This window comes from Vibrio sp. SCP2 (assembly GCF_059295395.1).
In genome coordinates, this window is record NZ_JCAFVV010000003.1 from 1 (window position 1) to 461,373 (window position 461,373).

The 461,373-nt window shown below is 44.6% G+C and carries 426 protein-coding genes, 5 tRNA genes, 3 pseudogenes, 3 riboswitches and 1 other annotated feature (1 of these 438 only partly in view); of the genes and pseudogenes, 191 read left to right on the plus strand and 243 right to left on the minus strand.

Annotated features, from left to right (window positions below; translation table 11 throughout):
* A partial coding sequence (locus tag AC5O63_RS11075; RefSeq protein WP_494505015.1) for a cadherin-like domain-containing protein occupies window positions 1–1,185 on the minus strand: 1,185 nt, incomplete at its 3' end.
* A 419-nt stretch (window positions 1,186–1,604) separates the two neighbouring features.
* Between AC5O63_RS11075 and AC5O63_RS11080 the strand changes: the two genes are divergently transcribed.
* From AC5O63_RS11080 to AC5O63_RS11095, 4 genes are all read left to right on the plus strand, one after another.
* A complete protein-coding gene (locus AC5O63_RS11080) occupies window positions 1,605–2,912 on the plus strand; it encodes a TolC family outer membrane protein (RefSeq protein WP_004743850.1) in 1,308 nt (435 codons plus the stop codon).
* 1 nt (window position 2,913) lies between these two features.
* Window positions 2,914–3,525, plus strand: coding sequence for an OmpA family protein (locus AC5O63_RS11085; RefSeq protein WP_494505016.1), 612 nt, complete (start codon window positions 2,914–2,916; stop codon window positions 3,523–3,525).
* Between the two features lie 100 nt (window positions 3,526–3,625).
* Window positions 3,626–3,979, plus strand: coding sequence for a DUF2750 domain-containing protein (locus tag AC5O63_RS11090; protein WP_004743853.1), 354 nt, complete (start codon window positions 3,626–3,628; stop codon window positions 3,977–3,979).
* Window positions 3,980–4,128: 149 nt separating this feature from the next.
* Entirely contained in the window at window positions 4,129–6,102 is a 1,974-nt protein-coding gene (locus AC5O63_RS11095) for a diguanylate cyclase (RefSeq protein ID WP_494505017.1), read from the plus strand.
* Here AC5O63_RS11095 and queC read toward each other — a convergent pair.
* Entirely contained in the window at window positions 6,059–6,757 is a 699-nt protein-coding gene (queC, locus tag AC5O63_RS11100) for a 7-cyano-7-deazaguanine synthase QueC (RefSeq protein ID WP_239854346.1), read from the minus strand. The genes AC5O63_RS11095 and queC overlap by 44 nt on opposite strands.
* Before the next feature lie 11 nt (window positions 6,758–6,768).
* The gene (queE, locus tag AC5O63_RS11105) at window positions 6,769–7,437 is read right to left on the minus strand and encodes a 7-carboxy-7-deazaguanine synthase QueE (protein ID WP_494505018.1); all 669 of its coding nucleotides are present in this window, start codon (window positions 7,435–7,437) and stop codon (window positions 6,769–6,771) included.
* A 156-nt stretch (window positions 7,438–7,593) separates the two neighbouring features.
* Here queE and AC5O63_RS11110 point away from each other — a divergent pair, with 156 nt between their 5' ends.
* A complete protein-coding gene (locus tag AC5O63_RS11110) occupies window positions 7,594–8,403 on the plus strand; it encodes a Cof-type HAD-IIB family hydrolase (protein WP_494505019.1) in 810 nt (269 codons plus the stop codon).
* Window positions 8,404–8,422: 19 nt separating this feature from the next.
* On the opposite strand, the gene AC5O63_RS11115 is transcribed toward AC5O63_RS11110, so the two are convergent.
* From AC5O63_RS11115 to AC5O63_RS11150, 8 genes are all read right to left on the minus strand, one after another.
* Window positions 8,423–9,844 carry a bifunctional NUDIX hydrolase/phosphatase PAP2 family protein gene (locus tag AC5O63_RS11115; RefSeq protein WP_494505020.1) on the minus strand — a complete coding sequence of 474 codons (1,422 nt, stop codon included), beginning with the start codon at window positions 9,842–9,844 and terminating at the stop codon, window positions 8,423–8,425.
* Between the two features lie 12 nt (window positions 9,845–9,856).
* The gene (locus tag AC5O63_RS11120) at window positions 9,857–10,336 is read right to left on the minus strand and encodes a GNAT family N-acetyltransferase (protein WP_494505316.1); all 480 of its coding nucleotides are present in this window, start codon (window positions 10,334–10,336) and stop codon (window positions 9,857–9,859) included.
* A 119-nt stretch (window positions 10,337–10,455) separates the two neighbouring features.
* Window positions 10,456–12,333: a propionyl-CoA synthetase gene (locus tag AC5O63_RS11125; protein WP_494505021.1), complete on the minus strand. Its 1,878-nt coding sequence runs from the start codon at window positions 12,331–12,333 to the stop codon at window positions 10,456–10,458.
* Between the two features lie 55 nt (window positions 12,334–12,388).
* Entirely contained in the window at window positions 12,389–13,570 is a 1,182-nt protein-coding gene (prpF, locus tag AC5O63_RS11130) for a 2-methylaconitate cis-trans isomerase PrpF (protein WP_494505022.1), read from the minus strand.
* Between the two features lie 9 nt (window positions 13,571–13,579).
* Window positions 13,580–16,171, minus strand: a complete 2,592-nt coding sequence (acnD, locus tag AC5O63_RS11135; RefSeq protein WP_494505023.1) for a Fe/S-dependent 2-methylisocitrate dehydratase AcnD — start codon at window positions 16,169–16,171, stop codon at window positions 13,580–13,582.
* Window positions 16,172–16,231: 60 nt separating this feature from the next.
* Complete coding sequence (gene prpC / locus AC5O63_RS11140; RefSeq protein ID WP_272787013.1) at window positions 16,232–17,374, minus strand: bifunctional 2-methylcitrate synthase/citrate synthase; 1,143 nt, start codon at window positions 17,372–17,374, stop codon at window positions 16,232–16,234.
* A gap of 111 nt (window positions 17,375–17,485) precedes the next feature.
* Window positions 17,486–18,382: a methylisocitrate lyase gene (gene prpB, locus AC5O63_RS11145; RefSeq protein ID WP_004742860.1), complete on the minus strand. Its 897-nt coding sequence runs from the start codon at window positions 18,380–18,382 to the stop codon at window positions 17,486–17,488.
* A 29-nt stretch (window positions 18,383–18,411) separates the two neighbouring features.
* Window positions 18,412–19,107 carry a GntR family transcriptional regulator gene (locus tag AC5O63_RS11150; protein ID WP_494505024.1) on the minus strand — a complete coding sequence of 232 codons (696 nt, stop codon included), beginning with the start codon at window positions 19,105–19,107 and terminating at the stop codon, window positions 18,412–18,414.
* Window positions 19,108–19,376: 269 nt separating this feature from the next.
* Between AC5O63_RS11150 and AC5O63_RS11155 the strand changes: the two genes are divergently transcribed.
* The 23 genes from AC5O63_RS11155 (at window position 19,377) to AC5O63_RS11265 (ending at window position 49,140) form a co-directional block, all read left to right on the plus strand.
* Window positions 19,377–20,174 carry a hypothetical protein gene (locus AC5O63_RS11155; RefSeq protein ID WP_494505025.1) on the plus strand — a complete coding sequence of 266 codons (798 nt, stop codon included), beginning with the start codon at window positions 19,377–19,379 and terminating at the stop codon, window positions 20,172–20,174.
* A gap of 265 nt (window positions 20,175–20,439) precedes the next feature.
* Complete coding sequence (locus AC5O63_RS11160) at window positions 20,440–22,227, plus strand: M28 family metallopeptidase (RefSeq protein WP_494505026.1); 1,788 nt, start codon at window positions 20,440–20,442, stop codon at window positions 22,225–22,227.
* A gap of 262 nt (window positions 22,228–22,489) precedes the next feature.
* Window positions 22,490–24,472, plus strand: coding sequence for a type VI secretion system Vgr family protein (locus AC5O63_RS11165; protein WP_494505027.1), 1,983 nt, complete (start codon window positions 22,490–22,492; stop codon window positions 24,470–24,472).
* Entirely contained in the window at window positions 24,472–25,044 is a 573-nt protein-coding gene (locus AC5O63_RS11170; protein WP_494505028.1) for a DUF6931 family protein, read from the plus strand. Before AC5O63_RS11165 ends, AC5O63_RS11170 begins: the two co-directional genes overlap by 1 nt.
* The gene (locus AC5O63_RS11175) at window positions 25,041–25,340 is read left to right on the plus strand and encodes a PAAR domain-containing protein (RefSeq protein ID WP_494505029.1); all 300 of its coding nucleotides are present in this window, start codon (window positions 25,041–25,043) and stop codon (window positions 25,338–25,340) included. The genes AC5O63_RS11170 and AC5O63_RS11175 overlap by 4 nt, the downstream gene beginning before the upstream one ends.
* A gap of 212 nt (window positions 25,341–25,552) precedes the next feature.
* A complete protein-coding gene (locus AC5O63_RS11180) occupies window positions 25,553–26,959 on the plus strand; it encodes a type VI secretion system protein TssA (RefSeq protein WP_494505030.1) in 1,407 nt (468 codons plus the stop codon).
* 29 nt (window positions 26,960–26,988) lie between these two features.
* Window positions 26,989–27,510 (plus strand): Hcp family type VI secretion system effector, encoded by a 522-nt coding sequence (locus AC5O63_RS11185; RefSeq protein ID WP_004749480.1) that lies wholly within the window; start codon window positions 26,989–26,991, stop codon window positions 27,508–27,510.
* A gap of 19 nt (window positions 27,511–27,529) precedes the next feature.
* The gene (tssB, locus tag AC5O63_RS11190) at window positions 27,530–28,033 is read left to right on the plus strand and encodes a type VI secretion system contractile sheath small subunit (protein WP_004748702.1); all 504 of its coding nucleotides are present in this window, start codon (window positions 27,530–27,532) and stop codon (window positions 28,031–28,033) included.
* Window positions 28,033–29,511 (plus strand): type VI secretion system contractile sheath large subunit, encoded by a 1,479-nt coding sequence (tssC, locus tag AC5O63_RS11195; protein WP_494505031.1) that lies wholly within the window; start codon window positions 28,033–28,035, stop codon window positions 29,509–29,511. The genes tssB and tssC overlap by 1 nt, the downstream gene beginning before the upstream one ends.
* Window positions 29,512–29,566: 55 nt before the next feature.
* The gene (locus tag AC5O63_RS11200; protein WP_494505032.1) at window positions 29,567–30,964 is read left to right on the plus strand and encodes a type VI secretion system contractile sheath domain-containing protein; all 1,398 of its coding nucleotides are present in this window, start codon (window positions 29,567–29,569) and stop codon (window positions 30,962–30,964) included.
* Window positions 30,964–31,389, plus strand: a complete 426-nt coding sequence (gene tssE / locus AC5O63_RS11205; protein WP_494505033.1) for a type VI secretion system baseplate subunit TssE — start codon at window positions 30,964–30,966, stop codon at window positions 31,387–31,389. The genes AC5O63_RS11200 and tssE overlap by 1 nt, the downstream gene beginning before the upstream one ends.
* A complete protein-coding gene (tssF, locus tag AC5O63_RS11210) occupies window positions 31,382–33,133 on the plus strand; it encodes a type VI secretion system baseplate subunit TssF (RefSeq protein ID WP_494505034.1) in 1,752 nt (583 codons plus the stop codon). Before tssE ends, tssF (AC5O63_RS11210) begins: the two co-directional genes overlap by 8 nt.
* A 15-nt stretch (window positions 33,134–33,148) precedes the next feature.
* Window positions 33,149–34,078, plus strand: a complete 930-nt coding sequence (locus AC5O63_RS11215) for a type VI secretion system baseplate subunit TssG (protein WP_494505035.1) — start codon at window positions 33,149–33,151, stop codon at window positions 34,076–34,078.
* 57 nt (window positions 34,079–34,135) lie between these two features.
* The gene (tssH, locus tag AC5O63_RS11220) at window positions 34,136–36,748 is read left to right on the plus strand and encodes a type VI secretion system ATPase TssH (RefSeq protein WP_494505036.1); all 2,613 of its coding nucleotides are present in this window, start codon (window positions 34,136–34,138) and stop codon (window positions 36,746–36,748) included.
* Window positions 36,749–36,773: 25 nt separating this feature from the next.
* Window positions 36,774–39,317 (plus strand): MFS transporter, encoded by a 2,544-nt coding sequence (locus tag AC5O63_RS11225; protein WP_494505037.1) that lies wholly within the window; start codon window positions 36,774–36,776, stop codon window positions 39,315–39,317.
* Entirely contained in the window at window positions 39,314–40,321 is a 1,008-nt protein-coding gene (locus AC5O63_RS11230; RefSeq protein WP_494505038.1) for an ABC transporter substrate binding protein, read from the plus strand. The genes AC5O63_RS11225 and AC5O63_RS11230 overlap by 4 nt, the downstream gene beginning before the upstream one ends.
* Window positions 40,309–41,031: a type 2 periplasmic-binding domain-containing protein gene (locus tag AC5O63_RS11235; RefSeq protein ID WP_004749482.1), complete on the plus strand. Its 723-nt coding sequence runs from the start codon at window positions 40,309–40,311 to the stop codon at window positions 41,029–41,031. The genes AC5O63_RS11230 and AC5O63_RS11235 overlap by 13 nt, the downstream gene beginning before the upstream one ends.
* Window positions 41,032–41,034: 3 nt before the next feature.
* A complete protein-coding gene (locus AC5O63_RS11240) occupies window positions 41,035–41,979 on the plus strand; it encodes a type VI secretion system-associated FHA domain protein (protein WP_494505039.1) in 945 nt (314 codons plus the stop codon).
* The gene (gene tssJ / locus AC5O63_RS11245) at window positions 41,979–42,461 is read left to right on the plus strand and encodes a type VI secretion system lipoprotein TssJ (RefSeq protein ID WP_004748690.1); all 483 of its coding nucleotides are present in this window, start codon (window positions 41,979–41,981) and stop codon (window positions 42,459–42,461) included. Before AC5O63_RS11240 ends, tssJ (AC5O63_RS11245) begins: the two co-directional genes overlap by 1 nt.
* 20 nt (window positions 42,462–42,481) lie before the next feature.
* A complete protein-coding gene (tssK, locus tag AC5O63_RS11250) occupies window positions 42,482–43,813 on the plus strand; it encodes a type VI secretion system baseplate subunit TssK (RefSeq protein ID WP_494505040.1) in 1,332 nt (443 codons plus the stop codon).
* A gap of 4 nt (window positions 43,814–43,817) precedes the next feature.
* A complete protein-coding gene (gene icmH, locus AC5O63_RS11255) occupies window positions 43,818–45,017 on the plus strand; it encodes a type IVB secretion system protein IcmH/DotU (RefSeq protein ID WP_004748688.1) in 1,200 nt (399 codons plus the stop codon).
* Between the two features lie 2 nt (window positions 45,018–45,019).
* Entirely contained in the window at window positions 45,020–48,394 is a 3,375-nt protein-coding gene (gene tssM / locus AC5O63_RS11260; protein ID WP_494505041.1) for a type VI secretion system membrane subunit TssM, read from the plus strand.
* A 2-nt stretch (window positions 48,395–48,396) separates the two neighbouring features.
* The gene (locus AC5O63_RS11265; protein WP_494505042.1) at window positions 48,397–49,140 is read left to right on the plus strand and encodes a protein kinase domain-containing protein; all 744 of its coding nucleotides are present in this window, start codon (window positions 48,397–48,399) and stop codon (window positions 49,138–49,140) included.
* Here AC5O63_RS11265 and AC5O63_RS11270 read toward each other — a convergent pair.
* A complete protein-coding gene (locus AC5O63_RS11270) occupies window positions 49,106–52,252 on the minus strand; it encodes an HD domain-containing phosphohydrolase (protein WP_494505043.1) in 3,147 nt (1,048 codons plus the stop codon). The genes AC5O63_RS11265 and AC5O63_RS11270 overlap by 35 nt on opposite strands.
* A 383-nt stretch (window positions 52,253–52,635) precedes the next feature.
* Between AC5O63_RS11270 and AC5O63_RS11275 the strand changes: the two genes are divergently transcribed.
* The 12 genes from AC5O63_RS11275 to AC5O63_RS11330 all read left to right on the plus strand — a co-directional run bounded on the left by AC5O63_RS11275 (window position 52,636) and on the right by AC5O63_RS11330 (window position 65,970).
* Window positions 52,636–53,607 (plus strand): tripartite tricarboxylate transporter substrate binding protein, encoded by a 972-nt coding sequence (locus AC5O63_RS11275; RefSeq protein ID WP_367938894.1) that lies wholly within the window; start codon window positions 52,636–52,638, stop codon window positions 53,605–53,607.
* 210 nt (window positions 53,608–53,817) lie between these two features.
* Window positions 53,818–54,336, plus strand: a complete 519-nt coding sequence (locus tag AC5O63_RS11280; protein WP_004748388.1) for a tripartite tricarboxylate transporter TctB family protein — start codon at window positions 53,818–53,820, stop codon at window positions 54,334–54,336.
* 17 nt (window positions 54,337–54,353) lie between these two features.
* Window positions 54,354–55,880 (plus strand): tripartite tricarboxylate transporter permease, encoded by a 1,527-nt coding sequence (locus AC5O63_RS11285; RefSeq protein ID WP_004748386.1) that lies wholly within the window; start codon window positions 54,354–54,356, stop codon window positions 55,878–55,880.
* A 154-nt stretch (window positions 55,881–56,034) separates the two neighbouring features.
* Window positions 56,035–57,435 carry a TolC family protein gene (locus AC5O63_RS11290; RefSeq protein WP_494505044.1) on the plus strand — a complete coding sequence of 467 codons (1,401 nt, stop codon included), beginning with the start codon at window positions 56,035–56,037 and terminating at the stop codon, window positions 57,433–57,435.
* A 9-nt stretch (window positions 57,436–57,444) separates the two neighbouring features.
* Entirely contained in the window at window positions 57,445–58,425 is a 981-nt protein-coding gene (locus AC5O63_RS11295; protein WP_494505045.1) for an HlyD family secretion protein, read from the plus strand.
* Window positions 58,426–58,437: 12 nt separating this feature from the next.
* Complete coding sequence (locus AC5O63_RS11300) at window positions 58,438–59,601, plus strand: ABC transporter permease (protein ID WP_494505046.1); 1,164 nt, start codon at window positions 58,438–58,440, stop codon at window positions 59,599–59,601.
* Window positions 59,598–60,734, plus strand: coding sequence for an ABC transporter permease (locus AC5O63_RS11305; protein WP_494505047.1), 1,137 nt, complete (start codon window positions 59,598–59,600; stop codon window positions 60,732–60,734). Before AC5O63_RS11300 ends, AC5O63_RS11305 begins: the two co-directional genes overlap by 4 nt.
* An 87-nt stretch (window positions 60,735–60,821) precedes the next feature.
* On the plus strand, window positions 60,822–61,451 hold the full coding sequence (locus AC5O63_RS11310) for a MarC family protein (RefSeq protein ID WP_004748373.1): 630 nt from the start codon (window positions 60,822–60,824) through the stop codon (window positions 61,449–61,451).
* A 151-nt stretch (window positions 61,452–61,602) separates the two neighbouring features.
* Window positions 61,603–62,112: a MerR family transcriptional regulator gene (locus AC5O63_RS11315; protein WP_494505048.1), complete on the plus strand. Its 510-nt coding sequence runs from the start codon at window positions 61,603–61,605 to the stop codon at window positions 62,110–62,112.
* Window positions 62,113–62,263: 151 nt separating this feature from the next.
* Window positions 62,264–64,036, plus strand: coding sequence for a DUF1800 domain-containing protein (locus tag AC5O63_RS11320; protein ID WP_494505049.1), 1,773 nt, complete (start codon window positions 62,264–62,266; stop codon window positions 64,034–64,036).
* A gap of 3 nt (window positions 64,037–64,039) precedes the next feature.
* Entirely contained in the window at window positions 64,040–65,431 is a 1,392-nt protein-coding gene (locus AC5O63_RS11325; RefSeq protein WP_494505050.1) for a DUF1501 domain-containing protein, read from the plus strand.
* A gap of 155 nt (window positions 65,432–65,586) precedes the next feature.
* Complete coding sequence (locus AC5O63_RS11330; RefSeq protein WP_272786987.1) at window positions 65,587–65,970, plus strand: hypothetical protein; 384 nt, start codon at window positions 65,587–65,589, stop codon at window positions 65,968–65,970.
* A gap of 25 nt (window positions 65,971–65,995) precedes the next feature.
* Here AC5O63_RS11330 and AC5O63_RS11335 read toward each other — a convergent pair whose 3' ends face one another.
* The 3 genes from AC5O63_RS11335 to AC5O63_RS11345 form a co-directional block, all read right to left on the minus strand.
* Complete coding sequence (locus tag AC5O63_RS11335) at window positions 65,996–67,291, minus strand: methyl-accepting chemotaxis protein (RefSeq protein WP_494505051.1); 1,296 nt, start codon at window positions 67,289–67,291, stop codon at window positions 65,996–65,998.
* Window positions 67,292–67,406: 115 nt separating this feature from the next.
* Window positions 67,407–67,844 (minus strand): DUF3859 domain-containing protein, encoded by a 438-nt coding sequence (locus AC5O63_RS11340; RefSeq protein WP_494505052.1) that lies wholly within the window; start codon window positions 67,842–67,844, stop codon window positions 67,407–67,409.
* Complete coding sequence (locus tag AC5O63_RS11345; protein ID WP_494505053.1) at window positions 67,820–68,215, minus strand: ATP-binding protein; 396 nt, start codon at window positions 68,213–68,215, stop codon at window positions 67,820–67,822. Before AC5O63_RS11345 ends, AC5O63_RS11340 begins: the two co-directional genes overlap by 25 nt.
* Window positions 68,216–68,345: 130 nt before the next feature.
* Here AC5O63_RS11345 and metA point away from each other — a divergent pair, with 130 nt between their 5' ends.
* Complete coding sequence (gene metA / locus AC5O63_RS11350) at window positions 68,346–69,287, plus strand: homoserine O-acetyltransferase MetA (protein ID WP_004748359.1); 942 nt, start codon at window positions 68,346–68,348, stop codon at window positions 69,285–69,287.
* Here the strand turns inward: metA and AC5O63_RS11355 are convergent.
* Complete coding sequence (locus tag AC5O63_RS11355) at window positions 69,284–70,102, minus strand: alpha/beta fold hydrolase (RefSeq protein ID WP_494505054.1); 819 nt, start codon at window positions 70,100–70,102, stop codon at window positions 69,284–69,286. The genes metA and AC5O63_RS11355 overlap by 4 nt on opposite strands.
* 122 nt (window positions 70,103–70,224) lie before the next feature.
* On the opposite strand from AC5O63_RS11355, the gene pilW reads away from it, so the two are divergent.
* Window positions 70,225–70,923: a type IV pilus biogenesis/stability protein PilW gene (gene pilW, locus AC5O63_RS11360; protein ID WP_494505055.1), complete on the plus strand. Its 699-nt coding sequence runs from the start codon at window positions 70,225–70,227 to the stop codon at window positions 70,921–70,923.
* On the opposite strand, the gene AC5O63_RS11365 is transcribed toward pilW, so the two are convergent.
* The 3 genes from AC5O63_RS11365 to AC5O63_RS11375 are packed head-to-tail and all read right to left on the minus strand — an operon-like array spanning window position 70,920 to window position 72,686.
* A complete protein-coding gene (locus AC5O63_RS11365; protein ID WP_494505056.1) occupies window positions 70,920–71,105 on the minus strand; it encodes a hypothetical protein in 186 nt (61 codons plus the stop codon). The two genes, pilW and AC5O63_RS11365, sit on opposite strands and share 4 nt — an antisense overlap.
* Window positions 71,106–71,125: 20 nt before the next feature.
* Window positions 71,126–72,178: a 23S rRNA (adenine(1618)-N(6))-methyltransferase RlmF gene (rlmF, locus tag AC5O63_RS11370; protein WP_494505057.1), complete on the minus strand. Its 1,053-nt coding sequence runs from the start codon at window positions 72,176–72,178 to the stop codon at window positions 71,126–71,128.
* 4 nt (window positions 72,179–72,182) lie between these two features.
* Window positions 72,183–72,686, minus strand: coding sequence for a M48 metallopeptidase family protein (locus AC5O63_RS11375; RefSeq protein ID WP_171324051.1), 504 nt, complete (start codon window positions 72,684–72,686; stop codon window positions 72,183–72,185).
* Between the two features lie 115 nt (window positions 72,687–72,801).
* Between AC5O63_RS11375 and AC5O63_RS11380 the strand changes: the two genes are divergently transcribed.
* Window positions 72,802–73,035: a glutaredoxin family protein gene (locus tag AC5O63_RS11380; protein ID WP_004748350.1), complete on the plus strand. Its 234-nt coding sequence runs from the start codon at window positions 72,802–72,804 to the stop codon at window positions 73,033–73,035.
* On the opposite strand, the gene AC5O63_RS11385 is transcribed toward AC5O63_RS11380, so the two are convergent.
* From AC5O63_RS11385 to AC5O63_RS11400, 4 genes are all read right to left on the minus strand, one after another.
* On the minus strand, window positions 73,032–73,277 hold the full coding sequence (locus tag AC5O63_RS11385) for a Rho-binding antiterminator (RefSeq protein ID WP_171324053.1): 246 nt from the start codon (window positions 73,275–73,277) through the stop codon (window positions 73,032–73,034). The two genes, AC5O63_RS11380 and AC5O63_RS11385, sit on opposite strands and share 4 nt — an antisense overlap.
* Before the next feature lie 44 nt (window positions 73,278–73,321).
* Window positions 73,322–73,690 carry a VOC family protein gene (locus tag AC5O63_RS11390; protein ID WP_494505058.1) on the minus strand — a complete coding sequence of 123 codons (369 nt, stop codon included), beginning with the start codon at window positions 73,688–73,690 and terminating at the stop codon, window positions 73,322–73,324.
* 31 nt (window positions 73,691–73,721) lie between these two features.
* Entirely contained in the window at window positions 73,722–75,179 is a 1,458-nt protein-coding gene (gene modF, locus AC5O63_RS11395; protein ID WP_494505059.1) for a molybdate ABC transporter ATP-binding protein ModF, read from the minus strand.
* A 117-nt stretch (window positions 75,180–75,296) separates the two neighbouring features.
* Window positions 75,297–76,166: a LysR family transcriptional regulator gene (locus AC5O63_RS11400; RefSeq protein ID WP_494505060.1), complete on the minus strand. Its 870-nt coding sequence runs from the start codon at window positions 76,164–76,166 to the stop codon at window positions 75,297–75,299.
* A 111-nt stretch (window positions 76,167–76,277) separates the two neighbouring features.
* Between AC5O63_RS11400 and AC5O63_RS11405 the strand changes: the two genes are divergently transcribed.
* The gene (locus AC5O63_RS11405) at window positions 76,278–77,513 is read left to right on the plus strand and encodes an MFS transporter (protein ID WP_494505061.1); all 1,236 of its coding nucleotides are present in this window, start codon (window positions 76,278–76,280) and stop codon (window positions 77,511–77,513) included.
* Window positions 77,510–78,082: a DUF1415 domain-containing protein gene (locus AC5O63_RS11410; RefSeq protein ID WP_494505062.1), complete on the plus strand. Its 573-nt coding sequence runs from the start codon at window positions 77,510–77,512 to the stop codon at window positions 78,080–78,082. Before AC5O63_RS11405 ends, AC5O63_RS11410 begins: the two co-directional genes overlap by 4 nt.
* Window positions 78,083–78,131: 49 nt before the next feature.
* On the opposite strand, the gene AC5O63_RS11415 is transcribed toward AC5O63_RS11410, so the two are convergent.
* Complete coding sequence (locus AC5O63_RS11415) at window positions 78,132–79,217, minus strand: sensor domain-containing diguanylate cyclase (protein WP_494505063.1); 1,086 nt, start codon at window positions 79,215–79,217, stop codon at window positions 78,132–78,134.
* 184 nt (window positions 79,218–79,401) lie between these two features.
* On the opposite strand from AC5O63_RS11415, the gene AC5O63_RS11420 reads away from it, so the two are divergent.
* Complete coding sequence (locus AC5O63_RS11420) at window positions 79,402–79,977, plus strand: nucleoside triphosphate pyrophosphohydrolase family protein (RefSeq protein WP_486794128.1); 576 nt, start codon at window positions 79,402–79,404, stop codon at window positions 79,975–79,977.
* 314 nt (window positions 79,978–80,291) lie between these two features.
* On the opposite strand, the gene btuD is transcribed toward AC5O63_RS11420, so the two are convergent.
* The 9 genes from btuD to AC5O63_RS11465 form a co-directional block, all read right to left on the minus strand.
* Window positions 80,292–81,047 carry a vitamin B12 ABC transporter ATP-binding protein BtuD gene (gene btuD, locus AC5O63_RS11425; RefSeq protein ID WP_494505064.1) on the minus strand — a complete coding sequence of 252 codons (756 nt, stop codon included), beginning with the start codon at window positions 81,045–81,047 and terminating at the stop codon, window positions 80,292–80,294.
* Complete coding sequence (btuC, locus tag AC5O63_RS11430) at window positions 81,034–82,029, minus strand: vitamin B12 ABC transporter permease BtuC (protein WP_171324069.1); 996 nt, start codon at window positions 82,027–82,029, stop codon at window positions 81,034–81,036. The genes btuD and btuC overlap by 14 nt, the downstream gene beginning before the upstream one ends.
* An 86-nt stretch (window positions 82,030–82,115) precedes the next feature.
* The gene (locus AC5O63_RS11435; protein ID WP_494505065.1) at window positions 82,116–83,144 is read right to left on the minus strand and encodes a succinylglutamate desuccinylase; all 1,029 of its coding nucleotides are present in this window, start codon (window positions 83,142–83,144) and stop codon (window positions 82,116–82,118) included.
* A 203-nt stretch (window positions 83,145–83,347) separates the two neighbouring features.
* A complete protein-coding gene (locus AC5O63_RS11440) occupies window positions 83,348–85,138 on the minus strand; it encodes a M3 family oligoendopeptidase (protein WP_494505066.1) in 1,791 nt (596 codons plus the stop codon).
* 13 nt (window positions 85,139–85,151) lie between these two features.
* Window positions 85,152–85,781, minus strand: a complete 630-nt coding sequence (locus AC5O63_RS11445; protein WP_494505067.1) for a histidine phosphatase family protein — start codon at window positions 85,779–85,781, stop codon at window positions 85,152–85,154.
* On the minus strand, window positions 85,781–86,332 hold the full coding sequence (gene cobU, locus AC5O63_RS11450; protein WP_494505068.1) for a bifunctional adenosylcobinamide kinase/adenosylcobinamide-phosphate guanylyltransferase: 552 nt from the start codon (window positions 86,330–86,332) through the stop codon (window positions 85,781–85,783). The genes AC5O63_RS11445 and cobU overlap by 1 nt, the downstream gene beginning before the upstream one ends.
* Window positions 86,332–87,105, minus strand: a complete 774-nt coding sequence (locus tag AC5O63_RS11455) for an adenosylcobinamide-GDP ribazoletransferase (RefSeq protein ID WP_494505069.1) — start codon at window positions 87,103–87,105, stop codon at window positions 86,332–86,334. Before AC5O63_RS11455 ends, cobU begins: the two co-directional genes overlap by 1 nt.
* Entirely contained in the window at window positions 87,105–88,136 is a 1,032-nt protein-coding gene (gene cobT, locus AC5O63_RS11460; protein WP_494505070.1) for a nicotinate-nucleotide--dimethylbenzimidazole phosphoribosyltransferase, read from the minus strand. The genes AC5O63_RS11455 and cobT overlap by 1 nt, the downstream gene beginning before the upstream one ends.
* 9 nt (window positions 88,137–88,145) lie before the next feature.
* Complete coding sequence (locus AC5O63_RS11465; RefSeq protein WP_367938555.1) at window positions 88,146–88,757, minus strand: flavin reductase family protein; 612 nt, start codon at window positions 88,755–88,757, stop codon at window positions 88,146–88,148.
* Between the two features lie 468 nt (window positions 88,758–89,225).
* Between AC5O63_RS11465 and AC5O63_RS11470 the strand changes: the two genes are divergently transcribed.
* Both AC5O63_RS11470 and AC5O63_RS11475 read left to right on the plus strand, forming a co-directional pair.
* Complete coding sequence (locus tag AC5O63_RS11470; RefSeq protein ID WP_494505071.1) at window positions 89,226–89,960, plus strand: Rossmann-fold NAD(P)-binding domain-containing protein; 735 nt, start codon at window positions 89,226–89,228, stop codon at window positions 89,958–89,960.
* Window positions 89,961–90,137: 177 nt separating this feature from the next.
* Window positions 90,138–91,511 (plus strand): L-cystine transporter, encoded by a 1,374-nt coding sequence (locus AC5O63_RS11475; RefSeq protein WP_494505072.1) that lies wholly within the window; start codon window positions 90,138–90,140, stop codon window positions 91,509–91,511.
* Between the two features lie 70 nt (window positions 91,512–91,581).
* Here AC5O63_RS11475 and AC5O63_RS11480 read toward each other — a convergent pair whose 3' ends face one another.
* The 3 genes from AC5O63_RS11480 to AC5O63_RS11490 all read right to left on the minus strand — a co-directional run bounded on the left by AC5O63_RS11480 (window position 91,582) and on the right by AC5O63_RS11490 (window position 93,097).
* Entirely contained in the window at window positions 91,582–91,950 is a 369-nt protein-coding gene (locus tag AC5O63_RS11480) for a hypothetical protein (RefSeq protein WP_494505073.1), read from the minus strand.
* Window positions 91,951–92,071: 121 nt separating this feature from the next.
* Window positions 92,072–92,623 carry a VRR-NUC domain-containing protein gene (locus AC5O63_RS11485; protein ID WP_494505074.1) on the minus strand — a complete coding sequence of 184 codons (552 nt, stop codon included), beginning with the start codon at window positions 92,621–92,623 and terminating at the stop codon, window positions 92,072–92,074.
* On the minus strand, window positions 92,624–93,097 hold the full coding sequence (locus AC5O63_RS11490) for a GIY-YIG nuclease family protein (protein ID WP_494505075.1): 474 nt from the start codon (window positions 93,095–93,097) through the stop codon (window positions 92,624–92,626).
* Window positions 93,098–93,388: 291 nt separating this feature from the next.
* Here AC5O63_RS11490 and sbcB point away from each other — a divergent pair, with 291 nt between their 5' ends.
* From sbcB to cdd, 4 genes are all read left to right on the plus strand, one after another.
* A complete protein-coding gene (sbcB, locus tag AC5O63_RS11495) occupies window positions 93,389–94,813 on the plus strand; it encodes an exodeoxyribonuclease I (RefSeq protein ID WP_494505076.1) in 1,425 nt (474 codons plus the stop codon).
* 145 nt (window positions 94,814–94,958) lie between these two features.
* Window positions 94,959–95,324: a CidA/LrgA family protein gene (locus AC5O63_RS11500; RefSeq protein WP_069666187.1), complete on the plus strand. Its 366-nt coding sequence runs from the start codon at window positions 94,959–94,961 to the stop codon at window positions 95,322–95,324.
* Window positions 95,324–96,001, plus strand: a complete 678-nt coding sequence (locus tag AC5O63_RS11505) for a CidB/LrgB family autolysis modulator (protein ID WP_239855689.1) — start codon at window positions 95,324–95,326, stop codon at window positions 95,999–96,001. Before AC5O63_RS11500 ends, AC5O63_RS11505 begins: the two co-directional genes overlap by 1 nt.
* Window positions 96,002–96,244: 243 nt before the next feature.
* The gene (gene cdd / locus AC5O63_RS11510; protein WP_494505077.1) at window positions 96,245–97,132 is read left to right on the plus strand and encodes a cytidine deaminase; all 888 of its coding nucleotides are present in this window, start codon (window positions 96,245–96,247) and stop codon (window positions 97,130–97,132) included.
* A 47-nt stretch (window positions 97,133–97,179) separates the two neighbouring features.
* Here the strand turns inward: cdd and AC5O63_RS11515 are convergent, their stop codons facing one another.
* Window positions 97,180–98,385 carry a cyclic di-GMP phosphodiesterase gene (locus AC5O63_RS11515; protein WP_494505078.1) on the minus strand — a complete coding sequence of 402 codons (1,206 nt, stop codon included), beginning with the start codon at window positions 98,383–98,385 and terminating at the stop codon, window positions 97,180–97,182.
* A 279-nt stretch (window positions 98,386–98,664) separates the two neighbouring features.
* Between AC5O63_RS11515 and purT the strand changes: the two genes are divergently transcribed.
* A complete protein-coding gene (purT, locus tag AC5O63_RS11520) occupies window positions 98,665–99,840 on the plus strand; it encodes a formate-dependent phosphoribosylglycinamide formyltransferase (protein ID WP_494505079.1) in 1,176 nt (391 codons plus the stop codon).
* 64 nt (window positions 99,841–99,904) lie between these two features.
* Here purT and AC5O63_RS11525 read toward each other — a convergent pair whose 3' ends face one another.
* Entirely contained in the window at window positions 99,905–100,555 is a 651-nt protein-coding gene (locus AC5O63_RS11525; RefSeq protein WP_494505080.1) for a thiopurine S-methyltransferase, read from the minus strand.
* 338 nt (window positions 100,556–100,893) lie between these two features.
* Here AC5O63_RS11525 and AC5O63_RS11530 point away from each other — a divergent pair, with 338 nt between their 5' ends.
* Both AC5O63_RS11530 and AC5O63_RS11535 read left to right on the plus strand, forming a co-directional pair.
* The gene (locus tag AC5O63_RS11530) at window positions 100,894–101,667 is read left to right on the plus strand and encodes a nucleotidyltransferase family protein (protein ID WP_494505081.1); all 774 of its coding nucleotides are present in this window, start codon (window positions 100,894–100,896) and stop codon (window positions 101,665–101,667) included.
* Window positions 101,668–101,773: 106 nt separating this feature from the next.
* Window positions 101,774–102,748 carry a DUF3187 family protein gene (locus AC5O63_RS11535; protein WP_494505082.1) on the plus strand — a complete coding sequence of 325 codons (975 nt, stop codon included), beginning with the start codon at window positions 101,774–101,776 and terminating at the stop codon, window positions 102,746–102,748.
* On the opposite strand, the gene AC5O63_RS11540 is transcribed toward AC5O63_RS11535, so the two are convergent.
* The gene (locus AC5O63_RS11540; protein ID WP_494505083.1) at window positions 102,745–103,488 is read right to left on the minus strand and encodes a sporulation protein; all 744 of its coding nucleotides are present in this window, start codon (window positions 103,486–103,488) and stop codon (window positions 102,745–102,747) included. The two genes, AC5O63_RS11535 and AC5O63_RS11540, sit on opposite strands and share 4 nt — an antisense overlap.
* 190 nt (window positions 103,489–103,678) lie before the next feature.
* On the opposite strand from AC5O63_RS11540, the gene hutC reads away from it, so the two are divergent.
* The 5 genes from hutC (at window position 103,679) to hutU (ending at window position 110,333) form a co-directional block, all read left to right on the plus strand.
* Window positions 103,679–104,389: a histidine utilization transcriptional repressor HutC gene (gene hutC / locus AC5O63_RS11545; RefSeq protein WP_004742804.1), complete on the plus strand. Its 711-nt coding sequence runs from the start codon at window positions 103,679–103,681 to the stop codon at window positions 104,387–104,389.
* Between the two features lie 155 nt (window positions 104,390–104,544).
* Window positions 104,545–105,723 (plus strand): imidazolonepropionase, encoded by a 1,179-nt coding sequence (gene hutI, locus AC5O63_RS11550; RefSeq protein WP_494505084.1) that lies wholly within the window; start codon window positions 104,545–104,547, stop codon window positions 105,721–105,723.
* Complete coding sequence (hutG, locus tag AC5O63_RS11555) at window positions 105,716–106,714, plus strand: formimidoylglutamase (protein WP_425666747.1); 999 nt, start codon at window positions 105,716–105,718, stop codon at window positions 106,712–106,714. Before hutI ends, hutG begins: the two co-directional genes overlap by 8 nt.
* Before the next feature lie 89 nt (window positions 106,715–106,803).
* Window positions 106,804–108,306, plus strand: a complete 1,503-nt coding sequence (hutH, locus tag AC5O63_RS11560; protein ID WP_272786952.1) for a histidine ammonia-lyase — start codon at window positions 106,804–106,806, stop codon at window positions 108,304–108,306.
* A 14-nt stretch (window positions 108,307–108,320) separates the two neighbouring features.
* Complete coding sequence (gene hutU, locus AC5O63_RS11565) at window positions 108,321–110,333, plus strand: urocanate hydratase (RefSeq protein ID WP_494505085.1); 2,013 nt, start codon at window positions 108,321–108,323, stop codon at window positions 110,331–110,333.
* Window positions 110,334–110,605: 272 nt separating this feature from the next.
* Here the strand turns inward: hutU and AC5O63_RS11570 are convergent, their stop codons facing one another.
* The 3 genes from AC5O63_RS11570 to ydiJ form a co-directional block, all read right to left on the minus strand.
* Window positions 110,606–112,234 (minus strand): S1 family peptidase, encoded by a 1,629-nt coding sequence (locus AC5O63_RS11570; RefSeq protein WP_494505086.1) that lies wholly within the window; start codon window positions 112,232–112,234, stop codon window positions 110,606–110,608.
* Between the two features lie 149 nt (window positions 112,235–112,383).
* Window positions 112,384–112,845: a methyltransferase family protein gene (locus AC5O63_RS11575; RefSeq protein WP_494505087.1), complete on the minus strand. Its 462-nt coding sequence runs from the start codon at window positions 112,843–112,845 to the stop codon at window positions 112,384–112,386.
* Between the two features lie 71 nt (window positions 112,846–112,916).
* Window positions 112,917–115,949: a D-2-hydroxyglutarate dehydrogenase YdiJ gene (ydiJ, locus tag AC5O63_RS11580; protein WP_494505088.1), complete on the minus strand. Its 3,033-nt coding sequence runs from the start codon at window positions 115,947–115,949 to the stop codon at window positions 112,917–112,919.
* A 204-nt stretch (window positions 115,950–116,153) separates the two neighbouring features.
* Here ydiJ and AC5O63_RS11585 point away from each other — a divergent pair, with 204 nt between their 5' ends.
* The 6 genes from AC5O63_RS11585 (at window position 116,154) to AC5O63_RS11610 (ending at window position 121,380) form a co-directional block, all read left to right on the plus strand.
* Window positions 116,154–116,837 carry a DUF3334 family protein gene (locus tag AC5O63_RS11585; protein ID WP_069667243.1) on the plus strand — a complete coding sequence of 228 codons (684 nt, stop codon included), beginning with the start codon at window positions 116,154–116,156 and terminating at the stop codon, window positions 116,835–116,837.
* A gap of 167 nt (window positions 116,838–117,004) precedes the next feature.
* Window positions 117,005–117,688, plus strand: coding sequence for a DUF2786 domain-containing protein (locus AC5O63_RS11590; RefSeq protein ID WP_272786947.1), 684 nt, complete (start codon window positions 117,005–117,007; stop codon window positions 117,686–117,688).
* 144 nt (window positions 117,689–117,832) lie between these two features.
* A complete protein-coding gene (locus AC5O63_RS11595) occupies window positions 117,833–118,501 on the plus strand; it encodes a YiaD family glycine zipper/OmpA-like lipoprotein (RefSeq protein WP_494505089.1) in 669 nt (222 codons plus the stop codon).
* A 146-nt stretch (window positions 118,502–118,647) separates the two neighbouring features.
* A complete protein-coding gene (locus AC5O63_RS11600; RefSeq protein WP_494505090.1) occupies window positions 118,648–119,679 on the plus strand; it encodes a hypothetical protein in 1,032 nt (343 codons plus the stop codon).
* Between the two features lie 169 nt (window positions 119,680–119,848).
* Window positions 119,849–120,034, plus strand: coding sequence for a hypothetical protein (locus AC5O63_RS11605; RefSeq protein WP_004742868.1), 186 nt, complete (start codon window positions 119,849–119,851; stop codon window positions 120,032–120,034).
* Window positions 120,035–120,186: 152 nt separating this feature from the next.
* Window positions 120,187–121,380, plus strand: coding sequence for a GGDEF domain-containing protein (locus tag AC5O63_RS11610; protein WP_494505091.1), 1,194 nt, complete (start codon window positions 120,187–120,189; stop codon window positions 121,378–121,380).
* Here AC5O63_RS11610 and maiA read toward each other — a convergent pair.
* Genes maiA through hppD form a run of 4 tightly spaced genes read right to left on the minus strand, consistent with a single transcriptional unit; the run spans window position 121,334 to window position 125,203 of the window.
* Window positions 121,334–121,987 carry a maleylacetoacetate isomerase gene (maiA, locus tag AC5O63_RS11615; RefSeq protein ID WP_494505092.1) on the minus strand — a complete coding sequence of 218 codons (654 nt, stop codon included), beginning with the start codon at window positions 121,985–121,987 and terminating at the stop codon, window positions 121,334–121,336. The two genes, AC5O63_RS11610 and maiA, sit on opposite strands and share 47 nt — an antisense overlap.
* Entirely contained in the window at window positions 121,980–122,993 is a 1,014-nt protein-coding gene (locus AC5O63_RS11620; protein WP_494505093.1) for a fumarylacetoacetate hydrolase family protein, read from the minus strand. The genes maiA and AC5O63_RS11620 overlap by 8 nt, the downstream gene beginning before the upstream one ends.
* A gap of 13 nt (window positions 122,994–123,006) precedes the next feature.
* A complete protein-coding gene (locus AC5O63_RS11625) occupies window positions 123,007–124,137 on the minus strand; it encodes a homogentisate 1,2-dioxygenase (RefSeq protein WP_494505094.1) in 1,131 nt (376 codons plus the stop codon).
* Complete coding sequence (hppD, locus tag AC5O63_RS11630) at window positions 124,130–125,203, minus strand: 4-hydroxyphenylpyruvate dioxygenase (RefSeq protein ID WP_494505095.1); 1,074 nt, start codon at window positions 125,201–125,203, stop codon at window positions 124,130–124,132. Before hppD ends, AC5O63_RS11625 begins: the two co-directional genes overlap by 8 nt.
* Window positions 125,204–125,652: 449 nt before the next feature.
* On the opposite strand from hppD, the gene AC5O63_RS11635 reads away from it, so the two are divergent.
* Window positions 125,653–126,759 carry a M20/M25/M40 family metallo-hydrolase gene (locus AC5O63_RS11635; RefSeq protein WP_004749168.1) on the plus strand — a complete coding sequence of 369 codons (1,107 nt, stop codon included), beginning with the start codon at window positions 125,653–125,655 and terminating at the stop codon, window positions 126,757–126,759.
* Between the two features lie 60 nt (window positions 126,760–126,819).
* On the opposite strand, the gene AC5O63_RS11640 is transcribed toward AC5O63_RS11635, so the two are convergent.
* From AC5O63_RS11640 to AC5O63_RS11650, 3 genes are all read right to left on the minus strand, one after another.
* Window positions 126,820–128,613, minus strand: coding sequence for a putative bifunctional diguanylate cyclase/phosphodiesterase (locus AC5O63_RS11640; RefSeq protein ID WP_494505096.1), 1,794 nt, complete (start codon window positions 128,611–128,613; stop codon window positions 126,820–126,822).
* 141 nt (window positions 128,614–128,754) lie between these two features.
* Window positions 128,755–129,489, minus strand: coding sequence for a chromosome partitioning protein ParA (locus AC5O63_RS11645; RefSeq protein WP_494505097.1), 735 nt, complete (start codon window positions 129,487–129,489; stop codon window positions 128,755–128,757).
* A gap of 17 nt (window positions 129,490–129,506) precedes the next feature.
* Complete coding sequence (locus tag AC5O63_RS11650; protein ID WP_004743471.1) at window positions 129,507–129,665, minus strand: hypothetical protein; 159 nt, start codon at window positions 129,663–129,665, stop codon at window positions 129,507–129,509.
* A 241-nt stretch (window positions 129,666–129,906) separates the two neighbouring features.
* Between AC5O63_RS11650 and AC5O63_RS11655 the strand changes: the two genes are divergently transcribed.
* Window positions 129,907–130,245, plus strand: a complete 339-nt coding sequence (locus AC5O63_RS11655) for a 50S ribosome-binding protein YggL (protein WP_171324153.1) — start codon at window positions 129,907–129,909, stop codon at window positions 130,243–130,245.
* 55 nt (window positions 130,246–130,300) lie between these two features.
* Here the strand turns inward: AC5O63_RS11655 and AC5O63_RS11660 are convergent, their stop codons facing one another.
* A complete protein-coding gene (locus AC5O63_RS11660; protein ID WP_494505098.1) occupies window positions 130,301–130,543 on the minus strand; it encodes a hypothetical protein in 243 nt (80 codons plus the stop codon).
* A gap of 421 nt (window positions 130,544–130,964) precedes the next feature.
* Window positions 130,965–131,059, plus strand: a riboswitch (glycine riboswitch).
* Between the two features lie 106 nt (window positions 131,060–131,165).
* Between AC5O63_RS11660 and AC5O63_RS11665 the strand changes: the two genes are divergently transcribed.
* From AC5O63_RS11665 to AC5O63_RS11675, 3 genes are all read left to right on the plus strand, one after another.
* A complete protein-coding gene (locus AC5O63_RS11665; protein WP_494505099.1) occupies window positions 131,166–132,536 on the plus strand; it encodes an alanine/glycine:cation symporter family protein in 1,371 nt (456 codons plus the stop codon).
* Window positions 132,537–132,676: 140 nt separating this feature from the next.
* Window positions 132,677–133,690: a DUF2817 domain-containing protein gene (locus tag AC5O63_RS11670; RefSeq protein WP_494505100.1), complete on the plus strand. Its 1,014-nt coding sequence runs from the start codon at window positions 132,677–132,679 to the stop codon at window positions 133,688–133,690.
* Window positions 133,678–134,439 (plus strand): alpha/beta fold hydrolase, encoded by a 762-nt coding sequence (locus tag AC5O63_RS11675; RefSeq protein ID WP_494505101.1) that lies wholly within the window; start codon window positions 133,678–133,680, stop codon window positions 134,437–134,439. Before AC5O63_RS11670 ends, AC5O63_RS11675 begins: the two co-directional genes overlap by 13 nt.
* Here AC5O63_RS11675 and AC5O63_RS11680 read toward each other — a convergent pair.
* Window positions 134,430–135,071, minus strand: coding sequence for a LysE family translocator (locus AC5O63_RS11680; RefSeq protein ID WP_494505102.1), 642 nt, complete (start codon window positions 135,069–135,071; stop codon window positions 134,430–134,432). The genes AC5O63_RS11675 and AC5O63_RS11680 overlap by 10 nt on opposite strands.
* 154 nt (window positions 135,072–135,225) lie before the next feature.
* Between AC5O63_RS11680 and AC5O63_RS11685 the strand changes: the two genes are divergently transcribed.
* A complete protein-coding gene (locus AC5O63_RS11685) occupies window positions 135,226–136,707 on the plus strand; it encodes a carboxypeptidase M32 (RefSeq protein WP_494505103.1) in 1,482 nt (493 codons plus the stop codon).
* 63 nt (window positions 136,708–136,770) lie between these two features.
* Here the strand turns inward: AC5O63_RS11685 and AC5O63_RS11690 are convergent, their stop codons facing one another.
* Both AC5O63_RS11690 and AC5O63_RS11695 read right to left on the minus strand, forming a co-directional pair.
* Window positions 136,771–137,046 carry a hypothetical protein gene (locus AC5O63_RS11690; RefSeq protein WP_494505104.1) on the minus strand — a complete coding sequence of 92 codons (276 nt, stop codon included), beginning with the start codon at window positions 137,044–137,046 and terminating at the stop codon, window positions 136,771–136,773.
* Window positions 137,047–137,402: 356 nt separating this feature from the next.
* The gene (locus AC5O63_RS11695; protein ID WP_494505105.1) at window positions 137,403–138,200 is read right to left on the minus strand and encodes a DUF3800 domain-containing protein; all 798 of its coding nucleotides are present in this window, start codon (window positions 138,198–138,200) and stop codon (window positions 137,403–137,405) included.
* Between the two features lie 95 nt (window positions 138,201–138,295).
* Here AC5O63_RS11695 and AC5O63_RS11700 point away from each other — a divergent pair.
* Window positions 138,296–138,505: pseudogene (locus tag AC5O63_RS11700) on the plus strand (carboxypeptidase M32); the annotation flags it as partial.
* A 141-nt stretch (window positions 138,506–138,646) separates the two neighbouring features.
* Here the strand turns inward: AC5O63_RS11700 and AC5O63_RS11705 are convergent.
* The 22 genes and pseudogenes from AC5O63_RS11705 to AC5O63_RS11810 form a co-directional block, all read right to left on the minus strand.
* On the minus strand, window positions 138,647–139,153 hold the full coding sequence (locus tag AC5O63_RS11705) for a DUF3087 domain-containing protein (protein ID WP_494505106.1): 507 nt from the start codon (window positions 139,151–139,153) through the stop codon (window positions 138,647–138,649).
* A 154-nt stretch (window positions 139,154–139,307) separates the two neighbouring features.
* A complete protein-coding gene (locus AC5O63_RS11710; protein WP_494505107.1) occupies window positions 139,308–139,676 on the minus strand; it encodes an MmcQ/YjbR family DNA-binding protein in 369 nt (122 codons plus the stop codon).
* A gap of 60 nt (window positions 139,677–139,736) precedes the next feature.
* A pseudogene (locus AC5O63_RS11715) lies at window positions 139,737–140,162 on the minus strand (GNAT family N-acetyltransferase).
* A gap of 32 nt (window positions 140,163–140,194) precedes the next feature.
* On the minus strand, window positions 140,195–140,491 hold the full coding sequence (locus AC5O63_RS11720) for a Dabb family protein (RefSeq protein ID WP_004743454.1): 297 nt from the start codon (window positions 140,489–140,491) through the stop codon (window positions 140,195–140,197).
* 91 nt (window positions 140,492–140,582) lie between these two features.
* Window positions 140,583–141,035: a GyrI-like domain-containing protein gene (locus tag AC5O63_RS11725; protein ID WP_494505108.1), complete on the minus strand. Its 453-nt coding sequence runs from the start codon at window positions 141,033–141,035 to the stop codon at window positions 140,583–140,585.
* 134 nt (window positions 141,036–141,169) lie between these two features.
* A complete protein-coding gene (locus AC5O63_RS11730; protein WP_494505109.1) occupies window positions 141,170–141,649 on the minus strand; it encodes an ASCH domain-containing protein in 480 nt (159 codons plus the stop codon).
* An 84-nt stretch (window positions 141,650–141,733) separates the two neighbouring features.
* The gene (locus AC5O63_RS11735) at window positions 141,734–142,108 is read right to left on the minus strand and encodes a carboxymuconolactone decarboxylase family protein (RefSeq protein WP_494505110.1); all 375 of its coding nucleotides are present in this window, start codon (window positions 142,106–142,108) and stop codon (window positions 141,734–141,736) included.
* Between the two features lie 58 nt (window positions 142,109–142,166).
* Complete coding sequence (locus AC5O63_RS11740) at window positions 142,167–142,523, minus strand: MerR family transcriptional regulator (RefSeq protein WP_494505111.1); 357 nt, start codon at window positions 142,521–142,523, stop codon at window positions 142,167–142,169.
* 26 nt (window positions 142,524–142,549) lie between these two features.
* Window positions 142,550–142,882: a zinc ribbon domain-containing protein YjdM gene (locus tag AC5O63_RS11745; protein WP_486786252.1), complete on the minus strand. Its 333-nt coding sequence runs from the start codon at window positions 142,880–142,882 to the stop codon at window positions 142,550–142,552.
* A 97-nt stretch (window positions 142,883–142,979) separates the two neighbouring features.
* Complete coding sequence (locus AC5O63_RS11750; protein ID WP_494505112.1) at window positions 142,980–143,513, minus strand: P-loop NTPase family protein; 534 nt, start codon at window positions 143,511–143,513, stop codon at window positions 142,980–142,982.
* 218 nt (window positions 143,514–143,731) lie between these two features.
* Entirely contained in the window at window positions 143,732–144,208 is a 477-nt protein-coding gene (locus AC5O63_RS11755) for a GNAT family N-acetyltransferase (protein WP_494505113.1), read from the minus strand.
* An 89-nt stretch (window positions 144,209–144,297) separates the two neighbouring features.
* Entirely contained in the window at window positions 144,298–144,747 is a 450-nt protein-coding gene (locus AC5O63_RS11760; protein ID WP_494505114.1) for a GNAT family N-acetyltransferase, read from the minus strand.
* Window positions 144,748–144,786: 39 nt separating this feature from the next.
* Window positions 144,787–145,383, minus strand: coding sequence for a class I SAM-dependent methyltransferase (locus AC5O63_RS11765; protein ID WP_494505115.1), 597 nt, complete (start codon window positions 145,381–145,383; stop codon window positions 144,787–144,789).
* Between the two features lie 29 nt (window positions 145,384–145,412).
* Window positions 145,413–146,234 carry a hypothetical protein gene (locus AC5O63_RS11770; RefSeq protein WP_486794180.1) on the minus strand — a complete coding sequence of 274 codons (822 nt, stop codon included), beginning with the start codon at window positions 146,232–146,234 and terminating at the stop codon, window positions 145,413–145,415.
* Between the two features lie 38 nt (window positions 146,235–146,272).
* Window positions 146,273–146,674, minus strand: a complete 402-nt coding sequence (locus tag AC5O63_RS11775) for a hypothetical protein (RefSeq protein ID WP_494505116.1) — start codon at window positions 146,672–146,674, stop codon at window positions 146,273–146,275.
* Window position 146,675: 1 nt separating this feature from the next.
* The gene (locus AC5O63_RS11780; RefSeq protein WP_494505117.1) at window positions 146,676–147,431 is read right to left on the minus strand and encodes a hypothetical protein; all 756 of its coding nucleotides are present in this window, start codon (window positions 147,429–147,431) and stop codon (window positions 146,676–146,678) included.
* A gap of 276 nt (window positions 147,432–147,707) precedes the next feature.
* Window positions 147,708–148,061 carry a tRNA-binding protein gene (locus AC5O63_RS11785; RefSeq protein ID WP_494505118.1) on the minus strand — a complete coding sequence of 118 codons (354 nt, stop codon included), beginning with the start codon at window positions 148,059–148,061 and terminating at the stop codon, window positions 147,708–147,710.
* A 45-nt stretch (window positions 148,062–148,106) separates the two neighbouring features.
* Window positions 148,107–148,523 (minus strand): VOC family protein, encoded by a 417-nt coding sequence (locus AC5O63_RS11790; protein WP_494505119.1) that lies wholly within the window; start codon window positions 148,521–148,523, stop codon window positions 148,107–148,109.
* Window positions 148,524–148,556: 33 nt separating this feature from the next.
* Window positions 148,557–149,243 carry a DUF4336 domain-containing protein gene (locus AC5O63_RS11795; protein ID WP_494505120.1) on the minus strand — a complete coding sequence of 229 codons (687 nt, stop codon included), beginning with the start codon at window positions 149,241–149,243 and terminating at the stop codon, window positions 148,557–148,559.
* A gap of 23 nt (window positions 149,244–149,266) precedes the next feature.
* A complete protein-coding gene (locus AC5O63_RS11800) occupies window positions 149,267–149,884 on the minus strand; it encodes an HAD family hydrolase (protein ID WP_494505121.1) in 618 nt (205 codons plus the stop codon).
* A 167-nt stretch (window positions 149,885–150,051) separates the two neighbouring features.
* A complete protein-coding gene (locus tag AC5O63_RS11805) occupies window positions 150,052–150,699 on the minus strand; it encodes an isochorismatase family protein (RefSeq protein ID WP_494505122.1) in 648 nt (215 codons plus the stop codon).
* A gap of 18 nt (window positions 150,700–150,717) precedes the next feature.
* Complete coding sequence (locus AC5O63_RS11810; protein ID WP_494505123.1) at window positions 150,718–151,431, minus strand: NUDIX hydrolase; 714 nt, start codon at window positions 151,429–151,431, stop codon at window positions 150,718–150,720.
* A 258-nt stretch (window positions 151,432–151,689) separates the two neighbouring features.
* On the opposite strand from AC5O63_RS11810, the gene pncB reads away from it, so the two are divergent.
* Window positions 151,690–152,931, plus strand: coding sequence for a nicotinate phosphoribosyltransferase (gene pncB, locus AC5O63_RS11815; protein WP_494505124.1), 1,242 nt, complete (start codon window positions 151,690–151,692; stop codon window positions 152,929–152,931).
* A 55-nt stretch (window positions 152,932–152,986) separates the two neighbouring features.
* Here the strand turns inward: pncB and AC5O63_RS11820 are convergent, their stop codons facing one another.
* Both AC5O63_RS11820 and AC5O63_RS11825 read right to left on the minus strand, forming a co-directional pair.
* Complete coding sequence (locus tag AC5O63_RS11820; protein ID WP_004743431.1) at window positions 152,987–154,459, minus strand: C69 family dipeptidase; 1,473 nt, start codon at window positions 154,457–154,459, stop codon at window positions 152,987–152,989.
* A gap of 210 nt (window positions 154,460–154,669) precedes the next feature.
* Window positions 154,670–155,623, minus strand: a complete 954-nt coding sequence (locus tag AC5O63_RS11825; protein WP_425666708.1) for a LysR family transcriptional regulator — start codon at window positions 155,621–155,623, stop codon at window positions 154,670–154,672.
* A gap of 104 nt (window positions 155,624–155,727) precedes the next feature.
* On the opposite strand from AC5O63_RS11825, the gene AC5O63_RS11830 reads away from it, so the two are divergent.
* Together AC5O63_RS11830 and AC5O63_RS11835 are read left to right on the plus strand one after the other, a co-directional pair.
* Window positions 155,728–157,068: an MATE family efflux transporter gene (locus AC5O63_RS11830; protein WP_171324212.1), complete on the plus strand. Its 1,341-nt coding sequence runs from the start codon at window positions 155,728–155,730 to the stop codon at window positions 157,066–157,068.
* Between the two features lie 48 nt (window positions 157,069–157,116).
* Window positions 157,117–157,572 (plus strand): hypothetical protein, encoded by a 456-nt coding sequence (locus AC5O63_RS11835; protein ID WP_494505125.1) that lies wholly within the window; start codon window positions 157,117–157,119, stop codon window positions 157,570–157,572.
* Here AC5O63_RS11835 and AC5O63_RS11840 read toward each other — a convergent pair.
* Window positions 157,569–158,567: a substrate-binding domain-containing protein gene (locus AC5O63_RS11840; RefSeq protein ID WP_494505126.1), complete on the minus strand. Its 999-nt coding sequence runs from the start codon at window positions 158,565–158,567 to the stop codon at window positions 157,569–157,571. The two genes, AC5O63_RS11835 and AC5O63_RS11840, sit on opposite strands and share 4 nt — an antisense overlap.
* Before the next feature lie 241 nt (window positions 158,568–158,808).
* Here AC5O63_RS11840 and cscK point away from each other — a divergent pair, with 241 nt between their 5' ends.
* Entirely contained in the window at window positions 158,809–159,732 is a 924-nt protein-coding gene (cscK, locus tag AC5O63_RS11845) for a fructokinase (protein WP_494505127.1), read from the plus strand.
* A 236-nt stretch (window positions 159,733–159,968) separates the two neighbouring features.
* On the opposite strand, the gene AC5O63_RS11850 is transcribed toward cscK, so the two are convergent.
* Window positions 159,969–161,600, minus strand: coding sequence for a glycoside hydrolase family 32 protein (locus tag AC5O63_RS11850; RefSeq protein ID WP_494505128.1), 1,632 nt, complete (start codon window positions 161,598–161,600; stop codon window positions 159,969–159,971).
* 154 nt (window positions 161,601–161,754) lie between these two features.
* Window positions 161,755–162,741: a LacI family DNA-binding transcriptional regulator gene (locus tag AC5O63_RS11855; RefSeq protein WP_494505129.1), complete on the minus strand. Its 987-nt coding sequence runs from the start codon at window positions 162,739–162,741 to the stop codon at window positions 161,755–161,757.
* 244 nt (window positions 162,742–162,985) lie between these two features.
* On the opposite strand from AC5O63_RS11855, the gene AC5O63_RS11860 reads away from it, so the two are divergent.
* Window positions 162,986–164,425 carry a sucrose-specific PTS transporter subunit IIBC gene (locus AC5O63_RS11860; protein WP_171382010.1) on the plus strand — a complete coding sequence of 480 codons (1,440 nt, stop codon included), beginning with the start codon at window positions 162,986–162,988 and terminating at the stop codon, window positions 164,423–164,425.
* A 334-nt stretch (window positions 164,426–164,759) separates the two neighbouring features.
* On the opposite strand, the gene AC5O63_RS11865 is transcribed toward AC5O63_RS11860, so the two are convergent.
* Together AC5O63_RS11865 and AC5O63_RS11870 are read right to left on the minus strand one after the other, a co-directional pair.
* Window positions 164,760–165,380, minus strand: coding sequence for an isochorismatase family protein (locus tag AC5O63_RS11865; RefSeq protein WP_486794197.1), 621 nt, complete (start codon window positions 165,378–165,380; stop codon window positions 164,760–164,762).
* A gap of 27 nt (window positions 165,381–165,407) precedes the next feature.
* Window positions 165,408–166,088 carry a pirin family protein gene (locus tag AC5O63_RS11870; RefSeq protein WP_494505130.1) on the minus strand — a complete coding sequence of 227 codons (681 nt, stop codon included), beginning with the start codon at window positions 166,086–166,088 and terminating at the stop codon, window positions 165,408–165,410.
* Window positions 166,089–166,203: 115 nt separating this feature from the next.
* Between AC5O63_RS11870 and AC5O63_RS11875 the strand changes: the two genes are divergently transcribed.
* From AC5O63_RS11875 to AC5O63_RS11890, 4 genes are all read left to right on the plus strand, one after another.
* On the plus strand, window positions 166,204–167,085 hold the full coding sequence (locus AC5O63_RS11875) for a LysR family transcriptional regulator (RefSeq protein WP_494505131.1): 882 nt from the start codon (window positions 166,204–166,206) through the stop codon (window positions 167,083–167,085).
* A gap of 19 nt (window positions 167,086–167,104) precedes the next feature.
* Complete coding sequence (locus AC5O63_RS11880; RefSeq protein WP_494505132.1) at window positions 167,105–167,833, plus strand: metallophosphoesterase family protein; 729 nt, start codon at window positions 167,105–167,107, stop codon at window positions 167,831–167,833.
* 173 nt (window positions 167,834–168,006) lie between these two features.
* A complete protein-coding gene (locus AC5O63_RS11885) occupies window positions 168,007–168,933 on the plus strand; it encodes an SMP-30/gluconolactonase/LRE family protein (protein ID WP_494505133.1) in 927 nt (308 codons plus the stop codon).
* Window positions 168,934–169,027: 94 nt separating this feature from the next.
* A complete protein-coding gene (locus tag AC5O63_RS11890; protein ID WP_239826029.1) occupies window positions 169,028–169,807 on the plus strand; it encodes an IclR family transcriptional regulator in 780 nt (259 codons plus the stop codon).
* On the opposite strand, the gene AC5O63_RS11895 is transcribed toward AC5O63_RS11890, so the two are convergent.
* Window positions 169,804–170,583 (minus strand): IclR family transcriptional regulator, encoded by a 780-nt coding sequence (locus AC5O63_RS11895; RefSeq protein ID WP_486794203.1) that lies wholly within the window; start codon window positions 170,581–170,583, stop codon window positions 169,804–169,806. The two genes, AC5O63_RS11890 and AC5O63_RS11895, sit on opposite strands and share 4 nt — an antisense overlap.
* A 409-nt stretch (window positions 170,584–170,992) precedes the next feature.
* On the opposite strand from AC5O63_RS11895, the gene AC5O63_RS11900 reads away from it, so the two are divergent.
* Window positions 170,993–171,802, plus strand: a complete 810-nt coding sequence (locus tag AC5O63_RS11900) for a hypothetical protein (RefSeq protein ID WP_494505134.1) — start codon at window positions 170,993–170,995, stop codon at window positions 171,800–171,802.
* Window positions 171,803–171,879: 77 nt separating this feature from the next.
* Here AC5O63_RS11900 and AC5O63_RS11905 read toward each other — a convergent pair whose 3' ends face one another.
* The 8 genes from AC5O63_RS11905 to AC5O63_RS11940 all read right to left on the minus strand — a co-directional run bounded on the left by AC5O63_RS11905 (window position 171,880) and on the right by AC5O63_RS11940 (window position 186,051).
* Window positions 171,880–176,889, minus strand: coding sequence for an NPCBM/NEW2 domain-containing protein (locus AC5O63_RS11905; RefSeq protein WP_494505135.1), 5,010 nt, complete (start codon window positions 176,887–176,889; stop codon window positions 171,880–171,882).
* A 143-nt stretch (window positions 176,890–177,032) separates the two neighbouring features.
* On the minus strand, window positions 177,033–178,556 hold the full coding sequence (locus tag AC5O63_RS11910) for a CoA-acylating methylmalonate-semialdehyde dehydrogenase (RefSeq protein ID WP_494505136.1): 1,524 nt from the start codon (window positions 178,554–178,556) through the stop codon (window positions 177,033–177,035).
* A gap of 63 nt (window positions 178,557–178,619) precedes the next feature.
* Entirely contained in the window at window positions 178,620–179,777 is a 1,158-nt protein-coding gene (locus tag AC5O63_RS11915; protein ID WP_494505137.1) for an iron-containing alcohol dehydrogenase, read from the minus strand.
* 173 nt (window positions 179,778–179,950) lie between these two features.
* The gene (locus AC5O63_RS11920; protein WP_494505138.1) at window positions 179,951–181,438 is read right to left on the minus strand and encodes an FGGY-family carbohydrate kinase; all 1,488 of its coding nucleotides are present in this window, start codon (window positions 181,436–181,438) and stop codon (window positions 179,951–179,953) included.
* Between the two features lie 12 nt (window positions 181,439–181,450).
* Window positions 181,451–182,296, minus strand: coding sequence for a class I fructose-bisphosphate aldolase (locus AC5O63_RS11925; RefSeq protein WP_004743412.1), 846 nt, complete (start codon window positions 182,294–182,296; stop codon window positions 181,451–181,453).
* Entirely contained in the window at window positions 182,280–184,052 is a 1,773-nt protein-coding gene (locus AC5O63_RS11930; RefSeq protein WP_494505139.1) for a glycerol-3-phosphate dehydrogenase/oxidase, read from the minus strand. Before AC5O63_RS11930 ends, AC5O63_RS11925 begins: the two co-directional genes overlap by 17 nt.
* A gap of 43 nt (window positions 184,053–184,095) precedes the next feature.
* Window positions 184,096–185,082 (minus strand): aldo/keto reductase, encoded by a 987-nt coding sequence (locus AC5O63_RS11935; protein WP_494505140.1) that lies wholly within the window; start codon window positions 185,080–185,082, stop codon window positions 184,096–184,098.
* 9 nt (window positions 185,083–185,091) lie between these two features.
* Entirely contained in the window at window positions 185,092–186,051 is a 960-nt protein-coding gene (locus AC5O63_RS11940; protein ID WP_494505141.1) for a sugar-binding transcriptional regulator, read from the minus strand.
* A 414-nt stretch (window positions 186,052–186,465) separates the two neighbouring features.
* Here AC5O63_RS11940 and AC5O63_RS11945 point away from each other — a divergent pair, with 414 nt between their 5' ends.
* The 4 genes from AC5O63_RS11945 (at window position 186,466) to AC5O63_RS11960 (ending at window position 191,216) form a co-directional block, all read left to right on the plus strand.
* The gene (locus AC5O63_RS11945; RefSeq protein WP_494505142.1) at window positions 186,466–187,491 is read left to right on the plus strand and encodes a substrate-binding domain-containing protein; all 1,026 of its coding nucleotides are present in this window, start codon (window positions 186,466–186,468) and stop codon (window positions 187,489–187,491) included.
* Between the two features lie 139 nt (window positions 187,492–187,630).
* Window positions 187,631–189,139, plus strand: a complete 1,509-nt coding sequence (locus AC5O63_RS11950; RefSeq protein ID WP_494505143.1) for a sugar ABC transporter ATP-binding protein — start codon at window positions 187,631–187,633, stop codon at window positions 189,137–189,139.
* A complete protein-coding gene (locus tag AC5O63_RS11955; protein WP_494505144.1) occupies window positions 189,136–190,167 on the plus strand; it encodes an ABC transporter permease in 1,032 nt (343 codons plus the stop codon). The genes AC5O63_RS11950 and AC5O63_RS11955 overlap by 4 nt, the downstream gene beginning before the upstream one ends.
* Window positions 190,168–190,181: 14 nt before the next feature.
* Window positions 190,182–191,216 (plus strand): ABC transporter permease, encoded by a 1,035-nt coding sequence (locus tag AC5O63_RS11960; protein WP_004743404.1) that lies wholly within the window; start codon window positions 190,182–190,184, stop codon window positions 191,214–191,216.
* A gap of 78 nt (window positions 191,217–191,294) precedes the next feature.
* Here the strand turns inward: AC5O63_RS11960 and AC5O63_RS11965 are convergent.
* Window positions 191,295–191,429, minus strand: a pseudogene (locus AC5O63_RS11965) (phenylalanine--tRNA ligase subunit beta-related protein); the annotation flags it as partial.
* Window positions 191,430–191,804: 375 nt separating this feature from the next.
* Here AC5O63_RS11965 and AC5O63_RS11970 point away from each other — a divergent pair.
* Window positions 191,805–193,313, plus strand: coding sequence for a DUF3360 domain-containing protein (locus tag AC5O63_RS11970; RefSeq protein WP_494505145.1), 1,509 nt, complete (start codon window positions 191,805–191,807; stop codon window positions 193,311–193,313).
* A gap of 288 nt (window positions 193,314–193,601) precedes the next feature.
* Here the strand turns inward: AC5O63_RS11970 and AC5O63_RS11975 are convergent, their stop codons facing one another.
* The 4 genes from AC5O63_RS11975 to pheS all read right to left on the minus strand — a co-directional run bounded on the left by AC5O63_RS11975 (window position 193,602) and on the right by pheS (window position 199,659).
* Window positions 193,602–194,030, minus strand: a complete 429-nt coding sequence (locus AC5O63_RS11975) for a GNAT family N-acetyltransferase (RefSeq protein WP_494505146.1) — start codon at window positions 194,028–194,030, stop codon at window positions 193,602–193,604.
* 15 nt (window positions 194,031–194,045) lie between these two features.
* Window positions 194,046–195,788, minus strand: a complete 1,743-nt coding sequence (locus AC5O63_RS11980) for an ABC-F family ATP-binding cassette domain-containing protein (RefSeq protein ID WP_494505147.1) — start codon at window positions 195,786–195,788, stop codon at window positions 194,046–194,048.
* A gap of 463 nt (window positions 195,789–196,251) precedes the next feature.
* The gene (pheT, locus tag AC5O63_RS11985) at window positions 196,252–198,657 is read right to left on the minus strand and encodes a phenylalanine--tRNA ligase subunit beta (protein WP_494505148.1); all 2,406 of its coding nucleotides are present in this window, start codon (window positions 198,655–198,657) and stop codon (window positions 196,252–196,254) included.
* An 18-nt stretch (window positions 198,658–198,675) separates the two neighbouring features.
* Entirely contained in the window at window positions 198,676–199,659 is a 984-nt protein-coding gene (gene pheS / locus AC5O63_RS11990; protein ID WP_004413586.1) for a phenylalanine--tRNA ligase subunit alpha, read from the minus strand.
* A gap of 289 nt (window positions 199,660–199,948) precedes the next feature.
* Between pheS and AC5O63_RS11995 the strand changes: the two genes are divergently transcribed.
* Both AC5O63_RS11995 and AC5O63_RS12000 read left to right on the plus strand, forming a co-directional pair.
* On the plus strand, window positions 199,949–200,431 hold the full coding sequence (locus tag AC5O63_RS11995; protein WP_171324275.1) for a GNAT family N-acetyltransferase: 483 nt from the start codon (window positions 199,949–199,951) through the stop codon (window positions 200,429–200,431).
* Between the two features lie 3 nt (window positions 200,432–200,434).
* Entirely contained in the window at window positions 200,435–201,331 is an 897-nt protein-coding gene (locus AC5O63_RS12000) for a LysR family transcriptional regulator (RefSeq protein WP_494505149.1), read from the plus strand.
* Here AC5O63_RS12000 and AC5O63_RS12005 read toward each other — a convergent pair.
* The 5 genes from AC5O63_RS12005 to AC5O63_RS12025 all read right to left on the minus strand — a co-directional run bounded on the left by AC5O63_RS12005 (window position 201,309) and on the right by AC5O63_RS12025 (window position 207,989).
* On the minus strand, window positions 201,309–202,451 hold the full coding sequence (locus AC5O63_RS12005) for a GGDEF domain-containing protein (RefSeq protein WP_494505150.1): 1,143 nt from the start codon (window positions 202,449–202,451) through the stop codon (window positions 201,309–201,311). The genes AC5O63_RS12000 and AC5O63_RS12005 overlap by 23 nt on opposite strands.
* 187 nt (window positions 202,452–202,638) lie before the next feature.
* The gene (locus AC5O63_RS12010) at window positions 202,639–203,820 is read right to left on the minus strand and encodes a hypothetical protein (protein WP_494505151.1); all 1,182 of its coding nucleotides are present in this window, start codon (window positions 203,818–203,820) and stop codon (window positions 202,639–202,641) included.
* An 8-nt stretch (window positions 203,821–203,828) separates the two neighbouring features.
* Window positions 203,829–204,623: an outer membrane lipoprotein-sorting protein gene (locus AC5O63_RS12015; protein WP_494505152.1), complete on the minus strand. Its 795-nt coding sequence runs from the start codon at window positions 204,621–204,623 to the stop codon at window positions 203,829–203,831.
* Window positions 204,624–204,635: 12 nt separating this feature from the next.
* Complete coding sequence (locus AC5O63_RS12020; protein ID WP_494505153.1) at window positions 204,636–207,017, minus strand: efflux RND transporter permease subunit; 2,382 nt, start codon at window positions 207,015–207,017, stop codon at window positions 204,636–204,638.
* Window positions 207,018–207,200: 183 nt separating this feature from the next.
* Window positions 207,201–207,989 carry a TetR/AcrR family transcriptional regulator gene (locus tag AC5O63_RS12025; protein ID WP_171326017.1) on the minus strand — a complete coding sequence of 263 codons (789 nt, stop codon included), beginning with the start codon at window positions 207,987–207,989 and terminating at the stop codon, window positions 207,201–207,203.
* Between the two features lie 226 nt (window positions 207,990–208,215).
* On the opposite strand from AC5O63_RS12025, the gene AC5O63_RS12030 reads away from it, so the two are divergent.
* The gene (locus AC5O63_RS12030) at window positions 208,216–209,295 is read left to right on the plus strand and encodes a PQQ-dependent sugar dehydrogenase (protein ID WP_494505154.1); all 1,080 of its coding nucleotides are present in this window, start codon (window positions 208,216–208,218) and stop codon (window positions 209,293–209,295) included.
* Window positions 209,296–209,323: 28 nt separating this feature from the next.
* Here the strand turns inward: AC5O63_RS12030 and AC5O63_RS12035 are convergent, their stop codons facing one another.
* From AC5O63_RS12035 to uvrY, 8 genes are all read right to left on the minus strand, one after another.
* The gene (locus tag AC5O63_RS12035) at window positions 209,324–210,796 is read right to left on the minus strand and encodes a diguanylate cyclase domain-containing protein (RefSeq protein ID WP_494505317.1); all 1,473 of its coding nucleotides are present in this window, start codon (window positions 210,794–210,796) and stop codon (window positions 209,324–209,326) included.
* Window positions 210,797–211,144: 348 nt separating this feature from the next.
* Window positions 211,145–211,220, minus strand: a tRNA-Gly gene (locus tag AC5O63_RS12040).
* Window positions 211,221–211,238: 18 nt separating this feature from the next.
* Window positions 211,239–211,325 (minus strand) — tRNA-Leu (locus tag AC5O63_RS12045).
* A 72-nt stretch (window positions 211,326–211,397) separates the two neighbouring features.
* A tRNA-Gly gene (locus AC5O63_RS12050) sits at window positions 211,398–211,473 on the minus strand.
* Between the two features lie 3 nt (window positions 211,474–211,476).
* A tRNA-Cys gene (locus tag AC5O63_RS12055) sits at window positions 211,477–211,550 on the minus strand.
* Window positions 211,551–211,788: 238 nt separating this feature from the next.
* Window positions 211,789–212,346, minus strand: a complete 558-nt coding sequence (pgsA, locus tag AC5O63_RS12060) for a CDP-diacylglycerol--glycerol-3-phosphate 3-phosphatidyltransferase (RefSeq protein WP_004746679.1) — start codon at window positions 212,344–212,346, stop codon at window positions 211,789–211,791.
* A 77-nt stretch (window positions 212,347–212,423) separates the two neighbouring features.
* On the minus strand, window positions 212,424–214,253 hold the full coding sequence (gene uvrC / locus AC5O63_RS12065; RefSeq protein ID WP_239854398.1) for an excinuclease ABC subunit UvrC: 1,830 nt from the start codon (window positions 214,251–214,253) through the stop codon (window positions 212,424–212,426).
* A gap of 47 nt (window positions 214,254–214,300) precedes the next feature.
* Window positions 214,301–214,945, minus strand: coding sequence for a UvrY/SirA/GacA family response regulator transcription factor (gene uvrY / locus AC5O63_RS12070; protein ID WP_004746682.1), 645 nt, complete (start codon window positions 214,943–214,945; stop codon window positions 214,301–214,303).
* A 325-nt stretch (window positions 214,946–215,270) separates the two neighbouring features.
* Here uvrY and AC5O63_RS12075 point away from each other — a divergent pair, with 325 nt between their 5' ends.
* Window positions 215,271–217,628, plus strand: a complete 2,358-nt coding sequence (locus AC5O63_RS12075; RefSeq protein WP_494505155.1) for a DNA polymerase II — start codon at window positions 215,271–215,273, stop codon at window positions 217,626–217,628.
* Here AC5O63_RS12075 and AC5O63_RS12080 read toward each other — a convergent pair.
* Complete coding sequence (locus tag AC5O63_RS12080) at window positions 217,625–219,703, minus strand: PTS sugar transporter subunit IIC/EAL domain-containing protein (RefSeq protein WP_494505156.1); 2,079 nt, start codon at window positions 219,701–219,703, stop codon at window positions 217,625–217,627. The genes AC5O63_RS12075 and AC5O63_RS12080 overlap by 4 nt on opposite strands.
* 70 nt (window positions 219,704–219,773) lie before the next feature.
* On the minus strand, window positions 219,774–220,541 hold the full coding sequence (locus AC5O63_RS12085) for a nucleotidyltransferase domain-containing protein (protein ID WP_494505157.1): 768 nt from the start codon (window positions 220,539–220,541) through the stop codon (window positions 219,774–219,776).
* 134 nt (window positions 220,542–220,675) lie between these two features.
* On the opposite strand from AC5O63_RS12085, the gene yeiP reads away from it, so the two are divergent.
* Entirely contained in the window at window positions 220,676–221,242 is a 567-nt protein-coding gene (gene yeiP / locus AC5O63_RS12090) for an elongation factor P-like protein YeiP (RefSeq protein WP_272786867.1), read from the plus strand.
* Between the two features lie 2 nt (window positions 221,243–221,244).
* Window positions 221,245–221,565 carry an HI1450 family dsDNA-mimic protein gene (locus AC5O63_RS12095; protein WP_004746687.1) on the plus strand — a complete coding sequence of 107 codons (321 nt, stop codon included), beginning with the start codon at window positions 221,245–221,247 and terminating at the stop codon, window positions 221,563–221,565.
* A gap of 119 nt (window positions 221,566–221,684) precedes the next feature.
* Here AC5O63_RS12095 and ihfA read toward each other — a convergent pair whose 3' ends face one another.
* Entirely contained in the window at window positions 221,685–221,978 is a 294-nt protein-coding gene (ihfA, locus tag AC5O63_RS12100; protein WP_004746689.1) for an integration host factor subunit alpha, read from the minus strand.
* 551 nt (window positions 221,979–222,529) lie between these two features.
* Here ihfA and AC5O63_RS12105 point away from each other — a divergent pair.
* The 8 genes from AC5O63_RS12105 to AC5O63_RS12140 all read left to right on the plus strand — a co-directional run bounded on the left by AC5O63_RS12105 (window position 222,530) and on the right by AC5O63_RS12140 (window position 231,146).
* On the plus strand, window positions 222,530–223,732 hold the full coding sequence (locus AC5O63_RS12105; protein WP_494505158.1) for an acyl-homoserine-lactone synthase: 1,203 nt from the start codon (window positions 222,530–222,532) through the stop codon (window positions 223,730–223,732).
* Complete coding sequence (locus tag AC5O63_RS12110; RefSeq protein ID WP_494505159.1) at window positions 223,725–226,232, plus strand: hybrid sensor histidine kinase/response regulator; 2,508 nt, start codon at window positions 223,725–223,727, stop codon at window positions 226,230–226,232. The genes AC5O63_RS12105 and AC5O63_RS12110 overlap by 8 nt, the downstream gene beginning before the upstream one ends.
* A 378-nt stretch (window positions 226,233–226,610) precedes the next feature.
* Entirely contained in the window at window positions 226,611–228,728 is a 2,118-nt protein-coding gene (locus tag AC5O63_RS12115) for a sensor histidine kinase (RefSeq protein ID WP_494505160.1), read from the plus strand.
* A gap of 256 nt (window positions 228,729–228,984) precedes the next feature.
* Entirely contained in the window at window positions 228,985–229,212 is a 228-nt protein-coding gene (locus AC5O63_RS12120) for a hypothetical protein (protein ID WP_004746695.1), read from the plus strand.
* A 105-nt stretch (window positions 229,213–229,317) separates the two neighbouring features.
* Window positions 229,318–229,869 (plus strand): septation protein A, encoded by a 552-nt coding sequence (locus tag AC5O63_RS12125; RefSeq protein ID WP_004746698.1) that lies wholly within the window; start codon window positions 229,318–229,320, stop codon window positions 229,867–229,869.
* A 74-nt stretch (window positions 229,870–229,943) separates the two neighbouring features.
* Window positions 229,944–230,342 (plus strand): acyl-CoA thioester hydrolase YciA, encoded by a 399-nt coding sequence (yciA, locus tag AC5O63_RS12130; protein ID WP_004746700.1) that lies wholly within the window; start codon window positions 229,944–229,946, stop codon window positions 230,340–230,342.
* Between the two features lie 97 nt (window positions 230,343–230,439).
* On the plus strand, window positions 230,440–230,736 hold the full coding sequence (locus AC5O63_RS12135; RefSeq protein WP_494505161.1) for a YciI family protein: 297 nt from the start codon (window positions 230,440–230,442) through the stop codon (window positions 230,734–230,736).
* A gap of 2 nt (window positions 230,737–230,738) precedes the next feature.
* Entirely contained in the window at window positions 230,739–231,146 is a 408-nt protein-coding gene (locus tag AC5O63_RS12140) for a GspS/AspS pilotin family protein (RefSeq protein WP_494505162.1), read from the plus strand.
* 28 nt (window positions 231,147–231,174) lie between these two features.
* On the opposite strand, the gene AC5O63_RS12145 is transcribed toward AC5O63_RS12140, so the two are convergent.
* Window positions 231,175–232,368 carry an EAL domain-containing response regulator gene (locus AC5O63_RS12145; protein WP_494505163.1) on the minus strand — a complete coding sequence of 398 codons (1,194 nt, stop codon included), beginning with the start codon at window positions 232,366–232,368 and terminating at the stop codon, window positions 231,175–231,177.
* 238 nt (window positions 232,369–232,606) lie between these two features.
* On the opposite strand from AC5O63_RS12145, the gene AC5O63_RS12150 reads away from it, so the two are divergent.
* Together AC5O63_RS12150 and AC5O63_RS12155 are read left to right on the plus strand one after the other, a co-directional pair.
* Window positions 232,607–233,167, plus strand: a complete 561-nt coding sequence (locus tag AC5O63_RS12150) for a VC2662 family protein (RefSeq protein ID WP_494505164.1) — start codon at window positions 232,607–232,609, stop codon at window positions 233,165–233,167.
* A gap of 269 nt (window positions 233,168–233,436) precedes the next feature.
* On the plus strand, window positions 233,437–233,658 hold the full coding sequence (locus AC5O63_RS12155; protein ID WP_004746711.1) for a hypothetical protein: 222 nt from the start codon (window positions 233,437–233,439) through the stop codon (window positions 233,656–233,658).
* A 1-nt stretch (window position 233,659) separates the two neighbouring features.
* Here AC5O63_RS12155 and AC5O63_RS12160 read toward each other — a convergent pair whose 3' ends face one another.
* Both AC5O63_RS12160 and AC5O63_RS12165 read right to left on the minus strand, forming a co-directional pair.
* Entirely contained in the window at window positions 233,660–233,851 is a 192-nt protein-coding gene (locus tag AC5O63_RS12160) for a DUF1289 domain-containing protein (RefSeq protein ID WP_494505165.1), read from the minus strand.
* Between the two features lie 71 nt (window positions 233,852–233,922).
* Complete coding sequence (locus tag AC5O63_RS12165) at window positions 233,923–234,171, minus strand: DUF1289 domain-containing protein (RefSeq protein WP_494505166.1); 249 nt, start codon at window positions 234,169–234,171, stop codon at window positions 233,923–233,925.
* Window positions 234,172–234,368: 197 nt separating this feature from the next.
* Here AC5O63_RS12165 and AC5O63_RS12170 point away from each other — a divergent pair, with 197 nt between their 5' ends.
* The 5 genes from AC5O63_RS12170 (at window position 234,369) to AC5O63_RS12190 (ending at window position 239,113) form a co-directional block, all read left to right on the plus strand.
* Window positions 234,369–234,815 (plus strand): META domain-containing protein, encoded by a 447-nt coding sequence (locus AC5O63_RS12170; protein WP_494505167.1) that lies wholly within the window; start codon window positions 234,369–234,371, stop codon window positions 234,813–234,815.
* 201 nt (window positions 234,816–235,016) lie between these two features.
* Window positions 235,017–236,159, plus strand: a complete 1,143-nt coding sequence (locus AC5O63_RS12175; protein ID WP_494505168.1) for an ABC transporter substrate-binding protein — start codon at window positions 235,017–235,019, stop codon at window positions 236,157–236,159.
* Between the two features lie 24 nt (window positions 236,160–236,183).
* A complete protein-coding gene (locus AC5O63_RS12180; RefSeq protein WP_494505169.1) occupies window positions 236,184–237,893 on the plus strand; it encodes an ABC transporter permease in 1,710 nt (569 codons plus the stop codon).
* A complete protein-coding gene (locus tag AC5O63_RS12185; RefSeq protein ID WP_494505170.1) occupies window positions 237,859–238,506 on the plus strand; it encodes an ATP-binding cassette domain-containing protein in 648 nt (215 codons plus the stop codon). The genes AC5O63_RS12180 and AC5O63_RS12185 overlap by 35 nt, the downstream gene beginning before the upstream one ends.
* Window positions 238,499–239,113 (plus strand): CDP-alcohol phosphatidyltransferase family protein, encoded by a 615-nt coding sequence (locus tag AC5O63_RS12190; protein WP_494505171.1) that lies wholly within the window; start codon window positions 238,499–238,501, stop codon window positions 239,111–239,113. The genes AC5O63_RS12185 and AC5O63_RS12190 overlap by 8 nt, the downstream gene beginning before the upstream one ends.
* 15 nt (window positions 239,114–239,128) lie before the next feature.
* Here AC5O63_RS12190 and AC5O63_RS12195 read toward each other — a convergent pair whose 3' ends face one another.
* From AC5O63_RS12195 to AC5O63_RS12280, 18 genes are all read right to left on the minus strand, one after another.
* Window positions 239,129–239,758, minus strand: a complete 630-nt coding sequence (locus AC5O63_RS12195; RefSeq protein ID WP_494505172.1) for an OmpA family protein — start codon at window positions 239,756–239,758, stop codon at window positions 239,129–239,131.
* On the minus strand, window positions 239,755–241,038 hold the full coding sequence (locus AC5O63_RS12200) for a TadE/TadG family type IV pilus assembly protein (protein WP_494505173.1): 1,284 nt from the start codon (window positions 241,036–241,038) through the stop codon (window positions 239,755–239,757). Before AC5O63_RS12200 ends, AC5O63_RS12195 begins: the two co-directional genes overlap by 4 nt.
* A gap of 2 nt (window positions 241,039–241,040) precedes the next feature.
* Window positions 241,041–241,580 carry a tight adherence pilus pseudopilin TadF gene (gene tadF / locus AC5O63_RS12205; RefSeq protein WP_494505174.1) on the minus strand — a complete coding sequence of 180 codons (540 nt, stop codon included), beginning with the start codon at window positions 241,578–241,580 and terminating at the stop codon, window positions 241,041–241,043.
* Window positions 241,561–242,091, minus strand: coding sequence for a TadE/TadG family type IV pilus assembly protein (locus AC5O63_RS12210; protein WP_494505175.1), 531 nt, complete (start codon window positions 242,089–242,091; stop codon window positions 241,561–241,563). The genes tadF and AC5O63_RS12210 overlap by 20 nt, the downstream gene beginning before the upstream one ends.
* Window positions 242,092–242,094: 3 nt before the next feature.
* Window positions 242,095–242,829: a tetratricopeptide repeat protein gene (locus tag AC5O63_RS12215; protein ID WP_494505176.1), complete on the minus strand. Its 735-nt coding sequence runs from the start codon at window positions 242,827–242,829 to the stop codon at window positions 242,095–242,097.
* The gene (locus AC5O63_RS12220; RefSeq protein WP_494505177.1) at window positions 242,822–243,715 is read right to left on the minus strand and encodes a type II secretion system F family protein; all 894 of its coding nucleotides are present in this window, start codon (window positions 243,713–243,715) and stop codon (window positions 242,822–242,824) included. The genes AC5O63_RS12215 and AC5O63_RS12220 overlap by 8 nt, the downstream gene beginning before the upstream one ends.
* On the minus strand, window positions 243,715–244,641 hold the full coding sequence (locus AC5O63_RS12225) for a type II secretion system F family protein (protein WP_494505178.1): 927 nt from the start codon (window positions 244,639–244,641) through the stop codon (window positions 243,715–243,717). Before AC5O63_RS12225 ends, AC5O63_RS12220 begins: the two co-directional genes overlap by 1 nt.
* On the minus strand, window positions 244,638–245,921 hold the full coding sequence (locus AC5O63_RS12230) for a TadA family conjugal transfer-associated ATPase (protein WP_425666663.1): 1,284 nt from the start codon (window positions 245,919–245,921) through the stop codon (window positions 244,638–244,640). Before AC5O63_RS12230 ends, AC5O63_RS12225 begins: the two co-directional genes overlap by 4 nt.
* A complete protein-coding gene (locus AC5O63_RS12235) occupies window positions 245,921–247,156 on the minus strand; it encodes a CpaE/TadZ family protein (RefSeq protein WP_494505179.1) in 1,236 nt (411 codons plus the stop codon). Before AC5O63_RS12235 ends, AC5O63_RS12230 begins: the two co-directional genes overlap by 1 nt.
* A gap of 11 nt (window positions 247,157–247,167) precedes the next feature.
* On the minus strand, window positions 247,168–247,689 hold the full coding sequence (locus AC5O63_RS12240) for a hypothetical protein (RefSeq protein ID WP_494505180.1): 522 nt from the start codon (window positions 247,687–247,689) through the stop codon (window positions 247,168–247,170).
* Entirely contained in the window at window positions 247,686–249,011 is a 1,326-nt protein-coding gene (locus AC5O63_RS12245; protein WP_494505181.1) for a type II and III secretion system protein family protein, read from the minus strand. The genes AC5O63_RS12240 and AC5O63_RS12245 overlap by 4 nt, the downstream gene beginning before the upstream one ends.
* A gap of 7 nt (window positions 249,012–249,018) precedes the next feature.
* Window positions 249,019–249,819 (minus strand): Flp pilus assembly protein CpaB, encoded by an 801-nt coding sequence (gene cpaB / locus AC5O63_RS12250; protein WP_494505182.1) that lies wholly within the window; start codon window positions 249,817–249,819, stop codon window positions 249,019–249,021.
* Between the two features lie 9 nt (window positions 249,820–249,828).
* A complete protein-coding gene (locus tag AC5O63_RS12255; RefSeq protein WP_494505183.1) occupies window positions 249,829–250,230 on the minus strand; it encodes an A24 family peptidase in 402 nt (133 codons plus the stop codon).
* Between the two features lie 32 nt (window positions 250,231–250,262).
* Complete coding sequence (locus AC5O63_RS12260) at window positions 250,263–250,466, minus strand: Flp family type IVb pilin (protein ID WP_494505184.1); 204 nt, start codon at window positions 250,464–250,466, stop codon at window positions 250,263–250,265.
* Between the two features lie 506 nt (window positions 250,467–250,972).
* Window positions 250,973–251,905 carry a class I SAM-dependent methyltransferase gene (locus AC5O63_RS12265; RefSeq protein ID WP_494505318.1) on the minus strand — a complete coding sequence of 311 codons (933 nt, stop codon included), beginning with the start codon at window positions 251,903–251,905 and terminating at the stop codon, window positions 250,973–250,975.
* Between the two features lie 11 nt (window positions 251,906–251,916).
* Window positions 251,917–252,612, minus strand: a complete 696-nt coding sequence (locus tag AC5O63_RS12270; RefSeq protein ID WP_494505185.1) for a TIGR01621 family pseudouridine synthase — start codon at window positions 252,610–252,612, stop codon at window positions 251,917–251,919.
* 66 nt (window positions 252,613–252,678) lie between these two features.
* The gene (locus AC5O63_RS12275; protein WP_494505186.1) at window positions 252,679–254,295 is read right to left on the minus strand and encodes a methyl-accepting chemotaxis protein; all 1,617 of its coding nucleotides are present in this window, start codon (window positions 254,293–254,295) and stop codon (window positions 252,679–252,681) included.
* Window positions 254,296–254,446: 151 nt separating this feature from the next.
* Window positions 254,447–255,877, minus strand: a complete 1,431-nt coding sequence (locus tag AC5O63_RS12280) for a sodium-dependent transporter (protein ID WP_494505187.1) — start codon at window positions 255,875–255,877, stop codon at window positions 254,447–254,449.
* 365 nt (window positions 255,878–256,242) lie between these two features.
* Here AC5O63_RS12280 and cls point away from each other — a divergent pair, with 365 nt between their 5' ends.
* The 4 genes from cls to AC5O63_RS12300 all read left to right on the plus strand — a co-directional run bounded on the left by cls (window position 256,243) and on the right by AC5O63_RS12300 (window position 260,995).
* A complete protein-coding gene (cls, locus tag AC5O63_RS12285; RefSeq protein WP_494505188.1) occupies window positions 256,243–257,697 on the plus strand; it encodes a cardiolipin synthase in 1,455 nt (484 codons plus the stop codon).
* A gap of 62 nt (window positions 257,698–257,759) precedes the next feature.
* The gene (locus AC5O63_RS12290; protein ID WP_494505189.1) at window positions 257,760–258,965 is read left to right on the plus strand and encodes a cystathionine beta-lyase; all 1,206 of its coding nucleotides are present in this window, start codon (window positions 257,760–257,762) and stop codon (window positions 258,963–258,965) included.
* A 229-nt stretch (window positions 258,966–259,194) separates the two neighbouring features.
* Window positions 259,195–260,130, plus strand: a complete 936-nt coding sequence (locus tag AC5O63_RS12295) for an esterase/lipase family protein (protein ID WP_494505190.1) — start codon at window positions 259,195–259,197, stop codon at window positions 260,128–260,130.
* Between the two features lie 10 nt (window positions 260,131–260,140).
* Window positions 260,141–260,995: a lipase secretion chaperone gene (locus tag AC5O63_RS12300; RefSeq protein WP_494505191.1), complete on the plus strand. Its 855-nt coding sequence runs from the start codon at window positions 260,141–260,143 to the stop codon at window positions 260,993–260,995.
* Window positions 260,996–261,117: 122 nt separating this feature from the next.
* Here the strand turns inward: AC5O63_RS12300 and AC5O63_RS12305 are convergent, their stop codons facing one another.
* The 8 genes from AC5O63_RS12305 to pspA all read right to left on the minus strand — a co-directional run bounded on the left by AC5O63_RS12305 (window position 261,118) and on the right by pspA (window position 269,040).
* Entirely contained in the window at window positions 261,118–261,576 is a 459-nt protein-coding gene (locus AC5O63_RS12305; RefSeq protein WP_494505192.1) for a globin family protein, read from the minus strand.
* A gap of 77 nt (window positions 261,577–261,653) precedes the next feature.
* Window positions 261,654–262,217, minus strand: coding sequence for a DNA-3-methyladenine glycosylase I (locus AC5O63_RS12310; RefSeq protein ID WP_494505193.1), 564 nt, complete (start codon window positions 262,215–262,217; stop codon window positions 261,654–261,656).
* Window positions 262,218–262,278: 61 nt separating this feature from the next.
* On the minus strand, window positions 262,279–265,380 hold the full coding sequence (locus AC5O63_RS12315; protein ID WP_494505194.1) for an efflux RND transporter permease subunit: 3,102 nt from the start codon (window positions 265,378–265,380) through the stop codon (window positions 262,279–262,281).
* A complete protein-coding gene (locus tag AC5O63_RS12320; RefSeq protein WP_494505195.1) occupies window positions 265,373–266,461 on the minus strand; it encodes an efflux RND transporter periplasmic adaptor subunit in 1,089 nt (362 codons plus the stop codon). Before AC5O63_RS12320 ends, AC5O63_RS12315 begins: the two co-directional genes overlap by 8 nt.
* A 1-nt stretch (window position 266,462) precedes the next feature.
* Window positions 266,463–267,494, minus strand: coding sequence for an efflux RND transporter periplasmic adaptor subunit (locus AC5O63_RS12325; protein ID WP_494505196.1), 1,032 nt, complete (start codon window positions 267,492–267,494; stop codon window positions 266,463–266,465).
* 187 nt (window positions 267,495–267,681) lie between these two features.
* Window positions 267,682–268,071: an envelope stress response membrane protein PspC gene (gene pspC / locus AC5O63_RS12330; RefSeq protein WP_069666029.1), complete on the minus strand. Its 390-nt coding sequence runs from the start codon at window positions 268,069–268,071 to the stop codon at window positions 267,682–267,684.
* Window positions 268,064–268,297, minus strand: coding sequence for an envelope stress response membrane protein PspB (gene pspB / locus AC5O63_RS12335; RefSeq protein ID WP_004748042.1), 234 nt, complete (start codon window positions 268,295–268,297; stop codon window positions 268,064–268,066). Before pspB ends, pspC begins: the two co-directional genes overlap by 8 nt.
* Window positions 268,298–268,371: 74 nt before the next feature.
* Window positions 268,372–269,040, minus strand: coding sequence for a phage shock protein PspA (gene pspA / locus AC5O63_RS12340; protein ID WP_494505197.1), 669 nt, complete (start codon window positions 269,038–269,040; stop codon window positions 268,372–268,374).
* Window positions 269,041–269,254: 214 nt separating this feature from the next.
* On the opposite strand from pspA, the gene pspF reads away from it, so the two are divergent.
* The 7 genes from pspF to AC5O63_RS12375 all read left to right on the plus strand — a co-directional run bounded on the left by pspF (window position 269,255) and on the right by AC5O63_RS12375 (window position 276,390).
* Entirely contained in the window at window positions 269,255–270,247 is a 993-nt protein-coding gene (gene pspF, locus AC5O63_RS12345) for a phage shock protein operon transcriptional activator (RefSeq protein WP_494505198.1), read from the plus strand.
* Window positions 270,248–270,363: 116 nt separating this feature from the next.
* A complete protein-coding gene (sapA, locus tag AC5O63_RS12350; protein WP_171322829.1) occupies window positions 270,364–271,983 on the plus strand; it encodes an ABC transporter substrate-binding protein SapA in 1,620 nt (539 codons plus the stop codon).
* A complete protein-coding gene (locus AC5O63_RS12355; RefSeq protein WP_494505199.1) occupies window positions 271,983–272,945 on the plus strand; it encodes an ABC transporter permease in 963 nt (320 codons plus the stop codon). Before sapA ends, AC5O63_RS12355 begins: the two co-directional genes overlap by 1 nt.
* Window positions 272,932–273,819, plus strand: coding sequence for a putrescine export ABC transporter permease SapC (gene sapC / locus AC5O63_RS12360; RefSeq protein WP_494505200.1), 888 nt, complete (start codon window positions 272,932–272,934; stop codon window positions 273,817–273,819). Before AC5O63_RS12355 ends, sapC begins: the two co-directional genes overlap by 14 nt.
* A complete protein-coding gene (locus AC5O63_RS12365) occupies window positions 273,819–274,817 on the plus strand; it encodes a peptide ABC transporter ATP-binding protein (protein ID WP_494505201.1) in 999 nt (332 codons plus the stop codon). Before sapC ends, AC5O63_RS12365 begins: the two co-directional genes overlap by 1 nt.
* Window positions 274,814–275,599: a peptide ABC transporter ATP-binding protein gene (locus tag AC5O63_RS12370; protein ID WP_004748056.1), complete on the plus strand. Its 786-nt coding sequence runs from the start codon at window positions 274,814–274,816 to the stop codon at window positions 275,597–275,599. Before AC5O63_RS12365 ends, AC5O63_RS12370 begins: the two co-directional genes overlap by 4 nt.
* An 8-nt stretch (window positions 275,600–275,607) precedes the next feature.
* A complete protein-coding gene (locus AC5O63_RS12375) occupies window positions 275,608–276,390 on the plus strand; it encodes a DUF2927 domain-containing protein (RefSeq protein WP_494505202.1) in 783 nt (260 codons plus the stop codon).
* Between the two features lie 8 nt (window positions 276,391–276,398).
* On the opposite strand, the gene AC5O63_RS12380 is transcribed toward AC5O63_RS12375, so the two are convergent.
* A complete protein-coding gene (locus AC5O63_RS12380; RefSeq protein ID WP_004748058.1) occupies window positions 276,399–276,773 on the minus strand; it encodes a DUF2750 domain-containing protein in 375 nt (124 codons plus the stop codon).
* 71 nt (window positions 276,774–276,844) lie between these two features.
* On the minus strand, window positions 276,845–277,750 hold the full coding sequence (locus AC5O63_RS12385; RefSeq protein WP_004749839.1) for a manganese-dependent inorganic pyrophosphatase: 906 nt from the start codon (window positions 277,748–277,750) through the stop codon (window positions 276,845–276,847).
* Window positions 277,751–278,053: 303 nt separating this feature from the next.
* Here AC5O63_RS12385 and AC5O63_RS12390 point away from each other — a divergent pair, with 303 nt between their 5' ends.
* Window positions 278,054–279,259 (plus strand): putative manganese transporter, encoded by a 1,206-nt coding sequence (locus tag AC5O63_RS12390; protein WP_494505203.1) that lies wholly within the window; start codon window positions 278,054–278,056, stop codon window positions 279,257–279,259.
* A 65-nt stretch (window positions 279,260–279,324) separates the two neighbouring features.
* Here the strand turns inward: AC5O63_RS12390 and hisIE are convergent, their stop codons facing one another.
* The 9 genes from hisIE to tet(35) all read right to left on the minus strand — a co-directional run bounded on the left by hisIE (window position 279,325) and on the right by tet(35) (window position 288,447).
* On the minus strand, window positions 279,325–279,960 hold the full coding sequence (gene hisIE, locus AC5O63_RS12395) for a bifunctional phosphoribosyl-AMP cyclohydrolase/phosphoribosyl-ATP diphosphatase HisIE (RefSeq protein ID WP_494505204.1): 636 nt from the start codon (window positions 279,958–279,960) through the stop codon (window positions 279,325–279,327).
* Window positions 279,957–280,730, minus strand: a complete 774-nt coding sequence (gene hisF, locus AC5O63_RS12400; protein WP_004749837.1) for an imidazole glycerol phosphate synthase subunit HisF — start codon at window positions 280,728–280,730, stop codon at window positions 279,957–279,959. Before hisF ends, hisIE begins: the two co-directional genes overlap by 4 nt.
* Window positions 280,712–281,449, minus strand: coding sequence for a 1-(5-phosphoribosyl)-5-[(5-phosphoribosylamino)methylideneamino]imidazole-4-carboxamide isomerase (hisA, locus tag AC5O63_RS12405; RefSeq protein WP_494505205.1), 738 nt, complete (start codon window positions 281,447–281,449; stop codon window positions 280,712–280,714). Before hisA ends, hisF begins: the two co-directional genes overlap by 19 nt.
* Before the next feature lie 12 nt (window positions 281,450–281,461).
* Window positions 281,462–282,076, minus strand: coding sequence for an imidazole glycerol phosphate synthase subunit HisH (gene hisH, locus AC5O63_RS12410; protein ID WP_494505206.1), 615 nt, complete (start codon window positions 282,074–282,076; stop codon window positions 281,462–281,464).
* 25 nt (window positions 282,077–282,101) lie between these two features.
* Window positions 282,102–283,175 carry a bifunctional histidinol-phosphatase/imidazoleglycerol-phosphate dehydratase HisB gene (gene hisB, locus AC5O63_RS12415; protein ID WP_171322819.1) on the minus strand — a complete coding sequence of 358 codons (1,074 nt, stop codon included), beginning with the start codon at window positions 283,173–283,175 and terminating at the stop codon, window positions 282,102–282,104.
* Window positions 283,176–283,231: 56 nt separating this feature from the next.
* Window positions 283,232–284,272 (minus strand): histidinol-phosphate transaminase, encoded by a 1,041-nt coding sequence (gene hisC, locus AC5O63_RS12420; protein WP_494505207.1) that lies wholly within the window; start codon window positions 284,270–284,272, stop codon window positions 283,232–283,234.
* 12 nt (window positions 284,273–284,284) lie between these two features.
* A complete protein-coding gene (gene hisD, locus AC5O63_RS12425; RefSeq protein WP_494505208.1) occupies window positions 284,285–285,577 on the minus strand; it encodes a histidinol dehydrogenase in 1,293 nt (430 codons plus the stop codon).
* Between the two features lie 5 nt (window positions 285,578–285,582).
* Window positions 285,583–286,479, minus strand: coding sequence for an ATP phosphoribosyltransferase (gene hisG / locus AC5O63_RS12430; protein WP_494505209.1), 897 nt, complete (start codon window positions 286,477–286,479; stop codon window positions 285,583–285,585).
* A 54-nt stretch (window positions 286,480–286,533) separates the two neighbouring features.
* Window positions 286,534–286,670: a sequence feature (His leader region), on the minus strand.
* Window positions 286,671–286,845: 175 nt separating this feature from the next.
* Window positions 286,846–288,447 carry a tetracycline efflux Na+/H+ antiporter family transporter Tet(35) gene (gene tet(35) / locus AC5O63_RS12435; RefSeq protein WP_171322812.1) on the minus strand — a complete coding sequence of 534 codons (1,602 nt, stop codon included), beginning with the start codon at window positions 288,445–288,447 and terminating at the stop codon, window positions 286,846–286,848.
* Between the two features lie 114 nt (window positions 288,448–288,561).
* Window positions 288,562–288,743, minus strand: a riboswitch (Lysine riboswitch).
* Between the two features lie 593 nt (window positions 288,744–289,336).
* On the opposite strand from tet(35), the gene AC5O63_RS12440 reads away from it, so the two are divergent.
* The gene (locus AC5O63_RS12440; RefSeq protein ID WP_004746864.1) at window positions 289,337–289,747 is read left to right on the plus strand and encodes an H-NS family histone-like protein; all 411 of its coding nucleotides are present in this window, start codon (window positions 289,337–289,339) and stop codon (window positions 289,745–289,747) included.
* 104 nt (window positions 289,748–289,851) lie between these two features.
* On the opposite strand, the gene AC5O63_RS12445 is transcribed toward AC5O63_RS12440, so the two are convergent.
* Both AC5O63_RS12445 and AC5O63_RS12450 read right to left on the minus strand, forming a co-directional pair.
* Window positions 289,852–291,156: an inosine/guanosine kinase gene (locus AC5O63_RS12445; RefSeq protein WP_171322807.1), complete on the minus strand. Its 1,305-nt coding sequence runs from the start codon at window positions 291,154–291,156 to the stop codon at window positions 289,852–289,854.
* A 233-nt stretch (window positions 291,157–291,389) separates the two neighbouring features.
* Window positions 291,390–291,659 (minus strand): hypothetical protein, encoded by a 270-nt coding sequence (locus AC5O63_RS12450; RefSeq protein ID WP_004746866.1) that lies wholly within the window; start codon window positions 291,657–291,659, stop codon window positions 291,390–291,392.
* 195 nt (window positions 291,660–291,854) lie between these two features.
* On the opposite strand from AC5O63_RS12450, the gene mnmA reads away from it, so the two are divergent.
* The 3 genes from mnmA (at window position 291,855) to purB (ending at window position 295,151) form a co-directional block, all read left to right on the plus strand.
* Window positions 291,855–292,979 (plus strand): tRNA 2-thiouridine(34) synthase MnmA, encoded by a 1,125-nt coding sequence (gene mnmA / locus AC5O63_RS12455; RefSeq protein WP_494505210.1) that lies wholly within the window; start codon window positions 291,855–291,857, stop codon window positions 292,977–292,979.
* A gap of 18 nt (window positions 292,980–292,997) precedes the next feature.
* Window positions 292,998–293,615 carry a high frequency lysogenization protein HflD gene (hflD, locus tag AC5O63_RS12460; protein WP_069666006.1) on the plus strand — a complete coding sequence of 206 codons (618 nt, stop codon included), beginning with the start codon at window positions 292,998–293,000 and terminating at the stop codon, window positions 293,613–293,615.
* 165 nt (window positions 293,616–293,780) lie between these two features.
* Window positions 293,781–295,151: an adenylosuccinate lyase gene (purB, locus tag AC5O63_RS12465; protein ID WP_494505211.1), complete on the plus strand. Its 1,371-nt coding sequence runs from the start codon at window positions 293,781–293,783 to the stop codon at window positions 295,149–295,151.
* 302 nt (window positions 295,152–295,453) lie between these two features.
* On the opposite strand, the gene AC5O63_RS12470 is transcribed toward purB, so the two are convergent.
* From AC5O63_RS12470 to htpX, 9 genes are all read right to left on the minus strand, one after another.
* Window positions 295,454–295,987: a DUF3833 domain-containing protein gene (locus AC5O63_RS12470; protein WP_494505212.1), complete on the minus strand. Its 534-nt coding sequence runs from the start codon at window positions 295,985–295,987 to the stop codon at window positions 295,454–295,456.
* Window positions 295,987–296,532, minus strand: a complete 546-nt coding sequence (locus AC5O63_RS12475; protein WP_494505213.1) for a chalcone isomerase family protein — start codon at window positions 296,530–296,532, stop codon at window positions 295,987–295,989. The genes AC5O63_RS12470 and AC5O63_RS12475 overlap by 1 nt, the downstream gene beginning before the upstream one ends.
* Window positions 296,486–297,007 (minus strand): DUF2878 domain-containing protein, encoded by a 522-nt coding sequence (locus AC5O63_RS12480; protein WP_494505214.1) that lies wholly within the window; start codon window positions 297,005–297,007, stop codon window positions 296,486–296,488. Before AC5O63_RS12480 ends, AC5O63_RS12475 begins: the two co-directional genes overlap by 47 nt.
* A gap of 23 nt (window positions 297,008–297,030) precedes the next feature.
* Window positions 297,031–298,278 (minus strand): class I SAM-dependent methyltransferase, encoded by a 1,248-nt coding sequence (locus AC5O63_RS12485; protein ID WP_494505215.1) that lies wholly within the window; start codon window positions 298,276–298,278, stop codon window positions 297,031–297,033.
* A gap of 15 nt (window positions 298,279–298,293) precedes the next feature.
* Entirely contained in the window at window positions 298,294–299,073 is a 780-nt protein-coding gene (locus AC5O63_RS12490) for a DUF1365 domain-containing protein (RefSeq protein ID WP_494505216.1), read from the minus strand.
* Window position 299,074: 1 nt separating this feature from the next.
* A complete protein-coding gene (locus AC5O63_RS12495) occupies window positions 299,075–300,355 on the minus strand; it encodes an NAD(P)/FAD-dependent oxidoreductase (RefSeq protein ID WP_494505217.1) in 1,281 nt (426 codons plus the stop codon).
* Between the two features lie 10 nt (window positions 300,356–300,365).
* Window positions 300,366–301,094, minus strand: coding sequence for an SDR family NAD(P)-dependent oxidoreductase (locus tag AC5O63_RS12500; RefSeq protein WP_494505218.1), 729 nt, complete (start codon window positions 301,092–301,094; stop codon window positions 300,366–300,368).
* Entirely contained in the window at window positions 301,091–301,510 is a 420-nt protein-coding gene (locus AC5O63_RS12505) for a nuclear transport factor 2 family protein (protein WP_171322769.1), read from the minus strand. Before AC5O63_RS12505 ends, AC5O63_RS12500 begins: the two co-directional genes overlap by 4 nt.
* A 190-nt stretch (window positions 301,511–301,700) precedes the next feature.
* On the minus strand, window positions 301,701–302,564 hold the full coding sequence (htpX, locus tag AC5O63_RS12510) for a protease HtpX (RefSeq protein ID WP_004746881.1): 864 nt from the start codon (window positions 302,562–302,564) through the stop codon (window positions 301,701–301,703).
* Window positions 302,565–302,867: 303 nt separating this feature from the next.
* On the opposite strand from htpX, the gene AC5O63_RS12515 reads away from it, so the two are divergent.
* A complete protein-coding gene (locus AC5O63_RS12515) occupies window positions 302,868–303,035 on the plus strand; it encodes a hypothetical protein (protein WP_004746882.1) in 168 nt (55 codons plus the stop codon).
* A gap of 52 nt (window positions 303,036–303,087) precedes the next feature.
* Here AC5O63_RS12515 and bioD read toward each other — a convergent pair whose 3' ends face one another.
* The 4 genes from bioD to bioB are packed head-to-tail and all read right to left on the minus strand — an operon-like array spanning window position 303,088 to window position 306,757.
* Window positions 303,088–303,771, minus strand: a complete 684-nt coding sequence (gene bioD, locus AC5O63_RS12520; protein WP_004746885.1) for a dethiobiotin synthase — start codon at window positions 303,769–303,771, stop codon at window positions 303,088–303,090.
* Window positions 303,768–304,571 carry a malonyl-ACP O-methyltransferase BioC gene (gene bioC, locus AC5O63_RS12525; RefSeq protein WP_494505219.1) on the minus strand — a complete coding sequence of 268 codons (804 nt, stop codon included), beginning with the start codon at window positions 304,569–304,571 and terminating at the stop codon, window positions 303,768–303,770. Before bioC ends, bioD begins: the two co-directional genes overlap by 4 nt.
* 4 nt (window positions 304,572–304,575) lie before the next feature.
* Complete coding sequence (gene bioF / locus AC5O63_RS12530; protein WP_494505220.1) at window positions 304,576–305,718, minus strand: 8-amino-7-oxononanoate synthase; 1,143 nt, start codon at window positions 305,716–305,718, stop codon at window positions 304,576–304,578.
* A complete protein-coding gene (gene bioB / locus AC5O63_RS12535) occupies window positions 305,705–306,757 on the minus strand; it encodes a biotin synthase BioB (RefSeq protein ID WP_494505221.1) in 1,053 nt (350 codons plus the stop codon). The genes bioF and bioB overlap by 14 nt, the downstream gene beginning before the upstream one ends.
* A gap of 132 nt (window positions 306,758–306,889) precedes the next feature.
* Here bioB and bioA point away from each other — a divergent pair, with 132 nt between their 5' ends.
* The gene (bioA, locus tag AC5O63_RS12540; protein WP_494505222.1) at window positions 306,890–308,167 is read left to right on the plus strand and encodes an adenosylmethionine--8-amino-7-oxononanoate transaminase; all 1,278 of its coding nucleotides are present in this window, start codon (window positions 306,890–306,892) and stop codon (window positions 308,165–308,167) included.
* 75 nt (window positions 308,168–308,242) lie between these two features.
* Here the strand turns inward: bioA and AC5O63_RS12545 are convergent, their stop codons facing one another.
* Window positions 308,243–308,920, minus strand: a complete 678-nt coding sequence (locus tag AC5O63_RS12545) for a DUF2057 family protein (RefSeq protein WP_494505223.1) — start codon at window positions 308,918–308,920, stop codon at window positions 308,243–308,245.
* A gap of 138 nt (window positions 308,921–309,058) precedes the next feature.
* On the minus strand, window positions 309,059–310,075 hold the full coding sequence (locus AC5O63_RS12550; protein WP_494505224.1) for a porin: 1,017 nt from the start codon (window positions 310,073–310,075) through the stop codon (window positions 309,059–309,061).
* A gap of 516 nt (window positions 310,076–310,591) precedes the next feature.
* Between AC5O63_RS12550 and dinG the strand changes: the two genes are divergently transcribed.
* Genes dinG through AC5O63_RS12575 form a run of 5 tightly spaced genes read left to right on the plus strand, consistent with a single transcriptional unit; the run spans window position 310,592 to window position 315,348 of the window.
* Window positions 310,592–312,664 carry an ATP-dependent DNA helicase DinG gene (gene dinG, locus AC5O63_RS12555; RefSeq protein ID WP_494505225.1) on the plus strand — a complete coding sequence of 691 codons (2,073 nt, stop codon included), beginning with the start codon at window positions 310,592–310,594 and terminating at the stop codon, window positions 312,662–312,664.
* A 56-nt stretch (window positions 312,665–312,720) separates the two neighbouring features.
* Entirely contained in the window at window positions 312,721–313,500 is a 780-nt protein-coding gene (locus AC5O63_RS12560; RefSeq protein WP_239826114.1) for a sulfite exporter TauE/SafE family protein, read from the plus strand.
* A gap of 8 nt (window positions 313,501–313,508) precedes the next feature.
* Complete coding sequence (locus tag AC5O63_RS12565; protein ID WP_494505226.1) at window positions 313,509–314,057, plus strand: primosomal replication protein; 549 nt, start codon at window positions 313,509–313,511, stop codon at window positions 314,055–314,057.
* Window positions 314,057–314,227 carry a pleiotropic regulatory protein RsmS gene (rsmS, locus tag AC5O63_RS12570; protein ID WP_004746908.1) on the plus strand — a complete coding sequence of 57 codons (171 nt, stop codon included), beginning with the start codon at window positions 314,057–314,059 and terminating at the stop codon, window positions 314,225–314,227. The genes AC5O63_RS12565 and rsmS overlap by 1 nt, the downstream gene beginning before the upstream one ends.
* Window positions 314,215–315,348: a ribosomal protein uL16 3-hydroxylase gene (locus AC5O63_RS12575; protein ID WP_494505227.1), complete on the plus strand. Its 1,134-nt coding sequence runs from the start codon at window positions 314,215–314,217 to the stop codon at window positions 315,346–315,348. The genes rsmS and AC5O63_RS12575 overlap by 13 nt, the downstream gene beginning before the upstream one ends.
* Window positions 315,349–315,421: 73 nt before the next feature.
* On the opposite strand, the gene AC5O63_RS12580 is transcribed toward AC5O63_RS12575, so the two are convergent.
* Entirely contained in the window at window positions 315,422–317,539 is a 2,118-nt protein-coding gene (locus tag AC5O63_RS12580; RefSeq protein ID WP_494505228.1) for a methyl-accepting chemotaxis protein, read from the minus strand.
* 209 nt (window positions 317,540–317,748) lie between these two features.
* On the opposite strand from AC5O63_RS12580, the gene xthA reads away from it, so the two are divergent.
* Entirely contained in the window at window positions 317,749–318,555 is an 807-nt protein-coding gene (xthA, locus tag AC5O63_RS12585) for an exodeoxyribonuclease III (RefSeq protein ID WP_494505229.1), read from the plus strand.
* A 236-nt stretch (window positions 318,556–318,791) separates the two neighbouring features.
* On the opposite strand, the gene fabV is transcribed toward xthA, so the two are convergent.
* From fabV to AC5O63_RS12615, 6 genes are all read right to left on the minus strand, one after another.
* Window positions 318,792–319,994 carry an enoyl-ACP reductase FabV gene (fabV, locus tag AC5O63_RS12590; RefSeq protein WP_239855430.1) on the minus strand — a complete coding sequence of 401 codons (1,203 nt, stop codon included), beginning with the start codon at window positions 319,992–319,994 and terminating at the stop codon, window positions 318,792–318,794.
* Window positions 319,995–320,171: 177 nt separating this feature from the next.
* Window positions 320,172–322,463 carry an acyl-CoA dehydrogenase gene (locus AC5O63_RS12595; RefSeq protein WP_494505230.1) on the minus strand — a complete coding sequence of 764 codons (2,292 nt, stop codon included), beginning with the start codon at window positions 322,461–322,463 and terminating at the stop codon, window positions 320,172–320,174.
* A gap of 60 nt (window positions 322,464–322,523) precedes the next feature.
* Window positions 322,524–323,159 carry a TetR family transcriptional repressor PsrA gene (gene psrA / locus AC5O63_RS12600; RefSeq protein ID WP_239826121.1) on the minus strand — a complete coding sequence of 212 codons (636 nt, stop codon included), beginning with the start codon at window positions 323,157–323,159 and terminating at the stop codon, window positions 322,524–322,526.
* A 349-nt stretch (window positions 323,160–323,508) separates the two neighbouring features.
* Complete coding sequence (locus tag AC5O63_RS12605) at window positions 323,509–323,913, minus strand: GtrA family protein (RefSeq protein WP_494505231.1); 405 nt, start codon at window positions 323,911–323,913, stop codon at window positions 323,509–323,511.
* Window positions 323,910–325,331: an ArnT family glycosyltransferase gene (locus AC5O63_RS12610; RefSeq protein WP_494505232.1), complete on the minus strand. Its 1,422-nt coding sequence runs from the start codon at window positions 325,329–325,331 to the stop codon at window positions 323,910–323,912. Before AC5O63_RS12610 ends, AC5O63_RS12605 begins: the two co-directional genes overlap by 4 nt.
* A complete protein-coding gene (locus AC5O63_RS12615) occupies window positions 325,328–326,332 on the minus strand; it encodes a glycosyltransferase family 2 protein (RefSeq protein WP_494505233.1) in 1,005 nt (334 codons plus the stop codon). Before AC5O63_RS12615 ends, AC5O63_RS12610 begins: the two co-directional genes overlap by 4 nt.
* A 153-nt stretch (window positions 326,333–326,485) precedes the next feature.
* Here AC5O63_RS12615 and AC5O63_RS12620 point away from each other — a divergent pair, with 153 nt between their 5' ends.
* From AC5O63_RS12620 to AC5O63_RS12640, 5 genes are all read left to right on the plus strand, one after another.
* On the plus strand, window positions 326,486–327,160 hold the full coding sequence (locus AC5O63_RS12620; RefSeq protein WP_239826125.1) for a response regulator transcription factor: 675 nt from the start codon (window positions 326,486–326,488) through the stop codon (window positions 327,158–327,160).
* Window positions 327,160–328,422 carry a sensor histidine kinase gene (locus AC5O63_RS12625; protein WP_494505234.1) on the plus strand — a complete coding sequence of 421 codons (1,263 nt, stop codon included), beginning with the start codon at window positions 327,160–327,162 and terminating at the stop codon, window positions 328,420–328,422. Before AC5O63_RS12620 ends, AC5O63_RS12625 begins: the two co-directional genes overlap by 1 nt.
* Window positions 328,423–328,488: 66 nt before the next feature.
* The gene (locus AC5O63_RS12630) at window positions 328,489–329,400 is read left to right on the plus strand and encodes a 1-aminocyclopropane-1-carboxylate deaminase/D-cysteine desulfhydrase (RefSeq protein WP_494505235.1); all 912 of its coding nucleotides are present in this window, start codon (window positions 328,489–328,491) and stop codon (window positions 329,398–329,400) included.
* Window positions 329,397–329,711 carry a DUF1496 domain-containing protein gene (locus AC5O63_RS12635; RefSeq protein WP_004745816.1) on the plus strand — a complete coding sequence of 105 codons (315 nt, stop codon included), beginning with the start codon at window positions 329,397–329,399 and terminating at the stop codon, window positions 329,709–329,711. Before AC5O63_RS12630 ends, AC5O63_RS12635 begins: the two co-directional genes overlap by 4 nt.
* Before the next feature lie 32 nt (window positions 329,712–329,743).
* Window positions 329,744–330,151, plus strand: coding sequence for a PPC domain-containing DNA-binding protein (locus tag AC5O63_RS12640; RefSeq protein ID WP_494505236.1), 408 nt, complete (start codon window positions 329,744–329,746; stop codon window positions 330,149–330,151).
* A 51-nt stretch (window positions 330,152–330,202) separates the two neighbouring features.
* Here the strand turns inward: AC5O63_RS12640 and AC5O63_RS12645 are convergent, their stop codons facing one another.
* Window positions 330,203–332,083 (minus strand): fructose-specific PTS transporter subunit EIIC, encoded by a 1,881-nt coding sequence (locus tag AC5O63_RS12645; RefSeq protein ID WP_494505237.1) that lies wholly within the window; start codon window positions 332,081–332,083, stop codon window positions 330,203–330,205.
* A 202-nt stretch (window positions 332,084–332,285) separates the two neighbouring features.
* On the opposite strand from AC5O63_RS12645, the gene AC5O63_RS12650 reads away from it, so the two are divergent.
* Both AC5O63_RS12650 and AC5O63_RS12655 read left to right on the plus strand, forming a co-directional pair.
* A complete protein-coding gene (locus AC5O63_RS12650) occupies window positions 332,286–332,588 on the plus strand; it encodes a PTS fructose transporter subunit IIB (protein ID WP_171382138.1) in 303 nt (100 codons plus the stop codon).
* A gap of 8 nt (window positions 332,589–332,596) precedes the next feature.
* Window positions 332,597–333,373 (plus strand): PTS sugar transporter subunit IIA, encoded by a 777-nt coding sequence (locus AC5O63_RS12655; RefSeq protein WP_494505238.1) that lies wholly within the window; start codon window positions 332,597–332,599, stop codon window positions 333,371–333,373.
* A 3-nt stretch (window positions 333,374–333,376) separates the two neighbouring features.
* Here AC5O63_RS12655 and AC5O63_RS12660 read toward each other — a convergent pair whose 3' ends face one another.
* The gene (locus AC5O63_RS12660) at window positions 333,377–334,216 is read right to left on the minus strand and encodes a helix-turn-helix domain-containing protein (RefSeq protein ID WP_004745822.1); all 840 of its coding nucleotides are present in this window, start codon (window positions 334,214–334,216) and stop codon (window positions 333,377–333,379) included.
* A gap of 367 nt (window positions 334,217–334,583) precedes the next feature.
* Between AC5O63_RS12660 and AC5O63_RS12665 the strand changes: the two genes are divergently transcribed.
* The 4 genes from AC5O63_RS12665 (at window position 334,584) to AC5O63_RS12680 (ending at window position 339,883) form a co-directional block, all read left to right on the plus strand.
* Window positions 334,584–336,485, plus strand: coding sequence for a PTS fructose transporter subunit IIABC (locus AC5O63_RS12665; protein ID WP_494505239.1), 1,902 nt, complete (start codon window positions 334,584–334,586; stop codon window positions 336,483–336,485).
* Window positions 336,486–336,664: 179 nt separating this feature from the next.
* A complete protein-coding gene (manA, locus tag AC5O63_RS12670) occupies window positions 336,665–337,828 on the plus strand; it encodes a mannose-6-phosphate isomerase, class I (protein ID WP_494505319.1) in 1,164 nt (387 codons plus the stop codon).
* Window positions 337,829–338,032: 204 nt separating this feature from the next.
* Entirely contained in the window at window positions 338,033–338,473 is a 441-nt protein-coding gene (locus AC5O63_RS12675; RefSeq protein ID WP_494505240.1) for a PTS sugar transporter subunit IIA, read from the plus strand.
* 12 nt (window positions 338,474–338,485) lie between these two features.
* Window positions 338,486–339,883 (plus strand): PTS fructose transporter subunit IIBC, encoded by a 1,398-nt coding sequence (locus tag AC5O63_RS12680; protein ID WP_494505241.1) that lies wholly within the window; start codon window positions 338,486–338,488, stop codon window positions 339,881–339,883.
* A gap of 59 nt (window positions 339,884–339,942) precedes the next feature.
* Here AC5O63_RS12680 and AC5O63_RS12685 read toward each other — a convergent pair.
* From AC5O63_RS12685 to AC5O63_RS12695, 3 genes are all read right to left on the minus strand, one after another.
* Window positions 339,943–340,030 (minus strand) — tRNA-Ser (locus tag AC5O63_RS12685).
* A 145-nt stretch (window positions 340,031–340,175) separates the two neighbouring features.
* Window positions 340,176–340,625, minus strand: a complete 450-nt coding sequence (locus AC5O63_RS12690; RefSeq protein ID WP_069665959.1) for an L-alanine exporter AlaE — start codon at window positions 340,623–340,625, stop codon at window positions 340,176–340,178.
* A gap of 223 nt (window positions 340,626–340,848) precedes the next feature.
* Window positions 340,849–343,287, minus strand: a complete 2,439-nt coding sequence (locus AC5O63_RS12695) for an ATP-binding protein (RefSeq protein ID WP_494505242.1) — start codon at window positions 343,285–343,287, stop codon at window positions 340,849–340,851.
* 127 nt (window positions 343,288–343,414) lie between these two features.
* Here AC5O63_RS12695 and AC5O63_RS12700 point away from each other — a divergent pair, with 127 nt between their 5' ends.
* On the plus strand, window positions 343,415–343,987 hold the full coding sequence (locus AC5O63_RS12700) for a UPF0149 family protein (protein WP_494505243.1): 573 nt from the start codon (window positions 343,415–343,417) through the stop codon (window positions 343,985–343,987).
* Window positions 343,988–344,048: 61 nt separating this feature from the next.
* Here the strand turns inward: AC5O63_RS12700 and AC5O63_RS12705 are convergent, their stop codons facing one another.
* The 19 genes from AC5O63_RS12705 to AC5O63_RS12795 all read right to left on the minus strand — a co-directional run bounded on the left by AC5O63_RS12705 (window position 344,049) and on the right by AC5O63_RS12795 (window position 362,350).
* On the minus strand, window positions 344,049–345,083 hold the full coding sequence (locus AC5O63_RS12705) for a potassium channel family protein (protein WP_494505244.1): 1,035 nt from the start codon (window positions 345,081–345,083) through the stop codon (window positions 344,049–344,051).
* A gap of 101 nt (window positions 345,084–345,184) precedes the next feature.
* Window positions 345,185–346,246, minus strand: a complete 1,062-nt coding sequence (gene nadA, locus AC5O63_RS12710) for a quinolinate synthase NadA (protein ID WP_004749750.1) — start codon at window positions 346,244–346,246, stop codon at window positions 345,185–345,187.
* Window positions 346,247–346,377: 131 nt separating this feature from the next.
* Window positions 346,378–347,148 (minus strand): tol-pal system protein YbgF, encoded by a 771-nt coding sequence (gene ybgF, locus AC5O63_RS12715; protein WP_004743340.1) that lies wholly within the window; start codon window positions 347,146–347,148, stop codon window positions 346,378–346,380.
* Window positions 347,149–347,163: 15 nt separating this feature from the next.
* Complete coding sequence (gene pal, locus AC5O63_RS12720) at window positions 347,164–347,691, minus strand: peptidoglycan-associated lipoprotein Pal (protein ID WP_004743339.1); 528 nt, start codon at window positions 347,689–347,691, stop codon at window positions 347,164–347,166.
* A 34-nt stretch (window positions 347,692–347,725) separates the two neighbouring features.
* Window positions 347,726–349,042 (minus strand): Tol-Pal system beta propeller repeat protein TolB, encoded by a 1,317-nt coding sequence (gene tolB / locus AC5O63_RS12725; RefSeq protein WP_486795669.1) that lies wholly within the window; start codon window positions 349,040–349,042, stop codon window positions 347,726–347,728.
* A gap of 49 nt (window positions 349,043–349,091) precedes the next feature.
* A complete protein-coding gene (gene tolA / locus AC5O63_RS12730; protein WP_494505245.1) occupies window positions 349,092–350,162 on the minus strand; it encodes a cell envelope integrity protein TolA in 1,071 nt (356 codons plus the stop codon).
* Between the two features lie 11 nt (window positions 350,163–350,173).
* The gene (gene tolR / locus AC5O63_RS12735; RefSeq protein ID WP_004743336.1) at window positions 350,174–350,617 is read right to left on the minus strand and encodes a protein TolR; all 444 of its coding nucleotides are present in this window, start codon (window positions 350,615–350,617) and stop codon (window positions 350,174–350,176) included.
* Between the two features lie 5 nt (window positions 350,618–350,622).
* Window positions 350,623–351,321 (minus strand): protein TolQ, encoded by a 699-nt coding sequence (gene tolQ, locus AC5O63_RS12740; RefSeq protein ID WP_004743335.1) that lies wholly within the window; start codon window positions 351,319–351,321, stop codon window positions 350,623–350,625.
* On the minus strand, window positions 351,311–351,730 hold the full coding sequence (gene ybgC, locus AC5O63_RS12745) for a tol-pal system-associated acyl-CoA thioesterase (RefSeq protein ID WP_038197846.1): 420 nt from the start codon (window positions 351,728–351,730) through the stop codon (window positions 351,311–351,313). Before ybgC ends, tolQ begins: the two co-directional genes overlap by 11 nt.
* A gap of 159 nt (window positions 351,731–351,889) precedes the next feature.
* Window positions 351,890–352,192: a cyd operon protein YbgE gene (ybgE, locus tag AC5O63_RS12750; protein ID WP_004743333.1), complete on the minus strand. Its 303-nt coding sequence runs from the start codon at window positions 352,190–352,192 to the stop codon at window positions 351,890–351,892.
* Entirely contained in the window at window positions 352,185–352,292 is a 108-nt protein-coding gene (cydX, locus tag AC5O63_RS12755; protein WP_000270284.1) for a cytochrome bd-I oxidase subunit CydX, read from the minus strand. The genes ybgE and cydX overlap by 8 nt, the downstream gene beginning before the upstream one ends.
* Before the next feature lie 12 nt (window positions 352,293–352,304).
* Window positions 352,305–353,441, minus strand: a complete 1,137-nt coding sequence (cydB, locus tag AC5O63_RS12760) for a cytochrome d ubiquinol oxidase subunit II (protein WP_494505246.1) — start codon at window positions 353,439–353,441, stop codon at window positions 352,305–352,307.
* A 13-nt stretch (window positions 353,442–353,454) separates the two neighbouring features.
* On the minus strand, window positions 353,455–355,041 hold the full coding sequence (cydA, locus tag AC5O63_RS12765) for a cytochrome ubiquinol oxidase subunit I (protein ID WP_272786757.1): 1,587 nt from the start codon (window positions 355,039–355,041) through the stop codon (window positions 353,455–353,457).
* A 458-nt stretch (window positions 355,042–355,499) separates the two neighbouring features.
* Complete coding sequence (gene ruvB / locus AC5O63_RS12770) at window positions 355,500–356,504, minus strand: Holliday junction branch migration DNA helicase RuvB (RefSeq protein WP_171322695.1); 1,005 nt, start codon at window positions 356,502–356,504, stop codon at window positions 355,500–355,502.
* Window positions 356,505–356,518: 14 nt separating this feature from the next.
* On the minus strand, window positions 356,519–357,136 hold the full coding sequence (ruvA, locus tag AC5O63_RS12775; protein WP_004744293.1) for a Holliday junction branch migration protein RuvA: 618 nt from the start codon (window positions 357,134–357,136) through the stop codon (window positions 356,519–356,521).
* A 78-nt stretch (window positions 357,137–357,214) separates the two neighbouring features.
* On the minus strand, window positions 357,215–358,666 hold the full coding sequence (locus tag AC5O63_RS12780) for a methyl-accepting chemotaxis protein (protein ID WP_494505247.1): 1,452 nt from the start codon (window positions 358,664–358,666) through the stop codon (window positions 357,215–357,217).
* A gap of 138 nt (window positions 358,667–358,804) precedes the next feature.
* Window positions 358,805–359,326, minus strand: coding sequence for a crossover junction endodeoxyribonuclease RuvC (gene ruvC / locus AC5O63_RS12785; RefSeq protein ID WP_004744295.1), 522 nt, complete (start codon window positions 359,324–359,326; stop codon window positions 358,805–358,807).
* A gap of 54 nt (window positions 359,327–359,380) precedes the next feature.
* On the minus strand, window positions 359,381–361,120 hold the full coding sequence (locus tag AC5O63_RS12790) for a glycoside hydrolase family 36 protein (protein WP_494505248.1): 1,740 nt from the start codon (window positions 361,118–361,120) through the stop codon (window positions 359,381–359,383).
* Between the two features lie 258 nt (window positions 361,121–361,378).
* Window positions 361,379–362,350 (minus strand): porin, encoded by a 972-nt coding sequence (locus AC5O63_RS12795; RefSeq protein ID WP_494505249.1) that lies wholly within the window; start codon window positions 362,348–362,350, stop codon window positions 361,379–361,381.
* Between the two features lie 358 nt (window positions 362,351–362,708).
* Here AC5O63_RS12795 and AC5O63_RS12800 point away from each other — a divergent pair, with 358 nt between their 5' ends.
* The 3 genes from AC5O63_RS12800 to AC5O63_RS12810 all read left to right on the plus strand — a co-directional run bounded on the left by AC5O63_RS12800 (window position 362,709) and on the right by AC5O63_RS12810 (window position 365,767).
* On the plus strand, window positions 362,709–363,452 hold the full coding sequence (locus AC5O63_RS12800; RefSeq protein ID WP_494505250.1) for a transporter substrate-binding domain-containing protein: 744 nt from the start codon (window positions 362,709–362,711) through the stop codon (window positions 363,450–363,452).
* A gap of 163 nt (window positions 363,453–363,615) precedes the next feature.
* Entirely contained in the window at window positions 363,616–364,728 is a 1,113-nt protein-coding gene (locus AC5O63_RS12805) for a linear amide C-N hydrolase (RefSeq protein ID WP_494505251.1), read from the plus strand.
* Between the two features lie 157 nt (window positions 364,729–364,885).
* The gene (locus tag AC5O63_RS12810) at window positions 364,886–365,767 is read left to right on the plus strand and encodes a LysR family transcriptional regulator (RefSeq protein WP_494505252.1); all 882 of its coding nucleotides are present in this window, start codon (window positions 364,886–364,888) and stop codon (window positions 365,765–365,767) included.
* A gap of 84 nt (window positions 365,768–365,851) precedes the next feature.
* On the opposite strand, the gene torA is transcribed toward AC5O63_RS12810, so the two are convergent.
* From torA to torE, 3 genes are read right to left on the minus strand one after another with little or no spacing between them, the layout of a single operon-like run.
* The gene (gene torA / locus AC5O63_RS12815; protein WP_239855276.1) at window positions 365,852–368,314 is read right to left on the minus strand and encodes a trimethylamine-N-oxide reductase TorA; all 2,463 of its coding nucleotides are present in this window, start codon (window positions 368,312–368,314) and stop codon (window positions 365,852–365,854) included.
* Between the two features lie 24 nt (window positions 368,315–368,338).
* Complete coding sequence (gene torC, locus AC5O63_RS12820) at window positions 368,339–369,523, minus strand: pentaheme c-type cytochrome TorC (RefSeq protein ID WP_171322676.1); 1,185 nt, start codon at window positions 369,521–369,523, stop codon at window positions 368,339–368,341.
* A gap of 50 nt (window positions 369,524–369,573) precedes the next feature.
* A complete protein-coding gene (gene torE, locus AC5O63_RS12825) occupies window positions 369,574–369,753 on the minus strand; it encodes a trimethylamine N-oxide reductase system protein TorE (RefSeq protein WP_171322674.1) in 180 nt (59 codons plus the stop codon).
* A gap of 440 nt (window positions 369,754–370,193) precedes the next feature.
* On the opposite strand from torE, the gene AC5O63_RS12830 reads away from it, so the two are divergent.
* The gene (locus tag AC5O63_RS12830) at window positions 370,194–370,988 is read left to right on the plus strand and encodes an ABC transporter permease (RefSeq protein WP_494505253.1); all 795 of its coding nucleotides are present in this window, start codon (window positions 370,194–370,196) and stop codon (window positions 370,986–370,988) included.
* A gap of 216 nt (window positions 370,989–371,204) precedes the next feature.
* Window positions 371,205–371,345, plus strand: a complete 141-nt coding sequence (locus tag AC5O63_RS12835; RefSeq protein ID WP_494505254.1) for a hypothetical protein — start codon at window positions 371,205–371,207, stop codon at window positions 371,343–371,345.
* Between the two features lie 43 nt (window positions 371,346–371,388).
* Here AC5O63_RS12835 and focA read toward each other — a convergent pair whose 3' ends face one another.
* Window positions 371,389–372,234: a formate transporter FocA gene (focA, locus tag AC5O63_RS12840; RefSeq protein ID WP_494505320.1), complete on the minus strand. Its 846-nt coding sequence runs from the start codon at window positions 372,232–372,234 to the stop codon at window positions 371,389–371,391.
* A 501-nt stretch (window positions 372,235–372,735) separates the two neighbouring features.
* On the opposite strand from focA, the gene AC5O63_RS12845 reads away from it, so the two are divergent.
* Window positions 372,736–372,969 (plus strand): TIGR02647 family protein, encoded by a 234-nt coding sequence (locus AC5O63_RS12845; protein ID WP_004744307.1) that lies wholly within the window; start codon window positions 372,736–372,738, stop codon window positions 372,967–372,969.
* On the opposite strand, the gene AC5O63_RS12850 is transcribed toward AC5O63_RS12845, so the two are convergent.
* Together AC5O63_RS12850 and AC5O63_RS12855 are read right to left on the minus strand one after the other, a co-directional pair.
* Window positions 372,962–373,741, minus strand: coding sequence for a substrate-binding periplasmic protein (locus AC5O63_RS12850; protein WP_171322668.1), 780 nt, complete (start codon window positions 373,739–373,741; stop codon window positions 372,962–372,964). The two genes, AC5O63_RS12845 and AC5O63_RS12850, sit on opposite strands and share 8 nt — an antisense overlap.
* Window positions 373,742–373,807: 66 nt before the next feature.
* Window positions 373,808–374,227, minus strand: coding sequence for a PACE efflux transporter (locus tag AC5O63_RS12855; protein ID WP_494505255.1), 420 nt, complete (start codon window positions 374,225–374,227; stop codon window positions 373,808–373,810).
* 89 nt (window positions 374,228–374,316) lie between these two features.
* Between AC5O63_RS12855 and AC5O63_RS12860 the strand changes: the two genes are divergently transcribed.
* The 3 genes from AC5O63_RS12860 to AC5O63_RS12870 are packed head-to-tail and all read left to right on the plus strand — an operon-like array spanning window position 374,317 to window position 376,678.
* Entirely contained in the window at window positions 374,317–375,207 is an 891-nt protein-coding gene (locus AC5O63_RS12860) for a LysR family transcriptional regulator (protein ID WP_494505256.1), read from the plus strand.
* Window positions 375,204–376,046, plus strand: a complete 843-nt coding sequence (locus AC5O63_RS12865; RefSeq protein WP_494505257.1) for an NAD(P)H-binding protein — start codon at window positions 375,204–375,206, stop codon at window positions 376,044–376,046. Before AC5O63_RS12860 ends, AC5O63_RS12865 begins: the two co-directional genes overlap by 4 nt.
* Entirely contained in the window at window positions 376,043–376,678 is a 636-nt protein-coding gene (locus AC5O63_RS12870) for a YdcF family protein (protein WP_494505258.1), read from the plus strand. Before AC5O63_RS12865 ends, AC5O63_RS12870 begins: the two co-directional genes overlap by 4 nt.
* Window positions 376,679–376,716: 38 nt before the next feature.
* Here the strand turns inward: AC5O63_RS12870 and AC5O63_RS12875 are convergent, their stop codons facing one another.
* The 3 genes from AC5O63_RS12875 to clpS form a co-directional block, all read right to left on the minus strand.
* The gene (locus AC5O63_RS12875) at window positions 376,717–377,535 is read right to left on the minus strand and encodes a hypothetical protein (protein ID WP_494505259.1); all 819 of its coding nucleotides are present in this window, start codon (window positions 377,533–377,535) and stop codon (window positions 376,717–376,719) included.
* A gap of 422 nt (window positions 377,536–377,957) precedes the next feature.
* A complete protein-coding gene (gene clpA / locus AC5O63_RS12880) occupies window positions 377,958–380,228 on the minus strand; it encodes an ATP-dependent Clp protease ATP-binding subunit ClpA (protein ID WP_494505260.1) in 2,271 nt (756 codons plus the stop codon).
* A gap of 42 nt (window positions 380,229–380,270) precedes the next feature.
* Window positions 380,271–380,591 (minus strand): ATP-dependent Clp protease adapter ClpS, encoded by a 321-nt coding sequence (gene clpS / locus AC5O63_RS12885; protein WP_004744315.1) that lies wholly within the window; start codon window positions 380,589–380,591, stop codon window positions 380,271–380,273.
* 464 nt (window positions 380,592–381,055) lie between these two features.
* On the opposite strand from clpS, the gene cspD reads away from it, so the two are divergent.
* Entirely contained in the window at window positions 381,056–381,277 is a 222-nt protein-coding gene (gene cspD, locus AC5O63_RS12890) for a cold shock domain-containing protein CspD (RefSeq protein ID WP_004744316.1), read from the plus strand.
* Window positions 381,278–381,362: 85 nt separating this feature from the next.
* Here cspD and AC5O63_RS12895 read toward each other — a convergent pair whose 3' ends face one another.
* The gene (locus tag AC5O63_RS12895; RefSeq protein WP_494505261.1) at window positions 381,363–383,588 is read right to left on the minus strand and encodes an NADP-dependent isocitrate dehydrogenase; all 2,226 of its coding nucleotides are present in this window, start codon (window positions 383,586–383,588) and stop codon (window positions 381,363–381,365) included.
* Window positions 383,589–383,879: 291 nt separating this feature from the next.
* Here AC5O63_RS12895 and AC5O63_RS12900 point away from each other — a divergent pair, with 291 nt between their 5' ends.
* Window positions 383,880–384,578, plus strand: coding sequence for a pseudouridine synthase (locus AC5O63_RS12900; RefSeq protein ID WP_494505262.1), 699 nt, complete (start codon window positions 383,880–383,882; stop codon window positions 384,576–384,578).
* Window positions 384,579–384,839: 261 nt separating this feature from the next.
* Here AC5O63_RS12900 and aspS read toward each other — a convergent pair whose 3' ends face one another.
* On the minus strand, window positions 384,840–386,615 hold the full coding sequence (gene aspS, locus AC5O63_RS12905; protein ID WP_004744319.1) for an aspartate--tRNA ligase: 1,776 nt from the start codon (window positions 386,613–386,615) through the stop codon (window positions 384,840–384,842).
* Between the two features lie 275 nt (window positions 386,616–386,890).
* Between aspS and AC5O63_RS12910 the strand changes: the two genes are divergently transcribed.
* From AC5O63_RS12910 to AC5O63_RS12935, 6 genes are all read left to right on the plus strand, one after another.
* On the plus strand, window positions 386,891–387,757 hold the full coding sequence (locus tag AC5O63_RS12910) for a DUF72 domain-containing protein (RefSeq protein WP_494505263.1): 867 nt from the start codon (window positions 386,891–386,893) through the stop codon (window positions 387,755–387,757).
* Between the two features lie 109 nt (window positions 387,758–387,866).
* Window positions 387,867–388,604: a carboxy-S-adenosyl-L-methionine synthase CmoA gene (gene cmoA / locus AC5O63_RS12915; protein WP_004744321.1), complete on the plus strand. Its 738-nt coding sequence runs from the start codon at window positions 387,867–387,869 to the stop codon at window positions 388,602–388,604.
* A 155-nt stretch (window positions 388,605–388,759) separates the two neighbouring features.
* Window positions 388,760–389,731, plus strand: a complete 972-nt coding sequence (cmoB, locus tag AC5O63_RS12920; protein WP_494505264.1) for a tRNA 5-methoxyuridine(34)/uridine 5-oxyacetic acid(34) synthase CmoB — start codon at window positions 388,760–388,762, stop codon at window positions 389,729–389,731.
* A gap of 229 nt (window positions 389,732–389,960) precedes the next feature.
* Complete coding sequence (locus tag AC5O63_RS12925) at window positions 389,961–390,707, plus strand: ATP-dependent zinc protease family protein (protein ID WP_494505265.1); 747 nt, start codon at window positions 389,961–389,963, stop codon at window positions 390,705–390,707.
* A gap of 14 nt (window positions 390,708–390,721) precedes the next feature.
* Window positions 390,722–392,227, plus strand: a complete 1,506-nt coding sequence (locus tag AC5O63_RS12930; RefSeq protein ID WP_494505266.1) for an inactive transglutaminase family protein — start codon at window positions 390,722–390,724, stop codon at window positions 392,225–392,227.
* Window positions 392,228–392,229: 2 nt separating this feature from the next.
* Window positions 392,230–393,219 carry an alpha-L-glutamate ligase-like protein gene (locus tag AC5O63_RS12935; protein WP_004744325.1) on the plus strand — a complete coding sequence of 330 codons (990 nt, stop codon included), beginning with the start codon at window positions 392,230–392,232 and terminating at the stop codon, window positions 393,217–393,219.
* 57 nt (window positions 393,220–393,276) lie between these two features.
* On the opposite strand, the gene AC5O63_RS12940 is transcribed toward AC5O63_RS12935, so the two are convergent.
* Genes AC5O63_RS12940 through AC5O63_RS12950 form a run of 3 tightly spaced genes read right to left on the minus strand, consistent with a single transcriptional unit; the run spans window position 393,277 to window position 397,981 of the window.
* On the minus strand, window positions 393,277–394,911 hold the full coding sequence (locus AC5O63_RS12940; protein ID WP_494505267.1) for a GMC family oxidoreductase: 1,635 nt from the start codon (window positions 394,909–394,911) through the stop codon (window positions 393,277–393,279).
* Window positions 394,898–396,463, minus strand: a complete 1,566-nt coding sequence (locus AC5O63_RS12945) for a long-chain-fatty-acid--CoA ligase (protein ID WP_494505268.1) — start codon at window positions 396,461–396,463, stop codon at window positions 394,898–394,900. Before AC5O63_RS12945 ends, AC5O63_RS12940 begins: the two co-directional genes overlap by 14 nt.
* 39 nt (window positions 396,464–396,502) lie before the next feature.
* Window positions 396,503–397,981, minus strand: coding sequence for a coniferyl aldehyde dehydrogenase (locus AC5O63_RS12950; RefSeq protein ID WP_494505269.1), 1,479 nt, complete (start codon window positions 397,979–397,981; stop codon window positions 396,503–396,505).
* A 165-nt stretch (window positions 397,982–398,146) separates the two neighbouring features.
* Here AC5O63_RS12950 and AC5O63_RS12955 point away from each other — a divergent pair, with 165 nt between their 5' ends.
* Complete coding sequence (locus tag AC5O63_RS12955) at window positions 398,147–399,181, plus strand: AraC family transcriptional regulator (protein ID WP_494505270.1); 1,035 nt, start codon at window positions 398,147–398,149, stop codon at window positions 399,179–399,181.
* Between the two features lie 43 nt (window positions 399,182–399,224).
* Here AC5O63_RS12955 and mukB read toward each other — a convergent pair whose 3' ends face one another.
* The 4 genes from mukB to cmoM are packed head-to-tail and all read right to left on the minus strand — an operon-like array spanning window position 399,225 to window position 406,513.
* A complete protein-coding gene (gene mukB / locus AC5O63_RS12960) occupies window positions 399,225–403,682 on the minus strand; it encodes a chromosome partition protein MukB (protein WP_494505271.1) in 4,458 nt (1,485 codons plus the stop codon).
* On the minus strand, window positions 403,679–404,404 hold the full coding sequence (gene mukE, locus AC5O63_RS12965) for a chromosome partition protein MukE (protein ID WP_272786732.1): 726 nt from the start codon (window positions 404,402–404,404) through the stop codon (window positions 403,679–403,681). Before mukE ends, mukB begins: the two co-directional genes overlap by 4 nt.
* Entirely contained in the window at window positions 404,385–405,719 is a 1,335-nt protein-coding gene (gene mukF / locus AC5O63_RS12970) for a chromosome partition protein MukF (protein WP_004744331.1), read from the minus strand. Before mukF ends, mukE begins: the two co-directional genes overlap by 20 nt.
* Window positions 405,720–405,721: 2 nt before the next feature.
* Window positions 405,722–406,513, minus strand: coding sequence for a tRNA uridine 5-oxyacetic acid(34) methyltransferase CmoM (gene cmoM / locus AC5O63_RS12975; RefSeq protein WP_069665913.1), 792 nt, complete (start codon window positions 406,511–406,513; stop codon window positions 405,722–405,724).
* 113 nt (window positions 406,514–406,626) lie between these two features.
* Here cmoM and elyC point away from each other — a divergent pair, with 113 nt between their 5' ends.
* Complete coding sequence (gene elyC, locus AC5O63_RS12980) at window positions 406,627–407,430, plus strand: envelope biogenesis factor ElyC (RefSeq protein ID WP_494505272.1); 804 nt, start codon at window positions 406,627–406,629, stop codon at window positions 407,428–407,430.
* Window positions 407,431–407,529: 99 nt separating this feature from the next.
* Here the strand turns inward: elyC and torR are convergent, their stop codons facing one another.
* On the minus strand, window positions 407,530–408,243 hold the full coding sequence (gene torR, locus AC5O63_RS12985) for a two-component system response regulator TorR (RefSeq protein WP_494505273.1): 714 nt from the start codon (window positions 408,241–408,243) through the stop codon (window positions 407,530–407,532).
* A 237-nt stretch (window positions 408,244–408,480) separates the two neighbouring features.
* On the opposite strand from torR, the gene torD reads away from it, so the two are divergent.
* The 5 genes from torD (at window position 408,481) to AC5O63_RS13010 (ending at window position 412,450) form a co-directional block, all read left to right on the plus strand.
* The gene (torD, locus tag AC5O63_RS12990) at window positions 408,481–409,128 is read left to right on the plus strand and encodes a molecular chaperone TorD (protein ID WP_494505274.1); all 648 of its coding nucleotides are present in this window, start codon (window positions 408,481–408,483) and stop codon (window positions 409,126–409,128) included.
* Between the two features lie 211 nt (window positions 409,129–409,339).
* Window positions 409,340–410,347, plus strand: coding sequence for an HTH-type transcriptional repressor PurR (gene purR / locus AC5O63_RS12995; RefSeq protein ID WP_004744336.1), 1,008 nt, complete (start codon window positions 409,340–409,342; stop codon window positions 410,345–410,347).
* A gap of 144 nt (window positions 410,348–410,491) precedes the next feature.
* A riboswitch (cyclic di-GMP riboswitch) is annotated at window positions 410,492–410,578 on the plus strand.
* Window positions 410,579–410,711: 133 nt separating this feature from the next.
* Entirely contained in the window at window positions 410,712–411,302 is a 591-nt protein-coding gene (locus AC5O63_RS13000) for a TfoX/Sxy family DNA transformation protein (protein WP_494505275.1), read from the plus strand.
* A 150-nt stretch (window positions 411,303–411,452) separates the two neighbouring features.
* On the plus strand, window positions 411,453–412,145 hold the full coding sequence (locus AC5O63_RS13005; protein ID WP_171322628.1) for a TVP38/TMEM64 family protein: 693 nt from the start codon (window positions 411,453–411,455) through the stop codon (window positions 412,143–412,145).
* On the plus strand, window positions 412,145–412,450 hold the full coding sequence (locus AC5O63_RS13010; protein WP_494505276.1) for a putative signal transducing protein: 306 nt from the start codon (window positions 412,145–412,147) through the stop codon (window positions 412,448–412,450). Before AC5O63_RS13005 ends, AC5O63_RS13010 begins: the two co-directional genes overlap by 1 nt.
* Here the strand turns inward: AC5O63_RS13010 and AC5O63_RS13015 are convergent.
* From AC5O63_RS13015 to topA, 5 genes are all read right to left on the minus strand, one after another.
* Entirely contained in the window at window positions 412,447–413,259 is an 813-nt protein-coding gene (locus tag AC5O63_RS13015) for an alpha/beta fold hydrolase (RefSeq protein ID WP_004744340.1), read from the minus strand. The two genes, AC5O63_RS13010 and AC5O63_RS13015, sit on opposite strands and share 4 nt — an antisense overlap.
* Window positions 413,260–413,412: 153 nt before the next feature.
* Window positions 413,413–414,876 carry a glycogen synthase GlgA gene (glgA, locus tag AC5O63_RS13020; RefSeq protein WP_494505277.1) on the minus strand — a complete coding sequence of 488 codons (1,464 nt, stop codon included), beginning with the start codon at window positions 414,874–414,876 and terminating at the stop codon, window positions 413,413–413,415.
* Complete coding sequence (gene glgC / locus AC5O63_RS13025; RefSeq protein ID WP_494505278.1) at window positions 414,866–416,083, minus strand: glucose-1-phosphate adenylyltransferase; 1,218 nt, start codon at window positions 416,081–416,083, stop codon at window positions 414,866–414,868. Before glgC ends, glgA begins: the two co-directional genes overlap by 11 nt.
* A 385-nt stretch (window positions 416,084–416,468) precedes the next feature.
* The gene (locus AC5O63_RS13030) at window positions 416,469–418,139 is read right to left on the minus strand and encodes a GGDEF domain-containing protein (RefSeq protein WP_494505279.1); all 1,671 of its coding nucleotides are present in this window, start codon (window positions 418,137–418,139) and stop codon (window positions 416,469–416,471) included.
* A 195-nt stretch (window positions 418,140–418,334) separates the two neighbouring features.
* Complete coding sequence (topA, locus tag AC5O63_RS13035) at window positions 418,335–420,968, minus strand: type I DNA topoisomerase (protein ID WP_171322620.1); 2,634 nt, start codon at window positions 420,966–420,968, stop codon at window positions 418,335–418,337.
* A gap of 410 nt (window positions 420,969–421,378) precedes the next feature.
* Between topA and AC5O63_RS13040 the strand changes: the two genes are divergently transcribed.
* Window positions 421,379–421,627, plus strand: a complete 249-nt coding sequence (locus tag AC5O63_RS13040; RefSeq protein ID WP_494505280.1) for a YciN family protein — start codon at window positions 421,379–421,381, stop codon at window positions 421,625–421,627.
* Window positions 421,628–421,900: 273 nt separating this feature from the next.
* Here AC5O63_RS13040 and aroA read toward each other — a convergent pair whose 3' ends face one another.
* Together aroA and AC5O63_RS13050 are read right to left on the minus strand one after the other, a co-directional pair.
* The gene (gene aroA / locus AC5O63_RS13045; RefSeq protein ID WP_494505281.1) at window positions 421,901–423,181 is read right to left on the minus strand and encodes a 3-phosphoshikimate 1-carboxyvinyltransferase; all 1,281 of its coding nucleotides are present in this window, start codon (window positions 423,179–423,181) and stop codon (window positions 421,901–421,903) included.
* A gap of 155 nt (window positions 423,182–423,336) precedes the next feature.
* Window positions 423,337–423,792 (minus strand): outer membrane lipoprotein, encoded by a 456-nt coding sequence (locus AC5O63_RS13050; protein ID WP_494505282.1) that lies wholly within the window; start codon window positions 423,790–423,792, stop codon window positions 423,337–423,339.
* Window positions 423,793–423,812: 20 nt separating this feature from the next.
* Between AC5O63_RS13050 and aat the strand changes: the two genes are divergently transcribed.
* The 3 genes from aat to infA all read left to right on the plus strand — a co-directional run bounded on the left by aat (window position 423,813) and on the right by infA (window position 425,529).
* Window positions 423,813–424,532, plus strand: a complete 720-nt coding sequence (gene aat, locus AC5O63_RS13055) for a leucyl/phenylalanyl-tRNA--protein transferase (protein WP_171322616.1) — start codon at window positions 423,813–423,815, stop codon at window positions 424,530–424,532.
* Window positions 424,532–425,230 (plus strand): arginyltransferase, encoded by a 699-nt coding sequence (locus AC5O63_RS13060; protein WP_494505283.1) that lies wholly within the window; start codon window positions 424,532–424,534, stop codon window positions 425,228–425,230. Before aat ends, AC5O63_RS13060 begins: the two co-directional genes overlap by 1 nt.
* Window positions 425,231–425,310: 80 nt before the next feature.
* A complete protein-coding gene (gene infA / locus AC5O63_RS13065; RefSeq protein WP_001040192.1) occupies window positions 425,311–425,529 on the plus strand; it encodes a translation initiation factor IF-1 in 219 nt (72 codons plus the stop codon).
* A gap of 91 nt (window positions 425,530–425,620) precedes the next feature.
* Here infA and AC5O63_RS13070 read toward each other — a convergent pair whose 3' ends face one another.
* Window positions 425,621–426,199: a thymidine kinase gene (locus tag AC5O63_RS13070; RefSeq protein ID WP_494505284.1), complete on the minus strand. Its 579-nt coding sequence runs from the start codon at window positions 426,197–426,199 to the stop codon at window positions 425,621–425,623.
* 81 nt (window positions 426,200–426,280) lie between these two features.
* Window positions 426,281–427,663: a cysteine--tRNA ligase gene (gene cysS, locus AC5O63_RS13075; RefSeq protein ID WP_494505285.1), complete on the minus strand. Its 1,383-nt coding sequence runs from the start codon at window positions 427,661–427,663 to the stop codon at window positions 426,281–426,283.
* A gap of 203 nt (window positions 427,664–427,866) precedes the next feature.
* On the opposite strand from cysS, the gene AC5O63_RS13080 reads away from it, so the two are divergent.
* The 4 genes from AC5O63_RS13080 (at window position 427,867) to AC5O63_RS13095 (ending at window position 430,954) form a co-directional block, all read left to right on the plus strand.
* Entirely contained in the window at window positions 427,867–428,361 is a 495-nt protein-coding gene (locus AC5O63_RS13080; RefSeq protein ID WP_004743696.1) for a peptidylprolyl isomerase, read from the plus strand.
* 43 nt (window positions 428,362–428,404) lie between these two features.
* On the plus strand, window positions 428,405–429,133 hold the full coding sequence (gene lpxH / locus AC5O63_RS13085; protein ID WP_494505286.1) for a UDP-2,3-diacylglucosamine diphosphatase: 729 nt from the start codon (window positions 428,405–428,407) through the stop codon (window positions 429,131–429,133).
* A gap of 82 nt (window positions 429,134–429,215) precedes the next feature.
* Complete coding sequence (locus AC5O63_RS13090; RefSeq protein WP_494505287.1) at window positions 429,216–430,433, plus strand: EAL and HDOD domain-containing protein; 1,218 nt, start codon at window positions 429,216–429,218, stop codon at window positions 430,431–430,433.
* Window positions 430,434–430,444: 11 nt separating this feature from the next.
* Complete coding sequence (locus AC5O63_RS13095; RefSeq protein WP_494505288.1) at window positions 430,445–430,954, plus strand: YchJ family protein; 510 nt, start codon at window positions 430,445–430,447, stop codon at window positions 430,952–430,954.
* Between the two features lie 45 nt (window positions 430,955–430,999).
* Here AC5O63_RS13095 and AC5O63_RS13100 read toward each other — a convergent pair whose 3' ends face one another.
* Window positions 431,000–431,281: a YeaC family protein gene (locus AC5O63_RS13100; RefSeq protein ID WP_004749720.1), complete on the minus strand. Its 282-nt coding sequence runs from the start codon at window positions 431,279–431,281 to the stop codon at window positions 431,000–431,002.
* Between the two features lie 105 nt (window positions 431,282–431,386).
* On the opposite strand from AC5O63_RS13100, the gene AC5O63_RS13105 reads away from it, so the two are divergent.
* On the plus strand, window positions 431,387–432,211 hold the full coding sequence (locus tag AC5O63_RS13105; protein WP_494505289.1) for a DUF2989 domain-containing protein: 825 nt from the start codon (window positions 431,387–431,389) through the stop codon (window positions 432,209–432,211).
* A 47-nt stretch (window positions 432,212–432,258) separates the two neighbouring features.
* Here the strand turns inward: AC5O63_RS13105 and msrB are convergent, their stop codons facing one another.
* Window positions 432,259–432,687, minus strand: coding sequence for a peptide-methionine (R)-S-oxide reductase MsrB (gene msrB, locus AC5O63_RS13110; protein WP_494505290.1), 429 nt, complete (start codon window positions 432,685–432,687; stop codon window positions 432,259–432,261).
* Between the two features lie 311 nt (window positions 432,688–432,998).
* Here msrB and gap point away from each other — a divergent pair, with 311 nt between their 5' ends.
* From gap to AC5O63_RS13160, 10 genes are all read left to right on the plus strand, one after another.
* A complete protein-coding gene (gene gap / locus AC5O63_RS13115) occupies window positions 432,999–433,994 on the plus strand; it encodes a type I glyceraldehyde-3-phosphate dehydrogenase (protein WP_004748683.1) in 996 nt (331 codons plus the stop codon).
* 108 nt (window positions 433,995–434,102) lie between these two features.
* Window positions 434,103–434,987 carry a D-hexose-6-phosphate mutarotase gene (locus tag AC5O63_RS13120; protein ID WP_494505291.1) on the plus strand — a complete coding sequence of 295 codons (885 nt, stop codon included), beginning with the start codon at window positions 434,103–434,105 and terminating at the stop codon, window positions 434,985–434,987.
* 243 nt (window positions 434,988–435,230) lie between these two features.
* The gene (locus AC5O63_RS13125; protein WP_494505292.1) at window positions 435,231–437,267 is read left to right on the plus strand and encodes a methyl-accepting chemotaxis protein; all 2,037 of its coding nucleotides are present in this window, start codon (window positions 435,231–435,233) and stop codon (window positions 437,265–437,267) included.
* A gap of 128 nt (window positions 437,268–437,395) precedes the next feature.
* The gene (rlmA, locus tag AC5O63_RS13130; RefSeq protein WP_494505293.1) at window positions 437,396–438,223 is read left to right on the plus strand and encodes a 23S rRNA (guanine(745)-N(1))-methyltransferase; all 828 of its coding nucleotides are present in this window, start codon (window positions 437,396–437,398) and stop codon (window positions 438,221–438,223) included.
* 75 nt (window positions 438,224–438,298) lie between these two features.
* Window positions 438,299–439,240, plus strand: a complete 942-nt coding sequence (locus tag AC5O63_RS13135; RefSeq protein WP_494505294.1) for a ChaN family lipoprotein — start codon at window positions 438,299–438,301, stop codon at window positions 439,238–439,240.
* Window positions 439,241–439,416: 176 nt separating this feature from the next.
* Window positions 439,417–439,773, plus strand: coding sequence for a hypothetical protein (locus tag AC5O63_RS13140; RefSeq protein WP_004748677.1), 357 nt, complete (start codon window positions 439,417–439,419; stop codon window positions 439,771–439,773).
* Window positions 439,774–439,890: 117 nt separating this feature from the next.
* Entirely contained in the window at window positions 439,891–441,783 is a 1,893-nt protein-coding gene (locus tag AC5O63_RS13145) for a BCCT family transporter (RefSeq protein ID WP_494505295.1), read from the plus strand.
* 147 nt (window positions 441,784–441,930) lie between these two features.
* Window positions 441,931–442,233, plus strand: a complete 303-nt coding sequence (locus AC5O63_RS13150) for a ribbon-helix-helix domain-containing protein (RefSeq protein ID WP_038197836.1) — start codon at window positions 441,931–441,933, stop codon at window positions 442,231–442,233.
* 84 nt (window positions 442,234–442,317) lie between these two features.
* Window positions 442,318–442,713, plus strand: coding sequence for a VOC family protein (locus AC5O63_RS13155; protein WP_494505296.1), 396 nt, complete (start codon window positions 442,318–442,320; stop codon window positions 442,711–442,713).
* A gap of 24 nt (window positions 442,714–442,737) precedes the next feature.
* Window positions 442,738–443,031, plus strand: a complete 294-nt coding sequence (locus AC5O63_RS13160; protein ID WP_004748673.1) for a putative quinol monooxygenase — start codon at window positions 442,738–442,740, stop codon at window positions 443,029–443,031.
* Window positions 443,032–443,071: 40 nt separating this feature from the next.
* Here AC5O63_RS13160 and AC5O63_RS13165 read toward each other — a convergent pair whose 3' ends face one another.
* From AC5O63_RS13165 to AC5O63_RS13215, 11 genes are all read right to left on the minus strand, one after another.
* Window positions 443,072–444,712, minus strand: a complete 1,641-nt coding sequence (locus AC5O63_RS13165; RefSeq protein WP_494505321.1) for a mechanosensitive ion channel family protein — start codon at window positions 444,710–444,712, stop codon at window positions 443,072–443,074.
* A 171-nt stretch (window positions 444,713–444,883) separates the two neighbouring features.
* A complete protein-coding gene (locus tag AC5O63_RS13170; RefSeq protein WP_004748671.1) occupies window positions 444,884–445,321 on the minus strand; it encodes a YcgN family cysteine cluster protein in 438 nt (145 codons plus the stop codon).
* A 284-nt stretch (window positions 445,322–445,605) separates the two neighbouring features.
* Complete coding sequence (locus AC5O63_RS13175; protein ID WP_494505297.1) at window positions 445,606–446,097, minus strand: hypothetical protein; 492 nt, start codon at window positions 446,095–446,097, stop codon at window positions 445,606–445,608.
* 2 nt (window positions 446,098–446,099) lie between these two features.
* On the minus strand, window positions 446,100–446,705 hold the full coding sequence (locus AC5O63_RS13180) for an imm11 family protein (RefSeq protein ID WP_494505322.1): 606 nt from the start codon (window positions 446,703–446,705) through the stop codon (window positions 446,100–446,102).
* Window positions 446,705–447,592, minus strand: coding sequence for an AHH domain-containing protein (locus tag AC5O63_RS13185; protein WP_494505298.1), 888 nt, complete (start codon window positions 447,590–447,592; stop codon window positions 446,705–446,707). The genes AC5O63_RS13180 and AC5O63_RS13185 overlap by 1 nt, the downstream gene beginning before the upstream one ends.
* Window positions 447,589–449,121, minus strand: coding sequence for a PAAR-like domain-containing protein (locus AC5O63_RS13190; protein ID WP_494505299.1), 1,533 nt, complete (start codon window positions 449,119–449,121; stop codon window positions 447,589–447,591). The genes AC5O63_RS13185 and AC5O63_RS13190 overlap by 4 nt, the downstream gene beginning before the upstream one ends.
* Before the next feature lie 141 nt (window positions 449,122–449,262).
* Window positions 449,263–450,063, minus strand: coding sequence for a type IVB secretion system protein IcmH/DotU (gene icmH, locus AC5O63_RS13195; protein WP_494505300.1), 801 nt, complete (start codon window positions 450,061–450,063; stop codon window positions 449,263–449,265).
* On the minus strand, window positions 450,060–451,385 hold the full coding sequence (tssK, locus tag AC5O63_RS13200) for a type VI secretion system baseplate subunit TssK (RefSeq protein ID WP_494505301.1): 1,326 nt from the start codon (window positions 451,383–451,385) through the stop codon (window positions 450,060–450,062). The genes icmH (AC5O63_RS13195) and tssK (AC5O63_RS13200) overlap by 4 nt, the downstream gene beginning before the upstream one ends.
* Before the next feature lie 11 nt (window positions 451,386–451,396).
* A complete protein-coding gene (tssJ, locus tag AC5O63_RS13205; protein ID WP_071881245.1) occupies window positions 451,397–451,900 on the minus strand; it encodes a type VI secretion system lipoprotein TssJ in 504 nt (167 codons plus the stop codon).
* The gene (locus tag AC5O63_RS13210; RefSeq protein WP_494505302.1) at window positions 451,893–453,374 is read right to left on the minus strand and encodes a type VI secretion system-associated FHA domain protein; all 1,482 of its coding nucleotides are present in this window, start codon (window positions 453,372–453,374) and stop codon (window positions 451,893–451,895) included. The genes tssJ (AC5O63_RS13205) and AC5O63_RS13210 overlap by 8 nt, the downstream gene beginning before the upstream one ends.
* 9 nt (window positions 453,375–453,383) lie before the next feature.
* Window positions 453,384–453,986 (minus strand): putative outer membrane beta-barrel protein, encoded by a 603-nt coding sequence (locus AC5O63_RS13215; protein WP_494505303.1) that lies wholly within the window; start codon window positions 453,984–453,986, stop codon window positions 453,384–453,386.
* A 639-nt stretch (window positions 453,987–454,625) separates the two neighbouring features.
* Here AC5O63_RS13215 and AC5O63_RS13220 point away from each other — a divergent pair.
* The 3 genes from AC5O63_RS13220 to AC5O63_RS13230 are packed head-to-tail and all read left to right on the plus strand — an operon-like array spanning window position 454,626 to window position 459,827.
* Window positions 454,626–455,933: a type VI secretion system ImpA family N-terminal domain-containing protein gene (locus tag AC5O63_RS13220; protein WP_494505304.1), complete on the plus strand. Its 1,308-nt coding sequence runs from the start codon at window positions 454,626–454,628 to the stop codon at window positions 455,931–455,933.
* Between the two features lie 23 nt (window positions 455,934–455,956).
* Window positions 455,957–459,343 (plus strand): type VI secretion system membrane subunit TssM, encoded by a 3,387-nt coding sequence (tssM, locus tag AC5O63_RS13225; protein ID WP_494505305.1) that lies wholly within the window; start codon window positions 455,957–455,959, stop codon window positions 459,341–459,343.
* Between the two features lie 31 nt (window positions 459,344–459,374).
* On the plus strand, window positions 459,375–459,827 hold the full coding sequence (locus AC5O63_RS13230; protein WP_004743867.1) for an Lrp/AsnC family transcriptional regulator: 453 nt from the start codon (window positions 459,375–459,377) through the stop codon (window positions 459,825–459,827).
* Between the two features lie 44 nt (window positions 459,828–459,871).
* On the opposite strand, the gene tssG is transcribed toward AC5O63_RS13230, so the two are convergent.
* The gene (tssG, locus tag AC5O63_RS13235) at window positions 459,872–460,870 is read right to left on the minus strand and encodes a type VI secretion system baseplate subunit TssG (RefSeq protein WP_494505306.1); all 999 of its coding nucleotides are present in this window, start codon (window positions 460,868–460,870) and stop codon (window positions 459,872–459,874) included.
* Window positions 460,867–461,373, minus strand: partial view of a type VI secretion system baseplate subunit TssF gene (gene tssF / locus AC5O63_RS13240; RefSeq protein ID WP_239855341.1) — the 3' end only. 1,242 nt of this gene lie beyond the right edge of the window; the window shows 507 of its 1,749 coding nt (coding positions 1,243–1,749); the start codon falls outside the window, past its right edge; the stop codon is at window positions 460,867–460,869. Before tssF (AC5O63_RS13240) ends, tssG begins: the two co-directional genes overlap by 4 nt.

Below are 461,373 nucleotides of genomic sequence, written 5' to 3' on the forward strand. Positions count from 1 at the left end.
GGACGTGCCATTTAAGATCCCCGTGACTTTCAGGGCATCACCATCCACATCGCTGTCATTCGACAACACACCGTTGTCTTTATTCACGGTGAGTGTGGCGTCTTCTTTTACTTCACCCACATCAGCCGTTAGTTTCGGTGCATCATTAGTGCCGGTGATGGTAATTTTTAGAGTCGTAGTATCAGTAGCACCTAAGTCATCCGTTACAGTAACTGGCACTTCAATAACAAGTTCTTCACCTTCACCCAGACTGTCATAAGACGATGCGTCAAATGTGTAGCTACCATCTGGATTTAAAGTCAGACCTTCTACTTCTGAAGTAGTGGTAAATACCAACGACTCACCTTCTGGGAGATCAACATCCGTTGCAGTCAGGCTGCCAGTAATCACCTGGTCTTCTAACAGACTGCGCTCTTCAGGTTCGGCGACCGGAGCATCATTCACAGGCGTTACTGTCACATTGACAACCAACGTATCCGTACCACCATTACCATCATCAACGATTACGGTAAAGCTGTCTGGGCCGTTGTAGTTTTCATTTGGTGTGTACGTCCAGGTGCCGTCTGGATTAACAACAGCAGTACCGTTCGTAGGCGTTGAAGTCTGTGAAAAAGTCAGCGTATCGGTTGGGTTTTGGTCTGTGGCCGTAAGAGTGCCGCTGATCGCGGTATCTTCATCTGTCGTTACGGCAAGACTTTCACCAAGCGGATCGTTGTTTAAGTCAACGAAAATAGGCTCAAACAGTTGGAATTGGTCTAATAGAGTTAGGCTTTGGGTTTGGGATAAGCCTAGTGATTGGAAGCCTTCCGTTGTGAACTCGGTGCTGGCAATAGTTTCGGTACCATCACGAGAAACAGAGCCACTTGAAGTCAAGCTCGACCCTGTTTGCCCACCAGCGGCCGTTGCGAAATCTTCACCAAGCTGGGTTGGGTCTTGCCCTTCTTCTAAGGCCGCAAAAATATCGTCAATTTCAGCGGTAATATCTTGAGGCTGACCACCTTGATCAACTAGCTCAACCTGTAACTGCTGATCGCCGCCGTTTGTATCGGTGTCTGCCTGAACGATAACCTCACCAGGCTTGGGCAGTTCGCCGTCGATTAGAACACGTACATTACCGTTTACGTCGATGACGATAATTTGGTTGGCTGCAAGATTACCCATTGCTACGTAAGTACCAAAACCCATATTTTAAGTCCTTAATCCTTGACTGCTTTCTTTTGTTATGTTGCCTGTGACAAATATTTGGCAAAATATAAATTCATATTCTTTATAAATTACCATTTTTCATATCTGCGCTAAACCTGTTTTTTGGACAAAAACCGCAACAAACACGACACAAGTTGCATTTCTCAACATTGAGAAGCGGAACTAAGATCTCGATTTTAGCTGCTTTTATAGAGTATGGCGTTCATATAAACACTCTTTGAGACATAAAATCGACCACGGCCCAAATTAACATAATTACAACAACTTATTTGTTAAATAGATTAGTTTTCTCTGCTTAAGGGTGTTATTTTATTGGCGCTATTAATGGGTATATCTCAGTATTGAGACAAAAAAATTGAGTAATATCCTCACCTACGAGCACTTCGAGGAGAGTCAGAGTGAATTGGAATAAGTTGAAAGTACTAAGTTGCGCGGTCGCACTTAGCTTTCCAGCACACAGTCAAACATTAGAGCAAGCCGTCGCATTTACGATTACGACCAACCCAGAAATCAAAGCCTCTTACAACGAATTTAAAAGCAAGTTTTATGATGCAGAAGCTTCTGGTGGCGCCTATATGCCAAAGCTCGACTTGGATGCCGGAATTGGTTTCGAAGCTGTTGATCCAGCCACGACAGCTCCAAAAACTGAGTTAACCCGTAAAGAAGCAACACTAACGCTTACACAGCTTTTGTGGGATGGCTCGGCGACACTCAACGATATGGATCGTACCGCAGCAGATGCGGAATCTGTTCGCTTCCAACTAATGTCAGACGCTCAAGACATTGCTCTTCAGGTGACTAAAATCTATTTAGACGCTACAAAAGCTTACGAAGTGTTGGCACTATCGGAAAGTAACCTTGCTGTGCATAAAGAAATTTACTCAGACATCAAAAAGCGCGTTGATTCCGGTATTGGCTCAACAGCAGACTTATCGCAAGTTGAAGCACGTTTAGCAAAGGCGCATGGTAACTTGCTCGCCGCACAGAACAATCTGTTTGATGTCCACACTCAGTTCAAACGCATTGTTGGTCAATCCCCACAAGGGCTTACCTTCCCTCGCGCAGATCAAACCGCCATTCCTTTTACTGTCGACGAAGCATTGGATACCGCGTTTAACGCTCACCCAGTGATTAAAGTAGCGCAAGCAGATGTCGATTCTGCTCGATTCCAATACGATCAAACTAAAGGCGTGAATTACCCGACCTTATCTATTGAAGCGAACCAGACCTGGCGTGATGACGCAGGTGGTATCAGAGGTAGTAGTGACGAGTTCTCGGCAATGCTCCGCATGCGTTACAACTTATACAACGGCGGTTCAGACTCTGACCGAACCGAAAGTGCCGCATATCAGCTTAACAAAGCAAAAGATTTTCGTGACCGCACCTACCGTAGTGTAGAGGAAGGCTTACGTCTCTCTTGGAGTGCGCTTGATCTAACGGTACAACAGAAAGACTTTCTTGCAGACCACGTAGACTCGGCATCAGATACCGTTATCGCGTATGAAAAGCAGTACAAGCTTGGAAAGCGTACCCTACTTGATCTATTGAACACCGAAAACGAGTTGTTTGAAGCACGTAAAGGGTATTTAGATGCTAAATATGATGAGCAATATGCTAAGTATCGTGTAATGAACGCGACAGGTAACTTGTTAGCAGCACTTCGTGTCGATACACCTCAAGAGTGGAATGAAAAGGTAGAATACTGATATGAATAAATCACTTGTAACTATGATTATCGCGGCTACCGTATTCACTGCACCGCTCAAAGCAGAAGACGCATACGAATACATTGATACTCCCACGCCAAATCAAGTGGACGACTTACTTGACGATGATAAAGATGGTGTTATTAATGCTCGTGATCTGTGTCCTCAAACACCACGCAAAGCAGATATCGATAACGATGGCTGTGGCACCTACGTAAAGACTGAAGAAGAGATGAGCTTACATATCTTGTTTGCAAACGACTCTGATGAAATTCAACCCGCATTTCTCGCCCAGATCCGCGAAATGGCCGAATTCCTTGAAAGTTACCCTTCGACGTCAATTGAACTTCAAGGCTTTGCAAGTAAAGTTGGTCAGCACGAATACAACATGGCTCTATCTAAACGTCGTGCGACATCAGTAGAAGATGCGCTTCTTGCGAACGGTGTTGAGTCTAATCGAGTTCGTATCGTCGGTTTTGGAGATACCAACCTAAGTGAATCGGGCACAGATGAAATCAGTCACGCCAAGAACCGAAAAGTTGTCGCGACAGTTATTGGCCACAAAGGCAACGTAAAAGAAGAATGGTCTATTTTCACTAAAATTAAAAAATAGCCGCTTTTCTTAGATTAAGGGAGCTTTGGCTCCCTTTTTTATTTTGCTTTGCCCTATTGAGTGTTACCCTAGCAGCGAATCCACGTATGAGATAATACCAATGAGCAAATTAACTGCTGATATTCAAGCAAACCTTGAGTTATTCGTTGCTGAAACGAAGCAATCTAAACTAGTTTGGGGAATGCGTAACGAAGAAGGCTGGCTGTCTTGCGATTCTACAGAATTTGAAAACAGTGAAGTAATGCCTTTCTGGTCTTCTAAACAAGATGCAGAAACTCACAATGTTGAAGAGTGGGCAGATTTCGAAGTGCTTGAGATTCCGCTAGACATCTTTGTTGAAGATTGGCTACTCACCTTGGCAGAAGATGGTGTTCTAGTTGGAACTAACTGGAATGACCAACTGGAAGGTAAAGAGATGGAACCATCTGACCTAGCTAAATTGTACTTAGACTAAGTAGATTTGAAAAATGCGCCTCGAAGGCGCATTTTTTATAGAAATCAAAGCTATCTAAGTCGCATTTATTCAATTCACATTTAGCAACACATTGTACCCTATTAGTAAGTTACTCTACTATGTAACAAACAAAACTAATACTAAATACAATGAAACGTCTAATCGCTTGGTATATCGCTTTTGCTGCGCTTGCGCCTACATCGGCACTGGCCATCAATACAAATCATCTAGAGAAGTGGGAGATCGCTTACAGCGAAGCTCTTAAGGTCAGCGAGAACAAAGCACTATCGATGCTGCAGGATCGTTACAACTCGCTACCTCCAAATATCGAAAAGCTCTACATTAGCTCCAAACTACACAGTTTCATGACGCAGCGAGGACAGCCATATTATGGCAATGAGCTCGTCTTCAATCCGGAGTATTCCAAGTTAGAACAAACATTTATTGAAGCTCTCAATAAGGAGCTCAATCTCGACTTTTCAACCGCACGGTCAACCTACCTCGACTTACTTAAACACTTTAGTACGAGCAATGATCTTCAAGGCAAGATTCTGTTTGAGTACCACCTATGTCGTGCGATGAACATGCAAGGTCAATATTACAGTGCGCAGCTGTATTGCAACGCACTTGAAACACACATAAAAGATACCGACCAATCGATTCTTCCCAAACATCTAGCTCTTCGCGTGATAGCGAACAACCAAGAGTTCACCGGAGATTATAAGAGTTCACTTGAAACCTACCAAAGCTACCTTGCGGTTATTCCAAGTTACGTTGACCCTTCAGGGGTATACAATGATGCTGGCCTTTTGCTTAAAACACTCGGCCAGTTTGATTTGGCTAAAGAGTACCTAACGATTTCTCTCCGGTTAAGAACGGCGGCTAAATCTCCTCTTAAAATGGCACAATCTCACCATAGCATGGGCGATATATTGTTAGCATCGCAGGATTATCATGGCGCCGTCGAACATTTCAAACGCTCAAAACTTCTGCTAGATAGATTCAATCATGCCTATGGATTAACCTATGTAAAACTCGGCCTAGGTAAGGCTTACGCGGCATTAAAACAATTTGATCTTGCAGAGCAATTCTTATTAGATTCGCTCAACTCCGCTGAGACTCAAAATAATGAGCAGATTCAAGGTGAGATCTATCTTGCACTCTCCCGACTAGACAGTGCAAAAGGTGGCTACAACTCGGCACTGTATTTCGCTCAACGAGCAAATGATTTGGCCACGAAAATTGGTAGTGAAGGATTACAAGCAAGAGCGCTTAGAACAATGGCACAGCTTGAGGAAGCTAATGGCAATTACGCCGTCGCCCTAAAACATTACCAACACTATTTTGATTCAGAGTTATCTAAAAGAACTAAGAGCAGCCGCTCAGCTTTTTTGGCGTTAGAACTCGCGCAAAAAGAGTTTAATCAGAAAGTGAAAGATAACAAGAGTGTTGAAATCATTGAGTCTCTTGAGCGAGAAGTGGCTAAGTTACTCACTCAAAGGCAGATGTTCTTACTGCTTATCGTCCTGTTACTCGCAACCATCATCGGACAGTTTTTCTTTACCAGAACGAAAAGTAGAAAAGCAGAAATGGATCAGCTTACAGGGGCGCTTAACCGAGCCGCGGCCATCAAACGAATTAGAGCGATTGATAGAACCTCAGCCCAAATTCGCAAACACGTACTCATCTTACTTGATCTAGATGACTTTAAGCATATCAATGACAGCTATGGCCACCCTACCGGTGATCGCGCTCTCGCTACCATAGCAAAAGGAATCAATGAAGTTATCAATGAAGAGGATGTATTTGGTCGACTTGGAGGGGAAGAGTTTGTCATCGTGTTGAGAAATGTCGATGAGCTTGATGTTAGAGATAGAGTAGAAAATCTCCACCAGACCATCGCGAGAAGCACCTTTGAAGCGGAAAATAGAGAAAAGCTCAACGTTACCGCGAGCTTTTCTTATCTTGCTACATCTAAACCACTACATGACTTTGATGAACTCTATTCAATTTTGGATCAGGCGCTTTATCAAGTGAAACAAAACGGTAAGAACCAGATTATTGATGCCTACAATGAGCCTATTTATCTGCCGAGTTCTGCTTACGTACCAGTTCAGCCATAATAGCCTTGCGATCAGAAAGGTAGTCGCTTAAACCTACCTTTCTCAGCTCGCAAGATGGGCAATCGCCACACCCATCACCGATGACACCATTGTAACAAGTAAGCGTTTTTTCTCTTACCAGTTGAAGAGCATCGTATTGATCCGCTAATGCCCAAGTTTCTGCTTTGTTTAACCACATCAGTGGCGTAGAAATTTCTAGCTGGCGATCCATACCCTGGACAAGCGCATTATTCATCGCTTTTACAAAATCATTACGGCAATCCGGATAACCCGAGAAGTCTGTTTCACACACACCGGTAATTACAGTTTGTGCGCCAATTTGATAAGCGTAAATACCTGCAAGGGTCAGAAATAGAATATTACGTCCTGGTACGAATGAGTTAGGTAAACCGTTTTCTTGTAACTCATGAGAAACCGGAATATCGTCGCGCGTCAAAGAGCTAATGGCAAGCTCGTTCAGCAAGCCGACATCCATTACTTTATGCGCTTTTACGCCCAGATCTTTCGCTAAGCTTTGCGCAACTTCGATTTCAAGTTTATGACGCTGACCGTAGTCAAATGTGATGGCATGAACTTCATCAAAATCTTTGATTGCTTGTACTAGGCAAGTCGTTGAGTCTTGTCCGCCACTAAATACGACAACTGCTTTTTTCATTTTGAATTCCTTTACGCAATACTTAGATATTTGTGTGTTTGAATCGATAAGCGCCAGTTTCTCGCAACACATACATCAATACAGAGCTGGGTCGCACGAGGCTTTTGACTAATTGGTTGAAGTGCAATCGTTGTCACTTCAGGCACGTTGGCTCTTTCCAACAGTTCATCTAGGTGGTCGATATCTTTTTGCGTCGCCACCGGATGTTTGATCTCATTCGCTCGAACCAGTGCAGAATCAAGAACGGGGAGCTTACCTTTCATCGCGACTTTAGGTGACACCGTCACCCATGTATTGTCTGTCGCTTTGACCTCAGATGTGCCACTGGTTTCGATCTGACATCGACAACCATGCGCTTCAAATGCTTGAGTCAAAGGAACCAGATCATAGATACAAGGTTCTCCGCCAGTAATCACAACATGCTTAGCTGTGTAACCTTGCTTTATGTACTCATTAACAATGTCCATCGCCGATACAGAGCACCAAGTTGGAGAGTCCTCTTTCTTAGCTAAGATCTCATCTAGAGGTCTTTCGTCTTGAGGAGTTGCATCCCAAGTTTGCTTGGTATCGCACCACGCACAACCTACAGGGCACTCTTGCAAGCGAACAAATACAGAAGGAACACCGGTGAAGACCCCTTCCCCTTGGATGGTTTCGAACATTTCGTTAATTTTATACAACTTAATCTCAGCCTAATTTATCTTCAAAATTCTGCAGGAACGTGACCTTAAAGGAGACGCCGTGGAAGGTCAACTAAATCATAAATAGATCAATCTTTTCACAGCGATTATTCTGCTTCTTTTTTGTTAATTTTGTAGTTAGATTTTAGGTAAGTTATGTATAAGCTAATAGCACTCGATTTAGATGGTACGTTGCTAACGAGTGACAAAACGATCTCCCAAAGAACAAAGCATACGATCGCTGAAGCGCGTAAACGAGGTGTAAAAGTCGTACTCGCATCTGGTCGTCCATTAGATGGAATGCAAAGTAAGCTAGACGAACTTGAGATTGAGGGTGATAACGAGTTTGTCGTTTTCTTCAATGGCTCAATGGTGAAGGAAATTGGCACAAATAGAGTGATCCACTCGGCAATTATTGACGGAAAGCGAGCAAAGCAAGTCGCGGAACTGGCTAACAAACTGAATTTAGATTGCCATGCGTTCAGTAACGAGTTTGGATTAATAACGCCAAAATTCAACGAGTTCACCGACGTTGAAGCAACCATAAATCAAATACCAGTCATCGAGAAGAACTTTGATGAGTTAAACGATGACCATCCGATCATTAAAGCGATGATTGTCGGTGCTCCTGACAAACTCACCGCCGCAATCGAAAATATTCCAACTTGGTATCAAGATGAATTCACAATCGTCCAAAGCGCCCCTATTTTCTTGGAGTTTTTAAACCTTGAAAGTAACAAAGGGGTTGGTATTAAGGCAATTGCTGAACATTTAGGCATTTCATCTAGCGAAGTGATCTGTATGGGCGACGCTGAAAATGACCATCATATGATCGAATACGCTGGGTTAGGCGTAGCGATGCAGAACGCAATGGAGCAAACCAAAGCAATCGCCAATCATATTACATTGAGTAACGATGAGGATGGCGTGGCTGTTGTCATTGAAGAGTTCGTTTTAAACAACTAAAACTCTGGGCTAAAGCTGACTATTCAGCTTTAGCTACTTTACGTACTGAGACGGCAAACATAAGGATCAATACTGGATACCTCAACGCTTCAACGCTCAGTGAGGCAATACTGCTTGAGGATACATGCTCAGCGATAACGCCAATCATTCCATTTGCTAAAACAAGCATCACGGTAATCATCAGCAAAGCCTTTCCGGATGCGATATTTGCATCTCGTTCAAAGGTTATCACTAGCCCTAACACAGTTAGAATTATCGTCAACCAATAAGTAAAAATCGGTGTCGGCCAAAACAAGGTCATTACTGCACAAGCGATAAGCAAAATTACCCAAACCATTTTTGAAGTCATCAGTGCTTTCGCATCCACCTCTGGCTTAGATTCGAGTCGAATCAAATGCCAAGAACAAAGTATGCCTAAAAGAGCGCCACTTATACTGTCAGTCAAAAACGCTGAACCGCTATAAAACTTAGCGGCTGTTAGCCATAGTAGTGCGAAAAACAGTGATAACGACCAACGATTAATCGAGAGTTTCTCTGTTCCATTCAAGACAAGAACACCCACACATGACCATACTGCAATAGGCAAACTCGGAAGGCTAAAGCCATAGCTCTTGGCTAGATCTAATGCTGGCAGATAAACATGTGGTCTAGGGAAGGCAAAACCTTGCTGTGCAACCAAACTAAGCAGTGACGTCATAGTGACGGCAAAAAAGACCTTATAGCTAAACTCTTTACCAAACCGCCAGTACAAAAGCGGAAATAGAAACAAAATCAGAGAAGGCTCTGCAAGCCAGTTTCCGGCCAGCAGTAAAGGTTCGACAGTGTTTGCGATACCATTGGGTAGCTTGAGAAAGAAGTGCTGAATCTGAGTCATCCAACTCAATTCAACTTGATGGAATGCTGGCGCCGCTTCAGTAAGATTGCCAACAAAAACGACTTTTTGATCGGTCGCCTGAGGCAAAACCGTCCCTAGCCACTCAAGTTGGTCAGGAAAGCGATACGCCTGTTTTGGGACAACAGTAGGATCGATTAGCATTGCGGAAGAGACTTCAATCCCATAGTGAGGTGCAAACCAGATAGGCAGCTCGTAGCCGTCTAATCGATTGTTGAACTGGAATGAGACGATATCAGAGTCAGAAACGCAATCGTAGAATACCGTTTTTTCACTGCGCCCAAGCTCACCTTTAATCGAAACCACTAGCCCTGTTTCTTCCCACGTTTCTCGTTGTGCAGCGATTTTAGGAGACTCTCCCTTGACCACGCCACCAGCAGGAATAGATAGCTTGTTGGTGAGAATTTCTTTGACTAATACAATCTTTTCACCAGATCGAATAACACACGCAGCCCCAGTGATGGACGAGTCATTGGCAATAGTGAGTGTAGAGACAAATAGAGAGATAAACCCGAATACGAGCGATAATGTTTTAGTGTTGAGCTTCATTCTAAATTCTTGTTAATTAGTCACTGACTTCCGTAACCAATGGATATGATGTTCAAAGCCGAAATCTTGGTAAAACTCAATTGCAGACTGGTTAAATTCCCACACTTCAACAAAGATTTCTTTTACGCCATATTCCACAAACCGTGTCTCGATATGCTGACACAGCCCTACTGCATGCCCTTTACCACGGTAGTCCTTAACGATATACAGTTCATCGATGCTACCCATCTGAACTGGCTTACTTACTGTGGAAATGAGCTCGCAAAAATGACCACTAATAAATCCTATGATTTGTTCGCCTTCACACGCGACGAAGACAAGACACTCAGGATCATCTAAATATCGAGCAATACTCTTTTCCTGTTCGATGTCTTCAGCCGTTTTAAAATATTGCGGACACTGAAGATGATGCTCATCATGCAAATAAAACATCAGATCATTTAACTGCTCTAAGTCTTTGTCATGCGCACTACGAATGGTCACATTGTGCATAAATATTTTTGCGTTACGAATAAAGTAACAGTTTGGCGTTTTCACAGAAATTTTTCAATAAAAAAGCCCCTTTAGCTAGGGGCTGGATTTTATAATCAGAAAAAACTGTTACTTTTCATTTACGAATGCAGTGCTTTTTCAATCTCTTCTAGACTCGCAGGATCATCGATCGTCGAAGGCACGGTATATTGCTCGCCATCAGCTATCTGGCGGATTGTACGGCGCAAAATCTTACCAGAACGTGTTTTTGGCAAACGTTCTACGACGAGCGCATGTTTAAAGCAGGCTACTGCGCCAATTTCATCACGAACCTTACCCACCAGCTCACCTTCAAGCTGGACGTCATCGACCTTTACACCATCTTTAAGTACAACCAGGCCTAATGGCAATTGACCTTTCAAATCGTCATGAACACCAACAACCGCACATTCCGCAATAGCCGGGTGGCCGCCAACGATCTCTTCCATCTCACCAGTTGATAGACGGTGGCCCGCAACGTTAATCACATCATCGATACGGCCCATAATGAACAGGTAGCCCTCTTCATCGAGATAACCTCCATCACCCGATACGTAATAACCCGGGAACTGACTCAGATATCCAGACTCGAAGCGGTCGTGGTTACGCCATACCGTAGGCAGACAGCTTGGTGGCAGTGGACGTTTCAAAGCGACAAAGCCCTGCTTATTCGGTGCGACGGGCTCACCAAGTTCATCAAGAATTTCCACTTGATAACCGGGAATCGGTTTAGTCGCGGAACCGGCTTTTACTGGCATCAATTCAATTCCAGTAGGATTACCGGCAATCGCCCAACCTGTTTCCGTTTGCCACCAGTGATCAACCACTGGTTTGTCGGTTTTGCTTTCTACCCACTCTAATGTCGGAGGGTCTAAACGTTCACCCGCCATAAAGATGATTTTAAGGTTTGATAAATCGTATTGCTTGAGGCACTCACCTTCTGGGTCTTCTTTCTTGATCGCTCGGAAAGCGGTTGGGGCTGAGAACAGTACTTCAACTTTGTACTCTTCACACACTCGCCAGAATGCGCCCGGATCCGGAGTCCGTACTGGCTTGCCTTCAAATAGTACTGTTGTACAGCCATGAATCAGCGGCGCATAGACGATGTAAGAGTGGCCTACGACCCAGCCCACATCAGAAGCTGCCCAGTAAACACTATCTTGGGGAATGTTATAAATCGCACTCATTGAGTACTTCATCGCCACAGCATGCCCACCATTATCGCGTACTACACCTTTAGGCTTACCAGTCGTCCCTGAAGTATAAAGAATATACAGCGGGTCAGTCGCCAATACTGGCACACATGCGTGAGGTAGAGAGCTTTCAAGTGCTGTCGCCCAATCCACATCTCGCTTAGGCTGCAGCTCAGCTTCACACTGAGCTCTTTGTAGAACCACCACTGTTTCAGGCTTCCACCGGCTATCCATAATCGCTTTATCGACCAATGGCTTGTACGGAATAACTTTATTGACTTCGATACCACAAGAAGCAGTCATCACCAATTTGGGCTCCGCATCTTCAAGTCGAACCGCTAGCTCGTTAGCTGCAAACCCGCCAAACACAACGGAATGAATCGCACCCAGTCGCGCGCAGGCAAGCATTGCCATTGCTGCCTCGGGGATCATGGGCATATAGATAACGACGCGGTCACCCTTTTCAACGCCTTGTTCTGCGAGCATACCCGCAGTTTTTGCGACCTGGTCCCGAAGCTCGGTATAGGTATATTTTTGCTTATTCCCGGTCACTGGTGAATCGTAGATCAATGCGGTGTTATCGCCACGTCCTTGTTCGCAGTGATAATCAAGCGCTAACCAAGAGGTATTAAGCATTCCATCGGGGAACCAGCGCTCTATACCATTTTCATCCTTGGCTAGAATCGTTTGTGGCTGTTTAAACCAATCAATATTTTTCGCTTGTTCCGCCCAAAACGACTCAGGTTCTGACAGCGCCCATTGATACTCTTTTTGATATGCAGACATAGTGCTTCCTCCAGTATGTCCTGACATTGCTTTTCTGGTAATTAACCGGCGCTAATTACGCAAAGATATCGGAGGGTACGCGCACAAATCCCTCCATGATGATTCGAGCACTGCGGCTCATTACAGCTTTTTCAACGACCCAGCCTTGTTCATCTAGCGTGGCGGCCGCTCCTACTTTCAGCGTTCCCGACGGGTGACCGAAAGTGACTGACTTCATTTCTCCACCACCAGCAGCACGGTTAACTACGGTGCCAGGTACACAGGAAGCCGATGCAATCGCTACTGCTGCGGTTCCCATCATAGCGTGGTGTAATTTACCCATCGACAAAGCGCGAACTAGTACGTCCACCTCGTTCGCTTCAACAGGCTTACCACTAGAAGAAAGATAACTTTTCGGGCTCGCAACTATGGCGATTTTTGGCGTGTGCTGACGAGCTTCAGCCTCTTGTAAATAATCAATCAAACCCATCTTCAACGCACCATAAGCTCTAATTGTTTCAAAGCGTTGTAATGCGGCTTCATCGTTATTGATATCATCTTGAAGTTCCGTCCCCTGATATCTGAGAGCTTCAGCGTCAAGGAAAATCGTCGGGATACCCGCATTGATCATGGTTACTTCAAACGTGCCAACATCAGGAACCTCTAGCTCATCGGTCACATTCCCAGTTGGAAACATGCTGCCTTCGCCGTCTGCGGGGTGCATGAAGTCGACTTGAATTTCAGCAGCTGGAAACGTCACACCATCTAGTTCAAAGTCGCCCGTTTCTTGAACTTGCCCTTCGACTATTGGCACATGAACTACGATGGTTTTGCTGATATTCGCCTGCCACACTTTGACGGCGACCGTACCATTGGTTGGGATGCGAGCTTCATCAACCAATCCAGCATGAATGGCAAAGGGGCCAACAGCGGCAGATAGATTGCCACAGTTCCCACTCCAATCGACAAAAGGTTTATCAATTGATACTTGGCCGAATAGATAATCAACATCGTGATCTGGCTTATCACTTTTCGATACAATCACGGTTTTGCTCGTACTCGACGTGGCACCGCCCATACCATCGATTTGCTTAGCATAAGGATCGGGACTGCCAATCACTCTTAGCAGCAACTTGTCTCTCGCCTCTCCGGGAGTTTGAGCTTGTTTTGGCAAATCTTCTAGACTGAAGAATACCCCTTTACTCGTCCCACCACGCATATAGGTGGCTGATACTTTCATTTGGCTAGATACTGTCATAGCGGCCACCTATTGGGATAAAAAGTCTTGGGCAAAGCGTTGCAAAACACCGCCAGCGTTATAAACACTAACCTCATCGGCGGTGTCCAAACGACAAGTCACAGGAACATCGAACTTTTCGCCATTAGCACGAGTGACGACAAGCGCTAGATCTGCGCCAGGCTTGATATCACCGATGACGTCATAAAGCTCACTACCATCCAGTTCTAGCGTTTTACGATTTGTGCCAGATTTAAATTGAAGTGGCAAAACGCCCATTCCGACTAGGTTGGTTCGGTGAATGCGTTCAAATCCTTCGGCGACAATCGCTTCAACCCCAGCTAATCGAACCCCTTTCGCTGCCCAATCTCGAGAGGATCCTTGACCATAATCAGCCCCAGCAACAATGATCAACGGCTGCTTGCGATTCATGTAGGTTTCAATTGCTTCCCACATTCGAGTGACTTTACCCTCTGGCTCAACCCTTGCGAGTGAGCCTTGTATCACCTCACCGTTCTCTTTAACCATTTCATTGAACAGCTTAGGGTTAGCAAATGTCGCTCTCTGTGCGGTCAGGTGATCGCCACGGTGAGTAGCGTATGAGTTAAAGTCTTCTTCAGGTACATCCATAGAAGCGAGATACTCACCCGCAGCACTGCTCGCCAGTATCGCGTTGGAGGGAGACAAGTGATCAGTGGTGATGTTATCGCCTAGTACGGCTAAAGGTCTCATCGCAGATAGCGTTCTTTTACCTGCTAGCGCCCCTTCCCAGTATGGTGGACGGCGAATGTAGGTACTTTTTGGTCGCCAGTCATAAAGAGGGTTGCTATTACGCTCACCTTCATCGAGTTTAAACATCTGAATGTAGACCTGATTAAACTGCTCGGGCTTAACATGCTTGCCGACGACCGCATCGATCTCTTCATCACTCGGCCACAAATCATTGAGATAAATAGGATTGCCCTGTTTATCTTTACCCAACGAATCGCGTTCAATATCAAAACGCATGGTTCCAGCTAGGGCATAAGCAACCACCAGCGCCGGCGATGCCAAGAATGCTTGCTTAGCATAAGGGTGAATTCGACCATCAAAGTTTCGGTTACCTGATAGCACTGCCGTTGTATAAACGTCGCGGTCGATGATTTCCTGCTGAATCTCTGGATCAAGCGCGCCACTCATACCATTACAGGTGGTACAGGCATAAGCGACAATTCCAAAGCCTAGCTTTTCTAGTTCTGGTAAAAGACCTGCGTCTTCGAGGTATAGCTTGGCAACCTTTGATCCTGGGGCAAAAGAAGATTTCACCCAAGGTTTACGTACGAGTCCAAGCTCATTGGCCTTCTTGGCAACAAGGCCAGCCGCGACCACATTGCGCGGGTTACTTGTATTGGTACATGAAGTAATCGCCGCGATAATGACTGCCCCATCGGGTAATTGCCCCTCACTAGTCTCAGCCTCACTCTCTTTTGCAATACCGCGCTGCGCAAGCTCTGAGGTTGGCAAACGTCTATGTGGGTTTGATGGCCCAGCCATGTTGCGACAAACCTTGGACAAATCGAACTCTAATACTCGCTCGTACTCAGCGGTTTCAAGATCATCAGCCCACAGACCCGTTTGTTTGGCATAGTTTTCAACAAGCTCGACTTGCTGCTCATCTCGACCCGTCAGTTTTAGATAGTTAATGGTCTGCTCATCAATGTAGAACATCCCAGCCGTAGCGCCGTACTCTGGCGTCATGTTAGAGATGGTTGCGCGATCGCCAATGGTTAAGTCTTTTGCTCCTTCCCCAAAGAATTCAAGATAGGATGAAACCACTCTTTCGTTACGCAAAAATTCAGTAATCGCCAAGACAATATCTGTTGCTGTAATCCCAGGTTGGCGCTTGCCGGTAAGCTTGACACCGACGATGTCAGGTAGTCTCATCATTGAAGGACGGCCAAGCATGACAGTCTCTGCCTCGAGTCCGCCAACACCAATCGCAATCACCCCTAGAGCATCGACATGCGGCGTGTGACTATCCGTACCGACACAAGTGTCTGGGTATGCGATACCTTGCTTAGCCTGAACAACTGGAGACATTTTCTCCAAGTTGATTTGGTGCATGATGCCATTACCAGCAGGAATAACGCTGACATTCTCAAACGCGGTCTTACACCACTCGATAAAATGAAAACGGTCTTCATTTCTGCGCTCTTCAATCGCCCTATTTTTATCGAAAGCGTCTGGGTCAAAACCTGCGTGTTCAACAGCAAGAGAATGGTCAACAATCAGCTGGGTTTCTACCACAGGGTTGACTTTGGCAGGATCGCCACCTTGTTGGGCAATCGCATCTCTAAGGCCTGCAAGATCAACCAACGCTGTCTGACCTAGAATGTCATGACACACAACTCGAGCAGGATACCAAGGAAAATCTAAGTCGCGCTTTCGCTCGATGATTTGCTCTAGACTTTGAGTCAGAGTGTTAGGGTCACAACGCCGTACTAACTGCTCAGCCAGCACTCTTGAGGTATAAGGGAGTTTTTCGTAGGCACCTGGGGATAGTGTATTTACGGCTTCTCGGGCATCAAAATAATCAAGATGGCTTCCCGGAAGCGATTTTCTGTATAGGGTATTCATGCTCATATCTGCTTCCATTCAGGTAGATGTTTGCTCCCTTAATCAAAGGGAGCAAAGTCGACAATGCTATCGTTTTTCGATTGGAACCCAATCTTGATGATCAGGGCCTGTGTAATCTGCACTTGGTCGAATAATTCGGTTATTAGCGCGTTGCTCGTAAACGTGCGCAGCCCAACCTGTTAGGCGACTCATAACAAAGATCGGCGTAAATAACTTGGTGGGAATATCCATAAAGTGATAGGCCGAGGCATGGAAAAAGTCCGCGTTACAGAACAGGCCTTTCTCTCGCTTCATTACTGCTTCAACGCGTTCAGAAACCGCGTACAAATGAGTGTCTCCCACTGCGTCTGAAAGCTCTTTTGACCAACGCTTAATCAACGCATTACGAGGGTCACTCTCACGATAGATAGCATGACCAAAGCCCATAATTTTGTCTTTGTTGGCTAGCATCTGCATGATGTTTGCTTCCGCTTCATCTGGTGTTTGCCAGTCTTGAATCATCTCCATCGCGGCTTCGTTTGCACCACCATGTAAAGGACCACGAAGCGTACCGATCGCTGCAGTAATACAAGAATGAAGATCGGAAAGCGTCGAAGCACATACGCGTGCTGCAAAGGTAGACGCATTGAACTCGTGCTCTGCGTATAGAATGAGCGAACAGTGCATGACCTGCTTGTGAATCTCAGTTGGCGCTTTGTCGGTCAGCATTTTTAGAAAGTAGCCACCAATACAGGTTTCGGATTGATCGTCTGTATCAATGCGCACACCATCATGGCTAAAGCGGTACCAATAACAAATGATGGCAGGAAATAGAGCGAGCATTCTTTCTGTCGCGTCTAACTGCTCTTCAAAGCTCATCTCTTGCTCTAGATTACCCAATACCGAGCAACCCGTTCGCATCACATCCATTGGGTGCGCCGAGGCAGGAACAAGCTCTAACGCTTGCTTAAGCTCACTCGGTAGACCTCGCAAACTAATCAGACGCGTCTTATATTCATCTAACTCTTTTTGATTGGGTAAGTGACCACGTAACAGCAAGTGGGCAACTTCTTCAAATTGAGCATTATTCGCCAAGTCAGTAATATCGTAACCACGATATGTTAGACCTGTCCCCGTTTTACCGACAGTACACAAAGCTGTGCTACCAGCGCTTTGGCCGCGTAGACCTGCGCCACCTAACTCTTCATTCTTTTTCGATGATAGAGGCATTTTGAACTCCTTTTCTGTTTGATATTGCTCTCTAAGTGGAGCGTTATTTACCAAACAATTTCACGTTATTGGATTGATTCCGAATCGGTTTCGTTGGGCTTCCGTTTGATCCTATTTTCCTTCTGAAAACAGCTGATCAAGCTTGTCTTCATAATCATGATATTTGAGGTGCGCATAGAGCTCTTTACGAGTTTGCATCGATTCTGTCAGCGCTTCTTGGTTACCCACTTCTAACAGGTGCTTGTAGACCATCTCTGCTGCTTTGTTCATTGCACGGAACGCGCTGAGTGGGTACAGCACCATGTCAACTTTGGACTTAGCAAGCTCTTCACAGCCGTACAGCGGCGTCTGACCAAACTCAGTAATATTCGCCAGTATCGGCACATGTTTCCCGGTTGCACTCTCTAGCGCTTCAGAGAACTGAACATACTGCTCTAGCTTGTTCATCGCTTCTGGGAAAATCATGTCAGCGCCCGCTTCAACGCAAGCAATCGCACGTTCAATAGCACTATCGATCCCTTCAACCGCCAGAGCATCCGTACGAGCCATCACCACAAAACTGTCATCGTTACGCGCATCCACTGCGGCCTTAACGCGATCGACCATCTCTTGTTGGCTAACAATGGCTTTATTTGGGCGATGACCACAACGTTTCTGCGCTACCTGATCTTCCATGTGTACCGCGCCCGCACCCGCTTTCTCCATTGCCTTGATGGTTCGCGCGATATTAAATGCACCACCAAAACCAGTATCGATATCAACTAGCAGAGGTAAATCACACGCATTGGTGATTCGCTCAACATCGACTAAAACGTCATTAAGTGTGGTAATGCCCAAATCGGGTAAGCCATAAGAGGCATTAGCGATACCACCACCTGATAAGTAAATAGCTTGGTGCCCCAGATTTTTTGCCATCATGGCGCAGTATGGATTAATGGTCCCTACAATTTGCAGTGGATCGTTTTGCTCAACGGCAAGTCTAAATTTAGCTCCTTGAGATAAACTCATTGCTCTTTCCTCTAGTCCGTTTTTGGGCTTTAGTCCCTAAGGATTTGTTGTTCGATTAATGTTCGGCTACCCGAGATATGGCGTCTCATCAGCATCTCAGCTAACTCTTCGTCTCTATTCTTGATAGCTTGTAAGATATATTTATGCTCATCGAGCGCTTCAACGGGTCTCGACTGAGCTCTAGGCGATTGATATCGATACATTCTCAACAAGTGATAAAGCTCATCACACAGCAATGAAATAAGCTTACTGTTGCGGCTGGCGAGAATAATGCGATAGTGAAAGTCGAAGTCACCGTGCTGATGGAAATACGAAGCACCCTCGACTTCATCAATATGATTTGAATGTGTCGACAATACAGCTTCTAATCCTACAATCTCTTCTGCAGTGATATGCCTAGCTGCAAGTCGAGCAGCCATACCTTCTAGCGCCTCTCTAACTGCGTATAGCTCTATTAGCTTTTCAGGTGAGAAAGTAATCACTCTGGCACCGACGTGAGGGATACGCTCGATTAGGCCTAATCCTTCAACTCGCATTATCGCTTCACGCAGAGGCCCCCTACTTACCTGATACTTCTTAGCTAACTCTGGCTCAGATATCTTGCTGCCTGGGGCAATTTCTCCACTAACAATAGCCTCTACCAATGATTCGGTTAAGCTCTCTGATTTAGTGTTTTCTTTTTCAGAAACGCCTTCTTTAAGTCGAGTTTTAAGTTCAATATTCATCTTTAATACACTCGCTGCCTGACAGCAAACTGTCTACAATTTCATCTTCTAAGATTAAAATAGACCATAACATTGTCGACAATCAAGCAAATTGTCGACAATTTAGACCAAGGTAGTAGTCCAGATTAGTAAAAAAAAGATGTAACATTGGTTGAGTCACAGTTGCTATGTGATGCAGAGCAAGATTATTGCAATCTCGACAATGACTTAGTTGCTGTATGAGATTAGTATCTTAGATACAGAAAGGAATCTTGTTAATTAAGAGGCTTATGCACTCTCCAACTACTAAATCGATTCTGGCAGGATTGATTGCAGCCAATATTTCTGGGTGCTCACTGTTCTTTGCGGATGAGCGAGAACCTTACTATCCGTTGCTGAGAGACAGTACTTACTCAGATGAAGAGCTTGCGGTGATTGAAACCGATAATGTTCTAAAATCAGCGGTTAGACACAACGACTTTGTGCTTGTTGAAGATGAAACTCGTGTCAACCAATCTGTCGACAAAGTTTTTGCCGAAGCGATAAACAACCATGCTGTTTCTGTGGAAGACCTAAAGGGTTCACAATTCCATAAAGGGTTAGAACAAATTATTAAACAGTTCACTTGCGAACTGTACGCCAGTCAGCAACCTCAAGACTCGGTTCAACTATGCCCACAATCGAATCAGATTGTCGACAATGGATTAGACTACCTGCCTTTTGAGCAAGGTTTACGTACAGCTCAACGTCTAAGTACGACCGAACAAAATGAAAGTGATACGTTGCAGCTCGAACTGTTTCTTAAAAGCACCCATGAACGTCCGTTAGAATCCCTATGGGGCGCAGTGCATGAACTCGGTCACTTTAAGGGCAGTCAGTTGCCACCTGAAAGCTTAGTGCTAACCGTTAATTTAAAAGCGTATAAAAAAGACAACAAAGCACACACTTGGAGATATATGCATCCTGAGCCGCTTATCTTCTTCGTTGTTCTTCCTTCTGTTGATCACCTCGTCAGTCGCCCTAACGAAATCGAAAGTATGGATTTCGCCTACCGGAGTGCCAAGCTACTGGTTGTAGATAGCAGGTAAAATCCAATCTCTCACTTTGCGACAAACATCGGCTAGTAACTATTCTGGCCGGTTCCCTGTGTGTACAAAATCGCCCCTCAAACACTAAGTTATTGTTTATGTTGAATATGTGATTGTATATCGATTACATATGTAACTGACAATTTTAATAAATGAAACTAATTTGATATACGTTCATATTTTATAAACCCATTTGAATTTAACATTTTTTTAACCTTGCATTTCAGCAACTATGGCTTCGCTTATTTAATACAAGGAGTCACAAATGCAAGTAAGCGTCACAACAACAAAAACTATGCTCGCTACCATTATTAGCTCAACGCTACTATCTGGGTGTTACTGGGATGATCCAGAAAAGGCAGCGAAGTACGTCAGTAGTAAAATTGATCGCGAAGAGGTCGTGGAACACTTAGAAGAGCTTGAAGCTCGGGCATCGAAAACAACTGATGGAGCGTCCGTTACTCGAGCGGCTGGTACGGAAGGCTATGCACAGTCTCTCAACTATATTGTTGATACCATGCGCGCCCATAACTACGATGTGGCAATACAAGAGTTTGATTTTCGTGCATGGGAAGAGCTTTCGGGTACAACCCTAAATGTAAATGGAACCGAGCTAGTCGGTGTGCGCAATGCCAGTGAAGGCGTAGAGCCGGACTTTGCCGCCATGTCCTACTCTGGTAACTCAAACGGTTTACTTTCCGCAGATGCCGTTTTCATTACTCCTGATTTTAGATTCGATGCGCCTGATTATGACAGTACAGACGGCTGTGAGTCTTCCGACTTCGCTGGCAAAAATGTGACGGACAAAGTAGCTGTCATCCAACGCGGCGGATGTAGTTTCAATACCAAAGTCGTCAACGCTCAAAACGCTGGAGCTAAAGGTGTTATTGTATTCAACCAAGGTAACGCTGAAGGCCGTACAGCGGTCGTAAATGGTACATTAGGTAGCGACAGTACTGCCACTATTCCGGCTCTCGGTGCTCGTTACTCTCTTGGTAAGCAATGGTATGAGCAGAGCCAAACCTCTGCAGTGCCTATCGCGTTGAATATTAACGTCCAAGATGAAAAGGTACTCACCCAAAACATCATTGCTGAAACCAAAGGCGGTAATGCTAATGAGGTTGTCATGCTTGGCGCACACTTGGACTCTGTTCCAGAAGGTCCTGGAATCAATGACAACGGTTCAGGTACGGCAGGTCTACTCGAATATGCGGTAACCCTTGCGAATTTGAAAGCACCTGTTAAGAACAAGGTACGTTTTGCTTGGTGGGCAGCTGAAGAAGCAGGTCTAGTCGGCTCTGAGTACTACACCAACGAGCTCTTCGCGCCACTGCGTAATCAAGCGCAGCAGGAAATCCTAAAAGAACTCGGCTTGGATGACCCTAGCCAGCTGACGCCTGAACAGATAGATCTCGTCGATGCTCGATACTATGAGTTAAACAAGGTTAAGCTCTACCTAAACTTCGATATGATTGGCTCACCTAACTACATCTTTGGCGTTATGGATGGAGACTTATCAGATACGAAAGACAGCCCAGATAACGCTTACACAGGTGATTTCCAGCCGCCATATGGCACATCACATATCGAGTCTGTGTTTAACAAGTTCTTTACTGAAAAATCAGAGTCTACCGTTCCACAAGCTTTATCTAAACGCTCGGATTACGCTGGTTTTGCTGATTGGGGCATCGCTTTTGGCGGCTTGTTCACTGGTGCAGAGAAAGTGAAGTCCGCGCAGGAAGTCGAAAAGTTTGGTGGCGAAATTGATGTCGCTTATGACAAATGCTACCACCAAGCCTGTGATGACCTAAACAACGTTAGCCAAGAAGCACTATACGTCAACACTCAATCACTTGCCTACGTCACGACTTTCTATGCCTTCAGTGAGCCTGTCTTCCCAGAGCAACAACCGCAAGCACAACAAGTGCTTCGCACTTTAAGCAGCGAATCTGCTCCAACTAGCAAGCTTCGTGTAGGCCAGAAGCTTAAGGCTGCTGATAGTGTTTCTGATCATGATCACTTCCATGGTGACTTCGACCAAGACCGCGAGTAGCTGTTCTTATTGTCCATAAAACCAAAGCCGCGCGTGTACAATGCGCGGCTTTTTATACGACTTTCACCCATTTCAACGGCAAACGCTCAAAAAACACTCAAACCACCTCTTACCACTCTAATCTGGATTATAAATCTCAGTTAATTTGATTTATTTACTTATGAATACCTGCTACTTTTTAATGAATTATTAACAGACATCACAACCCATTGTTTCGAATAGATTTAGTCGAAACATGATCGTCAGTTTTAAAGGAAGTGTTATGGCTGAAAAATATTCGGCGTCGGCGAGCCCTATTTCTGCGAAGGATTACAAAGGGCAAGAACACAAGGTCAGTCAGTTTTCTGTGGCTCAAACTCTCTCTGAGTCTTTCGAGGTTTCCGCAACCCTTGTCTCTAGTAACTTCGACGTCCAAAGCCAATTAGGGCAACTTCTCACGATTAACCGATATTCAAACATTGCAGGTAGCGCGACTCTAACCCGTTCTTTCAATGGTATTATCACGCGTATTGAAAGCTTAGGGATGGACAGCAACCTACAATACGTTTTGTACCAAGTTACTTTAAAGCCTTGGTTAGAGCTTCTCAAACATACTCACGCTTTTCGGGTTTACCAGAACCAATCAACCAAGGACATTGTTAGCGATATTTTCGATAATGCGGGTTTCAAGGGCTGCTACAAAATAGCCAAAATGCCTACGACCAAGCGCGAGTACTGTCTGCAATACAACGAGTCCGATTTTGACTTTGTCACACGTTTACTTGCGGAAGAAGGGGTTCATTACTATTTCACCCATTCTGATAAAGAGCACACACTTGTACTGCAAGATGCGCAATCGCCTTTCGATAAAGCTGACAATGCAAAATTTGATATGGTGGAAACACCGACAGGATCTTTACCTTTATTAGAGTCTTGGTCACCAGCCGTCGCATTTCACGGCGCAAGTGTAGAGCTCACCGCTTACGACTACAGCCAAACAAAATTGGTAACGAGCAAGGCGCAAAAGAGCAGCAACACCATCGCAAACAATACCAAACTGACTAATGTCCACTACCCACCTTTGGGCGTTGCGGGAGATAAAACCGATCTGGCCAGTAATCTAGCCAAGCGCCGTGCTGAGCATCTAGCACAGGATTACCAAACCATTGTCGCAACTGCTAAACATGACTTATTTGATATCGCGACATGGTTCTCCCTCTCTAGCCATCTAGACAAGTCGCAGCTATCCGATTATTCGATTATTTCGATCAAGACGCACTACTCTGAAGATGTGGTGTGTGACACCGAAATAAAAGCAGTACCTAAAACAACCTCTTACTATCCAAATCCGGTCGCCAAACAAAGAGTTCACGGACTACAAAGTGCCACTGTGGCAGGCTCAACGGCAGGTGAAATCAATCAAGATGACCAAGGGCGAGTTAGGATCCAGTTCCACTGGGACACAGAGGCGAGTGGTGACAAAACCAGTTGCTATGTGCGCGTGGCTCAAATGATGGCAGGAAGCGGCTATGGTGCCCAGTTCATTCCTCGTGTAGGTCAAGAAGTTCTGGTGGCGTTCATCGATGGTGATCCTGACCAACCTATCATTACTGGCAGTGTCTACAACAGTAAAAATGCACCACCGTACAAGGAAGCTAATTCAACTAAGAGTGGTATAAAGACCAAGCTTACCGGGCAATCCAATGAACTCTATTTTGATGATAAAAAAGATAATGAGTTGATTTACCTACACGCAGCGAAGGATATCACGCAAGAAGTAGAGAACAACCATATGGAAACGGTTAAAGGTGAATTGACGCAAAAAGTGACCAAGCAAATGGCTATCTCTACAGAAGATAATTACAGCCTGACAGTCACTAAAGCGATGTCTGAAAAAGCGAAATCCATCACTATCGAGGCTGACGATAGCATCGACATCAAAGTGGGTTCGAGCAAAATTTCGATTTCATCTTCTTCGATATCTATTGAAGCAACCAATATTGATATAAAAGCCAGCAGCGGCTTGAACCTACAAGGCACCAATGTGACCAGTAAAGCAACTTCTGCGAACAAAGTGTCTGGTACAACGACGGCTTTAGAAGCGACCAGTTCAAATTCAATCAAAGGCTTGAGCGTAGCGATAAAAGCGGACACAACGCTTTCAGCAGAAGGATCATTAAGTGCAGAGTTTAAATCCGGACTTAAAGCAACATTTAATGGTGGTGTGATGGGTGAAGTGAAAGGCGCTATCGTTAAGGTAAACTAATGAGTTATAAAAAAATCCCTTACCAGACTTGCGGGCAAATCCTGCCTCGATTTACGGCTTCAGACGAAGCGAAAGAGTTACTTGACGAAGAGTTGTCCGTAGAACAAACGATTCAGTTACTTCAAGAGAACCAACTCAATAATGACCTTGTGCAGTTTCTCGCTCACGCTTTGCCCGTTCGCGAGGCCATTTGGTGGGCAAGCCTCTGTATACAGCTACGTAATGACGTTTGGAGCTCTACTCAAACACAATGTATTCAAACCGCTCAGCAATGGGTGCAAGCTCCGGCGGAAGATCTCAGACGCAAAGCAGAGCTCCTGTCTAATCGACTCGAATTAAACTGTGGGCCTTCATGGTTAGCGCAAGCGATATTTTGGAATGGCTCCGGCAGTATAGTGGCACCGGATCTGCCTGCAGTACTCCCAGACCCGTTTCTTTACGCCAAGGCTGTTGCAGGCTCAATTAATCATGCTGCTGCCCTGCCTAACTGGCAAGATTCTGAAAAGTACTATACTCAATCCGTGAGTTATGCGCTTGATATCGCTAACGGCGGCAATGGAGGTAAAGGATGACCTTAGCAGCCCGCTTAACAGACATGCATGTATGTCCGATGCAAACTCCTGCCGTACCGCCAATTCCGCACGTTGGTGGTCCTATTTCTGGCCCTGGTGTGCCCACTGTACTCATCGGAAGTATGCCAGCAGCCACACTCGGCGACATGTGTGTCTGTGTTGGCCCACCCGATTCCATCATTAAAGGTAGCGCAACCGTACTAATAATGAACAAACCCGCCGCTCGAATGGGTGATACCACTGCACATGGTGGCACTATCGTATTAGGTATGCCCACAGTAATGATAGGTGGTTAAAAAACCACCTTGCGAACAAGGGTTTAATAAAAAATAAGCGTGCTCCGTCCAATTTTCTAGATGTATGTCACTTTTTTACGTAAATAATAAATTTGGGCGAGCCTTTTTCAAAAATAAGCCTAGACTATCAATTGTAAGCAATAGCTAATAAATTACTATTCTAACAATTGCTTACGTTAACCAAATTACAATAATTACGTAACGGAATTTGCATGGTAGATATTGCACAATTGTTGGCACCCATTTCAGAAGACTCCCCGACTGGTAACTACCTTAAGCTTGATCGCTCGATCTATCGCGCGTTACGTAATAACTATAATGCTGCGCAATCTTCATTCCGTCAGCTTATTGAAACACCTGATGCTTCTAGCGATGAGGCTTTGTTAGAAGCCAATGAGTCCAACTGGAGTCAACTGCGTAACAGCACATTAGAAGCACTCACCCAATCAACCAAAGATTTAGAGTTGCTTGGTTGGTACATCTCAAGCCAACTATTCACTGCGCAGCCATATCAAAACCTCGCTGATTCAACGAAAGTACTAAAAGAGTTCATCGAGAAGTTTTGGAGCAATCTACACCCTACTCTGCCTGACAACAAAATTAAGAACGACGATGAACAAGGTAAGCTAAGAGAGATCGCCGATTTCCGTATCAAGCCATTGTTACAACTAGTGGGTGAAAGCAACGACTCAACAGCCCTGTTCATGCCTCTACAGCTTATCGGTCTGATTGATGACATTACTTTTGGTGATTATTTAAGAGCAGAACGCTCTGGTGAGCTTGAAGAGCTCAAGAAAAAAGCCCAACAGCTGCACAATAGTGACGTTGAGCAGACGGTGCTTTTGCTCTCTGAGGCTTATCAGAACTTTACTGAAGCGGAAATCGCCATTGCCAAAGAATGCCAACAAGTTGGAGTGACCCCTATTAGCTTCCGTTTTGCGAAAGCCAATATTGCCGATTCGATTAACGCCATCCGTTTTCTAAACGAAGACAAGTTCGCTTTCTGGCCATTAGGTGATGACTACCTACCTCGTCAAGAACAAGTCGTAGAACCAGAACAAGAACAAAGTCCGCTTCAAACTACTGCTGCTTCTACAGACAGTGTACCGCCGGCAGCAGTTGAAGCGACTAGCAGTCCTATTCAGGCTGTTGCCACAGTGCAAACTGTCGCAACGGTTAATCAGATTCAAGTGAGTGCGGACCAGATCGCTAGCCGAGATCAAGCTTTTCAAGAGCTGAGAAAGATCTCTGAGTTTTTCAAACAAACTGAGCCACATAGCCCAATTTCGTTCTTGCTAGAAAGAGCAATACGCTGGGGTTACATGAGCCTGCCTGAACTCATGCAAGAGATGACAGGCGGCAATAGCGGCGTAATGCAACAAATTAATCAATTAACGGGGATGGATAACTTAAATCAGCTTGATCTGAGTGATAAAACGTTATCAACCTCTTCTAACGTTATTCCAACCGCAGCTGCTTCAAATGGGGCAGCTGCACCTACTAATCAGACTTCTCCTGTAGAAATACCAACTCAGGAAAAGACCGATACTAATCAATCATCACAAACTGAAGCAAGCTCCACCGAATCATCAGGTAATCTGAATGACTTCGAGTGGTAACCAAATGCTGATCAGCAAAGGAGAATAAAATGGCTTCTATTTTCATGAGAATCGACGGTACAAAACCTAAAGGCGCTGCAACAGTAGAAAAGATTGGTGGTAAAGATGGCTTCTTCGCTATCGACACTATCACTTGGAATGCTGTACGCGGTGTTGGCATTGATGTCGGTAACGCTAACAACGCAGACCAAGGTATGGTTGCGCTAGGTGAAGTAAACGTGACACGTGGATGTGACGGTGCAACTCCTCACCTAACAACATTCCTATACGCACCAGGTGGTGAAGGTAAAACTGTTGAGATCGTAATGACTAAGCCTAACCGTGAAGGTTCTGGTGCTGATCCATACCTAATCCTAACACTTAAAGCTGCTCGTATGTCTAGCTACAACATGGCTGCATCAGACGGCACACTACCAAACGAATCATTCAGCCTGACGTACACTGAAATTTCTAAAGCGTACTACATCGAAGGCGAAGGCGGTAAGATCGAGAAAGGCCCTGAAGTTGGCTTCGATGCAACTGCAGCTAAAGTGACTTCGACTGCAGCGTAATTGAATAAGGAGATCCATTGTGGCACTTAATTCCCAACACAAACGCGTAAGTAAGAACCGCGTAAGTATTACTTACGATGTGGAAACTAATGGCGCTGTAGAAACCAAAGAACTCCCATTTGTTGTTGGAGTAATTGGTGACTACTCGGGTCATAAGCAAGATAAAGAAGATGTTGAAGAGCGCACGTTTTACAACGTCGACAAAGACAACTTCGATAATGTCATGAAGCGCGTCGGCCCAGAATTGAGCCTAAAAGTTGACAACGTACTGGCTGACGATGATAGCCAGTTTGAAGCCAACCTACAGTTTAACTCAATGAAAGACTTCGAACCGGAAGCGATTGTTGAGCAAGTAGAACCACTGAAAAAACTAGTAGAGACACGTAACCAGCTTAAGGTTCTGCTTTCAAAAGCTGATCGCTCTCGTGACCTAGAAAAGCTACTTAAAGAAGTTCTTCAAAGCGCTGACACAATCAACGCACTTTCTGAAGAATTAGGTATCAATAAAGAAGGAGCTGAATAATGAGCACAGAAGCTGAAAATCAAGCCCAACCGGAAGCTGCAGAAGGTGCTCTTAGTTTTCTAGACAGAGCGATTGAAGCGACGACTCAGACTCCGGCTGATACTACAAAAGAACTTTTCTCTGTTCTTGCTGAGCAAGCGCTATCTGGTACGGTTACTTGGGACAAGAACCTGACTAAGACCATTGAAAACGCAATTTCTGAGATCGACAAGAAGCTTTCACAGCAGCTATCTCAGGTCATGCAGCAGAATGATTTCCAAAAGCTTGAGGGCTCTTGGCGTGGTCTGCAAAAGCTTGTCAAAGAGAGTGAGCTTGGCCGTGATCTTAAGATCAAGATGGTCGACTTCAGTCAAGAAGAGCTACTAGAGCAATTCGAAGATGCTCCTGCGATTGATCGTAGCCCACTGTTTAACGCCGTTTATCAAGGTGAATTTGGTACGGCTGGTGGTGAACCATACGGCACCTTTATCGGCGACTATGAGTTCAGCGCTAAAGACGAAGATGTTGCCTTACTTCGCTATATGGGTGAAGTTGCAGCTGCATGTCACGCACCATTTGTCGCGGCTGCAAATGCACAAATGTTTGAATTCAATGACTTCACAACATTTGACGAAGGTAAGCCTGTAGCGGCAGGTTTCGACTCTCCAGCTTATGCGGCTTGGAATTCGTTCCGTGAAAGCGATGATGCTCGCTACGTAACACTAACGCTTCCTCGCACTATGGCTCGCTTGCCATACGGTGCTAAAGGTCTAAGCACTAACTTATTCGAATACGAAGAGTTAGGTACGGATATGGACGGCAATCCAAATCCAGCAAGCAACGATGAGCTAGTTTGGTCAAACGCTGCTTACGATCTAGGCCTCAAGATGACTCAAGCTTACACCGCGTCAGGCTGGTGTACTGCGATTCGTGGTCTAGATAATGGTGGTAAAGTAGAAAACCTACCTAACCTGACCTACAAAACGGAAGCTGGTGATTTAGTACAACAGTGCCCTACTGAGGTTAACTTGACCGATGAACGTGAAAAAGAGCTTAGCGATCTAGGCTTCTTACCACTGGTTCATTACAAGAACTCAAATTACGGTGTGTTTATTGGTGGTCAAACGACTCAAAAACCAAAAACTTTCACTGATCCAGATGCAACAGCAAACGCTGCAATCTCTGCTCGTCTGCCTTACATCATGGCAAGTGGCCGTATCGCTCACTACTTGAAGGTAATGGGCCGTGACAAACTAGGCTCAAACCTAGAGGCTCCAGACATCCAACGTGAACTTCAACTTTGGATCGACCAATACACCAACGCTGGTGCAATTGGCAATGAGCAACGTGCGAAAACACCACTAGCTGAATCACGTATTGAGGTTGTAGAACAACCAGGCCGCCCAGGTTCTTACTCTGCGGTAGCGCATCTACGCCCATGGCTACAACTTGAAGAACTGACAACCTCGGTTCGAATGGTAGCTAAGATTCCAGGCTAAACCAGAAATCAGGCCGGACTTGTCCGGCCTATTCTTTCTCTATTCTCAGGACATGATGAATTTGAACATCGATTCAGAATGGCAACGGAATTTTGCCGGATTAGACACCACAGACAACGACTTTTTGAAAGAGTCGCTATCTCTGCTGTCTGAGATTGCTCCGGAAGCACTCACCAGTAAAGGTCGTTTAACTGTGTATCTCGCTCAGTTGATCACCGAGCTAGACAACGGTATTTCAAAACAGCTTGATGAGATACTGCACCACAAAGACTTTGAGACCCTTCACGGCAGTTGGCTCGGACTGGGAGGCTTAGCCAAGCTGCCCGTCAACAAGCAACGTACAAAACTCAAACTGCTTGATATGGATTGGTCCGAGATTTCAAACGACGTCAACCAAGCCTATACCATCAAAGGGTCTGAACTTTACAACAAAATTGGCAACAAAGAACTCAACACTCTAGGTGGTCACCCATTTGGTAGCATTGTTTTTACTCACAAAATCTCACTTGATATGGATTTTGATGCGGACTATGACGACTTATTCACCTTGGAGCTATTAGGTAAACTAGGTGAAGTTACCTTATGCCCTATGCTGTTTTCTCCCGATGAACAATTCTTTGTACAGCCAACTGCAGACTGGTTATCCGATACTAACCGGATTGAAAAAATCCTTGCAGGTAGCGACTACAAACCTTGGCAAGAACTACGACAAAAAGCTTCATCAAAGTTTGTTGGACTGGTCATGCCATCCATACGTATGCGTAACAGTTATAAGAATGCCAAAGTTGGATTTATCTACAACGAGGCAGGCCAAGGTCTGTGGGGTAATGCTGCATTCGCTTTCGCTGCAACCATCATGAGAGAACATCATCGAGTAAATTGGTTTGGTTTTTTGAAATCTCGCTGGAACGATAAAGCTCAGGGTGCACTGGTTAACTTAGAGCATCACGACTGCCAGTTTTTATCTCGTCCTGAAACGGATGTCGTTTTGTTTGGTCAAATTTCGACCTTCTATGCGCAAAATGGATTTATTCCGTTGACGAAGAGTGCCTTGAGCGAAAAGTTTTACTTCAATGGCAACAATTCGATTTGGCAAAGTAGCTCTCAAACCGATAACGAAAAAGTGCTCACACAAATTCAAACCAGCCTGATGTCTTGTCGTATCGCTCATTACTTAAAAGTACAAGTGAGAGAAATGATAGGTAGCTTCAATACCGCATCAGAGTGTGAGCTTTTCTTAACGCATTGGATTGAAAAATTCTCAAGCAACGTCTCATTTGCCAACGAAGAAACATTGTCCAAATACCCGCTAAGCTTCGCCAAGATAAGCGTTACAGAATCTCCGCACCACAAAGGAAGCTTTTCTTGTACTTTACGTATTGTTCCCCAATACCAGTATGATCATTTCACTGGCGAAGTCGTCCTGACAACTGAACTGGATGAGGTGGCGTAATGAGTTTCTGGAAAACCTTTGTTCAGCCACACGAAAACTCTGGTCCGAATGACGACATTGAGGACATCAAGTATAACCTAACGAAACTTCTTGAATCGGAAGCATCTCTACTCGAGATAGATGATCGCTTTGTTGAACTGCAGCGTTCTAATTTTCGTTTTGGTATTGAGGACGTGCAGTTACTTAGCGCTAGTCTAGACCAAGCTCAACTCGCGCTTCGTTTAGAAAGCTACATCAAACACTTCGAGCCAAGATTAACCAACGTCATGGTTGAACTTGGTGAACGCAAAGAAAATGAAAACGCCATCGCGTTTAACATCGTTGCAAAGGCCAAAACCACTCAAGGAGAAACCGAGTTGGTATTTGACTCAAAAATTTCGCTGAATGATTTAAGAACATTAATGACGGAGGACAGTTATGAGTGATCCGTTATTAAGATATTTCGAACAGGAGCTGACTCTTGTTCGACGCGCTTTAGGACAATTTGGACACCAGCATCCTAGTCATGCTGAACGTTTAAACATACATCAAGGCCAAATCGAGGATCCAAGCCTTGCTCGGCTGCTTGATGGCGTGGCTTTACTCAATGCCACAGTCGAAAAAAAACTATCAGACCAATTGCCAGAAGTGGTTGAAGGTTTGCTTGGTGTTTTGTACCCAAGCTACATACAAACCGTTCCGAGCATTGCTTATCTCCAACTCGATGAAGAGGCAGATCTGGCCGAGTCAGTAATACTGCCTAAAGGTTCTCAGTTCTCAGCCGTAGCGCAAGGTCAAAGCTGCACCTTTACTACTATCGATGAACTAAAAACCACCTCATTTAAGTTGATGGATACCACTGCCTCTAGTGCCCCTTTCAAGTTCAATCGTCCAGTTGGTACAGAGCAAACAACGGCAGTAATACAGCTCAGCTTTTCGACGGGTGATCCAGATGTATTTTTCTCGTCATTGGATTGTGAAGACCTAGACATTTTTGTTCAAGGCTTTGAAAACAATGCGGATTCACTGGTCGAGCTGTTGCTTGCTGAGACCCAAGCTATCTCTATCTCTGATGCAGACTGCGAAAAACATGCGGTACTAGAACCCGAGCGTTTAAAAAGTAGAATCAGCGACACGAACTTCCAGTTTTTGCCCCAAAAAGGCAATCAGTTTGCAGGTTATCAACTGATCAGTGAGTTCTTTTTCTTTAAAGAGAAACGTCAGTTCTTCCGTCTTAAAGAGTTCGGTCAAGCAATCAAGCAATTTGATACATCAGATATTGTTCTGAACCTGTTTATGCATAGCTTACCGACTGAGTTTATGCGCTTATTCGATAACCAAGTATTTAAGCTAAATATTGTACCTGCGATTAACTTGTTCGAACAAACCGGTGAGCCTACAACCTATGATCAGCGTAGTTTAAGTATTCCAGTCAATGCTGACGCACACAGCGATGGTGATATTGAGATCGTTGAAGTCACCGAGGTGTATGAAATCACCTCGATGGGAGAGAAAACGCTCACACCTCTGTTTAAAGACAGCTATCGCTCGGATCCAAAAGCTGATCATTGGCAATGCACTCGCGGTAGCGACAATGAATTCAGACTCGCAATCAGCCTAAATAATCAACAAGACCTGGAGTTCAATAAACTGTACGGTACTCGGCTTCTTTGTACTAACGGGAAACGAGCTTGTGCTGTTCAAGGGGATTTCGAGTGTCTAGAGAGCATCGATTTGCCGGGTGAGTTTAGCCCTATTTATCCACCCTCAGCGCCTATTTCACGAGAGCAAGACCCACATTTGCACTGGCAGTTTATCGCCCTGCTGAATGCTAACTTTGTCTCCCTGCTTCATGCAGAACATCCTGAAGAAGCGTTAAAGAGAATGCTGCGTTTATGTAGTCGCAGTCAAATTTCTGCAGACGAAATCCAGACGATTCGTAACGTCAATATCCGTTCACAAGTGTCTGCACTAAGAATTCTTGGCAAAAACGTTTTCTCACCAGGAACAGAAATAGAGATTACATTGGATACTACCAGTGGTTTTCTAGTTTTCAGCGACGTTCTAAATCGCTTTTTCCAGCAGTTTTGTAGTTTTGATCGTTACATCCAACTGTCGATAAAGGTTTATGGCCGCGATGGTTACGTTAAACGCTACCCAAAGATTCACGGTAGCCAGAGCGCTTTATAGAGTTGGGTGGAAATCATGAAAGTAGTCAATGACCTAACCAATAACACTGAAAAATACGATTTCGCTCAAGCGATGCGTTTACTGTCGCACTTTATCTCTGAATCAGATCAGCGGATTCGCTTGGTACTAAAAGCCGAAGCAATGCCAACCGGTGATGCAAGTGAAATCCAGTATTTTTCTTTAAAGAACAATAACGCTAAGCTGAGACTTGCTAAGCAAGCGTTATCGGGCGTTAAAGGTGTAATCCCTTACTACATTTATGAAGAACTTTTGGCAGCTCTGCATGACGACGACCATGCTTTAAAAGACTTTCTCGATGTATTCAATCAGAGGTATTTTGAACTTGTCGCTCAGCTGGAGACCTCTCCTTGGTTAGTGGTTCAAAATGAGCTGCATCCTGAAAAGTCGCGTCTACTTAACCACATAGCTGCACTTAACGACGAGCACGGTAACTTTTTCCAATACTCATTCTTACTGGGACAAAATAGCCGTAACTTAAGCAGCTTGGAACAAATGCTGAATGATTATTTCCCGTATGAGGTTGAAGTCTCAGCGAAGCACCAAGAGCGCCGTCAACTTCCATTAGACTCACTCACCAAACTCGGCGTTAATCGCAATTACAACAGCCGTGTTGGACAAGGGTTTCTAATCGGAAAAACCTGTTTGACTCATTTTAATCATTTGGTTGTATCGATAAAACCAGCCAATGAACAAGACCTTTTAGATATTCAAAATGATCGAATGCTTGCAAGTAGTATGCGTGAACTCATTCAGCATTACCTTCGCGATAATACTCCAGTTTCGATTTATCTTAAGGTTAAACGCGAATACCTTTCGCGACCTACACTTTCCAGCAACATCAACCGTGCAGCAAAACTGGGAGAGGTTGATTGCCTCGCTCCAGAAAGAAAGCCGCACAAAATGATAAGTATCTTGCTCAAATAATGGAAAAACACTCCGTAGCTTCGTTGTTTTGATGCTTCGAAATACAAGGACAACCGTATGACACAAGTAACACTAACAAATTTAGTCGCCAAGCTTTCACCTGAGCTGAAACAGGCTCTTGAAGTCTCTGCTGGCGCAGCCATGAACCAAGGCGTTCCTTCCATCGAGATTGAGCATTGGTTACTGCAATTAATTTCTCAGCAAGATGCTAACTTGAGTAACTTGATGCAATCTCAGAAATTGTCTCAAGACGCAATTGTTAATGAACTTTCGACCAAGATCGCTCGACTTCCAAAAGGAAGTGAAGGGCAACCTACTCTAAGTCATGGCTTAACCGAACTTATTAAAGACGCATGGATGATCGCGTCAGTAAACTTCGGCCACGGCGAAGTGATCAGCTTGCATTTGATACAGGCGTTGCTGCAACAAAACGTATTGGGAGTAAACACGCTTCAACTAGAAAGTTTGCAATCAGTATCACTCGAGTCATTACAAGGGTTGATTAACAAAACCGCTGTTGCTCGTAGCAAAACTTCGGCAGCCGAAGGTGGTGCACCAGCAGGCCAACCGTCAGCAAACGATGCCCTAAGTAAGTATACGATTAACCTAACTCAGCAAGCGATTGACGGTAATATTGACCCAATATCGGGCCGAAACGCCGAAGTTCGCAAGGCCATCGATATTCTTTGTAGAAAGCGTCAAAACAACCCGATCATGGTCGGTGAACCGGGCGTAGGTAAGACAGCCGTTGTCGAAGGGCTAGCACTTCGAATTGCAGCGGATGAAGTCCCAGGTGCACTTCAGGGTGTGCAAATCCATTCTCTGGATTTGGGATTACTTCAAGCCGGAGCAAGCGTTAAAGGTGAGTTTGAAAACCGACTTAAAGACGTCATCAACGAAGTGAAAAACAGTGAAGTACCCATCATCGTATTCATTGATGAGGCTCATACTCTCATCGGTGCTGGCGGTGCTGCTGGTCAGAATGACGCGGCAAACTTACTTAAACCAGCTTTAGCGCGCGGCGAGTTCAAAACAATCGCTGCAACGACATGGGCTGAGTACAAGAAGTACTTTGAAAAAGACCCTGCCCTTACTCGTCGTTTCCAAGTGGTTTCTATCGAAGAGCCTAATGCAGAAGATGCAAAGCAGATGCTGCGCGGCGTAGCAGCTTCACTACAAAAACACCACGGTGCTTTCATCGCTGAAACCGCCATTGATGCAGCAGTCAACCTGTCTATTCGTTACCTGCCTAGTCGTCAGTTACCAGACAAAGCGATCAGCCTGCTCGATACGGCCAGTGCACGTATTGCCCTGACTCAAGGCGCTAAACCTGAAGTTATTGAATCTTTAGAGCAAACGATTCGTTATCAAAAGAACGAAAAAGCGGCTCTGGAAAAAGAGAATGCGCTTTTCGGTATTGCTGAAGATGAGATTAAAGAGATAACAGGCGAAATTGAAACCAATGAATCAAAACTTGAAGCCCTGAACATTCGTTGGAAACAAGAAGTTGAATTGGTTGATCAAATCAAGGCTTTGCAAGATGAGATTAGCAACGCAGAAGGTGAAGAGAAAGGCGATCTTACCAAGCAGACGGCTCTCAATGACACGCTAGACAAACTTCACGAATTACAAGGTGAATTGCCTCTCGTAAATGCAATGGTCGATGACAATACGATTGCCCAAATCATTGCTAACTGGACAGGTATTCCAGTAGGCAACATGATGAGTGATGAGATTGCTCGATTGCTTTCGCTTGAGGAAGAGCTAGATAAGCGTGTTATCGGCCAAAATGTGGCAAAACAAGAGCTTGCTAAGGCTATTCGTATCTCTCGTGCAGGGCTCACAGACAGTCGCAAACCAATTGGCGTATTCCTCATGTGTGGTCCAAGTGGCGTTGGTAAGACAGAAACAGCCATGGCACTTGCGGAGCAACTGTACGGAGGAAGCAATGACCTAACCGTGATCAACATGACCGAATTTAAAGAAGAACATAAGATCTCTATGCTTTTGGGGTCTCCTGCTGGTTATGTTGGTTTTGGTGAAGGTGGCGTGTTGACTGAAGCAATTCGACGCAACCCTTATTCTGTTCTTCTCCTTGATGAAATGGAAAAAGCACACCCAGGTGTTCACGATTTGTTCTATCAAATCTTTGATAAAGGCCATATCAAAGACAGTGAAGGACGCACGGTCGATTTCAAAAACACCATTATCATTATGACTTCCAACGCAGCAGACCAAGCGATATGTGATGCGTGTGAAGATCGTGAAGAACGTATGACCAATGAAGAGCTTCTAGAAAGCATTCGCCCTGACTTACAACATTACTTTAAGCCAGCATTCTTGGGCCGTACCACGATCGTGCCTTATTACCCACTTAACGATGAAGAGCTATCGAAGATTACCGAAATTTCTCTTAATCGAATTAAGAAAAAATTGGCTGAACAGTATCAAGCGAGCTTCACTTGGGATAAGGGCTTTGTCGACTTTGTTGTTAACAAAAATACGGACCCAACAACAGGTGGTCGCGCCGTTGAACAGATCATCAACCGTTCTCTGATGCCAAAGTTGGCGGAAGAATGTATCAGCCGCCTGAGCCAACAACAGCCTATTTCTCAAGTTTCGGTTGTTGCAGCATCAAACCCAGCGGGTTTTGAGCTAACCATTAAGTAACAAGTAGCCAAGGAAAGCAGTAAGTATGAGCAGTAACCATGTCACTTCACGTCGTACGTTTTTCTCGTTAAGAGTCAAACTCGTGTTAGCGATTTTCGCAGTCTTACTGTTTTCCAATGGCTTAAACAGCACATTAAACTATCTAAATTTTGAGAAACGACTAACCCAAACCAGTGATTCGACTTATCAAGTCGTCTTAAACGAAACCGATCACGATATTAAGCAGGCTATAAGTTTAGGCCTGCCACTTTCTTCTATTTCAAACATCCAATCTCTTTTAGAGAGACGCCTATCGCTTGTTGACGGAATTAGCCGAATGCAAGTCGTCAACAATAAAGGGGATGTCCTCTACTCTGCTGGTGAAGCCACTGAGAACGAACGACTTATCGCGTCTGACATCACCAATACTTTTGATGTTAAAGAAGGTGCTCTTCAGCTTTACTACTCCAGCGGCTATTTAGACAGCATTAAGCAGACGCTTCTTATGCAACAACTGTTTGACACCTTAATGTGGGTGTTAATTGCATGTTTTATTGGCTACTTTGCCTTATACACTGGCTTAGACTTTTTGTTAAAGAAGCTGAAAGGTATTTCTGAAACCCTTGAACAGCCGGGGCTTACGGATAAAGAACTTATTGAAAATGCCAATCAACGCTTTTTTGCTAAAAAGGGAAAAAATGGTTGGCAACGCGTTCGAGATAAATATTTCCCACTACTCATTATTGCATTGGCTATCGTTCTGACTATTGCTTCAAATGTGGGGAGTTCTTATCAGGCACTCGATAAGTTTTCGACTACTTACGAAACACAGTTAGAACAAAAATCCATCGTCATTGGTGACACACTCAGCAGTATGATCCAAAGGTTGCTCAAACAAGGTGTGCCCCTAGATAGACTCTACGGCCTCGAAGACGAGTTTTCTGAGTATCTTAATCAGCATAAAGAACTGCTCTCTATTGAGCTTCAACAGGCTGAAACGTCTTTGTATCAATACCCGAATAACTTTACGGGTAACGACCATTCATCTTCAGTAAATCTGGAAATCGACCCAGATTCACAAACATCGATCAAGATGACCACCGACATGAACATTATCCCTCAGTTAATCGAAGATAGCTTAATGGATATGTTAACGGTGCTTATCGCTTCAGCCCTAGTGGTTATCGAAATTATACTTTTTGTCTGTAATTTCATGATCATAAAACCTTGGCACCAGATCAAACAATTACTAACAGACTCAAAAATTGGCGCATCATTGTGGCTCGCGCGAATTTCTGCCAAAGATGAGCTTGGGCGTGTGACTCATAGCATCAACTCGATTATCCAAAGACAACATTCAAACAAAGAGCTTAAGGTTAAAAATCTTCAAGACTATCGCTTTATTCGACTGCCATTGTTTATGTTGGTTTTTGCAGAGGCGGCCTCATTGGCATTTTTCCCAAACTTTGTAGCCAGCTTATCTCGCTCGCAAGATTGGATACCTGAAAGCTTAGTCACCAGCTTACCTATCTCTCTGTTTATGTTCTGTTGGGCAATTTCCCTACCCTTCGCTGGCTATTGGTCAGATAAAGTAGGTCGCCGAAAATCGTTAATTGTCGGCGGTTTAATCACGAGTACTGGCCTAGCTCTTACCGCTGTCTGTCAAACACTTGAACTTCTACTTATTGCGAGAGCCTATACGGCAGTGGGTTATGGGATCGTCTTCATTTCTGCCCAAGGGTATATCACTGATACTACGACGACAAAAAACCGAACTAAAGGTATGTCTACCTTCTTATCGTCGTTTTTCTCTGGTTCTCTGTGTGGCGCGGCAATCGGTGGTATCTTAGCGGACAAGCTTGGCTATAGCGTTACCTTTATGCTCGCATCTGTCTTAGCCTTGGTTAGCGTTTTATTTGTTATGAGCTTTTTCAGCCGCGGCAGCTCAAACGCTCAAAGTAAGCCAGTTCGGCTCAATGACTTTAAAGTCTTACTCAGCAACAAATACTTCTCACTGATCACTTTTTTCAGTGCGATACCGGCCAAGGTCGTTCTCACAGGCTTCCTTTATTACATCTGCCCAGTTTATTTGCAGTATTTAGGAGAAAGCAGCGCAGTATCGGGTCGTGTCATGATGAGTTACGGCATCGCGATTATTGTCATTTCACCATTGAGTGCTTTCCTCGTAGATCGTTGGGATAACAAGATTAAGTTCATCGTATTTGGTGGACTACTCTCAGCATTAGCCTTAGTCAACATCGTCTTCCTGCCAGGTACGATGGGGTTATTAATGATCGTTATTCTAATTGGTATTGCACACGGCATCAGTGTCTCACCACAAATTCCGTTGGTCATGGACTTACTCGCCAACGAGGGGATCGATAAAGGAAAAACAATCGGTATTTTCCGATTAACCGAGCGTATCGGAAATATTGCAGGACCAATGCTAGCGGGCTTATGCCTCAGCCTATTTGGTTTCCAAGACACCATCATACTGTTTGGCATCACGCTGTTTATCAGCTCGACGGTGTTGGTGGGTTTCTACGCATTCTTCACTAAAAAAGATAGACAACTAGAGGTAGCAAAATGAGAGTTTTAATCTTAGTTTTGATCACCTTGGTCACGCAGTTCTCAGTACCAACGTTGGCATTCGCAGCAGAGAAAAAGCATGTTGTCATGATCTTATGGCGAGGTGTTACCGATGCTGAAAAAGGCTTTATGGAATATCTCTCTAGTAAAATGCCCATCAGCTACACCTTACTTGATGCCAAAAGAGACAGGGAAACGTTATCTAATTATATTAATAACATAGACTCATACGATGCAGACCTTGTGTACACGTTTGGTACCACAACGACGCTCTCACTCTTAGGCACCGAAGACAAACCAACGTCATTTAGACAACACAGCAACACCCCTGTGGTCTTTAGTATCGTGACAGATCCCGTTGGCTCAAAGATCATCTCTGACGACGGCTCCATGCATCGTAACTTTACTGGTGTGAGCCATATTGTGCCCCATCAGGTTCAGTTTAATGCGATTCAAAAGTTACCCAATATTTCGACAATGGGCATCGTATTCAACCCGTTAGAAAACAACGCAGTGATAACCGCACGCAAGATACAAATGCTATCTGCGAAGTTCGGTATGGACGTCTACTTGTATCCTCTTCGAACTAAAGATGGTAAACCAGACCTAAGCTCACTCTCGAAAGTGATCGAAACCATGCTTGAAGATAGGGTCCAGCTTGCTTATTTACCACCCGATTCCTACATCATCAGCCAAGGGAAAGGCATCGTAGATAGCCTTCACGCCCAGGGAATAGCTACTTTTTCAGCAACTGAATCCCCTATTCGCAATCATAACGCGCTATTTGGTATAGTTAGCCGTTATTATAACGTTGGTGAATTTGCTGGACACAAAGCAGAGCAAATATTGAGCAACAAACGTAAAGCCCAAGATTTGCCTATTGAGCCACTTAGCCAGTATTCATACATTGTCAATGTGGGTGCCGCACGCACTTTGGATTATTATCCCCCTGTTTCAATTTTAAAAATTTCCGAGTTAATTGGAGGAAATGAATGGTCAGAATGATGCCATGTTTTGCTTTCTGCCTAATGATTATGATGGGACTGCTTAGCAGCACCCATGCTTTCGCACAAACTAGCATTGGACCTGCTCGATTACTGTTAACCACTCAAGAGTGGGCGCCTTACCAAGAGTACAAGCACGGACAAATGCAAGGTTTAGCACTAGATAAAGTAAAATGCATCCTTGGAAAAATGGGCCAACCATACCAACTCACAATGACCAGTTGGTCTGATGCGCAACTACGCGTACACAGTGGCGCGCAACACGGTTTCTTTGTTGCTACCCAAACTGATGAGCGAGATGAATACGCCACACTTTCGGCACCTATCGCAGAACAAAAACTTATGTGGTATTTCGGCCCCGGTGTCGAGCCTAAAATAGATGAGTTGTCAAAGCTTAACCTTAAATTCTCGGCTAAATTTGGGTCGAATAAGTGGTTTTGGCTAAAACGTAACGGCTATAACGTAGTCAAACAGCCTAGAGATGCTAAAGTATTACTAAAGCTTTTAAAACAAAGGGAAATTGACATTGCTTTAGAAGATGATTTGGTCTTCAAAAGCGAACTAGATGAAGCAGGTTTACCGAGCGATTTTTTCCAGTATCAAGTTCTCGAAACTAAACCGATGGGCGTCTATTTTTCAAACCGTTTCCTAACTAAGTATTCTGGTTTCTTGTCTGCATTCAATGCAGCCGTATCTAAGTGTGAGAGGTAACTAGTGGCCGTCAGTATCCATTTGATTTCTGTACCCACTGAAGAGGTTGTAGCCTCAAGAGTTGTGTATCTTCCAGAATCAGGAGGCACTCTTGGTCGTGCCCCTGCGTGTGATATCTGTTTACCCGACCAAAGCAAACGTATTTCCCGTACTCATGGCGAAGTCCGCCTAACCGACCGAGGCTATGTATTGATTAGTCGTGGTCAAAATTGCGCTTCATTAAACGACAAAGTCATGGTGAGAGATAAAGAATACCCACTCAATGACGGAGACATCATAAAAGTAGAAAACTACACCATGCTTGTTTCTACTCTTGTTTCATCAAGTGCTGAGCCACCTCAACAAGACGATGACGACTTTCTCTCTCATCCATTTGAGTTAAACCTTAACGATGACGATACTGAGTTCTTAGAACAAACAGAAGCACCAAAGCAAAAACAAAGCGGCGCTTCATTTTCGCATAAAAATGTTCTAAGCGATGATCCTTTTGCCTCAGACCCGTTTGAAGATCTAGATAGCGACGAAATCGCTGCTCATGTCGAAGTGGACGAAGTGGCACAAACAAAGACGTTCGAACAGGCCACCGATCTAGAGTATCTGCCTATCGATACACCAAGCAACAATACTCAGTTGGAAGCGTCTATTGAGAAGCTACTTACGCTATCTGAGAAAAACCAACAATATTTGCAAAACCCAATGCTTCACCATGATGCCTTGTTTGATGCATTAGAAAAAACCGTTGATCAGTTTCTCAATGAGTTCGCTCCTAAAGAACTTGAAAATCAGTTTAGCGAGTACCTGTCTGGTGGACTGTTCAGCAACAAAGAGAAAAAGTATTGGAAGATCTATCGTAAGCACTTCCAGCACAGACAACAAAATGGAGACTTTCGTCGCCAGTTCAAAGCTTTGTTTTTGGAAAATATGCAGAAACAGCGAGAGGAAGGTTGATGAGGAAGTGGTATTTAGCGGCAGTGCTGTTGTTAGCTGGATGTTCTTCTGATCCAGTTCCTGTCGTTTCTCAATACAACTTAACAATAAAGTCAGATGCAGCAATGAATCCGTCTGATTCAAACACAGCAAACCCTGTCGTCGTTAGATTGTATCAATTAACCGACGTACAGATGTTCAAACAAGTACCGTTTATCGATCTGTATTCAAATGATGTTCAGCTGTTAAGCGCGAACCTAGTGTCAAAACAAGTGTTGCCAGTAATACTTCCAGACACAAGCACAGAGCAAGTATTAGATATTAACAAAACGACCCAGTACGTTGCCGTACTTGTTGAGTTTGTTGATTACCAGAATAGTGAAACCAAGGCATTTTCCACTTTGCCAGTACAAGCAGATCAATATCTGCAGCTCAACATACAAGGGGCAAAAGCCTCGTTAGAAATAGTCACACCTGAATCCAGCTGGTGGCAAGTATTTTAGTCAGTATATAGGGAATTAACGTGGACGCGTTTAAAAAAGTAGTTTGGCAAGAAGGCATGTTTATTGCCCCACAACATTTTCAGCAACAGGATCGCTACGTACAGAACTATGTTCGTCAGAACGTTGAGACTCTTGCTGGATTTGCTCCCTTTTATGGTGTGACAGAACTCACCATCAATCACGAATTATTAAAAATTGGTAAGCTTTCTATCGCCAGTAGCGCAGGTGTGTTTCCTGACGGAACTCAGTTTGAAATGAAGCATGAGGTTGCCCGAGATGTTGTCCAAGGCAGCATTGAAACTGTGGTCTACTTAGCACTACCTATCTCTTTGCAAGGCAACAACGACTACGGGCAAGAGCAATCGGATCAAGGCCGTTACCTATCTCGCTCTATCAACGTATTTGACACATCAACATCAGAAAATGCGAGCGTTGAGATCGATGTTGCTCATCTGAATATTTCTATTAAGTTGGAAGGTGAAGATACCTCTGGCTTTACGCTTATACCTGTCGCCAAGATTTTAGAATGCACAGAAGCGGGTGAAGTGATTCTTGATCGCGCATTTATTCCAGCATGTCTACATTACGGTGCCTCTCAACTGCTACTTGAGCGTTTAAAAGAAATACATGCCCTGACTGCCAATCGCGCAACTACCCTATTGCAGAGAATTCAAGCTGGCCAAGGGCAAAAAAGCCCGCAATCAATGATGCAAGATTATTTGTGGTTACAAACATTGAACAGTTGGCTCCCGTGGTTTGATCTCTCTATTAGCAATCCAAAGCTACAAACGCACCAAGTCTACGGCGAGTTGCGTAAGTTTGAAGCGCAAATCATGGCATTAACCCCAGCGATTCCGGAGCCATGTTTGCCATTGCAGTACCACAAGCTTTACGAGAGCTTTAATCCTTTATTCGCCTCTCTGCGTAACATGCTCACGCTGGTTCAACAAGACTCTGTACTTGAGTTTGCTTGGGATAGCTCTTTGTTCGAACGTCGTCGATTGCTTAGAACCTTAATCAAAGACACCGCAAGCGTGTCGAATCGTCGATTTGTTCTCTCTGTTAAATCGACAATTAGCAGTGCTGAGCTCAATGAGCTGTTCCCTATCGCTGCCAAGTTAAGTAACAACGCGCGCATTGTTGAGATCGTACGAAACGGCCTATCGGGTATTGCGCTGTCACCGTTACCAGTTGCACCAAGTGAACTTAAACCGATGCAAGGGGTGTCTTACTTTGAAGTCGACACTGCCGATCGTATGTGGTTAGAAATGCTCGAAAACCGCGATGCGATTGCTCTCCATGTCGATACTCGAATCGCAGACCTCGAAGTTATGCTATATGCCCTGAGATAATGCTATGGACTATTTGGATGAAGAAACCCTAGTCTGGGATGCAAAAGAGTCCGAGTTTGTCGCTAAAGAAGACGATGTCAGCGACAGTTCATGGATCTCTGTTGATGCGAGCCGAGGTCGCAGTGAATTTCTGCACTATTTCGATAAAGCAGAAAACCAGCTACTCAACATAAGCAGTGAGCTATTAGCGATAACATTAAAAGTCTCTACGCTTCCCGAGCCAGAAGACGTCACAACTTTACGTCATCAGCTAGTTGACGGGATTAATGACATCAAAACAAAAGGCGCTGAGCTTTCCTACCCTGTCGCAGTCATTGATAAACTCTGCTTCCTCTACGCGGTCGTCTTAGACGAACTGATTATTTACAGTGAATGGGGTGAGTCACGCGGCTGGGAAAACAAAACCCTGCTGAGCGAACTTTTCGGTATGCGAAATGGTGGTGAGCTGTTCTTTACTGTCGCTGATAAAGCACTCAGACAGCCGCACAAGATGATTGACCTACTTGAGATCATCTACATTTTCCTAAACATTGGATTTAAAGGTCAGTACCGAGAGACAGGAAATGACCAACTTAAATCCTTCATACATCAGTTAGAGCAGTTAATTAGCCAGTATCGACAAACGAGCGCGATCCATTGCCGTACTCGAATTAAACTGCCTAAAGTTCGTAAGCCGACTCGTCGTAAACGCTACTTTATCACTACAGTTTTCTTCTTATGCCTGATCTTTACCAGCATTGCCCTGACCTATTTTTGGTACAACAAAACGCATTCGCAACGAGCTCGCGACTTTAACAACTTACCGGACTTCAGCGCTCGCTATGTAATGTCAGGCCAAGTGAATGATATTGTCTTTATCAGTGATGACGCTGACTTGGAAACCATGCCCCAACGAGCCAGTAAAGTTGAGCTAGTGGATGCTCCGCCACCGCCTAATTTAGGTACCAGCCATTCCTCTTGGTTGGTTCAATTAGCAACGTTCTCTTCGCAGAAAAATGCTGAAAACTTTGTTTCTACGCTCGCGCCATCAAAGTATGAGGCGGTTGTTGACGAGTTTGATTCCTACTTCCGCGTCATTGTACGAAGTGAGTCCTCTGAACAAGCAAGAGAAATTAAGAGTTGGTATATAGAAAAAGATCAGCTCACACCCATCATCGTGAGAAACACGCAAAACGACAATAAAAACGATAAAGAGGCACAATAACGATGAGTGACGCTAAACCCACACAGAATTCAACAAAGCGTAGCCTTGTCTGGTCTATACTGCTTGCTTTGCTTGTCATGCTGATAGGTGGTGCCTTAACCTGGTGGCTCTATCCAGAGAAACTTATTATCGGTGGTATCGTATCATTCATCACAGGTCTCGTTATCGGTTTACTCACTTACTGGTTGATGCGACGTAAAGGCGGAGCAAGTAAAACACCCGATCAACAAAGATTGCTGATCCAGAAACGAAGTAAGCTTTTGGCTTTGCACTTTAAACGCATGATTGGTGTACAAAAGCGCAAGAAAAGGCTTAACAGTCGTTATGACCAACCTATCTACCTATTGTTGAGTGACGACCCATGTAAAGATAAGAGCATCATTACACAAATGGGATACGAGGCGTACAAGGTTGATGATTTCGGTAATGACATCGAATTTCCGATTCTATTCTGGCTAAGCGAACACTCTATTCTTATCTCTATTAGCATGGGTGAAGATCAGCAACCTCAATATCTGAAAACCCTCTCGGATAGCCTCAATAAATGGCGTCCACGTCAGGCTATAAACGGGTTATTGTTGACGACCGAAATCGCTACACTACTCGGCAACCAAGAGAAACTTACTCAACGAGCTGATGACGTTAAATCGACTATTAAAACGTTCAATGACACATTCGGACTGAATCTGCCCGTATATAACCTGATCACCAACATGGGTCAGGTGAACGATTTCTGTCAGTTCTTTTCTGCATTTGATGAAGCCAAGCGCAACGATGTATTTGGCGCAACGTCTCCGGTTCTTAAAAATGGGGGGATCGACGCAGATTGGTATCACGAAGAGTATGACCATTTAATCAGCCAGTTAATTGCTAACACTAGCAGCGCGCTTTCCTCACAGCTCAATCAAGAATATCGTAACTCTATCTGTGCAGCGCCTTACCAGTTTGGTTTGCTAAAACAAAGTCTGTGGCATTTCTTACAAAGGCTATATCGAGGTGATCAACTAAGTAATGGTCTCAACTTCCGTGGATTTTATTTCACTCATAGCGGCTCAAGTGAAAAGCAATATGATCTGCTGGCCAATGTCGTCAATGAATCTCTAGGCAACGAGAAGTTCCAGCAGCACCAGCAAATTCCAGTCACCCAGACCCTGTTTGCTCAGCACATCATGAACCACGTGGTCTTGAACGAAAATGAGCTTGTCGGCGTCAACCGCCGCAAAGAGAATATGCTGATATTCTGGCAAGGTGCTTACACTGTATTTTGTGCCGTGCTTCTAATTGCTATTTTAGCGATCATTAAGTTAGATTTTGATTACCAAAACGCGCGTGAAACACGTGCCGATAACATGTTAGAGCGCTACAAAGAGGCGATCGCTGCGTCACCTTACGATATTGAGAATATGGCGGACAATATTCCGAACTTATACTCTCTCAATCGTATCTACGCGCTCTACCTTCAGCCCGATCCTTGGTATACCCTGCCCTTCATGCCTAGTTCAAGCATTAAGACGGAAGTGGAAGCCGCTTATTTCGATGAGCTAGCCCGTGTTCTTATTCCTTCAATGGAAAACACCTTAGAAAAAGATCTGTTTGTCTACGTAAACCTTGAAGATCAAGCTAAGACCTTATCTTTATTGAACAATTATCGCTTACTGTTCGACCCTAAGCGTACCAACATTGAAGAGCTAAAGAGCTACTTTATGTCATCATTGACTGACCAAGGCGAAGCAGACAGCGTAAACCTTGCTCAGCTTAAGATTTTGCTTGATGACGTCTTCGCTCAAGATTTGGTTCCCACTAAAGCCAATTTTGACCTTGAGAAGCTAGCCAAGAAAGTCATCAACCAAACTGGAGTTGAGACTCTGTTGTACGAGCATATCTTAAACTCGCCAACCTACTCTAAGCGTGTCGATGTGCGTCAAGAGTTAGGATCAAACTTCTCTCAACTGCTCAGTTTCTCGCCGAACTATGTTGGTTACTTAGTACCCTACTTGTATACGCCATCAGGCTTTAATGAGCTTGATCTTTCTGTCGGCTCACCTGTTCTGACTGAAGCATTGCAAGCATATGAAGGGGTAGCTGGTAGCTCGCCAAGTGCGCTAGAGCTCTACCGTATTAGTCGCGATCTTAAGCAGATGTATCAAAACGACTACATCAATTACTGGCGAGATTTTACCGCTCATATTCAAGCGAATAACGTTGATAGTGCTGATTCACTAAAGGCAACACTGTCTGTGCTTACGACGGCATCAAACAACCCATTGGCTCAGCTGTATGGCACGATCAGCAAATACACGTCAGTCGAAATTGAGGTGCCAAAAGCCAAAGAAGGTGAAGCACAACCACCAGCTCAAGATGCCGATAAGAAAGAGTCTGCTCGCCAGATTTACATTGCCTTTATGCCTTACCACCAACAAGTGGAAGCTAATGATCAAGGAACAAAAGCAATAGATACACTTCTTAGCCAATTTACAGAAATGGAAACGTATCTAGAGAAGTTTTACTCTTCAGACAAACCTCAAGAGCTTGCTTTCTCTACCCTGACCGCAGAGCTAAAGGTGAGTAACCCAGTTTCCTCTGTCGCAAAACAAACTGAGAAACAGCCGCAACTATCACTCGACATCATTAATGGCGTGACTACGCAAGCAAATGAAATGGTGATGTTACTGGCACATGGTTATCTCAACACGGCTTGGCAAAGCGAGGTATTCCAAACCTATCAGGATACGATTGCAGCGTACTATCCATTTAATAAAACCGCTTCAGTGGATGCAACAACGAGCGATGTCGCCTCTTTCTTTAAGAGTAATGGTGTATTGGATAAGTTCTACCAGAGCAAACTAAAAGGTTTCTCTACAGATGAACGCTCGCCTTTCTTACCGGGGTTACTACCGAACTCAGGATTGGCACTTGACCCTAACGTTTGGCAGATGATTAGCAAAGCGACGGACATTCGCAATGCGCTGTTCTTGCAAGATCCGCAAAACCTAACGCTTCAGTTCCAACTAAAAGCGATGGAGATGAGCTCGAACCTCACTCAGTTCTCTATCATTGCTGAGAAGTCTCTGTTTAGCTATCAACACGGCCCAAGGCTATGGAGCAAGCAGACGTGGTCAGCAAAAGACGTGGACAAAGACTCGATAGGATTCAAACTACAAGCGCAAGAAACGCAGGTAGCCGATGAGAAGTTCACTGGAAGCTGGGCTTGGTTCAAGTTGATTGAACCAAGAGTAGTATCGACAACATCTCAAGATACCACCGTGAAGTTTGTTTATGACGATAGTCAGGTTGAATTAAGCATTAAGACGCAAGGGCAAAATAACCCATTTGTTCCGAACTTCTTTTCTGCTTTCTCACTTCCTGCCAGCATTTAAAAATGAAGGATGCTAGCTCTGCGCTCCACCCTAGCATCCGAAGCACTATGCGAGCTTTAGGGGTTTCCTATTGCTCGCATAGTGGTCATCAAGTGTATCTCGTCGACAGCGCCTCACATGGAAAGGTTGCCCTCAAATTTGCCCTTTCCACACTTGCTAAGTCTCAACTTAACAACGAAGCTAGTTTTCTCGCGAACTATACCTCTAGCTATTGGCCCAGCTTTATCGATGCCGATAGCCATCATCAAGCCAGTTGGCTGATGTACGCATTTGTAGAAGGTCAATCTCTGGCTGGCTGCACAGCTCAACCCAATAACGCGTTGATATCGAAACTCGAAACTGGGCTTAAAACGATTCATGAGACAGGTTTTATCCATGGTGACATCAAGCCTGCAAACATCTTAACTAGCCCAAAAGGTGATCCTGTCTTTGTAGATCTTGGCAGCGTACTTCCAATCGGACAACCTTATTCAGAACAACCGCACTCTTCTGTTTCACCCAGCTTTGCAAGTGTGAACGCGCTAAAGCGTCATGGTCTTATTGGCATCCAAGATGACTATGCGTCCTTAGCGGTGACACTTCAGACTATCGCTGAAAAACACCCTTACCAAGGGCAATCCATTACCGAGTATGTCGCAACAAAAAAGCTCCCTGAATTGGGATCTCTTCCTGCTAGATATCAAATCCTCTTCAACCAACAGCTCAGAATGGCTAAGCGACTCGCTGCTTCGAAAAATACTGGTTGATATCCACATTGTCTATTTGGCTTTGTGGTAAAAATGCTTGGGCGTAATCCATATAAACGCCACTCTCAAGAAAGAGTAGGAACAGATCCATGTCCACGTGTTCGTCGAGCGCCATTTTGTACAGAATATCAATCGCCACACTAACAGGTTTGGCTTTCTTATAAGGTCTATCTGCTGCAGTCAGAGCCTCAAAGATATCAGCTATGACCAGCACTCTCTCTGGAATTGAAAGATCTTGCGCTGACAGCCTGCGCGGATAACCTGTCCCCTTAAGGGTTTCATGGTGCGTAGAAGCGTAGCGAGGGACTCGACTCAGCTCTTTTGGAAATGGCAGAGCTTCAAGCATTTTGATTCCGCTGATCATATGCTCATTTATCTTGAAACGGTCTTCTGCAGTCAAAGTGCCACGCGAAATAGATAAGTTGTAGACCTCACCCAAGTTATACTGATGCTCTGGCACATCCATTTTTATACCAAACTTCTCATCAAACTCGACTGGTCTAATCCGTTTTTGTATATGTTCCGGTTTGTCAGAAAGTAACGGTTCGGTGGTCGGAAGCACAACGTCCGATTGAGGTTTATTCAAGTCTTCGAATGGGGAAAGCCCTAAGCGATCATCAAAGTTTCTTTGCCAAGTTCTACCAGCAATTTGCTTGATTCTTTCAACTTCTTCTTGACCCATAAACTCACCACCAACATTTGATTTGGCGATAAACTCAAACTCTTCCTGCAGGGTTTGCTTATACAGTTTAAGCTCCGCTAGAGCCGCGCTCTTATCTTTAGTTGCAGCGAGTTGCGAATTCAAATACTCAATTTCGGCATCACGCCAAAGCACTTCAAAACGCATACGAATTTCGTGGATACGATTATAGTTCGCTTCGAGTTTAGTGCCTTTATCAACGATATGCTCTGGAGTCGTAATCTTTCCACAATCATGCAGCCAAGCCGCGATTCTAAATTCCCGCCTTTCATCATCATTCTCGAATTTAAACTGTTTGAATTTACCTTGTTGGCACTCTTCTACTGCCTTGGCTAACATCATGCCAAGTTCAGGAACCCGATTACAATGCCCTGCGGTGTACGGGGATTTATCATCAATCGCTTGAGCAATCAGTTTTATGAACGACTCAACAAAATCTTCTTGTTGTTTCTCGTGTTGTTTGAGTGCCGCCCCCATAGAGGCAATGGACTCAGAGAGTTCAGACACTTCTTTGATGCGTGTATTCACCAGAGATACTGCGTCATAATCTCTTGCTTTTATCTTCTTAGTTTCTACACGTAGGGCTTTAATTGGAATAACAATGGGGGCGCTAAACTTCCAAGCTAAAGGAAGCAAGATCATCATTATCAGAACAGTAAGCGCGATGGATGTTATCAGCTTAGGCCAAACTTGCTCAAAGACCACATTCTCAGGTAACACGACAGCAAAGAACTCGTTGTGGTTTTGTTCAGATAACAGCGGAGTAACGTAGACAAAGTAGTGTTGCCCTTGAATATCGACTTTCACCATCGAGTTATGCAGGCTGGGATTACGTGACAATGAGAACAGCTCCGGATAAGGTACAAACGTTCCCCGCCATTGGTTGGTGTCCAACCACTTCTTCTTCAAAGCGGTTCGTTGTTGTGGGGTAATCGCTAGCAAGGCTCTATTTAAGACGTCGACTACCGAGCTATGTTCTTTTTTCATATAAAAGTGAAAAGGTAGCAACTCAGTGTCTGTCAGTTTTGACACCTTAGCTTGATCAGTATTCGATAGTTCGTTCAGTTCAGATAATGTATGAAAGGTATCAATAATGTAGTCATAGCTCTGAGTCGCAAGTCCTTGCTTAGCTTCATCTAAACTTGCTACTTCAGTGATGTTCAGAGTGGGCACTCGTTCTAGCAACCATGATTTCATCCCATAACCACCGACGACAGCGATCGACTCTTGAGAGAAGTCTGCCAGTGCCGAATAAACCGGTTTATTTGTATTTGACGCTACCGCTAACTGGCCACTAAACAGAGTGGCGCTTCTAGCTCCCTCCACCGCCTTAGACTCTGGTACAGAGTGAAGTAAATCGATGTCACCTTGGCGATACATCTGTGACAGCGTCACCGAGTCAAAGCCGTTTACAAACTCTAACTCTATCCCTGTCATCTGCGAAAGTAAGTTGAGAAGATCTATCGCATACCCTTTTGGCTCTCCTGACTGAGCATAATCGTAAGGTCCCCAATCATTTTGATTTGAGACCATAAGTGAACCTACAGCTGCTATTTCAGCCTTCTCGCTATCACTAAGAGCAAGGGGCTTTGGGCTCGGAATACGCACTTCATGATACAACTCAACATTAGAAGCAATGACCTCGCCTTTGTCATTAAAAACAAAAGACTCTGTTCCACTATCAGGTGAAAGCCCGAGCTGTGTTGGCATCATCTTCTCTTTCATTGCTGAGTGAACAATGTCTACCCCAATCACGCGCGATTGAGTGCGAATAGAGTATGTCTGACCGGTAATCTTTAGATGCTGAAATAGATAAGGCTCCGTCTTAAAAATCTTTGTTTCCTTACTGCCTAAATACCAAGGTCTTTGAGTGGGGAAATAGTTACTGTCTTGTGCGACACTTTTGGTCAGTTCAAAACCTTCTGTAAAATAGCTCGTCGTGCGAATACGGCTCTCTTCGGGCCCTGATATTTTAATGATCACCCAGCGATCATTAATGCCAGCATCAATCTTTTGCCGCACGATAGGCGACGACTCCAAGTTGATTATTTGATAAAAGTCATCATCATCTCGCCCAATATACAGGCTATAAAAAAGAGGATTGTCTTCGAGAATTAAGGTGAAGGTTTTGCGAATTTCAGCCTCAATAAAGGTGTGGTTAGTTGATTCGGCGACACTTTTTAGTATCTGCACACTGTTGGTCGCGTTTTTATCGACCAGTTCGAGATAAGAACCAATATCTGAGGAAGCGGAACTAAGCTTAGCCAGAACATTTTCTTCCGACATCTGTTTACTGAAATAGTACTGTAGCCCGATGGCAACAGATGCGGTCAACAGCGTAGCACACAGAAACATGGTCCCGACTGTGAACTGTATTGAGAATTTCTTAGCCTGACGTGTGTGATCTTTCATTCTTTAACGCCCTCCGTTGGCATTGACTGAACGATTCGATTTACCGTAAGTAGTTTGTTTTTCAGTTTTTATTGTTATGTATAGATTATTAGAATATTTCCTCTACTAATCCAAATCTCATTCCATAAAAATATGAGACATCTTGCATTATAATTACACATTTTTTCATAGGTGCACAGACTCATAACTTGAGTGCGTGAACTTTATGAACAAAACCCCCACAATGACCAATATTCTTTTTATCAACGTATTGGAGACATAGATTTAACAGACCATTAACCTTAAACGCATCTAGCAACAAGTTTCCTCCTTGCTACTAGAGAATTGATAACGATAAGCATGTTCTCAAAGAAGAATATGCCCATACATAAGGAACGTGAATCATGTTTAAGGTACTAAAACCAACCCTAGCCGCTTCTATCATCGCTGCGTCTTTTTCTTTTAACGCTTTTGCAGCTGATGTAGAGAAAATCCACTTCTTAATCCCTGGTGGTGCAGGTGGTGGCTGGGACATGACAGCTCGTGGCACAGGTGATGTGTTAGTTAAATCTGATATCGTCGATAACGTCTCTTTCCAGAACCTGTCTGGTGGCGGCGGCGGTAAAGCAATTGCCCACCTAATCGAAACGGCAGAGCGTCAAGAAGATACGCTTATGGTGAACTCAACACCAATCGTAGTACGCTCACTAACGGGCATTTTCCCACAATCTTTCCGTGACCTGACACCTGTTGCAGCGACTATCGCTGACTACGGTGCGATCGTGACTTCCGTTGACTCTAAATACAATACATGGGAAGACGTTGTTAAAGAATTTGAATCGAACCCACGTAAAGTAAAAATAGCTGGTGGCTCAGCACGAGGTAGTATGGATCACCTTGTTGTTGCGGCTGCATTCAAAGGCGAAGGCTTCGATGCTAAGAAAGTACGTTACATCGCTTATGATGCAGGCGGTAAAGCAATGGCAGCCCTTCTATCAGGTGAAACGCAACTGCTTTCCACAGGCCTAGGTGAAGTTCTAGAAATGTCTAAATCTGGACAAGTTAAGATTCTAGCAGTAACGGCACCAAAACGTCTTGAAGCAGCACCAGACATCCCAACGCTAACGGAATACGGTAACGAAACTGTGTTTGCTAACTGGCGTGGATTCTTTGCAGCACCTGGCGCTAGCCAAGAGAAGATTAACGAGTGGAACGCAGCTCTGACTAAGATGTACAACACAGACGAGTGGCAAGTAGTTCGAGACCGTAACGGTTGGATTGATAACTACAAAGCAGACAAAGAGTTCTACGCATTCCTAGAAGATCAAGAGAAGCAAATGGGCGACCTAATGCGCGAACTTGGTTTCCTAAAATAATCGTTAAATCGATTGTATGAGGGTGACTTGCACCACCCTCATCCCTTTTCGCCGTACATGGGCTAACTACACACAATCTCCTCTGTTTATTTATAAACAGTTAAGCCTCTTTGACTAGCAGCAAATGGCTTATTCGTTGGTGAAACATGCTCATTAACTCTCGTGTACGGCTTTTGTCTTTCCTTACCTGTAACGCAAATGGAGTTGGATATGTCGGACTTGCCAACGAACTCATTCACTAAAGGTAATTTTTTCTCAAAAGAAAACCTACTCTGTCGCGACCGTGTTGGCGCGATGATATTTTTGCTTGTGTGCCTTTGTTATGGCTACCAGACAACCCAAATCCCTTTATTTCCTGGCGATGAATACGAACCCTTCACGGCTCGCACTCTACCAACACTTTTAACATTCGCAGGTATCGGCCTCTCACTACTCTTATTAGTAACGGGGCAACCTGATGTAAAAAGCGGTGCCGTGGTCGATTTCAACTGGAAACTGCTTATCGGCTTTCTCGTTCTGATGGCGCTTTATGGTGTTGGACTCACCTATGTCGGCTTCGTCATTGCAACGGGATTCTTTTTGCTTGCAGGTTTCTATCTGTTGGGAGAACGACGTAAGAAAGTGCTTTTTGGTGCATCCTTCCCGTTTGTCATCGCTTTCTACCTGCTACTCACCCAAGGCCTAGATATCTACTTAGAGCCAGGTGTTATTTTCACCATGTGGTCGTAATTTAAGGAAATAACATTATGTTAGATGGAATTTTACAAGGTCTCTCGACCGCAGTGATGCCAATGAACATCATGATGGTGATTGTTGGTTGTTTTGTCGGTACCTTTATTGGCATGTTGCCGGGCCTTGGCCCAATTTCGGCTATCGCCCTGATGATCCCTATTACCTATGGTTTGGAGCCATCTTCAGGTCTTATCTTGATGGCTGGGGTATACTACGGCGCGGTATTTGGCGGTTCAACATCATCAATCCTAATCAACGCTCCGGGTTGTTCATCAACCGTTGTTACCGCCTTTGACGGCTACCCTATGGCGCAAAAAGGTCAGGCAGGTAAAGCCCTTGCACTTGCGGCTTACTCATCATTTACCGGTGGCACGCTATCCGCGATCATGCTGTTAGTTGCCGCTCCAGCACTGGCTAACGTCTCGCTAAGCTTCCAATCTTCAGACTACTTTGCCTTGATGCTACTCGGCCTTTCTGCGGTTGCTGGCTTTGCCGGTAAAGGGCAAGTGCTCAAAGCATGGATGATGACGATTCTAGGCTTGATGCTATCAACGGTTGGTATCGACAAAGGGGTTGGTGTTGAACGCTTTACCTTTGGCCTAACAGACCTAATGGATGGCTTTAGCTTCCTACTGTTGGCAATGGCTACCTTCGCACTAGGCGAAACCTTGATGGGGATCTTAAAGCCTGAGCAAGACACCCGCTCAGACGAACAAGATAAAATGAGCAATATCGGCAGCATGAAAGTCACTAAAGAAGAAGTGAAAGAAGTTGCGCCAGTTTCGATTCGTTCATCTATTCTTGGCTTCTTTACTGGTGTACTTCCAGGTGCAGGTGCCACCATCGCAGCTTTCCTTAGCTACGGTATGGAACGTAATCTTGCGCCAAAAGAGAAGAAAGAAGAGTTTGGTAAAGGCAGTATCCGTGGCCTAGTCGCTCCTGAATCGGCTAATAATGCGGCATCAAGTGGTTCATTTGTTCCACTTCTAACACTGGGTATTCCAGGGTCAGGGACAACCGCCATCATGCTCGGTGCTTTGATTGCTTACGGTATTCAGCCAGGGCCACGTCTATTTGTTGAGCATCCTGATGTATTCTGGTCAGTTATCATCTCTATGTACTTTGGTAACATCGTACTGGTGATCTTGAACTTACCGCTGATTCCGTACATCTCCAAGCTACTTGCAGTTCCGAGAACGGTTCTACTCCCTATGATTTTGTTCTTCTCAATCACAGGTGTATACCTTGTCTCGTTCAACACAATGGATGTCTTCATCATGCTGTTGATCGCAATGGGAGCAATCGCACTCAGGTTGGCCAACTTCCCACTCGCTCCGTTGCTACTGGGGTTCATTCTCGGTGGCTTGATGGAAGAGAACTTACGTCGAGCATTAATGATCAGCGACGGTGAACTGAGCTTCCTATGGGAACGCCCAATTACTATGACATTCTCAATCTTAGCGGTGCTTGTTTTGTTCAGCCCACTGTTTGTCAAACTGTTCCAAAAGTTAAAGCCAACACCACAAAAAGTAGAGCAGTAACTATCACTCCTGTGTAATTTGGTTTGATTTGACCGAAGCCAGTCGCAACCCGACTGGCTTTTTTTGTTAGACATAATACTTTTTACAATTTAGTGATTGCCCGCACAGAAACTAGAGTATAAACTCTATTTTTTAACAAATAGAGTACATCACTATGTCGTTGCGTCCCATAGCGCTGTTGATCGGTTTTCTTGGCGTCTACTCTCCCCTTTCTAACGCCGCTGCGATCAGCTTCGATCAAGCTTGGCAAGTCTTGCAACAAGAAAACAACTCGTTGGCTGCGCAACGCTCGAATGTCGAGCGCTATGAACATCTTAAAAACGCAACGGATAACCTCAACTTACCTTCAGTCACTGTTGGCGCTAACTACACGCGATTAGATACTGATGTAAAGGTTTCTGGTAACCAGCTTTTTGAAAGTACCGGTCAACACCTTCCAAACCTTGGGCCTGTATTTAACCAACTGCTTGCTGGGCTGGGTGGTGTCACTTCTACCATTACTGAAAGAGATATTTTCAGTTCTTCAATCCGAGCCGTTTGGCCGATCTTTACTGGCGGGCGTATCAACGCGGCCCAATCCGCAGCCGAAGGTCGTAAAGAACAAGCGCAAAGTGAGTTGGCTATGGAAACCCAAGCTCGTTTTGAAGATCTCAGCAAATACTACTTTTCGGTTCTGCTGGCTCAAGAGGTGGTGGAAACTCGCCGACTCGTCGAGCAAGGTTTAACTAAGCATAGAGACAACGCTCTGAAATTAGAGCAACAAGGGCAGATCGCCCGCGTCGAGCGCTTGCAAGCAGAGTCCGCTTTAGATAAAGCGGTCATTGAACGTAAGAAAGCAGAGAAGAGTTTAGAGATCGCTCAATCTGCGCTCACCCAGATCCTAAACCAAACAACCAACGTTGAGCCTGCCGACAGCCTATTTATCAACCAAAATTTACCAGAGCAGAGTTTGTTCGTAGAACGTACTCTTAATACCTACCCAGGCTTAGCGCTACTGGAAGCAAAAGAGAAGCAAGCCGATAGCTTAATCAAAGCAGAAAAAGGTAAATACTACCCTGAAGTGTATCTGTATGGGGATTACAGCCTCCATGAAGACGACTCACTCGCGAGCCAAATGAAACCCGATTGGTTGGTCGGTGTAGGTGTGAATATTCCTTTGATCGAGAGTTCTGGTCGTAGCGATCAGGTTAAAGCTGCGCACAGCGCAGTTTCGCAAGTCCGCTACCTAAAAGCGCAAGCAAAACAAGATCTTTCCGTACTGGTTCAGAAAACATACCTTGAAGCGCAACAAGCTCAAGAGGAAGTTCTTGGGCTGGAATCAAGCATTGAGTTAGCGAGCGAAAATCTCAATCTACGTCAAAAGGCCTTTTCTCAAGGACTATCCACCTCCACCGATGTGGTAGACGCGCAGCTTTACGTCGCTAGCGTTCAAACTCAGAAAGCAGCAGCAAGTTTTAACTATTTGATCTCACTCTCCAAGTTACTTGCACTATCGAGTGAGATGGATGCATTTAGCCAATACCAACACAACGCTATCAATATTTCGAGCAAATAAGGATCTAAGATGAAAAATGCAAAACCACTTCTACTTACGGCTGTCGCATTGAGCGTTGCATCTTGGGTTGGCTATAGCTTTTACCAAGCCTATCAACCAAAACCGGTTCGCTTGCAAGGTCAGATTGAATCCCAGCAATACAGTATCTCATCCAAAGTACCGGGAAGAATTGATCAGGTAATGGTGCGCAAAGGCGATCATGTCGAAAAAGGCGAGCTCATCTTTACGCTCCACAGCCCAGAAATTGAAGCAAAGCTAGAACAGGCAAAAGCAGGTGAAAAAGCGGCGGGTGCCCTTGCAATGGAAGCGGAAAAAGGCGCACGCGCTCAGCAAATCCAAGCGGCGAAAGACCAGTGGCAAAAAGCGAAAGCGGCATCAGCTCTGATGGAAAAAACCTTTCTTCGCGTCAACAACCTCTATAAAGAAGGGGTAGTCGCCGAACAAAAACGTGACGAAGCGAAAACCCAATGGGATGCCGCTAAGTACACTGAAAGTGCAGCTTTCCAAATGTACCAAATGGCGCAAGAAGGTGCGCGTAGTGAGACCAAGCTGGCCGCCGCAGAAAAAGCACGAATGGCAGCGGGTGCAGTTGCAGAAGTTGAAGCCTATGCCGAAGACACAACTATCGAAAGCTGGTTCGACGGTGAAGTGTCCCAAGTACTGCTTCAAAGTGGTGAACTTGCTCCTCAGGGCTTTCCTGTTGTGACTGTGATTGATACCGATGATTCTTGGGCAGTCTTGAACGTACGTGAAGATCTGCTCAGTCACTTTGAAAAAGGTCAGACTTTCTCCGCTTTCGTTCCAGCGCTTAACAAACAAATTGAGTTTAAAGTGTCTCACATTGCCGTTATGGGCGATTTTGCAACCTGGCGTTCAACCGATGCAGCTCAGGGCTTTGACCTAAGAACATTTGAGGTAGAAGCAAGGCCAACTCAACCTGTACAGAATCTGCGTATGGGCATGAGCCTAGTTGTTGAACTAAAGGGATAATTAGGTCGCGATATGGTTGATCATAGCGTTTCCCAGTTTTCAATTATCCGACGCGACAAATGGCTATTGTCTAGTTTGACATGGCTACCTGTTATGCTGGCCGTGATGATTTGGGCAATTTTCTCGCAAGGTATCGCGAGAGATTTGCCCATCGGTGTCGTAAATCTAGACTCTGGCAAAATGTCTCAGCAGCTGATTCGGTACTATGACGCAACATCGGCAATGAAGGTCGATAGGCAGTTCACGAGCGCGCTAGAAGCCAAACAAGCCTTAGTTGAAGGTGAAATATACGCTTATGCCGTTATCCCACCTAACTTTGAACAAGATACGTATAAACAGTTAGCGCCTCAGGTGAGTGTTTTTTACAACAGCCAAATGATCTTAGTGGGTAAGTTGATCAACTCTGCCTTTCTTCAAGCTCAAGGAACGTTTAATGCGCAAGTCAGTGCTGTCGGCAATTTGAGTCAAGGTAATGCGACTTTAAGCTCTGCGCTCGGAAAAGCGGTACCGATTCGTACGCAAATCACTCCCCTATTCAATAAGAACTCCAATTACGCGCAGTTCTTAGTTTCAGCGGTGGTCCCCGCGCTTTGGCAGATTGTTGTGGTTGTGACCACCATTCTCGTCTTATCGGCGAATTTACGCGACAGAGGGCTCAATCACTGGCTTGGCAATAACCCTGCTCGAGCAATCTTTCAAACGCTTGCCCCCTACTCTTGGGTGTTCGCTATACAAGGTTTCGCTTTCTTGTGTTGGTTTTACTTAGGGTTTAAGTGGCCGATGAATGGTAGCTTTTTGGTTTTGATCGTCGCGCAATGGATAACCATCATTGCCTGTATGATCATGGGCAGCCTGTTTTTCTTTTTGACTCTCGACGCCGCACGAGCGATGAGTTTCGCTGGCGCATATACCGCTCCAAGCTTTGCTTTTATGGGGATTACCTTCCCTGTTACCGATATGAATAGCCTTGCCCAGGCGTGGCGTAGTTTGTTACCTATCAGCCACTACATAGAAGTACAGGTCAGCCAAGTCAGTTACGGTCAAGCATGGATAGAGTCTTTACACCATCTACTGCCTATGCTTGGTTACCTAGTCCCCGCTTTGTTGGTCATTGGGCTGGCAAAAAAGCACTTAAACAATCAAGAGTCCAAGGTCGTAAGTGAGGCAACACTATGAGTTTCTTTGAATTGGTCAAATCGGAACTTAAAGCACTACTGACCAATCCAGTGGTGGTTCTTACCGTATTTGGCGGCGTGGTGTTTTATTCATTCCTCTATCCTTTACCCTATAGCCACCAAACCCCGCAAGAACAGAAGATCAGTGTGGTTAACTTAGACAGAAGCCAAACAAGCTACCAATTGGAACGTATGGTTGATGCAACGCCACAAGTCAACGTTGTTCAGCGAGATTACACATTGGAAGACGCACACCAAGCTTTTCTCAATGGTGACGTGAGCGGAATACTCGTCATTCCAGAGCACTTTTATAAAGACTTAATGCTAGGGAAAAGCCCGACACTCTCATACGCTGGAGATGCGTCTTACTTTTTAGTGTATGGCACTATAGTGGAAGGTCTTGCACAAGCAGGCGGAACCTTAGCAGCGCAAACTAAAGTGGCTAAACTACTCATTGACGGTCAACCACTATCAAAAGCAGCCGATCAATATGCCGCAACTAAGCTGAATCTAAAACCAACATTTAACCCGCGTATGGGCTATGTGGATTACGTCGTGCCTGCGGTGTTTGTGCTCATTTTGCAACAAACTCTAGCAATGGCAGCAGGGTTAATGGTAGGGACGCAAAAACACGGAACGGGTTACTGGAGCCATACCTCTCCACTAAAACTCATCTCAGTTCGTATGCTGGTTTTAATCGCGGTTTATTACTTATTAAGCATGTACTACTTTGGCGCCAGTTTTTCTATGCATGGCGTTAACCAACTGGCACACGCAACAGAGCTTTTAACCCTGCTACTTCCTTTTTTGATAGCATCATGTGCGCTAGGTATTTGGTTAGGAGCCATCACGCCAAGACGCGAATTAGTGACGTTAGTCGTGTTGGTCAGCTCAATGCCACTAGTCTTTAGCGCGGGCTTTATATGGCCAATTGAAGCGATTCCTGCCCCAATGGTTTGGTTGTCTGAACTCTTTCCAAGCACACCTGCCATTCAAGGGTTCTTGACCTTGAATCAAATGGGCGGCATATGGCAGAACATTTCAGATAACTATACTCAACTTTGGTTGCAAAGTTTGGTTTGGTTCTCTATTGCTCTGTGGAGTTTAAAAAACAGCTTAAAATCAGATAGCTAGATGCCATTTATTTTCAGCTATAGATAGCTCCATTTTTATAAATTGTGCTAATGTGATTACTAAACTGACTAAATAAGTGATTGACTGATGCACGATTTAACCACGACTGCTGTCACCGTATTTATGGGTTTCTTCGCAATGATGAACCCAATCGCTAACACGGCTGTCTTTGTCGGAATGACTGGGCAACAAACCGCAGAGCAACGCAAACAAACGGCGTTCAAAGCTCTGGCAACAGCATTTGCCATTGTTGCTGCGTTTAGTTTTCTTGGTAAAGGGATCTTTGAGGTATTTGGCATAACCCTACCTGCTCTTCGCTTGGCAGGTGGTATTCTCGTCTTTCTTGTCGGCTATCATATGCTGCAAGGCAACTCATCCAAGATGCACAGTCATGACAGCGAAGAGGCGGCTCAAGACGGTGATATTGCCATCTCCCCCCTTGCCCTGCCTATCTTAGCGGGCCCAGGCACCATAGCAACGGCAATGAACTACTCTGCCTCAGGCGATATCTTCAGCATTGTGGTGACAATCGCGGCATTTGCCTTGCTTTGTCTCATCACCTTTGTCTGCTTTTTGTTTGGCCCAAAACTGGTCGATAAACTTGGTGAGAGCGGGATCAATATCGTCACGCGATTAATGGGGCTGATTCTAACGGTAATAGGGATGCAGATGCTGATTCAAGGTGTGCATGACGCTTATATTCTGTTCCAAAAGTAGCCCCTCTTTCTCATGATACGCAAGGTACAGATTGATACCTTGCGTTATCACTCCTGTGACATCACTTTTCCTCCCGTCGTTCCTGCTAAACTTGACCCGTCTATTGGTATAGGGTTTAACTTTAGTGAATCAATCAAGGCTTGGAGTTTCTATGCTTACTGTCACTCAACTTGCTAAACAATTCGGTATTTCACGCACCACTATTTTGTATTACGAGCGAGAAAACCTACTACTGCCATCTCATCGTTCCGATAACGGTTATCGCTGGTATGGTGAAAAACAAGTTGAAAGGCTCGAAGCTATCACTTCTTATCGCTCATATGGTCTTTCAATTGCGAGCATCAAGTCTCTGCTAGATAAGCAAGGGCAATCTCAAACTCAACTGTTAAAAGATCATTTCAGTGACTTGGAGCGAGAAATTCAAGCACTACGCAACCAACAAAAAGCGATTGTCGTATTACTCCAAGAGCCTGAACTACTAAACGAAAACATGGTAGATAAACAACGTTGGGTAGAAATCATGTCCGCGGCTGGGTTCAATGAAGATGACATGCTGAAGTGGCATCAAAAGTTTGAAGAGATGGAGCCGCAAGAGCACCAAAAATTCCTTGAATCTTTAGGCATTAAGCCAGATGAAATCGCCAAGATTCGTGGGTTGTAGTCAATGGCCTATACTTGGTACTACCAATGAACTTCCCCTTTCATTTCACATTAATCTGAACCAATTACTGACGATAACGAAACGTTAACCTCTTGCACGCTAACATTCCGATTCTACTAACATTAAGTTGTCAGCCACAGAAGAAAGAATCATGAACAATAGCAAGCAGCAAGTCAGTCGATTTCTAATGCAAGCAACGCTTGGCGCGGATCAAGCGCTCATTGATCTAGTCTCTAAAATCGGCATAGAGAAATGGCTTCAACGCCAACTGAATACAGAGCTTTCTCGCGATGATACATTTCAAAATGCCACACAAAGCATTTGGCGTGATTTCAGGGCCAAGTTACTCAACACATACGGTCAAAGTGCGATAGACGGCGATGGCAATAACCCTGCACTGCCATACAAATGGTACTTTCGTATGGCGTGGTGGCAGAATGCACTCTCTACTGATTCCCACCTACTTCGTCAGAGAGTTGCCCATGCGCTAAGTGAAATTTTGGTCATATCCGACAACTCCGCTTTAGAACTCGATGCTGTCGGTATGGCAAGCTACTACGACTTACTCTACAAGCATGCGTTTGGTAGTTACGCTGATTTACTCTATGACGTCTCGATGCACCCTTGCATGGGGGTTTATCTCAGTCACATGAACAACCAGAAAGAAGACCCAGAACGAGACATTCACCCTGATGAAAACTACGCTCGCGAGATCATGCAGTTGTTTTCTATCGGCTTGTATCAACTCAATATGGATGGCTCTCACAAAAAAGATGACAAAGGCCAATCTATCCCGACTTACGATAATCGTGACATTAAACAGATGGCGCGCATTTTCACCGGTATCAAAGCAAGCAGCTACCAATTTGAATGGAACAATAGTTTCTGGCAGAACGATTTTAACGGCTATCCAATCAGCTTTGACGACGGCATAGAGAACAACTTTAAGTCGATACCATTTGTAAACATGACTCAACCAATGACCATCGATGAAGCTTTTCACGACAGAGGGAGCAAAGAGCTACTTAACGGGTTTATTCGCCTTAAAGGCCAAACCTCTGGCGAATCCGAGATTCGAACGGTCACAGAAAGACTGACAGCCCACCCAAGTACCGCGCCTTTTATAGCAACCAAGCTGATCAATCAACTCGTTACTTCAAACCCAAGTGCAGAGTATATTGAAGCGGTCGCCAAGGCCTTTGGACCACAAGGCAACCTTAAACAGGCGGTAGAAACGACACTGAGTTTTCCACTCAATCACCCGATTGGCAAAACACGCTTTGTATCGGCGAAAAAGCAAAATGGCAAACTAGTACAGTCGCAAAAGCTTAAATCTCCGGTATTGCGTGTGACTCAATTACTGCGCGCTTTCAATGCCAGCAACCAATCCGGTAAACACTGGTTGATCGGGGATGACATTATCGATCAGCTAGAACAACACCCACTTTCGTCGCCAACGGTGTTTAACTTTTATAAGTCCGACTTTGTGCCACATGGTCCTATTGAAGCTGCCAGACTGGTAGCCCCTGAGTTTGAACTGCACAACACCGCGACTTCGCTGGCTTACGTCAACTATATGTATTACTGGTTGTTTGGTGGATACCTACCCGCCGTCAGCACTGAAATCAGCACTCAACCGGGCATTAATAATATCCCTGAGCTTGATGTCGATGTCCTACAAACCAAAGTCCGTGACAAGCTGACCTTAGGCTTAGCGACATACGTAGAGAAAGCGGAAAACATCAGCAATCATTCAGCTCTCATTGACGAGTTGAGCCTACTGCTTACTGGCAAAGAAAATCTACCTAATAAGCCTCAAATTCTTTCTGCCTTTGCGGCATATAACAACAACCCAGAATGGGTTGTGCAAACCATTATCTTTTTTATCGCTATTTCACCAGAATTCACCGTACAGGAGGCGTAGTCAATGGGTATTTCACGTAGAAACTTTATCAAGTCATCGGCAACGGCGACTGGTCTAATGCTAGCGGGACAAGCACCTGTTTACGCTGCACCGAAAAGTACTAAAGCCATAGAGGGAAACATTAAGCCGAGCAAAAAATCTTTGGTTTTTATCATGCTTGATGGTGGCAATGATTCTTTTAACATGTTGGTTCCCACCTCAGCCCCACATTATCGAGAATACAAGAAAACACGCAGTAATCTGGCCTTAGATAAGTCAAACCTCTTATCGTTAAGCAACTTCAAAACGCCTGATGGAAAACAGTTTGGTATTCATGAAAGCATGGATGAAGTGCAGCAGCTATTTGAGGAAAAGCGCCTTGCGTTTGTCGCCAATACTGCGCCTATGATAGAGCCCGTCACAAAACAGAAGTTTTACAGTAATCAACTCAAGCTGCCACTTGGGCTGATGTCTCACTCAGACCAATTTAAGCACTGGCAAACGGGCAGACCCGGTGAACGTATTAATCGCGGCTGGTTTGGCTACTTTGCAGATTCTATACAGAAGAACAAGACTATTGATGAGATCCCGATGAACATCTCATTGGCAGGCAACAACATAATGCAAAATGGTCATCTTGCCGCTCCTTATTCAATTACTAAATCAGGCAGCGTTGGTTTATACATCAATGAAGAATCGACACCGTTAAATGAACAGTTGGTAGAGCATTTTGTTAAAAGCTTAAATGCTAACTACCCAGGAGATCCTTTCAAAGACAGCTATCTAGCTATTACTCGCGAGTCACAAGCCCAGCATGAGGTGTTTCGTGACGCGGTACAGAACATAAAGATCAACACGCGCTTTTCGGACAGCGACTTATCCCAGCAGCTACGTAAAGTGGCTCAATCAATCAAAGCGGCAGATAAACTGCATCACAAACAGCAGACATTCTTTTTACGCTATATTGGCTGGGATCACCACGATGAGCTACTCGATAACCATGCTCGAATGTTAAAAGTGCTCAGCCAAGCACTCGGTGAATTTCAGCAAAGCTTAGACGAGTTGGGCGTAGCAGATCAGGTTGTCACATTTACCGGATCTGACTTTGGTCGAACCTTAACCTCAAATGGCAACGGTACCGATCATGGCTGGGGCGGAAACACTATTGTTATGGGCAATAGCGTCAATGGCGGTAAAGTCTTTGGTGATTATCCTGCTCTCTCGCTAGGCGATGAAAACCCATTGGATATTGGCGATGGTGTTTTGATACCCACGACGGCAATTGATGAGCTCTATGCAGAATTAGCCGTGTGGTTTGGCGCGACGCGCTCTCAAACTCACGATCTATTTCCAAATCTGAGCAACTTTTCGCCTATAGGTAGCCAACCAAGACTAGCCGGATTGATGAGTAACTAGTCCAAGGTGTACTGGGCGAATTGCAATACATGAATTACTAGCAAGAAACTAAGGGCGTATTTACTTTAAAACACAGTCAATTAGATTGTTCACTTTATCGCTTTGATAATTTAGACTGCTTTGAGATATTGATACATTTAACCCAAGGATTGAACATGAGCTCAAATAATATTCTAAGCCCGACGCTCATTGAGAGTGGCCGTGACATACCATTAAAAGAGCTACTGTTTGCCAAGCGAGTGCTGGACAATTATCTTGCTGTGGCACAGGAAACAAGCCCAATAGAACTGCTAGATGAAATGCGTGACGCAGCCAAAGGTGTCGAGTATTTCAAGACGGATAGTAACCCGTGTGAAGCACGTAACGTGATTAGCGAAATGTTTGCGGCCATAGATGCCAGTAACTCTTTTGACGATTACAAAGTGCTGGCAGGCAAACCACGTCAAGCGCTCAATGAATTGATTGAAGATCGAGCTCAACTGATTAAACATGAGCGCGGCCTTCTACTTGCTGCTGGTTACGATTTCTCTCGCATCTGATAATCGCCTAGCCAATCCTATCGACTTAGGATTGGCTTTCTGAAAGACTCATAACGGTATTCGAGACATTTTCCGCCCCTTTATGGATCTCATCCATAACGGTCGACACTTCAGTAATTTTCGCATTACCTTGCTCCGATATTGAGGATACCTCACTCATCATATCGGTCACTTCGTTAATCAGTCCTTGATTTTCCTCCACCACTTTTACGATCTCATCGGTTGACTCTGAAGTCCGTGAAGCAAGTTGGCGTACCTCGTCAGCAACGACGGCAAAACCACGTCCGTGCTCCCCTGCCCGCGCCGCTTCTATCGCTGCATTGAGTGCTAACAAATTAGTTTGATCAGCAATACCTTGAATCGTAGAAACAATGTTTTGGATGTTTTGCGAACTGGCATTTAGCTGTTGGACTTTTTGCACCGTTTCTTCGGCTTTATGGGAGATGTTTAGAGAGACCTCTACAGAGTCGGCGAGTAACTGCGACCCTTGTTGTGCGATTTGCGCCGTCTCAACAGAAGTTGAGTAAGCCACTTCAGAAGCTTCAGCGATAGCTTGGTTTCGCTCAATACGAGTGGTGATATCACTGGCAAACTTAACTACCTTTACCACTTTTCCTGTTTCGTCTCTGATCGGATTATAAGATGCTTCGATCCAGATACTTGCACCATTAGCGCTTCTACGCTGAAACAAACCAGACTTTATCTGACCATCTTCAAGCTCGCGCCAAAAGTGAGGATTGTCATGGTAGAACTCATCAAAGCAGAACATGCGATGATGTTGTCCCTGAACTTGAGATAGGCTATATCCAAGAGTATTGAGAAAGTTTGGATTCGCAAAAAGAACAGTCCCTTTAGGATCAAATTCAATAATCGCTTGAGACTTGTCTAACGCAGAGAAAAGTGCATCATTCTTCTGGTTTACATAAAACATATCGGTTATGTCAGAAGCAATTTTCGCCACACTCGACACCTTTCCGTCTGAGCCATAAATTGGAAAGTAAGTCGCTTCTAGAATAATAGTTTCACCAAGTTTGTTTTTTCGTTCAAACGTACCTTCCTTGGTCGACCCATTAGCAAGATCTCGCCAAAAACTCTGATAAGCAGCAGAACTTATATAATCATCTGTACAAAAAATCCGATGATGTTTGCCTTTTACTTCCTTTAGAGAATAACCAACCACACTAAGAAACAACGCACTAGCATCTTGGATAGTGCCATCGGGACTAAACTCGATCCACGCCACATGTTTTTTTATCGCAGCGTAAACATGATCCGAATGGTTTGATGTTTTTTCTGGCTGTTTGTTCTTAAAAAACAACATAGATTGACCCTTATCTCAAGAAGCGTAGGTTAACAATCTAATAAGTATAGTCTGCGGAAAACAACTCCTTACTAATACTATGGTTTAATCCATAAATATGCGGCTCTAATTGAAATTAAAAACCTCGCTTTTTCCAAAACTCACCTTCATCTCGCGCATACACGTCAAACATTTTTTCAGCAATCACCTTATCATTCAACGTGATAGTCATGCGCCATTTGCCAATGTTTGATTCAAACCCGTCAACTGGATCAAGTAACTGAATAGTGTCACCTAGATAAAAATCCCAGTCATTACTTCCGACATGCAAGTCGCCACAAAATGGTTCTAAAGTTTGTCCTTTTTTGCCTTTCACTCCTGGGTGGGCAATACAAAACTCTATCACTTCACCCTTGGCTTTCTTGATGTTGACGATGAAACCAAATTCTATTTCTTCATCGGCGGGGACTTTGGTCGTGAACTCTTGAATCTTAGGCAAGTGCTTAGATTTGGAATCCCACTCTTTGTAAATCCCGTAAGAAGTCATCTCTACAACTGGGGAACGCTTTGCCATTCTTGCCACCGTTTTTTCATAGATTTTATCGTTTTCGGCGCTACGCCATGAATATTGCCATAATTGTTATGACATTCGATCACCTCAAACTTAGCTTTAACGCGCTTAGCCAACTTCAGGTAAGGAGCTATTTCCCAGCGTTGAACAAATGTGTTTGAAACAACGACACTATCGCCGTTGAGCAAGGCTTGCTCAGTCATCTGCTGACACCACTGATGAGCCATTACGATTTGCTCCGGCTGATAGACATATTCGCCACAGTCATTGATAAAATACATATCAGCTTCATAGTGTTTGGCATCGATTGTCTTTGCCAATGTGCTTTTACCTGATCCGGGCAACCCTCGAATCAAGGTGAGTTTTAAGGTCATAGTGAATTTAACTAGTGAGTTCGCGCACGAATATTAATATAAATTGGACCAAATTGGCTATCGACATCTCATTCTGATTGGGTTAAGTTTAGAAGTATAGACGTCCATAAATACGCTTAGGGAGTAAGCTGTGCCAATTAAGATCCCCGATCAATTACCCGCATCTGACGTATTACGTACCGAGAATATCTTCATCATGCCTGAGTCTCGTGCGTCAACACAGGAAATTCGTCCGCTTAAGGTGCTGATCCTCAATCTTATGCCTAAGAAAATTGAGACGGAAACCCAGTTCCTTCGTTTGCTATCAAACAGTCCGCTACAGGTAGATATTGAGCTGCTACGCATCGATGATAGACCAAGCAAAAACACGCCTACAGAACACTTAGATAACTTCTATCGCCAGTTTGAAATGGTCAAAGGACGTAACTTTGATGGACTCATCATTACTGGTGCGCCATTAGGCTTAGTCCAATTTGAAGATGTGATCTACTGGGAACACTTGCAAACTATCATGAGTTGGGCAAAGGAACATGTCACTTCAACACTCTATGTTTGTTGGGCAGCCCAAGCAGGCTTGAAGTTACTCTACGATCTGCCTAAACGTACTCGTAAAGATAAGCTGTCTGGGGTATATCACCATAAGATCCACCAGCCTTATCACCCTGTGTTGCGTGGTTTTGATGACACCTTCTTAGCGCCACACTCCCGCTACGCTGATTTCTCTCCAGAGTTCCTTGCCGAACATACTGACTTAGATATTCTTGCAACATCAGACGTCGCAGGTGTGTATCTGGCAGCCACCAAGGATAAGCGAAACGTATTTGTCACCGGTCACCCTGAGTACGATTCTCATACCTTACACAATGAATACATTCGAGACTTAGGTGAAGGCATGGAGCCTGTTATTCCAGTCAATTACTACCCGAATAACAACCCCGATAATAAGCCAACCGCAAGCTGGCGTAGCCACGGGCACTTGCTGTTTTCCAACTGGCTAAATTACTGCGTTTACCAACAAACGCCATACGACTTGGATCACTTCAGCGAAGCCAATTTTACTAAAGACGATTAGTACTTGCTCATTTGCTGAGTTTCAGACAACAGATCTTGGATCTGCTCAGAGATTAGAGGGACATTTTGCCAAAGAATAAAATGGCCCTCTTTTTCTACCTCAATCAACTGCTTTGATGTGCCGGTTAGTTTTTGAATAGCAAATACCGAGTTGTCAGGATCTGCGATGGTATCCTCTTTGCCATGAATGATCGTTACCGGAAGCGTATCCAGTACCCGCCAATCTTTATCACTCAATTCACTTAACTCTTCAGCCAATGGCATCATCTCCCCATTCGACGTCTGCCAATCATTCGGCAAAACCCAATTGATAAGCCACGTATCAGCAATTATGTTGTACCACTTTGGTTCTTCGAGCTTAGGGTCAAAAGCGGGCGCGACCAAAACCATCCCATCAACCCTATCCGGCTGCTGAAGTGCAAGTGCTAAAGCGATAGGCGCTCCGAGCGAATGTCCAACCAATATATTGGATTTATCACTGGCTAGCAGTTCACCAATGGCTTGCGCCTGTTTATCAAGGCTAGAGACCAAATCCGATGTTGATGCGCCATAACCTAAGCGATCAACAGAGATCAGCTCTGCTTGCTCCTGCAGTGATTCGTTGGCGAGGTAATCTGCATACGCGGTATGGCTACCTGGAGAGCCATGAATAAACACCACCCTATGACTCGCAGTAGGGTTTGCTATTCTGACAAAAGCAAGGCCATCTTTTGTTTGCCCTACCTCTGCATTTAACTCTGTTGCAGACGAAGGTTTGACTGCTAAGCCAATGAAAAAACTTATAATAGTTGTTAGAACTGCCGCTTTGTTTCTCACTCTTCACCTCAGTTGATTACACGGTTATCTGCAAAACATGTCGCATACTTTCCTCGTCTCGCTAATCAGACCGGATTAGTTGAGATATACATTCAATCTCATCTTAGAACTTATGTATTCCTATGAGATTAATCATTCTAGTTTCACCCCTAATGTTAACTGGCTGTATGACCTCTACCCAGATTCAAAATTCTGATGCCCAGCAACGTTCAGAAGCCCGCATTGAACTCGGTATCGGGTACATGCAAAAAGGAGACATGCGCAAAGCACGAGAAAACCTAGAACAAGCGCTGAAGCACTCACCTAACTATTATCGAGCACAGCTCTCTATCGCTCACTATTACGAGCAAGTAGGAGAAACACAATCCGCCGAGTCCTTCTACAAACAAGCCTTAAAGCGTCACCCAAGCAACGGAGATGTACTTAACAACTATGGTACATTTTTATGTAAACAAGGCGAGTTCGCTCTTGCGGACAATTACTTTAATCAAGCGATCCAGCAACAGAACTACTATCTAACCTCAACCAGTTACGAAAACGCAGCCCTATGCGCAATGAAAGCACAGCAAACCGATCAAGCTATCAGTTACTTCAAGCGCGCCTTAGACTTTGAACCCGACAGAGTTCGCTCCGCTCTAACACTGGCTGAATTGGAAATTAGAGTAGGTTCATTGGAGAAAGCAAGGTTGAGATTGGTTCGATTCCACCATAAGTTTGGGCTACGTAAACCGTCGCTAAAATTGTTGATCCAACTAGAGCAGAAAGCGGGTAACCCAAATGTGGCAGAGGAGTATAAGCGTCAACTAGACAGCCTCAGCTAACGCTTTGAGTGGTGTTTCTTGCGACGCGCCTTCACCCGTGATGCTCGTTGAATCTTAAGATATTCTTTATAGAGAATGTAAATAAAAGCAGCGATTCCCAACAAGGACAAAAGCGCAAACAGGATTAGAAAACTTTCACAGATCCAAATCGGTTCACAGGGCATATAAATTTCAAACTCCATATGCCCTCCGTTAAATAAGGTTAACTCTTAAGTTTCAGCCACTTTTGGCGTTCAACTTCCGTTTTGAATGTCCAAGCGATAAAACGGCTCACTTTTTGCCCTTGGCTCATTTCAACCACTTTCACCTCTTTAGCACCCGCTTTTTCGAGGTTTTTTCGCATCCATCGCACATTCTCTTTTTTGGAGATAAGCGTAGAGAACCACAGTACCTGCTGCGCAAAGTCACGGCTTTCAAATGCCATGTTTTTTACAAATGCCGCCTCACCACCTGGGCACCAGAGTTCTGCTTTTTGACCACCAAAGTTAAGTATAGGTGACGACTTAGCTTTCATTTGCTCACTAAGCTGACCACGCTTACTTTTACTGGCCGATAAGTTTTTGATCTTTCTCTCTGTTCCCTGCTGCGCTTCTTCAAGCGACTTATGAAAAGGCGGATTACAGGTGGTTACATCATAAAACTCGTTTGGTTTGATGATGTCTTTGAAGAAATGACGGCTATCTTTTTGCAATCGAGCTTCAACGCGCCCACTCAGTACCTTATTCGACTGGGCAATGTGATTAGAATTATCAACTGAAACAGAGTCAACATCTGAACCTACATAATGCCAGCCATATTGGGTCGCACCAACGATAGGGTAAATGCAGTTGGCTCCAAGCCCGATGTCTAATGCACGGACTTGGTTATGTTTCAGGCTTTTGCTTTCTTTGGTTAATATCTCAGCGAGACGATGAATGTAGTCTGCGCGCCCAGGAATAGGTGGGCACAAATAACCTTGTGGAATGTCCCACTCGGTGACTCCGTAGTGGTGAGCAAGTAATGCTTTGTTGAGTAGCTTAACCGCCAAAGGATCGGAAAAGTTAATGCTCGGCTCCCCTTTAGGATTCTTCACTACGTGCTTTTTCAGCTCTGGTAGAGCCGCTGTCAGCTTTGCGAAATCATATCGCCCTTGGTGCAAATTGCGCTTATGCAGACCTTTCTGCCCTTTGATCGTGACGACTTTCATCTCGCTGGTATTTGGCGTGTCTTTTTTATCGGCTTTCTTAGATTGAAATTGTTTATTTGGGCGCGTCATAGTTCTATTTTTGTTTGGCAGTTTCTAGATAGATCATAAACAAGCGAGCATCTAACTCAAGTTGATGATAGTCAGGCTCCATATGGCAGCAGAGCTGATAGAAGGCTTTGTTGTGCTCTTTCTCTTTTAAGTGGGCAAGTTCGTGAACCACTAGCATGCGAAGCAATGGCTCGGGTGCATTCTTAAACACACTGGCAATACGAATCTCATTCTTTGATTTAATTTTGCCGCCATGAACCTTAGCCACATAGGTATGTAGCCCGAGAGCATTGTTGATAAGGTGAATTTTGTTGTCGTAGATGACTTTGCTCAAAGGCGCCGTCTTCTTCATGTAGCGGTTCTTCAGCGCCATTGTATATTCAAACAGCGCTTTCTCACTCTTTATGGTGTGGTTGTCTGGATAACGTTTTTCAAACCACGCCGCCAAGCGCCCCGAATCAACCATTTGAGTAACGGGAGTAACGATATGTTCTGGGTATCCTTGAATATAACGAAGTGCAGGATTCATAGTGACTGTCATGGCGTTGAGCATAAATAAAGGGGCACAAGTCTACTCTATTCGTACTTGCCATTCACGACCTTTTCATTAAACTCTGCGCTTAATAAACGAGTAGGAACGAACCATGAAACGACTTGTACTGTATGTAAAAGACAAATGCCCACACTGCAAAGATGCACAGCGCTACCTTGATTCAAAGGGCTATCAGTACCGATTAACCAACGCCAAGATGCAGCGTGGCCGTAAAGAGTTAGACGCAATTGGTGCTCGTTCGCTACCCGTACTTAAGATTGGCGATCGCTATATGATTGGCTGGAACGCAAGTAACTTTGAGAAAATGTACAAGTCAAAGGGTTAGTAAAACAGCTTACTAACGAAGTGCGGATTATCGGTGAGCACTTCTAACTCGGATAGATCATCGAGCACAACTAGGTGCTCGATTCCACTCATGCACACCTTGATACACTCTTGCTTCTCTTCATTGCGAGCCGTATCTAATGCTTCACCTTCAACGTAAACACCAGATTTGAGATGCAGCCTTACCGGATAACGGTACATGCACACAATTTCGATATAATCGTAGTCGTTACAGCTAATCATAATCTCCCTCAAATCCTTGTTCTAACGCTATACATGCTCTCACGCTATGAATGCACGGCCTCTATCTTGTTGCCATCAAGATCACGTACAAACGCTGCGTAGTAGCTCTCACCATACTCAGGCCTTAACCCCGGCTGTCCTTCACAGCGAGCGCCTTGTGCCAGAGCCACACGATAAAACTCGTCAACAGACGTTTGGTCAGGCGCATTAAAAGCGATATGCGTTCCGTTACCCGCATTCGCTCTGTTTTCACTGGGCAATCCAACCCAAAACTCGAAATTGTCGCCATATGCGGCAGCAACGTCTTCGATATAATGCGCCCTTTTTATACCCAATGTGGCGAACACCTTGTCATAAAATTCTACGGCTAACTTAACATTAGACGTGCCAACAGAAACATGGTTCAACAGCATTTAGACTTCCTTATATAACAGTCAGTTAAAGTTAAAGATTGGAGCGAACATGAGGCTTATAGCAGCCCGCCTCCTGATCATAAACAAACTCAACTTCATTCCTAATGCTCTCAAGCTTATCTTTATGATAATGCGACACATAGAGCAGTTGGCTAAGGTTTTCTTGCGCTATCAGTTCTAAGGTGTTTTTAACTAACCTTCTGCCCAGATAATCTAGCCCTTGATATGGCTCATCCAAAATGAGCAAAGCAGGTTGTTTCACAATCGCTCTGGCAATCAAAAGCAGTCTCTGTTGACCGTATTCCAGTTGTCTAAACGAGGTGTTGGCATACTCACTCATGTGAAGTATCTCCAACCATTCTCGCGCCACTTGAATCTCTTTTTTACTTGGCTGTTGATATAGACCGATCGAATCGTAAAAACCTGACAAAATAACTTCAATAGCTTTGCAACTCACTCGATATTGAAGATGCAGCGCCGAAGAAACCATACCGATGTTCTTTTTAATTTCCCAAATCGACTCACCTGATCCTCGCTGATTACCGAAGATTTGAATATCGTTGGAATAACATTGCGGATGGTCGCCGAATATTAGACCTAACAGAGTACTTTTTCCGCACCCGTTCGGGCCTTTGATTTGCCAATGTTGGCCGTTATCGATTCGCCAGTTTAAGTCGGTAAAGATGGTCTTCTCGGTATAAGCGACCTTCCCATTACGTATCTCGAATACTGGGTTGTCAAAGTGGTGCTCGTGTTGATACCTATGAATCAAATCCAGCATCTGCTCACTTTGTTGTTGGGATTGAGCTTTAATCTGGCTAATAACCGGGTGAGCTTCCCATTCACTTCTACCCATAACACTTTCGAGCTTACCGTGGTTAAACAGTGCGATTTGTTCAATCCAGTCAGGTATATCTTCCTCGCGATTGAAGGTCACTACCATCTGCGTTGATTTGGCGAGTTGGGTTAAATAATTGGCCAGCGAAGCGCGATGAGCGATATCTAGCCCAGTGAAAGGGTTATCAAGAACAATCAGTTCCGGCTCAGTGGCGAGTGCTCGGGCGAGCATGACGCGACGAGTTTCCCCCGTGGAAAGAACTCGAAACCCACTCTGCGCAAGGTGTGACAGATCCAAATCGACAATCAGTTGCTCAGTAAGTGAATCAGATTGGCATTGCTCAAAAATCAGTGAATATACGCTTGTGCCTTTATCGACTTTGTCTAGAAAATCGGTGTCATCTTTGGCAATTTCTTCTTCAAGCAGTCTCTGCTGCTCAACTAAAGAGACTTGAGCAATCTTGCCAAAGCCCATTTCCAACGACTCTGAAGAGACTTCATATTCTCCACAGAATAAGCACCCTAACGCCGAACCAATATCCCCTTCGGTACTAAATACCCCCCAAGATTGCCCTTCAGCAATTTTCCATTGAGCAATTGCCAATTGGTTCGTGCCAGATTCAATATCGAGGTTGTTGATGCTTATTTGCATAGAATGGTTTCCCTACCCTTCAGTCTAAGTTTATTGAGTAGATCCAAACTACTCCAACTCATGCCCTAGCGCGATAGAGAAACAATAAAATGTGATATTTGCAGAGACTTAGTCACGCTAGGCGTATTGCTTCACAAACTCGATGAAGGTTTTATCGGCTATTGATAGGTATCCATCTTTTCGCCACGCTAACGCCAAATCAAGCCGAACCCTGTCATGAAAAGGGACAGCGATGACATCTTTCTCATGTTGCGTCACTAGTTCCAGTAATGCAGTGATGGCAAACTCATGTTTGACGATACTCAGAATCATAGGCAACAAGTTAGTTTCAAACGAAAACTTCATCTCTTTACAGCATTGGGTCGCTTGGTTTTCAATAAAGTCTCGATGGAAGTAACCAGGCTTGAACATCACCAATTCATGGTCAAAAAACTCTTCAAAGCTGATTGATTCCCGCTTAGCAAACTCATGCTCTTTAGACACCACCGCCACCATTTCTGACTGGAGTAGATGGTCAGTTTCCAGATCATCAGGTACATTTTCATCGTTGATGACACCAATATCCAGTTCACCATCGAGCAGCATCTGTCGAATTGAACGTGTACCAGCATCAACAAGAGTGAGCTTGAGATTTGGATAACGGCTCTTAAACGCCATCAAGACTTCCGGGAAGAAGTACGAGCCCATCATGCTAGGAGCACCGAGCCTAACTTCTCCTTTCTCAAGGCCCTTTAACTCATTAATGGCTAACTGCGCATCATCGAGCTGCTGAAGAACCCGCTTTGCATGGTCGTACAAAACAGCGCCTTCATCCGTCAATGAGACTTTTCTATCTTCTCGTCGAAACAGCTCTACGCCCAAGCTCTGTTCTAGCTTCTTAATTGAAATACTCAGTGCTGGTTGAGCGATGTGTAGTGCTTTTGCTGCATGAGTAAAATTTTCGTGGTCGGCAACGGCTACAAAATGTTTGAGATGTTTCGAGTCCAATCAAATCACCATATAAAAAATATATCAGGCTAATATTTTTAATATATTTTATATATCACCAACGGACTGATATTTTGCTCACATAACTAGGGTCTGTTGATAAAACCACCTATGATTGAACTAAAAACCAAACAATATCGGCAAGTTACCTTTAGCCTCGCTTTAGGCTCTTTTCTCGTTTTCTGCAATCTTTACTTGTTTCAACCCATGCTGCCCTACATGGCTCAGCACTTTGAAGTGACAGAAACACAAGTTAACTGGGTGTTCGCAGCAAGTACGCTTGCGCTATCTGTCTCTTTAGTTCCTTGGGCGGTAGCTTCTGAATCCATTGGACGTCGAAACGTAATGCTGCTTGGCCTGATCGCTATGCCCTTTATTGGTTTAGCAATGCTCATCAGCGAGTCGATTGTGATGCTTGTTTTACTTCGAGCTTTGATGGGCATTGCACTGGCTGCTTTTGCTTCTGTTGCGGTGGCCTACATGGTGGAAGAGTTGTCAGTCAAAGCGTTTAGCCAAGCCATCGGCGGCTATATTGCGGCTAACTCTTTAGGTGGCATCACGGGTCGTATTGTCGGTGGTACCCTAACCGATGCATTCGGTTGGCAACAGGCGGTCATCAGCATGGCAGCATTCACCCTAGTTGGCGGGCTTGTGGTCGCATTTAGCTTGCCTAAGCAAAACAATTTCACTCCACAGCGGGGTATGCTTCGCTATCACAATCGAGCTGTGGTTAAGCATCTGCAGAACAAAACAATTTGGATTGCGATGTTGATTGGCGGGGTAAACTTCGCACTGTTTGTTAACCTATATTCCGTGATGGGATTCCGTCTCGTCGCAGCGCCACATAACTTACCGATCGGTTTGGCATCACTGATCTTCCTTTGTTATCTTTCTGGAACCTTAAGTTCTAAACTGACTTCCGTGTGGAGCAAACGACACCAGAGCGTCTCTGGCATGGTAACAGGAACCGTCATCAGTCTATTAGGTATGCTTGTCGCCTATGTGGATTCCTTAGCCTTTATGATGATTGGATTGCTGCTTATTAGCTTCGGCGCTTTTTTTACCCATACCTTGGCGTACGCGTGGGTCAGCCAAAAAGCTACACACGCAAAAGCTACTGCAACCGCACTGTATCTTGTTCATTACTATGTTGGTGGCAGTATTGGCGGTTTCTTCTTGATCTATTGTTGGCAACACGGTGGGTGGAGTTATGTTATCGCAGGGGGTTCAATGCTCTACGCGACTATTTTTGCTCTATGCCGCAAGCTATCAAAATGGGAAGAGCACAAGCCACAACTTGAAGATTCTGCTATTCTTGCGCCAAATTCAAAATTGGAAGCAAAATGACCACCAATAGCTCAACCCAAACCGGTGTCGAAGAAGTAAAAGGCGCCGTTAATCAATGGCTCGATGATGTCGTAATTGGTCTTAACCTATGCCCTTTTGCCGCAAAGCCACAGCGTAATAAGCAGATCAAAATCTTTGTTAGCGAAGCGACCAAAGAAGAAGCGTTACTTGAAGATATCCTAGCCCAACTGATGGAGCTAGAGGCAACCGAGCCTGAAGAACTAGAAACAACGCTCGTTGCCGTTCCTAATATGTTGAGCGACTTTTACGACTACAACTTGTTTATTGATTGGATTGAAGCACTCATCCGACAGCAAGACTGGGAAGGTATTTTTCAACTGGCGACCTTCCACCCTGATTACTGCTTTGGCGGCGCAGAACCAGAAGATGATGAAAACCTCACCAATCGCTCACCGTACCCGGTGTTTCACCTTATACGTGAAGAGAGTATGGAAAAAGTCCTCAAGCACTACCCTAATCCTGAGGCGATACCGGATACCAACATTGCGCGAGTGGAGTCACTTACTAACGATGAGCGTAGAAAGCTGTTCCCCTATTTGTTTCGTTAAACAACCTCAGACAAAAAAGCGCCACTTGGCGCTTTTTGCGTTTATCGCTCTATTTGAGCACCTCGCTGTGACGAGCATTCACGTCAAACCAACAAGAATGAACAGTGTTATTGCGACCGGATTCTTTTGCGGCATATAGGTTATCGTCTGCGACGTGAATGATTTCATCTAAAGTTGCTTTGTCCGATTGCTCACCTCTCAAGTTGGCAAAGTCAAACTCGCACGAACCTATCGATACAGTAAGAGGTTTATCATCCACTTCGATGCTGTTGACACAGGTTCGCATCTTCTCAACCAACTCACGCCTAACTTCAACTTCTCGTTCTGGAAGCCAAACAACAAACTCTTCGCCACCAAAGCGCGCAATGAAATCACTTTCTACTAACTGGGCTTTAATTGCGGTCGCCACTTTTTTCAAAACATTATCGCCAACTTGATGCCCGTGGGTATCGTTAACACGCTTAAAGTGGTCGATATCGATTACCGCTAGTGTTCCCTTGCCACCCGCACGTTTCATTCGTTCGATGTCTAGGTGGACGGTTTTGAACATACTACGACGATTGGCAACCCCCGTTAGGGCATCGTGATAGGCTTGATACTCTAGGCGCGCATTAAGCTGCTGCAATCGCTCTTCCTGTTTCCTGCGGATCAGTTCTACTTCGATCCATGACGCCATCAGCTTAAGTGCGTCTACATCAATATCTTTAAATTTACGCGGATATGGAATTGCGGAGGAGAAGTTGAGCGTGCCAAAAATCTCGTCATCAATGAAAATCGGAACGCCAATATAAGACTCTAAACCAAACGCTTGATAAGCAGGGTGCGTCGCATACTTATCGTTTTCGCCCATATTTTCAATCATGACGGGGCCGTATGAACTGCAGGTAATTTGACAATAGGTATGGTCGTATTCAAAAGTGTCACCCACCGCTAGCTCTACGCCTTCGGGAGTTACACAGTGAAGCACGGTATATTTGTTGCCTTCGATGTGAGACAAAATACCGATATCAAGGTCGAAGCGCTCTAACCCCATCATAATCAGTTGGCTGACCTGAATATCAAACCCTTTCTGATAGTCATTAGTGATTTGATACAAACTGCGTATCACTTTCTCACTTTCACTCTCTGCGACCATAACTTTCCACCAATTAAGAATCTTATTATTTAAGATAGAGTTAGCTAAATCTTCAATGCAACTGTTTTCTCATTTTGCCGCCTAAATATTTGCCGTTCAGCCCATTAATTTCTATCGCTACATGGCGAGACCTAAACGGCTTTGGTAGTATTGCTCAATCTTACAGACATCCGGATTAATGGATATGCACCTTTCAAAACTGACCAACGATATTTTTGATCACCTTTACCGCGACATTTCTGAGTTTCGTAGTACTTTCGATTTACCTGTAGCTTCTCCTGAAAGTTTAGACGATAAAGCAGACACGCTGCACACTTCTCTAGCTATCGAAGAGCTAACAGAACTTGCAGAAGCGGATAATAAGACAGAACAAGCGGACGCGATTATCGACAGCGTTTACGTTTTGATGGGACGTTTGGTGCACCTAGGCCACGATAAGATTGAAGATAACCTCGCGATCAATTACCTCATCGACTTACTGCTTAATGTTGCTGTAAACCGAGGAATTGAGTTTTTACCATGTTGGGATGAAGTGCATTCAAGCAATATGAGTAAAGTATGCCGCAACGAAAAAGAATACGCGGAAACCGAAGCGCATTATGCAGAGCAAGGCATCAAGCTGATGGCGGTACAAAAAGGTGATTATATCATCGCAAAATGTGCTGAAGACTTTGTTTCAGAAGGCAAGACAATTCGCCAAGGCAAAGTGCTGAAATCTGTTTACTACCGCCCTGCGGATTTAGCACCACTGACCAAATAGATAAAAAGACGCCACCTTTGGGTAACCCCTTAGGTGGCGTAAGCTGCCATAGTCAAAACATGGCTTCATCAAACTTCAGATAAGTTCCCACCTACAGTCACTTACTTCCGCTTGAATCCGCCTAACAAGAACGAGAATGTATCGTTCTTAGTGTTGCCAATAGTGTGCCAATTTTTGAAAAAACTTAACCCACTGATTTAAAACACAATCTTAAATCAGCCACTACAAAGTTCGATTAGACACGATCGATTTAAGTGCAAGGCGCACCAAAGATAACCCTTTAGTGGTAGCTAAAATCTGTTAACCCTAAGGGCTTAATCAAACAAAAGGACGGGAGAACCTTCGACAACGACACGTTTGACCTGAGTTCTAAATACGCGCGATAGCTCGGTGACAGATAATACTTCGTCTACCGCGCCAACATTTTGCAGCACCCCTTTCTCTAGCAACAGTGCTTTATCCGCATACTTAAGTGTACGATTGAGATCGTGATTAGACATAAGCACAGTAATGCCCATTTCTGCGACACGCTGTATCAGTTTATACAGAAGCGTTTCTTGACCAATATCGAGGGGGGCTGCGGGCTCGTCGAGAATCAGTAATTTTGCGTGGGGGTTTAATGTTGGCCAGATCTGCAAACAGATCGCACACAGCCTGACTCTTTGCCATTCACCACCCGACAAATGATGTATCGATCTATTTAACTTGTCATCAATCTCTAATAAGGTCGCCAGCTCTTCTATAACCTCTGTTAGTTGAGGAGAATCAGACGATACTAGCGTTGGTAACGATAAAGATAGGTAATGCACCACATCAAGATTAAATGCAGGTCGGTCACTTTGCGCCAAAAATGCCCGAGTGCTTGATAAGGCTTCAATAGAGGCGCCTTTCACCTTTTGGTCGAAGATCTTCGCCTCGCCTTCAAAATCCAATAACCCGGCGACGGCAGAAAGCAAAGTGCTTTTACCACTACCGTTGGGGCCAATCACATGTAGGATCTCTCCCGGCATCACCTCAAAGGACAGTGGTAGCAGTCGCGAACCAACAGAAAGGCTATTAACGTGAATCATGATTACTCACCAGCATCCAAATAAAGATAGGGGCGCCTATTGACGTTGTCACAACCCCTAATGGTAACTCGGCAGAGTTGAGCGCCGTTCGGGCAATAAGGTCGGCAAACACCACTAAGGTTGCCCCTGCTAGGGCAGAAATTGGCAATAGATAACGGTTTTCGCTGCCAAATGCGAGCCTAAGTAGGTGAGGAACAACCAGACCAACAAAGCCGATGACTCCGCCCAGTGCTACCGCGCCGCCGACTAAGATAGATACAGCAAAAATCAGCTTCCAACGCGCTTCATCGACATCAATACCAAGTTGCTTAGCATGTTGTTCTCCCATCATTAGTTTATCTAACAGTGTGCCTTTGCAACACAACCAGATAAGTACTGGGATCAAAATCAGCGTTAGCACGTGGTGATACCAACTCGCAGCGCCGATACTGCCCATTAGCCAATACATGAGCTGGCGTAGACTGAGATCATCACTGAAGTAAAATGCCCATGTGACCACTGCGCCAGAAAGTATGCCTAAAGCTACGCCAACCAGAAGAAGTCGTGTTGTGGTTAAACGCATGCTCTTAGCTACAAAGACTAAAAGCAGGGTAAACGCTAACGCCCCCACAACGGCAGCGAGCATAAAGCCAACTGGAGTTGCTAAGGCGGGGATAAAGAACAGCACCAACACCATAAGCACACTGGCGCCACCGGAGATACCTAACACGCCTGGTTCGGCTAGCACGTTGCCCAACAAGACTTGAAGTACCGCCCCAGAAACGGCCAAAGCCGCACCAACAGCGATCGCGGCAAATAATCTTGGTAGACGAAGCTGAAGAATCAATTGCTCCTGAAGAGAAGAGAGCTCTTGAAAGGGAGAAATGAACACCTCGCCAACAACCAAATACAAGCTGCTGATGAGTAATAAAGAAACGATAAACAGTAGGCCAAAGCGCATCCACCTTTGACGCCTACGATCCAAGAGCTGAGTAAATTCCATGTTGTTGCTAAATAGCCGGGTAAACCCTAAAAAATAATGGCTTAACGATACCGTTAAGCCATTAAAATAGAAAGCCTCTATTGATTTTAATCGTAGACTATCTGCCCTTCTTCATAGCGAGTTTTCACTGGACAGACCATCAATGCGGCACGTTGACCAATTGCAACATGCCGGTTTGGAAAGACAATCGCCTCACCTTCATTTTTCGCCATTAATGGTTTATCTCCATCATGACCAAACACTTCGCCATGCTTAAATGCGGTAAAGTTTTCGACGTTATCGTCAAAGAGGAAATCAAAATCATCATGAATTCGCACGATAGTGCGGCTGACACGATACATGATCGGTTTACGTGGTAAATGCTCCGATTCGCTGCTTGAGACAAGATCGCGCAACGCTAAGTCAAACGCGACGAGTTTATCTAACTCATTTTCGCCAATTTTAGCCACTCGACCTAGTTCCACCGTCAGAGCTTGAGCACCAAAGTTCTCAGCACTAAACCAACTAAAGGTACTTGAAGGCGCGTTAGAGAACATCACTGCTTCTAAATGCGCGCTAGAGACAAACTCCATCAAGGCTTCGCTACGAACTGGGTGGCGAACTTTAGGACTAACGACAAATGAGTAATGCTTCGATAAGCGAATTGCACAATGCAAGTCCAAATGCCAACGTTTATCTTGCGGCGTATCTTGATAAAACTCTGTGACGACTCGCTTAAGATCCTTCGCGATCTCAAGCTCTTTTGATGGTTCATACTCTTTATCATCAAACAGACGATTTAGATTCATTTCGATAAATCGTGTATGAGCATTAGTCGCTTCTGGGTGAGCGTTGATAAACAGCAACCGTTCAGTAACAGGCTGAAAACCAGTTTGAATGTCTGTAATGATTTTATCGACAATTTCCATCGGTGCGGTTTCATCGCCATGAACACCACACGAAATAATGATGTGCTTACTCTCTTCAGAAAGATTCGCTGGAATCACCTCCAGCACACCACGTTGATGTAATTTAAAGACAACTCCACCAGCAACTGTCATCTCACTTGCTGGCATCTCTTGTTCTAAGTCTAAGCTGTCAAAAAGAAAAGATTGGCGAAAGAGGGTTTTCGTCATGCGCTACTCCTTTATTGCACAGCGGGTATGTTAATGAATTGTTCAGACAAATTATGTAGGAGCGATCCCACTTATTGACACAAATCCTGTGCCTCATCGTAATTTATCAAATTCCTCACTAAGGGGAGGAAAAGAAGGCTCTCGCTGTACAAATTAGCCGAGCTTCCGCCCAGCTAATTGATATTATCATGATTTTAAGCTGTTTATTTTTGATCTAGCAACAATTCAAACTCATCAATCTTCGCTTTTACTCGATCGATGCTCTGTTGCCAGAAATCCGCTTGCGATAAATCCATGCCAAGATGTTTATCTACTACCTCTTCAGCCATCATAGAACCTGTGTCGCGCAGCAGGTTAACGTAGTCACTGTAGAAGCGCTCACCTTTGCTTTCACGCTTGGCGTAAACACCGATACTAAATAGGTAGCCAAACAAATATGGGTAGTTGTAGAAGCTCACCTCAGAGATAGAAAAATGCAGCTTGCTTGCCCAGAAGTATGGATCTGGCTCTGACATGGAGTCGCCATACCATTCGCTCCACGTGTCGCTCATCAGTTCACACAACTGCGGTGCGGTCAGTTCACCTTCACTGCGCTGCTCATAGAAGCGTTTTTCAAACTCGAAGCGAACTGGAATATTCACCATTAGTGCATAGCAACTTGAAAGCTCTTCCCACAGCATTTCTAACTTTTCTTCGCGGTTTGCCACTTGTTCTAACAAGTAATCGCGAACAACGTTCTCAGCAAAAATAGACGCCGTCTCTGCTAACGTCATTGGGTAGCGAGTCTGGCAAAGAGGCATATCGCGCATAACCCAGTTGTGGAATGCATGGCCGAGTTCATGTGCAAGTGTAAGAAGATCTGAGCGACTGCCACCCCAAGTCATAAACACCAGAGGTGTGCGTGTCGCAGCGAATTTGGTGCAGTAAGCGCCTAAACGTCGGTTCTCTGTTGGCTCAGCATCAATCCAACCGTTTTCAATCATTAAATCGACGAATTCTGCCATCTCGGCATCCACTTGTGCAAAGGCAGCACGAATGATCTCAATCGCTTGGTCAAAACTGTAAACCGTTGGTTCTGCCTCAGTTAAGCTCGGCATTCCAGCAAGATGGTTCCAAGGACGCATCTGTTGTAGCCCGTGAACTCGCGCCATCAACTGCCCTGCTTTTTGTCCAATACCGCGATTGTCTTTTGCAGTCGACATCATAGCGTCCAGCGTCGCCGCTTGAATTCGGCTACCATGCAAACTTGGATCTAAGAAATGGACATCTTGCTTCGTCGAACGTTTTTGGTATTCAGTGAGTCGCCAACCTGCCAACGCATTTAAAATGGCCGCGAATGACTCCTGGTTATCTTTCATCGCAGATTGGATACCACGCCAAGCTGGCTCTTGCTGTTCAAAGTCAGTTCCGTACAAGATACTAGCGGCTTGTGAGAAACCAACTTTGCTTTCTTGCCCATCAGCGAGCGTGACTTGCAACGACCCGGTAATGTTGTCGTACAGTCTGCCCCACGCATCACGTCCATCGACTTCCATGGCAGTAAGCAATTGCTCTTCAGCCACACTAAGCTTGGTAGCCGCGAGCTTACGAGTACAATCAATCTGAAATGCCTGACCAGCAACATCTGGGCTTTCATGACTTAGAACATCATCAATGAAGTTATCTGGAGCGTTGGTCAGCGTATCTTCGTAAGGGGCAAATGCTTGAGATAGCTCAGAGCTTAGTTTTGCTACTCTCCCCACTAGCCCTTTTGCCAGAGCGTCAGTCGCATCAATCGAGGCATGACACTGAGCAAAAGTATTGATTGTCGACAGTAGCTTGCCTGCCGCTTCACTGGTTTGAATGGCATTTTGTGTCACAGATACCGATTCACGATTGTCTACGTGCGCGCCAAGAGCTTGAATACACTGTTTGATCAATTCGATATCTTGTTCAATTTTTGGGTCATTAAGGTTTTGATAAGCGATGGATAAATTCCAGCTAGGTGAGGTCATGTTATTTCCTTAGCTATCCGATTAACGGTTTCCCTATCATGCAGACGCGAAAGTAGTCTTGGTCTGCTTTGGTAATTTGTATGTGAGTTAAAGATTGATGAGCAATGTTTAACGTCGAGTAGAGAGCGGCATTGCTCCAATCTAACTGGAGTATCTTTGCAAGAATCATTCTAATCGTACCGCCGTGACAGACGATTAGTGTGTCTTTATCGACAGTTTTGGAAAATGCATCCCAAGCCACTGAAACTCTTAGATAAAAATCGCCAAGCGGTTCAGCCTTTGGTAAGGGGTTTTGTTTTGGGGCTTGCCAAAATGCATCCAATAAGTCCCATGACGACTTCGCCTGTTCAAAAGGAACACCATCCAGCTCGCCAAAGTAGGTCTCTTTCCAGTCAGATTTAATAGCAAGCTCCAATTCAGGCTTTTTAGCATGGATAAGCTTTGCTAGGTCACTGCAACGTTTGAGTGGAGAAGTTTGCACAGCCGAAAAGTCGAGCTTTTCTTCGAGTAAACGGCTGCAAATTTCTGCTTGTCTCTCAGGTGCAACCTCAATATCAGTATGGCCATAAAGAGCGGGCTCACCGACTGTTTTTCCATGACGAAGAAGATAGATATTGATCGTTTTAGTCACGTAGGCACTCATTAGCTTTTATCAAAGTCATTGGTCTCTTTCAACGTCATCGGTAAACCTGCGGCAACAAATGTCACCTTATCTGCAATCTTGGCAATCGCTTGGTTCATCCAACCTGCATGATCGACAAATAAACGCGAGATTTCTCCCAGAGGAATCACCCCTAGCCCAACTTCATTCGAGACGAGCAGTATATCTGCTTTCGACTGTTGAAGAGCGAGAACCAGCGCCTCTACCCGCTGCTTAATCTCAATTTCAGTAAGTGTTTCACCCTCGTTGTAGATGATGTTATTAAGCCATAAGGTCAGACAATCTATCAGTATCACATCTGAAGATTTAAACTGCGGGATGAGCTTAACTAAATCAACGGAACACTCATGCTCGACCCAACTTTCACCGCGAGAAGCTTGATGATGTGCAATGCGATTTTTCATCTCTTCATCAAATGCAATCGCAGTCGCCACATAGTGTTTCGTTTTATGCGCGCTCATCATATCAGTCTGAGCTTCCGCAAAACTCGATTTCCCCGAACGAGCACCACCTAATACCAAATGAATCGTCATTAGCTGTTTACCTGTATCGCAATCAAGGTGAGATAAATAAGCAACTCGGTAATTTGCTGAGCCGCACCTAAGCAATCGCCAGTAAACCCGCCTATGCGAGCCGTTAACCAACGCTTAAACAGCATCCTGAATGTTAGTACCACAGCCACCAGCCATACTGTTGTGCTTAAACCAAGCATCAAACATGGCAGTAGGCCGGTCGTCAGTAGCACCCATAACTCTACTCGTGACTGCTTTTGCGCCAAAGGTTTACTCTTACTGGTGTCTGTGTCACTCACATAGGGCATATCGTAGATAAGCGACGCAGCGACGGCTCGGCTTAACGTATAGGCAACCACCACAAACAATAAGATCGACTCAAACTGGATCAGCTCAGACAATAAAACAAACTTACCAAGCAGTACCATGACCAAGGCGCTAGCTCCATAGGTGCCGATACGACTATCTTTCATAATGGTAAGACGGCGCTCAATCGTCATGCCTCCACCGATGCCGTCTGCCATATCGGTTAATCCATCTTCATGGAAAGCCCCTGTTAGCAATAGGCTAAACACCATCATTATGAAGATAGAGACGCTCGCCGGGAAAAGCAGTTGAGCACTCCACAGCACCGCAGCGCAAAAGCTGCCCAAGAGTAAACCGACCAAAGCGAAGTATCGCCCTGCTTGGTTCATTCGCTCTTCGCTGTAGGGGATATTTTTCGGCATTGGGATTCGAGAAAAGAACCCCAATGCAAGCATGAATAACTGATATTGATTCTTGAGTGAAGGCATCAGTCGACCACGACTCCTGCTTCTTCAAAGCTTGCCATATGGTTATAAAACTCAGCCGCAGCATAAACTAACGGCATCGCGAGCACTGCCCCTGTTCCTTCACCTAATCGAAGCGAAAGATCCAATAAAGGTTTAGCGTCTAGTTCAGCCAATAAGTGTTGATGCCCCGCTTCATGCGATTGATGAGCGAAAATCATGAAATCGCGGCAGTTTGGATTGATCAGTGACGCAGCATAAGCGGCGGCTGAAACAATAAAACCATCAACAATGACTGGTATTTGGCGTTCTGCTGCGGCTAAGAAACCGCCAACCATATGAACAATTTCAAAACCACCGACTTCAGCCAGCACTTCGATAACGCCCAATCCTTTACAGCGCGAAACACCTTTTTCAACCAACTCGATTTTCTTCGCTAGCTGTTCGTCAGTAATGCCAGTTCCACGACCGACGCACTCCTCGGCATTTTTACCACTCAGAGCACTTAGAAGGGCGGCGGCACTGCTGGTATTGCCAATTCCCATTTCACCAAACATCACCAAGTTTGAGCCAGAATCGACGATGTTGGTTATTAACTGTTTACCCAAATCAATGCCATGCTGCGCCGTTTCGAGGCTCATCGCTGCTTCACGAGAAAAGTTGTTGGTACGCTCACCGAGTCGCTGAACAATAAACGCACTGGATTCATGCTCCACCGGTAACAGGATTCCAGTATCCACCACTGTCAGCTCGACTTGGTTGGTTCGGCAGAAACAGTTAATTGCTGCGCCACCAGCTAGAAAGTTAAGTACCATCTGTTGGGTAACTGCACTCGGTGCAATACTGACGCCTTCGTCGGCAATGCCATGATCTCCGGCAAAAACAATCGCGGTCGGCTTAGTCACTTCAATAGCGGTGACGACGTCACTTCTAGCCTGACTCTGAATCAATGCGATTTGATGGGCAAGGTCTTCTAATTGACCCAATGCACCAAGTGGTTTGGTTTTTTGGTTAATACGATGCCAGATAGCATCTGAATGAATTTGGTCTAGCATGATTTTAATCTATTTAGGTCGAGCAACAGAGAAAACGTTATTAAGCGTGGCATATTGGCTACCACCTAAACGCGAGAGAGGGTTCACTTTAAGTGCATCAACCACTAAGCGATCGCTACGCTCGCCGATAACCTCAGGCGCAATATATACTTTTTCAATTTCAGCAAAGATAAGGCTTTGTGGTGTTTCACCAATCTCTTTCACTTCATACAGTTTGCACGCAAAAGCAATAGGACAGTCTTTAACCCTTGGTAAATCAAAGCCATCAAAATCCGTCAGTTCAATCCCGGTTGCTTCAATTTCAGACTCACCATGTTCAAGTGTTGCAGCAGTTTGAGTCACATCATGAGCAGAATCATGATGAGCGATATGAATAACCATTTTTCCGGTTTCCAACACATTACGCGTTGTGTCTTTCACCTCTCCTGAAGGCTTTTTACCCACAGAAAACATCAACAAAGGCGGGTTACTTGAAACGGCCGTAAAGTAAGAAAATGGCGCAAGGTTATAGTTGTCTTGTTCTGAATCGGTCAATACCCAAGCGATAGGTCTTGGAATGACGGTTTGTGTCATCAAATGATAAATTTGGGTGGGGGCCAGCGTGCTGAGCTCGATGTTCATCCCTTTTCCTTTCTGAGCGGTTCCTATTGGCTTGAGTGTAACTTGAAATCAAACAGTTAACACGCTTTATCCATAGTTCATTGACCTCGCCAATTTGCAAAACGATTCCTAATTTGACCACTAAACTGAAATTTTTCGCCAAATACACCTATCTTTTAGGTAGGGAGAGCGTTTATAACGGCACAAACTGTGCATTAAATTTCGTCGTGACATTGTTTTCTCCCGATTGATAGTGCAAGGAGGTTTTATGATTGCCAATCAACATTCGAAAAGACAAAAACAGAACAAACCACGGCAACGCAACCAAAAGAAAGTCCCTCTATCATTAACATAAACCCTAGAACAGACCTCGCCCAGTGCGAGGTCTAATTGTTCCGATTACTCTTCTCACTCAAAACTGCGGTACAAGTTTCTTTCTTGGTGCATCAACCTTGTCGCAGATCACAGACTTTCCTGCTTGATTATAAGATGCTCAATCATTCGTCAAAATGTACTTTGAAGAAAGGCTTGTTCATCTTGGATAACTCAAACAACATCACTGTAATCACAGCAGGCAGTACCGGTCTGATCGGCAACGAGCTGATTAAGCAGATGTTGGAACGCGAACCAATTGAACATATCTACGCCCTGACTCGTCGTAAACTTCCCTTTTTTCACTCCAAACTTGAAGAGATTCAGCATCCAGAACTACGCCTTCAAGAGTGGGATGAAGACAAACCACGACCGGAGTTCGGTTTTATCTGCCTAGGTACAACACTTAAACAAGCAGGCTCCAAACAAGCATTAGAAAGCGTAGATTACCAACTGGTGTGCGATGTTGCTCAAGAAATGAAGCTACTCGGTGTAAAGCAGTTGGCCGTCGTCTCAAGTTACGGGGCATCTGCCCGTTCATTTTCCCACTACCTACGATGCAAAGGACGCATGGAGCTAACCATTGAACGAATGGGTTTTGATCGTGTCCTCTTCGTTCGCCCAGGTCCTTTAAAAGGGTTACGAGAACAACCACGTAAAGACGAAGTCGTCACCCAAACCATGCTGAAGATTTGTCAGCCACTGATGATTGGTCCGCTTGCCAAGCTCATTCCGATTGAAGCCTCTGACGTAGCATTGGCGATGCAGTATCTGCTTTTTTCCCACTCCAATAAAAAACGAGAAACGGCCGATAGCGTTGCGATGCGAAAAGTGCTTAAAAAGTATCAATAAACCGCTCAATTTCACCGTTATGTGTACATCTTCCGCACTTAATAACCGTTAGCTATATTTAATGCCCTTTTGTAACTTCAATTGGGTATTTCAAATCATTACCCTTCATACCGAATTAAATTCCATAAGATATTAACTCTATCAATATCATCATTAAAAACTAAAGGATATGTAAATATGTCAGTAGTGGTTATCGCTTCGCTAGCGGTATTTGTTGGCATTCTCTTTTTCCTCTATGGACAGCAGAAAAAAGAGAACACTTTATCGCGTCTCGTCTTACTTGGTCTCGTCTTTGGTAGTGCTTTCGGTTTAGCGTTACAGCTCATCTTCGGCGAAGGCAATCCCGTAATCACTCAAACGCTAGAATGGGTAAATGTGGTCGGTCGTGGCTATGTTGGTCTGTTGAAAATGATCATCATGCCATTAGTACTAGTATCAATGATCGCCGCGGTTGTTAAGCTAGAAAAAGGTGGCGCGCTGGGTAAGATCTCGGGCTTAACTATTTCGGTATTACTGGCAACGACGGCAATATCCGCTTTGATCGGTATCGTTGTCACTCAAGCATTTGGTCTAAGTGCTGAAGGTTTAACGGAAGGTGCCCGCGAAACAGCGCGTATCGCAGCCCTAGAAACACGTGCCGATCGTGTGAGTGACCTCACCATCCCACAAATGCTGGTTAGCTTTATTCCAACCAACCCGTTTGCCGACCTGACAGGTGCCCGTTCTACTTCGATCATCGCAGTGGTTATTTTTGGCGTACTCACCGGTATTGCTGCACGTAAAGTAATGGCTGAGAAGCAAGAGCTGGAATCACCAATTCGCACGTTTGTCGAAGCGGCTCAATCTATTGTTATGCGCTTAGTTAAGATGATCATGGCACTTACGCCTTATGGTATCGCTGCACTAATGGCAAAAGTGGTTGCGACCTCAAGTGCCTCCGATATTCTTAACCTGTTAGGCTTTATTGTCGCTTCTTATGTTGCGATTGCGCTGATGTTCGTTGTTCACGGTGTGTTAGTCTCTTTTGTCGGCGTGAGCCCTAAAGAATACTTCCAGAAGATTTGGCCAGTACTGACTTTCGCCTTTACTTCACGCAGCTCAGCGGCAACGATCCCTTTAAACGTTGAAGCGCAAATCAACAAGCTACGCGTTCCACCAGCAATTGCTAACCTATCTGCTTCGTTTGGTGCCACTATCGGCCAGAATGGTTGTGCAGGTATCTACCCTGCGATGTTAGCAGTCATGGTCGCGCCAAGTGTTGGCATCGACCCAATGGACATCAACTTCATTCTTTCTTTGATTGCCATTATTGTGATTAGCTCATTTGGTATCGCAGGTGTAGGTGGCGGCGCAACGTTCGCAGCTCTTATCGTGCTTCCTGCAATGGGCTTACCTGTTACGATTGCTGCGCTATTAATCTCTATCGAACCACTTATCGATATGGCACGTACCGCACTAAACGTTTCAGGCGCAATGACTGCTGGCACCATTACCAGCCGCTTAATGAAGCAAACCGTAAAAGATGAAGAGCTAGAAACCCAACAAGCGTAACGCTCTACTCTTATTAAAACGAAAAATGGTCGACAACAGTCGGCCATTTTTTTGCGTAAACTAAAGGGATTTACCATCCCGATTTCAAGTAAACACCGACTTCCCTCAACTGAGCCCTAAGGTCGAGCAACTGAACGTAAGTCACTATTATTTGAAACAAAGCGCCTATACCTGCCGCAAACATTATTCCAATCGAATACCCTGACCACCAAGCGTTATCTGAATGGTTTGTCATGCTAAAAAATGTCAAAGCAAACCAAACAAAGCTAGTGGTATAAAGCACAAATTCATTGCAGTTGACGCGATAGGTATTCGTCGCAACGTCATACTTAATTTTCACTTTAGAGGTAACCGTACCCAACTTGATATATATCGTATTACCGCCGCTTTCATATTCAATGCTATTAACATCTAGCACTCGCTCTATCCGCTCAAGCATGTTCAACCGCCTCATGTAACTAATCTTAGTCACGCAAGGTTAATAGCAAACAAATGTCATATCTTTCGGTAGGCAAGCTTTCACGACTCACTTCACGCAATCTAGTGTCGATCGACAGACTCTATTGTCGCTCAAACCACGACGAAGGAACCTCTCCTGTGTTGAGCTGGTAAGTTTTTGGCTTATAGATTTGTTTTTCTTCCGCTAAGTAAACGACAGCGACATCACAATTCAAAATTGTCTTGATTTGAGCCAAACATTCTAGCTGTGACTTAGAGATACGATCAGATTCCTTTTTTACTTCGACAAACAATACTGAGCCGTCGTCTTTGTAGAGCATCAAGTCTGGCTCCCCCGACGTTAAACCTTTTCTGAGAGCTTTAAACATTGCTAATCGAATTGGATCAATGTATTCAGCGACAATCGCACGCCCCTCATCATACTTAGTATTGTCCGGCTCCCAATCGCCAAGCGCATAATACGCCGTCCCTCGCCAACCTGATTCCAAGAACTGTTTGAGTGTGTAGTACTCACCAAAGTGATAGCGCGATTGGTTATACACTTCTTGAGGTACGAACAGCGACTCGGGAATCCAGTCTTTAACACCACTTTTCCAATCATCAAGAAGTGATTGCGGGTATGAGAAAATGGTTTCTGTTATCTCAAATGTCATTTAATTTTCCAATGTAACTGCTTCATAGCTGGATTTCCCAACAGTATTGTCCGGTAAGTGATCTTTTAAGTTAAAGATAAGGTACTCTTCCAAGGCAGTTGCTTCGAAGAAGAACTCTCTAGGTACTGCCCAAGTCACTACACTGGTAGGCTGCTTACTCCATGTATGACCTTTCTTAGGGACCGCTGATTGCCTATCGCCACTATATACAAAATAGCTACTTAACCGATAACCAAGCTCTTGCAACGACGCTTTGCCAATGTATAACAGCGTATCACCTGCAAAGATTGCATATACTCCTCTTTCATTGGAATTGGGCCAGGTTTCAGGCCAAAACATGCTCGCTGAAGAAACTATACTCTTATCAGTAAATAAACTATATATACCACTGCTAACTATCGGTGGGAGCGTAGGTTTTCGATAGTCCGATTGAAACTGAGATACAATGGTCTCGACATCCTTTAGCGTAGCCATTTTCATTTTCCTCTTAACAATTTATTCGATACAGAACTAAAATACGTTTTGAATAAGCTAATTCGAATTTTACCGCTATCTTAGCTGCAAACCCTTCAATAAATAATACCACGTCAAACCTAATTCTAAACTTTAATTGATGCTGTAAACCAGGCGCCGTGGATACAATACCTGCAACACAACCGCCCAAAAAATCACCTCTTATCGCCTTATTTCTCTCTCACAATTGCGCTTGGTGGCTGCCAATGGTCTAATACCGAGGTAGATTTCAAACCCTTGGTAATAAAGACAATGCAGCAAGAGCATCAGCCTACGTTTTTCTTTTTTGATTACGAGACGTGGGGAACTAGCCCAGCGAAAGATCGACCGTGTCAGTTTGCGGGTGTTCGTACCGATATGGACTTCAATATTATTGGTGAACCTCTTGTTATTTATTGTCAGCCACCTGCGGATTATCTTCCGGCACCGGAAGCCGCGTTGATTACAGGTATTACTCCGCAAACTGCGGAAAGCCAAGGCCTTTCAGAGCCTGAGTTTATCGCTAAGATCCACGAACAACTGGCAACACCAAACACCATTAGTTTAGGCTACAACAGTATCCGATTCGATGATGAGGTAACGCGCTATACCTGTTACCGAAACTTTATCGATCCTTATGCGTGGAGTTGGCAAAACGGTAACTCTCGCTGGGATTTGCTTGATGTTATGCGTGCTTGCTACGCGCTTCGTCCAGAAGGGGTAAACTGGCCTGAAAACGATGAAGGTTTTATCAGCTTTAAGCTAGAGCATTTATCTGTTGCCAATGGCATTGAACATGAGAACGCGCATGACGCCATGGCGGATGTTATCGCGACGATTGAAATGGCCAAAAAGGTGAAAGCAGCTCAACCAAAGTTGTTTGATTACTTCCTAAGCATGCGTCACAAGCGCAAGTTGAATGAGCTGATCGACATCGTGAACATGACACCCTTGATGCATGTTTCAGGAATGTTGGGCAAAGAGTGTAACTACACTAGCTGGGTTGTTCCTGTTGCTTGGCACCCGACGAATCAAAACGCAATTATTTGTGTTGATTTGGCGAAAGACCCGCAAGCCCTATTGGATTTGGATACCGAGCAGCTTAATGAGCGACTGTATACTAAGCGTTCTGACCTTGCGCCTGACGAGCTTCCAGTCCCTGTTAAGCTTATCCATCTTAATAAGTGCCCTATTCTTGCTCCAGCGAAAACACTCACTGCTGAAAACGCAGAGAAAATTGGCATTGACCGAGAGAAATGTTTAGAGAATCTCGCTCTACTCCGAAAGCACCCTGAGGTTCGTGAAAAGCTGATTGGTGTTTATGGCATAGAGCGGGAATATGAAAAGAGCAAAGACGTCGATAGCATGCTCTACGATGGGTTCTTCTCTCCAGCAGATAAAGCGGCGATGAACATCATTCGTGAAACTGACCCTAACAACCTATCCGCGCTTGATATTTCATTTAGTGATAACCGTATTGCACCACTGCTATTCCGTTACCGCGCGCGAAACTTCCCATGGACGCTCGATGAGTCAGAACAACAGCGATGGGCAATGCACTGTCGCGACTACTTCGAAAGTCGTATTGAAGACTACATGCTAAATTTGGAAAACTTAGTTCACGAACATGAAAGTGACGAAAAGAAAATCGCTATTTTAAAATCTATCTACCAATACGTACAAAAGCGAGTATCCTAATAGTCAAAATTAAAAATAGTAACCAAGTCCTGCACCCTACAACCTGGCCTAACTCTCTAAATACTAATCAAAACTCTAAGTTAGGCATTTGAATAATTCGAGCCTTCAGCACTCTGGAGGTTCTGCAGTTGGACGACTCTACACTATGGCGAAAACTTTGCTTCAATACGTCGTATCTATGGGGCTGATATTTTTGTGCCTTGTCGCGGGCATTAATATTCAACACTTATTAGGTATCTCTATTCCTGGCAGCATCATCGGTATGCTGATTTTGTTTGGTTTGCTTGCGAGCGGACTTGTGCCTTCAGACTGGGTTAAACCCGGTGCCTCTCTCTTTATTCGTTACATGGTGCTGCTATTCGTTCCTATCAGTGTTGGCTTGATGGAGCATTTCGATATGTTAATCGCTAACGCCTTACCGATTTTAGCAAGTGCTGTAGGTGGTACTCTCATCGTACTGGTCGTTTTGGGTTTAATGCTCGATCGCATGCTTAAAGGAGGACAAAAATAATGTGGTTACTTGTCACTATTGTTGTTTTCTTTGCCGCACGTTGGCTATGCCAAAAAGTAAAAAGCCCTTTTATGAACCCTTTATTGGTGAGCCTAGCCGTTCTCATTCCACTGCTGACTTACCTAAAAGTGCCATTTGAAACTTACTATGCCGACAATCAGTGGATTAATTATCTACTGCAACCGGCAGTAGTCGCGCTGGCCTATCCTCTATATGAGCAATTACCACAGATCCGAGCCAATTGGCGTATCATCATGCTAGCGTGTGGTGTGGGCAGTATCATGTCGATGTTTACCGCTAGTATGATTGCCGTTTACTTAAAGGCAGATATTTCTCTAATCGCAAGCTTGTTGGGTAAATCAGTAACCACACCGATTGCGATGGAGGTTTCTAGTCACCTTGGTGGTGAGCCCGCCATCGCCGCGATATTAGTTTTAATTGTTGGCCTGTTCGGTGCGATTATGGCTTATCCGATTTATAACTTACTGAACATCACTCACCCTATTGCCAAAGGGCTCACGATGGGGACGGTTTCCCACGCGCTGGGGACAGCGACCTGCGCTGAGAAAGATGGTCAAGATGCGGCCTTTAGCTCTCTAGCACTTGTGGTGTGCGGTGTTATCACCTCAATCCTAGCACCTTCTTTCTTTACCTTGGCAGTCTGGTTGTCAGCGTAAGTAATTGATGTCGAGCTGCAACTAGCGGCTCGACGCACATCACTAATTTCTCGTCTGTAATCGTTATCATGTGTGACATCACTCAAATAATGCAACAGGCAATATCGTTACAATATATTTTGTGATCATGATCGCCGAATAATTCTCATCTTTACATAAAATGTAATACCAATATCGGAGTTTACACACCAGTATCTGGCTCTAAACTCAAAGATATCAACGATGTTTATTAAAGGACTCACTATGAGAAGCCGCATTGAACAGGCGCTATCTGAAGTGCCACAAAACGTAGCAGATTTCTTATCTCCTATTCTTCTTGCTGACGATTTTGACGCGACGATTTCTTCAGAGCAATTTGAGCAACTCCTCGCTATTTCAGGTCTTGATGACGCAGAACTACGAGTATTGCTACTTCCATTTGCAGCCGCTTATTCCTATGCTCCGCTTTCTAAGTTTTATGTGGGTGCAATTGTTCGCGGCCTATCTGGCAAACTCTACTTCGGCGCGAATGTCGAGTTTGACGGCGTTCAACTAGGGCAAACCGTTCACGCAGAGCAATCAGCCATCAGCCATGCGTGGATGAAGGGTGAACAAGGCGTTGCTGACATCACGATCAACTACAGCCCTTGTGGTCACTGTCGTCAGTTTATGAATGAGCTTTCAACCGCTAACGAGCTAAAGATCCAACTGCCGAAACGTGAAGGTCAGCCACTTCATTACTACTTACCAGAATCGTTTGGCCCTTCAGATCTTGGCATCGAATCAGCATTGATGACCTCTGTTGACCATGGAAAACAGACACAAGAGCAAGATGAGCTACTACAACTGGCTGTCGCTGCCTTAAATCGTAGCCATGCCCCTTACACACATAACTTAAGTGGTGTCGCGATTAAGACCAAAGATGGCAAAGTATATCAAGGCGCATATGCAGAAAACGCTGCATTTAACCCAAGCCTACCGCCACTTCAGGTTGCGTTGATCCAGTTACTGTTAGACCGTAAGGAGCTCGAAAGTATTGATTCTGCGGCCTTGGTAGAAGTAGAAGACGGTACTATCAGCCATCTAGCAAACACACAAGCAACGCTAGAAGCACTAAACCCTGATATTCCAATCACTTACTTGGAACTTTAAACTGAGAAAGGCGCTAAATTAGCGCCTTTTTTTGTATCAATTCGGGATTAAACATCGAAAAACGGTTTGGGGTCGACTTCTAACTGACTAGGGGCTATCGCCTTTTTAATCGTTAGTTTGGTTGTTTTCATATCGACAAAACTTACATCGACAAAACGGTGATACTTACGCGAATAGAAACATTTGATTTCTGGCTTTAGCGGCTCGTGGGAATTCGAAGTCCAAACAATACCTACACGTCCGTCACTCAACTCGACCAAAGCCCCAACAGGGAAAACGCCAATACAGTTGATGAATTTGTACACCAACTCTTTGTCTAAATGATTCGGTGTTAAGCTCAAGAGTATTTTAAACGCTTCTGCTGGGCTCATGCCTTGCTTGTAACAGCGATCGGCAGTCAACGCGTCATAGATATCAACGATGCAGCTCATACGACCGTGTAAAGGGATTTCATCACCTTTAAGCCCCGCTGGATAGCCGTTCCCATCGAGTTTTTCATGATGCATCAAACAAACGTCGCGGCTAACATCACTCAAACCTGTAACCGTAGTGATGATCTCTTTCGCGTAAACCTGATGAAGCTTCATATGCTCGAACTCTTCGGGTGTTAACCGAGCAGGTTTGTGCAGAACTTTATCATCAACCTTAATTTTGCCAACATCGTGAATAATGCCACCAATCGCCATTTGTTTTAGCGTCTCTTTCGGCAGGCCAAGATGTTTACCAAATGTCACGAGCAGAGTCGCAACGTTGACAGAGTGTTCAAGTAAGTATTCATCTTTATTACGCAGCGCAGACACACAATGCAATGCATCTGAGTCAAGCAACACGGACTCGATCATGTCGTCTGCGAGATCATCCAATTCAGAGACATGAATTGGCTTACCTTCAAAAGTTTGCGTCAGAATCCTGTTAGCCAGCCCTTTCGCTTCTTTGATGATTTTCTGCGCTTTCTTCTGCTGTGAAAATCGGCTCACCTTTTTCCGCTTCACTGGCGTTGAAGCTTCTTGTGGCGATTCAGTTTCTTCCACAACCTTAACGGGTTTAAAAACACTCCCTTTTACTGACAACTCCTTGTCTACCCAAGCAAATTTAACTCCATTTTTAACAAGCTGTTTGACTGCTTGCTCAGACGGTACACGCCCCGCATTGGCAAGATTGACGCGTTTACTGTCTTCAATTGCAGTCACAAACATACCAACGGTCAACGTACCGATTGGTATTTTTATGGATTTTTCTGGGTCGAACTGCATTAAGTTAGTAGCCGTATTCTTATTAGAGTTGATTATTGTTAGTGATTATAACTCTAAAGCTGAGTATTTACGTAATAAGTGATTGCAATTGCTCAATAAACACCCAAAAACCGGTAATAAAGTTGAGAATTATCGAAATCGTAATTTTCATCGCTCTTGTCTCGCAGTACTCCACCACTAAAATTCACCAAACACCACAAAGCAAACGTTTGCTTTTCTTTTTCCAATGAGTATCATGCTCGCAAAACCTTCTATTCCTCTTACATTTTAGGGTTAATTATGTTCGGTACTGCAACAGCAAATCATGCAACTCGCGTTCTGCTTCTTGGCTCAGGTGAACTCGGTAAAGAAGTCGCCATCGAATGCCAACGCCTTGGTCTTGAAGTGATCGCATGCGATCGTTACGAAAATGCACCAGCGATGCAGGTTGCTCATCGCAGCTATACATTAGATATGCTTGATGGAGACGCGCTACAGGCTATCATCGAAAAAGAACAGCCCGATTATGTCGTCCCTGAAATTGAAGCCATCGCAACCGATACGTTGGTAGAATTAGAAGCCCAAGGCTTAAACGTGGTGCCGACAGCGAAAGCAACAAAGCTAACAATGAACCGCGAAGGGATCCGTCGCCTAGCGGCAGAAGAGCTAAGCTTAACCACTTCACCTTATCGCTTTGCAGACAGCTATGAAGAGTTTGTTGCCGCAGTAGAAGCAGTTGGTGTGCCGTGTGTATGTAAACCGGTCATGAGTTCTTCAGGTAAAGGCCAAAGTGTGCTTAAGAGCGCTGAAGATATTGATAAAGCTTGGAACTATGCACAAGAAGGCGGACGTACTGGAGCTGGTCGCGTTATTGTAGAAGGGTTTATTGACTTCGATTACGAGATCACCTTGCTCACTGTTCGCGCTGTTGATGGCGTTCATTTTTGCGCACCAATTGGCCACCGTCAGGAAGATGGAGACTACCGTGAGTCTTGGCAACCACAAATCATGACAGACAACGCGCTAGCCGCTGCCCAAGACGCTGCGGGTAAAGTGGTGAATGCACTTGGTGGTTACGGCATCTTTGGTGTTGAGCTGTTTGTCAAAGGCGACACGGTTATCTTTAACGAAGTCTCACCTCGCCCACACGATACTGGCCTCGTCACTCTAATGTCACAAGACAGTTCTGAGTTCGCTCTACATGTTCGTGCATTTACAGGTATGCCAATCGCTGGAATTACTCAGTACGGCCCAGCAGCCTCGGCTGTTATCTTAGGGCAAGGAACATCAAATGATGTTCGCTTCGAAGGCCTAGGGGATGCGTTGACTGCGCCACAAACTCAGCTTCGACTATTTGGCAAACCAGATATTAATGGACGCCGCCGTTTAGGAGTCGCTATTACTCGTCGTGAATCCATCGAACAAGCAATTAAAGATGCTATACAAAGCGCAGATAAAGTAAAAATCATTTACTAGGGTGTTTTATCGAAACTAAAAGGCTTGGTCATTTGAAATGACCAAGCCTTTATTTATCTTAGATTTAAACCGTTTCAATCAAGTAAACTTCTTCAACGAATCGAGCAGACTCATGCTTCGCAATCTTTGGATGCTTTTCAGCGTCTTCATTGCTCTCTAGCTTAGTGATCTTGTAACCCTCATACAGCGCTCTCACCTCAGATTCAGGGACAGCAAATGGAGGCCCTGGCATCAGATCTTGATCATAATCGAGAGTAACCAGCAAAATACGCCCACCGGGTTTAAGCAGAGACTTTATCTTTTCGACGTATTGCACTCGCATTTCTTTTGGCAAAGCAATGAGAGAAGCGCGATCATAAACGATATCAACCGGCTTGATTGGCGCAGTAAAGTAGTCGCCGACATAGATAGATAGCTCATCGAATTGAAACAGTTCATGCTGACCATTAATCGGCATCACCATTGGCGTATAGAAATGTTCTGCAAAGAAAGCACGCACGGCAATATTACTTAACTCTACCCCCTGCACATCTGAGTGTTTCGTTGCCAGCCATACCAAGTCTTCTGACTTGCCACACAAAGGGACAAATACGTTGTCTTCTTGGCTTGGGTTCGTTTCCTGCCAATATTTAATCAGTAGCGGATTGACGTCCTCTAGGTGAAAACCGATCTGGTTTGCCGCCCATTTACCGTGCCAAAATTCTGGGTCTTTCATTTTCTTTCTCTGTGACTGACTTGTGACGCATAGCCTATCGGAAAGTGAAGCTAAGTGGTATCCCTTCACCAATCCGAATCTGAAAACTTCATTCAGATTAGGTTCATTTTCATCAGATATACTTAGTTACACATTGAAGATGAACCTTTGAAAAGGGTTGCACTCTAATTAAACGCAAAGGAAATGCGAGACTGTTCAAAGTTTTATCAACAGTCGACGGGAAAGCGATTGGAATCGCACAAAGTGCCCCCATTAACTATGTAGAGATGAGTAGCGCTAGTGATTGAAACTTTTTTCGACACCTTTTTAGCTAAGCCCTACACATCTAAGGAGAGTGAATGAGCCTATTTTTGCGAACTACGGCCCTGATGCTTCTAATGCTCAGCCGTGCCCCTGCATTTGCTGCTATTCCAACCGCGCCGGGTAACGAGGAAAACCGTTCTACTAACCAGAACGAAGTGTGTTCCAAAGCATTCAAACATAACCTAAGCGGCCTTTACGGCATTAAGTCAATGTCGACCACTCCACTTCAGCCATACACTGATTTCGACGTTCTTTATAGCAAAGCCCATCAAGCTCAAGCAGAGCTAGAGACCATCTGTAAGAGTACTGCGCTACTGACTTCAACAGAATCTTACTTCGCTGGTGTTAAATCGTCTGACCGTGCTAAAGAAAAGATTGCTTATGAACTTGATGGTCAAACAGAGCGTATTACCGACCTAGCCCGTGCAACTATTGTCGCTGACGACATTGAAAGCCTGATGTCTGCCTATGAAGTACTTAACCGCGAGACAACCATTGTTAAAGTCAAAAACCGCTTTAAGAAACCAGCGGAATCTGGATACCGCGACTTAAACGTTCTCGTTCAGCTGCCAAAAACAAATTTAGTCGCTGAAGTACAGCTTCACCTTAAAGCGATTGCAGACGTGAAAAGTGGTCCAGAGCATGACATCTACGAGCGTATTCAGAAAATCGAACGCGCCGCTGCGATTGAAGGTCGTGACTACAGCGAGTTTGAAACCGCACAGATTCGCAATATGCGTAGTGAGTCTAAAGAGCTGTACCAAAATGCTTGGCAGCCATACATCACCACTCACCTTAGCGCCGCTTAACCTTACTGGGCTTACCTGTAAACTCAGGTAAGCCTTTCGATTTAGCAAAGCTTCGCCTCTTAAACTATATTTCTATCAAATAGATAAAAATAAGTTGGAGGCAACAATGGGAGGGAAGCTCTGGCTCTTGATCAGCATGATCGTTTTGCTAACGATAAATCTTGCCTCAGCCGACGACGGATACGGCCCTCTTCAAAGCTACACTCAATCGCCTCTCCATACTAATATCCACTCCCCTCAATTGCGCTCTGGCTTTTCCTTAGATAAGGATGAATATGAAGTTTATGGCGCTGGTACCATTTCTAGCATTTGGGCAGTGACTGCGACTTATGAACTCGATTATTACCAAAACCAGATTGCTATTGGTAGCAAATGGCAACTCGACACAAATTGGCAAATCGACCTCCAATATCGCTGGAACTTTGCTGCCAACAACCATCTAGATAAACCAACCATCGCCTTTCATGATTTTGTCGGTATTGATCAAAATGGACGTGAAGACGTAGAGCGGAACCGATTTGTTATTGATATGCCAGAGTATGGCGTACAAGAGGAAGGGTTTCGAAGCAAAACCTTGAGCAGCGCTGTGACAGGATATGTACAGTATCAAGCGTTTGCGAATGACCATCATGGTGTATCCGTAGGTTTATCACTCTACTACAACGACACCGACAATGGCCTCTTCAGCGCTTCAGATTTTGAGCAAAGCGTGCAGGTAAATTATGGCTATGTAAGAGAAAAACATGCGCTTGATGCTACCGCAGCCTTAACATTTAGAGATACTCCTACAGACTTTACTCAAATGCCCTATCGCGACTCTACTTGGACAATTGGCATCAGCTATCGCTATGAGTGGTTTGAAAACCATACTTTTATTGGTCAGCTAGCTTCGCATCAAGGCCTATTGGATGATGGCGGAGAATTTTCAAAACCCTCCACCGAGTTTACCTATGGCTACCGCTACACTCTCAAAAATGCAGCGGTTGAAATCACCTTGGTGGAGAACATGTTCCACGCGGATAACAGTACCGACATCGCTGTTGGTGTTGCGTTCCGCTATCGCTTTGGCGCAGCCGCTTAAACCGAAAGAATGCGGTTGACCGCTGCAGCGATCTCAGAATCAGAGGCATTTTGACTCAACGAAAACGAGATGTACTGGTCACCACGCATACTTAGCGAGCGATCAACCTCTGCTAAACAGTGCACAACCCCACCGTCGAGAATAAACGAAAGTTCGATCTCCTTTTTGTTGATGAAACCATTATTGCGAAACTCAATTTCCTGATAGCAACCTGATTTCGAAGAGAAGTTACCACCGCGCAGGAAACCTTTTTCAACATCCGCTTTAACCATACTAAATCCTGCTTGCTCGATAGCGGATAGTATCTTGGCAACTACAGGCAATGGTTTAACTTCAACAAAGTCACGATCTTTAGGATCAATCGCAAAGTCGATGTCTAACGTTGTTTCTAACCAAACATGACATTGATTCTTCAGAGCGTTCAATGCTGTGATTGGAGTCTCGTCGTCCAAGCGCAACTCAAAAGGAACCTGTTTAGTCTCATTGGGTTGGATAACAAATGGTTGGACAGCTTGAAGCTTAGCTAAGATGAAATCTTGGTAGCTGGTGCTTTCGTCGCTCTCTACTTTCATCTCGGTACACAGCTTTAGATTGATCGCGTCGATCTGCTGTTCCACATCACCACCTTGAATATGTACGGTTCCCCTCAGAGTCTCCCCCTGAAAGACAGACATACTTTCTAGCACTGTGTCTACTTTTGCCGCGCCAATTCCTAATGAAGCTTTTAACTTTCCAAACATATTTTATCCTTATGATTCTGTTGCACATATGATTTTGCTTGTTGCACTCTATTTAGCAAGCCATTTGTAGCTAAGTCTGATTAAAAACGTGCGAACCTCGCCAAATTAGGGTTACATACTGCCTAGAACCTTGCATTTACCCACTAAATGTATAACCTTTTGTATAGTCAAATAAGAAGTTAGAACAAATATGAGCAATTCGCCTCTTTACTTACAAATCAAAACTTACATTACGGAACAAATCGAACAAGGTTTTTGGCCTGTCGGTCATCGAATTACCACTGAACTTGAACTGACCAAGCAGTTTAACGTGAGTAGGATGACGGTAAACAAAGCGATTCGAGATTTGGTTTCTGAAGGTAGGTTAGTGAGGCGACCGCGCTTAGGCACCTTTGTTTGCGCACCTGACGATAAAGCAGAATCCCCTCTTCTTGATATTAGAAACATTGCTAAAGAAGTAGAACAGCGGGGGAAATCCTACAGCAGTAAGGTTATCAAACAAATCGCCCTTTCTGCTGATGACAATGTCGCGATGAAGCTAGGCGTCATGTTGGGAAGTTCGGTTTTCTACAGTGAAATCATTCACTTTGAAGATAAATCTCCTATCCAGCTTGAGATTCGCTGGGTGAATGCAAGCTACGCTCCCAACTACCTGCAGCAGGACTTTTCACAAATCACGCCCAACCAATATCTATCTGAAAACTGCCCGTTAAGTGCGATAGAGCATACCGTCGAAGCCATTGTCGCTGATGAATCAGTACGCTCTGCACTTCGCCTTGGAGTCAATGAACCGTGTCTGCTGCTTAATCGACGTACATGGAGTGACGATAAGCTTGTTAGTACCGCATTACTCTACCATCCTGGGGCTAGATACAAATTAAGCTCTAAAGTTCTTCTTTGATAGAGCATTTCATACTTTTTACCGATCACATTTTCGCAACATGAGGCTTGATCAAAATCTATACTTGAAACTATATTTGTATATACATTTAAATCCGAGTATAGATTATGAGCCTTACAAGCGACTTGATATTAGTAAATGCAAAGATAGTCACAATGACCGAGGGGAGCGACGGTTACTCAGTGTCACCGCTTTGCAATATCTATATCAAAGACGGACGCATTCAGTCGATTACGCAAGAATCGTTAAGCAGTGAGCTAAGCACTTCTATTAACTGCTATGACTGTAAAGGTAAGCTTGTCACTCCGGGCTTTATTGATTGCCATACCCATCTCATTTTCGCAGGCAGTCGCGCCAACGAATTCGAAATGCGCCTCCAAGGTGTGCCGTATCAAGAAATCGCAAAACAAGGCGGGGGCATTCTCTCTACAGTGCGTGCGACTCGTGAAGCAAGTGAACAACAACTCACGGAATTGGCATTACCGCGTTTGGACGGCCTAATTCAATCAGGTGTCACTTCAGTGGAAGTGAAATCTGGTTATGGATTGACCCTTAATGACGAACTAAAAATGCTTCGCGCAGCGAAGGCGTTGGAAGCACACAGAAAGATCCGCGTTTCTACAACGTTACTCGCGGCACATGCTCTTCCTCCCGAGTATTCAGGTCGCGCTGACGACTACATTGAACTGGTCTGCCAAGAAATAATCCCCGCTGCCGCGCAAGAGAATCTCGCGACGAGTGTCGATGTTTTCTGTGAGTCCATCGGTTTCAATTTGGCTCAAACTGAAAAAGTCTATCGAGCTGCGATTGATAATGGACTTGCGATTAAAGGACACACCGAACAACTGTCTAATTTAGGTGGCACGGCGTTGACTGCAAAATACGATGGTTTATCCGCTGATCACATAGAGTTTTTAGATGAAAATGGCGTTATTGCATTGGCTCAGTCGAATACCGTAGCCACGCTGCTTCCTGGTGCATTCTACTTTCTAAGAGAGACACAGTTACCACCCATCGAGTTACTGCGTCAGCACAAAATACCAATGGCAATTGCTACTGATTTGAACCCTGGCACATCACCATTTGCAGACTTGACTATGATGATGAATATGGGTTGCACGTTATTTGGATTAACACCAGAGGAAACCTTACGTGGCGTAACCAATCATGCAGCTCAAGCCATCGGTTTTGGTGAGAGCAGAGGTCAGATAAAACAAGGGTTTGATGCTGATCTCGCAATCTGGGATGTGACTCACCCTGCCGAGTTTAGCTATTTCCAAGGTGCGCCTAGATTATCGGCTCGCCTTGTTGCTGGAGAGCTCGATCATGTCTAATCAATTAACCACCAACCAAGAATTTCATTGGCAAGGTCGTCACGATGCAGAAGATGGAGCGTTAGGAAAGCGTGTCCATCATGTCATCAAACAGATTCAAGTCGATGAGCTTCAGCCCTATAGAAATGCCGTTAGCTTGCTTGGTTTCTGCAGTGATGCGGGGGTTGCTCGCAACAAGGGGCGCATCGGTGCGAAAAGAGCGCCAGATTTGATTCGCCGCGCACTGGCAAACATGGCTTGGCATAGAGAAAGCGCATTAATTGATCTGGGCAACGTTGTCTGCGATGACGACCAACTAGAACAAAGCCAATCTCACTGTGCCAACGTGATTGCCACAGCGCTCAAATCCACACCGGTTATCACCTTAGGTGGAGGTCATGAAGTTGCATGGGCATCATTTCAGGGCTTGGCGCAATATTTTGAGTATCTCAATCCCGCAAAGCCACCAAAGATAGGTATCATTAACTTTGACGCTCATTTCGACTTGAGAGCATTTGAATGTGATCAGACGGAAATTAAACCCAGCTCAGGCACACCTTTTAACCAAATTCAGCACTATTGTGCCAAAAAAGAGTGGCCATTCCATTACGCCTGCCTAGGTGTCAGCCGAGCAAGCAATACAGAGGCTCTGTTCCAACGCGCCGACGAACTTGGCGTTTGGTATATCGAAGACAAAGACCTCGCACACTTAAATCATATTTATCACCTTACTCAGTTGCAGCACTTTATCGACAACTGTGACTACATCTACCTCACCATTGATTTAGATGTTTTCCCTGCAGCTACTGCGCCGGGGGTGAGCGCGCCAGCCGCCAGAGGAGTCAGCATTGATATGCTCGCTCCATTCATCGACAGAATCTTACATTACAAGCAAAAACTGGTGATCGCAGATATCGCAGAGTACAACCCGACCTATGACGTAGACAGCCAAACCGCTCGGTTAGCCGCACGTCTTTGTTGGGATATTGCGAACGCTTTCTCCGAAAAATAACTACCCAGAACTCAGTGGCAATGATAGGCGCGAGATGGCGCCCTAGCCCTTTGTTTGTCTGGATAACGTGAACCACAAGGAGCCTTACCATGACGTTTAGATACGGTGTTGATCGTTTAGATCTTGATACTGTAAACGGCATCGCGAATGGACACATCAAAGCAAAACTGTGCCCTGAAGCCTTAACAAAAATTAATGTCAGCCGTGCCAATGTAGATAAGATGGCCAACTCTGATAAAGCAATTTATGGCATTAACACCGGTTTTGGGCCGCTGTGCGATACGCAGATATCACCACAAGAAACGCATTTACTACAAAAAAATCTGCTTATCACCCATGCGGTTGGTGTCGGCGAACCGATCGAAAAAGCAATTTCTAAGTTAATGCTAATCACCAAAGTTCATGCCCTTAGCCAAGGTTTCTCTGGTATACGCTTGGAAGTGGTAGAGCGTATGCTTACTTTCCTCGAATTGGACCTCATTCCGGTTGTCCCTGAACAGGGCTCTGTGGGTGCATCTGGCGATTTAGCGCCTCTATCACACCTCTTTTTACCACTGATAGGCGAAGGTGAATTCTGGCAGGATGATCAGATAAAGTCTGCCAAGGCTGTACTTGAGGCCAATGGGTTAGAACCATTGGAGTTGCATGCAAAAGAAGGTTTGGCCTTAATTAATGGTACTCAATTTATTCTTTCCCATGCCATTACTGCATTAACAAAAATGCGTTACCTGTTAGATCTTGCAGACGTCGCTGGCGCTATGAGTATTGAAGGAATGCAAGGTAGTGAATCACCGTTCAGAGACGAACTACACCAAACGCGAGCTTTTGTTGGCAACTTAGAAGTCGCAGCGCGTATGAGAAGACTGCTTAAAGACTCTCAAAACATGGCCTCTCATGGTAACTGTGGTCGCGTGCAAGACCCTTATTCGCTGCGTTGTATTCCGCAAGTTCACGGCGCTTCTCGTAATGCCTACTATCACTTAGAAGAACTTGTTGAAATCGAGATGAACTCAGTGACCGACAATCCGATCGTCATCAGTAGCGAAGAAGCTATTTCTGGTGGCAGCTTCCATGGACAGCCATTAGCTATGGTTCTCGATTATGCGGCGATTGCGGCTGCAGAACTTGGCAATATTGCTGATCGTCGTTGTTATCTTTTATTAGAAGGGCTTCATGGTTTACCGCGTCTATTGACTGTAGCAGGTGGTCTCAATTCAGGCATGATGATCCCTCAGTATGCGACAGCAGCACTAGTAACAGAAAATAAATCACTCTGTTTCCCTCCATCGGCTGATAGCGTACCTACCTCAATGGGCCAAGAAGACCATGTCTCGATGGGCAGTATTTCAGGTAGAAAACTCAATCAAATCTTAGGCAACTTGGATAAGATTCTTGCCATTGAGCTCATGTATGCCGCTCAAGCACTGGAATTCAGAAGACCTAATCGTTGCTCTGATCTTATTGAGAAAAACTTCGAATTGATCCGCACTAAAGTCGCTAAGCTCGAAGAAGATAGGCTATTGAAACCTGATATTGACGCGATGGTAGAGTTAGTGAAATCCCAAGCTTTCACTGTGAGTTTTGACGCTTAATTTTGGAGTAAATGATGACTTTTGAACTTAGCTTTCAAGAACAAATTAAACAGGGGATCCCTGAGCAGCTGCCACCGGCAAAACCTTATCCGGTGAATGTTAACCGTGCGCCCAAGCGTAAAGATATTCTCAGCACAGAAGAGAAACAACTCGCCATTCGCAATGCCCTTAGATACTTTCCCAAGGCATGGCATCAAGAGCTTGCGCATGAGTTTGCGCAAGAGTTAAATGCCTTTGGCCGAATCTATATGTATCGCTTTAAGCCGACTTACTTAATGAAAGCGCGAGCAATAAGCGACTATCCAGCAAAATGCCAGCAAGCTGCCGCCATTATGTTGATGATCGATAACAACCTTGATCCAGCAGTAGCCCAACACCCGGAAGAGCTTATCACTTATGGTGGCAATGGGGCGGTTTTTCAAAACTGGGCGCAATACCTGTTAGCAATGAAATACCTCAGTGAGATGGAGAACGATCAAACCTTGCACCTGTACTCAGGCCATCCGATGGGGTTATTCCCTTCTTCACCAGAAGCCCCTCGTGTTGTTGTCACCAATGGTATGATGATCCCGAACTATTCTAAGCCGGACGATTGGGAAAAATTCAATGCGTTGGGCGTGACTCAATATGGTCAAATGACAGCTGGTTCATTTATGTATATTGGCCCTCAAGGGATTGTTCATGGCACAACGATTACCGTTATGAACGCTTTCCGCAAGGTGTTAAAAGCAGGTGAACAAGCTAAGGGCAAAATATTCCTTACCGCTGGTTTAGGTGGCATGAGTGGAGCACAACCCAAAGCAGGTAACATTGCTAAGTGTATTACTGTTTGTGCCGAAATTAACCCTAATGCCGCGACTAAGCGTCATCAACAAGGCTGGGTTGATGAACTCATCGATAATATGCCTGAGCTGATTAAGCGCGTCAGAGTAGCTCAAGCCAACGAAGAGGTCGTCTCTATTGCCTATATCGGTAATGTGGTTGAGGTTTGGGAATCGTTCCTAGAAGAAGAGATCTTTGTTCACTTAGGCTCAGACCAAACGTCACTGCATAACCCTTGGTCTGGCGGCTACTATCCAGTTGATATTAGCTACGAAGAGTCTAATCGTTTGATTAGAGAAGAACCGGACGTATTCAAAGAAAAAGTACAAGCGACATTAAGACGCCATGGTGCCGCCATCAACAAGCATACTGAGAAAGGAACTTACTTCTTTGACTATGGTAATGCCTTCTTGTTAGAAGCCTCGCGTGCAGGCGCTGATGTTATGGCAGCAAATGGTATTGATTTTAAGTACCCTTCTTACGTGCAGGATATTTTGGGGCCAATGTGCTTTGACTATGGCTTTGGTCCATTCCGTTGGGTTTGTACTTCAGGTAAACCGGAAGATCTCGACAAAACAGATGAAATCGCAGCACAAGTTTTAAGTAATATTATGCAAAGCTCTCCTGCTGAGATCCAACAACAGATGCAGGACAATATTACTTGGATCAATGACGCTAAAGCCAATAAGTTAGTCGTAGGCTCACAAGCAAGGATTCTGTATGCCGATGCTCAAGGTAGAATGGAAATTGCGAAAGCCTTTAATGATGCTATTAATCGAGGCGAAATTGGCCCTGTAGTCCTAGGACGAGATCATCATGATGTCAGTGGTACAGACTCTCCATTTAGAGAGACGTCAAATATCTATGACGGTAGTCGCTTTACTGCTGACATGGCCATTCACAATGTGATTGGCGATAGCTTCCGTGGTGCCACTTGGGTTTCAATCCATAACGGTGGTGGCGTAGGTTGGGGTGAAGTTATCAATGGTGGCTTTGGTATGCTGCTTGATGGCAGCAGTGACGCGGAGCGCAAGCTTCAATCCATGCTTCTATTTGATGTGAACAACGGCATCGCTAGACGTAGCTGGGCTCGCAATGAAGAGGCCAACTTTGCCATTAAGCGCGAAATGGATAGAACACCTAAGCTAAAAGTAACCCTCGCTAATTTAGTTGACGATCAAATTATTGATGACTTAGCTATCTAACCTTAAAAATCACATGCTACGTCCAAACTAAGGGCGTAGTATGTTTGTCTAGATAAGAATACCAAACACTAAAAAGGCATGGTCCCCCCTTGTTATTGCAACGACAGAGGAATAAGTCGTTCCATAGCGACCATTTCGAGATCATATTGTTGAGGGGAAGGCTCTTGCATTAGGATATCCGAATTTCAATAGCCATAATAGATCAAAGGTCCAACCTTATAGTTAGACCTTTGTCAGCAGACTTAACCCTGCTCATTGGGTAGCGCTGTCAATTACTTTCTCCGACGTCCGACTAAAGCGAGTAAACCGATGCTTAACCAGCCAAGGCTACCGCCGCCGCCTCCGCCACTAGCTGAATTGGCGACTGGGGTTGGTGTCGGTGTTGGGGTTGGGGTTGGAGTTCCAGACCGAAAATTTGATAGAAAAACTACATCTTCGCCCCCATCTGTGGATGAATCCTTCACGTATTCAAGTTTTAGACGGTTGGATACTTTATTCAATGTAACTGTATGAGTAAATGATCTCACACCGCTCACACCGCCATTTGGTTCTCCATTAACATATAAAAATAGCTGATCACTCGCTTCAGTTGACAATCGTACATCAAATGAATAAGTACCTGCAGCGATCCCATCCAGTATTAGCGTGGATTTTTCTGAATGAGTAATCGGGGCTGAACGTAACATATTCCCAGAGTAGACTTGCCATGGGTGGTTGTTACTGTACGCACTGACCGAAGGTATTGAAAGTGCTTGCGTTAAAGAACCATCGGTAGATTGCGCACCTTGAACAGTAACTTTAGCATCAACAGAGTACTCAGTGCCATTCAATTTATAGTAGAACTTAAAAGAACGACTGTATTCGATATAGTCAGAAACAGTTAAACTAATCGTAATTCCACAACTTTCACCAGTAGCGAGAGTACTTTTAGTATAGCAAGTATTGTTATAATAAGAAGCAGAGCCACCACCTAATATTAATGCCGAATATGTCATAGGGCTTGGCGAATAATTGGTGAAGCGAAAAGTATGGGTAAAATTTTGTCCGACAGGAGTATAACCAGCAAACAAATCAGCGTCGTAACTAATTCCAGATGTGTGTTGAGAAATAAATCCAGTATATTCACTTAAGTTGGTATAAACTCCGTACGTGTTCTGCTGACCACATCTCTGCTTACCAAAACTTACAATCCCTAGTTGCGTACCAGAGGATTTAACGATAATTGGACCACCACTATCTCCTCGGCAAGAATCATACCCCTCATCAACAGTACCTGCGCAAAAATTGGCTGAATCGGGATTCGAACTGACAGATGCAAACGTGTTACTACAGGTGGTCTGATTAACTAAAGGCACATCGAGCTGCTGTAGCTGAGCTGGTGTTGTATGATTGCCATACTCAGGTGTTGTTGACCCCCAGCCTGCCACAGTCAATATAGTGCTGTCACTAGTATTGTTTCGCGTCGTTGAAGTCGCTAGGGTAACAGGTGTAGCCTCGTTACTTGTCACTACCCGAGATAGCTCTAGCACTGCTATATCATTCGACAAACTTGACGCATTGAATTGAGGGTGAATGTAAACCTTATTCACACTAATCCGAGCTCCTTGGGAGGACTCACTATTAAGGTTATTAATTCCGACAATGACATCAAAATCATCAGGTGCGAAGTCCTCTACACAGTGCGCAGCCGTCAAAATGTAGCGCTGTCCGATAAAACTACCACCACAAAACTGACCATCGTAAGCATTCTGATTTTTCTTCACCAAAGCTGTGATATACGGCCAATCGGACTGGTTTGCATTGGTGCCGTTGATGATGTAAGGGGTGATTTCTGTTGCTAAAGCGGAAGCCGTTATTAAGCCAGAACAGCTTAGTGCCAACGGAATAGACCAACGTGACATATTAAATACATTCCTAATAGTTATTTTTAATCAAATAGGAATATACACAAAATAAATATATCACTACACAAATAACAAATAGTTTTATAAAGCAGATCACTTTTCCTGAGCTTTTGCTCAATTTCGAGACAGCGAAATCGATAAAAATTCTAAATCCAGCGCCTAACTCGCTGTTTGTAGTCTAAATATTCTGCGCCAAACAGAGACTCTAAAGCGCGTTCTTCGGGCAGAATTTGAAAGCGGTTCATATACCAGACAAAGCCAAAGCTAAACACAATCGCGAGTAGGTTTTGTTGCCAATAAGCGAAGCCAAATAGCAACAGAAATAAGCCAAGATACATTGGGTTGCGGCTGTAACCGAAGATTCCTGAATCGACCACTGACGAAGCGTTTTCAACTTTGATTGGGTTAACCGTCGTTTTAGCGCGCTTGAACTCATACACCCCACCTAAGCCCGCAATACCTGCTGCTAAAAAGCACACGCCAAATATGATTGAGTTGAGAGGCAAGCCGATTTTAAAAGTGAGGAATTCATGACTAATATGATTAATCACCACAAAGAACAGCACAAATAGAGCGACGGGCGGGATCTTCTTTTCAAGCTTATCCATTGATCTTCCTTTAAAAATGGGGTTTTACTATATACAAAATAGCTCAGCCGAGTGGGCTGAGCTATTTAATTTTAGATAATCTGCAATAGCGCTTGCAGTGGATGCTGAACCTTTACATCTTCGAAACGCTTGACTTGGCTTCGGCAAGAGTAGCCGGTAATCAAGCAGCGCTCCTTAGGTAAGTCTTGCAGTCGAGGTTTCCAACTCAATCCGTAAATATCTTTCGACATTTGCAGCTTATCGACTTCGTGACCAAAGGTCCCCGCCATGCCACAACAGCCTACAGGAACCGTATCAAGCCGAGCACCAAAATGAGCGAATATTGCCCCCCACTCCTTTTCAGCATTTGGCATCTTGGTTTTTTCGGTACAGTGAGCAAAAAGATACCAAGGCTCTTGACCATTTGATGGCTGCTTATCCATCTCGCTCAACTTAGGCTCAAGCCATTCATGAACAGTAAGGACTTGGAAATCGCCGCGCTTATCACCCAACACCTCTTGGTATTCATCGCGATAGCAGAGCACTAATGCAGGATCCACGCCGACTAGTGGGATACCGATATCAGCTACCTGCTGCAAAAAGGCAGCGGTACTTTTCGCATTTGCGGCGAATTGTTTCAAGAAGCCTTTCACGTGCTGCGCTTTACCATTGGGTTTAAATGGTAGCAATACCGGGGTCTTGCCCAACTTAGTCACCAAAGAAGCAAAATCTTCGACAACTTGTGCATCGTAGTAGCTAGTAAATGGGTCTTGAACGATGACAACATGATTCGCTTTGTCATCTTTCGATAGCGCCGCGAGATCTTGTAGATCAAATGACTTAAGCGACGTTAGTCTCTTGGTTAAAGTCGGCACTGAGAGTAAAGGTGAGTCAACATAACCTACTGATTTAGCGGTTAAGTCTTGCACCCACTTTTGCTTTAACGCACCGTTAACCAGTTTCGGCGCTTTCGCCAATACAGGAAGCATAGACTCAATGTTCGCAACCAAATAATCCTTAGCAGGACGCTGATAACGAGAGTAATAGATATTAAGGAATCGAGAACGGAAGCTTGGAACATCCACTTTAATTGGACATTGGCTCGCACACGCTTTACACGCTAGACAGCCGTTCATTGCCTCATAAACTTCATGAGAAAAGTCATACTCATGTCGCTTATTGAGGTTATTTCGCACGCGATCAATCATGGTTTTGATTGATGAACTTTCTTCCAGTGCCTGCTTCTCAAGATCAAGGATATCAATTCCTTGCTCAGTTAATTGACGAAGCCACTCTCGAACTAGACCTGCTCGCCCTTTTGGCGAATGTCGTCGGTCGGCAGTCACCTTCATTGAAGGACACATTGGAGAGGAAGTGTCGTAGTTGAAGCACAAGCCATTACCATTACATTCCATGGCTTGTTTAAAACTATCGCGAACTTGAACGTCGATCTGACGATCGTAATATCCGCGCTTAGTATCGGTTACTTTTACCAGCTCTTCTGTACTTTCAAGCGGTGTACAGATCTTACCCGGATTCATCTTATTGTGAGGGTCGAAAGCCGCTTTTACTCTGCGTAACTCTGTAAATAGCTCTTCGCCGAAAAACTCTGGCCCATACTCTGAGCGATAACCCTTACCGTGCTCTCCCCACATTAAGCCACCATATTTCGCCACCAGCTTAACCACTTCGTCGGAAATTTCATGCATCAAGCTTTCTTGTTTCGGATCGCATAGATCAAGCGCTGGGCGAACGTGGAGAACACCTGCATCAACATGGCCAAACATGCCGTAGTTCAACGATTTCGCATCGAGCAGTTCACGGAACTCCGCGATAAAGTCGGCAAGGTTTTCTGGTGGAACACAGGTGTCTTCCGCAAAGGCGACGGGTTTCGCTCGTCCTTTTGCTGCACCTAGCAGGCCAACGGCCTTTTTACGCATATTGTAAATACGACCGATACTCGCAACATCGCTACAGACTTGATAACCGATGATGCCGGCTTCATTGTTCTCTAGCATGCTTTCTAGTCGCGCGGTTAACGCTTTTACCTGCTGCTCGACTTCCTGTACATCTTGACCAGCAAATTCGACCATATTGATCCCTTGCATATCTTTGCCGGGAACGTCGGTTAAAAGGTCACTCACTGTGTGCCAAACAATATCTTGCTTGGCTAAGTTCAGGACCCGAGAGTCGACGGTTTCTACTGAGAGCGCATTCGCTTCAACCATAAAGGGGGCGTTGCGCAGTGCAGAGTCAAAACTGTTGTACTTAACATTAACTAGAGTTCGAGCATTAGGGATTGGGGTGAGGTTCAGTTTTGCTTCAGTGATAAACGCGAGTGAACCTTCAGCGCCACACAGCACGCGGGTTAAATCAAACTTGTCTGCATCGGTATCGAGCGCGTTTTTAAGATCGTAACCCGTTAGAAATCGGTTGAGCGGAGGAAACTTCTCTTCAATTTGAGAGCGTTTCTCGCGACATACATTTTCGGTAACGCGAAATGCTTCAAATGCATACTCGCCTTCTTGCGGCATACCTTTTGATAAATCTGACTCTAAGCATGAACCATCAGCAAATACGGCCTGCAACGACAGAACATGATCCGATGTTTTACCGTACTTAAGTGAACCCTGACCGGAAGCATCGGTATTGATCATCCCACCCAGAGTAGCGCGGTTACTGGTCGATAAATCTGGAGAGAAGAAGTAGCCAAACGGTCTTATTGCGTCATTAAGTTGATCCTTAACAATACCCGTTTGTACGCGAACCCAACCTTCTTTCTCATTGATCTCCAAAACCTTATTCATATGACGAGACAGGTCAACTACGACGCCTTTTGTCAGCGACTGTCCGTTGGTACCTGTACCGCCTCCACGAGGAGAAAATTTGATTCGTTCGTACTGCGATTGAGTACTAAGCTTACCTATAAGTGACACATCTTCGGTAGTTTTAGGATGCACAACCGCTTGAGGTAATTGTTGGTAAACGCTGTTATCAGTCGCAACAGCTAAGCGACTAGAAAATTGGCTTTCGATATCGCCGCTGAACCCAGCGGTTTTAAGTTCTTCGAGAAAGGTGAGTACGATCGGATCAACATCCGATTGTGAATGTAATCTTGGTAACATTTGCTTCCTGCCCCCTACTACGCTGATCCAATCAGCAGTGGGTTCACTTCAGTTTAAAAACTATTATTTGAATCAGGTCACTTTACAACATTTAAAAGGGTGATCAAAACAGAAATGCAGTGTCAGAATGGAACTTATCGCATTTTTTTCCCACACTTAGAATTATTGGACAAACTTTAAGTGTCTCTTATGAGCGAGTCATCAATGAAAAAAAATAAAGTCATCACAACAGAAGATATTCTTTTGAAATTGTGCCAGTCCGTTTCTGGCGTTTTAACCTCTGCGACAAGCTCGCAAATATCCTATTCAGCGATGGTACAGAAGATTACGAAAACAAGCCTTAAGCCTGATTTCGGCTGCTTTGTACTGTTCGATGGTGGATTTTCAGGTCTAGTCGTTATCAACTTTACTTCTAAAGCTGCGCTTGAAGTGTACACAAACTACATGCGCAACATGGGCATGCCTGAAGAGGAGCTTGCGGTTCTACATACTTCGGATGAAGTGGCGGATGTGTTGGGTGAGCTAATGAACCAATTGGTTGGTCACTTTACCAACCAGGTTCGCAAGGACCTTCAAACACACATTACGCAAAACCAACCAAAAATGCTTTCTTTGAATAAGCAGGTAAACCTTTCAGTCGATACCAATCTCGACCGTCCTCAAGCACGTCGTGTGACCTTCTCTACCGAACAAGGCAACATTTTCTACCTAGAGCTAGCAATGGACAAAACGGAGTTCATTCAGCTAGAAGAGTTTGAAGCGACGGAAGATGAGTGCCCAGATGATATCTTGGAGCAAACTCAACAAAAGATGAAAGCGAAAAACGACAAAAAGGAAGAGAAGCAAGACAGTAACGCGAATGACCTACTGGACGAACTAGGTATCTAACGCAACCTCACCCCGATCATACCAATACAATGCCATCGACAGTTCGATGGCATTCTCTATTCTCATTATCCTGACTGATCACCTTATAACGACAACTCATTTCCGTTTTTTGCTAGAAAGCGGTAAAATGTCCGACTTTGCTAAATTAGTGAGATTTGAAGCGGTCGATGGATAAACAAAAAGCCCTTAAGAAAATTGCGAAATGTTTAGAACTTGGTAACTCTGCTAACGTTAACGAAGCGGCGAATGCAATCAAGATGGCTCATCGCTTGATGCTTAAGTATGGCCTCGATAAGGACGATATTGAGTTTATCAAGATGGGCAAAACCCAATCGACCCACCTTCTGCCAGCCAACGTTGGTTCAAATCTGCTTAGAATTATTCGCGGTATTAATACTAAATTTGGCGTCGAAGCCGTATTGCTCAATCACAAAGGTTTAAAACGTGTAGAGTTCATTGGTGAAGCTGACCGCGCTATCTTCGCTGCCTTCGCGTTTGATATCGTCTATCGTGAAATGAATGAGCAAACTGGCCGTTTCCGCAATGGTTTTGCCGGTTCAGGCACGCCGACAACTGAAGTGACCCGACGAGTCAACTCTTTCCTTTCCGGCTGGGTTGAAGGGGCTTTAGAAAAGCTACCGATCATCAGTCCTGATGAAGATTCAGCGAAAAAGATCGACGACTACATCGATAAAGAGTTTAAAAACATCGACCGCGAAACATTCAAGCAGCAGCTTAGAGAAGCGATGAAGAACTTGACCGAAGATTATGAAGTCGGTTTAAAGAAAGGTCGTACCGTCTCAGTTAACCGCCCTATCGACGGAGCACAAGCACCAAAAATGCTCAGATAGAGCAAGCTTTGTTCACCCACCGTTAATATTCAGTAAATTAATCTTTTCAGCGTTGACATAACGAATGCCATCGGTTTAATTCATGGCATTCGAGACCCAGACTGACCTTGTCTGGCAATAATAATGATACACGGAGATGTTATCGTGAAGAAGATTACGGCTGCTTTAGCCATCGCAATAGCCCTTTCTGGCTGCCAAGCAACACAGCGCCAAAACGCAACCACTGGCGAAACCGAAACCAACTCAGCAACCCAAGGTGCACTTATCGGCGCCATCGCAGGTGCTGCTGTTGGCTTAGCAACCGGTGATGACGCAACAGAGCGTCGACAGCACGCGCTGATCGGTGCTGCGGGTGGTGCCGCTGTCGGTGGCGGTATCGGTTACTACTTTGACCAACAAGAAGCCGCGCTTCGCAAAGAACTTATGAACTCTGGTGTGCAAGTAGAACGCGTTGGAGAAAATCAGTTACTGCTTCGTCTAGAAAACGGCATTGGCTTCCAGACAAGCTCTTATCAACTTGATTCTAGTATTCATAAAACCTTGCGTGGCGTAGCAAGAATCTTGGTTGAGTACCCAGATACTAGCCTTGTTATTGACGGCCATACTGACAGTACAGGCAGCGATACAACCAACCAAATCTTATCAGAGCGTCGCGCTGAATCAGTACGTTCTTATTTAGTTTCACAGGGTGTTGCAGCAGGTCGAGCCGTTGCTCGCGGCAATGGTGAACGATACCCGCTTTGTACTAACAGTACTTCGGAAGGTCGTGCTTGCAATCGACGAGTAGAAATTCAGATCTTACCGCTAAAATAGTACGACTAGATCGGTGCAAAAATGGCTTCTAAGGAAGCCATTTTTAATTCCTAATAGCGATTCGAAACAATAATTGTCTATTTTTTCTGTTCAATTGATATACTTAGCAAATACAACCACTTTTATCCTAGTGACTAGAGGCTGATTTGCGAATCCTATCCCTTCTACTACTTGTTTACTCTTCAGTGAGTTTTGCTCAAACAGTAGAAGAACTTACCCAAAGCGCACAAAATAACAATGTCCATGCTCAGTTAAAGCTCGCTGACAGATACTCGCAAGGGCAAGGTGTTCAACAGTCTAGCTCCGAAGCTTTCTATTGGTACCAACAAGCAGCAAACAATGGGAGTGATTCCGCCGCAGCAAATCTAGGACGAGCGTACTATAAAGGCCTTGGTACAAAAGTAGATATTGAGAATGCGATTTTTTGGCTAAGCAAAGCCGCCCTATCTGGTGACAAGCAAGCCCCATTGCTACTTGGCCAATTGTACGAACAAGCTAAAGAACAACCAAACAACCTTGATCTAGCCGAACTTTGGTATGAACAAGCGGCTAAAGAAAACCCAGATGCTGAGAAAGATTATGCTCGGGTACTTGAGCAGCAATTTAACAACCGTAGAGCTAAGCAAGTTGCCGCTATCGATCAGTTAGAAGTGGCTTTTGACCACCAAGATATAGAGCTAAGTCCGAAAGCCAAATCCGTAGCCCATCAAGGTCAAGCACAGAGCACAACTATCTATGCATTGATTGGATTACTCGCGTTGAGTATTGCGGTCATTATGTGGCTTTTACGCACAAACCGCTCACTTCGAGCGCTTACCGTCAACTCCGATTCAGATGCTCAAAGACAGCAGGTCAAGCTCGACAGGGAAATAAGACGTAAAGATGAGACGTTAAAGCAGCAAAAACGTCAGATGGAGGCGATGTATCGCCATATTAAAAAACTTCAAGCTCAGCCTAAGCCGACAGCGAAACCTCAATCAGCCGCACAAGATAAACCTATCGCGCTCGCTTGCGCACTTTTTGGCTTTAATCCAGCCAAGATCCCAGATGAAAAACAGATCAAACTTCGCTACAAGCAATTGTCTAAAGTTTACCATCCAGATTTAAAAGGCAGCGAAGAAGAGATGAAGCGTCTAAATCAAGCACTTAAAGTTATACTCAAACACGTTAACAAATAGTTACAAAACCCAAGTAATTAGATTTCCAATTTTAGACAAGGCTTAAATTACAAGGCGACGCAATCGATCCCCCTCCCATTCCACGTAACAAATAGTTAACCATATACCGTTATTCATGTCATAATCCGCCCCGAAAATAACACCTAGTAAATAGGGTGGGGAGAAATCTATGTTTACGATCGAAGGTGTATGCGATTGGTGCAAAAAACCAAGCATGCTAACCAAACATGAATACGTTGACGGTAAAAGCAATCATTCATGTAAAGAGTGCAATGACTTAGCGACATTGGATGTACGTCAGTTCAACATTGCAGAATTACAACAGCGTGAGCGTCAAATTAGCTCGCTACGTTAATTCGTACTCTTTCTCCAAGGACGACACTGAGGCCACCTTTATAGGTGGCTTTTTGCTTTATTGGCATAAGCATCAGTTTTATTAACACTTCGTTTACAACCATCATTGATTAAGGTAGGTTCAAATTAAGGATTAAGAATTGTGGCCGCTTAATGAACCCTAACATCGCAATAGAAATAGAGCGTAGAAAGCATCTAGAAATGATGGATGCCTTCCCTATGATCGCAATTCTACAAGGGGCTTTAGCTGCATTGGTTTTATGTGTCACCGTACTAAATTACGGGCTATCAAATCAAACTGTTATCTGGGCAGGCTTATTTGTATGCGTCATTAGCGCGCGCTATATCGTTGATCGTTCTTTAAGACCTCGTATCGACAGTCACAGCATGCACAAGACGCACTGGCTTACTCTACTGACCACTCGTTCTTTAATCGGTTTCGTTTGGTCATTAGGGTCTATTTGGTACATTCAACTTGCTCCAGAACATAACTTACTTTCTACCACGATCTGGTGTACTGCCCTCGCCTTCGCTGGCACGATCTTTCACATCAATTCGATTTCAGCGCTGCAAATATACTTTTGGTCACTGATCCTGCCTCTTGTTGTTTACTTTTCAATTGGCTTAGAGCGCCTGTTTGAAGCGTTTATCTTAGTGTTATGTGGCGTCATTTACGTCAGCTTGTATACCCGTATCTTGCACAATAAGGCGATAAAGAGAATTGCCGAAGAGATAGAGAAAGAACAACTAATCCGACAGCTTTCTGAAGCAAACCACTCTATTAAAGCACTCGCTGAACAGGATGCGTTGACTGAGCTAAAAAACCGCACCTACTTCAATCAAAAGATAGAAACCGTCTGGCAACGTAGCAAAGAGAAGCACCAAGATCTGTGTGTCATCTTATTTGATATTGACCACTTCAAACCTTTCAACGATAACTATGGCCACGTTTCTGGAGATAAAGCCTTACGCAAAGTCGCTAAACGACTTAAGACAATCGATTTAGAAGCGGAATACAGTTTCTTTGCCAGAGTCGGCGGTGAAGAGTTCGTAGCGGTATTACCCAATACGAGGCTAGATAAAGCGAAATCCATTGCAGAGCTGATTCGGTTCGATATTGAAAATGCGGCGATTGCTCACCAATACTCCTCCTGTGCAGATGTCATCACTATCAGTGCTGGAGTTGCTATGAACACTTCAGAACAAGTCTCTTCGATTATTGAAATGATGGAGCAGGCAGATAAGGCCCTCTATCTCGCGAAAGAGGGCGGCAGGAATCGAGTAGCTATATCTGTAGAGCCTAAAGAACAACCGCATCTGGTTGAGCTTCAGGTGCAGCCCTCTTAAACGCTTCCAACTCATTTAGTGACGTTGTCACTCTGACAATATTTGTATAGGGCGTTAAATCAACATCGAAACGCTTGGCGTTGTATACCTGCGGGACAAGGCAAGCATCAACTAAAGTCACTTCATCGCCCACGCTATATTTTCCGCTACACAATTTCAGTCGTTTTTCCAGCGCGGAAAAGCCCTGCTCTATCCAATGCCGATACCAGCGAGTTTTGGATTCCTCTTCAACAGACAACTCACCTGACAAATATTGCAGCACTCTCAGATTATTGAGAGGGTGAATATCGACGGCGATATCCTGCGCTAGAGACTTCACGATGTAGCGGCGCTCATTATCTAGCGGGGTAAGCGCAACCTCTGGGTAAGTTTCATCAAGATAGTCGATGATCGCTAACGATTGATTAAGAGTGACGTCACCATCGACTAATACTGGCACTAACTGATTCGGGTTGAGTTTTTGATAATCGGCGGAGTGTTGTTCTCCGCCGTTTTTTACCAAATGAATAGAGCGCTGCTGATAACTTAACTGTTTCAGATTAAGCGCGATTCTCACACGGTATGCCGCTGAAGAACGCCAATAACCATAGAGAATGCGATCATTCATATTTCACCACTTGCTGGTCAATCGCGCCAAAGATCGAGTGACCATCCGCGTCTTTCATTTCCATCTTGATCCGGTCACCAAACTTCATAAAACTCGTTGATGGTGAGCCATCACGAATCGTTTCTATCATTCGTACTTCAGCAATGCAGGAGTACCCGACCCCACCTTCAGCAATCGCGGTGCCAAAGTCCGTACCTTGTTTGTTTGACACTGTGCCCGAACCGATGATCGCTCCCGCTGATAGAGGGCGGCTTTTGGCTGCATGTGCAATCAGCTCGGGAAACTCGAACGTCATATCGACACCGGCATTTGGACACCCAAAGGGTTCATTGTTGTAAAAGCTTAGAAGTGGCAGATTCACTTTACCCCCATCCCAGTCATTCCCTAGTTCATCTGGTGTTACCGCTACTGGAGAGAAGACGGAAGATGGTTTGGATTGAAAGAAGCCAAACCCTTTCGCGAGTTCGTTAGGGATTAATCCGCGCAGTGAAACGTCATTGACCAACATAATCAGCCTGATAGATTTCGCAGCTTCTTCTGCCGTGACTCCCATTGCAACATCGCCTGTTACGACAGCGACTTCACCTTCAAAATCGATCCCCCACTCTTCACTCACGACTGGGATATCATCACAAGGTCCGATAAATGCGTCAGAGCCACCCTGATACATCAAGGGATCGGTCCAAAAACTTGGCGGCATTTCCGCACCACGCGCTTTGCGTACCAGTTCGACATGGTTGACATACGCTGAGCCATCCGCCCATTGATAAGCACGCGGCAAAGGAGATTCACTCAAAGCAGGCTCAAATGGCATTTCGCTGGTTAGCTCACCATTATTCAGCGCGACATAGACCTCATTCAGCTGAGGTTCAACATGATTCCAATTGTCTAACGCTTCTTGCATCGTTTGCGCAACTTCAGGCACTGCGACACATTTTGTCAGTGCTTTGTTTACCACAACCAATAAGCCATCTCGACTATCATTCTTTAGGGTTGCTAACTTCATATTCAGTCCCTTTCTATTTTTCTTTCCAACTGTAGACGTACTCTTTGTTTTCCACCTGTTCGGCTTCGTTACTGAAGTTCAGTGCGTGTCTGGTATCAATCATAACCGCAACTTCATCAGTAAACTTCTTCTTGTACTCTTGACCCGCTTTAAAGGCTTTCGGGTGAGGCCCGTGAGTAAAGCCTGCAGGATGGAAGGTCACCATTCCCGCTTCAATATTGTCGCGACTAAAGAAATCTCCGGCGTGGTAAAACAGCACTTCGTCATAATCATCATTGTTGTGATAAAACGGCACTTTCAGTGCACCAGGGTCACTTTCAATAGGTCTTGGTACAAAGGTACATATCACGAACCCTTGACCAACAAAGGTGGTATGCGCCGACGGTGGTAAGTGGTAACGGTGTGACATTAATGGTCGGATATCACGCCAGTTCACTCGCACAACTGACAAATCGCCATGCCAACCGATCGCATCAAGTGGATTGAACGGATACGTTACGACACTAACTTGATCGTGACGCTTGATGTGAACCTGCGTAGCATCCTCGGAATACTGGGCTTTAAACTGGTCATCAATTTTTGGTACATCCAACACCGCTGGGTCAAACACAGCGTGATTTCCTACCATACCTTTCTCAGGTAGCGTGTAAGCCGCATCCGTGTTTTCAATCATCAAGACAAACATGGGTTCACGAGGCTCTAATCGCCAACTTGTCGAACGCGGAATCATCACATAATCGCCTTCAACCACTTCTAAGTGTCCGTAGTCACAGTAAAGATCTGCTGTACCTTGATGAATGAACAACAGCTCATCTCCATCAGCATTTCTAACTAGGTGCTTCATGGCACTCTCTAACTTCCATACGCGCACTTTACAGTTGGCGTTATGAAGAAGATGCGGCACAGACCAAGGCGAAAGCTGGTGCGATTCCTCTACGTGATTGAAGTTAAACGCACGTGGTTTTAAATCGCCCTCCCACTCACTCCAACCGGTAGGAGCATGTTGATGGTGAAAGTGGGCAGCAGGCCCAAAGAACCCACTACGGCCTGCTTCACGTTCGTAAATTGCCTCTTCGGGAAAATCAGCGTGCGCCTGCTTGGAGCACACTCCCTCCCGATGAGGGAATGTTATCCATTTATGCATCGTCTAGTACCCCACGACGGATTTGGTCTTCTTCAATCGACTCAAATAGTGCTTTAAAGTTACCCTCGCCGAACCCTTCATTGCCTTTACGTTGAATGATTTCGAAGAACACGGGACCAATTACTGTTTGGGTAAAGATCTGCAGTAGGATGCCATCTTTCATTGGTGCGCCATCGATCAAGATACGTAAATCGCGTAACTTCGATACATCTTCTTTGTGCCCATCCACGCGGCTATCGACTTTTTCGTAGTAAGTATCAGGGGTTGGCATAAAGTCCATACCACGATCACGCAGAGTTTGGACTGTCTGGTAAATATCATCTGTGGTTAAGGCAATATGCTGAATACCTTCGCCGTTGTACTCACGAATAAACTCTTCAATTTGCGACTTGTCATCAGAGGATTCGTTGATAGGAATTCGGATCTTGCCACAAGGCGCAGTCATCGCTCGGCTCACCAAGCCCGTCAATTTACCTTCAATGTCAAAGTAGCGAATCTCACGGAAATTACCAATACGCTCATAGAAGCCCGACCATACGTCCATATTACCTTGCTTAACATTATGCGTTAGGTGGTCTATCTCGTAGAGGCCGACATCCATTTTAGCAAGACGCTCCTTCGCGTCTTCATAAAAGCGGAAGTCTACTTCATAAATACTGCCATCTTGGTAACGATCAACGAAATACAGCAAGCTCTCACCAATACCGTATATCGCAGGGATGCTAAGCTCCATTGGGCCAATTTCAGTAATGTATTCTTTACCACCATTGTCTAGCGCCTGCTTCATTGCAACCGCTGAATCTTTCACGCGAAATGCCATGCCACACACAGAAGGGCCATGAATTTCAGCAAAAGCATGGGCCTGACTATGGGGCTGAGCATTAACGATAAAGTTCACGTCACCTTGTCGATACAGCCACGCTTCCTTTGAACGGTGTTTAGCCACTTCTGCAAACCCAAGCGAATTAAACAGGTCTTTAAGCGCTTGAATACCTTTCGCGTCTGCCGCTGTGTATTCAACAAACTCAAATCCATCTGTACCTAGTGGGTTGTACGCTTCGTTCATTTCTATATCCCTCGTTATTGATCTAACTACCGTGTAACTATCAATAACTTGGCTCAGCTAAGCGCAAATTTGAACCTTACACGCCCAATCAGAAGTTAACGAAATGTAATTGCAAACTGTAAACACGTTTAATTGAGACAACATTAACTCATTTAAATCAATGCGTTAACCCCAAAACCAAAGTAACAATTAGTTTACATTCCACCCATAATCATAACTTCCTGCTTATTAATAATTATAGTTCAGTCTTGAATTTGACTCTGAAGAACAAACAGGTCTAGCTGCCTCGTTACATTGAGCAAATCAATCCAATCACTCACATAAAATTACCGAGCAAATCGTTAACCATAAATTGACATTAGGAGTTGCTGATAGATTGATATAGCGCAGACAAATCTCCCCTTCGAGCCGTTATGGTTACTTCCTCTGTTCCTTAACGAGGTATAACAATGACTCAAATTAACCGTGAACGTCTGGTAGAACACTTTATCCAGCTAGTGAAAATTGACAGCGAATCTCGCAATGAAATACAAATTGCGCAGGCGCTAGCAGAACAGTTAGGCGAGCTAGGCTTTACTGTCCATAAACTGCCAGTGCCTGAAGAGGTTTCAAATGGCTTTAACGTCTATGCTCGACTAGAAGGTACGATTGACGATAGCGTTGTGCTTAGCTGCCATATGGATACCGTGACTCCAGGCATTGGTATTGAGCCAGTGATTGAAGACGGCATCATTCGTTCGAAAGGCAACACTATTTTAGGTGGTGATGACAAATCGGGTATTGCCGCGATTATGGAAGCAGTTCGCAGCATTAAAGCGCAAAACCTAGCGCACAAGACCATTGAACTTGCCTTCACGGTGCATGAGGAAGGCGGCCTATTCGGTTCTGAAAACTTCGACATGTCTTACATTCAAGCCGACAAAGCAATCGTATTAGATACCGGTGGTCCTATTGGTACTATCGTCAATGCCGCACCGGGCCAGCAAAAGATCGTTGCTAACTTTATTGGTCGCCCTGCCCATGCAGGCTTAGCACCGGAAGAAGGTATCAGCGCGATTCAAGTCGCCTCTGAAGCCATCACCAACATGAAGTTACTGCGTATTGATGAAGAGACAACGGCTAACATCGGTATTGTTCAAGGTGGTAACGCAACCAACATCGTTATGCCTGAGCTAAAAGTGGTTGCAGAAGCGCGCTCACTAAACGATGAAAAACTGACAGCACAAGTTGCTCATATGGTTGAAACCTTCCAAGCGGCAGCAGATAAGCATGGCGCACAAGTTGAGATTGAATCGACCCGTGCATACAACGCGTTTGTAATTGCAAATGATCATCCACATATTGAGTCGGTAAAAGCCTCTTTCGAAGCCATTGGTGCAAACCCTTACACTAAAGGGACCGGTGGTGGTAGTGATGCCAACAACTTTAATGCCAAAGGGTTAACCACGGTTAATATCTCTACTGGTATGGCAAAAGTTCATACTACAGAAGAGTTCATTGCTATTGATGATATGGTGAAAGTGACGGAGTTTGTTGAGCACTATCTAACACACTAAGTAACGTTGAAAACCACAAAAGCCGCAAATTGCGGCTTTTGTTTTATTGATTGTCACGCGCTACTCTTTGGTCAATTTCACCACCCTTTCCTCGCGCATTTCCTGAGTCATCATTGAGGCAAACTCATCATGGTTAAGGGGTTGTGAAAACAGATAGCCCTGATACTGATCGCAGCCTTCTTGCACAAGAACATCCAACTGCTCCTGAAATTCGACCCCTTCCGCAACAAGTTTGATCCCTAAACTGTGCCCCATTTGAATGATGGTACGGACAAGTACCCGATCAGAGTGATTGATAGCACACTCATCAATAAAACACTTATCAATCTTGATAATATCAATAGGCAGTTGTTTTAAATATTTGAGGCTTGAGTACTCAACACCAAAGTCATCTATCGCGATAGAGACACCAATCGCTCTTAGCTGACGGCATATATCGGTAATGTTCTCCGGATCGCTCATCAAGGTAGATTCCGTAATTTCTAGCTGTAATAGATGCGAAGGAAGTTGTGTCTCTTTGAGCGCCTTACACACCACTTCAAATAGGTCTGCATGCGCAAACTGCACGGTTGAAACATTGACCGCAATACAAACCGGTAGGTGCTGATCATAATACTGTTTCGCTTGGCGACACGCTTCATGGATGATCCAGTGACCTATAGGCACAATCTGGGTCGTCTTTTCAGCAATTGGAATAAACTCCGCCGGAGATATTGGCCCGAGTTGCGGGTGGTTCCAGCGCAGCAAGGCTTCCGCACCGACTATCTTAACTGATTCAACGTCTACCTTAGGTTGAAACATAAGAATAAACTGGTGGCTAGATAAGGCAGAACGTATCTCTGTTTCGATTTGATGCTGCCTTATGGTTTCCCCAAGCAACTCATCATCAAACCAACACACTGCCCCACCACCGACCGAGCGAGCTTTATATAGAGCGAAGTCAGCGTTTTTCTCCCACACTTCTGGGCTACCTACCGCATCTGCTGCATAGGCAACTCCAATACAATAGGAGAGTCGATGAGACGTATTATCTACATCAAACATCGCTCTTTGATGGCGATTTAACTCATCGACCAACTGCTCAAGTTTAGGTTGAAGATCCTTATTCTCGACAACAACAATAAATTCATCTCCGCCAAATCGATATACTTTGCCTACATCTCCCACAATACCGGTAATGTGCTTAGAGAACGCGATGAGTAACTCATCACCATAGCGATAACCTAAGCGGTCGTTAACATTTTTAAACCCTTCAAGACCAATGTGCACCATCCCAAAATGTTTCGCATTATGCTCAGTTATCTTATCGATATCCTCTTTATAGGCATTGGCATTGGGCAGTTTCGTCAAGTAGTCGGTCTGACTTTCTGTTTTAAAAGTCGCCGCTTGTTGTTGCGTTTTTACAAACAAGTAAGTCATTAATGTGGCAAACACAGTGACTGCGGTCATCTCAATTGAGGTATCAATAAACGTATGAAAATCTGAAATGGTTAACTGGTATAAGTAGCCATTAATCAGTGCAGCACATACCGCAATTGACCACAATGTTCCCGGAAACAGCACTATATAGCAAAGCGGTAAGAAGAATAGACACGCTTTAACAAGATCTAGAGGGAAAGGTTGAATCAATCCTCCAATCAAGAACAAACTAGTGGCTGAAAAAGCAAATACGTGTTTGAGAGATCGGTTGGTACAATACAATGCTAACAATAACAAAACGGGGAATAGGTAGAATGCATATTCCCAAGGGTGCGGTTGCAGCAAAAATGAGTGGGACATAACCCCTACTGCAACGATGTAGGCGATATAAGCGATAACTTGTACGGCTTCGTTTACCTTAAATAGCTGCTGCATTTGATGCCTTGCTTACTTGTTTCTTCTAATAAACAGTAGCGCATATTTGGCATCTTCGGCGGACTCAAATAGATTTACAATTGCGAAAATAGCAAAAACGCCTCAAAAATGAGGCGTTGTTTCATTCAAACAGAACGGGTTCTACAGGCCGAGCTCGTCAGATAGGGCTTTCATCTGCTTTAGATCCATTTGATGAACCCTAATCATCTGTTCTACTTGGCTCAAGCGAGATTGAGCCTCATCTTGTTTATCACACGAATCTGATTTAGCGTCCCAAGACGTCCCTTCTAAATAGATATCACATGCTTTCTTAAGCTCTGAGATCTTAGGTTGGAGTTCTTCCCTCTCTTTCTCTAGGGACTCTAGCTCCATTTTTACTCTTAGCTCTTGTTGAAACAATTCACGAGAACGCTCAAACATAGTCGCCTGCATGTCAGCTTGCCGATTAAGCTTGTTGTTTTGTGAGTTCGCAGTCTGCAGCTGATCTTTTTGCGTAGCGATCTGCTCCTCAAGCGACAGGTTAACTTTTTCCAGCTCGTTGACTTGCTGTTCTAGTTTACCGATCGCTTCTTGGTGCTCAGCTTGTTGTTCCTCTATCGCTTTTTGTAGCTTGAGTTCCACTTCATCGTCGACCTTAGCCACTTTCTCTTCAACCTGAACGACCATTTTCTGCTTATCTTCGGCCAAGGTTTGGTATTGCTGCTCCAAAGTCTGATAAGTCGATTCCCACTTTTTTGCAGTCAGTGATGAGCCAACCAAGCCCCCTAACGCCAAACCTAAAACACCCGCGATGATAATGTAGAGATGCGTTCGCTTGTCTCGTTCTTCAATAACGACGACGTCTTCGTTCTCTTGGTTATCAGTATGTTCGTTCACTTATATGCTCCTGAGGGTTAACGCATCAGCTCTGTAATCATGAGTGTAGTTGTATAAAGTAAAAAGCCAGAAACCAAAGTAACAACCACGTATTTCTGTAGCTTTTCGCTTGTCCGATAACGAATCAAAACAAACGCTAAAGCCACTAAAAATGCAATTGCAAGTAACCTTGTCATAACCTCTCCTTAGGCAGACTTTCTATTCATTACTTTATACCATTTTTACGCTCAAATAGTCAGAAACGCGTAATTTTACTGGCTAAGAATTTAAATTTAATTGATTCAAATGGTTACTTTGTTATCAAAGTGCAAATCTAAGAGTAAATTACGAGCATTTTAGCGCCGTACACAGCATTTTGTTTGGTGCTCTGGTCGAACTAAGGTATAAAGAGCTAACGAAAAATAGTGAGAAAAAACGATGAAACCATACAAGTTGGACAACAAAAAACGCCGCATCCAAAAGAAACTATTCTTGGGTGAATTTGCAATGCTTGGATTCGAACTAAGCTGCGAAACCACAATCACCGATTTCGATAAGTATGATGTGTTTGTCGATGAGTTCATCGATTACATTGATGGCTTAGGCCTTTGCTTTGGTGGCGGCGGCCTAGAGCTGTTTGAAGGCTTCTTATGCTGCAATGCTCGCTATGCCGATGTGACTGAAGAACAAAAAGCACAGGTTGTTGCATGGCTAGAAGCTCGTGAAGAGGTTAAATCAGTACAAACTAGCGAATTGGTAGACGCAAACTACTTCTAATTTCCGCCCCCTGTCTATGCAAAATTGCGCCATTTACGGCGCTATTTTTGTATCTCTATCTCACTTCCATCCCAAGATTATATTGAGCCAAACAGCGCGTTACATAACTTACTTTTAACAAAGCAGCAATGACAATCGTGCTTATATGTGCAGCAATCTGTTCACCTAAGGTAAATTTATCAGCGTATGGATAGGAGATAAGTACACTGACAACTAACGCGATAAAGGTTAATAGCAGTGCAACATTCGAAAAGTTCAAAAGTTTATTAAAAGTAGTATTGGTTGGTTGAGCAAACATATCGACCTCACTTTGATCATTTTATTGTTTTATGCCCTCTACATTGCACATACCTTGCCAAAAATTAATATTATTTAAAATCTTACACTTACAAAAACAATCAAACACCACAAGAGTCATTTTGACTTAATTAAAATCGTGTCTTAATGACACCATCAATACCATTAAACATCAACAAATCATCACTATAAAAACCTTTCATTTGATGTAAATCAGCTATTGAAATACAAAAAAATAATGATAGAGTTCACACATCGATAGCAACCAGTGCTATCGACTAGCAATTACTCGATAAGTCGAGCAATTGTTCCGATGAAGACTGCAGGAGAGTGGTTATTTACCAAATATTAACATTTGGCAAGAATAACCTACCGAAGAAGTAAATCTTTCAGGTGCCACTTAGGTGGCGGGGACTGTAGTTGGAGGAGCCTCTGGAGAGAACCGTTAAATCGGTCGCCGAAGGAGCAAGCCTATTCGTAGGTGAAACTCTCAGGCACAAAGGACAGAGGAGTGGAAAGAACAATTCAGCTATGTCGTTTTTCTGCCTGTAGCTAATCGGGATCAATGATCTCTGCACTTTCACTCTTCTCCTTAAATAAGCATTATCACTTAAGGGGAAATCATGGATAACCTTCAATCTTTACTTAAAACAATCGACAGCTTTGTCTGGGGTCCACCACTATTGATCTTATTGGTTGGTACCGGTGTCTACTTTACTTTTCGTTTGGGCTTACTACAGTTTCGACACCTGCCGACAGCGCTAAAAATGGTCTTCAGTAAAGATGATTCTAAAAAACAAGGCGACGTCTCTAGTTTCGCTGCGTTGTGTACTGCCCTATCAGCAACAATCGGTACAGGTAACATCGTAGGTGTCGCGACAGCAATCAAACTTGGTGGACCAGGTGCTCTATTCTGGATGTGGCTTGCAGCCCTATTCGGTATGGCGACCAAATACGCAGAGTGTTTGCTTGCTGTAAAATACCGCAAAGTCGACGACAAAGGCCAGATGATCGGTGGCCCTATGTACTACCTGCAATATGGGGTAGGTTCTAAAGCTTTAGCTGTGATGTTCGCTGTATTTGCATTGGGCGTAGCCTGCTTCGGCATCGGTACCTTCCCGCAGGTCAACGCGATCTTAGACGCTAGCGAGATCTCGTTTGGTGTTTCTCGCGAAATCTCTGCCAGTGTACTGACACTGCTTGTTGCTTTTGTAACACTGGGCGGTATTAAATCTATCGCGAAGGTCGCCGGTAAAGTCGTACCGACCATGGCACTGTTCTACGTATTAGCCTGTTTAAGCGTTATTATTATGAATGCAGACAAGCTACTAGATGCGGTAGAGCTTGTACTGGTTTCTGCCTTCACGTCCACAGCAGCTACTGGCGGATTCTTAGGCGCGAGCATCATGCTAGCCATCCAGTCAGGTATTGCTCGCGGCGTATTTTCTAACGAATCTGGCCTAGGTAGTGCGCCAATGGCGGCAGCGGCAGCAAAAACCGATTCATGTGTAAAACAGGGCCTGATCTCAATGACAGGCACCTTCTTCGACACCATCATTATTTGTACTATGACGGGTCTTGCGCTGATTCTTACTGGTGCTTGGCAAAGTGACTTTGCAGGTGCAGCCATGACCACTCATGCCTTTGCGGTTGGCCTTAATGCCGACACATTTGGACCAATGCTTGTCTCAATTGGTTTGATCTTCTTTGCCTTCACCACCATTTTAGGTTGGAACTACTATGGTGAACGCTGCGTGGTTTACCTATTTGGCACCAAAGCGGTGTGGCCATACAAACTTGTGTTCGTTTGCTTAGTTGCTTCTGGCGCCTTCTTACACCTAGATATGATCTGGATTATTGCCGATATCGTGAACGGTCTAATGGCAATTCCAAACCTAATTGGTCTTATTGCTTTACGCCATGTTGTGGTTGAGGAAACAAAGCTTTACTTTGCGCAAGTTTCAGCAGTTCGAAATAATCGAGTGACGGTTTAGACTCATTAGACTCTGATTAAGCCCAACCAATGCGAAGCCGTAACGCTTCGCATTTTTGTTTTATCTAACTGAAACAAATACTTCACCCAATCGACCTCCTACAGTTCTAAACTTGTCTCAAACCCTGTTAGAGCTTCAAAATGATTGGACATATCCCCCGCGACATTCAACACATTGAACAACTTTCGGAGCAGTATCCTAAGCACGTACGTTTAAACCTCCTTGATAAGATCCCGCATCAAGGGAAGTCTCTGCCATTATACGCTTTGGAAATAGGAGCAAACATTCAACAATCTCCCTGCCTTTTCTTTATTGGCGCAATTCATGGTGTCGAGCGGATTGGTAGCCAGATCATTCTGGCGTTTGTAAAGAGCTTACTACGCAGACTAGAGTGGGACAGGCAGTTAAAAGAGACGTTGGAACGAGTTCGAATCGTCGCGATTCCAGTCGTTAATCCGTGGGGCGTCGCTCTTAAAAAGCGAGCCAACCATAATGGTGTCGATTTGATGAGAAACGCGCCAATCAAAAGCTCAAATCCTATTCATCAACTCTATGCTGGGCAAGATTTTAGTTCTGCACTGCCATGGTATCGTGGTAACCCGGATCAAATGGAGCGGGAGCTACAAGCCTTGTCACAGTACATTCTCAGCTGTACCAAGGATTCTAGATCAACGATTCTACTCGACCTTCATAGTGGCTTTGGCGCACGTGATAGACTTTGGTTTCCGTATGCCCACAGTAAACAACCACCAAGTAATTTGTCCCAATACTACTTGCTGTATAGGCAGTTTCGCAAAAGCTACCCTCACTATGAGCTTTACCAGTTTGAACCGCAATGGCACCAGTACACAACTCATGGCGACTTTTGGGATTGGATGCTTATGCAACACCAAACGAAATCAGAGCACGACTTTTTACCGCTCACTCTTGAACTTGGTTCATGGCTATGGGTGAAAAAGAACCCAATACAGATGCTGCGATTTAGCCAAATGTTTCACCCAACTAAACCCCATAGGATCAAACGGGTACAACGGCGACACAGTACTCTGCTAAGCTATTTAATTCAGGTGCTCGACAACAATTTACTCGCCGAGATGTCGATAAGCGATGAAGAAAAGTATAGGGAAAAGGCCAACAATTTATGGTACCGATAGTCTTAGTTAGAGGATTATTAAGAGAAAGTGGTCATTGGCAGGATACGGTCAATGCCTTTCAACAAGCCTCTCCCGAGCTCACGGTCATCACACCCAATGTGCCCGGTAACGGTGAGCTTTACTACCAGACCAGCCCAAGCAGTATCAAGAAAATGCTTACTCCCGTGATTGCACAACTCCCTAAGGACTGCGAACGCTATCACTTAGTTGCGATTTCAATGGGTTCCATGCTCGCCAGTCATTGGGCACATACACTACCGGGTCAGGTAGCAAGCTTAACCCTGATTAATCCGAGTTTTTCTCGCTACAGTCCTTTTTGGCAACGAATAAATCTTCAGGCACTACTCATTATTGGCGCATCAAGTTTAAAAGGAAGTGATGCATTCCAACAGTCCATCATCGAATGGACGAGCCCAATCAGCCTGCATCGCCCCGAAGTGATCGAACATCACCTTAATCTTGCACGAAATCACCCTGTCACGGCACGCAATGCGATTCGCCAATTGTATGCTGCGGCAAGATTTAAAGGGCAAAGTACTCCACCAGCAATTCCAACACAAATCATTGTCAGTGAGCGAGACAAACTAGTAGATAGTCGATGTGGAGAAGCTATCGCGAAGGGTTGGAAGGTAGAATTAAAACGCTTTGATTGTGATGCGCACGACTTGCCGTTAGCCAAACCGCACGCACTTTGTGATCATCTTTTACACTGGTTTGCCAATATCGAGCTAAGCACAGACTATACCTGAGGCTTTTCAACCAAAAGCTTGATGCCAAGAAAGACTAAAACAGCCCCTGTCGAACCTTCCATCCAGCGGGTAAATCGCGGACTTTGAAGCAAGTTTTTCGCTTTCGTAAGCACACCAGCTAAACCACACTGCCAAACCATAGCAATAACAAAATGGATCGCAGCCATTAAGCAAGATTGTAAGAATGCTGAACCTTCAGGGTTGATGAACTGAGGCAAAAACGCGAGGTAGAAAACCGCTGTTTTAGGGTTTAGCACGTTAGAGAGAAAGCCTTCACGTAATGATCGCTTAGCATCAAGAGGCGTTGAGCCCACCACGGCGTTTGTATTTAAACCTGAACTCGTTCCATTTAAGAGACCTTTCAAGGTCATCACACCTAGCCATATTAAGTAGGCTGCACCAACCATCTTCACTGCGTTAAACAGTTCGGCAGATTGCGCCAAAATCGCAGAAATACCCACGGCTGAAAAGGTGGCGTGGACGAACAGACCAAGACATATCCCTAAGCTTGTTAAAAAGCCATCACTAAAACCACCGCGCGAGGAGTTACGAATTACCAAGGCAGTGTCTAACCCCGGAGTCAGGGTAAGAATAGTAATTGCGATTAAAAAGGCTTCGAAATTCATAATCATGGGTCGTCCTGACTGATTAGGGTCTGTTTACAATTTCACCCATGGTATAGGAAGGTATAACCGAGGTTCAACTCTTGATTAAATTCACTTGGTCTCATAATCATTGATTGATAAGCTTTCGCCTTTACAAATCAATAGTCACGGAAGGCGATCCATGAGCGCATTCGAAAAACTCAAACAACATTCTAAGAAGATTTCTCACTTCAATCACCTTGCTGCTATTTGTGGTTGGGACCAAGCAGCGGTTATGCCATCAGGCGGAAATCAAGCTCGCTCGGAAGCAATGGCAGAACTGTCGGTGCACATTCACGGCTTACATACTCAGCCACAACTAGAAGACTGGTTTGCCGAAGCCGAATCTGAACAGCTAAACACTCAAGATAAAGCCACATTGCGCGAGTTAAAGCGTCAATGGCAACAGGCGAACGTGTTACCAGAGTCATTAGTGCAGGCCAAATCTTTAGCGGGTTCTAAATGTGAGCACGCATGGCGTACCCAACGCGGAGACAATGACTGGCAGGGTTTTGAAAAAAACTGGGCAGAGGTGGTAAAGGTCTCACAAGAAGAAGCGCAAATTCGCGCTGAAGTAAATGGTCTTTCTCCTTACGATGCCATGCTCGATATCTATGAACCGGGAACTAATTCCGAATCTCTTGACCGTCTGTTTAGCGACGTAAAAACTTGGTTACCTGAACTGATCAACCAAGTGATCGATAAGCAAGCCGCTGAACATTTCGTACAAGCAGAAGGCACTTTCGATACCAGTAAACAGAAAGCGCTTGGCCTCGAAGTAATGAAGCTACTTCAATTTGACTTCAATCACGGACGCTTAGATGAAAGTGTTCACCCATTTTGTGGCGGCGTACCAACGGACGTTCGTATTACCACTCGTTACGATGAAAGCGAGTTTGTTCAGTCCTTAATGGGCATTGTTCACGAAACTGGGCATGCTCGCTATGAGCAAGGACTGCCAAAAGCACTGTCTGGCTTAGCATCTGGTGAAGCGCGTTCAATGGGAATCCACGAATCTCAGTCTCTATTCTTTGAAATGCAAGTAGGCCGAAGTGACGCATTTATCGAACACCTTGCTCGTCTAGCTGGCCAGCATTTTGATGGTCACAGCGCAGAGCTATTCTCGCAATCAAACTTCCAAAAACTCTACACACGAGTTAAGAAAGACTTTATCCGCGTCGATGCTGACGAGCTCACCTACCCTGCTCACGTCATTTTGCGCTATGAAATCGAGCGTGACCTGATCAATGGCAAGATCAAACACACTGATGTTCCAGAGTTGTGGAATCAAAAAATGCAACAGTACTTAGGGCTTTCAACTGAAGGCAATTATAAGAATGGTTGTATGCAAGACATCCACTGGACAGACGGTGCATTTGGTTACTTCCCGTCATACACATTAGGTGCCATGTATGCGGCTCAGTTTATGGCTGCAATGAAACAAACGGTTGATGTGGATGGCGCAATTCGAAGCGGCGACCTATCACCTATTTTCATTTGGCTAGAAGATAAGATCTGGAGTAAAGGGAGCTTGTTAACCACGGATGAACTTGTGCAGCATGCGACTGGTGAAACACTCAATGCCAAGTTCTTCCAAGAGCATTTGAAGAGCCGCTATTTATAAGCTTAATGCGGGAACAGTCACTCAGGCTGTTCCCGCACTAGTTCAATTGAATAACTACAAGAGTCAAACTCTTGAGGCACGAACACGTTCTAGTAGTTCTTTTCTAGTGTGAACTCGACCAGCCGCAACATCATCTTTAGCCATCAGAGCCAACTTTAACAGCGCATTTGCCTGTCGTTCAGCATGAATAGCTCGTTCTTCTTGTTCCCTTTCTTCCGCAGTTTGAATATAAAGCTCAGCCGTACCATCTTTAGTTACGACACAGCCGCCTTTGAAGGCGTCAGGATTACTAAGTTTATCAATTGCAACGCGTTGTGACATCGTATGAGTCTTATTCATAGTGACCTCGCTAAAAGTTAAGCAACAATTTTGTGCCAACATTATCTTGAGGTCAAATATGGGCTCAATTTGACTCAACAACTATGAGTATCTCTACTGATCGGAAAGGTGTTTGACGTTGACTACGTAAGCCGAAATGGTGACCTATCACCTATCTTCACTTGGCTAGAAGATAAAATCTGGAGTAATGGAAGCTTGTTAACCACGGATGAATTGGTGAAACACTATACCCTACATATTTTCAAAATCATTTAGTAAGTCGTTAACCGAATCGATGAGCCAAAACTAACAAAAATACTCGCGTATTGCTTTACTTAGTGAAACGTAGTCAGCGGCAACCTGTAGCAAGCTATTTGTCACTTACCATATTTTTTCGACCAATGCTCAAACTGCTCTCTAGTAACCGTTGATACATCTAGGTTTGTTTTCACATCTTTGGTGGCTGGTATAGATCTGTATTCTTGTGGAAAATGCCAAATGTTAAAAACATCATTGGGCATCGTGTCATAAATTAACTTATCCCAACCCAATGTCATTGCAATACGTTTGCAAGCGATTTTCTTAGCAAGGTCTATTTGTGCATTTTCATCTAGATATAGCCAATGACCTGTATTAACTGCACCAGTCAATATATCGACAGCCTGTAACGCCAAGTGATTTTTTGAGTCTTCCATGCTCAGCTCTTCAATCACCTTTCGACCCGACTTGTTTTGAAGCATATTGTTACTGATAATCTTAACTACTTCATCCTGCTTTTTATAGGATGTACTTTTTTGATCCATTCTAACTGTTGTTTTGTTTCGTTTATTCTTTAGTGTGTTCGCAAGTAAAAAGTCATAGGTGGTAAAAAATGCTTCTTCCTCATCTCGGTGCCATTTCCTATAAACGTCTTTGCGGACGACAATACTATGAAACGAGCATGGACTTTTGTGTATAAACTTCACTAGTTCAATACAGAGGTTTAGTTTACCTGCACTATTTCTAATCTTCTGCCATTTTAACTCGCCTCGCACGCCACTTCTTGAAATCAGCTGATCAACGACACGCTCTAGCTCGGGTAAGTAGCTCTTAGGTACAACTAATATTCCTATTGTGTAGCAAGGGCAACCCGCGGTATTGCCGCTTTCATCTGAAAAGGCTATTAACTCTTCCACCCAATCAACTCCGACTATCACCAGAACCATTCATACTCTACACAATACTATAAATCAGAATGCATACAAAGACGCGATGAAATTTTAAGTACGAGACAGACGGCGCATTTGGTTACTTCCCGTCATACACATTAGGTGCCATGTACGCGGCTCAGTTTATGTCGGCCATGAAACAAACAGTTGATGTAGACGGCGCAATTCGAAGCGGCGACCTATCACCTATTTTCGCTTGGCTAGAAGATAAGATCTGGAGTAAAGGAAGCTTGTTAACCACGGATGAACTGGTGAAGCAAGCGACTGGTTAAACACTCAATGCCAAGTTCTTCCAAGAGCATTTAAAAACACGTTACTTGGGCTAATTTGTAAAAACTAAGACAACGGTTTGACTGCCTGACTGACGCACTCTTTCAGGCAATCAACCCGTTCTAGATTTACCCATTCATTTTTCAGAACGACTTCAAAAGCCCTGAATGATAATCTGAGATGTCCAAGGTAACACCATACTCTTGAACCCATTGGTCGAGTTTCGCTTGAGCGGCATTTAAACTGTTCATGGTGATGGTGTTGTCATCGAGTTGCCAAAGCTGACGAGATCCGTCGTAGCTAAATTGAAGTGCCAGCATCGCATCAACATTTCCATCTTGTGCCGCTGTTTGTAGTGCTCGATTCTTACGGTGAATCAGGTTTAATGCCTGTTTAAGATCCCAAACATACGCAACTTCACGCATTTTAGGATGCGTTTTTAGCTTTATCAACGTCACCACCACCCCAATTGCACTAACGATGACACCAAGTAGATTCCAGTGAAAATGAGAACCTTGTTCTGCTGGGAATAGGTAAATCAGCGTTTGAGAAATGGCCAAACTAAATACAGACAAAGCCGCAATACAGGCGACAATAACGATATTTAAACGTGAACGGTATAACTGCTTGTCGATTTTTTGTAACTGCATCAATAATCCATTTTTAGCGCCGACCAAAGCCATATCAATGGCCTTAAAAGAATGAGTGATTATACACATCACGCTCGATGATTAGTAAGGACACTCGCAGATTATTGGCAGAAACCCCTTCTGCCTAAATTGAGTCTTCAATTTACAGAGATCTCTAGAGCTCAATTGATATCCCTAACTCTTTCCGTTTTCGCTTACTTAACCCCAAGGCCACCAAGCGATATGACTCAGACAAGTAGTATTTCAAGTCTTCATCTAACTCGCCTGATGTTTGGGTTTGTTGAATCCATTTCATGCCACGCGAAGCAAAATAAGGCGCGGGTTTATACCCTTCACAATCACTCAGAAACTGGAAGTTCAAATCCGATGTTTTAAAAGTGAATGCGGCTTCTCCACCGTCGCTCCAGCCGCCGATGGCAAAGACTTTTCCACCAACTTTCCATACGTGAGAGTTACCCCATTGAATAACGTGGCTTGTCGCAGCGAACTCTCCACAGAACTGATTAAACTCTTCGTAAGTCATAGTATTCTCCAATTCCTTAAGTATACGGATAACGCGAAAAGAACTAGGCTAATGACAACACTATAACCTACATACCATTTCCATCAGTCCATTGTTTTCAGAAGACTTGGAAAAGCCATGAGCTTGGTAGAGTTGTACTGCAGGGTTTTCAATAAACACCCTCAAGATGATAATTGAACTGGCTCGCTCCCTTGCATGCTGTTTTATCAAGCTTATAGATTTAGAGCCATAGCCTCTGCCTTGAAACTGAGGCTCTAATTGGAAATCTCATAGATACGTTGTTTCACCTTGGTCATAACTAAAGCGAACTAAACCAACTCGCTCTTCATCCACACAGATTTCAAAGTTATCTAGCTCTTCCCAGCTTTCGAGAAAGCGTTGATGATCCCACTCTATTCCTCTACTTTGATAATACGCCGACATATTTTCAAGAGTCAGAGACTCAGCGTATCGAGCGTCCGAAGCCGGATTGAATACTAACTGCATCCAAGAAAACTCCTCTGAACAATCACTACACTCTACACTTGATAGTCGAATACGATGATGTCATCCAACAGAGGGCGAAACACGTCTTTCAGCGCATCATGTTCTGGATGTGGTAAATAGTTTTGTCGCCCAGCCTCATCTACAAACGTCATCAAGACTGAATGCGTGAATCCTTGGTTTTTGTCTTCTGGACTATCGTTCAGCCCCCACTCAACCTCTGCCACACCTTCCACTTTGCTAGGCATTTGCTCAAAAAGGGCTCTCAGTTTTGCAATCTCTGATAACTGAGCGTCTTGTTTAAACTTAATCAGTAGTATGTGCCGAATCATGCTCTTCTCTACTTTTGTCTTTAGTAACGATAACTTAACATCGTTTGACTAGCTTCGACCAGTAGAAAGCGTACGAAGAGAGGATCTAAGTCTATGACTCGACGGCGATGTAAATCTCTACCTCTTGAGCACCTTTGTAAAACTCAAAGTCAGTCGTATAAGCACGCTTGTATGGACAGTTCTCAGCTGCGAAATAGTGCCATACTTCCTGCCATAAACTAATCACCACATCAGGAAACTCCCCTTGGGCGGAAAACACAAGGTATTGACCAGTTTCTATATGAGCTTGAACAAGATCTTGTCGGGCTTCACCACTTAAAGAGTCGGAACAGGCAATCACATCATACTTGCCGTTGTAATCTGACTCATAGTTGGTGTACACACCATATATCCGACTTTCTGAGCTTAGCGTCGGGAAAACTTCTTTGTAAAAGAGCTCCCATAACTGACCAATCTTAGCAGTTTCAGGTCGGCACTCGTCTGCATTCGTCGTTGTTACTGAAAGACCTGTTAACTTAATTTCCTCGAAAGTCTGTAGTTCCATTTGCCATCTCATTGTTAGCTAAAGTGTTCTAAAACATGTTGTTTGGTCATTGTAGTCGCCCCTACTGACAGCTTTTGTCAGTAGGGTGGCAGAGAACAAATTGGAGGAGAATTTGCTCAGAGGCAAGATAAGGATTAAAGAGTAAGCGGTTCGCGATAGACCACTTTAAAACGCTCAAGAACCAATAGCATCTCTTCACTCGGTGCTATGTTTAACTGTTCGCACTCTAAAGAGAAGAACTTCCAATGAGCCTCACGCCACCAGCGGAGTGATTTATCACCTTCCCCTTCAGATGCAGCAAACTCAGCCGTCACTTGATTGTATGGGCAGGTCGAAACAGAAGTGATTTCAATAATGCAGACGGGCTCACCCTGCCAATTGGTCACCACTTGTAGGTGACCAACTTGTGGCATTAGCTCATCTTCATGACGGTACCAATACTCCATGCTACACGAAGCGGTTTTCTCGCCACGCAAGATCAAATCCGCACATAGGTTGGCATTGTGTTCATCAGCGCAGAAATAATCAGCGCTAAATGAAGTGTATTGCTTGGCGACGCTAGGGGATAACGTCGCAAGAAATTGATCGAGATACTCTTGGCTTGTTGAGTCCATGCTTGTCTAAGATCCTTAAAAATACTCGCTTAGAGAAGAGAGCCTTTTCAAACATTAAGGTGCCATAGGTATTTATTCAAGGTTTTATACCTTTTCGGCCAGAACCTCTTTAAAAGCGAACATACCATTTAACGCCGCGGGAAAGCCTGCGTACACAGACATTTGTAGTATCACCTCTTTGATTTCTTCTTCACTACAACCGACGTTTAAGGCGGCATGTAAATGAACCTTTAGTTGAGGTGCACAATTCCCGAGCGCAGTGAGCGCCGCGACTGTAGCAATCTCTCTGGATTTAATATCAAGCCCCTCGCGGGTGTATATATCACCGAATGGATATTCAATAATGAATTTAGCTAAATCTGGGCAGACATCCTCAAGGCTTTCAATAACGTTTCTTCCTGCCTTACCGTCTATTTTGTCTAACTGTTCTAAACCTAGTTCGAATCGATTAAGCTTCATAAGTGTGTTTCCTGTATTGAAGTGAGGAAACACCTTACAAGTTAGAGTTAACTCTAAGTCAAGCTACTTTTCCTGATTGATAACGTTCGATCTTTTCATCCAGAGCCACCAGATGCTGATTAAGCTGTTGAATGTGGGAAAGCAAAATTTCTCGATGTTGTTCAAGTAGTTGCTGGCGTTCTGATAATGTGCCTGAACCGAGTTCTCTTAGCTTTGCGTAATCCAAGATTTCTTCCAGGGGCATTCCTGTTTCTTTCAAACGTATTACAAAACTTATCCACTCAATGTCGCGTGACGTGTAAGCTCTATGGCCACTTGGACTGCGCTGGACATTTCTTAGTAACCCAATTTTCTCGTAATATCGGAGTGTATGCGCCGAAAGGCCGACTAACTGCGAAAATTCCTTAATGTTCATACACTCCCTCTGATTTATCAGTGACTTTATGCTTTCTTAACAAACTTGGCCGTAACCATCATTTCTCCCGCACCATCAACTTTACAATCAAGTTCATGGTCTTTGCCTTCAACGATTCGTCTAATCACGGCTTTTGTACCGATTTTAAGCACCAAAGAGCTGCCTTTGACTTTTAGATCTTTCGCTAAAGTCACTTTATCACCCTCTTCAAGGGCAGTGCCGTTGGCATCTTTCGCGGTAAACACAGTTTCATCAGGCTCATTTGGGTTCCACTCATGAGCACACTCTGGGCATACTAGGTTGATTTGATCTTGGTAAACATACTCAGATTGGCAGTTCGGGCAAGGAGGAAAAGACATAGTCATTGTTCTTAGTTATTGAAATTAGAACATATGATAGTGTCTCTCCCTCTCTGTTGCGAGTGATACGGCGAACTTTAGTGATACAATCACTTACCTAACTCGCCTCTATAGGCTCCGATTTAAGTTGAGAAATGAAAGCGTTCAACTCTGACAAAGAACGAATGATGCGCACTGACTTATTCTCTTCAAAACCCTTTAAGTGCTGTTCAAAGTCCGAATTCCAAAACTTGGGGCTTAGCCGTAAGAATTTATAGCTCTGCATGCTGCCCTTAACGATGGAGCTCCCTTCGGGCCAACCTTCTGGTTTTACCGCTAGCCCCTTAAGCATACGTTTAGTCACCAGCCAGTAACTTACGTAATAAGGCAAGTCGATATAGATTAACGTATCGGCAGACTCAAGACGTTGGCTAAAAGAATCCAAAGGGCCCAAGCCGTCAATGATCCAGCTGTCTGCATTGAGAATATCTCGATGCTTTTTATCAAACACTTCCCTTGTCTCGGCCGTTCCATCTTTTCTGAAGGCAATAGAGTCGAGTTGGTGCAATGGTAAGTTTTTAATCAGAGCTAGTTGCTTACTCAATGATGACTTACCACTTCCTGGCTTTCCAAAAACAGCGATTTTCTTCATATTTCCTCCGTCGACCAAATTGGTAAAATCCCAGAGGCAGAAAAACAAAACCCACCTCTTTCGGGTGGGTTAAACGAAAATAAACACGCAAAAACTCCACCATTCCTAAGGAATGATGATAATTCGAGAATCTTGGCGCGTTAGAGTCATTTTCATATCAATATATTTGTATATAAATCATTCAGTGTCAATGGCAATAAATTTCAGGTCTATAGGTTTTATTCACTATTTTCTTTAGCGTACGTCATCAAGTACTGCTTTTCAGAAAAGCCATAGCTGCGATAGAAACCCAGCGCGCTGTCATTATTCGACCAAACATGCAAATCGACCGAAGACGCACTATGAGATTGTGCCCAATGAATAAAGCTATCGACCAACTCCCTCGCAATGCCCTTTCCTCTTGAGGCAGGGCACACTATTAACTCTTCTAGATAAGCATATAGTCTAGCCTGACTCCAACGACGCTCCGGAGTTTTATTGATAGAACCTAACAGCGCGCCAACTGCAACACCATCAATCTCTTTTACAACAAGATATTGATTGTTGTCTGCAAGTATCTGCTTAAGCTCCTCAAGCGTTAACACATCTTTAGTCTCTCGCACAATATCAGGCGCTAACTGTGCATTGTGCTGGTTTTCGAGAATAAACAACCTAACCAAGTTTGAATGGTCAGATACTACCGCTTTACGAATCATAGTTTTCTCTTACATTATTGACTTTGTAAACTCTCTGGTCTGGTGAGCATTACCTGCGTTGCTTGCCCCCCAATAATCTCTAAGTTGATTTACTTGGAGAGAGGTTTACTTAAGCAGATTGATCTTGAGACGCCAATATACTTTCCGTAGGGGGCGCATTCTTTATAACCGTTTCGCTGATAAAACCGAACAGCTTTCAAGTTGACTCGACGAGTCGATAATTTCGCTTCTTGGTAACCTAAAGTAGCGGCATACTCTTCCAATTGATTGAGAATAAAAGCGCCAGCTTTAGGCTGCTTAGAATACATCCGCTTTAGTTCACATACGCCGTCGCTAAAGTACCTAAATACACCGCAAGCAACTGGCTGATTATCTAAACAAACCACCATGCATCCATCCAACTGAGAATTGAATTCATCAGGTGAAAAAGAACTTTCTCCTGAATCATCCGTGATTTGGCGCAATGATGAGTTCAGCTCCAGTACCAAAGAGGCGAAATCTTTATCGCTTGTGGTCACTTTCTTGTGAGTAAAATTCATCCCTCAATCCTCGAATATTTTATCAACTAGGTTACACTTTTATGAGTGCTTCACCGCCACGACGGAAAACGTATGCCAATGTTTTTGTCTTCCCAGTGCTGTTTCAGCTTTTTCATCGCGTTCAACAAATCGGATAATTTCAAAATTTGTAAACAGGGCTTTAACTTCTGACTCTGTGAGAGAGGTCGTCGGGCTACGGTAGTTATTTGCCCAAGAGTCTTTTGTCCCCATAAAGTCACCAGCAAACACGCCACCTTCCACTAGCGAAGACTCAATCTTTTCCCACGTAGCTGAGAAGCAACTTGGATCAGCGAAGAATAAACTATTGTTGGCAATCACAAGACCACATTGAGGGTAATCATAATCTTCAAATGAAGACTGCGAGATATCAACCAGAGCACTTTGTCCAAACCTATCTCGACAAATGGCTATCGCATCGGGGTTAACATCAAAGCCATGCACTCGGTAGCCCTGCCCGAGTAAATAATCAATATCGCTCCCTGTACCACATCCGCAATCAATCGCTACTTTAGTAGACGACTTGTTGATCTTAACAACAAACTCCGTTCGCTTAAGATGAGGTTTAGCTAATGCTTTTTGGTAGTATTGACGCCAAATATCGCTGTTTTCATCCATATGTTTTATTCCTTGTTGAACCAGTCAACTTAGGTCTTTTCTCCATTCTCTATGGCTTGACGCAAAGAGGCAATAAATTCACGAACCCTCCGGTTGTTGTCGGCATGAAATTCATTACCGCAAGACTCATCGCGATAAGAGATTGCCGGATCTGAATAGATGGGTAAGAGTAACTTTTCGTAACTCATGATTGTTCCAGCATTTGCACACTTATAAGCCCTTGCATAAGGTTTGGCGAGGTGTTTATTTGCTGGCTTGAGGCTACGTTCAAGTTGTCCTTGTAACAATGAAAAGAACAGGGTTTCACTATGATTTGCGTGCATCAAATGCCCGAACTCATGCTCAAGGACATAAGGAGGCGCATCATCCGCTAACAAGATGAAACCACGGTTAAACTCCCAGTGCGTCATGCCATTGATGTCTTCTTCAAATATTGGGTGACGGTAATCAAGAACAAAAACGAAGTAGTTTAGCGGATCATTTTCAATTGAATCTAACCGCTCTTTGCCAATCGCATTGCGACCTTGCAAATAGACTTCTTCTAAATACTCCGTATCTGAAAAACCAAAATCGACATATTGGTATGACGCCAATTGACGCTCAAGTGGCAAACAAGAGTTCTCTAGTGTTTGGTTGGCAAACTCTATCTGCTTAACGGCGTTACGCTTTCCGAAAAACTCTTTTAGTGAACTATCAACAAAATAGTGCACTTTGGTCGATAAAACCGTCTCGTCATGACTACAGGTTACTAATTCCAAATTATCCAAGTCGAGGGGGGTTTGATCGGGCCTATTTAGATAGAAAAGTACCGCAGTGACAATAAGAGATGAGATAACTAAGGCTTTTTTCATAGATCTACTTTAAATCCATAAAACTCTTGTTCATTGCTTTATCCGATAACCTTCTTAAGACATTCAACTTGTTTCTCTAATAATTGACCGTCGCCTGAAGAATAAGATTTAGCCACATTGATCCATTGGGTACCCGTCTCGTCGATATGCTTAAATTCCACTTGCAGTGCATAACGCGAACAGCGGCTTAGGGAAAATAGAAAACCAACAACACTCAAACTCACTGCGATACCAATTAACCATGAAGGAGCAGGACTGAACTGATTGACTACTAGCCAAGCTGATCCTGAAAATAACGCAAGCCAAAAGATCATTTGACCTAAATTATCCAATAACGACATGCGCTTAAATTTAGCATTGGTAATCTTTGCAAGTGGGTAGCTATCTTTTTTGAAATGAAAATTATTGGTATCAATTTTGAAATCAGATTCTTTAAGCATTTTAGATCTTGTCCTTATTATTGTTCTTCGACTTATGTAAGTACTTCTTTGCGAATTCTCTTAGTACCTTCGCGTTATTCTTTAGATCTTCGGAGCCACACGTTTCGTCATTGAAAGTAGTGTCAGGGTTAGAATAAACAGGGATGATATCTCGCTCATACGACATGATTGTGCCGCGTCCAGAGCAAACAGCTCCAAATGCAAACTTTTCACTTTTGGGATACGAACTGATTAGGTACTCGTTAATATCAAAGTTAACCATCTGTTCTTTTAGCGTTTTTATATCGTGTGAAGCGCCGCTCAGATGACCAATTTCATGCTCCATAACATGATCATGACAATTCAACGCTATATTAAAAAACAGCGAAGAGCTCGATGAATAGCCACACCATTTGGATTGGTAGCTGTCATTAAAGTTGGCAAACACAATACCTTTAAAAATAGGAACGCCGTCATTATTGTGCTCTGGAAAGTTACGTTCTAAAGATAATTTTAGAAACCGCTCAGACACATCAACGTCCTTAAACCAACTACTATCAATCGCTGGGACATACTCAATATGAGTCACTTTACGAGATATTGGTATACACGAATTCGATAGGGTCATATTAGCGAAAGCCATCCAAGCATTAATTTTGGCTTGCACAAACTCTTTAGAATATTCAGCTAGCACATCATCATTAATGTACAAATGCACTTCAGTTTCTAGCTGAGCACTGTGAGCACACTGCGGAAGTTGCAGCTTGCTATCAGCCATTGCACTCCCACACACGAAAGCGGAAGCTAACAATAAGGTTGGTATTTTCATTTCATTGAACCACAGCTATTGGCGGCCTTTTAACCCCAATAGCATCAAGAGACATAGCGAATGTTCGCCTTAACCATATGAAACAAAATACATTATCAAAATTTATAAAACAAGGACAACCAATCACCTTGGATTGGCAATTCATAGATGGGCAACTTGCGTAGGGTAAGTCAAATGGAGTGAAGAGGCAGCCGCACTACCTCTTAGTTGAGAATGTTATGCCGATTACCCGGCTCTTGCTCCGTTTGGCATCGGGGTTTCAGGGCAAGCCAAACATGGTTGAAGCTTATCTTCATAGCCAATATCAAACAGCATACCTTGGGAGACTTCACCCGCCATTTTTCTCTCTGGTAAGTTGACCACAAACAAAGCCTGCTTCCCTTCAATTTCTTTAGGGTTTTCACGTTCTTGCTTAATGCCAGCCAGAATAGATCTTGTATGATCACCAAAATCGACGGTGAGTTTCATCAGTTTGTCAGACTTTGCAACTTCACCGACTTCAACAATCGTCCCTACTCGGATATCAACTTTAGCAAAGTCTTCGAATGCGATAGTTTCTTTAATAGGTGCATGATTCATAAACGTTTCCTTAGACTACTTATCAACGCGTTAACACTAATTACTTTATCTATTTGCCATAGGGTGGTCTGGACTCAATTGCAGCAAATCCCAAAGATTGCCGTACAAATCTTCAAACACCGCAACGGTGCCATAGTCTTGCTCCTTGGGTTCTCGAACAAAGTGAATTCCAATCGATTTCATTCGCTCATAATCACGCCAGAAGTCATCGGTACTTAAAAACAGGAACACGCGCCCACCAGATTGATTACCAATAAAATCATGCTGCTCAGGTTTCGATGCTTTGGCGAGCAGTATGGTCGCACCGTGTGAATTCGGTGGAGCGACAACAACCCAACGTTTGTCTTGTTCTGGCTGGTAGGTGTCTTCAATCAGTTCAAACTGCAGTTTGTTAACATAGAAGTCTATGGCCTCGTCGTAGTCTTTGACGACTAAGGCGATGTGAACAATGTTTTGCTTCATTTTCAACCTAATGAATTGTCTTATTCTGGGTCGTTATATTAACCATTTAAATGATTTAGTTAAGAATTCTCGTGCATTTTCTCTGACTATTTCGCCGTGAGACATCACGAGAACACTTGGATTCCACCTCAACAAGCATTCAAGGTGTTTACGAGCTTCTGCTTTACCAAACATAAAGCTGAGTCGCCAATCGGCTGGCATTTTTCCATTGGGAGCCAGTATACCTACTCGCTTCGCGACCACTCTTTGCCAATAGTTAAACTCTCGACCGGAAAAGTTCTCGACCAAATCTGTAACGATCAATGTGTGTGATTGTTTATGAAAGAAAACACATTCTTCCATCAACGGAGAGCCAGTGAAAAGTACCTGTTCGATATCTGATTGCCACTCCCAAATACAACCACCGTTTAACGAGGCGTTAAAGTGAATATCTCGCCGTTTTTTAATTACTTCATCGGTACCAAATACCTGAGATTCAGGAAACGCACTAATCCAATCAGGGAGAAAAAGATGATGCAGATGATTTGGGGCGATTAGAAATTTTACCGAGCCTAAACTCTCTAATTGGCTCTGGACTTGCTCGGTCAGCTCGATAGGACTGTGAACCCAAAGCTCGTCACCAGCGAGCTTAACGACCGTCATTCTAGTTGAGAAAGGCAGTCCGAAGAACGAAACCGTACTGCCATCAAAAATCCATATGTCGTTAGCTAGCTTTTCCATGCCTCGCCCCTCTTACTTATCTATCAGAGCCTTAAACCTAGTGCTTTCAATTCGCCTTCGGCCTGCTCAGCCGACAAGAACTGAATCGCGTGCATACCAACGCTTTTAGCACCTTCGACGTTATGCGGCATATCGTCTAGAAAAACACATTGCTCGGCGATGAGCTGATTGCTATTGAGCAAAGAGTGGTAGATCTCAGGTTGGGGTTTTAGCAAACCTAAGTCAGCGGATACGGTTGCAGCATCAAATAGCGGCCAAAAGTCGTATTCTGCTTTTAGAAAGTCGACAATTTCAACGACGTTGTCCGTCAAGGCATAGACACCATAGCCAGCGGCTTTAACCTTCTTTAGTAAATCGACAGATCCGTAAAGCTCAATTAAGGATTGCTTAACGTAATAGAACAAGCGATCACAATCTTGCGGTGTAAAATCTAACTCAAGCTGGTATCGATGTTTGGCTTCAATTTCGGTGAGAAAACCTCGATTGAGATCAAGCCAAATGTCACTCATAAAGACTTTCTTGGCCAGCGCTTCAGGTTGTTCTACATTGCCAAATGTCAGCCTCACAATCTCCAGTGGCGCCCAGCGTACAATCACATTACCGACATCGAAAACAACATTCTTAATTACTGTGTTCTGCATAAGCCCAACCGACCTTTATGTTTATAGTGAAGTAAATTTCATGATTGAGGTTAACTCAGTTTTTCTGGTAACAAATGGCGAAAACTCACAAAACCTGCCATACAAATACTCAGTTGATACTCATCGCATGTTTGCGATCAAAAACGGAGCGATAATCGCTCCGTTGTTTATTCCAATCCTTTAGCGTCTTCTATTAAGATTACGCCTTTCTGAGCCAACTCATTGGCAACATTGTCCGCATTGTCGGGAAACACGGCTCTGGTTGAGGCAAGATTGAGTATTACCTTAAAACCCGCCTCTACAAGCTGTTCAACCGACTTTTTCACACAAAAATCCAAAGCGAGTCCGCCAACAATAACGGTTTCGATCTGCTTAGCACGTAAAAATTCGATCCCACCTGTAGAACGGGTATCAGCCTGATCGTGATAAAACGCCCCATACGGGTGGGCGTCTGGGTCAATACCTTTGTTGATTTGGAAATCATAGTCACGAATTTCAGGTAAACCAGGCAACAGTTCCACACCAGACGTCCCCACTACGCAGTGTGGATTCCACTTAATATCCACCTCCGGAAGGCCAACGGGCTCAAGCATGTTTTCTGGCGTTTCGGCCTCCCACGCAGCACCGGGTGGATGCATGTCGCGAGAAACCAAACGCACTGAAGCTTTACTGTGATTGCGCTTGAGTTCCTCAACGATCTCTAAAGCACCCTGTACAGGCAGCTCTTTAGGGCATAACTCGCTAAAGCCTTTCTGCGGATCAACATCAATCGAGGCCGTTGTGGTTTTATCAATCTTAATCGTCTGAAATTGCATTACTCTCTCCTTGCGTCATCATCGCAGGCAGGATTGGAAATAGGTTACACACTTTTCACCAAGACTATACACTTGGGCTGGCTTACCACCTTTACCACGGTTTGTTGAAGCCATTTTATTCGCACTGATAATGACTCCGGTATCAATCAGACGGCGTTTAACCGTCATGCGATTCACCTCTACACCAAATTTTGCGTATGCGGCAATGATGTCTGAAACAAGAAACTCTCGGTCTAAAGCAAACAGCGCGACTGAGGTGTACTCAACCGCCGCTCGCAGCTTTTTCCACGCGAGCTTAATCAAATCGGCATGGTCAAAAGCCAATTCAATATCATCGTCCAGAACACTATTCAGTGGAAACCATCTCAGTTGCTCTTGGCACAAGCCACAGTTTTCGATTTGCTCTACATTCGCTTGGTTGAGCAACGCATAATGAGCAATGGTGACACTCCAACCTTCTGGGTCACGCTTAGGATTCCCGTCAACCATCGGTTGACTGATGTAATTCGGGTAAGTATGTATTTTTTGGCGACAAATACGCTTACGAGCAGCATCAAAATCTTGGTCTGCTTGCTGCCCTCCCTGATTAGATAAATCCTGCTCAAAGACAAATCCACCAGGTATTGACCATAAGCCATGTTCAGGTCTGTCTGGGTTGTTTCTTTTGATCAGTAAGGTCTCTAACCCTTCATCACCTAACCTAAGGCATATCATGTCAATGGTGACAATCATCGTACGACCCCTAGCTCCTTAATTGTTAGATACATTACCACCACAACGTATAATATCAACAGGAAAGTAACAATACGTGACTTACCTTACCATACTCACTTCACCCCTTACTTCTATAAGCATATATCTATTCAACAAAAGTAGAATAGACAAATTCCAATCAAACCAACTATAGTTAATAACATAATTTGACAAACCCTAAGTGCTTATTTAAAGTTCAGTACAACAATAAAGCCCTAAGAAACATAGGATGGCTGAATGACCGCCAAGCTTTTTAACGACAACATCATCCAAAGCGCACTTGATCTCGATGTCTATAAGATCAACATGATGCATGCGGCGCGAAAGTTTTATCCAGATACCCAGGTTCGCTATGAACTTATTGTTCGCTCAAACGAAGATTTATCTGGTTTAAAAGACGACGTTAATAACGAGATTGGCAAACTCGCACAAGTTACATTCAGCCAAGAAGAAATCGCTTACCTTGAGGCGAAAGCCCCTTACCTTGATCCAGACTTTCTCGGTTACTTGAGTGAGTTCGAGTTCAGACCTCTGCAACAAGTCAGCGTAACCACACTTGATGGTCAACTTCGTGTTTCGATTTCAGGGCTTTGGCATGAAACCATTCTCTACGAAACACTCGTTATGAGTATTATCTCTGAAGTGCGTAATAGAACTCGATGGAATGCCATTCCTTATTCGCAGTTTGCCAGTGTGCTGGAAGAAAAAATCACTTATCTCAAGTCTGAATTAAAACGCAGAAATATTACTCATTTCCAGTTCTCGGAGATGGGAAGCCGACGCCGTTTTAGCGCCCAAGTGCAGCGTGACTTAGTCAGCCACCTTCACCAGCATGCACCTGAACTGATGAGCGGTACAAGTAACTACCACTTAGCCAAACAATTTGATTTAACGCCAATCGGAACGGTGGCACACGAATGGTTTATGGCTCACCAGCAACTGGTGGAGCCAGCTCAGTCGCAAAAGGTCGCCTTAGACAAGTGGCATCAAGCATTTAATGGCAAACTCGGCATTGCACTAACAGACACCATAGGTATTGATGCGTTTTTGCAAGACTTCACTTATGAACGTGCAAGTGTCTATGCTGGCGTACGACACGACTCTGGAAGCCCATTTGACTGGGGTGACAAAATGATTGCTCATTACAAGTCACTGGGTATCGATCCAAAGTCAAAAGTGCTGATCTTTACCGACGGGCTGAACTTTGAACGCGCACTGGAAATTAGCGAGTACTTTGCAGATCGCGCTAATATCAGTTTCGGTATTGGTACATTTCTGGCGAATGACATGGGCGATTGGTCGGATGAAAACAGCCGTTACCAACCGCTGTCGATGGTCGTTAAAATGACAGAGTGCAATGGCGCCGCCGTCGCGAAAATCAGCGATGAGCCGGAAAAAGCCATGTGTGAAGACCCGATCTTCCTTGCCGATTTAAGACAAAGCTTTGGCCTTGAGTCCAAGTACGATAAAGCAAGCTAAAAGCCCAGCATAAGAAAACGGAGCATTGCGCTCCGTTTTTTTGCTTTATAAGAGCTTAAAGGCTCATGATTTTCTTAAACTCTTCTTCGGAGTACTTCTTCTCTGTGCTCTTAGTTAAGTCTGTCATCATCTTATATCTAAGCTCAGTTGCCATACTTAACGTGCGTTTAAGCTGTCCATAAGAGTAATCTGCGGCCATATTTAAGGCTGCCTGTTTGTCGGCTTTATACATGCCCGTCAGCGTTTTATCTAAATGCTTCACTTGCTTGTAGAGTTGGGTTTCTTCTTCATCCCAAGTCGCTTTTAAGATCGGCAAATATTTATCTGGATTAGCAGAAGCCAATGCCGTTAAGCTGCGGAACTGCCAATAAGCAGAATCATCACTATAGGTGTCATCACCAACTTGGAAAGCCTTAGGGTATTGTTGCAATGTGGAGTACAGAGGCACTAACACTGACTCTGGCAACACGCCAAAGCTTTGCCAAATCACGCCTTGAAGTTCATCTGGCATGTTAGGACGTAATTGAATAACGTGCGACTCTAGCTGACGCTCTACACGAATTGGTCGCTTCGCTTTGCCTTCTAGAGCCGTTCCGTCATAAGTTGCACTCAAGACTTCCGCGACATCTTTCACCGATATTTTCTCGTCAGGCTTCATAAACAGCGGATACTGTGCAAGTCGACTTTGTTGGTACTTAGATGGAGTCAGCATTTTCTGCCCCAACCATTCGCGGTCAATATTGTACTCATCCCCTATTACTCCGAAGGCCTTAGCAAAGTTGAACGATTTTTTGTCTGCTTTGTCGAGAAGCTTATGTTGCTCCACGAACTCAAACATGCCTTTCGAATGCAGAACATCTTTGCTCGCGAGATTCACGCCATGTACGCGCAAACCATTGGCAATCATCGCATAGCTGTCATCCGGCACTTTTACCGCTATCCAATGGTGACCAGAACCAATTTCAAATAACCAAGCTTCGTTGATGTCTGCAATGTAGAGGCTATTGCCCTCTCCTGCACCATAGGTTTCGATGTATTGACCTAGAAGCTCTACGGCTTGTTTGGCGTTTTCAGCCTGAGGAAGAATTAAGGTAGGAATAATCGCTTCGATCACACCATTGTCGACCAGAGGATCAACCTTAGCGACTTTGTCGTTGATTTCTGCACTGGTTGTCGCAGAGATGGCGACGTTATGCTCATTGATGCCGCGCTCTTCATAGAACTTGCCATCACTGTCGACGGTTTTTGCATCCCAGTCTGGTATTGCTGAGTAGGCATAAAAGTGCTTCGGCATAGGAACAACCAAACCATTGCCAAGTGTCCAGTCACCTTCTGGGTTGTCTTGTGCTGGTCGATACTCTAGGTATTTGTTCCAGTTATTGATACCAAAGTCTTCGTTGCGCGCAATCATTATACTGCCATCGCTAGACGCTCCTTTGCCGACGATAAGACCAGTACAAGCTATCGCATTACCACTTAACGCGACAGCTACAGCAGTTGCTAAAAAGGATACAGACCATGTTTTCATCTTAATTCTCCGCATATGAAACGAGATAGAACCTAAGTTCACGTCAGTTGTATTTGCAGGGTTTTTATTGTCATTCAATGAGAATGTTTTCGACTGAGTGTACTGACCATTCGATGAGAATATTCTTCTTCTCGTCACATTAATGACAATTTTAATTAAGAATAATTATTTGAAAAATATGCAGTTTTTGCATAATTTCATTTAGAATTACTAGAGGTCGACTTTGACAGTACTCCAACTGAACTTTGTGCATAATTGTTTAAGTTCAGCGACTTCAGATTCAGTTTGCGACACCAACCAATCCAAAATCTCATTGGCAATAGGAGTATGGTTTTTCTGATAGCAATAGTATTGCCAATCACTATGCTGCAAAGCAATGGCTTCAGGACATTTGAGGAACTTTCGTTTGAGCTCAGGTAATACCAATAGCAAATCGGTTACGGTGACACCCTGCCCAGACAGACAAGCACTCAATGCCAAATCTAAACTAAAGAATACCGTGTCACGACCGAGCTTTTTCCCTTTAAGATCCGCGTTAGCAATCCATAGTTTCCAGTCCTGATGATCTAGCGTGGCATGCAAATGAGGAAGCTTGAGCACATCTTCAATCTGAATACTCTTATCTGACAGCAGTTCGGCATAAACTGGCGCCATGTACTCGGCACGCAAAAAAGTCACACCCTGTTTACCCAGATATCTCTCTTTTTGCCGAGTGTTGATGATTAAGAGATCGCAATCTTCTGATTCGAGTACGGGATCTTCTTCGATTGACGGGATGATCACTATCTCATGCTCAGGGTATCTCTCATTGAGCATAGCGACATTGGGCATCAAAACGCGCGTGGCATAACTCAATGCACTTTTGATCACGATGCGCTTTTTAGCCGGAGCCTTCCATTGAGCGATTAATGACTCCAGGTTATGGAAATTTTGCCTCAATACTTCATACAAGTCTTTCCCTTGAGCGGTCAATTCGATACTGCGATGTTTGCGATTTAACAGCGACGCATTCAACTCGTCTTCAAGTTGTTTGATCTGCCTACTGACAGCACTTTGCGTAACATTTAGCTCATCCGCAGCCTTGGTAAAACTCATCAGGCGCGCCACTGCCTCAAATACTTTTAATCCATTGTGCGAATAAGGAAGACTGGAATAAGGGCTCATATAACTCTCGCATGATCTGGACTCATGTCAGAGTGGCATAAATGTCATTTGAACGCCAGTCTGATAACCCTTACCTTTATGTGATAATGATCACGAGGCTCCCAATGAAAAAAATTCTCTCTCTCGCTATACCACTTATTATCTCGCAAATGATCTCTATGGCATTAGTGCTTACTGATGTTTGGATGATGTCGCGATTAAGTGTATCTGCTATTGCAGCGGGAGGTTTAGGCGCTTCAATCTACTCATTCGTATTTATCGTCGCGAGCAGTACAGTGGGCTGCGTCGCGAACTTAATTGCCATTGCCTACGGCCAGAGAATTGCTCGTCCAGAGTTTGGCAACCAACAGATTCGACTAGCCGTTAAAGGGGCGGTCTTGCTGTCGGTGATTCTAAGCCTAGTGCTTAGCATCAGCTTCATGTTTGTTCCTCAGTTACTTGCGATCGCGAATCAGCCGAGTGAACTCGCTGCACCTGCAATGCAATATGTCGATACATTGAAATGGGCAATGCTGCCTTCTTTGCTCCTTCTCGTACTACGAGGGCTAACCAGTGCTTTTGGCAATGTGCGTTCGATTATGGTGATGTCATTACTGACCGTCGCGTTAAACGTTCCAATCAGCTACGTACTTGCATTCACTATGGACTTAGGTCTCGCTGGCTTAGGCGCAGGCACAGCACTTGCTGCATTTATTGTCATGATTGGCTACGCCGCATGGGTATTTAAACGCCCAGAGTATGCCTCTTTTGCTCCTTGGCTTAACAAAGATGAGTACTCCCTATCTTTGCTGACTCCGTTACTGGCAATGGGATTACCGATCGCTTTAGCTGCATTACTAGAACACGGCCTGATTTACGGCGGCACTCTCATGGCTGGCACCATCAGTATCGCAGCCTTAGCCTTACATCAGATCCTTCTGCAATGTTTGAGCTTTACATGGAACATTAACTTTGGTTTCTCTCAGGCTGCCGCCATTCTTGTTGGACAAGACTTCGGCGCAGAAAACTACGATGGCATTAAGCGCACCGCCCTTCGTAGCTTTGGTATTACAACAGTGCTCAGTATCATTCTCGCGGGGGGCTTTATGCTTTGGCCAGAGCTTATCGCAGGTATGTTTAACCTTGATGGTGAACTCACGCACTTGCTAGCGATGGTACTTTGGGTTGTTGCGTTGTCATTCATCGTTGACGCATGGCAGCTGTTGGCTATCAACCTACTACGCGGAATGAAGATTGTTATGGGCCCAACCATCATGACGGCAATTGGCTACTGGGTGTTTGGTCTGCCAGCAGCATGGCTGTTAATGCCGCACTTCGAACTAGCGGGCATCTGGGGTGGTATTGGGATAGGTTTAGGAGTTACCGGTGTATTGCTATTGGTCCAACTGCTCATGGCAATCAAGAAGCAGCGCGATACAGATTCTCTTGCTGTAGCAATGGGCTAAGCGTAGACTCTAGCTACCATCACGCACTGTTAGGCGATACATCAAGTCATGACCGATCTGGACATCGAATTTGAACACATCTATTTGGAAGTGAAAGCGGAACGTTGGCCGCAATTAGAGCGCTTTCTGTTTAGCTATTACTGTTATCGAGAAGGCTTCGTCACGAGCAAAAACAAGCCCGATTGGAAAACCGCTCGTGCGAAGGCTCCGCGATCAAATAATGTTCAAGATATTCGAGACTCAGCACTAGAGCCAGTTGTCCCACTTGCGGTGGTCATTGGCGAAATCAAGCGTTACTGGCGAGATGGAGAGCTCACACCAAACTCCCTAAGGCGTATTCTTGATAGCTTACTTCACCATGCGACTATCTCGAAACAAGAACTCACACAACTACAAAAAGCTGGCCTGCAAAACGCAATGCCAGCTTGTTGGTATCAGAGTGACGAAAGAGAAACCTTAGCTCGTTTTGGCAAGGTAAAGATCTGCATAGAAGACCTTACTTAGCGTCGATAATGGATCTTAGCCGGAAACACTAACTGTTCGGGTTGTCGATTGGGCTCATTTAACAGAGCCTTTCCTGATTCAAATAAAGCTTGTGCAATCAAGTCACAATCTTGTTCTACTGAATCTATTTTAATTGGCAGGCAATCTAAAATATCGTAGTTATCAAAGGTTGCGATACGAACATCAGACATCAGTAAATTCTTTTCAGTCAAATAACGTAGTACGCCCTCAAGCAACGAATATGAGGCGGTAAATACAGCTTTTGGTACTCGGCCATTTTGCTCGACCACTTTGGCCATCATCTCGTAACCAGAGCTAGGCTGATAATCTTGTTGAAAAACAAACTCTTCTCGAAATTTGATTCCGGCCTGCTGCAATCCCGCTTGGTAACCAGAAAAGCGCTCCCTACTCGGTGATAGATCCAGTTGCCCACCGATATAAAAACACTCATCAAGACCTTTCACTAAGTTCGCAACGACCTCTTGAGTCGCGCTAGCAGCATCCGTTTTAATATTGGTAAAGACGCTGTCTTCAAATACTCGGTCAAAAAGAATAACAGGCGTCGTCTGTTTCAGTGGCTGTAAGTCGTTCTCACTAGTTTGAGACGTCGCAATCAATAACACATCGACCTGCCTGCCCACCAAGCTTTGAATCGCCTGCTTTTCCATTTCTGGATCATCGTCTGATGATGCGATTAACAGTTGGTAACCTTCACTACGACAAAGCACTTCCAGTCGTTTTGCGATGGTAGCAAAACCCATGTTGGCCAGATCAGGAATGACAAGCCCTGCAGTATAGGTCTGCTTAGACTTCAACGCCCGCGCATAAATGCTTGGCGAATAGTTGTTTGCCACAGCGATAGCTTCTACTTTCTTTACTGTTTCTTCGTTTATCCGGTGTTTTTTAGCATGACCATTGAGCACAAAACTTACGGTCGATTTTGAAACACCTGCCAGTTCAGCAATATCTGCTAGCTTAAGCTTTTTCGTTGTCATTCTTTTCCTGTTAATGCTTATCGTCTAAGAGTGGCGAGCCCTGCCTTATTCTACTGGCATCAAGCAATATAGCTAACTGTTTGCACGTCTTATCGCTTTGTCGATCTTATGGGCATCTAAAAGATCGGATTGGATCACAATTCACTCTCTTAGCATTCATTATAACTCGATTTAGCTATTAGCTAAACCGTTTTAGCTCTATAATTGGAGCATCGTTATTGAGAGATTAGAGGTGACAACTATGAACAGAGTTTGGGTGACAGGCGACGCCGTCGTTGACCTAATTCCGGATACCGAATCAACCTACTTAAAATGTCCAGGTGGCGCGCCAGCCAACGTAGCGGTAGCGATCGCTAGGCTCGGTGGAAAAAGCGCATTCTTTGGTCGTGTTGGTCAAGATCCCCTTGGCAGGTTTATGAAGAACACACTCGCTGATGAACAAGTAGATATTGAGTTTATGCTGCTTGATGACGCACATCGCACTTCGACAGTGATCGTCGACCTAGATGACAGCGGCGAGCGCAGCTTTACCTTTATGGTTAAACCCAGTGCCGATCAGTTTTTAGCTGAAAGTGACATTCCTCAGTTTAAGGCAGGCGAATGGCTACACGTGTGCTCGATTGCATTGGCTAACGAACCGAGCCGTAGCAGCACTCTTAAAGCGATGCGCCAAATCAAAGCCGTTGGTGGATTTGTCAGCTTTGACCCAAACTTACGTGAAGAAGTATGGACACAGCCAGACGAACTCAAACCCGTGGTCAAACAAGCGATTGCGCTCGCTGACTTAGTAAAGTTTTCAGATGATGAGCTGATGTTTCTGACTGACACCACTTCACTTGAAGATGGATTAAAAGCTATTGAAAGCGATAGCAACTCATTGGTTCTTGTCACTCAAGGTGCAAAAGGTGCGCTTGTCGTCTTCGAAGGTGAGCAACGTTTGCTCTCAGGTCAAACCGTTAAGCCAGTCGACACGACTGGTGCGGGCGATGCGTTCGTAGGTGGTTTGTTAGCCAAACTGTCGCAACACAGTGACTGGGCGAACAGTTCAAATATCGAGGCTGCAGTTCAATGGGCGAACGGTTGTGGTGCTTTAGCTACGACTCAAAAGGGTGCAATGACCGCATTACCAACTCAACAAGCATTGTTAGAGTATATCAAGATGTAATACCAACCAGAATAAATTCCTGGTCATTTTTGCTGGTTAAAATCGCTGATAGCAGCGTTATAGCTTTTGTAGGTGGGTCAACTAGCTAGCTGCAATCTATGCCTTGCTCTAAGCGATTTTCCTGCGCAATTATCTGATCAGCTATTTATCCCGATTGGTATAATATGAGAACGAGCAGATAAACGAAGGCCCCGAGAACTGTACTCGGGGCCTTTTTTTGTCAGAGACCAGCAATTTTAGTTTGAACTGAAAGGCGCATTGCTCGCATTTAAACGTCTGTATCTTGCATCAAGTGACGTGCCTTTAATTGATATCCCAGTTGCGTTTTCCGCTGTAAACACTCGTGATGTCATCACCGCTTGCCCACCGTTAACAAACACTTCAATTGAAGAGTTGTCAGCCAAAATACGTAGATCAATTCTGTCCGATATCAGTGGCAGTTCACGAATCGTATCCGGTGCTCGGTTAAGTGTTTTCGAGCGGTCCATGACTAAACGTTGATTATCTGAATCAGCTTTAAGTACCAGAGCTTGATCATCATTTTCAAATAGACGCAACTCACTCCCCCACTCTAGAGAAACACTTAAATCAAATGACTTCGTTTCTAAATCATAGCGCTCTGCGGTAAGTTCAATAGACTGCTCAGCTTGCGTGAGCTGCTCTATCTCTTTGATTGGCCACTGATTCAGTTTCCCATCTTTTACTGTCAATTCACGCATCGCGGTTAGTTGGTGTACCCAACCATTATCTGAAGAAGGCTGATCAACTTCATCGGGTAGTCCCATCCAACCACACATAACCCGCCTGCCATCGGCAGTTAACAAGGTTTGAGGGGCGTAAAAATCAAAGCCGTAGTCAAGATGTGTAAAGTCAGATAACTCGATACCGTTTTCGTGACTCAATTTCGCACGCGCAATGCCGTTGTGATGTGGGATGGTATTATGCTTAGAAAACGATTCAATGCCCTGAGGCCCAATCACGGCATAGGTATGCTCTGCAATCGTAAATAGATCTGGACACTCCCACATATAGCCAAAGTCACCCAACTCTTCTCCATACAGCCCTTTGAACTGCCATTCTTTTAGGTTATCTGAAGTGTAAATCGCTAAACGCCCCTGCAGATCGGTGGTTTGTGCTCCAAGTAACATCACCCACTCTTCACCGTAACGCACAATTTTAGGATCTCTAATATGCGGGGTAACACCTTCAGGAAGGCAATCGATCACTGGACCATGCTTGATAAAGTGATAACCGTCATCCGATATCGCTAAACACTGGGTTGTATGACGATCGCGTTGCTCACCAATTCGAGTATTACCCGTATAGAACAGCATCAATTGGTTGTCATGGCTAAGTGCATGACCAGAGAACACTCCATGAGAGTCAAACCAATCTGAAGGCGTCAACGAAGCAGATTGCCACTGCCAGTTGACCAAATCAGCGCTTGAGAGATGCGCCCAGTGCTTGTCTTTATGCACGCAAGCGTGCGGATACCATTGGTAAAAAAGGTGATACTCGCCATTGTGGAAGACAAAACCATTTGGGTCGTTAAGCAGACCTTGAGGCGGAGAGATATGCCAATTCGGTCGATGCGGGCATAGAGTCGGTGCTAACCTTGGTGCGAGTGCTGTACGTTGGTTTTCTGCGATGTATCGACCTATTTTCAGCAAGGCTTCACTATCAAATGACTGAGTACGTTTAAACACCACCTGAGACTCGCCCAGTATGTCCCTAACATCTACGATAAGATGGCTTTCGGCCACTAAAGAAACATCAGCAACCGCTAAAATCAGCTCATCATTATGAACTAAAACCCGAGTAACATTGTTTTTGCCACCACAAAGGGTGAGGTAGTGTTCAACAGACATCAAAACTTACCTAAAAATTGGGAACGTTTGCAAAACTACATTATCAGATTAGAAAGTACAAGAGATGTCGTGCTGTTTGGTCGTGATTGTCGTGATTAAGATCACAAAAAAAGCCTGATAGTTCAGGCTTCTTCTTAAAGTGAATCAGTTCTGGCTAGCAGGTTTCTCGGTCAATATTTTGGAACGTTAACACCAGTTTACTCATCACTTGAGGCTTTCCTTCGATTAGCTCTAGCAACATTTTTGCACCATTTTCCCCCGCTTTATCAAAAGCATAGTTAAAGGTAGATAAGCTTGGTGAGTTAATGTACCCCAGCTCGTCATTACCGACCCCAAGGACTTTGATTTGTTTACCTACTTCAATTCCCGCCTCTTGGAGCGCTTTTATTGCTCCAACAGCAATACGGTCAGTAGCACAAAACACGCCATCCACGCTTGGGTAACTGGCAACAATTTGCTTCATGTTCGCGTAGCCTGATTCAATGCTAAACTCTCCGTGGCAATGGAAGAGCAATTGTTGGTCATTCATCGCTAACGCTTGCGTTAAGCCATCTGAGCGTAGTTTGTCGACAGCTACATCAGAATCAGGAACACCAACAAAACCAATTTGCTTGCAACCCGCTGCGAGCAGTCGATTCCCGGCTTCAAAACCAACTCGGAGATCGTCATGGACAACGCTCGGGATATTAAACAATGAACCATCTTGTCCAACGAGCACAACGGGCGCTTTAGACTGACTTATTGCTTTAACTAATTCGTTGTCGATATGCGTAGCATAAAGCACAATCCCTTCGACACGTTTCTGGTTAAACAACTGAATATATTCAATTTCTTTTTCACCAGACAATTGAGCACTCGCCAATAGGACATGTTTACCTGCTTGTTCAAACACTCGGCTTAAACCGTCAATCCCTTGCGCAGTCGCATGTGAAGAAACACGAGGTACAATCACACCAACTAAGTTGGTTTTCTGTGATTTCAGATCTTTTGCCACCTGATTGACCACATAGCCAACCTCTTCTACCGCTTTCATTACTTTAACCTTAGTGGCCTCTTTTACGCCGTATTCGTTGTTGATCACTCGGGATACGGTCGATTTAGAGACTCCAGCCAGTTCTGCGACGTCATGTAAGCTTGCCATTGAGGGCTCTCATAATAAGTTATTGGGATTGTTTGCAAAAAGTACCAGATTTCAAGGCAATTTCCACCTTGCCCAATCGGTTTAGCAAAATATTTTAGCAGATCTATCTCACATAAAACCCCAATATGTTTTGACTCATTTCCATTGATCGCAAAGAATCGATTTTGCAAACGTTCCCAAAAAGTATTCAACACCTTTTTGAACTATTAACTAGATAAGTAGAAGATAACAACCGGGGTTTGGAATGAACTATCCAATTATTGCAAAAGAGCTGCTGGAGCTTCTTGGAGGCAAAGATAACCTTCAAGCGCTCGCCCACTGTGCAACACGCCTACGTTTAGCGTTAAAAGATGACTCAATCATTGATGAAGAGGCTATCGCTAACCTTGACGGGGTAAAAGGCCAATTTAAAGTTGCTGGTCAATATCAGATCATTTTTGGTTCTGGAATTGTTAACCAAGTCCATGCAGAAATGGCAAAACTTACTGGTATGAGTGAGATGTCAACCAATGACGTCGCAAGCGCTGGAGCAGAAAAACAAAACATTGTGCAACGCGCGGTAAAAGGCTTGTCTGATATCTTCGTTCCTATCATTCCAGCCATTGTTGCGGGTGGTCTGTTGATGGGTATCTTTAACTTGCTCACAGCGAAAGGACTGTTTATCGACGGACAATCCTTGATTGATGCAAATCCTGGACTCGCTGATCTTGCAAGTATGATTAACACCTTTGCTAACGCGCCTTTTGTCTACTTGCCAGTACTTCTTGCTTTCTCTGCCAGCAAAAAATTCGGTGGCAACCCATTCTTGGGAGCTGCGTTAGGTATGTTGATGGTTCACCCAGATCTGCTTAACGGCTGGGGATTCGGTGGAGCCAGCGTTGCGGGGACTATCCCGACTTGGAACATCTTCGGTTTTGAAATCCAAAAAGTGGGTTACCAAGGTTCAGTTCTTCCCGTTCTTGTCTCTGCATACATTCTAGCCAAAGTAGAAAACGGCCTGCGTAAAGTTATCCCTTCAGTATTGGATAACCTGCTGACTCCTATGCTCGCCATTTTCATTACCGGTTTCTTAACGTTTACCCTTGTTGGTCCTATCACTCGTGACATCGGTTTCCTACTTGGTGACGGCCTAAACTGGTTATACGATTCTGCAGGCTTCATCGGTGGCGCGCTATTCGGCTTCATTTACGCACCATTTGTGATTACCGGCATGCACCACAGCTTTATTGCCATTGAAACACAGTTACTCGCTGACATCGCAGTGACCGGCGGTACGTTTATTTTCCCAATTGCCGCTATGTCAAACATCGCACAAGGGGCTTCTGCGCTTGCGGTTGGTTTTACAACTAAAGATACCAAACTAAAAGGAATCGCTATGCCCTCTGGTGTAACGGCCTTACTTGGTATTACTGAACCAGCAATGTTTGGGGTAAATCTTAAGCTTCGTTACCCATTCATCGCAGCCGTTATCGGTGCGGCCGCATCAAGTGCCTTTATCACTCTATTCAATGTTAAAGCACAAGCTCTAGGAGCAGCTGGACTACCAGGTGTTATTTCGATTGTGCCAGATAAGCTAGGTTACTACGTGGCGGGTATGGCTATTTCATTCGCTGTTGCATTTGGCCTAACCTTGGTACTCGGCGCACGCGAGCGCATTAAAAACGCAAACGCTGCCACAGCTTAAAATCGGTTCTTAATGGACTAGCCCCCCCGTAGTCAAAACACGTTTTGACTCCTGCCCCACTTTCGAGTGGGGCTTTTCTGTTTGGCGTTTTTAAATCAGGTGTCTTTCTAGGATCTAACGGCGGAGTGTATCTTTATTGCCAAAGGCAAAAACAAATAGGAAACCAAAGGGACAATAATGGCGACTGAGACAAAGGTCACCACTTCCTTATTGTCTGAAACGTTTTCCACCACAAACGGTGGTATGGCGTAAACGAGCGGCAATAAAATGATAAAGGTATACAACGCCACCCAATGCCGCGAGGGTGGCGCTGAATTTTCAGCGCCTTTCATTACTATCCTCGTGCAAAGTAGCTATTCATTACATATCCATACTTAGTCGTATGCTCTGCCAATACCTGACCCAGAGCTTCACCATGTTCACTTCTCCAGTCGTTCATTAGCTCTGCCAAGACCGATGCCCAAGTAGTCACTTTGACCCCCGCTTGAGTTAGCCGTTGCACTGTCACCTCTTGCACTGTTTTATTCCACGTCCCCGACGCATCAATAACAGCGTATACGTCGTAACCTTCCTCTACCGCCGATAAAGCAGGAAACAACAAGCAAACATCGGTGACTATTCCTGCCATAATGATTTTCTTACGCCCAGTTTTTTCTATCGCTTGCTTAAATGCCAAACTATCCCACGCATTAATCTGGCCTTCACGTTCAATGACATTCTCACCCAAAATGTTGGTAATCTCAGGCATGACTGGCCCATTAGGGCCTTCCGGTAAGCTTGCTGTCACGACACTTGGTAACCCGATCGCTTGCGCGGTTCTGGTTAAACCAACAATGTTGTTCTTTAGCACGGTAGGATGTTCATCCCCTAGCCCTACCATCAAACCTGTCTGGTGATCGATCATTGCTAGTACTGCATTTTCTGCCGTTAGAAACTCTGAATATTTTGTTTTCATTGTGTATCCTTTACTCATTGCTTGTGGTTAAAACTGTTCTGTAAAAATAAGGATCAATTGACTCTCTTCTCGTGCAGTAAAAGTCAGTTCCTTGGCGCGAACTAGCGTCCCTGCTTCGACTTCAACCCCATTTATCTCTGCGTGGCCTGTGCTCAAATAAGCCAAAACCTCTCCATGATGCTGTGTTTGATAACCTTCATCAGCTTGTACCATTTCGATAATGGTGTTGCTGTCAAACGTCTCCGACTGTGTGTTACGACCGCCATATATTCTTGTTCGTTGATTCGCTTTTGGGGTATAGGATTTGTAACCTGCTGGTTCTCCTGCTACCTCAGGTAAGACCCAAAGTTGGATAAGCTGGTTTGGGACACCATCTGGATTAGCTTCATTGTGTGCAAAACCTTCCCCACCAGCACGCTGCACCTGAGCCTCGCCAGCGACAAGGCCTTTGCCATGCTCAAGTGAGCCTTTATGGCTAACACGCCCTTTCGCCATAACGCTTATCACATCAATTTCTCGATGTGGGTGCATACCTGTTTCGCCATACGGGACGAAGTTGGCATCTGCTAGGTAAACAAAATTGCCAATGCCGTTAGACGTTTTAGGGTGCTTGCGAGCGCCAAATACTCGGTAATCTGTGACTACCTGCTTTTCTTTCAGTCCAGCAAAGCCACCTTGAGGAAGTTGGTCAAGAGTTAGAATTTCCATCGCTTAATCCTTAATATTTTCTAAGTGATGGAAGTAGAATAGTTTGGTATGAGATATTGATATATAAGCGCCCTGATACAATACTGTTCAATATTTGATAACAATAGACCAGAAAATGCTGAATTGTGATTTAAATGACTTGATGGTTTTTGCCACGGTCGTGGAAAGAGGTAGCTTTACAGCGGCCGCTGAAGCCTACAATACGCCCAAATCGAACATTAGTCGTAAGATTACTCGGCTTGAAAAGCATCTAGGAGTCAGGCTACTAGAGCGTTCAACTCGTTCTCTTAACATGACTGAAGTGGGCCAACGCTACTATGAATACTGCCGGAGAATTAAAGAGGAGCTTGATGCCGCAGATAGCGCCGTTGAGTCGATGTTGCAAAGGCCTCAAGGACGATTGCGAATTTGTACATCCTTAGGGGTGGGTCAATCGCTACTCTCCGAACACTTGGCTGCCTTTTGCATGCAAAACCCAGATGTGGAGTTGGATCTAACACTAACAAACCGCCGCGTGGATCTGATTGAAGAAGGATTTGATCTCGCTTTTCGAGTCGGTGAGTTGGCCGATTCCACACTCGTTGCAAAGCGTCTTTGCTCCATTGAGTTAAGGCTTTATGCCGCCCCCAATCTTGAGTTCGAAAATCTATCTCATCCTGATGAACTCACTGCACAACCATTGATGTTGATGAGCGCTAAAGAACGAAGTGCTGATTGGCATCTTATTTCTAGTGATGCAGAACATCATTTGTCATTTAAGCCGAGTGTTCGTTGTGATGATTTCTCGATGTTGAAACGTATGGCGGTTCAAGGACTCGGTATCACAGAACTGCCCGATTATATGGCTAAAGAGTTTGAAGAAAATGGTAAGCTAATTAACGTCTTACCCGATTGGAAGTTCAAGCCTGTGACCCTTTATGCGCTATACCCTAGTCACCGAGGCGCAACACCTAAAGTTCGGGCATTACTCGATTATTTAAACAACGTATTACAATAAATTGGCTAGTTAAAAAATAATGAAAACCGTCTATCAAATTAGTGATTGTCATCTGGGCGATGAATCAAGCTATGAGAACCTAAAACTAGCTCTGATTCATGCAGAACAAGATACCGACTGTGACACACTACTTCTCACCGGCGATATTTGCTGTAACCCAAAACCTGGTGACTACGCTAAGCTCGTCGCCTTTGTTACTCAGCATGTCACCAATAAAACGATTTTTGCCATCGCAGGGAATCATGATGACTCCCACCTGATGAGGGAAGAACTTAAAGGCTCAGTCATTCAAGTTGTCGATAGAGCTAAGATTCATGGTCGAGATGTGTTGTTCCTCGACTCAAGCTATAAGCCGATAGATGCTCAACATCCGCTTGGTTCGGGCCGGATAGATAACCGCGGTCTGGCTAAGCTTAGAAAGCAAATTCGAAAGACAAGCAACCCAATAGTGGTTATCCACCACCCAGTGATCCCAGTTGGTGCGAGTTGGATGCAAGCAATCCGCTTAGAAAATGACACGCAACTCATGGCACTTTTACGCAAGCATCAGGTAAAAGACGTTGTTTGTGGTCATGGCCATGATGGCATTACTAAGACAAGGCAAGGTGTAACCCAGTATATGGCGCCTGCCACGGCGTATGGATTCGATCACTCTATTAATGAATACAATCGCAGTGAGAAAATCGGGCTTAGTCGAATCACATTAAGTTTAGAAACCATCGACTATCAAGCCATTTATCTTGGCTAATTCTGAGCTTTGCTTACTAGGCGCATCGGAACAAATAAATGCTCCGATAATTGTCCTGATTGGCATTAAGTGAGGCATGATTTTTGGTCCATCTCACATTCTGAAGCATTAAACCTACATCATCAAAAATAGATCCTATATTGATACAATAAGTATCAATATAGGATCTATAAATGTATACCGTTGAAGAAGTAAAAACCGTGATTGGCGAGTCTCCAATCTGGAACTCAAATACACAATCCTTGGTCTGGGTAGAAGCTGCAGGCAAAGAATTATTTGAATACTGCACCAAGACGAAAAAGATTCACCACTATCACCTCCCCTTCGAGGTGACCGCCGTTGTACCGTGCGACAACAACCATTGGATATTTGCCAGTAAGCAGGGCCTGTTTTATAGCACTCCGCGCTTTGATCACTTTACGCCAATTGGGGATCCTTGTGCCAACGGCGCTCATCTCCACTTAAATGATGCTGTTGCTGCTCCAAACGGAGAGTTATGGTTTGGTTCAATGAACTGTCAGCAGTTAGAGTCTGCTGACGGCAAGTTGTTTAAACTCAGCGAGCAGCAAATTACTGCGCTCGACGACGGTTTTAGCGTCGCGAACGGCATCGCCTTTAACACCGAACTCAAGCGAGCTTACTGCTCAAATATGTTCCAGAGAAAAGTCTATGAATATCAACTCGATGAAAGCATGACGCGAATCTTGGACAAACGCGTATTTGTCGAGTTTAGCGACAAGCAAGGATTCCCTGATGGTCTGAGTGTTGACCAAGCAGGCAACCTCTATGTTTGTCATTGGGATAATGGTGGTATCTCCTATTATCGCCCATCTCGCTTTGAAATAGGCAAAGGCGAGAAATTAGGGCAAATTAGCTTACCCGTAAAACACGCGACGCGCTGCACTTTCGGTGGAGATGATTACGCGACCTTGTTCGTTACCACAGCGAGCTATGAATTAACGACTTATGAGCAACAGCTTTACCCACTCTCAGGGCAATTATTTATCCTCGAATCTCCGACTAAAGGCACACCAGAACACAAGGTCAAGGCTGAGTCTTTGATCCCAGCCGTAAAGGAGAGAACAGAGTTAACCAGTTGAAACTAGTTGAAGAGTTTGGGATTATAAAAGCTGTTTCCACCCATTTCGTGGTCAATTGGCTAAATTTAGGGTGAGCTTTTAAAAGGAATCAAAGGTGTCGGATAAAACTAACTCAGTTGATCGATTGATCAGCATTATTGAAAAAATTGGCGAAGCGAAGAGCCCTCTTCCTGCGTCCGATATTATCTTTGACACCGGAATTCCAAAGCCTACCTGCCACCGTCTGCTACAGCAGTTGGAAGAAGCCAAATACATTCAACCCGACGAACGTGGTCACTTTTATCCCGGTTCGCAAATGCTTTCCATTGCACTTGATGTAAAGTGGACCAATCAACATAAGCTGCAAAGACAAGCGATTCTTCATGGCTTAGCAAATAAGCTCGAGGAAACCTGTGGTTTAGCGTTAGCCAATGATGATCCAGCGCCTCATATGGTGTATTACGATCGCATTCAAACTAACTGGCCACTGCAAATTGTTATTCCTGTCGGCTTCCCTACTCCACTATGGGCGTCAGCAAGTGGCAAACTCTATTTAAGCACACTAACACCGCCTCAATTACGCCGTGTTCTTAGTAAAATAGAGCTTACTCAATGTGCTAAAAATACCATTACTGACAAGCAGTCATTAAAAAAAGAGCTCTCGCAGATCCAGCGCAGAGGCTATAGCGTCGATAATGAAGAATTTATTGACGGAATGGTTGCGATTTCACTACCGCTCTACGATCACGATGGAAACTTTATGGCTGCACTTTTCTGTCACTGTCCAAAAAGTCGTAAGGATGTTGCCGATCTAGAGAGCTTTTTACCAATTCTACGTTCAGCGCAGCGCAGCTTGGAAACCGTCTATCAAGATATGAAACAGCAGTTTGGCTAAGCGAGCTCTGACAAAGTAAATTCGTGAATCTCTTTCGCCGCTGCCTGCATTTCTGGCAAGTAGGTTTTCAGCACTTCTATAGGAGTACGAAAACTTGGCGCATGGCAAAACAGATAACCAAAAATAAAATCATCACTACCGATTGGAACGGACACAGCAACCATACCATCAACAAACTCTTCGTTGTCTTCACCGAACCCTTGTTCACGTATCCGTTTCAACTCTTCAAGAAACAAACCTTCGTGAGTAATGGTTTTAGGGGTGTACTCACTCAACCCCATATTCTGCACTACGTTTTCAAGAATCGATTGTTCTAAGCTCGCAAGGTATAGTTTGCCTGACGCTGAGGCTGCAATAGGAACCGGACTTCCTTCGGCTAAGTTAATTTGCAGCGGCCAATTACAATTAACACGTTCAAAATAGGTCATCTCAATCCCGTTGGGGACAGAAATACCACACGTCTCGCCTATCTTGTCCGCTAGACGCTGCAAAACTTCACCGCGCTGCTGCGAAAAACGTTGGCTTTTTAGAATATCGTGCGAAAGAGATTGAAGTGAAGGACCTGCAATCAGTCGACCGACAATGTTTTCCTGCAGGTGACCTAAAGAAACTAACTGATTGATAAGCTTGTTTGCGGAAGCAATCGGCATTGATAGCTGCTCTGCGACAGCCTCTCTATCTAACTGACCACGACTACGAGCAACAACCGCGATGACTTGTAATACGCGATCAAGCGTCGAACCTTTTGTTGAACTGGCCGAATGAGATGCTGACATAAGCGATTGTTCTTCCTTGAGATAAGCCGTTAACTACCTAATAGCCTATTGCTTTTGGCTTTAGAGCGCAATATACGAAACGGTTTGACGATACAAAAAACAAACACCATTCAAAATACAAGGCTCCACATCAAACTACCTTCACTAAAACAATAACTAATAAGCATTGCACGCTACCTGACTCCCTCACTAGAGACTAGCTTGATTAAAAAAGTATTGAAATTGATCTGATTAATGGTTAAAGTCCTCCCCAAGAAAAATGGTTTGACATAATATTATTATGAGAAGCCTGCAGAGACAAGGCTTGAAAATTCATTTTACATATTGTTTGATATCATACCTTGCAAAATTAACACAGATAACCAAGGACGGTTTTTTCATTACTAACTTATTTACTAGGAGACATAACATGAAAAAACTGGTAACTACTTCAGCAGTACTTGTCGCGCTAACATCAGCATCGACAATGGCATTCGAACTCGATGTTAACCACGACACGAACACTCAAGAAAGTGAAATTAAACTCCACAGCGATCTCTTTGCTGGCATTGGGGGTGGAATTGAGTTTGTTGGCTCTGACAATTTACAACATTACAAAGAGACCACTTTCTCTTTAGACTATAAAATCGATGCGGGTAACTTCTATGTAACGCCCTCATTTGACCTAACTGTACCAAGTGGTGACTCTAGCAATTACAAATGGCAGCCAGACGCTATGCCTGGTGGCAAAGATCAGATGAGTTATAAGTTTGGTAGCGTTGCCAAGTTTGGACTAAAAGTAGGTACATCTTTTGACAACGGAATTTATACCTCGGCTCGTTACCGCTATGAAATTCAAGACGGCAAGGGTGACTTCGGTATTGGTAACCCTATTCTTGGTGCACGTCACCTAAATGGTGAAGGCAGCCATAAAACTAAGACTCACCGAGTAGACCTAACTGTGGGTTACAACGTCGCTGAAGTCGTTGACCTCTCTGCTAACTACGTTGTTAAGCGCGGTACCACAAAGGCAAAAGTTAACGTTGCTGAAGGTGATAATGCAGCTAAATTCACAGGAACATCTCACGATATTGAACTAAAAGCTGTGGTAACAACATTCGGGGACCTTAAACCGTATGTCCAGTACAGCTATAAAGGTGACACTAAATACACAGGCTCACGCACTTTTGAAGGTGCTACCGACAACGAGTTCAAGCTTGGCGTAAACTACACTTTCTAGAATCTTTGTTTGAATTGAGTGGGGGATCGCTCCCTGTTCCCCCACTTTTTATTTGAATTTATCCTTTATTCAGACAATTACTGATGCAATTGCGCGTTCCCCCAGCTCGCATGATCATATCCGTTGCCATCGCCACCATCGTTTACCTTTAGGGTAATAGATGTTTTGTCACTCGGAATGTCTATGGAGACCAGCTCAGCACCATCCGAACCAGTTAATGTCGCGCTTTGGAAGTAAAGAACATCATCAAGCTCAACCTGAAATACGACCGAACCCGAATTTCCTACTTCATCATCAACACCAACGCTCGCGGTAAAACGACTGTATTGCCCCGCTGTGAATGAATAGGTAATGGTAGAGTTTGCGTGTACACCTAGCCCTTTAGCAAAGGCTTGACCACCGATAGAAATAGCCGTGCCATCTTGGGCATTACGCTCACCATTACTCATGTTCTTCTCTATTGGACCCCAGCCATTGGTTGAAGCATCTTCTTGGATATCACTAAGGTACACAGTATCTGGAACATTGGGTGCACTGCCGGGGTTTTCTGTCATAAACAGATTGCCGGTTCCATTGTCTGAAGGATGTATCCAATTAGTGCCACCTTCCGGGTCAAAGGCGAACGCAAATCCAGTATGTGGACCACTTCCACCACTGCCATTGCTTAGTCTCAACTCAAACAGATGCCAGCCTGGGGACAGATTTAAGTTAGCGGTAGAAACCCTATCACTCCATAAATCACTGCTTAAAACCAATTGACCATCAATCCACAATCGGGTCTTATCATCATTGTTTTCGCTAAATGAGATTTGACCGTCAGCATCATAGATATAACCCGTGTACACCTCCGTCGTGTTGCCAGCAATAGCATCTTCTGTCTCACTCAGACTGGTAGTGATCGATGTTTTGGGATTATCGTCAGTTTCATTGATGTTACCCGACAAAGTGCCATAAAACAGACCGGGAACGGCGCTGCTGCCCCCTTCGCTAGGTATACGCAACTTGGCATCACCCCATGAGCCATGATCATTACCAACGCCGTCACCAGCATCAGAGACAATCAACTTCAACTCTTGAGCGCCATTACCTATATTGACGACAACATATTCAGCCACATCACTTCCACGTAAAATGCTACTTTGGTAAGCCATCACGCCATCGAGCCACACTTCGAATACAACCGAACCTGAGCTGCCGGTTTCATCATCGACCCCAATGAAAGCCGTAAATTGGTCGTAATTCGCGTCGGTCAAACTGTATATGACTTCAGAGTAAGCATGAACACCAAGTCCTTTGGTAAACTCGCTGCCGCCAATTGAGATGGTTTGCCCATCGCCTGCGGAGTTCTCACCAACACTGGTGTCTTTTTCGATTGGACCCCACCCATTTGATGAAGAGGTTTCCGTCAAGTCGCTGAGGTAGACATAGGTGGTTGCCTGCGGTGGCTCTGGGACAACAATCGGTGGACCTTCATACTCTAGTTGCTTGAGATAGGCGACCAATGCAGCACGTTCTGAGTTATCTGAAACCGTATGTTGCGTGCCAATCAGCAAGGCGTCGTCTAACGTTGCCGCTTGACCGTTATGGAAGTATGGTGCACTCCCCCAAACCCCAATTAAGCTAGGCGTGTCAAACCCAACACCTGCTAGTGGCGCGTTAATACCTTGCCCAGAAGAAGCCTGAATAGTTCCGACATCATGTTTTTGCATATCGGTATAATAGACACCAGAGTGACAAGTGTTACAGCCTTTAGACTCGAACAGAGCTTGACCCGTTTGAGCCTCACTGGTTAAAGACCCGTTAGCATTGCGGTGAGGGCTACGAGGAAACTGATTCAAGCTACTGACGTAAAAAGCGAGGTTATCCAAATCTTCACTTTTGCCTGATTTTGATGCTCCTAATGGATTTTCAGTCAGCGCAAATAGCGCATCTATCATGAAGCCTCGACCACCGAAGCCATAACGGATGTCGTTCTCAAAGTCTTGGATTTCATCAAAGTTCGCCGTCCAATGGACACGCCCATTCCCTGTTCCGGTTTTTCCTAGCAACGAAATGGTATTACGAAGCCCTTCACCGCGATCTGTGAAGTCCCATACTCTATGGTCACTATCACCATCCGCGTGACAACTCGCACAAGAAATGTAGCCATCCTGCGTCATACGGGCATCTGCAGCGTTGTAGAAGATCTGCTTCCCTTTTAACACTCTAGGGTGAAGTGACTCACTAGCAACAACAGAAACTTGGGCAAGATCGCTAATCGTTCCGCGACTAGTTAAGAAACTACTTACATCATGAACCGAGACGGTTCTCGACATAAAGTTATGAACAAATAGCTTTGTTCCAGACAAGACCAAACCTCGTGGTGCCAAGCCTGTGTCAAAGATTTCTCCTGCTCGATTGAGATTATAAGCGCTGCGAATTTCGATGCTGTTTTGACCTTCAATAGCAATAAAAACTAAGTCACCAATGTCACTGAAAATCGCAGATTTAGGTTGCGCACGATCGTCAATATCGAGCGCGTTAGGCATAACACTACGCGCATTGAGGTCGAGTCGATTGACTACCGCGCGAACCGTAGTTTCAAAAGTCAGCTTCTTAGTCTCATCGCCTTCTAGATAAGGTCCACGATCCACATTGGCCTTATTAGATGGTAACCATGCCGTATAACCATCCGGAGAGATAGTGACTGAGCCAAGGTAGTTAGCCACGCCTCGGCTTCGGTCTGGACCATCTATGGTCGCCGTATCTTTGGCAATCTGGTAGCTCTGATCTATGGTCATACTGCCAACATCTACCGCGACAACCTCCGCATATGCCTGTGGTGAAATAAAGCGAGTCACCAACACCTGTGACGACGCACTGTCAATCGCTATACCTCGTGCGCTGTGTCCAACATCAACCGTCCCAAGAACAGACTTACTCACCGGGTCGATCTTTATTAACTGCCCACTCGCTTGAAGGGATGCAAAAACACTGCTGCCATCGGGAGTAAACGCAATACCGTAGGGCTGACTACCTCGTGGCAGCGGTACTGTCTCTTGTAACTGACCTTGTGCATTTAAAACCGAGATACTGGCGTCTGCCTGATTTACAACCCACAAATGACCATTGGGGGCTTTCGCTAACGTGCGAGGCTGATCGCCGACGGAAGATTCCCACTGCTTAGCGAACGGAGCGACGTTACTAATCGCGCTGACTGTGTCATTGTCTTCATTAACTACAATGATTTGACCATTTGCCTCAATGATGGTTGATGAAGCCGTTGGGGCAATGGAAGTTGGTTGGCGATAAACTGTCACAGGTACCGATTTACTACTTTCAAACACACCGTCAGAGGTGGTTTCGCGTACCGTTACCACCGCTGACCAATGGTTTGGGTTACCATACACATGACTCGCACTACCGCTGCTCGAAAACGGTGTAGGGTTGCTTCCATCACCAAAACTCCACGAGTATTCGATACTGCCACCTAACAAAGGTGAAGCCGTCGCGCTGACATTAGTGCCACTTCCTAGCGTGATTTTGTCATTGGCCGAGACGGAAATATCGTGACCCACTTGTGACCCTGTCGCAAAACGATACTCCGTTCTCCCCATGACGTTCCCAGCAAAGTCCGTGATACCATCAAGGACCACTTGGTAAATACTGTCTGCATCAAGTGACTGTGTTGGAGTGAAGTGAATAAAGCCTAAATTGGTACTGTATTCACCTTGGATTGGAGTCGCACTGCCCAGTTTAGTCACAGTAAACGTATTGCTGTTGACTGAGTCCATAAGGATGCTGTCAGACAACGCTAGCCCAACTCGTGTGGTCAAAGGTTGAAGCGTTGAGTCTATCGCTGGGTTTGCTGCCGAAATATACGGTGGCACAACGTCAGGCGAACTCTGATGAGCAATTAAACCGCTCCCTGAACCATGATCGTTGCCTACCCAGACAAGGTTACCAAAGGGAAACACTTGCCCATGATCGGTGTTGCTACTGGTCGCATTGAGCGAGCTTCGCCCTAATTCCCGAATGTTATTGATGTCACTAACATCAAGCACCGCTATATCATCTTGGTTACCAAGGAAAAGCTTGTTGTCTTGAACGTTACAGTAGAGGTTTTCAAACCCAGTCAGTGTTTCATTGACCAGTTGCATTGGGTTAGTGGTCGTATCATAAACACGTAGTGAGTCACTGGTACTTCTCGCCCCAAAATAGGCGTACTTACCATCCCAACACGAGGCGTAATACTTCTCTGGTAGACGATTAACTGTTTTCACCAAACTTGGGTTCACTGGGTCATCAATATTAAGGATCGAGAAACCTGCCGTTCCTTCCATACTGGAGATAAACATACGGTTGCCAAGGGCAAAAATGGGCCCGACATTAAAACCGCCTAGCTCCGAGTTAGGCACGGTTTTGACCAAGGTCGGATTACTCATATCGCTGGTGTTGACAATGCTTATCCCGGCATTGCCGCGTGCGACGTAAAGATAGGGTGCCTGCCAGAAAAGTTGCCAAGAAACGTTGTTATAGTCACCGTAATTTACGCCTGAAATAGCGAGTTTTGATAATCGAATAGGATTGTTTACATCAGACCAATCCCATATTTCTATCCCCTTACCTGTCTGGGTGGCAATGGTGTTGTTTTCACCAAGACCAAATGAATGTGGCTCTCGGAACTCCGCGGTGCGAAGCCCATCTCCTGTGCGATTGAGGTTAGCCAGATCTGGCTCATAGACAGTTTTGACCAGCTGCATGGCTTTTGGATTGGATACATCTAAAGCAATCCAACCACCCGGGCCACCACCACTATCGGGGGCAAACACACCTACCATATAGCCATTCAGCATGGTCATGACGTTTACACCATAATGCTTCCTGCCCGGGTAGTCCGGTGGTAAAAAGTTAGTTGAGTCATCCACCAGCGGACTGGAGACATGAGTGAATGCTTCCGAAGAGCTATAAGTCAGGTTTCCCAGACCCGGCCCTTGGGTAGCATTCGCTGAATATGTAAGCGAGGTAGATACCAACCCCGCTAATACACTGCTTACAACAGGGCGACGCCAAGTCTTAACAGACTTCATGAAGCTTGTGGCTTTCATCGCCTTCTCCTTGTTTTTATGGTCATTAAACAAAGCTCACTTTTTAAGAAAGTGAGCACCTAAAAACATGAAGAGGACAGATCGACTTACCCTACTACATCAACTTGACGCGAACCGACTACGCACCTCCCCACGTAACTGGATCATTTCATCGTCGGCATAACAAACTCTGCTTGCGCGTAAGAAGTCGGTGTCGCATTCGATTTAACACTGGAAGTCGGCCAACGAGTGGTGATTGCCTTCATTCGGGTAAAGAAACGGACTCCATCTGGGCCATGCATATGCAGTGGGCCAAATAGCGAGCGTTTCCAACCACCGAAACTATGGAACGCCATTGGTACTGGGATAGGCACATTGACGCCAACCATGCCCACTTGAACATTTGCAGTAAAGTCTCTTGCGGTGTCACCGTCTGCGGTAAATATCGCAGTGCCATTACCATATTCGTGGTCATTAATTAATTTCAGTGCTTGCTCGTAGCTATCAACTCGCAACACGCAAAGCACAGGACCAAAAATCTCTTCTTTATAAATGGTCATCTCTGGCGACACATGGTCAAACAGAGAACCGCCGACAAAGAAGCCTTCGCTGGTTTTCGCCAGTTCATGCTCACGACCATCAACAACCAAAGTAGCGCCTTCACTTACCCCTTGTTCTATATAACCGCAGACCTTCTGTTTATGTTCGTTGGTGATCAGTGGCCCCATGTCATTTTCAATCGTCTGCCCATACCCAGCGCCAACTTTTAACGTCGCAAGTTTGTCCTGCAAGCGTCCGACCAATGCATCACCCACTTGATCACCGACGGCAACCGCAACTGAAATTGCCATACAACGCTCACCCGCAGCACCGTATGCGGCACCCATCAGTGCATTCACCGCTCCATCGACATCTGCATCAGGCATGACAACCATATGGTTTTTGGCACCACCCAGAGCCTGAACTCGTTTACCGTATTTTGCGCCTTCCGAATAGATATACTCAGCAATCGGAGTTGAACCAACAAAGCTGACCGCTTGTATTCTTTCATCTTGAAGCAGCGTATCCACCGCCTCTTTATCACCTTGGATCACATTGAATACACCATCAGGCAATCCTGCTTGTTTAAGAAGCTCAGCGACAAACAGCGGCGCTGATGGGTTTTTCTCTGAAGGTTTCAAGATGAATGTGTTACCTGTTGCAAGCGCGATTGGGAACATCCACATAGGCACCATCACCGGAAAGTTGAACGGTGAGATCCCGGCTACCACGCCTAGTGGCATCATTTGCGAATGAGAATCTACGCCAGTGCCCACATTTAAGCTGTGCTCACCTTTTTGCAAATGAGGAATGCCACAAGCAAACTCGACGACTTCTAAACCACGAGTGATTTCCCCTAGGGCATCACTGAACACCTTGCCATGTTCACGACTAATAATTTCTGCCAGCTCATTGCGATTCTCTTCAAGCAAGGCTTTAAACTTAAACAAAACTCGCGCTCGGTTAAGCGGCGTTGTAGCCGACCAACCAGAGAAAGCCTCTTGAGCGACACCTATCGCGTCCTCGACTTCACTACGACTAGAAAGCAGCACTTGATTGTTCGCTTTACCGGTTGCTGGGTCAAAAACTGGCTGACTTCTTTCTGACTGGCTTCTAACATATTGATTGTTGATAAAATTGCTGATCATTTTTTCTTCCTTGTTTGAATCTGTTGGGCTAAATCCGTTGGTTATAAACTGGGGTCTATCTGATCACCATGCCGCTTTGTACAAGGCAATCATGGCGGTTTTGTCTGGCACTCTTGGGTTGTTATTCGGGGAGCCGGATGCCAATGCTTGTTCCGCCATCGTCTCAAGGCAGTTCAAATACGATTGGTGGTCAATACCAAACTCCGCCATTGATGGGACACCTAGATCAACATTGAGCTGTTTAAGCTCGTTGAGCAGACGTTTAACCGCTTGGTCATCACTGATTGAAGCATCAGCTAACTCCATCGCTCTTGCACACTCGGCATAACGCGCTTTTGCTGCTGGTATGGAGTATTCCGTTACGGTTGGTAGCAACATAGCGTTACTCATCCCATGTGGGACGTGAAAATGCGCACCAATAGGTCGACTCATCCCATGCACGAGTGCGACCGAAGCATTTGAAAATGCGATACCGGCGAGCGTCGCTCCAAGCATCATTTGCTCTTTGGCTTGTTGGTTAGCCGGATTGTTTACCGCCTCGCGTAGATTTGGCGCGATCAGTTTCATTGCGTTGAGCGCCTGTTGATCAGTAAACAACCCCGCTTTACCACTCACATAGGCTTCTATGGCATGAGTCAAAGCATCGATTCCGGTATCGGCTGTGATTCGCGCAGGGGCAGTCATGGTAAGTTCAAAATCAATCACAGCAGCAGCAGGAATTAATCCTGGCCCCATACACAGCAGTTTTTCATCATTCGACTCATCGGTAATGATGGTGACTTTGGTCACTTCTGAGCCTGTTCCCGCAGTTGTAGGGATCGCGATCAATGGCATGATCGGCATGGTGACTACATTAGGTACGCTGTAGTCACGGATACGTCCCTGTGACTTAGCAAGCAATGCAATTGCCTTAGCACTGTCGATAACACTGCCGCCACCAAGTGCCACTACCCCATCGTAATGTCCGTCAATGGCTTGAGTTACTGCCGGGAGAATCGAAGCCTCAGTTGGCTCAGGAATGGTGTCGGTGAATGTTTCCGTTTCTACACCTGCGTCATGGATAATTTGCTGTAAGCGCTCTACTTGCCCTAACGATTGCATAACAGGGTCAGACACTATCATCACTCGTCGACAACCTAACTGAATCGCTACCTCACCAACCGTGTTGAGCGCCCCTTGACCAATTTGCAAAAGCTTTGGTAAAACAATTGCTTGACTCATATTTCACCTCAATATCAATACCGATACATTTAGTATCATTATTTAAAATTATTTATTTTGGGCGAGTTAAGCCCTCCACATGACACGCTATGTGTTCGTTCGTGGTTAATTACTCTCAGATTAGGCGCTGCTAACTAGAACCCTTTATTAGCTAGAAAACCATTAACGACCTACTAAGCCGCACCAATCGCGCCTTTTAATAACTTGTATTTTTCAAAACGCGCGGCAAAAAAGTCCACTCGGTCTGGCTTTGGAGCAAAATGACGACTTGCAAGTGATTCACTAACAGTATTACTTAGCCTTACGTCACCGCACACACTGTTTAGAGCCATCATAGCGACACCTCTAGCGCCGACTTCATCAGATGTGCTGGCATCAACTTCAACATTAAGTACATCAGCAAAAAGCTGGCACCAATAGTCACTTCTCGATGCCCCGCCGCTAATAGCAATAGAATCTATTGGGTAACCGGCTTGGCGCAAACGAGAGATATGTTCAAGATGAGCAAACACGATTCCCTCGTAAAAGGCGTAAACAACATGAATATCCTGATGCCAACCTTTCAACCCCAACAGGCTAGCCATCGGCGGCTGTTTATCTGTTGTGCCATAAAGATAAGGCAAAAACATGGGGTACTCAGCGTTGATTTCTAACAGGTTAAGCTGCTGATTAAACGATTCAAAGATCGAACCACCTGCGTGTTGTAATTGTTGCTGTTTCTCTGTGAAAAACCGTTGCACGAGCCACTCAAGGTTAGACGCAGAACAGGTACTCGATTCAATCGCAAGGTATTGTCGCTCATTCATCTTACAGGCCATAAAAACCTCTTGTGGCGGAAGAGAATCCGTTACCACCTGATTGATGTTCCACGTTCCTGCGACAACTGAAGTACTTCCGGTACTGTCCGCTTCAGAGCCATAAGCACAAGCCACCACATCAAACATACCTGCAATCACTGGTGTGCCGATCGCTAATCCGGTTACCTCAGCCGCTTGAGCCGTTACTGCGCCAATCACATCTTGGCTGTTATAGATAGGCGGTAACTTAGTTCTGATGTCCGTTATGCCATAAAATGCAAGTAACTCTTCGCTAACCGTATCACTTTCAAAATCAAACAAACCCGAAGCGGTCAGATCTCCCCATTCGGTAGCGCATTCTCCAGTGAATTGAAAGTTAAGATAATCTTTACAAAACAGCACCTGACCAATGTTCTGATAGATGTCAGCTTGGTGATGTTTAAGCCAATGAAGCAGAACAGCAGTCTGGGAAGACCAAACACCTTGCCTGTTTCTTCTCACTAACGCCTGATAATCTGCCGACGCTTGTAATTGGCTCACCTCACGCTCTGCGCGATTATCCAGTGACTTGATTGCCAACATAGGTTGACGTTGTTCATCAAGCAAATAAACCCCGTTGCCATGCCCACTGCAACCTAAAGCGGCAATTTGAGTAGCCTCTATACCCGCAGCAGCAATGACCCGACGTATTGCATCGGCGCACCGTTGCCAGCACTCAGCTAAATCCGCTTCGGTGTGATCGGGATGGGGAATATGAGTGAGATAATTGTTTGCTACTGCGGCTACCTCTGTGCCATTTTGATCAAAAAGCGCAGCTTTTACCGCCGTATTTCCACAATCGATTCCTAGCGCGTATAAACTCATATTCCCTCCTAGTTACTTATCGCCAACGTAGATATTCATCGCCTGCTCAGTAGAGGCATCGTTGTGAATCATCGCCATCAACGCATCTACCACTCGGCTTGGGTTCGGATGCTGATAGATATTGCGGCCATACACCATCCCCAAGGCTCCTTGATCGAGTAGTGCTCTCGCTTTCGCAAACACCGATTCAATATCTTCTCTGCCGCCACCGCGTACAAGTACTGGACAACGCGCCGCTTCAACAACTTTATGGAAGTCATCAGCATGTGTGGTGGGGTCAGCTTTGATAATATCCGCGCCAAGCTCACGGGCCATACGCACTAGCGTGACAATTTTTTCGCAGTCGCCATCAACCATGTAAGCTTGACCGTGTGTATTGGGCTGCATCACCAAAGGCTCTATCATCAATGGCATGCCATACTTTTCACACTCTGCTTTTACTTTGCTGATATTGTCTACACATTGCTTAAACAGCTCAGGTTCGTCGGGCAGCATAAACAAGTTAACCACCACACACGCCGCGTCCATTTGCAAAGCTTGAATCAAGGGCTGCTCAGCATTTTGTAGCAAAGCCCACATATGACGATGACGCTCAGCGTTATAAGGGTTACCCAAATCAATACGCATAACCAATGCAGGTTTGTCTTTACCATCGACGGTTTGCAGTAAGTCGGCTTGCCCTGCGTTCATCTGAATTGCATCTGGCTTCGCTTTAACGAGCTGACCGACCACTGAAGACATATCTTCTAATCCGTCAAGAAACGATGGCTCATTGCACACGCCATGATCTATCGCTACATCGAGACATCGTCCATTGCTGAATAAGCGATTCATCCTCACTTTATTGGTTAAATACATACTCTTCTCCATTTACGAGTTGTTCATTTTCAATAATCTTTGTTCGCGTAACCGCTTCACTGTGGCTTAGAGGTTGATCCAGCACGACTCCGTGTAGATTAAACAGAACCTCTTGGGCGTTTTCACGATCGGCGACTTTTTCTGTCTCACTCCAATTGAAATGAGTTGCCACTAGTTCTGAAAGCTCATCAAATACTTGGCTATCTAGCTTGCCCTCAATCGCAATCGAGGTGCGACGTAAGATGACATCTAAGGTGGTGGCGACAAATTCGGTTTGTAGGATGTAATTGATTTCGCCTACGGTGTAGTCTGGCAATGAGCGCAAGGGCTGATCACAATGACTGTCCAAACGACGTAATAGCGCTTCACACTTTGTGCCATAACGCTTCAACCAGACGTTAAGTTGATGCATTGAGCGGTATGGGTAGCTTTCTCTTAGTCGGTACAGGTAGAGCTCTTGTTCGCTTTCGTTGGCCGGATAATTAGCGCCACCACCAATCGCTTTTTGCTTGGTACTACATCTTCTTTCTATTTTGAGCGATGCCAATAGCTCATCGGCCACCTCTTCACCAAAGGCTCTAAAGGTTGTCCATTTGCCTCCGATCAACGAGTACACTTTTGTCTTACCAATGCTGTCTCGTTTTATTGAATGGCTTCTAGGAATTTGCCCTGTCGTCGAGGTATTGACCGACGGCAGAGGACGCACACCACAAAACTGATAAACGATTTGTGAACGACTAATTTCTAGCTCAGGCAAGACCCCTTTAAGAGAGAGTAGAATGTAGTCAATCTCTTCCTCGGTGCACTTTACAGACTCGGGGTCACTGACGGGAATGTCCGTTGAACCGATGAGCACCTTGCCAAAATAAGGGAATAAAATGCACACTCGCCCTTCGCTGTTCTCATAAAACAGCATGTTGCCATCTAGCTGGTCGACGAGCTGCTGGTTGTCGACAATGATGTGTGATCCCTTAGTACCTTGCATATATTGGCTAGGTGCTTGTAGCAAACCATTGGTGAAATCCACCCAAGCACCGGTCGCATTGACAATATGCTGAGTGCGAACATTGACCGACTTACCTGACTGTCTCTGGGTAAGACGTAATTCGCCATCGTTAAATTGGGTCACTTTGCTATAGTTGAGCGCGATTCCGCCCGCTTCAATGCCTTCTTGAATAAGCTCAATCGCCAAACGTTCTGGAGAGCTAATCCAAGCATCGAAATAGGTCGCACTACTGCGTACTTGATTACCCATTAACGGCCAACGCTGACGCGTTGACTTGGCGGAGTGCATTTTATGAGCAGGCATAAGTTGATCGCGCTTGGTAAACCAATCATAAAGCGTCAAGCCAAGCTTAATCACCACAGAGCCCCGCTGTGAAGGTCGATCTTTCAAACCTAAGAACTTTAACAATCCATCGAACATTCCTGACCAAGTGGAGTAAATTGGTATCGTTGTTTCCAGCGGAGCAACCAAATGTGGAGCGTTATCCAAAAGGCGATTGCGCTCAAACAGCGCTTCTTTCACTAAATCAAACTCGCCATTTTCGAGATAACGTAAACCCCCATGGATCATTCTCGACGGTGCAGCGCTGGCTTTGGAGCAAAAGTCATCTTTCTCAACCATCAAGACTTTCACACCTTGCAATGCCAATTCCCTAAACACGCTAATCCCATTGATGCCGCCACCAATCACGACGGCATCAAACTCATTCGTCGTTTCTAAACTGTCAAATCCGGTCTTATTATTTTTCATTGCGTTCCCTGCCAACTATCTGGGTGATACCGAACGAGCCGTACTACGCCAGTTCAAGCTCACCAAAGAACTCATGCGATTTAGCATCTATAAATTTGACTTCTTCATGAGTCAGTATCACTTGTCCTGCTGCCGCGTTCTCTATCGCCTGCGCAGCATTTCGAGCACCACATAGTGCATAAGTGATCCCTGGCTGTTGCAATGTCGCCGCAATCACTAACTGAGCCACAGAGATATTCTTCTGACGCGCAATGGGTTCAATTGATTGGCAGAACTGCTGTACCCATCGACGGTTTTCGACAGTAAACATAGGGTCTGTGATACGTTGGTCATCTCCGGTAAATGTGCGCTCTGGAGAGATTTTTCCGCTTAATAGCCCCATCGCCAAAGAAGAATAGCTAAGGCAAGACACTTGAGTTGCGATCGTTTTCGGCAGTAGGTTCTCCTCAAGCTGTCGTTCAATCAGATTGTATTTCTCTTGTACCGCATCCACGACGCCGCATTGCTGATACGCCGCCAATTCCGCTTGATTGGCGTTGCTGATCCCTATAGCTCGGATCTTGCCGGCTTTTTTTAACGCAAGTAATGCGTCCATCGTTTCTTCAACTGGGGTCGTTGGGTCTTGCCAGTGAGTGATATAAAGGTCTAGGTAGTCTGTCTGCAAACGTTTTAAACTTTGCTCAACTTCATAGTGGATAGCATCTGCGCCTAAGTAACGATGGACAGGTTTGCCATTCTCATCGAAGAAATGATTACCTTTATCTGTGTGCCAAACCAAACCGCATTTCGTCGCCAGTACAACTTGATCGCGCTTACCCTTGATAGCTTTGCCTACCAACTGTTCGGAAACACCTAAGCCATACGCAGGAGCAGTATCAATCAGCGAAACACCACAATCCAATGACGCGTGAATGGCTTCAATTGCCGCTTTTTCGTCAGTGCCACCCCACATCCAGCCGCCCATTGCCCAAGTGCCTAAGCCGATCACTGATGCATGAATACCTGATTGTCCAATCTCTCTTGTTTGCATAACTTTCCCCTATTTTGCTTGTTCTAAAACACTGGCTATTGTGTCTTCGTCCGAAACTAATCCGTTAATTAACCCACCTCTCAGTGCGGCAAGCATTGCTGACACCTTCGACTGAGTTGCCGCAACACCGAAGCTGTGCTCGATATTGCCAAGTTCTGTTAAATTCAAACCCACTAACTTGCTATTGATCTGCTCTGCGCATTCAGCGCCGAGTTCGTCATATAAATGCGCGAGTACCTCGCCCTGACACTGGTGGCTGATTTGAGACTCAAATTGCTGGCCACTTAATGATCGCAAGTCGTAGTAACTATCTGTTTCACTGGCGACTGAACCAATCCCGACTAAGGCAATATCTGCATTGCGCGCTATTTCGAGCACTTCTCTGACGCTACGCATCTCCATTAACATTTCGCGTTGCTCATCAGTATCAACAAACAGCGGGGCGTGGAGCTGAGTACTACTGCCGCCCAGTTTTTCTGCTAGGCGAGAAGCAAGATAATTCACATCCGTAAAGTGATGTCCTTGTACACCGCCTGTTGCAGGAACCACCTTTACATTAGGGAAGTTCATCGGTTTTATCTGCTCAACAATCATCGACATAGTTTTACCACCGCTTATGCAAATAACGCTGTTTGGCTTAACCGTCTCTATCAGTAGCTCACCTGCAGATTGAGCGACCTGTTGGGTAACTACCGCTTCATCTTGGCTAAGGCTCGGCTGAATAACCGCAGTTTTCAGTGAGAACATATCAAGTAGACGTTGTTCTAATGTGTAGGTGCGTTCTTGCGGAAGGTTCAAAGTGATTTCAACTAAACCATCATCATGAGCTTGCTTAATGACACGGTTGACCTTAGCTGTCGATAAACCAAGTTGCTTAGCAATATCTGACTGACTGCAGTTCTCCATATAACGTAGTGTGAGGATTTTTGCCGTCTGCCTTAATATGTCGTCTCGCTCACTCATCGCCATATACGCTCTCCTACTTACCTTTCATCGCTTGTTGGACGCTCTTCTTTATTACTCATTTACCCGCCCAACAAAATGTAAACAAATCGTGAAATTTATTTCACTTGAGTAAAAAGTAATCACAAAAAGCACACCTTGCAAGTTAAAATGATACCATTCGTATCGTTATGACCATTTAAGTGCGACAGATCACAATAACAGCCAAAACTGATACGTATTGTATCGTTATGCTATTGACCGGTTACATTTTGTTCACTAACTTTTAACACGTGAAATATATTTCACCTGTCTGAAAGATAATTCACATCATTGAGAACAACGGGTTGTACTGCTTAAGACGAGAATGAGATGGATGTAAGTCAAATTGCAGTTGTTGCTCCGAAGACGAGTGAATACCACATATAAATGGAGAAAATTATGAAGTCAGCGACTTTAAACAAGATGCTTAAAAAAGGACTTATTGCTACGAGTATTCTCGTTGCGTCTAGTTTCTCAGCAACAACACTAGCCAATGAACGTATTGCATTTTTCGTTTCCGACCTTTCCAACGTGTTCCACCAGTCACAAGCGACAGAGGCGAAACGTTATGCGAAAGAGAAGTACGGCGCAGAAGTGGTTATTTTTGATGGCAAAGCAGACTCTGCGGTGATGACGCAAAATGTTGACCAAGTGGCTGCGGGTGCATTTGACGGTGCTTCACTGCATATTTGGGATGGCGAGGCTGCCACCCCTGGTGTAGAAGAAGCGCTAGATGAAAAGATCGCAATGACCTCTTTCTTTAGCCCAATTACCGATACTGGTATCCCAACGGCGCGAAGCGATGAGGCAACCGTCTCTTTTGAAATGGGCGCTCAAATGGCGAAAGCATGGAAAGAAGCTAACCCTGATAAACCTATTGTGATGGTTCAGTTGGGCTGGCCTAACCATACAGAAGTAAGCTCTGGTCGCACAAACCCGTTTGCTGAGGGAGTGCTTTCAGTTGACCCAAGCGCGAAGAACCTTGGTGCACTTGATGCAAGTGGCGGTCAAGAAGCAGCCAAACAGATCATTGTCGACCTGCTCACTCAGCAGCCTGAAGTTAACCTTATCTACTCTGAAGCCTCTAACCTGACGGTCGGCACGATGGCAGGTCTTTCTCAACTAGGACGCGGCAAGTTTAAAGATGGCAAACCTGTCACAGAGATTGTCGCGAGTGTGGACTTCGACTCAGTCGAATTCGAGCAGATTTATGATCCAAATTCTAGCTTGAAGGTATCGATGGGCTTACCGCCAATTGAAACAGCTCGCGGACGCATCGACTTAGTCATGGACGTTATCAATAACAAAGTGGCTTCAAGTAACGACACCGCACAAGAGTTCTTCTACAAAGCTTACACCATCTCTTACTGGACAATGCCTCAGCCGGATGCAGAGAAGTGGCTAGAAGCACAGTTTGGCAACTAACCATTATAACTGGGCGGTCTAACTAACCGCCCAGTTGTTCAATATTCAATGAATCAAAACAAGGAAAGAGCGGCTTCATCTGTACCGTCGGCAGTGACTGAACAGCTTTGAAGATCCACCATATTAAGGAGAGATCATCTTGAATACTCACAATTCAACTTCTGTTCTCTCAATTGAAGGACTCGTTAAAGACTACCCTGGCGTCAGAGCAGTCAACAACGTCAGCTTTTCAATTGAACGCAGCACAGTCCATTGCTTAATCGGCGAAAATGGCGCGGGAAAATCCACCTTGGTAAAAATGATCACAGGTGCGATTCAACCAACCCAAGGCACAATGAAGGTCAACGGTAATTCATACACGCCAAACGGTACACAGAGTGCCCGTGAAGCTGGCATAGCGACTCTGTTTCAAGAGCTACACGTTGTTGACGAACTAAGCGTGCTGGAAAACTTAACTCTGGGTATGGAGCAAAGCCGCTTTGGATTTCTGATTAAATCTGATTTAGAGCAGCGCGTTATTGATACGTTGGCGACTATTGAGCCATCAATCGATCCTTATGCGCGTGTTTCTACCTTAGGGGTCGCGCAAAAACAGATCATCGAAATTGCTCGCGCGGCCTCATCGGGCGCCAATGTCATTATTATGGACGAACCCACAGCAGCGTTATCAGAGCGAGAAGTTGAGCGTCTATTTACCGTTATTCGCCGATTGCAAGAACAGCAGGTTACGGTGATCTACATCTCCCATAAGTTGGATGAGATTTTATCACTGGGAGATAGAGTCACTGTGATGCGCGATGGGCAACATATCGCTACCAAGCCTATGGCAGAGGTAAACGGACGCGAAGAGCTGATCGACATGATGATTGGACGAAGTATCCTTCATGACTACACACCACGCGACACCATCAGCGACGAAGTGTTTTTATCCGCTGAGAGACTGAACAATCATAGGCTGAAAAACGTTTCATTTACGATTAACAAAGGTGAGATTGTCGGGTTTTATGGTCTGGTTGGTGCGGGTAAAACTGAAATAGCCCGCGCTATTTTTGGCGCAGACAAGGTCTCTGGCTCGATCAAGCTTAATGGTCAAGAAGTGGGGAAATCTCCTAGAGAGGCGATCGCGGCAGGTATTGCTCTCGTCCCTGAAGAACGCCGCACACAAGGGCTGTTTACCAACTTAACCATTCGCGAAAACATCCCTGTCATGAACTTACCTAGAATGTCAGATTTCGGCGTATTTAGACAACGCGATGAACTCAATGCCGCGCTCGACTATGTCGATAAACTGTCCATCGCCACCAGTTCAATAGAAAAACACACGGAAAAACTCTCTGGTGGGAACCAACAAAAAGTGGTCATTGCCAAATGTCTTTTCTCGCAGGCCAAACTACTACTGCTCGATGAGCCTACTCGCGGTGTCGACGTCGGTGCAAAGAAAGAGATCTACGACTTAGTAAAAGAACTCGCGAACCAAGGCAACTCTGTTGCTGTCTTTTCTACCGAACTTGAAGAGATTCTCGGCGTATGCGACCGCATCTTCCTTCTTTATGACGGCTCTTTGGTTTCAGAAATCACTAACGGCTCTGACGTTGACACCAATTTCATTTTGAACGCCGCGACAGGTGGCCTGCAGGAGGCAGTATGATTAACACTACACTGGGTGCTGAGACCTCTCCGCAGCATCTTAAGAATCGAGTCAGCGACCAAATGTACATTACAATGCTGGTTGCCGGCGTCGCTATCGGGCTATTTTTAGTCGCTTCGGTATTTGTACCGAACTTTTTCCAAGTGCAGAATATGCTGAACTTGGTAACCAATAACTGGTCGGTGATTGCACTGGGCGTCGGAGTTTCATTCTTACTTATCTCGGGCAATTTCGACCTTTCCGTCGGCGGGATCGTCGCTTTATCAGGCGTCTTATCTGTTTGGTTCGCCCAAGCTGCGACAGGTGGTTCAGCGCTTTCAACCGGATTAGGCTTACCGTACTGGCTAGCCATTATTGGTGCCCTAGCTGGAGCCTTAGCCATAGGGGGTTTAAACGCACTGTTCGTGGTTAAGTTTAAAATCCCATCGATCATCGTTACCTTAGGTACCATGATGGTCGCAAGGGGCATTGCCCAAGTGATCACTGAAGGCTCACAAAGAAATACCAATCTACCCGCTGAATTTGGCTATCTGGGAAACCTAAAGGTGTTTGGCACCTCGATGCAATTCCCAGTGCTGTTTATGCTGCTTTTGTTAGCTGCGGCGATCTTTATTGAACGCAAAACCGTGTTCGGTCGCATTACCTATTGGATTGGTGCGAACCCAGAAGCGGCCAAGCTTTCCGGTATTAACAACGCTAAGCATATTACCTATCTCTACCTATTTAGCGCACTAGTTGCAGGAGTTGTCGGCATTTTGCTTTCCTCTGAGTTTAAGTCTGGTTTCTCTAACCGTGGTTTGCTGATGGAGTTTGATGCTTTGGTCATTGCCCTACTTGGCGGCATTGCCATTGCCGGAGGCTTCGGCTCAGTTATTGGTATGTTCTTCGGCGCGATCATTCTCGCAGTGGTCACCTCCGCGGCTACCGGCCTTACTCTGTCACCTGACTGGCAGTTTATCTTGAAAGCCGTCGCGGTCTTTTTAGCAATAACGGCTCAAACCTGGGCTCTATCCCTTAGAAACAAATAGTGATGGTGAATGCAATGTCTGAATCAACAAAAGTATTAAGCACTCCACCAGCCTTAGGTGGTCAGGTCGCTGAATTTATTAGAAATTACTATATCTATTTTGTGTTAGCCGCCATTGTGGTCTTCCTTAGTAGCGTTAACCTCGATCAGTACGCGCTGTTTGAACGCGGCAATTTCTTGTACAAGAAGAACGTGATTAACATCCTGCGAGTTTCCGCACCAATACTGGTTCTGGCCGGCGCCTTTACCTTGCTCATGGTCTCTGGCTACATAGATTTGTCGGTTGGCAGCACAATGGGCTTAACCGCAGTGATCTACGCGATGCTCGCGATTAATGGTGTCCCCTTCATCGCTGCCTTTTCTATCACCGTTATGTGCGGTGTGCTGCTTGGTGCTTTTAATGGACTGTTGGTGGTCAAATTTAACATTACCCCCGTCATCGCCACTCTCATTACATTGAGCCTATATAAGGGGATTGCTCTGCTATTGGTGGAAGATGGTGTCTCTGCCATCAAATCGATGGGCGATATGAAGATGCCAAGTTGGTTTAACGACTATGCCCGTGATGCCGTCTTACTCGGCTTACCAATGGCATTTTGGGTTGCCGTTGGCGTAACTGCTCTGCTGATTATTCTGCAAAACCGTTCGCTACTTGGTAAGTATGCCGCGGCAACAGGAGGTAACCCGACTGCAGCTAAACTATCTGGTATTAAAACTGGACTGGTTGTGTTTGCTCTCTATGCCATTGTTGGCGCTACTGCCTCATTAGCCGGTATTGCTCGCGCAAGCTTTATGTCTTTAGGTGACCCTTTATCAGGTGATGGTATGGAGCTAACTGCAATTTTGGTTGTACTGATTGGCGGCACTGCATTTAGCGGCGGTGAAGGAAAAGTGCTGCGCTCGTTTATTGGTGCGTTGATCATCATGACTTTGACCGTCGGTATGCTCACGCTCGTTCCGGCTTACTATCAAACTTTAGTAATAGGTGGCGCACTACTCGCCGCTGCGGCCTCCAACCATTTGGTTAGCCGCAAGCAACATCAGAGTTAAGCGCTGTTTACAAAACATAAAAAAGCCTGCCAATTTCGCGTAGAAATTGGCAGGCTTTTACTATCTGGTCAGAAGTGATTAGTCGCGTGGCGACGCACCAAACTTCTCAGATACGTCAGCAAGGATAGCGTCAACCGCGCCAGCGATGTCTGCATCTTCAAGCGTGCGCTCTACGGATTGTAGTGTTAGTGCGATTGCTAGGCTCTTCTTACCTTATTATCTAACCTCTTGATACTTTCAGACTAACTCTACGACTAATGTCTAACTCACTGAGACTATTTGTTTTTTTGAGATTGGTTTAAGGTACTAACAACTTAAATGATTACGTTTATTTATAGGGTAACTTGTTCTTTATCTTTAACAGTGAACCTCAAGCTTTTTACACCAATACCAACGATATTCTTGCTTGTTTCCGACCCTATTCTTAGTCAGTCATCTTCACTTTTTAATAATAACCCAAGTTACACCTAATAGAGATTTGTCGCATGCTTTGTAGCAAACACTAACTACTCCGCTACCTCTTAATACCGGCAGTAAGTTACGTTTGTTGGAACAACACACCTCAGAGTGTGAATGAAAGGAATCAAAATGAGCAGTACTTTAGAGTCCGTACATATAAGAACAGATAAGCCTCAACCCAATGAGGATCAACTCACTTATGAACAACAACACAAACCAAGCTCTGAATTTGAGTCCCGAGAGCAGTATCTAGAGCACGAATTGCAAATCATGTCGCCTAAACGCTGGCGTCCAAACTTGCCGTTTAAAGATTATCGATTTGAGGTTGAAGACACCATCCCAGCAATGGCGGCGACCATTGGTAAAGTGGTAATGGTGGGCGCTATTGCAGCAACCTTTGCCGGAGCTCTAGGGCTAAACGAAGGGTTTATTCTAGAAAATGTTCGTTATGAATTACTTATCGCTTCAGTGTTCATTATTCTTTTCTCTGGTTTTTTATTGCCAACCGCTAACCTCGCAGGTACACACGGCCCACTTATCCCTTTGATTCCGATTGTTGTTGCCGCTGGTGGACACCCGATGGCCTTTGGTTTGCTGATTGGCGCGTTCGGCTTATTGCTGGCCATCAGTAAAGGTGGCAGCATGTTGGCAAATCTCACCAGTAAAGGCGTGTGTGGCGGCTTATTGCTCTACCTAGGCTTTGTTGGGACCGTTTCTCAAGTCAAAAAGCTATTCGCTTGGGCTGAAGGAATTGGTATGAGTCACATTGCTTTCGTCGTGATCTTTTGTACCATTATTTTGTACGCGCTATTGGAACATTTCCGTAAGCGTTGGCTAGCAGTACCTCTTAGTTGCTTGTTGGGTGGCACGTTAGCTTTTGCAATGGGCGCACCGTTTTCTTTCCAAACCGAGCCTGGTTTGCCTCATATGAACCCTATGTATTGGTGGGGGGAAGAGACAGGTTGGATGCTAGGTCTACCGACAATTGAACATTTCATGGTGGTATTGCCGTTTGCTATTTTAGCCGTAGCGATGTGGTCACCAGACTTCTTAGGGCATCAAGTATTCCAAAAAATCAGCTATCCGGAACGTACCGAAAAAGTACACATGAACATTGACGACACCATGACCACGGCTTCTATTCGTCAGACGTTTGGTTCTCTTCTTGGTGGTACTAACTTTACCTCTTCATGGGGGACTTATATCGTACCAGCCGCAATTGCTAAACGCCCTATTCCTGCGGGTGCTTTGCTGACGGCTCTGTTTTGCATCATCGCCGCAATTTGGGGTTACCCGATGGATTTAGCTATCTGGCAACCGGTACTTTGTGTTGCACTAATCGTTGGTGTATTTGTGCCATTGCTAGAAGCTGGCATGGAAATGACGCGCGAAGGGAAAACCACTCAATCGGCCGCAATCGTTGTATTTTCATCAGCGCTAGTAAACCCTGCATTTGGTTGGTCTCTAACCATGCTGTTAGACAACTTAGGTTTAGTCGGTTGTAAAGAACGTAGCGGTGAACTGAGTAAAATGAGCCGTTGGGTGTTGCCGGGCATCATGTTTGTTGTACTAACCAGTGTGATGGCGTTGGTTGGACTTCTTCCTGGCATTCCTGCGATTATTCCAAGCTTTCGCTAACCGTTAGATAGGGGTTGAAGCCAATGGGTATTTAACCCTGCAACTCTCTTCACAAAATCAATAAGGCCTCGCAACTGCGAGGCCTTTGGTTTTCTGAGGTGATGAACAGCCAACTCATTTTTGCCCCAAAACTTGTTAGAGTTAATGCTCTTCACTTTTACCAAACGCTAGTTTTGGATTAGCTATACTTATACCAAAACGGAATCTAAGTCACATTTCCATGGGAACGAAAAGAATAAAGGCTTGAAGACAATGACCTTCAAGCCTTTGGCAACTACATCATTTATCTCACAGCTTCATGTGCAAAATAGGGAATGGTTTTCCCGAGTCATCCAACGGTGAGCGCGATATTACTTTAAATCCGTAGTGCTCATAAAAACCCACAGCTTGCGGGTTTTGCTCATTAACATCCACCTTATGACAATCTAGTTCGTTAACAGCGTAATCGAGCAATGCTCTACCTATACCCTTGCCTCTAGCAGAGTCACGTAGAAATAGCATTTCTACTTTTGAATCACTGACACCGATAAAGCCAAGGATTGTGCCACTTTCCTTCACACACCTTAACTCTACCGCTGGAAACGCGTGTTCCATAATCATGGGTTTAAATGATTCGATATCTTCTTCAGTTAGAAAGTTGTGTGTCGCACGTACAGAGTCTTCCCATATCACTAGCAATTCAGCGTAGTTGTCGGATGTGACATTTTCAATTTTCATTATGTTACCTATAAATTAGTTAATCTTTAGTTGTTGATTTAAAGCATCAATTTCTTGTTGCCATGCTTGTTGCAACTTTGGTTTTTGATACTTTTTCTTTCTTTTTAAATCTGCTTCCAACTTCGTTTCAAGTTCAAGGAGCCGCTCCAATAGCTTTTCTTCATCAGACAATACAGGCGTATCACTATTGTCTAGCCACGGCATTGCAGTTGGGGGAGCTGGTTTCTTTTTCGCTGGCATCTCGGTATCAAAGACAGCGCAGAGCTGTTCCGAGTCGTAGTACTCTTTTAGCTCACCATTATTGATTAGCCAGAAGCGATTACAGCTTTTCTCCATAAGTTCTCGGTCGTGGGTTACTAAGATAAAAGCACCGACAAACTGAGTTAGCGAGTCGATAAGTTCTTCCTTGCCTTCTAAGTCAAGGTGGTTAGTGGGCTCATCTAAAAATAGCAGATGAAATTTTGCCAATGAGAGCGCAATAAACAAAAGTCTTGCTGTCTCACCACCACTTAAACTGCTTACCAACTGGCTATGCCGATGGTAGGCAAACCCAGCGCTGATTAGCGCCATTTTCTTCTCCTCTTCTGGTAATGGAGAGAATTCTTGCAACGCATCAATCAAGGACTTGTTTGCATCAAGCTGCTCTTGGTTCTGATCGTAATAGCCAATACGACATTGTGGGTGAATAGCGAGCGAGTCCGTTTGGGTATCTGCTAGCCATGCTTGCCATAAATGGCGCATCAGTGATGATTTACCACACCCGTTCCTACCGATAAGAGCAATACGATCTCCGCTTTTTAACTGCTTGTTCATTACCTGAAAAAGTGATGGTGAACTCTCACTCGCTTTTACTGTAACATCCGATAGCTCTAATAGGCGGTTAGCCCTCATAGCCAAACCATGTAACTGAAGCGTCCATGGCGAACCGTCTGTTAATTCGGTTTGTGAGTCTTTCAGCTTAGCAACACGTTTTTCCATACTTTGGGCTTTACGCGAAAAACTCGCGTTATTGTAGACATGCCCCCAAATAGATAGGCGTTTAGCACTATGCTCAATTCGGTCTATCTCTTTTTGCTGGTGCTGATTACGATGAAAATCAGCTTCGTCTTGTTGAGACAATGCCTCACGAGCTTCTGAGCAAGGCAAAGCAAAGAAAGAAAGTGAGCGGTCTCGCAGGATTATTGTGCTGTTGGTAACGCTGTCCAGTAACCTTTTATCATGAGAAACCAATACGAATGTACCTCTCCATTGTGACAGAAAGTTCTCCAACCACAGTAAAGTAGGTAGATCTAAGTGGTTACTTGGCTCATCCAACAACAGCAAATCAGGTTCAGTAATTAAAGCACGAGCCATCAGCAAGCGAGTATGTTGCCCCCCGCTTAATGAACCAGCAACAAGACTCCAATCTGTATCAGAAAAACCCATTTCAGAAAGCAGAGCCTCAGCTCTCCATGATTCTGATAAGTGCATTTCTCTCGGCAGAATATCTAGTACAGATGCTAGTAGGGTTTGTCGTAGTAAATGAGTTGGTAGATATTGCTCGATACGAGATATCAAACACTGATTTGAACGTGAAATAGTTCCACTTTTAGGAGATATTTCGCCAAACATCAGACGAATAAGGGTACTTTTTCCACAGCCATTGTGCCCGATAAGGCCAATTCGATCACCTTTGTTAATGGTGAACGAAACTCTGTCCAGTAAAGAACATGAAGGTAAGTCGTACGATAATGATTGTACGGATAGTAATGTACTCATAGCATTCTCAAGATTTTCAGAGCGTTAGATGTAACAACTCCTCACCAATATTACTGGCGATAATCTTTGAAGCCTGAGTGAAGGGCTTTTAGTTGGTTTCTTCGCTCAAGCCGAGATTATCGCAGTGCGATTTCGGAAAAACTTGAGCGAGTTTGAATACCAAAGAAGTGTGCGAAAATTAATCTACACATATTTGGGGTCTCCTCTATTTTAGTTGGTTTATGGGTGGGCGAATTTTAGCCACTGGTGATGATAGTGTCAATGTGTCACATTTTATCAGAATCCATGAAGCAGTTATTGATTAGTTATAGTTATAGTTATAGTTATCGGAAAGGTATTCGCTAAGATGAAAGCTCTAGCTCACTTCTGTCCAATTGCGACTTAACACCCTACTCCTTAATCACCCAAAACAAAAAGGCCTCGCGATTGCGAGGCCTTTAGTTTTCTATTTAATTAGAAGTGATTAATCACGCAGTGAAGCACCGAACTTCTCAGATACGTGAGCAACGATAGCGTCAACCGCGCCAGCGATGTCTGCATCTTCAAGCGTACGCTCAACTGACTGTAGTGTCAGTGCGATAGCTAGGCTCTTCTTACCTTCTTCAACGCCTTTACCAACGTAAACGTCGAATAGTTTAGCGTCTTTTAGGAACTCACCACCTTGTTCTAGACATGCTGCAACGATGTCGCCAGAAGCGACTGATTCGTCAACAACTACTGCGATGTCACGACGGTTTGATGGGAACTTAGAAAGCTGAACTGCTTCAGGGATCACTTTAGTGCTGATTGCAGACCATTCCACTTCGAATACGATAGTACGGCCGTTTAGACCAAACTTACGCTCTAGCTCTGGGTGAACTGTACCAATCACACCAACTTGCTTGCCATCAACGATGATAGCTGCAGATTGGCCTGGGTGAAGCGCTGGGTTCGCTGCTTTGTCTTCAGCAGAAAGCGCTGCGAAAGAGTATGCTGCTTCGTTAGCTGTTAGCTCAAGAACCGCTTCTAGGTCACCTTTAAGGTCAAAGAAATCAACTGTGTTGGTTTCGATGTCCCAGTGCTCTTCGCTGCGAGTACCTGCGATAACACCTGCAAGCATAGGCTCTTGGCGCATACCGTTTTCAGCAGACTCACATGGGATGAAACGTAGGCCGTATTCGAATAGACGAACACGTGGTTGTTGACGTTTCTGGTTGTGAACCACAGTGTTTAGTAGACCTTGGATTAGGCCTAGGCGCATTGCTGACATATCCGCAGAGATTGGGAATGGCAAAATTAGCGGCTCAACACCTGGAACAACAAGCTTTTGCTGCTCTGGCTCAACGAAGCTGTAAGTAATTGCTTCTTGGTAGCCACGGTCTACAAGTAGGTTACGAACGCGTTTTAGCGGAATGTTCGCTTCAACGTGGTCGTGCATCTTAAGTGCTGCCGCTGGGTTTTGGTTAGGAATGTTATCGTAGCCGTAGATACGACCTACTTCTTCAATTAGGTCTTGCTCGATTGCGATATCAAAACGCCATGTCGGTGCAGTTGCAGTCCAACCTGCGTCTGTAGTCTCTACAGTTAGGCCAAGACGCTCTAGGATCTCAACAACATCGCTATCAGCAATGTGGTGACCTAGTAGGCTGTCTAGCTTAGTGCGACGTAGTGATACTGTGTTTGCTTTTGGTAGGTCAGCTTCTGACTCTACTGCAACAACAGGTGCTACTTCACCGCCACAGATCTCAACTAGAAGTTCTGTTGCACGCTCCATTGCGCTGGTTTGTAGTGCGAAATCGACACCACGCTCAAAGCGCATTGAAGAATCAGTGTGTAGACCGTAGCTACGTGCGCGGCCACGGATGTGGTCTGGTGCGAAGAATGCACACTCAAGTAGCACGTCTTTAGTCTCAGTGGTTACACCAGACTCTTCACCACCAAAGATACCTGCGATAGCAAGTGCTTTGTTGTGGTCAGCGACAACTAGAGTATCAGCGTTTAGCTCAGCTTCATTGCCGTCTAGAAGAGTTAGCTTCTCGCCCTGCTCTGCCATACGTACTACGATACCACCTTCAATCTTAGCAAGATCAAATGCGTGCATTGGCTGGCCTTGCTCTAGAAGAACAAAGTTAGTGATGTCTACAACTGGGTCGATAGAGCGAATACCACAGCGGCGCAGTTTCTCTTGCATCCATAGTGGTGTTTCAGCTTGAACGTTTACGTTCTTAACCACACGGCCAAGGTAACGTGGACATGCTGCTGTCGCTTTCACTTCGATAGAAACTGTGTCATCAATCGCTGGAGCAACAGGGTTAACTGCAGGCTCAGTCACGTCAGCACGGTTTAGTACGCCAACTTCACGTGCCATACCACGGATGCTGAAACAGTCCGCGCGGTTAGCCGTTAGGTCTACGTCTACTGTTACGTCGTCAAGACCTAGGAATTCGCGGAAATCAGTACCGATTGCTGCGTCTTCTGCTAGTTCCATGATGCCATCAGATTCAACGTCGATACCTAGTTCAGAGAATGAACACAGCATGCCGTGTGATGGTTGACCACGTAGTTTTGCTTTTTTGATTTTGAAATCGCCTGGTAGAACAGCACCAACAGTCGCTACAGCAACTTTGATACCTAGGCGACAGTTAGATGCGCCACAAACGATGTCTAGAAGTTCTTCAGCGCCAACATCTACTTTAGTTACACGTAGTTTGTCAGCGTCTGGGTGTTGACCACACTCAACCACTTTACCTACTTTAACGCCAGTGAAAGAACCAGCAACAGGTAGTACGTCGTCTACTTCTAGACCCGCCATTGTGATTTGGTGTGTAAGTTCGTCAGTCGATACCGCAGGGTTTACCCACTCACGAAGCCAAGATTCGCTAAATTTCATAGTGATGTATCCCCTGGATTACTTGAACTGTTTTAGGAAACGAAGGTCGTTCTCGAAGAACGCACGAAGATCGTTTACGCCGTAACGAAGCATAGTCAGACGCTCAACGCCCATACCAAATGCGAAGCCAGAGTATTTCTCAGGGTCGATGCCAACGCTGCGAAGTACGTTCGGGTGAACCATGCCACAACCTAGAACTTCAAGCCATTTGCCGTTCTTACCTTTCACGTCTACTTCTGCTGAAGGCTCAGTGAATGGGAAGTAAGAAGGACGGAAACGAACTTCAACTTCTTCTTCAAAGAAGTTACATAGGAAGTCGTGCAGAATGCCTTTAAGCTGCGCGAAGTTTACGTTCTCGTCTACTAGCATGCCTTCCACTTGGTGGAACATTGGCGTGTGCGTTTGGTCGTAGTCGTTACGGTAAACACGGCCCGGTGCGATGAAACGGAATGGTGGTTTACCATTTTCCATCGTACGGATCTGAACGCCAGAAGTGTGAGTACGTAGCATTAGATCTGGGTTAAAGAAGAACGTGTCGTGGTCAGTACGCGCTGGGTGATCTTCTGCGATGTTTAGTGCATCAAAGTTGTGGAATGCATCTTCAATCTCAGGACCAGACTCAGTGTTAAAGCCTAGCTCACCAAAGAACTGTTCAATACGCTCAACAGTACGAGTAACTGGGTGTAGACCGCCGTTCTCGATACGACGACCCGGTAGAGTCACGTCGATTGTTTCTGCTGCAAGCTTCGCTTCTAGCTCTGCACGTTGTAGTGCATCTTTACGAGCTGCAATCGCTTGTTGAACAACGCCTTTCGCTTTGTTGATCTCTTGACCAGCTTCACGGCGCTCTTCTGGTGGTAGTTTACCTAGGCTTTGAAGTTGAGCCGTTAGCTCACCTTTTTTGCCTAGATACTGAACACGCACTTCATCAAGTGCGACTAACGAATCTGCAGCTTCAATTGCTGCATTCGCGTTAGCAATGATCTCTTCTAGATGTTGCATCGTTTCCTCATCTACCTTTTGGTAGTTTCCATAAGGTTTCCCGGAAGGGAATTTCGGTATTTTCAAGTAGCTGTACATAGTAACGAAAGCAACGTTCAAAGCCAAACTGAAATATCCTTAGAATCGCCTGTTGGACACTTATCAAGCATCTAAATTGGCTAACCACTTTGATACTTGCCGCAAAGACATCACTTTTTGTTATTCTTAACATAATCTAAAATAATTATTACTTATTCATCAATCGCGATAGATTGGCTTTCAACAGAGTTAAGAAAGCATTGAGGTAAACATGAATCTAACAATCACACCTGTCCTTCCTGAGCACGACCAAGCAATATGCGAGATTATTCAGAAGGTTGGCGCAGAATTTGGCGCTGTTGGTGAGGGTTATGGCCCTTCAGATGCAGAAGTGAGCAACATGAGCCAGCACTATACCCTTGAGAACAAGTCACTCTATCTTGTCGCTAAACTAGACGGAAAAATCGTCGGCGGATGCGGGCTCGCACCATTTTCAAGTAGTGACAAAGTGTGCGAACTAAAAAAGCTGTTCCTTCTGCCAGATAGCAGAGGGCTCGGATTAGGAAGAAAACTGGTTTCGGCCTGTCTCGATTTCGCTCGTGAACAAGGGTTCGAATCTTGCTATCTCGACACCTTATCCAATATGAATGCTGCGGTTCGAATGTATGAAACGTTTGGGTTTGAGCACTTATCCCAACCACTGGAAGGCACCGAGCACAACAGTTGCGATGTCTGGATGCTAAAAGAGCTGTAATTGATGAATAACTACAAACTCCTGCCCGCTTTAAATGCACTACTTCAAACGCAGAGCCTTACTGAAGCAGCTAAAAAGCTGAATGTGACTCAACCGGCAATGAGTCGAACACTGGGTCAGATTCGAGATGCTTTTGGCGATCCCATTCTCGTTCGTGACGGAAAGGAGTTTGTGCTAACCAATAGAGCGCAAGAGCTAAAACAGACCTTGCCTAGCCTACTGAAACAGATGGACGCGCTTTATCAACATTCTGATTTTAAGCTCGAAGATATTGAACGGCGCTTTCACATTGGGTTTGACTCGTTTGTCTCAGGCGCTGCGCTCCCTGAGATCGCAAAGCTTGTCGCGACAGATTGTCCGAACGCTTCTATTCTAGGTTCGATAATAGATAACGGACAGCTAGAGGCGCTTGCCACTAGCTCTCTTGATGTCGTTGCCACAATGGCGGTTGATGTTCCCAATCATATTCATGGCAAACGTATCACCAGTGACCATTATGTTGTAATCGGGTCAAAGCAGAGCTTGGGACGAAACAAAACTCTATCTTTAAATGAGTATTTTGCAGCGAAACATATTCAAGTAAGTGGATTGGTTGACAAGACCCGCGAGGTGGATGGCGTGTTTAAAAAACGCGAACATCAAAGAGTTATCTCTGCGGTAATGCCTGATTTACAGAGTGCTGCTCAGCTATTGGAGGTTAGTAGCAATATTATGACTGTCCCGAGCCATATTGCAGCAGCGTTGTGCCAACAGTATGGGTTGCAAACAGTAGCGCTGCCTTTTCAACTTCCAGAGCATCATTATTATTTGCTGTGGCACGAGAAACATCATAATGACCTCGCGCACAGGTGGTTTCGACAACAGTGCTTTCGCTTAATTAAAATGCACTTTGATAGTTAGGCTGTAAAAGCTCTGAATGGGCGGCGTTAACTTTATTCCGACCTTCAGATTTAGATTGGTATACCGCTTCATCTGCTGCTTTGATCAAATCGTTGTAGTCTGTCATCGCATCTGTGCGCTGAGCTACCCCGACGCTAATGCTGCCTCGCCATACGCTCTCTCCCACGGGGACAAGCATTTGATTAACCTTATGACGAGTCAGCTCTGCAATATGAACTCCGCCTTGTGTGTCGGTGTTCGGGCATATAACAAAAAACTCATCGCCCCCTAGTCGGCAAACTAGGTCATCACTTCTGAAAGAATCTGCAAGCGTCTGAGAAAGCTCTGTTAAGAGCCTGTCTCCCGCATCATGGCCGGCACTATCGTTAACTTGCTTAAAGTAATCGACATCAATCATGATACAAACGAGCGGTTCGTTATTATGGGTCGACTCTTGCCAATACGCTTTAAGTTTGCGAATTGCACAACGTCTGTTGGGTAGCTTAGTCAATGAATCGGTTAGAGACAGCTCTTCTAATTGTTTATTCGCTTTAGAGAGCTGCTTGGTTCTTTCTTCAACTTTATCTTCAAGATGTTGGTTAAGTTCTAAAAGCTCTTTATTCCTTTCAGACACTTGTTCAAATAAGCCATTGAGAGCTTTAAGTAAGGGTTCAGTGGAGCTGTCTTGCTGCTTCTCTTCGTTTTCCCATGCCACTTTAGGGTCAATACCTGACTCGATTTGTTTGACCTGACGTGACATGTTCTGGTCGATACCCAAAATATGGTAGGCCAGCCAGTGGATAAGAAAGTTGAGCAGATGTTCCGACGTTTTCTTATTGTCTTCACTGATAAAGGATTGCATGCTGATGATGTCAGCCATAAACGCTCGATGCACTTTAATGTGCTCTTCGATATGTTTATCGTAAACACCAACGCTTCGCATTAGATTTTCTTCTTCTTTGAAATGAAACTCAGCGTATCGAGAAAGCTCAAACAGGGCCATTCTAATATCTTGAAGGGAAATGCTATTTTGCGCGATTAAATCACCATAGCGATTAATCACCTCAACGAGGTATTGATGCTGCTCATCGACTTCATCAAGACCTGTTTCGTAGCATTTATCCCACTCGAATGACTTCATTTGTCTCTTTCCTTAGCCCAATACACTGCTCTATCACAGTGAGAGAAACATTTATAATATCCATATTAAAAATGAGTCTACACGGATTTATTTGCACGATAAGGAGAAAAAACGCAAAAAGGGAGCTAGATCAGCTCCCTTATTATTGGAATCGAGATCACTATTAAAAACAGTGAATCTGATCACTTTAAAAATAGTACTCCAGCGATAGCTCGATAAAGTCATCTTTACGCGCAAAATAGAGCAAGTCGCTTGGTGTTTCGTTTTCAAACAGCCAAGCATCAAGAGTCCAAGATAAGTGATTGGTGAGTCGACTTGAAGCTTCCAACTTCGCGCTGTAGACATCACTGTTATCGAGATCCTGGGTGACGCCCAAAAGAATCTCAGTGCTGTCTTCGTCGTTGAGTGCCAAACGCGTTCCTGCAAAGATGTCGTTTTGTCCGATGGTTTGAGCATTATTACCGCGGCTATCGTAAAGATACTCGGCAATCAAACCTAGATCCCAAACCGTATCAAACACGCCAACAATCGTGTATTCAAAGCCAGACACGAGCCCCGTATGGTGATCGAAACTGTCTCGGTAGATAGTTTCAAGTTTCCACAGCCAATCGCCCACAATGCCTTGTACATCGAGACCAACCTGTTTCGCCTGCGCATAGTATGGCTTCACTTCACCACCAGCCAAACGAAAGTAGGGATCACGATTAGTACCTTGGAAATAGCTCAATCCGACATCCCAATCACCGTACATCTGCGAATATCTCAGCGCAAAATCGACATGCTTTTCTTCCCGCGAAGATTCATAGATGGCGTCTTTAGATACTGGCAATGTAGGACGTAATCGACCATCCTTGCCCGAAAACGTACGCTCTCTAAAGTAAGGCAACACCATGGCATCTATGGTTCCCCACTCTTTGATCGAGGTAAAATGAACCATAGGTTGGCCGAGCTTATCTTCGCCATCAACCGCTTCAATAGCGTCAGTTTGATTAACAACATCGACTAAATGGGCAGATTCAGTCACTCCCCAAAATACCTTGCCAATTCCTACTCTGATTTCATAGTCATCCCAATAGTTTAGATAGAGCGCTTCACGGATATCGCCATGGGTTCTTTCATCATCTAAGCTGTCAAAACGGTAAAAAGGCGTAAAGGTAAAATCTGCGCTCTCTCCCAACTGCCAGTAAAACTCAGGCTGTAGAACCAAAGAACTCTGACCTTTTCCCTGCCCCTGCTCTCCGTCTGAGAAAAACTGCCTATGCTCTACATTAGCTTGTCCTGCGAACTCAAAAGCGTGACATTGTAACGCAACCAAGGTCAATATGGCGTTGGCAGAAAGTCTGCCAGCTGTACTTAATAGATCCTTCATATCGCCTCTTACTTCATACGCTTAAGAACATTCTTTTCAAAATCCTTTTCTCTCAATCCAGTTTGAAAATCGAGAGCGCTCGTGGTCAGCGTAGTGCTTTTACCTGTTTGGTGATTCACCATTGCCATAGAATGTGCGCGCCAGTACTGACTGAGGTACTGTTTGTATTGGTCAAACTGCAAGGTTTTTAGCAGCGCGCCTTTGCGATCATAGAACTCAACCTTCAGCGGGCGATAATGCTCCTTATCCAACCAAACAAGTTGCTTGGTATAACCAGAGTTCTTGTCGGTTGGGATCTGTTCAAGCAGGTAAGTTGGTGTGCCATTAACCTCTTTATCGCCTAAATAGTTGAAGGTGTACTTCTCCAGTTCAAAAGAGCTTAAATCCTCATAGGCAAACTCGCTGCCCATAAAAGGCCCGGACTTATTACGTGAAGAGATACGTTTAACACGCTTCAACGCAGGTAAATACAGCCATTGATCATCGGCCTCAATACTATGTGAATGGTTAAGAAAAGCAGTCCCCTTAACATCTCGCGGCTGATCGAAGATGGTAAGACCTTTATCGCCATCACCGTCGATTTCGAACGACTTTAAGCGCATTTCACGCGTACTGCTTTCACCCTGGGCGTTCTTTAGAATCATCTTCATTGTCGCAACCGAATCACCCCAACCTTCATCACGAGCTTTACGCTCAGTAGCAATTTCTAACCCTCGCTCTGGTGAAGCCACGACTTGGCTAGAAAACACAACCATGGCTGAAAGGGCAACTGCCTTGATCATTGATTTTGTTTGAGTATTCATAATGAAATCCTTTTAGCTTTGGGTTTGTGTAATTGGGGTTGAACGAGTTTGTTGTGGCTTAATTTCTTCTTCTTCAACGTAGCTAGCGGTATCAAAACGCATCAGCACCGCAGGTAAGAAGATAAAGTCGACCACAAGGGCAATAAAGATCACCATGGCGCTGAGCTGGCCCATATCGGCGTTAAGTCTAAAGCTCGACATAGCCAAAACTGAGAAACCCGCGACTAACACAACAGTAGTGATCCATAATGCGCGCCCGACAGTGTGGAAGGCATAGCGCACCGCTTGTTCAGCAGATTGCCCTTGTTTACGTGCACGTTGATATTTAGATAAGAAGTGAACCGAATCATCGACAACGATGCCTAGAGTCAGAGTCACGACAACCGATAATCCCAGGTTAATTTCACCTGATAGAAGCGCCCATAAGCCAAATCCGATAATGGCTGGCGCCATGTTTGGCACGATACTGATCAACCCCAAGCGAGTTGAACGTAGCGCAAACACCATCAACGCAGAAATCAAGATTAAAGTGATAGGTAGTGTCGACAACATACTCGCCATATTCGTTTCACCGATATGGGCAAACATCAGTGACGGACTAGACGCGACAACCTGATACTGAGAAGCGTAAGTGGCAAACCAGTTGTAGATACGTTCTTCCAGTTCCACAAGCTCTACGCTGCCTAAGTTATCAACCGTCACAACCAGCTTGATAGACGACTTGTCGACGTTGATCTGGTTGTTAAGATCTAAGCCGTAAGGCAATGACATCTCATAAAGTAGCAAATACTGAGCGGCTAACTCTCTATCCAGTGGCAACTTATAGTAGCTGTCGTCATCTGCATGCATGTTCTTATTAAGGCGCTTATAAACGTCTGACAAGGTCGCGACATGGTCAGTCTCTGGTTGCAAGCGCAGCCAATTGGTAAAGTCTCCCATTGTTTTTAGGAATGTAGGATCGGCAATACCTTGCGATTCGCCAGTTTTGACCGCAATACTGATGTTTGTCATTCCACTGATGCGCTGTTCCATAAAGTCAGCCGCTTGGCGGAAATCACTACGCGAGTCGAAGTACTTAACGGACTCATCATTCACTTTATTCAGCGGTAGTAAACTTGCAGAAACGGCGATGACTAACGCAGAAATCGGTAATAGCGCCTTACGATAACGAACCACTTTGTCACCAAGCATGTCCATGAAGTCTTGCGATGCGGCTGTTTTCTCATCGACAGCTTTCACCTTGATAGGCAGCAATTTCAACATGGCTGGCAGCATAGTTACCGATAAGAAACAGGCAATCATCACTCCAAGTGCGGCCAAGTTACCGAAATCGCGCAATACTGGTGAGTCAGACATGTTCATCATCAAGAAACCAATAGCCGTCGTGACGGAGGTAATCACGATTGGCATAAAGTTGATAGCAACGCTTTGGTCTATCGCATAAGACTTGCTGTAACCTTTCTTAAGGTTTTGCCTCATGGTCGCGATAACATGCACGCAGTCAGCAACTGCAAGCGTCATTACTAAGGTGGGTATATTCACGGTTGCGGTACTTAAGAACATTCCGGCCCAGCCAGAGAGCCCCATAGTCGCAGCAACAGAACCTATGATAATGACTAGTGTCGCCACCACACTTAAGAACGAGCGTAGCATCAAGGTTAGGAATACAAGAATGACCAGTAGCATAGTAGGCACTAGCGTTGAACTGTCTTCTTGGGCAGAGGTCATAAACGCGTGGTTCATAGCTATGATACCGGCTTTATGGAACTCTACTTGCGGATATTGAGATTGATATTTGGCGAGCAACTGATCGATGTGAGTCACGATTTCAATCACTTCCGCCGTTTCGTCAATTTCAGGCATTTGGACAGTAACGTTAACCACTGTGACATCGCCTTTTTGCGAAATCAGAGAGTCTTTGATAACCGGCTCTGACAGTGCAATACGCTTGACCTTTTCAATCCGCTCTGGCGTTAAAGGGTAATCTTCCAGCAGCAAATCTTCGACGATCAGATCATCTTCGTAAGCTTCGGTGTGCTGATAGTTTGCGATAGAGTCGACACGGCTAGAATAAGGGACTTGCCATGCATCTTGAGTAAGCTGTTGAACCAAGGTCAGAATGTCAGGTTCAAACACATTGCCGCCAGCAGGTGCAATTACGATGGCAAGATTATCTGACTTTGCAAATGTCGTTTGAATCTCATCAAACGCTCTTAATTGAGCGTTTTGCCCATCGAAGAAGATATTGTAATCACCTCTAAAATAGAGATTTTTTCCTCCAATTGTTGATACAGTGACTATCGCCAGCGTTATAAGTAACACCCACCAGCTAAAGCGAGTCGGCATGGTCAGCCAAGTAGAAGGCTGTTTTGAATTATTTAGTTGAGCAGTCATCACACTCTCCATTTGTGACGTTTCGTCAAAAGCGGTTAATTAAAAACCAGCAAATGCTGGTACTTAAGTAACAACCCCTGAACCTGTTAATTAGATTCTGAGTATTAGTGCTTTATGTGACGATTCGTCAAAAATGGTGATTTTAAAAGCCCTTACGGGCTTTGATGACGGAATACTTTTAGCCTATCGACCTACAGACTCTAGATAATCTATCTCTTGGGCGAACAACTCTTGCTCTACTCTGCGCCAAGTTTTTCGATAATCCCACTCTGTCGATAGAGGCTTCCAAGCCAAGCCATCCAATAACATGTTGGCGTTATTGAGTACGGTATATGGATCTTGCAAACGATTGATACAATGGCTATTTGAAGCATTCTGTGTCAATGCATTTGAACCAAAAGCAATTGACCAGTTGGCAAATACGATAGCATCAGAGCCAATACCATGAGAGAACTTCAAGTCTCCCTGCTCTACTCCATTAAGTACAAGTTGATCAGCATGTTCAATCACTTGTTCTTCGAGAGTATTTAGCTCTTTTACCCTTTCTGGGGAGGCTTTCTCAAGGACCCAAGGGCTCTTTGCCATAATCGCACACGTTGACAGTACTGGCTCCATACGAGCGTAAATACGATAACCAACGTGGAGCGCAATCACCTTTTCACGGGTGTTGCCTTCAAATTCACCAGCGCGCGCAAACAAAACAGCCTCACTTTTCAGTGAATGTATGCACAGCGCCATAATCACGTCTTCTTTACTGCAAAAATGATTGTAAATCGTGCCTTTAGAATACGCACTCGCTGAAGTTAACTTGTCCATCGTCAAGTTACTCCACCCTTGCTCTTGAACAAGCGATTTCGCTAATAGAGTGAGTTCTACCTCTCTATCTGCAATCGCTTGCTGCTTTTTAGTCAAACCAAATGAGCAGCTGGAACCTTCTTTTTTATCACTCTTACTACAGCCAAAACCAAACATGATTATCTAATCCGTCTCAGTCGTTTACTCCCTAACCTTACTATTGTAACACGAATACCAATTACGTTATAAATACCATTAATGACGATTCGTCATTTTTGACACATCGTCATAATAGCGCATTTATTGATCATATCAAGAAAAAGTTAGGTAAAACATTCATGACAGTAATGAAATAACCCAAGTGCTACTATTGCTTGGTAAGCTAATTTCAAATGGATCTTGTATGAAAAAATTTTTAACGTTACTTGGCTTAGGAATATTCTCGACATCTAGTGTTTTCGCCAACAATTGGTACGCGGAACCCCTCGTGGCAGGCCTCAATGTGCCTTGGGGACTTAGCTATCTCGGCGACAGTAAAGTGCTCGTAAGTGAAAAAAATGGCACCGTTGGTGTGCTAAACCTTGAAAACAACACCTACCAAGACATTGGTAAAGTACCGGACGTACGAATTTCTGGTCAGGGAGGACTTCTCGACGTAGCCGTATCCCCTAAAGACTCAACACAAATCTATGTCACCTATTCAAAATCTGTTGGTAAAGCGATAGAAACCACACTCGCCAAAGCCGTTTACCAAAACGGTCAGCTGTCAACGTGGCAAGAGATGCTAGTGACACGATCAGGTTCCGATGGTGGACGTCATTTTGGCAGCCGAATCGCTTTTGATGCTGACCACTTATACATGAGTGTCGGAGATCGAGGAGAAAGAGACAATGGTCAAGATCTGACGACACACGCGGGAAGTATTCTCAAGTTGCAACTGAACGGCGACGCCGCTCAAGATAATCCTTTTATCGCTGAAGAAGGCAAGCTTGATGAGATTTGGAGCTATGGGCATAGAAACCCGCAAGGGCTGTTTTTTGATAGTAAGCAGAAAAGTCTATGGTCTATAGAGCATGGCCCACGGGGTGGTGACGAAGTGAACTTGATAGAGAAAGGGGCAAACTATGGTTGGCCTGTAACATCGCACGGTAAAGAATATTGGGGCCCAATCTCGGTGGGTGAAGCGACTGACAAAGAAGGAATAACCCCGCCTAAAAAAGTCTATATTCCCTCTATTGCCCCTAGCTCACTGATTCTTTACCGAGGCGACAAGTACCCTGAGTTATCAGGAAAGCTTTTAGCCGGCGCACTTAAGCTAACGCATATTAACGTCTTGACTGTCAAAGATGGCGAAATCATTGGTGAAACAAGAATTTTAGAAGAACTTGGAGAGCGAATTAGAGACATTGAAGCACTTCCCAATGGTGAACTTATTTTCAGTACCGATAGCGGTAAAATTTACCGTTTGGTCAAAGAGAGTTAGCCAAAATGAGCACGATATCGTGCTCATTTTATTTGTCGAGCTTACTCGACCAAATCACTTTGTTGCGACCACTTTGTTTACACTCATACAAGGCTTTGTCTGCGACGTTAAACATCGCTTCTTGCAACTCTTGATGGGTGTTGAAACCTTGATACATATTCTGCCTTTCGGCTATCGCTCCCCCGACGGAGATAGTGACAATACCATAAGGTTGGTTTCCTTGATGGGTGATAGCCATGCCTTCAATCTCGCGCCTTAAACGTTCAGTAAAGTTGGCAAGTTGCTCCGCTTCTGGCCTAGCACAGAAAATAACAAATTCTTCTCCACCATAACGAAAAGCTAAGTCTGAGTCTCGCGCCAGTTGTTTGATCTTCTTTCCAACCTGAGACAACGCGTTGTCGCCTTCCGTGTGCCCATAGATATCGTTAAAGGCTTTAAAATTATCTACATCACATACAATCAAACCAACATAATTGCCTTTAGCAAGATGGCGTTTTAAAAACGGCGTCGCGGTACGAGAATACTTATGTCGCGAGCCAAGTCCTGTGAGTGGGTCAGTATCCGATTTAGTGCGCAAGATATTTAGTTGGTTATCAAGCTTAATCAGCAAACCTTGATAAGCTCGTGCTAACTGACCTATCTCATCACTTCGATTCAGTTCGGTAAAATCTTTAAGATCGCTATTCGATTCTCCTGAGCGCATATGTTCAGCGAGAGACTTAAGGGGGGAAACTATCCAATGAGAAACCCAGCCGATTAATATCAAAGAAATGGCAAGCGCGACGATAGCCTCGGCAATAATCTCTTCAATCAATGAGCGCTGTAGTTGCGTCAGATCACTCGCATCAAATACTGCCCATACCTCACCACCGTTTTTATTGATTAAAGGTAAGACGACATTAAGGGTGCACAACTCCTCGTCAAGGTAGTAGGAGTCTGTGGTTGTTGCTGGCTTACTCCAAGGTATGAAGACATTATCATTGACGTAAAGGCTTTCGACTAAAGCTTCATGCTCACGTTTAATTCTGTTTTCAATAAACACCAGCTTTTTGTGTTTAATAACGTTGTCAGTGCCCGTCGCTTCAATTTGAGCTTTTAATGAATTGAGCTTTATCTCATGCTCAGTAATCTCTTCCTGTTTTACATCTGCACGCCAGAGGTAATCAAAACGTTTAAAAAACCGTATTTGGACTTTTTGATCGGAATAGTCGGAACGTCCTGCAATTTCCAAGAACTCCAGATCATCAATCGACGCTAGCATCTGCTTAGTGCTTGGCATAGTGAGGTTGGCGTAGTTGATTCCGGCAACGGAGCTCGATATCAAAGGAATATGTGGCGCTAAGGTGAGCTTGGCTATCGACGCAGAATAATCGATATGGCGGTGCCATTCACTTTGGTAACGCGTATAGCTAAAGCCGGTGACCAAAATAACGACCAGCAACAGATGCGATATCACCAACATCTGATTAATCGAAAATTTCGCGACAAACTTAGGTATCATCTTAGTCAAGGTTAGTGCTCGCTATTAACACTGTTCAATGACCCATTCGCGCTAAACAGGTTAAAGATATTTTGCTGAGCCGACGTATACGGAGAGTGTGGATAAGATCTAAACGACACGCCTAGATAGAAAGCATTGCAAACTAACCATTTTGATCTATCCATTCGGACTCATCCTACAACTCTTGGAGCGACTTCATATAAACGAACGTTTATTTTATTCGATTTATTAATAAATTCACACAATGAATGTTCAAAAATCAATCAGGACTTGAGAGTTGTTGCAGAGTTAAGATAGGCAAAGTGTATAACGCAAAAAACCCTAGCATTTCTGCTAGGGTTTTAAACTTGGAGCGACACACGAGGTTCGAACTCGTGACCTCAACCTTGGCAAGGTTGCGCTCTACCAACTGAGCTAGTGTCGCGTAATGCGTTAGATTAGATGGTGCCCCGGGCCGGACTTGAACCGGCACAGCGCGAACGCCGAGGGATTTTAAATCCCTTGTGTCTACCAATTCCACCACCAGGGCACACAAATCTAAATTTGTGATGGAGACACCATCCGTGATATCGACCCTTAAGGGAATCGTTATCAAATAATTTGGAGCGACACACGAGGTTCGAACTCGTGACCTCAACCTTGGCAAGGTTGCGCTCTACCAACTGAGCTAGTGTCGCAAATGGAGGCGCGTCCCGGAGTCGAACCGAGGTCCACGGATTTGCAATCCGCTGCATAGCCACTCTGCCAACGCGCCTCTGTCACACCAAGCTGAAGAGTTATTCACTCAATTCCTCTTGGGTACGGGATGCATTCTACGCATTCGAACTAATGAGTCAACACTAATTTTGAATTTTCGAATCGTTTGTCTATTAAACGTGCAAAACGACTCAAATTAACGAGTTTGTTAGCAAATAATTGAGCAAATCCACTGAGTTAATTGAGTTTGTGAAAATACGAGATACAAAAAAGCGGGCTATTGCCCGCTTTCAAAATCAGTGGTGTTCTTCACTCAGCAAATCATCTTTTGCTGCCATGAGATACTGCGCCATCGACCAGTAAGTAAGGAAGGTCGCAATGTACAATGCTGCATAACCTAACCAAATCATCCAATCATCGTAGCGCCAGATAAGCACCCACAAAGCGAACATCTGGCTCAGAGTCTTAACTTTACCCACCCAAGATACCGCCACACTCGCTCGTTTGCCGATTTCGGCCATCCACTCACGCAATGCTGAGATGATGATTTCACGAGCGATCATCGTCACTGCCGGAATAGTAATCCAAATGCTGTGGTAATGTTCGGTTATCAAAATAAGCGCAGTCGCAACCAGAACTTTATCCGCGACAGGATCAATAAATGCGCCAAAACGGGAGGTTTGACCCAATTTTCGAGCCAGCATACCATCTAGCCAATCTGTAAATCCAGCAACCCAAAACACCATTGCGGCGGCAAAAGGAGACCAGCTATAAGGAAGGTAAAACACAACGACAAATACTGGTATCAAGAAAAGTCGCAACAAAGACAATATGTTCGGGATATTTAAACGCATATTTAGTTAAGGCTCTTTTTGTTTGCGTATGGCTCTATTTGGTGCTTCAAACAGCGCCTTATGGTGCGGGATTTTTTCTATTGTTTCAATGCTTGATAAATGTTTTCTGCCAAAGAAACACTAATACCTGGTACTTTGGCGATTTCTTCAACACTGGCACGTTTAAGTTCTTGTAACCCACCCATGTATTTGAGTAGCGCTTGGCGACGTTTTGGCCCGACGCCCTCAATGCCTTCTAAAGCACTGGTTCTACGCGTTTTTCCACGTTTTGCTCTATGACCAGCAATCGCATGGTTATGACTTTCATCTCGAATATGCTGCATAAGATGCAGTGCAGGTGCGTCACTAGGAAGATTAAACTCATCCCCTTCCACCGTAATCAAAGTTTCCAGTCCTGGTTTACGAGTTACACCTTTTGCGATACCGATCAAATGTGGTCGCTTTGGCCAGTCTCCCCAATATTGAGAAATAATCTCATGGGCTCGATTGAGTTGCCCTTTACCACCATCGATAAATACGATGTCTGGAATCTTTTCTACTTCGAGTTGTTTCGAGTAACGGCGCTCTAGTGCCTGCCCCATCGCCGCATAATCATCACCACCAGTAATTCCAGAGATATTGTAACGACGATACTCTTGCTTAACTGGCCCTTCATGATTAAACACAACGCAGGAAGCAATCGTGCTCTCACCCATAGTATGAGAGATATCAAAACACTCCATACGCGTTATGCTCTCCATTCCAAGTAGCTCTCGCAGCTCTTTGAAACGCTGAGAAATCGTCATCTTATGATTGATCTTGGTCGTAATGGCCGTTAACGCGTTGGTATTAGAGAGTTTCAGGTATCTACCACGTGTACCCGTCGGATTTACATGAAAATGGACCTTACGTCCCGCAATACCTGAGAGCGCTTCAGCCAGCGAGTCAGAATCATCCATCAAACCTGTGTTGAGTATGATACGGGTTGGAATGGTTCTCGCTTCATTGTGGCTTAAGTAGTATTGACTGAGGAAGCTATAAAACACTTCTTGCTGAGTCGTACTATTTGGAATCTTGGGAAAATGGCTACGGCTGCCCAACACCTTACCTTGGCGAATCATCAAGATATGAATACAGGCAATACCATTTTCTTGGGCAAAGCCGAGCACATCCATATCGTCCATAGAGTCTTCGGAAACAAATTGCTGCTCTTGCACACGGCGTATTGCTTGAATCTGATCGCGGAACTTGGCTGCCTCTTCAAAACGTAAAGATTGGCTCGCCTGCTCCATTTTTTCGACTAAGGAGCTCAGAACTTGCTGGTCTTTGCCTTGTAGAAACAAACGTACTAAATCAACCAGCTCGCTATAGTCATCATCGGAAATGACACTACTGACGCAAGGCGCAGCGCAACGACCAATTTGATACATCAAACAAGGGCGAGTTCGGTTGCTATACACCGTGTCCTCACATTGGCGAACCGGAAATATCTTTTGGATTAGATGAAGCGTTTCTCGAACCGCACCTGAGTCGGGGTAAGGGCCAAAGTACTCCCCTTTACGCTTTTTTGCACCGCGATGCATCGAGAGCCTTGGATGCTTATGTCCGCTGACAAAGATGTACGGATAGGACTTATCATCGCGCAACAATACGTTGTATTTGGGCAGGTACTGTTTGATGTAATTGTGCTCAAGGATCAGAGCTTCTGTCTCGGTGTGAGTTACCGTGACATCAATTTTGGCAATATTACTAACGAGAGCACGCGTTTTCTCGCTATCGACTTTAATTCTGAAATAGCTTGAAAGGCGTTTTTTGAGGTCTTTGGCTTTACCAACATAGATAACCACAGCATCGGCGTTATACATGCGATAAACGCCGGGCTGATTGGTTACTGTTTTAAGGAAAGAGGCCGAGTCAAACTGGGTCATACCATTACCATGTATTGGATCTGAAAAACATTGATGGTAATGGCGCCTTATAATGTCTCGGTGTCGATCATTCCATGTCGAATCGCTAGGTGAGTCAATTCAACATCACCGCTAATGTCGAGTTTATTAAACAAACGATAGCGGTAGCTGTTTACCGTTTTAGGGCTGAGGTTTAACTGCTCTGAAATATCAGTCACCTTCTCCCCTTTGGTAATCATCATCATGATTTGCAGCTCACGCTCAGACAGATCGGCAAATGGGTTTTCCGAAGCCGGAGAAAATTGGCTAAGCGCCATCTGTTGAGCAATTTCTGGTGAGATGTAGCGTTGACCACTATTCACCATACGAATCGCGTTGACCATTTCATCTGGTCCCGCGCCTTTAGTCAGGTAACCAGCGGCACCTGCCTGCATCACTTTAGTTGGAAACGGATTTTCCGTATGAACAGTTAAAACGATGATTTTGACATCAGGATTAAAACGCAAGATCTTCTTGGTTGCCTCTAGGCCACCAATACCCGGCATATTCATATCCATTAAAATGACGTCAGCATGGTTGCTACGACACCATTTTACTGCTTCTTCACCGCTTTCAGCTTCCCCTGCTACGTTCATTCCACGGACGTCTTCAATAATACGTCGTATCCCTGTGCGAACCAGCTCGTGATCATCTACAAGGAAAACATTTATCAAACTTGTATCTCCACACTATTTAACTTGGCTCTGCTTCCACGCATTGTGGAATACAGTACAGCTGCCTAGTTTAACTCATAATACTAATTTCGCTTACTCTGAATATGTGCTGAAACGCAAAGTTTAGCAAGTACTTATTTTCATAACTGCTAGTTAAATTGTTATTAATCTAATAATCAATCGCTTAGCTTCTGTTTGTGGTTATTTTTCTACCACATCAACCTCTCCAAAAGTGGTATTTAAGACCCTTGCTATTTAACTTTACGGGCTTGTGATACCCTACGTATGCGGAAGTTTACCGCGTCATCTCTTTGATAAATTCTACATGGCTATTCAAAACGGATTCGTACTTACTCGGCAAGCCCGTGATATTAAAGGCACTACTCAGATAGATCTTTGGTTATCAACACCACAAGGGCCTACCCAACTGTTGATTGAAGGCGAAAAACCTGTCTTCTTTGTCTTTCAAGACCAGTTGGAAAGTGCCAAAGCGCAGAGCCAAAACTTGCAGATCGAGTGGAAAACCTTACCACTGAAAGACTTTGCCTTACGACCCGTAGCCGCATGTTACTGTCATTCTATCAAGCAAGCTCAAGTACTCAGCGAGCATCTCAAACAACATGACATTGTTGTGTTAGAGGACGACATTCGCCTTGCTGACCGCTATCTAATGGAGCGCTTTATAAAAGGCAGCCTGGAGTTTACCGGTGCAGTGCAGAGCAATGCATCGCACATACGGTACAAGCAGGTGAAGTGTCGCCAAGGCGATTACACCCCCGAACTCAAAGTGGTGTCATTAGACATTGAGTGTTCCGAAAAAGGCGTGCTCTACTCTATTGGGCTAGATAGTCCAATGGACAGCCGAGTGATTATGATTGGCGCTCCACAGCCAGCTGATACTCACATGCAGTGGGTAAGCAACGAAAAAGAGTTGCTGCTCGCGCTGGTTGATTGGTTTAGCCAGTTCGACCCCGATGTTATCGTTGGTTGGAACGTCATCGACTTCGATTTCAGGTTACTGCACAAACGTGCCGAGAGGAATCAGGTCAAACTTATGCTTGGTCGAGGCAAACAGTCGAGTTTTTTCCGCACATCAAACACAACTCAACAAGCCTTTATATCCATACCCGGTCGAGTCGTAATGGACGGGATTGATACCCTGAAAACAGCGACCTACCACTTTCGAAGCTGGTCTTTAGAAGCCGTATCACAAGAGTTACTGGGTGAAGGTAAGCAGATACACAATGTGCATGACCGCATGGACGAGATCAATCAGATGTATCGCCATGACAAGCCCTCTCTTGCTAAATACAACCTGCAAGATTGCGTCTTGGTTAACAAGATTTTTGCCCACACTCACTTACTAGAGTTTGCCATTGAGCGCTCTAAACTCACCGGGGTAGAACTGGATCGTGTTGGCGGCTCAGTTGCTGCATTTACCAATCTCTACTTACCTCAGATTCATCGCGCTGGCTACGTCGCGCCTAACTTACATCCAGAGACCTGGTTGGCGAGCCCTGGCGGTTATGTGATGGACTCGATTCCAAATCTTTATGATTCAGTTTTAGTCCTCGATTTTAAGAGCCTATATCCTTCCATTATTCGTAGTTTTCTTATCGACCCTATGGGGTTAATTGAGGGATTACAGCAAGACATTGGTCTTGAACAAGAGCAAGCGGTTCCAGGATTCAGAGGCGGACAATTTCACCGCACTCGTCATTTCCTACCAGAAATGATCGAAAACCTCTGGGCGGCGCGCGATGTAGCGAAAAAGAACAACGAGAAAGCCTTCTCTCAAGCGATAAAGATCATAATGAACTCTTTCTATGGCGTGCTTGGTTCGTCAGGGTGTCGCTTCTTCGATACTCGATTAGCCTCCAGTATCACTATGCGCGGTCACGAGATCATGAAGCAAACTAAGGTGTTGATCGAAGAGAAAGGCTATCAAGTGATATACGGTGATACTGACTCCACGTTTGTGTCACTTAATGGGCAGTTCTCTCAGTCACAAGCCGATGAAATTGGTCATCAGCTTGTCGACTACATTAATGAGTGGTGGACGAACCACTTACGTGAGGAGTACAACCTCAACTCGATATTGGAGTTAGAGTACGAGACGCACTACAAAAAGTTCTTAATGCCAACGATTCGTGGACAGGAAACCGGCTCAAAAAAACGTTATGCCGGACTTATCGGTGAAGGGGAAAATGAACGACTGATTTTTAAAGGCTTAGAGAGCGCTCGAACAGACTGGACACCATTAGCCCAAGAATTCCAACAAACACTCTATTCAATGGTGTTTCATGGCGAGAACCCAAGTGATTATATTCGCGGGTTTGTCGAGCAGACCAAAGCGGGTGATTTCGATGACAAACTCGTCTATCAAAAACGCTTAAGAAGAAAACTGCATGAGTATCAGAAAAACATTCCACCTCAGGTACGCGCAGCCAGAATGGCAGATGAAATAAACGGCCAACTTGGCCGCCCATTGCAGTATCAAAACAAAGGCAGAATTGAATACGTGATCACTACCTCAGGCCCTGAGCCGAAAGAGTACCAAAAAAGCGCTATCGACTATCAGCACTACATTGATAAACAGCTAAAGCCAGTGGCAGAAGCGATCTTGCCATTTATTGGGCTAGACTTTGCGACTCTCAGTGAGCCGCAGCTAGGCTTGTTTTAAACCGCTTCTCGTGGATAAGGGTTGTATTGAACCAACTCATTCAACGTTAATGACTTGGAATAGTACCAACCCTGAACCTTGATGTTCGTCCGTTTCGGTACATGATTCAATTGTTCAATCGTTTCGACGCCTTCAACAATCACATCAAGATCCAACTGATTGGCAATGGATAGGATGGAATCAAATACCTTAACCCCTTTGTCACTGCTTAATGCCAATACAAAAGAACGGTCTATTTTTATGCAATCAATCGTAAACTGGTTCAAATAGCTAAGTGATGAATAGCCTGTCCCAAAGTCATCAATATGTATTTTCACCCCTAACTGATGAAGGCGATTAAAATTGAGATACACTTTGTTTTTATCAAGCAGTAAGGTTTCTTCAGTAAGCTCAAAATGCAGGTAACGCGCATAAGGTTTAATGACAGCTACAATACGCTCGAAGTAATCTTCAGAAATCAATGTTTCCGGAGTAATGTTGACACTCACCGGAATGAAATGTCCTTTGCTTTGCAACTTAGCAATATCTTTCACTGCTTGCTTAATCACCCACAAATCCAAATCTTTCACTAGATTCGCTTTTTCTAGCCAAGGCATAAATGTCTGAGGCCCTTTGAGGTACCCATGCTCATCTATCGCGCGGACAAGCGCTTCACACCCCACCACTTTATTCGTTACCGTACAAATCTGAGGTTGATACTCCAGCAGAAACTCTTGACGGCTTAGCAACTCTATTTGCTGTGATAGCTGCTTGCTCTCAAATTCCGCTTGAATAGACGCTTTGATAGGGTCATTGACCAATGAGCGCGCCTCCTCTTCACGGCGAGAGAACGTCGTATCTAATGCCGCAATATGAATCGATTGATGCTGATCTGCACTGTAGAGGTATTTAACCGCTGGATAATAGATCATGACGCCAAGGGCGATATTAAAAGATTGAAGCACTACCGCAGAGAAGTCACCACCTGTAGCCACAAAAGCATTAAAGAAAATCGGACTATTAAAAGGTACGGAGACACTAGGTGAGGCAACCCAACCACTAGAGACGCAAAGCATGCTCACCAAAACGTTAGCGATCGGGCAAATCAGAAAGGGTAAGAACAGCCTGAGGTTAAATATAATCGGCAAACCGAACAGCAAAATCTCGTTGATATTAAGTAAGCCAATTGGAATGCTTGCTATCGCGATAAGCTTGAGGTTTCTATGCTTGGCAAACAACAACAATGCAATCACCAGCGACAGTGTTGCCCCACTCCCTCCAATGAACACAAAAGCTCCCATGAAGGACAAGTTCATATGATAGATCGCCTCTCCCCCTGCGGCGACTGTGGAATAGTTCAGATTTACCGCTTCTTGCAGAAATTCCACCAGAGGCAATAACGCATAATAGCCATGCACACCAAAAAACCACAAAATAGAGTTTAGCGCCGCGAAAATCACTCCAAACCACGCCGGGCTATTCGCATAATCGAGTGCGAGAATGGATAAAAAAGGAATAGTTGCGATTAACGAGAATAGCGCGATGTTCGCTGACACAATGATCACAGACGTTATCAATGCGGGCAAAACTAGATTGAGTGACTCTTTAACAATACTGCCCGCAGAGTCTGACCGTGTCAGTTTTAAACTGGGATAATGCAACAGTTTGGCCAGCAAGGGAATAGAGTAAAGAGGCGTGATTATCGCCATGACGATCTTGAAGGTCAGGAACACTTGCTCCCCTTCAACTAGGGTATCAACCAGTACCAGATATAGAATAGACAGCAATACAACCGGAGGGCGCGGTAATCGCCACTGCATGGCGACCACGTAAGAAATGGTAGCGGTCATTAAGTAAGGAAAAAACGCTGCTACACCGCTATGAACGAGATAGAGGTTTGCTACCCAATCAGCGCGATAACCTTGAACAAACTCTGCGATGCTCGCAGCAAGAAGGCAAAAGGAAGAAATCAGTAAACAAGGTATCAGCCAAATCATCCCTTCACGTATCGCGTACAATGAAGGTAATAGATACTGACGAAACCACGAATTAGAATAGCTAATTGAAGGTTCAAAAACGTGCTTCCAACTAATCATAGGCCCCCCTACCACTCTAGTAAGGCTAGCATACACTTTGAGATATACTTATTAGTTGGAGGCTAAACGACTAACCTATTCTGAACTCGGTTTTTTTGTACTGTTTTGCAATCCAATCGCCATATCCATCAAGGATACCGACCACAGAACGCTTGGGGATTACTCTGCCAGACAACAGAATACCGAGCCGCTCAATCTCTACCTGTTTTTCAGGATGGTAGCGAAGAAATGCTTGACCGCACTCCAGAGGGTCATCAAACCATTGCTTATCTTTGTGCATGATAAGTGAATAGCTCGCTCGCAGCAGCTTTTTCGCGATGATTTTTTGTGCTTTCACTTGGTCTTCTGACTTGTCGCAACGAGCAATTCGATTGCGATAAACCGCGACCCAATCTTCGACATCCATATTCCAGTGTTTTGCGATCTCCCAACTTGGTTCATAATCGCCAAAGCACTCCGACAAGTCTTCGCCAAAAATACACACCGAGCAGTGACGCAGCTGAAAGCCCCACGAGAAAATACTATCTAGACTTGCAACTTCAGAAGCCAAGGCCGTTTTAAAAGAGATTTCCGTGATGTGTGGGTGAGATTTTTGAAAACGCCATTTGATCGAATTAAACAGTGTTGTTCGTAAATCACTAAACGATGATTGAGTGACCACAATCACATCTAAATTTGACGAGCCGGGTTTTGCAGTCTTACGAGCCACACTGCCATATAGATAAATACTATGCAGATTCTCTCCTAGCCCATTTCGAAGAAAACTAACCAGATCATCAATCGCAGGTTGATAGTTTGGCTGAAAGGCTTGTTTAGGATTGATCGTTGAAAGATGCATTTGATTGATAACACAAAATAATCGAACTGAATGCGTTAATGTTCGCTCACTGAGCAGGATGAATCAAGATATTCCTTCAGCCAGTGAGTCGGTATATAATCGCCACAATACCTAACACACGAAGGAAATTGTTCATGCCAAAGGCAAGTGAGCTTAAAAAAGGTTTTGCTATCGAATCTAACGGTAAAACACTATTAATCAAAGACATCGAAGTAACCACTCCTGGTGGTCGTGGCGGCGCAAAGATTTACAAACTGCGTTGTACTGACCTAAACACAGGTGCTCGCGTTGATGAACGCTACAAATCTGATGACGTTGTTGAAACGGTAGACATGTTCAAACGTGCCTCAGCTTTCTCATACGTTGATGGTGATGAGTACATCTTCATGGACAATGAAGACTACACTCAATACACATTCAAGAAAGACGAAATTGAAGACGAACTACTGTTCGTAACCGAAGAAATTCAAGGTCTGCATGTCATCCTAGTCAACGGCAATGCTGTTGGCCTAGAGCTTCCAGCTGCTGTTGAGCTTGTTATTGAAGAAACCGATCCTTCAATCAAAGGCGCCTCTGCTTCTGCTCGTACAAAACCTGCACGTTTTGCTACCGGTCTTACTGTCCAAGTACCTGAATACATTGCGACAGGTGACCGCATCGTGATTAACACGGCTGAACGTAAATACATGAGCCGCGCGTAATCATGGCTGATCTAATCTCATACGATGACGCCATTGATACGGCCTACGACATCTTTTTAGAGATGGCACCTGATAACCTAGAGCCTGCTGACGTTATTCTGTTCACAGCACAATTCGACGAGCGCGGCGCTGCTGAGTTAGTTGAAACTGGTGATGACTGGGTTGAACACGTAGGCTTTGACGTAGACAAAGAAGTTTACGCAGAAGTTCGCGTTGGTTTAGTCAATGAAGAAGACGATGTACTGGACGACGTGTTCGCTCGCCTGTTAATCAGCCGCGATCCTGAACATAAGTTCTGCCACGCTTTGTGGAAACGAGACTAGCGTTTACTTACAAACGCTTAATACAAAAATACCCTAGCCTTAGCTGGGGTATTTTTCTATGGGGATACTAGAATTGCTTCTAGCCCCGATACAGGATGTGCCTCTTAGCGAGCTAAGAATTAGTCAACCTTAATGTTTTCAACGCGGGCTTTTAGTTTTTGCCCTGGGCGGAAGGTCACTACGCGACGTGCACTGATTGGAATGTCTTCACCTGTCTTCGGGTTTCGACCTGGACGTTCATTCTTATCACGAAGATCAAAATTACCGAATCCAGACAGTTTTACCTGTTCGCCACTTTCCAGTGCCTTACGAATCTCTTCGAAAAACGCCTCAACCGTTTCCTTGGCATCCCGTTTACTGTATCCGAGCTTTTCAAACAGGTTCTCAGCCAAATCGGCCTTTGTGAGCGCCATAAAACTTTCCTCAAAGCTGTGTTAAACATTGCCGCCTCAAGGCAGCACCTAAACATTTCACCAAGCCAATCAACAACATATCGGCTTTACCTTGGAAAGTGTATGCCAAGCTTATGATTTTCGCCAACTTTTTTCTTCAATGAGTACAAATTAACCTTCAAAACAACAAGATAGCCCTCTAAAAAGGCAGGATTTCTACCAATTATTGGCATTTATTGATAATTGAAGCCAGAAGATTAGGCTGTTATTAACAAGATTGTCAGATATTTATCTCAAATCAGAATATGCATGAAGGTAAAACACTGATATGGGTAACAAAACACGACTAGAACCAAAAATCTGGGTCACAAGCGCGTTCCGCGGAACTGCCAATCTCGAACGGAACTCTCACCCATGACAGACCACTCCCCTCGTTTATTTCGTGCTCTGCATCACTAATATTAATATTAACACCCAATTAATTAGCATAAACATACTAATTCAATTGCACAAATAGGCACCTAAATGAATACTGGTTGGCCAAAATAAACAAAATAATTATACAAACGTCTATGGCTAACAATTTTGAATCGTCCCTTTTTGAAAAAGAGGACAAGGGGCACGCATGTGCTTTATTTGAACAGATCGAAACACTTTTCGGTGTAGATAGTAATCACTTTTTTAAACATGTACTTAACGAGCGTCTCGCTCAAATAAGTGAACAGGATAGCTCACTTCGCTACAAAAACATCGCAACCAAACTCCAATCACCTTACTACTTGGTTAACGTTAACTCACCTTTAAAGGACGAACCACAACAATGGCATGAGTTCGAACAAAGAGCACTAAACTTGTTTGATAACTGGGCACAGGCTTGGTGTGCTTTTAATATCTGGAAAATCAAAAGCAAGTATCAAAATCAGCCTCGTAGTTTGGAGCTAGACTCCCTACCAAAATTTACCCAAAATGAAGAAGATTTCGTCGATAGTGTCATCGACAATATCGAAAACCATGCAGAGCTCTATTACACGCTGCATAGCCGCTACGCAATGGAACTACCAGATGCCGTAATGCTAATTAACCTAGCAACCTTTGTTTCGGAGCAACAGTGGTTCGAGATGCTATATGAAATAGAAGTCTCTGCTCACGGTAGTCATTTCATCCTCGCCCAGCTTGTTCCAGATTTATCTTTCCCAGTAATCGTCTCTACTGCCAAGGTCAACCATCATAAGGAAGCCGACAATTGGCTCTATTTCTCACCATTTTTTCAAACTTCATGTTGGACATTGCTCAATCAAGTTGAGATGCAACGCCAATTAGTTAACTTAGATCTCTTGTGTTCTGATATCGAGATCAGTGATACTTCGTCGGCAAAATTTGAGAATGCACTTTGGCAAAATATCACTGTCAAAGAAAAATGTTGTGAGATTGTCCGTTTGACTGTCAGCGGAAATCAAAGCCAGAAAATTTTCAGCCTTTATTTGTCTCAAAAAAGGCTAATGGCGCAACTCGAAAAGCTCTGCTTTCAAGTTGCATTCGTTGTTATCGAGCAACCATTGATGATTCAGTATTACCAAAGCCTCACCAATGGCGCGTACTTAAAAATGAGTTATTGCCACGTTTCCGATTCTGGATTCGCCACATATAAGGGACTTTGGTTTATCAAGCCCCTTAGCCAAGCTTTGTCTGAATGCAGTTATCGCAACTACAAAGTCAGTACCATTACTCAATTGAAGCAGCACAGACATCAAGGACAAGAGCTACAATATGCTTAGTTACATCACACAGCAGCTACTCTACCCGAAAGCAGTCGTTCTTATTCTGACTGCTTTGCTTGTTTTTGTCTGGGCGGGGTTCTTTTGTTCTACATTAGCGAGAAAGCATGGTGCTCAAAGCCTCAAGCAGTATGTCTACTATGTGACCTATACTCTAGGCTTGTTTGTATGGATATTGAGTAACGCCTATTTCCACAGTGGATGGTTGGTTGAATGGGGAGCAAACGTCGGTGCGACCATGGCGGTAGTCGCAAACCTTTCGGCTCTGTTAGCCTTCAGCTCCGCATACTATTTCTCTGCTAAATTAAAAAAACACTACACGAGCAGTAGACCTAGCTCATGGCAGTTGCTGTTAGCAGGCTTAACGATGACATTTTGCACTATCGTCAACATCGTTCCTGATCTAACAATCAAAGGTGTCGTGATAGAAGGCCCAAGCCAGTTTATGCTTGAGTTTGGCGAGTACACTCGCCCATTCTTTATTGGCCTAACACTTCTATTTGCTCTGACATTTTTGAATCTGCTGTCAATAAAACGCAGCAGCAGCCGAATTCGACGCACAAGAATCAACTACATGATTCTTGGCATGACTATATTTATGGCGTCTACTGCCGTGATTCAACTTGGCTTTACCTATTTCTTCAACAACTTTTCACTCACTTGGCTGCCACCAGCACTCTCGATTAGTGAAATGCTGTTTATGGGATATGCGATACTAGCATCGCGTTTTTATAGTTTTAGGTATCTTTGTCTTGTTGGATGCTCTTTAATTATCACTGCGGCTGCATACACCTTTGTCGTCACTCTCTTCAAACCATTAGATTATGTAAGCACCGCAACTGGTGTTTTAGCTATCATGGCTATCGGGCTTTCTTGGCCGTACACTTCACGCCTAGTCAGAACTTGCTTAACCTATGCCTTATATGGCTCGCCAGTCTCACCTACTGAGAAAATTGCTCAGTTAGAAGATGAGTTTCAAAAATCTCCAAGTCAGGCTATAGAAGCTTTGGCAAGCTATCTTGGAGTACCGAGTGATAAGCTAAAACTCCTTGATGACTATCAAGGTGCCAGCATGTACCGATCTTATTTTGAGAACCACACGACGCCTTTGGTGATTGATGAGATCGAAGACGCGATTGAGAAGAATCGCAGCAAGGAGCTCTCAACGATTCATAGCAGCATGAATCAGATGGAGTCTGCATTGGTTCTGCCCATCTACGAAGGTAAAAATAAACTCTCTCATGTACTGGTTTCTAGCCATAAACAAGGTGACGTGAACTTTTCATTTGAAGAGCTCAAAGCTCTAGAGCGAGTAATACAAAAAGTCCAAGTTCATATTAATTACGAGCAGAAAGTACGCCAATCACAAGCACTCGCAAACTCAATCGCGCACGAAATGAGAAATCCGCTCACACAGGTACAATTCGAGTTTGAGTCTCTCAATCAAAAACTGTTGTCGCCTGTAGATTCAAATACCCTTCTACAGCACGTGGACAAAGGAAAGCAAGCTATCAAACGTGGTAGACAGCTCATCGATATCATTCTTCGCGAGGTCAATAGTTCATCACTCGACCAAGAGCCCTCTGAAGCCACTTTGATTCATGGTGCAATTAATAGCGCGATAAACCAATATGGCTTTGACAATGACAATGAGCTAAACCGTATTGTGTTAGATCTGGATGAAGACTTCGTAGCAAAAATCAATGACACTCTTTTTAACTTCGTGCTATTCAACCTGCTACGCAATGCCATCTACTATTTTGATTCTTATCCAAATAGCCACATCGAAATACGTACCGAGCAAGGTCAGTATGAAAACTACGTGCTGTTCCGTGATACAGGACCAGGTATTCCTGCCGAGCTGCTAACTCGAATTTTTGATGATTTCTTCAGCCACAACAAAAGCGGTGGTAGTGGTTTGGGTCTTGGCTATTGTCAACGAGTGATGGCGTCATTTGGAGGATCTATCAGCTGTCATTCAGAAGTTGGAAGTTTTACCGAGTTTAAGCTTACTTTCCCAGCAACCAATGTCGCTGCTACTCAGACCAACAAACCTAAAACAGAGCTTAGATCGGAAGTTACCACTCCCCCTCTTGCTGTATCCAATGGCGAACTCAACTTTGGTGTAAGCCCAGCACACATGATCTTAGTCGTTGATGACAAAGAGATTCAACGCACCTTAGTGAAGCTCTACTTAGAGCAACTTGGCTACGGAGTTGTATTAGCCAACAATGGTAAAGTAGCTATTGAGATTATTCAAAACAACCCAATTGATCTGGTGTTTATGGATATTCAGATGCCAGTCATGAATGGTTTTGAAGCGGCGAGTATCATTAAACGCTCCTTCCCGACCATCCCAATTATTGCTCTGTCAGGAGAATCCGGAGAACGTGAACTCACTATGATCAGTGAACTGATGGATGGGCGACTTTCAAAACCAACAACTAAGGAAGCGCTTGATCAAATGTTGAAATCGGCCTTGCCCATGAGTATCCATTAAATCACACCTCATTAAGTTAGGGCGGTACCACTCACCGCCCTAGCCTTATAACCATATGAAATAAAATACTTTTTCGGCTCCTCACCAAATATATCAATAAGTACGGTCAATATTTTGCCTTCCATCATAGAACAGACAATTCATTCCGAAAAAGTGGGATATCCCTCAGGTGATCATAAGAAATAAATTGCACAAAATTCTACTTAGGGTAAACAAGATCTCCAAACTCTGATCAAACTTTGGCCGTGAGTTGCTGTAAGTTCTCCATAAAACGATAAATCTTAGACTTACCAGTAATGCTTTCACTAGGCTCCATCATACAAACAAAAAATATCTGATCAGTTTTAACAACGTCAAATACTGGTAAAGCGGAACAATATGTTCAGTTATTTATTACATCAAATGATGTATCCCAAAGCGGTCGTATTACTCTCGATCTCTTTACTTGTTCTCGTTTGGGCAGGATATTTTTGTACTGCTCTGGCGAAACGTCATGGGACTCTCAGTTTAAAGCAGTACACCTATTATATTTGCTATACCGTGGGGGTTTTCTTCTGGACGCTAAGTAACAGCTATTTCCATACGGATCTGCTTGTAAAGTTTGGAGATAATGTAGCGATTAACATGGCAATTGTTGCCAATTTAGCGACACTACTCGCTTTTGTCTCAGCCTATTGTTTCATATCAAAACTGCACAAGCTCTACACGAATAAAGGCGTCGCGCTATGGCAAGATATCCTAGTTGCTAACATTACCTTATTTGGTGTTATCAGTAACCTCATGCCCGGAGGCACTATTCTGGGCATCGACATTATTGGTCCCAGTAATTTCCAGTTGAAGTTTGGTCCTTACACTAAGTATTTCTTTCTAGGCTTCATCATCTTAGTGCTGTTAACTTTCTTTAACCTTCTCTCACTGAAAAAGAGTCGCAACCGAATACGAAAAACGCGAACTAATTACATGATCATGGGTATCACTATATTCATGTCCTCCACCGCGGTTATTCAGGTTGGCATGACTTTCTTTTTTGACAATTTCTCACTAACTTGGCTTCCCCCGGCATTATCCCTAAGTGAAATGCTGTTCATGGGATACGCCCTGCTTACATCGCGCTTTTTCAGTCCGAAATATATCTGTTTTATCTTCGTTAGTATCGCCTCCACCGCGTTAATATATGCCACAACTGTCGCGTCTTTCGTTCCTATTACACAGCTAGGAGTTACCGATGCTCTATTCCTAGTTCTACTCATAGGAATAACTTGGCAAACACTTTATCGGTTTGTACAAAAAGCGATCAGCATAATCATGTATCGAGACCCAATCCATCCCGTAGAAAAAATATCTCGGCTAGAAGATGAGTTTCAATCTTCCCCGACGCGCGCTATGGAAAGCTTGGCTGACTATTTGGGCGTACCACAAGATAAACTTCGCTTGTTAGGCGACTATCATGATGTGAATTTGTATCGAAACTACTTTGAGAGTCATGGAACTTCGTTGGTCATTGAAGAGGTGGAAGAAGAATTACTCAACTCAAATGATCAAGCGCTTAGCCTTGTTCACAGCAATATGAGTAAATTCGAATCAGCCTTGGTCGTTCCACTCTTCGAAAGTAAAAATAAGCTGTCGCACATTTTGGTTTCAAGCTCGAAATCTGAGGGGATTCATTTTTCATATGAAGAGCTATCGGCACTTGAAAGAGTACTAAACAAAGTTCAAGTACATATAAACTATGAACGTGAAGTCCGGCAGTCACAAGCTCTAGCAAGTTCGATAGCCCATGAGATGCGTAACCCTTTTGCCCAACTGCAACTTGAATTTGAACTCATTGAGCAAGCGATCAAACAACCTAGCTCGATCGAGCAGCTAAAGTACCATGTCAATAAAGGGACTAAAGCCATCGCTCGAAGTCATCAATTAATTGATATCATAACGCGAGAACTGGGCCAAGCTTCACTCGATCAAGCGCCCGTTGTTCCATCACTCGTTTCCTCTGTAGTTTGCTCCGCGATTGATCAATACGGTTTTGAGAATGAATCTATGCGCGATAGGGTCCATCTGGATTTCGAACATGATTTCGTGGTAGAGATTAATGATACTTTGTTTAGTTTCGTCCTGTTTAATCTCGTGCGAAACGCGACTTACTATTTCGATTCGTACCCTAAAAGCAGGATTTCAATTCAGCTTAAAAAAGGTCACCACGAGAACTACTTACTCTTTCGTGATACCGGTCCAGGCATACCAGATCACTTGATTGCCCAAATATTTGATGACTTTTTCAGTCATAACAAGAGTGGAGGTAGTGGCTTGGGATTAGGCTATTGCCAGCGCGTGATGACTTCTTTTGGTGGGTCTATCAGTTGCCATTCAGAGATAGATAGGTATACGGAATTCAAACTGACTTTTCCTGCCGCTAGCCCATCTCTTAACGACCTATTAATACTTAACCCTAAGCCGGGGAATCTATTGGTCAACCCCGTGAGCGCTGCTCTGAACTGATGGGGTTTGTCACACTAACAGAACCAATGCCAGTCAATAGATTGGCAACCCTTTTCCCAAATTGACTCGCAGATTGCTTATTGATGGTAACCGTAGTCGCTCAATACTATTCTCAAGACGAAAAATACTGCGTGTTTTGAATAACCTATAAAGCCATACCCAGTATTCCGTTGTCAGTGGCACCGAATATGCTTGATTCCCGCATGGTAACAGAAAAGCGGCATTACCACGCTTTGCTAGATGTAAGGGGAACGTTATGGAAGTTCAACGTCACACATATTATCGACTTATTCATCAAGGCATTAAGAGTCTGCTCGTTGATCGTATTGGTCACTTCACTGAGATGGAATATCACGAATATTTGAATGGAATGACTGGCAAATCAAGTTGCTTCTCAATGAGCGATGAAGAGCTCCAGTTTGCCGTTGATAGTTTGCGCAGCGAAGGTTATTTGGAAGACTATAAACGCCAGCTACAGCGCTAGGACCTCTCTTTGCACGGAGGCACTGCTCCTATAGTGACGAACCGCTTTGTGATTAGCCTTGTTTTGGTTAGACTGAAGCGAACTAGACTGACTCCGAATACTTCAATGAAACAACTGCTCGATTTTATCCCATTAATTATTTTCTTCGCTTTATACAAATTGCAGGATATCTACGTTGCGACAGGCGCTCTGATTGTCGCAACGGCCATTCAAATTATCGTGACTTATTTGATCTATAAGAAAGTTGAAAAGATGCAAGTCATCACCTTTTTGATGGTTGCCGTATTTGGCGGTATGACTATTTTTCTCCACGATGACAACTTTATTAAGTGGAAAGTCACCATCGTTTATCTGATTTTCGCGATTGGATTGGCAGTGAGCCATGCAATTGGAAAATCGGCGATAAAGAGCATGCTCGGAAAAGAGATCACACTTCCTGATTCGGTTTGGGCAAAAGTCACATGGGCTTGGGTAGCTTTCTTTTCACTATGTGCAGGCATAAACGTCTACGTTGCTTTTAACCTTCCGCTCGATGTCTGGGTTAACTTCAAAGTCTTTGGTCTACTAGCGGCGACATTTGGTTTCACATTGCTGACCGGAATCTACATCTACAAACACATGCCAAAAGACGAACAGAACGCTAACTCTGGCGGATAAGTTGATAGTTTTGTTACAATCCTATTTTTGCAGCGACCAACTTGGTCGCTGTTTCGTTTGTATTGGATGTCACAATGAGCACAGAAAACACTGCACCTAAAGGGCAATTACTTCTTAGAACCCTTGCTATGCCAGCAGATACTAACGCCAATGGCGATATTTTTGGTGGTTGGATCATGTCACAACTTGACCTTGCAGGCGGTATCCTCGCCAAAGAAATCTCATCGGGTCGAATTGTTACTGTTTCGGTATCAAGTATTACGTTTAAAAAACCGGTTCGTGTAGGCGATGTGGTCTGCTGTTACGGTGAGTGTACCAAAATAGGTCGCACTTCAATGAGCATTGATCTAGAAGTCTGGGTCAAGCCTGTCAAAGAACATGGCTTAGAAGATCGCTTTATGGTGTGTGACGCAACATTCAATTACGTCGCTATTGATGCTGAAGGCAAACCACGTCCAATTGAGCAATCTTAATTGGCAATAAATTATCTCGCCGCAACCCTTTTAAATTGCGCCATTTAAGGTAGAGTAAACGTCTGAATTTACTCTATTCATATAAGGATATCAGATCATGTGGTATGTCATCTTCTCACAAGATGTAGAGAACTCTTTGGAAAAGCGCCTTAGTGTGCGTCCTGCTCACCTAGAGCGTTTACAAGCACTGCAAGATGAAGGCCGTTTGCTCACAGCAGGACCTATGCCTGCCATTGACTCTGATAACCCAGCAGAAGCTGGCTTTACTGGTTCAACCGTCATTGCTGAGTTTGACTCGTTGCAACAAGCTCAAGAGTGGGCTGATGCTGATCCCTATATTGAAGCAGGTGTTTACGAGAAAGTAATCGTTAAGCCATTTAAAAAAGTATTTTAACGATGCTTAATTCACTCAAGTCTTTTTCTATCGTCGCACTGGTGATGCTCGTTGCTGGCTGTTCGTCTGCCTCTTCAGACAAACAAAAACAGCTAGAATTGTTAGCGCAGAGCCGAGCTAATCTGCTGGCTACCGAGCTTCCTCTTGAGTCAGGCCCCCTGTCCATCATGCGTGCGAGCGCAAAAGGAAGCACCATTGAGATTATGATGGTTTACAACGATGATGCGAAAGGGGCGAAGCCGGCTGCGCAAGTCTTGAATCAAAGTATTCGAACTTACTGTACTACGCCTGACACCATGAATAATCTTGAGGTCGGCATCAGTTATAGAATTAAGATGCGAAATAGCCGCGGCCAATTAATGGCTGACGAATTTGTGACTCAGCAACGCTGCAATAGTTTGACCCAATAAGTGTAAGAGCCTCGAAATTCGAGGCTTTTTACTGCACGTTGTATAGCCAACTGTGATGCCAGTAAAAGAGGCTTTCAAGAGGTTTCGGCTTACAAATCAGATAACCTTGCACGTTCATGTCTTTATAGTTTTTGTTCAAGTATTCAAGGTCTTCGTACTCTTCCAAACCTTCAGCAATCAAGGAAGCGTCAATTTTCCCTGCAATGTTTACCAAGGTATCAACCACCACTTGGTTAAACTGATCTTGGTGAATATCATTGATCAAAGTGCGATCTATCTTAACCTCAGTGAAAGGTAAGGTTCGCAACTGATTTAGATTAGTAAACCCAGTACCAAAGTCGTCAAGCGATAAGCCAAAACCACGCATCCTTAAACGGTTTATCGTCTCTAGCTGTTCGGTATCTTCTAGCGCAAACTCCTCGGTTATCTCTAAAGTAATATTGTTCTTATCCACATGCTGGGTATCAATCGTATCGATAAAATCCCGCGTGTATCCGTCAGTGGTTAACTGCGAGGGTGATAGATTAAGGCTTATTTTCACCCCTTCACCAAACTCTTTAACCAATTTTGGAAAATCAGCAAGTACCTTGCCTAACAGCTGCTGAGTAAGCTCGTTTAGCAATCCATGCTCAATCGCAGTCGGAATGAATTGCCCTGGAGCTATCGCATTAGTCTGTTCAGGAGTCACAATACGAGCCAACACTTCAATACCTTCAACATGCCGACTGTTGAGGTTAACTTTCGGTTGATAGTAAGGCTCTATCATACCTTTCGCTATATAGTCGCTAAGCATGCTTTGTGATATCGGCTCATAGGATTGGTTCTCGCGAATTGTAAACTGTTTAATCTTGTTTAGGATTCGCTGCAACTCATTAATATGAACGGGCTTGGCGATGTTTCCGATGAGGTTGACCTTATGTTCGCGCGCCAGGTGCGCAGCAAGTTCTATCACTCGTTTTTCCATATCTGAAATGATGCAAACACCACCACGATAGTTCATCTCGCCTAATTCTTTAATCAGCGTCATGCCGTCAATTTCAGGCATATTCAGATCAGTAAATACCGCGCTGTACTTCTCTGGGGAGCGTTTGATATTAGCCAGTGCTGAAGCGGGGTGAGAGCATGTCACGACGTTATCATAACCGAGCTCTGACAACATTCCCTTCATCACCAATAGAATTGCTGGTGAATCATCTACTATGACAATTTGTGAGTTTTTCATTATTCGATTGCCTCTGACGTTAGATCTTAAATATAGTCAGAGACCGTCTCATTGCACAAGGTTGCATACGTTATAATTAGACTCAATTTGGCTAACGGCTACTCACAAAAATCTCATCGCGCTTTGTAATCAACAACTAACACTCTTCTGACAGATAACAACTATAGTTAACGTGAGTTGTTCGGGTCGACTGACCTCAATGCTCGCTCATACAAATAACTTTGTTCTTGGAGTTAATATGAAAAAAATACTTAATGCAGTGGCTATCTCAGCAGTGGTGTTGTCTCCCGTGACATTCGCCTCTTCTCCGGTAATGTTCTCATCGGTTAACGATTTTAATGCACCAGAAAACTCCCAGGTATCGGGAGTGAGACTGGCGGCCCTTCACGGTAAAGTCGATACGGTCAAAGGGGTCGACTTTTCTATTGTCGGTATGTCAGAAACCAATACCACAACGGGCGTTAACTTCGGTTTATTTTTAGGTGCATCAAAAGTTAACCAAGAGATGACGGGCGCCTCTCTAGGTCTATTTAACTGGAATGAGGGTTTGACAACAGGCGTGAACTTAGGAGCCGTGAACGTGACCAATGACGTCAGAGGAGCCAACGTTTCATTCGTCAACTATTCCGAAGGCGACACTATGGTTGATGTTGGTGCAGTAAATATGTCAAACGAGTCGACTGTCCAAGTCGGTGTTTTTAACAAAACAGCCAAAATCGAAGGTGTCCAAATAGGACTCATCAACTGCGCTGAAAACGGCTTTTTGCCCTGCTTCCCGATTTTTAACTTTGGCAACTGATTCTTTACCAGTAACCCAAGTCGAAAGCTCCAGTTTTGGAGCTTTTTTGTTTTAATAAATCATGAATTTTTTATTTCAACACATGCGCAAGCCTAACCCCCTCCCTCGCCTTGGTAATCAATACGATAGCGGATTATTGCTAGTGATATATTTTATAAAAGTGACTCATCCCTGAAAATAGAGATTAAATATTAACCAATTCATATTGACGGTTATCACATCGGCTTCTAACTTTTCATATTAGTGTCACAACCACGGAGGATCACCAAATGAAACGTGCTAGCAACTCATACCGTCTTCAATTGATTAAAGAGGTAGCGACTCGGCAAGAGCGGCTGAAAGGCGGTGATCCTATGGCAAGTTATATCCAGCATTTACTTGATGAGACGCCTCAAAATGAAAAAAGTACCGAAGTAAACCACCGATTCTCTGGTAATCATTTTGATGAGCATGCCGGTGGTTGGGTGAATGATCGTTGGGGATTGAAGTAATCTAGCTAGATTTCAGATTGAAGCAGAGAGGTTCAGTAGATAGTCGGTCTAGAATCTCTCTTTGTTCGATTTCAGACATTTGATACCAAAGATAGCGTTCTTCTCGCGTTCGGCCACAGCCTATACAAACACCATTGATGTTTGATTCGCACAAGCCCACACATGGGTTCGCACTATAATTTCGTATATCCATACTACACCTCAAAATACAGTACACGATAATTAAGATTTAGCCCAATCGGCAGTTAATGTAAAGTTTTGATTTTAAAATAGATCTTGTTGAGATGTATTAATTGGGATCTCTTCAGATGAAGTCGCTTGTCCTTTTCGTACCTTACGTAGGTAGCGTTGACGGCAAAGTTTAATCACATGCAACTGCTGAGCGGGGGTCATATTTAACCAGTTAAAACGCTCTTCTCGTTTACGCATACAGCCCTTACAGTAGCCTTTTTCATCTACTGTACAAATGCCAACACAAGGGCTCGGGACGGTAAAAAACTCTAGCTGCTCCAAATGATTTCTCTATATTATGTAATGGTCAATTTTTACTCTACTCGAATTGTAATTGTATGTTTATCAATAAGTTTCAATGTGTGATTCGCACCAAACTATGACCTTATATTGACAAATCATACTCGCAATTAACTATACTGCATTCATCGAAGTCACTACGCTGACTTAACTACTTATTTATCGGAGTTGAATCTATTATGAAGCTTAGTCCAAAAACGCTACTTGCAGCAATTACACTACCTCTTGTTGTAACAGCATGCGCAAGCAATGGAGACGATGTGAAACAAATTACAGCTCAAGATCTACAACACCACAACTGGGAACTGGTTAGCATCGATGGCGAAGCGGTTGTTGCAGATAGCCGTCAAAACCCACCGCGCCTTGAAATTGGTGAAAAGATGACGGCTAACGGCAATGCTGGTTGTAACAACTTCTTTGGTCAAGCTGAGTTGAAAGACAACCAGTTCCGCATCGAGAAAATGGGCATGACCATGAAGATGTGTGTCGGCGACGTTATGGATGTAGAGCAAGCGTTTGGTCAAACTCTGTCTGATTGGAGTGATATGACGCTAACTCAAGATACAATGGTTCTGAAAAACGACGTACATACGCTGACATTAAAGCTAAACGATTGGAAAAACTAATTCTTTTCGTTCAAGTACCGATTAAAAAAGCAGCCAGATTGGCTGCTTTTTAGTTTCCACCAGACAATTTTCAAACATCTCGTCAACAATTGCGTCAAATAGTTAATAAAACAGCCTTTTTTCAGTCATAATGAATGAATAATTGCATTACTCCGGTCTTTACCATTGGCCGATACAATTATTCAACTTACAGGGAACATTATGACAAGGCTGATCACTCTTCTTTCTTCACTTGTTTTTTCACTTTCTGCTTTTTCAGCAGATACTTGGCAAGAGGTTGTCGAAAAAGCAAAAGGACAAACCGTCTACTTCCATGCTTGGGGCGGTAGCCAAGAAATTAACCGCTATATTCAATGGGCAGGCAACGAGCTTCAATCCCAATACGGTGTCACTTTAAAACATGTAAAGGTCACCGATATTGCCGAGACAACATCACGTTTGATTGCCGAAAAGGCCGCGGGAAAAAACAGCGGTGGTAGTGTCGACATGGTTTGGATTAATGGTGAAAACTTCAAATCGATGAAAGACAACCAGCTGCTATTTGGTCCGTTTGTCGAAGGTTTACCTAGTTGGCAATATGTCGATAAATCGCTTCCGGTCGACGTCGACTTCTCTGAGCCAACAGAAGGCTTAGAAGCGCCTTGGGGTGTTGGTCAGCTGGTCTTTATTCATGATGAGAAAGCATTGAATAATCCACCTCAATCATTTGCAGAGCTGCAAAGCTATGCCAAAGCTTACCCAAACCGTATTACTTACCCTCGCCCACCAGAGTTTCACGGCACAAGCTTTGTAAAAGCGCTGCTGATCGAACTGACAAACAATGATGCTGCACTACAACAACCTGTTTCTGAGCAGAACTTCGCTATTGTGACTGAGCCGCTTTGGTCGTACCTTGATGAATTCCATAAAGTCGCTTGGCGTGGTGGTAAACAGTTCCCAGCAGGCACAGCAGAAACCGTTCAGCTGCTTGATGATGGTCAAATCGATCTCGCCATTACATTCAATCCAAATGCGGTATTTTCCGCACAAGCGAGCGGCAACCTAGCAGACACAACAAAGGCATACGCAATGGAAGCGGGTGCACTTTCTAATATCCATTTCTTAGCTATTCCTTGGAATGCCAATGCGAGCGCGGGCGCTCAAGTCGCGATCAATTTCCTACTCAGTCCAGAGGCGCAGTCTCGTAAAGGTGATCTGAATGTATGGGGCGACCCTTCTGTACTAAGTAGCCAATTCTTGACGGGTTCTGCGAAGAACACCCAGCAATTTAAGTCTATTGCTGAACCTCATCCTAGTTGGCAAGCCGCTTTAGAAAAAGAGTGGCTAAAACGTTACGGGAATTAGGGTCTGTTAACCTAGAGTTTGCACATGTTAAGAGCGCTTTATTTAGTCATTATCGTCGTTTGTATAGTGCCTACCCTACCAGGTTTGCTTGGTGTGTTGGTCTCTGCGCTTGGGTATATCCCCCCGATTGGCTTAAATCAGTTTTCCATTGACGGCTTCTCTGCTGTGTTTGGGTGGGCTGGCGTTTGGCAGTCAATCGGGTTAACGGTTTATAGTGCGATTGTGAGTAGCTACCTTGCCTGTTTGATCACCTTTGCCATTTTGCAATCTGCATGGAAGAGGCCGTTTTGGCGCAAGATTGAATTGAGCTTATCTCCGCTACTCGCTATGCCTCACGTTGCCTTCGCTATTGGTTTCGCTTTCTTGTTTGCACCAACGGGAATGGGCGCGCGTCTCTTACATGATTTGTTTGGTTATGACCCTAACGGGCAAACGGTTGATGACTTGGCGCTATTGGTCAAAGACCCTTATGCACTTGGCTTAATTGTTATGTTGGCGATCAAAGAAGTCCCTTTCTTACTTTTAATGAGTATCCCAATTCTCCAGCAGTTAAATGTGGAGCAGACTGAAAAGGTCAGTCATGCCATGGGCTATAGTTCCGCCCAAACTTGGTGGAAATGTCTCTTCCCGCAGTGGTTTGCTAAGCTACGCTTCCCGATGCTCGCTGTGATTGCTTACAGTTTATCTGTGGTTGATGTTGCCCTTATTGTAGGACCAACCAACCCTCCAACATTTGCCGTCTTGGTCTGGCAATGGTTCAATGATCCAGACTTATCACTGCTCCCTCGTGCAGCAGCGGGTGCTGTGGTTTTATTCGCAATCGCAACGCTATTGATTGGTTTTGCTCGCTTGGTCGAAAGGACAATAACCAAAGGCTTTAAGGCTTGGCAATATTCAGGCAGAAAAGGTGTCAAATTACCGGGAAAAAGCCTTTTCTCTGCAGTAGGAGGATTAACCTTAGCGATAATTCCGCTATTGATTATTTGGAGTTTCGCACAGCGCTGGCGTTTTCCTGACCTCCTACCGTCCAAGTTTAGTCTGCGATTTTGGCAGTATGAATGGCAAGGTATTTTAGGCACGCTAGAGCAGAGTCTAATCATCGCGCTTGTCTGTGCGACGGTGAGTTTAGTATTAGCACTGATCGCTCATGAGTATCGTCTACGTTATCGTTGGCAGGTACCGGGGTATGTCATTGCGATCCCTATGCTCATCCCGCAATTGTCAGTTCTGTTTGGTATGCAGATCGTCACTTTGTATTTAAACAGTGAGGCGTATTTGTTTTGGGTCTGTTGGGCTCATGTATTTTTCGCTTTCCCATTCGTTTATCTCTCTCTCGATGGACCATGGCGCAGCTTTGACGACGGGCTTACGCGCGTTGCCTTGAGCTTAGGCAAATCTCCGTTGCAGGCTTGGTTGAAAGTTAAACTTCCATTACTACTGCCTGCCATCGCGTTTGCTTGGGCTGTTGGCATCAGTGTGAGTCTCGCGCAGTACCTCCCTACTCTGGTGTTGGGAGCGGGGCGCATCAGCACAATAACGACTGAAGCTGTCGCTCTATCCAGTGGCTTCGATCGCCGCATCACTGCTATTTATGCAATTTGGCAAGCTATCTTGCCGCTACTGTTTTTCTCTTTTGCGATTCTACTTAGCCGACTGCATGTTAAGTATCGCCGTTTGACTATTAAAGGTTTACTACCAAATGAGTCTTTGTCTCGAAAACCTCGCCATCCATAAAACCAATGGCGATGCCCTTTTCTCTGAATTCAACCTAACCATCGAGCCGGGAGAGATTGTTACATTAATGGGCCCAAGTGGCTGTGGTAAATCCACGTTGCTTGATGCGATTGCAGGCCACTTATCATCAGAGTTTGACTATTCAGGCGCTATCATTTTGAGCGAGAAACGCCTTGATAGCATGCCAGCCCACAAGCGTCAGGTTGGTATCTTGTTTCAAGATGACTTGCTGTTTCCCCATTTAACCGTGTGGGAAAACTTAGCATTTGCGCTGCCTGATTCGATTAAAGGGGCGCAGAGAAAAGAACAAGCACTGCAAGCGCTCAAAAGCATTTCATTGTCTAAACTTGCTGAGTCGTTTCCCGGTCAGATATCTGGCGGTCAACGTGCTCGTATTGCTTTAACTCGTATGCTGTTGGCACAACCTAAAGTTGCTTTGTTAGACGAGCCCTACAGCAAATTAGATAAAGAACTGCGCGAGCAATTCCGCGCTTGGGTTGTTGACCAATTAAAAGAGGCGAATATTCCTGCATTAATGGTCACTCACGATGACGAAGATGTTCCAGCTGATAGTCGCTGCATCACTTGGCCGTGGGAGGCAACACATGCTTGATCGTTTTAGTATCAAGGTTATTCGTTGGCCTTTGGCTCAGTCAGCCAAGCTGCTTGATAAGCTTGGGGTTACCGCCAATCAGACAACACTGTTTGGCTTTGCTTTAGGTGGTTTAGCCTTTCCTGCTTTGATAGCAGAACAGTACACCTTGGCTCTGTTCTTTATTGTCCTTAATCGGATATGTGATGGACTTGATGGAGCATTGGCACGTATTCAAGGCATTTCGGATGCGGGTGGATTTCTCGATATTAGCTTAGATTTTCTGTTTTACTCGCTGATCCCATTTGGCTTTGTGCTTGCTAACCCAGAGCAAAACGCCGTTGCCGGAGCGTTTCTGATTTTTTCTTTTATCGGTACGGGAACAAGTTTTTTAGCTTTTGCAGTGATGGCAGGAAAACGCGGTATCGACAACCCTGTCTATAAAAACAAGTCACTCTATTACATGAGTGGGCTCACCGAAGGCACCGAGACCATAGGTTGTTTCGTGTTGTTCTGCCTATTTCCACACCACTTTGCGCTGATCGCTTTGGTGTTTGGTGCCGCATGCTGGTTTACAACCTTTACCCGCATTTATTCTGGCTTTCAGACATTAAATGAGGCGCCTTAGCGCCTCATTTACTACCTATAAAGTAACTTCAACACGGCGATTTTGCTCGCGCCCTCGTGAAGTGGTATTACTCGCCTTGGGCTCTGTATCACCTTTTGAATCAATCTGAGTGTTATCTAGCCCTTGCTCTGTTAAATAGCCCTGTACACTGCCCGCACGCTTTAAACCCAACTGAAAGTTATATTCCTGTGGCCCTGTGCTATCGGTATGCCCAGTCAAGACAAACTCATTGTTGGATGACGCCGCGATTTTAACAATTCGATCAAGGATTTGCTTCGACACGGGCGATAGGTTCGCACGGTCAAAGTCAAAATAAACACTAGCTAACAGATCGCCAGACTGACCAGAAACAAACTGACCATTGCTGACCAGATACTCGGCACATTCTCGCTCAAGATCAAACTGGCTAGCGAAACGATCGACAAAGTGGCGAGTATCTAGCTCCTTTGCTTCAGTTTGTACCTGATACATACTTCCTGCATTCGGAATGACAGAAACCGGCGTACCAGACTCAACCTGAATATAAGTCGCTCCTGACTGAGTACCGCATACTTGCTCAAAGGCAATATTAGCGTCATTGGCGATGACTGTTGAGCTAGAAACGAGAGCCGAAACAATAAAGAGCTTGTTGAATTTAAAGATCATTTTAAGTGTCCGATTTCTTCTGAAATTAGGTTAAGGATGATGTCTAAGAGTTCATCAGGGTTAGCGGCGTCATAGACATTGTCTTCGCCAACACACTGAGTCAGTGGATTGCTATCAACTTCGTAGCTAAACCCGATTAGTGCAATTTGAAACGTGACAGGTCTATTGTCAGATGTTCGACGGCTGTTAAGCTCAGCGCGAATCTCATCGCATAGTCCATGATTAATCAGTGCTTTGGTTGGTATAGGCTCACTACTGCTCATAGGGCCGTTTTTAACTTTAGTGTCATCACCATCGGACAGAATCACCATAAGCTGACGAGGGTTAGGATCTGACAGTTGTTCGAAGTATTGTGCTGACTTGATAATCCCCTGATAAGAAGACGTTTTACCACCAGGCCGAAATAGATTCATATCCCTTTTCACTTGGTCAAAATCATCGGTAAATGGGACGTTCTTGTAACGAGTTGTAGAGCTGCTATATAGATCATGTGCACACGCCATGTTTTTGTCGTTTGCTCGGTTTTGTTTCCACATATCAACCGTCTTTTGCGCATCTAGTTTGTACTTTTTACCCGATTTCCTATAGTAAAGTTCGTCAACATAGCTGATTGGTTTCGGCTGCCCCCAACCACAAGAGAAGTTGTCTTTTGGTCGATCGGTAAACTCTGAATAAGGGACTAAAGAAACTTTATTATTGATCTCTTGTATTCCCTGATAACTTTCTAGCTCTTCTAATACATCATTAATGATGTCTCTGACATGTTTGTATTTCTCTTTACCTTGCCATCCACCACCCATTGAGCCCGAGTAATCCATTACAAACGACACATCAATGCTGTCACCTTGATATTTACGCGCAGTAGCAGCGTGCGCAACATCATAATCATCAGCAAAACCGACAAACTCTTGCGTTGGTAACCAAGCCTCTTGGTTGATAGACACTTCCAGCGAATACTGTGAGTATCGGTTGGCACCATCACAATCAAGATTGTTAGAAACATGACACTCACTTCTTTCAACCTTAGTAATCGACACATCCGAATCAGGCACATATGTACTAATGTAATCTTCAGCTAATCTTTTGTTCTCGCTAAGATTTGAGCTATTCCTCGCGGCCAAAGCCAGCGCGGCGACTTCGGAGGCGTCCCCTAATCTAGCTTTGGTTTGCAGTGCGCGCGAACCGTCAATGGCGAGCGTGAAAAAGCCCCACATTCCGGGAATGATCAGAGCAAATAACAGAGCGGCATGCCCGCCCTGCTTTCTTTTAGTACTATGCATGATTAACGCCCCATCATCAAAGAGGATGATTGTATGGTGGTAAACTCTTCATCAAACAAAGGCCCTGCCCAGTTATCGGTTTCGTAACACAACGTCACGCGATAGAGGGTTGCTCGGCGGCCCCATGAAGTCACCATAGAAAGGTCTTCCTGCTGCGAGATTGTTTGTCCCAAAGCGCATCCGGTACCTTTGGAGATTCGCGTCGAAGATGGCTTGCCGTTAAGATCAAAAGTAAGCAGTTCAAACTCGCCACCCACATTACTAGCCTGATAACTGCCCATGGTTCTCTGCATTGAACCTGTGGCTATCTTATAAATATCGGTCACCATCTTGTTGTCGATATCGTAATTGTCTTTACCATAGAACTGGGTACGCTCTTTGATCACATTAACCAGGGAATAAGACAATCTATCTAGCTTTCCTTGCACCGAGAGTTTAACCACAATGTCAGCAGTAAAGATCAACATGGTTGAGAATACGACCCCAAGCAAAGCAAACTCTATAGAAAACACACCACGTTGGTTAGATTTTAAATTGGTCACGCTCGAACTCCTGAATTACAACGACTTCTCTTGTCAGGCTGCTGCTCCCTTGCATAAAGAAGGCGAGCATTGGCGTGTAGTCATATTCGACTCTATATATCGCAAGCGCACTGTCTGTTGGATTTCCGCACTCCGCTTCACTTTGACTTTCGTTCTGCGAGCAGGTGTCATCAATCGCTCCATTGTGCTGGCCTAGCTCTTCGATCGAAGCAAAATAATGCACTGTAAGTTTGTATTTGTTGGGGTCAATAATATTGCCAAGAACACCAGCTTGCTGACGAATAATCCGTTTGAACTCTGCCATAAACTGGGTTTGCTGTGAGCCTCGACTAGCAGCCATATTGGTCGTTTTAGCACTACGAGCGGCTTCGGCAATCGCAAGATCATTGGCAGAGGAAACATAAGCCAAATAACCCATTTCAGCCCAGAGCATAATCATCAAGAAAAACGCCATAAAACCAAGGCCAAACTCTATAGACGCGACACCGCGTTGTTTGCGTAGAATTAACATGGTTTAAGACTCAAAGTTCACATTGCTGAAATCACCAACGCGGATTGAGTTTATGATTTGCTGTGTCTGTTTAGGATCATATTTGTCTTCAAGCATTTGCTGAGCTTGGTCGAGATCGCCTAACTTCACCAAAGCAATAACGAGGTTAGCTTCCGTTTTGGCATCTTTTGGATTCGCCTGATAAACAGAAAGCAATAAGTCGTAACTACGTTTGTAATGTCCCTGAATCAAATACAGAGTCGCTAGGTTGTTTTTCACTGCATCATCACTGTAGAACAGTTTTCTAGCCTCGATGAAATTCTGCTCCGCTAGCTCAAATTTCCCTTCCACCGCAGCTAACACGCCAGCAAGATTATACGCTTCACCACTCTTAGGGTTTAACAACAATGCTGAGGATACATTCTCAACTGACGGTTCGATCTCGCCTAGCTGAAAATGAGCTTTGGCTAATATCAGATAAGCATCAAAACCTTTCGATTTTTCATCAAGTTGACTGATCGCAAAAACCGCTGACTCTGGGTCCTCTATCGCTAAATAGGTGCGCGCTAGCTTAATACGAGTGTCAGCACTTTCCTGCTCGCGCAACTCTTGCTTGTAAAACTCAATGAGCTTTTCCTGGTTGTTTGCTTCAACATACATCTGCTCTTTATTCGCATTAATCACTGAACTAGGGTCAGAAGTCTGTGTGGTTGCACAACCACTCAGTAGCAAAGCTGCTAACAGCATTAATTTATGCATGGTCCATAAACCTCATTACAGCAGGTGCCAAGATGATCACCACAATCGGCATCATGATGAATACAATCAATGGCATAGACATTTTTGCAGCCAGTTTGCCAATGCGCTCTTCAGCCGCAAGCATGTTGACGTCACGAATATCTGACGCAAGCGTGGTCAGCACTTGATAAATGGATGAGCCATATTGCAGGCTCTGTTTTAAGGTCATGACAAAACTACGAATCTCAGGTGTCGGCAGTTTTTCATACAGTTCGTCTAGCGCCCTCTCTAGGCTGACAATTTTTGCTCGGTCATCCACTTTAGCCAGTAGCAGAGCAAGTTCTTTATCAAACGCCCTTAGCTCTAAAGAGAGATACTTAATCGTTGCTTCTAGCGTCATGCCGGTTTGAACACAAATGGCCATTAGATCAAGCAAATAAGGTAACTGTCCGGAAATACGTTGCTGGCGCGCCTTTTTTCTTGCCGCGAGTAACGAGTCAGGAACAATGATGCATCCAATAAACCAAACAGCCATACCCGCTATCATTTTTGAAGAAGACAATGAGTACATATTTGCTACAAGGTAGATAAGAAAGATACCTAATATTGATACCCCATATTTAAAATGCATGTAGTACTTAGCTAAATTTTGATTGTGTAGACCTGCGTCCTCTAACTTCTCCTTTATGTCATCTTCCTGTGAAGAGAATGAAGAAGTCAGTTTTTCTAATGCCTGCTCTAGGTGGCTATCAGTATCGTGTTTCTTTTCTTGGCTTTTATCGTCCAGTAACGCGTAGGTTTTTAGCATCTTACGACGCTTGGCCGTACTCCAGATCTGGTAACCAACAATCGCAATACCTAGGGCAATGAGCACAAGGGTGATAAAAATGATCAAATGCGCTGACATTATCTTTGCGCCCCTCTCATCAACATCCAAACAATCAACAGCCCAATAAACTCACTGCCAATCAAGTAGTAAAGGATGGGTTTTCCTGCCGGATCAAACAATAGAAACTCAAAATTGTCAGGGCTGACAAACTGCAGTAAGAACAAGACTGAAAAAGGGATTACAGCGACGATTTTCGCCGACATCCGCGCTTCCGCAGTCAAAGCATATTTCTTCTTCTCTATTGCTCTCGCATCAAACATCAGTCGATTTAAGCGCGCAATAACATCTTTCAACTGACCGCCACGCTGCATGTTTGCGCGCAAAGTTATAACGAAAAAATAGAAAGAAGGATAAGGAAAGCGGTCGCAAGATTTACGGAACACATTGTCTGGTGTTTCACCTAGCTGAAGCCTCTCCCCCATACGCTTAAACTCACTACCAACTTCACCCTGTAGAGTACGTCCGACATAGATGATGGCATGCATGATACTCTCACCCGAACTTACCGCACTAGAAAGCATATTTAACGCATCAGGGAAGGCACTTTCGAAAGCCTGGCGCTGACGCTTTTGCAACCATAAATAGCCAAATACCCAGCCAAGCACTAACACGCTTGAAACAACCACCAACAAGTTTGTCTGCAAATACTTATTGTTGAGCACTATTCCACCAATCACTAAGACGAGGCTAAAGATCGTCAATTTCACCTCAGCCATTTTGCCTAACTGACGCTTTACGTTTTTGCTTCTTGCTTTCAATACATCGATGAAGGTTTTGTCAGATAGCGCTTTAAGGTCAACCGCTTGATGAGCTTCATCAATGGAACTGACCATTAATGATGTGTTTGCTTCTTCCAAATAGTAGTTTTTTTGCTCGCTTTTTCTTGGCCAAAACGCCACCAGCAAGGTCAATCCACCAAGAATCAAGGCCAACCAATAGATCATGCAGGTTCACCAACATTAAAGGCTTCGGTTAGCTGCTGTTCTAGACCAAAGTATTTGGCTTTCTCAACCAGAACCGAGCGCTGCATAAGGCCTGCAGTGACAAAGCGCCCGCGAATTTTGCCATCTTCATTGCCCATTGAAGCGGGTTGAAAACGGAACATTTCTTCCAATACAACGTTTGAGCCTTCGATACCAACAACTTCAGTAATACTCATCACTTTGCGGCTACCATCGTGCAAGCGACTGATTTGCACCACGAGATCGACTGCACTAACAATCGTTCGGCGAATCGCCTCTAGTGGTAAACTGCTTGTCGCCATCATCACCATTGACTCTACCCTTGCCAGTGCATCTCTGGGTGTATTGGCGTGCAGAGTAGACATAGAACCATCGTGGCCGGTATTCATCGCCTGAAGCATTTCAAACGCTTCTGCGCCACGACATTCGCCAACAATAATTCGATCAGGACGCATACGGAGTGAGTTGATCACTAAATCGCGCTGATTAATCGCACCAGAGCCTTCGATGCCTGCGGTGCGAGTTTCCAAACGCACAACATGTGGCTGCAACAGTTTCAACTCCGCCGCGTCTTCGATTGTCACAATGCGTTCTTTCTCTGAGACGTATTGAGACAAGGCATTAAGCATGGTTGTCTTACCTGAACCCGTGCCGCCAGATATCAAAATATTGAGTCGGCAGCGAGCAGCAATCATTAAGATGCGTGCCATCTCAGGGCTCATCGCGCCAAATTCAACCAGTTCAGATAGCTCTATGGATTGCTTCTTAAATTTACGGATTGAGATCGACGTACCATCAATCGCAATAGGTGGAATAACGATATTAACGCGACTTCCATCAGGCAGTCGGGCATCACAGGTTGGCGAAGATTCATCAACGCGTCTGCCGACTCGGCTAGCAATGCGCTTAGCGATTTGCTGTAATTGGTCTTCATCAATAAAGGAGACATTGGCTTTCTCTACCAAGCCGTAGCGCTCGACAAACACATTGTCACAGCCATTGATCATGATGTCACTGATCGACTCATCTTCCATTAACGATTGCAAAGGACCCAATCCGTGCAACTCGTCAACAAGCCCTTTGACATACTCACGACGGATAACACTTGCTACTGAAAACCCAAGTTTGTCGATCAGCATATCGACAGCGTTAGATAGCTGAACCGTTAGCGCCTCTTTAGACAGACTTTGAACAACTTCAGCATCTAGCGCTTCGAAGATCTGCTTGCGGATCTGAACATAAGCTGACTTATTAATGTCCATTACTTACCTCGCTTCAGCATGCGACGCAGCCAACTGTTTTTGTCGCCTTCATCGGATTGACCGAGCAGCATAGAGGTGAGCTTATGCAGGTTTTGGCTGACTGGATAGTCATGCTGGTAGATGTGTTTTTGTTCTAAGACTAACTTACTCATTCTTGGTTCATTCGGCAGAACCACATCAGGCTCACGACCTAAAAACTCTTTAATGTCAGCAGGGCTAATCGTTGCAGCTTTTTCTGCAATGGTGTAGTTCAGAACAAACAAGCAACGAGCGTTAGAATCCGCCATTTCCAAGCTACGTATCGTACGCTTGGCTTCGCGAACACTTGAGACCGTTGGCTCCATTAGCAACACAATCACATCGCAGGACGTTGAGATATAATCGAGATCTTGCTTAGAGTTACTCGCTCGGGACAAATCTTCGATAATGAAGTTGTAGTTGCCAGCAAGCTCTGCCGTTAGCGTACGAACGTACTCTTTCAGCTCTAGCTCATTAAGGTCATCCGATTCAAGCGACATGACCGCCAGCATGTTGTCGACCTTTTTCACCATGCTAGTGGCATAGGTTGTGTCAACGCTTGATGCGAGCGAAGCTCTCGTAACGGGTTTCTTCTCAAATCGCTTAAGACCCAAGAAGATATCCAAATTGCCGCCACGAAAGTCATGATCGACCACCAAACTACTCGATTTTTTTAGGTTCGATAGTTCAAAAGCAATTTCAGCGGTCAACATGGTTGCGCCAACACCACCTTTTGTACCCCAAATACCGACTTTTTTTGCTGTGCGATCCTTACCTAAACCAGAGTTTCGTTGGCGGTTATTGTTTACGTTACGAACAAAATCTATCAGCTCTTGTTTAGTGATTGGCCAAAACACATAGTAAAAGCCCATCTCTTTTAAGTTACGAATAGTAGAAATTGCGTCTTCGCTACCAATAACAACCACCGAAGCACTGTTAGGCAGCAAATGACTGATGCGTTCCATATCCTTAGTGACATTTTCACTAAGGTTCAACTCAACAATGACAATCTCTACCAGAGACTCACGCACATGCTGTTTAATCTTTTCATCGCCATTTGGCACCATTGTGGGAACATTGATGTTCTCGAAACGAAAGGCTTCATCAACCAGATCGACACACTCTTGGGTTTGATGAAACAAAACTGAGGTAATGGTCTCTTTTTTAACCGTATCCTCTAGAGGCTTGCTTTGCAGCTTATCGACTAAATCAAACATAAATCTGTCCCCTACTTAGCAACAGGCTGTGATGACAGCATTTTTTCTGGATTTACCATCGCTTGCCAACGCGCATTTTCAGCGAAGCAACCTTCAGAATACGCACCAAACTGGCCGATTTTGCTTGGCGTGCACAGCTCTGTGACCACCTTGGTGTAATGAAACCGAGCAGCGACATCCTTATTGTTACTTAAGCTCTCTTGGGTGAAGGAGATATGCTTTGTATCAACACCACGCTCGATTAGCTCCTGACGAAGCGAAGTAGCTAGCTGCTTACCTCGAATTGTCGACCATTGGAGTTCCAATCCTTTGTTTGCGACTAGATCCCAGTTCTTATTGATCAGCGTGCGTACATCTTGCTTAGCGCTTTCTAGACCCACCTGTTCAAATGAAGCAGACCAGGTATAAACCATTGGCACTGTGTGAATAGCTTGACCTTCTCGGGTTGAAACCGTTTCTGCACAGCCACCCAAAACCAATAGCGTACACAAACTGGCCGCTTGCCAAAGAGATTTACGAGTTACATTCCTCATAGCTTGAAGCCTCCGGTCGCGTAGATTTCATTTGCCCATTTATTTTGTTCTTTATTCGATGGGGTTGGTTCAACATTGAAAAATCGCTCAAGACTCGTGGTTCTCTGCATTGTTGGTAGTTGAACTGCACTTGCTTCAACGGGCTGAACAAGGTTGACCGTCGCTACAATCACGAGTTCGGTACGTGTTCTTTCCGTGCCTGAAGAACGGAACAGTGCACCTAACACCGGAATTTCACCAATGAACGGAATTTGGCTTAATGACTCTTTATCTTCGGTACTCAGCAAGCCACCCAAAACAAAGCTTTTACCATCAGCAAGCTGAACAGTGGTTCTGGCACGGCGAGTTTTTAATGCAGGCAGATCGTAAGACTCATTTCTATACTGGGTATCTAAGGAGCTAACCTCTGGGATTAACGACAGTTTAATATTATCGTCATCGAGTACCTTAGCCATAAGGTCAAGGCGAATACCAAACTCTTTGTATTCAACGTTTGTCGTTCCATCTACTACTGTAACGACAGGTAGTTCACCACCGACTAAGAAATTCGCCGTTTCACCTGACATAACTGAAAGATTTGGCTGGGCGAGAATTTGTCCGACCGTGTCATTACCCATAGCGGTAATAACAGAAATAATATCTGAAGCGCTAAACGAGGTTAGCTGATCAACAAACACACCTGGACTTTGGCCTTGGCTACCGTACTGAACACCAAACTCTTCAAGGAATGAGTGTGACACTTCGGCAATCGACAGTTTTACGTTAACTTGCTTTTGGGTAACGACTTCGATCTGATTGACAACGCCAGTGAAATGAAAACGCTTCATAAATTCCATTTCATAATCGTCATCATCAAGGTTCCACTCAATCGCGAACTCTTTTTTCTCTTTCTCTAACAGCTCACCGACCATCTGATTGATGGCATCTTTGGTTTTTTCGTTTGCAACTGTGCCAGTTAAGACCACATTGTCACCGATATGAGTCAACTTTACATTGGCATTGGAGTACAGCAGCTGGACTTGGCTTTCTAATTCTGTCAGCGAGGTATTCACTGTCACCTTCCGTTTAGTGAGTGTCTTACCGCTAGTGCCAAATACAGCGAATCCAGTCTCGCCTAAGGCTTTGCCAAACAAAGCAACTTTGCGTTTATCAATCACTTGATAGTCAGCCACTTTTGGGTTGGAAATAAAGACTGAGTCGATATCTTCGCCAACTAAGATTATTTCCATCTCACCTTCTGAGAGGTAGGTACTTCTTTGCGCGTTTGAAATAGAAGGTACTAAAAAAAGTAAGGCACAAAGAGAGATAAGTAACTTTTTCATTGAAGCCTCAGTTAATGGTTACATCGCTCGAGCGATATTCGACCACAGATTTGAAGTTAGATAGCACATCACCTGCATCAGCATGGAGATCTGATTTCTGGTATTCACCAATAGATTTATGAACTTCTAGCTCAGAGATTCTTTTTGCTACCGTGATGGTCGCAACTTGCTTACGAGTCAGCTCAAGGATTAAGTTAATTTCACTCGTTGCAGGGGTAGTGCGAGTAGCATCGATAACACTCTTGTTTACCTGTAACACTTTGACACCGGTTAGAACGGGGGTAACAAACATATTTCGTTTGCGTGTAGCCTGCGTCTCCGCCGTTTCAATGGAAAATTCAGTAGGTAAAGAGAGTGAGAGAACATCAATCATAGTGCCGTGGGTGATTACGCCACCAACAATAGATTGCGGCTGAACTGTAATTGCGTAAGGAACGCGATTATCGCTAATAACGAGATCAACATAACCTTCTTGATCTGGTGCAACCATACTTTCTGGAAACGCTAGGTCGCCCACACGCATATCTTTCGCAAAGATGGAACCAGAAATGAATTCAAGTGACATGTCCTTTGCTACACCCAAGGTGTTGGCTTCGCTTTCCTGTAAGCTAACCACCTCAAAATCGGATCGTTCTACAAGTTGGCCTTTCGTCACCGATTTGTTTAGTCGCCAAATAGTGAGATGCGTTTCTTTCTCTTCTATCGACTGCGTTTCTTGTGACGGTGCTTTAGACAGACTGCCCGCGAGACCATACAAACCAAATAAGATTGCTAGCCCAGCGACGGCCAACAGGATTATTTTTTTCACATTACGTCCTTAGATTGACGCTAATACACCAAGCAAACCACCAATAGCGATAGCAATTCCATATGGAACGCCTTCAGTAGTCTTATGAATGAACCTGTTTATAACTAAATAAACAACACTAATTAGGCCACCTACAATCGTGCTCAAAAATAGTGTTAACGGAATGTTTTGAGGGTCGATCGCAATTGCATAGGCTGCTAGTAATTTACTATCACCACCGCCTAACCAACCCAGTTGACTCAAGCAAATACCCAGAAGAAAAATCGTAACGGGGACAATTACACTCACAGAGCCATTAAAGATTAGTGATACAGCAACTGCATTTAACGCAATAGATACACATAAACCATTGCCAATTTTTCGACTTTTAAGGTCACTAATTGCGACGAGAATGGAGAGGGTGGCTAGCAATATTAACCACCCTACATAGACTGCGCTCAATTCTATGGTGTATTGAATGTCGTCAGTGCATTTTTAATAGCAGTAAAGATTTTATCGAGCTCTGTACCAATACCACCAACTAATGTAGCGATAGCAATCGAGATACCAGCCGCAATTAGGCCGTACTCAATTGCAGTTACACCGCGCTCGTCATTTTGGTAGTTTTCTAGGGCTAATTTAGCGTGTACGTATAGTTTAGTTAACATGCTCTTTCCTTTCTGAATTGTGATTTTAAATTCAATGTTTAATTGATTTAAATCCGATAAAAATGAATCCGGATATTTTAGGGAGCGCATATTAGTAATTTAAATATAGGCAATCAATCAAAAAATAAATCTTAATTAAATTGAATAAACAATATAAACAAAGGAAAAATAGATAAATTTATAAATTCAATCAGAAATAGATCAAAAATTTACCAATTATATGTAGGGCTTTTCTTATATTTATATTTTTAATTATTAATTCATATGACAATAGATCTTATATAGATCTATTAAATATCACCTAGAGACTCAAATCTTACTTTTGAGACAAAATGAAAGCCGTTACATTCAGTCACTTCTCTAGAAAAACCAAGATTCGTCAGTTCATTGTGCGAAATTTCTCACAACGGTTAGTTTTATCAACTTAATTGTGTGAGAAGTTCTTGTTATTGAGATACAAAAAAAGCGCCTAAGTAGGCGCTTTAACAACTCTGGTTCGTTTGGTCTTACTTAAACCTGAGTACTTTCAACGAAGCCTCGGGATCGATGTCTTCAAATTCCGCTGGGTTATCCAAACGTTCGACAAAGCTTAATTGCGGCGCTTCTTCCTGCATGCTGTCGATTAAAAACTTACTTGTGACTCGAGGAGAGTTAACGCATGCAATCACCTCACCGCCTTCCGCTAATAGCTCAGGCAATTTTCTAAGAATACGTTTATAATCTTTAGTTAAAGCAAAGCTGCCTTTTTGAAATGAAGGGGGATCAATCACGATCAGATCATAGCGACCCATTTTTCTGATTTTTCCCCATGAGCGGAAAATATCATAGCCTAAGAACTTAACTTGATTAACGTTGTGACCATTTAATTTATGGTTTTCGCGCCCTTTAGATAATGAAGAGCGAGACATATCCACATTCACTACTTGGTCTGCCCCGCCTTCAATTGCAGCAACAGAAAAGCCACAGGTATAAGCGAAAAGGTTAAGGACATTTTTATGTTTGGCGTGCGCTTTTACCCAGTCACGGCCAAGACGCATATCCAGAAATAAACCAAAGTTCTGGTTACGGCCAATATCAAGCTGATATTTTAAGCCCGACTCTTCGACAATAGGTCGATTGTCCAATTCGCCTAGCAATACTTCTGACGGCGCGCCTTCAGCATAACGATACTGAACAACAATGACTTTCCCTTGCTTCTGTTGCCATAACTCACTTTCAGATAAGGTCTTCAGCCCTTGCTTTAACTCGTCAATAAAATCGTCGCTAACCTGCTTAAATAGGCTGACAATCAGCTGACCTTGAATCCAGTCACAGGTTAGTTGCTCTAAGCCGGCGAATTTACGCCCACGACCATGAAACAGGCGGCGAACCTCATTCGGTGCGATTTCGAGTTGAAGTTTCAATTGTTCAAAAAAGATAGGAAGTTGCTCTGACTGCATAGGTACAGGCATTACTTGTTGATCTTCGGCCATGATAGCTCCCAAGGTTTTAGCCAAGCCTCAATGCCTTGACTGGTAATTTCTTCATTCCACTTTTCACCGAGCAAGATGTTGTCACGTGGATCACACACAAACTCGTAGGCTTGGCGGTTTAATTCGAATCGAAGTGCAAACGCGTGTAAATAACCACGGTCAGACTCACTACCACTGTTGTATATCGGATCACCAACGATACCCGAACCTACGGACTTTAATGCAACGCGGATTTGATGCGTCTTACCTGTATGTGGCTTACACAGAAACAGTCTCTCTCCCGGCAAAGAGGCCTTAGAAAAAAACTGGGTTATAGCGGGGTTATTTTGCGTATTAGTCAATTTCCAAGAAGCACGCCGAGAACGCTCCATATCACCAATCACTAAGCCCTGCTTCTTCTTTGGTTTCTTGCTGCCAATGGCGAGATAGAATTTCTCAACACTACGCTGAGCAAATTGATTCGATAATTCTCTGGCAGAAGATGAGCTTCTCCCGAGCAATAAGATGCCCGACGTCATTTTGTCTAAACGGTGAATTAGAAAAAGCTGTTTATCTTTGGTTTGCTTAGCCACCTCTTGCAGTAGCATGGTATCGCCATCATCTTTGTGTACGGAAACATTAGGGTGTTTATTGATGACGATAAAGTCAGGATGGGTATATAAAATATCAAACATTCGACTGGCTCCACTTCGGAGGCATGAGTATACCCATTCTCCTTGTGAAAGCCAGTCTCGCTTGGCTTAGCTCAGTTTGAATTTACTGACTAAACTCTCTAGCTCCGCGACTTTTGAGTTCAAGCCGTTAACATTATCTGAACTGCTGTTGGCTAATTGAAGTGAACGCTCGGATATATCACTAATAGCGGTAATATCGGCGGCAATCTCTTTAGTAACAGCGGTTTGCTCTTCTGCTGCTGTCGCAATGGAGTTGACCATAGATTGGACATTGGCTGCGCCAGCAACAATTTCTTCCAACGCAGTAACAGCACCAGAACTACGCTCCACACCAATTTCTACCAGTTTGCAGTTTTCTTGCGTATAGGTCACCGCTTCCTGCGTACCAGTTTGAATTTGCTGGATTATCCCTGCGACTTCCTGTGTCGCCGTCGTTGTTCGCTCAGCTAAAGCTCGGACCTCATCGGCAACGACAGCAAAGCCGCGACCAAATTCACCTGCCCTTGCGGCTTCAATTGCTGCATTCAATGCAAGCAAGTTTGTCTGCTCTGCAATACCTTCAATAACGCGAATAACCGACCCAATCTGCTCACCATGTGCACCAAGCTCGTTCATTTGCGTCGACATCTCCGTCATCTGCAAACTCACCTGTTGAATGGAATCCACCATTTCAGTAATAACGTTACGACCGGATTCCGCGCTTTGCTCAGACTTCTGCGCTTCTTCAAATGTCGCAGAGCCTTGTTGCGCCACTTCAGAGATGGTTAAACTGAGTTCTTCTGCAGCGGTCGCAATCAGATTAGCCTTATCTGCCTGCGACGATGCACCAGCAACAATATCTTGGCTAACATTCGATAGGTCGGCCGTCACGTGCTGAACTTGGTTGGAAACAGACGAGATAGAGCCGATCAAAGTTGTTAATGATGATTGCATCTTATTGATCGAGCTGGCTAGATTCGCCAGTTCATCTCCCGACTCATCCACAATATCATCCGCAGTTAAGTCCCCTTCTGCCACTTTCTGCGCCACAGAATCAAGGTTGGATAAACGGGTTGTTATCGAGTTGGATAGCCAATAGGCAATAATGCAGGTGAGGACTAACGCGATAACAAACAACACAACAATGGTGTTTTCAATCGTATCGAACGAATCGGTTAGATAAAGAAGAGAAGCATCGGTCTCGGTAATTTCAGCCGATGAAGCCTCATCAAGCAGTGCTTCGATAGGTGTTAGATATTCTTCATAAAGACTGCGTAGCTCGGTAATCTCTTGTTCTAGCGCACTTTTATCACCAAGAAGTGGCACTATGTCTCTTTCAAAGCCTTGGGTGAAGCCCTTCATCAGGCGTTCTATCTGTTCAATACGTTGATGATCAGCCCCGCCAGGAGTTTCCAGTTTTTTCACTGCTGCAATAGCATCCCAAAACTCTTGTTTATTCCTTTGGTAATCGCCTAACGCGCTCGCTACGCCTGTGATAGCTCCTGTCGCATCACGATAAACATCACCCGCTTCATCAATTAGGATTAGATAACCTACTACTTCTGGTACATCGTCATGACGAATTTCTGTCGCAACGTCGTGCGATTGAGTCACTTCTGACCAAATAGCCCCTGCCATTACTGTCATGATGGCTAGGACACAACCAAAGCCAGCATAGAGTTTTTTCCGTACAGACCACTTCACAAAGCACCTTCCTTAACGACTTACATTTGGATTACATTCTTATACCGAATATTATCGGCTTAGTGATAAGACTCTTTAATAAAAGTAGCTGATAGAAACGAAAAAACCTCCCAGTTGGGAGGTTTTGTTTAACTTTCGTACGACTTCTAGTTTAAAGCTTCTTAGAGAAGACTCCAGCTAGAGCGATGATACCAATACCTAACAGCATGATTTCACCTTTACCGCTATCGAAACCAGACTTAACGCCCATGAATGCTACGATTGCGATTGCTACTGGAATGATGTACTTAACTAGGTTGTACCATAGACCAAACAGTGGAAAAGAAACTTCACCATCGTTGGTGATCTCTTTCTCTAGCTCTGAGCGCGATAAGCGCCAGCCAGCAAAGATACACACCAACATACCGCCAACCGCTAGGAAGATCTTATCTGTTAGTAGGTCGAAGATATCGAACGCACCAGTGCCAAATAGCGTTGGTCCTACACCACCTAGAGAAAGTGATGCGAACACACATAGTGTTGCCATTACCGCACTTGCGCTGATTACCGCTGTAGAGCGCTTCATACCTTTCTCATCGATTAGGTAAGAAACTACTACTTCAAGTAGAGATACAGAAGAAGTCAGTGCCGCTACAGTTAGACCAATGAAGAACATTAGTGCGAACAGAAGACCAATTACGCCGCCCATTTCAGCAAATAGCTGAGGTACAACAACGAATACTAGACCTGGACCTGCTGCTGGCTCCATACCGAATGCGAACATTGCTGGGAACATTGCCACACCCGCAAGGATTGCAACACCGGTGTCCATCGCAGTAACCATACCCGTGGTTTGAACTAGGTTCTCTTTCTTCTTCAAGTAAGAACCGTAAGTCAACATACAACCCATACCTAGACTTAGCGAGAAGAACGCTTGACCTAGAGCTGCAAGTACCACACTGCTGTCTACTTTAGAGAAGTCTGGCATGAACAGGAACTCAAGACCTGCCATTGCACCAGGTAGCATTAGACCTTTCACTGATACAACGATCAGGATTAGGAATAGTAGAGGCATTAGGATCTTACCTGCTTTCTCGATACCGCCAGAAACACCTTTCATAACGATAGCGATGTTAAGCATCAGGTAGATACCCATCCACATTAGAGGTTGAACAGGGTCTGAAATAAAGCCACCAAAGCTATCACCGATTGCTTCAGGAGCGCTTAGTAGACCACCACCCACTTTAAAGATATATGCCAGTGCCCAACCACCAACCACTGGGTAGAAACCCATGATTAGTAGACCACTTAACACACCCATAACACCTGTAAATGTCCAACGACGGTCTGTCGTTTTAAATGCACCTACAGCTGATAGACCTGTCTTACGACCAATAGCGAATTCCGTTAACATTACGCTAAAGCCGATAAAAATTACGAAAAGAAGGTAAATTGCAACGAACGCGCCGCCGCCGCTTTCACCCGCCGTATAAGGAAATTTCCATATGTTGCCCAAACCAACAGCAGAACCTGCTGCGGCCATTACGAAGCCTAATTTAGACCCCCATGTATCACGGGCCTGAACACTTGAACTAGTAGCCACGGTTACTCCATTAAATCGTTTTTTAAGTTGTGTTTGCTTCTGTTAGGCGTCTTAAAAAGTGGTGTATAATTATTTTTACACTTAATAAAATTATCAGTGACGCTAACGTTATGGCAAGTAAAGCAGTTTAAGATTAAAATTGGAAGCCCAATTAGTTTAATTTCCCACCACAGTTGTGAAAAATATGTTTAAATGCTGCTTTTTTAGCCTTTAACATCCACTATACACCAGATTTTACATTCTCATAACAGAATCATACTTTTTCTTTCTACTTCCTGTTCGTTACATTCTTTGAAAATTTGTCGCTTGTCGTCCTTCGTCCAGAGTTCTAATATTGGATAGCATTGGATTACCTAGGTTACTGAATGGAAAAGTTTTATCACTTTCTTACACTTGCTGGGATTGTCTTTTACTGGATTTTGGTTGCCGGTGTGACAATTCGAGTGGTGCTAAAGCGTCGTGCGGTGAGTGTCTCACTGGCCTGGCTGATGATTATTTACATCATTCCTATCTTAGGCGTTGCCTGCTATTTCCTATTTGGCGAACTTAACCTTGGTCGAAAAAGAGCAGAACGCGCAAAGGAAATGCTTTCCCCTTTTGCAGACTGGTTCTCTAACCTTAACGACTGTCATGCTCACTCCCCAGAGAGCTTTGGTCGTCATATCTATCGCATTGATGAGCTGTGTAACAACCGCCTAGGCCTACCTGCTCTTTCAGGGAACTCGCTCTCTTTACAAAGCTCGCCCGACGATATTCTGCGTTCAATTATCGAAGATATAGAAAATGCGCAAACCAGTATTCGCATGGTTTTCTATATTTGGCATCCAGGTGGATTGGCCGATTCGGTGGCTTCCGCTCTGATTCGAGCCGCAAAACGAGGCGTAAATGTTAAATTGCTGCTTGATTCTGCAGGGAGTCCGCGCTTTTTTCGTAGTGAATGGTTGAAGATGATGCGCAGTGCGGGTATCGAAGTGGTTCAAGCATTAGAAGTCAGCCCTTGGCGTATCTTCCTGCGACGCTTAGACCTTCGTCAACACCGTAAGATCATCGTAATTGACGAGAAAGTCGCCTACACAGGTTCAATGAACCTCGTCGATCCCGCCTACTTTAAGCAAGATTCTGGTGTTGGACAGTGGATCGATATAATGATTCGCGTTACTGGCCCTACTGTTAATGTCCTTTCCGCTATACATTGCTGGGACTGGGAAGTTGAAACGGGTTCACGAGCCTTCCCTTCTATTCCAGAATGCCGTATTAATCCTGAAGAGCCACAACATCCAGTGCAAGTGGTTCCTTCAGGGCCTGGTATGCCGGAACATTTAATTTCTCAAGTTTTAACGCTTGCGATTAATCAGGCTAACCACTCGGTTCGAATCACTACCCCTTATTTTGTCCCGAGCTCTGACTTACTTGAAACTCTTAAAATGACAGCCCAGCGTGGAATTAATGTAGAACTTATCATTCCGCACAAAAATGACTCGTTAATGGTTCAATGGGCGTCACGCGCATTTTATAGCGAGCTACTAAGCGCTGGTGTCAAGATCTACGAGTTTTATGGTGGATTGCTCCATACCAAATCGGTTGTCATTGATGAGGAGTTTTGTCTCGTTGGAACGGTAAATATGGATATGAGAAGCTTATGGCTGAATTTCGAACTTACTTTAGCCATTGACGATCTTGCTTTCACCAAAGAGATGTTCTGGCTCCAGCAAAGTTATATGGAAGAATCACATATCGTTGATATCGAAGAATGGAAAAAGCGAACGCTATTCTCTCGCTTTTTAGAGCGTGTATTTTATCTGTTTAATCCTCTGCTTTAATCCCTTGCTATTCATGCTTTGCCGTGGTTTAAATAAGGTAAAGTATTCGATAAGGACTTCCGATGTCAGAAAGTAAGCAGACCAAGTTCGTTACCGCTGGTCGCGATAAAAAGTGGACTAACGGTGTGGTTAACCCTTCCGTTCAAAGAGCCTCAACTGTCGTTTTTAACACCGTTGCAGAAAAGCATCACGCAACGGTGAACCGAGCAAACAAAACTCTGTTTTATGGTCGCCGCGGCACCACGACTCACTTTGCGTTCCAAGATGCAATGACAGAGATTGAAGGTGGTGCAGGTTGCGCCCTTTACCCATGTGGCACCGCCGCTATCTCTAATGCTATTTTGTCTTTTGTTGAAACGGGCGATCATATTCTTATGGTCGATACCTGTTATGAACCCACGCGCGACTTCTGCGACAAAATTCTCAAGAAGATGGGCGTAGAAACGACTTACTACGAACCAACGATTGGTGAAGGGATCAAAGAGCTCATCAAACCAAACACAAAAGTTCTATTCCTTGAGTCTCCAGGCTCTATCACCATGGAAGTGCAAGACGTACCTACTCTGTCAAGCATTGCACATCAACACGATATCATCGTTATGCTCGATAATACTTGGGCGGCTGGGGTGAATTTCTCTCCATTTGAGCATGGTGTTGATATTTCAATTCAAGCGGCAACCAAATACATTGTCGGACACTCAGATGTGATGCTTGGCACTGCGGTAGCCAGCGAGCAATATTGGGATCAGTTACGTGAACAAAGCTACCTGATGGGTCAGTGCGTGTCTCCTGACGATGCCTACTTAGGCTTACGCGGAATTCGCACTTTAGATGTGCGCTTGCGTCAACACGCGGAGAACAGCTTGAAAGTGGCGCAGTGGCTTCAAAACAGACCAGAAGTCGATCATGTTCGCCACCCTGCCCTTGAAACCTGTCCTGGGCACGAGTTTTTCACACGCGATTTTACCGGTGGAAATGGTCTATTTTCATTTGTGCTGAAAACCAGTTACCCACGAGCAACGACAGCCCTATTAGATGGAATGAAGCATTTTAGTATGGGGTATTCTTGGGGCGGTTTTGAAAGTCTGATTCTTGCCAATGAGCCGAAAAGCTTCAATAGTCTGCGTACAGTTGCTAACCCTAATTTTGAGGGAACCCTGATTCGCGTCCATATTGGACTTGAAGACGTCGATGATCTTATCGCCGATCTAGAAGCAGGACTAGAACGGTACAACGCTCTGATTCTCGAAAAAGAAGCGACCGCATAGTACCTTCAAACAATTGATTATTTAGCCTCGCTCGCGAGGCTTTTTAATGCATTGATTTTATTAACAATTTAATCAAAACAGTTTTCTAAAATCTTTCGTTAATTAAAGCTGTTGGTTTTTAATTCAACATCACGTTTTAATCTTTCTTTAACAATTCATATTTCGTATAGCTCAATTTTTCTTCTACGTTTAAATATCTCATCAGAGGTCATACCAGAAGGAGCTAACATTGAAACTGATCTACTCACTTGTCCTGACTTGCGCACTCGCAATTGGACAACCAACACTTACCAATCTTGCCCACGCAGGTGGCTATACTCAAACTCAACACCCCATTGTCCTCGTCCACGGACTCTTCGGCTTTGATACTCTTGCAGGTGTCGACTATTTCTACGGAATACCGCACTCGCTAACTAGAGACGGCGCGACTGTCTACGTAGCTCAGGTATCTGCCTCTAACAGTACCGAGGTCAGAGGCGAACAACTTCTCAAACAAGTAGAAACACTGCTCGCTGCTACTGGGGCGACTAAAGTCAACCTAATAGGCCATAGTCATGGTGGACCAACGGCTCGTTACGTTGCATCCGTGAGACCGGACCTTGTCGCCTCTGTCACGAGTATTGGTGGTGTAAACAAAGGCTCAAAAGTCGCCGATCTGGTAAGAGGAACTGTCCCTGAAGGTTCAGGCTTAGAAGGATTAGCCGTGAAACTTGCTGGGGGCTTAACCACTCTTATCAATCTCCTGTCAGGAGGTACAGATCTTGAGCAAGATCCTTTGGCCTCTTTGGAGGCACTGACGACTGAAGGCTCTCTGGCATTCAATCAACATCATCCGTATGGCATTCCTACCACTGCATGTGGCGACGGGGATCTTCTCGCCAGCAATGGCGTCTATTACTACTCTTGGACAGGATCTTCCACTTTTACCAACCTTTTGGATCCAACTGATGGGGCAATGGTGATACTCGGCTGGGCATTCAACGAACCCAATGACGGACTTGTTGGTGCATGCAGTACTCACTTAGGCAAAGTGATTCGTGACGACTACAAAATGAATCATCTGGATGAAATAAACGGGCTCTTGGGCATTCACCACCTATTCGAAACTGATCCCGTCACACTCTATCGACAACACGCAAATCGCCTCAAACAACTAGGACTGTAAGGGTAAACCAATGAAAAAGACCGTTCTAATCACCATTTCTGTCATCACTTCAATTGGATTTGGAGCGGTCTTATATTTGTCAGAGACGCAACAGGAAACTCCAGCCCCAATCCTTTCTCAAGCTGATGTAGACGTTGACACAACTACCCCCAAGCACTTTTTTGATTTTTCACTCAGCAGCTTAGGTGAACAAAGTCTTGATGAAATAAAAAAGAAAGTGAATAAGCGTGCTTCAACAGAGAGCAAATTAAGTAACGAGGAAGTGTTGTTTGCCACTTATTTAGAGTACAAAGAAGCGTTAGCAGAGCTTGAGCCTTTACAAGCAACCCGACTCACTGCACTAGACCTCGAACAACTTCACTCGCAGATCTTAGCGTTACAGTCTCGCTACTTCTCTGAGCAGGAAATAAAGCTGCTGTTTGAAGAAGAGAATCTATTGCGCCAATTGGCGATTAACAAAGCGAGAATCACTGAAAATGATTTGGATGCCGAGCAAAAAAAGAGCTTACTAGAAGACCAACTCAATGACATGCCTAACTACATTCAGGCAGCAGAAAAAAACAATCTGCTGGTTGTAGAATTGGGCTCTGTCTCAAAGCTTGATGACCAAGACAAATACATCGCAAGAAGCGAGTTAGTTGGCGAAGATGGGGCTAAGCGATTAGCGGAACTCGATCAACAACGCGCAATATTTCAAGCAGCACTGGATTCCTATTTAGTAAGCAGGGATGAACTACTCACGTCTAACTCTTTATCCGAGCAAGACAAAAAGCTACTGATCGCACAGCTTAGAGAAAAGAGCTTCGATTCAACACAGTTGCGACGTGTCGAAGCACTTGAGAGGATTCATGATCAAGGTCGCTAACCCAACATGTTGGCAGCACAGAGCGTTGCAGACTTTTACCAGCTGTAGTGGTAATGTGCTCGACACCTTCTTGGTCAGATAACCAAGATCCAAAGGCCTGACTTGTGTCTGGCCATTTTAGTTTAACCGTTATATTGCTTACTATTTTTATATGTCTCTGAGCAAAAATCAGGGTAAGCCGCGGTTCTCATCACTAATGCAATGGTAGAGAATACTTTAACCCACGCCGCCCTTGTTCGTTCATCAAAGTCTCCGCCAAGTCCTTGCTTTAATGTATAAAGCAATGCATTTCCCACCGGCGTATAGTCATCCGCTTTAACACCATAAGCAACATGTCGGCGGGCAAGCTCTTGCAAAACGGGAACAAGCGTTTCCAAGTCATCTAGCCCTTTAACGGCAACGCCTAACGTTGCCATTAATTTACGCCCTTGTTGCTTAAGATCTGACTTAAACAGTTGACGTAAGTTAGGATCATATTCAAATAACTTGGTGTAAAAGATTTCAGCGGCTTGATCCGCTATAGGTTCAACCTTGGCAAAACTTTTCTGAATCAATTGCTTTTCAATCGCACTCACTGACATAACTGCTCCTAGCCTTTTATATTTTTAGTTAAGGATAGAAGCAATTATCGGTTTTCGCCTTAAATATCCATTTTCGTCTATTGCTTATATTTAGGGCAACTCACAAGGTGATCGTTTACCATGCCAACTGCTTGCATAAAAGCGTAGCAGATCGTTTCGCCAACAAACTTAAAGCCTTTCTTTTTCAGAAACTTGCTCATTGCTTTTGATTGCTCTGTCGAAGCAGGTACGTCACTCATTTGCGTCCAGTTATTTACGATCGGTTTACCATCAACAAACTGCCACAAAGCGTTCGATAAGCTGCCATATTCTTCAATCAGTGCCAAAGCCGCACGTGCATTTCCAAATACAGACGTGATCTTGCCTCGGTGTTTGACGACATCATAGTTTTCGATAATTCGCTCGACATGGCTTTCATCATACTGCGACAGTCGAGACAAATCGTACCCTTCAAACGCTGCTCGGTAACCCTCACGTTTCTTTAGAATCGTAATCCAGCTCAGCCCTGCCTGAGCCCCTTCTATGGTTATGAACTCAAACAGTACTTTGTCGTCATATACAGGCACGCCCCATTCCGCATCGTGGTATTCGCGCTCAAGTTCATGATTCATCGCCCAAGCACAAGTTGTATCCTTGCTCATTGATTCTCTCCTTAAAAACAAACGCCCCCGGCAAAGTCAGGGGCGTTTACTTCTAGTTTAGTTAGTTTGGCACTTTTACTTTGTGGAATAGACGATACAACACTGGTACGACAATAAGTGTCAGTACTGTCGCAAAACCTAAACCAAACATGATGGTTACCGCCATTGGCTTGAAGAAGATGTCTGGAAGCAAAGGAATCATACCCAAGATGGTCGTAATCGCCGCCATACAAACAGGACGAACACGACTTAATGCAGCGTTAACCACTGCCACATATGGGTCTTTGCCCGAGTGCATTTCAATCTCGATCTGATCCAGCAAGACAATCCCGTTCTTAAGCAACATACCCGACAAGCTCAAGAAACCGAGCAAGGCCATAAAGCCAAATGGGGTGTTCAGTGCCAGTAGGCCCGTTGTCACACCAATAATTGCCAGTGGTACTGTTAACCAGACGATCAACGGCTCTTTCACCGAGTTAAACAAGAACACGGTGACTAAGAACATAAACAGGTAACCCATCGGCATGGTAGTAAAGAGTGACTCTTGGGCATCACCCGAAGACTCATACTCACCACCCCACTCTAATGAATAACCCGGCGGCAGCTCAATCGCTTCAATCTGCGGCATTAGACGAGCTTGAAGTGTCGCGGCAGTCTCTTCACCTAGCAAATCAGGATCAGCAAAGACCGTTAGCATACGCTTACGGTTCTTACGTACTATGATTGGGTCTTCCCAACGAATATCGTAGCCCATAGTGACTTGTTGCAGCGGGATGTACTCGCTAAGTGCAGGACTCCATATCTTCATACCTTCGATATTTCGAATGTCGACACGTTCGTCTTCTGGTAAGCGTGCCACTATCGGCATCAAGGTCGTACCATCTCGGTAAACACCAATCGACTTGCCAGAGAATGACATCGCAAGAAACTCATCCACATCAGACTTACTGATACCGTAACGACGAGCTTGGCTTTCGTTAAATTGCGGCTCAAGCACTTTAGTGCGTTCACGCCAGTCATGACGAATGTTAGTTGCGCCTGGATCGGCATGCATGATGTCTTCAACTTGCTTAGCGATACCACGCAGCACTGTTGGATCTGAGCCTATAATACGAGCTTCAATTTTCGCACCACCGCCTGGACCAAGTTCAATCTGCTTCAACTTGTAGTTGATTTCAGGGAACTTGTCCTCTAAATGCAGCCTGAAGTTCGTCATCAAGCTCGCAAGTTGCTCGTAATCAGTCACCCTAGTCGTAATTTCACCATAAGCCGCATAGCTCTTCTCTGGCGCATAGGTCAGCATAAAGCGTTGCAGACCTTTACCAGCCGTGGTGGTAATGTGCTCGACACCTTCTTGATCGGATAACCAAGACTCTAAAGCTTTGAGTTTGGTGTTCGTTGCACGAATATCGGTTCCTTCTGGCAACCAGATGTCTGCTTGGAAGATAGGTGTCGTCGAGGACGGGAAGAACGATTGCTTAACTTGGGTAAAGCCAACAATACTCGCTGCTAAACCCAGAATAAGCACAACAACGGTTAACCAAGCACGCTTCATACAAAACTCAAGGAAGCCTTTGTACACCACAAAGATCATCCCATTGTATGGATCGCTTTCTGCGCCATCTTGCTTGAACTTCTGGCCTTTAAAGAAGATATCAGCAAAGAATGGAGTAAGAGAAATGGCGGTAAACCAGCTCAACATCAGCGAAATAAGAAGCACACTAAATAAGGTGCCACAATATTCACCTGTCGCGTCCTCCGACAAACCGATTGGCGCAAATGCGGTCACCGCAATCACTGTCGCACCTAGCAACGGCCACTTGGTTTGAGTCACGATGTCTGTCGCGGCTTGCATCCGCGTTCGCCCTTTCTGCGTGCCAATCAATATCCCTTCGACCACCACAATGGCATTGTCCACCAGCATACCTAAAGCGATAACCAGAGCACCAAGGGAGATGCGTTGTAAATCGATAGCAAAGTACTTCATAAATATGAAAGTACCCAGAACAGTAAGTAGCAGAATAAGGCCAATCAATAGCCCTGATCTCAGTCCCATAAAGAACAACAGTACGATGATAACGATCGCAACCGCTTGACCTAGGCTGACGACAAAGCCGCTCACAGACTTATCGACTTCTTTAGGTTGGCTGTAGATCTCAGAAATCTCGACACCTACTGGCTGCTGGTACTTAAGCTCAGCTAAACGTCGGTCAAAGCGTTGACCTACTTCAACAACGTTTACCCCTTGAGCGAAGGAAACCCCTAAGTTAAGCGCAAGTTCACCATTGAAAGTGACAATATTGCTCGGAACTTCAACATAGCCACGAGTAATGTCAGCGACGTCTTTCAGGTAGATCAGTCCCTGCGCGCCACTTTCAGTAATAATTAAATCGCCAAGCTGATCAACATTTTTGAACTCACCAGTAGGATGGATTCGAATGTATTCATTACCGATTCGAATTGCGCCCGCATCAGAAACCACGTTCTGAGTGGATAACAAGTTAAATACTGTGTTCGGTGCGATTCCAAGAGTGCTCAAACGCTTCATCGAAATCTCGATAAAGACCTGCTCTTGCTGTTCTCCGGAGACCGAAACCTTGCTCACACCATCTATAAGCTCCAGTTCTCGACGTAGATAGTCCACATAATCGAGTAGCTCTTTGTAGCTGTAGCCATCACCAGTTACCGCTAGCAAGATGCCGTAAACGTCACCAAAGTCATCAATCACCGATGGGTCGTTAACCCCCGGCGGTAGCTGACCTTTTAGATCGTTTACTTTTCGGCGTAACTCATCCCAAATCTGGGGTAAGTCATCGGGGCCGTAGTTGTTTTTCATCGAAACGGTTATTTGTGATAAGCCGCGACTTGAAATGGAGTTGACTTCATCGACATAGGTTAGCTGCTGGATAGCCTTCTCTATCGGATAAGTCACCTCTTCTTCAACTTGCTGTGGCGTCGCACCCGGATAGGAAGTCACAACCATGGCATCTTTGATGGTAAATGCAGGGTCTTCCAATCGACCTAAACCAAAGAAAGCCGCAGCACCACCAATCAAGAAGATTAACGAGATCATCCAACTGATCACACGGTTACGGATAAAGTAAGCCGCGATACCCGTTACATCATCATCGCTTTGCGGCGAGTTATTCTTATGTTCACTCATTACCCGCCTCCTGCTTAACTACTTGCACCTGCATTCCTTCCCTTAATCTAGAAACACCTGCTATCACAACTGACTGCTCACTACTTAACCCATCTAGAATTTGAATGGCGTCTTTACTCGCCTTGCCAGTCACGACTTTTTGCTTAGTGACAGAGTTATCTGCATTGAGTACCCAAACATATTTGCTTTGTCTATCCAGTGAGTCTCCATCACCATTGAAAATGGCTTCAATAGGTACTTGCACCCCACCTTTAAGCTCTAGACCAACATCTTTACCCTTAGACGTTACCTCTACTGCCATACCATCCAGAATGTACTCTTCTTCAGGCATAGGTAGTGTCAAAGTCACGGTAAATGTACCGGTCGCCGGGTCTGGCTCAGTGGTAAACTCTTTGATAGTCGCATTGTATTCATTGCCACTCGGTACTCGCACAACAGCTTCAATGTTTTCTAACGACTCTTGAGTCGGCTGGCTGGCATGGAGTTGATCAGGAAGTTGAATCAACACCTCGACATTTTCAACACTGTGGATGTTGACGACTTGTTGACCGACCTGAATATTCTCAAACTGGTCAACGTTAACGCGCGAGATAATCCCATCAACAGGTGCTTTCAATTTAGTAAAAGATAAACGGAGTTTGGCTAATTGAAGCTCTGCATAAGCAATCTGACGGTTCGCTGCAATCTCGTCGAATTGAGACTTCGCCAGCAAGCCTTTATCAACGAGCGGCTTAGAGCGCTTGTACTGGCTATCTACCACGCTGTAACGCGCAGTGGCATTATCAACCTCAAGTTTGTAGTCGGTAGGGTCTAACTCTGCAATCAAGTCACCCTGTTTAAGGTGATCACCTTCTTTAACGTAAATTTTGTTGATTTCCCCTGCCACGCGGAAGCTTAAGTGCGAGCGTTCTGCTGCGTTTGCTACCGCAGGAAAATAGAGACGGTCTTCGTTTACAACTTGGTTGGAAAGTGCCAACACTTTCACTTTAGGTGTACCAAAATCCACATACTGTGGTTCACCACCACAGCCTGCTAACAGTGCAGCCGAAGAGAGCGCACATAGATTTAACCATTGCTTCATCTTACAGCCCTCGCTCCTTGATCCACTCTCGAACCTTAATCCCAGATTCGATGCCATTCACACCAGATATAACGACCTGATCGCCTTCGTTTAAGCCACTTTGCACTTGCTGTTTGTCATTTAATTCAACTAAAGCTTTCGCAACAATGCCCTGTGAATCGACTCGCCAAACGTAAGTCTGACCGTTCTCTTCCATCAATGCAGACTGAGGAATCCGAGTAGCCCCCGTTGACTCGACCGCGACATGAATAGAGCCTGCCATACCCGGCAAAATGCCAACATCTTCGGGTCTTTCCATCACCATGGTGACTTTATAGGAGCCCGTTTTTGGATCGGCTTCGGTATCAACCTCTTGGAACATAAGTTCATATTGGGTTCCGGGAAAAGCATCAAAGGTCATGTGCGCTGTCAGATTAAGACCACTAGCGAAGCGATTAAGAAGATGATCAGGAAGTTGGAAAATCACTTTCATCAATTGGGTCGTCTGAATATTCATCACCCCTTCTTTGGCGGCGATGTATTCATGAGCTTCAGCAGGGACAATAGATATAGTGCCGTTGTAGGGCGCCACTAAGCGCGTGTAGCGTAAGTTGGCTTGTGCTTGTTCCAAAGTGGCTCTGGCAGAATTTCGTTTAGCTTTCGCTTCATCAAAGTCTTGCTCAGACACTACTTTGTCTTTACGTAGCTTTTTATAGCGCTGGTATTGAACATCAGCGAGTCGGTATTGAGCCTCTGCTTGCTTGGCTAAAAGCGTGTACTCGTCAGGGTTGAGTGCGGCCAGCACATCGCCTTTATTGACGGATTGGCCCGCTACCACATCAATAGACTGGAGTTGACCGGGAACACGAAAGGCAAGAACGGCTTTATCACCAGCTTCAGAAGTCGCTGGGAAGGTACGCTCAAACTGAGCATTGCCGATGGAAACAGTAAATAGTTTAGCTGGCCTTGAATCAGGCTCGGGAACAGGAGGAAGTTCCTTGCCACAACCACTCAATACAGCAGCTGTCGCAAGAAACAAAATGGATTTGCGCATAATCAATCATCCGTTTGCAGCGATTAGTTACAAAGATAGATGAATGATACCGTCTCTTCCATAGAATAGGCAGGAAATATTATTAAAATTAATAATTTGCCTAATGAATGAGCGAATCGTCGCACTTTTAAGCCTTCACTGTGTCGGATGCACATGAAGGCTCAATTTGGCTAACTCAACTAGGTCGTTATAGCGTTTTAAACTCTTTATCGACTTTAAACGCATCTGAAGTGACGTAAGCCTCAATATCGCGAATTTGGTTTTCTAAGTTATGGAAGTCTTTCTCAATCGTGTTGAGTAACATTTCAGGGGTTTGACCTTGCTGCCAAGGCTTGTTTTTAAGCTTGTGCTCTTGCTCGGTTTTGATCGCTTCTACATAGTTAGGTGGCTGCTTTTCGATCATCAACGTCATCGCGATATAGGCGAGAATAACCAAGAAACTACCGCCCAGTAGAGCGGCTGAAATCACCAAGATGCGTACTAACCACACTTCCAACGCAAAGTAGTTCGCCAAACCTGCACATACGCCAGTGATCTTGCCATTTACAGTATCGCGGTATAACTCACGCTTATTCATAGCGGCGCCTCCAGCTCGGTGATTCTGCATCTAAAATGCGCTCCAACGTATCGACTCGGCTCTGCATACTGGCAGCCTTTTCTGATAAAGACTCTAGTCGCTGTAAATCTTCTTGCGATAAACCTGTGCTTGCATTCTTCTTACTTCGGTAGTGTAAAAACAACCATAGAGGAGCAACGAAAATCAGAAATACGATCAGTGGACCAGCAATGAAAAATGACGACATAAATAACTCCTTAATGAAAGGTAGATAAACGGCAATCTTATCTACCTAATAAACACAATAAAATATAACTGGAATTACTTTTTATCTTCCATCTGTTGTTTGAGCTTTTCTAACTCTTTTTCAATTTCATCTTGAGCTTGCAGCTCCGCAAACTCTTGATCTAAAGATTTAGCGTTGCCCGTTTTTGCATACAAATCAGCTTCAGCTTCCATCTCATCAATCTTGCGTGAGTATTGCTCAAACTTAGCCATGGCTTCACTAGTACGCGCAGTATGCAAATGTTTTTGAACATCACGGCGGTTAGAGGCTGTTTGACTGCGAATCGCTAAAGCCTGTTGCTTAGCGCGAGTCTCGGTAATTTTTGTTTCTAGCTTGCTGATTTCACCCGTTAACTTATCAATAGTCTCTTCAACCAAGGTTTGCTCAGTGTGTAGACATTTCAGCATATCTTGCAGTTTTTGCTTTTCAATCAATGCCGATCTTGCAAGATCTTCGCGCTGCTTAGTCAACGCTAAGGTCGCTTTTTGCTGCCACTCATCAATGGCCGCTTCCATTGTCTCAACTTTGCGTGCCAGCTCTTTTTTATCAGCAATCGCTTTTGCCGAGTTAGTTCTTACTTCAACTAACGTATCTTCCATTTCCTGAATGATTAAGCGGATCATTTTTTCAGGATCTTCTGCTTTATCTAATAGAGCACTGATGTTTGAATTAACGATGTCTGCGAATCGAGAGAAAATACCCATAGCTAGGCTCCTTATTTTGTGGCAATCAGGTCATGCTAAGCATCACCATCAAATCTGTGTTTGTTTTACCTCTGTAACTGACTCTTAGTATTCCAAGTTGCGTGCCAACTTTTCAACCCATAAAAATCAGATAGTTACGAAATAACTCATTGCAATCCTTTTTAACCTGTGTTGAATTTAACCTACAGTTGGTAAATTTCACCACGGAGCAATCATGCAGCAAAATCTTATTGGCGAATCCCCTGCCTTTCTTTCTGTATTAGACAAGGTATCTAAGTTAGCCGCTATTGAGCGACCAATATTGATCATTGGCGAACGAGGAACTGGTAAAGAATTGATTGCTCAGCGACTTCACTACTTATCAAAACGTTGGGATCAGCCGTTGATTTCACTCAATTGCTCTACCCTCAGCGAAGGCTTGATTGATTCAGAGCTTTTTGGTCATGAACAAGGCTCATTCACCGGCTCTAAGGGGCGTCATAAGGGGCGATTTGAGCGCGCTGAAAATGGCACCCTATTTTTAGATGAGTTGGCCACGGCACCATTACTTGTGCAAGAAAAACTTCTCCGAGTGATTGAATACGGTCAATATGAGCGTGTTGGTGGTCATCAGCTCTTGAATGCCAATGTGCGTCTAGTCTGTGCCACCAATGCAGATTTACCTCAAATGGCGAGTGAAGGCGCTTTTCGTGCAGATTTACTCGACAGGCTGGCATTTGATGTTATCCATTTACCGCCTCTTCGCGAACGACAAGAAGATATCCTATTACTGGCCGAATACTACGCAATCAAGATGTGCCGTGAGCTCGGTTTCGAGTACTTTGTCGGCTTTTCGACTCCAGCAGAACAACACTTGCTTAGCTATCATTGGCCAGGAAATGTGCGCGAGTTGAAAAACGTGATTGAAAGAGCGGTTTACCAACACGGCATGCAAGAAGACCCCATTGAACAACTCGTCTTTGACCCTTTCCAATCGTCTTGGCAGAGCATCCGCCCAGAGGAAGAAACAACAGCAGTCCCTGAAGCGCCTGAGTTTCAATTCCCAATCGACTATAAACAGTGGCAAGAACAACAGGACCAACTCATACTTACTGAAGCATTAAAGCAAAGCCAGTTTAATCAAAGGAAGGCGGCGGAACTACTTGGGTTAAGTTATCACCAATTGCGAGGCATGGTTCGTAAGTATGACCTGACTAACCTCAGTTAACCCACCAATTTTGTGGTTTTGCTTTGGTTACAACGGGTAATTAGTGGTAAATTATTAGGATCTTAAGGCATAATGGTGAGTTCCATTGTGCTTTGTCCCAGACACTTGTTCTTTCTATGAAAGCATTCATTCAGTTTACATTAGGTTTGTTCAGCCTCAGCCTATTAGCCGGTTGTGGTGAAGAGATTGACCATGACAAAATTCGTCAGAAGGGTTTTGTCTATTGTGGTCAAGGTGGTCCTTCGACTTTTAACCCTCAATTGGTCGATAGTGGCATTACAACCGAAACACTCAGCCCTCAGCTGTTTAATACTTTGCTGACCCTCGATAGCCAAACCTATCAGCCAGTGCCAAGCCTTGCGACTAAATGGTCAGTCAATAAAGAAGGCACGGAATACATCTTTACGTTGCGTAAAGGTGTCCAGTTCCAAACAACCGCTTGGTTTACACCTTCCAGAGCGATGAACGCGGAAGATGTGGTCTTTAGTTTTAGACGCATTATTGATACTACCAACCCTTTTCACTATGTCGGAAGCGGTCTTTACCCTTGGTTCAGTGGTATTGATTTTCAAAACCTCGTTGTCGACGTTTCAGCACTATCCCAACACAAAGTGAAATTTACTCTTAACCGACCTGACAATAGCTTTCTGTCGAACATTGCGACCAGTCATGCGGTTATCCACTCTAAAGAGTATGCAGGGCAACTTGAGCTCAGCGACGAGAAAAGTATGCTCGATAGCCATCCTGTTGGTACGGGTCCATTCTACCTAGCTGAGTATCAAGTCAACGATCTCATCCGTCTTAAACGTAATAATCGCTATTGGCAAGACCGACCAAAGATGGAACAGGTCGTATTCGACATATCTCAACGCGGTACAGGTACTTTGGCAAAACTACTGCGCAGTGAATGTGACGTGCTCAACGCTCCGCTCTCTAGTCAGTTGCCAATTATCGAGCAAACATCAGATGTTGAGTTAACCGCAAAGCCTGCCATGAACATCTCTTTCGTTGCCGTGAACACTTCCCACCCTGCACTTAACGATGCTCGCGTGCGTAAAGCGCTTAACTATGCCATCAACCGTCAGAACATTTTGGATTCGGTCTACTACGGCACAGGCAGTCAGGCGTATTCGGTTTTGCCGCCTTCTTCGTGGGCCTATCAAAAAGATTCGGTACAAATTCGCTATGATCGCAACTACGCTATCGCACTGTTACGTGAAGCGGGTTATAGCAAAGGATTAGAGCTGACAATGTCGGTTCCATTGGAGCCACGTGCTTACAACCCGAGCCCAAGAAAAACGGCAGAATTGATTCAAGCAAACCTAGCTGATGTGGGGATTAAGCTCAATTTAATGACAGATGATAGATTCGATCGCAGCAATCTCAATGACAATACAAACATTGACCTCCACTTAACGGGTTGGATCGCCAATACCGGAGACCCGGATAACTTTTTAAGGCCGCTTCTCTCTTGTGAATCAAAACGCGCTGGCCTGAATGTATCTAGTTGGTGTAATCCTGACTTCGATTTTCTACTCGACCTTGCGTTAGAAGTCGATAAGCCTCGCTATAGACAGAACCTTTATAAACAGGCGCAAAACATACTTAATGAAGAATTTCCTGTGATTCCACTAAATCATGGCATGCAGCTACAAGCGCATCACACCTCACTTCGAGGCTTTAAGGTTAGCCCATTCAATGCGCAGCCGTTTGATACTGTCGAGAGGTTCAAGTAATGCTGTTGTATTCTGTTCGACGCTTTAACCTGTTTATTATCACCTTGCTGATACTCACTATGGTGGGCTTCAGTATTTTAAGGTTGGAACCTAACTCTCCGTGGGCTATCCATGATTTTTGGAGCGGCTGGATGCTCTACGTTGGAGAGCTAATGCAGCTTAACCTTGGCGTCACCAAGTTAGGAACTCCGATTATTGACGAGCTGAGCATTGTCTTCCCTGCGACGCTAGAGCTGTGTTTTATCGCCTTTGTGATTTCACTGCTGATTGGTATTCCAGTCGGTACCTTAGCGGGAATGAAACAAGGAAAGTGGATCGACACGGTGATTTCGTTTACTTCCATGTCTGGCTATTCTGCACCGCTGTTTTGGGTCGCGCTTTTGATGATCATGGTATTTTCTCTGCACTTTCAGGTATTCCCGGTCGCAGGTCGCTACGATTTACTCTATCAAATTGACCACGTGACTGGCTTTGCGATCATTGATGCCTTCTTCGCAAGTGGTGAATATCGTGCTCATGCGCTGCAAAGTGTGTTGGAACACCTGATACTGCCCTGCCTTGTGCTGGCACTTGCGCCAACCACTCAGGTTATAGGTTTGATGCGAGCTTCCGTTGCTGAAGTGATGGGACAAAACTATATTCGCGCTGCGCGTATTAAAGGTTTATCTACGCACGAAATCGTCACTGAGCATGTGCTACGTAACGCTATCCCACCGATTATTCCAAAAATCGGTGTGCAGCTTTCTAGCATGCTAACCCTAGCCATTATTACCGAATCTATCTTCAACTGGCCGGGTATTGGCCGCTGGTTACTTGATGCACTCTCAAATCAAGATTACGTTGCCATTCAAGCTGGGGTCATCGTCGTGGCGACGTTTGTCCTCACCGCGAACATCTTGTCTGATCTGATTGGTGCCATGGTCAATCCATTGGTAAGGAAGGAGTGGTATGCTAACCGATAATGTTTACCAAGAAGAGCGTATCCCTACCCAGTTTGAACGTTTCTGGCGTAGTTTCCGTGCCAACAATCTTGCGATGTTTGGCCTGTGGTGTTTACTACTACTATGCCTAATCACACTTGTTTCACCTTGGATTACCCCTCATGACCCACAAGCGCAAAGTGGTGAGTTACTTGTGCCTCCATCTTGGAACCCAACCGGTACCGTTGAGTACTTCCTTGGAACCGATGATTTAGGCCGCGACATCCTTTCTCGCCTCATCGAAGGTTCACGTCTGACCTTTGGTGCCGCTTTCGTTATTACGCTCGTTGCAACTGTAATAGGTTGTGTGATCGGCGTACTCGCGGGGATGACCAAAGGCTTGCTATCAAGTGTCTTAAACCACTTACTTGATACCGTCATGTCGATTCCATCGCTACTGCTCGCGATTATTTTTGTCGCTTTCCTCGGCTTTGGTGAATTCAATATTTTGCTGGCTATCTGTTTAGCCTTAGTTCCAAGATTTGTCCGTTCGGTTTACATCGCGGTGCATACCGAAGTGGAAAAAGACTACATTATGGCTGCACGTCTTGATGGGGCAAACCAGTTCTATCTACTTTGGAATTCGATATTGCCCAACATTCTCGTCGTCATTGCCACCGAAGTCACCTTGGCATGGTCTATCGCAATTTTGGATATCACCGCTTTGGGTTTCCTTGGATTAGGCGCTCAAGCACCGAGTACCGAGTGGGGAGCAATACTTGGTGATTCCGTTGAGCTCATCTACCTTGCTCCTTGGACAGTTACCCTTCCCGGACTCGCGATCATGTTTACTGTTATTGTCATCAACCTTGTTGGTGAAGGTATCCGCCAAGCGCTTAATGCGGGGATCGAATAATGCCGTTATTAGATATTCGACATCTCACTATCGAGATTGAAACGCCTCAAGGGATGATGAAAGCCGTTGACCGAATGAGCCTGACCATGAATGAAGGCGAAATTCGCGGCTTAGTTGGTGAATCAGGCTCAGGTAAAAGTCTGGTGGCTAAAGCCATCGTTGGTGTATGTAAAGACAACTGGAAAGTGACCGCAGACCGAATGAGGCTCGGGAATGTCGACTTACTGCAGCTGACTCCTAAAGAGCGTCGACGCGTTATCGCCCGCGACATCGCGATGATCTTCCAAGAGCCATCGACCTGTTTAGATCCTTCTGAAGAAGTAGGCAAACAACTTATTGAAGCGATTCCTTCACGCTCTTTTGAAGGTAAATGGTGGGAGCGCTTTAAGTGGCGTAAGAAACAAGCCATCGCGTTGCTGCATAAAGTCGGTATTAAAAACCACCAGCAAATCATGGATAGCTTCCCATACGAGCTGACTGACGGTGAATGTCAGAAGATCATGATCGCGATGGCGATCGCTGCCAAACCAAAGCTATTAATTGCGGATGAGCCAACCAACGATTTAGACCCGATTACCCAATCACAGATCTTGCGCTTGTTAAGTCGAATGAATCAGCTGCACAATACGTCGATCATGCTAATTGGCCATGACCTGACAACCATTACTCAGTGGGCAACCCGCATTACGGTTATGTATTGTGGTCAGTCGGTTGAGTCTGCTGATACTTCTAAGATCTTAGACAAGCCTAAACACCCATACACCGCGGCACTGCTTAAAGCTATGCCCGACTTCAACGATTGGATTCCGCATAAAGAGAAACTGCAATCCTTACCGGGTTCCATTCCACCGCTACAGCATTTACCGATTGGCTGCCGACTTGGTCCTCGCTGCCCATATGCGCAGCGCCAGTGTGTTGAAATACCGATGACACGTCGAATTAAAAACCACAAATTTGCCTGTCACTTCCCACTGAACATGGATAAGAAAAAAGCATGAGTGCTCTATTAGAAGTTAACCAGCTATCGAAGACTTTTGTGACTCGCTCAAGCCTGTTTCGCAAGAAGGTTCAAGAAGCCGTCAAACCGCTTAGCTTTAGCCTTGAAGCCGGACAAACCATTGGCTTTATCGGTCAAAACGGCTCAGGTAAATCGACATTAGCACGCATGTTGGCGGGGGTAGTAGAACCGACTTCAGGCGAAATTCGCGTTAATGGTGAGCTATTGGAGCATAAAGACTACTCCACTCGCTGTAAGCTGATTCGCATGATTTTCCAAGATCCAAATACCTCTTTGAATCCTCGAATTCAGATTGGACGTATCTTAGAAGGGCCGCTAAAACGTAACACCAATATGCCTCCTGAGGCGCGCATAAAGCGCGTCAAAGAAACGCTTCTCAGAGTGGGTTTGCTGCCAGAGCACGCTTATTTCTACCCTCAGATGCTCGCCACAGGCCAAAAACAGCGTGTTTGTTTGGCCCGTGCACTCATCCTGCAGCCTTCAGTAATCGTTGCTGATGAAGCTTTGAATGGATTGGACATGGCAATGCGTTCTCAAATCATCAACTTGTTCCTTGAGCTTCAAGAAGAGATGGGGGTCTCGTTTATCTATGTGTCACAGCATATCGGCATTGTAAAACACATTACCGATAAAGTGATGGTGATGCATGAAGGGGAACTCGTTGAGAGCGGTGAAACCCATGAAGTACTCAGCTGCCCAACGCACCCTGTGACACAAAGATTAGTAGAAAGTCATTTCAATAAGGCGACCTGCTTTAAATAGGACTACTCATGCTAAGGAAAGCAATGCTTGGAATGATAGTGCTTGCCACTTCATTCCATTCTCAGGCGTACACTACACAACAAACTTGGCTCGATACCCAATTTGTCGAGAAGGCTTTTATCAATGTTGCGCTGCGCAATGAGTACTCGTCTGGAAGTAAGCCGTTAGTCAAATGGAATGAGCCTATAAAGATATGGGTTCAGCACAAAGTACCGGACAAAGCCCTTCACGATGAGCTCACTGATGCACATTTACGTCACTTAGAGCAGATAACTGGACACCGAATTCAAAGAGTGGCGTCACGTGAACAAGCGAATATCGTCTGGGTGTTTACTCAAGAATCTAAGTGGCGTGAAGATATCGAACGAGAGTTAGGTAAACCAGCGCTAGCGAACGTATATGGCTCGATCTGCAAAGCAGGCTATCAAGTCGGACGCAATGGCGCGCTTTCTCACGCCGCCATCATCATCCCTGTCGATCAAGCGAGGGAGCATGGTAAGTTACTTGCCTGCATCGTTGAGGAGATCACTCAAGTCTTAGGCTTACCGAACGACTCAGAGAGCGCTTTCCCTTCGATTTTTAATGATGAGACTCCCGAAGATCTGCTCTCTCCTCTTGATGTCGTTCTGTTGAAACTGCTCTACGAGCCGGAACTCAAACCTGGAATGAGTCAAAAGCAAGTCGTACCTATTATTAGAAAGCTATTATCTAAATACAAAAAAGACGGCACATTAAATCGTGCCGTCTCTATTGCAAAGCAAGGAGAGCTGTTTCAGCTAATAGGCTATTAGTGTCTGCCCTATCCGCGCTTTTTCAGCTCGACTTCAAATTCGTCTGGGTATAGCACGACACCTTCTTCGTTGTCGTTAGGAAAAACAACAACAGATAGCTCGTCATCTTCAAGGCCGTACGTCCAACGACTAAACCATTTTGCCGTCGAAATTGGCTCTGCTTTACAATGCTCCCAGTCTCCGGTTGCCCACTGCTCAGCAAACTCTTGATGAGGCCACACTGGCACACAATCTTCGTCTTCGGTGTTGAGCATGACGCAGCCATGCTCATCAGTCAGAATCCAAACCTTACGGTTTTTGGCTATTTCTTTAATGCAGTAGTTAAAGCGCTCATCTGGGCGCATTTTATTTACTGTCTCTAGCTGCTCATTTGATAGTGACATATTCACTTCCTCGCAAAGAAAACGCCCATGGCGTGACCATGGGCGTTAAGGTATACGTTATAGAGATGGAATTAAGCTAGTTCAGCTTGAAGCCAAGGCCAACCTTGCTTCTTACGACTTAGCGTATTTTCCATCATTAGCATGCCGTCTTTCTCATGCTTAACAAGTTTCTCAGCCCACTCACCTTTGTAAAGTAGACGAGTTTGAGCAGTAGTGATGTCTGTTAGCATTACTGCTGCAAACGCCAAACCTTGTTCAGCACAGCGGCTTTCTAGGTCTGCTTCTAGCGCTTCAATCATGCCGTCTACTTGCTCAAGAGTTGCAAGTTCAACCTGACCAACAACAACATCACGACCATTGAATGGGTAACCTTTCAGATCTTTTTCAACCAGCTCAGCCGCTGATAGGCCTTCGATGTTTGTTTTTGCGATAAGTAGATCTTTAATGAATGCATCTACATCGCATACGTCAGCGATTTTCGCTAGTTCTTCAACTGCATCTTTATCTTTTTGAGTACAAGTTGGAGAAGCAAAACCGACTGTGTCAGATAGGATTGCTGACATCATTAGCTTAGCGATCTTAGGCGTGATTTCGTGGCCTTCGATTTTAAACATGTTAAACAGTACTGTGTTAGTACAGCCAACAGGCCAGATCCAAGCTTCCATTGGGTTTACCGTCATCACGTCACCTAGGCGGTGGTGATCAACGATACCTAGGATTTCTGCGTCAGCCACATCATCCGGAGCTTGCGCTAGATCCGAGTAGTCTACTAACCAGATTTTCTCGCCCGCAACTGAAGTGCGTAGCTCAGGAACTTCTGCGCCAGCCACTTCTAGAATGTGTTGAGTTTCACGGTTAATTTCACCTTGGCGAATAGGCATTGCTTCAACACCACGAGCGGTTAGTAGCTCAGTTGCTACTAGTGCACTACAGATACTATCGCTATCAGGGTTCTTGTGACCTACAACTAGAATCATCTTTTTTCCTATCTGACTAAATTTCTTCCCAACAAGGGGCAATTACTCACAAACCCGATATTTTACCGAATTCTGATGATTTGTCATCGGTTGGATAGAGATTATTTGGTCATAAGCCATGACCAATCATCGTTATCAAACCTAACCCTCTCTTAAGTTTAGCACTAATGACATAACACCCATTAATAATTGGACTCACTTCACAGGTTGAGATGGCAACCACAATTGACAAAAACTTATTGCAAATAATTCTCATTAGCATATATTTGATAATAATTCGCATTTACAGTTTTTTGGTCGCCTATGGACACTTTACGATTTTCGCACCACTTACCCACTTGGTTGTCTCTTACTCAGTTTCGACCTGCGTACAAGCGTTTGTTGCTTCCTATTGCTCTCATTGTCTTATTACTTAGTGATACAACCAGAGATGTGTCTGTAAATACGCTTGCGGATGCGTTTTGGGCAGTCTCTAGTTATGTCGCCTTTACTCTGGCTATCTATCACTACTTGTCGGTTTTCTTTAGCAAGGAAAACCGCCTGATAAACCTTTACCAGAGTTCGCGTAATCATCAGGTGTTCTTCGCTGCCCTGCTAGGTGCTTTGCCTGGCTGTGGTGGAGCTATCATTGTCACTACGCAATTTGTCAGTGGTCGTGTTGGCTTTGGCGCAATCGTCGCCGTATTAACCTCAACGATGGGTGATGCCGCGTTCCTACTACTAGCGAGTAAGCCTGATATCGGCTTTGCCGTCGTTGGCCTTGGGGTAATGGTTGGCTGCATTTCAGGCTGGATTGTTAATGGAATCCATCGCGATGATTTCCTACGCCCTGAAGCAAAGTCAGTCGCGAATCGTTTTAGTTGCGCGAGTGAAAGCACAAATAGTCTGGAACAAAAGGCAATCAATCTACAAGGTGCATTTTGGAAATGGCTACTTGTACCTGCAACCATCATTGCTGCACTTGGCTCTTTTCAGGTCGACGTGAATCAATTGCTCCACCTACCTGAAATGACCATTGAGTGGACGGGTGCCATTCTGATCATTGTTAGTATGTTGCTTTGGTCTTTAACCAAAGAAATCAAAGATTATGAGTCAACAGTCGCTGAAGACACGAAACAGGTTTCTTCTCATCCGATTCAGAAAGCTGCGCAAGATACTAATTTCGTTACAGCATGGGTGATACTGGCATTTATGGCATTTGAGCTGATTACTTTCTTTGGTCATATTGACCTCGCCGCGACCTTCTCTGGATGGGGTGTTTGGATGCCACTGATGGGCTTGACGGTCGGTTTGCTGCCAGGTTGTGGACCACAAATTCTCGTGACGAGTTTGTACATTTCTGGAGCCGCGCCATTATCTGCGCAATTAGCGAATGCGATATCAAACGATGGTGATGCTCTATTCCCTGCAATTGCCTTAGCACCAAAAGCCGCTTTGGTTGCCACCATCTATTCAGCATTACCAGCCTTAATCGTAGGTTATGGTTACTACTTCCTGTTCGAAATTTAATATAAACAACGTTGGCTAAAAAAAGCGCCCTCATTTGAGGGCGCTAGTTATTTGGAGGTTTGAGATTATTTGTGACGCTCTTTCAACTTGTTGACCACATCGTTCATCGACAGACCTTGATCTTGCAGAAGAACAAGTAGGTGGTAAATCAAATCCGCTGACTCGCACACTAGCTCCGCCTTATCACCCGACGTCGCCGCAAGCGCGACTTCAACGCCTTCTTCACCCACTTTCTGCGAAATACGCTTGGTGCCACGGGAATAAAGGTTGGCAGTATAAGAGGAATCAGGGTCGGCACTCTTGCGGGCAGCCAATAGCTGCTCAAGTTGATGAAGCCACACCATTTGCGACTCCTCTTGTGGGTCGACATCCCAACAAGTGGTGTTGCCCAAGTGACACGTAGGGCCAATGGGATTCACTTTCACCAATAGCGTATCGTTATCGCAATCTAGCTGCATGTTCACCAATTGCAATACGTTTCCTGAGGTTTCACCTTTAGTCCACAAACGCTGCTTAGTACGAGAGAAAAAGGTGACTTGACCTGTTTCACCCGTTTTCGCCAGTGCGTCTTGATTCATGTAACCCATCATCAGCACTTGGCTCGATTGGAAATCTTGCACAATGGCAGGTACTAGGCCATCCACCTTGTCCCAGTTGATGCGCTCAGCTAAAGAGCTTACTTCGGCGGTGTTTGCACTCATAGTCGAACCTCAATACCTTGTTGTTTTAAATACTGCTTTAATTCGCCAATATTGATGACTTGCTTGTGGAAGACCGACGCGGCAAGCGCACCATCCACATTTGCCTTTTGGTAAGCTTCTGCAAAGTGCTCCATCGCACCTGCACCACCAGATGCAATCAATGGCACGTTACACACTTCCCGCACCATATTAAGCTGTTCGATATCGTAACCATTACGTACACCATCTTGGTTCATCATGTTCAATACGATTTCACCTGCGCCACGTTTTTGTACTTCTTGAACCCAATCGCGCGTTTCCCATTGGGTCGCTTTGGTGCGTTCTTCATCACCCGTAAACTGGTAAACCTGATACTTGCCCGTCTCTTTGTCATAGTACGAATCGATACCGACGACGATACATTGCACACCAAATTTATCAGCAAGGTCAGTGATTAACTGTGGGTTTGCCAATGCCGGTGAGTTAATAGATACCTTATCTGCACCAAACTCAAGAATACGCGCCGCGTCTTCCGCTGATTTAATGCCACCAGCGACACAGAAAGGAATATCGATCACTTCTGCAACGCGAGCCACCCAACTTTTATCTACCACTCGGCCATCGCTTGAAGCGGTAATGTCGTAAAACACTAGCTCGTCTGCGCCTTCTTCAGCGTAACGCTGCGCCAAAGGAACGATATCGCCGATGATTTCGTGGTTACGGAACTGAACGCCCTTCACCACTTGTCCATCACGAACATCAAGACATGGAATTATTCGCTTTGCCAACATGCAAATGCCTCCTCTGCTGTGAACTTGCCATCAAGTAGTGCACGACCAACAATTACGCCAGCGACACCAGAGCCTTTCAGTGCTTCAATATCTGCTAATGAACCAATACCACCTGATGATTGGAATTGCACTTGTGGGTATTGTTTACATAGGTCTACATACAGCTCTACGTTAGAGCCTTCTAGCGTACCGTCACGAGAAATATCGGTACAAAGCACGTGCTTTAAGCCAACGGTTAGGTAATCATTAATCAGAGCTTCAATAGTCACGCCTGAGTCTTCTTGCCAACCAGAAATCGCGACCTTACGCGTGCCGTCTTTATCGATGTTGATATCTAGCGCGAGAACGATTTTTTCCGCGCCGTATTTTTCCATCCAACCTTTTACCAGTTCAGGTTGTTTTACCGCTGTAGAGCCCACTACAACACGCTGAGCTCCCGCTTCTAGTAGGTCAACAACGTCTTGCTCTGTACGTACACCACCACCGATTTGGATATTCGCTGGAGTGCTCGCGAGTAGCTTGGCAATCAAATCAAGTTGGCGCGCTGTCGTGTCTTTCGCACCTGTTAAGTCCACCAAGTGCAACCAGTTAGCACCCGCTTGGTGATACAAGTTGAATTGCTCTGCTGGGTCGACTTTGTACTCGGTTACTTGACCGTAATCACCTTGATAAAGGCGAACCACCTGTCCTTCAATTAAATCAAGAGCTGGAATAATCACACTAAATCCCTTTTATAATTCTAAGAAGTTTTGAATAAGCTTCGCGCCCGCTTTTGAAGAACGCTCAGGGTGGAATTGCACACCGTAGTAGTTACCGCTTTGCACAGCAGCCGTGAATGGATTTTCGTATTCACATTCTGCAATCGTGTACTCACCAACAGGCATGGCGAAGCTATGTACGAAATAGAAGTATTCGCTTTCTTCAATCCCTTTGAATAGTGGGTTGCCTGTTTTAGCTGATACCGTGTTCCACCCCATGTGAGGCAGTGGTAAATCGCCAGTTTCAAGTAGCTTCACTTCACCATCACAAAGCCCAAGGCACTCAACCAGCTCATCCGCTTTCTGCCCTTTTTCTTGAGATACTTTGCCCAACAGCTGCATACCTAAACAGATCCCTAGTAGCGGCTTTTCTACCTGTTTTACCAAGCTAATTAGATCGCGCTCTTCAAGGTTCTTCATCGCTTCACTTGCAGTCCCTACACCTGGTAGAAATAGCTTATCTGCTGCAAGCACTACTTGAGGATCTTTAGAAATCGTTACGTCATAGCCTAAACGTTCAATGGCAAACTTCACCGAAGAAACGTTGGCACATCCAGTATCAATAATGACGACTTTCTGTTCTGTCACTGTTTTTCTCCTTGCAACGTTAGCCTTAAAGTACGCCTTTACTACTTGGTAGCTCAGTACCTTCTACTTTGATTGCTTGGCGTAGCGTACGACCAAACGCTTTAAATAGGCTCTCAATGATGTGGTGATCATTGTCGCCAGCTGAAGATAGGTGCAGCGTACAGGCAAGGGTATCAGTCAATGAGCGGAAGAAGTGCACCACCATCTCTGTAGATAAGTCACCAACCTGTTCACGGCTAAACTCCGCATCGAACTTAAGGTATGGACGACCAGACAGGTCTAGTGCACATTGTGCCAAGCACTCATCCATTGGCAGGCTAAATCCAAAGCGACCGATGCCACGCTTGTCACCGAGAGCTTCTTTCAGCGCTTGACCCAATGCAAGAGCGGTATCTTCTACCGTGTGGTGATCATCAATGTGTAAGTCGCCTTCTACTTTGCACACCATCTGGAACCCGCCGTGAGTCGCGATTTGATCTAGCATGTGATCGAAGAAACCAAGACCAGTAGAGATTTGGTTGCTGCCCTGCTCATCAAGATTAACAGCAACTTTAATGTCCGTTTCTTTAGTGGTTCGAATCACTTCGGCAACACGTGCTTTGACGGTCAGATCTTTAAGGATCTGTTTCCAGTTCATGGTTTCTGGGTTGTATTGAATGCCACGAATTGCCATGTTTTCTGCTAGTTGAAGATCCGTTTGACGATCGCCAATCACAACAGAGTTTTGGAAATCGACTTTGCCACCTTGAAGGTATTCTTTAACCAAACCCAATTTAGGCTTACGGCAAGAACAGTTATCTTCGTCAAAGTGAGGACAAATCAGCACATCATCAAACTTCACACCCTGAGATTCAAAGATCTCCATCATCATATTATGTGGCGCATCAAAGTCTGCTTGTGGGTAGCTGTCGGTGCCCAAACCATCTTGGTTAGTCACCATCACCAGGCGGTAACCCGCATCTTGAAGAGAGAGTAGACTTGGAATAACAAACGGCTCTAGCTTTAGTTTGTCTAATCGGTCTACTTGAAAGTCCACCGGCGGCTCAACAATTAAGGTGCCATCTCGGTCGATAAATAGAATTTTTTGTTGCTTGCTCACTCGAACTTCCTTATTTCAAATTTAGTGGCTCTCGCAAAGGCCAGAGCCAATGATATTTAGCTGTAATAGTTTCTAATAAATCCGAGTGTCTTTTCGCACTCGTCTCGACTACCAATACTAATACGTACACAATTTTCAATAGGAGAATTGCGTAAAATAATGCCGCTCTCCCATGCTGCTTTAAAAAGTTCGTCACCCTGCGGGAATTTAACCAATAGGTAATTACCCCAGCCTTCAAATATTTCTAAGCCTTCAATCATTGATAAACCAACTTGCAGATACGCACGGTTTGCATTGAGGTCGAGGACTTGAAACTTCGCTCTAGCTAGTCCCGCTTCAGATAACGCCTGAGTCGCGATTTCTGCCACTGGTACTGGCACTGGATACGGTGCGATAACCTTAAGAAGTACATTAATCAGCTCTTCGTTTGCAAGGGTGAAACCGCAGCGAAGTCCAGCAAGCGCGAAAGCTTTAGACAGAGTACGCAAAATCGCTAGGTTCGGATATTGCGCTAATAAATCGACCGTCGACGCTTCAGGGCAGAAATCGATATACGCTTCGTCCATCACGACAATGGCGCGATCTTTTGTCATCTCAAGCAGAGAGACAATATCTTCACGCTTCACTAGATTGCCAGTTGGGTTGTTTGGTGAACAGACAAATACCAGTTTGACGTCATCTAGGTTGGCTTCGATGCCTTCCAGATCAAGTTGCCAGTCAGACGTTAGCGGCACAGTCTTACGCTCTACGCCAATGGTTTCTGCGCTAATTGCATACATTCCGTAAGTAGGTGGGCAATAAAGAATCGCATCTTCACCCGGCTCACAGAAAGCACGGATCAATAATTCAATACCTTCGTCAGCTCCACGAGAGGTCAATGTTTGCTCAGGTTTTACACCCGCATACGCCGCATACGCTTCAATTAGCTCTTTTGGCTGACATTCGCTGTAGCGGTTCAAACGAGCAAAGTCTGTTTTGTATTCATTGTTGAATGGCGATTCATTCGCATTCAACCAAACGTCACCTGTACCACCAATTCGGCGAGCCGATAAATAAGGAGTCAGTTGTTGGACTTGTTTACGCGCTAGCTTTTCCATCTCATTGCCCTCTTACTTAGCTGCCAGTTTTTCGACACGAATCGTCACAGCACGCTTGTGCGCATCCAGACCTTCCGCTTCCGCCATAGTGACAACGGTTGGCGCTAGTTCTTTCAAGCCATCTGCCGTAAGCTCTTGTACTGTCATTCGTTTAGAGAAATCAGCGAGTCCAAGACTTGAGTAAGTACGTGTGTAACCGTAGGTAGGAAGAACGTGGTTTGTCCCCGACGCATAGTCACCTGCTGACTCAGGAGACCAATCACCTAAGAAGATCGAACCTGCATTGTCTAATAGAGGCAGAAGCTCACGCGGATTCTTAGTTTGTACAATCAGGTGTTCCGGACCATAGTAGTTCGAAATCGACACGGCTTGAGTCAACGACTCAGAGATAATGATTAGACTTGATGCTAAGGCTTTTTCAGCAATATCTGCACGAGATAATTCTTTAAGCTGACGCTGAACTGCATCGGTAACCCGATCGGCTACAATCGGTGATGGTGTAACAAGCACGACTTGTGAATCTGGTCCGTGCTCCGCTTGGCTAAGCAAGTCGGCAGCAATAAAATCTGGGTCTGCAGTTTCGTCAGCCAGCACCAAGACTTCAGAAGGCCCTGCTGGCATATCAATCGCCGCACCACGGAAGTCATTACTGACCTGACGCTTTGCTTCTGTCACGTAAGCATTACCCGGCCCAAAAATCTTATCTACTTTTGAAACGCTTTCCGTACCATACGCCATTGCCGCAACCGCTTGACCGCCACCGACATTGTAGACTTCATCAATGCCACATAGCTTCGCGACATAAAGGATCTCGTCTGCGATAGGCGGAGGAGAACAAAGAACCACTTTGCGACAACCTGCAATTTTCGCTGGAACCCCAAGCATCAAAACAGTCGATGGCAATGGTGCACTGCCACCCGGAATGTACAAGCCCACTTTTTGAATTGGACGAGTCACTTGCTCACATAAGACGCCAGGCTGTGTCTCAACCTTGATTGGCTGAGGTTTTTGCGCCTTATGGAACTTAGAGATATTGGCATAGGCCTGCTCAAGCGCCTGTTTCATGTTGGAAGACAAGCGATCACATGCCGCTTCTACTTCTTGCTCAGAGACACGAATCGACCCAGGCTTAACGCGATCAAACTTTTCTGTCAGTTCTAGTAGCGCAGCATCCCCTTCTTCGCGAACCTTGGCGATCACTTGCGAAACCGCTGCGGTGATATTCGCACCTTCAGTAATTGCCGGACGCTCTAAAATAGAGTCTTGCTGAGATTCACTTAATGATTGCCAAACGACTGTTCTCATTGTTATTACTCCATCATTTTCTCAATTGGCAATACTAGGATTGAGCTCGCACCCAACTCTTTTAGCTGTTCCATTGTCTCCCAGAACAAGTTTTCAGTACTCACTAAGTGAACAGCGACTTTTTGCTGATCAGTCGAAAGAGGGAGAACCGTTGGATCTTCAGCGCCCGGTAGTAGAGATTTGATTTGGTCTAACTTATCCGTTGGAGCATGCAGCATGATGTATTTCGATTCTTTTGCTTGCTGTACGCCTTGCATACGAGTCAGTAGTTTTTCGATTAGCGCCACTTTGTCAGCATCAAAATCACCAGTACGTTGAATCAGTGTCGCCTTTGATTTGAAGATGATTTCTGCTTCTTTAAGGCCGTTCGCTTCTAGAGTTGCGCCAGTAGACACCAAATCTGCAATTGCATCTGCAAGACCCGCTCGCGGAGCCACTTCTACAGAGCCAGTGAGCATACAGGTCGAGAAAGGAACACCTTGCTCATCCATGTACGCTTTAAGTAGCTGAGGGTAAGTCGTTGCAATGCGTTTGCCTGCTAGGTCCTGAGGGCCGTTGTACTCTTCATCCTTATCAATCGCGATAGATAGACGACAGCCACCAAAATCTAGACGGCGCAGCTGAACAAGCTCACTTGGCTCGCCCAACGCCTTACGATCTAAACGTACTTCTTCAAGTTCGTTTTCACCGATAAAGCCAAGGTCAACGACACCATCCATGATAAGACCTGGAATATCATCATCGCGCACTAGCAATAGGTCAATTGGCATATTTAGTGAGTGAACAACAAGGCGCTCACCCATGATGTTGAATTTAACGCCGCACTTTTTAAGCAGAGTCTGACACTCTTTACTCAGGCGACCTTTCTTTTGGATTGCGATTCTTAGGCGTTGTGTTTGCATTGCTGTATCCCTGTGCAAGATTTTGAAATTTATAAACTTTTTAAGATTCAAATACTGAAAAAACCCTCGGAAGAGTTGTTCTCCCGAGGGTTCTAAATCTTGTAGTTTGCGATTTTAGCCTCCGGGAGTTTCCTGTCTCCCGGGTATGCGTGCATCTCCCGAAAGACTAGACTGGGTGATGATGGTGATGAATGTTCATGACTAATTTACGCATACTTAATAAGCTCTTCTGTTCGCTTTGTTGATATCCACACTAACCAAGCCGAAAACATTTTTCAACCATTTATTTAAACTTTTTTCAATTTGTATATGACAAATAAAAAGGGAGCCTGAGCTCCCTTATCTAATAGCAATAACTTCAACCTGTTATGCGTTTTGGCAACTCGCCATCTTTGACTTAGACAGAACAGATAGCAAGACACAAATAGCGATAAATGCTACTGACGCGGCTGCGAATGACATGCCGATAGAAGCGGTCATACCTAGAGTAATAAAACCAATACACGACACGACTGCAACTGACAGTGCATATGGCAACTGAGTTGCTACGTGGTCGATGTGATTACAACGAGCACCTGTTGAAGAAAGAATGGTGGTATCTGAGATTGGTGAACAGTGGTCACCAAATACTGAACCCGCTAATACAGCACTTAGCATTGGCAGCATTAGCGCCAGATCCGTTGCACCTGCCATATCACCCGCGATTGGCAGCATGATTCCGAATGTACCCCATGATGTACCTGTAGAAAACGCCATAAGACCAGACAATAGGAACAAAATAACTGGCAACCAATGTGGGTTGATATTGCCTTGAGCTAAGGTCGACAAGTACTTACCTGTGTTCATGTCACCGATAACTGAACCAATCGTCCAAGCAAACACTAGGATCAGAATCGCACCAAACATTGATTTCGCACCGATCCAAAGCGTACGAGAGATCTCACTTACCGCAATACCTTGTTTAACAACGGTAAACAGCGCAACAGCCAAACCAACTAGGCCACCGTAAATAAGAGATGTACCTACATCAGTGTTTTCAAATGCACCAAGTAAGTTAAACGCAATGCCGTCCGCAGCAAGAGCTTGACCACCGGTGTAAAGCATCGAAGCAACCGTCGCAACAATAAGTAAAACGATCGGCAAGATGAGGTCAGATACTTTACCCTTATCGCTCTCTTCGATATCCAACTCTTCGTTTAGCTCGTGAGCTTCTTCCGAGTCTTCAGCTTGTTCTTTGGCAAACCCGTGACCTCGTGACGCCGCAATTTCATGCTCACGCATCTTACCGATGTCTAGCCCGAACCAAGCAACAGCAAATACCATAAGTAGCGCAAAGATCGCATAGAAGTTCATCGGAATTAGGCGAACGTATGCGCCAAGTGCTGAATACTCAGTAATACCATGCGAAACTAAGATGCCACCAATGATTGTCATGATGTAAGCCCCCCAGCTAGAAGCAGGCATGATCACACACATTGGAGCAGCAGTTGAATCAAGGATATAAGCTAGCTTAGCTCGTGATACGTAGAAACGGTCAGTGACAGGACGAGAGATAGCACCCACAGCCAAGCTGTTAAAGTAATCATCAACAAAGATGAAAACACCTAAGAATGCAGCAAGAAGCTTAGAACCACGCTTACTCTTAACACGAGTTTGCGCCCACTCTGCAAACGCACGTGTACCGCCAGATAGCGTCAATAGCGCTGTCATCATCCCTAGTAATAGTAGGAAGCCGACAATACTCATATTCCAAGTATTGATACCACCATCTTCAATAAAGACACTTGAAACGGTAGAACCAACATATCCAAGCGCACTACCGAATGAGTAGTCGTTAAGTAGGATTGCGCCTAAAACAATACCGACACCAAGCGATACGAGTACGCGGCGGGTAATAATAGCAAGACTCAGTGCCACAATTGGCGGCAAAAGAGATAAAGGAGATGATGCAAAATCAATTAAATTCATGATCTTCAAAAACCAGTAATAAATGGTTAGAGATCTACTGCAGACTAATTGAAGGAAATCATTTCCAATCAATTAAGTTGAAATTAGCGATAGGTCAGCGAATGCGAAACCCAGCCCTACAGTAGCGCTCCATAGTTTTACAAATTATAGACTATGGCAGTGTTACCCCTTTCGAGTGTAACCCCAGCAAACCTCCTTGATGAGAGAATTCACTTCGGCGAAATAACCTTTTATGTTTGCTCATTGGCATCACCCCAGCAAACACTACTTATTTATTCCGCGCCTCTACCGCGATTGTTGAAACTTTAAACTACCGAAAAATCATTTTAACAATAATTTAACCAACAAAACGCATTAGGTTGCGCCCATTGTACTCATATCACCACCTCTTTCAACATAATATTCCATTTTCTACTGTTAAAAATATCGTTAGCCAACTTCGACTAAGCTTTCAAGATTGATGAATAGTCATCCCATTGGATAGCATATTGGTTCACCCATTGAACTCGAACGTTCTGATTACTCACAAATCCACCCGATTAATGACGTGTTTATCTGACTACCTTTGCATGACGGATACATTTTTTTGATACGCCAGACTTGTTTTTCCGAACTAATACATAATGAAAGACATATACCTTGGGGCTACTCTTATATTTACGATAACATTTAATATGAAACCGGACTCCCAGATAGGCCTCTGTTAATATAAGAGATAAGCGCGATAGAAAATCTATTTATTGCAAGCAACTAAATTAATAATAAAACGGCTCTCAAACAACATTCTGATAGTTTATTTTACGTAAATTTATGTCAGTGAGATTGTAATATTAAATTTAGAGGTTTATGATTCATACATCGACAACTTATATTGTGAAGAGATGAATAAATGTCGGAACTAACAAAAACACTATTAAACATTCGTAGTCTACGTGCTTTTTCTCGAGAGCTAACACTTGAGCAATTAGAAGAAGCACTAGATAAACTAACTACTGTTGTAGCTGAGCGTAAAGAAGCAGAAGAAGCTGAACGTGAAGCAGCTGCAGAGCAAGAAGCTAAATTAGCCGCCATTGCTGAACAGATTACTAAAGACGGCATCGACGTCGAAGCGCTTATTTCTGCATTGGCAGGTGAGTCTAAAGGAAGTAAGCCAAAAGCGAAGCGTGCTCCTCGCCCAGCAAAATATAAATATGTAGATGCTTCTGGTGAAGAGAAAACTTGGACAGGTCAAGGTCGTACACCTTCAGTAATCCAAGAGCAACTAGATGCTGGCAAGTCACTAGACGACTTCCTAATCTAATCACTTTTAATGATTTACAAAAAGCGCCTATATGGCGCTTTTTTATTATTGCCGCAAGTAAAAAAGCCTCAATTTAATGAGGCTTTTATCGTTCAATAACGGAATTAACGTTCCCAGTACGCTTCTTCCAAGCTATCTTCTCGCTCAGGAAGTCCACGAGATAAACGCGGTGAATGCTGCACTAACACTTCGTAACTGGCGCGATTAGAGTATTTACATACTTGCGAGAACGATGAATAAGTTAAGTATGAATGTGCGTGCTTACTTGAGTTAGGCACATTTTCTTTATGGTATTTATTCGCTGCCATATCATGTAATAAAGCAGAAAGAGCCGCATCACCAGCACCATTTGTATTCTTAATTTTCTCAGGGCCACCCATATAAGGCGAAATATGCGAGTAAACTTTAATTGGATTATCGCAAAGCCCTTTTGAAGCAGGTCGGCTAAATTCGTAGCGGTTAAATTCTGCAATACTGCCCGGCAATAATGGCAAAGACGTTTCACGTTTTGCAGATTCTTCAGTATAACCCGCCATAAATAGACCGACTGGCCCTGCGGTACATAATACTAAATCAACCCACTCTAGCGTTTTATCAGAAGCTGCAAGTGGATCAGACTCTCCGGTTAGTGCTTCCGCTTCATCTTCATTCATTGCTACTACTGAAACATGATCGTTTAAAAAGTCTTGCCAGAACTTTGGATCATCTTGAATAACGAATTTAGTGCCTAGAGTCAGTACGACAGGTACGTCATGTTTTTTTGCGTACTCGATCGCTCTCATCGTCGCTTCAGGCATTGGGTCGCCCTTCTTACAACGCACCAAATAAGCGGTTAATACCAAAGCAGAAGCATTTTTAAATATTTTCTCAGGAATGCTATCTGGATGAAGTTGGTTCATTTGCCCTTCACTAATAGCGAAAGTACGCTCACCATCTTCGGTAATTAATGCGAAACAGCGACCAATAGCCCCGTCGACACCTTGAAGGTGGTTTAGATCCATACGGCTTGATGTATTGCATAAGTAGCGGTAACCATAACTGCCAATTTTAATATCTTGGCTCATTACGCCTAAGAGCGTAGAGCGGTCATCAGCCAGTACTGAATAGTTGTGGAGCGTATTACCAATCGTACCACCAGCATATTCATTGGTTATCAAATCACGTTCTTTAAGTTCGTTATATAGCGCTTCAGCAGTCTCATCATCAATAACGAGCGAGTGTCCCTTACTCAGTTGGTATTTTTCGATAAGCTCACTGCTTACTTTGGCCTCAATATCAACAAGAGTTTGATCAATGCCGATAATATGCGTGCGCGACATTTTTTTACTTTCTTGTGATTGACTCACTAATGGATCGCGAGCGTGAACAGGAAAGTAATGCTTCGATTTACGTTGACCAGGAAATTTCATAACAATGCTTCTGCAGTAAAGAATCTGAATAAGGGATGAAAGGATGCCGGATTCTACCTTGCAGGTTTTAGGACGGCAACAAAAGGTATTATAGCAAACGTTTGCATCAACAATTAAAATCTGAGCGGCTCTGAATGTAATAAATAAGTGGGATGGTCGATCGATGAAGCACCCACTTTTGATGAGTGCTCTTATCGTTATAGGCTGGCTGTTTTAACCAATGGAGTTGTGACTTATTCACCTTCCATAAAGCTAAGATCCGGTAAGCGATCTAGGTTCTCAGCGTAGCGCTTCAAGTTGAACTCACCTTCGTTTTTCATTACATCAAAGATTTCAATCGCTACTGCACACGCCATCATAGCGATAGCGTCTTCACGAGGCGTGCCCGTCATCATCAAACGCATTAAGGTTTCTTTCACCTTAACTGGATTTCCATCTTCTAGTTGGTTTTCGATAACTTCAATCAACTGGGCTTCTTCGATGATTTGGTTTTCTTCGCTCATTAGATTCACTCTGGCTCTCTTGAATTTTCGCCACTATGCCACATATACAAGTTTAATAGTCAAGTTTCCGCGATTTTCACTAAGCAAACGTCTAATAAACACCCGAAATCGAAGTGTGAGTTCGATCTCGGATCTGTCCCCTCGCTATGCTTTCTGATAAAATCTGCGTCCAGTTAAATTAAGTGGTGTTTAGTAATGTCTGACAACAGTCAAAAGAAAGTCATCGTTGGCATGTCCGGTGGCGTTGATTCATCTGTATCTGCGTATCTTCTTAAGCAGCAAGGCTACCAAGTTGAAGGCCTGTTTATGAAAAACTGGGAAGAAGATGACAACGAAGAATACTGTACAGCAGCTGAAGATCTTGCCGATGCGCAAGCGGTCTGTGACAAGCTAGGCATTCACCTGCACACGATTAACTTTGCTGCGGAATATTGGGATAACGTATTCGAGTATTTCCTTGCTGAATACAAAGCAGGTCGTACACCTAACCCAGATATTCTGTGCAACAAAGAGATCAAGTTTAAAGCATTCTTAGAGTTTGCAGATGAAGTGCTCGACGCAGACTATATCGCTATGGGTCACTATGTACGCCGTACATTCCCTACTCCAGAAGAAGTTGAAAATGGCGACAAGCCACGCATGCTTCGTGGTTTAGACAACAACAAAGACCAAAGCTACTTCCTGTACACGCTAAGCAGCGAGCAGGTTGCTCGCAGCCTATTCCCTGTTGGTGATTTAGAGAAACCAGAAGTTCGCCGCATTGCGGAAGAACAAGATCTGATCACAGCGAAGAAAAAAGACTCTACTGGTATCTGTTTCATTGGCGAACGTAAGTTCACAGATTTCCTAGGCCGCTATCTACCAGCGCAACCAGGCGACATTGAAACACCAGAAGGTAAAGTGATTGGTAAGCACAACGGATTGATGTACCACACCTTAGGTCAACGTAAAGGCCTGCATATCGGCGGCCAAAAAGGCGGTGGCGGTAATGAAGACCCGTGGTTCGTTGGTGACAAAGATCTTAAGCGCAATGTCTTAATTGCTGTTCAAGGTAAAAATCACCCAATGCTCAAATCTCAAGGTTTGATTGCATCTCAACTACACTGGGTTGATCGTGAAGCGATTAAAGAACCGTTACAATGCACTGTAAAAACTCGCTACCGTCAAACAGATATCCCATGTACTATCATCCCTATCGATGATGAAAACATTAAAGTGATCTTTGACGAGCCTCAAATCGCTGTAACACCGGGGCAATCTGCTGTTTTCTATAAAGATGATGTTTGCTTAGGTGGCGGAATCATCGAAGAACGCATTTAATTTTAGGAGTAGAACTACGTGGCTAACACACTATATGACCGTACCATCGCCTTTGCAGGAATTTGCCAAGCTGTCGCCTTGGTCCAACAAGTCGCAAAAAACGGTCACTGTGACTCTGACGCGTTTGAAACATCCCTAAAAGCGATCTTAAACACCAACCCAAATAATACTGTTGGTGTTTTCGGTCGTGAATCTGACCTCAAACTTGGTTTAGAGTGTTTGGTTAAAGGGATCGACAGTACTCCTAATGGTAGCGAGATTACCCGTTACATCATTAGCCTCATGGCGCTTGAGCGTAAACTTCAGACTCGAAATGATGCCATGTCTCAGCTAGGCGATCGTATTCAAATGTTGGAACGCCAACTTGAGCATTTTGAGCTACTTGATGAGCAGATGATCAGCAATCTTGCCAGTGTTTATCTCGATGTGATCAGCCCGGTTGGCCCACGTATTCAGGTCACTGGTACACCATCAGTGCTACAACAGACGTCGAATCAGCACAAAGTCCGAGCGCTTCTTCTATCCGGTATTCGCAGTGCCGTTTTATGGCGTCAGGTTGGCGGCAAACGTCGTCACTTAATCTTTGGACGCAAGAAAATGGTTGAGCAGGCACAAATACTTTTAGCTCGAATCTAACGTTTAATAAATAGCTCGCGCATGACGCGAGCTTCTTCTTTTATACCAAAGCACTTTCTTCCAAAATAAGAGCAAAGCAAACGTTTGCGCAATATTCGTGACAAACGCGTTTGTAATTGGTATAAAGCACACAAAATTTAGAAACTCAATTTTCAGGAGAACATCATGGAACTGTCAGCATTGACTGCTGTTTCACCAGTAGACGGTCGTTACGGAAGCAAAACAATCGCACTTCGCAGCATCTTTAGTGAATTTGGACTACTAAAGTACCGCTCTATCGTTGAAATTCGTTGGTTACAAAAGCTTGCAGCTACAGATGCAATCACAGAAGTACCAGCATTCAGCGCTGAAGCAAACAAGTTCCTAGATGAGCTAGCAGCAAACTTCTCTGAAGAAGACGCAGCACGCATCAAAGAGATCGAGCGTACAACTAACCACGACGTTAAAGCGGTGGAGTACTTCCTAAAAGAGAAAGTGGCAGGTGTTCCTGAGCTTCACGCTGTAAACGAATTCATTCACTTTGCTTGTACTTCAGAAGACATCAACAACACGTCTCACGCACTAATGCTAAAAGAAGCACGTGACGAAGTGATTCTTCCTGAAATCAAAAACATCATTGATGCTATCAAAGCACTTGCTGTTGAGTACCGTGACATCCCTCTTCTATCTCGTACACACGGTCAGCCTGCTTCTCCTTCTACTATGGGTAAAGAGATGGCGAACGTGGCGTACCGTATGGAGCGTCAATACAAGCAGATCGCTAACGTTGAAATCCTAGGTAAGATTAACGGTGCTGTAGGTAACTACAACGCTCACCTTTCTGCTTACCCAGAAGTTGATTGGCACCAGTTCTCTGAAGAGTTCATCACTGAGTCTCTAGGCGTAACTTGGAACCCATACACAACTCAAATCGAACCACACGATTACATCGCTGAACTGTTCGATGCGGTTGCACGTTTCAACACTATCCTAATCGACTTCGACCGTGACGTATGGGGCTACATCGCGCTAGGTCACTTCAAGCAGAAGACTATTGCTGGTGAGATCGGCTCTTCGACAATGCCACACAAAGTTAACCCAATCGACTTTGAAAACTCAGAAGGTAACCTAGGTCTTGCAAACGCAGTATTCGGCCACCTAGCGCAGAAACTACCAATCTCTCGCTGGCAGCGTGACCTAACTGACTCAACAGTGCTACGCAACCTAGGTGTTGGTGTGGGCTACGCAATCATCGCGTACACTTCAACACTAAAAGGCATCAGCAAACTAGAAGTTAACCGCGAAGCACTGCTTGCAGAACTAGATCAAAACTGGGAAGTTCTCGCAGAGCCAGTACAAACTGTGATGCGTCGTTACGGCATCGAGAAGCCATACGAGAAGCTAAAAGAGCTAACTCGTGGTAAGCGTGTAGATGGTGAAGCAATGCGTAGCTTCATCGACGGTCTTGAGCTACCAGAGCACGAGAAAGCACGTCTAAAAGAGATGACGCCAGCAAACTACATCGGTCAAGCGATTGAGCTAACTGATAAGTTGTAAAAGAATCGGGATTCGGGATTCGGGATTCGGGATTCGGGATTCGGGATTCGGGATTCGGGATTCGGGATTCGGGATTCGGGATTCGGGATTCGGGATTCGGGATTCGATGAGAATTTTGGAGGGTTGGCGTTTTGCGTCAACCCTTTCTTTTGTTTGTAGAAATATTTTTCTTTAGGGAAGATCGAGAAAGTCATTTATTAGAACAAATGACCCTTTTTTATAACTCTCGAAGGGCGAAGCCCGATCCCGTTTTCCAAAAGCGTAGCGTTCCATGGGACGAAGTCCGTTCCTTTACCTCCTCCTCACTGCTTCTGGAAAAACAGCGTAATCTTCCCTACTTCAATACCAAACTTCTTAATCTTAGTCAGATTAAAAACATGATTTTCATCTTGGCGATATAACCAATCATCGAAGCTTACGACCACGGTAGAGTCTTCCATCTGTAGTTCAAAATCATATTGCCACTGAAGTGCATTGCCAACTTCTCTCCCTGTTGCGACCCCAATGATGTCATCAGCACTCCCTTGGTAGCTCCCATCGCCCAAGCGTTCAATGGTCCAAATTCGTTGGTTTTTTTCACCATCATCAAACACGAAATCTTCAACTAAGGTCAAAGTATTCTCTTTTACACTACCGACAATCACCACCTCAAAGCGGCGAGTCTGCTTGTTGGTGTAATCTTGCACCATACCCCAAGCCATTGACTCCCCTTCAAAGTACTCAAACAAGTTGAATTCAGGTTTGCTGTCTCTGTAGTCATCTAAGTCGCTCGTACAACCTAAAATCAGTAGAGTAGATAGCAATAGTAATATCGTCTGCCCTAGGCGCTTAAACATCAATTTCTCCCAATTAAACGTTCTCTGAGTCCCGGATACTCAGTATTTGGTGATAACCATATTGCGAGAAAAGCATCGTTAAACGCCTCTTCTTCAATAGAACCGATAAGTTGCTGGTTTGCCTGTGGCTTGGAGTAATAGAAGTTGCCTGTGTAACCATCTGTCACGTAGGTCAGGTTGTTGCCTTCTTTGATGTCTGGGAAGATGTTTTCAAGCCGAGACGCCCACTTTGTCGTATCCGTTTGCTCGTAGCCAAGCTTTTCCCACTGCTCAACCGTCGCGTCTAACAATTGTTTTTGAGAAATGTCTCTTTGGTAAGTAATCGATAGCGCAAGGGGATGAGGAGTAATATCCTGAGCAACAACATACCCACCATTTGGCGTCAGCAATTGTGACTCATAAATATCAAAGAAAAACATCGTCAACTGAGCCTGCCCCACACTAGACCAGTTTTTCCAGCTCTCTACGTTATGTCTCGAAAACTCAGACGCAAAAACGTTACTGGTCAGCACTAGGAATGCTGTTATTACTGTTATGCACTTCATGTCCATATACCTTCATAATCAATGCAATGATTAGAGTCCACTCTACGAGCAATATACCTACGATAGTGAAAGTAGAAGCCCCAAATGAAACGGCTCCAAGACTTTCTCCCGCGATGTAGCTAAGTGTTCCTCCAATCCCTCCTACCATTGATACGATAGCTAATGGATACTGGCTCAATATCGGATACAAAAAATAAGCATACCAAGCAAAGATTAGCCACAATCCCAACAGCCAGATGGGAAAGTGTTCATGTTGAAACTGGAACCAACCAATCGTTATGTTCGCAAAATCAACCAACACGCCTATTACAACGATCAAAGCATACTTAAACCAAATCAAGTTCTCCTTAACGGCAGATACAACGAGCGTCAGCACCACAAGTAAAAGCGTCACATATTGCAGGTCATAGCTGCCAATAACCGCGCAGAACCATATAACTTGAAACCAAGTCGACACAATGAGTAACCGTTTCATCACGTGCTCCTTTAGCTCAGCTTTTATGGACGCTGAAACGTCATATGAACTGTACTGATCGATTTGGCGCGGAAACCACCTTCACAATAGCAAAAGTAGTAATTCCACATTCGTACAAATCTGTCATCAAATCCCAGTTCAGAAACCTGTTCGCGCGCTTGGTTAAACTTCAAATACCAATCTTTAAGAGTCTTGGCATAGTCCTCCCCAATGTCGTATAGATCTCTAAGAATTAGATCACTATGTTTTGTTGTGGATTGTGTTAATGCGGTGATCGACGGTAAAAAGCCACCAGGGAAGATATACTTCTGAATAAAATCAACGTTATTGCTGTAATAATCGTAGCGCTGGTCTGCGATGGTGATGGCTTGGATTGCCATCAGTCCACCCGATTTCAATAATGATTGGCATTTTTGGATGTAGGAGGTCAAAAACTGCTTGCCAACAGCCTCGATCATTTCAATTGAGACTAGCTTATCAAAGGTCCCTTCCAACAAGCGGTAGTCTTGTTTGAGCAGGGTAATTTTGTCTTGCAAGCCCTTCTCTTCAATCTTCTGCTTCGCATATTGGAACTGCTGCTCAGAAATAGTGGTAGTGGTAACATGGCAGCCATAGTTTTCGGCCATATAGATCGCCATTGCACCCCACCCTGTTCCAATCTCAATCACACTATCGGTAGAAGTGAGCTTCAACTGCTTACACAGGCGCTCCATCTTGTTTATCTGGGCTTGCTCTAGCGTATCACTAGGCGAGTGGTAAATGCCGGACGAATAAAGCATGCGACTATCAAGAAATGTCTCGTAAAGTTCATTACTCAGGTCGTAGTGAGCTTCAATGTTTTTAGCCGAATTCTCAACAGTGTTGCGATTTAACCAGTGGCCAACTTGATACATAAGCTTCGACAAAAAGCTTGAACGACTTTCTATAGTGTCTAAAGTTGATAGGTTCATTGCCATCAACTCCATTAAAGCGGTGAGATCAGGGCTTTCCCACCATCCGTCCATATAAGCTTCACCAGCTGCAATGCTGCCGCCCTTGAGTAAGCGAGCATAAAATGCAGGATTTTTAACCTCAATCATGGCACTAGGTTGCCCCTTCCGTGGGCTACCAAAGCTCTCTCTGACTTGAGGAGCACCTTGAGAACCAAAAGATTCGATGATGGTCAATGACCCATACTGAATCTTGTACAAACATGAAAATGCGATGTTTCGTGCTGTTTTTTGCACCGAAGTTAATTGCGTAGGCAAAGGTAGCGTTTGTGAATTAATCATTTCCTAGGCTCCTTGTTATTTTTCTATTTTCGCGCTTTGAGTCTGTTCAATTTCATCACCCTGCCTATATTTGGGGTGAGAATAAAACGGCGCTCCTTTGATCCAGAGTTTTAATGCGTGCCAATAAATGCCCACAGTCACTTTTACTGCCATTATTGGAGTAACGATCAAATGTTTAAGTAGAACTCGCGAACACAGAGGTTCCCTAGCCATTTTCATTGTGGCGTCAAACTCTTTATGACTGCGATGACACTCCAAGTGAATCGAGAGACGCTGGTCAATAGGCTTAATTTTCCAAACATACTCTTGCTCAATCGAATTAAAAGGCGAGACATGAAACGCTTTTGCGTGCCTCCATGTTCTTTCGTCCTCCGCATCCAACAAGTAGTAGTAACGCTCATTCCAAGGTGTGTTACTAACTTCAGCCAGTAAGTAGCGCCATTTATCGCTCTCGTCATAGATGTAGTAGAAATTGACCGGACTAAAATAGATACCAAAATATCTAAGGTGAACCACCGCTTTGACGCTTCCTTTGGTAGCAAGGCCGCCAAGCTCAACGACCTTATTTAATACCGCCTGTTTTAAGTCCCCAGAGCCCAAGTAATCCTCACGTTTGAATCGAGCCCAATGCCACCAGCGAGTACCGAATCCCCACACTTTGTTTTGCAAAGATTCAAACTCATCTAAGTCGAGGCATGGCATAAACAAACGATAGTTCAAGGCATGCTGAACTGGAGTAAAGCGCCGGTGCCTTACATTCCCAACATACAAGCAGCTCCTATTCCCTTCAGACATCTTAAGCCGCTCCCTGAGAACGTAGATTGGCATCAAGCAAGTTAATGCCTCTCACTATGTCTAGAGCACTGCGTACGCCATCCTCATGGAAGCCGTTGTACCAATAAGCACCACAGAACCAAGTTCGAGATAGACCGTTAATTTCGTCGCGTCGAGCCTGCGCCTCTATTGATTGCTGATTAAAGACTGGATGATGATAAACAAAGCGCTGCAATACCTTCTCTTGCGCAATCTGCTCACTACTGTTGAGTGAGACGCAGAAGGTTTTCGGTGCATCAATGTGCTGCAATATGTTCATATTGTAGGTCAAAGTCGGCGCTCTACTCTGTTCACCTTCACTACCTTCAAGCCAATAGTTCCAAGACGCCCAAGCCGCTTTTCGCTTCGGCAGTAAGCTTTCATCGGTATGCAAAATGACTTCATTGGCTTGATAAGCGAGATTGGATAAAACAGATTGCTCAGTTGCGCTCGAATCTTTGAGAAGTTGCAATGCCTGATCACTATGGCAGGCAAACACAACTTGATCGAACCTCTCGGTCTGTCCATTGAAATGCAGCGTCACGCCTGCTTGATCTCTGACGACAGACTCAACGGGAGTGTTAAGGCGGATCTTATCGGCAAACCCTCGGGTAAGTGGCTTTATGTAGGCTCTTGACCCACCTTTAATGACATACCATTGCGGGCGATTGGTCACATCCAGTAGGCCGTGGTTAAGGAAGAATCTTGCAAAGAAAGGCAACGGAAACGCTCGCATATCTGCTAGCGTCGAAGACCAAATAGCCGCCCCCATTGGCAAAATATAGTTGTCACAGAAGTAGTCACTAAAATTACGTGAAGTGAGGAAGTCACCGAGTGTTAATTCGACCATATTGGGCTGATTGGCTATCTCCTTCACTTCTTTGTTAAAGCGGAGAATTTCAAAGATAAAAGAGTAAAATTTAGGATTTAACCAATTGCGCTTTTGAGCAAACAGCGTCGACACTGTATGGCCATTATATTCAAGACCATTGCTATCGTTTCTTACGCTGAAGCTCATTTGGCTTGGTCTGCCCTCCACTCCAATCTCTTCCATCAAAGCGATAAAATTAGGGTATGTTCTGTCGTTGTAAACAATGAAGCCTGTATCGACAGAATAAGAGCGACCTTCTACCTCAACATCGACGGTAGCTGTATGCCCACCGATGTAACCATTCGCTTCAAACATGGTGACGTCGTGCTCTCTCTGTAAATAATAGCCACAAGTTAGTCCTGAGATTCCCGTTCCTATAATTGCTATTTTCATCGTCTTATTCCTATCCTTGAGCGAGTAGCTTGGCAGTCAGTGCGTTTTGCCAGCGATATGGGAGAGCGCCGATCAAACGTAAAATCGAGGTGAACTTCCTAGGGAAATAGATATGGTCTTTTCCTTTCGCCAGCCCATCTCTGATTTCTTGAGATGCCCGCTGTGGCGAGATCAACATCGGCATTTCAAAGGTGTTCTTGTCGGTGAGGGGTGTTTTGACAAATCCGGGGTAAATAATCGATACATCTATACCCTGCGGCTTAAGATCTACCTGAAGTGTTCGTGCTAGATAGCTCACCGCTGCTTTTGATGCGCCATAAGCTTCCGCTCTCGGCAGGGCGACTTCACTCGCTATCGACCCTACGATGGCGAGTCGTTGTCCAGATGCAAAATACTTCTGGCAAGCCTCAATAGCGTTGGTAAGCCCAATAACGTTAATGTCGAAAACGCGCTTCATAAGCAGCGCATCAAGCTTGCCGTCATCGATATACTCGCAATCCCCCGCATTCAAAATCCAGAGGTCCGGAATGCTGTGTAAGTTACTCAGGGCATGAGTTGTGGCTGCTAGGTCAGTGAGATCAAAAGCGACTGGGTGTAAGTTGGAAAACATCTCTTTTAGATCACTTAACCGCTCTTCATTTCTTCCGCAGGCATAGACCTCGAAGCCATTATCGGCGTAATCTTTTGCAAGTTGGAGACCAATCCCTGAAGTGGCTCCTGTTATCAGTACCGTCTTCATTTGCCCAACCTTTGCTTAATCGTTTTAATCACTGAGCCGAGCAGAGGCAGATTTTCGTAAAGCATCTCACCGAGGTCAAAGTAATCACGATGGTAAATAACTCGACCTTGCGAAAACTTTAGGTGGCTGACGCCGTTCACATATATCACAGAGCCTTTTGATAACTTTGGATGCTCTAGAGCCATCTGCCACGTTAGAAATCCGCTATTTCCCGTTTGTTGGTGCTCTAAAATATTGAAATCGCAACGCGTCACATTGGTATAAAGCGATTCAAAGTAGCTTTCTAACTCTTGCCACCCTTCTAGTCTGTGAGCAGCATCTTCAAACACCACCTCGTCATGATAAACATCAGACAAAAGATGAAGATTTGATTTGTTCAGCTGCTGATAAACCTCGCCTACCGCCTGTACATCCATTTAAAGCACCTCTCACAATCTTGTACATAATTTTATTTTGTACAACAACCTAACCATAGATGATTTCTTAAAGTTGTACAAATTTTTATTTGTTTAATATTTTGTATAACTTGTACGAGAGGTTTTTTAAAAGGGATCAAAAAAAGGCTTGGTTATAAACCAAGCCTTTTCAATCAATTAGAAGTTAAATCTACGAATTGCGCAGTGCTGAGATACGTTTATCTAGCGGAGGGTGGCTCATCAGTAGCTCTGTCATCGAGCGTTTGCCGTTGATGCCAAACGCCATCATAGAACCTTCTAGTTGAGACTCGTGGCTTACTTTTAGTCGCTCTAGTGCTGCAATCATCTTATGCTTACCCACTAACTGGGCCGCACCTGCATCAGCATGAAACTCACGATGACGGCTGTACCACATGGTGATGAAGCTCGCCAAGAAGCCAAACAACAACTCCAACACCATACTTACACCAAAGTAGACCATCATGTTGCTGCCGCCCTCTTCTTCATTGTCGTTAGACGCGACAATATTGGCGATAAAACGCGACAAGAAGATGACAAAGGTGTTCACCACACCTTGCATCAACGTCATGGTTACCATGTCGCCATTAGCAATATGACTCACTTCATGCGCCAAAACAGCTTCAGCCTCATCACGGGTCATGTTGTGAAGAAGACCTGTTGAGACAGCAACTAAAGAGTCATTACGCTTTGCACCCGTCGCAAATGCGTTGATATCCGCTGAGTCGTAAATCGCAACCGTCGGCATACCAATACCCACTTGCTCTGATTGACGACGAACCGTTTCTAATAACCAATGTTCGGTCTCGTTACGTGGACTTTCAATGACCATGCCGCCAACAGAACGAAGCGCCATTCCCTTTGACATCATCAATGAGATAAATGAACCACCGAAACCAAAAACAGCAGCCATCACAAGCAAGCCAGATAAGCTACCTGGTTGCATTCCCGTCATTGCATAAACAATGTTAAGAACAACACTTAACACCAGAACAACAGCTAAGTTGGTTGCAAGAAATAACATTACTCGCTTCATTACTTTTCTCCAAAAACCGGAAGCATTTTATTATCGCCCCTAAGAATCACTCTTGGGACTGTTCTTTACCTAATAGATATAGTCTATCCCCTTTAATTACAAGGTTAAGAAGTAAATTGAAACATTTGATTTCTAGAAAGTAAGTTTAGATTTAACACTTAACAAACAATAGATATGACAAATGATTGGAGAGCCAGAAATAAGGCTACGACTTTTGCGTTAGACTTTGGTCGTATTGTGACTGTTTTCAAACGTGCTAGATTTAGCTGAGATTAAAAATCCATGTAATAAGGGAACAAAATCATGGTTGAAACTAACAACTATCAAATGGCTATTGATCTGTTGTGTTGTCATCTAGGTATTTCTGAGGATGAAGCAAAGCAACAACTTGGAATCTCGGTAGAGGATCAAACTCAAAAACGCATTATCGAAACACAAAGTGCGTTAATGGGTTTAAACCAAGACAAGTAACAAAGACTAATGTTGAAAAGGCTGCCAAATCAATTTGGCAGCCTTTTGCTTTTTATCGATTAAGAAGTGGTGAAACATCTATATACTTCGCCAGATCTTTGCGCTTAACTTTGGGAACATACGGAATTTCACCAAGTTTTGGCGCTGCAATTTTGTTTTCAAGCATTTCAATAATTTCAGCGTAGTGCTCTGTACCTGGGTTAACTCGGTTTGCTACCCAACCGATCACTTCCACGCCATCGGCTTTAATCGCATCGAGCGTTAGCATTGCATGGCTAAGACACCCAAGTTTAATACCAACTACCAATACCACTGGCAGTTTTTCTTGCTGTACCCAACTTGATAAGCACTCCTGCTTTGAAACAGGTACGCGCCAACCGCCTGCACCTTCAACCAGTACGATATCTGAGTTTTGCTTGTGCTCAGAGAGTTTGTCACTCAGTACTGAATATTCGATTTCCACATTCTCACGAATAGCGGCAATGTGAGGAGAGGCAGGAAGCTCTAATGCATAAGGATTTACGTCATCGTATGCAACACTCACTGTTGCAGCTTCTTGTAGATACAAAGCATCCGAGTTACGGAAACCTTGCTCAGTTTTGTCACTGCCTGCCGCTACTGGCTTATAGCCAATCGTTTTTAAATCCTTTTCAGCAAGCGCATTCAAGATTGCTTTCGAAGCAACCGTTTTTCCAACATCGGTATCCGTACCCGCAATAAAAAATGCATCAATCATAGATTAATAACCCCTAAACAGACCTGATATGTTGCAGGTAGAAGACCCTGATGACTTCGATAAGTTTGATATTCATCTTCGACTCTGAGTAATGCACTACGACTTGTTAGCCCATTCGCTCGCCCATCGATATGGGTTGCGCCGATGCCTTTTAAGTCACGCATTAGCGCAAAAGACGTTTCATACCAAACCTTGATAGGCGCTAAGTCTAGTTGATGCGCATGGCATTCAGATTGCGCTAACGCAATTTTTACCTGATTGAATGGAATAAAGTCGTTGACGTGTTGATATGAGTCAATTTTTGCCCATGCCTGTTTAAGTTCAAGTAACGAACCATCGAGTAACGTGGATAAATACGCACATCCCTTCGGCTTCACTACACGTTTAATCTCTCTCAAGGGAATACTAAGGTCGTCACACCACTGCAATGCTAGGCTAGAAAATACGTAATCGAACTCATTGCTCTTAAATGGCAAACATTCCGCATCTCCCTGCTGATAGTAAACATTGACCACTCCACACCGTAGTTTAGCTTCTGCGAGCATCTTGTCAGATAGATCGAAGCAGACGACAGTTGCACCGCGTTTTAAAAGCTCTAATGAAAAGTATCCGGTTCCGCAGCCAATATCGAGTACGGTTTTTCCAGTAAGGTTTTGGGGCATTTTATCGAGCAGACGATGTCCAACGTCACGTTGAAACGCCGCATGTTGATCGTAGGTATTTGCAGCTCGGCCAAATGCCTCAGCAATCGCCGCTTTATTAACCATGTCCTTAGAATCTATCACTACAGCCTGATTCATTAACTTACATTCCTTTCACAGCTTGCTTAAGTGCATCAGCTAATTTGATGACATCTTGCTTATCATGTTTAGCGGTGAGTGTAATTCTCAACCGTGCGCTGCCTGTTGGTACGGTAGGTGGGCGAATCGGCATCACCCAGAAACCCTGTTGGCGAAGTTGATTTGATACACTCAGTGCTTTGTAAGCAGAGCCCACTATGAAGGGCTTTATTGGGGTAATCGTCTCTCTGTAGCCTTCACAATCCTGAAGTTGTTCATCAAAACATCGAGATAGCTCAGCTAGTTTTACTCTGCGCCATTCTTGTGTCTCGATCATTCCTGCTGCTTTATTTAATGCCACGGCTTGAGAAGGAGGAATCGCCGTTGAGTAAACATGATGTTTAGCGAACTGGGTTAAGTAGTCTCCAATCGAGTTGCTACACATAATCGCCGATCCCGATAGACCAAACGCTTTACCAAAGGTCACCACCAATATTTCAGGTTGGATCCCAGCGTAATCACAACTGCCCTTCCCTTTGTTGCCCAATACTCCTACACCGTGAGCATCATCAACCGCTAACCAAGCGTTTTGTTCAATTACCGATTTAATCGCCTTTAGCGGAGAAAGGTCACCATCCATGCTAAACACACCTTCAGTCACGACCAAGGCACTTTGAGTAAGTAAGGTTTTTAAGTGTGTAACGTCATTGTGCTTGAAGCGCTTCATCATTGCGGGAGAAAGCATGCCAGCCTCAATTAACGAAGCATGATTTAACTTATCTTGCAGCAGAAGATCTTGTTTTGTTAGCAAAGAGAACAGTAACGCTTGATTGGCAGAAAAACCGGATCCAAACAATATCGCTCTTTCAAATCCAAGCCACTGACACAAGGTCTCTTCAAGTTTTTGGTGCGCAGAACTAAAACCTGTGACGAGTGGAGACGCACCACTCCCATTGCCATATAGGTCGAGCGCTTCTTGCCATGCCTTAGTTAGCTCCTTATCTGAAGCTAAGCCAAGATAATCATTACTTGAGAAGTTTAGATACTCTTGCTCATCATGGGTTAAGCTAACGGTATTGCTTGATTCTACAGCTTTAAGCGAGCGAGTTAAGCCCTTAGCTTTTCGCTCACTAAGGGCTGATTCAATACGTTGATCAAACACTTGCATCGTAGAATAGGTCGTCTTTGGTTGGTCTCGCTGCAACACGCTCTACAACGCGATCAAGAAGATCATTCTCTTCAATTTCATCAGGCTTTTGAGAAACTTCTTGGCTGTTAATACCAAGCTTATTAAATAGCTGCATATCTTTATCTTCTGACGGATTTGGCGTTGTCAGCAATTTGCAGCCATAGAAAACCGAGTTAGCGCCAGCCATAAAGCATAACGCCTGCATTTGCTCATTCATGTTTTCACGGCCAGCCGAAAGACGGACAGCAGAGCCAGGCATCATGATACGTGCAATCGCGATCAGGCGGATAAAGTCGAATGGCTCAACATCATCAACCTCTTCTAGTGGTGTACCTTTTACTTTAACAAGCATGTTAATTGGCACACTTTCAGGGTGGGTAGGCAGATTCGCCAGCTCAACCAGTAGGCCTGCCCTGTCGTTCGCACTCTCGCCCATACCAATAATGCCGCCAGAGCAAATCTTCATTCCTGCATCACGAACGTGTGAAAGTGTGTCTAAGCGATCTTGGTAAGTACGCGTGGTGATGATGCTGCCATAAAACTCAGGTGAGGTATCTAGGTTATGGTTGTAATAGTCTAAACCTGCATTCGCAAGTGATTTTGCTTGGTCAGATGTTAGCATACCCAGTGTCATACAGGTCTCTAGGCCCATCCCTTTGACACCTTTGATCATTTCAGTCAGGTGCGGCATGTCGCGCTCTTTTGGGTTCTTCCACGCAGCGCCCATACAAAAGCGAGTTGAACCAGCGCTTTTCGCTTTTTGAGCAGCATCAAGCACGCGTTCAACTTCCATTAAGCGTTCTTTTTCAATATCCGTGGTGTAACGGGCACTTTGCGGGCAATACTTACAATCCTCTGGGCAAGCACCTGTTTTAATAGAAAGCAGCGTACTGACTTGTACATGGTTATGTTGTTGATATTGACGGTGAACCAATTGCGCTTCGAACAACAGATCCATAAATGGTTTTTCCATAAGGCCGCGAACTTGCTCAATAGTCCAGTTGTGACGTACTTCCACGTGCTTTCCTTTGATTATTGTTGGTTTGATTACTTGGCTAGTCTACTGACACCATGTAGACTGTCAACACAACAAAAAATCAAAAGTTTACATTTGATTATTTTTTAATCAATCAAATTTCAGGAACTGGACATGGATCTCGCTTTCGACCGCCGTCATATATGGCATCCTTATACTTCAACGTTAACACCTCTGACCTGCTACCCTGTGACATCAGCAAAAGGGGTTCACTTACAACTCGAAGATGGAAAACAGCTCGTAGACGGTATGTCTTCTTGGTGGTCGGCAATTCATGGCTATAATCATCCTCATCTCAATGCAGCGGCTCATACTCAGATTGATAAAGTGTCTCACGTTATGTTTGGCGGGATCACGCACGACCCTGCAATCAATTTGTGCAAAAAATTACTCTCATTTGCACCAAGTAATTTGCAGCATGTGTTTCTCGCAGATTCAGGTTCAGTAGCGGTTGAAGTCAGCTTAAAAATGGCTCTGCAATATTGGCATGCGAAGGGTGAGTCTCGACCTAAATTCTTAACCCTGCGCGACGGTTATCATGGCGATACATTTGCCGCAATGTCAGTCACCGATCCAGATAACTCCATGCACTCTCTGTACAAAGGCTTCCTACCTGAGCACATTTTTGCAGCTTCACCAAATACTGGCTTTTGGCAAGATTGGGATCAAAGCGATCTTGATGACTTCAAATCTAAGATTTCTCAGCACCATAAAGAGATTGCTGCCGTCATCTTAGAGCCGATTGTTCAGGGTGCCGGCGGGATGCGAATATATCACCCAGAGTTCCTTAAAGGTGTACGAGAGCTGTGCGATCAATTTGGGGTATTATTGATTCTCGATGAAATCGCAACGGGATTTGGACGCACAGGCAAAATGTTTGCTTGCGAACATGCTGAGATTCAGCCTGACATTTTATGTGTAGGCAAAGCATTAACCAGTGGTTATATGACGCTTTCAGCAACGCTAGCCTCAAGTGAAGTTGCAAATACCGTTTGCGGAGGTGAAGCAGGCTGCTTTATGCATGGCCCGACCTTTATGGGTAACCCACTAGCTTGCGCCGTCGCCACTGCGAGTATGGAGCTGCTAGAGAACAATAAATGGCAAAGCCAAACCAGCCAAATTGAACAGCTGTTTGCAGAACTGCTGCCTAAACTAAAAAAATATCAATTAGTTAAAGATGTTCGCTGGTTAGGTGCCATTGGCGTTGTTGAGACAACAACTCCAGTCAATATGGAAAAGATTCAAGCACTGTTTGTCGAACAAGGTGTGTGGATACGTCCATTTGGCAAGCTTATCTATATGATGCCACCTTATATCAGCGAGCCAGAACATATCGAAAAGCTAATTTCAGCAATCGAGGCTGCGCTAAACAGCCCTGAATGCTTTAGTTAGTTATTTGTATTACTCTCGCAAAAACAAAACAGGCTTCCAATTGGAAGCCTGTTTTAGATTCAATTCTAGTAACTATTACTCTTGGTCAATCATCCAACGACGGAACGCTTTACGCTCCTCTTTAGATGCTTTTAGATACCAAGCTTTTAGCTGTTCCACATTGCTAGTCGCCACTGGCTTAGCCGGAGAGGTTTTCTCTACTTTACTTGAAGTAGAAGTCACTGCAGCTGTCGTCGTTGCTGCTACAGCAATCGCTTGGGCTTCAACAGGCTTGTCGATAAGTTGGCCGTTGTTGAAGTAAATACCTTTCGATTGGTTATACTCAGAGACTAAATCATCAATGGCGAAGTATGGTAATAGCCCGCCTTTAGAAGGAAGTTTCTCTTGAGAGTAGCTGAGGTTTACGTCGTCTTGACGTAATACCCATTTAGGCTGCTCATTACTGAACGCTCTTGTCGCTTCTTGAATACTTCTTGCTTGCGGGTTGTTGATCTTAATCTCCTCACCCGTCACTTTAAAAGAAAGTACATAAGGCTCAGAAGTAAATACTTTCGCCGAACTGCCTCGACCTAATTCTTTATCCATTTTGATGACTAGTTGAACATCACCGTCAGGGATCTGCTGCTTACCTATTTTCGATTCTGCTTGCTGCCCATTGACATACAGTACAGACAGCCCTTTCTCTGGAATTAATGTTGCAGCACCCGCTGACATAGATGAGAAAGCAAATAGAGTTAACATCCATTTCTTCATAATAATACTCTTTATTCCTGCGTAGTTTTGCTGTCAATTTTAACAAGGCATGTCGAAAGTGAAAAGCAATAAACATTTGTTATTTAGACAAAAAAAGCCACCCAATGGGTGGCTTCATATTTAATCATAAAGCTTCAATTAGAATGTAGCTTTGATACCAACGCCGTAACCTACGTCAGTGTTTTTCTTGTCGTTGTCACCAACTTCTACGTAAACTGTAGTGTTTGGAGCAAGAGCGTAACCTGCGTTTAGGAACCACTCGTTGTAATCTTCTTTAGAAGCTACGCTGTTGTCGATTTTAGCGAAGCCACCAGCGAAAGTAGTCTTGTTCCAAGTGTAATCTGCTGCGATTGCAACTGTATCAGTGTCAGACTTAGTGCCAGATTTTGGCTTAAGTTCTGTATTGTAGTAACCAACTTCAAGGTTTAGGTTTTCGAAACCAGCGTAACGAGCTTCAAGAGCTAGTAGAGATTGGTCTGCATCGTAAGTAGTAGTAACACGAGTAGTAGTTACAACACCGTTAGTTACAGTTTCAGTGTCTTTGTTTGAAGTACCTTTAAGCTCAGCAGCACCGTAGAATGCTGTGAAGTCAAAATCAGCTACACGGTAGCCAAGTTTAGCATCGAAGTAGTTGCCGTCTTTACCGATTGCTTGAGCGTCGTGCTTATCTTGGATAAGACCTAGACCTGCGTAGAAAGAACCGTTGTCGTAGTCGTAACGAACTGCTTCTTCACCACCGAAACCTTGGTCTTCGAAGAAAGAGCTAACACCGAATAGGTAGTCAGAACCGATACCAGCGTCATCTAGTTGAGTATCTAGTTTACCGATTTTAAGTGAACCAACAGTTGTGTGGTAGAAACCTACGTATACGTTACCAACTGAAGTTTTGTCGTTTGCACGGTCGCTGTTATCACCAGAGAACTCTAGGAAAGCGCCAACTTGAAGATCATCGTTTACTGCGTAACGAGTATCGAAGCCGAAATCAGCATCATCGATTTCTTGTTTAGTAGTTTGGTTGTCACCGATCGCTTTTTTGTAACGAACTTCAACGTCACCAGTCATGTTAACTGTTACGCCGTCCTGGTTGTAAAGTTCGATAGCTTGAGCAGACGTCGCTGCCATAAGTACTGAAAGAGCTACTAGAGTCTTTTTCATAATAATCCACTGCCTTTTCTATAGAATGGGAATTCCTTGTCCGGTTCCCTTTATGTTTTTTGATGATGATTCCAATCTCTTAATGGTCGGATATCATCGCCACTTAATTTCGGGGTCTAGATTGCAAAAGATTATGCGACGTGTCAAATGATCTAAAAAACTTTGATAAAAAAACATAAAATCAATACAAATCAATAGGTTACAGAGTTTCAAGGTTAAATTTCGAGCGACATCATGGTTTAATGACGACTTTGTTAGTTTCTTCTAATAAAACTATTTTTAGATTTTAATTCTTAAAAAATCGCAAAACACATCAGACAACAAAATAATTCACTACAAAAGCAAAACCATTGGCGTGATATATTTTTTACATTTAGAATTAATTGTAAGTACCTGAAGGTTCAGTTTTTTTTTGTGAACAAGATCCACATTTGATTAATAAGGATTCTATTTCGTGAACTAAGTAGTACTTAGAGAACTGTGCTATGATGCGACACCCGCAATATAGGTCACAGTATGCTAACCAGTAAAATTCAACAATCCATTCGTACCAGTTATCAAAATCTACAATCTCAGCTAGAAAACTTTGTACCTCGTCGAGCTCAGAACTATCTTGTTGCGGAGATAGCAAAAACATTGTGTGGCGAATATCACAATTCGACACGGATGATTGTCGCCGAAGCGGGCACAGGAATTGGTAAATCTCTCTCTTATTTAATGGCGACGATTCCTGTTGCCGTGCTGAATAATCGTAAAGTGGTTATTTCAACCGCAACCGTTGCTCTTCAAGAGCAATTGGTTGGAAAAGATCTGCCTCTGTATAGAAGACTCACAGATCGAGAGTTTTCATTTATTTTGGCGAAAGGTCGCCAACGCTACTGCTGTGCAGAAAAACTGGCTTCAGCGAGTGGCGTTGATGGCGGTCAGCTCGCTATGTTTGAATCGAAACCAAAGAAGAAAGACGTTGAGTTACTTGAAACCATGTATAAGTCGCTAGCTCAAGGTAAGTGGGATGGTGATCGTGACAGTTGGCCCAAGCCAGTCAAAGATGAAATCTGGCAATTGATAGTCAGTGATAAGCACAGCTGCAACCTTAGTATGCCTGCGCATAGAGATTGCCCGTTTCAAAAAGCGCGTTCTGAGCTTGATAAAGCCGATGTCATCATTGCTAACCATAGCCTGGTCATGGCGGACGCGGATCTTGGCGGCGGTGTCATTCTGCCGGAACCAGAAAACACCATTTATGTTTTTGATGAGGCCCACCACCTGCCTCACGTTGCTCGTGACCACTCTTCTGCCGCGGCGAGTTTAAAAGGCGCAGCAAGTTGGCTTGAAAGACTTAATCAATCGGTGACCAAGTTTGCCAATATGGCCGATGAGAAAAGAGTCGCTCGGTTTAGAAATGAATTACAAGATTCAGTTCAACAGCTCATTCCTTCATTGAGCCAACTAGCAACGCGCTTTGATCCTGCTCATTTTGAAGAGAACATCTATCGTTTCGAAAATGGAGAACTGCCGAGCTGGCTTGAAGAAGAAGCCAAAGAGCTGAAAAAACTATCCCAAAAAGGCGCACAGTCGGTCGCAAAGGTGGCGGATCTTATCTCAGAGCGAGTTAAAGATGGCGAGCTTGCCAACCGACTCGCAGAGCCCGCTTTAGCAGAATTAGGCTTCTATATTCAACGCATGGATAACCTCGCGCAAGTTTGGAACCTGATGGCGGAGCCGTTACGAGAGAAAGGTGCCCCACTTGCCCGTTGGCTAGAAGTAAGCCCAGAGCGTGAAGGTGATTTCGTGGTCAATGTTTCTCCGCTCGAAGTTGGTTGGCAACTTGACCAACAAATATGGAGCCGCTGCGTAGGAGCCGTGCTTACATCCGCTACCATGCGAGCACTTAATTCCTTTAGCTTTTTCTGCCGTCAAGCAGGCGTGAGTGAAAAGGCAGAAGATGGCGTTAGGTTCCTTGCGCTCGCTTCTCCGTTTGACTATCAAAACCAAGCAGAGCTACATATACCGAAAATGTCCTGTGAACCTTCTGCGCCACAGTTTACTGAACAGTTAATCGAAAAACTGCCAGATCTGATTGAAAGTAATAAGGCAAATCTAGTTCTGTTCTCTTCTTATTGGCAGATGAACCAAGTGGCCGATGCCCTCTCAACAGATTTCGTAAAAAGAGGATGGGGCTTGCAGGTACAAGGGAAAGAGTCGCGCTCAGAAATACTAAAAAAACATAAAACACTGGTTCAATGCCAGAAAACGAGCGTTCTTTTTGGTACCGGGAGCTTCTCTGAAGGGCTAGATTTGCCAGGAGAGCTATTAGAAAACTTAATTATCACCAAGATACCTTTCGCTGTTCCTACCTCTCCTGTTGAACAAGCTCACGCCGAATACATTGAAAGTCGAGGCGGGAACCCGTTTATGCAAATCACTGTACCAGAGGCAAGCAAAAAGTTGATTCAGTCAGTCGGTCGTTTGCTGCGTAAAGAGCGTGATTCTGGTAAAGTCATCATCCTTGATCGAAGAGTAGTGACCAAACGTTACGGCAGCGCGTTATTGGACTCACTCCCTCCGTTTAAACGTATTATTGAATAACAGAGGTCAACATACCTACTCCCTCTCTATATATAGAATTAAAGAAGAATAACTATATGGAATTTTTTGAGCCAACCATGTTGTTGGTGTTGGCACTGGTCGCTTTCTTAGCAGGATTTATCGATGCGGTTGCAGGTGGTGGCGGAATGCTTACCGTACCAGCGCTATTGTCTTTGGGATTGCCTCCGCATATTGCGTTAGGTACCAACAAGCTTGCTGCTACATTCGCATCATCAACAGCCGCGTTTACTTACTATCGTAAAAAGTTGTTTAAACCCCAATGTTGGGTGCGCGCGTTTGTTGCCACTTTAATTGGTGCCATACTAGGTACTCTGTTTGTTGATCTGATCAGTACACAGTGGCTAGAAAAAATATTGCCACTGGTCATTCTTGCTGCGGCGATTTACACCATTTGGCACAAAACGCCGAGTAATGTGAACAATGAATCCCCACAACCCTGCCCTGTGTTAAACAAAAAGCAGTATGCGCAAGGTTTGACGCTTGGATTCTATGATGGCGTAGCTGGCCCTGGTACAGGCGCATTTTGGACAGTCAGTTCAATGGCATTGTATCGACTCAATATTTTGCTCGCTTCCGGCTTAGCCAAAGCGATGAATTTCACCAGTAACTTCACTTCTTTAGTGACCTTCGCAATACTTGGTCATATAGATTGGGTACTTGGCTTGACCATGGGCGTGTGCTTAATGGCGGGCGCATTTGTTGGCGCTCACTCTGCGATACGCTTTGGCGCAAAATTCATTCGCCCTGTTTTTGTTACGGTCGTCAGTATCCTTGCAGTAAAACTCGCATACGAAGCTTGGTTTGTTAACCTTTAGGCCCATTTATGAGTAAAGTTAAGCTGTTACAATCAACGCTTGAACAACTCGCCATCAACGCTGCGGCTTTAGATCGACAGCGTGGTGAGCACCATCTCGCCCTTTTTGACGAGCGACTGTTTCGGTGTAAAGCCAAATTACTCGTTCCATGCGTCAAGGAAACTCAGTCGACACTAGACAGTATCATTCGCGAAGAAGATGCAGGAAAGCTGACGGCTATGCGTGCCGAGTACCTGACTGAACGTTTGCTGGCCCAGATCAGTGCTATTCAGCGTGAACTTGCCACTACAACTATTCGTAAAAACGAGCCTAAACACAGCAGCTATTTCAGAAAGCCGATCAACGAGCTCTACCAACATTTGGCGCAGCACCAAGAATGGGAGCGACGCTTAATGGAGATGGTGCGAGACAAAGAACTTGCGCTTCAATACGCGCCGCCATTTCAGCAACAATCTGCACAGCAGGCGCTAATGGCCACTGAGCAACGACTGCAACGCTGCCAAGAAGCCAAACTCAAAATAGAAAAGCAAATTACCTACAGAGAGAGAAATCAGTAATGTCTTCGTCGAACTCAGGATTAGACAACGCACCGGATGAAATCAAACTTGCGGTTGATCTTATCTACCTTTTAGAAAGCAATGAGGTTGATCCTAAAGTCGCACTCGAAGCCATCAAGATTGTTCAAGCAGATTTAGAAAGTAAGTTGGAGAACTCATGTACCAACTAAGCTTTGATCTTAAGCATTTCCTCGCAGAGTTCTGGCACAAGAAACCAACCGTCATTAAAGGTGGATTTACCAACTTCATTGATCCTATTTCTCCTGATGAGTTAGCTGGCCTCGCGATGGAAGAAGAAGTGGATTCACGCTTCATCACCAACAAAAACAACAATTGGACAGCGCAACATGGGCCGTTTGCTGAATCTCATTTCGAGTCTTTAGATGAATCACATTGGCAGTTGGTCGTGCAAGCGTGTAACCATTGGCACTTGGGTTCCGCTGAATTGATCGAACCTTTTAAATCGTTGCCTAATTGGTTATTTGATGACTTAATGGTTTGCTTCTCAGCACCTAAAGGGGGTGTTGGTCCCCATATCGACCAATACGATGTGTTCATTATTCAAGGTAGTGGAAAACGTCATTGGCGAGTTGGCGATAAAGACGTTGGCCAATACAAAGAGTCGATTCAAGCAGGCGCCTTAAGACAAATTGAAGGGTTTGATGCGATTATTGATGAGATTTTAGAGCCCGGCGACATTCTTTATATTCCACCTGGTTTCCCTCATGAGGGCGACACACTTGAACCTAGCATGAGCTACTCAATCGGTTATCGTTCACCGAAAGAGCAAGAGCTGCTCAGTAACTTTGCCGATTATGTCTTAGCGCATGATATGGGCGATGTTCATCTTCACAACCCAAATATGAAGCCTCAAGCAAGTTACGGCGAAATCTTAGCTTCAGATACAGATTTGCTCGCTGACATGCTAAAGAACGCTTTAAACTCTGACGCTGATATTAAGCAGTTCTTAGGTGCTATGCTCAGCCAATCTCGCCACCAGCTTGACGTTGTCGAGCCAGAAGAATTGATGACTTCGTCAGAGATCTTCGATCACCTCAATACTTCGGGCACACTGCGTAAAGTATCGGGAGTCCGCGCTTTATATCATCAGCAAGCTGCTGATACAGCCTATATTAACGGTGAAGCTTTCCAAGTCAGAGAAAAGTGGCTGCTTGATGCGTTATGTAATCATGAATGTATTGATATTCATTCTTTTACTAATGTGACCGATGAGCAGGCAGTGAGCCTTCTTACTGAGCTTGTCAACAAAGGCTATTGGTATCTCGATTAAACTACTGGTATCGAAACTAAAAGGGCTTCGTACAACGAAGCCCATTTGATTTTTAACTGTGAGAATCGAATATCTAAACTTTAAACTGATTCACCAACTGCTGCTGCTTATCAGACAGATCGGCAATTTGAGCACTCACCGTCTCTGACTCTTCAGCTTGAGTGAGAATTTGCGCGCTCAAGTCCCTGATGTTACTCACACTCTGGTTAACCTCTGCCGAAACAGACTGTTGCTCTTCGGCCGCCTTAACGATCTGAGTGTTCATATCATTGATCGATGCGATTGCTTCAAAAATCTGACCTAACTCTTTCGCTGCATTTTGTACTTGCACAGCAGAATCATTGGCAAGATCGTTACCATCTTGAATCGCTTGAACCACATCTCGCGTGCCATTTTGCACGTTTTCGATCACTTGTCTGATTTCACCAACGGATTCTTGAGTTCGGCTCGCAAGATTACGAACTTCGTCAGCAACTACCGCAAAGCCTCTTCCTTGTTCACCTGCCCTGGCGGCTTCAATGGCGGCATTAAGTGCAAGTAGGTTAGTTTGCTCAGATATACCCTCGATTACAGATAATATCTCAGTGATATTGGCATTGTTGGTCGCCAGTTCTTCCACAACGGGAACAGCGGCTGTCATGCGCTCGACCAAACGCATCATCTCCTGCTGAGATTTCTCAATCACATCTTGACCAGTTGCAGCCGCCTCGTTTGCCTTCTCAGCCTCTCGCACTGCCACTTCAGCGTTTTGAACCACCAAGCCCGCCGTTTGAGTCATCTCTTCAGATGCCGTTGCGACTAAATCAACTTCTTTGAACTGCGAGTCGCTACTGGTGCGAGTTTGCTGCGCGGCAACTCGCGACTGTTGGGTTGTTGTTCCTACTTGAATCGTCGTATCGACAACTTCACTGATAATTGATTGCAGCTTATCTAAGAAACGGTTGAAACCGATCGCGAGCTGTCCGATTTCATCTTGCGACTTCACATCTAAGCGTTGGGTTAAATCCCCTTCACCTGAAGCGATATCATCTAAGCGTGCAACCACTTCTCGGATTGGCTTCACTAAACGTGAGGCAGAGAAGGCAATCGTAGCAAGACCAAGCACAACAAGCACAATACCTGCGATAAGCTCTGTCGTCACACTCGACTCGACTTGCTGGCTGATTATCTCATCTAGAGCCTCTGCATCTGCAAGCACACTAGAGCGAGGTAGATCAAATAGCACCCCCCAAGTCTGATTCGCGACCATAATTGGTGCAAACACACTTAGCCACTGACCGTCTTCACTCCACTGTGTCTGAACAGATTGGCCAAACAATAGGTCAGTTAACTTATCCGGAGAAACAATGTCACTCGTAAAAGGCTGGCCGACCGCACTAGATGGATTATCACTGGCGATCAATGACCCGTCTAAGCTGATCAGATTGACATGACCACTGCCAGAGAACAGCTGTTGATCAGAGTTAACGACAATCCCTGACAGACCATCTAATCGCAGGTCGATGCCAAAGAAACCAATTGTTGTATCATCAATCAAGAGTGGAATTGAAATTGAACTGGTTAAGAATGCCCCGCCATCTTGAGTGACCACTCTTGGCGTGGTAATACAGGTATCACCCGACGCTAATGGGCAGTAGAAACGCTCACTGTTGGTTGCATCTTCTAATACGGCTTCAGATAAAACACTCGAAACAATGTTTTCACCATTTTGCGCTGTCATCCAATATGGCGCAAATCGACCAATTTCATTGGACCCAACATACTCAGCGTCAACATAGTTACTGTCTTCGTTATCAAGCATATTGGGCCTAAACACCAAGTAGGCACCTTGTACAGTGTCAAAATCTATAACCGCTCTGCGTACCATCTCATCCAATGCAGTTCGCAATTCTTCACTATCACCAAAGTTTTCTTCACTTAGGTTCTTTTGAAACATCACGCTAGATGCGAGCATCTCTGCTCGGTACAAAGCTTCATTTAGAAACTCTGAAACTTGCGTTGCATTAAGCAAGGCGCGAGTCTCTACAATCTGTTCTGACTTGTCGATAACAGACTTTGAACTTTGCTGTTTGATCTGGTGTTGATTAGAAATCGCGTTATAAACGGAAAAGCCAATCAAAGAAAGAGAAGTAACAAGCAGGCAAAAACCTGCTAGGAGGGTGATTTTCCACTGCACTGATAACGTTCGCATAATACATCCTTATAGCAAACTCGGTGTTTCAAATAGACAAATTAATTAGTAAGCATCATTGGAATTACACCATAAACAAAGTAGATATCAATCGAAAGTTTAAAAAAATGTTAATAACTGCTAAGTCGGTTCATCACCTTCGCCGCAAACGATAATTGGTGCTAGTATTGCCTTACAAAAATTCGAACAGCCACAAGCAAGGAACTGAAATGAAAGTTATTTCATTTAATATCAACGGTCTTCGTGCCCGCCTTCATCAACTACAAGCCGTGATCGATAAGCATCAACCTGACGTTATCGGCCTACAAGAAATCAAAGTTCACGACGAAGCCTTCCCCCTAGAAGATGTGGAAGCAATGGGTTACAAGGTGTACTTCCATGGGCAGAAAGCGCACTACGGCGTTGCCATGCTGTGTAAGAAAGAACCTATCTCAGTTCAAAAAGGTTTCCCAACCGATAACGAAGATCATCAAAAGCGTATGATCATGGTGACGTTAGAAGATGATAATGGTGAAAAAATCACTGTACTTAATGGCTACTTCCCACAAGGCGATAACATCAGCCACGAAACCAAGTTCCCATATAAGCGTCAGTTCTATAAAGACTTGATGACTTACCTCAACGATCATCACAACAATGATGAGCAGCTTATCGTTATGGGCGACATTAACATCAGCCCAATTGACGCCGACATCGGCATTGGCGAACCAAACCGTAAGCGTTGGCTGAAAACCGGTAAGTGTTCGTTCCAGCCGGAAGAGCGCGAATGGTTGAAGACACTATTAGACTGGGGCTTTGTCGACACTTTCCGTCAAATCCACCCAGATGTGAACGATCGTTTCTCGTGGTTTGATTACCGCTCAAAGGGGTTCCCTGATAACCGTGGCCTACGAATCGATGTGGTTCTCGCCACACCTAAGCTTGCTGAGAAATGTATCGAATCAGATGTTGACTACGAATTACGTGGTATCGAAAAACCTTCTGATCACGCACCGATTTGGTCGACGTTTAAATAAAGAGCTGGAGAGCTGGAGAGCTGGAGAGCTGGAGAGCTGGAGAGCTGGAGAGCTGGAGAGCTGGAGAGCTGGAGAGCTGGAGAGCTGGAGAGCTGGAGAGCTGGAGAGCTGGAGAAAAATTAAAAGGGTTGGCACTATGTGTCAACCCTTTGTTTTATTTCATATAACTAGAAAGTATCACTTCTAGTTTTCCAGAAGCGAAGCGGTCTAGACTCTCGGAGCGCAGCGTTCCAAATCTAGATCGCAATAAAATCTGCTTTGTAATCTGGGTTTACGTCAGCTTCGTAATCTACGCCTTCAACACCAAAGCCGAATAGCTTCAAGAACTCTTCTTTGTACTCAACGTAGTCAGTCAGCTCTTTTAGGTTTTCAGATGTGATTTGTGGCCATAGGTCACGACAGTGTTGCTGGATGTCGTCACGTAGTTCCCAATCATCTAGACGTAGACGGTTCTTGTCGTCCACTTGTGGTGCACTGCCGTCTTCTTTGTATAGACGCTCACTGAACATACGGAAGATCTGTTCCATACAGCCTTCATGTACGCCTTCAGCACGCATCTTCTTAAATACCATCGCAATGTATAGTGGCATTACAGGAATAGCAGAACTTGCTTGAGTTACAACAGACTTAAGTACTGCAACATTCGCCGTACCACCTGTTGCTGAAAGCTTATCGTTAAGAGCCGTTGCAGCGCGGTCAAGGTCCATCTTCGCTTTACCTAGCGCACCATCCCAGTAGATTGGCCAAGTCAGTTCAGTACCAATGTAGCTGTATGCAACCGTCTTACAACCGTCAGCTAATACGCCCGCTTCAGATAGAGCGTTGATCCAAAGTTCCCAATCTTCACCGCCCATTACAGTAACAGTGTCTTTGATCTCTTCTTCAGTTGCCGGCTCTACGCTTGCTTCGATGATCACGTCTTTGTTGGTATCAACCGCTGTAGAAGTGTAAGTATCACCGATTGGCTTAAGTGATGAACGGATTAGTTCACCGGTTTCTGGCATCTTACGTACTGGAGAAGCCAGTGAGTAAACTACCATATCAATCTGACCAAGGTCTTCTTTAATCAATTCGATTGTCTTTTCTTTCGCTTCGTTAGAGAACGCATCGCCATTTAGGCTCTTTGCGTACAAACCTTCTTCACGAGCAAGCTTTTCAAACGCTACAGAGTTGTAGAAACCCGCTGTGCCAGGTTTTTTCTCTGTGCCTTCTTTCTCGAAGAATACACCGATAGTTGAAGCACCGCCACCAAATGCCGCAGCGATACGAGAAGATAGACCGTAGCCACTTGAAGCACCAACAACAAGTACACGCTTAGGTGCATCTTTGATTGGGCCTTGCGCTTTTGTGTAAGCAATTTGTTCTTTTACGTTAGCTTCACAACCCACTGGATGCGTTGTAGTACAGATAAATCCACGAATTCTAGGTTTGATGATCATATTCAACTTCCTTTAAAAAACCCCGCTAGGATAAAAGGTTCATCTGAAGATCGCATCTAATTTCTGTAAAAATGGCGCGAAAATGTAAGTGGTTGGAGCACTTTCAGCGGCTATCGAGATCTTTAGCAAAAAAGAAAGGCACCATCTGGTGCCTTTCGTATCTTTATTGTTACTTCGCTAAGCTGCAGTATTTAGCTTAGCTTTGCCCTTTTTTGGCTTACCATTGGTGTGAATCGCGCTAAAGTCATGGCTAAAGTGGTCCACTTGAATCGCTTTATAGCGAAGCTTGTCTGCCGCGACGATCTGATCCACTTCTTCCTGAGTTAGAACATCCGCTTCTAGTGCCTGTGCCAATCGGTCTGCCAGTAACCCTTTGCGAGCAACCTTACCTTCCTTCGCCGCACGCATTAGCTTACGCTCCAGCCCCTTAATGTCATACATAGCTAAGAATGTCGTTTCCATTAGGCCAACACTGTCATTCTCATCTTTGCCAACGTAGCAAAGGTTAGTCAATCGATCGCGCTGCGCACCCGGAGTCATTAAGGCTTCCGCTAGTTTCACCGTTAAATCGTCACTAGGCTTCGCAAAGTGGTTACCTAACGGGAAGATAAGAACTTTTAATAAACGTCCGACGGCTTTCTGAGGATAGTTAGTGAAGGCTTCTTGCAATGCATTAGCCGCATTGTATAAACAGTGCTGAACAGCATAGTGAACAAAGTCTAGATCTTGTTGCTGACGACCTTCATCCTCATATTTCTTAAGTGCTGCTGAAGCCATGTATAGATAAGCAAGAACATCACCTAAACGAGCAGAAATCATCTCTTTACGTTTCAGATCTCCACCTAGCGTCGCCATCGCAATATCAGCACTCACTGCAAGCGCACGGCTTAGGCGAGTCATCTCTTTGTAGTACTTCTGAGTCGCACCGCTCATGTCGGCTTTAATGAAACGAGAGCCTGTCAACGCCGCACCAAACGCACCGAAGGTGTTACCCATTGCATGTTTGATATGTTTAAACAGCAAGTCATCAAACTCTTTCGCACCCTCTTTTTGGTCAGGATTCGCTGCCGCTTCCATCTCTTTCAGTACGTATGGATGACAACGTGTCGCGCCTTGCCCAAAGATCATCAAGTTACGAGTAAGAATGTTGGCGCCTTCTACCGTAATCGCCACCGGAATACCCAAGTATGGCGATGCCAAGTAGTTCATTGGGCCATCTTGAATTGCACGACCAGAGTGAATATCCATTGAGTCATTAAGAATGGTACGGGCCATCTCTGTCATATGGTATTTAGCGATCGCGGTGACAATGCCCGGTTTCTCTTTAAGATCAAGAGAGGTTGTCGTCAGGGTTCGACTTGCTTCTAGTAGGTAAGTTAAACCACCAATTCGACCTAGCGATTCTGCTACCCCTTCAAACTTACCAATCGACATGCCAAATTGCTTACGAACATACGCATAAGCACCTGTCGTACGTGAAGTTAGGTGACCAACCGCAGTGCCCAATGCCGGAAGTGAAATACCACGACCTGCTGATAGACACTCAACGAGCATACGCCAACCTTTACCTGCGTAATCTTGACCACCGATCAACCAGTCCATTGGAATGAACACATCTTTACCAAAGGTTGGGCCGTTCATAAATGCTAACCCGAGTGGGTCATGGCGCTCACCGTTTTCAACACCTTTATGATCTGCTGGGATAAGAGCACAGGTGATACCCAATTCTTTCTTGTCACCCATCAAACCATCTGGATCGTACATCTTGAACGCTAAGCCAAGAACAGTCGCAACAGGTGCTAGTGTAATGTAGCGCTTGTTCCAGTTGATACGAACACCTAAGACTTCTTTGCCTTCATGCTCGCCGTAACAAACAATACCTTCATCTGGAATACCACCAGCATCAGAGCCCGCTTCTGGGCCAGTAAGCGCAAAACATGGGATATCAGTACCATCCGCTAGGCGAGGCAACCAATAATCTTTTTGTTCCTGAGTACCGTAGTGTGACAGAAGCTCACCTGGACCTAACGAGTTTGGTACCATCACACAAACCGCGGCACTGATACTACGGGTTGCAATTCGCGTTACAATTGTTGAGTTAGCCAATGATGAAAACTCACGACCACCGTACTCTTTTGAAATGATCAAAGAGAAGAAGCGCTCTTTACGCAGGTACTGCCAAACTTCAGGTGGCAAATCACGATCTTCTTTTACGATCTTATGGTCATCTAGCATAGCTAGCAGAGTTTCTAGCTCGTTATCCATAAACGACTGCTCTTCAGCCGTTAGGGTTGGCTTAGGATAATGGTGAAGCTTAGTGAAGTCAGGGCGACCAGAGAAAAGCTCTCCATCCCACCAAACACTACCCGCTTCCATTGCTTCCTTTTCAGTGCTCGATAGTGGTGGCAGCACTTTCTTAAACATTTTAAAAGCTGGGTCACTTACCCATTTTCTTCTTAGAGAGCCCATAATCAGATCCTTTTGTTCACTATTTAGTGGTCCAATATTTTTGTTATTTGTAGGTACTAGTTAAAACTTCGATTCCGCAGCGACGCCTGCTGCTAGGAATGGAATCAGTTGGTCAACAACAGATTTGGCATCCATTGCTTTTCCATAATCATTTTCAGCAATCTCAAGTAGCGCTTGACTCGAAGCCATTGTGAAAACACAAGTCCCGAGCGTGAAATGTAAACGCCAGAACAACTCTTCTTGAGTGAGCTTCGGATTCGCTTTCATTACCGATTGAGTAAACAGAGATAATGCTTCCGAATAACGAGTGGTGATAAACCAACGCAGATGGCCCTGCACATCGGTATAACCGCGACCGATTAATAGCATAAAGCGACTGGTTCCATTTGGCCGTACATCATTTAGATTACGTAACGGACCGCGTAGAGACTCAAACACGTCAGCCATCTCAAAACTTTCATTTAGGTTGAGGTTAATCAATGCATCTTGAACGGCTGGCATAAATGCTTCGAGGTATCGATCCAACACCGCTCTCACCAAGGTTTTCTTATCACCAAAGTGATAATTAACCGACGCTAAATTCACACCCGCTTTACTGGTAATAGTGCGTAGAGAGGTATCTTTGAAGCCATGTTCTGCAAACAGCGCTTCTGCTACATCAAGAATTTTCTCTTTGGTGGAGTTTCTACTTGCCATTTTAATCACTCGTATTAAACAACTGTTTGAAAATATACATCCGAAACAACAAAGCAACAAGCTGTTAACATCACATTTTTATAGATTGGTCTGACCACCATGTCTGGATTGGGTTCTAAGCGCTTGAAAGAAGAAAATTAAATATTTTTTGAAAAAAGTTGGAACTGTTTTGAAAACGCCCGGTCTGAATAAGTGTAGTTAGCAGAGCATTCGAGGGTTTGGACAACCCACTAAGTTTACAGGCCGTCAAACTTGTTTTCTTACTGAAGCTACTAATTTACGCTGCTTTTTCTTATTAACTCCTATGTTTATTTGTATCCGCCCAGAGCCTGATTGCTCTGGGCTTTTTTTATTTTGCGCGTTTAATACCAACCTGAGCAAAAACCCAACGAGAACTTAGCAAGTAGTTACTCACCATCCCTACCAGTATCCCAGCAACTAAGGCAATCAAAGGCCCTCTCCCTACTTCTCCTAAAACAGACGACAACAGCTTAAACACCAAGAAGTTTGGCAAGGCAGATAAGCTCGCGCCACACATAAACTTGATCCATTGCTGAGCCACATTTTGTTCTGTGTTTTGAAAAGTGAAGATGCGATTACCAAACCATGTCACCGTCGCGGCGCACACAAACGCGATTACACGGGCAATCATAATTGGCGTGCCTGACAGATAAAACAGAGCTGAAAAAACCAATGCATCGGCGACAAAGCCGATGCACCCAATCACTGCAAAGCGAAAAAGCTTGCTGTTCATGACTGTTGACCACAACGATACAATGAGCGACGACTCTTTGCGGTAAACTCGATAATGCAGCTTAACTGCTTTTCTTTAACCAGTTTATCTACTGCATTGCGTTCTCCAATCAGCTGCACCTGAGACAAGGAATTAAGTTCCGATTCATCACTGAGTAACTTCGCCTGACCAGAACTGTAAAACTGACCGGAGAAAGGACGTGAGCCCACATAGTAGGTAGCAACGTCAGGCTGAGCCATTCTAAGAATGACTTTGTCGCTACGTTTATCTCCGACATCTAAATGAATAAATCCGACCGCAATCACCAGTAACGCGGGTACGATACTCGCGGTGACCTTAAACCACTTTTTATCTTGTTTTAGATCCGAAACCAGAATCGCCATCAGCAAACCAATCGCAGGCACACCCGGCAGCACATAAGCGGGCAGAATGTTTCCAGAGAAGGTAAATAGAACCAAAGGCGCTATCATCCAAAACAGTAAGAAGCTAACAATGCCATTTTTAGGTTTGATCGTTGATTTCAAACTGCGACGTTTTTTCCACAGTAAAACCGGCAACACAATTGACCAAGGCGCAGCGGAATATAGCCAGAACAACCAGATGGTGCCGCGAACTTCATTGTGTGCCGTCCCGTAGAGGTCCCCCTCCCAACCACTGACTAGAAAGCGCTTAAAATGCTCACCTACGATGAAATAATCGATAAAGCCCGGAGTTGCACGTTCCGCCAACACATACCAAGGTAAGGCAATGATTAGCATCAGCAGTGTCCCGGATACGATCGGAAAACGCTGCCAAAGCATTTTTAGCACCTGAGTGAAACCATGCTGCACTGCAAGCCAAGGCACAACGGCAAGCCCCATTAATACAATCACAAGCAGCCCTTTAGCCAATAAGCCGATTGCTAGGCCAACAAAACCAATGTAGCCCCAACCCCTATTAGGCTTATCTTCCTCATAGCTAAGCCAGCATAAATAGAAACCCAGCATAGCGATAGTCATGCCTAAGGTTAGCGCCATATCCGTCATTACCGCACCTGCAGCAATTGAAAAGATCCCACAGGTTGCCAAGACCAGCGCCGTGATCAAGCCGCTGTAACCTAACCGCTTGGCAAACAAGCCCATAAGCACCAAAATAACTACACCTGCGATCCAATGGGGAACTCGAACGGCAAACTCGTTGATACCGAACGTTTCGATACCCACTGCACTCATCCATGTGAACAATGGCGGCTTACCCCAGAAAGGCACGCCATAGTCAAATTGAGGCGTAATCCAGTTGCCCGTCTCAGTCATTAACCGCGCCATTTCACCGTATCTGGCTTCGGTGGTATCCATAAGTGGGTAAGCGCCTAAAGTCAGCAGTCGAATCAAGAGTGCCGCGCCTAAAATCGCCCATAAGTGAACTCGGTTAAAACTCACGCCCGTTTCTCCGTTTTTTGTACTTGGTGCCTTGCTTGTTTTTCACTGACCGACTGCACTAGGTAGAGTGGTCTTTGCTTGGTTTCAATGAAGATTCGACCAATGTATTCGCCCAATACACCGATACTGAGAAGCTGAATGCCTCCTAGTGCCAATTGCACTACCATCATTGACGGATAACCGGTGACAGGATCACCAAATAGCAGCGTCTTAATCACGATCATCACGCCGTAGATGAATGCGCCCCCTGCAATTAAGCTTCCAAGCACTGTGGCAAGCCTAAGAGGCCTAATTGAGAAAGAGGTAATACCATCGACGGCTAAACCGATCAGCTTGAGATAATTCCACTTCGTTTCGCCGCTAAATCGTGCATCGCGTTGAAACTGAATCGTTGCTTGCTTGAATCCCGGCCAAGCGAAGATCCCTTTCATGTAGCGATTTCGCTCAGGGAGCCGATTGATATGATCAACAACTTCCCTCGACAGAAGGCGAAAATCTCCGACATTTTCAGGGATCTCAGATTTGACCATCGAATTGAGAAGGCGATAAAACACAGCTGCGGATTGACGTTTAAACCACGTCTCGCCAAGCCTTCCCGCTCTTTGCATATTGACCACATCGTAGCCCTCGCGCCATTTATCTAGCATTTGAGGAATTAGCTCAGGCGGATCTTGAAGATCGGAGTCAATGAGAATTACCGCTAAACCATGGCAGTGTTCTAGTCCTGCACTCATGGCTGCTTCTTTACCAAAGTTACGGCTTAGCGACACACTCTGAATCGATGAAGAACGACTGGTGAAGCTTTCCACAATCGCTAAGCTATTGTCTGTGCTACCATCATCGATGTAGATGATCTCACTGGTGTCAGCCAAGCTATCTAAAACTGAACTTAAACGTTGGTGTAGCTCAGGCAGCACCTCTTGCTCGTTGAAGTAAGGGACAACAACGCTAAGAGTGACTGATGACTGAGTATGATGTGGCACTGAGGTGACAATACCCATATGGCCCCCTATTTGGGTTAGATTCTCAAACGCAGCTCAAGTGAACTGCTGTATTGCGATCGAATCTATCAACCAGGGTGTGAAAAGCTTGTTGTTCACGTTTTTTTCACGGCATCATTGAGATCATAAAGCCCCATAAAATGAGAGTGTGCGATGAACAGAGTCTTACTGGTTGAAGATAACCGAGAGGTTGCGGGTATCTTGTTTGATTACTTCGAGTGTGAAGGAATGGAACTCGATTACGCAGACAACGGCGAACTAGGTCTACAACTGGCACTGGAAGGCACTTTTGACTTAATACTGCTCGACCTCATGCTGCCGAGAATGGACGGTCTGACCGTGTGCAACAAGCTAAGAGAAGCTGGCGTTAACACACCCGTACTAATGCTGACTGCGCTTGATAATCGTGACGATATGCTTAACGGCTTTCAACATGGCGCCGATGATTATCTGACTAAACCTTTTGATTTAGAGATCCTTGAAGCGCGCATCCACGCTTTGATTAAACGCTACAAGGGCCAAGTCGCTAGCTCCGTTTTGCAATTTGGCAGTTTGAAGATCGACCAGAAAACTCGCCAAGCTTATCGCCAAGACAAGCTATTGGCTTTAAACCCAACCACTTACACGATTTTAGAGATGCTCTGTCAGCGCGCCCCAGAGGTGGTGACTAGACAAGAGGTCTCCGAAAAGCTGTGGCAAGAAAGCGAACCTAACAACGATGTACTGCGTAGCCATATTTATCAGCTACGCAACCAACTCGATAAGCCTTTTCATGCGCCGATGTTAACCACTATCCCTAAAATTGGCTTTCGCTTAGAGGACATCTGATGCCACACGGTTTTCTCTCCAATACCCAAACGCTCACAGGAAGGCTTGCGGTATTCTTTACTGGTATGTCTTGCGTTATCGGGATTGTTACCTTTGTCATCTTCTACCTTGCGTTGCAATGGTCGGAGGATCGAGTAGGTGAACGCCGTATTCTTATTGACCGCGATAGTGCCGTTGAGCGCTTTCTAGCCGGAGAGCAAGGAAAAATCCGCCTCGACTCACTCACTGTTGCCTACAACGACGCGGATTTAGTCCCCCAAGAATATCGCAGTTATGTTGAAAACCACGAAACCTTTCTCGGAGAAGTAGGCTCTTTGCTTTCCCCTCACGGACATATGGTTTACAAAGGTTACTATTCAGATAATGGCGAGCAAAAAACCATCGTACTGCTCTCTTTGATCGACAAAGTTGAGTTTGGTAACGAGGAAATCCTTTATTCAGGCATTATCGTCATCAGCTTTGTTTCTCTGCTGATGTTTACGTTTGGCGCGCTGTTGTTTCGCCTTTCTAGGCGCTTGATTGAGCCCGTTAATGACATCACTAAACAGCTTAATGAGCTGTCAGGTGACACTACCAAAGCCTTTGAAATACATCATGAAGCAGCCGAAGAGTTCCAGCTACTGACGACCCACCTTAATCAATATCGTAATGAACTTAACCTTGCCTTAAAGCGCGAACAAGCTTTTGCTCGTTATGCTAGCCATGAACTAAGAACGCCGCTCACTGTGGTCAAAGGGGCAAACAAGCTCCTTACGCGTTCTAAACCGGATGAGTTTCAGCATCGACAGATCTCGCGTATCGAAGACGCGACGTTAGAGATGATTACTATGGTTGACGCTTTGCTCTCAATTGTACGCTACGAACGCAATGTCGACGATGCGCCGATGAGGAACATTGAGCATGAAGAGATCAATAACGTCGTCACGACCAACAAGGTACATGCTGCAGAGAAAGATCTCGACATCAATGTCAGCTTCTTTGCGCAGCCTAAGCTAAGAGCAACCCCCGCGGTTCTAAACATGGTGCTGGGTAACCTAGTCCGTAATGCGATTGCAGCCTCTGATCATGGAAGAATCGATATCGAAGTTTCATCCGAGCATATTAAGGTGATTGACGATGGTCCGGGGCTCATGGACTCCCCAGATTCAGAAGGACATGGACTTGGGTTGCTGATCGTCGACGACCTCTGTCGACGCTACCAATGGCACTTTGAACTGACCAATCATCAAAACCGCGGTTGTTGCGCCACTATAAAATTTTGATCTAGATTGATACTCATGGTCGGCAATCCGTTAAGATAGGCGGCCAAATTTTTACGATCAATTTTTATGAAGCTCGCCAATACGCCCATCACTCAGCACCAGTTTGCAGACATACCGTTTTTCCTAAAACGCGATGATCAACTGCACAGCCATTTTAGTGGTAATAAAGCACGCAAATTTATGGCTGTGCTTGAGCAAGATTATCCGAACATTAAAACGCTGATAAGCTACGGCAGCACTCAGTCGAACTCGCTTTACTCGTTGTCAGCGCTTGCTGCGATTAAAGGTTGGCAGCTAGAGTTTTATGTCGACCGCATCCCTCATTGGTTAGATGATAACCCACTTGGCAACTATCGAGGCGCATTAGAGTTAGGGGCTAAAATCCTCCCTACTGCTGAATACCACCTTCATCCGCTAGAGTATATCGAGCAGATTCGTCAGCCAGACAATTCTTGCCTATTTTTGCCTGAAGGGGGGCGTTCAAAGATTGCTAAACAAGGGGTTGAGCAACTCGCAAGTGAAATCCTCTCTTGGACAAGATATGAGTCCAATCACCAATTTGTTGTTGCACTGCCTGCTGGTACTGGGGCAACAGCCCTCTATCTACATAAGTTTCTAAAGCCCCACTCTATCCCCGTATTAACTTGTCCATGCGTGGGCGGAAAAGAGTACTTAATCAAACAATTTGAAGAGCTGGGCGAGAACGATTTTCCACAGATACTAGAGTTAGAAACAAAACATCATTTCGGTAAACTTTATCAACAAGATTATCGTATTTGGCAGCAATTACTTGATGAGACCGATATCGAGTTCGACCTTCTCTACGATCCTATGATGTGGCAGTGTCTACAATCATGGTATAAAGAGAATCAAGATAAGAGCATCATTTATGTTCATCAAGGAGGTTTGCTTGGTAATGAAAGCATGCTGCCGCGATACGAACGTAAATTTGGTCAACGCTTCGGAGAACAAAAATGAAGTCCTACATGATAGTACTAGTTGCTGCACTGGCTTTACCTGTGTCTGCCAATGTCATCTCAACTCCTGCTAAGCCGATCATCGGAATCAACGCCGGAGAAGTGGGCAAGCGCGTTTGTTACTACCAAGATAAAGCCTACTCTGATGGCGCTATCGTCCAAATCGATGAGTATTACATGATCTGCGCTGCTGCTAACGATTACGAACTCAATGGGGCATTAAAGTGGCACAGCATTGATCAATACCAAGCAGAACAATCCACCAGCAACGAGCAAAGTGGAAAACCAGTAAAAAGATACTCGGTAAACTAACCTCTTTCCTGATAACAATAGATAGGCACAGATTGATCACTCCAATAGCGGTTCGCCTCACCAAAGGCGATGACCTTAAGCAATGCATTCAACACTTGGTCACGGAACATAATATCAGTGCAGCTACCATCGCCTCTTGTGTAGGGTGCTTTACTCACCTGAAGATCCGCTTGGCTGGCGCAACGCAAACTCTCGAATTAAACGAGCCCTTAGAGATCGTCTCGGTAATGGGTACACTTACGCCCAATCATCAACATATCCACATCTCGGTTGCAAAACAAAGCGGAGAAGTTGTCGGTGGTCATTTGATGGAAGGTTGCCTGATCGATACCACTGCTGAACTCATTCTTCATAAATACCACAACCTGAGTTTTTCACGGCAACATGACGACAATACCGGCTTTACAGAGCTTGTGATTAGCCAGAGAAATTGCGAATAGAAAAAAGCTCCATCGAATGATGGAGCTTGGAGCATAAATAGTTCGGGGGAACTATTTGACTAAATTTCGTTTCGATTTGATCAACGCTGCCGCATTGTGCATGGCATCTTTGGTGCTGACATCGATAATCGCAATATTGCTAAACCTTTCTGGCTCTTTTATTGCCACGTCATGAGCGAAGATAACCAGTTTTGCTCGCGCGATATCTAGCTCGGTGATGCGGTTGTTAATGCCATCTGCGCCTTGGGTTTCTACTTTAATTTTTATGCCCATAGAATAGGCTGCTTTCTCTAATGATTTAGCCGCTAGAAACGTATGGGCAACACCGGAAGGACATGAAGTCACCGCAAGTACATCGGCTTCCCCCTCTGTTTGCACTGAAGAGTATGCGCGGCGAAACGAGTCATACTCTTCATCTTCTCGGACCGTTTTTTTCAATAGAATAACAATACACGCCGTCGTGAGTGCGCCCGCAACGGTTCCGACGATATAGCCCAACTTGCCATCGACAACTGGAAGTACGATCCAACCTCCCCAAGGGGCATGGTTGATGACATGAAACATAAAGCCCGTCACATTACCGACGATACCACCAGCAACAATGGCTGGTAGAACACGCGCAGGGTCGGCGGTCGCAAACGGAATCGCCCCTTCACTGATCCCAATCATGCCCATAATGCCAGCGGCCTTTCCGGCCTCACGTTCGTCACGCTTGAATTTATTGGGTGATATAAGCGTCGCTAAGGCTAAACCAAGAGGAGGCGTGCAAATTGCGATGCCAACGCCCCCCATAAGCCAAGGCTGGGTGTTAACTTGTGTTTGGGCAAAGAGCGTCGCCACCTTATTGACTGGCCCCCCCATGTCAAACGCGGTCATTGCACCAAGAACGGTTCCAAGCACCACTTTTCCTGAGCCTGCCATATCGGTCAACAGCAGGTTCAATGCGTTCATGGTTGCGGAAATCGGAGCGCCTATTAGCCACATCACTAACCCACAAGTGGCAAATGTCCCAGCGAGCGGGTAAATGAAGATGCTTCCTAACGAACTCATGCTCTCCGGCAGCTTAATCTGCTTGAGTAACAACACAAAGTAGCCGGCAAAAAAACCGACGACAATAGCACCGAGAAACCCGGTATTGTATTGATCAACCGCGACCCAAGAACCAATCATTCCCGGTGCCAGTCCTGGTTTATCGGCAATTGAATACGCGATGTATCCACCCAGTACCGCTGTAAAAAGCGTTAAACCCGCGATTCCCATGTGCGCCATATCAGCCAGAATGCCCTGCTCTGGTAGTGCGGCATGGCCTGTCATCATCACCGACAGTGAAAGGAGAACCCCACCCGCGACAATAAACGGGATCATATGAGAAGTGCCAAACAATAAATGCTCTTTCACGCGAGCTAAGTGCCTTTTGACAGGACTCATCGGCTCTAAGCATGCATCTTGCGTGAGATATTCATGATCCAAAAATGGCTCGGGTGTACTTTCAGTAATCAGCTGCAGCGCCGCCTCTACGCTTTGCGCTTGTTTCAGCTGATGGATAAACTCCTCTTCAATCAGCTTACTGGAAAGCTGCGCTAAAACCTCAATATGATGGTGGTCGTCTCCATCAGGGGAAGCGAGCATAAAGAAAACGTCCGAAAGCTCTCCATCCTCGGCGCCATAGTCAATCCCACTGCGGCTTACCCCTACCGCAACAGCGGGCTTAGCCACCGCGGAGCTTTTGGCGTGTGGAATCGCAATACCATCTTCAAAACCTGTATTACCAATTTCTTCGCGAGCCCATAAATCGGCAATAAATTGCGATTTGTCGGCAAGGTTTCCGGCAGCATCGAGTAGCTCCACCAACTCCTTGAGCGCTTCTTCTTTGGTGGTTGCTTTTAGGTCGAGACATATCGTCTCCGCCTGAACCAGGTTTGTAATATCCATTATTTCTTACCTTGCCTTACTCGCGCTCGACTATAGATTAGTCACCTAGCCTTGCCCAATATATAGGACTAAAACGGCTTTAACTGGATTATTGTAACACCCGAATAAAAGTGTGAAGCCCATCTTTCAATTTATCGCTTTGAACCAAGGCAATCTGCTGCTGCTATGCTAATATCCGCGAAAATAGCCACAGAGAATTACTATGAAAATCATTGCTGTCACTGCCTGTCCAACAGGTATTGCACACACCTATATGGCAGCAGATGCACTCAAGAAAGCTGCGCCAAAACATAACGTGCAAATTAAAGTTGAGACCCAAGGTGCAATGGGGATCGAAAATCAACTCACTCCCCATGATATTACTTGTGCCGACAAGGTATTAATTGTCTCGGATATAGAGATTGAGCAATCGAGCAGATTTGATGGGTTACCTTGTGTAAGAATCCCCATTGAAGACGTACTGATTAACGTTGACAAAGTATTTATCCTCCACTGCCGAGCATAATGCTGCTAATGACAGAGTATCAAATTACCTTTCTTGTTAATGACTCCGGTGCCAGTGCTCACGCCACTAAACCGCTGTGTAGCCTTGCGAAAAAGTTCAAAAGCAACATACGAATTATCAACATCACGCGCAATCGTAGTGCTGACCTCACTAAATCTGTTGCCTTACTGCAAGCGGGGTTGGTTGAAGGGGATTTGTGTCAGATTACCGCTTTTGGTATCGATGCCGAGCTCGCCTGCTTTGTACTCAAAGATGTCATCTCCGAGCACTATGCCTTAGTCGGATCCAATATTAATTATGAGTTTTCCAACCAGTTAGTTCAGCGCTTACCGCAGCTAAAAACGCCAAGTGCAGTCAATTGGTACTATGCCAAGGCTCATACAGAACTGTCCAAGTTTGAATGTTTAAAAGGGTTGGCTCAGCTTATCTACCCTCAATCTGCCGATGATCTGATCCTTGCCTTCATCAAAAGAGAAGAACGTTCGTCAACCTGCGTAACGTCAGGCATTGCCTTACCTCATGTGATGTTCGATAGCATCAATGAGATCAACATCGCCGTAATAAGCAGTGATACACCGATTGATTGGGCTTCTAAAGTGGGTCAAGTTCACTTGGCTATAGCACTGGTGATGCCTTCATCACCTACTCGCGATCAAATAATTACCGCAACCAATCTGACCAGAAACCTACTCTGCGGCCAATTTGCAGAACGTCTCTTAATGACAAAAAGCAGTATCGATCTTCAAGCACTGCTGATGTATTCCATGTCACGCTTAATTACATAACCGCTAGATTGATCCGCGATAGTCGGATGGGGTTCTTCCTGTGCGATTTTTGAATACTCGACAAAAGTAGTTCACATCCTTAAAGCCACACCTAACCGACACTTCATTAAGTTTAAAATTGTATTTCTTGAGCATGAATTTCGCTCGATCAATTCGAACCCAAGTGATGTAGTCTGCTAACGTCATATGCCCTTGCTGGCGAAACAATCGCGATAAGTGATTGGCAGAGATGCTAAATCGAGCAGCGATACTGTCTCGGGTAATCTGGCGGTGGAAATTCTCCTGAATGTAGATACAGATCCCCTGATACAGATCCTGAACTCGGTTATGAGACTTTTCTAATGGCGTGTCTAACATGGTTTTGCAGTATTGCAACAACGCCTGCAGCAGCAGCTCATCCATTGGCTTTTTGGCATTTTCTCGTGCAAGCGAACTCAGTGCCTCAAGAATGTTATCGAGTGCGAAGCCCGAACGCGTCTGAATACTGTGCTTTTGGATGTCGTAAAAGTTGGTTTCCCCTTTACGCTTGCTCACCAAACTTAAGCCCAATTGACGTCGGCCAAATAGGATACTCAATACCGAACAATTGGTATCCCAATCTGGCTTATTCCAGCAGTTCGGCGGAATAAAGATTGCGTCTCCTGCCTTCGCGATAACTTGAGTGACTTTACGCTCATGATCTTCCATTTCATTAATGTATTCCCCATCAAGCACCAACTCCAATCGAGGAAAATTAACCTGATAACTGCATTCCGGTGGCGTGTGAAAATCTCCAGCAAACCATATGTGATGAAAAGCTTCTCTCTCACCGAGTACCGAAGAAATTAAGTCATGAAATACCATTTGGATACTCTCAATAAGTCGCGCGTGTGCTACGCGCATAGGTATACCGCTAGTTGAGACTTTGCGCTATTGAGCAAAATCACAATTTAAGATTAATGGTACAAAAATCCAGCTATGGCAATAAATTTATAGTTATCCAACTTCTAATCGACGGAGTACACAAGCCAATTACCCATCATAAGCCATTGTTTTAAATGGGCTATACCTTCTCAATTCAGTGTTATACCTGACTCATCTGGCGATCTAAATCACACCTCGAAAATACAGTTACAATCTTCTAGTAAATGCATTTTTTCTTCACTACAGACTCTTTCTCACAGCTTCCAAAATACCCCTGATACAACAATAAAATTATTAGGGGTTCACAATGATCACCAAACTCATCAATGAGAATTTGATTGCGCTCGATCTTAAAGCGCAATCCAAAGAAGAGGTTTTTCACGAGCTAATCGAGGTACTTTATTCACAAGGTAGAATCACCGATAAGCAGCAGTTTCTCGCCGACATCAAGGCTCGCGAAGAGCTAGGCAATACAGGTTTTGAAGAAGGCGTCGCCCTCCCTCATGCCAAAAGTGCTGCAGTTATCGAACCCGCTGTCGTTATTGGCGTTCACCGTACAGGTATCGATTACGGCGCAGAAGATGGATTGCCATCGAAACTCTTTTTTATGATCGCCTCTCCAGATGGCGGCGACAATCATCACATCGAAGTGCTGGCAGAACTCTCTTCTAAGTTGATTGAAGAGGGCTTTATTGAACGTTTTTTAAACGCGACATCAAACCAACAAGCGTTAGAACTTCTGCTGCAAAAACAGACTCAAAACGAAGTAGTTAGCGATACCTCCAATGGCTTTGTTATCGGAGTGACTGGATGTCCGGCGGGCGTTGCACACACCTACTTAGCTGCAGAAGCTCTGGAGAAAGGAGCGGCCAAGTTAGGCTATGAAATCAAAGTCGAAACGAATGGATCTATCGGCGTAAAGAACAGCCCGACAGCAGAAGAGATTGCCCGAGCAGATGCCATTATTGTTGCCTGCGATAAACAGGTTGATATGGCGCGCTTTGCAGGGAAACGCGTTGTAAAAACCAATGTAAAGGCACCGATTAAAGATGCACCGGGCTTGATCACACAGGCACTAGATGCACCGACTTACCACGCTGACACTCAAACCAATGAATCTTCTGTCGCAGATAAAGCTTCTCAGGCTCGCTCTGACTTGTACCGCTTTTTGATGAATGGCGTGTCTCACATGATCCCATTTGTTGTCACTGGCGGCCTATTGATCGCGCTAGCGCTAGCAATAGGCGGTGAGCCAACTGAATCCGGTATGGCGATTCCTGCCGGCAGCATGTGGAACCAAATCCTAGAAGTGGGTGTGGTCGCCTTTACGTTAATGATCCCGATTCTTGCTGGCTATATCGCTTACGCCATTGCAGACCGCCCAGCTCTTGCTCCAGGTCTTATCGGTGGCTGGATTGCCAATAATGGCTCTTTCTATGGCGCAGAAGCTGGAACAGGATTCATCGGTGCGATTGTTGCTGGCTTACTTGTCGGCTACTTCGTTAAATGGGTTACCTCGATCAACTACCACAAGTTTATCCAACCACTTGTTCCTATCATGATCGCTCCCATCACTGGCTCGCTATTTATTGCTGGTTTATTCATCTTTGTTATTGGCGCGCCGATTGCCGGACTGATGGATAGCTTAACTGCCCTTCTGACCTCAATGAGCACAGGTAACGTGGTATTGCTTGGCATTGTATTAGGTGGCATGGCTGGCTTTGACATGGGCGGCCCATTCAACAAAGTCGCGTTCCTATTTTCTGTCGGCATGATTGCCAGTGGTCAAACTCAGTTTATGGGTGCAATGGCTTGTGCAATCCCTGTCGCGCCTCTTGGCATGGCATTGGCAACTGCTCTAGGCCGTAAATTCGAGCTGTTCGAATCTTCAGAAATTGAAGCAGGTAAAGCAGCTGGCGCGATGGGCTTAGTTGGTATCTCTGAAGGCGCGATTCCATTTGCAGCTCAAGATCCAATGTCGGTCATCCCGGCCAACGTTCTTGGCTCTATGGTCGCCGCTGTTATGGCGTTCTCTTTTGGCATCACCAACAGCGTCGCACACGGCGGTCCGGTCGTCGCGCTTCTTGGCGCAATGAACTACCCGCTTCTTGCGCTTGTGAGCATGGCGGCTGGTACTGCTGTCACCGCACTGACGTGTATCACGCTTAAAAAGCTACGCAAAGAAAAGCTGGTTACCGCAGCAGCTTAACCCTTCTCCTTTAACGCCAAGTGGCTTGAGCTCCTTCAAGCCACTCTTTCCCTATGGTGAATGCAATGCCAGAACTCACAACGTCTGTTGCCAGTGAACAGTACACTTCAACCACAGCGGTTCCTGCTTTTGACCAGACTGAAAATCTTGACTTAGAGCCGCGCCAAGCCTTCTTTCCAATGAAGAACGTGATTCAAAACTACGCTTGGGGCAGTAAAACGTCACTGAATCAGCTGTTTAGAATCAGCAACCCAGAATCTGCTCCGCAAGCAGAAATGTGGATGGGCGCTCACCCAAATGGCTGCTCGTTGGTTACCAGCCAAGGTATTTCAGTCAAGCTTTCTGAACTTATCGCCAATAACCCACAGCACTACCTCGGGGAACAAACCGCAAACACATTTGGCGAGCTACCGTATCTATTTAAGATCCTCGCGGCAGAGCAAGCGCTATCAATACAAGTCCACCCGAGCAAAGCCCAAGCAGAATCTGGTTATGCCAAAGAGCAAAAGCTAGGGGTACCATTGACTGCGAGCCATCGTAATTACAAAGATCCCAACCATAAACCAGAATTGGTATACGCCCTTACCCAATACCAAGCGATGAATGGCTTTAGACCAATCGAAGAGATCATAGAGAACTTCACCCAGTTAGCCATTCCAGAGCTTAATTGGTTACTTGAAGCGTTCATCGAAGAGCCAAATTCGCACGGATTGGCGAGCTTCTTCTCTGGGATACTTTCCTTACAAGGTGAACAAAAAGAGATGGCACTCATCATGTTGATGGTCAAAGCCAAGCTCTCTATAGAACCTGTGTATGCGCTTATTACCGAATTGGAAAAACAGTACCCGAACGATGTTGGGCTATTTGCACCCTTGATGCTTAACGTCATTAACTTACAACCAGGAGAGGCGATGTATCTAGACGCGCAGACGCCTCACGCGTATTTGCATGGTACTGGGCTAGAGATCATGGCGAATTCTGACAATGTACTTCGAGCAGGACTCACACCTAAGCATATCGATATAGAAGAGCTTGTTTCGTGTACTCAGTTTGTCTCAAAACCAAAGAGTAGCCTGAAACTAGCGCCCTCAATTGAGGCAGGAATTGAAAGCTTTGCGGTGCCTGTTGATGACTTTAAGTTTGCGATCCTTCATAACTCTGACAACCGTCACCTAACAGCGACCAGCGCTGAGATTCTACTACCACTCGACAAACCGATGACCTTAACGCATAGCAATGGAGAAACATGCCAAATAGCTATTGGCGACTCGGTGTTTGTTGCGGCGAATACAGGCAATTACACGCTCTCCTGCCAAGGACGAGTAGCACGAGCATACAGCTAAATTAATCCAATCACTTTATTGAGCCTCACCATCGTGAGGCTTTTTTCTATCTGGAGAAATAGGCATGTATCGAAATAATAATGACGCTAATCACACTTAAATTTAGCCGATACAAAAGTATAGCTATAGCCTTATTTTTGCTATTTCGACGATATCAGCAATGGATTAATTTTAACTCATCGAAAAGCATTCGTGAGTTTAGAAATGATTACACAATTAACTAATGTCAATTTAATAAAAAAACAATTATCCGCGACAAATAAACAACAAGTATTCGAAGAACTTGCTCAATTACTGACAGACAACCAGCGCATTAATAATCTCGATAACTTCCTAGAAGATATCAAAGCTCGCGAAGCACTTAGCGTCACATCTATGGATGGCATCGCCTACCCTCACGCGAAAAGCAGCGCTGTGTTGGAGCCTGCCATTGCTGTTGGCATCAAACCGACTGGCATTGATTACGATGACGAAGACGGTATTAACCCGACCCTATTTTTTATGATTGCCTCACCAGATAATGGTGCTGACCATCATATCTACGTTCTTCAAGAGCTATTTGGCAAGTTCAGCGAAGAATTTATAGAAAATATTATAAAAGCAAAAGATGAACATCAGATCTTAGATATTTTAATTAATTCATAAGGTAAATTAGATATGAGTACAATAACCGCTCAAGCTGCTAATAGTAGCGATCTTAAAAAAAACCTCAGTACCCTAAAGCAACACCTTCTATTTGGTACCTCACATATGTTGCCATTTATTGTCGCGGGTGGTGTCTTGCTCGCACTGGCAGTAATGGCATCAGGTAAAGGGGCAGTCCCAGCAGAGGGCTTACTCGCTGATATTTCCAACATCGGCATTAAAGGTCTAGTCCTGTTCCCAATTATTCTCGGTGGTTTCATTGGTTATTCTATTGCTGATAAACCAGCGCTTGCGCCTGCGATGATCTCTTCTGGCATCATGGCGGATATGGGCGGCGGTTTCTTAGGCTGTATTGTCGCGGGTTTTATCGCAGGTGGTGTGGTTTTCCAACTGAAGAAAATCCCTCTTTCTGCCAATATGACCGCGTTAGGTGCCTACTTTATCTATCCTCTTATCGGCACATTAATCTCTGCGGGTATTGTTCTTTGGGGCATTGGTGAGCCAATCAAGATCTTTATGGCATCAATGAACGAGTTCTTGGCCTCAATGGCGGGCGCTTCTAAAGTGGTACTTGGTACCATTCTAGGCGGTATGACGGCGTTTGATATGGGCGGTCCAATCAACAAAGTAGCGACCTTATTTGCACAAACACAAGTTGATACTCAACCATGGCTGATGGGCGGCGTTGGTATTGCTATTTGTACGCCTCCGCTAGGCATGGCGCTCGCCACTTTCCTATTCAAAAAGAAATTCACTAAACAAGAGCAAGAAGCGGGCAAAGCTGCAGCAATCATGGGCTCTATCGGTATCTCTGAAGGGGCTATCCCATTCGCTGCCAACGACCCAATGCGCGTACTTCCTTCTATCGTGGCTGGCGGTATCGTGGGCTGTGTATTTGGATTCTTAACCGATGTTCTACTGCACGCACCTTGGGGCGGTTTAATCACAGCACCTGTATCAAGCAACATCCCAATGTATGTGGTGGGCATTGCTCTTGGTTCATTAACAACGGCTTTAATTGTCGGGTTCTGGAAACCAGTAGCGGAAGAGTCTGAAGACGAAATCGAACAAGAAGCACCAGCGCAAACTCAAGCGGCTCCAGTAGCAGGCGAAGGCGAGTACGATATTGTTGCAGTCACTTGCTGCCCATCCGGTGTTGCACATACCTTTATGGCAGCCAAGGCACTAGAAAAAGCAGGCGCTGCGGCTGGAATTAAAATTAAGGTAGAAACTCAAGGTCAAAACGGCATTCAGAACCGCATTACAGACCTAGACGTTGCTAACGCTAAACTGGTTATCTTAGCTCACGATATCCAAGTAAAAGATGCCCATCGTTTTGCCAACGCTAACGTGGTGGAATGTTCAACCAAAGAAGCAATGAAGAAAGCGAGCGAACTTATTCAAAACTAGATGCTTTGTAAAAATCAGAAACGAAAAAGCCCCAGCATTTCTGCTGGGGCTTTAGAATGTGGCGGTGAGTGAGAGATTCGAACTCTCGATACGTTGCCGTATACACACTTTCCAGGCGTGCTCCTTCAGCCACTCGGACAACTCACCGAATCAAATTGTGGTTGGTTTCGTTAACCAACGAGGCGCTAATTTAATGATTCTATTAGGTTAGGTCAAGTCTAATCCCTAAAAAAAACGCACCATTGAGACTGTTTGGTTACTAACTGGCTAATTCGATCATGAATCAGTCAGTTTAGGCTTCTTGATAGTAGCCAGGAACGCGGAACCACTTACGGCACATATCTAGGAAGTAGCCGTACAAAACACCCATTCCGCATGAAACAACTGCATTAGAGGTTACGGCAGTAATAATCTGATCAGTTGATGCCCCAACAACCAATAGAATTGCTGCATACACCGGAGACTGGAACAGTACATAAGCTAAAAGATCAGAGATGTTTTTCATAACGCCAGTGTCAGATAAGCGAGCGCCTTGGCGTAATACGTAGTCACGGAACAAACCGTATGGCCACGCAATGGCGATGTTAACTGGGATTGAAAGCGTTCGTGAAGCTAGCGATTGCTCGAAAGTCATACCGGATACAAAAATTTCAATGAACATTCCGGAAATAAAACAAAACACAACCATTGCAAACGTATCAGCAGCAGCGTTACGAATACAGAAAGGCCCACGAGACTTCATCATTACCTCAACACAAATAACTAGAAATAAAACCAAAAAGCAAAACTAAAAACCAGTCAAACAACAACCAACCAGTCAATATCGCTATTAGAACATTATTTTTTCAGTTTTAGATTTCAAAGTTATTTAACAAAGGTAAATAAACAACCAATTTTCGTAGTAAAACTAGATTAAGTCGCTACCATTTCGCGTAAAGGTTATTATTTAAGCAAAATTTCGTAATTTAGTTACAGTAATCTTTTACTTGTACAGCGAGGAGATCCAACTCTTCTTGCTGAGGGAATTCCCCTGCAATCAATCTAGACTCAATGTTAAATAAATTATCGTCTAGTATCGGAACCTGAATACCATCAAGGCTTTGCTTTATCTCGGCGAACTTACTTTTAGCATGAGGTAAGTCTTCGTTTTCTATCGCCATAAAGAACATCATCAACGGCTCTTCCAGTTCAATTTTGATCTCACTAGAGTTAGCAGAGCTATTTAGAAGGTGGGGCTGAAACTGATACAGCTTGTCAGAATAAGTGATTAACGCATCATCCAACTCGGTTTCATCTATCGGTTTCGAAATTATGTAATCAACGCCAGCGCCAAGCATTCGCTCTCTGGTATCTTTAAACACATCAGCAGTACAACCAAAGATCAACATATTGGATCTTTCGTCAGCCAAACTACGAATCGCTGTTGTGGCTTCGACACCATCCATCACTGGCATGTGGTTATCCATTAAAACAAGGTCAAATTCACCTTGTGCAATCGCCTCAACGCCAAGCTCTCCATTTTCGACACACTCACAAGAGAAGCCTTTGTTGGTCATAAACGTATTTAGGATAATCGCATTGGTGCGGTTATCTTCAACGATCAAGACTCTTAGACCGTTATAGTTGAGCTTTCTTAGCTCGCGGTATTCCGCAAAAGCCGGTTGGCTAATTTCAGTACGAATGGCGGCCTCAAAGCTAGATCCAATCCCGAGCTCACTTTTTACCGTGACGGTGCCACCCATTAGCTCACATAGCTGTTTTACAATTGCAAGGCCTAAGCCAGTTCCGCCGAAACGACGAGTTGTAGAAGACTCAGCCTGTTCAAATGGCTTAAATATTTTGTTTTGGGCGTCACGAGCAATCCCTATACCAGTATCTCGCACACGAATAAGCAGGAAGTTTTCGCCATCTCGAATCTCTTCTTTAAAGTACACTTCCACATAGCCTCGCGAGGTGAACTTGACGGCATTATTAAGTAGGTTAAACAGAATCTGCCTTAGTCGCGCTTTGTCACATAGATACCAACGTTCATGGGGAACTTCAGAATAAACTTTGAATTGCAGCCCTTTCTCGGAGCAGAGAGTAAAGTAAACACTGTTAATACTGCCGATGATCGACTCTAGTGGGAATGGGGAGAACTCTAGCTCTAAATGCCCTTGCTCTACTTTCGAGAAGTCGAGAATCTCGTTAAGCAAGGTCATCATGTGTTCGCCCGATTCATACAGTGTTTTAAGATGCTTTCTTTGCTCTTCACTTAACTCGGTTTTTAAGAGTATTTGCGCGGTTCCGAGCACCCCATTCATTGGAGTGCGGATCTCGTGAGATAAAGTGGCAAGGAAAGCACTTTTTGCTTTCGTCGAGGCCTGAGCTTTCACTTTCTCTTCTTCAAGATAAACCGTTTTTTCATTCAGGGAATCGATAAGGTACTTGATTTCATCTTGGCTGTTGTAATCAATCTCAATTGCCCCTCCCTCTTTAGACTCATCGAGATTACGTGCAATCACCACAATCGGAGAAATCAGAAAGCGGTTAATCAGAAAATAACCGAGCATGACACAAGCAAGCATGATCGGGACGATAACTGCTTCGACTTTAGAAACCAGATCGTACACCTGCTCGGCAACCAATCGCTTCGCATTAACAACGTCGACGCTCCAATTAAAATCACCAAATCCGTTTTGGCTAATATAGATATCTTTAGCGAGTTGGAAGTTGTGCTCTGTGATGACATCTCCATAACCGTCACGAAGAATCACCCCTAGGTCATACTCTTCAGCGTGTAGGCGAACAAACGCAACCAAAGTTTCTAGTGAGATATCAATAGTTGCTACGCCGGCAAAGTTACCGTCAATGTAATAAGGGGATGAAGCAGTAATCATTTGCACATGAGTAAAAGGATCGATATACACGGGAGACCAAGACACAGTCCCGCTTGGCTTTTTCACAACAGAGGTATACCAAGACTCTTTATCATACCCACCTGATTCTGGATTGTTCCAAGATTGCACTTGATCCACTCTTCCGTCACTGGCGCGGTTAAAAAACAAACTTTGATAGGGAATTTGTTTATCGATGGAATAAGGAATAGGCCATAGACCGCCACTGACTGCTACGCCTTCCACCAGCGAAAAGAGGTTAAATAACAGCGTTGCTTGGTGTTCTTGAGTTTCATGGTTACTACCAATGCTGACCACCGCTTGTAGTATACCGAGTGAGCTATTGAGCGGCTCTTCGATCTGAGCAGAAATAAGTTCCGTTCTAAGGTCGAGGTTTCTCTCAAGTTGAGCTCTTGTCGGTGGCTCTACGACTAAATAGCTTACCGTACCGATAAGGGCGACTGCCATAGCTAGATAAATAGCTAAAGCAAAAATGCTCTTCCTTTTTAGCGATGAACGAATATCCATAAATCTTTGAATTTTGACCGTTTATAAAAAATTATAGCGAATATATCGATGCAGCAACCTTTTTCTCACTTCTGTTGGCTGTTACCATTGCGATATCACAACTCACTATTGAATTAGGACGTCTATTTTGACCCTACAAGAACTTCTGTCTTTACCTGAACTTGAAGGTAAGTTGATTGGTGAAGCCAAAACTCATGGTTTTGTTACCGCTATGGCTGCCGCGCCTCACACGTTGACTCCCCACGAATGGCTACCATTCCTTTGGGGCGGTGAAGAAGTTGCCCCTTTTAGTGACGGTGAGCAGTTAGAAACATACATTGAGCATATCATTGCCATTTGGAACGAATCACGCCCTGCCCTACTTGAAAATCGTTGGCAATGGCCAGAAGGCTGCGCTCTAGATGAAGAAGAAATCGTGACAGAAGCAACGCGTGACTTCTGTGAAGGTATTCTTCAAGGTTGGCAGCTTGCGCGTGACGATTGGGAAACCATCATGCCAGAAGATAGCGAAGACAACGCCTTACTCGGTGGTGTGCTGCTTTCTGTAAGCATGCTTTATGATCCAGAAACGTCAATCGCGACTCTTGCTGAACAAGGTATTGAAGGCCTTGAGCAGTTTGAAGAAATCTTCAACGCAATGCCAACTATGCTGTGTGGCTTGACGATGCGTGGCTCAATGCTGGTAGAACAAGATCAATAAAACAAAAAATCGCAGCTTATCAGGCTGCGATTTTTTCTATACTCTGTAGACCTTAATTTTCTTACTCAACTCTTCGCCAATCGAAATCTTCAATACGTTCATCGGCAATGTAAAAGATCTTCGCCCCTGGCAGTATCTCTTTCTCAAGCTCTGGATTGAGTTCAATCCCTTGTCCTACATCCAATGCGATCAGCGTCGCCTGGTAGTCACGTTTCATAAACTGAAAAGCATCTTCCACTTTTATTATTTTCTGCTCACTTGGATAAGTCGTCGAATATTGAGTCATGCCACGGGTTGAAGCCAATAACTCTTGATGTAGAGCGCTTGAACCTGGGTCTACCGCAGCTTTAGCAAGCATCTCTGCTCCTACTGCCGGAATACACTCAGCATTTGGGCAATGCTGGCTTAGAAGGTTACTGAGAGCCTCATCTTTAAAGTAAGCGAGCAGGTGAGCATTTGGGTTGATGTTGGCACTATATAGCGCAGCTGACAAAGTAATGTCGTCTTCTAGGTTATCCACCACAATACAACTGGCTCTTTCAATTGCGGCTTTCTCCATCTCTTGCGAGTCGGTATAGCTGTTCACTTTTACGAAACCAATTTCGCCAGGAAGCGGGTTTTCAATATCTGAACGACTGCATAGTACAATTGGACGTTTGCCCTCTTCTTCATGCTGTAACATGCGAATCAAATGCATGGTACGTTGCCCATTCCAACCTAAAAGTACGATATGATTTTCCACACCAATTCTCCGCTTTCCTAAAATACCTGCGCGCCAATACTCGACCATCCCCGCTGCAAGTCTACCAATCAAAGCCGCAAAAAGGGACAAGCCCCCAGGGATGACAAACAAGATAACGACCCACTTTCCCATTGAAGTTTCGGGCGAGTGATCACCGTAGCCGACAGTTGAAGCCGTCACCATTAAGAAATAGAGAAAAGTTGAGGGGTCATCGGTAAGCGCGTGCTCACTACTCATTCTCAGTAGAATCCAAGAGGCAGCAATATAGATAACCAACAGCAAAACTAAGTTACGATTACTAAGATTAAATATATTTGAGTTCAACCACTTTCTAAATGTTAGCCAAATAGACATAGTGCTCCTTCACTTAATTGCTTAAGGGTATTTAAGCCTAAGTGCTAAAACAAAAAAACCAGCCAATAAGGCTGGTCTTGATAACTGTGACAAATATCCGCTTAAGCGTTGCCTTTTACCTGCATGTTTAGCTGCTCAGCAAAATCTAGCATGCGGTTCAACGGGATAAGCGATTTAACACGTAGCTCTTCATCAACAAAGATTTCGTGCTCTTCACCACCGTCACGTAGGGCAGCTTCAATCGCTTTTAGCCCGTTCATTGCCATCCAAGGACAGTGTGCACAGCTACGACAAGTTGCACCTGCACCTGCGGTTGGCGCTTCAATCAGCTCTTTCTCTGGAACAAGCTGCTGCATTTTAAAGAAGATGCCTTTATCGGTCGCAACAATCATTTTCTGCTGTGGAAGCTCTTTTGCAGCTTTAATTAGCTGGCTTGTAGAGCCGACAGCATCCGCTAACTCAACAACGCTAGCAGGTGACTCTGGGTGAACAAGGATAGCTGCATCTGGGTATAAACCTTTCATCTTACGCAGGGCATCAGCGGAAAACTCATCATGAACCACACACTCGCCTTGCCATAGCAGCATGTCTGCGCCAGTTTGGTTAGCAATGTACGAACCTAGGTGGCGGTCAGGGCCCCAAATGATTGGCGTATCTTCAGAGTCTAGGTGCTCAACAATTTCTAAAGCGATACTCGATGTTACAACCCAGTCAGCACGTGCTTTTACCGCTGCTGAGGTGTTTGCGTACACAACGACTTTGTGGTCCGGGTGAGCATCACAAAACTCAGAAAACTTGTCAGCAGGACAACCAAGATCTAGAGAACACTCGGCCTCTAGCGTTGGCATAAGAATACGTTTTTCAGGTGTCAGTATCTTAGCTGACTCACCCATAAAGCGCACACCACCGATGATCAGTGTGCTGGCTGGGTGGCGGTTACCAAACTTTGCCATTTCAAGTGAATCACCGACAAAACCGCCAGTTTCTTCTGCCAAAGCTTGGATCTCAGGATCTGTGTAATAGTGAGCAATCAATACCGCGTCTTTTTCTTTAAGCAACACTTTGATGTTGGCAATGTGTGCTTGTTTTTCTTCTTCTGTTAGCGGGATTGGTTTTGGTGGGAATGGGTAAACTGTCTCAATTGTATCTAATATGTGGCTCATTGCTTTTGCGCTACGCTACTTCCAGTAATCCGAGTATTGTAACCTTAACGCTATTGCAGATTCCAGCGTCGACACAAAGGAAAACAAAAAAGGAGCGCTTTGCACTCCTCTTTAATACCAATTAAGAACGGTTAAAGACGCTCTTTTGCCAACTTAGCTGACGCACTATTTGGATACTCATCAACCACTTGCTGATAGTACTTCGTCGCTTGTGCTTGGTTATTGTTGCGAGCGGCGATATCACCAAGTTTCACTAAAGCATCGGCACGCTTGTTGGATTCTTTATAAGTGATCACTGCTGCAAAACTCTTCACGGCTTCTTTATCTTGCTTCTTGGCAAAATAAAGTTGGCCTAGCCAATAATGCGAGTTTGGCGTGAAGCTTGAGTCCGGGAAGTCTTTCTGGAACTGCTGGAATGCAGCAATTGCACCCGTATAGTCACGCTTCTTAAGAATTAAGTCTACCGAGTTCTGATACGCAGTCTGCTCATCTACATTGGAACTAAAGGTCCCACCTGCAGGTTTCGCGGAGTCTTCCGGTGTCGTTTGAGCAACAGGCGTTGATGCTTGGCTACGAACCTTATCTAACTCAATGAAGAGCTCTCTTTGACGCTGCAACATCTGTTGCATGTCATAAGTGCTTTTTTCTAACTGACCGCGAAGCTCACTGATTTCAAGAGCCATGTCATCGAGCTGTTGCTGCATTTGCAACTGGACGCGATTGCGGTTTTCCAATAGGCGCTCTAAGCGCTGAACATCAGTTTCGTTACCACGAACTGACGATGAAGAAGTGGCAGTATTGCTACCGCTTAGATCGGATACTGGAGCTGGTGCAGCGAGTACACTACTCGCTGCACTTGCCAGTAACGTAAGCGTAACAACGCGCTTAAGGTTACTGAACATGAGGCAATTCCTCAATTAGTACACTAGAACTGCGCGGCGGTTCTTAGCGTAAACATCTTCTGATTGACCTAGAAGAAGTGGCTTCTCTTCACCGTAGCTTACAACTTCGATTTGATCAGCTTGAACACCTAGAGCTTGTAGGTATTTCGCTACAGCTTCTGCACGGCGCTCGCCTAGTGCGATGTTGTACTCTGGAGTACCACGCTCATCAGCGTGACCTTCGATTTTAACTTCTAGAGATGGATCTTTGCTTAGGTAAGCTGCGTGAGCTGCTAGCATCTCTTCGTAGTCACCCGCGATAGTAGAGTTGTCGAAAGCAAAGTAGATTGTTGAAGTTTCGCGTAGTGCTTGCTCTTTAAGCTCTTGCTCAGAAAGCTGGCCATTTGCTTCTAGTGGAGAAACAGCTGTGTTGTCTGTCGTTTGAACTTGGTTAGTTTCAGTAGAACCAGTAGAGTTCGCTGCGTCATCACTTGAGCTACATGCTGTAACCGCTAGAACTGGTAGCGCAATTAGAAGCCCTTTAAGAACTTTGTTAAGTTGCATTGTTATAGTTTCCTTTGTTATTGATACTTACTTGCTACAAAAACGGTGACCATGCAGGTGCACGAACTCGACCATTTGTTGCCGGTAACCTTGCTTTAAAGCGTCCATCAATGGAGACCATTGAGAGAACATTGGCCTTGTTATAGATCGAGCTATAAATGACCATACCACCATTTGGCGCAATACTTGGTGATTCATCCAACAATGTTTTGGTTAGAATCTGCATCGCTCCAGTTTCCATGTCTAGCTTGGCTAGATTGAACCCTGTATTGCTGCGATTCACCATCACTAAGAAGCGACCGTCTGGTGTAATTTGCCCACCAAGGTTCTGGCTGCCTTGCCATGTTAAACGCTTGGTCGAATTACTTGCCAAATCTACTTGATAAATTTGAGGTTTTCCACCCCGATCCGAGGTAAAGATCAGAGATTTACCATCTGGATGCCAAAATGGTTCGGTATTATTCGATCTACCGCGGGTAATTTGAGTCAGTTTTCTGGTGTTCAGATCCAACGTATAAACTTGCAGGCTACCGGTTTTTGATAAAACCAAAGCTAGCTTACTGCCATCTGGAGAGAATCTTGGCGCACCATTGTGACGAGGGTATGACGTTACTTTCTCACGTTCACCCGTGTAGATATTCATAATGAAGATCTCAGCTTGGCCGTTTTGGAAACTCACATAAGCAAGCTTTTTACCATCAGGAGACCAAGCTGGAGACATCAATGGCTGCTTAGAACGCAGTACTAGGCGCTCATTGTAACCATCGTAATCAGATACGCGTAGCTGATATGGGAAAGAATCTTTATCGTTAACCACGACATAAGCAATTTTCGTTTCGAACGCACCTTTCTCACCGGTGAGCGCTTCAAACACACGATTCGAAATGCGATGACCTGCCGCTCTCATTTGCTTAGGTACGATAGTCATCTTCTTATTAAGTAAGATGTGATCATGCGATAGCACTAACTGACCATCAGAGCTCAATGATTTAGCTTGACCGCTCGTTAACTGCCCGCGTACAACGTCAATCAGTTGGTAGTTAACAACGTATTTTCCAGTCGCAGGGTCTAATGTAACAGTACCTGTTACCATGGCATCGACACCTAGCTTAATCCACTCTTCAAAGTCAATGTTTGACGCAGAGTATGGTGTTTCTGGCATAGCAGAGACTTCGACGGGCTTAAATTTACCACTACGGAGTAGGTCTGAAGCAACGATCGCAGAAAGATCCTGCGGTAACTGGCCAGCACCTTCCCATTTAAATGGTACGACCGCAATTGGTCGCGCCGAATCGATACCATCTGTAATTACTAGTTCCAACGCCGCATTTGCCGTTTGGAACACGCTCATTACAGTGAGCACACATCCTATTACTAGTCGCTTTAACACAAGCTTTTCCTTATAAATCAGGTACTACGGTTAAATTGATATTCTTAATTTTGTTCACAACGTCTGGGTCTTTAGGCAGCGGAAAGCTGTTCACTTGCGCCACAGCACGCTTGGTTGCAGCACACAAACGGCTATCACCATCCAGAACGGAAAGATTGCCAACAATTGCGTCTGCTCCAGTAGGAATCAAACGCAGGTTAACTCGACAAGACTTTCCCCGAAAACTGTCCTCCAGCAACAGGTTTTGCTGAATGAGCTGAGTGTAAATTGCGCCGTAACGATCAGCCTCGCTAGAGACATGGCTAGAACGCGCCGACGTATTCGCCTCCGCTTCCGTTTCTAAGCCTGCAAAGATATCGTTAAGTGCTGCTTCTTGCTCTTTACGCTCGCGTTCAATGCGCTCTAAACGTTCTTTCTCTTTGCGTGCCTTCTCAGCCGCCTCTTTGGCTGCTTTCTCTTTCGCTATACGTTCTTTCTCGGCTTTTGCTGCCGCTTCACGTTCACGTCGCGCTTTCTCTTCCGCTTCTTTTGCCGCTTTTTCACGAGCGATACGCTCCTGCTCAGCTTTGGCAATCGCCGCTTCTTTCGCTAGACGTTCTTGTTCAGCTTTCTTAATTGCTTGCTCTTTCGCTTTACGTTCCGCTTCAAGTTTGGCTACGCGCTCTTTTTCTTTTTTCACACGAGCTTCTTCAGCTTTACGCTCTTTCTCTTTAGCAACACGTTGTTTTTCTGCTTCACGAGCCGCTTTAGCCTCTTTCGCTTGTTGCTCTTTGAGCTTACGAATACGTTCTTCTTCGGCTTTACGATTCTTTTCAAGCTGTTCACTTTCACGACGGAGCTTGTCTAAACGATCTTGCTCTTTCTTCGCTGCTTCTTCACGCTTGCTACGAATCTGTTGTGCTTGCTGCCTGACAAGATCCGGGTCGATGACGACCGCTTGAACCAAACGCCCAGTAGGCTCCGGCTTAGACATTGTAAAGTCAGTGCCCCAAATCAAAGCCGCAATAAGAAGTCCATGCAAAGCAGCCGATATGATAATCGGCTTCTTGAAATCGTTCTTTTTAGATTTGTTCTCTTTCATCGCAGCGACGATTATTCCTTTATATCTGTCAGCAATCCGACTTTCGGAATGCCTGCACGACTCAATTCGTCTAACACCAAAACAACTTCTGCATAAGGCGTAGCGGCATCACCACCTACAGCAACAGGTGAGTCAGGCTTTAAAGACAGTTCTGCTTTAACACGAACAATCACGTCTTGTAGAGAGATACCGCGAGATACCTCTTCGTCATTAACACTAAGACCAAGGTTTCCATCTTTATCGATTTCAACAATGATAAAGCTCGCGTCACTATCACCCGCCAGTTCAGAGGCTGGCTTTGCAGTGGCGGTTTTTGGCAGCTCAACGTCGACGCCTTGAGTGACGAAAGGTGATGTCACCATGAAAATGATCAACAGAACCAACATAACGTCGATATAAGGAACAACGTTAATCTCGGCAGTCATTTTGCGCTTTTTAGGTTGGTAACCAGCCATAGCAACTATTCCTTACTTGCAGTATCTCGACCAGCCATTGCCTGGCGGTGCAAAATACTATGGAACTCTTCTGAGAAGGTTGCGTAGTTGTGCTCTAGCTTACCCACTTTACTACTGAATCGGTTGTATGCCATTACTGCTGGAATTGCAGCAAATAGACCCATCGCCGTTGCAACTAGAGCTTCTGCGATACCAGGAGCTACCATTGCGAGTGTTGCCTGTTTTACTTCACCCAACGCAATGAAAGCATGCATGATGCCCCATACGGTACCAAACAGACCAATGTAAGGACTGATTGAGCCAACAGTTGCTAGGAATGGAAGGTTGGTTTCAAGCTCATCCACTTCACGCGCTACAGCGACACGCATTGAACGGCCAGTTCCTTCCATAATGAAATCTGGAGAGTCAGCGTTAGATTTGCGAAGACGAGCAAACTCAGTAAAACCTGAGTAGAAGATCTCTTCTGTACCCGCTAAGTCATCCTTACGCTTTTTGGCGTTTTGATAAAGAATCGACAGATCGGTACCTGACCAAAACTTATCTTCGAAGGTTTCCGCATCTTTTGACGCTTGAGAAAGCACTTTACTGCGCTTAATGATCATTGCCCAAGAAACAATCGACATGCCTAAAAGGATCAGCATAACCATTTTAACCAACAGGCTTGCCTGCAAGAAAAGGTCTAGCATCGAAATATCAGCGGTCACTATTCGTTAACTCCATAACTATTGATTGAGGCATTGCTTTTGGCCTCATTTTTATATTGTCGATACATGCTACCTTAACCATTGCCTTACACAATGACTTACCCTCAGGATTAACGATCTCCTGACAGAAAGTGAGTGAAGCTTTTTTAAGGTCAGCAATTTTTGTCCTTACAGTGAGATGATCGTCAAGACGCGCACCCTGTAAAAAATCGATGTCCATGTGTCGGACTACGAAACCGATGTTTTGTTCCAAAAGGACTTGTTGAGATACACCAATAGTGCGAAGTAGTTCAGTTCTTGCTCGTTCAAAGAACTTTAGGTAGTTAGAATGGTACACCACGCCACCAGCGTCAGTGTCTTCATAATAAACCGTTACTGGCCATTCAAATATCAATGCCTGATCTTGCACTATAGCGCCCAAAATTTGTTTTTCTAGACGGATACTATAACGCAACTCATTACTATCTATGCAAGACTTAATAAGTGAATTCAAAGCTTGAAACAAAAAAAAGCGCAACCCATTCAATGAGTCGCGCTTTTTTTATACAAAATGAGCGGAGTTTAGCCCTTACAATAGACGAACTACCGTGAGGTAAATAAGAATCGTCAATGAGCAGTACGGACTAAACAGCACCTGCCAATACCAGTTACGAGGTTTGAAACCTAGACCAGATACCATGCTTGAGCAAATTGCCCAAATCAGTAGTGGTGAAATAATGGCATTGAAACCGCCGATTGAAGCGGAATACAGTTCTGGGTCCCACATAACCATAGCTACGTGATAAAAACCAAGAACCAGTGATAAGGCTCGGAACAGAGCCTTATCAACAGGTGCATGTAGCTTAGCTACCTGCGCAGCGAGGTTACTCACTGTCTTTGTCCATCATTTCAGAGTGCTCTAACCAAAGAGCGTTGATGATGCCGAATGCACAAGCGAGTAATACACCCAGAATCCATGCGAAATACCACATAATCGTTACTCCTTAGTAAGCTGAAACGTCGTTGTCTTCGATGTGTTTCTTATCAAGACGACCAAACATTTTGTAGTATGTCCAAGTCGTGTAGCCAAGAATCACAGGTACCATTACCGCAGCAACGAGTGTCATCAGACCAAGTGTCAGTTCACTTGCTGTTGAGTCCCACATCGTTAAGCTGTGGCTAGGTACTAAGCTTGAAGGCATTACGAATGGGAACATCGCAAAACCAGCCGTTAGAATCACACCTGCGTTAGCAAGACTTGAGAACAAGAAAGCAAAACCACCGCGTTCTACGCGAGACGCTAATACCGCTAGCAGTGGCATTAACACACCAATAACTGGTGCTGCCCACATTGCTGGGTAAGTTTCAAAGTTCTGCATCCAAGCACCTGCCTGAATCGCCACTTCTTTGTTCAGTGGGTTAGATGCAGCCATTGTATCGATAGCGCTTGTGATGACGTAACCATCGATAGACTGAACCCAGAAGCCACCAAGTACAAACAGTACTGTAGCAATCAGACCCGCGATTTGAGCCACATTACGTGCACGTACGTGTAGCGCTTCTGTTGTCTTCATCTGCAACCAAGTTGCACCTTGAAGTACGAATAGCATCAAGCTAAGCACACCACACAGCAGAGCAAATGGGTTAAGTAGCGCAAAGAATGAACCTTTGTACTCAGACATTAGTAGGTCGTTCAGTTCAAATGGAACACCTTGCAGCAGGTTACCAAATGCCACACCAAAGATGATTGGTGGCACTGTACCGCTCACACAAAGCGCGTAGTCCCAAGCATGACGCCATTTTGGATCTTCAATCTTTGAACGGTAATCAAGACCAAGCGGACGTAACCAAAGCGCAGCTAGAGTTATGTACATTGCTAGGTAGAAGCCAGAAAACGACGTTGCGTAAACTAGTGGCCATGCTGCAAATAGTGCACCACCTGCTGTGATCAACCAAACTTGGTTGCCATCCCAGTGAGGAGCAATAGTGTTGAGCATAATACGACGTTCAGTGTCGCTTTTACCGATAACAGGCGAAAGCGAAGCAACACCCATATCGAAACCATCTGTAACAGCGAAACCAACTAGCAAAACACCAATCAGAACCCACCAGATAAGTCGTAAGATTTCGTAATCAAACATAATATTCCCTCACTTAAACTTCGACTGAACGGCCGACTTTGTCTTCAACAGAGTTAGCGTTTTGTTCGAAGTGGTAGCGACCTGTTTTCAGGCTGCTAGGACCTTTACGTGCAAATTTAAGCATTAGGTAAACTTCAGCAATCAAGAACACTGTGTACAGTGCTAGGATAGCGAATAGAGAAGTCCATAGTTCACCAATTGTCAGAGCTGAAGCAGCAACATGTGTCGGAAGGATTTCACCTACCGCCCATGGCTGACGACCATACTCGGCAACAAACCAACCTGCTTCAATTGCAATCCAAGGAAGAGGAATACTGAATAACGCCGCTTTAAGAATCCAAGGTTTCTGCTCGATTTTCTGGCGACATGTTTGAACAAATGCAGCACCAAATACGAATAGCATAATAAAGCCACACGCAACCATGATACGGAACGACCAGAACAGAGGCCAAACCGTCGGGATAGAATCATCCGCTGCCGCTTGAATTTGCTCTTCTGTCGCATCAACAACATTTTCAGTGTAACGCTTCAGAAGTAAGCCATAACCTAGGTCACCTTTTACTTCATCAAACGCTGCCATGTTTTCTTCTGATTTATCACCCGCACGTAGCTTCTCTAGAAGCTCATACGCGTACATACCAGTACGAACACGTTCAACGTGGTCATCACGCAGATCGCGTAGACCTGTTACTTGCTCATCTAAAGAACGTGTCGCGATAATACCCATTACGTAAGGGATCTTAATCGCGTAGTCTGTGTGCATTGTCTCTTGGTTAGGCATACCAAACAGCGTAAATGCCGCAGGAGCAGGCTCTGTGTGCCATTCCGCTTCAATCGCAGCAAGTTTCACCTTCTGAACTTCACCAAGCTCATAGCCAGATTCATCACCAAGAACGATAACAGATAAGATAGCTGCCATACCGAAAGAAGCAGCGATAGCAAATGAACGACGAGCGAATGCGATGTCACGACCTTTTAATAGGTAGTAAGAGCTGATGCCTAGAATGAACATTGCGCCAGTCGTGTAGCCAGATGCTACGGTATGAACGAATTTAACCTGAGCAACTGGGTTTAGAACAACCTCAGCAAAGCTCACCATTTCCATACGCATGGTTTCAAAGTTAAATTCAGCGCCAACTGGGTTTTGCATCCAGCCGTTTGCTACCAAGATCCAAAGTGCAGAGAAGTTAGAACCTAGCGCAACTAACCATGTAACAACAAGGTGTTGACGTTTTGAGAGACGATCCCAGCCAAAGAAGAAAAGACCTACAAAGGTGGATTCTAAGAAGAAGGCAACTAAGGCTTCAATCGCCAAAGGTGCACCGAAAATATCACCTACGTAATGCGAATAGTAAGACCAGTTAGTACCGAACTGGAACTCCATGGTAAGGCCGGTAGCCACACCAAGTGCAAAGTTAATACCGAATAGCTTACCCCAGAACTTTGTCATGTCCTTATAGATTTGCTTGTTCGTCATTACGTACATTGATTCCATGATAGCCAGTAAGAAGGCCATACCTAGAGTCAACGGTACGAATAGGAAGTGATACATCGCTGTCAGTGCAAACTGCAACCGCGATAGATCAACAACATCGATCATGATTACTCCTATGTGTCGGCTGAAGACACTCTCTACATTAATGCATTGTTATTAAGCGTTGGGTAAACTTAAACAGTGTTATAAAAGATAGCCAACCTGTTGCAAAAATGTACCGTAATGGTTAGTTAATTGTTAAGCATCAGCTAATATAGCTGGCGCTAATATTACTGCTAAAAACAGGTTGTTTCAAAAGGTTTATAGCCAGAGTTCGCTTTGATTTGTATCAAGTTTTGTACGGCATTTTTGACCAAAAAACCATCACATTGATCTACATCAACCGTTTGAAGGGCGTTTTGTTACGAAGGGGTTATTGGTGACAGACCATTAAGTATTTATGCAAAACAAGCAGTTAACAAGTCACTCAATTGCGCTACCTATTAAGTAGTAAGTAAATTACATTAGTGTGATATAGATCACCAAAAGAAAAAGCCAGCTTCTGTGAGCTGGCTACTGAAAACTTATTTTTCAATTCCGAAATGAAGATACGCGCGATCCGTGGCAATTCTTCCGCGCGGTGTCCGCTGGAGATAGCCTTGCTGAATCAAGTAAGGCTCTAGAACATCTTCTATAGTGTCTTTTTCCTCACCAATCGCAGCCGCCATGTTGTCCAAGCCGACAGGGCCGCCACCAAACTTCTCCATAATAGCTAGAAGCAACTTTCTATCCATATAGTCGAAGCCTTGCGCATCGACATCCAGCATATTGAGTGCTTTGTCTGCGACCTCTGCGCAAATATGACCATTACCTTTCACTTCTGCGTAATCTCGAACGCGGCGAAGTAAGCGGTTAGCAATTCGGGGTGTACCACGAGCCCGTCTTGCCACCTCCAACGCGCCCTCAGACTCCATCGATAGACCTAAGCAGTCAGCACTACGCTGAACAATGTTTTGCAGATCTGGGATTTTGTAGTATTCCAAACGCTGAGTAATACCGAAGCGATCGCGCAGTGGTGAAGTTAACGAGCCTGCGCGCGTCGTAGCACCAATCAGAGTAAATGGCGGTAAATCGATTTTTATGGAGCGAGCCGCCGGACCTTCACCAATCATGATATCAAGCTGGTAATCTTCCATCGCCGGATAAAGTACCTCTTCAACCATAGGGCTAAGTCGGTGGATCTCGTCAATGAAAAGAACATCATTCTCTTCGAGGTTGGTTAACAGCGCCGCCAGATCGCCTGCTTTTTCAAGTACTGGGCCAGAGGTCGTACGAATATTCACGTCCATCTCGTTGGCAACAATATTAGCTAATGTTGTTTTACCCAAACCAGGAGGACCAAATATCAATAAGTGATCGAGTGCTTCATTACGTAGCTGCGCTGCTTTAATGAAGATCTCCATCTGATCACGAACATGATCTTGGCCTTTGTAGTCTTCGAGTTTCTTCGGACGTATCGCACGATCGATAACATCCTCTTCTTTATACACCGTGTTATCTGGTGCGATTAATCGATCCGCTTCAATCATTGTTCAAGCCTTTTCTATACCATCGACTTCAGCGCTTCACGAATAAGCTGCTCACTGCTCATCTCGTCCGTCTTCACCTGTGAAACCACTTTAGATGCCTGAGTCGGCTTATAGCCTAATGCAAGTAGCGCACTGATCGCTTCTTCCTCTGCATTTGACTGAGCGGGTTGCGGCGCTGAGTCTACAGGAGCAGCATCAGTAAACGGAGTAAATAGGTCACCTGCGCTCCAACCTTTTAGCCTGTCCTTCATTTCGACCACAAGGCGTTCTGCTGTTTTCTTACCCACACCTGGCAGTTTAACTAGTGTCGAAACATCTTCACGCTCAACACTGGCGACAAATTGACTCGCTGTCATACCCGAAAGAATCGCTAGACCGAGCTTAGGACCGACGCCATTGGCCTTAATCACTTCACGGAACAACGCACGCTCTTTAACGGTATTGAAACCATACAGTAACTGGGCATCTTCTCGGACAACAAAATGAGTATAGATGATCGCTTCTTCACCGATACTCGGTAGCTCATAGAAGCAGCTCATAGGCATTTGCACTTCGTAGCCAATGCCATTAACTTCAATCAGTAGTTCAGGAGGTTGTTTCTCGATAAGAATGCCGCGCAGACGTCCAATCACGGTAGTTACTCTTTGGAAATGAATTTGCGACAGGATAATAAAGAACTGGATAGACATCCAGTCCTTTATGATTTAGAGCTAGATTTTTGAGACAACTTGATCAAGTTGCGAAGTTAAGGTTCTTACCGCATCCACCTGCGAGGTCAATTGCGCACCATTTTGCGCTACGTTCTCGGAAATTGTTTTCGTTTCAACCACACCATTCGCCACTTCACTGCTCGCTTGGTCGAGCTCTTTCAGTGCCATCATTTGATTGGACATGATATTGGCAAGTCCGTTGACGTCTTGTGAGATGGCAGAAACTTCGGCAATCATAGACTTCATTTTCACCGCACTTGAATTGACGACATCCTGCCCGTGTTTGACTTCCTGCTCGCTGCGATCGAGCAAGTTTCTAATCTCTATCGCCGACTGGCTACTTTTAGCGGAGAGGTCACGCACTTGCTCGGCCACCACAGCGAAGCCACGACCTTGCTCCCCTGCCCTTGCCGCTTCAATTGCAGCATTGAGCGCCAATAGGTTAGTTTGTTCGGCAACAGAGGTAATCAAATCGGCCACTTTCATGATCTCTTCATGGCTACCAATAATTTGGCTGATGGCTGAGGTAGAATCTTCAAGCAACTGCGAACTGGTCTCTGCTTGCTGGTGAACCGCGTCACTGCGCTCTCTAAGTTCATCAACAAAACGGGTTGAACCTTCAATTCCTTCGGCAAGCTGATGAACTTGCTGACTCATCTGCTCTGCCGCACTGGCCTGAGATTCACAATTGATGTTCAGGTTCGAGACCTGATCATCTAGCGTCAACGACTGAGATTCCAGTGTTTGCGACACATCTTTCAGCTGTATTGAGTTTTGATTGGCTTGCTCTAGAACATGAGAAAGATTCTGTTCGCCAAGTGTTGCCTTCTCAGCAATCGCTTCACTATCACTTTTTGCTCGCTCTGCGATTTCAATCGCTTTATCTCTTTGCTTGGCTGTGAACGCCTGCGCAATACAGATCACCACTAACGGCAATACCGTCCCGGACCAGATTTCAACGCGTTGTGCAGATTCAGATAACTCTAATACCGGAAACGAGTTTCCAGAGACGTGCATAAAGGTCATGATGGCGGAACACAAGATAACCGTCACACTCCAACTGATGGCTACCATTCGCGTACCAGATAAGAAGAACGCCACCACAAGTAAGGGAACCCAGTAAGTTTGGGTTGACTCTACAACACCGCCGCTTTGGTAAATGATATTAAGGGCATGCACCGACATACCAATAAAACCGAGGTTGAGCGCAACAATAGGGTTCTTCAACAGTTTTAAGCAAGCCGCTGCCGCCAGTTCAAAGCCAATCAACAGTAGTGATGTCATGATTAAGCTTTCATGTCCGTGCTTAGACCATTTAAGCAGGCTATACACGCCGACGAGAAAGGCGATGAAAGTAAATAGAGAGAGTGTATCCGCCTGACGTTGTTGATTTTTCGTCCATTGATGTTGAGCGGGCATACAGAGTTGCCGCCATACGTTGACAGGGTTCATGTTCAATCTTCCTTGATTGATATCTTGTTAGACCTCTGACCACTATATTAATGCAACATTTTTATAACAAACCCTGTAATCAGATCTGTTTTATATGTCTCAGTTTTGCACCAATTGGAAGTAAATAGTGTGGAATGGTTAACGGTAACGTCCGCGTCTCGCGCTGGTCGCTTTGCCAGCTAAAGCAACCAAGGTTTTGTTGGTGTTGGCGTGACAGATCGCGACACCAAGGGCATCGGCCGCGTCAGCTTGAGGCTTAGATGGGAGTTTAAGCATATGTTGAACCATATGCTGCACTTGCTCTTTATCCGCCGCACCTGTACCAACCACGGCTTGCTTAATCAGACGCGCTGCATACTCGTAAACCGGCAAATCAGCATTCACCGCGGCTACAATTGCGCTGCCGCGAGCTTGACCAAGTTTAAGCGCAGAATCTGCATTTCGTGCCATAAAGACCTGTTCTATAGCAAATACGTCAGGTTGAAACTGAGTAATGATCTCTGATACACCCGCGTAGATTTGCTTAAGGCGACCGGGCAGCTCTTTTTCTGAGGTACGAATACAGCCGCTACCAAGATATTGCAGATGGCGACCCGTTTGACGAATCACACCATAGCCTGTGATACGAGAGCCCGGGTCAATACCAAGTATGATTGACATTGTTTTCTTTATTATCGCGTTAATCTAGCTCGACATTTTAATCTAGCTAAGAGGCTATAGCGAGGTAATTATCGCTCGGCTAGACAATCCCGATTCTAATCCCACCTCTAATACTTGGGTCGGTTCATGAACTAGCTTTTCTCCTGTCCAGTAATCGTACCAATAGACAGGGAAGTTAGCGGTTAGCGTGACTTCTCTGGCAGTACTTTGATAATTGAACAAACAATGGAGATCATTTCGCTCAGTCAATTGAAGAAAAGCATGATGAAGATTCAGCGCCGTGAATCTTGCTGCCTCCTGATTGTGTCTATGTCGAATGGTTAGTTTAGCCAGCGTTTTTTTAGCAAATGGGGTGAGCTCTGTCAGCGGGTCACCAGACAATAACAATCCACCACACGCTAACAAGGCGTCTCGATGGAACTCGTAATACTTTCTCTCTGTTGCCTGATTGGCTAAAGAGACAAACGTCGCGCAGTCTGGATCGATTTGCCAAAGTTTTCGATGCTGCCAACTGCGGTAAAACGTCTCTTTTGCTATTTGTTCAAACCTTGTCGCGCAGCGTTCTACGTCATCAGACACTCGCATAGCATCCACCAACCCCAACGATGGCCACATTGGCGCATTGCATCCAAGTACTAATGCATCCCCCGCCCCTTCAATAATGGCTTGCATGCCTAAACGATAGGCTTCGACACCTGTGACGCCGGACTGACTGCGAACCCCTTTCAACGTTCCCCAGTAGTTAGCGTCAAGCTTAAACATTTCCACGCCCCACTCTTCACGCATGGTTCGGACGACACGCGTAAGGTGTTCTTGGACTTGCAGATTAGTGGTATCAAGAATGTACCATGGTGTACAACGCCAACCTGCATAAGTGACATCTTCGGCCTTGAGCAACCTTCCATCTTCATGGCGAACAAACCAATCAGGATGATTACGAAATATCTCAGACTCAGGTTGGGCAATAAAGGGCGCGAGCCAAATGGCTGGCTTTTTGCCATTTGAGCAGATTTCTCTGAGGACAGATTTAATACCAGATGGGAATTTGTCAGAGGGAGTTAACCAATCTCCCATAAATGCTTGGTATCCATCATCAAGCAGGACGTAGTCAAACGGCTTTAAGTGCTCGCGCATTTGTTCAACATTAGCGTGTATATTTTGCTCGGTCACTTCAGCGTAGTAGGCATACCACGAGCACCATCCTAACGGCGAATCTTGTGTCACGCCTTTGCGGATCGGATGCTGCTCCTTTATCAAACGACTGTATTGTAGATATAGCTCAGATAAAGACTCTCCTCTTAAAACCACAACGGATTCTAAACGATTCGTTGACCAATCTTGAGGTGAGGTTTGTTCCCCATCTATGTAAGCATTGATCTTAACTCGGCCATCCTCATCGCTCACAGTGAAATACCCGGCAAAACGATGACAAGAAGTAAAGCCGAACAACGCATAGCCAAGCGAGTCTTCTACCACTAGGTAATTGTAGTAACGTTTAGGAGCTTTAGAAGCGTAGAGTCGATAGCTAGAGCTATTGTCTGGGCAGCGACCAATATCAACTGGATCTTCGTAAGTACCAGTGGTTTGAGCCAGCATTTGAAAACCATCACCTAGCAAAGTGGCGCGACGTTCAAAATCAAAATCTGTCTGAAAAAGTAGAAACTGCTCATCGACGGGATCATTGGATAACCCCCGATAGGTAAAAGTAACCTGATTACCGATAGCGTCAGCACTAAGATCGCTGTTGTGAATAGTAAGGATTCGCTCTTGGGCTAGGTGCAGGTGTTGCGACATATCACGCTCTGCTTTGTCGTTATTTTTCTCAATTAGAGCATTGGTGTAATTCGATGTCTATTTGGTCATCAACGCATTACGTAACAGCGATCACGTTTCTATCATCCTTGGAGGCGAGACAACCCAATTTTTCTCATTAGGTGAAAAACGAAAAAACCCTCCAACTCCGGAGGGTGAAAAGGCAGTGGATTATGCGTTAAGCGTCCTGCTTATAAAAGCCCACCGAAGTGGGCTACAAACGTAGAGGTGAAGAGAATCTTAGAATGCGTAAGCCAGTTTTAGGAATGACTCGATGTCACCTTTCTGCAGACCCGTTCCTTTTGCAGAATCGTAGCCTTCGTCAGATACGTGGTATGCGATATCAACCAGTGCCGTAAAGTTATCTGTGAACGCGTAAGAACCACCGAAGTTAACCGCTTCGCGTGTCTCTTCAATCGTTACGTAACCTGCAGCTAGGTAAAGAGCGTCAAGTGTGTAGCCAACTGACGTGTTGTACATTTTAACTTTTTTGCCGTCAGCAAATTCTTCTTCAGCAAACGTTGCACCAATACCTACGGCGCCAAGATTAACTGCACCGTTTACTAGGTATAGCTTATCTGTCTCACCTTCAGTTTCATCGTTATCTTCGTAACCAAGGTTAACCATAAATGTTTCGTTTTCGTAACCTAGGTAGCCGTTGTAACCACTTTGACGATCGGTGCCTTCATAGTTACGGTCACCAAAGTAAGAGATACCGTATTTAACACCTTCTTTGTCGCCTTCAAACTTCACCACTTGGCGAGCATCTGACGCATCGTTTGGTGACCATAGGAACTCGATAGTTTTATCCGCTGCACCGTCAACTGCATCTAGCGCTGTGTCGTTTGCGTAACCGATAGACGCTACACCAGCACCCGTTTTGTAACCAACCCACGTGTCAGTGATCGTGAACGTAGAATCAGAAGTTCCGTAGTCGTCTTCAATATCAAACTCACCACCAAACTTACCAACAATGTTGCCATTTTCGTAGTCAGCGAAAATATCAAAACCCGTTACGCCACCGTTATAGAACTCTTCGTCTTTAGCTGATGAGTCATTATTAACCTCACCACCTTCTTTACGGTTTTCTTGGTAATAACCACCGATAGCAAACTCACCTGATACAGTGAACTGATCACCTGAAAGTGCTTCTGCCGCTACTGCTGACCCGGCTACAAGAGATAGTGCTACTGCTAGTGCTGTCTTTTTCATTTCTTTGTTCCTATAGATTTTTATTTATGAGCGTCAAATGCCATCTGCACGCTCTGAAAACAAAAACTATTGGCGCTAGTAATGATTCACAAATGAATCAATAAAAAAGCAGCTCTGCGATTGTGATTAAGGGTAAATGAAAAAACTAAATTCACCTGAATATCAGCAGCAGAGATCAGTAAAACTAAGGCATTGCTGAGTAATCAAGCGATAAGTCCACACGAGCTATTTTGCAAAAGAAGGCCGCATACAAAGTTCAAAACCTCAACGAAAAATTCCTGCAGTGGGCGCATGTAAACACACATTTTTATCTTTCTGTGCCTAAACTTAAGGGTGAGTTGATAGTTGGACATATCAGGTGAAAAGAGACAGATCGAACAAACTCATCCTTCTTATCTGCTGGCTTTGGTGTAGCCTCTCTTTCGCTGCGCCATTGAAAGTCGCTCAAGACTTGTGGCCTCCTTATGTAATGAATTCTGCCTTGGGCAGTGGAATTGCCCATGATCTCGTCATTGAAGGTTTGATTTCTGCGGGGTTTGAAGTCGACTACTCCGTTAAGCCTTGGACGCGGGTACTTAAAGAAACGATTAATGGCAAAAATGACGTCATCATCGCGATTTGGAAAACTGAACAACGAGCTCGCGACTACATTTTCACCGATATCTATATGCACAACAAAATGGCGGTAGTCTCTCGTCAAGAGTCCAGTTTTGAATATAAGTCACTAAGCAGTTTGAAGGACACGCGTGTCGCCCTAATCGATAACTACGCCTACGGCGCAAAGCTTTTAGATTACCAAGGCCTCATTCCAGTCAGCTCAATCCACCTGCCTAACAGTATCCGCCTTGTTTTGTCTGATCGCGCTGATGTACTAGTCACAGATGAAGCTGTGGGTCGATGGACGATTAAAGAAATGAGACTCGATGCCTCAAAGCTTAGTTTCAGTCCAGTCTATCTCGATACGACCCCACTCTATGCAGCCGTGAGAAAAGATCACCCGCAAGCTCAACAAATCGTCTCTGCCCTCAATACCTATTTCAAAGATCATGGTGCGCGACAACTTGAATTACTAAAAATTAAGTATGGTCTATCCGGTCAGTGATCCCTCTCTTTACTCTTCTAAAACCTAGCTCACTCCAATCCTAATAGTTAGACTTAAAGGTGCTAACTACCACCTCATAATCAAATCTCTTAAAGTACAACCCATACGCAGGAGCGACCAGAAATAAACGGATAGCAACTTATCTTTTTTGGAGATTCAGACTATGAAAAAACAAGTATTAGCACTCGCTCTTGCGGCAACCACTATGGGTACAATTTCTGGCGTAGCTGAAGCTTGTACACGAGCTTTGTATCACTCTAACGCTTTAGACACGACAATGGTTACACGTTCATTAGACTGGGAAGGCTACGATCAAGCAGTCGTTCGCGGTGTCCCACGAGGAACCATCCTAGATACACGAGCACCAACGGTTTATGGCGTTGACCTAAACAAATCTGGCGTTGCCAATCAAGCTTACAAGTCAAAACATGCCATGATTGAAATTGCGAGCTTTGACGCAGAGTTCGTCGCAGAAGCCGTCAACGAACATGGTTTGCTTGGTCAGGTTCTTTACCTCAATACCGATTGGCAAGATGAAAAAACGCTAGAAAAAGGCAACAAAGACATCGATGGTCAGCAATTTATGCAATACGTTGTTGCGAACGCAAAAAACCTAGATGAAGTACAAGCCATCATTGAAAGTACCAACATTCGAGACCAAAAGTTCGGTGGTGTGCCAGGTAAGTACGATGCTAACGCAACGGTAGACCACGTTCCTGCTCACTTCATGTTCGCAGATAACTCTGGTGAAACCATCCTCGTTGAAATGGTCAATGGTGAAAAGAGATTCTATCGTGGCACAGGTTCTTTGGATGTTGTTTCTAACAACCCAACTTTTGAAACTATGGTGGAAATGGACAAAGAGCTACTGGGTGAAAAGCGTTTTCCAACCACTTCCATTCATGCTTGGGATCGCCGCCATCGTGCCCAATACGCACTTGAGGAAGTAAAAGCTTATGAAGAACGTTTTGGTATTCGCGATAACAAACAGCTAGGTAATATTATTGAAGGCGTTGCTCACGAAATGCGCAGCGGCTATGCAAAATGTGATGTAGCCTACGATGCAAACTTCCCAAGCCTATGGGTTACTCAGGTTGATTTGAACAACAAAACACTTAAGTTAGACCGTTGGGACACTGACCAAATTGAGACCTACGATTTTGCAATGTTTGATGTCAACGGCAAAGAAGTCGTTGAGTTAGGTCGCAACCCAAACAAACTTGAAGACCAACCTTGTACGAACATTAATAAGAACCAGCCGTACTGCACAAACTAAGGCTCAATCTTATCACTCATTAGAAGACTTCAAATTGAAGTCTTCTTTTTTATGTTGATACAAACAAACTTTTCAAACTGCGTTATCTGCATGTTTGAAACGAGAACAGAGATAGCTAGAATTTGTTTTAATCCATCGAATTAGCCAATGAGGTTGCATGCTAATCACTCCAGAAAGACTCACATACATGATCGCTGTAGCGGAAACAGGCTCTTTCTCAGCTGCGGGTAGAAAGTTTGGCGTTACGGCTTCTGCGGTCGCACAAGTCATACAGAACATGGAAGTTGATCTTGATGTTGTCTTGTTCGATCGCGTTGCAGGTAAAGCACCTAAGCTGACAGAAGTCGGTAGAGCCTTATATCTACAAGCTTTAGAAGTTGCACCAAGACTCCAGGCAATGGAAAAGCGAGCTCAAGCCTACCAAGCGGGTGTCGAAGATAAACTGACGATCGCTATGTTTGGCTTCACGTTATTTCCCAAATATGTTGAATCGATCAATGCCCTTTCTAGGGAATTTCCTGAGCTCAAGATTAATCTAATAGATGTAGAAGAAACCCAAGGATTGGCTCCGAACCATGATGATGCAGCAGACATTATTATTGCCCCCGCAAGATTAGAAGTTCGTACTGGTTATGATGCTCATATTTTTGATCAGATAGACTGGCGTTTCGTTGTATCTCCAACTCATTCATTAGCGAACAAGAAAGGAGAATTATCTCGCCATGATTTGCTCGACCATACTCAAATCATACCGTCAGAAAACGCTTTCGCTGACAAAACGCTAATAGAGTCGATACGACAAAGTCCTTCTCTTATCCACTGCTCACGGTTCTATCAACTAAGAGCGTTACTTTTACAAGGCGCTGGTTTTAGTTTACTTCCAGCTCAGTTATCAGAACCATTAGTTTCGGCAAATCAGCTGGTAGAGCTAAAGCTAGACTTCGACGACAAAAATACTCGATGGCCAATAGAGATAGCTTGGAGCCCCTCCTTAGGGCCTGCAGGCAGGTGGTTTGTCGAACAGTTTGTGGAGATTTAATGAAATGATCTCTAGCGATATAACCCTAAACTGAAGACAAAAAAATACCAGCCGCTTGGCTGGTATTTTTAGTTCTAGTGTCGATTATGCCACTTCGATTGGACCACCGAAGGACGTCACTGGCGGTACTTTACCGCTGAACTTCTCGAAGTCCACGATACAAGTGTTGGCAGATGTTGCCTGCGCTAGCTCAGAAGAACCGATGTCTTGAGTTAGCGTGTTTGGATCGCCGTAAGTACAGATAGCGCCCTCTTTCTCGTTTAGAGGACCATACCATGCACCTTCCTCGATACGGATAACACCGCGAGGGTAGCTATCAGTAACCACTGCACCTGCTAGAAGCTGACCACGGTCATTGAAGACACGCACTAGGTCACCATCTTTGATACCCTTCGCTTTCGCATCCACAGGGTTGATGTAAACAGGTTCACGACCTTGTACCGCATACGTTGCGCGGAACTCTTCAGATTCACACATCTGAGAGTGTAGACGCTTATCCGGGTGACAAGATTGTAGCCAGTACGGGTGTTTGTCTGAACCAGGGCCACCATGTGAACGTTCTGATTTCTCGAACCACATTGGGTGCTCTTGACAGTGCTCGTAACCGTAACGGCCGATCTTACGAGAGGTGATCTCGATGAAGCCAGACGGCGTACCTAGAGCGTTGATTTCTGGGTCTTTACGGAAGTCAGCATGACGAACCCAAGGCTTGCCTTGACCGAAGTCTAGTACGCTCTTCTCCCAGAACTCAGCAAATTCAGGCATCTCAAACTTGCCTTCGTTGGCTTTCTTACAATCATTGTACAGGCTTTCGATCCATTCCATCTCGCTCATACCACGAGTGTACTCGTCACGACGACCAAAGCGTTGAGTTAGTTCACTCATGATCTGGAAGTCAGGCTTAGATTGGAACAATGGATCCACAAGGCGATGCATCGCGATCAAGCCTTTACTTGAGTACGAGCCGTATACGTCGATGTCGTTACGCTCCCACTGAGTACAAGCAGGCAGAACGATGTCTGAGAAACGACACGTTGCAGTCCAAGCAAACTCAACAGTCACAACCGTTTGAAGTTTCTTGAATGCTTTCTTCATGCGGTTACGATCTTGGTGGTGGTGCCAAGGGTTGTTACCTGAGATAACCATCATCTTGAAGTCAGGCAGTTTAACTTTACCACCGTTGTAACGGATCTCTTTACCCGGTTCCAATAGACAGTCGATCCAGCGCGCCACAGGAATAGTGCGGCTATAACCGTTAAAGTCATTGTTGTCCCATTTAGGCTTCATACCCGTATCTAGGTTGCGAGGGAAACCGCCAGGCCCCGCAAAGCCCGTTGAAGGAACACCGATACTTGAGTAGTGGTGACCGTAAGAAATACCACCGCCCGGTAGACCAATTTGACCAACCATTGCAGCGACGACAGCACCTGCCCAGTATGGCTGTTCACCATGCTCTTGGCGTTGAATACACCAGCCCATTAGGATCTGAGTACGGCCGCTTACAAGCATACGTGCAAACTCACGAATCTTGTCCGCTTTCACGCCACAGATTTCCGCAGCCCATTCAGGTGTTTTCACCACTTTATCTTTGGTTTCACCCTGAACGTACTGAATGAACTCATCAAAACCTAGACAGTAAGTGTCGATAAACTTCTTGTCGTAAAGGTCTTCGTTGTAAAGAACGTGTGCCACAGCCAGCATGAAGGCAACGTCTGTCATTGGGTTAATGTACAGATGGTCGTTCTCTAGGTAACGCTGAGTCTTGTTCTTCACTGGGTCAACAGAAAGTACGTTGATCTCGCCTTTTGCTACTTTCTCTTTTAGCTGAGCTAAGTAGTCAAATGACTCGTGAGTTTCACAGTTCCAACCTACTTGCAGGTTCTTCACAGGGTCATTTGCCCAAAGAATGATGTTGTCTGCATTTTCTAGAATTTCAGACCAAGAAGTACCTTGTGCATATACTTCTGTTGAACCTAGAACGTATGGCAGAATCGTTTGACCAGCACCTGTCGAGTAGTCACCCACTTTAGTGATGAAGTTACCGTGCATACCAACCGCGCGCTGCATGTGCGCAGTACAGTTGTTGAAAGCACCAGTTTGGTTCCAACCCGTTTGACCTGCATGCAGTGCCCAAGGACCGTAGTCTTTCTGCACACGCTCAAGTTCACGGTAGAACAAGTCTAAAGCTTCATCCCAAGTAACACGGATGAAACGGTTGTCACCGCGTGTCTCTGCGCTGTATTTATGTTTCTTAAGCCAATCTAGACGCACCATAGGGTAACGTACACGTGATGGGCTGTAGATAATACCTTTGATGCCGTTCAGCATCTCTGTTGGGTTTTTATCTGTTTCTAGCGGTTTGATTTCTTGAACTTTACCCGCGTAGATGTGGGCGCGGAATGCGCCCCAGTGTGAACCAGTTACCTTCCAAGTCCCTGTCGTTTCCGCAGCGCTTGCAGAAGCAGATGCCAATAAGCTTGGACCGATGACTGATGCTGCGCTCGTTGTCGCTACACCTTTTAGAAAACTTCTTCGTGTAATAGCCATTTCAAATACTCCGTCTGACGCTTATTAGTGGTGGCCTTCAGCATAATCTGAAGAGTGCTTCTGTAGGTACTTCAAGATCAGTGCTTCACTATCTGTATCTAGGTTAACGAACGCAAGCATACCGTCGAACATACCTGGCCAAGTGTTCGCATCGAAGTGTGCTTCATCTGGTTGGGTGTGACATACAGAACAGTTTGTCTTATACGCTTCTTTCGATTTTTCCCAAACTGGAGTGATGTCGTTCAACATTGACTCTTTCTTCAGCCATACTGTTGCTGCCACTTTCTCCCATGGAAGACCTGTCAGCTCATCCACTTTCTTCTCGCCAGTCGTCACAATACTATCGTCTGTTGATGCTTCTTTAAGAAGAGACGCAACAGCAATGTTTTTACCAAAGTCTTCTTGGATTACACGACCGAAGCCTTTCGCTTTACGCCAGCCGTCGATTTCGATTGAAACAAAATCGCCTTTTTCTTCCAGTACTTTTACTGAAGAAGCTGGATTTAGAAGACCGGCTTCTTTTTGACCTTCTGCGTCAAAGTAGATAGGTAGGTGGCGCACACTCACTAATGTTTGGCCTGCCGCATAGCTAGTGTTCGAAGCTAGAGATTCTAGATCGCCGACGATACCACCAATGCTATCCATACCCGCAGGTAGTTTGTGGGCAATACCTTTGTGACAGTCAACACAGCTCTGATCTTTTTCTGCCGCTTGCTTCATCTGGATACGAGCCGTTGGTGACATTTGCTCGAAGTCCATCGATTCGTAGTTGTGACAGTTTTTACACTCTAGGGATTTGTTTGCAGAGAAACGATCCCATTCATGTTTAGCAAGCTCGATACGACGCTCTTCAAACACACCTGGTTCATCATAGTTACCAAATACTTGTGCGAATACTTCTTTAGAAGCCTGCATCTTACGTGCAATTTTGTCTGTCCAGTTATGAGGAACGTGACAGTCAGGACAAGTCGCGCGTACACCAGAGTGGTTCTTCCAGTGCACAGTTTCTTGTAGTTCAACGTACACGTTGTCACGCATGGTATGACAACTAATACAGAATTCTTCAGTGTTGGTCGCTTCTAAAGCAGTGTTGAAACCACCCCAGAAGATAACACCCGCGATAAAGCCGCCCATCGTCAGCACACCTAGGCTGATATGAACCGCTGGGCGCGTCATGGTGCGCCACAGTTTAACAATCAATGATTTCATGGTTTGCTCTCTTAAAATCTTTATAAAAATGTGGAATTGAGCTCAATGGCTTACATGCCATGCGCGCCAGGTGGTCCCATTACGAATACTTGAAGCATCCATACTAGGAATCCGTAGCCACCTACGAACGCCACACTTAAAATTGGGAAGAGAACAACCGCGATGAAGAGGAATGACTTCCACTCCAGAGAGCGTTTTTCACCACTCTCGATTTTGTTAACATCACTCATACATTTGCCTATTTTGTATCTAGTGTTTTTGGTTAGCTCTTGTCGTCGAGCCAATTTTTTTTACTATCTCTAAGTAGAAATGTTAGACCATACTAATCGTAGGGTTCAATCAAATCCGCCCTTTCCAGCCTTGTTATTCAACACTTTTTTGAGCTCATCCAGAGATGTGTTTGATCGTGTTTTTATATATAAATTTGCCACCAAATATGAATAATTGTTAACGGAAACAAATCCATCAAAGACAATTAAAATGCGCAACATTTCAACAACAAAACGTAACATCTACCACTTTAGAGGCACATCATTCACGTGCTAACTTTAGCTCATTTGTAAATGAAATGTTTCAAAACCTATCAATAAATCAGAGTGTTTTCGAATTTAATACAAGATGACGCACAACCAAATTCGCGTACAATATGCGGTGTTCGTGAGGGGGATATATGAATAGTGTAGTAGATATTTCGTGGTCAGTATTGGCACTGTTTTTTAGCCTGCTCGTTATTCCGCTACTAATAAGCCAACACTACAAACTCAAGATCGGCAACGAAATCATTGCAAGTGTCGCTCGAATGACAGTGCAATTGCTGATGGTCGGTTTCTATCTGCAATACCTTTTTCAATTGAATAGCTTAACCATCAATGCACTTTGGCTGTTGTTAATGACATTGATCGGTGCCAGCGCTATTGTAGGTAAAGCTAGATTGCCCAAGAAAGCCCTGTTGCTGCCAGTCACAATCGCCCTAACCGCTGGGCTATTCCCTATGCTTGCGATTATCTCAGTGCTTGTGATTCAGCCACAGCCCCTATATAGCGCCCAATATATGATCCCGCTGGCAGGGATGCTGCTGGGCAACTCTATGAGTGGTAATATAGTCGCACTGCAGAACGTATTTACCGCATTAGATGAGAGAAAAAGTGAATATGAGGCCGCCATATCACTCGGAGCCTCTCCTAAATATGCCACGCTACCTTTTGTGCAAGATGCAATGCGACGCTCACTCGCCCCGACTCTAGCCACAATGAGCACCACGGGGTTAGTTACTTTACCAGGCATGATGACGGGACAAATTTTAGGCGGGGCAAGTCCACTCGTCGCTATCAAATATCAGATTCTCATTATGGTGGCGATTCTGGTTATGATGTCTCTCTCTGTAATGCTTTCCTTACAACTGGCGATCAAGAAATGCATTAATAGTGAAGGAAGAGTGCTGGTTAAGATCAAACCAGCCAACTGATCTTTAGTCGTCGATCCATCACCCACAAGATCTTATCCACAGATTCTGTGGATAACCGTGGTGATACATAGGAAACAACTGGTCTAGCCAGAGTTCAAGTAAAATCTCGATAAAAATTTTCTTTGCATTCATACGCATATAATTTAATTCGAATAGCGTAATAAAACTGTCACTCAATGCGCTTAGGTTCATACTAGCTAACCTAAGGAGGGCGTTATGCTGAACCTAACCAAGACCCATTGTGTAGATGTTGCTGAGATCGAACTGAGCAATGCTCAAGATTGGCTGATCGACGAACCAGAGCAGGTCGTTGCGATAGAAGAGATGTTTAGTGCTGAAGTGGATAGCTGGCATTAAAAAGGCCCACGTCTTGTGAGCCTTCAAATAAGTAAAGAATGAGCTAGTCGCGTAGGTAGATGAGCCAGTACCACATGCCAACGAAGACACCACCACCGATGATATTGCCAAGAGTCACCGGGATCAGGTTGTTGGTAATAAAGTCGATCATATTTAGGTCGGCGTAATCGGCAATGTTAGTACCTGTCATCTGCCAGAATTCCGCTGGGGCAAAATTCTTGATGCCGATAGCCATAGGCACTTGGAACATATTAGCGATACAGTGTTCAAAGCCTGCGGAAACAAACATGGCAACTGGCAAGATCATTACCGCGATTTTGTCAGTTAGCGTACGGCCACTGAAGGTCATCCACACCGCAATACATACTAGAACATTACACATGACGCCAAGCGCAACCGCAGAAAGGAAGGTGTGATGTAGTTTGTGCTGCGAGATCGCCATTGCATTCAAACCCACTTGGCCATGATCGAACATGTATTGCTTGGTGAGAAGCATACAGATAACAAGTAGTAAAGCGCCCACTAGGTTACCGGCATACACGACTGCCCAGTGCTTAAACAGCATTTTCCAAGAGATTTTGCCACTTGCGCGTGCGACTAAAGTCAGCACCGAGCTAGTAAACAGTTCACCGCCTGTCACGACCACTAGAATCAACCCTAAGCTAAAGGTTAACCCACCGAGTAGACGTGTAATTCCCCAAGGTAAGTCTCCAGCACCTGTCGTCACTATGGTATAGAAGACGAAAGCGATACCAATATGAATACCTGCTGAAATAGCTAATAGAAAAGATTTAACCGGATCTTTGGTCGCTTTGCCTACGCCGATTTCAGCAGCGCGCTCAGCCATTTGTGGTGGAAGTAGAGAATCAAACTGGTGGTTTAAGTTCATCATGGGTGAAACATTTTGCAACAAGTGGATTAGTGGAGGCGGATAATTACTCGATTTTTATTCAAATACAAGCGTTAATTAACCTCACAGAACAAAATGTTATTAATTGAAAGAAAACTCGCGCCAAAGTCTAAAAATCAACGACTAAAATTTGCTAAATTAGTTTTCAATAATGAGAGAAAGATTCTTTCATATCAATAAATTAAAAACAAAATTAGTCTCGATTTTTGGTTCTAATACGACTTTAGTCTTATTTTTCATATTAATAGCCATTATTATTCATTATCGGCATTAAGACATACTCTACGTGCTACTAACCAACAAAAACAGATAAGAATCTTTGATTCTGATCTATTCACAATGCGATTGAACAACTCCTAATCAATCCTAGCGATTCCTATAGCGAAAGTAAGGCTTAGCTAACACTTCTCAACTCGTAACATTGCCGATTTGTAACTTCATGATTAAGTTGAAATCAGTACTTTCGAAAAGGATTCAAATATGAAATTTACGCCTGAACATATGTCTGAACTAAACCTATTACTCCAGTTTGACATCAGCAGCGCTGCGACGGGTATTAAGGTTCATCATGAAGCGACTGAAGAGATGCAGGCGGCAGTTCAACGCCTTTACGAAAAAGGGTTGTGTACCTTACCTGACGGCGGCTACCTGACCGATGAAGGTATCGAAATGGCGGAACACGCAGATAAAGCGCTAAGAGTCCTTTCTAGTTAGCGCGAAAAGGCACAATTGGAGAATTGATGCCTTTGGTTGTCGAGAGATAGCGGTTATATCTCTCAACAATAGAGGAAACATCAATTTTCTTTAAACCTTCATTAAATACATCACGCCAGTTGTGCCCCTCTGGCGTGTTTTTGAATGCCAAATACAGCTCTTTGCTCTCAAGCAAGCGGCTGTTCATTTTAACGCGATTACCTAGCATGTCTGATCTAGGATCAATGCCAATGAGATAGTCGAGTACATTTGAGTCGATAACCGCGGCATCGAGTCGTCCTTTAGCCACTTTATAGATGTTGCGTATATCATTAGCTGACGCTTCTACCTGAATCATTCCCTCTTCAACCAACAAGTCGAACTCAGCCGTATTCACATATCCTTGAACAACACCAATTCGGTATAAGGTTAGATCTTCCAATGAACTCCACTCAATCGGAAACTTGATGTTCTCAACCAATCCTAACGGCCCGCTGCCAATAGAGTCTGAGAAAACAAACTCGTCGGTGTTAAAGTAATATTCTGGAAAGTAGCCAACATACTTATCGCTTTTGCTGGCGAGCGCGACAGCACGTACCCAAGGTTTGAATTCGATAACAAGCTCATACCCCATTGCCGCAAACGCTTCGCGCGCAACTGCAACAGACAGGCCATATCCTTCGAGTTCTTCTCCTGAATAAGGGGGCCACTCTAGAGACGTCATATAGACTCGCTGAGTCGCCCCACTAGGAAACACGCTGACAATGAGTACTACCGCTAACAACCACTTCATGCTCACCTCTAACTCGCAGGCAGACACCACCCACATAGTTAATAATAGGCACAGTGGTTTATTTATCTAGGCACGCTCAAAACACCATTTGTATGGTTGAAGACGATCGTAGAGCCAGTTGAAGCCAGTCGCGTAAAAGAAAAAGAATACGAGAAATCCTGCTTCAAGTATAAGTGCTTGGAAGTAAGTAATATTTAGGAACCAAGCTATTGTCGGCAAAGTAATGAAAATCAATCCTCCCTCAAAGCCGACCGTATGCCAAATACGGGTTGATAGTGAGCGTTCTGATCTAGGCGTTTTACATAGACGGTCAAAGCCAATGTTGTAAAAATAGTTCCACACTACGGTAAACAAACTCAGCCCGACGCCAACCACAACCAGCTCACTCGCCCCTTTGCCTGAAAACATAGACGCTACGGGAATGATTAGTGCTAGAGCAATCAGCTCAAAAAACAGTGCGTGGAAGATACGTTCTTTAGTTTGCATAATATTTTCTCTCTTTAATCACAAACAGTGGGCGTATATTCATCTATAATTGAGATACTTAAAAGTTAGATACCATCAGTAAAATCGATATGTTTAGTATTGAGCAGTTAGAGGCTTTTGTTGCCACCGTTGAAACTGGCTCCTTTTCAGCAGCCGCACGAAAGTCGGGGAAAGTTCAATCCGCCATCAGCCAGCATATTATGAACCTTGAACTCGATTGTGGCGTTGAACTGTTTAGCCGAGACGGGCGCTACCCTGCGCTAACCGAGGAAGGTAAAAAGCTGCTTCCTCATGCCAACGCCACACTAAAGCAGCATAAGCGCTTAGTAGAGTGCTCAGCCTCACTATTTAAGGACGAAGAGTCGAGCATCAGCATCGCCATCGACGAAGGTATACCCGTAGAGAATTTCTCGCACGCACTAGAGACCGTATCCTCGACGTTTCCAAATCTCAAAGTAGAAATTCTTGTGGCTTCCAGTATCGATATTATCGAACTAGTCGCCGAAAAGCGTGTTACGACTGGTCTGGTATTTTCAGAGATAGAACTTCCACCCAACATCGACTTTGAATCCGTCGGTCACATTGAATTTGACCTCTATGTTGGTCAAACACATCCACTTACAAATCAGCTCTCCGAGAACATCGACCAACTCTTGCTTCATAGGCAGTTGTTGTTACGCTCAAGAAATGCCAAAGTAAGTGGATTCCAGCAAGCTCATAGTCCAGAGCTATGGTATGCAGATAGCTACTACGTACTATTGGAATTAATCAGTAAAGGATTTGGATGGGGATTCTTACCTACTCATATCGCTTCTGCGTATGAGGAGAGTGGAAAAATAACCCGAATTCCAGTGCGCTATGAACAGCTTTGCTGGCAAGCGAATGTCGACGTAATACAGCATCAAGGCTACGGCTTTAAACCGATACACCAACTCTTACGCAGTGAATTACGTAAGCTACTATCAAGGACGCAGGAATGAAAACACTCTCAATTGTCGGAGGCGGTTGGCTTGGAAAGCCTTTAGCTCAGTATTTAACGTCTATCGGCCATAAAGTATATGTGAGTAAAACCACCTCAGAGGGCGTTGACGAGCTAAAAAAAGAGGGGCTCGAAGGTTTTAAATGCGATCTCAATAATGGGGAAGCAGAACTTGGCTCGCACCTGATTAATGCCCCTAGCGAAATTGTCATAGGCTGTTTTCCTCCAGGATTTCGTAAAGGCGGTGGGCAGCAATACGTCACTCAATGGAAAGCGCTGATTGAAGCTGCAAAACAGAACGGTGTGTCTCGCGTAATCATGGTTAGTTCAACCACTGTATACCCTAGCCTTGCCACTGACATGGCCGAAGACGACGCCTCCCTTGCCATCGCTGAAGGCAACCCTGATTTTAGCGACAACGCCACCATTATGCTTCAAGCCGAGAATGCGCTGATAAGCTCGGGGCTGAAGTTTGCCATTGTGCGATGCAGCGGATTGGTTGGCCCAGACCGTCACCCTTCTCGGTTTGCTAGCAAACTAAAACAAGTCAGCGAACTGGCCCCTGCCAACATGATTCACTTACAAGACGCGATTGGCGCAGTCAGTTTTATGGCGTTGAACAATTCTTCTGAAGTCGTTAACGCGACGACGCCTAACACAGTGAGCAAAGCAGAGTTTTATCAAGCGGCTTTAAATAGTGTCGGTTCGACCGACCCCCTGCCGCCCATTACCCAGCATCCGGACAAAAAAATTGTCGCCAATAAGTTGGTAAACCTAGGCTATCGCTTTCACTACCAGCACACATTAGAGTTGGTTAAACGACCAAGGGGCAATTCATGAGTCAGCTAAAACTATATCAACACATTGAACGACTTTGGTCTTATATGCAGCTCAGCCACACGCTAAAAAAATCGGACTGTATTTTTGTGTTGGGTAGCAATGATATAAGAGTCGCAGAGTATGCCGCTCAACTGTTTCTACAAGGATGGGCTAAAAAGCTCGTTTTCTCTGGAGGTGTCGGACGCCTCACCGAAGGTTTGTTTGAATCAACCGAAGCACAAACCTTTGCCAACGTGGCACGTGATATGGGTGTGCCTGCAGACAGTATCCTTATCGAAGACAAAGCGACAAATACTGGAGAGAACGTACAGCTTACCTATCAGCTAATGAAGAAATCAGGTGAAGATTTTAAGTCGTTCATTTTAGTCCAGAAGCCCTATATGGAAAGGCGTACATACGCAACGTTTGCCAAACAATGGCCTGACTCTTACCAACATGTTTGCGTTACCTCGCCAAAAACTTCGTTTTGGGACTATTTCAATGACGAGATCGATTTGGATATGGTCGTCACAGCTATGCTTGGTGACTTCGAAAGAATAAAAACATATCCGGCGAAAGGCTTCCAGATAGAGCAAGAGGTGCCTGAAGAGGTTGATTCGTCTTACCGTGTAGTAAGGCAAGTATTTGGCTAGAAAAGAGATGAGGCCTAACTGGTAGGCCTCGTATTCGATTAGAAGTAGTAAGAGACGCCCACTTCAAATTTATGGTCATGATCTTTTTCAGAAAATTTAATCTGCTTAACTTCCATATCTGAGCGAGTGTAGGTATGTGACGCTTCAATCCACCACTTACCATCAGTAGAAATTGGCTGACCATAACCCGTTTTTACTTTAAAAACATTCGCATCTAGCTTCTGATTAATGGCATCTTTAAATTTGCCATCAAGATGCATAAATTGCGGCTGGAATACCACGTATTGACCCTTTTCACCAATCGACAAAGAGCCAAACAAGTTTACTTGATACCCCGATAAATCTGCTTTAGTTTTGTCTTCAACATCTTCACCCTGCGCAGAACCCGCGACATAAGCCACATTTGGGAAGATAGATAAGCTTTCCCACGGAGTGGTGACTTTCGCAATTGCGCCCAGTGCAACAATATCGCTACCGATACCATTCGACTTTTCCCAGCCTTTCATATAATCAACCGAGAAACCTGCTTGAGGCATCGCATCTAATCCAGTGTCTAGCACCTGAAAGTAACGTAAACGTGAATTCTGATCTTTCTTACCTATTGCATTGTTTTTCGTCGCCGAGCCGTGCTCTACCAGACCGATGAAGTTGTTACCCTCACTGTACGCACCAGCAATACCAACCATACCTTTTAGTGTGCCATCATTATCCACCGTACCAAATGCAAACGAGTTAACTTTAGTCAGGTCACTCGGATCTGGTGTATTATCTTCTGATGCATGAGCAGATATGGCAACAGAAGCAGCAATAGCGGTTAGCGATAAGGTAGCTAGAGTTTTTGCAAATTTGTTTTTCATAAGGATTACCCCAAGCGACTATGAGCAACATATGTCATAGATGAATAAAATTGATAGTGACTTTGTCGCACATGTCCTTGAATCTCGGAGCTGTTAGCTAGGAGTTTCGTCGAAAAGTTATCTTAAGGACCATATTAAACTAACAAAGGCATCAATTAAACCCCAAAATGAAACCAAACCGCATAAAATAAATCATTTATGAAACACAATTGGCTAGAACCCTTATTTTCCGGTGCTTTAAGAGACATTTTCGATTATATCTTAATTGTAATTTTGTTGATTTAAATCAATAATGATATCTGGAGGATTAATTTTAGGCAATTGTGAATTTTAGTTAGCAAGCCCCCCCACGGGCACTTGATTCGACACCCATAAAAAAGCCGGAGCAGTTGCTCCGGCTTAGGTTTACCTATCTAAGATGGTTAATGAATAGCGGCTTCTTTCTCGCTTAAGTATTTAAACTTGAGCTCATCGCCTTTGAGGTCAACTTTCACTGTACCACCATCAACCAAAGAGCCAAACAGCAGTTCGTTAGCCAAAGGCTTCTTAACCTGATCTTGGATCACTCGACCCATTGGGCGAGCACCCATCGCCTTGTCATAACCTTTCAGCGCTAACCAGTGGCGAGCATCATCTGATACTTCAAGCGACACGCCACGTACATCAAGCTGAGCTTGCAACTCTACGATAAACTTATCGACAACTTGGTGGATTACATGCTCATCTAAGCTGTTAAACCAGATGATGTTATCCAGACGGTTACGGAACTCTGGGGTAAATACCTTCTTGATTTCAGACATAGCATCGTGACTGTGATCTTGTTGGATCAAGCCGATCGATTTCTTCTCGGTCATCTGAACGCCCGCGTTCGTCGTCATTACGACAATAACGTTGCGGAAATCCGCTTTACGACCGTTGTTGTCAGTCAGTGTACCGTTGTCCATGACCTGCAATAGCAGATTAAAGATATCTGGGTGAGCTTTCTCAATCTCATCAAGTAACACAACAGAGTGAGGATGTTTGATAACCGCGTCAGTGAGCAGACCGCCTTGATCATAACCAACATAACCAGGAGGCGCACCAATCAAGCGGCTAACTGAGTGACGCTCGCCATACTCAGACATATCGAAGCGAAGTAGCTCGATACCTAGTAACTTAGAAAGCTGCACGGTGACTTCTGTTTTACCCACCCCTGTAGGACCTGCAAATAAGAATGAGCCTACTGGCTTATTATCAGCACCAAGACCTGCACGAGTCAGCTTAATCGCTTCACTGAGCACATCAATCGCATCGTCTTGCCCAAACACCAGCATCTTCATCTTCTCATCAAGATTTTGCAGAATCTCTTTATCTGAAGATGAAACCGATTTCTCTGGGATACGAGCCATTTTAGCGACCATCGCCTCGATATCGGCTACGCCAACTGTTTTCTTACGACGACTCGCTGGTGCTAGACGACTACGTGCGCCCGCTTCATCAATCACATCGATCGCTTTATCAGGCAAATGACGTTCATTGATGTATTTGGCAGAAAGCTCAACCGCAGCGCGAAGTGCTTTATTGGTGTAGCGAACTTCATGGTGAGCTTCATACTTAGGCTTCAGCCCGATCAGAATTTTAGTGGTGTCATCTAGAGATGGCTCAACAATATCAATCTTCTGGAAGCGTCGAGATAGCGCGCGTTCTTTCTCAAAGATGTTGCTGTACTCTTGATAAGTTGTCGAACCGATACAGCGTAACTTACCGCTACTTAGTAGAGGTTTAATTAAGTTGGCCGCATCAACTTGACCACCAGAAGCCGCACCCGCACCGATAATTGTGTGGATCTCGTCGATAAATAGAATTGCATCTTCTTCTTTTTCAAGCTGCTTCAAAATGGCCTTAAAGCGTTTCTCGAAATCACCACGATATTTAGTGCCCGCAAGAAGAGAGCCGATATCTAACGAGTAGATAACGCTATCGGCGATAATGTCAGGTACTTGGCCTTCTACAATTCTCCAGGCAAGACCTTCAGCAATAGCCGTTTTACCCACACCGGCTTCACCGACAAGAAGCGGGTTATTTTTACGGCGGCGACATAATACTTGGATAGTGCGCTCTAACTCTTTGTCACGACCAATCAGTGGGTCGATCTGGCCTTGTTTAGCGAGCTGGTTCAAGTTGGTTGCGAAGCTTTCTAGACGTTCTTCTGAACTGGTTTCTTCAACGCTCTCACTACCAAAGGAATCTGAAGAAGAAGGCTCGTCGCCTGAGCTAGAGGCTTTGGTAATACCATGAGAGATGAAATTAACAATATCTAAGCGACTGATATCATTTTTCTTAAGAAGGTAAGCCGCATGAGATTCTTGTTCACTAAAAATAGCCACCAGCACATTTGCACCTGTGACTTCACTGCGTCCTGATGACTGAACATGGAACACAGCTCTTTGCAAAACGCGTTGGAAACTCAAAGTGGGTTGCGTTTCGCGAGTTTCGTCGTTTTCTGGGATAAGAGGTGTAGTTTGATCAATGAATACATCGAGTTCGCCGCGAAGGGCCTCGATATCTGCCTGACACGCTTGCAGGGCCTCTCGCGCAGCATCGTTTTCTAGCAATGCTAACAGGAGGTGCTCGACGGTCATAAACTCATGTCTTTTGTCTCTAGCGCGAGCAAATGCGCCGTTCAGACTCGACTCCAATTCTTTATTCAGCATAAGTACCTCCTTTAAGAACAACTTAGGTTGCTCGAACAAGCGTTATGCTTGTTCCATTGTACAAAGCAAAGGATGCTCATTCTCTTTAGAATACATAGTAACTTGCGCTACCTTCGTCTCAGCAACTTCTGCAGTATACGTGCCACAAATTGCCTTGCCTTCATAATGCACCTTGAGCATCACTTGTGTCGCCTTGTCGATATCCATAGAAAAAAAGCGCTCTAGGATTTCAATCACAAAGTCCATCGGAGTGTAATCATCGTTATTTAACACGACGTTATACATAGATGGTGGCTTAACTTTTGTTTTTTCTAACTCCAGCAGATCGGATCCGGGAGTGACCCATTCAAAATGTTTGCTCATGACTCATCGTTGTTAATGTTTTTGTCTCTGTTAATTTTACCACTTCATGGAGCGAAAGTTTTGAATTTAGTTCTTACTATTTAGAACAAAATACTTCTAAAAAATTTTGTCCTTACTTAGAGACTAATGCAGCATTTGAGTCGCTGCAAATAAAAGATTTCACTTATCGGAAGAGCTGTATCTAATTGATTAAAAAGAAACCAAAAACCATTCACGGCGTCTATACTTGGGCTCAATTGAGTAGTTTGCAAGTTGCAAAAATGTAAATCTCAAAAGTGATTTGTTTGCAAATATGTAGACTATAATACCTTTTTCCTATTGACTGTGACCAATCATTGGCTACATTGGTCAAATAGTGACTAAAAATTTGGCAGCGGCTGAATGATAATTCACTTTCTGTTTACAAGGATTCAATGTAAGCACTTAAACAACATCAGTAACAATATGCATGAGGGATGTATAGCATGGCTACAGGTACAGTAAAATGGTTTAACAACGCCAAAGGATTTGGTTTTATTTGTCCAGAGGGAGAAGATGGTGACGTGTTCGCGCACTACTCCACCATTAAAATGGACGGTTATCGTACTCTGAAAGCTGGCCAACAAGTGAGTTTTGAAGTGGAAGAAGGACCTAAAGGCTACCACGCTAGCTCTGTGGTTCCGGTTGAGGCTCAACCAGCAAAATAACCGCTGCCTACTTAAACAAATTTTAAATCGTTTAAAAACTAAAAAACCCGCCAGATGGCGGGTTTTGTTATTTATGCAGCTTGGATTAGCCGTTGATAACGCCATTGAGTGTCGCACTCGGACGCATCAGAGGCGCAGCCTTATCAAACTCAGGGGCGTAGTAACCACCTAGTTCACCAGCAACACCTTGTGCGCCGTTTAGCTCAGCAACAATCTTCTCTTCGTTTGAGGAAAGTGCCTGTGCAATCGGAGCGAACTCAGCAGCAAGATCAGCATCCGTTGTTTGCGCAGCTAGCGCTTGTGCCCAGTATGTTGCTAGGTAGTAGTGGCTACCACGGTTATCTAACTCACCCACACGGCGTGATGGCGACTTGTTGTTATCTAAGAAGTCACCCGTCGCTTTATCTAGTGCGTCAGCCAAAACTTGCGCTTTCGCGTTACCAGTTACAGTGCTTAGGTGCTCTAGAGAAGCCGCTAGCGCTAGGAACTCGCCTAAAGAATCCCAACGTAGGTGGTTCTCTTTTTCAACCTGCTGAACGTGCTTAGGTGCAGAACCACCAGCGCCTGTTTCAAATAGGCCGCCACCATTCATTAGTGGAACAATCGATAGCATCTTAGCCGATGTACCAAGCTCTAGAATTGGGAACAAGTCGGTTAGGTAGTCACGTAGTACGTTACCAGTCACTGAAATTGTATCCTGACCTTGCTTGATTCGAACAAGAGAGAACTGACACGCTTCTAGCGGCGCTAGGATCTTAATCTCTAGACCTGAAGTATCGTGGTTCGGTAAGTAGGCGTTCACTTTCTTGATTAGCTGAGCATCGTGTGCGCGGTTTTCATCTAACCAGAATACTGCTGGTACACCTGTTGCGCGAGCGCGAGTTACCGCTAGTTTCACCCAATCTTGAATCGGTGCGTCTTTAACCTGACACATACGGAAGATATCGCCTTCCTCAACAGATTGCTCAAGTAGCACCGCACCAGAAGCGTCAACCACTCGAACAGTGCCTGCCGTATCTAGAATGAAAGTCTTGTCGTGCGAACCGTACTCTTCTGCTTTCTGAGCCATTAGGCCCACATTCGGTACACTACCCATAGTGGTAGGATCGAACGCACCATTTTCTTTACAGAAGTCGATTACTGCTTGATAGATACCAGCGTAGCTACGATCAGGGATCATTGCTTTGGTATCTTTCTGCTTGCCATCTGGGCCCCACATTTGACCAGATGAACGAAGCATTGCAGGCATAGATGCGTCAACAATGATGTCACTTGGTACGTGTAGGTTGGTGATACCGCGGTCTGAATCAACCATTGCTAGCGGTGGCTGAGTTTCGTATACCGCCTGTAGTGCAGCTTCGATCTCTTCTTTTTGAGCAGCAGGAAGCGCTTGAATCTTCGCGTAAACGTCACCAATACCGTTGTTGACATCAACACCTAGCTTCTCGAATACATCACCGTATTTCGCGAAAACGTCTTTGTAGTAAACCTTAACCGCATGACCAAAGATTACTGGGTCAGACACTTTCATCATGGTCGCTTTCATATGCAGAGACAGCAGAACGTCTTGCTCTTTTGCTTCAGCGATTTGTGCTTCGAAGAACTCAACCAGTGCTTTCTTGTTCATTACTGAACAATCGATGATCTCTTTATCTTGCAGTGGGAAAGCGCCTTTAAGCTCTTTTACTGCACCGTCTGCTGCAACAAACTCGATCTTAACCTCTGTCGCGCCTTCTACAGTGTGCGATTTTTCGCTACCGAAGAAATCGTTGCCAGACATGCTAGAAACATGCGACTTAGAATCCGCTGACCATGCACCCATTGAGTGTGGGTTCTTCTTCGCATAGTTCTTTACAGAAAGTGGAGCACGACGGTCAGAGTTACCTTCACGTAGTACTGGGTTTACTGCACTACCTTTGATCTTGTCGTACGTTGCTTTGATTGCTTCTTCTTCGTACGTGCTTGGCTCTTCAGGGTAGTTAGGTAGGTTGTAACCTTTGTCTTGTAGCTCTTTGATCGCTGCTTTCAACTGAGGAATTGACGCTGAAATGTTTGGCAGCTTAATGATGTTTGCTTCTGGTGTTTTTGCCAATTCGCCTAGCTCAGCTAGTGCATCACCAATGCGTTGCTCGTCTGTTAGGTGCTCTGGGAAGTTTGCAATAATACGCCCAGCTAGAGAGATATCACGAGTGTCGACATTGATACCTGAAGAAGCAGTAAATGATTGAATAATCGGTAGTAGTGAGTAAGTTGCTAGCGCAGGTGCTTCATCAGTAATAGTGTAAATAATTGTAGGTTTTTCTGTAGGCATGAAATTTCCCTATTGTTCTAACCGGACCTGTTGAGTGTAGGTCCTATGTGTGTGTCCGCTAACAAGTTATGAATAATCCCCTCACTTGTTGCGATTTGTCCGTCTCTTTTTGTTTTCGTCACTTAGTCAGCGACATCCTTGAGAGCGATTAGTTATAATTAAACAAAATTGAAAGAATAGTCTATTATCTTGTTCGCCAATCCTGTTTTCGGGCGCGCAAATGGTAGCTTATTCCGCATCTCGTTAAAAGTTTTACCCACACTTCGTTTACATTTTTGCAAGGTAGTTAACATGTCGCCACGTTCACAACGTGACTCTAAACCCTCTTCATCACGTCGCGGGAATTCCGGTTTTAAACGTCCCTCTTCAGCGAAAGGAGTGAATAAACATTCCTCTAAAAATCGTAGAAAACCGACGAGTACTAAACCCAAGATCGCACCTGAAGATCGTAAGGTGATCGTGTTCAATAAGCCTTATGACACTCTAAGCCAATTCACTGATGGTGATGGCAGAAAAACCTTAGCCGACTTTATTACCGTCAAAGATGTTTACGCCGCAGGTAGACTTGATAGAGATAGCGAAGGCCTATTAGTTCTAACCAATGATGGCATCTTGCAAGCCAAGCTGACTCAACCTACATCTAAATCACCAAAGACTTATTGGGTGCAAGTTGACGGAGCACCATCAGAATCGGACTTAGACAAGCTCCGAAAAGGCGTAGAGCTAAAGGATGGCATGACACTTCCGGCCAAAGTTGAAGTGATGGAAGAACCTCAAGTGTGGGAGCGTAACCCGCCAGTTCGCTTCAGAGCCAACATTCCAACCACATGGCTATCAATCACCATTATTGAAGGCCGCAACCGCCAAGTGCGCCGCATGACCGCTAATATTGGCTTCCCTACTCTACGATTGATTCGTTATTCGATGGGAGAGATTAAGCTCGAAGATTTGCAGCCAGGTGAGTGGAAAGAGATAGAGATAGAGATTTAGGATGCGGGATGCGGGATGCGGGATGCGGGATGCGGGATGCGGGATGCGGGATGCGGGATGCGGGATAATTCTAAAGGTTAACGTACAACTTCAACCTTTATCTCAAAGCGCTAAGTCCATTCTAAATTCTCGCGGGCGAAGCGTTCCATAGGACATAGTCCGTTCCCAACTCCCATAGGACGCAGTCCGTTCCTCCTCAAACAAAAAACGGCGCTTCAATTGAAGCGCCGTTTTTATTTAGCTATTCGCTAGAACAAAGAACTAATCTTCTTTCTTCTCTGCTAGTTTCACTGCAATTGCTAACTCTTCAAGCGCAGCTGGGTTAGCAACACTTGGAGCATCTGTTAGTAGACACGCAGCCGCTGTTGTTTTAGGGAACGCGATAACATCACGGATGTTCTCTGTACCACATAGCAGCATCACTAGGCGGTCAAGACCGAATGCTAGACCTGCGTGAGGAGGTGTACCGAACTTAAGTGCATCCAGTAGGAAACCAAACTTAAGCTGCTGCTCTTCTGCATCGATACCTAGAATATCGAACACGGCTGCTTGCATCTCTGCATTATGGATACGAACAGAACCACCACCAACTTCATAGCCGTTTAGAACCATGTCGTATGCGTTAGAGTTCGCTGCCGCTGGGTTTGCTTTTAGCTCTTCTGCATTCACGCCTAGAGGTGATGTGAATGGGTGGTGCATTGCGTGCAGGTTGCCTTCGTCATCTTCTTCGAACATTGGGAAGTCAACAACCCATAGCGGTGCCCATGCGTTTTCGTCTGTTAGCTCTAGATCTTTACCTAGTTTCAGACGTAGCGCACCCATTGCTTCTGCAACTGTGTTTGCTTTATCTGCGCCGAATAGAATGATGTCGCCTGACTCAGCTTGAGTGCGATCTAGAATGCCGTTGATAACATCTTCACTTAGGAATTTAGCCACTGGAGATTGGATACCTTCCATACCTGCAGCGCGGTCATTAACCTTCATCCAAGCAAGACCTTTCGCGCCGTAGATACCTACGAACTCACCGTAGCTGTCAATTTGCTTACGAGTTAGCTTAGCACCACCTGGTACACGAATTACTGCAACACGACCTTTCTCATCGTTTGCAGGGCCTGAGAATACTTTGAATTCTACGTCTTTCACTAGGTCAGCAACATCAACAAGCTCTAGTGGGTTACGTAGATCTGGCTTATCGCTACCGAAACGACGGATCGCTTCAGAGAATGGCATTACAGGGAAATCACCTAGGTCTACGTTTAGTAGCTCTTGCCACATATCGCGAACCATTTTCTCAGTGGTTGCACGAACTTCGTCAGCCGTCATGAATGACGTTTCGATATCGATCTGAGTGAATTCTGGCTGACGGTCAGCACGTAAGTCTTCATCACGGAAACACTTAACGATTTGGTAGTAACGGTCAAAACCAGACATCATTAGCAGCTGTTTGAATAGCTGTGGAGACTGTGGAAGTGCGTAGAAGCTACCTTTGTGAACACGGCTTGGCACCAAGTAGTCACGTGCACCTTCAGGCGTCGCTTTAGTCAGTACTGGCGTTTCAATGTCTAGGAAACCATTGTCATCTAGGAAACGACGAACAAAGCTAGAAGCTTTAGCACGCAGCTTGATGCGATCGCTCATTTCAGGGCGACGCAAATCTAGGTAACGATACTTTAGACGCTGCTCTTCAGAGTTCTTCTGGTTGAAGTCTAGTGGTAGCACGTCTGCGCGGTTGATGATCTCAAGACCTTTGGCGATGATCTCAACTTCACCCGTTGCCATATCTTTGTTTACTTGGCTATCTGGGCGAACACGCACTTCACCAGTTAGCTTGATACAGAATTCATTACGCAGCGTGTTAGCCACTTCGTACGCATCAGCCATATCTGGATCGACAACAACCTGAACAACGCCTTCACGATCTCGCATATCGATAAAAATAAGACCGCCTAAATCACGACGACGGTTAACCCAGCCGCAAAGTTCTACAGTTTGTCCTGCAAGGGACTTGTTCAGGTGACCACAGTAATGGGTACGCATAATGAATTTCCCAATCTCTTAAAATTTGTTGATTACTATCTATCGGTGTTAAGTTTACCGATAGAGCAAAGTTCCATTTATACGCTGAAAGTGGGTCGAGATCGACTACCTAGCGTACAATTTATTGCGATTTATCATCTATTGATGCTTTTTAAACCAACAAAGGCGTAAAACAGCAGCAATATGAAAAAATTGGCGCTGATTATAGCCCTAATCTGGGTGGTTCAGCAAAACTCTCATTCAACCGATTCAAACTAAAGAATGTTGCAGCGAATATGGACAGTTTACCCATCAGGCTCGGGCTCACTATGTGGTCACACAACAATTGGCAGCAGAGCTTTTATGGCAGTGGCACCAAGCCAAATGAAAGATTGGAAAAATACGCCAGTGTTTTTCATACGGTAGAAGGAAACACGACCTTTTACGCCACACCGAACAGTGTCACGGTCAACAACTGGCGAGCGGCAACACATGATGATTTTCGTTTTACCTTCAAACTGCCGCAAAGCATCACTCACCAGCAAATGCTGCGTGGCTGTCAGGCTGAGCTAAAAAGCTTTATGGCGATTATGGAGCCACTGCATGAGCGTATCGGTCAGTGGACAATCCAACTGCCTGCTGCCTTTGGCCCTGAACACCTAGAAAACCTCAAGCAATTTTGCGCTCTGTTTCCACCTCACTACCCTATTGGTATTGAAGTTCGTCATCCTGCCTTTTTTGCCAAAGGCGATGCCGAAAAAGCGCTTAATGCTTGGCTCATTGAGCGAGGGTACGATCGCATCATCATGGACAGTCGCCCTGTCTTTGCAGCTAAGCCAGACAATGAAGCCATTATCGACGCTCAGCAAAAGAAACCAAAAGTGCCCGTTCATGCCATTGCAACGTCAGACAATCCTATGATTCGCTTTATCGGCCATCCTCAAGAAGAGAAAAATTACGACTTCTTTACCCCTTGGCTGAGTAAAATTCCTCAGTGGATCGAACAAGGCAAACAGCCCTATGTGATGATTCATACAGCGGATAATATCGTCGCGCCCGAACTGGCCGCTAATCTCTATAAACAGTTGCAAGAAACGGTAAAACTGCCCGACTTAAATGACTTTCCTGCAGTAGATGGCAACACACAGATACAGATGTTTTAGTCCATCTATGCTCAATACATGACAGAGGCGCGAAATTCACATAAAATACGCGCCTTTTTAATGGCTGTAGACTTGAGAGCACGGCATCTCACGTTGAGAGAACTGAGTTATGAACCCTAAGAGCAATCCAGATACTATTTTTTCGGCTCCAATCGATAAAATTGGGGATTTCACCTTCGACGAACGTGTTGCGGAAGTATTTCCAGACATGATTCAACGCTCAGTACCTGGCTACAGCAATATTATTTCTGCTATCGGCATGCTGGCTGAACGCTTTGTAAAGCCGCATTCCAATATCTATGACTTAGGCTGTTCTCTTGGGGCGGCGACACTTTCTATGCGTCGTCACATCAATCAAGAAGGCTGTCAGATTATCGCCGTCGATAACTCTTCAGCAATGGTTGAGCGATGCAAACTGCACGTTAACGCTTATCGTAGCGATACCCCTGTTGATGTCGTCGAAGCAGACATTCGCGATATCGAAATCGACAATGCTTCTGTCGTCGTACTTAACTTTACGCTTCAGTTCTTATCACCAGAAGATCGCTACACCTTGCTCGAAAAGATCTATGCAGGTCTTCGCCCAGGTGGGATTTTGATTCTTTCAGAGAAGTTTGTCTTTGAAGATCAAGTGTCGAATGAGCTGCTGATCGATTTACATCACGACTTTAAACGGGCCAATGGCTATAGCGAACTAGAAATCAGCCAAAAGCGCAGCGCGATTGAGAATGTGATGCGCCCGGACTCGAAAAAAGAGCACAAAGAGCGCTTCGCTAAAATCGGCTTTAGCAGCTACGATGTCTGGTTCCAGTGCTTTAACTTTGGTTCGATGTTCGCGATAAAATAGCGAGAAGCGAGAAGCGAGAAGCGAGAAGCGAGAAGCGAGAAGCGAGAAGCGAGAAGCGAGAAGCGAGAAGCGAGAAGCGAGAAGCGAGAAGCGAGAGAAGTGTTGGTTTGCGCTCATCTCGTGTCAAATTATCAATTTATTATCAGTGAAAAACTATGTTTAACTTTGCCAATTTTTATCAGTTAATTGCCCCAGACACGCGTCTTCAACCTTGGCTGAATGTCTTACCTCAACAGCTAACAGATTGGCAAAACGCAGAACATGGTGATTTTGGTCGCTGGCTAAAAGCACTTAACAAGATCCCAGAAGGTCACCCAGACCAAATTGATATTAAAAATGCGGTTGTGCTGGCTAACGATACCCCTTTTCATAGCGGCGAACTAAAAAAGCTCGAAAGTCTACTTCGCACTTTCCACCCTTGGCGTAAAGGCCCATACACGGTTCATGGTATTCATATTGATACTGAGTGGCGCAGTGACTGGAAATGGGATCGAGTGCTGCCACATATCTCTCCGCTAAAAAACCGCAGCGTGTTGGATGTTGGCTGTGGTAATGGCTACCACATGTGGCGCATGCTTGGTGAAGGTGCTCGACTGACTGTGGGCATTGATCCTTCACATCTGTTTTTAATCCAATTCGAAGCTATTCGTAAATTAATGGGTGGCGACCAGCGCGCGCACTTGTTACCACTTGGCATCGAGCAACTACCTAAGCTCGAAGCGTTTGATACTGTATTTAGCATGGGTGTGCTTTACCACCGCTGTTCACCGCTTGATCATCTTATCCAACTGAAGAACCAGTTGGTTTCTGGTGGCGAACTGGTACTTGAAACACTGGTCATTGAAGGTGATGAAACTTCAGTGCTTGTTCCAGTGGACCGCTATGCTCAAATGCGCAACGTCTACTTCTTCCCATCAGCAAAAGCACTCAAAGTCTGGCTAGAAAACGTCGGCTTTGAAAATGTGCGTATTGTGGATGAGAACGTGACAACCACAGGCGAACAACGAACAACTGAGTGGATGACACACAATTCACTGCCTGACTACTTAGACCCGAACGACCCGACAAAAACAGTCGAAGGTCACCCAGCTCCTCGCCGAGCGGTTTTAGTAGCAACTAAGCCATAAAATAGTCGCGAATTGACAGAGAGTTAACTCAACTCACACGGGAAATCATTTCGCGGACACGCAATCCCCAATACAATACCAAGGATGCATCGCATCCTTGTTTTTTTAAGCGTAAGCCTCTTTAAATCGTTTTATTGAGAATCTGACACAATTCGCTGCTTGTTTGTGACAAATTTATTACGCTAAACTTCTTATTTATCTATTGTTTTAATTACTTTTAGGTTTATCAATGTTGACAAGATTTACCCCTATCGTGGCACTAATGTTGCTGTCTGGTTGTACGCTTACAAATAGTGAGCAATACCACCAAGAAACGTTAGCCGCCATTCAAGCTTCAGAAACAAATCTAACCAACCAATATACAAACCTAAACTTACAGTTAAGTAATCAGTCTGACTATATAGAAAGTCTCGAAGACCAAGTTCATGAACTTGAGAAAAAACTCGCGGCGTTCAAATCAGAAGCATTAGAAGAAGTGCGCAAAAAGCCAGACCCAGTTGTCATCCCTGCTGCTGCACCTGTTGAAACCACACCAAGCCATGAAATCGTGTTAGGTGAAGTTGAGAAAGTCACGATCGACTCAATCAAACAGTCTTTTGATGCCCGAGTCGACACAGGAGCGGCCACGTCTTCATTAAACGCTATCGATATAGAACAGTTCGAGCGCAATGGCAAAAATTGGGTTCGTTTTCACCTCTCTGATGGAGAGAAAGAACTCAACGACACAAACTGGATCGAAGCGCCAATTATTCGCTTTGTAAAAATCCGTCAGTCAACGAATGAAGAAGTCGAACGTCGCGCTGTAGTTGAATTGTGGGTCAAACTCGGAAAAATCCATGAAAAAGCGCAATTTACCTTGGCAGATCGCTCGCAAATGAGTCATCCTGTACTCTTAGGTCGCGAGTTTATCCGTGATATCGCAGTGGTTGATGTAAGTAAAAAATACATACACACGGAAGTTCCTCAGAAACAATAAGGTAGCGTAGGCTTATGACGTCCAAAATTCCTTTTTATATATCAGTTGCGTTGATCATTTCAGCTGGTATTGCTTTAAGTATCTTTCGTCACCAAAACTACGGTGTTCCATGGACACCAGGTGAAACTCGACAAGTCTGGGACATTGAAGCGCGCGTCGAGTTTAATGGCCAAGGTAAACCAGTAAAAGCCTCTTTAGCAGCACCCCACACCCAAACTGGTTTTACCCTGATTAATGAATCTTCTTCTTCGCCAGGTTATGGCGTCTCTTACATTCAAACGGATACTGGACGCCGAGCTGAGTGGTCTATACGCAATGCGACGGGACCACAAACCATCTACTACAAAACTCAGTTCCTTGTTGACCCTCAAGCAAGCGTTGAGCCTATCGCACCGAACGATGAGATTAACCCTCCTACCTTCGATGGCCCTGTTGAAGCTGCAGCAATCGCTCTTATTGAGCGTGCCAATGAACGCTCTGCAGACGACATCACTTTCACACGTGAACTGATTAAATCACTCAATGACTCAGACAGCCAAAACGCTTCTCTGATTCTCAACCGTATGTCGAAAGTTGATGCTGTCGATAAGATCCTTGCTTACGCGAAAATCCCAAGCAAAGTAGTTGGTGTGATCGAGCTAGAAGATGGTCGTCGCCGCCAAACTATTCAGCAAATGAACCAAGTTTGGAATGGTGAAAACTGGATCTTGTTTAATCCGAATAACGCTAACCAAGTGATCAAAGAGAATATCCTTGTTTGGGATGAATCTAACGTGTCACTGCTTGATTTGATCGGCGGTCAAAACAGCCAAGTGCATTTCTCAATGATTGCGCAAGATGTGACACCATCACAAGCAACTCAAGATAAAGTAGAAGCTGACGGGCTACTTAACTTCTCAATCCATAGCCTACCTCTTGAAGAACAAGCCATGTTTAAAACCATCATGCTTATTCCGATTGGTGCGCTTATCGTTGTTTTCTTGCGAGTAATTATTGGCTTGAAAACGTCTGGTACCTTCATGCCAGTCCTGATTGCTGTGGCGTTTGTACAAACACAACTAGTTACAGGTATTGTCGGCTTCCTACTGATTGTCGGCACAGGCTTGGTTATTCGTAGTTATCTCTCCAAGCTTAACTTGTTGCTCGTGGCGAGGATCTCAGCAGTAATTATCACGGTGATTATGATCATCTCGGTCTTTACCGTTGTTGCGTTCAAGATTGGCCTGACTGAAGGTCTATCGATTACCTTCTTCCCTATGATCATTCTTTCTTGGACGATTGAGCGTATGTCGATTCTTTGGGAAGAAGAAGGGGCGAAAGAAGTGGTGCTTCAAGGTGGCGGCTCGCTACTTACCGCTGTATTGGTTTATCTAGCAATGACAAACCCATTCATTCAGCACCTTACGTTTAACTTTATTGGCCTACAGTTGATTGTCTTAGGTGGCATTCTACTATTAGGTACTTACACAGGTTATCGCCTAACTGAGCTTCGTCGCTTTAAACCACTTGCGGAGGACTAAACATGTTTTCACGTTTTACCTCGCAATTTACAACCCCTGGTAAGCTTCACCATAAAGGTATTATGGGGATGAACCAGCGCAACCACAGTTACATTGGGCGGTATAATGACCGCTCAAAGTACCCACTGGTTGATGATAAGCTCAAAACCAAGATCATTGCCCAACAACATGGCGCGACCACACCAGAATTGATAGGCGTGATCAGTAGCCAAGTTGAAGTAAAAACCATTCATAAGATGGTAAAAGATTGGCCGGGCTTTGTTATCAAGCCTGCTCAAGGGAGTGGTGGCAAAGGCATTCTGGTAATCACATCACACAAAGATGGCGTTTATACCAAACCTTCTGGTGCAACCATTAATCAAGAAGACGTCGAACGCCATATCAGTAACGCACTGGCCGGACTTTTTTCGCTTGGTGGTAAAAATGACGTAGCCGTGGTTGAAAACTTAATCAAGTTTGATGACTGCTTTGACGGCTTTAGTTATGAAGGTGTACCGGACGTGCGTATTATTGTTTTCAAAGGCTACCCTGTGATGGCGATGATGCGTTGTTCTACTGCCGCTTCAGACGGTAAGGCTAACTTACACCAAGGCGCAGTTGGTGTCGGTATTGATATCGCAACCGGACGCGCGGTTAGAGCGGTTCAGTTTGACCAACCAATCACCCACCATCCAGACACTGGCAAAGAGCTTGCTACACTGCAAGTTCCACATTGGGAGCGCTTATTAACGTTAGCTTCTAGTGCTTGGGAAATGACAGGGCTTGGTTATATGGGTACCGATATGGTGCTCGATAAAGAAGAAGGGCCAATGGTACTTGAACTCAATGCTCGTCCGGGTCTGGCAATTCAAATTGCTAATGGCGCTGGTTTGTTGCCAAGGCTTCATCACATTGAAAACTTAGGTCTGGGTATCGAATATCCAAAACCTGCTGAACGTGTCGCGTATGCGGCGAGGCAATTTGGTATCTTTGCCAAAGAAGTGACGAGCTAAACCCCTAATAACAAAAACCCGCTACATGCGGGTTTTTTAATCGCTTTAGTTCAGCTATTAAGCCAAACGCTCGCCGATATGCTCTTTGCACAAGCCGTACTTTAACTTAATTTTATCCGCCACTTTTTCGGCAATCATTATCGTAGGCGCATTGGTGTTTCCACCGATTAAAGTGGGCATAACTGAGGCATCAACCACTCTTAAGCCCTCTAATCCGTAGACACAAAGATGGTTGTCTACCACAGCGAGTGGGTCTTGCTCCGTCCCCATTTTACAGGTTCCGACGGGATGATACTGAGTGTCAGCGCGATTACGAATATCTTGCTCTATCGCTTTATCATCACTTGCATCGACAGGATAGAAGCTTTCTCCTCGTACATCGTCAAACGCCTCACTTTCTAACATTTGATGCTGTTTTTTCCACGCCTTAATCATGACAGGCATATCATCAGGATGGCTAAAAAACGCGGGATCAATGCGGGGAGAGTCGTACGGATCTGCGCTTCTTAGTTTCACCGTGCCTTTGCTCTTAGGCCGCAGCAAGGTGACGTGGCTACTGAATCCATGACTTAAGTGGATTTTCCTAGCATGGTCGTCAACCACAGCGACAACGAAAACAAATTCAACATCCGGAATTTTCACATCATCATCTGAGCAAAAGAACCCTATTCCCTCAGCATAATTGCTGGTTAGTTTTCCGCTCCGATGACGCCGCCATTCAGGAAGCGCCTTGCTCATCTCCGCGGCCATTTGAAGTGATACACCAAATGTCGACTTCTTTGCACTGCATTTATAGGAATGGATCAGATCAATATGATCTTGCAAGTTCTCACCGACACCAGCCAGTTCATGAACCTGATAAATGCCGTGTTTGTCCAACTCTTGTTTAGGACCCACACCGGAAAGCAATAGGAGTTGTGGCGAACCAAATGCGCCAGCCGAAAGGATCACTTCTTTGCGGCACTTAATCTGGAAGCGTTTTCCCGCCAAACCATACTCCACACCGATCGCTCGCTTATCGCGAAACAAGACTTTATGTGTCGTGGCTTTAGTCACTACCGTCAGATTAGGTCGAGATATATTGGGAGTAAGATAGGCTTTAGCGGCGCTACAACGCTCACCATTTAGCTGAGTCACTTGGGTGGCCATCGCGCCAAACTGAGCTGAACCATTGATATCTTTGTTACGCGGCACACCAATCAACTCACATGCCTGTAGATACTTCTCTAACATCTCACTTGGGCAACGCAGATCAGCAACATTCAGCGGCCCACCTTGACCATGGAACTCATCATGATGGACTTCGTTATGTTCGGCTTTTTTGAAGTAAGGTAAACACTCATCATAGCTCCAGCCTTCGTTGCCTAAGCTTGCCCACAAATCATAGTCATAACGGTGTCCACGGGCATACATCATGGCGTTAATTGAGCTAGAACCACCCAACGTTTTACCCCTTGGCTGATAACCTTTACGTCCATTGAGCCCCGGCTGCGGCACTGTTTCAAATCCCCAGTTATTGTATTTTGTCGGCATCATGGCAACCATACCAACCGGAGTATGGATAAAGGGGCTGGTGTCTTTACCACCAGCTTCCAACAGGCAAACACTGGTATTGGGGTCTTCGGACAGACGAGCGGCTAGCACGCAACCCGCTGAGCCGCCACCAACAATAATGAAATCATAACTGTCCATCCACCAGTTCCTCGACACTAAGTGGGTGAAGTTCGCGTTTAAGAATCTTTCCGGTTGCCGTCATTGGTAACGACGCTCGGACAAAGACTCGGCGCGGATACTTGTAATCTGCTAACTGCTCTTTTGCCCAAGCGACTAGCTGTTCTCCACGAACATCGGAACTGTCGCGTAAAACGACGTGAGCATGAATCTCCTCACCTAAAACATCATCTTGCTCACCTACGACGGCTACCATTTCAACCTCAGGGTGACACATGAGCACTTCTTCAATTTCACGCGGATAAACGTTATAGCCACCGCGAATGATCATATCTTTGACTCGGTCGACAATGAACAGATTGCCGTGTTCATCGAGTCGGCCAATATCACCAGAGAAGAACCACCCATCTTTCAGCGCCTCTTCGGTCGCTTGAGGTCTTTGGTAGTAGCCTTTCATCACACTTGGGCTCTTAATGCAGATCTCACCCAGCTCCCCTGTTGCGAGTTTCTCACCTAGGCTATCGACTATCTTAACCATATGCCCACAAAGAGGCTGGCCGACACTACCGGGTAAGCGTTCACTATCTAAATGGTTAAAGGTTGCCACAGGCGCTGTTTCAGACAGTCCGTACCCTTCCAAAATTGGCACCTCAAATCGTGATTCAAACTGGCGCAACACTTCTACCGGCAAAGAGGCACCACCGGAGGCACTGAGTCGCAAGCTATTTTTTACTTGTTCACAATGCTCCGGTAGCTGCTCTCCTGCTTTGAGTAGAGCGATATACATGGTTGGCACCCCAGCGAAGATAGTCACACCATGCTCAACGATTTCCTCTAGTACTGATTTTGGTTCAAATCTTGGTATCAGCACCATATCCGCACCCGTCAATACCGCCGTATTCATCATCACGGTTTGTCCAAAACTGTGGAAAAGGGGTAAGGTGATCATTGTGGTATCACTGTGCTCTAGTCGCAACAGATACTGTGATGACATCGCGTTGGTCATCATATTGGTATGTGACAGCTCAGCACCTTTGGGTTGGCCTGTCGTACCCGAGGTATATAAAATAACGGCCGTGTCGTCACCATTACACGAGACGGACTCAAAATCGCTCAGTTCACTTTGAAGCCATTGATTGAAGGAGTATTCACTCGTTTGGTCGTCTCCTGGCATAGCAACAAAATGCTGGCAAGTCTCGACCTGCTCAAACCCAGCTCGACCATAATCACCAATAGGTAAATCTGGAGTGCCATCAAAGCAAAGGTACGCTTTGGCATCGGAGTCTTTGAGGTGATAAGCCACCTCTCTAGACTTAAATAACACATTCAGAGGTACCACAACACAACCTGCTTTTAAGATCCCATAATAGGCAATTGGAAAGTAAAGTATGTTCGGACAAGAAAGCGCAACTTTGTCGCCTTTTTCGAGCCCCAACTGCTTCAGTTGCAGCGCAACTTTATTCGACAACTGATTGAGCACTTGGTAGCTCATGGCTTGAGTACCCATCTGTAGCGCACGTTTATTTGGAAACAGCGCAGCACTGCGCTCTAGGTTAACAGCAAGGTTATGCATCCATGTTCTCCTCTAGGCGGTCAGCCTACTGATCTGATGTTATTTAGTTTGGTTCTTTAATGTAGGGTCTGGCTTACCGACAAAAAGTCGTACCGCCAGTTTTTGAATTGGATTGCCATACGGAGGCGCAAACAACCCAATAGGGAACCACTTACGCATTTGGAAAACACTGCGTGCATGGCTAAGTTCACGAAATCCTTCTTCACCGTGATAGTTGCCAATGCCCGAGTTACCCACACCACCAAATGGCACAGAGTGATTAAGTACATGCCAGCCCCAGTCATTGATCGTCACACCGCCACTATGGGTACGAATAAGCAACATTTCTCGCTGTTGCTTATCATGACTGAATAGATAGCAAGCCAAAGGTCTTGGACGCTCGGTGATGTAAGTAATGACTTGATCTAGGTCTTGATAACCCAGCACAGGAAGAAGCGGGCCGAAGATCTCTTCTTGGCAGATACGCATCTCCGCGGTTAAATGAGTCGCAATGTAAAGCGGTGTTTTACGCCCCTCTCCTTCATCTAAACATTGAGTAATGATGGCTCCCTTTTCACGAGCATCATCAAGCAATTCATGAAACCTTTGATGTTGCGCATCGTCCACCAATGCTGTGTAGTCTTGGTTGTTATTTAGCTGCTGATACATCTCTTTGTGTGCATGAGAGACCGCCGCGACAAAGTCATCGACTTTTCCTTCCGGCACAAATGCGTAATCCGGTGCAATACAGATCTGCCCGGCATTAAATCCTTTGCCATGCGCGATACGTTGTGCTGCCTGCTCGATATCGTAATCATCAAAAACAACAACCGGAGACTTGCCACCTAGCTCCAAAGTAACCGGAGTTAAGTTCGCCGCTGCATTTGCCATGATGACTTTGCCACTCTTAGGTGAACCTGTAAAAATGAGATGATTGAATGGAAGATTCGAAATTTCCATCGCTTGAGGGTGATTCCCCTCGACAATACGAACGATGTCAGTCGAATAGATTTCACTAAGAAGCTGAGTAAGCACTTTAGTGGTTGCAGGACAGTTCGGCGGCATTTTAATCATGCAACGGTTGCCTGCCGCAAGCGCGGTAATCAAAGGACCAACGGAGAGATAAATTGGAAAGTTCCAAGGGCAGATAATCCCCACCACACCTTTTGGCTGGTATCTCACCTCTAGCTTATTACCTTTAAATAACCATTCCGTTGGACGCCTGCTCGGCTTCATCCACTTGCCGATATGACTTAATACATGATTAATATCCAGTATCGGCGCGAGAACATCCGCCATAATCGATTCGGTGTGGCTGCGCCCGCCAAAGTCTTCACTCATCGCGTCCGCTAACATATCTTGGTAGCGTGAAAGCTGTCTCTTAAGGGCTTTTAAACGCTGTTTTCTGACCGCTAGACTTGGTAGAGGTTCTTTTTTGTATCCCAGTTGAAGTTCATTAAACCAAGTTGTCAGTTCACTCTCCGGACGATCGCAGTGTTGTGTTTTTTGCTCGGCTAAATTGGTTGTCATCATGTTCATCTGAGGTACCTCACTTATCTCAATGGTTTATTACAACATTTCATTAACATCATGCACAGGTGTGAGAAAGACATAAATCGGTGAAATTCGGACACGAATAACAGACCTAGTCAAATCATTGCGCTATAAATAAGCCTGAAACTAGCATCACATTAAGGAAGGGAAATGGAGTATAGCGCGGTTTATGAACCCGACATGCAGGCATTTGGCATTCTTGACGTGCAATTACTGACAAGATATCTAGAGAACCAGATCCCGGTCGAGGAACTGCTTGAAGGAAGTGGTATATCGCTTGCCGAGCTATATTCCCCTGAAACGCATATCACCCTTGCCCAGAAATTGATCATTTTTAGCAATGCTGTGAGCTTATCTAATGAGCCTGATCTAGGCTTAAAAGTCGGTCAACAGGCCCGTTTCAGTGATTTTGGTGTTCTGGGTTATGCCGCCTTTAGTAGCAGCACTTTGCTTGATGCTTTATTGCTTGGTTTCAAATATCTACGCCTTGCCGGCCCCGTGCTGAGAAAGAAAATGTGGATTGAACAAGATCGCGGTTACTTTCGCGCCGAGCAACTGATCGACCTCGATTCACTGCTGCCTTTTTGCTGTGAGTATTGGTTTGCCGCAATTCAAAATCTGTGTGAAGAAGTCATGCAGCAGCCCTTTCCTTCTTATGTGCTTAAATTCCCATACCCTAAGCCAGAATATGGCGATGCCTACAACCAATTGTTTCGCTGCCAAATCGAATTCGATTGCCAAGAGCTAGAATGGGAGTTTGACGCGAGTAGCTTGCACGACCCACTACCATCAGCGAATGCTATGACACTGCAGATGTGCTTGAAGTCTTGCGATGAGATGTTAGCGAAAGTCAGCAGCACACCAAGCTTAAAAGAGAAGATTACTCAGATGTTTGTCGAAAGCCCGGGTAGCTACCCCTCCATTGAAGCGCTTTCAACGCAGCTCGGTATGTCATCTCGAACACTGAGGCGACACCTAAAAGCTGAACAAACAAGCTACCAACAGCTCCTCGACCACGTTCGTTTTCATCTGGCCAAACACTACCTTGTTTCAACAGGCTTAAACATTGAAGAAATTTCCGAGCGGATAGGTTTTTCTGACAGTGCCAACTTCCGCCATGCGTTTCGCAGGTGGAGCGGTTACTCACCTAAACAGTTTCGAAACCAAGCAACTACCACTCAATAAAAATGCCCGCTATGTTAGCGGGCATTGTCCATTTGGCTTGTGTTTATAGCTCTTCAACCAGTTGTTGAACTTCGCTAGTGGCCTTTTTCTCCTGACCAAAGCCTCTCAAGCCTACCACGTGTACATGCTCGTGATCTTTAAACACTTTACGTACTAGCTTGTAGGTGGTGCCTTTTTCAGGGCTGATATTCTCTGGTGCGGCAATCAGAAGCTGCATGTCTAGACGATCACACAGTTCAAACAAGGTCGATATCGACTTAGCATCCAGACGAGCGGCCTCATCAAGGAACAACAGACGACAAGGAGCAATGTCTTTACTACGTAGACGACGCGACTCTTCTTCCCAGCTTTGTACCACCATAAGAAGAATCGATTGACCTGTACCGATCGCTTCCCCCGTAGATAGCGCGCCGGATTCGGCTTGTAGCCAGCCATCTGAACCACGGTTAACTTCCACGCTCAGCTCTAGGTAGTTACGGTAGTCAAGAAGCTCTTCGCCCAACACTTGTGGAGAACGCTGACCCATATCAATATGTGGGTTAACACGCTGGAACAACTTAGCCATTGCTTCTGAGAAGGTGTAGCGAGGCGATTCGAACAAGTCTTTATGCTGCTCTTGTTGCGCTGACAAGCCATTGAGAAGCACTTCGTGACTTTCACGAATCTTCACGTTTAGACGTACACCTTTCACCTGACCAAACGAGATGTTTGACAGACCTTGGTTGAGCATACGAATACGGTTTTGCTCACGCTGAATCGTCTTCTTAATAATGCTAGCGACAGACTCTGAGCTGATTGCCAAGCGGTTTTCACGTTGCGTCAGCTCTTCGGTGAGTCGAGCCAGCTCAACTTCCATCTCTTCAATCGCTTCAACCGGGTCATCGGTACGGATAATATCCTGACGAATACGCTCACGTAGATGTTGGTAAACGGCAATATAGAACAGAACTTTGCGCTCTGGTCGTGCATTATCTTCAGAAAGGCGAAGCGCATCACGTAGGTCTTCGTTATCGGCCACAGCCAGACGAAGCGCACCGAGTGACTTATCTGACATCGAACGTAATTCGTTATCAGACATGTAAGCCAATTCGCGTTTATGCAGACGACGTTCAACATCATTCTCACGCGCCAAACGCAGCACCGAGCACCAACCCGCTTTCGCAGCCACTACGAAAGTACGCAGTTCAACGTACTCTTTCTGTACCTTCTTCAAACGTTTAGCGAGCGACTTCATCTCAAGTTCTGTAGACGTAATTGTACGCTCATATTCACTCTTACGTGAACGAGACGTATGCAGCCGTTCCTGAAGCTCATCGCGACGACGCATAGCGCGCTCTGCCGCACCTTCATCAGCGGTCACACCGTATTCTTGAAGCTCTTGTTTGAACTCCTGAACCGTTTCTAGTTTGGCTTGATGTGAGCTTTTCAGTGATGCCAATACTTGGTTGTATTGGTTCATTTGACCTTGTGCTTGCTTAAGCTCATCACGAGAGCGAGTACGCGCGCGTTCTGCTTCAACTAACTTCGCTTTTAGCTGTTCGCTTAGCTCACTGCTTTGGTTGAGCAAATCAACCGAGTCAGAGTAAGCAAAATAGTGACGACGCTCGACAAGATCAGACAGGGCAAAGATCTGTTTCTTCAACTGCTGAAGTTTTTGGTCAGCCGCTTGATATTCAGCTTCTAGCGCATCAAATTGCTCTGGGTCAGCATCCAGTGCTGAAACGATCTTCTCTAGCTCAGCAATGGTTTTGCCGTGATTGGTAACAAAAGACTTGGCTTCCGTTAACTTGGCAAGATTCTGTTCCAACTCTTCAAATTGAGCCGATAGTGCATCATCTTCAATCAGCGCCATGTTCGGTGCAATTTTATCCAGAGACGCTAAGGCTTGTTTGCTGCCGAGTAGTTGGCTGCGCTGCTGTTGCTCTTTTGCATCAAGATCAGCCAGTACGCGTACAAGCTGATTACGCTTGTCACGAATGGTCGCCAGAGCTTGTTCAGGGTCAGCTTCAAATGCCACCTGAATATGTTTCGCAACAAAGCTGTTGAACGCTTGGTACATACGCTGAAGTTTTTGCGAGTCGAATGCCGCTTTAGCGTGCTCTTCAACCACTTCTTCACGTTCGTTGCGCAGTAGCTCTAAACGCTGTTCACGCGCAGCGCGACCAAACAAAGGAATCTCTGGTAAACGAGAGTAACGCATTTGGCGGTCGTTCATACGCACACATACTGCACCTTCAAGCTCTTCTGCATCGAACGAACTGTCATCAAACGCATCTACATCACCTTCAATGATGTAAAGGTCTTCAGGACAGTCATCCAATTCCACCAGCTTCTCTTCAATGCCAGATAGATCGGATACAACGATCGCATGACGTGCAGGGCCGTACATAGCACTGAAATATGGCGCGTCACCAATGGTGATATCGTCATAAATTTCAGACAGTAATATGCCACCAAGCGTATCGGCTAGCCCTTTCAAACGTGGGTCGTTAGAGCCACCAGGAGAAGCTAAACGCTCAATCTCACCTTCAAGCTGAGTGCGGCGCTCTGCCAACTTATCTTTAGCAACAGACTGCTTCTTCTCTTCTTCTAGCACAACCTGCATATGACTCATAACAGACTGGCTATCGTAGAGGTCAGCACCACTTTGCTCGCGCAGAGACTCAAGTGCATCGTGCGCTGCAATCCAAGTTGGCGCTATGGCCTCTAGCTTTTTGATTTCTGCAGAAGCGTCTTGCTCTAGGCGGCGCTGTTCACTGCGCTGCTCACGAACCTCTTCTTGAGACATCTCTAGTGATTCAATTTGCATCGCATGACGTTCACGCTCTTGCTCAAAGGTCAGTTCATCAATCAAATCAACATGGTGCTGCTTTTGATATTCGCCAACCAGTTCTTGAGTCTGACGCTGCTTATGCAAGCGACGCTCAACATCGCGATGCTGCGCGCGCCACTGCTGTTCATTTTGTACTAGCTGCTGGGCTTCTCGACCTTGAGCGATGGCCGCTTTCGCTGACTGAGACGCTTGGTTACGTTCCACATTGCCAACAATGCTCTTAACCAGTTTTAATGCTGTTTCAAACTGCTCTGCCGCAGCAGATGACATATCAAGCTTGTGCTTAGTGGCCAGCAGTTCATTGGTGCTTTGCGCTTCGTTATCTTTTAACTGCGCAACCAACGCCTGAGCTGATTCTGGTGTTAGATCTTCGTTTTGTAAAAGCAGCTTGGCTTTTTCTAGTGCCTGCACCGCTTGTTGGTATTGCAGCGCACGAGTCTGCTGCACATCCAATGCCTGTTGGTAATCGGCAAGTTGAGTTTTCAAGCTATCGACTTCTTCCTCAGAAACCGTCGCTTGTTCCTCAACCATAAGCACACGTTCTTGCGCTTCTTCTACTACCATCATCTGTTCTTCAAGACGTTCTTGAAGCTCTTCAAGATCTTCTTGGTAGCGTTCAATTTTCTCTTGCTGACGCAGTGCGTTTTGCACTAGCTGTAAGTGGTCTGAAGCCGCCTGATAGTCTTGCTCTAGCGACGACTCAGATTCAACCAGTAGCTCTAGCTCTTCTTGCACACGGTTAAGCAGGTTATTTTGTTCTAGCAAAGTCTCACGCGAGCTAAACAGCTCAGAGCGCAGTGACAAGGTCTGCTCGAGTTTGTTGCGACGATCATTAGCATGGCGCATGTAATCCGCCGCCACATAGTTAGTCGATTCGGTGATTAAATGCTTAAACAAGTCGCGATCAGCCTGAGTGGTTTTAATCGCCTCAAGTGTCATGCGGTTTTCGCGCAGCGCCGATTCCATATCTTGGAACGCTTTTTTAACACCGCCATTTTGTGGCAAGAGGTAATCGCGAAGTGAACGAGTAATCGCACTTGAGATACCACCGTACAGCGATGCTTCGATCAGACGATAGAACTTAGAGCGGTCGCTAGAATTGCGTAATTTCTTCGGAATAACGCCGAACTCAAACATTTGAGAGTGGTAATCGACAATCGAAGAGAAAGCTTTGAATTGTACGCCTTCAATTTGGCCGATCGACTCTTTCACTTCGTTGATCTGGCGAACACGAGCTTGAGTATCTGAAACACTTTCGATCAACACATCAGTCGGTTTGATATGGCTTGGTAAGCCTTGAATCACAAACGGCTTGATGTCGACTTTTTTGTCTCGACCAGCGACCTGCTGCAGCTTAACTGCAAACAACAAACGTTGATTACGTGAATTCACAACATCGAGTGCAGCATAACAAGCGCCGGCTTGTAACTTACCGTACAGACCTTTATCGCGAGAAGATTGGCTACTGCCCGCTTCTGTTGTGTTACGGAAGTGAAGTAAGGTTTGATCGGGAATCAGAGCAGTAATGAAAGCTGCCATGGTTGTCGACTTACCTGCACCGTTACCACCTGAAAGCGTGGTGACTAGCCCATCGATATCGAAAGTACGCGCAAAAAAGCCGTTCCAGTTGACCATGGTTAGCGATTGATATTTACCTCTTTCAATCATGCTTCACCCTCTTCCATCATTTCTTGTTCAGCGCTATCGTCGCTGTCAGTTTGTTCTAGTAAGCTACCTTGGCTTGGCTCTTTAGTATGCACAACCGCTTCACCATCACGGATTAGGCGCAGCTGCGCTTCACGCATATCGTCACCAACTCGTACATCAGCACCAAAGCGGAAAACCGACTCACTGATGCTAAATTTACCCGTTTCACCAATGTTGATGATCATACCTAGGCGGCGCAAACGGCGCAGCGAGGTGCGCACTTTTTCAAAAAGCTTCTCTTTGTCTAAATCAGAGCCAGTTGCACGATTGGTCACTAGCTTCATGAGCTTTTCTTCATCGGCAAGGGCCAATAGCTCTTCATACAGCTCTTGGTTAGTAAAGATACCTTCATGTGCCAAACGCTCTGGGCTTAGGTAAAGGAAACACAATACCTTACCTACCAACATATCAAGCTCTGAAAGCACACTACGACCAATCAGAGACGTAGAACGCGGTCGCAAGTAGAAAAAGCCTTCAGGCGCTTTCACGAGTTCCGTGTTGTAGCGTTGATAGAAAGAGGACAACTCCACTTCGAAGTCTGACAACAATGCGTGGTTATCAAGATCTTCGCTTGAGATATGACGCCCTGCTCGCAGCATACTGTCTAGCGCTGGGAACAGAGGGTTTGAAATTGCTTTTGCCAGATTATCTGACATGTATTCATTAATATCGGTCGATGACATTTGCTTGTACCTTTGCACCAAATTCGTTGATCGCTTGCCAGTCCGGTTGAATGGCTTGGTAGTCAGACTCTGAGTAGCCTAAACGTACCGCTTGGTCGATAACAATTCGAGCTAAATCAAAATGATGAGTTTGCGGATGCTGTGCTAGGTAGTCACGTAGCACTAAGCCCAGATCGATAGGTGCACCTTGCTCTTTATGAACTTTAAGCATGCCTGCAATACGATCTGACAATTCATCATTGACCTGTTGGAACTCTTCGTATTCCACTTCTAGTGGTACTTGGCCGGTAACTTCATCATCTCTCAGTACCAAGGCCTCATCACGAAGATCGGTTAAGCGCTCGGCATCTGCGTAAGTCAGGTACCAAGGCATATCGAAATACTCTTTGACGGATTGACGTAAACGAGAACTGAATGCTCGGTTCTTATCCATATCAATCGCGGTTCGAATAAATTTGTGAACGTGGCGGTCATAACCGATCCAAAGATCGATCGCTTGCTGACCCCAACTGGTGATGCGATCAAGCTTCATTTGCAGACCAAACAGAGTTTCTGCAATAAACTCCAGCTCATCATCACCATAAACCAGTTCTTGAATATCAAGAATCTGCGTCTGTAGCTCGTCGCCAGCGGCTTGAAGCGTATCTTGTAGCTCTTTGAGGGTATTGGATGTCTCAGAAAGCAACGCTTCACAGTTGTTGATAGCGTCGCGCCAGTCTTTGTTTAACAGTTCAGCAATCTGAATCTTAACCGACTGCTGCTGCTCATCCATCACACGCTGGTTCAGATCGATCTGATCAAAGATCTCTCCCACTGAGTACTTAAGCACACCATAGACGTTCTTACGCCAATGACCTGGCGTTCCGCCCTGACGCGCAGACTCAATTGCCTTCGACATTTCGTCAGCAACCATTGAAAGCTGGATCGAGAGCTTAAGTTTAGAGAACTCGCGATGTCGGACGTAGTAATCGGTAATCCCTATCGCAAGCGGTGACAGGCGATAGATACTGGCGCCATCGGTCACTTCACTGGTAAAACGGCTAATCAGTCGTTGTTTGACCATTTCGTTAATCGCGTTGTTAGCGCGAAACGCCGACGCGTCACCCGTTTCTTCAAATAATCGGGTAACAATGGTAAACGCATCATGCAATTCACCTTCACCCAATTCTTCATCGAACCTTTCATTACTGAGCACAGCAATAGCGATTAGAAATGCCAGTCGCTCTGTTGTCAGGTTCAATGAGAAATCATGCTGCTTAACCCAACCGACCAATTCATCGATCGGCTGCTCAGCATTTAGAGTCATCTCACTCATTGTTAGTCCTGCTTATCTTTCTTTTGTGCCCATACATGTATGTATCGACCTAACGAGAGGTATGGCTCTTCTCTGCACAGTTGTCTTTCTAGTGCCAACACATCTTCATACTGGTAGTCGCCCATGTACTCCATATTGCCTATGTAGTCACTAAAGCAGCGGATACCAGATTTGCCACAAATTGAAAAACCAGCGTCTTCAATCCACTGGTAGACCTCTTCAGGTTTTAAGCCTTTTTGCGGCTGTAATTTAAATCTTTTGCGATGCGGCATTCCGTCTAATACATGAGGAATGTTACCGCACACGACATTCTTGTAGACCAAACCATGGTGGTTATAGAACATAATAGAAGCCATACCACCCGGCTTTACTTGTTCTAGTACTTTCTCTAGCGCAGGTTTAGGATCCGCTAACCACTCCATCACCGCATGAAACAGGACCACATCCACTTGGGATTCTAGGTGCTGGTCAAGCGATTGGACTGGCGAATGAATGAAGCGATACTGCTCAAGCAGGCCATTTTTTGCAATATCCTGCTCTGCCAATAGCAACATTTCAGAAGATAGATCACATAACGCGACATGATGTCCGAGCTTAGCTAGCTTTTGCGACATTTGTGCCAAACCGCCACCCGCATCTAGCACATTGAGTTGCTGATTTGCCCCATCAACAGTATTAAGTATCTGTTGAAGATCTTCCCAAACAATGACTTGGCGAATCTCTCCTTTGTCAGAACCGTAAATATTTTTTGCAAATTTGTGGGCAATATCGTCGAAATTGCGGTCTTCAGTCACAGCAGCTTAGGTTATCATGTCTAATCGTGCTGCTATTCTGTCATAAGAAAAGCAGGAATAAAGAGGCTTTCTCTTAAATTATAATCAATTGATGTTTTTTCGGACTATTTAGTATGTTTGAGCTGAAAAAAGTTGTGTCTTCTCTACTTATGCCGCTTCCCGCGATGCTAATAATCGGTCTATTCGGCTTAATGTTGATCATGTTTACCCGTAAACAGAAGACAGGCTGCTTTGTTGTTCTATTCTCTTTCATCGGTATCTTCCTCATCGCTTTTCAACCCGTTTCTTCTCGTTTGTTGATGCCGCTTGAACGCCAATACTCGGCCTTTTTTCCGGTCGACCAATCGATCGATTACGTTATGGTGCTCGGCAGTGGTCATGTCGTAGACGATAAGATCCCACCCACTTCTGAATTAAGCCGAACCGGTTTGATGCGCCTTGCCGAAGGTATTCGCATCATGCGTATTTACCCTGGGTCTAAATTGATTTTATCTGGCTATGCGGGCGGCTCTGAAGTGAGCAATGCCCGTATGATGGCGAAAGTGGCTCTCGCCCTTGGCGTCTCGAAATCTGACATTATTCTGTTAGAAACCGCCAAAGATACTTGGGAAGAAGCGAGACAAGCGGCAGCATTCGTTAATACCAAAAAGCTGGTTGTGGTGACTTCAGCAAGTCATATGGAGCGTGCTCTGAATGAATTCTACTCTGCAGGATTAAAGCCGTACCCTGCACCGACCAATTACCTTGCGCATGATAAAGTTACGCAAGCATGGGCTAAATACACGCCTAAAGCGGTGTACTTGGAGCAAACCGAGCGTTATTGGCACGAAACCTTAGGTCAAATTTGGCAAACGCTTAGGAATTGGGCGTCAGATTATGAAGAGCAAGCGCTGCAAGCCGCTGAAAGTAAAGTTTGATTTTTGATACCAATCAGAATAAGAAATCTAGATAGAAAAATACCGAGGCAAGCCTCGGTATTTTTATGTCTGTTAGCTTGGTGTTAGGGTCTATTGACCTTAGTCACCGGCAAACATATAGCCTTCGCCATGAACGGTAACAAAGATTTGTGGATTCTTTGGATCGAATTCCATTTTTGCTCGCATGCGACGAATCAAGACATCGATGGTGCGATCGTTTGGCGCATCAACACGGTGGCTGATCATGTTTAAGATACGTTCGCGGCTGAGAACCTGATTTGGATAAGAGGATAAAGCCACAAGCAGTTCATATTCTGCTTTAGTCAGCTTAACCGGCTCACCGTTACGACTCAGTGCACGGCGCTGAACGTCAAACGTCCACTCACCAAAGCGAACAACATTATCATCTTGCTTCGCTGCGCTGTCAGAGCCCGACGAGTTACGTGCAGCGGAAATTCGCCACAGTAAATTCTTGACTCGAACCAATAGCTCGCGTAATTCAAAAGGTTTAGTGACATAGTCATCGGCACCCATTTCGAGACCAACGATTTTGTCGATGCAGTCCGTGCGTCCTGTTACCAGGATAATTCCAATGTCTGATTGACTGCGAAGTTCGCGAGTTAGCATTAATCCATCTTCACCGGGTAGATTAATATCCAACATCACCAAATCAATCGCGTTGCTTTGTAGCATGTCTCGCATCTGCTCGCCGCTTTCTGCTTCGCTGACTTGGTAACCTTCATTCTGAAAGTAGCCAACGAGCTTACTGCGAGTCACTACGTCGTCTTCTACTACTAGTACGTGATAACTCATCTGCACCACTTAATTTGCATTGGGAATAGTTCTATCATTTATTCTATTCATAAATAGTAACATTTCTAGTATTTATCACTTTAAAAACGAGAAAGATGATTTTTTATTGATTCAAGACAAAACCGCCGCCTTTGTTAATAAATGCTCATAATTCATCTTTTATTGTCACGTAAGCCATTACCGCTATTCATTTTTATTAGTTACACTAATAGGTAGTTATTTTGGGAGTGATACCTAATGCAAGAAATCAAAGCATTCAACGAGAAACGTGCGGAAATCTATTGGTGGCTTTCAAGCCTTTACGCCAAAGAGTTAACTGAAGAGAACCTTGAGCAGTACCATTCAGCTCAAATCCGCTCTTTCCTTACTGGCCTTGGCGAGAATGCCGCTCTTAAACCGTCGATTGATCGTGTCATTGATGCACTTAATCGCTTAATCGATCGCGAAGATGCACAACTAGAGCTTGCTGCTGATTTTTGTGATCTATTTTTGAAGTCTGACCGCGACTCTGCACTACCTTACGCTTCAATGTACATTGGAGAGACTGGCCTGCTTAACGACAAACCAGCGAAAGAGATGGAAGCGTTAATGCTAGAGCATGGTGTTGCTGTCGATGAAGGCTTAAATGAACCTGCTGACCATATTGCCATTGAGCTGGATTTTCTCGGCAACCTCATCATTCGCTCTAATGAGCTTGAGCAAGAGCGTCATATTGAAGAAGCACTGATCGAGCAAGAGGGCTTCATTCGTCAGCACCTTCTAAGTTGGACCCCTAAGTTTTCAGCTAAGTGTCAAACACTCGATGAGTTCGGTTTTTACTCGGCGATCGCTTCTCTCACAGTGGCATTCTTAGAGTTAGATTGCACATACTTAATTGGTGAATAGAGTCTGACAATGTGAACTGACACAGGTCAGTTCGAAGAAATGTGTTTGCCCTAAGTCGGATTGCGGTCTAAAATCGTGACCGCAAACGATAAAAATGAACTATTCAAATACAAACCGCTAAATAAGAGCGGTTTTTGTGTTTCTGATACTTTCTGCCAACTTATTCTAAACTGAATATATTCTCGTGGCAGTCATCGACAGGACAAAATTTATGGCCACTATTAAAGACGTTGCTCGCCTTGCTGGTGTTTCAACAACCACTGTGTCTCACGTGATTAACAAAACACGCTTTGTTGCCGAAGCGACACAAGAAAAAGTGATGGAAGCGGTAACCGAGCTTAATTATGCACCGAGTGCAGTTGCTCGTAGTCTTAAGTGCAACACTACTCGTACAATCGGTATGTTAGTGACGCAATCGACGAACCTATTTTTCTCAGAAGTTATCGACGGCGTAGAAAGCTACTGTTACCGCCAAGGTTACACCTTGATTCTGTGTAATACAGGCGGCATCTATGAAAAACAACGCGACTACATTCGCATGCTGGCTGAAAAGCGCGTAGATGGCATCTTAGTGATGTGTTCAGACCTGACCGAAGAGCTGAGCGAAATGCTTGATCGCCACAAAGATATTCCAAAAGTAGTTATGGATTGGGGCCCAGAAAGTTCTCAAGCAGATAAGATCATCGATAACTCAGAAGAAGGCGGCTACTTAGCAACCAAATACCTAATTGAACGTGGTCACACTGACATCGCTTGTTTAAGTGGTCACTTCGAAAAAGCAGCATGTGTTGAGCGTATTAGTGGCTTTAAGCGTGCCATGGCCGAAGCGGAACTACCGGTAAATGAAGATTGGATTCTTGAAGGTAACTTCGAATGTGATACAGCGGTATTGGCGGCAGATAAAATTGTTGCAATGGATAAAAAGCCAACAGCCGTGTTCTGTTTTAATGACACCATGGCACTTGGTTTAATGAGCCGTCTACAACAGAAAGGCATTCAAATACCTCAAGATATCTCAGTAATCGGCTACGATAATATTGAACTGGCCGAGTACTTCTCTCCGCCACTTACAACGGTTCACCAACCCAAACGTCGTGTTGGTAAGAATGCCTTTGAAATTCTTCTTGAGCGAATTAAAGACAAAGAGCACGAAAAACGCGTGTTTGAGATGCACCCAGAGATTGTTGAGCGTAATACCGTTCGTAATCTAAATAAATAACCTTAAGTCAGACGCTTAGCTAGTAGCCGTACTATTGGCTAAGCGTATATCTCTCCTCTATTTATTGAACCAATGTCACATTTATCCTATACAAACGTGATGTTCTGCGCAGAATTTATTTATTCTTAAAGTGTTCGATTAATGCCACGAACAGGGCAAACCATTCCGAAAGGATGGGACGCAAAGCCTCCGGCCTTAAACAATTTATTGTCTGGTAGCGGGGTTGCCGATGGCGAATATGCAAACTGTCATACCGCTTTTACTTGCACTCGTATGACACCTTACTGACAATGTCTCTGCATAATTTTGCTAATCTCTCGGACCTGCATTGGTGGCGTATACTTATACACCGAGAAAACACAGCATGGATAAACCAATACTAAAAGACTCAATGCGTTTATTTGAGCAGCTAGGACATATCAAGTCTCGCTCAATGTTTGGTGGCTTTGGCATTTTTGCTGATGACACTATGTTCGCACTTGTCGTCAACGATAAGCTTCACGTACGCGCGGACGCGGCTCTCGCTAAACAGTTTAAATCTCAAGGGCTAGAACCTTACGTATACAAAAAACGCGGCTTTCCCGTAGTGACGAAGTATTTTGCGCTTTGTGATGACTGGGCAGCAGACGCAGGTAAAACGTTAAAGATTGCGACTGTCGCTTTAAAAGCAGCAAACCAAGAGAAGCAAACCCAATCGCAAGCGAAGCCGAACCGTTTGAAGGATCTGCCGAACTTAAGGTTAGCGACTGAGCGTATGCTCAAGAAAGCAGGTATAGACACGGTTGAAAACCTAGAAGAAGTGGGTGCCGTACACGCTTTTAAGGCTATACAGTCCACACACTCTGCCGATGTCAACATCGAACTTCTCTGGGCTTTAGAAGGCGCAATTAAAGGCACACACTGGTCGGTAATCCCACAAAGCCGACGTCAGGAGCTGTTAACGCAAGTCAGCTAATCCAATACAATATATGTAGAAGAAGTCAGCCTTAGTGCTGACTTTTTTTATTGCTTTTTATCTGCAGTTTGAAATTTGTCGCTTGCTTTCCCTGTCTTGTCTAGTAACACTAATATTTGATATCCATGAAATTAAATGGAGCTGCTCAACATGAATAAAAAGATCATCCTAGGAATTGTTTTCGTCGCTTTGATTGTTTTGCTTGGCGTTAATTTTGGCCAGTATCTCACGCTAGAAAACGCTAAAGCCCAACAAGCAGAGCTTGCAGCATTTATCGCTGACAACTTTACTATTGCAGCTGCTAGCTATTTTATCGCCTATGTTGCCATCACCGCTTTCTCTATTCCTGGCGCTGCGGTCGTGACTCTTTTGGGTGCTGCCCTTTTCGGTTTCTGGACGAGCTTACTGCTAGTTTCTTTCGCTAGCACCATAGGTGCAACACTCGCATTTTTGAGCAGCCGATACTTGTTGCGTGATTGGGTACAAAGCAAATTTGGTGAAAAGCTCAATGCCATCAACCAAGGCGTTGAAAAAGATGGCGCATTTTATCTGTTCTCACTGAGATTAATTCCAGTGTTCCCATTCTTCCTCATCAACTTGTTAATGGGTTTAACACCTATCGCGACGGCTCGATTCTATTTGGTGAGTCAACTCGGTATGTTGCCTGGAACAGCCGTTTACTTAAATGCCGGGACACAACTGGCTCAAATTGACAGCTTGTCGGGTATCGTCTCTCCAACCGTTTTAGCCTCTTTTGCACTTCTCGGCTTATTCCCGGTGATTGCTAAATGGGTCATGGCGAAAATTAAGAGCTCCCCTTCAACATCAAATGGAAATGCTTAATGAGGATATATTCTGCATCGACACCTACTGAAGCTCACATTGTTTGTGAGCTTCTTAAGTCTCAACAGATTGAGTGTGAAGTTCGTGGTGAAGGCGTGTTTGGGCTCCAAGGTGAAATACCTTTTGGCGAGAGCAGCGAACCTTATGTCTGGCTACTCGACCCAGATCAAGCCAAGCACGCCAATACGGTTATCGAGCAGTTTAACAATGCGGATGTTGGCAGTAATTGGCGTTGCAACCAATGTGGGGAAATGAACGAGCCTCAATTTGGCGCATGTTGGCAATGCGGACAAGCAGCACCTTAACCGATTTTAGGCGCTTCAATTTGCTGCTGAATAAATGAAATCGAATGGTGATTGAACTCTTCTGGGCGCTCAACGTTACATACATGGCCGCAATCGGCAATCTCAAGTAACTTGCTCTTGCGATGTGCAGCAACCATCTCTTTGACAGGCTGAATAAACATATAGTCTTTCTCCCCCATCAAATAGAGCGTTGGGATAGGCAGTTCTCTATCCTTAAAATACTTCATCAGTGGATTAACTTCCGAAGTGAGAATAAACCAACGCTTAAACTCTTTCTGGCAAAGCTTCTTGGCTTCGCGGATAAATAAGTGCCTTGATTCCCTCTGAGTACGCTGCGGCATCACAATATAAGCAAAAAGGCTGTATAACCACATGTAAGGGATGACGTGTTTGCACATGCCACCTAGCCTAACCAATATCTGCGAACGGACGTTAAATCGCGTTACAGCGCCACCTAGCACCATAGACTTGACTCTATCTGTTGCAAGTTCCGCTAGGTTTCGAACAATTATCGTGCCGAGAGACATACCAACAAAGTGGGCCGAACGTATCTTTAAGTGGTCGAGCACCTTAAGAATGTCCATTGTCACCGCCTGAAACGTATAGCGGTTTGCCATCAACTCTTTGATCAATTGATTCGACTTACCGTGACCACGAAGATCGATAAGCAATAGATTAAAGTGCTGTTTATACGCTTTGATTTGCTTAAACCAAATTGAGGAACTTCCCCCTGCTCCATGCACAAAGACTACCCATTCATCACTTGTAGGATGGGTAAAGGTTTTGTGGAATAGCAAGGTATCACTCATATCGAAAAGGGTTTACTCAGCAATAAAATTGGTTACGGAGAGTACCATAAACATAGGGGGATTTACGTCAATTTACCTCAATTCTTAATTATTCTTTTATTAAAAGTGTAAGTAACCATCAAAAAAGGCGCCCTAAGGACGCCCAGTTTCATATTAATTTTTGCTCAACGCACTGTCATACAAGGATAGGTATTGATCCGCCGATTTGTTCCAACAGAAATTCTGCTCCATTGCATACAGTTGAACGCGTTTGACTTCGTTAGGTTGCTGCGCGTGTAGCAGTAAAGAACGCTGCAACACATTAAGCAAAGCACTTGGTTTTGGTTCATCAAATACAAATCCCGTTGCATTTTCAGGCTCAGCATCATAGTCATTGACACTGTCGCGCAAACCACCAACACCGCGAACGATAGGTAGCGTTCCGTAAGCCATGCTGTAGATTTGATTCAAACCACAAGGCTCAAACTCAGATGGCATAACAAAGAAGTCCGATCCGGCTTCAACCAAATGCGCTAACTCATTGTCATACGCCTCAACAAAAACAAACTTGTCGCTATGCAGCGCTGCAATCTCTTTTAGCTGAGACGCTAGAACAGGGTCACCTGTGCCGACAATCACCACCTGAACCTGATACTTAAGAAAATCACTTAAGATCGGCAATAGATAGTGCACACCTTTTTGGTGTGTCAGGCGACAAACCATGCCATAGACTGCGACCTCTTGAGTTTCTAGTCCCACCCTTTGCTGTAACTCTCGCTTACACGCTTTTTTACCCCTAACCATACTTTGGCGAGTCGCCTTGTAGTTCACAGGTAAGTAAGCATCACTTTGAGGGTTCCAAGCGCTGTAGTCGCACCCGTTAAGTATGCCGACTAAATCGTCTGAGCGCTGTTGAAACTCTGCCGCCATGCCATGGCTACCAAGTTCTGTTTTTAGCTCTTCAGCGTAAGTTGGACTGACAGCATTAATCTTATCCGCATTCATCACCCCCGCTCTTAGCATAGTAATGTGCGTCGCACTGACTGCCGCATCCGGCGCATAACGCGTATGCATCTCAGGCAGAGACTGCAGTTCATCGTAACTAAATACCCCCTTAAACACCGCGTTGTGTACCGACAATACACTCTTGGTATGAGTGAAAAAGTCGTGTGAATGATAACGGTGTTTAAGCAGGTATGGGACAAATCCAGTATGCCAGTCGTTGGCATGGATAATATCTGCTTTGAATCCGAGCTTAGGTAACATATCTAGACTAGCGGCACTAAAAAACGCAAAACGTTCACCGTTATCGGCATACGCTTGATTGTTTTCCGCATACATCTCTGGCCTGTCGAAATACTTCGGACAATCGATGGCATACACAGGCACGCCAACGATCTCTAGCTGTTTAACGCGATATTCAGTATGAGGCCAATGCTCTAACTGAGTTTCAAGCACCACTTGGGCTTGATCAATACCCGCCAACTTTTGGTAAGCAGGTAAAGTAATACGAACATCTTGCTGTAGTGCGAGTAGTGCTTCAGGCAGTGCCTTGGCAACATCTGCCAAGCCACCGCTCTTGATTAACCCTTCAACTTCCGATGCTACAAATAGAATAGATAAATTCTTAGTAGCCAACTCTTGCTCCTTTAGGAATAACAACGATGCCATCTTCCGAAACGTGGAAGTGCTTTTTATCTTCCGATAGGTTTACACCAATCTGGGTGCCTGGTGCAATATCGACATCTTTATCGATGATTACACGGCGTAGTACACAACCATCACCGACCTTAACATCACCAAGTAGAATACACTCACTGATATCACAAGCAGAAGCAATATTACTGCGGAAGCCTAATACTGACTTCTCAATACGTGAACCACGAACATAGCTGCCATTACAAACCAAGCTATCAATGATCTGTACGCGGCCATTGACGGAGTCTGTAAATGTCGCAGGTGGCAGAGGTGGGTAGAATGTATGCAGAGGCCATTTACGGTTATAAAGCGAGAATGGCGCATCTTTCTCAAGCAGATCCATGTGTGCTTGCCAGTACGCTCCAATGGTACCGACGTCACGCCAATAAACTTCCTCTTTCTCACCAGTAATTCGGTTAGTGCTGAAGTCGTAAACAAACACATCACCACGTGGGAACATCTTTGGAATAATGTCTTTACCGAAGTCATGAGAAGAGTCTGGGTTGTCGGCATCTTCAATCAGTTCTGAAAACAGTGGTTGAGCTTCAAAGACATAGTTGCCCATCGAGACAAGCGCGTGTTCAGGATCTCCTGGAATCGATTTAGGATTCGCTGGTTTTTCTTCAAAACCAATCATACGTCCGTCTGCATCGACCTCAATAACGCCAAATTCTGAAGCTTCATTCAAAGGCATACGCAAAGCGGATACGGTTAATGACGCTTCTTTCTCTTTGTGGAAATCAAGCATCTGTTTGATATCCATTTTGTAGATATGGTCTGAACCGAAGATACAGACCTGTTCTGGCTCGGCTAATTCCATGAAACGTAGGTTTTGGTAGATAGCATCCGCCGTACCTTCATACCAACGCTTACCAGTGCGCATTTGGGCTGGAATTGGGTCAATAAAACGGTCAGTAATACCACTGATGTTCCAGCCTTTCTTCAGGTGGTGGAATAGCGATTGGGATTTAAATTGAGTTAGAACGTAAACGCGCATCAAATCGGCATTTACAAAGTTGTTTAGAGCGAAGTCTATAAGACGGTAACTGCCGCCAAAAGGAACCGAGGGTTTACTACGAGATTCTGTAAGAGGACGAAGGCGTGACCCTTCTCCACCAGCAAGGATCATTCCCAAAACACCAGCCATTTATATTTCTCCATTTTATTTATTGTTGTGATAAGCCCGATTTTAGGGGGCGGACTTATCAATATTCTCTATAGGTATGCCATTCCTATTTGGCATACCATGCAGCAAGAGTCACTCTGCCAACGCCTTTTGTGACGGTAGTTAAACGCCATTGTGCCTTGTGCAAAAGGTTTATTATAACTTATCGTATTTCGGCAAGATTACAATTTAAAATATGCTGTACTATCGAGCTCACACTTATTACTTTTTCGCCCCCTGCGATAGCTCACAGAATCCCATAGCCAAGACACATCTCGATAACATAACATCTACATTAATGTGACCTCGCTCGCAAAGAGGTACGATGACTTACCATAGCAATAAGTAGAGAGTTGAGAACTAACTGCTAAGCAGCATTCGATTCTTCATGGATATAGATTGCATCCTTGGCTTCTGATTTAGCAATGTATAAGGAACTGTCAGCTAACGCTAAAGCTTGTTGCATGGTGACATTTGGCTTTATCAACGTCCCTCCCACAGAAAGCTCAGTGATGGAAAGGTAATGGTTTGAATCACTAGCCTGAGCTTGCTCAATATACTGTTTGATACGACAAGCTATCTGTAACAAAATCTTGTTACTATCAGTTCGGACAAGGAGCAAAAACTCCCCCTCCTCCCATCTTGCCGCTACATCATATTCGCGAATCGCTTTAGTCAAACATGACGCGATAGCTTTTAGTGCACTCTGATGCTTTTCACTATCGAACTCCTCATCATTTCGAGGCGACAGTCCAGCATCAATCCATATGAGGCCAAATTGATGCTGTTCGCGTGAAGAACGTGCAAGCTCTGAACGCAGTTCACGCTCCAATCCTCTGCGATTGTGTAGCCCCGTTACAAAGTCGAATATGGCAAGCTTATCGATTTGCTCTGTACGCGAAGTTACTAACTCCTCCAACCCTGTTCTCGCAGCAGTGAGTTCATGCTCGATCAAATCAACTGCCTCATCAAGGCTTTGATTCCCTGACTTAAACCTAGTGAGCTTTCCAAGTCGTTTGCTCACGCGTTCTACAGGTAAAATCCAATGCTTAACCAAATAAAAATAACTCAGCAGAGCACACAGAAATACCAAGCTCATCAATGGTAAATAAAGGCTTGTCGCAACCCAACTAGGAACCATGGCGTCAATACTAACAAAGGTCAGCTCGTACCACCCCAAAGCTTCAATATAATGAATCGCGACTACGGCTTTTCCTGACTCTTGCTGAACCATCAAAATTTCGGCTTCTTCACCAGACTTCTGACGCTGCATTAGCGTTTCTATCGCGGAGTATTCATCAGAGTTAGGAACATAGTCACTCAACGTGGGCTTGGTATTTTCACTGTCTCTTAGAGGGTAATGAAATTTGTGGGAATCGACTGAAAACTGGACTCTTCGCCCTTCGTCGACAAACAATGTTTTTAATGCGTGAGAGTGATGTTCATCGAAACGTTCAAACAGCAGATTAGTGTCGATTCCCGTTCCAACAACACCGAGGAAGCGACCACCGTCGACAATACTGTGATTGATCCAAACTCGCGTTAGATTTAAATGCGCATCTCTAGCGATATTAACGCTAAAGTCTACACTGCTATCTCTCTGCTCAAAATACCAATTGTCTTGGACTGAGGCAGGGTCGAGATAATAGCGAAGAAAGGTTTGCTCCCGTACGCTTTGTACATCGTTGTAGTGATAGGCCAAATTTTCATCAAGCACGATGAAGAAGTTTTTTGATTTTAATTGCCAACGGTATCGGTCCAGGGTTTCCTCAGCGACAGCGCGGTATACGTCATCATTGCTGTTCATTCCCCATGAGGTCACATTCGGGTGTTCCGCCAGCTCACTGATGAGATTCACTTCTTTAATAATTGGCGCGAGCAATGTTTCAGCATCATGGTGTGCAGAGATCTGTGCGTATTTCCACAGCAGTTCCTTAACGATACCGTCAACAACTTGTTTGGAGATGCTATGTGCAGCAAATAGAAAGATAGCACTGACACAGGCTAAAAAAGTCAGCAGCTTGAGTCTCTGTTTCATGATGTCCTTCCGTGGGTCATCTAAATCAATAGAAGCTACTTACTATATTGTCAAAAATGCAATTGAGAATCTTTACATTCACACCGCCAATATGTAAATAATTTTATATACCTCTCATCAAAATGAAAACCGATGATCATTCGGCTCATAAAAAAAGCAGCCTAGTTAAGGCTGCTTTTTATCCAAGTGAAGGAGTTACTTTTTCTTGGCTGGCTTTTTACGCTTATCGGTAATTTCCCATTTACCATCCACGTAGAGTGCCGTGTAACCCGAAGGCTTGCCATCCACCTCTGAGCGGACGTAGTTCTCTTTCGACTTACGGCTAAAGCGTACCACCATAGGCAAACCATCAGGGTCTTGCTGAGGGGCGTCAGTCAAATAGTGGAACTTAGGTGAAATACGGTCCTTGAAGCGCACAAGTTCTTCAACCAAAGGTGCACGAGTTTCACGCGATTTCGGGAATGTGCTTGCTGCTAAGAACAGACCAGAAGCACCATCACGAAGAACGAAGTAAGCATCCGAGTTTTCACATGGTAGCTCTGGCAAATGCACAGGATCTTCTTTTGGCGGAGCAACTTCGCCGTTTTTCAGGATCTTACGAGTGTTCTTACACTCTTCACTCGTACAGTCCATATACTTACCGAAACGGCCGTTCTTAAGCACCATGTCACTGCCACACTTGTCACATTCGACAACTGGGCCATCGTAACCTTTAACTTTGTACTCACCATGTTCAACAATGTAACCTTCACAGTTCGGGTTATTACCACAAACATGAAGTTTACGTTTGTCATCGATTAAGTACGCATCCATCGCCGTTTCACAGATTGGACAGCGCTTTTTCGCACGCAGTGCAGCCGTCTCAACATCCTCTTCAAGAACGTTGATAACACCATCTTCATCGCCTAGGTTTATGGTCGTCTTACAACGCTCCTTAGGAGGCAATGCGTAACCTGAACAACCTAGGAAAACACCTGTAGAAGCAGTACGGATGCCCATCTCACGAGAACAGGTCGGACACTCTATATCGGTGTAGACGATATGGTTTGGCTTCATGCCGCCCAGTTCTTCGTCTTGTTCCGCTTTCTCTAAATCACCAGTAAAATCTTTAAAGAAGTCATCTAGCACACCTTTCCAGTTAGCATCGCCTTCTGCAATTTGGTCTAGCTTTTCTTCCATACGAGATGTGAACTCGTAGTTCATTAACTCATCGAAGCTACCGTCTAGACGGTCAGTGACAATTTCACCCATCTTCTCAGCATAGAAACGACGCTGTTCGACTTTCACATAACCACGATCTTGGATGGTTGAAATGATTGACGCATATGTTGAAGGGCGACCAATACCACGTTTTTCAAGCTCTTTTACTAAAGCAGCTTCTGTAAAGCGCGCTGGCGGCTTTGTGAAGTGCTGCTTAGGATCAAGAGTAACAAGCTCAATCGCATCACCCACTTGCACTGCAGGTAGAATCTGGTCTTCGTTTTTACCCAATGGACGTTGAACACGAGTCCAACCGTCAAACTTAAGGATACGACCTTTCGCTTTTAGCGTGTACTCAGCCGCTTTCACGCTCACAGTAGTCGAGTCGTATTTTGCCGGTGTCATCTGACACGCCACAAACTGATTCCAAATCAACGAGTACAGTTTGTGCGCATCGGCTTCCATACCATTGAGGTCGTCTGCTTTCACAGATACATCAGATGGACGGATCGCTTCGTGAGCCTCTTGAGCGCCCTCTTTGCTACCGTAAACAATTGCTTTGCTAGGCAGGTAAGCGTCGCCAAATTCAGTCGCGATAAAACCACGGGCAGCTTCTACCGCTTCAGAACTCAAGTTAGTCGAGTCGGTACGCATATAGGTGATGTAACCCGCTTCATAGAGACGCTGAGCCAACATCATGGTTTTCTTAACGCCGTAACCTAAACGAGTACTCGCTGCCTGCTGCAGTGTCGAGGTAATGTAAGGTGCTGAAGGTTTGCTTGAAGTCGGGCGATCTTCGCGCTTACAAACTTCATAACGTGCTTTCTCAAGCACAGCCATCGCCGCTTTAGTTTCAGCTTCATTGACGGGCTTAAACGCAACGCCTTCTTTCTGCGCCACCTGCAAACGGAAGTCAGTTTTATCTTGAGTCTTAGTATCTGCGTGGATATCCCAGAACTCTTCTGGAATAAACGCTTTGATTTCACGCTCACGCTCTACCAGCAACTTCACCGCTACAGACTGTACACGACCAGCAGATAGACCACGTGCAACTTTTTTCCATAGCAGTGGTGACACCATAAAGCCAACCACGCGGTCCATAAAACGGCGCGCTTGCTGTGCGTTAACACCATCCATACTTAGCTCGCCCGGTTTCTCGAACGCCTGCTGGATAGCATTTTTGGTAATCTCGTTGAATACAACGCGTTTGTATCGCTCTTCATCGCCACCGATGATCTCACGAAGGTGCCAAGCGATAGCCTCTCCCTCGCGATCCAAATCGGTTGCGAGATAAACGCTGTCTGCGTCTTTCGCAAGCTTTTGCAGCTCTGCCACGACTTTCTCTTTGCCTGGCAGAACCTGATAGTTCGCTTCCCAACCATGGTATGGGTCGATACCCATTTTCTTGATCAGTGACTTGCGATCTTTTTCTTTTTTGATTCGTGCTTTTTCTTCAGCACTTAAGCCCTTGGTTGATACCGCAGCAGCTTTCTGACCAGTGCTTTGGCCAGCAGTCGGTAGATCACGTACGTGACCTACACTGGACTTTACAATGAAGTCCTTACCTAAATACTTATTGATGGTCTTCGCTTTGGCTGGCGACTCCACAATAACCAGTGACTTACCCATAATTGACTCAAGTGTCCTTTATCGAGTGCGACCAATATCGCACGACATACTTAATACTTTGCTTCTTTTTTTACTATTGAGCGAGATTACAAGAAGATCAATATCTTTTTTAAATTTCTATCTTGACTGCTCGACAATTCAGCGATGTTTCTACTTCTGATAATTAATTGTGGCATGCTGAACACTTCGTGCTTCTTGCCGAGTCAGAAAACGCCACATACTAAACGGCACAATATCTTTGACGCCAATGAAAGATGATGTTTTTTGCCACCAGTCACAAAACCCACCCACTCACGCCTGCGTTAGATTTTGCACGATTGATCTAACGCAATTGAAATTACGTGCGAACTGCCTACAATTCCACTCATCGCTTCTTTTATATAGAAGATAAATTTAAGAAAGGTACTTCCATGAGTGACAAAAAGGCCATCTCTCAGTTCGAATTATTAATGATCGCCAACCAAATCATCCAAGACCACGAAGATTATCTCGAAGGCATGCGCGCAGAAAGCGTCGAAGAGAAAGACGATGTGTTGGTGTTTAAAGGAAACTACTTTCTCGATGATAACGGCTTACCAACAGCAAAAACGACAGCCGTGTTTAATATGTTTAAGTATCTAGCACACCATTTGTCGAAAGAGTTTACGTTGGCGCAGTAGCGAGAAGCGAGAAAAAGCAAAGGGTTGACACTATGTGTCAACCCTTTTCATTTCAAGCCATTACTCCGTCATCCCCGAGAGGGAGGTACGACCGAGTTGGGGATCTCTGAAAATGAGTCAGAATCCTTTAGAGATTCCCTACTCACTCCTTCGTCGCTCTATGGAATGACGATTTGTCGCGTCCGAGATCGCCTCTCGAAGCAAAGCGTTCTGTAGGGCGAAGCCCGTTCTAGATTCCCGCGGGCGCAGCCCGATCTCGAAGCGCAGCGCCCTCTACGAACTCAAGCCTTCCAGCTTATCGAAGTAGTCAGGGAACGTCTTTGAGGTACACTTAGGATCGTTAATGGTCACAGGCGTGTCGCTTAACGCAACAAGTGAAAAACACATTGCCATGCGGTGATCGTCATAAGTGTCAATTGCAGCGTGGGTAAGTTTGGCTGGCGGCGTGACAATAATGTAATCCTCACCCTCTTCAACTTCTGCACCGACTTTACGTAGTTCGGTCGCCATTGCTGCTAATCGATCTGTCTCTTTAACACGCCAGTTGTATACGTTGCGAATCGCCGTAGTACCTTCTGCAAACAGTGCGGTAGTGGCAATCGTCATCGCTGCATCTGGGATGTGGTTAAAGTCCATATCAACCGCTTTAAGCTCACCGACGCGAGAGATAACGTAGTCGTCACCCCATTCGATTTGTGCACCCATTTTCTCTAGTGCATCAGCAAATTGAATATCACCTTGGATACTCTTTTTACCAATGCCGGTCACTTTAATTTCGCCACCTTTTATCGCTGCTGCCGCTAAGAAGTAAGACGCTGAAGAAGCATCGCCTTCAACTAGGAAATCTCCTGGCGCAACATACGATTGGCCTTTACGAACCACGAACTCTTGGTAGTCATTGTTTTCTACTTCTACACCAAACTGAGACATGATATGCAGCGTGATATCAATGTATGGTTTCGAAACCAGTTCACCGATAATCTTAATCGTCACATCATCTTGCGCGAGTGGCGCTGACATTAGAAACGCCGTTAAAAACTGACTTGAGATAGAACCGTCGATTTCAACAGTACCGCCTTTGAGGCCTGTACCTAAAATCTTGAGTGGTGGGTAATCTTCGTTTTCAAGGTATTCAACCTCAGCACCTGCTTGACGCAGCGCATTGACTAGGTGACCAATTGGGCGCTCTTTCATGCGCGGTTCACCCGTCAGAACATATTCACCACCACCTAAACATAAAGCGGCAGCAAGTGGACGCATCGCAGTGCCTGCGTTACCCAAAAAGAGCTCTAACGCCTGTGGCGCATCAAATGGCTTTCCTAGGCCTTCAACTTCACATACTGTTTTATCTTCAGACAGTGAATAAGACACACCAAGTTGAGTCAGTGCATTCAGCATATGACGGATGTCGTCACTGTCGAGTAAGTTAGTAAGTCGAGTTTTCCCACTTGCTAGTGCTGCAAGAAGTAAAGCTCGGTTAGAAACACTTTTTGAACCAGGTAAGTTGACCGCACCATTGACTTTGTTGATAGGTTGTAACGTAAGGCTTTCCATTAAAATTGATATTCCTTGCTCACCCCGCCTTCCTAAGCGGGACGATGAAAAATTCTTCGTACTTGCAGCCTATCTAAATTCCCTGTGTAAAACCAGACCCAAATCACGAATAGCGCTGAATAATTATCTCACCCAACCGCTGCTAACAAACCCTATCAATACTCCTTATCGACACGAACCCCATCATCGAAATAGAGAATACGAACTTTGTCTCCTCGCTCAAATAACATGGTGTTATCGACATCTTGGATTACGTCAATCAGCTTACCCTTATCTGTTTCAATCAGTATTTCTACCAATTTATACTCCACTGAATACTCTTGATTGGCTTGGCTTCGCGCGATACCAGCTCCTGCAACGGCTCCAACTGCTGTTGCCACTTCTTTGCCGCTACCACCGCCAAACTGGTTGCCAACTAACCCACCCACAACGGCACCTAACAGCGTTTCCCACCCCGAACCTTTCGATTTAATAATATCTTGCTGAGTGATGTATCTCACTGTCTCTACCTGACCAAACACCACTTCGTTGACTGGGCGAGCCGTATTTCTTTGGTAGGCTGCATTGGCAATCAAGGGAAAAACCAATATGATCCAAAATAACTTCTTCATTTTCTTTCCTCATTTCATTCATGGCGATTTATCTCACTGAACTTGATCCCGACAAACTTTGGTTTCCATCCACCTTTGATGCGTTATCAGACCCTAATGGTTTACTCGCCTTTGGTGGAGACCTCAGTGCAGAAAGGCTAATACTCGCCTATCAAAATGGCATCTTCCCATGGTATGGACCCGGAGAGCCTATTCTTTGGTGGAGTCCATCGCCACGTGCTGTCTTTGATCCTAAGACATTTCAACCGGCCAAAAGTCTCAAAAAATTTCAAAGAAAACTGGCTTACCGCGTGACGATTAACCATGCGACTGAACAAGTCATCGACTACTGCGCCTCGACCCGAAGCAAAGAAGAGACATGGCTTAATGAAGAAATGCGCAGTGCCTACAAAACCTTGGCACAGCAAGGACACTGTCACTCAGTTGAGGTGTGGCACGCTGATAAGTTGATTGGCGGTCTGTATGGGATTTCAATTGGACAAGTTTTTTGTGGTGAGTCGATGTTTAGTTTAGAAACGAACGCATCTAAGATCGCGCTGTGGTATTTTTGCCGCCATTTTGAACAACACGGCGGTAAGCTAATCGATTGTCAGGTGCTAAACCCTCATCTTGCTTCTCTTGGCGCAATTGAGCTCAATCGTGAAGACTTTATCCAAACACTGCTATCCTATAATAATGAACCGCTACTGGAGAACTGTTTCTTAAAACAGCAATTAACCAGTGAATCATGGGGAGAATAATGAGTTCGGATCTGCAACAAATACGCATTGGATTAACCGATTGCCACCCTTGTAGCTATCTGGCAGATAGACAAGAACGCGTTGCGGTCGCTCTCGATCCGACGATGCACTGCGGTTCGAGCTACGAGGTTTTACTCGCCAATGGATTCAGACGCAGTGGTGATACCATCTACAAACCGCACTGTGACCTTTGCAGCGCTTGCCAAGCTATCCGAGTGTCTGTCCCTGATTTTGTTGCATCTCGCAACCAGAAACGACTGCTGAATAAAGCAAAAGCCTTCTCATGGCAGCTAAATGAGCAGATGGATGATAACTGGTTTGAACTCTATTCACGTTACATTGAAACAAGACATCGTAACGGGACTATGTACCCACCCAAGCAAAAAGAGTTCGCTCAGTTTTCTCAATGTGCTTGGCTTAATACTCAATTCTTACATATCTACGACCACGACAAGCTCATTGCCATCGCCGTCACCGATATTCTTTCCAACAGCGTGAGTGCTTTCTACACCTATTTTGACCCGGATTATGCGCTTTCTCTCGGTACACTGGCGGTATTATTCCAAATCCAATACTGCCAAGAGCAAGGTAAACAATGGCTTTACCTAGGCTATCAAATCGATGAATGCCCAGCGATGAACTATAAAGTCCGATTTCAGCGTCATCAAAGGCTAGTAAATCAGCGTTGGCAAGGGTAGAATACGCCCCAACTTTACTTAATTCATTTTTATCGGCATTATGCGCCGGTTGAAATCGTCCATTTTTAAAAGAGGATTAAATGGCTAAAGAAGACGTAATTGAGATGCAAGGCACTGTCCTTGATACTCTACCAAACACAATGTTCCGTGTTGAGCTAGAAAACGGTCACGTAGTTACTGCTCACATCTCTGGTAAAATGCGTAAGAACTACATCCGTATTCTTACTGGTGACAAAGTAACTGTAGAGATGACTCCATACGATCTATCAAAAGGTCGCATCGTCTTCCGTGCTCGTTAATCTCTGACTGCCTAGCGCATTCCGAATTATTCGAATACAGACAAAAAAGCGAAGCTCATGGCTTCGCTTTTTTGTTTCTGCTTACTAGGGTCTATTTCCCTAGCGCCTCTTTATAATGCTCGCGACAAACGGATACATAGCGGTCATTGCCACCAATCGCGACTTGGTCACCCTCTTTAATCGCCACACCCTGTTCGTCAGTGCGAATCACCATGTTGGCTTTACGTCCGCAGTGACAAATGGTTTTTAGCTCGATCAATTTGTCTGCCCAAGACAGTAGGTATTTGCTCCCTTCAAACAGTTCACCGAGAAAGTCTGTTCTCAACCCATAACAAAGCACAGGAATATGCAGTTTATCTACGACTTCGGTCAGTTGGTAAACTTGCTCTTTACTCAGAAACTGACACTCATCGACCAAAATACAGTGACGTTTTTCAACTTCATTTAGCGCAGAGATCTCTTGATACAGGTTTGTCTCGGCATTGAATAGCTGAGCATCTGACTGCAAACCAATACGTGAGCTCACTTTACCAATACCGTAGCGGTCATCTAGAGCAGCGGTAAAAATCACTGGGTTCATACCGCGTTCTTGATAGTTAAAAGAAGACTGAAGAAGAGTGGTTGATTTACCCGCATTCATTGCTGAGTAATAGAAGTACATCTGTGCCACTGTTTGTTACCCGTATAAAAATAATAAAATTTAAAGAAAAGGGCTGAATTAACAGCCCTTAAATATTTGTATGCGTATCGCTTACTTACGACGCCACGTTGTCCCTTCAGGGCCATCTTCAAGAACAATGCCCATTTCTGTCAGCTTATCGCGTGCCATATCTGCATTTGCCCAATCTTTAGCTGCACGAGAGTCATTACGTAGCTTAATCAGTGCTTCAATTTCTGCCACTTCGTCGTCGCTGCCAGAATCACCTTTTAGGAAGGCTTCTGGATCTTGGTGAAGAATACCGATCACATCTGCCAGTTCACGCATTAGAGAACCCAGTGCGCTTGCGGTAGCGACATCTTCTGTCTTCACGCGGTTAATTTCACGCGCCATATCAAACAGCACAGAGTAGGCTTCTGGCGTGTTGAAATCATCGTTCATTGCTTCAGTGAAACGCTTAACGTACTCTTCACCACCAGCAGCAGGTGTTGATAGGTCAAGACCACGCAAAGAAGTGTATAGACGCTCTAGGGATGCGCGCGCTTGGTTTAGGTTCTCTTCGCTGTAGTTTAGCTGGCTACGGTAGTGACCTGACATCAGGAAGTAACGCACAGTTTCAGGATCATAATGACCAAGCACATCGCGAATAGTGAAGAAGTTACCGAGTGATTTCGACATCTTCTCGCGATCGACCATAACCATGCCACTGTGCATCCAAGTGTTCACGTAATCTGTTCCGTGCGCACAGCATGATTGAGCGATTTCATTTTCATGGTGCGGGAACTGTAGGTCTGAACCACCACCGTGAATATCAAAATGGTTGCCAAGAATCGAAGAGTTCATCGCAGAACATTCGATGTGCCAACCAGGACGGCCTGGACCCCATGGTGATTCCCAAGTTGGTTCTCCTGGCTTAGACATCTTCCAAAGTACAAAGTCTAAAGAGCTGCGCTTAGCACTTTCAATCTCTACACGAGCGCCTGCTTGTAGCTGCTCTAGATCTTGGCGTGACAGTTTGCCGTAATCGTCATATTTCGCGATTTCGAACATGACATCGCCATTGTCAGCAACGTAGGCAAAACCACGCTCGATAAGCTTTTGAACCAATTCAATGATCTCAGCGATGTATTCCGTCGCACGAGGTTCGATGTCAGGACGTTTCATGTTCAAAGCATCAAAATCAGCATGCATGTCACCGATTAAACGCTCAGTCAGTGAGTCACAAGTTTCGCCGTTTTCATTCGCGCGCTTGATGATCTTGTCGTCGATGTCCGTGATGTTACGAACAAACGTTAAGTCATAGCCTAAGTAGCGCAAGTAACGTGAAACAACGTCAAAAGAAACGAATGTACGACCGTGTCCAATATGACAGAGATCATAGATGGTTACCCCACAGACATACATGCCAACTTTGCCAGCATTGATTGGTTTGAATTCCTCTTTCTGTCTTGTGAGTGTGTTATATATCTTTAACATGATCTCTTTCTAATATTTGGGTGAAACAAAATAGTGGCTCAGTATATCAAGTCACGCTCTATTAGGTAATCCCCGATTCGAGCAAAAAGCCATCATTAACACCTATACTCAGGTCTCAACCCTTACTTTTCACGTATTAATGTCTGAAAAGTTAAGTTAGAATCTTGGGCTCAAAGCAAAAAACACAGCTAAAGGAAAAAATCATGATCACCCTTCACACAAATTTTGGTGACATCAAAATTCAACTAAACGAAGAGAAAGCACCTGAAACAAGTGCAAACTTCCTACAGTACTGCCGTGATGGTTTTTACGACAACACGTTATTCCACCGTGTTATCGACGGTTTCATGATTCAAGGTGGTGGCATGGAGTCTGGCCTAAAAGAGAAGGCAACTCGTGCACCGATCAAAAACGAAGCAAACAATGGCCTAAGCAACAAAGTAGGCACGCTTGCTATGGCGCGTACAATGGAGCCGCACTCTGCTAGCTCTCAGTTCTTCATCAACGTTAACAACAACACGTTCCTAGACTTCCGTAGCGAAAGTCTTGACGGTTGGGGTTACTGTGTATTCGGAGAAGTGATCGAAGGCATGGAGATCGTGAACAAGATCAAAGGCGTGAGCACAGGTTCTTACGGCATGCACCAAGATGTACCACTTGAAGATGTACTGATCACTGGTACAACAATCGAAGAATAATCTATAAAAAAGAGCGCGTTATGCGCTCTTTTGCTATTTAACTATGACCACACTTTTTATATCTGATTTACACCTTTCCCCGACAACTCCCGACATCACTCAGTGTTTTGTTCGCTTTATGCGTGAAGAAGCAATCCATGCCGATGCACTTTACGTCCTTGGCGATTTGTTTGAGTTTTGGATTGGCGATGATGACCGTTCGGATTTCGCTTCATCTATCCGTGCTGAATTTAAAACCCTTACAGACAAAGGTATTCCTTGTTTTTTCACTCAAGGCAATCGCGACTTTCTTGTTGGCAAACGATTCAGTCTACAGACAGGGGTAACATTGCTTGGCGATGAAACCGTTATTGACCTTTATGGACGTAAGGCGATTGTCCTACATGGAGACACGCTCTGTACCCAAGATGTGAAGTACCTCGAATATCGCGCTAAAGTTCACCAACCTTGGTTGCAGTGGGTATTCAATCGTATTCCAATGTTCGTTAAAAAGAAAATTGTCAATAAGGTCCAGTCTGATATCAAAACGGATAAACAGACTAAATCACTCGATATTATGGACGTGACTCAATCTGAAGTCGAAAACGTTATGCAGCATCACAATGTTGATCTAATGATACATGGGCATACACATAGACCTAAGGTTCATTCCTTCCAAATTCTAGAAACGGACTATACTAGAATTGTGCTAGGTGACTGGTACACACAAGGCTCGGTCTTGGTGTACGATAAAAATGGGTTTGAGTTACAGCAGCGGCCTTTTGCAGGTTAAGTCACTTATTTTTCACGTTATTTAGTTCATTCTTAATGAAGACTAATTTTCCTCAACTTGAACATGGAACGTGGTATAGATCTTGACTTACTCATATATAGCTAGGCAACCAATACTCAACAGAGATAAGCAAACTGTTGGGTATGAACTTCTTTTTAGAGATGGGCCGCAAAACACTTTTCCTGAAATCGATCCTGAACATGCAACAAGCCGCTTGCTATCAGATCATTTTCTCTCGACACACTATAAGACACTGGGCGATAAACTAGGGTTCGTTAACTTCCCTTACCAAAGCCTATTGAATAAGGTGCCTACCCTATTCCCAGCCGATAACCTCGTTGTTGAGATCTTAGAAGATTGCCCACCGACAAAAGAATTACTCGATGTCGTCAAAGAGATGGCTGCCGCGGGTTATAAAATAGCGTTAGATGATTTTATCCCAAGTAAAGAGTGGCGAGCCTTCTTACCTTATATCTCAATCATCAAATTCGATATTCGCCTCGTCCCGATAGAAAAGGCACGCAACTTTATTCTTCGTTTAGCGGGTACCAACATAAAGTTTCTTGCTGAAAAAGTAGAAACGTACGAAGAATTTGAACAATCGAAGCAAGCCGGCTTTGAATATTTCCAAGGTTACTTCTTTAGTAAACCAGAGATGATAACGCGTAAGTCACTTGAGCCTTCATTTATGACGGTTATTCAGTTACTTACCGAAATTTCCAAACAAGATATGGATTATGAGTCGATTGAATCGCTAATCAGCAAAGACGTTACCCTTTCTTATAAGCTGCTGACATTTGTTAACTCATCCTCGATAGTTCAAACCAAGATCCAATCATTCAAGCAAGCCTTGGTTTACCTAGGTGAAGACAAACTACGCAAGTTCATTTCTCTCGTATCTCTCGCTTCAAGCCAAGAGAGCAAACCAGATTATCTTTATGGGCTATCGATTCAACGAGCAAGATACTGTGAGTTACTCGCCTCACGATTAGACGCTAAGTTTGAGTCAGGCCAAGCATTTTTAACGGGTATGTTCTCACTGCTTGATAGCTTGTTGGATAGGCCACTAGAGCAAATCGTTGAAGAAATCTCTGTCGATGAGTCAATAAAACTCGCAATCACCAAGAATGAAGGCATACTAGGCGAAATTTTGATGCTGACTAAAGCATACGAACAAGCCCAATGGGAAGAAGTTCGCCGCCACTGTGACTCAATCGGTGTTGATGAAATCGTTTTGAGTGAATGTTATGACTCGTCTGTTAAATGGACGGCTGATCTTCTTTCTGTAAAAACGAATTAATCGGAGTTTTTATGAATTCGTGTCCTTGTGGAAACCCAAAGGATTACAGTGAGTGCTGCGAGCCAATCCATCACGACCACTCAAAGGCTAAAACACCTGAACAACTGATGCGTTCTCGTTACTCAGCTCACGTAAAGGGCTTGGTCGATTACGTGATCAATACCTACCACCCAAGTTGCCATGCGCAGCAAGAGCGCGAAGCCATCACAGACTCAATCAACAGTGACTGGTGTGGCTTAGAAGTGCTCGGCGCAGAGCCTGGTAGCCATGACAACGAAGGGTTTGTCACTTTTAAGGCTTATTTTAAACAGGATGGGCAAGAGTATTGTCTTGAAGAACGCTCGCGCTTTCTCAAGGAGCAAGAGCTTTGGTACTACATTGACGGTTCATTCCCACAAACGCAAGAAGCTGAACAGCCACTTGATCCAAGACTGTCACAACCTGTTCAAAACTTAAAAGTGGGTCGCAACGATCCTTGCATTTGCGGTAGTGGTAAGAAGTTTAAAAAGTGCTGTGGTTAAGATAATGAAAAGGCAGGATTCAAACCTGCCTTTTTACCTCTTAAGTTAATCGTTTGGATTCACTCGAACAATATCTTCTTGCCCCTGCTGAAACTGTTTTTTTAGTTCAGCTTTCGACTTAAAGCTAATTTCTCCGCCCTGCGCAACTGTCATATGTTGCGCTTCTGCATTATGCTTAGATTGATACAACATCACAGCTTGCATACAAGAGTCTCGCTGCTCTTGAGAAAGTGGGGTACCCTCAGGCCACTTACCTGTTTCTACAGCAAAAAGTAGACGCTCATAAGCCTCAGGTGTGATGGCATTAATTAACTGCTCTGCGTCCATGGTCTATCCTTAAAATCAGTCGCGATAAGCGAACCTTAACTGGCCAGTAGACTCAGTCAAGAAAACTACAATAAATAAGTGTAACGGATCACAAGCAACGACAGTATGAAATCAATCAAGCTACTTACTCTATTCGGTCTCAGTGTCACCTTAGTCGGGTGTTTTGAAACGAACAAAAATACCGATCAGTTATGTGAGAGCCAACCTGCTCTACAATGTGAGCGCCTAAACATGGGTGATGGTCAATGTCGAGTTCCAAGGACTGATTTGGTATGGCACCGATTCGAAGTATTAAAAAATCCGACAGACAATAATCGGATTAAAGAGTACGAGTATGTTGCGGCCTATAAAAAATGCTTAGAGCTGGCTTCTCAGATACAACCGCTAGACCAAAAAGGGCTCAAGCAACAACGCTTTAATGCTCTGGTTAATTCCGGGGAAGATTTAGACAGCATTGTCGCAATACTCAAAAAGTCAGACTCACCACAATCACTTTACTTTTTGTGGAGCCAGATTGGCAGTGATGATGCACGCCGAAGCTTCCTTCAGCTTGAAGGGACGAAAGCATTAGAAACAGCAGAAATGCAATACGCCCTCGCAACCTTTTACACCAGCCGAGACCAAGAAAAAACGCGTCAGCTTCTGATCCACACCCTAGAGCTAACTAACCAAAGCAATATCAATAATGAAGTGTTCAAATCCCTAGCTAGCACCACTTACCGACTAGGAATGAAGAAAGAAGCTTACGTTTGGACTATGGTTGCGCAAAAATTTGAGGTTCCTATTGCTTCGGAAAGTGAACTTCAGCTTCTTTATGGATTTGATAGCAGTATTTATAAGCAACTCGACGAAATTGCTGATCAGTTTGAAGATGCCATCATGAGCGGCACCTTCAACGCGGCGATGATCCCTAAGTTTAAGCAATCTTAAACACATGTAAGGATGAAACAGAGAGCGGTGATTAAATCACCGCTTTTTTATGAATTGTTGAAAATTAACGACACTGAGTTAACACAGAATCTCTCACCTGTTGTTTTCGGTCCATCAGGAAAAACGTGACCTAAATGGCTATCACAGGCTGCACATCTTATCTCTGTACGCACCATTCCGTGACTTAGATCTTCTAAATAACGAATAGCCTCACTTGATGCAGGGGCATCAAAACTCGGCCAACCACACCCAGAGTCGTATTTATTGTCAGAGCTGAAAAGAGGCGCTTGGCAACAGGTACATGAGTAAATACCCGTCTGTTTATTATGCAACAACTTACCGCTAAAAGGCGCTTCTGTCCCTTGCTCTCGACATACTCTGTATTCTTCATCTGATAGCACTTCACGCCAGTGCTCATCAGGCTTCATCATTTTTTCTTTGTTTTGTTCCACGGCAAAAAATCTCCATATTCTCATTTTTAATTATGACTTTTTTTTTGAAAAACTTGCACTCAATTACTTTTGTAGCACATACTTTGAAACCATAACAGGATGGTTAAACTTTCAGCATTGCTGTCGACATCTGAACTATTTTACGTCAACTGGTTAGGGAAAAAATCAGTTTTCCGTTCAAAACATCGCCAATTAAGACTAATTGTGAAAAAAAGCGACGCTTTTTTTTGACTTTAAACAAGTTAAGTCCGATTATCTGTTGCAGATTTTGACTGGATTCTGTAATTTTACTACCAGTTATCTTTAATCAGAAATTAAGTTGTGGAGCAACTATAATGACTATCAAAGTAGGTATTAACGGTTTTGGCCGTATCGGCCGTTTCGTTTTCCGTGCAGCGCAAGAGCGTAACGACATCGAAGTTGTAGGTATTAACGACCTTATCGACGTAGAGTACATGGCATACATGCTTAAGTACGACTCAACTCACGGCCGTTTCAACGGTACTGTTGAAGTTGAAGGTGGTAACCTAATCGTTAACGGTAAGACTGTACGTGTTACTGCTGAGCGCAACCCAGAAGATCTAAAATGGGATGCTATCGACGTTGACGTTGTAGCTGAAGCTACTGGTCTTTTCCTAACAGACGAGACTGCTCGTAAGCACATCACTGCTGGCGCGAAGAAAGTTGTTCTAACTGGTCCTTCAAAAGACGCTACTCCAATGTTCGTAATGGGTGTTAACCAAGACACTTACGCTGGTCAAGACATCGTTTCTAACGCTTCTTGTACTACTAACTGTCTAGCGCCTATCGCTAAAGTTCTTAACGACGAGTTCGGTATCGAATCTGGTCTTATGACTACAGTTCACGCGACTACAGCAACTCAAAAAACTGTAGACGGTCCTTCTGCTAAAGACTGGCGCGGTGGTCGTGGTGCTTCTCAGAACATCATCCCATCTTCAACTGGTGCTGCTAAAGCTGTAGGTGTTGTTCTTCCAGAACTAAACGGCAAACTAACTGGTATGGCTTTCCGCGTACCAACTGCTAACGTTTCTGTAGTTGACCTAACTGTTAACCTTAAGAACGGTGCATCTTACGAAGCTATCTGTGCAGCTATGAAAGCAGCATCTGAAGGCGCTCTTAAAGGTGTTCTAGGTTACACTGAAGACCAAGTTGTTTCTCAAGACTTCATCGGTGAAGTTCAAACTTCAGTATTCGATGCTAAAGCTGGTATCGCTCTAACTGATAACTTCGTTAAAGTTGTATCTTGGTACGACAACGAAATCGGTTACTCAAACAAAGTTCTAGACCTAATCGCACACATCTCTAAGTAATCATTACTTAAAGATTAGCGTTTAGCGCAGAATCTTGTAAAAGGCGACTTTCGAGTCGCCTTTTTTGTATCTGAATTTTGAGTCTCTAATTGCACTAGGAAACAGAACATGGATTTAACCACTCTCCCTGCCCTTACTGTTCTCTCTGATAACGTCACAATCGTAGAAATCGATCAAGTGAAGGTCGCTCGCGTGATACATGATAAAGCGACCGCTTGTATTGCCCTTCATGGTGGGCATGTCCTTTCATTTAAGCCCCAAGGTCAAGAAGACCTCATCTGGATGAGCGAGCAAGCCGTCTTTGATGGTAAAGCAGCCCTGCGTGGCGGTATTCCAGTTTGCTGGCCGTGGTTTGGTCGTATCGCTGCACCTGCACATGGCTTCGCGCGCAACAGTGAATGGACATTACTTGAACATCGTGAGAATGAAAATGGTGTAATTATTGAACTTGGTTTATTGCCATCCGAATCAACACTGGCAGTTTGGCCTCACCAGTTCCAAGCTCACTTACTGGTTGAGATTGGCGATGAACTCAAAGTCACCCTAGATGTGACTAACACCGATGACCAACCTTGGATGTTCTCTGGCGCGCTGCACACCTACTTAACCGTTGGTGATATTGAGCAAGCGAAAACAACTGGCATGGGCGCAGAGTACATTGATAGCCTGAAAGGTGGCGAAATCTGTCAAGGTGGCGATGTACTGCAACTGACTGACACTATTGACCGCGTTTACACTCAACCATCAGAGCAGATTGTTGTTGAAGACCCTGTACTGAATCGCTCAGTATTGGTTGAAAACCAAGGTCACAATTCCGCTGTACTGTGGAATCCATGGGCGGAAGGCGCTCAAGGAATGGCAGATATGCAGGACGACGGTTACAAGACTTTCCTGTGTGTCGAGTCAACCCTGCATGCACCGTCAATCGAGCAAGGTAAAACACTGCAACCCAATCAAAGTCATCAACTGATCACTAAGATTGCCACCAAGTAGATGAATTGTCGCGGGTAGCGATACCCGCGCTTTGCCTTTCTGCCGAAATTTCTTCTTGATCCACCCGGTCTTTTGCTTCTAGGCGTGCAGCCTTTATACCTTCGACTCCGTTATCTTTAAAATCATTAATACGAATCAATTATAGACATTTTATAAATCGCTATTATTATTCCTGATTTTTTGCTGCTGAAAGATTCATTTTTCAATGATAACAAGAGTCTATTAAAGACAGGATAACTAGAAATGTTCGAAAAACTCAAAAACCAAAGCGTCGGATTTCAGTTAAAACTGGTCATACTGCTTTGTTTGCTAATTTCATTCGCGGGTACAGCGACACTCGTTTACCGCAACGCTTCCAAAGTACTGCTCGATACTACTCTGAAAGGACACCAGTCAGAAGTTGAAGCCATGGCGATGACCATCGCAGGTCAATTTGATGCCTATTTGCATACTGCTAAAGTGCTCGAATCTACCTTTAGAAATGGCTATCTTGCCGGTGTTTATGTCGAGGATTACAGCGTCGATTTTAACGGCAAGTCGATCCCCAATATTACCCAGTATGGCGAGAGCTTAATTGGTGATACTAAGCTTGTAGATAGTTTTACTCGTGACACAGGCGCAGTAGCCACTATCTTTGCTCCCTTGAACGGTGATTTCATTCGCGTTGCGACTTCTTTAAAAAATCCTTCTGGACAACGCGTTGTCGGTTCAACTCTAGGTAAGGACCATCCTGGCTATAACCAATTGATGAATGGCCAGCCCTACTACGCGCAGGTCAAACTGTTTGGTGAAAGCTATATCACCTACTACGCTCCGATCAAAAATGCCTCTGGACAAGTGAACGGTCTCTCTTTCATTGGGCTACCTGTCGAGCAAGCAACACAAAATCTCTATAAGTCTTTGGAATCCATCAAATGGGGAGAGACGGGATACACTATTGTGGTCGACAACCGAGAAGATAACCTTGGCAAATACTTGCTACATCCTGTCCATGATGAGAGTGCCCCGTCAATTATTGAGGTATCTGACTACAACGGCAATAAACCGTTCCACCAAATCTTTGAGCAAAAAAGTGGCTTGATTCGTTACCCTTACGAATATCAAGGTACGGTTGGGGAAAAGTATCTTGTTTATACCGAAGTCCCTGGTTGGAACTGGAAACTACTCGGTGGCACCTTCATCAAGGAGGTGACCAAAGGAAGTGACACACTGCTTAAGCTCATTATTACCATTGCTACTATTGTCGCGATTGCTACGTTTATCATTCTAACCGTTTTCCTAAATCGTAATCTAAAGCCACTGACCGTATTAAATGGCTACATGACGAGGCTGGCAAAAGGAGAAGTTAGCCTAGATATCCCTTCTACGGGTAAAAAGTCAAACAACGAGATTATTAACCTCAGCAATGGGGTTGCGAATATGGCAACCCAGCTAAACACCTTAGTAGGAGAAATCCGTTCGACCAGCGATTCTGTTCAGGCTGCATCACAAAGCGTGTCTAGCGACGCCAAGCGCAATTTAAGCCAATCTGATGTTCAACAGCAACAGGTAGAACAAGTTGCCACTGCAATCGAAGAGATGGCCTCTTCTGCACAAGCGGTTGCTCAGCAGGTGGAAGCAATAGCCGAAAATGTTCGCTTGACCAATCAAGACAGTCAATCAGGGCTCGATGTTGTTGAGACTGTCTGTATCGATGTTGCCCAACTCAACGACCAGTTAGACAACTCTGCGAAGGCGATTGAGCAGGTCAACCTAGACAGCGAAGCGATTCAAACCGTGACTAAAATGATCGATGAGATCGCCGAGCAAACCAACCTACTGGCGCTTAATGCTGCCATCGAAGCGGCGCGTGCAGGCGAGCAAGGTCGTGGGTTTGCAGTCGTTGCTGATGAAGTACGAACTCTAGCCCACAGGACTCAAACATCAGTAAAAGACGTGGTGTCTATCATTGATAAGCTTAAAGGCTCAACCAGTAATGCGGTGGATATGATGAACAAGAGCCAAGTCAATGCTAATCAAGTGTTAGACAAGGCGCAGGAAGCGGGCATAGCACTCGAAACGATCGCCTCTCAAGTTCAATCAATTGCGGGTCAGGCGGATACCATTGCCGCGACTTCCGAAGAGCAAGCGAATGTCTCTCAAGAGATTGCCTCTAACGCAAATTCTATTAGTGAGTTGAACCGAGAAAGTCGTGAGACAAGCGCTAAAACGACCCAAAGCGCCGATCATTTGATTAAGCAAGCTGCGTCATTGAAACAACAGGTGGACTTCTTCCACTAAGTTTCTAGCTTTTACAATCATAAGCAGCGCCGCGGCGCTGCTTTTTTGTTGAGTCAGCACTCTGCTCGCTAGTTTGACTTTACGCTTCCTGATAAACTCCGCCTTGTTAGTTTTCACCAGAGCCTGTTATGTCTTACACCTGCCCTTTATGTCACGAGAACCTTACGCTTTCAGAGCGCACATATCGTTGTCAGAACAATCACGCCTTTGACCTAGCGAAGGAAGGTTATATCAATCTGATGCCTGTTCAGTACAAGCGTTCTAAAGATCCCGGCGATAATAAAGAAATGATGCAGGCGCGTCGTCGCTTTCTAGAAAAAGATCACTATCGCCCACTCAAAGAGCGTGTAGCTCAATTGTGTGCTGAGTTCCTTTCGGGATCACAGCATCGGCTTCTTGATATTGGTTGCGGTGAAGGCTACTACACCACTGAAGTGGCCTCCCATCTAACAAACCAATATGCGCAGTCCAAAACCTACGGATTAGATATCTCTAAAGTTGCGATTCGCTATGCTGCTAAGCGCTACTCGAACTGCCATTTTTCGGTTGCTTCAAGCCATCGACTACCATTCGAAAATGACAGCCTAGATGCGGTACTACGTATCTACGCGCCATGCAAAGCAGAAGAGCTATCTCGCGTGGTTGCTGACTCGGGCATTGTTGTCACAGTGACTCCCGCAGGACGCCACCTCTACCAACTTAGAGACGAAATCTATCCTGATGTTAGGCTTCACAGTGAAGAGGCTGAAATCATTGCCGGCTTTGACTTAGAACAACAAGAAAAACTGTCATACATAATGCAACTCAGCGATGGAGATGGTTACGATCTACTCCAGATGACACCATTTGCGTGGAAGGCCTCTGACACTCTTCGAGATAAACTAAAGTCAGCTACACTTTTTGAGTGTGAGGCTGATTTTATGATCCGCATTTATCGTAAGAAAGCACCTCAATAGATAATAATTCTCATTTTTATTGAGCTCTATTCTGGCCTCCATTACTATTGCCGAACAATCTAATGGAGGCCATTTATGTTTAGGCTCATTGCCACTTCTCTCAGCTGCTTTGCTCTTGCCGCTTGTTCAAGCTCCCCTCTTTCTCCTGAGCAACAATCAATTAGCAGCTACTACGACTACCAGCTATACACCCCTGAAAAACAAGTTGTTTCTATTGATTCGCTTCCAGAGCCACTGAAAACTGCCGATGTTATTCTTGTTGGTGAATGGCACACCCATGCAGGCATACATCGCTTCCAAGTCGATCTGCTTAAGCAACTCGTCAATCAAAGCAAAGACGTCGCGCTATCCATGGAGCAATTCTCACGCGATAAACAAAGCGTTGTTGATTCTTATCTAGCAAGTGAGATTGGTGAACAAGTACTGATCAAACAAGGCGCAGCTTGGCCAAACTATGAAAGTGACTACCGCCCTTTAGTTGAGTTTGCGAAAGCAAATCAGCTAGATGTCATTGCAGCGAATGCACCTAAGCCCATCGTGCGCTGCATTGGGCGGCAAGGGGTTGGCTACCTAGACAAGCTGAATTCCAGCGAACGACAGCAATTGGCTGCAACCATAGATACGTCTAACAGCGCCTATAAAGAGAAGTTCATGGCTTCTATGCACCATGGCAAGCCAGAACAAACTGAACGCCAATTTGCCGCTCAAGTGACTTGGGATGAAACCATGGCGGAAAGCATCGTTAATTACTTGGCAAGTAACCCAAGTAAACAAGTCATCCACATCGCAGGAAAATTCCATTCAGAGCAAGGATTTGGAACAAAGGCGTCGATAATTAAGCGCAATCCGAATCTTAATGTCGTCGTCATCACTCCAACAGATTCACCAGTAGAGTTAGAGGGGCAGGATTACCCACTTGAAGTCTTAGCGCCACCTGTTCGCTATATAAAAATGGAAAATAGAATGGCGGCTTATAAACATCTGTCTAAGCGAAACGATGATTTAGCGTGTAAATAGGCACTGTAATTGCTCTTCTTACCATCAAGTCCCATCAAATGAGAAAGGCTAGCTTGAAAGTTATAAATTGGGCACGATTTATGCTTTATTATTTTTAATTCAAATTTTAAATAATTTGCACAAGTTTTTAACTAAGCGGTCGATATATTGTCTGAGGATGATGTAAGGAGAGCATTATGACACCAGTAGGAATGGAGGCGGCAAAGCTGTCACCAACCCAGCAGGTAAAGCCTCAAGCAACGGCACCCGAATCGAATGCGGGTCAAGCCCCACTTAAGGTTGAACAAAATAAAGTCACGCTTTCAGATGAAGGAAAAGCGCTATTGGCTGCGCTTCAAGAAATCGAAAAAGAGAGTAAAGTACCCAAGGAAGGAGATAAAACCGTTGGTGATAAAGTCGAATCTTTCGCTCACGGCGCATTAGGTATTGACCACCCTGATAAAATTGAAGAAGAGCAAGATGGCTCATATTCGGCGGGGCAATATCTTTCCGCTGCGGCAACAGTCGGAGGAATTCTTTTAGCCATCTTATAGTTTTCTAGTAACACCTCGACAATAGACGCCTTTTCTCCTCACGACAAAGGATGTCATTTGTCGTAGATACCATACGCATTCCATAATTTTGTCTTTCAAGATTATGGATTTTACGCTGTGCGAAACACCTTTTCACTTATCGATAAGCCTACCTTTTTTGGCGCTATCGCACTGCTTGTTGCCATTGTTTTCCCTTTGATTCTGTTTCCCCAACAAGGGGCAGATTGGATAGCAATTGCTAAAAGCTTTATGACCGATAAACTCGGTTTCCTCTACCTTGCACTTGGCCTTGGGGCATTCTTCTTTATGATTTATGTCGTATTCAGCGATATGGGTCAAATCAAGCTCGGTGACCCTGATGAAAAGCCCGAGTTTGCCACTTCGTCTTGGGCGGCAATGCTGTTTTGCGGTGGTATCGGCGCGAGTATTCTTTACTGGGGATGTATCGAGTGGGCCTACTACTATCAATCCCCGCCTTTTCAACTAGAGCCAGGCAGTGAAGAAGCGGTTCGATGGGCAGCCACTTACGGGATTTTCCACTGGGGCCCGATAGCTTGGGCTATCTACCTCATTCCTGCACTCCCTATCGCTTACTTCTTCTATGTGCGCAAACAGCCTGTACTTAAGGTGTCTAGTGCTTTAATGCCTGTGCTGGGAGAGGAACGCACCAAAGGAGCGGTTGGCAAAATCGTCGATGTTTTGTTTATCTTCGGTCTACTAGGCGGAGCAGCAACAACATTGGGCTTAGCCGCCCCCCTTATTGGCGAAGGGTTAAACTTTCTGTTTGGCATCCCGCAATCTACCTTAAGTCAGGTAGCGGTGTTGTTAGTTTGTACCGCCATTTTTGCTTATTCCTCATATGCAGGTATGGAAAAAGGCATCAAGGTACTCAGCAATATCAACTTTTGGGGCGCAATGGGGCTTTTGGCTTTTGTCCTTATCGCTGGCCCGACCATTTTCATGCTTGAGACTGGCTTAGATTCTATCGGTCGCATGTTGTCTAACTTCTTCGTGATGGCAACTTGGGCTGAACCTTTTGGTGGATACGGCAGCTTTGAAAATACTCACTTCCCACAGGATTGGACCATCTTCTACTGGGCGTGGTGGCTCGTTTTTGCACCGAGCATGGGTCTGTTTGTCGCGCGCATCTCGCGCGGAAGAACAATCAAACAAATGGTGTCGGGTTCGATCTTCTTTGGCTCGCTAGGTTGCTTCCTTTTCTTTATGATTCTCGGCAACTACGGCCTCTCACTGCAACTTTCTGGCGAAATGGACATCGTAGGCATTCTTAATACAGAAGGTGCCACCAAAGCGATCTTCTCAATGCTCAGCGCTCTGCCTATGGGCACATTAGTGATTGCGGTATTTACCATTTTGTGTGTGATTTTTACCGCCACGACTTTTGACTCCATCTCTTATATCTTGGCCTCTGTGGTCCAAAACAATGTGACCGAAGAGCCAATGCGTTGGAACCGTATGTTCTGGGCCTTCACCTTATCCTTCCTGCCAACCGTATTAATGTTCCTAGGCGGTCTTAGCACGTTACAAACGGCCGCTATCGTTGGAGGTTTACCCTTATTGGTGATTTCAGTGATGTTGATGATTTCAGCGGTACGAGCCACCAGCTTAGATCTGCGCCACCAAGAGGACTACGTTGAGCCGACGATTAACATTGAAGACTTACCCGAAATGGATCCTTGGTCATCTGAAGGTATTGCACTGGCAAGGTTCGAACGTAGTCGTGACGCCGCACAAGAAGCAGCAGAATTAGAGCGCGAGGCATTTGCTGAAGTGCACAAAGTGAAGAAGCGAATTCGCGCCTTTGCTCTTGAGCATGATGGTGACGAAGAGTTCGGCAATCATCATACTCCGCAAGAGCTGCAAAATGAACTGCAAGCAGCACTCGATGCGGTAGCTAAGGCGCAAGATAAAAAACAAGAAGCCTCCGAGCAAGCAAAACTTGCGCGCGGAGAGTTTAACCAAGCCGTCACGGCCGCGTCAGTTTCTTAGCCTTTACTCAACTCTCCACTATGATAAAAGCTCACCACTGGTGAGTTTTTTTCAACGCTCAATCTAGCTATAAACGCAATCAATTATTGACGGGTGAGTAATAAAAAGACCAGAATGCTCGCTTTAAGCCTAGCGTTCCCCAATGTTATGTGTGAAGTATTTTCCAATCAACCGAAAGAAAACTATCAGACTGTTGCCCGTTCAATTCGTATCGATGGTCATGCAACAAGTATCAAATTAGAGTCGAGCTTCTGGCAAATCCTTGAAGAGATGGCCACGCAGCAAGATATGACTCTACCACGCTTTATCAGCAATATCTATCTTGAAGCGTTAAACTACAATGGTGAGATAAATAACTTCACCTCACTGCTTAGATGTGCCTGCCTTATCTATCTACGCCAACCCAATCCAGCGATGGAAATTGTTAAGCAGCAAGCGGCTGAGCAATAAAGCAAACGACGCTGTCGTACTCTAGTACTACCAACAGCAATTTAAATCCCTTTAAGCTAGCGAAAAATAGCTAAGGGATAACTCATGCCTAAAATGATTCACAGCATGGTGAGAGTCAGCGACCTCACCCGTTCGCTCGACTTTTACCGTGCCGCACTGCAACTGGAAATCAAAGACCAATTCGTTTTTGATAGCTTTACGCTGACCTACCTTGCCAGTCCAGACACTGAATTTGAACTAGAACTGACCTATAACCACGATCAAACGCAAGCCTACACACATGGCACTGGCTATGGGCATCTTGCTGTTAGCGTCGATGATATTGAATCGAGTCATGCGCAACTACTCGCCCTAGGTATTGAGGCGTCAGATATCAAAGCAATCAGCCATCAAGACACCCCGCTCGCGCGCTTCTTTTTTATTACCGATCCGGATGGATACAAGATCGAGTTTCTTCAACGTCAAGGAAGATACCTTTAACGCAACACAAACAGAGCAAACACAATGATCAATTTAACCGCAAAATTTCACGCAACAGCTGGACAGGAAGCAAGCTTAGAGAAGCTCCTCGTCGCTATGATAGCGCCAACACGCAGCGAACCTGGCTGTATCAAATACACACTTCTACGCGACAAGGCAAACCCTAGCGTGTTCCTTTTCCAAGAGCAGTTTGCCAGCCAAGCTGATTTCGATTTTCACTGTGAGCAACCTTATTTCAAGCAATTGCTTGAGGACTTAACCGGACTACTTACCACAGAACCTGAGATCCATTTCTACAGCGAGCTATCAGCAAGCTAAAAAAAGAGCGCCACGATTGGCGCTCTTAACTATTTTTAGATTATTGCTCTGAAGATTCTTTAACCATATGCAGATGAACGTCTTGTTGTGGGAATGGAATCGAGATGCCTTCGCGATCAAATCTGAGTTTCACCTCTTTAGTCACATCCCAGTACACATCCCAATAGTCATCTGTTTTAACCCAAGGACGGACAATGAAATCCACTGAAGAAGTATTCAGTGTATGGACTCGAATATTAGGCTCAGGTGTGCGCAGTACCGCTGGGTGCGTGGTGACAATTTCGGTAAGAATGCTTTCCGCCTTAAGCAAGTCGTCGCTATAGCCAATGCCAAATACCATATCGACACGTCTTACACGTTCATGGGTCACATTCTTAATCACATCTCCCCAGATCTTACCGTTAGGGATAATAATGATCTGGTTGTCGAAGGTCTTAATCGTGGTGTTCACTAAGCTCATATGGCTAACTTTACCGTCTACGCCACCAGCGAAGACAAAATCACCGACATCAAAAGGCTTATAAATCAACAACATCATACCAGCGGCAAAGTTAGATAAGGTATCTTGCAACGCGAAACCGATGATCACACCCGCAATACCAAAACCAGTCAACACAGGGGCAAGGTTCAAGCCTATCTGCGACAAACCAACTAAAATACCGATAACCCACACAACATTGCCCGACATGCCAATAAAGAAGTCTTGCATCAATTGAGACAACTTAAGGTTCTTTGACACTACCGTTTTACTGGTAATTTTTCGTACAAGCTTCGCGAGTAAGCTAGTTGAGAAAATGATCAGGGCAAAGATAAATAAGTGGAAGATATGCTGAGGAGCGTTGTTAGCAACCCAGTCCCAAAGTTTGTCTGACCAATGCGAAATGACAGAGAGGATAACTCTGCCCTCAAGCAGGTCTTGAGTGATACTTCCCGTCACTTCAAAGATTAGGCGCTTGTACTCTGCTGTATCTAGCCCTACTTGATCCGCGATAGAAATCAAAGAATTGAGGCTATCAACCGTAATGTTCATACGCTGCTGAACAATCAGTTGGCCTAGCTGTAAAGTAGCAAGTTCCGATTCTGGGCTTACGGCTAGCTGACGTCCAATAACACTGATTTGTTGGTTAAAGTATTCTACTGATGCAGACGTCAAGCGTAGGCGTTTGTTTAATGAATCTCTAAACTGAGCTTGAGCAATTGACTCGTCCTGACCAAGCTTGTTAAGCCACTCGATGTTCTCCCAAGCAGACTCCATGACATTATCGAAGTAATGTTGTAGCTCTTGAAAATCGTTCAATAATGCGAGCTTTTCTTCATTTTTAGCAGAGTCAATTTCGGCATTCAGAGACTTAATCTTTTCTTCAAGATAGGACATCGCCCCATTGACATAAGTCTGCTGCATCTTTATGTGCGTGATGAGATTGTCGGTGGGTATCGTCCCTTTACTTACCGCTGACTGAAGTGCTGCTCTTAAGCTTTCATTTTTTTGGAAAAGCTTAAGTTGCAGGGCATCTTTTGCGCCGCCCGTCGCTGTTTCGATAGAATCGACTAACTCAGTAAACTCACTAGTGATCTTTGCAACTTCTCTTTCTTGCTTCGAAAGCTGCTCAGCTTCTTGCGAAGCGTAGGCACCGGCTCCGAAGAGAAATCCAAAAGAGATAACTAATCCTACGACAAACATACGCAGGTTTTTACACGACATTAAGTCCATGATGACCTCAAAAGAATGAATACAAGTCTTTGTTTCTTATATTGATGCCCTTAATTGTACACCACAAAACTCAAACGTTTGCATATTGAGTGTTAACTAGGCGCAAATACAAAAACAGCCGCCAATGGCGACTGTTTAAATCTAAGCTCGATTTGGGTGATTGAGGATGTGATCTTCCCAATCCACTACATCGATTTCGTATACCACTTTATTGCGAACACTTTCGCCAGCGGCATGCATGGCTGACTTTGATCCTGTAATGAGTGGGTGCCACTCTGGCAGAGGCTGCTTTTCCGCAAGCAAGCGGTAAGCGCAGGTGTGCGGTAACCAAGTGAAGTCATCGATATCATCACGAGTTAACTTGGTGCACTCCTCACCTGAGGTAAAACGATTTGGGTAATCCTTACACGAGCATGTTTTGCTGTTTAGCCAACTACATGCAACGTTGGTGTAATAGATCTCATCGCTGTCCTCATCCATCAGTTTGTGAAGACAACATTTACCACAACCGTCACAAAGCGATTCCCATTCGTCTTCGGTCATCTCTTCGAGAGCTTTTTGCTGCCAAAACTGCGTCATGTGGTAACCCCAAGTGTTCAAATATCAGTGTGGAAAAAGGAAAGCCGAATTTATATAGATCCTTTATCCAAAGTGCAAGTGATTCTGTTAGGAGGGCTAAATTCAAACTAAGTAGGGGCCACGCAACCGACCGAGGCGTTACCGCTACTGTTTAGCGTTCCTTCAAACGACTATCCCGTTTGATCAACCATTTACCCCCTACCGCATCGAACATTCCTGAAGGTAGCCCTTTAGTGTTCCAAAGTTATGAAAGCATATAAAGAAAAAGCGCCTTTCGGCGCTTTTTATACATCTCTTACCCATACATCTTTGACGTGTTTTTTGAGTAGCTCAATCACGCTCTCGTGTATAAATACCAAGCCATAATCTTCTTCTAGCTTAAATATTAAACGCTCTTCAAGAGGCACATGCTCTAGCTTGGAGAAATCAAAATCTGTAGAATCAACATCTAACCAGTTCAACTTACCGTATTGTTTTTCTTTGTCCGTCAACTTATAGGTTTGATGGATGTATGGCATTCGATAATCTTCGTAAACCTTGATTTGGTCATCTGAAGGCTGGCTAGGAGAGCAATCGACACGAGCATCTAGCCATTCCACACCGTGCTGCACTAGCTGCTCTACCTTCGAGGCAATATCACCAATAATAAATAGCTTTGGTGAGAAAGTCATTTCCAGTAGTAAGTCTGGTTCAACTGGTACAATTGGTTTTGGCGTTTGTTTGAATGGGAAATTTTTTAAGTTTTCACTAGATAATATCTTATATTCTTTATACATGTTTAAAACACCGGGGCTTCTTCATCAAAGTTGAATGGCTCTTGTATAAGACCGATAGCTCCATTTTTTTCCGCGATGTCCCATACATAATTAACTAATTCAGTTGAGAAGAAAACAGTATCATCAGAACCTTCTACTCGAAATATATGTTTCTTGTATTCAGGAATTGAGTTGTACTTCTTCTCGCAAATAAAAAGTTCATCAACAATTAACTCAGGAGGAAGGCCATAGTCAGAGTTATCTTCCATGTAAGTATGACTTTCTTCTTCATTCATTACATCTAATACGTTATTTACTGACATAATATATCTATTCGAATATTTTTTATTTTCTGATTTCAGTGCAGCAGGTAAAAAAATCACTCCGTAGGGATCCCAAGACATGATAGCATTCATTATCAACTCGGAAACCATCCTGTCTCCTTTGTCAATAATATCTGGGACTTCATCCGACTCATGTTCTCCTGACAACCAAATAATAGGGCTTAGAGCTGACACTGGAATATATGAATCACCTGAATAAAGGTACTCCCTTCCGTCATCTGGCTTAGCCATAATGTCATTAGACAATAAGTTTTCACTAAATGTGGCTAGCATTTCAGATTTCATCACTTACCTAACTCCTTAACGTTTCTGAGGCGACCTTTTACTGAGTCAAAAATAATGACTTTTACCTCGGATTTAGTTTTCACTTCTTTATAAATATTCTCATAAACAGAATTCTTGTTTGAAGACGCAAAATACTCTTTATCATCTTTACTATAAGTATCGTTTTCCGCTATCGAACCATTATTTTCTCTTTTGTATTCCAGCGTTTCTCTTGCATCTAACCTTCTGTTATAAAATACAAATTCTTTTGAGCTGTAATGGCTATCCCTCGACGTACACATACCACAACCCGAGTTATGTGCTTTGAATCTAACCCCGTCAGACTTTAGCAATAATTTAAACTTGGATATATATTTTAGAATCTTCTTAGATACTTTATCTATTTCTTTAACATAGACTGCAAAGTCTGTGTCACAATCTAGCTTTTTTAGAGCCAAAGCAAGCTTAATTGCTACGACTTTATGGTAACCAGTAGTTGAGTCAATTGATTTTTCCAGGCTCTTATCTTTCACTTTCGCTGACTCAGCAGACATTTTAGCTTTTGTACTATAAAAAGAACCCTCTATTTTCGGGTCGGTGTGACCCGAAGAATGCTGTGGAGTCTCATAATAACAACAGATTTCTTCATCTGAGGAAAGCAAAACCAAGTTGCTCCCATGATTCATAGACCAACCTTTCCTTTGCATTTGCAAAGTTCTAAAACTTGCAAGGCTGCCTACAACCATATCGCTAATAATGTGATGAGCGTCTAATGTACCAGATTTTAAGTTTAGAGGGTGTGATGAACGAAGTTCAGCGCTTGCTAGTTTATATGAATCTAATTGACGAACTACATCACCCTCAAACTCTTTTACTGAGCTTTTACTTTGTGTTTCTTGTATCGTCACTTTCTACCCTTCCCCTTACCTTTTGTCCTTAGAGCATCAGCACACTCACGTTCACCCTTACCAGCGACTCGTTTACAAATCTTACATCTAACAGCCTTTCTGTCCTTTTCTTCACTAGTTTTATCGTCGGTACGACCAGCTTGAGAGGACTTTCCTTTACTGTGCTTAACCTTCGCCGGATAAGTTTTCTCACTCTTACCTAAGATACGAGCAAACAGATCATCAAATTCGCCCATAGCTTCTTTCAACTTATCTGGCACCATTTTGTCAATAACTTTCACTTCGTCAGCGAGCTTTAAGAAATAGGCACCAAGTTCGTCTGCTCCCATTCTATTTGCGTAAGAGGCAAGCTCGGTTGCTACTTCGATACATGGCTTGAGTACGTCAGAAATTATTCCACTTGCCTGCTTTGCGTAGTCTACCCAATCTAGAGTACGTAAGAACTTTTCTGGGTCACCTTTACCCATACCACGAAGAACTGCGAGTAACGTGTCCTTAGAAGTGCCCTTCCCTCCTTTTAACGCAACTTTACAAGTTCCTTTTACTGCACTACCGAACGTCGGAATACAGCCAATTAGTGTCAAGGAAAGTGCCAACCAGTTTTCCGGTTTATCGCGCTCTTCTTCACTTAACAACGTCATCACGTTCGCAGAAAGATCTCTCACATCAGCGGCTTGGTCAACAACGGGAATCATGGTCAGGGCTGTGTTGGCAATGATTTGTTCTACGGAAGCATCGTCATTAAAATCACCAAGTATGACACCCCAAATCCAGCTAGCCGCTCCCGACATGCGTTTCCATGCATTTTCCCAAAAACCGACTTCCCCTCTTTTCGCTTCTTCTATAAGCAACTGTGCATTAGCGTTCGGATTAAAATTCGGGTTGGTTTTGGTTGGAACATTGGGCATAAAGTCACGGCTATCTTCTCCGTACTCTATATCAAACTCTCCTGGGGCCACACCACCGACCGTGGCTTTACCGCTATTGTCTAGCGTTCCTTCAAAAGTCGCTCCAGTTTGGTCAATGAGTTTATACGTCGCCCCCTGAACAGGGTCACCGTCGGAGTAGGTTAGGAATAGGTCAACCGTATAAGTCCCTTCGGCTTCTTCCGTCACAGTCACTGGTGGATTTTGGGCGCCACCCAAACACATGGTGTTGGCTTTGTTCATGGTCATTTGATCGGAAAGGCGACACACGCCCTTGCCTTCAAATTTAACGGTCGGTGAAGCGGAGATAAATTCGGCTTCTGCTTCTATTGTTCCTGAAGATACGCCTTTTTTGTCGCCGCCAGCATCGCCCGTACTGGCACTGAACTTACTGCCTTTGATAGCAACGCTGTTGCCGCCATCCATCGAGACTGTTGTAGTACCATCGGCTAAATCAGCAGATTTAGCATTATTACCATACGGTATAGGCACTACCGAGTTGCCTACTGTCGTCAGACATACATCGGGAAGCGTGGCATTCGCTTCACCACCTGATCCTTTATGAACCACACTGAGTCCATTTGCACAAACTGTTACGCCCATAACCAATCCATATGAATATGTAATGAGTGAATAATAAAAGAGATCGCATATTGCAATCTCTCTAAATACCTAGTGATTTCCACGGAACTGACCTTAAAAATCACGCTAACTTAAAAATCTGGCAGAAGATCCCACTTTGAATCACATACTCTGCTGATACACTTCCAGTAATCTCTGGAATTTCATGTCGATAACAATGTAGGTTGCTGCGTACATAACGGCGAAGGTAAGCGCACTAAAACCCAAAATTAGCTTAGGAGAAATCACCTTTTTAAGTGGTTTTTTCAAATACTTAGCTTTTAGGTTAACCAGTGTGACTTTTTCTTGTTCCGCTAAGCGGTCATCACGCACAAGACGATAGATAGTATTGCCTATCTCTGTCAGTTTCTCGTTTCCGCGCTCTTCTCGGCCATATTTGCCTTGGAAACCAAGTTGCAGTAGAAGGTAAAGGAACTCTATGACATGGCGATACTTTCGCGGGTCTGCTTTCAATCTTTCAAGAATGATGAAGAACTTGTCGCCTCCTGATGTCTCATTGTGAAACTCAGACAAAAGACTGTTCTGGCTCCAATGGCTATTCGCCCCCCACTCCTGTCGGCATACCGATTCATCGATAGCCGCGCATAAACAGTAGCGAATCACCAATATTGAAGCTCGGTCAAGCTCCATCTCGTTGAGCTTGCGTTCACCTTTACGTATCTCACGGGCGACTTCTTCGCGAAATGGCATTGGGTCATCTAACCATGGAATGGAAGACATGCAAGACAAAGTGGCGATAAGCCAAGAGAACTGGTCAACTAATGGGTTGATTCCCATTGTTTCGATATTAAGATCTTGTACCGCTATATTGCGCGATAAGTCTGGAGGAGGCATCACCTCCATCGGTTTACCTGGTTCCGGCTGGAACAGTACTACCGTTAAATCGGTTTCAGCATAACTCATAGACGAACGGCCCATAGTTGCAACGATAAGTTAGCAAAATCACCAGCAACATGAACTGCAATTGCTGCGGTGTTTTTCAGTGCAGCCCACTCTTCACCACTCTTATCGAGTTCAAAATAGGTGTAACCTGCGTGGTAAGGCAAGGCACGAGGCACAACTGGCATTGGTTTGATCTCAATACCTGGCAACTGCAAGTTTATCAGATCGCGGATGTTGTCAATTGAGCCAATCTTAGTCTGACTGACGAACTGGGTATGCAATACATCGAGTGTTACGTCAGCTTTCACCGCAAGAATAAAGGTCGTAGTATCAATCAGCTTGCTATCAGGAATTGCAGCTGTTCTGATTCCATAGTTCTGGTCTTTCAGGGTCAGTGGCATCGCCCGCTGTTCGGACATCACACTCAAGGTCATTTTCGCACTATCTAACGTACGTGAAAGACAGCTTGTTAAATCACCATGATTATATTTAGTAAATTCAATCGGGCGTCGCGACGCAGAGCATAGCGTAGAGAGCTCACCTTCTGCTTGAAGTAGTGTGCGATACAAAGATTCCGGATGGATCCCTTCACTACTTTCGTAATGCCAAAATAGTGGTTCGTATCGGTTAAGTGCCTGCAAAAGCATAAAATCCGATACCGAAGACACTCCTTGCTGATCCACCACACCAAGTCTTTCTACGATAGACTCTGCTCTGTGTTTGAGCATTGAAGCAAATTCAGTGGCAAATTTGCTGAGAACGGCAGAGGCATGGATATCAATACAGGTAGGAATAAAGGTTTCGTCAAGAATCACACTACCATCAGGCTTAACTTCTGAAATTTTTAAGATCGGAATCGAAGTATATGCACTTTTATCTTCGTGATCGTACATCAAACGGAAGTTTAGTTTGCCCACCGCGATATTCGCCATGTCTTCAGAGTCATAGCACGCATCCACCGCTTCTTGAGATTCAATGGTGTAACGTGCATCGTCCTTTTCGGATCCAAAAATCTCTGAGCGCTCAGAGGGTAGAGGGCAACAAAGATAGACGACTTTGTCCGCGATCGAAGGATCAACATCTTTCACTTCTGGCAACTCTGCTAACAAAGGGAGATCGAAAGGCGTTCTGTCTTGCAGTATACCCTCAGCACGAGTAATCCCGATTTTGCCTAACGCCAGCAATTGCGAGTTAATTTCTAGTCGTTTGATCCCCCAATGAAGTGGCGAGGCAACAGAACTCAGCATACTAGACAGTTTACTTTGCGAACGATCGAGCTGTTGAAAGTGTTGCGGCTTCATGAACATTCCATCTTGCCAAACAACTGGGTTGTATAAAGACATGGTTCTATCCCTTAAAAGTAAACTTGTTCTATGCCGCGAGTGTTATTTGACGTTAACTCGCTGCCTTCAATATTGAGGTTTAAAAAGTACTCGCTCTTCTCTTCAATGATCTCAACTTTACGCCATGAAGAACCGTCAATATCACGAAAAGCGACCGAAAAACCCAAGGCTCTTGTTTCAGGCGTCAGCACCAACATCTCGTGAATTTTGTCGCCTGGCTGGATTTGGTATTCGTAGCGTTTAATGTACTCATCACCCAGTGACGATTTATCGTTTTCAAACAATGCGAAGAAATCTAAGCTTCGAAAAAGTACCGGGGAAGTGAGTTCATGAATGCGCAATATGACCGGAGAAGACTGCCCGCCCTCACGCACGTTTAGTACTGGTGATGCCTCAATCACTAATTCAATTGATGACGTTTCAGGGGTAATTCCTGACGACTCTTTAAACTGGTCCCACATCGAGCACCCTGACATTAGTAGGGAAAACCCTATTAAGATGATGAATCTACGCATGGTTTCCCTTTAACGCTTTGTTGTAATTTTTCTTAATCATGCCGCTCAATGAGCCTTCGTTGAACTGACGACGATTGTTTGAGTAGAAGTCTAGATATTGTTCCCATAGCTTTGACTTTGTGGTGAACAAGGATCCTTTTGTCAGTTCATGGGCAAACATTTCTGGGTCATTTAACTTCGATTGCTCAATGAATAGTTCGCCAAGAGCTCGATTGAACAATACTTGGTGGTCGTTAAGTTCATCGAGCATTTGTTCGATCAGTTCATTTGGCGATAGCAAATTCTGACTATTCAATGTCAGCATCAACTCGGCTAAATTGGTTGCGGATTCATTTGCATTCGGCTCATCTTTTAACGCTTCGACTTCTTGCAATTCTTTCTGTAGATTATCCATACACAGACGTAGACATGTTCCCATCTGTCTAAATAACGCTGCATCGTTTCGGGCTAAATCTGTATTACTAATCCCCAAGCCTTCATAAAATGCTTGGCTGATATCGTTAGTTTGAACAACATTTGGAGTCGACGTCGCTTCACTGGTAATTAGATCGACCTTAGGCTCGTCGATGGCGGAATCTGCGTGCTCTGTTTGGTGTGATGATGGAGTAAAAGGTTGAGTGACTTCTTCCCATTTTTGCCCTAATACTTCGCTAGTCGCAGCAGAACCACCAGTACCTACGGGACTCACCTTCATATTCGGTGTTGGTTCCGACTGTGCGGCAGGCGATTTCGCAGGCTCTTTTGATGTGTCTAATACTGGGGTAGAAGCATTTTCCGACTCATCTCTAGTCTGTTGACTTGCTCTTTCGATACCCATCCAATCTTCTGGAATTAGATTTGGCAGGTCAAACTCAGAATGGATACTCAAGCTATCATCGGCGATTTGACGCGTACTCACTATTGAAGCGGGTTGAGCGTGTTCAGGTTGCTCAACATCTCGAATAAGATAGTCATCATCACGATGCATTGAAAAATTGAGGTGCGCAACGGGATCATGACTGTCCACTTCTGTCTGTTTGGTTTCCATAAACAGATCTTCTAATACACCGCTTTGGTCTTCTTCTTCGACCATCGCCTCACCAAGATTGAGCAGTGGGTCACTCGACACTCTCTCAGGCGCAATATCAGCCGCAATATCTTGATTGCTAGTTACAAGTTCAAGGGAAACACCGATTTCATACTGGCCAAGTGTAATAACATCACCATCGCATATTGAAACGGGCTGATTCTTCAATATCTTATTGCCGTTTACCATGGTGCCATTAGTACTCACGTCACTAATGTAATGTGTATCACCGTAAATACTCACTAAACAATGAGTGCCTGATATGAATCGATTATGGTCTGAGAGAGAGACGGTACACCCCGCAGCCCTACCAATTGAACCACCACTTTCTGGCATCTCAATGTGCTTGGCACCGGTGTACTCCTCCGGACATTTAGAAATGAATAGAACAAGCTGATGTAAGCGCATTGCTAACCTTTAAAATAGCAGTGATACAGAAAGTTCAACGCCACCAATTCCATCATTTACGACAGGAAGGATATAGGAAGCCTGGGGAATTATTTGGATATGTGCGTCAGGATTGCTGCCCAATTTGATTACAGTACCAATTGTCGCGACTGCGCCCACTTCAAACTGATCGATATCCTCAAGTTGAGAACCGTACCTGAAGCCTTCGTTGTCTACCTTCCAACGGTTGGAGTATTGGGAGTAGCCAAGTGACAAACCCGCGCCAAGATAAGGAGTGAATACAGACCAAGTCTCAAGCGCGTATTGAGGAACAACACGTAACTCGAAGTTAGTTGTTTCTTGGTACACACCATTTGCTGGCGCTTTAATATCTTCAGACAAGTAGTTTAGACCAAGCCACCAGCGCCAACGGTTGTTGTTCTCGTCAATCGGTCGAGTATGCACGATACCGTAACGAAGCGAATCCTGTTTACCACTAGCGCCCTGCTTATAATTGATGCTGTCGATGTTGATCATATTGACCGAAGCACCGTAACGCTCACCTTTGGCTAGAGCAAAGGTTGAGAATAGACACAAGGCTGAGATTAGCCCGACTTGACTTGGTTTTAGCATTTCGTCCCTCTAAGAAAAACCGACGATTAAAAGTAGAGGCGAAAGATATCAATAATAATCTCTTTTTCAATAAGCTAAAAAATCCCTCCATCAAATAAGACAATTCGACTATTAATAAAAACATATTAACTATTATAAATTGCACAAAGCCGGGTTAAGTCTCCGGCTGATAAATCACTAGAAACAACTATTAACTAACAAAATGGTCAATATAATTGATTACATATACATCGTTTAAAAATGATTAAAATACATACAAACTCTAATTAACTTCGCTTATTTAGTAGTAGCTAAATAAGCAGATCATAAATATAAAGATGATACATTGGTTCCAGAACACACACCATTGATAAGTCATGTCAATGATTTTGAGCCCATTATTCACACAAAAATACCAAATTTATGCGAGTGACCGCACTATTCTTAATGTCAGATAGCTCAAGATAACGCAGTAAAACGTGAACTCAACTCACATTAAGTTAAATTATATGTTTTTTATTATTAGTTATTGTTCAATTTCTTTCTTTTAACTATAAAATCCTCCACAAAGTAATTCTTAATAAAAATAAACAAACCTTAATAACAAAATTTATACTACACGCTAACGTGTGAGTAATTAATAAACAGTTGGTAAAAAATATGTTTTTCAGCGACTTCGCCAGAAGGCCAATCGATGAAAGTAATCCAAGCGGCTTAAACCCAAATGGCTTGGATGACTTTGATGAGATCAAGCGTCAAATAAACAACTTGAATAAAGTAACAGGGCGAGTGTCGTGGAAAAATGTTCAGGCATTGTCGAAGAAAATCCTCACCTCCCATGGCAAGGACTTTCGTTGCAGCTGCTATTTCACTGTCGCCTCCACTCACAATGAAGGGTTGAAAGGTTTAGTTGAAGGCCTCAATTCCTTGCTAGATCTGTGTATCGTGTATTGGTATTCAGCATACCCAGAGCACTCAAAATCTAATGCGAGAATGAGTGCAATTGAATGGATGGTTGAGTACGTAGAAAAACGTATAAAAAAGCATAACCCTCGCCCAGAGGAGTTGCCATTAATCGAGGCAGCACACCAACTATGCTTACGTATTGAAGAAGAACTCCGTCTTCACTATGGAATTAAAGCCCCTTCGTTTGGTCGCATTCGTCGCATATTAAACCAATGGATCGAGGAGTTTAAGGAAGCCCAGCAGGCACGTAAAGCTACCGAGCTTTCAACGGCACCGTCTCCTGTTCGCCCTCAAGCTCCGGCACCTGCGATTAAAGTCGATATCGCCCCGACAGTCTCGGGCAAGCCAACCAAAGAGAAACAAAAGGTTGAGCCCACTTCCACAAAATCGAACCCTATCGTTCTTTACGCACTAATAGGTCTAATTGTTGCCGCGTTGGCCGCCCATTTTATCCACAAACAGCAAGAATTCGAATCACTTAAGCTGCAGATTGAACAGGCCTCGTTAACAGAGCTTTCCGAAGTTGCGGATTCATTGATGTCTGAAAACAAAGCCCACACGCCTTCTTTAAGGAAACCTACGGTGGATCGACTAAGTTCTCTAATGCAGGATTGGTATTTAGATCCAGTAAAAGTCAGCCGTATAGATACGATTGATGAACTGACATCTAAGTTGACAACGATCTATCCAGATTCTTCCTCTATCCAACAACTTAGACAGAGCTTTAAAACTCGTCGTTCTATTTTCGAAGACGAGTACACAGCCATTCACAAGCGATTTGCTCACGCAAGAACCGTGTTCGCTAATGTCGCCAATCAGAACTCAGATAAAGAGACTGTAGCTGCATATAAGTACAGCAACTCACTCTTTCCGTTGCTCGGTAGAATTGAGTACGCAGAAAAACAGATGGAACAATCAGAAGTCGATCGTTCATTACTGTTGCTCAACACCTACTTGTACAAATTAAATCAACTAAAAACCGCAACGAATAGTAATAAATAACAACGTCAAAAAATTAAAGGCTTATGTTCAAACAAAAACTACTAAGAAACCCCATCGTGGTTTCCAGCGTGATTGCTCTGCTTCTTGCAGTGACATTAACTGCTGTTTACATATTCTGGCTACAAGAAGCTAACAAGCTATTCTTATGGATAGGATTAGGCACAATCGCTGCTTTTTACCTAATTTTCCAGCTCACGCTTTGGTATAAGAAAAAAAATAATCTAAAAGCACAGCGCCTTGAGACTGAAGAAGAAGCACTTTCAATGGTCATGCGCCCATTGCTCGCTAACGCTGGCAAAAAGCCAATCTACTTCCTGATTGGAAACAAAGCATCTGGTCGACGTCAGTTTTTGTTCAATTCCAGTGCCATTAAGCCAATGGACAAAACTCGAACCGCAAAAAACGACTTTTTCGAGTGGTATGAATCCGACAATGCCGTCTATGTAAAACCCGATCAGAGATTGGTTTTCCAAGAGGTATCAAGCAGTGACGCTTCTTTATGGGCAACGTTCGTCGATGAAGTGATACGTTACAGACCACGCAAGCCGTTTTCTGGCTGCCTGCTGTTTATTGATTTTGAGTTCCTGATCATTTCAGAACCTGAACAGAAGGATTACACGCTGACGGCTTTGTTGGAACGAATGAAATCCGTTAGCGAGAAAACATCGTCTGCCCTGCCCGTCTATCTAATGATGTCTAAGCTAGACAAGCTTGACGGATTCAAAGAATACGTGAGCTTCAGTTCGCTTAAATCTCGCGTAGAGTTTCTTTCTATTCCATTAAAAGAAGCAAAAGGTGTCCTCACCGAATACTACCGCGATAGCTACCAAAACTTGGTAAAAGTGCTAGAGGCGAATGCACTAGATTCCTCATCAACATCGAATGATGTGGGCGAAAAGCAAGCGATTTTGTCTTTTCCAAAACAGTTTGAGCTATGCCAAGCAGAAGTGGGTTATGTACTTGATCGCCTTTGTGAAGCCAACAGTGGCTTATATACCTTAGATCTACGCGAAATATTCTTTTGCTCTAGTTTACAAGGCGGTCGTAAGTACAACCTACTGGCAAAGAGTTGCAGTAACTACTTTAACTTGCCAATCATTGCCTCTGAACATACTCATTTAACAGAAACGCCTTATTTCTCAAGGTTTCTCATGGACTCTCAAGTTTTACCTGAGAGTGACTTTGCCGGAGAAAACAAAACGTACCTCCGCATAATACAAAGACAAAGCCGTCTTGCGATGCTCACTTCTGTCGTTTTACTCGTGGGTGGCGGCTACTTTTTTGCAACAACGCTAGACAGCAACCTGCGTGTAATCAACCAGTTACTTGGTATTGATGAGACTAGTCAACTTGATCAAAATTCTGACTTCAATACCCTGCTAACTGATGCAAACAACTCTGTTCAGCCGTCTTACAATGCTTGGTTAAGTGGTTCTAAAGCGCTAGACGAAGAGTTATTACCGTTGAACATTAGTCGTTTAGACGAAAGCACAAAAATCGCGTATATAGCCCTTCTGCATCAAGTATCTCAGCGAATAATGCCAATTATCGAGAGCGGTTATCGGATTCAATTGACTCAGAATCTTCATGACGTAAATCGTGCGCTACCTTTGCTAAAAGGTTACTTGATGCTCAACGATCCTACTAAACGAGATATCAAGTTCCTTCGTAATCAAACACTTGAGGTACTAGACGGCCTTAGTAACCCGGAACTGGCTCAACAGACTATGGGTTATCTTGACGCTTATTTCCGTACTGAGTTTGCTCCTGTTAACATCAGTATGGACATTGTTCGTGCCACAAGACGCTCGCTCCTATCAAATTCTAATGTTGATCTTGTCTACGCAGGTATATTGAGCCAAGCGGATTCCATCGGTTTAGGTACTCTAGATCTACAGCGTGCAGTAGGGTTTGAGTTTAGCAATGTATTTTCAACACCGAGCGACCGTGAAAGCTTGGTCATTGATAAAGCATACACTTCAACAGGCTTTAGTACCTTCTATCGACCTCGTGTAGATTTATTGTCAAAACAGGTTATCAGTGACAACTGGGTGCTTGGGCTATCAAATCATGTAATCCCTACCCAAGAAGAGCAAGAAGCCTTCAAAGATCAAGTCCGTAAAAAGTATACGGATGACTACATCAGCTACTGGCGCAATGCGTTAAGTGAGCTCAAAGTACAGCACTACGATAACGTAGGTGATCTTACTAATGCCGTGGATCTAATTTCGGGGCCTTCGTCTCCTTTAACCACCGTTTTAAAACAAGTTTACACGAATACACAGTTCTCTCCTGTAGGAGAAAAAAACGCCCTAGTTTCAAAGGTTAACCCTAAGTTGCTTGAGGTAGCCAATTCCGCTTCGGAAGCGGCAGAAGAGGTGCTAAAACCTGATTACTTGCTAATGAAGCGTGTGGAACAAGCATTTAACTTGTTAAACCAATTGCAAGTGAGTGAGACACCTAACTCACCGACACCATGGGATGAAACAATCGCCGCTCTAAGTCGCGTTCGTACCTACATGAAAGACATTGCCGATGCCCCGGATCCACAAATGGCAGCGTTGGCTGCGGCTCAGCATCGAATGAACAGTACTGATGCCGATCCGCTAATTAAGCTTAAACAGATAGCTCAAAAATCGCCGGAGCCAGTGAGAAGTTGGCTGCTTGAAGTGGTGAAACAAAGTTGGTCAGTGATGATTACCGAATCATCAAAGGGCATCCAAACTCAGTGGTACAGCGAAATATACTCTAAGTTCAGAGAGCTTGGACTTGGTAAATATCCGTTCGACCTGTCTGCGACAGAAGAGATCTCTATTGAAGACTTTGAACTTCTTTTTGCTTCGGGCGGATTACTAGACACATTCATACAAAAGAATTTTGCACCTTTTTATGACACAAACCTATGGGTACCAAAGCAAGTTGATGGCGAGACAATGCCAATTTCTCCCGCTCTTTTGGTCCAACTGCGCAACTACAATGTCATAAGAGATACGTTAATTAACAAGAGCACTAACCGTATCAATATTCCTTTTAGTGCCAAAGTATTAGACCTTGATTCAAGTGCTATCAGAGCCAGCATTAAGATTGCCGACACTGATATTAGCTACTATCACGGTCCAAGCCGAATTCGTGAGATGGAGTGGCCACCGCAAAATGGTGACTTCAATATTAGCATCACGATCCAAGATGTAACCGACGAAGGTAAACAACACGTTTTAAATAAGAGTGGTCAATGGGCGATATATAGATTGCTAGGTGATTCGTCCCTGACAAACACTCATAACGGTAGCTTCGTCAGTAACATAAAAGTGTCAGGAAGGGATTTGAGCCTTCGTATCACCCCACTGACACCTAAAAACCCGTTTACTCTTGCGGAGCTGTATAACTTTACACTTCCAGAGTCAATTTAATAAACATATAAGAATAAATTAGGCAGAACACATGATTTCTAACATGACTTTACAAGGCTTAGATAAGTTGGATCGCAAAATACTTTCGAGCCTTTTATCGAACGGACGTCAGTCTATTGCAAATCTTTCTCGCAACATCGGTTTGTCACGTACCGCAGTCGCAGAGCGTATCAACCGATTAGAGCAAACAGGTATCATTAAAGGGTATACGGCTCAAATTCGCATAGAAAATGAAGGCCGAACAGCGGCTAGTTACCTGCTTATTTCTTGCGAGAAAGGCAAGAAAAATGATGTCACCAATGCGCTCAAAGAGATTCCAGAGGTACGCTTAACAAGCGTTGTGGGTGGCAACTTTGATATTATTGCCCTGATCGAAGCTCCAGACCTACAGTCTATTCACCACCTATCTAACGAGATAGAGGCTTTTAGTGGTATTCAAAAGCTCGACACAACCGTCGTACTCCACCAGCCTATCAGTCGTTAAAAGACATCTACTTGATGAAAAAAGCCGCTCTTTCGAGCGGCTTTTTAAATGCTACCGATAACTTTAATTTTCACGTCTTTCTCACTAGGGGTACCTAGCCATATGGTCTGCCCTAAACGATTCCCTTCTCCATGCCCAAGCTTATTCTCAGGCACTGTATCAAGGTTCACCGTCAATTTTAGATCCCAAGACATCGGGTCACGGAGGATAAAGCGCATAAGGCCAACTAACGTATTGTGTAACTCGCCGCCATAAGAAAACCGCCGAAACGTAGCAAAGTCGATATCGTCAATGCAAAGATTAAACTTACCATTTAAATCGGCAATACTTTGGCCTAAATGCAGGTTCTGACCTAGAACACAGTTCATTCTGTTGAGCTTGTTTCTCTGACACTCAGCAATACTTACCCTTCGATAGACCCATTCTTCTACTCTTACACTCTGAAGAGCAAAGTAGTGAGAAACTATCCCCGCAATCAACTTAGGAGAACGTGTACGAGTGGATAGTTGGTTGACATAGGAAAGTATTTTCGCCCTATCCAACTCTGCCACATCACAATCTTGCATCACACCAGACAGGCCGGCTAAGTGCAGTATTCTTCCAGAGAACGCGTCACTAGCACCACTTTGATACTGCACGTGATAGCGATATTTCTTCCAGACTCTATAGAGTAAACTCGTATAACGATTGTGGAAGAAATCAAAAAAGCTTTTTACCGGATTTTCTTCTTCCTCTCGTCCAGCTAGTTTTTCGGTATAAGAAGCCGGGAGTGGTGAGCTAGCGCCATGCAATCCAAGAAAATTGGTTTCAATTCGGGAGTACTGCTGACCATTGCGCTCCATATGGACAATGAAATCCATGTCACTCTTCGGGAAACTGAGTTTCGGCGAAACACTAAATTCAATACGTTCTTGGTGAAAGTACTTGTTTTCTCCAACCGCGGAAAATTCGCAGTCAGGAAGGCGCTGATAGTGCTTTTCAAGCAGAAGAACCGCTTGATAGAAGCTAAAATCATGGGAATCTTTGGATATTGCTTCAATCATAGTATTGTCTGTTGCCCGATTAAGCTTGCCCAGTTGTAGACTTCACCACTTGCTTCATCAAAAACCTCAAGCTCTGTAAATGAGTTAACACTTGAATAAAGTCTGATGAACTCGTTGAGTACGTTCACCATCAAAAACATATCGCCTTCATTGACAAAAAATTTGGAGTTAGTGACCAATTTGAATTGGTTGCCTCGCACTGACACCCCCCTAAAAACACGATCGATCGGTTTCATTTCAGAAGAGATAATGCCATCAAGCCGATGTATTGAAGCTCGATGTGCCTGTCTATCTACTCGCGAATGGAAGTCATAGGTCGATAGCAAGACTTTAAGGACATCGATGTTGGCCAAGGACAAATAGTTCAACGACATGTTGGCGATTAGCTGCCATTGTAATTCCCCATTGACCTGAGGGCTGACAGATTGAGTCGGCTTTGTGATGTTCTCGAACGTAGCATATGTCGGCGACTTATGGGTCGTATATGTAACATCTCCTACGGA

Bases quoted from the DNA above. Each gene is read 5' to 3' on its own strand.
- AC5O63_RS11085 (WP_494505016.1), top strand. From the start codon at position 2,914: ATGAATAAATCACTTGTAACTATGATTATCGCGGCTACCGTATTCACT.
- AC5O63_RS11090 (WP_004743853.1), top strand. From the start codon at position 3,626: ATGAGCAAATTAACTGCTGATATTCAAGCAAACCTTGAGTTATTCGTT.
- AC5O63_RS11095 (WP_494505017.1), top strand. From the start codon at position 4,129: ATGAAACGTCTAATCGCTTGGTATATCGCTTTTGCTGCGCTTGCGCCT.
- queC (WP_239854346.1), bottom strand. From the start codon at position 6,757: ATGAAAAAAGCAGTTGTCGTATTTAGTGGCGGACAAGACTCAACGACT.
- AC5O63_RS11110 (WP_494505019.1), top strand. From the start codon at position 7,594: ATGTATAAGCTAATAGCACTCGATTTAGATGGTACGTTGCTAACGAGT.
- AC5O63_RS11115 (WP_494505020.1), bottom strand. From the start codon at position 9,844: ATGAAGCTCAACACTAAAACATTATCGCTCGTATTCGGGTTTATCTCT.
- AC5O63_RS11120 (WP_494505316.1), bottom strand. From the start codon at position 10,336: ATGCACAATGTGACCATTCGTAGTGCGCATGACAAAGACTTAGAGCAG.
- AC5O63_RS11125 (WP_494505021.1), bottom strand. From the start codon at position 12,333: ATGTCTGCATATCAAAAAGAGTATCAATGGGCGCTGTCAGAACCTGAG.
- prpF (WP_494505022.1), bottom strand. From the start codon at position 13,570: ATGACAGTATCTAGCCAAATGAAAGTATCAGCCACCTATATGCGTGGT.
- acnD (WP_494505023.1), bottom strand. From the start codon at position 16,171: ATGAGCATGAATACCCTATACAGAAAATCGCTTCCGGGAAGCCATCTT.
- prpC (WP_272787013.1), bottom strand. From the start codon at position 17,374: ATGCCTCTATCATCGAAAAAGAATGAAGAGTTAGGTGGCGCAGGTCTA.
- prpB (WP_004742860.1), bottom strand. From the start codon at position 18,382: ATGAGTTTATCTCAAGGAGCTAAATTTAGACTTGCCGTTGAGCAAAAC.
- AC5O63_RS11150 (WP_494505024.1), bottom strand. From the start codon at position 19,107: ATGAATATTGAACTTAAAACTCGACTTAAAGAAGGCGTTTCTGAAAAA.
- AC5O63_RS11155 (WP_494505025.1), top strand. From the start codon at position 19,377: ATGCACTCTCCAACTACTAAATCGATTCTGGCAGGATTGATTGCAGCC.
- AC5O63_RS11160 (WP_494505026.1), top strand. From the start codon at position 20,440: ATGCAAGTAAGCGTCACAACAACAAAAACTATGCTCGCTACCATTATT.
- AC5O63_RS11165 (WP_494505027.1), top strand. From the start codon at position 22,490: ATGGCTGAAAAATATTCGGCGTCGGCGAGCCCTATTTCTGCGAAGGAT.
- AC5O63_RS11170 (WP_494505028.1), top strand. From the start codon at position 24,472: ATGAGTTATAAAAAAATCCCTTACCAGACTTGCGGGCAAATCCTGCCT.
- AC5O63_RS11175 (WP_494505029.1), top strand. From the start codon at position 25,041: ATGACCTTAGCAGCCCGCTTAACAGACATGCATGTATGTCCGATGCAA.
- AC5O63_RS11180 (WP_494505030.1), top strand. From the start codon at position 25,553: ATGGTAGATATTGCACAATTGTTGGCACCCATTTCAGAAGACTCCCCG.
- AC5O63_RS11185 (WP_004749480.1), top strand. From the start codon at position 26,989: ATGGCTTCTATTTTCATGAGAATCGACGGTACAAAACCTAAAGGCGCT.
- tssC (WP_494505031.1), top strand. From the start codon at position 28,033: ATGAGCACAGAAGCTGAAAATCAAGCCCAACCGGAAGCTGCAGAAGGT.
- AC5O63_RS11200 (WP_494505032.1), top strand. From the start codon at position 29,567: ATGAATTTGAACATCGATTCAGAATGGCAACGGAATTTTGCCGGATTA.
- tssE (WP_494505033.1), top strand. From the start codon at position 30,964: ATGAGTTTCTGGAAAACCTTTGTTCAGCCACACGAAAACTCTGGTCCG.
- tssF (WP_494505034.1), top strand. From the start codon at position 31,382: ATGAGTGATCCGTTATTAAGATATTTCGAACAGGAGCTGACTCTTGTT.
- AC5O63_RS11215 (WP_494505035.1), top strand. From the start codon at position 33,149: ATGAAAGTAGTCAATGACCTAACCAATAACACTGAAAAATACGATTTC.
- tssH (WP_494505036.1), top strand. From the start codon at position 34,136: ATGACACAAGTAACACTAACAAATTTAGTCGCCAAGCTTTCACCTGAG.
- AC5O63_RS11225 (WP_494505037.1), top strand. From the start codon at position 36,774: ATGAGCAGTAACCATGTCACTTCACGTCGTACGTTTTTCTCGTTAAGA.
- AC5O63_RS11230 (WP_494505038.1), top strand. From the start codon at position 39,314: ATGAGAGTTTTAATCTTAGTTTTGATCACCTTGGTCACGCAGTTCTCA.
- AC5O63_RS11235 (WP_004749482.1), top strand. From the start codon at position 40,309: ATGGTCAGAATGATGCCATGTTTTGCTTTCTGCCTAATGATTATGATG.
- tssJ (WP_004748690.1), top strand. From the start codon at position 41,979: ATGAGGAAGTGGTATTTAGCGGCAGTGCTGTTGTTAGCTGGATGTTCT.
- icmH (WP_004748688.1), top strand. From the start codon at position 43,818: ATGGACTATTTGGATGAAGAAACCCTAGTCTGGGATGCAAAAGAGTCC.
- tssM (WP_494505041.1), top strand. From the start codon at position 45,020: ATGAGTGACGCTAAACCCACACAGAATTCAACAAAGCGTAGCCTTGTC.
- AC5O63_RS11265 (WP_494505042.1), top strand. From the start codon at position 48,397: ATGAAGGATGCTAGCTCTGCGCTCCACCCTAGCATCCGAAGCACTATG.
- AC5O63_RS11270 (WP_494505043.1), bottom strand. From the start codon at position 52,252: ATGAAAGATCACACACGTCAGGCTAAGAAATTCTCAATACAGTTCACA.
- AC5O63_RS11275 (WP_367938894.1), top strand. From the start codon at position 52,636: ATGTTTAAGGTACTAAAACCAACCCTAGCCGCTTCTATCATCGCTGCG.
- AC5O63_RS11280 (WP_004748388.1), top strand. From the start codon at position 53,818: ATGTCGGACTTGCCAACGAACTCATTCACTAAAGGTAATTTTTTCTCA.
- AC5O63_RS11285 (WP_004748386.1), top strand. From the start codon at position 54,354: ATGTTAGATGGAATTTTACAAGGTCTCTCGACCGCAGTGATGCCAATG.
- AC5O63_RS11290 (WP_494505044.1), top strand. From the start codon at position 56,035: ATGTCGTTGCGTCCCATAGCGCTGTTGATCGGTTTTCTTGGCGTCTAC.
- AC5O63_RS11295 (WP_494505045.1), top strand. From the start codon at position 57,445: ATGAAAAATGCAAAACCACTTCTACTTACGGCTGTCGCATTGAGCGTT.
- AC5O63_RS11300 (WP_494505046.1), top strand. From the start codon at position 58,438: ATGGTTGATCATAGCGTTTCCCAGTTTTCAATTATCCGACGCGACAAA.
- AC5O63_RS11305 (WP_494505047.1), top strand. From the start codon at position 59,598: ATGAGTTTCTTTGAATTGGTCAAATCGGAACTTAAAGCACTACTGACC.
- AC5O63_RS11310 (WP_004748373.1), top strand. From the start codon at position 60,822: ATGCACGATTTAACCACGACTGCTGTCACCGTATTTATGGGTTTCTTC.
- AC5O63_RS11315 (WP_494505048.1), top strand. From the start codon at position 61,603: ATGCTTACTGTCACTCAACTTGCTAAACAATTCGGTATTTCACGCACC.
- AC5O63_RS11320 (WP_494505049.1), top strand. From the start codon at position 62,264: ATGAACAATAGCAAGCAGCAAGTCAGTCGATTTCTAATGCAAGCAACG.
- AC5O63_RS11325 (WP_494505050.1), top strand. From the start codon at position 64,040: ATGGGTATTTCACGTAGAAACTTTATCAAGTCATCGGCAACGGCGACT.
- AC5O63_RS11330 (WP_272786987.1), top strand. From the start codon at position 65,587: ATGAGCTCAAATAATATTCTAAGCCCGACGCTCATTGAGAGTGGCCGT.
- AC5O63_RS11335 (WP_494505051.1), bottom strand. From the start codon at position 67,291: ATGTTGTTTTTTAAGAACAAACAGCCAGAAAAAACATCAAACCATTCG.
- AC5O63_RS11340 (WP_494505052.1), bottom strand. From the start codon at position 67,844: ATGGCAAAGCGTTCCCCAGTTGTAGAGATGACTTCTTACGGGATTTAC.
- AC5O63_RS11345 (WP_494505053.1), bottom strand. From the start codon at position 68,215: ATGACCTTAAAACTCACCTTGATTCGAGGGTTGCCCGGATCAGGTAAA.
- pilW (WP_494505055.1), top strand. From the start codon at position 70,225: ATGAGATTAATCATTCTAGTTTCACCCCTAATGTTAACTGGCTGTATG.
- AC5O63_RS11365 (WP_494505056.1), bottom strand. From the start codon at position 71,105: ATGGAGTTTGAAATTTATATGCCCTGTGAACCGATTTGGATCTGTGAA.
- rlmF (WP_494505057.1), bottom strand. From the start codon at position 72,178: ATGACGCGCCCAAATAAACAATTTCAATCTAAGAAAGCCGATAAAAAA.
- AC5O63_RS11375 (WP_171324051.1), bottom strand. From the start codon at position 72,686: ATGAATCCTGCACTTCGTTATATTCAAGGATACCCAGAACATATCGTT.
- AC5O63_RS11380 (WP_004748350.1), top strand. From the start codon at position 72,802: ATGAAACGACTTGTACTGTATGTAAAAGACAAATGCCCACACTGCAAA.
- AC5O63_RS11385 (WP_171324053.1), bottom strand. From the start codon at position 73,277: ATGATTAGCTGTAACGACTACGATTATATCGAAATTGTGTGCATGTAC.
- AC5O63_RS11390 (WP_494505058.1), bottom strand. From the start codon at position 73,690: ATGCTGTTGAACCATGTTTCTGTTGGCACGTCTAATGTTAAGTTAGCC.
- modF (WP_494505059.1), bottom strand. From the start codon at position 75,179: ATGCAAATAAGCATCAACAACCTCGATATTGAATCTGGCACGAACCAA.
- AC5O63_RS11405 (WP_494505061.1), top strand. From the start codon at position 76,278: ATGATTGAACTAAAAACCAAACAATATCGGCAAGTTACCTTTAGCCTC.
- AC5O63_RS11410 (WP_494505062.1), top strand. From the start codon at position 77,510: ATGACCACCAATAGCTCAACCCAAACCGGTGTCGAAGAAGTAAAAGGC.
- AC5O63_RS11415 (WP_494505063.1), bottom strand. From the start codon at position 79,217: ATGGTCGCAGAGAGTGAAAGTGAGAAAGTGATACGCAGTTTGTATCAA.
- AC5O63_RS11420 (WP_486794128.1), top strand. From the start codon at position 79,402: ATGCACCTTTCAAAACTGACCAACGATATTTTTGATCACCTTTACCGC.
- btuD (WP_494505064.1), bottom strand. From the start codon at position 81,047: ATGATTCACGTTAATAGCCTTTCTGTTGGTTCGCGACTGCTACCACTG.
- btuC (WP_171324069.1), bottom strand. From the start codon at position 82,029: ATGGAATTTACTCAGCTCTTGGATCGTAGGCGTCAAAGGTGGATGCGC.
- AC5O63_RS11435 (WP_494505065.1), bottom strand. From the start codon at position 83,144: ATGACGAAAACCCTCTTTCGCCAATCTTTTCTTTTTGACAGCTTAGAC.
- AC5O63_RS11440 (WP_494505066.1), bottom strand. From the start codon at position 85,138: ATGACCTCACCTAGCTGGAATTTATCCATCGCTTATCAAAACCTTAAT.
- AC5O63_RS11445 (WP_494505067.1), bottom strand. From the start codon at position 85,781: ATGAGTGCCTACGTGACTAAAACGATCAATATCTATCTTCTTCGTCAT.
- cobU (WP_494505068.1), bottom strand. From the start codon at position 86,332: ATGACGATTCATTTGGTATTAGGTGGTGCTCGTTCGGGGAAATCGAGT.
- AC5O63_RS11455 (WP_494505069.1), bottom strand. From the start codon at position 87,105: ATGCCTTCACTCAAGAATCAATATCAGTTATTCATGCTTGCATTGGGG.
- cobT (WP_494505070.1), bottom strand. From the start codon at position 88,136: ATGCTAGACCAAATTCATTCAGATGCTATCTGGCATCGTATTAACCAA.
- AC5O63_RS11465 (WP_367938555.1), bottom strand. From the start codon at position 88,757: ATGAACATCGAGCTCAGCACGCTGGCCCCCACCCAAATTTATCATTTG.
- AC5O63_RS11470 (WP_494505071.1), top strand. From the start codon at position 89,226: ATGCTCAATCATTCGTCAAAATGTACTTTGAAGAAAGGCTTGTTCATC.
- AC5O63_RS11475 (WP_494505072.1), top strand. From the start codon at position 90,138: ATGTCAGTAGTGGTTATCGCTTCGCTAGCGGTATTTGTTGGCATTCTC.
- AC5O63_RS11480 (WP_494505073.1), bottom strand. From the start codon at position 91,950: ATGCTTGAGCGGATAGAGCGAGTGCTAGATGTTAATAGCATTGAATAT.
- AC5O63_RS11485 (WP_494505074.1), bottom strand. From the start codon at position 92,623: ATGACATTTGAGATAACAGAAACCATTTTCTCATACCCGCAATCACTT.
- AC5O63_RS11490 (WP_494505075.1), bottom strand. From the start codon at position 93,097: ATGGCTACGCTAAAGGATGTCGAGACCATTGTATCTCAGTTTCAATCG.
- sbcB (WP_494505076.1), top strand. From the start codon at position 93,389: ATGCAGCAAGAGCATCAGCCTACGTTTTTCTTTTTTGATTACGAGACG.
- AC5O63_RS11500 (WP_069666187.1), top strand. From the start codon at position 94,959: ATGGCGAAAACTTTGCTTCAATACGTCGTATCTATGGGGCTGATATTT.
- AC5O63_RS11505 (WP_239855689.1), top strand. From the start codon at position 95,324: ATGTGGTTACTTGTCACTATTGTTGTTTTCTTTGCCGCACGTTGGCTA.
- cdd (WP_494505077.1), top strand. From the start codon at position 96,245: ATGAGAAGCCGCATTGAACAGGCGCTATCTGAAGTGCCACAAAACGTA.
- AC5O63_RS11515 (WP_494505078.1), bottom strand. From the start codon at position 98,385: ATGCAGTTCGACCCAGAAAAATCCATAAAAATACCAATCGGTACGTTG.
- purT (WP_494505079.1), top strand. From the start codon at position 98,665: ATGTTCGGTACTGCAACAGCAAATCATGCAACTCGCGTTCTGCTTCTT.
- AC5O63_RS11525 (WP_494505080.1), bottom strand. From the start codon at position 100,555: ATGAAAGACCCAGAATTTTGGCACGGTAAATGGGCGGCAAACCAGATC.
- AC5O63_RS11530 (WP_494505081.1), top strand. From the start codon at position 100,894: ATGAGCCTATTTTTGCGAACTACGGCCCTGATGCTTCTAATGCTCAGC.
- AC5O63_RS11535 (WP_494505082.1), top strand. From the start codon at position 101,774: ATGGGAGGGAAGCTCTGGCTCTTGATCAGCATGATCGTTTTGCTAACG.
- AC5O63_RS11540 (WP_494505083.1), bottom strand. From the start codon at position 103,488: ATGTTTGGAAAGTTAAAAGCTTCATTAGGAATTGGCGCGGCAAAAGTA.
- hutC (WP_004742804.1), top strand. From the start codon at position 103,679: ATGAGCAATTCGCCTCTTTACTTACAAATCAAAACTTACATTACGGAA.
- hutI (WP_494505084.1), top strand. From the start codon at position 104,545: ATGACCGAGGGGAGCGACGGTTACTCAGTGTCACCGCTTTGCAATATC.
- hutG (WP_425666747.1), top strand. From the start codon at position 105,716: ATGTCTAATCAATTAACCACCAACCAAGAATTTCATTGGCAAGGTCGT.
- hutH (WP_272786952.1), top strand. From the start codon at position 106,804: ATGACGTTTAGATACGGTGTTGATCGTTTAGATCTTGATACTGTAAAC.
- hutU (WP_494505085.1), top strand. From the start codon at position 108,321: ATGACTTTTGAACTTAGCTTTCAAGAACAAATTAAACAGGGGATCCCT.
- AC5O63_RS11570 (WP_494505086.1), bottom strand. From the start codon at position 112,234: ATGTCACGTTGGTCTATTCCGTTGGCACTAAGCTGTTCTGGCTTAATA.
- AC5O63_RS11575 (WP_494505087.1), bottom strand. From the start codon at position 112,845: ATGGATAAGCTTGAAAAGAAGATCCCGCCCGTCGCTCTATTTGTGCTG.
- ydiJ (WP_494505088.1), bottom strand. From the start codon at position 115,949: ATGTTACCAAGATTACATTCACAATCGGATGTTGATCCGATCGTACTC.
- AC5O63_RS11585 (WP_069667243.1), top strand. From the start codon at position 116,154: ATGAAAAAAAATAAAGTCATCACAACAGAAGATATTCTTTTGAAATTG.
- AC5O63_RS11590 (WP_272786947.1), top strand. From the start codon at position 117,005: ATGGATAAACAAAAAGCCCTTAAGAAAATTGCGAAATGTTTAGAACTT.
- AC5O63_RS11605 (WP_004742868.1), top strand. From the start codon at position 119,849: ATGTTTACGATCGAAGGTGTATGCGATTGGTGCAAAAAACCAAGCATG.
- AC5O63_RS11610 (WP_494505091.1), top strand. From the start codon at position 120,187: ATGAACCCTAACATCGCAATAGAAATAGAGCGTAGAAAGCATCTAGAA.
- maiA (WP_494505092.1), bottom strand. From the start codon at position 121,987: ATGAATGATCGCATTCTCTATGGTTATTGGCGTTCTTCAGCGGCATAC.
- AC5O63_RS11620 (WP_494505093.1), bottom strand. From the start codon at position 122,993: ATGAAGTTAGCAACCCTAAAGAATGATAGTCGAGATGGCTTATTGGTT.
- AC5O63_RS11625 (WP_494505094.1), bottom strand. From the start codon at position 124,137: ATGCATAAATGGATAACATTCCCTCATCGGGAGGGAGTGTGCTCCAAG.
- hppD (WP_494505095.1), bottom strand. From the start codon at position 125,203: ATGAACGAAGCGTACAACCCACTAGGTACAGATGGATTTGAGTTTGTT.
- AC5O63_RS11635 (WP_004749168.1), top strand. From the start codon at position 125,653: ATGACTCAAATTAACCGTGAACGTCTGGTAGAACACTTTATCCAGCTA.
- AC5O63_RS11640 (WP_494505096.1), bottom strand. From the start codon at position 128,613: ATGCAGCAGCTATTTAAGGTAAACGAAGCCGTACAAGTTATCGCTTAT.
- AC5O63_RS11650 (WP_004743471.1), bottom strand. From the start codon at position 129,665: ATGACAAGGTTACTTGCAATTGCATTTTTAGTGGCTTTAGCGTTTGTT.
- AC5O63_RS11655 (WP_171324153.1), top strand. From the start codon at position 129,907: ATGAAACCATACAAGTTGGACAACAAAAAACGCCGCATCCAAAAGAAA.
- AC5O63_RS11660 (WP_494505098.1), bottom strand. From the start codon at position 130,543: ATGTTTGCTCAACCAACCAATACTACTTTTAATAAACTTTTGAACTTT.
- AC5O63_RS11665 (WP_494505099.1), top strand. From the start codon at position 131,166: ATGGATAACCTTCAATCTTTACTTAAAACAATCGACAGCTTTGTCTGG.
- AC5O63_RS11670 (WP_494505100.1), top strand. From the start codon at position 132,677: ATGATTGGACATATCCCCCGCGACATTCAACACATTGAACAACTTTCG.
- AC5O63_RS11675 (WP_494505101.1), top strand. From the start codon at position 133,678: ATGGTACCGATAGTCTTAGTTAGAGGATTATTAAGAGAAAGTGGTCAT.
- AC5O63_RS11680 (WP_494505102.1), bottom strand. From the start codon at position 135,071: ATGATTATGAATTTCGAAGCCTTTTTAATCGCAATTACTATTCTTACC.
- AC5O63_RS11685 (WP_494505103.1), top strand. From the start codon at position 135,226: ATGAGCGCATTCGAAAAACTCAAACAACATTCTAAGAAGATTTCTCAC.
- AC5O63_RS11690 (WP_494505104.1), bottom strand. From the start codon at position 137,046: ATGAATAAGACTCATACGATGTCACAACGCGTTGCAATTGATAAACTT.
- AC5O63_RS11705 (WP_494505106.1), bottom strand. From the start codon at position 139,153: ATGCAGTTACAAAAAATCGACAAGCAGTTATACCGTTCACGTTTAAAT.
- AC5O63_RS11710 (WP_494505107.1), bottom strand. From the start codon at position 139,676: ATGACTTACGAAGAGTTTAATCAGTTCTGTGGAGAGTTCGCTGCGACA.
- AC5O63_RS11720 (WP_004743454.1), bottom strand. From the start codon at position 140,491: ATGATTCGGCACATACTACTGATTAAGTTTAAACAAGACGCTCAGTTA.
- AC5O63_RS11725 (WP_494505108.1), bottom strand. From the start codon at position 141,035: ATGGAACTACAGACTTTCGAGGAAATTAAGTTAACAGGTCTTTCAGTA.
- AC5O63_RS11730 (WP_494505109.1), bottom strand. From the start codon at position 141,649: ATGGACTCAACAAGCCAAGAGTATCTCGATCAATTTCTTGCGACGTTA.
- AC5O63_RS11735 (WP_494505110.1), bottom strand. From the start codon at position 142,108: ATGAAGCTTAATCGATTCGAACTAGGTTTAGAACAGTTAGACAAAATA.
- AC5O63_RS11740 (WP_494505111.1), bottom strand. From the start codon at position 142,523: ATGAACATTAAGGAATTTTCGCAGTTAGTCGGCCTTTCGGCGCATACA.
- AC5O63_RS11745 (WP_486786252.1), bottom strand. From the start codon at position 142,882: ATGTCTTTTCCTCCTTGCCCGAACTGCCAATCTGAGTATGTTTACCAA.
- AC5O63_RS11750 (WP_494505112.1), bottom strand. From the start codon at position 143,513: ATGAAGAAAATCGCTGTTTTTGGAAAGCCAGGAAGTGGTAAGTCATCA.
- AC5O63_RS11755 (WP_494505113.1), bottom strand. From the start codon at position 144,208: ATGATTCGTAAAGCGGTAGTATCTGACCATTCAAACTTGGTTAGGTTG.
- AC5O63_RS11760 (WP_494505114.1), bottom strand. From the start codon at position 144,747: ATGAATTTTACTCACAAGAAAGTGACCACAAGCGATAAAGATTTCGCC.
- AC5O63_RS11765 (WP_494505115.1), bottom strand. From the start codon at position 145,383: ATGGATGAAAACAGCGATATTTGGCGTCAATACTACCAAAAAGCATTA.
- AC5O63_RS11770 (WP_486794180.1), bottom strand. From the start codon at position 146,234: ATGAAAAAAGCCTTAGTTATCTCATCTCTTATTGTCACTGCGGTACTT.
- AC5O63_RS11775 (WP_494505116.1), bottom strand. From the start codon at position 146,674: ATGCTTAAAGAATCTGATTTCAAAATTGATACCAATAATTTTCATTTC.
- AC5O63_RS11780 (WP_494505117.1), bottom strand. From the start codon at position 147,431: ATGGCTGATAGCAAGCTGCAACTTCCGCAGTGTGCTCACAGTGCTCAG.
- AC5O63_RS11785 (WP_494505118.1), bottom strand. From the start codon at position 148,061: ATGAATCATGCACCTATTAAAGAAACTATCGCATTCGAAGACTTTGCT.
- AC5O63_RS11790 (WP_494505119.1), bottom strand. From the start codon at position 148,523: ATGAAGCAAAACATTGTTCACATCGCCTTAGTCGTCAAAGACTACGAC.
- AC5O63_RS11795 (WP_494505120.1), bottom strand. From the start codon at position 149,243: ATGGAAAAGCTAGCTAACGACATATGGATTTTTGATGGCAGTACGGTT.
- AC5O63_RS11800 (WP_494505121.1), bottom strand. From the start codon at position 149,884: ATGCAGAACACAGTAATTAAGAATGTTGTTTTCGATGTCGGTAATGTG.
- AC5O63_RS11805 (WP_494505122.1), bottom strand. From the start codon at position 150,699: ATGCAATTTCAGACGATTAAGATTGATAAAACCACAACGGCCTCGATT.
- AC5O63_RS11810 (WP_494505123.1), bottom strand. From the start codon at position 151,431: ATGATTGTCACCATTGACATGATATGCCTTAGGTTAGGTGATGAAGGG.
- pncB (WP_494505124.1), top strand. From the start codon at position 151,690: ATGACCGCCAAGCTTTTTAACGACAACATCATCCAAAGCGCACTTGAT.
- AC5O63_RS11820 (WP_004743431.1), bottom strand. From the start codon at position 154,459: ATGAAAACATGGTCTGTATCCTTTTTAGCAACTGCTGTAGCTGTCGCG.
- AC5O63_RS11825 (WP_425666708.1), bottom strand. From the start codon at position 155,623: ATGAGCCCTTATTCCAGTCTTCCTTATTCGCACAATGGATTAAAAGTA.
- AC5O63_RS11830 (WP_171324212.1), top strand. From the start codon at position 155,728: ATGAAAAAAATTCTCTCTCTCGCTATACCACTTATTATCTCGCAAATG.
- AC5O63_RS11835 (WP_494505125.1), top strand. From the start codon at position 157,117: ATGACCGATCTGGACATCGAATTTGAACACATCTATTTGGAAGTGAAA.
- AC5O63_RS11840 (WP_494505126.1), bottom strand. From the start codon at position 158,567: ATGACAACGAAAAAGCTTAAGCTAGCAGATATTGCTGAACTGGCAGGT.
- cscK (WP_494505127.1), top strand. From the start codon at position 158,809: ATGAACAGAGTTTGGGTGACAGGCGACGCCGTCGTTGACCTAATTCCG.
- AC5O63_RS11850 (WP_494505128.1), bottom strand. From the start codon at position 161,600: ATGTCTGTTGAACACTACCTCACCCTTTGTGGTGGCAAAAACAATGTT.
- AC5O63_RS11855 (WP_494505129.1), bottom strand. From the start codon at position 162,741: ATGGCAAGCTTACATGACGTCGCAGAACTGGCTGGAGTCTCTAAATCG.
- AC5O63_RS11860 (WP_171382010.1), top strand. From the start codon at position 162,986: ATGAACTATCCAATTATTGCAAAAGAGCTGCTGGAGCTTCTTGGAGGC.
- AC5O63_RS11865 (WP_486794197.1), bottom strand. From the start codon at position 165,380: ATGAAAACAAAATATTCAGAGTTTCTAACGGCAGAAAATGCAGTACTA.
- AC5O63_RS11870 (WP_494505130.1), bottom strand. From the start codon at position 166,088: ATGGAAATTCTAACTCTTGACCAACTTCCTCAAGGTGGCTTTGCTGGA.
- AC5O63_RS11875 (WP_494505131.1), top strand. From the start codon at position 166,204: ATGCTGAATTGTGATTTAAATGACTTGATGGTTTTTGCCACGGTCGTG.
- AC5O63_RS11880 (WP_494505132.1), top strand. From the start codon at position 167,105: ATGAAAACCGTCTATCAAATTAGTGATTGTCATCTGGGCGATGAATCA.
- AC5O63_RS11885 (WP_494505133.1), top strand. From the start codon at position 168,007: ATGTATACCGTTGAAGAAGTAAAAACCGTGATTGGCGAGTCTCCAATC.
- AC5O63_RS11895 (WP_486794203.1), bottom strand. From the start codon at position 170,583: ATGTCAGCATCTCATTCGGCCAGTTCAACAAAAGGTTCGACGCTTGAT.
- AC5O63_RS11900 (WP_494505134.1), top strand. From the start codon at position 170,993: ATGAAAAAACTGGTAACTACTTCAGCAGTACTTGTCGCGCTAACATCA.
- AC5O63_RS11905 (WP_494505135.1), bottom strand. From the start codon at position 176,889: ATGAAAGCCACAAGCTTCATGAAGTCTGTTAAGACTTGGCGTCGCCCT.
- AC5O63_RS11910 (WP_494505136.1), bottom strand. From the start codon at position 178,556: ATGATCAGCAATTTTATCAACAATCAATATGTTAGAAGCCAGTCAGAA.
- AC5O63_RS11915 (WP_494505137.1), bottom strand. From the start codon at position 179,777: ATGAGTCAAGCAATTGTTTTACCAAAGCTTTTGCAAATTGGTCAAGGG.
- AC5O63_RS11920 (WP_494505138.1), bottom strand. From the start codon at position 181,438: ATGAGTTTATACGCGCTAGGAATCGATTGTGGAAATACGGCGGTAAAA.
- AC5O63_RS11925 (WP_004743412.1), bottom strand. From the start codon at position 182,296: ATGTATTTAACCAATAAAGTGAGGATGAATCGCTTATTCAGCAATGGA.
- AC5O63_RS11930 (WP_494505139.1), bottom strand. From the start codon at position 184,052: ATGAAAAATAATAAGACCGGATTTGACAGTTTAGAAACGACGAATGAG.
- AC5O63_RS11935 (WP_494505140.1), bottom strand. From the start codon at position 185,082: ATGCAAACAAGAGAGATTGGACAATCAGGTATTCATGCATCAGTGATC.
- AC5O63_RS11940 (WP_494505141.1), bottom strand. From the start codon at position 186,051: ATGGCGATGAGTGAGCGAGACGACATATTAAGGCAGACGGCAAAAATC.
- AC5O63_RS11945 (WP_494505142.1), top strand. From the start codon at position 186,466: ATGAAGTCAGCGACTTTAAACAAGATGCTTAAAAAAGGACTTATTGCT.
- AC5O63_RS11955 (WP_494505144.1), top strand. From the start codon at position 189,136: ATGATTAACACTACACTGGGTGCTGAGACCTCTCCGCAGCATCTTAAG.
- AC5O63_RS11960 (WP_004743404.1), top strand. From the start codon at position 190,182: ATGTCTGAATCAACAAAAGTATTAAGCACTCCACCAGCCTTAGGTGGT.
- AC5O63_RS11970 (WP_494505145.1), top strand. From the start codon at position 191,805: ATGAGCAGTACTTTAGAGTCCGTACATATAAGAACAGATAAGCCTCAA.
- AC5O63_RS11975 (WP_494505146.1), bottom strand. From the start codon at position 194,030: ATGAAAATTGAAAATGTCACATCCGACAACTACGCTGAATTGCTAGTG.
- AC5O63_RS11980 (WP_494505147.1), bottom strand. From the start codon at position 195,788: ATGAGTACATTACTATCCGTACAATCATTATCGTACGACTTACCTTCA.
- pheT (WP_494505148.1), bottom strand. From the start codon at position 198,657: ATGAAATTTAGCGAATCTTGGCTTCGTGAGTGGGTAAACCCTGCGGTA.
- pheS (WP_004413586.1), bottom strand. From the start codon at position 199,659: ATGCAACATCTAGAAGAGATCATTGCTAACGCGAATGCAGCAATTGAA.
- AC5O63_RS11995 (WP_171324275.1), top strand. From the start codon at position 199,949: ATGAATCTAACAATCACACCTGTCCTTCCTGAGCACGACCAAGCAATA.
- AC5O63_RS12000 (WP_494505149.1), top strand. From the start codon at position 200,435: ATGAATAACTACAAACTCCTGCCCGCTTTAAATGCACTACTTCAAACG.
- AC5O63_RS12005 (WP_494505150.1), bottom strand. From the start codon at position 202,451: ATGAAGTCATTCGAGTGGGATAAATGCTACGAAACAGGTCTTGATGAA.
- AC5O63_RS12010 (WP_494505151.1), bottom strand. From the start codon at position 203,820: ATGAAGGATCTATTAAGTACAGCTGGCAGACTTTCTGCCAACGCCATA.
- AC5O63_RS12015 (WP_494505152.1), bottom strand. From the start codon at position 204,623: ATGAATACTCAAACAAAATCAATGATCAAGGCAGTTGCCCTTTCAGCC.
- AC5O63_RS12020 (WP_494505153.1), bottom strand. From the start codon at position 207,017: ATGACTGCTCAACTAAATAATTCAAAACAGCCTTCTACTTGGCTGACC.
- AC5O63_RS12025 (WP_171326017.1), bottom strand. From the start codon at position 207,989: ATGTTTGGTTTTGGCTGTAGTAAGAGTGATAAAAAAGAAGGTTCCAGC.
- AC5O63_RS12030 (WP_494505154.1), top strand. From the start codon at position 208,216: ATGAAAAAATTTTTAACGTTACTTGGCTTAGGAATATTCTCGACATCT.
- AC5O63_RS12035 (WP_494505317.1), bottom strand. From the start codon at position 210,796: ATGATACCTAAGTTTGTCGCGAAATTTTCGATTAATCAGATGTTGGTG.
- pgsA (WP_004746679.1), bottom strand. From the start codon at position 212,346: ATGCGTTTAAATATCCCGAACATATTGTCTTTGTTGCGACTTTTCTTG.
- uvrC (WP_239854398.1), bottom strand. From the start codon at position 214,253: ATGACCCAGTTTGACTCGGCCTCTTTCCTTAAAACAGTAACCAATCAG.
- AC5O63_RS12075 (WP_494505155.1), top strand. From the start codon at position 215,271: ATGGCTATTCAAAACGGATTCGTACTTACTCGGCAAGCCCGTGATATT.
- AC5O63_RS12080 (WP_494505156.1), bottom strand. From the start codon at position 219,703: ATGATTAGTTGGAAGCACGTTTTTGAACCTTCAATTAGCTATTCTAAT.
- AC5O63_RS12085 (WP_494505157.1), bottom strand. From the start codon at position 220,541: ATGCATCTTTCAACGATCAATCCTAAACAAGCCTTTCAGCCAAACTAT.
- yeiP (WP_272786867.1), top strand. From the start codon at position 220,676: ATGCCAAAGGCAAGTGAGCTTAAAAAAGGTTTTGCTATCGAATCTAAC.
- AC5O63_RS12095 (WP_004746687.1), top strand. From the start codon at position 221,245: ATGGCTGATCTAATCTCATACGATGACGCCATTGATACGGCCTACGAC.
- ihfA (WP_004746689.1), bottom strand. From the start codon at position 221,978: ATGGCGCTCACAAAGGCCGATTTGGCTGAGAACCTGTTTGAAAAGCTC.
- AC5O63_RS12105 (WP_494505158.1), top strand. From the start codon at position 222,530: ATGGCTAACAATTTTGAATCGTCCCTTTTTGAAAAAGAGGACAAGGGG.
- AC5O63_RS12110 (WP_494505159.1), top strand. From the start codon at position 223,725: ATGCTTAGTTACATCACACAGCAGCTACTCTACCCGAAAGCAGTCGTT.
- AC5O63_RS12115 (WP_494505160.1), top strand. From the start codon at position 226,611: ATGTTCAGTTATTTATTACATCAAATGATGTATCCCAAAGCGGTCGTA.
- AC5O63_RS12120 (WP_004746695.1), top strand. From the start codon at position 228,985: ATGGAAGTTCAACGTCACACATATTATCGACTTATTCATCAAGGCATT.
- AC5O63_RS12125 (WP_004746698.1), top strand. From the start codon at position 229,318: ATGAAACAACTGCTCGATTTTATCCCATTAATTATTTTCTTCGCTTTA.
- yciA (WP_004746700.1), top strand. From the start codon at position 229,944: ATGAGCACAGAAAACACTGCACCTAAAGGGCAATTACTTCTTAGAACC.
- AC5O63_RS12135 (WP_494505161.1), top strand. From the start codon at position 230,440: ATGTGGTATGTCATCTTCTCACAAGATGTAGAGAACTCTTTGGAAAAG.
- AC5O63_RS12140 (WP_494505162.1), top strand. From the start codon at position 230,739: ATGCTTAATTCACTCAAGTCTTTTTCTATCGTCGCACTGGTGATGCTC.
- AC5O63_RS12145 (WP_494505163.1), bottom strand. From the start codon at position 232,368: ATGAAAAACTCACAAATTGTCATAGTAGATGATTCACCAGCAATTCTA.
- AC5O63_RS12150 (WP_494505164.1), top strand. From the start codon at position 232,607: ATGAAAAAAATACTTAATGCAGTGGCTATCTCAGCAGTGGTGTTGTCT.
- AC5O63_RS12155 (WP_004746711.1), top strand. From the start codon at position 233,437: ATGAAACGTGCTAGCAACTCATACCGTCTTCAATTGATTAAAGAGGTA.
- AC5O63_RS12160 (WP_494505165.1), bottom strand. From the start codon at position 233,851: ATGGATATACGAAATTATAGTGCGAACCCATGTGTGGGCTTGTGCGAA.
- AC5O63_RS12170 (WP_494505167.1), top strand. From the start codon at position 234,369: ATGAAGCTTAGTCCAAAAACGCTACTTGCAGCAATTACACTACCTCTT.
- AC5O63_RS12175 (WP_494505168.1), top strand. From the start codon at position 235,017: ATGACAAGGCTGATCACTCTTCTTTCTTCACTTGTTTTTTCACTTTCT.
- AC5O63_RS12180 (WP_494505169.1), top strand. From the start codon at position 236,184: ATGTTAAGAGCGCTTTATTTAGTCATTATCGTCGTTTGTATAGTGCCT.
- AC5O63_RS12185 (WP_494505170.1), top strand. From the start codon at position 237,859: ATGAGTCTTTGTCTCGAAAACCTCGCCATCCATAAAACCAATGGCGAT.
- AC5O63_RS12190 (WP_494505171.1), top strand. From the start codon at position 238,499: ATGCTTGATCGTTTTAGTATCAAGGTTATTCGTTGGCCTTTGGCTCAG.
- AC5O63_RS12195 (WP_494505172.1), bottom strand. From the start codon at position 239,758: ATGATCTTTAAATTCAACAAGCTCTTTATTGTTTCGGCTCTCGTTTCT.
- AC5O63_RS12200 (WP_494505173.1), bottom strand. From the start codon at position 241,038: ATGCATAGTACTAAAAGAAAGCAGGGCGGGCATGCCGCTCTGTTATTT.
- AC5O63_RS12210 (WP_494505175.1), bottom strand. From the start codon at position 242,091: ATGTTAATTCTACGCAAACAACGCGGTGTCGCGTCTATAGAGTTTGGC.
- AC5O63_RS12215 (WP_494505176.1), bottom strand. From the start codon at position 242,829: ATGCATAAATTAATGCTGTTAGCAGCTTTGCTACTGAGTGGTTGTGCA.
- AC5O63_RS12220 (WP_494505177.1), bottom strand. From the start codon at position 243,715: ATGTCAGCGCATTTGATCATTTTTATCACCCTTGTGCTCATTGCCCTA.
- AC5O63_RS12225 (WP_494505178.1), bottom strand. From the start codon at position 244,641: ATGATCTATTGGTTGGCCTTGATTCTTGGTGGATTGACCTTGCTGGTG.
- AC5O63_RS12230 (WP_425666663.1), bottom strand. From the start codon at position 245,921: ATGGACATTAATAAGTCAGCTTATGTTCAGATCCGCAAGCAGATCTTC.
- AC5O63_RS12235 (WP_494505179.1), bottom strand. From the start codon at position 247,156: ATGTTTGATTTAGTCGATAAGCTGCAAAGCAAGCCTCTAGAGGATACG.
- AC5O63_RS12240 (WP_494505180.1), bottom strand. From the start codon at position 247,689: ATGAGGAATGTAACTCGTAAATCTCTTTGGCAAGCGGCCAGTTTGTGT.
- AC5O63_RS12245 (WP_494505181.1), bottom strand. From the start codon at position 249,011: ATGAAAAAGTTACTTATCTCTCTTTGTGCCTTACTTTTTTTAGTACCT.
- AC5O63_RS12260 (WP_494505184.1), bottom strand. From the start codon at position 250,466: ATGTTAACTAAACTATACGTACACGCTAAATTAGCCCTAGAAAACTAC.
- AC5O63_RS12265 (WP_494505318.1), bottom strand. From the start codon at position 251,905: ATGCAGTCAGAGCAACTTCCTATCTTTTTTGAACAATTGAAACTTCAA.
- AC5O63_RS12270 (WP_494505185.1), bottom strand. From the start codon at position 252,612: ATGTTTGATATTTTATATACCCATCCTGACTTTATCGTCATCAATAAA.
- cls (WP_494505188.1), top strand. From the start codon at position 256,243: ATGGAAAAGTTTTATCACTTTCTTACACTTGCTGGGATTGTCTTTTAC.
- AC5O63_RS12290 (WP_494505189.1), top strand. From the start codon at position 257,760: ATGTCAGAAAGTAAGCAGACCAAGTTCGTTACCGCTGGTCGCGATAAA.
- AC5O63_RS12300 (WP_494505191.1), top strand. From the start codon at position 260,141: ATGAAAAAGACCGTTCTAATCACCATTTCTGTCATCACTTCAATTGGA.
- AC5O63_RS12305 (WP_494505192.1), bottom strand. From the start codon at position 261,576: ATGTCAGTGAGTGCGATTGAAAAGCAATTGATTCAGAAAAGTTTTGCC.
- AC5O63_RS12310 (WP_494505193.1), bottom strand. From the start codon at position 262,217: ATGAGCAAGGATACAACTTGTGCTTGGGCGATGAATCATGAACTTGAG.
- AC5O63_RS12315 (WP_494505194.1), bottom strand. From the start codon at position 265,380: ATGAGTGAACATAAGAATAACTCGCCGCAAAGCGATGATGATGTAACG.
- AC5O63_RS12320 (WP_494505195.1), bottom strand. From the start codon at position 266,461: ATGAAGCAATGGTTAAATCTATGTGCGCTCTCTTCGGCTGCACTGTTA.
- AC5O63_RS12325 (WP_494505196.1), bottom strand. From the start codon at position 267,494: ATGCGCAAATCCATTTTGTTTCTTGCGACAGCTGCTGTATTGAGTGGT.
- pspC (WP_069666029.1), bottom strand. From the start codon at position 268,071: ATGAATAAGCGTGAGTTATACCGCGATACTGTAAATGGCAAGATCACT.
- pspB (WP_004748042.1), bottom strand. From the start codon at position 268,297: ATGTCGTCATTTTTCATTGCTGGTCCACTGATCGTATTTCTGATTTTC.
- pspA (WP_494505197.1), bottom strand. From the start codon at position 269,040: ATGGGTATTTTCTCTCGATTCGCAGACATCGTTAATTCAAACATCAGT.
- pspF (WP_494505198.1), top strand. From the start codon at position 269,255: ATGCAGCAAAATCTTATTGGCGAATCCCCTGCCTTTCTTTCTGTATTA.
- sapA (WP_171322829.1), top strand. From the start codon at position 270,364: ATGAAAGCATTCATTCAGTTTACATTAGGTTTGTTCAGCCTCAGCCTA.
- AC5O63_RS12355 (WP_494505199.1), top strand. From the start codon at position 271,983: ATGCTGTTGTATTCTGTTCGACGCTTTAACCTGTTTATTATCACCTTG.
- sapC (WP_494505200.1), top strand. From the start codon at position 272,932: ATGCTAACCGATAATGTTTACCAAGAAGAGCGTATCCCTACCCAGTTT.
- AC5O63_RS12365 (WP_494505201.1), top strand. From the start codon at position 273,819: ATGCCGTTATTAGATATTCGACATCTCACTATCGAGATTGAAACGCCT.
- AC5O63_RS12370 (WP_004748056.1), top strand. From the start codon at position 274,814: ATGAGTGCTCTATTAGAAGTTAACCAGCTATCGAAGACTTTTGTGACT.
- AC5O63_RS12375 (WP_494505202.1), top strand. From the start codon at position 275,608: ATGCTAAGGAAAGCAATGCTTGGAATGATAGTGCTTGCCACTTCATTC.
- AC5O63_RS12380 (WP_004748058.1), bottom strand. From the start codon at position 276,773: ATGTCACTATCAAATGAGCAGCTAGAGACAGTAAATAAAATGCGCCCA.
- AC5O63_RS12385 (WP_004749839.1), bottom strand. From the start codon at position 277,750: ATGATTCTAGTTGTAGGTCACAAGAACCCTGATAGCGATAGTATCTGT.
- AC5O63_RS12390 (WP_494505203.1), top strand. From the start codon at position 278,054: ATGGACACTTTACGATTTTCGCACCACTTACCCACTTGGTTGTCTCTT.
- hisIE (WP_494505204.1), bottom strand. From the start codon at position 279,960: ATGAGTGCAAACACCGCCGAAGTAAGCTCTTTAGCTGAGCGCATCAAC.
- hisF (WP_004749837.1), bottom strand. From the start codon at position 280,730: ATGTTGGCAAAGCGAATAATTCCATGTCTTGATGTTCGTGATGGACAA.
- hisC (WP_494505207.1), bottom strand. From the start codon at position 284,272: ATGGAAAAGCTAGCGCGTAAACAAGTCCAACAACTGACTCCTTATTTA.
- hisD (WP_494505208.1), bottom strand. From the start codon at position 285,577: ATGAGAACAGTCGTTTGGCAATCATTAAGTGAATCTCAGCAAGACTCT.
- hisG (WP_494505209.1), bottom strand. From the start codon at position 286,479: ATGCAAACACAACGCCTAAGAATCGCAATCCAAAAGAAAGGTCGCCTG.
- AC5O63_RS12440 (WP_004746864.1), top strand. From the start codon at position 289,337: ATGTCGGAACTAACAAAAACACTATTAAACATTCGTAGTCTACGTGCT.
- AC5O63_RS12445 (WP_171322807.1), bottom strand. From the start codon at position 291,156: ATGAAATTTCCTGGTCAACGTAAATCGAAGCATTACTTTCCTGTTCAC.
- AC5O63_RS12450 (WP_004746866.1), bottom strand. From the start codon at position 291,659: ATGAGCGAAGAAAACCAAATCATCGAAGAAGCCCAGTTGATTGAAGTT.
- mnmA (WP_494505210.1), top strand. From the start codon at position 291,855: ATGTCTGACAACAGTCAAAAGAAAGTCATCGTTGGCATGTCCGGTGGC.
- purB (WP_494505211.1), top strand. From the start codon at position 293,781: ATGGAACTGTCAGCATTGACTGCTGTTTCACCAGTAGACGGTCGTTAC.
- AC5O63_RS12470 (WP_494505212.1), bottom strand. From the start codon at position 295,987: ATGTTTAAGCGCCTAGGGCAGACGATATTACTATTGCTATCTACTCTA.
- AC5O63_RS12475 (WP_494505213.1), bottom strand. From the start codon at position 296,532: ATGAAGTGCATAACAGTAATAACAGCATTCCTAGTGCTGACCAGTAAC.
- AC5O63_RS12480 (WP_494505214.1), bottom strand. From the start codon at position 297,007: ATGAAACGGTTACTCATTGTGTCGACTTGGTTTCAAGTTATATGGTTC.
- AC5O63_RS12485 (WP_494505215.1), bottom strand. From the start codon at position 298,278: ATGATTAATTCACAAACGCTACCTTTGCCTACGCAATTAACTTCGGTG.
- AC5O63_RS12490 (WP_494505216.1), bottom strand. From the start codon at position 299,073: ATGTCTGAAGGGAATAGGAGCTGCTTGTATGTTGGGAATGTAAGGCAC.
- AC5O63_RS12495 (WP_494505217.1), bottom strand. From the start codon at position 300,355: ATGAAAATAGCAATTATAGGAACGGGAATCTCAGGACTAACTTGTGGC.
- AC5O63_RS12500 (WP_494505218.1), bottom strand. From the start codon at position 301,094: ATGAAGACGGTACTGATAACAGGAGCCACTTCAGGGATTGGTCTCCAA.
- AC5O63_RS12505 (WP_171322769.1), bottom strand. From the start codon at position 301,510: ATGGATGTACAGGCGGTAGGCGAGGTTTATCAGCAGCTGAACAAATCA.
- htpX (WP_004746881.1), bottom strand. From the start codon at position 302,564: ATGAAGCGAGTAATGTTATTTCTTGCAACCAACTTAGCTGTTGTTCTG.
- AC5O63_RS12515 (WP_004746882.1), top strand. From the start codon at position 302,868: ATGGTTGAAACTAACAACTATCAAATGGCTATTGATCTGTTGTGTTGT.
- bioD (WP_004746885.1), bottom strand. From the start codon at position 303,771: ATGATTGATGCATTTTTTATTGCGGGTACGGATACCGATGTTGGAAAA.
- bioC (WP_494505219.1), bottom strand. From the start codon at position 304,571: ATGAATCAGGCTGTAGTGATAGATTCTAAGGACATGGTTAATAAAGCG.
- bioF (WP_494505220.1), bottom strand. From the start codon at position 305,718: ATGCAAGTGTTTGATCAACGTATTGAATCAGCCCTTAGTGAGCGAAAA.
- bioA (WP_494505222.1), top strand. From the start codon at position 306,890: ATGGATCTCGCTTTCGACCGCCGTCATATATGGCATCCTTATACTTCA.
- AC5O63_RS12545 (WP_494505223.1), bottom strand. From the start codon at position 308,920: ATGAAGAAATGGATGTTAACTCTATTTGCTTTCTCATCTATGTCAGCG.
- AC5O63_RS12550 (WP_494505224.1), bottom strand. From the start codon at position 310,075: ATGAAAAAGACTCTAGTAGCTCTTTCAGTACTTATGGCAGCGACGTCT.
- dinG (WP_494505225.1), top strand. From the start codon at position 310,592: ATGCTAACCAGTAAAATTCAACAATCCATTCGTACCAGTTATCAAAAT.
- AC5O63_RS12560 (WP_239826114.1), top strand. From the start codon at position 312,721: ATGGAATTTTTTGAGCCAACCATGTTGTTGGTGTTGGCACTGGTCGCT.
- AC5O63_RS12565 (WP_494505226.1), top strand. From the start codon at position 313,509: ATGAGTAAAGTTAAGCTGTTACAATCAACGCTTGAACAACTCGCCATC.
- rsmS (WP_004746908.1), top strand. From the start codon at position 314,057: ATGTCTTCGTCGAACTCAGGATTAGACAACGCACCGGATGAAATCAAA.
- AC5O63_RS12575 (WP_494505227.1), top strand. From the start codon at position 314,215: ATGTACCAACTAAGCTTTGATCTTAAGCATTTCCTCGCAGAGTTCTGG.
- AC5O63_RS12580 (WP_494505228.1), bottom strand. From the start codon at position 317,539: ATGCGAACGTTATCAGTGCAGTGGAAAATCACCCTCCTAGCAGGTTTT.
- xthA (WP_494505229.1), top strand. From the start codon at position 317,749: ATGAAAGTTATTTCATTTAATATCAACGGTCTTCGTGCCCGCCTTCAT.
- fabV (WP_239855430.1), bottom strand. From the start codon at position 319,994: ATGATCATCAAACCTAGAATTCGTGGATTTATCTGTACTACAACGCAT.
- AC5O63_RS12595 (WP_494505230.1), bottom strand. From the start codon at position 322,463: ATGGGCTCTCTAAGAAGAAAATGGGTAAGTGACCCAGCTTTTAAAATG.
- psrA (WP_239826121.1), bottom strand. From the start codon at position 323,159: ATGGCAAGTAGAAACTCCACCAAAGAGAAAATTCTTGATGTAGCAGAA.
- AC5O63_RS12605 (WP_494505231.1), bottom strand. From the start codon at position 323,913: ATGAACAGCAAGCTTTTTCGCTTTGCAGTGATTGGGTGCATCGGCTTT.
- AC5O63_RS12615 (WP_494505233.1), bottom strand. From the start codon at position 326,332: ATGGGTATTGTCACCTCAGTGCCACATCATACTCAGTCATCAGTCACT.
- AC5O63_RS12620 (WP_239826125.1), top strand. From the start codon at position 326,486: ATGAACAGAGTCTTACTGGTTGAAGATAACCGAGAGGTTGCGGGTATC.
- AC5O63_RS12625 (WP_494505234.1), top strand. From the start codon at position 327,160: ATGCCACACGGTTTTCTCTCCAATACCCAAACGCTCACAGGAAGGCTT.
- AC5O63_RS12630 (WP_494505235.1), top strand. From the start codon at position 328,489: ATGAAGCTCGCCAATACGCCCATCACTCAGCACCAGTTTGCAGACATA.
- AC5O63_RS12635 (WP_004745816.1), top strand. From the start codon at position 329,397: ATGAAGTCCTACATGATAGTACTAGTTGCTGCACTGGCTTTACCTGTG.
- AC5O63_RS12645 (WP_494505237.1), bottom strand. From the start codon at position 332,083: ATGGATATTACAAACCTGGTTCAGGCGGAGACGATATGTCTCGACCTA.
- AC5O63_RS12650 (WP_171382138.1), top strand. From the start codon at position 332,286: ATGAAAATCATTGCTGTCACTGCCTGTCCAACAGGTATTGCACACACC.
- AC5O63_RS12655 (WP_494505238.1), top strand. From the start codon at position 332,597: ATGACAGAGTATCAAATTACCTTTCTTGTTAATGACTCCGGTGCCAGT.
- AC5O63_RS12660 (WP_004745822.1), bottom strand. From the start codon at position 334,216: ATGGTATTTCATGACTTAATTTCTTCGGTACTCGGTGAGAGAGAAGCT.
- AC5O63_RS12665 (WP_494505239.1), top strand. From the start codon at position 334,584: ATGATCACCAAACTCATCAATGAGAATTTGATTGCGCTCGATCTTAAA.
- manA (WP_494505319.1), top strand. From the start codon at position 336,665: ATGAAGAACGTGATTCAAAACTACGCTTGGGGCAGTAAAACGTCACTG.
- AC5O63_RS12675 (WP_494505240.1), top strand. From the start codon at position 338,033: ATGATTACACAATTAACTAATGTCAATTTAATAAAAAAACAATTATCC.
- AC5O63_RS12680 (WP_494505241.1), top strand. From the start codon at position 338,486: ATGAGTACAATAACCGCTCAAGCTGCTAATAGTAGCGATCTTAAAAAA.
- AC5O63_RS12690 (WP_069665959.1), bottom strand. From the start codon at position 340,625: ATGAAGTCTCGTGGGCCTTTCTGTATTCGTAACGCTGCTGCTGATACG.
- AC5O63_RS12695 (WP_494505242.1), bottom strand. From the start codon at position 343,287: ATGGATATTCGTTCATCGCTAAAAAGGAAGAGCATTTTTGCTTTAGCT.
- AC5O63_RS12705 (WP_494505244.1), bottom strand. From the start codon at position 345,083: ATGTCTATTTGGCTAACATTTAGAAAGTGGTTGAACTCAAATATATTT.
- nadA (WP_004749750.1), bottom strand. From the start codon at position 346,246: ATGAGCCACATATTAGATACAATTGAGACAGTTTACCCATTCCCACCA.
- ybgF (WP_004743340.1), bottom strand. From the start codon at position 347,148: ATGTTCAGTAACCTTAAGCGCGTTGTTACGCTTACGTTACTGGCAAGT.
- pal (WP_004743339.1), bottom strand. From the start codon at position 347,691: ATGCAACTTAACAAAGTTCTTAAAGGGCTTCTAATTGCGCTACCAGTT.
- tolB (WP_486795669.1), bottom strand. From the start codon at position 349,042: ATGAGCGTGTTCCAAACGGCAAATGCGGCGTTGGAACTAGTAATTACA.
- tolA (WP_494505245.1), bottom strand. From the start codon at position 350,162: ATGAAAGAGAACAAATCTAAAAAGAACGATTTCAAGAAGCCGATTATC.
- tolR (WP_004743336.1), bottom strand. From the start codon at position 350,617: ATGGCTGGTTACCAACCTAAAAAGCGCAAAATGACTGCCGAGATTAAC.
- cydX (WP_000270284.1), bottom strand. From the start codon at position 352,292: ATGTGGTATTTCGCATGGATTCTGGGTGTATTACTCGCTTGTGCATTC.
- cydB (WP_494505246.1), bottom strand. From the start codon at position 353,441: ATGTTTGATTACGAAATCTTACGACTTATCTGGTGGGTTCTGATTGGT.
- cydA (WP_272786757.1), bottom strand. From the start codon at position 355,041: ATGATCGATGTTGTTGATCTATCGCGGTTGCAGTTTGCACTGACAGCG.
- ruvB (WP_171322695.1), bottom strand. From the start codon at position 356,504: ATGATTGAAGCGGATCGATTAATCGCACCAGATAACACGGTGTATAAA.
- AC5O63_RS12780 (WP_494505247.1), bottom strand. From the start codon at position 358,666: ATGAACCCTGTCAACGTATGGCGGCAACTCTGTATGCCCGCTCAACAT.
- ruvC (WP_004744295.1), bottom strand. From the start codon at position 359,326: ATGTCAATCATACTTGGTATTGACCCGGGCTCTCGTATCACAGGCTAT.
- AC5O63_RS12790 (WP_494505248.1), bottom strand. From the start codon at position 361,120: ATGTCGCAACACCTGCACCTAGCCCAAGAGCGAATCCTTACTATTCAC.
- AC5O63_RS12795 (WP_494505249.1), bottom strand. From the start codon at position 362,350: ATGAAAAAGACAGCACTAGCAGTAGCACTATCTCTTGTAGCCGGGTCA.
- AC5O63_RS12805 (WP_494505251.1), top strand. From the start codon at position 363,616: ATGAAAAAACAAGTATTAGCACTCGCTCTTGCGGCAACCACTATGGGT.
- AC5O63_RS12810 (WP_494505252.1), top strand. From the start codon at position 364,886: ATGCTAATCACTCCAGAAAGACTCACATACATGATCGCTGTAGCGGAA.
- torA (WP_239855276.1), bottom strand. From the start codon at position 368,314: ATGGCTATTACACGAAGAAGTTTTCTAAAAGGTGTAGCGACAACGAGC.
- torC (WP_171322676.1), bottom strand. From the start codon at position 369,523: ATGAAATCATTGATTGTTAAACTGTGGCGCACCATGACGCGCCCAGCG.
- torE (WP_171322674.1), bottom strand. From the start codon at position 369,753: ATGAGTGATGTTAACAAAATCGAGAGTGGTGAAAAACGCTCTCTGGAG.
- AC5O63_RS12830 (WP_494505253.1), top strand. From the start codon at position 370,194: ATGAATAGTGTAGTAGATATTTCGTGGTCAGTATTGGCACTGTTTTTT.
- AC5O63_RS12835 (WP_494505254.1), top strand. From the start codon at position 371,205: ATGCTGAACCTAACCAAGACCCATTGTGTAGATGTTGCTGAGATCGAA.
- focA (WP_494505320.1), bottom strand. From the start codon at position 372,234: ATGAACTTAAACCACCAGTTTGATTCTCTACTTCCACCACAAATGGCT.
- AC5O63_RS12845 (WP_004744307.1), top strand. From the start codon at position 372,736: ATGAAATTTACGCCTGAACATATGTCTGAACTAAACCTATTACTCCAG.
- AC5O63_RS12850 (WP_171322668.1), bottom strand. From the start codon at position 373,741: ATGAAGTGGTTGTTAGCGGTAGTACTCATTGTCAGCGTGTTTCCTAGT.
- AC5O63_RS12855 (WP_494505255.1), bottom strand. From the start codon at position 374,227: ATGCAAACTAAAGAACGTATCTTCCACGCACTGTTTTTTGAGCTGATT.
- AC5O63_RS12860 (WP_494505256.1), top strand. From the start codon at position 374,317: ATGTTTAGTATTGAGCAGTTAGAGGCTTTTGTTGCCACCGTTGAAACT.
- AC5O63_RS12865 (WP_494505257.1), top strand. From the start codon at position 375,204: ATGAAAACACTCTCAATTGTCGGAGGCGGTTGGCTTGGAAAGCCTTTA.
- AC5O63_RS12870 (WP_494505258.1), top strand. From the start codon at position 376,043: ATGAGTCAGCTAAAACTATATCAACACATTGAACGACTTTGGTCTTAT.
- AC5O63_RS12875 (WP_494505259.1), bottom strand. From the start codon at position 377,535: ATGAAAAACAAATTTGCAAAAACTCTAGCTACCTTATCGCTAACCGCT.
- clpA (WP_494505260.1), bottom strand. From the start codon at position 380,228: ATGCTGAATAAAGAATTGGAGTCGAGTCTGAACGGCGCATTTGCTCGC.
- clpS (WP_004744315.1), bottom strand. From the start codon at position 380,591: ATGAGCAAACATTTTGAATGGGTCACTCCCGGATCCGATCTGCTGGAG.
- cspD (WP_004744316.1), top strand. From the start codon at position 381,056: ATGGCTACAGGTACAGTAAAATGGTTTAACAACGCCAAAGGATTTGGT.
- AC5O63_RS12895 (WP_494505261.1), bottom strand. From the start codon at position 383,588: ATGCCTACAGAAAAACCTACAATTATTTACACTATTACTGATGAAGCA.
- AC5O63_RS12900 (WP_494505262.1), top strand. From the start codon at position 383,880: ATGTCGCCACGTTCACAACGTGACTCTAAACCCTCTTCATCACGTCGC.
- aspS (WP_004744319.1), bottom strand. From the start codon at position 386,615: ATGCGTACCCATTACTGTGGTCACCTGAACAAGTCCCTTGCAGGACAA.
- AC5O63_RS12910 (WP_494505263.1), top strand. From the start codon at position 386,891: ATGGACAGTTTACCCATCAGGCTCGGGCTCACTATGTGGTCACACAAC.
- cmoA (WP_004744321.1), top strand. From the start codon at position 387,867: ATGAACCCTAAGAGCAATCCAGATACTATTTTTTCGGCTCCAATCGAT.
- cmoB (WP_494505264.1), top strand. From the start codon at position 388,760: ATGTTTAACTTTGCCAATTTTTATCAGTTAATTGCCCCAGACACGCGT.
- AC5O63_RS12925 (WP_494505265.1), top strand. From the start codon at position 389,961: ATGTTGACAAGATTTACCCCTATCGTGGCACTAATGTTGCTGTCTGGT.
- AC5O63_RS12930 (WP_494505266.1), top strand. From the start codon at position 390,722: ATGACGTCCAAAATTCCTTTTTATATATCAGTTGCGTTGATCATTTCA.
- AC5O63_RS12935 (WP_004744325.1), top strand. From the start codon at position 392,230: ATGTTTTCACGTTTTACCTCGCAATTTACAACCCCTGGTAAGCTTCAC.
- AC5O63_RS12940 (WP_494505267.1), bottom strand. From the start codon at position 394,911: ATGGACAGTTATGATTTCATTATTGTTGGTGGCGGCTCAGCGGGTTGC.
- AC5O63_RS12945 (WP_494505268.1), bottom strand. From the start codon at position 396,463: ATGCATAACCTTGCTGTTAACCTAGAGCGCAGTGCTGCGCTGTTTCCA.
- AC5O63_RS12950 (WP_494505269.1), bottom strand. From the start codon at position 397,981: ATGAACATGATGACAACCAATTTAGCCGAGCAAAAAACACAACACTGC.
- AC5O63_RS12955 (WP_494505270.1), top strand. From the start codon at position 398,147: ATGGAGTATAGCGCGGTTTATGAACCCGACATGCAGGCATTTGGCATT.
- mukB (WP_494505271.1), bottom strand. From the start codon at position 403,682: ATGATTGAAAGAGGTAAATATCAATCGCTAACCATGGTCAACTGGAAC.
- mukE (WP_272786732.1), bottom strand. From the start codon at position 404,404: ATGTCATCGACCGATATTAATGAATACATGTCAGATAATCTGGCAAAA.
- mukF (WP_004744331.1), bottom strand. From the start codon at position 405,719: ATGAGTGAGATGACTCTAAATGCTGAGCAGCCGATCGATGAATTGGTC.
- elyC (WP_494505272.1), top strand. From the start codon at position 406,627: ATGTTTGAGCTGAAAAAAGTTGTGTCTTCTCTACTTATGCCGCTTCCC.
- torR (WP_494505273.1), bottom strand. From the start codon at position 408,243: ATGAGTTATCACGTACTAGTAGTAGAAGACGACGTAGTGACTCGCAGT.
- torD (WP_494505274.1), top strand. From the start codon at position 408,481: ATGCAAGAAATCAAAGCATTCAACGAGAAACGTGCGGAAATCTATTGG.
- purR (WP_004744336.1), top strand. From the start codon at position 409,340: ATGGCCACTATTAAAGACGTTGCTCGCCTTGCTGGTGTTTCAACAACC.
- AC5O63_RS13000 (WP_494505275.1), top strand. From the start codon at position 410,712: ATGGATAAACCAATACTAAAAGACTCAATGCGTTTATTTGAGCAGCTA.
- AC5O63_RS13005 (WP_171322628.1), top strand. From the start codon at position 411,453: ATGAATAAAAAGATCATCCTAGGAATTGTTTTCGTCGCTTTGATTGTT.
- AC5O63_RS13010 (WP_494505276.1), top strand. From the start codon at position 412,145: ATGAGGATATATTCTGCATCGACACCTACTGAAGCTCACATTGTTTGT.
- AC5O63_RS13015 (WP_004744340.1), bottom strand. From the start codon at position 413,259: ATGAGTGATACCTTGCTATTCCACAAAACCTTTACCCATCCTACAAGT.
- glgC (WP_494505278.1), bottom strand. From the start codon at position 416,083: ATGGCTGGTGTTTTGGGAATGATCCTTGCTGGTGGAGAAGGGTCACGC.
- AC5O63_RS13030 (WP_494505279.1), bottom strand. From the start codon at position 418,139: ATGAAACAGAGACTCAAGCTGCTGACTTTTTTAGCCTGTGTCAGTGCT.
- topA (WP_171322620.1), bottom strand. From the start codon at position 420,968: ATGGGTAAGTCACTGGTTATTGTGGAGTCGCCAGCCAAAGCGAAGACC.
- AC5O63_RS13040 (WP_494505280.1), top strand. From the start codon at position 421,379: ATGAGTGACAAAAAGGCCATCTCTCAGTTCGAATTATTAATGATCGCC.
- aroA (WP_494505281.1), bottom strand. From the start codon at position 423,181: ATGGAAAGCCTTACGTTACAACCTATCAACAAAGTCAATGGTGCGGTC.
- AC5O63_RS13050 (WP_494505282.1), bottom strand. From the start codon at position 423,792: ATGAAGAAGTTATTTTGGATCATATTGGTTTTTCCCTTGATTGCCAAT.
- aat (WP_171322616.1), top strand. From the start codon at position 423,813: ATGGCGATTTATCTCACTGAACTTGATCCCGACAAACTTTGGTTTCCA.
- AC5O63_RS13060 (WP_494505283.1), top strand. From the start codon at position 424,532: ATGAGTTCGGATCTGCAACAAATACGCATTGGATTAACCGATTGCCAC.
- infA (WP_001040192.1), top strand. From the start codon at position 425,311: ATGGCTAAAGAAGACGTAATTGAGATGCAAGGCACTGTCCTTGATACT.
- cysS (WP_494505285.1), bottom strand. From the start codon at position 427,663: ATGTTAAAGATATATAACACACTCACAAGACAGAAAGAGGAATTCAAA.
- AC5O63_RS13080 (WP_004743696.1), top strand. From the start codon at position 427,867: ATGATCACCCTTCACACAAATTTTGGTGACATCAAAATTCAACTAAAC.
- lpxH (WP_494505286.1), top strand. From the start codon at position 428,405: ATGACCACACTTTTTATATCTGATTTACACCTTTCCCCGACAACTCCC.
- AC5O63_RS13095 (WP_494505288.1), top strand. From the start codon at position 430,445: ATGAATTCGTGTCCTTGTGGAAACCCAAAGGATTACAGTGAGTGCTGC.
- AC5O63_RS13100 (WP_004749720.1), bottom strand. From the start codon at position 431,281: ATGGACGCAGAGCAGTTAATTAATGCCATCACACCTGAGGCTTATGAG.
- AC5O63_RS13105 (WP_494505289.1), top strand. From the start codon at position 431,387: ATGAAATCAATCAAGCTACTTACTCTATTCGGTCTCAGTGTCACCTTA.
- msrB (WP_494505290.1), bottom strand. From the start codon at position 432,687: ATGAGAATATGGAGATTTTTTGCCGTGGAACAAAACAAAGAAAAAATG.
- gap (WP_004748683.1), top strand. From the start codon at position 432,999: ATGACTATCAAAGTAGGTATTAACGGTTTTGGCCGTATCGGCCGTTTC.
- AC5O63_RS13120 (WP_494505291.1), top strand. From the start codon at position 434,103: ATGGATTTAACCACTCTCCCTGCCCTTACTGTTCTCTCTGATAACGTC.
- AC5O63_RS13125 (WP_494505292.1), top strand. From the start codon at position 435,231: ATGTTCGAAAAACTCAAAAACCAAAGCGTCGGATTTCAGTTAAAACTG.
- rlmA (WP_494505293.1), top strand. From the start codon at position 437,396: ATGTCTTACACCTGCCCTTTATGTCACGAGAACCTTACGCTTTCAGAG.
- AC5O63_RS13135 (WP_494505294.1), top strand. From the start codon at position 438,299: ATGTTTAGGCTCATTGCCACTTCTCTCAGCTGCTTTGCTCTTGCCGCT.
- AC5O63_RS13140 (WP_004748677.1), top strand. From the start codon at position 439,417: ATGACACCAGTAGGAATGGAGGCGGCAAAGCTGTCACCAACCCAGCAG.
- AC5O63_RS13150 (WP_038197836.1), top strand. From the start codon at position 441,931: ATGTGTGAAGTATTTTCCAATCAACCGAAAGAAAACTATCAGACTGTT.
- AC5O63_RS13155 (WP_494505296.1), top strand. From the start codon at position 442,318: ATGCCTAAAATGATTCACAGCATGGTGAGAGTCAGCGACCTCACCCGT.
- AC5O63_RS13160 (WP_004748673.1), top strand. From the start codon at position 442,738: ATGATCAATTTAACCGCAAAATTTCACGCAACAGCTGGACAGGAAGCA.
- AC5O63_RS13165 (WP_494505321.1), bottom strand. From the start codon at position 444,712: ATGTTTGTCGTAGGATTAGTTATCTCTTTTGGATTTCTCTTCGGAGCC.
- AC5O63_RS13170 (WP_004748671.1), bottom strand. From the start codon at position 445,321: ATGACGCAGTTTTGGCAGCAAAAAGCTCTCGAAGAGATGACCGAAGAC.
- AC5O63_RS13175 (WP_494505297.1), bottom strand. From the start codon at position 446,097: ATGTATAAAGAATATAAGATATTATCTAGTGAAAACTTAAAAAATTTC.
- AC5O63_RS13180 (WP_494505322.1), bottom strand. From the start codon at position 446,705: ATGAAATCTGAAATGCTAGCCACATTTAGTGAAAACTTATTGTCTAAT.
- AC5O63_RS13190 (WP_494505299.1), bottom strand. From the start codon at position 449,121: ATGGGCGTAACAGTTTGTGCAAATGGACTCAGTGTGGTTCATAAAGGA.
- icmH (WP_494505300.1), bottom strand. From the start codon at position 450,063: ATGAGTTATGCTGAAACCGATTTAACGGTAGTACTGTTCCAGCCGGAA.
- tssK (WP_494505301.1), bottom strand. From the start codon at position 451,385: ATGTCTTTATACAACCCAGTTGTTTGGCAAGATGGAATGTTCATGAAG.
- tssJ (WP_071881245.1), bottom strand. From the start codon at position 451,900: ATGCGTAGATTCATCATCTTAATAGGGTTTTCCCTACTAATGTCAGGG.
- AC5O63_RS13210 (WP_494505302.1), bottom strand. From the start codon at position 453,374: ATGCGCTTACATCAGCTTGTTCTATTCATTTCTAAATGTCCGGAGGAG.
- AC5O63_RS13215 (WP_494505303.1), bottom strand. From the start codon at position 453,986: ATGCTAAAACCAAGTCAAGTCGGGCTAATCTCAGCCTTGTGTCTATTC.
- AC5O63_RS13220 (WP_494505304.1), top strand. From the start codon at position 454,626: ATGTTTTTCAGCGACTTCGCCAGAAGGCCAATCGATGAAAGTAATCCA.
- tssM (WP_494505305.1), top strand. From the start codon at position 455,957: ATGTTCAAACAAAAACTACTAAGAAACCCCATCGTGGTTTCCAGCGTG.
- AC5O63_RS13230 (WP_004743867.1), top strand. From the start codon at position 459,375: ATGATTTCTAACATGACTTTACAAGGCTTAGATAAGTTGGATCGCAAA.
- tssG (WP_494505306.1), bottom strand. From the start codon at position 460,870: ATGATTGAAGCAATATCCAAAGATTCCCATGATTTTAGCTTCTATCAA.